General features: G+C 62.7%; 408 protein-coding genes, 5 tRNA genes, 6 pseudogenes and 2 riboswitches (1 of these 421 running past the window's edge). Of the genes and pseudogenes, 156 read left to right on the forward strand and 263 right to left on the reverse strand.

Features of this window, described 5'->3' with window-relative positions; all coding sequences use genetic code 11:
• Positions 1-49: 49 nt before the first annotated feature.
• Both NMB38_RS16025 and bamJ read right to left on the reverse strand, forming a co-directional pair.
• Positions 50-490: a YkvA family protein gene (locus NMB38_RS16025; protein WP_088523743.1), complete on the reverse strand. Its 441-nt coding sequence runs from the start codon at positions 488-490 to the stop codon at positions 50-52.
• A gap of 490 nt (positions 491-980) precedes the next feature.
• Positions 981-1,745: a BamJ family beta-barrel-assembly machinery protein gene (bamJ, locus tag NMB38_RS16030; protein WP_027915778.1), complete on the reverse strand. Its 765-nt coding sequence runs from the start codon at positions 1,743-1,745 to the stop codon at positions 981-983.
• Positions 1,746-2,069: 324 nt separating this feature from the next.
• Here bamJ and map (NMB38_RS16035) point away from each other — a divergent pair, with 324 nt between their 5' ends.
• Positions 2,070-2,870: a type I methionyl aminopeptidase gene (map, locus tag NMB38_RS16035; RefSeq protein WP_027915777.1), complete on the forward strand. Its 801-nt coding sequence runs from the start codon at positions 2,070-2,072 to the stop codon at positions 2,868-2,870.
• Positions 2,871-2,968: 98 nt separating this feature from the next.
• Here map (NMB38_RS16035) and NMB38_RS16040 read toward each other — a convergent pair.
• The 4 genes from NMB38_RS16040 to NMB38_RS16055 form a co-directional block, all read right to left on the reverse strand.
• Positions 2,969-3,045: transfer RNA gene (locus tag NMB38_RS16040), tRNA-Asp, on the reverse strand.
• A gap of 13 nt (positions 3,046-3,058) precedes the next feature.
• Positions 3,059-3,134 (reverse strand) — tRNA-Val (locus NMB38_RS16045).
• Between the two features lie 170 nt (positions 3,135-3,304).
• Positions 3,305-3,381, reverse strand: a tRNA-Asp gene (locus NMB38_RS16050).
• 13 nt (positions 3,382-3,394) lie between these two features.
• Positions 3,395-3,470, reverse strand: a tRNA-Val gene (locus tag NMB38_RS16055).
• Between the two features lie 215 nt (positions 3,471-3,685).
• On the opposite strand from NMB38_RS16055, the gene rdgC reads away from it, so the two are divergent.
• The 3 genes from rdgC to sugE all read left to right on the forward strand — a co-directional run bounded on the left by rdgC (position 3,686) and on the right by sugE (position 6,136).
• A complete protein-coding gene (gene rdgC, locus NMB38_RS16060; RefSeq protein ID WP_049695574.1) occupies positions 3,686-4,606 on the forward strand; it encodes a recombination-associated protein RdgC in 921 nt (306 codons plus the stop codon).
• Positions 4,607-4,719: 113 nt separating this feature from the next.
• Positions 4,720-5,685, forward strand: a complete 966-nt coding sequence (locus NMB38_RS16065) for a bile acid:sodium symporter family protein (protein WP_027915775.1) — start codon at positions 4,720-4,722, stop codon at positions 5,683-5,685.
• Positions 5,686-5,818: 133 nt separating this feature from the next.
• On the forward strand, positions 5,819-6,136 hold the full coding sequence (sugE, locus tag NMB38_RS16070) for a quaternary ammonium compound efflux SMR transporter SugE (RefSeq protein WP_023533912.1): 318 nt from the start codon (positions 5,819-5,821) through the stop codon (positions 6,134-6,136).
• A gap of 24 nt (positions 6,137-6,160) precedes the next feature.
• On the opposite strand, the gene NMB38_RS16075 is transcribed toward sugE, so the two are convergent.
• Positions 6,161-8,038 (reverse strand): 1-acyl-sn-glycerol-3-phosphate acyltransferase, encoded by a 1,878-nt coding sequence (locus NMB38_RS16075; RefSeq protein WP_027915774.1) that lies wholly within the window; start codon positions 8,036-8,038, stop codon positions 6,161-6,163.
• A gap of 155 nt (positions 8,039-8,193) precedes the next feature.
• On the opposite strand from NMB38_RS16075, the gene bglX reads away from it, so the two are divergent.
• Positions 8,194-10,491, forward strand: coding sequence for a beta-glucosidase BglX (bglX, locus tag NMB38_RS16080; protein ID WP_236167598.1), 2,298 nt, complete (start codon positions 8,194-8,196; stop codon positions 10,489-10,491).
• A gap of 71 nt (positions 10,492-10,562) precedes the next feature.
• On the opposite strand, the gene NMB38_RS16085 is transcribed toward bglX, so the two are convergent.
• From NMB38_RS16085 to NMB38_RS16095, 3 genes are all read right to left on the reverse strand, one after another.
• Positions 10,563-11,396: an amidohydrolase family protein gene (locus NMB38_RS16085; protein ID WP_027915772.1), complete on the reverse strand. Its 834-nt coding sequence runs from the start codon at positions 11,394-11,396 to the stop codon at positions 10,563-10,565.
• Positions 11,397-11,417: 21 nt separating this feature from the next.
• Complete coding sequence (locus NMB38_RS16090; protein ID WP_027915771.1) at positions 11,418-12,686, reverse strand: MFS transporter; 1,269 nt, start codon at positions 12,684-12,686, stop codon at positions 11,418-11,420.
• Between the two features lie 124 nt (positions 12,687-12,810).
• Positions 12,811-13,542: a GntR family transcriptional regulator gene (locus NMB38_RS16095; protein WP_027915770.1), complete on the reverse strand. Its 732-nt coding sequence runs from the start codon at positions 13,540-13,542 to the stop codon at positions 12,811-12,813.
• Positions 13,543-13,777: 235 nt separating this feature from the next.
• On the opposite strand from NMB38_RS16095, the gene NMB38_RS16100 reads away from it, so the two are divergent.
• Positions 13,778-17,251 carry a hybrid sensor histidine kinase/response regulator gene (locus tag NMB38_RS16100; RefSeq protein WP_049695572.1) on the forward strand — a complete coding sequence of 1,158 codons (3,474 nt, stop codon included), beginning with the start codon at positions 13,778-13,780 and terminating at the stop codon, positions 17,249-17,251.
• Here the strand turns inward: NMB38_RS16100 and NMB38_RS16105 are convergent.
• Both NMB38_RS16105 and NMB38_RS16110 read right to left on the reverse strand, forming a co-directional pair.
• Positions 17,223-18,593, reverse strand: coding sequence for a DNA recombination protein RmuC (locus tag NMB38_RS16105; RefSeq protein WP_165919274.1), 1,371 nt, complete (start codon positions 18,591-18,593; stop codon positions 17,223-17,225). The two genes, NMB38_RS16100 and NMB38_RS16105, sit on opposite strands and share 29 nt — an antisense overlap.
• Positions 18,594-18,794: 201 nt before the next feature.
• Complete coding sequence (locus NMB38_RS16110) at positions 18,795-19,211, reverse strand: SEL1-like repeat protein (protein ID WP_027915767.1); 417 nt, start codon at positions 19,209-19,211, stop codon at positions 18,795-18,797.
• 939 nt (positions 19,212-20,150) lie between these two features.
• Between NMB38_RS16110 and NMB38_RS16115 the strand changes: the two genes are divergently transcribed.
• From NMB38_RS16115 to NMB38_RS16125, 3 genes and pseudogenes are all read left to right on the forward strand, one after another.
• Positions 20,151-20,375, forward strand: a complete 225-nt coding sequence (locus NMB38_RS16115) for a hypothetical protein (RefSeq protein ID WP_027915766.1) — start codon at positions 20,151-20,153, stop codon at positions 20,373-20,375.
• 249 nt (positions 20,376-20,624) lie between these two features.
• Positions 20,625-21,108: pseudogene (locus NMB38_RS16120) on the forward strand (hypothetical protein).
• Positions 21,109-21,252: 144 nt separating this feature from the next.
• On the forward strand, positions 21,253-22,518 hold the full coding sequence (locus NMB38_RS16125) for an OmpP1/FadL family transporter (RefSeq protein WP_023533893.1): 1,266 nt from the start codon (positions 21,253-21,255) through the stop codon (positions 22,516-22,518).
• Positions 22,519-22,560: 42 nt separating this feature from the next.
• Here the strand turns inward: NMB38_RS16125 and NMB38_RS16130 are convergent, their stop codons facing one another.
• Entirely contained in the window at positions 22,561-23,490 is a 930-nt protein-coding gene (locus NMB38_RS16130) for a LysR family transcriptional regulator (RefSeq protein WP_027915764.1), read from the reverse strand.
• 115 nt (positions 23,491-23,605) lie between these two features.
• Here NMB38_RS16130 and NMB38_RS16135 point away from each other — a divergent pair, with 115 nt between their 5' ends.
• Entirely contained in the window at positions 23,606-23,863 is a 258-nt protein-coding gene (locus NMB38_RS16135; RefSeq protein ID WP_028686858.1) for a DUF2798 domain-containing protein, read from the forward strand.
• Between the two features lie 71 nt (positions 23,864-23,934).
• Here NMB38_RS16135 and NMB38_RS16140 read toward each other — a convergent pair whose 3' ends face one another.
• From NMB38_RS16140 to cobO, 15 genes and pseudogenes are all read right to left on the reverse strand, one after another.
• Positions 23,935-24,117: a hypothetical protein gene (locus NMB38_RS16140; protein WP_494354838.1), complete on the reverse strand. Its 183-nt coding sequence runs from the start codon at positions 24,115-24,117 to the stop codon at positions 23,935-23,937.
• Positions 24,118-24,973: 856 nt separating this feature from the next.
• Entirely contained in the window at positions 24,974-25,525 is a 552-nt protein-coding gene (locus NMB38_RS16145; RefSeq protein WP_125922438.1) for a glutathione peroxidase, read from the reverse strand.
• A 46-nt stretch (positions 25,526-25,571) separates the two neighbouring features.
• Entirely contained in the window at positions 25,572-25,694 is a 123-nt protein-coding gene (locus tag NMB38_RS16150; protein ID WP_255212321.1) for a hypothetical protein, read from the reverse strand.
• On the reverse strand, positions 25,691-26,893 hold the full coding sequence (locus NMB38_RS16155; protein ID WP_494354839.1) for an MFS transporter: 1,203 nt from the start codon (positions 26,891-26,893) through the stop codon (positions 25,691-25,693). Before NMB38_RS16155 ends, NMB38_RS16150 begins: the two co-directional genes overlap by 4 nt.
• Positions 26,894-27,064: 171 nt before the next feature.
• Positions 27,065-27,427 (reverse strand): annotated as a pseudogene (locus NMB38_RS16160) (glycosyl hydrolase); the annotation flags it as partial.
• Positions 27,428-27,449: 22 nt separating this feature from the next.
• Positions 27,450-28,172: an adenosylcobinamide-GDP ribazoletransferase gene (locus tag NMB38_RS16165; protein ID WP_027913934.1), complete on the reverse strand. Its 723-nt coding sequence runs from the start codon at positions 28,170-28,172 to the stop codon at positions 27,450-27,452.
• A 1-nt stretch (position 28,173) separates the two neighbouring features.
• A complete protein-coding gene (gene cobC / locus NMB38_RS16170; RefSeq protein WP_345956353.1) occupies positions 28,174-28,740 on the reverse strand; it encodes an alpha-ribazole phosphatase family protein in 567 nt (188 codons plus the stop codon).
• Positions 28,737-29,792: a nicotinate-nucleotide--dimethylbenzimidazole phosphoribosyltransferase gene (gene cobT / locus NMB38_RS16175; protein WP_345956354.1), complete on the reverse strand. Its 1,056-nt coding sequence runs from the start codon at positions 29,790-29,792 to the stop codon at positions 28,737-28,739. The genes cobC and cobT overlap by 4 nt, the downstream gene beginning before the upstream one ends.
• Positions 29,789-30,310 (reverse strand): bifunctional adenosylcobinamide kinase/adenosylcobinamide-phosphate guanylyltransferase, encoded by a 522-nt coding sequence (cobU, locus tag NMB38_RS16180; protein WP_345956355.1) that lies wholly within the window; start codon positions 30,308-30,310, stop codon positions 29,789-29,791. The genes cobT and cobU overlap by 4 nt, the downstream gene beginning before the upstream one ends.
• A 1-nt stretch (position 30,311) precedes the next feature.
• The gene (locus tag NMB38_RS16185; protein ID WP_027913930.1) at positions 30,312-31,766 is read right to left on the reverse strand and encodes a cobyric acid synthase; all 1,455 of its coding nucleotides are present in this window, start codon (positions 31,764-31,766) and stop codon (positions 30,312-30,314) included.
• Entirely contained in the window at positions 31,763-32,755 is a 993-nt protein-coding gene (gene cobD, locus NMB38_RS16190; RefSeq protein WP_027913929.1) for a threonine-phosphate decarboxylase CobD, read from the reverse strand. Before cobD ends, NMB38_RS16185 begins: the two co-directional genes overlap by 4 nt.
• Positions 32,748-33,656 (reverse strand): adenosylcobinamide-phosphate synthase CbiB, encoded by a 909-nt coding sequence (gene cbiB, locus NMB38_RS16195; protein WP_027913928.1) that lies wholly within the window; start codon positions 33,654-33,656, stop codon positions 32,748-32,750. The genes cobD and cbiB overlap by 8 nt, the downstream gene beginning before the upstream one ends.
• Positions 33,653-34,303, reverse strand: coding sequence for a 5,6-dimethylbenzimidazole synthase (bluB, locus tag NMB38_RS16200; protein WP_088523267.1), 651 nt, complete (start codon positions 34,301-34,303; stop codon positions 33,653-33,655). The genes cbiB and bluB overlap by 4 nt, the downstream gene beginning before the upstream one ends.
• On the reverse strand, positions 34,300-35,595 hold the full coding sequence (locus tag NMB38_RS16205) for a cobyrinic acid a,c-diamide synthase CobB (protein WP_088523266.1): 1,296 nt from the start codon (positions 35,593-35,595) through the stop codon (positions 34,300-34,302). The genes bluB and NMB38_RS16205 overlap by 4 nt, the downstream gene beginning before the upstream one ends.
• On the reverse strand, positions 35,592-36,203 hold the full coding sequence (cobO, locus tag NMB38_RS16210) for a cob(I)yrinic acid a,c-diamide adenosyltransferase (protein WP_027913925.1): 612 nt from the start codon (positions 36,201-36,203) through the stop codon (positions 35,592-35,594). Before cobO ends, NMB38_RS16205 begins: the two co-directional genes overlap by 4 nt.
• Positions 36,204-36,323: 120 nt before the next feature.
• Positions 36,324-36,544: riboswitch (cobalamin riboswitch) on the reverse strand.
• Between the two features lie 153 nt (positions 36,545-36,697).
• On the opposite strand from cobO, the gene NMB38_RS16215 reads away from it, so the two are divergent.
• Positions 36,698-38,014 (forward strand): PQQ-dependent sugar dehydrogenase, encoded by a 1,317-nt coding sequence (locus NMB38_RS16215; RefSeq protein WP_345956356.1) that lies wholly within the window; start codon positions 36,698-36,700, stop codon positions 38,012-38,014.
• Between the two features lie 6 nt (positions 38,015-38,020).
• On the opposite strand, the gene NMB38_RS16220 is transcribed toward NMB38_RS16215, so the two are convergent.
• The 5 genes from NMB38_RS16220 to NMB38_RS16240 form a co-directional block, all read right to left on the reverse strand.
• Entirely contained in the window at positions 38,021-38,560 is a 540-nt protein-coding gene (locus NMB38_RS16220; protein WP_027913923.1) for a C40 family peptidase, read from the reverse strand.
• 141 nt (positions 38,561-38,701) lie between these two features.
• Entirely contained in the window at positions 38,702-39,340 is a 639-nt protein-coding gene (locus NMB38_RS16225; RefSeq protein WP_028686867.1) for a C40 family peptidase, read from the reverse strand.
• 127 nt (positions 39,341-39,467) lie between these two features.
• On the reverse strand, positions 39,468-40,175 hold the full coding sequence (gene hda / locus NMB38_RS16230) for a DnaA regulatory inactivator Hda (RefSeq protein WP_027913921.1): 708 nt from the start codon (positions 40,173-40,175) through the stop codon (positions 39,468-39,470).
• 159 nt (positions 40,176-40,334) lie between these two features.
• Positions 40,335-41,438, reverse strand: a complete 1,104-nt coding sequence (locus NMB38_RS16235; RefSeq protein WP_049695542.1) for an AI-2E family transporter — start codon at positions 41,436-41,438, stop codon at positions 40,335-40,337.
• 11 nt (positions 41,439-41,449) lie between these two features.
• Positions 41,450-42,517: a DUF2066 domain-containing protein gene (locus NMB38_RS16240; RefSeq protein ID WP_049695541.1), complete on the reverse strand. Its 1,068-nt coding sequence runs from the start codon at positions 42,515-42,517 to the stop codon at positions 41,450-41,452.
• 286 nt (positions 42,518-42,803) lie between these two features.
• On the opposite strand from NMB38_RS16240, the gene purM reads away from it, so the two are divergent.
• The 4 genes from purM (at position 42,804) to NMB38_RS16260 (ending at position 45,632) form a co-directional block, all read left to right on the forward strand.
• On the forward strand, positions 42,804-43,862 hold the full coding sequence (purM, locus tag NMB38_RS16245) for a phosphoribosylformylglycinamidine cyclo-ligase (RefSeq protein WP_027913919.1): 1,059 nt from the start codon (positions 42,804-42,806) through the stop codon (positions 43,860-43,862).
• Positions 43,862-44,515 carry a phosphoribosylglycinamide formyltransferase gene (purN, locus tag NMB38_RS16250; RefSeq protein ID WP_027913918.1) on the forward strand — a complete coding sequence of 218 codons (654 nt, stop codon included), beginning with the start codon at positions 43,862-43,864 and terminating at the stop codon, positions 44,513-44,515. The genes purM and purN overlap by 1 nt, the downstream gene beginning before the upstream one ends.
• A gap of 8 nt (positions 44,516-44,523) precedes the next feature.
• On the forward strand, positions 44,524-45,234 hold the full coding sequence (locus NMB38_RS16255) for a DUF3108 domain-containing protein (protein WP_028686870.1): 711 nt from the start codon (positions 44,524-44,526) through the stop codon (positions 45,232-45,234).
• A gap of 215 nt (positions 45,235-45,449) precedes the next feature.
• Positions 45,450-45,632: a hypothetical protein gene (locus NMB38_RS16260; protein ID WP_023534042.1), complete on the forward strand. Its 183-nt coding sequence runs from the start codon at positions 45,450-45,452 to the stop codon at positions 45,630-45,632.
• Positions 45,633-45,754: 122 nt separating this feature from the next.
• On the opposite strand, the gene NMB38_RS16265 is transcribed toward NMB38_RS16260, so the two are convergent.
• The 5 genes from NMB38_RS16265 to cysM form a co-directional block, all read right to left on the reverse strand.
• Positions 45,755-46,294 (reverse strand): DUF2058 domain-containing protein, encoded by a 540-nt coding sequence (locus NMB38_RS16265; protein WP_023534063.1) that lies wholly within the window; start codon positions 46,292-46,294, stop codon positions 45,755-45,757.
• A 26-nt stretch (positions 46,295-46,320) separates the two neighbouring features.
• Positions 46,321-47,154: a nucleoside triphosphate pyrophosphohydrolase gene (mazG, locus tag NMB38_RS16270; protein ID WP_027913916.1), complete on the reverse strand. Its 834-nt coding sequence runs from the start codon at positions 47,152-47,154 to the stop codon at positions 46,321-46,323.
• Positions 47,155-47,239: 85 nt separating this feature from the next.
• Positions 47,240-49,480, reverse strand: coding sequence for a GTP diphosphokinase (gene relA / locus NMB38_RS16275; protein WP_027913915.1), 2,241 nt, complete (start codon positions 49,478-49,480; stop codon positions 47,240-47,242).
• Positions 49,481-49,576: 96 nt separating this feature from the next.
• Positions 49,577-50,935 (reverse strand): 23S rRNA (uracil(1939)-C(5))-methyltransferase RlmD, encoded by a 1,359-nt coding sequence (rlmD, locus tag NMB38_RS16280; RefSeq protein ID WP_027913914.1) that lies wholly within the window; start codon positions 50,933-50,935, stop codon positions 49,577-49,579.
• Positions 50,936-51,835, reverse strand: coding sequence for a cysteine synthase CysM (cysM, locus tag NMB38_RS16285; RefSeq protein ID WP_027913913.1), 900 nt, complete (start codon positions 51,833-51,835; stop codon positions 50,936-50,938). It abuts the gene before it with no gap.
• Positions 51,836-52,105: 270 nt separating this feature from the next.
• Here cysM and NMB38_RS16290 point away from each other — a divergent pair, with 270 nt between their 5' ends.
• The 4 genes from NMB38_RS16290 to NMB38_RS16305 are packed head-to-tail and all read left to right on the forward strand — an operon-like array spanning position 52,106 to position 56,770.
• The gene (locus NMB38_RS16290; RefSeq protein ID WP_028686872.1) at positions 52,106-54,862 is read left to right on the forward strand and encodes a response regulator; all 2,757 of its coding nucleotides are present in this window, start codon (positions 52,106-52,108) and stop codon (positions 54,860-54,862) included.
• Positions 54,863-54,910: 48 nt separating this feature from the next.
• Positions 54,911-55,900: a 2-hydroxyacid dehydrogenase gene (locus NMB38_RS16295; protein WP_027913911.1), complete on the forward strand. Its 990-nt coding sequence runs from the start codon at positions 54,911-54,913 to the stop codon at positions 55,898-55,900.
• A 31-nt stretch (positions 55,901-55,931) separates the two neighbouring features.
• Positions 55,932-56,369 carry a hypothetical protein gene (locus tag NMB38_RS16300; protein WP_027913910.1) on the forward strand — a complete coding sequence of 146 codons (438 nt, stop codon included), beginning with the start codon at positions 55,932-55,934 and terminating at the stop codon, positions 56,367-56,369.
• A complete protein-coding gene (locus NMB38_RS16305) occupies positions 56,366-56,770 on the forward strand; it encodes an META domain-containing protein (RefSeq protein ID WP_028686873.1) in 405 nt (134 codons plus the stop codon). Before NMB38_RS16300 ends, NMB38_RS16305 begins: the two co-directional genes overlap by 4 nt.
• Positions 56,771-56,845: 75 nt before the next feature.
• Here NMB38_RS16305 and NMB38_RS16310 read toward each other — a convergent pair whose 3' ends face one another.
• Positions 56,846-57,310 carry a TlpA disulfide reductase family protein gene (locus NMB38_RS16310; protein ID WP_028686874.1) on the reverse strand — a complete coding sequence of 155 codons (465 nt, stop codon included), beginning with the start codon at positions 57,308-57,310 and terminating at the stop codon, positions 56,846-56,848.
• Positions 57,311-57,395: 85 nt separating this feature from the next.
• Here NMB38_RS16310 and arsC point away from each other — a divergent pair, with 85 nt between their 5' ends.
• Genes arsC through NMB38_RS16325 form a run of 3 tightly spaced genes read left to right on the forward strand, consistent with a single transcriptional unit; the run spans position 57,396 to position 58,757 of the window.
• Entirely contained in the window at positions 57,396-57,749 is a 354-nt protein-coding gene (gene arsC / locus NMB38_RS16315; protein WP_027913907.1) for an arsenate reductase (glutaredoxin), read from the forward strand.
• Complete coding sequence (gene wrbA, locus NMB38_RS16320) at positions 57,746-58,351, forward strand: NAD(P)H:quinone oxidoreductase (RefSeq protein ID WP_059183696.1); 606 nt, start codon at positions 57,746-57,748, stop codon at positions 58,349-58,351. The genes arsC and wrbA overlap by 4 nt, the downstream gene beginning before the upstream one ends.
• Positions 58,344-58,757 carry a DUF2069 domain-containing protein gene (locus tag NMB38_RS16325; RefSeq protein ID WP_027913905.1) on the forward strand — a complete coding sequence of 138 codons (414 nt, stop codon included), beginning with the start codon at positions 58,344-58,346 and terminating at the stop codon, positions 58,755-58,757. The genes wrbA and NMB38_RS16325 overlap by 8 nt, the downstream gene beginning before the upstream one ends.
• A 24-nt stretch (positions 58,758-58,781) precedes the next feature.
• On the opposite strand, the gene NMB38_RS16330 is transcribed toward NMB38_RS16325, so the two are convergent.
• Positions 58,782-59,453 carry a DNA-3-methyladenine glycosylase I gene (locus NMB38_RS16330; protein ID WP_027913904.1) on the reverse strand — a complete coding sequence of 224 codons (672 nt, stop codon included), beginning with the start codon at positions 59,451-59,453 and terminating at the stop codon, positions 58,782-58,784.
• A gap of 3 nt (positions 59,454-59,456) precedes the next feature.
• The gene (gene ttcA / locus NMB38_RS16335; protein ID WP_023534071.1) at positions 59,457-60,281 is read right to left on the reverse strand and encodes a tRNA 2-thiocytidine(32) synthetase TtcA; all 825 of its coding nucleotides are present in this window, start codon (positions 60,279-60,281) and stop codon (positions 59,457-59,459) included.
• Positions 60,282-60,461: 180 nt separating this feature from the next.
• On the opposite strand from ttcA, the gene NMB38_RS16340 reads away from it, so the two are divergent.
• The gene (locus tag NMB38_RS16340) at positions 60,462-60,962 is read left to right on the forward strand and encodes a SprT family zinc-dependent metalloprotease (protein ID WP_028686876.1); all 501 of its coding nucleotides are present in this window, start codon (positions 60,462-60,464) and stop codon (positions 60,960-60,962) included.
• 79 nt (positions 60,963-61,041) lie between these two features.
• Here NMB38_RS16340 and fpr read toward each other — a convergent pair whose 3' ends face one another.
• Entirely contained in the window at positions 61,042-61,821 is a 780-nt protein-coding gene (gene fpr / locus NMB38_RS16345; protein ID WP_023534074.1) for a ferredoxin-NADP reductase, read from the reverse strand.
• 121 nt (positions 61,822-61,942) lie between these two features.
• Here fpr and NMB38_RS16350 point away from each other — a divergent pair, with 121 nt between their 5' ends.
• Positions 61,943-62,869, forward strand: a complete 927-nt coding sequence (locus NMB38_RS16350) for a LysR family transcriptional regulator (RefSeq protein ID WP_027913902.1) — start codon at positions 61,943-61,945, stop codon at positions 62,867-62,869.
• Positions 62,870-62,883: 14 nt separating this feature from the next.
• Here the strand turns inward: NMB38_RS16350 and NMB38_RS16355 are convergent, their stop codons facing one another.
• From NMB38_RS16355 to NMB38_RS16365, 3 genes are all read right to left on the reverse strand, one after another.
• Positions 62,884-63,252, reverse strand: a complete 369-nt coding sequence (locus tag NMB38_RS16355) for a diacylglycerol kinase (protein WP_027913901.1) — start codon at positions 63,250-63,252, stop codon at positions 62,884-62,886.
• 73 nt (positions 63,253-63,325) lie between these two features.
• A complete protein-coding gene (erdR, locus tag NMB38_RS16360) occupies positions 63,326-63,976 on the reverse strand; it encodes a response regulator transcription factor ErdR (RefSeq protein ID WP_027913900.1) in 651 nt (216 codons plus the stop codon).
• 175 nt (positions 63,977-64,151) lie between these two features.
• Positions 64,152-64,862, reverse strand: coding sequence for a tRNA-uridine aminocarboxypropyltransferase (locus tag NMB38_RS16365; protein WP_345956357.1), 711 nt, complete (start codon positions 64,860-64,862; stop codon positions 64,152-64,154).
• A 210-nt stretch (positions 64,863-65,072) separates the two neighbouring features.
• Between NMB38_RS16365 and NMB38_RS16370 the strand changes: the two genes are divergently transcribed.
• Complete coding sequence (locus NMB38_RS16370; protein ID WP_027913898.1) at positions 65,073-65,492, forward strand: quorum-sensing-regulated virulence factor family protein; 420 nt, start codon at positions 65,073-65,075, stop codon at positions 65,490-65,492.
• A 118-nt stretch (positions 65,493-65,610) separates the two neighbouring features.
• The gene (locus NMB38_RS16375) at positions 65,611-66,720 is read left to right on the forward strand and encodes an LOG family protein (RefSeq protein ID WP_050587300.1); all 1,110 of its coding nucleotides are present in this window, start codon (positions 65,611-65,613) and stop codon (positions 66,718-66,720) included.
• Between the two features lie 15 nt (positions 66,721-66,735).
• On the opposite strand, the gene recX is transcribed toward NMB38_RS16375, so the two are convergent.
• From recX to NMB38_RS16390, 3 genes are all read right to left on the reverse strand, one after another.
• Positions 66,736-67,203 carry a recombination regulator RecX gene (gene recX / locus NMB38_RS16380; RefSeq protein ID WP_027913897.1) on the reverse strand — a complete coding sequence of 156 codons (468 nt, stop codon included), beginning with the start codon at positions 67,201-67,203 and terminating at the stop codon, positions 66,736-66,738.
• A 20-nt stretch (positions 67,204-67,223) separates the two neighbouring features.
• The gene (recA, locus tag NMB38_RS16385; protein WP_023534161.1) at positions 67,224-68,291 is read right to left on the reverse strand and encodes a recombinase RecA; all 1,068 of its coding nucleotides are present in this window, start codon (positions 68,289-68,291) and stop codon (positions 67,224-67,226) included.
• Positions 68,292-68,393: 102 nt separating this feature from the next.
• On the reverse strand, positions 68,394-68,876 hold the full coding sequence (locus NMB38_RS16390; protein ID WP_027913896.1) for a CinA family protein: 483 nt from the start codon (positions 68,874-68,876) through the stop codon (positions 68,394-68,396).
• Between the two features lie 199 nt (positions 68,877-69,075).
• On the opposite strand from NMB38_RS16390, the gene mutS reads away from it, so the two are divergent.
• Both mutS and fdxA read left to right on the forward strand, forming a co-directional pair.
• Positions 69,076-71,649 carry a DNA mismatch repair protein MutS gene (gene mutS, locus NMB38_RS16395; RefSeq protein WP_023534160.1) on the forward strand — a complete coding sequence of 858 codons (2,574 nt, stop codon included), beginning with the start codon at positions 69,076-69,078 and terminating at the stop codon, positions 71,647-71,649.
• A 139-nt stretch (positions 71,650-71,788) separates the two neighbouring features.
• Complete coding sequence (fdxA, locus tag NMB38_RS16400; RefSeq protein ID WP_023534129.1) at positions 71,789-72,112, forward strand: ferredoxin FdxA; 324 nt, start codon at positions 71,789-71,791, stop codon at positions 72,110-72,112.
• Positions 72,113-72,766: 654 nt separating this feature from the next.
• Here fdxA and rpoS read toward each other — a convergent pair.
• The 8 genes from rpoS to NMB38_RS16440 form a co-directional block, all read right to left on the reverse strand.
• Positions 72,767-73,774, reverse strand: a complete 1,008-nt coding sequence (gene rpoS / locus NMB38_RS16405) for an RNA polymerase sigma factor RpoS (RefSeq protein ID WP_023534146.1) — start codon at positions 73,772-73,774, stop codon at positions 72,767-72,769.
• A gap of 108 nt (positions 73,775-73,882) precedes the next feature.
• Positions 73,883-74,740 (reverse strand): peptidoglycan DD-metalloendopeptidase family protein, encoded by an 858-nt coding sequence (locus NMB38_RS16410; protein WP_027913895.1) that lies wholly within the window; start codon positions 74,738-74,740, stop codon positions 73,883-73,885.
• 192 nt (positions 74,741-74,932) lie between these two features.
• The gene (locus NMB38_RS16415) at positions 74,933-75,571 is read right to left on the reverse strand and encodes a protein-L-isoaspartate(D-aspartate) O-methyltransferase (RefSeq protein ID WP_161780410.1); all 639 of its coding nucleotides are present in this window, start codon (positions 75,569-75,571) and stop codon (positions 74,933-74,935) included.
• A gap of 35 nt (positions 75,572-75,606) precedes the next feature.
• On the reverse strand, positions 75,607-76,356 hold the full coding sequence (gene surE / locus NMB38_RS16420; protein ID WP_033694933.1) for a 5'/3'-nucleotidase SurE: 750 nt from the start codon (positions 76,354-76,356) through the stop codon (positions 75,607-75,609).
• Entirely contained in the window at positions 76,344-77,402 is a 1,059-nt protein-coding gene (gene truD, locus NMB38_RS16425) for a tRNA pseudouridine(13) synthase TruD (protein ID WP_028686878.1), read from the reverse strand. The genes surE and truD overlap by 13 nt, the downstream gene beginning before the upstream one ends.
• Complete coding sequence (gene ispF / locus NMB38_RS16430) at positions 77,399-77,872, reverse strand: 2-C-methyl-D-erythritol 2,4-cyclodiphosphate synthase (RefSeq protein WP_027913891.1); 474 nt, start codon at positions 77,870-77,872, stop codon at positions 77,399-77,401. Before ispF ends, truD begins: the two co-directional genes overlap by 4 nt.
• Before the next feature lie 96 nt (positions 77,873-77,968).
• Positions 77,969-78,823, reverse strand: a complete 855-nt coding sequence (fghA, locus tag NMB38_RS16435) for an S-formylglutathione hydrolase (protein ID WP_028686879.1) — start codon at positions 78,821-78,823, stop codon at positions 77,969-77,971.
• An 8-nt stretch (positions 78,824-78,831) separates the two neighbouring features.
• Positions 78,832-79,944, reverse strand: coding sequence for an S-(hydroxymethyl)glutathione dehydrogenase/class III alcohol dehydrogenase (locus NMB38_RS16440; protein WP_023534027.1), 1,113 nt, complete (start codon positions 79,942-79,944; stop codon positions 78,832-78,834).
• 107 nt (positions 79,945-80,051) lie between these two features.
• Here NMB38_RS16440 and NMB38_RS16445 point away from each other — a divergent pair, with 107 nt between their 5' ends.
• Positions 80,052-80,945, forward strand: coding sequence for a LysR substrate-binding domain-containing protein (locus NMB38_RS16445; RefSeq protein WP_027913889.1), 894 nt, complete (start codon positions 80,052-80,054; stop codon positions 80,943-80,945).
• A gap of 69 nt (positions 80,946-81,014) precedes the next feature.
• Here NMB38_RS16445 and ispD read toward each other — a convergent pair whose 3' ends face one another.
• From ispD to rpsB, 23 genes are all read right to left on the reverse strand, one after another.
• The gene (ispD, locus tag NMB38_RS16450; protein ID WP_104926478.1) at positions 81,015-81,722 is read right to left on the reverse strand and encodes a 2-C-methyl-D-erythritol 4-phosphate cytidylyltransferase; all 708 of its coding nucleotides are present in this window, start codon (positions 81,720-81,722) and stop codon (positions 81,015-81,017) included.
• Positions 81,719-82,000 (reverse strand): cell division protein FtsB, encoded by a 282-nt coding sequence (gene ftsB / locus NMB38_RS16455; RefSeq protein WP_023534037.1) that lies wholly within the window; start codon positions 81,998-82,000, stop codon positions 81,719-81,721. Before ftsB ends, ispD begins: the two co-directional genes overlap by 4 nt.
• Positions 82,001-82,158: 158 nt before the next feature.
• Positions 82,159-83,448, reverse strand: coding sequence for a phosphopyruvate hydratase (eno, locus tag NMB38_RS16460; RefSeq protein WP_023534096.1), 1,290 nt, complete (start codon positions 83,446-83,448; stop codon positions 82,159-82,161).
• Positions 83,449-83,600: 152 nt separating this feature from the next.
• Positions 83,601-84,446, reverse strand: a complete 846-nt coding sequence (gene kdsA, locus NMB38_RS16465) for a 3-deoxy-8-phosphooctulonate synthase (protein ID WP_027913886.1) — start codon at positions 84,444-84,446, stop codon at positions 83,601-83,603.
• A 3-nt stretch (positions 84,447-84,449) separates the two neighbouring features.
• Positions 84,450-86,078 (reverse strand): CTP synthase, encoded by a 1,629-nt coding sequence (gene pyrG / locus NMB38_RS16470; protein ID WP_049695534.1) that lies wholly within the window; start codon positions 86,076-86,078, stop codon positions 84,450-84,452.
• Positions 86,079-86,348: 270 nt separating this feature from the next.
• On the reverse strand, positions 86,349-87,632 hold the full coding sequence (gene tilS, locus NMB38_RS16475; protein ID WP_286884644.1) for a tRNA lysidine(34) synthetase TilS: 1,284 nt from the start codon (positions 87,630-87,632) through the stop codon (positions 86,349-86,351).
• 87 nt (positions 87,633-87,719) lie between these two features.
• Complete coding sequence (locus NMB38_RS16480) at positions 87,720-88,667, reverse strand: acetyl-CoA carboxylase carboxyltransferase subunit alpha (protein WP_027913883.1); 948 nt, start codon at positions 88,665-88,667, stop codon at positions 87,720-87,722.
• 106 nt (positions 88,668-88,773) lie between these two features.
• On the reverse strand, positions 88,774-92,298 hold the full coding sequence (dnaE, locus tag NMB38_RS16485) for a DNA polymerase III subunit alpha (RefSeq protein WP_494354840.1): 3,525 nt from the start codon (positions 92,296-92,298) through the stop codon (positions 88,774-88,776).
• A 175-nt stretch (positions 92,299-92,473) separates the two neighbouring features.
• Positions 92,474-93,097, reverse strand: a complete 624-nt coding sequence (rnhB, locus tag NMB38_RS16490; RefSeq protein ID WP_059183693.1) for a ribonuclease HII — start codon at positions 93,095-93,097, stop codon at positions 92,474-92,476.
• 1 nt (position 93,098) lies between these two features.
• A complete protein-coding gene (gene lpxB, locus NMB38_RS16495; protein ID WP_027913880.1) occupies positions 93,099-94,226 on the reverse strand; it encodes a lipid-A-disaccharide synthase in 1,128 nt (375 codons plus the stop codon).
• Between the two features lies 1 nt (position 94,227).
• Positions 94,228-95,004 carry an acyl-ACP--UDP-N-acetylglucosamine O-acyltransferase gene (lpxA, locus tag NMB38_RS16500; protein WP_027913879.1) on the reverse strand — a complete coding sequence of 259 codons (777 nt, stop codon included), beginning with the start codon at positions 95,002-95,004 and terminating at the stop codon, positions 94,228-94,230.
• On the reverse strand, positions 95,001-95,441 hold the full coding sequence (gene fabZ, locus NMB38_RS16505; protein ID WP_023534097.1) for a 3-hydroxyacyl-ACP dehydratase FabZ: 441 nt from the start codon (positions 95,439-95,441) through the stop codon (positions 95,001-95,003). The genes lpxA and fabZ overlap by 4 nt, the downstream gene beginning before the upstream one ends.
• A 113-nt stretch (positions 95,442-95,554) precedes the next feature.
• A complete protein-coding gene (gene lpxD, locus NMB38_RS16510) occupies positions 95,555-96,610 on the reverse strand; it encodes a UDP-3-O-(3-hydroxymyristoyl)glucosamine N-acyltransferase (RefSeq protein ID WP_023534150.1) in 1,056 nt (351 codons plus the stop codon).
• 1 nt (position 96,611) lies between these two features.
• A complete protein-coding gene (locus NMB38_RS16515) occupies positions 96,612-97,115 on the reverse strand; it encodes an OmpH/Skp family outer membrane protein (RefSeq protein WP_023534153.1) in 504 nt (167 codons plus the stop codon).
• 44 nt (positions 97,116-97,159) lie between these two features.
• The gene (gene bamA / locus NMB38_RS16520; protein WP_111475252.1) at positions 97,160-99,529 is read right to left on the reverse strand and encodes an outer membrane protein assembly factor BamA; all 2,370 of its coding nucleotides are present in this window, start codon (positions 99,527-99,529) and stop codon (positions 97,160-97,162) included.
• Positions 99,530-99,603: 74 nt separating this feature from the next.
• Entirely contained in the window at positions 99,604-100,956 is a 1,353-nt protein-coding gene (rseP, locus tag NMB38_RS16525; protein ID WP_059184139.1) for an RIP metalloprotease RseP, read from the reverse strand.
• Between the two features lie 67 nt (positions 100,957-101,023).
• Positions 101,024-102,214 (reverse strand): 1-deoxy-D-xylulose-5-phosphate reductoisomerase, encoded by a 1,191-nt coding sequence (gene ispC, locus NMB38_RS16530; protein WP_059183692.1) that lies wholly within the window; start codon positions 102,212-102,214, stop codon positions 101,024-101,026.
• Positions 102,211-103,026 carry a phosphatidate cytidylyltransferase gene (locus NMB38_RS16535; protein ID WP_028686886.1) on the reverse strand — a complete coding sequence of 272 codons (816 nt, stop codon included), beginning with the start codon at positions 103,024-103,026 and terminating at the stop codon, positions 102,211-102,213. The genes ispC and NMB38_RS16535 overlap by 4 nt, the downstream gene beginning before the upstream one ends.
• Positions 103,026-103,781, reverse strand: coding sequence for a polyprenyl diphosphate synthase (uppS, locus tag NMB38_RS16540; RefSeq protein WP_027913873.1), 756 nt, complete (start codon positions 103,779-103,781; stop codon positions 103,026-103,028). Before uppS ends, NMB38_RS16535 begins: the two co-directional genes overlap by 1 nt.
• Before the next feature lie 15 nt (positions 103,782-103,796).
• Entirely contained in the window at positions 103,797-104,354 is a 558-nt protein-coding gene (frr, locus tag NMB38_RS16545; RefSeq protein WP_049695527.1) for a ribosome recycling factor, read from the reverse strand.
• On the reverse strand, positions 104,351-105,094 hold the full coding sequence (pyrH, locus tag NMB38_RS16550; RefSeq protein ID WP_023534028.1) for a UMP kinase: 744 nt from the start codon (positions 105,092-105,094) through the stop codon (positions 104,351-104,353). The genes frr and pyrH overlap by 4 nt, the downstream gene beginning before the upstream one ends.
• 180 nt (positions 105,095-105,274) lie before the next feature.
• Positions 105,275-106,138: a translation elongation factor Ts gene (gene tsf, locus NMB38_RS16555; protein WP_023534066.1), complete on the reverse strand. Its 864-nt coding sequence runs from the start codon at positions 106,136-106,138 to the stop codon at positions 105,275-105,277.
• Between the two features lie 182 nt (positions 106,139-106,320).
• Positions 106,321-107,058 carry a 30S ribosomal protein S2 gene (gene rpsB / locus NMB38_RS16560; protein WP_003252287.1) on the reverse strand — a complete coding sequence of 246 codons (738 nt, stop codon included), beginning with the start codon at positions 107,056-107,058 and terminating at the stop codon, positions 106,321-106,323.
• Positions 107,059-107,409: 351 nt separating this feature from the next.
• On the opposite strand from rpsB, the gene map (NMB38_RS16565) reads away from it, so the two are divergent.
• From map (NMB38_RS16565) to dapC, 3 genes are read left to right on the forward strand one after another with little or no spacing between them, the layout of a single operon-like run.
• Positions 107,410-108,192, forward strand: coding sequence for a type I methionyl aminopeptidase (gene map, locus NMB38_RS16565; RefSeq protein WP_027913871.1), 783 nt, complete (start codon positions 107,410-107,412; stop codon positions 108,190-108,192).
• 38 nt (positions 108,193-108,230) lie between these two features.
• A complete protein-coding gene (locus NMB38_RS16570; protein ID WP_027913870.1) occupies positions 108,231-110,930 on the forward strand; it encodes a [protein-PII] uridylyltransferase in 2,700 nt (899 codons plus the stop codon).
• 27 nt (positions 110,931-110,957) lie between these two features.
• Positions 110,958-112,154: a succinyldiaminopimelate transaminase gene (dapC, locus tag NMB38_RS16575; protein WP_027913869.1), complete on the forward strand. Its 1,197-nt coding sequence runs from the start codon at positions 110,958-110,960 to the stop codon at positions 112,152-112,154.
• Between the two features lie 26 nt (positions 112,155-112,180).
• Here dapC and NMB38_RS16580 read toward each other — a convergent pair whose 3' ends face one another.
• Positions 112,181-113,827 carry a Na+/H+ antiporter gene (locus NMB38_RS16580; protein ID WP_368941971.1) on the reverse strand — a complete coding sequence of 549 codons (1,647 nt, stop codon included), beginning with the start codon at positions 113,825-113,827 and terminating at the stop codon, positions 112,181-112,183.
• A gap of 363 nt (positions 113,828-114,190) precedes the next feature.
• Here NMB38_RS16580 and NMB38_RS16585 point away from each other — a divergent pair, with 363 nt between their 5' ends.
• The 4 genes from NMB38_RS16585 (at position 114,191) to NMB38_RS16600 (ending at position 117,298) form a co-directional block, all read left to right on the forward strand.
• Positions 114,191-114,538 (forward strand): ArsC family reductase, encoded by a 348-nt coding sequence (locus NMB38_RS16585; protein WP_027913867.1) that lies wholly within the window; start codon positions 114,191-114,193, stop codon positions 114,536-114,538.
• A gap of 31 nt (positions 114,539-114,569) precedes the next feature.
• On the forward strand, positions 114,570-115,604 hold the full coding sequence (gene dapD, locus NMB38_RS16590; RefSeq protein ID WP_027913866.1) for a 2,3,4,5-tetrahydropyridine-2,6-dicarboxylate N-succinyltransferase: 1,035 nt from the start codon (positions 114,570-114,572) through the stop codon (positions 115,602-115,604).
• Positions 115,605-115,685: 81 nt separating this feature from the next.
• Positions 115,686-116,891, forward strand: a complete 1,206-nt coding sequence (locus NMB38_RS16595; protein WP_059183690.1) for an aminotransferase class V-fold PLP-dependent enzyme — start codon at positions 115,686-115,688, stop codon at positions 116,889-116,891.
• Positions 116,888-117,298 carry a SufE family protein gene (locus NMB38_RS16600; RefSeq protein ID WP_027913864.1) on the forward strand — a complete coding sequence of 137 codons (411 nt, stop codon included), beginning with the start codon at positions 116,888-116,890 and terminating at the stop codon, positions 117,296-117,298. Before NMB38_RS16595 ends, NMB38_RS16600 begins: the two co-directional genes overlap by 4 nt.
• A 13-nt stretch (positions 117,299-117,311) precedes the next feature.
• On the opposite strand, the gene tcdA is transcribed toward NMB38_RS16600, so the two are convergent.
• On the reverse strand, positions 117,312-118,121 hold the full coding sequence (gene tcdA / locus NMB38_RS16605) for a tRNA cyclic N6-threonylcarbamoyladenosine(37) synthase TcdA (protein ID WP_023534048.1): 810 nt from the start codon (positions 118,119-118,121) through the stop codon (positions 117,312-117,314).
• Between the two features lie 118 nt (positions 118,122-118,239).
• Here tcdA and NMB38_RS16610 point away from each other — a divergent pair, with 118 nt between their 5' ends.
• The 4 genes from NMB38_RS16610 to NMB38_RS16625 all read left to right on the forward strand — a co-directional run bounded on the left by NMB38_RS16610 (position 118,240) and on the right by NMB38_RS16625 (position 123,380).
• A complete protein-coding gene (locus NMB38_RS16610) occupies positions 118,240-120,837 on the forward strand; it encodes a glycosyltransferase (protein WP_494354841.1) in 2,598 nt (865 codons plus the stop codon).
• 181 nt (positions 120,838-121,018) lie between these two features.
• Positions 121,019-122,170, forward strand: a complete 1,152-nt coding sequence (dapE, locus tag NMB38_RS16615) for a succinyl-diaminopimelate desuccinylase (RefSeq protein ID WP_049695524.1) — start codon at positions 121,019-121,021, stop codon at positions 122,168-122,170.
• The gene (locus NMB38_RS16620; protein ID WP_110607004.1) at positions 122,170-122,982 is read left to right on the forward strand and encodes a putative RNA methyltransferase; all 813 of its coding nucleotides are present in this window, start codon (positions 122,170-122,172) and stop codon (positions 122,980-122,982) included. Before dapE ends, NMB38_RS16620 begins: the two co-directional genes overlap by 1 nt.
• 17 nt (positions 122,983-122,999) lie before the next feature.
• Entirely contained in the window at positions 123,000-123,380 is a 381-nt protein-coding gene (locus NMB38_RS16625) for a hypothetical protein (protein WP_023534045.1), read from the forward strand.
• 60 nt (positions 123,381-123,440) lie between these two features.
• Here NMB38_RS16625 and NMB38_RS16630 read toward each other — a convergent pair whose 3' ends face one another.
• Positions 123,441-123,650: a cold-shock protein gene (locus NMB38_RS16630; RefSeq protein WP_023534051.1), complete on the reverse strand. Its 210-nt coding sequence runs from the start codon at positions 123,648-123,650 to the stop codon at positions 123,441-123,443.
• Positions 123,651-123,894: 244 nt separating this feature from the next.
• Here NMB38_RS16630 and plsB point away from each other — a divergent pair, with 244 nt between their 5' ends.
• Both plsB and NMB38_RS16640 read left to right on the forward strand, forming a co-directional pair.
• Positions 123,895-126,381, forward strand: coding sequence for a glycerol-3-phosphate 1-O-acyltransferase PlsB (gene plsB / locus NMB38_RS16635; protein ID WP_288650846.1), 2,487 nt, complete (start codon positions 123,895-123,897; stop codon positions 126,379-126,381).
• A gap of 28 nt (positions 126,382-126,409) precedes the next feature.
• On the forward strand, positions 126,410-127,096 hold the full coding sequence (locus NMB38_RS16640) for a DUF4197 domain-containing protein (RefSeq protein WP_027913858.1): 687 nt from the start codon (positions 126,410-126,412) through the stop codon (positions 127,094-127,096).
• 57 nt (positions 127,097-127,153) lie between these two features.
• Here NMB38_RS16640 and NMB38_RS16645 read toward each other — a convergent pair whose 3' ends face one another.
• Positions 127,154-130,222, reverse strand: coding sequence for an efflux RND transporter permease subunit (locus NMB38_RS16645; protein ID WP_482577016.1), 3,069 nt, complete (start codon positions 130,220-130,222; stop codon positions 127,154-127,156).
• Between the two features lie 6 nt (positions 130,223-130,228).
• Positions 130,229-131,326 (reverse strand): efflux RND transporter periplasmic adaptor subunit, encoded by a 1,098-nt coding sequence (locus NMB38_RS16650; RefSeq protein ID WP_028686897.1) that lies wholly within the window; start codon positions 131,324-131,326, stop codon positions 130,229-130,231.
• A 173-nt stretch (positions 131,327-131,499) separates the two neighbouring features.
• On the opposite strand from NMB38_RS16650, the gene NMB38_RS16655 reads away from it, so the two are divergent.
• On the forward strand, positions 131,500-132,141 hold the full coding sequence (locus NMB38_RS16655; RefSeq protein ID WP_027913855.1) for a TetR/AcrR family transcriptional regulator C-terminal domain-containing protein: 642 nt from the start codon (positions 131,500-131,502) through the stop codon (positions 132,139-132,141).
• Positions 132,142-132,219: 78 nt separating this feature from the next.
• Here NMB38_RS16655 and NMB38_RS16660 read toward each other — a convergent pair whose 3' ends face one another.
• Positions 132,220-132,996, reverse strand: coding sequence for a class I SAM-dependent methyltransferase (locus tag NMB38_RS16660; protein WP_059183687.1), 777 nt, complete (start codon positions 132,994-132,996; stop codon positions 132,220-132,222).
• Between the two features lie 104 nt (positions 132,997-133,100).
• On the opposite strand from NMB38_RS16660, the gene NMB38_RS16665 reads away from it, so the two are divergent.
• Positions 133,101-133,721 carry a hypothetical protein gene (locus NMB38_RS16665; RefSeq protein WP_027913853.1) on the forward strand — a complete coding sequence of 207 codons (621 nt, stop codon included), beginning with the start codon at positions 133,101-133,103 and terminating at the stop codon, positions 133,719-133,721.
• 2 nt (positions 133,722-133,723) lie between these two features.
• Here NMB38_RS16665 and NMB38_RS16670 read toward each other — a convergent pair whose 3' ends face one another.
• The 7 genes from NMB38_RS16670 to ppc all read right to left on the reverse strand — a co-directional run bounded on the left by NMB38_RS16670 (position 133,724) and on the right by ppc (position 140,942).
• Positions 133,724-134,413, reverse strand: a complete 690-nt coding sequence (locus tag NMB38_RS16670) for an extensin-like domain-containing protein (protein WP_482577017.1) — start codon at positions 134,411-134,413, stop codon at positions 133,724-133,726.
• On the reverse strand, positions 134,410-135,243 hold the full coding sequence (locus NMB38_RS16675) for an isocitrate lyase/PEP mutase family protein (protein WP_140174111.1): 834 nt from the start codon (positions 135,241-135,243) through the stop codon (positions 134,410-134,412). The genes NMB38_RS16670 and NMB38_RS16675 overlap by 4 nt, the downstream gene beginning before the upstream one ends.
• Positions 135,244-135,272: 29 nt before the next feature.
• The gene (locus NMB38_RS16680; RefSeq protein WP_482577019.1) at positions 135,273-136,142 is read right to left on the reverse strand and encodes a DUF72 domain-containing protein; all 870 of its coding nucleotides are present in this window, start codon (positions 136,140-136,142) and stop codon (positions 135,273-135,275) included.
• A 3-nt stretch (positions 136,143-136,145) separates the two neighbouring features.
• The gene (locus NMB38_RS16685; RefSeq protein WP_049695516.1) at positions 136,146-136,436 is read right to left on the reverse strand and encodes a hypothetical protein; all 291 of its coding nucleotides are present in this window, start codon (positions 136,434-136,436) and stop codon (positions 136,146-136,148) included.
• A 130-nt stretch (positions 136,437-136,566) separates the two neighbouring features.
• Positions 136,567-137,241 (reverse strand): tRNA (adenosine(37)-N6)-threonylcarbamoyltransferase complex dimerization subunit type 1 TsaB, encoded by a 675-nt coding sequence (gene tsaB / locus NMB38_RS16690; protein ID WP_027913848.1) that lies wholly within the window; start codon positions 137,239-137,241, stop codon positions 136,567-136,569.
• 166 nt (positions 137,242-137,407) lie between these two features.
• Entirely contained in the window at positions 137,408-138,058 is a 651-nt protein-coding gene (adk, locus tag NMB38_RS16695) for an adenylate kinase (RefSeq protein ID WP_028686901.1), read from the reverse strand.
• Positions 138,059-138,314: 256 nt separating this feature from the next.
• On the reverse strand, positions 138,315-140,942 hold the full coding sequence (ppc, locus tag NMB38_RS16700) for a phosphoenolpyruvate carboxylase (RefSeq protein ID WP_028686902.1): 2,628 nt from the start codon (positions 140,940-140,942) through the stop codon (positions 138,315-138,317).
• Positions 140,943-141,139: 197 nt separating this feature from the next.
• Here ppc and NMB38_RS16705 point away from each other — a divergent pair, with 197 nt between their 5' ends.
• From NMB38_RS16705 to lptF (NMB38_RS16715), 3 genes are all read left to right on the forward strand, one after another.
• Complete coding sequence (locus NMB38_RS16705; protein ID WP_027913845.1) at positions 141,140-141,481, forward strand: hypothetical protein; 342 nt, start codon at positions 141,140-141,142, stop codon at positions 141,479-141,481.
• Between the two features lie 279 nt (positions 141,482-141,760).
• Positions 141,761-142,174: a DUF4398 domain-containing protein gene (locus NMB38_RS16710; RefSeq protein WP_023534068.1), complete on the forward strand. Its 414-nt coding sequence runs from the start codon at positions 141,761-141,763 to the stop codon at positions 142,172-142,174.
• A gap of 50 nt (positions 142,175-142,224) precedes the next feature.
• Positions 142,225-143,007 carry a lipotoxin F family OmpA-related lipoprotein LptF gene (gene lptF, locus NMB38_RS16715; RefSeq protein WP_027913844.1) on the forward strand — a complete coding sequence of 261 codons (783 nt, stop codon included), beginning with the start codon at positions 142,225-142,227 and terminating at the stop codon, positions 143,005-143,007.
• A gap of 88 nt (positions 143,008-143,095) precedes the next feature.
• On the opposite strand, the gene NMB38_RS16720 is transcribed toward lptF (NMB38_RS16715), so the two are convergent.
• From NMB38_RS16720 to NMB38_RS16805, 18 genes are all read right to left on the reverse strand, one after another.
• A complete protein-coding gene (locus NMB38_RS16720) occupies positions 143,096-143,422 on the reverse strand; it encodes a PA3694 family proteiin (protein WP_023534135.1) in 327 nt (108 codons plus the stop codon).
• Positions 143,419-144,342, reverse strand: a complete 924-nt coding sequence (locus NMB38_RS16725; RefSeq protein WP_028686903.1) for an alpha/beta hydrolase — start codon at positions 144,340-144,342, stop codon at positions 143,419-143,421. Before NMB38_RS16725 ends, NMB38_RS16720 begins: the two co-directional genes overlap by 4 nt.
• Positions 144,314-145,612: a flavohemoglobin expression-modulating QEGLA motif protein gene (locus NMB38_RS16730; protein WP_173645886.1), complete on the reverse strand. Its 1,299-nt coding sequence runs from the start codon at positions 145,610-145,612 to the stop codon at positions 144,314-144,316. Before NMB38_RS16730 ends, NMB38_RS16725 begins: the two co-directional genes overlap by 29 nt.
• Positions 145,613-145,715: 103 nt before the next feature.
• The gene (locus NMB38_RS16735) at positions 145,716-146,264 is read right to left on the reverse strand and encodes a hypothetical protein (RefSeq protein ID WP_027913841.1); all 549 of its coding nucleotides are present in this window, start codon (positions 146,262-146,264) and stop codon (positions 145,716-145,718) included.
• Between the two features lie 27 nt (positions 146,265-146,291).
• On the reverse strand, positions 146,292-146,996 hold the full coding sequence (locus tag NMB38_RS16740; RefSeq protein WP_028686904.1) for a TetR/AcrR family transcriptional regulator: 705 nt from the start codon (positions 146,994-146,996) through the stop codon (positions 146,292-146,294).
• A gap of 188 nt (positions 146,997-147,184) precedes the next feature.
• Complete coding sequence (gene lysS, locus NMB38_RS16745; protein ID WP_028686905.1) at positions 147,185-148,687, reverse strand: lysine--tRNA ligase; 1,503 nt, start codon at positions 148,685-148,687, stop codon at positions 147,185-147,187.
• A 92-nt stretch (positions 148,688-148,779) separates the two neighbouring features.
• Positions 148,780-149,875 (reverse strand): peptide chain release factor 2 gene (gene prfB, locus NMB38_RS16750; RefSeq protein WP_097223500.1). Its coding sequence is split into 2 segments (ribosomal slippage): positions 148,780-149,802 and positions 149,804-149,875, totalling 1,095 coding nucleotides; the frame shifts between segments, so codons are not numbered across the junction.
• 140 nt (positions 149,876-150,015) lie between these two features.
• Positions 150,016-151,020: a response regulator gene (locus NMB38_RS16755; protein ID WP_028686906.1), complete on the reverse strand. Its 1,005-nt coding sequence runs from the start codon at positions 151,018-151,020 to the stop codon at positions 150,016-150,018.
• A gap of 51 nt (positions 151,021-151,071) precedes the next feature.
• Positions 151,072-152,085 carry a chemotaxis response regulator protein-glutamate methylesterase gene (locus NMB38_RS16760; protein WP_104926482.1) on the reverse strand — a complete coding sequence of 338 codons (1,014 nt, stop codon included), beginning with the start codon at positions 152,083-152,085 and terminating at the stop codon, positions 151,072-151,074.
• A complete protein-coding gene (locus tag NMB38_RS16765; protein WP_125922589.1) occupies positions 152,082-154,385 on the reverse strand; it encodes a hybrid sensor histidine kinase/response regulator in 2,304 nt (767 codons plus the stop codon). The genes NMB38_RS16760 and NMB38_RS16765 overlap by 4 nt, the downstream gene beginning before the upstream one ends.
• Positions 154,382-155,050, reverse strand: coding sequence for a chemotaxis protein CheW (locus NMB38_RS16770; protein ID WP_028686909.1), 669 nt, complete (start codon positions 155,048-155,050; stop codon positions 154,382-154,384). Before NMB38_RS16770 ends, NMB38_RS16765 begins: the two co-directional genes overlap by 4 nt.
• Entirely contained in the window at positions 155,047-156,312 is a 1,266-nt protein-coding gene (locus tag NMB38_RS16775) for a CheR family methyltransferase (protein ID WP_125922590.1), read from the reverse strand. The genes NMB38_RS16770 and NMB38_RS16775 overlap by 4 nt, the downstream gene beginning before the upstream one ends.
• Positions 156,309-156,815, reverse strand: coding sequence for a chemotaxis protein CheW (locus NMB38_RS16780; RefSeq protein ID WP_125922591.1), 507 nt, complete (start codon positions 156,813-156,815; stop codon positions 156,309-156,311). The genes NMB38_RS16775 and NMB38_RS16780 overlap by 4 nt, the downstream gene beginning before the upstream one ends.
• Positions 156,816-156,820: 5 nt before the next feature.
• Entirely contained in the window at positions 156,821-158,443 is a 1,623-nt protein-coding gene (locus NMB38_RS16785) for a methyl-accepting chemotaxis protein (protein ID WP_028686912.1), read from the reverse strand.
• A 143-nt stretch (positions 158,444-158,586) separates the two neighbouring features.
• On the reverse strand, positions 158,587-159,270 hold the full coding sequence (locus NMB38_RS16790) for a tellurite resistance TerB family protein (protein WP_028686913.1): 684 nt from the start codon (positions 159,268-159,270) through the stop codon (positions 158,587-158,589).
• Between the two features lie 143 nt (positions 159,271-159,413).
• Positions 159,414-160,520: an NADH:flavin oxidoreductase/NADH oxidase gene (locus NMB38_RS16795; RefSeq protein ID WP_028686914.1), complete on the reverse strand. Its 1,107-nt coding sequence runs from the start codon at positions 160,518-160,520 to the stop codon at positions 159,414-159,416.
• A 225-nt stretch (positions 160,521-160,745) separates the two neighbouring features.
• Positions 160,746-162,455: a single-stranded-DNA-specific exonuclease RecJ gene (gene recJ, locus NMB38_RS16800; protein WP_494354842.1), complete on the reverse strand. Its 1,710-nt coding sequence runs from the start codon at positions 162,453-162,455 to the stop codon at positions 160,746-160,748.
• A gap of 8 nt (positions 162,456-162,463) precedes the next feature.
• Positions 162,464-163,006 carry a YaeQ family protein gene (locus NMB38_RS16805; protein WP_028686915.1) on the reverse strand — a complete coding sequence of 181 codons (543 nt, stop codon included), beginning with the start codon at positions 163,004-163,006 and terminating at the stop codon, positions 162,464-162,466.
• A gap of 132 nt (positions 163,007-163,138) precedes the next feature.
• Between NMB38_RS16805 and NMB38_RS16810 the strand changes: the two genes are divergently transcribed.
• On the forward strand, positions 163,139-164,338 hold the full coding sequence (locus NMB38_RS16810) for a CaiB/BaiF CoA transferase family protein (RefSeq protein WP_027913827.1): 1,200 nt from the start codon (positions 163,139-163,141) through the stop codon (positions 164,336-164,338).
• A 110-nt stretch (positions 164,339-164,448) separates the two neighbouring features.
• Positions 164,449-165,303: a TIGR02285 family protein gene (locus NMB38_RS16815; RefSeq protein ID WP_230396055.1), complete on the forward strand. Its 855-nt coding sequence runs from the start codon at positions 164,449-164,451 to the stop codon at positions 165,301-165,303.
• A gap of 126 nt (positions 165,304-165,429) precedes the next feature.
• On the opposite strand, the gene NMB38_RS16820 is transcribed toward NMB38_RS16815, so the two are convergent.
• From NMB38_RS16820 to ffh, 12 genes are all read right to left on the reverse strand, one after another.
• Positions 165,430-165,711, reverse strand: a complete 282-nt coding sequence (locus tag NMB38_RS16820) for a DUF3509 domain-containing protein (protein WP_023534040.1) — start codon at positions 165,709-165,711, stop codon at positions 165,430-165,432.
• A gap of 69 nt (positions 165,712-165,780) precedes the next feature.
• On the reverse strand, positions 165,781-166,209 hold the full coding sequence (locus NMB38_RS16825) for a response regulator (protein WP_028686916.1): 429 nt from the start codon (positions 166,207-166,209) through the stop codon (positions 165,781-165,783).
• A 126-nt stretch (positions 166,210-166,335) separates the two neighbouring features.
• Positions 166,336-167,745: a threonine synthase gene (gene thrC, locus NMB38_RS16830; protein WP_027913825.1), complete on the reverse strand. Its 1,410-nt coding sequence runs from the start codon at positions 167,743-167,745 to the stop codon at positions 166,336-166,338.
• Positions 167,746-167,990: 245 nt separating this feature from the next.
• The gene (locus NMB38_RS16835) at positions 167,991-169,295 is read right to left on the reverse strand and encodes a homoserine dehydrogenase (protein WP_023534107.1); all 1,305 of its coding nucleotides are present in this window, start codon (positions 169,293-169,295) and stop codon (positions 167,991-167,993) included.
• Positions 169,296-169,378: 83 nt separating this feature from the next.
• A complete protein-coding gene (locus NMB38_RS16840; protein WP_027913823.1) occupies positions 169,379-170,122 on the reverse strand; it encodes a thioredoxin fold domain-containing protein in 744 nt (247 codons plus the stop codon).
• Between the two features lie 154 nt (positions 170,123-170,276).
• Positions 170,277-171,173: a site-specific tyrosine recombinase XerD gene (gene xerD / locus NMB38_RS16845; RefSeq protein ID WP_027913822.1), complete on the reverse strand. Its 897-nt coding sequence runs from the start codon at positions 171,171-171,173 to the stop codon at positions 170,277-170,279.
• Between the two features lie 588 nt (positions 171,174-171,761).
• The gene (locus tag NMB38_RS16850; RefSeq protein WP_027913821.1) at positions 171,762-172,181 is read right to left on the reverse strand and encodes an acyl-CoA thioesterase; all 420 of its coding nucleotides are present in this window, start codon (positions 172,179-172,181) and stop codon (positions 171,762-171,764) included.
• A gap of 93 nt (positions 172,182-172,274) precedes the next feature.
• Complete coding sequence (rplS, locus tag NMB38_RS16855) at positions 172,275-172,625, reverse strand: 50S ribosomal protein L19 (protein ID WP_023533640.1); 351 nt, start codon at positions 172,623-172,625, stop codon at positions 172,275-172,277.
• A gap of 41 nt (positions 172,626-172,666) precedes the next feature.
• Positions 172,667-173,419 (reverse strand): tRNA (guanosine(37)-N1)-methyltransferase TrmD, encoded by a 753-nt coding sequence (trmD, locus tag NMB38_RS16860; RefSeq protein WP_023533658.1) that lies wholly within the window; start codon positions 173,417-173,419, stop codon positions 172,667-172,669.
• Positions 173,420-173,422: 3 nt separating this feature from the next.
• Positions 173,423-173,959, reverse strand: a complete 537-nt coding sequence (gene rimM, locus NMB38_RS16865) for a ribosome maturation factor RimM (RefSeq protein ID WP_027913820.1) — start codon at positions 173,957-173,959, stop codon at positions 173,423-173,425.
• Between the two features lie 5 nt (positions 173,960-173,964).
• Complete coding sequence (rpsP, locus tag NMB38_RS16870; RefSeq protein ID WP_023533649.1) at positions 173,965-174,216, reverse strand: 30S ribosomal protein S16; 252 nt, start codon at positions 174,214-174,216, stop codon at positions 173,965-173,967.
• A 239-nt stretch (positions 174,217-174,455) separates the two neighbouring features.
• Positions 174,456-175,832, reverse strand: coding sequence for a signal recognition particle protein (gene ffh / locus NMB38_RS16875; RefSeq protein WP_023533651.1), 1,377 nt, complete (start codon positions 175,830-175,832; stop codon positions 174,456-174,458).
• A 251-nt stretch (positions 175,833-176,083) separates the two neighbouring features.
• Between ffh and NMB38_RS16880 the strand changes: the two genes are divergently transcribed.
• From NMB38_RS16880 to NMB38_RS16890, 3 genes are all read left to right on the forward strand, one after another.
• Complete coding sequence (locus NMB38_RS16880; protein ID WP_027913819.1) at positions 176,084-176,893, forward strand: cytochrome C assembly family protein; 810 nt, start codon at positions 176,084-176,086, stop codon at positions 176,891-176,893.
• A gap of 9 nt (positions 176,894-176,902) precedes the next feature.
• Complete coding sequence (locus tag NMB38_RS16885; protein ID WP_128610238.1) at positions 176,903-178,102, forward strand: transporter associated domain-containing protein; 1,200 nt, start codon at positions 176,903-176,905, stop codon at positions 178,100-178,102.
• 280 nt (positions 178,103-178,382) lie between these two features.
• Positions 178,383-179,681, forward strand: a complete 1,299-nt coding sequence (locus NMB38_RS16890; protein WP_049695507.1) for an MFS transporter — start codon at positions 178,383-178,385, stop codon at positions 179,679-179,681.
• A gap of 61 nt (positions 179,682-179,742) precedes the next feature.
• Here NMB38_RS16890 and purT read toward each other — a convergent pair whose 3' ends face one another.
• The 5 genes from purT to NMB38_RS16915 form a co-directional block, all read right to left on the reverse strand.
• A complete protein-coding gene (purT, locus tag NMB38_RS16895; protein WP_028686921.1) occupies positions 179,743-180,924 on the reverse strand; it encodes a formate-dependent phosphoribosylglycinamide formyltransferase in 1,182 nt (393 codons plus the stop codon).
• Positions 180,925-181,000: 76 nt separating this feature from the next.
• Entirely contained in the window at positions 181,001-181,468 is a 468-nt protein-coding gene (locus NMB38_RS16900; RefSeq protein WP_023533643.1) for a VUT family protein, read from the reverse strand.
• A 67-nt stretch (positions 181,469-181,535) separates the two neighbouring features.
• Positions 181,536-181,721 carry a DUF1289 domain-containing protein gene (locus NMB38_RS16905; RefSeq protein WP_371920335.1) on the reverse strand — a complete coding sequence of 62 codons (186 nt, stop codon included), beginning with the start codon at positions 181,719-181,721 and terminating at the stop codon, positions 181,536-181,538.
• A 1-nt stretch (position 181,722) separates the two neighbouring features.
• The gene (locus tag NMB38_RS16910) at positions 181,723-182,247 is read right to left on the reverse strand and encodes a gamma carbonic anhydrase family protein (RefSeq protein ID WP_023533654.1); all 525 of its coding nucleotides are present in this window, start codon (positions 182,245-182,247) and stop codon (positions 181,723-181,725) included.
• Positions 182,244-182,900 carry a CoA pyrophosphatase gene (locus NMB38_RS16915; RefSeq protein ID WP_494354843.1) on the reverse strand — a complete coding sequence of 219 codons (657 nt, stop codon included), beginning with the start codon at positions 182,898-182,900 and terminating at the stop codon, positions 182,244-182,246. Before NMB38_RS16915 ends, NMB38_RS16910 begins: the two co-directional genes overlap by 4 nt.
• Positions 182,901-183,014: 114 nt before the next feature.
• Between NMB38_RS16915 and NMB38_RS16920 the strand changes: the two genes are divergently transcribed.
• The 3 genes from NMB38_RS16920 (at position 183,015) to NMB38_RS16930 (ending at position 186,716) form a co-directional block, all read left to right on the forward strand.
• Positions 183,015-183,569: an NUDIX hydrolase gene (locus tag NMB38_RS16920; protein ID WP_028686922.1), complete on the forward strand. Its 555-nt coding sequence runs from the start codon at positions 183,015-183,017 to the stop codon at positions 183,567-183,569.
• 82 nt (positions 183,570-183,651) lie between these two features.
• Positions 183,652-184,206, forward strand: coding sequence for a L,D-transpeptidase family protein (locus tag NMB38_RS16925; protein WP_023533642.1), 555 nt, complete (start codon positions 183,652-183,654; stop codon positions 184,204-184,206).
• 449 nt (positions 184,207-184,655) lie between these two features.
• Positions 184,656-186,716 carry a PhoX family protein gene (locus NMB38_RS16930; protein ID WP_494354844.1) on the forward strand — a complete coding sequence of 687 codons (2,061 nt, stop codon included), beginning with the start codon at positions 184,656-184,658 and terminating at the stop codon, positions 186,714-186,716.
• A gap of 1,960 nt (positions 186,717-188,676) precedes the next feature.
• Here the strand turns inward: NMB38_RS16930 and NMB38_RS16935 are convergent.
• Entirely contained in the window at positions 188,677-188,988 is a 312-nt protein-coding gene (locus tag NMB38_RS16935; protein ID WP_027913812.1) for a YqfO family protein, read from the reverse strand.
• Between the two features lie 3 nt (positions 188,989-188,991).
• Positions 188,992-192,891: a phosphoribosylformylglycinamidine synthase gene (purL, locus tag NMB38_RS16940; RefSeq protein WP_027913811.1), complete on the reverse strand. Its 3,900-nt coding sequence runs from the start codon at positions 192,889-192,891 to the stop codon at positions 188,992-188,994.
• Between the two features lie 354 nt (positions 192,892-193,245).
• Here purL and mltF point away from each other — a divergent pair, with 354 nt between their 5' ends.
• Positions 193,246-194,703: a membrane-bound lytic murein transglycosylase MltF gene (gene mltF / locus NMB38_RS16945; RefSeq protein ID WP_028687083.1), complete on the forward strand. Its 1,458-nt coding sequence runs from the start codon at positions 193,246-193,248 to the stop codon at positions 194,701-194,703.
• Positions 194,704-194,712: 9 nt separating this feature from the next.
• Here mltF and tadA read toward each other — a convergent pair whose 3' ends face one another.
• From tadA to NMB38_RS16975, 6 genes are all read right to left on the reverse strand, one after another.
• Positions 194,713-195,192: a tRNA adenosine(34) deaminase TadA gene (gene tadA / locus NMB38_RS16950; protein ID WP_023533384.1), complete on the reverse strand. Its 480-nt coding sequence runs from the start codon at positions 195,190-195,192 to the stop codon at positions 194,713-194,715.
• Complete coding sequence (locus NMB38_RS16955) at positions 195,192-196,574, reverse strand: multicopper oxidase family protein (protein ID WP_028687082.1); 1,383 nt, start codon at positions 196,572-196,574, stop codon at positions 195,192-195,194. Before NMB38_RS16955 ends, tadA begins: the two co-directional genes overlap by 1 nt.
• Positions 196,575-196,701: 127 nt before the next feature.
• Positions 196,702-198,162: a M48 family metallopeptidase gene (locus NMB38_RS16960; protein ID WP_286928628.1), complete on the reverse strand. Its 1,461-nt coding sequence runs from the start codon at positions 198,160-198,162 to the stop codon at positions 196,702-196,704.
• Positions 198,159-198,836: a hypothetical protein gene (locus tag NMB38_RS16965; protein WP_286928626.1), complete on the reverse strand. Its 678-nt coding sequence runs from the start codon at positions 198,834-198,836 to the stop codon at positions 198,159-198,161. The genes NMB38_RS16960 and NMB38_RS16965 overlap by 4 nt, the downstream gene beginning before the upstream one ends.
• Positions 198,829-199,488: a hypothetical protein gene (locus NMB38_RS16970; protein WP_027913806.1), complete on the reverse strand. Its 660-nt coding sequence runs from the start codon at positions 199,486-199,488 to the stop codon at positions 198,829-198,831. Before NMB38_RS16970 ends, NMB38_RS16965 begins: the two co-directional genes overlap by 8 nt.
• A gap of 16 nt (positions 199,489-199,504) precedes the next feature.
• The gene (locus NMB38_RS16975; protein WP_027913805.1) at positions 199,505-199,939 is read right to left on the reverse strand and encodes a hypothetical protein; all 435 of its coding nucleotides are present in this window, start codon (positions 199,937-199,939) and stop codon (positions 199,505-199,507) included.
• Between the two features lie 176 nt (positions 199,940-200,115).
• On the opposite strand from NMB38_RS16975, the gene NMB38_RS16980 reads away from it, so the two are divergent.
• Both NMB38_RS16980 and NMB38_RS16985 read left to right on the forward strand, forming a co-directional pair.
• Positions 200,116-201,063, forward strand: a complete 948-nt coding sequence (locus NMB38_RS16980; protein WP_457274110.1) for a helix-turn-helix transcriptional regulator — start codon at positions 200,116-200,118, stop codon at positions 201,061-201,063.
• Positions 201,064-201,251: 188 nt separating this feature from the next.
• The gene (locus tag NMB38_RS16985) at positions 201,252-203,198 is read left to right on the forward strand and encodes a putative bifunctional diguanylate cyclase/phosphodiesterase (RefSeq protein ID WP_049695502.1); all 1,947 of its coding nucleotides are present in this window, start codon (positions 201,252-201,254) and stop codon (positions 203,196-203,198) included.
• Positions 203,199-203,254: 56 nt separating this feature from the next.
• On the opposite strand, the gene NMB38_RS16990 is transcribed toward NMB38_RS16985, so the two are convergent.
• Positions 203,255-204,190: a LysR family transcriptional regulator gene (locus NMB38_RS16990; protein WP_027913802.1), complete on the reverse strand. Its 936-nt coding sequence runs from the start codon at positions 204,188-204,190 to the stop codon at positions 203,255-203,257.
• A gap of 138 nt (positions 204,191-204,328) precedes the next feature.
• Between NMB38_RS16990 and NMB38_RS16995 the strand changes: the two genes are divergently transcribed.
• From NMB38_RS16995 to NMB38_RS17005, 3 genes and pseudogenes are all read left to right on the forward strand, one after another.
• The gene (locus NMB38_RS16995) at positions 204,329-205,558 is read left to right on the forward strand and encodes an FAD-dependent oxidoreductase (protein ID WP_059184138.1); all 1,230 of its coding nucleotides are present in this window, start codon (positions 204,329-204,331) and stop codon (positions 205,556-205,558) included.
• Positions 205,559-205,945: 387 nt separating this feature from the next.
• A pseudogene (locus NMB38_RS17000) lies at positions 205,946-206,290 on the forward strand (PDC sensor domain-containing protein); the annotation flags it as partial.
• Positions 206,267-207,733 (forward strand): methyl-accepting chemotaxis protein, encoded by a 1,467-nt coding sequence (locus tag NMB38_RS17005; RefSeq protein WP_494355084.1) that lies wholly within the window; start codon positions 206,267-206,269, stop codon positions 207,731-207,733. The pseudogene NMB38_RS17000 and the gene NMB38_RS17005, both read left to right, overlap by 24 nt.
• A 481-nt stretch (positions 207,734-208,214) precedes the next feature.
• Here NMB38_RS17005 and NMB38_RS17010 read toward each other — a convergent pair whose 3' ends face one another.
• Together NMB38_RS17010 and NMB38_RS17015 are read right to left on the reverse strand one after the other, a co-directional pair.
• Complete coding sequence (locus NMB38_RS17010; RefSeq protein ID WP_132578335.1) at positions 208,215-208,499, reverse strand: arginase family protein; 285 nt, start codon at positions 208,497-208,499, stop codon at positions 208,215-208,217.
• Positions 208,500-208,661: 162 nt separating this feature from the next.
• A pseudogene (locus NMB38_RS17015) lies at positions 208,662-208,796 on the reverse strand (IS5/IS1182 family transposase); the annotation flags it as partial.
• 285 nt (positions 208,797-209,081) lie between these two features.
• Here NMB38_RS17015 and NMB38_RS17020 point away from each other — a divergent pair.
• A complete protein-coding gene (locus NMB38_RS17020) occupies positions 209,082-209,576 on the forward strand; it encodes a hypothetical protein (RefSeq protein WP_028687075.1) in 495 nt (164 codons plus the stop codon).
• Positions 209,577-209,692: 116 nt separating this feature from the next.
• On the opposite strand, the pseudogene NMB38_RS17025 reads toward NMB38_RS17020, so the two are convergent.
• From NMB38_RS17025 to NMB38_RS17045, 5 genes and pseudogenes are all read right to left on the reverse strand, one after another.
• A pseudogene (locus tag NMB38_RS17025) lies at positions 209,693-209,985 on the reverse strand (IS630 family transposase); the annotation flags it as partial.
• Positions 209,986-210,200: 215 nt separating this feature from the next.
• The gene (guaA, locus tag NMB38_RS17030; protein WP_023533313.1) at positions 210,201-211,778 is read right to left on the reverse strand and encodes a glutamine-hydrolyzing GMP synthase; all 1,578 of its coding nucleotides are present in this window, start codon (positions 211,776-211,778) and stop codon (positions 210,201-210,203) included.
• 110 nt (positions 211,779-211,888) lie between these two features.
• Positions 211,889-213,358, reverse strand: a complete 1,470-nt coding sequence (gene guaB / locus NMB38_RS17035) for an IMP dehydrogenase (protein WP_023533362.1) — start codon at positions 213,356-213,358, stop codon at positions 211,889-211,891.
• Between the two features lie 135 nt (positions 213,359-213,493).
• Complete coding sequence (locus tag NMB38_RS17040; protein WP_027913795.1) at positions 213,494-214,045, reverse strand: hypothetical protein; 552 nt, start codon at positions 214,043-214,045, stop codon at positions 213,494-213,496.
• 48 nt (positions 214,046-214,093) lie between these two features.
• Entirely contained in the window at positions 214,094-214,861 is a 768-nt protein-coding gene (locus tag NMB38_RS17045) for a sulfite exporter TauE/SafE family protein (RefSeq protein WP_028687074.1), read from the reverse strand.
• Between the two features lie 100 nt (positions 214,862-214,961).
• Between NMB38_RS17045 and NMB38_RS17050 the strand changes: the two genes are divergently transcribed.
• From NMB38_RS17050 to leuA, 4 genes are all read left to right on the forward strand, one after another.
• A complete protein-coding gene (locus NMB38_RS17050) occupies positions 214,962-215,897 on the forward strand; it encodes a LysR family transcriptional regulator (protein WP_081783941.1) in 936 nt (311 codons plus the stop codon).
• A 48-nt stretch (positions 215,898-215,945) separates the two neighbouring features.
• Positions 215,946-217,325 carry an exodeoxyribonuclease VII large subunit gene (xseA, locus tag NMB38_RS17055; RefSeq protein WP_132578332.1) on the forward strand — a complete coding sequence of 460 codons (1,380 nt, stop codon included), beginning with the start codon at positions 215,946-215,948 and terminating at the stop codon, positions 217,323-217,325.
• A 3-nt stretch (positions 217,326-217,328) separates the two neighbouring features.
• On the forward strand, positions 217,329-218,156 hold the full coding sequence (locus tag NMB38_RS17060) for a M23 family metallopeptidase (RefSeq protein WP_027913793.1): 828 nt from the start codon (positions 217,329-217,331) through the stop codon (positions 218,154-218,156).
• 406 nt (positions 218,157-218,562) lie between these two features.
• Entirely contained in the window at positions 218,563-220,236 is a 1,674-nt protein-coding gene (gene leuA / locus NMB38_RS17065; protein ID WP_023533308.1) for a 2-isopropylmalate synthase, read from the forward strand.
• Between the two features lie 196 nt (positions 220,237-220,432).
• Here the strand turns inward: leuA and NMB38_RS17070 are convergent, their stop codons facing one another.
• From NMB38_RS17070 to zwf, 3 genes are read right to left on the reverse strand one after another with little or no spacing between them, the layout of a single operon-like run.
• Complete coding sequence (locus tag NMB38_RS17070; protein WP_023533406.1) at positions 220,433-221,113, reverse strand: bifunctional 4-hydroxy-2-oxoglutarate aldolase/2-dehydro-3-deoxy-phosphogluconate aldolase; 681 nt, start codon at positions 221,111-221,113, stop codon at positions 220,433-220,435.
• A gap of 17 nt (positions 221,114-221,130) precedes the next feature.
• Positions 221,131-221,856 (reverse strand): 6-phosphogluconolactonase, encoded by a 726-nt coding sequence (gene pgl / locus NMB38_RS17075; RefSeq protein WP_371920342.1) that lies wholly within the window; start codon positions 221,854-221,856, stop codon positions 221,131-221,133.
• A complete protein-coding gene (gene zwf / locus NMB38_RS17080) occupies positions 221,843-223,312 on the reverse strand; it encodes a glucose-6-phosphate dehydrogenase (RefSeq protein WP_027913791.1) in 1,470 nt (489 codons plus the stop codon). Before zwf ends, pgl begins: the two co-directional genes overlap by 14 nt.
• Positions 223,313-223,523: 211 nt before the next feature.
• Here zwf and hexR point away from each other — a divergent pair, with 211 nt between their 5' ends.
• Positions 223,524-224,387: a DNA-binding transcriptional regulator HexR gene (hexR, locus tag NMB38_RS17085; protein WP_173645906.1), complete on the forward strand. Its 864-nt coding sequence runs from the start codon at positions 223,524-223,526 to the stop codon at positions 224,385-224,387.
• On the opposite strand, the gene NMB38_RS17090 is transcribed toward hexR, so the two are convergent.
• From NMB38_RS17090 to edd, 11 genes are all read right to left on the reverse strand, one after another.
• Positions 224,380-225,234, reverse strand: a complete 855-nt coding sequence (locus NMB38_RS17090) for a D-hexose-6-phosphate mutarotase (protein ID WP_023533397.1) — start codon at positions 225,232-225,234, stop codon at positions 224,380-224,382. The genes hexR and NMB38_RS17090 overlap by 8 nt on opposite strands.
• A gap of 116 nt (positions 225,235-225,350) precedes the next feature.
• On the reverse strand, positions 225,351-226,643 hold the full coding sequence (locus tag NMB38_RS17095; RefSeq protein ID WP_225806717.1) for a carbohydrate porin: 1,293 nt from the start codon (positions 226,641-226,643) through the stop codon (positions 225,351-225,353).
• Positions 226,644-226,743: 100 nt separating this feature from the next.
• Positions 226,744-227,898: an ABC transporter ATP-binding protein gene (locus tag NMB38_RS17100; protein WP_494354845.1), complete on the reverse strand. Its 1,155-nt coding sequence runs from the start codon at positions 227,896-227,898 to the stop codon at positions 226,744-226,746.
• Positions 227,899-227,901: 3 nt separating this feature from the next.
• Positions 227,902-228,747, reverse strand: coding sequence for a carbohydrate ABC transporter permease (locus NMB38_RS17105; protein WP_023533435.1), 846 nt, complete (start codon positions 228,745-228,747; stop codon positions 227,902-227,904).
• Positions 228,740-229,648, reverse strand: coding sequence for a carbohydrate ABC transporter permease (locus tag NMB38_RS17110; RefSeq protein WP_023533407.1), 909 nt, complete (start codon positions 229,646-229,648; stop codon positions 228,740-228,742). Before NMB38_RS17110 ends, NMB38_RS17105 begins: the two co-directional genes overlap by 8 nt.
• Positions 229,649-229,878: 230 nt before the next feature.
• Positions 229,879-231,165, reverse strand: coding sequence for an ABC transporter substrate-binding protein (locus NMB38_RS17115; protein WP_027913787.1), 1,287 nt, complete (start codon positions 231,163-231,165; stop codon positions 229,879-229,881).
• A 103-nt stretch (positions 231,166-231,268) separates the two neighbouring features.
• Entirely contained in the window at positions 231,269-232,519 is a 1,251-nt protein-coding gene (locus NMB38_RS17120) for a D-mannose isomerase (RefSeq protein WP_027913786.1), read from the reverse strand.
• Positions 232,520-232,660: 141 nt separating this feature from the next.
• Positions 232,661-234,115, reverse strand: coding sequence for an ATP-binding protein (locus tag NMB38_RS17125; protein ID WP_027913785.1), 1,455 nt, complete (start codon positions 234,113-234,115; stop codon positions 232,661-232,663).
• Positions 234,096-234,821 (reverse strand): two-component system response regulator GltR, encoded by a 726-nt coding sequence (gene gltR, locus NMB38_RS17130; RefSeq protein WP_027913784.1) that lies wholly within the window; start codon positions 234,819-234,821, stop codon positions 234,096-234,098. Before gltR ends, NMB38_RS17125 begins: the two co-directional genes overlap by 20 nt.
• A gap of 72 nt (positions 234,822-234,893) precedes the next feature.
• Positions 234,894-235,856 carry a glucokinase gene (locus tag NMB38_RS17135; protein WP_027913783.1) on the reverse strand — a complete coding sequence of 321 codons (963 nt, stop codon included), beginning with the start codon at positions 235,854-235,856 and terminating at the stop codon, positions 234,894-234,896.
• The gene (gene edd / locus NMB38_RS17140) at positions 235,853-237,679 is read right to left on the reverse strand and encodes a phosphogluconate dehydratase (RefSeq protein WP_027913782.1); all 1,827 of its coding nucleotides are present in this window, start codon (positions 237,677-237,679) and stop codon (positions 235,853-235,855) included. Before edd ends, NMB38_RS17135 begins: the two co-directional genes overlap by 4 nt.
• A 262-nt stretch (positions 237,680-237,941) precedes the next feature.
• On the opposite strand from edd, the gene gap reads away from it, so the two are divergent.
• The 6 genes from gap to NMB38_RS17170 all read left to right on the forward strand — a co-directional run bounded on the left by gap (position 237,942) and on the right by NMB38_RS17170 (position 244,668).
• On the forward strand, positions 237,942-238,943 hold the full coding sequence (gap, locus tag NMB38_RS17145) for a type I glyceraldehyde-3-phosphate dehydrogenase (RefSeq protein WP_027913781.1): 1,002 nt from the start codon (positions 237,942-237,944) through the stop codon (positions 238,941-238,943).
• Positions 238,944-239,128: 185 nt separating this feature from the next.
• On the forward strand, positions 239,129-239,644 hold the full coding sequence (locus NMB38_RS17150) for an RNA polymerase sigma factor (RefSeq protein ID WP_132578330.1): 516 nt from the start codon (positions 239,129-239,131) through the stop codon (positions 239,642-239,644).
• 79 nt (positions 239,645-239,723) lie between these two features.
• A complete protein-coding gene (locus tag NMB38_RS17155; protein WP_027913779.1) occupies positions 239,724-240,692 on the forward strand; it encodes a FecR family protein in 969 nt (322 codons plus the stop codon).
• Positions 240,693-240,874: 182 nt separating this feature from the next.
• Positions 240,875-243,463, forward strand: coding sequence for a TonB-dependent receptor (locus NMB38_RS17160; protein WP_132578327.1), 2,589 nt, complete (start codon positions 240,875-240,877; stop codon positions 243,461-243,463).
• Between the two features lie 146 nt (positions 243,464-243,609).
• A complete protein-coding gene (locus NMB38_RS17165) occupies positions 243,610-244,203 on the forward strand; it encodes a biliverdin-producing heme oxygenase (protein WP_027913777.1) in 594 nt (197 codons plus the stop codon).
• A gap of 51 nt (positions 244,204-244,254) precedes the next feature.
• Entirely contained in the window at positions 244,255-244,668 is a 414-nt protein-coding gene (locus NMB38_RS17170) for a YbaN family protein (RefSeq protein ID WP_049695494.1), read from the forward strand.
• Here the strand turns inward: NMB38_RS17170 and arcD (NMB38_RS17175) are convergent.
• Complete coding sequence (gene arcD, locus NMB38_RS17175; protein ID WP_027913775.1) at positions 244,648-246,075, reverse strand: arginine-ornithine antiporter; 1,428 nt, start codon at positions 246,073-246,075, stop codon at positions 244,648-244,650. The two genes, NMB38_RS17170 and arcD (NMB38_RS17175), sit on opposite strands and share 21 nt — an antisense overlap.
• Positions 246,076-246,498: 423 nt before the next feature.
• Here arcD (NMB38_RS17175) and arcD (NMB38_RS17180) point away from each other — a divergent pair, with 423 nt between their 5' ends.
• From arcD (NMB38_RS17180) to gltS, 7 genes are all read left to right on the forward strand, one after another.
• Positions 246,499-247,926 carry an arginine-ornithine antiporter gene (gene arcD, locus NMB38_RS17180; RefSeq protein ID WP_028687066.1) on the forward strand — a complete coding sequence of 476 codons (1,428 nt, stop codon included), beginning with the start codon at positions 246,499-246,501 and terminating at the stop codon, positions 247,924-247,926.
• A 31-nt stretch (positions 247,927-247,957) separates the two neighbouring features.
• Entirely contained in the window at positions 247,958-249,211 is a 1,254-nt protein-coding gene (arcA, locus tag NMB38_RS17185) for an arginine deiminase (RefSeq protein ID WP_027913773.1), read from the forward strand.
• Positions 249,212-249,277: 66 nt separating this feature from the next.
• Entirely contained in the window at positions 249,278-250,288 is a 1,011-nt protein-coding gene (locus NMB38_RS17190; RefSeq protein ID WP_027913772.1) for an ornithine carbamoyltransferase, read from the forward strand.
• 88 nt (positions 250,289-250,376) lie between these two features.
• Positions 250,377-251,306 carry a carbamate kinase gene (gene arcC / locus NMB38_RS17195; protein WP_494354846.1) on the forward strand — a complete coding sequence of 310 codons (930 nt, stop codon included), beginning with the start codon at positions 250,377-250,379 and terminating at the stop codon, positions 251,304-251,306.
• Positions 251,307-251,353: 47 nt separating this feature from the next.
• Positions 251,354-251,722, forward strand: a complete 369-nt coding sequence (locus NMB38_RS17200) for a DUF5064 family protein (RefSeq protein WP_027913770.1) — start codon at positions 251,354-251,356, stop codon at positions 251,720-251,722.
• A 71-nt stretch (positions 251,723-251,793) separates the two neighbouring features.
• Positions 251,794-253,302 carry a transcriptional regulator GcsR gene (gene gcsR, locus NMB38_RS17205; RefSeq protein ID WP_027913769.1) on the forward strand — a complete coding sequence of 503 codons (1,509 nt, stop codon included), beginning with the start codon at positions 251,794-251,796 and terminating at the stop codon, positions 253,300-253,302.
• A 165-nt stretch (positions 253,303-253,467) separates the two neighbouring features.
• A complete protein-coding gene (gene gltS / locus NMB38_RS17210) occupies positions 253,468-254,667 on the forward strand; it encodes a sodium/glutamate symporter (protein WP_027913768.1) in 1,200 nt (399 codons plus the stop codon).
• A 78-nt stretch (positions 254,668-254,745) separates the two neighbouring features.
• On the opposite strand, the gene NMB38_RS17215 is transcribed toward gltS, so the two are convergent.
• Positions 254,746-255,000, reverse strand: coding sequence for a bacteriocin immunity protein (locus NMB38_RS17215; RefSeq protein WP_132578325.1), 255 nt, complete (start codon positions 254,998-255,000; stop codon positions 254,746-254,748).
• 813 nt (positions 255,001-255,813) lie between these two features.
• On the opposite strand from NMB38_RS17215, the gene gcvH reads away from it, so the two are divergent.
• The 5 genes from gcvH to NMB38_RS17240 all read left to right on the forward strand — a co-directional run bounded on the left by gcvH (position 255,814) and on the right by NMB38_RS17240 (position 261,415).
• Positions 255,814-256,197: a glycine cleavage system protein GcvH gene (gcvH, locus tag NMB38_RS17220; RefSeq protein WP_027913767.1), complete on the forward strand. Its 384-nt coding sequence runs from the start codon at positions 255,814-255,816 to the stop codon at positions 256,195-256,197.
• A gap of 11 nt (positions 256,198-256,208) precedes the next feature.
• Positions 256,209-259,064: an aminomethyl-transferring glycine dehydrogenase gene (gene gcvP / locus NMB38_RS17225; RefSeq protein WP_027913766.1), complete on the forward strand. Its 2,856-nt coding sequence runs from the start codon at positions 256,209-256,211 to the stop codon at positions 259,062-259,064.
• 82 nt (positions 259,065-259,146) lie between these two features.
• Positions 259,147-260,268 carry a glycine cleavage system aminomethyltransferase GcvT gene (gene gcvT, locus NMB38_RS17230; RefSeq protein ID WP_027913765.1) on the forward strand — a complete coding sequence of 374 codons (1,122 nt, stop codon included), beginning with the start codon at positions 259,147-259,149 and terminating at the stop codon, positions 260,266-260,268.
• Positions 260,269-260,624: 356 nt separating this feature from the next.
• Complete coding sequence (locus tag NMB38_RS17235; protein WP_027913764.1) at positions 260,625-260,837, forward strand: cold-shock protein; 213 nt, start codon at positions 260,625-260,627, stop codon at positions 260,835-260,837.
• An 89-nt stretch (positions 260,838-260,926) separates the two neighbouring features.
• Positions 260,927-261,415, forward strand: a complete 489-nt coding sequence (locus tag NMB38_RS17240; RefSeq protein ID WP_028687061.1) for an RDD family protein — start codon at positions 260,927-260,929, stop codon at positions 261,413-261,415.
• Between the two features lie 94 nt (positions 261,416-261,509).
• Here NMB38_RS17240 and lptG read toward each other — a convergent pair whose 3' ends face one another.
• Positions 261,510-262,571, reverse strand: coding sequence for an LPS export ABC transporter permease LptG (gene lptG, locus NMB38_RS17245; RefSeq protein ID WP_023533306.1), 1,062 nt, complete (start codon positions 262,569-262,571; stop codon positions 261,510-261,512).
• On the reverse strand, positions 262,564-263,679 hold the full coding sequence (gene lptF, locus NMB38_RS17250) for an LPS export ABC transporter permease LptF (RefSeq protein WP_023533424.1): 1,116 nt from the start codon (positions 263,677-263,679) through the stop codon (positions 262,564-262,566). Before lptF (NMB38_RS17250) ends, lptG begins: the two co-directional genes overlap by 8 nt.
• Positions 263,680-263,980: 301 nt before the next feature.
• Here lptF (NMB38_RS17250) and NMB38_RS17255 point away from each other — a divergent pair, with 301 nt between their 5' ends.
• The 5 genes from NMB38_RS17255 (at position 263,981) to rlmF (ending at position 270,447) form a co-directional block, all read left to right on the forward strand.
• A complete protein-coding gene (locus NMB38_RS17255; protein ID WP_028687060.1) occupies positions 263,981-265,474 on the forward strand; it encodes a leucyl aminopeptidase in 1,494 nt (497 codons plus the stop codon).
• 48 nt (positions 265,475-265,522) lie between these two features.
• Complete coding sequence (locus NMB38_RS17260; protein ID WP_088523082.1) at positions 265,523-265,951, forward strand: DNA polymerase III subunit chi; 429 nt, start codon at positions 265,523-265,525, stop codon at positions 265,949-265,951.
• Between the two features lie 5 nt (positions 265,952-265,956).
• A complete protein-coding gene (locus tag NMB38_RS17265) occupies positions 265,957-266,304 on the forward strand; it encodes a hypothetical protein (RefSeq protein WP_027913760.1) in 348 nt (115 codons plus the stop codon).
• A gap of 214 nt (positions 266,305-266,518) precedes the next feature.
• Positions 266,519-269,365, forward strand: a complete 2,847-nt coding sequence (locus NMB38_RS17270) for a valine--tRNA ligase (RefSeq protein ID WP_132578321.1) — start codon at positions 266,519-266,521, stop codon at positions 269,363-269,365.
• Positions 269,366-269,493: 128 nt separating this feature from the next.
• Positions 269,494-270,447 (forward strand): 23S rRNA (adenine(1618)-N(6))-methyltransferase RlmF, encoded by a 954-nt coding sequence (gene rlmF, locus NMB38_RS17275; RefSeq protein ID WP_027913759.1) that lies wholly within the window; start codon positions 269,494-269,496, stop codon positions 270,445-270,447.
• 50 nt (positions 270,448-270,497) lie between these two features.
• On the opposite strand, the gene NMB38_RS17280 is transcribed toward rlmF, so the two are convergent.
• On the reverse strand, positions 270,498-270,779 hold the full coding sequence (locus NMB38_RS17280; RefSeq protein ID WP_003255106.1) for an HU family DNA-binding protein: 282 nt from the start codon (positions 270,777-270,779) through the stop codon (positions 270,498-270,500).
• Positions 270,780-271,151: 372 nt separating this feature from the next.
• On the opposite strand from NMB38_RS17280, the gene yejK reads away from it, so the two are divergent.
• Positions 271,152-272,159: a nucleoid-associated protein YejK gene (gene yejK / locus NMB38_RS17285; protein ID WP_128610216.1), complete on the forward strand. Its 1,008-nt coding sequence runs from the start codon at positions 271,152-271,154 to the stop codon at positions 272,157-272,159.
• Here yejK and NMB38_RS17290 read toward each other — a convergent pair.
• Positions 272,140-272,457, reverse strand: coding sequence for a GIY-YIG nuclease family protein (locus tag NMB38_RS17290; RefSeq protein ID WP_027913757.1), 318 nt, complete (start codon positions 272,455-272,457; stop codon positions 272,140-272,142). The two genes, yejK and NMB38_RS17290, sit on opposite strands and share 20 nt — an antisense overlap.
• Before the next feature lie 54 nt (positions 272,458-272,511).
• Between NMB38_RS17290 and NMB38_RS17295 the strand changes: the two genes are divergently transcribed.
• Positions 272,512-273,384 (forward strand): hypothetical protein, encoded by an 873-nt coding sequence (locus tag NMB38_RS17295; RefSeq protein ID WP_088523084.1) that lies wholly within the window; start codon positions 272,512-272,514, stop codon positions 273,382-273,384.
• Here NMB38_RS17295 and NMB38_RS17300 read toward each other — a convergent pair.
• The 12 genes from NMB38_RS17300 to NMB38_RS17355 all read right to left on the reverse strand — a co-directional run bounded on the left by NMB38_RS17300 (position 273,363) and on the right by NMB38_RS17355 (position 283,282).
• Entirely contained in the window at positions 273,363-273,848 is a 486-nt protein-coding gene (locus NMB38_RS17300; RefSeq protein ID WP_027913755.1) for a nuclear transport factor 2 family protein, read from the reverse strand. The genes NMB38_RS17295 and NMB38_RS17300 overlap by 22 nt on opposite strands.
• A gap of 75 nt (positions 273,849-273,923) precedes the next feature.
• Positions 273,924-275,204: a CynX/NimT family MFS transporter gene (locus NMB38_RS17305; RefSeq protein ID WP_027913754.1), complete on the reverse strand. Its 1,281-nt coding sequence runs from the start codon at positions 275,202-275,204 to the stop codon at positions 273,924-273,926.
• A 123-nt stretch (positions 275,205-275,327) separates the two neighbouring features.
• On the reverse strand, positions 275,328-276,374 hold the full coding sequence (gene hisC, locus NMB38_RS17310; RefSeq protein ID WP_088523085.1) for a histidinol-phosphate transaminase: 1,047 nt from the start codon (positions 276,372-276,374) through the stop codon (positions 275,328-275,330).
• 2 nt (positions 276,375-276,376) lie between these two features.
• Complete coding sequence (gene hisD / locus NMB38_RS17315; protein WP_027913752.1) at positions 276,377-277,702, reverse strand: histidinol dehydrogenase; 1,326 nt, start codon at positions 277,700-277,702, stop codon at positions 276,377-276,379.
• Positions 277,703-277,828: 126 nt separating this feature from the next.
• Positions 277,829-278,464 carry an ATP phosphoribosyltransferase gene (gene hisG, locus NMB38_RS17320; RefSeq protein ID WP_023533364.1) on the reverse strand — a complete coding sequence of 212 codons (636 nt, stop codon included), beginning with the start codon at positions 278,462-278,464 and terminating at the stop codon, positions 277,829-277,831.
• Between the two features lie 121 nt (positions 278,465-278,585).
• A complete protein-coding gene (gene murA / locus NMB38_RS17325) occupies positions 278,586-279,851 on the reverse strand; it encodes a UDP-N-acetylglucosamine 1-carboxyvinyltransferase (protein ID WP_027913751.1) in 1,266 nt (421 codons plus the stop codon).
• 23 nt (positions 279,852-279,874) lie between these two features.
• Positions 279,875-280,114 carry a BolA family protein gene (locus NMB38_RS17330; protein ID WP_019471361.1) on the reverse strand — a complete coding sequence of 80 codons (240 nt, stop codon included), beginning with the start codon at positions 280,112-280,114 and terminating at the stop codon, positions 279,875-279,877.
• 117 nt (positions 280,115-280,231) lie between these two features.
• Positions 280,232-280,537: an STAS domain-containing protein gene (locus NMB38_RS17335; RefSeq protein ID WP_027913750.1), complete on the reverse strand. Its 306-nt coding sequence runs from the start codon at positions 280,535-280,537 to the stop codon at positions 280,232-280,234.
• On the reverse strand, positions 280,534-281,181 hold the full coding sequence (locus tag NMB38_RS17340; protein WP_345956371.1) for an MlaC/ttg2D family ABC transporter substrate-binding protein: 648 nt from the start codon (positions 281,179-281,181) through the stop codon (positions 280,534-280,536). Before NMB38_RS17340 ends, NMB38_RS17335 begins: the two co-directional genes overlap by 4 nt.
• 9 nt (positions 281,182-281,190) lie before the next feature.
• Complete coding sequence (gene mlaD / locus NMB38_RS17345) at positions 281,191-281,676, reverse strand: outer membrane lipid asymmetry maintenance protein MlaD (protein WP_027913748.1); 486 nt, start codon at positions 281,674-281,676, stop codon at positions 281,191-281,193.
• Complete coding sequence (gene mlaE, locus NMB38_RS17350; RefSeq protein WP_023533432.1) at positions 281,676-282,473, reverse strand: lipid asymmetry maintenance ABC transporter permease subunit MlaE; 798 nt, start codon at positions 282,471-282,473, stop codon at positions 281,676-281,678. The genes mlaD and mlaE overlap by 1 nt, the downstream gene beginning before the upstream one ends.
• Positions 282,473-283,282: an ATP-binding cassette domain-containing protein gene (locus tag NMB38_RS17355; protein ID WP_345956372.1), complete on the reverse strand. Its 810-nt coding sequence runs from the start codon at positions 283,280-283,282 to the stop codon at positions 282,473-282,475. Before NMB38_RS17355 ends, mlaE begins: the two co-directional genes overlap by 1 nt.
• 247 nt (positions 283,283-283,529) lie before the next feature.
• Here NMB38_RS17355 and NMB38_RS17360 point away from each other — a divergent pair, with 247 nt between their 5' ends.
• The 10 genes from NMB38_RS17360 (at position 283,530) to NMB38_RS17405 (ending at position 290,543) form a co-directional block, all read left to right on the forward strand.
• A complete protein-coding gene (locus tag NMB38_RS17360; protein WP_027913746.1) occupies positions 283,530-284,504 on the forward strand; it encodes a KpsF/GutQ family sugar-phosphate isomerase in 975 nt (324 codons plus the stop codon).
• An 11-nt stretch (positions 284,505-284,515) separates the two neighbouring features.
• Complete coding sequence (locus NMB38_RS17365; protein WP_027913745.1) at positions 284,516-285,040, forward strand: KdsC family phosphatase; 525 nt, start codon at positions 284,516-284,518, stop codon at positions 285,038-285,040.
• An 8-nt stretch (positions 285,041-285,048) separates the two neighbouring features.
• A complete protein-coding gene (gene lptC / locus NMB38_RS17370; protein WP_028687057.1) occupies positions 285,049-285,621 on the forward strand; it encodes an LPS export ABC transporter periplasmic protein LptC in 573 nt (190 codons plus the stop codon).
• Complete coding sequence (gene lptA, locus NMB38_RS17375; RefSeq protein ID WP_023533341.1) at positions 285,608-286,132, forward strand: lipopolysaccharide transport periplasmic protein LptA; 525 nt, start codon at positions 285,608-285,610, stop codon at positions 286,130-286,132. The genes lptC and lptA overlap by 14 nt, the downstream gene beginning before the upstream one ends.
• The gene (lptB, locus tag NMB38_RS17380) at positions 286,133-286,858 is read left to right on the forward strand and encodes an LPS export ABC transporter ATP-binding protein (RefSeq protein WP_027913743.1); all 726 of its coding nucleotides are present in this window, start codon (positions 286,133-286,135) and stop codon (positions 286,856-286,858) included.
• A gap of 175 nt (positions 286,859-287,033) precedes the next feature.
• Entirely contained in the window at positions 287,034-288,527 is a 1,494-nt protein-coding gene (locus tag NMB38_RS17385) for an RNA polymerase factor sigma-54 (RefSeq protein WP_490805936.1), read from the forward strand.
• An 81-nt stretch (positions 288,528-288,608) separates the two neighbouring features.
• On the forward strand, positions 288,609-288,917 hold the full coding sequence (hpf, locus tag NMB38_RS17390) for a ribosome hibernation-promoting factor, HPF/YfiA family (protein WP_003255135.1): 309 nt from the start codon (positions 288,609-288,611) through the stop codon (positions 288,915-288,917).
• A 12-nt stretch (positions 288,918-288,929) separates the two neighbouring features.
• Positions 288,930-289,394, forward strand: coding sequence for a PTS IIA-like nitrogen regulatory protein PtsN (gene ptsN, locus NMB38_RS17395; protein ID WP_027913742.1), 465 nt, complete (start codon positions 288,930-288,932; stop codon positions 289,392-289,394).
• A 2-nt stretch (positions 289,395-289,396) separates the two neighbouring features.
• On the forward strand, positions 289,397-290,251 hold the full coding sequence (rapZ, locus tag NMB38_RS17400) for an RNase adapter RapZ (RefSeq protein WP_023533444.1): 855 nt from the start codon (positions 289,397-289,399) through the stop codon (positions 290,249-290,251).
• A 19-nt stretch (positions 290,252-290,270) separates the two neighbouring features.
• Entirely contained in the window at positions 290,271-290,543 is a 273-nt protein-coding gene (locus NMB38_RS17405) for an HPr family phosphocarrier protein (RefSeq protein ID WP_028687055.1), read from the forward strand.
• 86 nt (positions 290,544-290,629) lie between these two features.
• Here NMB38_RS17405 and NMB38_RS17410 read toward each other — a convergent pair whose 3' ends face one another.
• From NMB38_RS17410 to pmbA, 6 genes are all read right to left on the reverse strand, one after another.
• Positions 290,630-291,517 (reverse strand): ZIP family metal transporter, encoded by an 888-nt coding sequence (locus tag NMB38_RS17410; protein WP_088523087.1) that lies wholly within the window; start codon positions 291,515-291,517, stop codon positions 290,630-290,632.
• An 11-nt stretch (positions 291,518-291,528) separates the two neighbouring features.
• Complete coding sequence (locus NMB38_RS17415) at positions 291,529-292,140, reverse strand: superoxide dismutase (RefSeq protein ID WP_110606869.1); 612 nt, start codon at positions 292,138-292,140, stop codon at positions 291,529-291,531.
• Position 292,141: 1 nt separating this feature from the next.
• A complete protein-coding gene (locus NMB38_RS17420; RefSeq protein WP_088523089.1) occupies positions 292,142-292,570 on the reverse strand; it encodes a DUF2753 family protein in 429 nt (142 codons plus the stop codon).
• Positions 292,571-292,597: 27 nt separating this feature from the next.
• Complete coding sequence (locus NMB38_RS17425) at positions 292,598-293,974, reverse strand: class II fumarate hydratase (protein WP_490805937.1); 1,377 nt, start codon at positions 293,972-293,974, stop codon at positions 292,598-292,600.
• A complete protein-coding gene (locus tag NMB38_RS17430) occupies positions 293,949-294,368 on the reverse strand; it encodes a hypothetical protein (RefSeq protein WP_027913736.1) in 420 nt (139 codons plus the stop codon). Before NMB38_RS17430 ends, NMB38_RS17425 begins: the two co-directional genes overlap by 26 nt.
• A gap of 149 nt (positions 294,369-294,517) precedes the next feature.
• Positions 294,518-295,864 carry a metalloprotease PmbA gene (pmbA, locus tag NMB38_RS17435; RefSeq protein WP_049695486.1) on the reverse strand — a complete coding sequence of 449 codons (1,347 nt, stop codon included), beginning with the start codon at positions 295,862-295,864 and terminating at the stop codon, positions 294,518-294,520.
• Positions 295,865-295,973: 109 nt separating this feature from the next.
• On the opposite strand from pmbA, the gene yjgA reads away from it, so the two are divergent.
• Complete coding sequence (gene yjgA, locus NMB38_RS17440; RefSeq protein ID WP_023533376.1) at positions 295,974-296,495, forward strand: ribosome biogenesis factor YjgA; 522 nt, start codon at positions 295,974-295,976, stop codon at positions 296,493-296,495.
• Positions 296,496-296,530: 35 nt separating this feature from the next.
• Here yjgA and tldD read toward each other — a convergent pair whose 3' ends face one another.
• The 8 genes from tldD to mreB all read right to left on the reverse strand — a co-directional run bounded on the left by tldD (position 296,531) and on the right by mreB (position 307,685).
• A complete protein-coding gene (tldD, locus tag NMB38_RS17445; RefSeq protein ID WP_028687050.1) occupies positions 296,531-297,970 on the reverse strand; it encodes a metalloprotease TldD in 1,440 nt (479 codons plus the stop codon).
• A 2-nt stretch (positions 297,971-297,972) separates the two neighbouring features.
• Positions 297,973-298,824 carry a carbon-nitrogen hydrolase family protein gene (locus NMB38_RS17450; RefSeq protein WP_028687049.1) on the reverse strand — a complete coding sequence of 284 codons (852 nt, stop codon included), beginning with the start codon at positions 298,822-298,824 and terminating at the stop codon, positions 297,973-297,975.
• Positions 298,825-298,838: 14 nt separating this feature from the next.
• Entirely contained in the window at positions 298,839-302,648 is a 3,810-nt protein-coding gene (locus NMB38_RS17455; protein ID WP_049695485.1) for a YhdP family protein, read from the reverse strand.
• Between the two features lie 82 nt (positions 302,649-302,730).
• Positions 302,731-304,188: a ribonuclease G gene (gene rng, locus NMB38_RS17460; protein ID WP_027913731.1), complete on the reverse strand. Its 1,458-nt coding sequence runs from the start codon at positions 304,186-304,188 to the stop codon at positions 302,731-302,733.
• Positions 304,189-304,243: 55 nt separating this feature from the next.
• Positions 304,244-304,873, reverse strand: a complete 630-nt coding sequence (locus NMB38_RS17465) for a Maf family protein (protein ID WP_027913730.1) — start codon at positions 304,871-304,873, stop codon at positions 304,244-304,246.
• Positions 304,874-304,906: 33 nt separating this feature from the next.
• Entirely contained in the window at positions 304,907-305,395 is a 489-nt protein-coding gene (mreD, locus tag NMB38_RS17470) for a rod shape-determining protein MreD (protein ID WP_027913729.1), read from the reverse strand.
• Complete coding sequence (mreC, locus tag NMB38_RS17475) at positions 305,395-306,423, reverse strand: rod shape-determining protein MreC (protein WP_059183660.1); 1,029 nt, start codon at positions 306,421-306,423, stop codon at positions 305,395-305,397. The genes mreD and mreC overlap by 1 nt, the downstream gene beginning before the upstream one ends.
• Before the next feature lie 224 nt (positions 306,424-306,647).
• Positions 306,648-307,685: a rod shape-determining protein MreB gene (mreB, locus tag NMB38_RS17480; RefSeq protein ID WP_003255163.1), complete on the reverse strand. Its 1,038-nt coding sequence runs from the start codon at positions 307,683-307,685 to the stop codon at positions 306,648-306,650.
• 206 nt (positions 307,686-307,891) lie between these two features.
• On the opposite strand from mreB, the gene gatC reads away from it, so the two are divergent.
• From gatC to NMB38_RS17505, 5 genes are all read left to right on the forward strand, one after another.
• Positions 307,892-308,179: an Asp-tRNA(Asn)/Glu-tRNA(Gln) amidotransferase subunit GatC gene (gatC, locus tag NMB38_RS17485; RefSeq protein WP_023533299.1), complete on the forward strand. Its 288-nt coding sequence runs from the start codon at positions 307,892-307,894 to the stop codon at positions 308,177-308,179.
• Positions 308,180-308,194: 15 nt separating this feature from the next.
• Complete coding sequence (gene gatA / locus NMB38_RS17490; protein ID WP_049695484.1) at positions 308,195-309,646, forward strand: Asp-tRNA(Asn)/Glu-tRNA(Gln) amidotransferase subunit GatA; 1,452 nt, start codon at positions 308,195-308,197, stop codon at positions 309,644-309,646.
• Positions 309,647-309,657: 11 nt separating this feature from the next.
• Positions 309,658-311,103 (forward strand): Asp-tRNA(Asn)/Glu-tRNA(Gln) amidotransferase subunit GatB, encoded by a 1,446-nt coding sequence (gene gatB, locus NMB38_RS17495; RefSeq protein WP_028687045.1) that lies wholly within the window; start codon positions 309,658-309,660, stop codon positions 311,101-311,103.
• Between the two features lie 119 nt (positions 311,104-311,222).
• Positions 311,223-311,597, forward strand: coding sequence for a septal ring lytic transglycosylase RlpA family protein (locus NMB38_RS17500; protein WP_023533371.1), 375 nt, complete (start codon positions 311,223-311,225; stop codon positions 311,595-311,597).
• Positions 311,598-311,656: 59 nt separating this feature from the next.
• A complete protein-coding gene (locus NMB38_RS17505; RefSeq protein WP_132578307.1) occupies positions 311,657-312,700 on the forward strand; it encodes a calcium/sodium antiporter in 1,044 nt (347 codons plus the stop codon).
• 13 nt (positions 312,701-312,713) lie between these two features.
• Here NMB38_RS17505 and NMB38_RS17510 read toward each other — a convergent pair whose 3' ends face one another.
• From NMB38_RS17510 to NMB38_RS17525, 4 genes are all read right to left on the reverse strand, one after another.
• Positions 312,714-314,075 carry an amino acid permease gene (locus tag NMB38_RS17510; protein WP_027913723.1) on the reverse strand — a complete coding sequence of 454 codons (1,362 nt, stop codon included), beginning with the start codon at positions 314,073-314,075 and terminating at the stop codon, positions 312,714-312,716.
• 50 nt (positions 314,076-314,125) lie between these two features.
• Positions 314,126-315,067: an AEC family transporter gene (locus tag NMB38_RS17515; protein WP_027913722.1), complete on the reverse strand. Its 942-nt coding sequence runs from the start codon at positions 315,065-315,067 to the stop codon at positions 314,126-314,128.
• A 216-nt stretch (positions 315,068-315,283) separates the two neighbouring features.
• Positions 315,284-315,844: a response regulator transcription factor gene (locus NMB38_RS17520; RefSeq protein WP_027913721.1), complete on the reverse strand. Its 561-nt coding sequence runs from the start codon at positions 315,842-315,844 to the stop codon at positions 315,284-315,286.
• Positions 315,844-317,100, reverse strand: coding sequence for an ATP-binding protein (locus tag NMB38_RS17525; protein ID WP_027913720.1), 1,257 nt, complete (start codon positions 317,098-317,100; stop codon positions 315,844-315,846). Before NMB38_RS17525 ends, NMB38_RS17520 begins: the two co-directional genes overlap by 1 nt.
• Before the next feature lie 201 nt (positions 317,101-317,301).
• On the opposite strand from NMB38_RS17525, the gene NMB38_RS17530 reads away from it, so the two are divergent.
• The 9 genes from NMB38_RS17530 (at position 317,302) to NMB38_RS17570 (ending at position 328,962) form a co-directional block, all read left to right on the forward strand.
• Positions 317,302-318,018 carry an SIMPL domain-containing protein gene (locus tag NMB38_RS17530; RefSeq protein WP_027913719.1) on the forward strand — a complete coding sequence of 239 codons (717 nt, stop codon included), beginning with the start codon at positions 317,302-317,304 and terminating at the stop codon, positions 318,016-318,018.
• Positions 318,019-318,393: 375 nt separating this feature from the next.
• Entirely contained in the window at positions 318,394-320,019 is a 1,626-nt protein-coding gene (locus NMB38_RS17535; RefSeq protein ID WP_027913718.1) for an ABC transporter substrate-binding protein, read from the forward strand.
• A gap of 138 nt (positions 320,020-320,157) precedes the next feature.
• Positions 320,158-321,750 carry an ABC transporter substrate-binding protein gene (locus tag NMB38_RS17540; RefSeq protein ID WP_345956375.1) on the forward strand — a complete coding sequence of 531 codons (1,593 nt, stop codon included), beginning with the start codon at positions 320,158-320,160 and terminating at the stop codon, positions 321,748-321,750.
• 169 nt (positions 321,751-321,919) lie between these two features.
• A complete protein-coding gene (locus NMB38_RS17545) occupies positions 321,920-323,299 on the forward strand; it encodes an OprD family porin (RefSeq protein ID WP_345956376.1) in 1,380 nt (459 codons plus the stop codon).
• 69 nt (positions 323,300-323,368) lie between these two features.
• Positions 323,369-324,979, forward strand: a complete 1,611-nt coding sequence (locus tag NMB38_RS17550) for an ABC transporter substrate-binding protein (protein WP_280077977.1) — start codon at positions 323,369-323,371, stop codon at positions 324,977-324,979.
• Between the two features lie 88 nt (positions 324,980-325,067).
• Entirely contained in the window at positions 325,068-326,078 is a 1,011-nt protein-coding gene (locus tag NMB38_RS17555) for an ABC transporter permease subunit (protein WP_027913714.1), read from the forward strand.
• A 9-nt stretch (positions 326,079-326,087) separates the two neighbouring features.
• A complete protein-coding gene (locus NMB38_RS17560; RefSeq protein WP_027913713.1) occupies positions 326,088-327,014 on the forward strand; it encodes an ABC transporter permease subunit in 927 nt (308 codons plus the stop codon).
• Between the two features lie 11 nt (positions 327,015-327,025).
• On the forward strand, positions 327,026-327,994 hold the full coding sequence (locus NMB38_RS17565; protein WP_027913712.1) for an ABC transporter ATP-binding protein: 969 nt from the start codon (positions 327,026-327,028) through the stop codon (positions 327,992-327,994).
• A complete protein-coding gene (locus NMB38_RS17570) occupies positions 327,994-328,962 on the forward strand; it encodes a peptide ABC transporter ATP-binding protein (protein ID WP_027913711.1) in 969 nt (322 codons plus the stop codon). Before NMB38_RS17565 ends, NMB38_RS17570 begins: the two co-directional genes overlap by 1 nt.
• Before the next feature lie 221 nt (positions 328,963-329,183).
• Here the strand turns inward: NMB38_RS17570 and NMB38_RS17575 are convergent, their stop codons facing one another.
• Positions 329,184-330,083, reverse strand: a complete 900-nt coding sequence (locus NMB38_RS17575; protein ID WP_027913710.1) for a hypothetical protein — start codon at positions 330,081-330,083, stop codon at positions 329,184-329,186.
• A 210-nt stretch (positions 330,084-330,293) separates the two neighbouring features.
• Between NMB38_RS17575 and NMB38_RS17580 the strand changes: the two genes are divergently transcribed.
• The 4 genes from NMB38_RS17580 to NMB38_RS17595 all read left to right on the forward strand — a co-directional run bounded on the left by NMB38_RS17580 (position 330,294) and on the right by NMB38_RS17595 (position 334,065).
• Positions 330,294-331,094, forward strand: a complete 801-nt coding sequence (locus NMB38_RS17580) for a helix-turn-helix domain-containing protein (RefSeq protein ID WP_027913709.1) — start codon at positions 330,294-330,296, stop codon at positions 331,092-331,094.
• 63 nt (positions 331,095-331,157) lie between these two features.
• Entirely contained in the window at positions 331,158-332,564 is a 1,407-nt protein-coding gene (locus tag NMB38_RS17585; RefSeq protein ID WP_027913708.1) for an NAD(P)/FAD-dependent oxidoreductase, read from the forward strand.
• 28 nt (positions 332,565-332,592) lie between these two features.
• Positions 332,593-332,934: a cupin domain-containing protein gene (locus NMB38_RS17590; RefSeq protein ID WP_282478584.1), complete on the forward strand. Its 342-nt coding sequence runs from the start codon at positions 332,593-332,595 to the stop codon at positions 332,932-332,934.
• 51 nt (positions 332,935-332,985) lie between these two features.
• Entirely contained in the window at positions 332,986-334,065 is a 1,080-nt protein-coding gene (locus NMB38_RS17595; RefSeq protein WP_027913706.1) for a polyamine ABC transporter substrate-binding protein, read from the forward strand.
• 109 nt (positions 334,066-334,174) lie between these two features.
• On the opposite strand, the gene NMB38_RS17600 is transcribed toward NMB38_RS17595, so the two are convergent.
• Positions 334,175-335,758, reverse strand: a complete 1,584-nt coding sequence (locus NMB38_RS17600) for a peptide chain release factor 3 (protein WP_028687037.1) — start codon at positions 335,756-335,758, stop codon at positions 334,175-334,177.
• 92 nt (positions 335,759-335,850) lie between these two features.
• Positions 335,851-336,426 (reverse strand): hypothetical protein, encoded by a 576-nt coding sequence (locus tag NMB38_RS17605; protein WP_494354847.1) that lies wholly within the window; start codon positions 336,424-336,426, stop codon positions 335,851-335,853.
• A 360-nt stretch (positions 336,427-336,786) separates the two neighbouring features.
• On the opposite strand from NMB38_RS17605, the gene NMB38_RS17610 reads away from it, so the two are divergent.
• The 6 genes from NMB38_RS17610 to NMB38_RS17635 all read left to right on the forward strand — a co-directional run bounded on the left by NMB38_RS17610 (position 336,787) and on the right by NMB38_RS17635 (position 344,602).
• Positions 336,787-337,500, forward strand: a complete 714-nt coding sequence (locus NMB38_RS17610; protein ID WP_282478586.1) for an ABC transporter permease — start codon at positions 336,787-336,789, stop codon at positions 337,498-337,500.
• Between the two features lie 13 nt (positions 337,501-337,513).
• Positions 337,514-338,425, forward strand: a complete 912-nt coding sequence (locus NMB38_RS17615) for a glycine betaine ABC transporter substrate-binding protein (RefSeq protein ID WP_027913702.1) — start codon at positions 337,514-337,516, stop codon at positions 338,423-338,425.
• Positions 338,422-339,075, forward strand: a complete 654-nt coding sequence (locus NMB38_RS17620) for an ABC transporter permease (RefSeq protein ID WP_027913701.1) — start codon at positions 338,422-338,424, stop codon at positions 339,073-339,075. The genes NMB38_RS17615 and NMB38_RS17620 overlap by 4 nt, the downstream gene beginning before the upstream one ends.
• Positions 339,072-340,229, forward strand: coding sequence for an osmoprotectant ABC transporter ATP-binding protein OsmV (locus tag NMB38_RS17625; protein ID WP_027913700.1), 1,158 nt, complete (start codon positions 339,072-339,074; stop codon positions 340,227-340,229). Before NMB38_RS17620 ends, NMB38_RS17625 begins: the two co-directional genes overlap by 4 nt.
• Positions 340,230-340,698: 469 nt before the next feature.
• Positions 340,699-341,862: a type III PLP-dependent enzyme gene (locus NMB38_RS17630; RefSeq protein ID WP_023533340.1), complete on the forward strand. Its 1,164-nt coding sequence runs from the start codon at positions 340,699-340,701 to the stop codon at positions 341,860-341,862.
• 190 nt (positions 341,863-342,052) lie between these two features.
• Complete coding sequence (locus NMB38_RS17635) at positions 342,053-344,602, forward strand: PepSY domain-containing protein (protein ID WP_482577061.1); 2,550 nt, start codon at positions 342,053-342,055, stop codon at positions 344,600-344,602.
• A 50-nt stretch (positions 344,603-344,652) separates the two neighbouring features.
• On the opposite strand, the gene NMB38_RS17640 is transcribed toward NMB38_RS17635, so the two are convergent.
• From NMB38_RS17640 to trmJ, 22 genes are all read right to left on the reverse strand, one after another.
• A complete protein-coding gene (locus NMB38_RS17640) occupies positions 344,653-345,444 on the reverse strand; it encodes an amidohydrolase (RefSeq protein WP_494354848.1) in 792 nt (263 codons plus the stop codon).
• A complete protein-coding gene (locus tag NMB38_RS17645; protein ID WP_027913697.1) occupies positions 345,432-346,580 on the reverse strand; it encodes a pyridoxal phosphate-dependent aminotransferase in 1,149 nt (382 codons plus the stop codon). Before NMB38_RS17645 ends, NMB38_RS17640 begins: the two co-directional genes overlap by 13 nt.
• Positions 346,581-346,712: 132 nt before the next feature.
• Complete coding sequence (locus NMB38_RS17650; RefSeq protein ID WP_027913696.1) at positions 346,713-347,267, reverse strand: hypothetical protein; 555 nt, start codon at positions 347,265-347,267, stop codon at positions 346,713-346,715.
• A 267-nt stretch (positions 347,268-347,534) separates the two neighbouring features.
• Positions 347,535-348,998: a ribosome biogenesis GTPase Der gene (der, locus tag NMB38_RS17655; RefSeq protein WP_023533412.1), complete on the reverse strand. Its 1,464-nt coding sequence runs from the start codon at positions 348,996-348,998 to the stop codon at positions 347,535-347,537.
• 115 nt (positions 348,999-349,113) lie between these two features.
• On the reverse strand, positions 349,114-350,256 hold the full coding sequence (gene bamB / locus NMB38_RS17660) for an outer membrane protein assembly factor BamB (RefSeq protein ID WP_254286771.1): 1,143 nt from the start codon (positions 350,254-350,256) through the stop codon (positions 349,114-349,116).
• Positions 350,257-350,898 (reverse strand): tetratricopeptide repeat protein, encoded by a 642-nt coding sequence (locus NMB38_RS17665; RefSeq protein WP_027913694.1) that lies wholly within the window; start codon positions 350,896-350,898, stop codon positions 350,257-350,259.
• 39 nt (positions 350,899-350,937) lie between these two features.
• Positions 350,938-352,227 carry a histidine--tRNA ligase gene (gene hisS / locus NMB38_RS17670; RefSeq protein ID WP_028687033.1) on the reverse strand — a complete coding sequence of 430 codons (1,290 nt, stop codon included), beginning with the start codon at positions 352,225-352,227 and terminating at the stop codon, positions 350,938-350,940.
• Between the two features lie 25 nt (positions 352,228-352,252).
• Positions 352,253-353,362 (reverse strand): flavodoxin-dependent (E)-4-hydroxy-3-methylbut-2-enyl-diphosphate synthase, encoded by a 1,110-nt coding sequence (ispG, locus tag NMB38_RS17675; RefSeq protein ID WP_023533296.1) that lies wholly within the window; start codon positions 353,360-353,362, stop codon positions 352,253-352,255.
• Between the two features lie 3 nt (positions 353,363-353,365).
• Positions 353,366-354,370 (reverse strand): RodZ domain-containing protein, encoded by a 1,005-nt coding sequence (locus NMB38_RS17680; protein ID WP_028687032.1) that lies wholly within the window; start codon positions 354,368-354,370, stop codon positions 353,366-353,368.
• On the reverse strand, positions 354,367-355,128 hold the full coding sequence (pilW, locus tag NMB38_RS17685; protein ID WP_027913691.1) for a type IV pilus biogenesis/stability protein PilW: 762 nt from the start codon (positions 355,126-355,128) through the stop codon (positions 354,367-354,369). The genes NMB38_RS17680 and pilW overlap by 4 nt, the downstream gene beginning before the upstream one ends.
• A 13-nt stretch (positions 355,129-355,141) precedes the next feature.
• Entirely contained in the window at positions 355,142-356,287 is a 1,146-nt protein-coding gene (rlmN, locus tag NMB38_RS17690; RefSeq protein WP_027913690.1) for a dual-specificity RNA methyltransferase RlmN, read from the reverse strand.
• A gap of 28 nt (positions 356,288-356,315) precedes the next feature.
• Positions 356,316-356,741 carry a nucleoside-diphosphate kinase gene (ndk, locus tag NMB38_RS17695; protein ID WP_023533373.1) on the reverse strand — a complete coding sequence of 142 codons (426 nt, stop codon included), beginning with the start codon at positions 356,739-356,741 and terminating at the stop codon, positions 356,316-356,318.
• Between the two features lie 88 nt (positions 356,742-356,829).
• Positions 356,830-357,030: a Fe-S cluster assembly protein IscX gene (gene iscX / locus NMB38_RS17700; protein WP_023533289.1), complete on the reverse strand. Its 201-nt coding sequence runs from the start codon at positions 357,028-357,030 to the stop codon at positions 356,830-356,832.
• Between the two features lie 10 nt (positions 357,031-357,040).
• Positions 357,041-357,382, reverse strand: a complete 342-nt coding sequence (fdx, locus tag NMB38_RS17705) for an ISC system 2Fe-2S type ferredoxin (RefSeq protein WP_027913689.1) — start codon at positions 357,380-357,382, stop codon at positions 357,041-357,043.
• 3 nt (positions 357,383-357,385) lie between these two features.
• Positions 357,386-359,251, reverse strand: coding sequence for a Fe-S protein assembly chaperone HscA (gene hscA / locus NMB38_RS17710; RefSeq protein ID WP_027913688.1), 1,866 nt, complete (start codon positions 359,249-359,251; stop codon positions 357,386-357,388).
• A 42-nt stretch (positions 359,252-359,293) separates the two neighbouring features.
• Positions 359,294-359,815 carry a co-chaperone HscB gene (hscB, locus tag NMB38_RS17715; protein ID WP_027913687.1) on the reverse strand — a complete coding sequence of 174 codons (522 nt, stop codon included), beginning with the start codon at positions 359,813-359,815 and terminating at the stop codon, positions 359,294-359,296.
• An 8-nt stretch (positions 359,816-359,823) separates the two neighbouring features.
• Positions 359,824-360,147: an iron-sulfur cluster assembly protein IscA gene (gene iscA / locus NMB38_RS17720; RefSeq protein WP_023533425.1), complete on the reverse strand. Its 324-nt coding sequence runs from the start codon at positions 360,145-360,147 to the stop codon at positions 359,824-359,826.
• Between the two features lie 29 nt (positions 360,148-360,176).
• Complete coding sequence (gene iscU / locus NMB38_RS17725; protein ID WP_003248539.1) at positions 360,177-360,563, reverse strand: Fe-S cluster assembly scaffold IscU; 387 nt, start codon at positions 360,561-360,563, stop codon at positions 360,177-360,179.
• Between the two features lie 46 nt (positions 360,564-360,609).
• Positions 360,610-361,824, reverse strand: a complete 1,215-nt coding sequence (locus NMB38_RS17730; protein WP_027913686.1) for an IscS subfamily cysteine desulfurase — start codon at positions 361,822-361,824, stop codon at positions 360,610-360,612.
• A 45-nt stretch (positions 361,825-361,869) separates the two neighbouring features.
• A complete protein-coding gene (iscR, locus tag NMB38_RS17735) occupies positions 361,870-362,361 on the reverse strand; it encodes a Fe-S cluster assembly transcriptional regulator IscR (RefSeq protein ID WP_023533322.1) in 492 nt (163 codons plus the stop codon).
• A gap of 182 nt (positions 362,362-362,543) precedes the next feature.
• Entirely contained in the window at positions 362,544-363,329 is a 786-nt protein-coding gene (cysE, locus tag NMB38_RS17740) for a serine O-acetyltransferase (RefSeq protein ID WP_023533458.1), read from the reverse strand.
• 3 nt (positions 363,330-363,332) lie between these two features.
• Entirely contained in the window at positions 363,333-364,088 is a 756-nt protein-coding gene (gene trmJ / locus NMB38_RS17745; RefSeq protein ID WP_027913684.1) for a tRNA (cytosine(32)/uridine(32)-2'-O)-methyltransferase TrmJ, read from the reverse strand.
• A gap of 150 nt (positions 364,089-364,238) precedes the next feature.
• Here trmJ and suhB point away from each other — a divergent pair, with 150 nt between their 5' ends.
• Positions 364,239-365,057: a type III secretion system regulator SuhB gene (suhB, locus tag NMB38_RS17750; protein ID WP_023533392.1), complete on the forward strand. Its 819-nt coding sequence runs from the start codon at positions 364,239-364,241 to the stop codon at positions 365,055-365,057.
• A 103-nt stretch (positions 365,058-365,160) separates the two neighbouring features.
• Here the strand turns inward: suhB and NMB38_RS17755 are convergent, their stop codons facing one another.
• The 6 genes from NMB38_RS17755 to queA form a co-directional block, all read right to left on the reverse strand.
• Positions 365,161-365,703, reverse strand: a complete 543-nt coding sequence (locus tag NMB38_RS17755) for a glycine zipper 2TM domain-containing protein (RefSeq protein WP_028687028.1) — start codon at positions 365,701-365,703, stop codon at positions 365,161-365,163.
• Positions 365,704-365,821: 118 nt separating this feature from the next.
• Positions 365,822-366,730 carry a protein translocase subunit SecF gene (secF, locus tag NMB38_RS17760; RefSeq protein ID WP_027913682.1) on the reverse strand — a complete coding sequence of 303 codons (909 nt, stop codon included), beginning with the start codon at positions 366,728-366,730 and terminating at the stop codon, positions 365,822-365,824.
• A 10-nt stretch (positions 366,731-366,740) separates the two neighbouring features.
• Positions 366,741-368,603, reverse strand: coding sequence for a protein translocase subunit SecD (gene secD / locus NMB38_RS17765; RefSeq protein ID WP_028687027.1), 1,863 nt, complete (start codon positions 368,601-368,603; stop codon positions 366,741-366,743).
• Between the two features lie 64 nt (positions 368,604-368,667).
• Positions 368,668-369,003: a preprotein translocase subunit YajC gene (gene yajC, locus NMB38_RS17770; RefSeq protein WP_023533309.1), complete on the reverse strand. Its 336-nt coding sequence runs from the start codon at positions 369,001-369,003 to the stop codon at positions 368,668-368,670.
• Between the two features lie 44 nt (positions 369,004-369,047).
• Positions 369,048-370,163: a tRNA guanosine(34) transglycosylase Tgt gene (tgt, locus tag NMB38_RS17775; protein ID WP_161780411.1), complete on the reverse strand. Its 1,116-nt coding sequence runs from the start codon at positions 370,161-370,163 to the stop codon at positions 369,048-369,050.
• A gap of 14 nt (positions 370,164-370,177) precedes the next feature.
• On the reverse strand, positions 370,178-371,227 hold the full coding sequence (gene queA / locus NMB38_RS17780) for a tRNA preQ1(34) S-adenosylmethionine ribosyltransferase-isomerase QueA (RefSeq protein ID WP_027913679.1): 1,050 nt from the start codon (positions 371,225-371,227) through the stop codon (positions 370,178-370,180).
• Positions 371,228-371,332: 105 nt separating this feature from the next.
• Between queA and NMB38_RS17785 the strand changes: the two genes are divergently transcribed.
• A tRNA-Leu gene (locus tag NMB38_RS17785) sits at positions 371,333-371,417 on the forward strand.
• A gap of 280 nt (positions 371,418-371,697) precedes the next feature.
• A complete protein-coding gene (locus tag NMB38_RS17790) occupies positions 371,698-372,345 on the forward strand; it encodes a trypsin-like peptidase domain-containing protein (protein ID WP_027913665.1) in 648 nt (215 codons plus the stop codon).
• On the opposite strand, the gene NMB38_RS17795 is transcribed toward NMB38_RS17790, so the two are convergent.
• The gene (locus tag NMB38_RS17795; RefSeq protein WP_027913664.1) at positions 372,346-373,401 is read right to left on the reverse strand and encodes a diguanylate cyclase; all 1,056 of its coding nucleotides are present in this window, start codon (positions 373,399-373,401) and stop codon (positions 372,346-372,348) included. It abuts the gene before it with no gap.
• Between the two features lie 245 nt (positions 373,402-373,646).
• On the opposite strand from NMB38_RS17795, the gene NMB38_RS17800 reads away from it, so the two are divergent.
• Positions 373,647-374,540 (forward strand): bestrophin family protein, encoded by an 894-nt coding sequence (locus NMB38_RS17800; RefSeq protein WP_088523099.1) that lies wholly within the window; start codon positions 373,647-373,649, stop codon positions 374,538-374,540.
• A 33-nt stretch (positions 374,541-374,573) separates the two neighbouring features.
• On the opposite strand, the gene phnE is transcribed toward NMB38_RS17800, so the two are convergent.
• Genes phnE through NMB38_RS17820 form a run of 4 tightly spaced genes read right to left on the reverse strand, consistent with a single transcriptional unit; the run spans position 374,574 to position 377,831 of the window.
• The gene (phnE, locus tag NMB38_RS17805) at positions 374,574-375,341 is read right to left on the reverse strand and encodes a phosphonate ABC transporter, permease protein PhnE (protein ID WP_027913662.1); all 768 of its coding nucleotides are present in this window, start codon (positions 375,339-375,341) and stop codon (positions 374,574-374,576) included.
• On the reverse strand, positions 375,338-376,165 hold the full coding sequence (locus NMB38_RS17810; RefSeq protein WP_282478587.1) for a PhnE/PtxC family ABC transporter permease: 828 nt from the start codon (positions 376,163-376,165) through the stop codon (positions 375,338-375,340). The genes phnE and NMB38_RS17810 overlap by 4 nt, the downstream gene beginning before the upstream one ends.
• Positions 376,159-376,968 carry a phosphonate ABC transporter ATP-binding protein gene (locus tag NMB38_RS17815; protein WP_042139463.1) on the reverse strand — a complete coding sequence of 270 codons (810 nt, stop codon included), beginning with the start codon at positions 376,966-376,968 and terminating at the stop codon, positions 376,159-376,161. The genes NMB38_RS17810 and NMB38_RS17815 overlap by 7 nt, the downstream gene beginning before the upstream one ends.
• An 8-nt stretch (positions 376,969-376,976) precedes the next feature.
• Positions 376,977-377,831, reverse strand: coding sequence for a putative selenate ABC transporter substrate-binding protein (locus NMB38_RS17820; protein ID WP_027913659.1), 855 nt, complete (start codon positions 377,829-377,831; stop codon positions 376,977-376,979).
• A 196-nt stretch (positions 377,832-378,027) separates the two neighbouring features.
• Here NMB38_RS17820 and selD point away from each other — a divergent pair, with 196 nt between their 5' ends.
• Entirely contained in the window at positions 378,028-379,062 is a 1,035-nt protein-coding gene (gene selD / locus NMB38_RS17825) for a selenide, water dikinase SelD (RefSeq protein ID WP_027913658.1), read from the forward strand.
• Complete coding sequence (mnmH, locus tag NMB38_RS17830) at positions 379,062-380,165, forward strand: tRNA 2-selenouridine(34) synthase MnmH (RefSeq protein WP_027913657.1); 1,104 nt, start codon at positions 379,062-379,064, stop codon at positions 380,163-380,165. Before selD ends, mnmH begins: the two co-directional genes overlap by 1 nt.
• Positions 380,166-381,250: 1,085 nt before the next feature.
• Here mnmH and NMB38_RS17835 read toward each other — a convergent pair.
• The 13 genes from NMB38_RS17835 to hmpA form a co-directional block, all read right to left on the reverse strand.
• On the reverse strand, positions 381,251-381,637 hold the full coding sequence (locus NMB38_RS17835; RefSeq protein ID WP_028688211.1) for a lysozyme inhibitor LprI family protein: 387 nt from the start codon (positions 381,635-381,637) through the stop codon (positions 381,251-381,253).
• An 18-nt stretch (positions 381,638-381,655) separates the two neighbouring features.
• Positions 381,656-382,195: a hypothetical protein gene (locus NMB38_RS17840; RefSeq protein WP_027916562.1), complete on the reverse strand. Its 540-nt coding sequence runs from the start codon at positions 382,193-382,195 to the stop codon at positions 381,656-381,658.
• Positions 382,196-382,274: 79 nt separating this feature from the next.
• Complete coding sequence (locus tag NMB38_RS17845; protein WP_027916563.1) at positions 382,275-382,838, reverse strand: GNAT family N-acetyltransferase; 564 nt, start codon at positions 382,836-382,838, stop codon at positions 382,275-382,277.
• Between the two features lie 207 nt (positions 382,839-383,045).
• Positions 383,046-383,429 carry a YkgJ family cysteine cluster protein gene (locus NMB38_RS17850; protein ID WP_027916564.1) on the reverse strand — a complete coding sequence of 128 codons (384 nt, stop codon included), beginning with the start codon at positions 383,427-383,429 and terminating at the stop codon, positions 383,046-383,048.
• A 147-nt stretch (positions 383,430-383,576) separates the two neighbouring features.
• A complete protein-coding gene (locus tag NMB38_RS17855) occupies positions 383,577-384,704 on the reverse strand; it encodes a hypothetical protein (RefSeq protein ID WP_028688213.1) in 1,128 nt (375 codons plus the stop codon).
• Between the two features lie 131 nt (positions 384,705-384,835).
• A complete protein-coding gene (gene alaC / locus NMB38_RS17860) occupies positions 384,836-386,044 on the reverse strand; it encodes an alanine transaminase (protein WP_028688214.1) in 1,209 nt (402 codons plus the stop codon).
• A 308-nt stretch (positions 386,045-386,352) separates the two neighbouring features.
• Entirely contained in the window at positions 386,353-387,240 is an 888-nt protein-coding gene (gene cyoE, locus NMB38_RS17865) for a heme o synthase (protein ID WP_023533464.1), read from the reverse strand.
• Between the two features lie 11 nt (positions 387,241-387,251).
• Positions 387,252-387,584 carry a cytochrome o ubiquinol oxidase subunit IV gene (gene cyoD, locus NMB38_RS17870; protein ID WP_023533459.1) on the reverse strand — a complete coding sequence of 111 codons (333 nt, stop codon included), beginning with the start codon at positions 387,582-387,584 and terminating at the stop codon, positions 387,252-387,254.
• Positions 387,584-388,204, reverse strand: coding sequence for a cytochrome o ubiquinol oxidase subunit III (gene cyoC / locus NMB38_RS17875; RefSeq protein WP_023533465.1), 621 nt, complete (start codon positions 388,202-388,204; stop codon positions 387,584-387,586). The genes cyoD and cyoC overlap by 1 nt, the downstream gene beginning before the upstream one ends.
• A 3-nt stretch (positions 388,205-388,207) precedes the next feature.
• The gene (gene cyoB, locus NMB38_RS17880; RefSeq protein WP_023533473.1) at positions 388,208-390,226 is read right to left on the reverse strand and encodes a cytochrome o ubiquinol oxidase subunit I; all 2,019 of its coding nucleotides are present in this window, start codon (positions 390,224-390,226) and stop codon (positions 388,208-388,210) included.
• 3 nt (positions 390,227-390,229) lie between these two features.
• Positions 390,230-391,174: a ubiquinol oxidase subunit II gene (cyoA, locus tag NMB38_RS17885; protein WP_023533467.1), complete on the reverse strand. Its 945-nt coding sequence runs from the start codon at positions 391,172-391,174 to the stop codon at positions 390,230-390,232.
• A gap of 555 nt (positions 391,175-391,729) precedes the next feature.
• The gene (locus NMB38_RS17890; protein WP_027916567.1) at positions 391,730-392,236 is read right to left on the reverse strand and encodes a disulfide bond formation protein B; all 507 of its coding nucleotides are present in this window, start codon (positions 392,234-392,236) and stop codon (positions 391,730-391,732) included.
• 380 nt (positions 392,237-392,616) lie between these two features.
• Complete coding sequence (gene hmpA / locus NMB38_RS17895; protein WP_404666333.1) at positions 392,617-393,795, reverse strand: NO-inducible flavohemoprotein; 1,179 nt, start codon at positions 393,793-393,795, stop codon at positions 392,617-392,619.
• Between the two features lie 153 nt (positions 393,796-393,948).
• Between hmpA and norR the strand changes: the two genes are divergently transcribed.
• The 11 genes from norR to NMB38_RS17950 all read left to right on the forward strand — a co-directional run bounded on the left by norR (position 393,949) and on the right by NMB38_RS17950 (position 423,548).
• A complete protein-coding gene (gene norR, locus NMB38_RS17900; protein ID WP_027916569.1) occupies positions 393,949-395,502 on the forward strand; it encodes a nitric oxide reductase transcriptional regulator NorR in 1,554 nt (517 codons plus the stop codon).
• Positions 395,503-395,688: 186 nt separating this feature from the next.
• The gene (locus NMB38_RS17905; protein WP_494354849.1) at positions 395,689-412,860 is read left to right on the forward strand and encodes a BapA/Bap/LapF family large adhesin; all 17,172 of its coding nucleotides are present in this window, start codon (positions 395,689-395,691) and stop codon (positions 412,858-412,860) included.
• A gap of 66 nt (positions 412,861-412,926) precedes the next feature.
• The gene (locus NMB38_RS17910; RefSeq protein ID WP_494354850.1) at positions 412,927-414,363 is read left to right on the forward strand and encodes a TolC family outer membrane protein; all 1,437 of its coding nucleotides are present in this window, start codon (positions 412,927-412,929) and stop codon (positions 414,361-414,363) included.
• Positions 414,360-416,528, forward strand: a complete 2,169-nt coding sequence (locus NMB38_RS17915; RefSeq protein WP_132579076.1) for a type I secretion system permease/ATPase — start codon at positions 414,360-414,362, stop codon at positions 416,526-416,528. The genes NMB38_RS17910 and NMB38_RS17915 overlap by 4 nt, the downstream gene beginning before the upstream one ends.
• On the forward strand, positions 416,525-417,709 hold the full coding sequence (locus tag NMB38_RS17920) for an HlyD family type I secretion periplasmic adaptor subunit (protein WP_023534727.1): 1,185 nt from the start codon (positions 416,525-416,527) through the stop codon (positions 417,707-417,709). The genes NMB38_RS17915 and NMB38_RS17920 overlap by 4 nt, the downstream gene beginning before the upstream one ends.
• A 72-nt stretch (positions 417,710-417,781) precedes the next feature.
• Positions 417,782-418,681, forward strand: a complete 900-nt coding sequence (locus tag NMB38_RS17925) for a chemotaxis protein (RefSeq protein ID WP_027916572.1) — start codon at positions 417,782-417,784, stop codon at positions 418,679-418,681.
• 84 nt (positions 418,682-418,765) lie between these two features.
• Complete coding sequence (locus NMB38_RS17930; protein WP_027916573.1) at positions 418,766-419,077, forward strand: hypothetical protein; 312 nt, start codon at positions 418,766-418,768, stop codon at positions 419,075-419,077.
• Positions 419,074-419,808: a YkgJ family cysteine cluster protein gene (locus tag NMB38_RS17935; protein ID WP_027916574.1), complete on the forward strand. Its 735-nt coding sequence runs from the start codon at positions 419,074-419,076 to the stop codon at positions 419,806-419,808. Before NMB38_RS17930 ends, NMB38_RS17935 begins: the two co-directional genes overlap by 4 nt.
• A 351-nt stretch (positions 419,809-420,159) precedes the next feature.
• On the forward strand, positions 420,160-420,384 hold the full coding sequence (locus NMB38_RS17940; protein ID WP_027916575.1) for a hypothetical protein: 225 nt from the start codon (positions 420,160-420,162) through the stop codon (positions 420,382-420,384).
• A gap of 196 nt (positions 420,385-420,580) precedes the next feature.
• A complete protein-coding gene (locus NMB38_RS17945) occupies positions 420,581-421,915 on the forward strand; it encodes an OprD family porin (protein WP_027916576.1) in 1,335 nt (444 codons plus the stop codon).
• A 136-nt stretch (positions 421,916-422,051) separates the two neighbouring features.
• Entirely contained in the window at positions 422,052-423,548 is a 1,497-nt protein-coding gene (locus tag NMB38_RS17950) for a sensor domain-containing diguanylate cyclase (RefSeq protein ID WP_140175049.1), read from the forward strand.
• Here the strand turns inward: NMB38_RS17950 and NMB38_RS17955 are convergent.
• Positions 423,545-424,021, reverse strand: a complete 477-nt coding sequence (locus tag NMB38_RS17955) for a PA2169 family four-helix-bundle protein (RefSeq protein WP_254286863.1) — start codon at positions 424,019-424,021, stop codon at positions 423,545-423,547. The two genes, NMB38_RS17950 and NMB38_RS17955, sit on opposite strands and share 4 nt — an antisense overlap.
• A 191-nt stretch (positions 424,022-424,212) precedes the next feature.
• Here NMB38_RS17955 and NMB38_RS17960 point away from each other — a divergent pair, with 191 nt between their 5' ends.
• Positions 424,213-424,437: a DUF3820 family protein gene (locus NMB38_RS17960; protein WP_027916579.1), complete on the forward strand. Its 225-nt coding sequence runs from the start codon at positions 424,213-424,215 to the stop codon at positions 424,435-424,437.
• Positions 424,438-424,642: 205 nt separating this feature from the next.
• Here the strand turns inward: NMB38_RS17960 and NMB38_RS17965 are convergent, their stop codons facing one another.
• Genes NMB38_RS17965 through ptsP form a run of 3 tightly spaced genes read right to left on the reverse strand, consistent with a single transcriptional unit; the run spans position 424,643 to position 430,173 of the window.
• A complete protein-coding gene (locus NMB38_RS17965; RefSeq protein ID WP_254286864.1) occupies positions 424,643-426,376 on the reverse strand; it encodes a PTS fructose-like transporter subunit IIB in 1,734 nt (577 codons plus the stop codon).
• Complete coding sequence (pfkB, locus tag NMB38_RS17970; RefSeq protein ID WP_345956381.1) at positions 426,373-427,320, reverse strand: 1-phosphofructokinase; 948 nt, start codon at positions 427,318-427,320, stop codon at positions 426,373-426,375. Before pfkB ends, NMB38_RS17965 begins: the two co-directional genes overlap by 4 nt.
• A complete protein-coding gene (gene ptsP, locus NMB38_RS17975) occupies positions 427,321-430,173 on the reverse strand; it encodes a phosphoenolpyruvate--protein phosphotransferase (protein WP_254286865.1) in 2,853 nt (950 codons plus the stop codon).
• Positions 430,174-430,457: 284 nt separating this feature from the next.
• Here ptsP and cra point away from each other — a divergent pair, with 284 nt between their 5' ends.
• The gene (gene cra, locus NMB38_RS17980) at positions 430,458-431,453 is read left to right on the forward strand and encodes a catabolite repressor/activator (protein WP_023534675.1); all 996 of its coding nucleotides are present in this window, start codon (positions 430,458-430,460) and stop codon (positions 431,451-431,453) included.
• A gap of 2 nt (positions 431,454-431,455) precedes the next feature.
• Positions 431,456-432,244 carry a TatD family hydrolase gene (locus tag NMB38_RS17985; RefSeq protein ID WP_027916583.1) on the forward strand — a complete coding sequence of 263 codons (789 nt, stop codon included), beginning with the start codon at positions 431,456-431,458 and terminating at the stop codon, positions 432,242-432,244.
• A 24-nt stretch (positions 432,245-432,268) separates the two neighbouring features.
• On the opposite strand, the gene ampE is transcribed toward NMB38_RS17985, so the two are convergent.
• The 3 genes from ampE to NMB38_RS18000 form a co-directional block, all read right to left on the reverse strand.
• Complete coding sequence (ampE, locus tag NMB38_RS17990) at positions 432,269-433,108, reverse strand: regulatory signaling modulator protein AmpE (RefSeq protein ID WP_236167495.1); 840 nt, start codon at positions 433,106-433,108, stop codon at positions 432,269-432,271.
• Between the two features lie 3 nt (positions 433,109-433,111).
• Positions 433,112-433,678, reverse strand: coding sequence for a 1,6-anhydro-N-acetylmuramyl-L-alanine amidase AmpD (gene ampD / locus NMB38_RS17995; protein ID WP_027916585.1), 567 nt, complete (start codon positions 433,676-433,678; stop codon positions 433,112-433,114).
• A gap of 72 nt (positions 433,679-433,750) precedes the next feature.
• Positions 433,751-435,904 (reverse strand): DUF1631 domain-containing protein, encoded by a 2,154-nt coding sequence (locus NMB38_RS18000; protein ID WP_028688119.1) that lies wholly within the window; start codon positions 435,902-435,904, stop codon positions 433,751-433,753.
• Positions 435,905-436,145: 241 nt separating this feature from the next.
• Here NMB38_RS18000 and nadC point away from each other — a divergent pair, with 241 nt between their 5' ends.
• Entirely contained in the window at positions 436,146-436,994 is an 849-nt protein-coding gene (nadC, locus tag NMB38_RS18005; protein WP_028688118.1) for a carboxylating nicotinate-nucleotide diphosphorylase, read from the forward strand.
• Positions 436,995-437,026: 32 nt separating this feature from the next.
• Here nadC and trxB read toward each other — a convergent pair whose 3' ends face one another.
• Positions 437,027-437,989, reverse strand: coding sequence for a thioredoxin-disulfide reductase (gene trxB, locus NMB38_RS18010; protein WP_027916588.1), 963 nt, complete (start codon positions 437,987-437,989; stop codon positions 437,027-437,029).
• 288 nt (positions 437,990-438,277) lie between these two features.
• Here trxB and cysZ point away from each other — a divergent pair, with 288 nt between their 5' ends.
• Positions 438,278-439,042 carry a sulfate transporter CysZ gene (gene cysZ / locus NMB38_RS18015; protein WP_236167494.1) on the forward strand — a complete coding sequence of 255 codons (765 nt, stop codon included), beginning with the start codon at positions 438,278-438,280 and terminating at the stop codon, positions 439,040-439,042.
• Between the two features lie 43 nt (positions 439,043-439,085).
• Positions 439,086-439,301 carry a TIGR02450 family Trp-rich protein gene (locus NMB38_RS18020; RefSeq protein WP_023534670.1) on the forward strand — a complete coding sequence of 72 codons (216 nt, stop codon included), beginning with the start codon at positions 439,086-439,088 and terminating at the stop codon, positions 439,299-439,301.
• Between the two features lie 114 nt (positions 439,302-439,415).
• Here NMB38_RS18020 and NMB38_RS18025 read toward each other — a convergent pair whose 3' ends face one another.
• Together NMB38_RS18025 and NMB38_RS18030 are read right to left on the reverse strand one after the other, a co-directional pair.
• Positions 439,416-439,961: a methyl-accepting chemotaxis protein gene (locus NMB38_RS18025; RefSeq protein WP_371920344.1), complete on the reverse strand. Its 546-nt coding sequence runs from the start codon at positions 439,959-439,961 to the stop codon at positions 439,416-439,418.
• Positions 439,956-440,771: pseudogene (locus tag NMB38_RS18030) on the reverse strand (PAS domain-containing protein); the annotation flags it as partial. The gene NMB38_RS18025 and the pseudogene NMB38_RS18030, both read right to left, overlap by 6 nt.
• Positions 440,772-440,905: 134 nt before the next feature.
• Between NMB38_RS18030 and NMB38_RS18035 the strand changes: the two are divergent.
• A complete protein-coding gene (locus NMB38_RS18035; RefSeq protein WP_028688114.1) occupies positions 440,906-442,096 on the forward strand; it encodes a glycosyltransferase family 4 protein in 1,191 nt (396 codons plus the stop codon).
• 38 nt (positions 442,097-442,134) lie between these two features.
• Here the strand turns inward: NMB38_RS18035 and NMB38_RS18040 are convergent, their stop codons facing one another.
• A complete protein-coding gene (locus NMB38_RS18040; protein ID WP_027916592.1) occupies positions 442,135-442,617 on the reverse strand; it encodes a glutathione peroxidase in 483 nt (160 codons plus the stop codon).
• 145 nt (positions 442,618-442,762) lie between these two features.
• Positions 442,763-443,248 (reverse strand): FKBP-type peptidyl-prolyl cis-trans isomerase, encoded by a 486-nt coding sequence (locus tag NMB38_RS18045; protein ID WP_027916593.1) that lies wholly within the window; start codon positions 443,246-443,248, stop codon positions 442,763-442,765.
• Between NMB38_RS18045 and NMB38_RS18050 the strand changes: the two genes are divergently transcribed.
• Positions 443,247-443,549 carry a DUF3565 domain-containing protein gene (locus NMB38_RS18050; RefSeq protein WP_345956393.1) on the forward strand — a complete coding sequence of 101 codons (303 nt, stop codon included), beginning with the start codon at positions 443,247-443,249 and terminating at the stop codon, positions 443,547-443,549. The genes NMB38_RS18045 and NMB38_RS18050 overlap by 2 nt on opposite strands.
• 31 nt (positions 443,550-443,580) lie before the next feature.
• Positions 443,581-445,668 (forward strand): phosphate acetyltransferase, encoded by a 2,088-nt coding sequence (gene pta, locus NMB38_RS18055; protein ID WP_027916595.1) that lies wholly within the window; start codon positions 443,581-443,583, stop codon positions 445,666-445,668.
• A 35-nt stretch (positions 445,669-445,703) separates the two neighbouring features.
• Here the strand turns inward: pta and NMB38_RS18060 are convergent, their stop codons facing one another.
• The 7 genes from NMB38_RS18060 to NMB38_RS18090 all read right to left on the reverse strand — a co-directional run bounded on the left by NMB38_RS18060 (position 445,704) and on the right by NMB38_RS18090 (position 457,252).
• The gene (locus tag NMB38_RS18060; protein WP_028688113.1) at positions 445,704-446,420 is read right to left on the reverse strand and encodes a YiaD family glycine zipper/OmpA-like lipoprotein; all 717 of its coding nucleotides are present in this window, start codon (positions 446,418-446,420) and stop codon (positions 445,704-445,706) included.
• Between the two features lie 126 nt (positions 446,421-446,546).
• Positions 446,547-447,239: a sensor histidine kinase gene (locus tag NMB38_RS18065; protein WP_027916597.1), complete on the reverse strand. Its 693-nt coding sequence runs from the start codon at positions 447,237-447,239 to the stop codon at positions 446,547-446,549.
• Positions 447,236-448,843, reverse strand: a complete 1,608-nt coding sequence (locus tag NMB38_RS18070; RefSeq protein ID WP_027916598.1) for a tetratricopeptide repeat-containing response regulator — start codon at positions 448,841-448,843, stop codon at positions 447,236-447,238. The genes NMB38_RS18065 and NMB38_RS18070 overlap by 4 nt, the downstream gene beginning before the upstream one ends.
• A 158-nt stretch (positions 448,844-449,001) precedes the next feature.
• The gene (locus tag NMB38_RS18075) at positions 449,002-451,716 is read right to left on the reverse strand and encodes a winged helix-turn-helix domain-containing protein (protein WP_494354851.1); all 2,715 of its coding nucleotides are present in this window, start codon (positions 451,714-451,716) and stop codon (positions 449,002-449,004) included.
• Between the two features lie 270 nt (positions 451,717-451,986).
• Positions 451,987-453,351 carry a DUF1329 domain-containing protein gene (locus NMB38_RS18080; RefSeq protein WP_027916600.1) on the reverse strand — a complete coding sequence of 455 codons (1,365 nt, stop codon included), beginning with the start codon at positions 453,349-453,351 and terminating at the stop codon, positions 451,987-451,989.
• 25 nt (positions 453,352-453,376) lie between these two features.
• Positions 453,377-455,263 carry a DUF1302 domain-containing protein gene (locus tag NMB38_RS18085; RefSeq protein WP_028688110.1) on the reverse strand — a complete coding sequence of 629 codons (1,887 nt, stop codon included), beginning with the start codon at positions 455,261-455,263 and terminating at the stop codon, positions 453,377-453,379.
• Positions 455,264-455,569: 306 nt separating this feature from the next.
• Positions 455,570-457,252: a fatty acid--CoA ligase gene (locus NMB38_RS18090; protein WP_027916602.1), complete on the reverse strand. Its 1,683-nt coding sequence runs from the start codon at positions 457,250-457,252 to the stop codon at positions 455,570-455,572.
• A 205-nt stretch (positions 457,253-457,457) separates the two neighbouring features.
• Between NMB38_RS18090 and NMB38_RS18095 the strand changes: the two genes are divergently transcribed.
• The 3 genes from NMB38_RS18095 to NMB38_RS18105 all read left to right on the forward strand — a co-directional run bounded on the left by NMB38_RS18095 (position 457,458) and on the right by NMB38_RS18105 (position 460,324).
• Positions 457,458-458,423 carry a 2-hydroxyacid dehydrogenase gene (locus NMB38_RS18095; protein WP_059183647.1) on the forward strand — a complete coding sequence of 322 codons (966 nt, stop codon included), beginning with the start codon at positions 457,458-457,460 and terminating at the stop codon, positions 458,421-458,423.
• Between the two features lie 50 nt (positions 458,424-458,473).
• A complete protein-coding gene (locus NMB38_RS18100; RefSeq protein WP_104926519.1) occupies positions 458,474-459,469 on the forward strand; it encodes a methyltransferase in 996 nt (331 codons plus the stop codon).
• A gap of 42 nt (positions 459,470-459,511) precedes the next feature.
• Positions 459,512-459,652: riboswitch (yybP-ykoY riboswitch) on the forward strand.
• A gap of 87 nt (positions 459,653-459,739) precedes the next feature.
• A complete protein-coding gene (locus NMB38_RS18105) occupies positions 459,740-460,324 on the forward strand; it encodes a TMEM165/GDT1 family protein (RefSeq protein WP_023534668.1) in 585 nt (194 codons plus the stop codon).
• Positions 460,325-460,382: 58 nt separating this feature from the next.
• Here the strand turns inward: NMB38_RS18105 and NMB38_RS18110 are convergent, their stop codons facing one another.
• Both NMB38_RS18110 and NMB38_RS18115 read right to left on the reverse strand, forming a co-directional pair.
• Positions 460,383-461,201: a M48 family metallopeptidase gene (locus NMB38_RS18110; protein ID WP_023534677.1), complete on the reverse strand. Its 819-nt coding sequence runs from the start codon at positions 461,199-461,201 to the stop codon at positions 460,383-460,385.
• A 124-nt stretch (positions 461,202-461,325) separates the two neighbouring features.
• Positions 461,326-461,373 carry the end of an SOS response-associated peptidase gene (locus tag NMB38_RS18115; RefSeq protein WP_027916605.1) on the reverse strand. 573 nt of this gene lie beyond the right edge of the window, so the window shows 48 of its 621 coding nt (coding positions 574-621); its start codon lies off the right edge, out of view; it ends in the stop codon at positions 461,326-461,328.

A 461,373-nucleotide genomic window follows, 5' to 3' on the forward strand; every position in this document is an offset into this window, starting at 1 on the left:
GGATCTTTGCAGTCGAGCGCTGTCAGGGTTCTACCGTGTCACTGACGCCTCAAGGGATTTCACGCTCCAGACGCAGGTCTTCGGGGGTGGCTGGAAGACGCTCAACTACCTGCAGCCGTTCTGGCGACTGGGTGTCCCGCCAGGCCTTGAAGCGCTCCAGTTCATCGGAAACGGTCTTGAGCACCCACCCCAGCACGGCGATGTCATCCAGAAAACCTACGCCCAGCAACCAGTCCGGGATGGCGTCGATGGGGCTTACGAAATAAAGCAGACCGGCAACGATCGTAATCAAGGCCTTGCGGTTGATCGCCCGGTACTCGCCTCGCCACCATGCCAGGCACAGGGCCTGCATCAACTTCACGTCTTCGCGCAGTTGGCCCAAGCGTGGCCCTTTGCGGGCCACCGCGAACAGCAGCGCCGGCAAGCGCCCACGGCTGAGCAGGCGCTCTGCCAGGGGCAGGAAGCGCGTGAAATTCCAAGGTGCCTTCATGGTGCCTCCAGACGGAAAAGGTTATCCACATTTATTGTGGATAACCTTGTGAACAGGGGGACGTTTCCGAGCCCGCTGGCCCATAAACAGGGCACCGGACAAGATCGGGCATTTTTTACACAGCGGTTACAGAGCACTGCGCGGGCCCGCCCTAGGACAGTTATTTCAGACGCAGCTTACACCCAGCGCCTGTCCTTGTTCGGACCATGGGCGCCAGAGCAGGTTCGAACGGGATGCCCAAATGCGAACGTCCTGTAAGGCAGCTCCGCCACAGGTTCAGCACGGCTCTGAATGTCATCAGATACCCGTGTAGGCGGAGTACGCTGTACCCGCGCAGTTACGGCCTTGCCGGGGCTGCGGATCGGCCGCGCAGCCTCCCCAGGATTTAGCTTTGCCGCAGATACTATTAGGGCCGCATAGCGGCCCCAATGGTATCAAGTGAACCGAACGCTCCGTGATGACAGCGCGCTCGTTTCAATCGAAACACGCCTTACTTGGCAGGTGCTTCAGCCGGTGCGTCGGCAGGCGCTTCGGCCTCAGGCTCACCACCTTGCAGCTGCGCTGGGTCCTTGATCGCGATCAGTTCCAGGTCGAACACCAGAACCGAATTGGCCGGGATCAACGGGCTCGGGCTCTGGGCGCCGTAGGCCAGGTCAGCAGGGATGAACAACTTGTACTTCTCGCCAACGTGCATCAATTGCAACGCTTCGACCCAACCTGGGATCACGCCGCTGACCGGCAGGTCGATCGGGCTGCCGCGCTCGACGGAGCTGTCGAAGACCTTGCCGTCGATCAACTTGCCTTCATAGTGAACGGTCACCACGTCGGTTGGCTTGGGCTGCGGACCATCGGCCTTCTTGACAACTTCGTACTGCAGACCCGATGCGGTGGTCACCACGCCTTGCTTCTTGCCGTTTTCTTCAAGGAACTTCTTGCCCGCAGTGGCCGCCTCTTCGCTGGCCTTGGCCAGGCGTTCTTCGGAACGCTTCTGCAAGGCAGTGAAGGCTTCTACCAGTTCTTCGTCCTTCAGGCGCTGCTCTTTCTTGCCAACGGCGTCCTCGATACCCAGCGCTACCGCCTTGGAATCGAGGTCGTCCATGCCTTCCTGCGCCAGGCTCTTGCCCATGTTCAGGCCAATGCCGTAGGAAGCTTTCTGCGCAGGCGTCTTCAGTTCGGGGCTGCTGGCCTGCTGATCACAACCAGCCAGTACCAGGCCTACCAGGGCAACCGCAGCCGCCAAACGATGCTGTTTCATGCTAATTCCTTGTTCATGCGCCATAAGGGCAATCAGGGTAGAGGCCGCGAGCTTAGCAGGCGGCCCTCACCAATGGCTACCGGCATAGGAGCGGGTTTGAGTAAGTAAGTTCAGCAAGTGAATCGTTATTCATCAACCAGGTAACAGCTTCATGCCATGACCTGACAGATCCCCCGCGCCAGCGCTAAAGTCATATTTAAAACAGCAGGTACCGACAAAGAAATCATCCACGATCAAGTGACGCATCGGTGCTCGACGGTGGCATGTGGGTATGCCGTGGGTCTATGCTTTGAGGCATTCTAGCTGGAGTGATTATTCGCGTTTATGTCCAAGGTCATCATCAAATCCCCCGCCGAGCTCGACCTGATGCGCCGCGCAGGCCAACTGCTGGCACAGGTGTTCGCCGAACTCGACAGTTTCATCCGTCCAGGCATCACCACCCTGCAGATCAATGACCACGCAGAAGACTTCATCGTCCAGGCCCTTCGGGCAAGACCGGCCAGCAAAGGCCAGTACGGCTTTCCCTATGCGCTCAATACCTCGGTCGATCATGTGGTGTGCCATGGCATGCCTGACGCCGATGAAGTACTCAAAGAAGGTTCGATCGTCAACGTCGACATCACGCTGGAACAAGGCGGTTACATTGCTGACTCTTCTAAAATGTACGCCATCGGGCAGATCGATGATGAAGCCCGGCGCCTGATCGACACCACCTATGCGGCGCTGTGGAAAGGCATCGAGCAAGTACGACCTGGGGCCACCCTGGGTGACATTGGCCATGCCGTGCAGGCGCATGCCGAGGCCGCAGGCTACAGCGTGGTCCGAGAGTATTGTGGGCATGGCATTGGCCAGCAGATGCATGAAGCGCCAGAGGTGCTGCATGTCGGTCAGCGCGGCATGGGCATGAAGCTCAAGCCAGGCATGGTGTTCACCATCGAGCCCATGATCAACCAGGGCGGGCGCGGCACCCGCACGCTCAAGGATGGCTGGAGCGTGGTGACACGTGACGGCAGCCTGTCAGCGCAATGGGAGCACACGGTGGCCGTGACGGACGAAGGGTTCGAGGTACTGACCCTGCGGGCCGAGGAGCGCCCAGGCCTCAATGGCCAGGCGGCCCGGGCCTGAAAGACGACTATAAAACTGAAATGCAGGCATAAAAAAAGCGACCCTAGGGTCGCTTTCTTATTGCTTCAGGGTGTTCAGTGGGCCCTTGAAGCTGAATATGGCGCAGCGGACGGGACTCGAACCCGCGACCCCCGGCGTGACAGGCCGGTATTCTAACCGACTGAACTACCGCTGCGCTATACATCGAGTGGTGGGTGATGACGGGATCGAACCGCCGACCCTCTGCTTGTAAGGCAGATGCTCTCCCGGCTGAGCTAATCACCCATGTCTCTCGGTGTGGCGCGCATTCTACGGACAACTTTCAATGCTGGCAAGCACTTATGGCTTTTTTTTATACCCTGCACGTTCGCATGAAATTCAAGGCATAAAAAAAGCGACCCTAAGGTCGCTTTCTGTTTGCTTCAGGGTGTTCAGTGGGCCCTTGAAGCTGAATATGGCGCAGCGGACGGGACTCGAACCCGCGACCCCCGGCGTGACAGGCCGGTATTCTAACCGACTGAACTACCGCTGCGCTATACATCGAGTGGTGGGTGATGACGGGATCGAACCGCCGACCCTCTGCTTGTAAGGCAGATGCTCTCCCGGCTGAGCTAATCACCCTTCGTCTCGGTGTGGGGCGCATTCTACGGACGGCCCTGCCCCCTGGCAAGCACTTTCTTTCACTTTATTTCGAAAAAAGTACAGATCTTTCAACGACCTAGCGTAACGGCCCGATTTCGTCCGGTTTGTGCACTGCTGGCCCTCTGACAGGGTTGGCCTTCCGGGGCTGGTAGGAGAATAATGCCCGCCTTATGCATTAATGAGAGACTTCCCCGATGTGGTTCAAGAACCTGCTGACCTACCGCCTGACCCAGGACGTGCCCTTCGAGCCTGAAGCCCTGGAGGCTGCCCTGGCCAGCAAGCCAGCCCGTCCGTGCGCCAGCCAGGAGCTGGCCACCTACGGTTTCGTCGCCCCGTTCGGCAAGGGCGAAGATGCCCCGCTGGTGCACGTCAGTGGCGATTACCTGCTGATCGCTGCACGCAAGGAAGAACGTATTCTGCCCAGCAGCGTGGTCAATGACGCGGTCAAGGAAAAGGTCGAAGAGATCGAGACCGAACAGATGCGCAAGGTCTACAAGAAGGAGCGTGACCAGATCAAGGACGAGATCATTCAGGCCTTCCTGCCTCGCGCCTTCATTCGCCGCTCGATGATCTTCGCTGCCATCGCCCCGCGCCTGGGGGTGATTCTGGTCAACTCGGCCAGCGCCAAACGCGCCGAAGACCTGCTGTCCACGCTGCGCGAAGTGATGGGCTCGCTGCCCGTGCGGCCGGCCACCGTCAAGATCGCCCCGGTGGCCACCATGACCGACTGGGTCAAATCCCAGAATGCCGCCGAAGGCTTCTATGTGCTGGACGAATGCGAGCTGCGCGACACGGCCGAAGATGGCGGCATCGTGCGCTGCAAGCGCCAGGACCTGACTGGCGAGGAAATCCAGCTGCACCTGAGTACCGGCAAGGTCGTGACCCAACTCGCCCTGGCCTGGCAGGACAAACTGTCGTTCGTGCTGGACGACAAGATGGTCATCAAGCGCCTGAAATTCGAGGAACTGCTGCAGGAGCAGGCCGAGCAGGATGGCGGTGACGAGGCCGCGCAGCAGTTCGACGCCAGCTTCCAGCTGATGATGATGACATTTGCAGAGTTCCTGCCCGTGCTCTTCGAAGCTTTGGGCGGCGAAGAAATCCCGCAAGGGGTGTGAGCCCGCTGCGGGTTGGCAGTACCCACGACACTTGAGTGCGGCACCGTTGCCGCACTTGACCCCCTGCCTGCAGCGACAATGCCCGGGCATGCAGTCGAACTGGAGATAACCCCATGCGCGCCCTCGCCGCCTTGAGTCGATTCGTCGGCAACACCTTTGCCTTGTGGGTATTGGTGTTCGCCGTGCTGGCCTTCCTGCAACCGCAATGGTTCATTGGGTTGAAGGTGGCCATCGTGCCCTTGCTGGGGCTGGTGATGTTCGGAATGGGCCTTACCCTCAAGCTCGACGACTTCGCTGCCCTGGCCCGCCAACCCTGGCGGGTCATGCTGGGGGTGGTCGCGCATTTCGTGATCATGCCGGGCATGGCCTGGCTGCTGTGCCAGCTCTTCGAGCTACCGCCGCAGATCGCCGTGGGCGTGATCCTGGTCGGCTGCTGCCCGAGCGGTACGGCCTCGAACGTGATGGTGTGGCTGTCGCGCGGCGACCTCGCGCTGGCCGTAGCCATCGCAGGCGTCACCACGCTGCTGGCGCCACTGCTGACCCCTGCGCTGATCTGGTTCCTGGCGTCGGCCTGGCTTCCGGTGTCCTTCATGGATATGTTCTGGTCGATCCTGCAGCTGGTCATGCTCCCGATCGTACTCGGCGTGCTGGCCCAACGCCTGCTGGGTGAGCGCGTGCAGACCGCAGTTCAGGTTTTGCCACTGGTATCGGTGGTGAGCATCGTACTGATCGTATGCGCCGTGGTGGCCGCCAGCCAGGCGAAAATCGCCGAGTCGGGGCTGTTGATCATGGCGGTGGTCATGTTGCACAACAGCTTCGGTTATTTGCTGGGGTACATCACCGGCAAGCTGTGCAAACTGCCCTTGGCCCAGCGCAAGTCGCTGGCGCTGGAGGTCGGCATGCAGAACTCCGGGCTAGGAGCAGCCCTTGCCGCTGCGCACTTCTCGCCCCTGGCGGCCGTGCCCAGTGCGCTGTTCAGCGTGTGGCACAATATTTCCGGGGCGCTGCTTTCCACCTGGTTCCGGCGGCTGGAGGACACCTCCTCCGACGTCGAGGGCGCAAAACGTGTCAGACGCTGACAGGCGATTGGCCCGCAGGCTTGCCCGGCAGACCGTAGATGTGCACCATGGGCTCACGGTGAGGACGACCTCACGACGCCCAGCGTGATCATCCAGGGGACGGCCCCATCACTTGCAACGATGGAGACGCATCATGTCCTGGATCATCCTGTTCTTCGCCGGCCTGTTCGAGGTCGGCTGGGCCGTTGGCCTCAAGTATACCGACGGCTTCAGCAAGCCACTGCCCACCGCGCTGACGGTTGCCGCCATGGCCGTCAGTCTCGGCCTGCTGGGCCTGGCGATGAAAGAGCTGCCGCTGGGGACGGCCTATGCCATTTGGACCGGCGTCGGCGCGGTGGGCACCGTGATCGCCGGCATCATCCTGTTCGGTGAGTCCATGGCGTTGGTTCGACTGGTCAGCGTGGCACTGATCGTATGCGGCCTGATCGGCCTCAAGGTCAGCGCCAGCTGATACCGGTCAGCTGGCCAGGTTTGCTCAGCGAATGCCTGCGCGCAGGCCAATGACCTGCTCGCGCAGCCGCTCTGGTAGCGCCTCCTGTGCAGGGATGGCGCTGCCTGCCACGACGGTCACACGGGACCACATTCTTCTGAAAAACCCTTTGGCCGGGTCGCGACTGAAGAAACTGCCCCACAGCCCTTGCAGCGCCAGGGGAATCACCGGCACCGGCGTCTGTTCAAGGATATGGCTCAAGCCGCCCTTGAACACGTCGACCTCACCGTCCCCTGTCAGCTTGCCCTCGGGAAAGATGCACACAAGCTCGCCGTCAGCCAGGTAACGGGCAATGCGGGTGAAGGCGCGCTCGTACGTCGCCAGGTCCTCGCTGCGTCCGGCAATCGGAATGGCGCCTGCGGTGCGAAACACGAAGTTGAGCACGGGCAGGTTGTAGATCTTGTAGTACATGACGAAACGAATGGGACGGCGTATCGCGCCAGCGAGCAACAAGGCATCGACGAACGACACGTGGTTGCACACCAGCAATGCCGCGCCTTCGTCGGGAATGTGCTGCAGCCCCTGGTGCTTGACGCGGTACATCGAGTGACTGAGCAGCCAGATGAGAAACCGCATGGTGAATTCAGGCACGATGCTGAAAATGTAGGCGTTGACGGCGATGTTCAGCAGCGAGACGACCAAAAACAGCTGCGGGATGTCCAGCCCAGCCACGCCCAGCAGCACCATGGTCAACAGGGCCGATACCACCATGAACAACGCATTGAGGATGTTGTTGGCAGCGATCACCCGCGCGCGCTCGTCTACGGCGGTGCGTGCCTGAATCAATGCGTACAGCGGCACGATATAGAAACCGCCAAACACCCCGAGCCCGACGATGGACAGCAGAATCCACCACGCCTGGCTCAGGCCCAGCAGGTCGAGCCAGTCATGGGCGCTGGCAGCGCTGGGCACATCCCCGGAATGCCACCACCACAGCAGGCCGAACACGGTCAGGCCAAAGGAGCCGAACGGCACCAGCCCGATCTCCACCTTGCGCCCGCTCAGACGCTCACACAACAAGGAACCCAGGGCGATGCCCACCGAGAACAGCGTCAGCACCAGGGTGACCACGGTGCCATCGCCGTGCAGCCAGTCCTTGGCATAGGCCGGGATCTGGGTCAGGTAGATGGCGCCGACGAACCAGAACCAGGAGTTGCCGACGATCGAGCGCGATACCGCAGGCGGCTGGGCAAGGCCCATGCGCAGGATAGTCCACGACTGCCTGAAGATGTTCCAGTCCAGCTTCATGTGGGGTGAGGCAGCGGCGGCACGGGGAATCCAGCGGCTGGCCAGGTAGCCCAGTACGGCAGTGCCCACTACGCCACCGGCTACCACCGCGGCATAGCGTTCGGTCGACATCATCACCCCGGCGCCGATGGTGCCGGCGAGGATAGCCAGGAAGGTGCCCGTCTCCACCAGCCCATTGCCGCCTACCAGCTCTTGCTCACGCAGCGCTTGGGGCAGGATCGAGTACTTCACCGGCCCGAACAGCGCCGAATGGGTACCCATGCCGAACAAGGCCACCAGCATGAGGGCCAGGTGATTGGTCGCAAACCCCAGCGCGCCGATCGACATGATGCCGATCTCCGCCAGCTTGATCACACGAATGAGCGCGTCCTTGGGAAATTTCTCCCCGAACTGTCCACCCAGCGCCGAAAAAAGAAAGAACGGCAGGATGAACAGCAAGGCACACAGATTGACCCAGATGGATCGGTCACCGTCCCCAAGGCTCAGCTTGAACAGGATGGCCAGGATCAGCGACTGCTTGAACAGGTTGTCGTTGAACGCACCGAGCGACTGAGTAATGAAAAAAGGCAGGAAGCGCCGCTTGCCGAGCAAGGTGAATTGCGAGGAATGACTCATCGTCCTTGGTCCTGGGTGAAGCCGCGAGGGCACGGGTGAAGGAAGGTCGTGGGGATTGCACAGATATCGGGGATAGGCAACTGGTAGATCTGCGAGTAGCGAGCTTGATCACTCAGGTGGCAATGTCAGGGAAATTCGCCCAGGAAGTCAATGGAATGACGCCTCCTCGCAAGCGAGCAACCCGCTCACCTGCACTCACGGCCATGTTGATGCTTTGCGCAGCGATAGGGCCTGTCACCGCCCTGGCTAACAAGCCTGACGCGCAGCAAAAGACGTTCATCGACAATTTGCTCTCGCAGATGACCTTGCAGGAAAAGATCGGACAGTTGCGAATGGAATATGCCGCTCAAGGTGATGCGCCTCAAGACATGAACACAGCCATCGCAGCCGGGGATGTGGGGGCGATGTTCACCCACCCGGCTGCCAACAGTACGGATTTGCGCAGGCTGCAGGCCATGGCGGTCGAGCGTAGCCGGCTGGGTATCCCGCTGTTCTTTGCAGGTGATGTAATCCATGGACGTCGCACCATCTTTCCCATCAACTTGGGTCAGGCGTCCAGCTGGGACCTGCGCGCGGTGGAAAAAAGTGCACGCGTTGCAGCAATCGAGGCGACCAACGATGGCTTGGACATGACCTTCGCTCCCGTCTTGGATGTCAGTCGCGACCCGCGGTGGGGACGCATCTCCGAAGGCTACGGCGAAGACACGCACCTGGCCTCGCGCATGGGTGAGGCTGCCATCCGCGGTTTGCAACGACCGCATCTGGCAGCACCGGACAGCCTGATGGTTTGTATCAAGCATTTTGCCGGTTATGGAGCGGTTGAGGGAGGGCGCGACTACAACACGGCTGACATGAGCGAACAACGCCTTCATCAGGATTACCTGCCCCCCTTCAAGGCTGCCATCGAGGCCAAGGCCGGTGCCGTGATGACTGCACTGTCCAGCCTTAATGGCATCCCTGCAACGGCCAACGGCTGGCTCTTGAAAGACCTGCTTCGCACACAGTGGCAGTTCAAAGGCTTAGTCATCAGCGACCACGGCGCAGTGGCAGAGCTGATAGACCATGGCGTGGCCCGTGATGGCACCCAGGCGGCCAAGGCAGCGCTGACCGCTGGCACACAAATGAGCATGAGCGACCGTCATTACCGTGACCAGCTGGCTGGCTTGATCAAGCAAGGACAGGTCAGCGAAGCCGAGCTGGACGGCGCGGTTCGCCAGGTGCTCACAACCAAGTACGAATTGGGCCTGTTTGATGCCCCTTATCAGCGCCTGGGTGCCGACGCCGCTAGCGAGCAGATCGGACAGCATCGTGCCCAAGCGCGGGATATGGCGCGCCGCTCCTTGGTGCTGCTGAAAAACCGAAACCGCACGCTGCCGCTGCATAAAAGCATGAACATCGCCTTGATCGGCCCATTGGCCGATAACGCGGCAGACATGCTTGGCAGTTGGTATGCCAATGGCAGACCCGAGGAGGTGGTCACGCTTCGCTCCGGCATGCATCAGGCTCAGGCGGGCAAGGGTCGATTGCGCTATGCCAAAGGGGCCAACATCATTGACGATCCATCGGCCCTGATGCTTCTTGCGGACAAACACGTCGACATCGATCCAAGCCCTCCCGCAGCGATGCTCAAGCAGGCCCTGGCGGTGGCTCGGCAAGCCGATGTAATCGTCGCGGTGCTTGGCGAGGCGCGCGGCATGTCCCATGAGGGTGCGAGCAGGACCGAGCTGGGTCTACCCGGCGGACAACGTGCGCTGCTCAAGGCATTGAGCGATACCGGCATTCCAGTGGTACTGGTTTTGATGAATGGCCGCCCGCTTGCCCTCGACGACGAAACCAAGTGGGCCGATGCCGTACTGGAAACCTGGTATAGCGGGAGCGAGGGGGGTAATGCCATCGCTGATGTGCTGTTTGGCGACTACAACCCCTCCGGGAAACTCCCAGTGACGTTCGTGCGCAACGTCGGCCAGATCCCCCTGTATTACAACCATCTGAACACCGGCAGGCCGTTCGACGCCATCAACCCCGCACCTTACCGGTCGCGCCACTTCGACGTCGATGACACCCCTCTTTTTCCTTTTGGCTTCGGGCTGAGCTACACCCAGTTCGATGTCTCAGCCCCACGCTTGTCCACCGACCGTCTGCGTCCGGGTGAGCGCTTGAAGGTTCGAGTCACTGTTACCAATCAGGGACCGTTGGCGGGCGAAACAACCGTGCAACTCTATCTTCGGGACCTGAGCGCCTCTGTCAGTCGGCCCGTCAAAGAACTCAAAGGCTTCCAGAACATCTTCCTGGAGCCTGGTGCTGCCAGAGACCTGACGCTGGAGATTGCACCCACCGCGCTAGCATTCGTGGACCGTAACCTGCAATGGGTGACCGAGCCCGGTGACTTCGAAGTGATGGTCGGACTGGACTCGCACCACGTCAAAACAGCCACATTCGAACGCCTGCCGTGACTGCTTGCCCCGACGACCCCGCTACAGGATCGCTATAGGTTGACCGAAGCCTTGCGTACCCATTCTTTGGCTCAATTGAAACGGTACAAGTCCTTGGCCGTCTCCAGCAACAGCGCCTTGCGCAACTCGCTGGAGCAGCCTAGGGCCTGCAATTGCTCGAGCGCCTGGCCATAACTCATCGTGCGTTCGTGCTGCGTATGCGGCCAATCGCTGCCCCACATCAGGCGCTCGGCCCCATAGTGCGCTTCCAGCGCGCCCAGCGCCTGGCGGGCGAACAGCTCGTTCTGCTCGGGCGAGCCTTCCAGGCGGTAGATACCGGAAACCTTCACCCAGACATTGCCCTGCCCGCCCAGGGTCAATAGGTCGGCGAAGCCTCCCTGCCCCAGCCCGCTGCGCGCATCGGGCCTTCCCAGATGGTCGATGACGATATCCAGCCCGTACGGTTGCAGCGCCCGCACCAGGGTGGGAATGTCCGCCAGTTGTCGATGCAGCTCGACGTGCCAGCCCAGTTCGGCCATGCACGCGAAGCGATGGCGCCACTGCGGGGCCGCAAGGTCCGGCAGTGGTTGCCCCATCAGGTTCAGGCGCACGCCTCTGACCCCAAGCTGGTCCATCTGTATGAGGGTTTGGCGCGCAACGTCCGGCTCAAGCATCACCACCCCCCGCAGGCGCCCCTGAGCGGCTTGCAGGGCACCCAGCAGATAGCCATTGTCGGTCCCCAGGAAACTGGGCTGCACCAGAACGCCGTGACTGAAACCGTGCGCCTGCAACTGGCTGAGGTAATCCGCCAACGGTGCATCGTACGCGGGGGCATAACGGCGCTCGCGCGCCAATGTCAGCCCTTGACTGAACACGTGGGCATGGCTGTCGATGGCAATCATGGATGAAGCAGGGTTGTGAGGCATGTCTTTGATCTTTCGGTCAGGTTACTGGGCGGCCACACCGGGCGCTTGCGGGGCAGGCTCGAGGTTGCGGCCGCGCGTTTCAGGCAGGCACAGTGCAGCGATCACCGCCACGCCGTAGGCGATGCCGGCATCAATGCCGATGGCGGTACCCAGCGACATGGATTCGCTCATGTGCCCGACCAGGAAGGGGAAGACCGCCGAGAGCACACGGCCAAAGTTGTAGCAGAAGCCAACCCCCGCTCCCCGCACATCGGCAGGATACAGCTCGTTGAAGAAGGCGCCGAGGCTTGCTGGAATGCCGGCTGCGAAGAAGCCCAGCGGGAAACCCAGGAACAGCATCTGCGTATTGCTCAACGGGAAGAAGACATAGGCCTGAACCGTCAGCACGCAGCACAGCGCAAACAGCAGGATGTTGCGACGCCTGCCGATGCGATCGATCAACAACCCGCTGACCACGCAGCCACACCAGAACGCAAAGATGATCACCGCCAGGTAGCCACCGGAATTGAGCACCGACAAGTTGCGTTCGGTCTTAAGGAAAGTCGGCAGCCAGGTCATCACCGCGTGGTAGCCACCATGCGCCCCCAGGCCCAGCAAGCCGCCCAGCAACGTGACGCGCAGCAATTCAGGGCGAAAGATCCCCGCCATCGAGGCGAAGAAACCCTGGGGAATGGCGTTCTGTTTCTGCAGGCGTTGAAAGCTGTCCGGTTCTGGAACGTTGCGACGCACCCAGATGATCAGCAGCGACGGCAACAGGCCCACGAAGAACATCACGCGCCAGGCGAATTCCTGCGGCACCAGCGAATAGATCAAGGTGAACAACGCTACCGCCAGGCCCCACCCTACCGCCCAGGCGCTTTGCACCGTACCCATGACCTTGCCGCGGTACTTGGGGTTGATGGTCTCGGCCATCAGCACGGCCCCGGCCGCCCACTCCCCACCAATGCCAAAGCCTTGCATGGCCTTGACGAACAGCAGTGGATAGAAGCCTGTGACGAAAGCCGAGAGGAATGTGAAGCAGGAGAACCACAGGATCATCCACTGCAAGGTGCGCACGCGGCCGTACCGATCCGACAGGGTTCCGCCAAGCCAGCCGCCGATCGCCGAGGTCACCAGGGTAAGGCCACTGATCAGGCCCGCATCGCCTTTGGACAGCGAGAAAGCCGCGATCAGCGCGGGAATGGCCAGGCCGAACATCTGCACTTCCAGCGCATCGAGCGACCAGCCCCCAAAACAGGCCCAGAAGGTCTTGCGTTCGCGCGATGTAATTTGGCGGTACCAGCTGAACATGATTCTTATCCTTTTAAGGGTGAAGGGTACGCTGGGTTGCCCTCAACGCAGACAACCGAGCAGGCGAAGCCACTGCGCCCTGGTGACGGGGCGCAGGCAGATAAAGAAGGTTGAAACGGCGCGGTCAGCGAATATCGATGCGGTAGCGGAAGTGCTGCGCGTGTCCCCGCGACCGGCGCCACTCCAGGGGTTTGCCGGCGTAGTCACGGGCCAGCCGTTCGATCACCACAATAGGGCTGCCGGCCGGTACCTGCAGAAGGCGCCCATGCACTTCATCCACGGCCTCGGCAGTCAGGGCTTCTTCGGCGGCTGCGACCACTTGCCCACACAGCTGTTCGTAGATCGGGTAGAGCAATGGGCCCTTGTTATCCAGATCAGTCTCCAGCAGCAACTGGAACGGCTGGCGGGGCAGCCAGATGTCCTCGGCCAGCACGGGCTGGGCATCGAGCAGACGAAGCCGCTGCAGATGGATCACATCGGCCCCGGGTACGAGCCCCAAGGCCTGAGCCACGGCAGACGGTGCCGCCACGGCGTTCATGCTCAGGATGCGACTCATCGGCACGACGCGCTCGCCGTTGACAGCTTCGAAGCGGAAGAAGCGAAACAGCGAGGATTGGAACTGTGGACGGCGGATGAAGGTACCTCGCCCCTGCTGGCGCTCAAGCACGCCTTCGGCGACCAGCGCATCGATGGCCTTGCGCACCGTGCCCACCGACAGGTCGAATTCACTCGCCAGTGCAGCCTCGGTGGGGATCGCCTCACCCGGGTGCCAGCGGTTGTTAGCGATCTGCGCTACCAGATGGTCGCGTAGCTGTTGATAGCGTGGCAGTCGTGTGTCGCTGGCGAGTGGAAGCATGGCTGTATTCTCGTCTTGTTATATAGACATCTATATGAATTTTTCGAGAGTATTTGCTTCCCGGCATCGCCTGTCAATCCTCCACCCGTCTGCTGGGCCCCACACGAGCCCGCAATTTGAGTGCGTCACGCTGCGACCACCTGCCACTGCGACCATCGTCTGCGCTGACGGCGCGCCACCTGTCGTGCCAGACTGGCTGACCGGGCCTCGTTATCCATTTAGCTTCGGAGTCACCATGTCGTTGTCCAGCGGGCTGATCGCCGCGGTCGCCCTGGCCTATATGGCCGTCATGTTCGCCATCGCCTTCTATGGCGACCGGCGCAGCACCCCTTTGCCGCCCAAATTGCGTGCCTGGGTGTACAGCCTGTCGCTGGCGGTGTATTGCACCAGCTGGACGTTCTTCGGCGCGGTCGGACAAGCGGCCGAGCAGCTGTGGGCATTCCTGCCGATCTACCTGGGGCCGGTATTGCTTCTGGTCTTCGCACCCTGGGTGGTGCAGAAGATGGTGCTGATCAGCAAACAGCAGAACATCACGTCCATTGCCGACTTCATCGCTGCCCGTTACGGCAAATCCCAGACGCTGGCCGTGGTCGTGGCACTGATCTGCCTGGTGGGCGTGCTGCCCTACATTGCCCTGCAGCTCAAAGGCATCGTGCTGGGCGTCAATCTGTTGATCGGCGCCAGTGCAGACGCCACCGGCACGCGCGTACAGGACACTGCGCTGGTGGTGTCGCTGGTGCTGGCGCTGTTCGCCATCGTATTCGGCACGCGCAGCCTGGACGTCACCGAGCACCACCGGGGCATGGTGCTGGCGATCGCGTTCGAGTCGTTGATCAAGCTGTTGGCGTTTCTGGCCGTGGGGATCTTCGTCGTCTTCAACCTGTACGATGGGTTCGATGACCTGTTCACCCAGGCGCGCCAGTCCATCGAGCTGCACGATTACTGGACAGAGACCATCAACTGGCCGTCGATGGTGGTCCAGACGGCTGTCGCCATGATGGCCATCATCTGCCTGCCTCGGCAGTTCCACGTGACCGTGGTGGAAAACATCGAGCCACAGGACATGCGCCTGGCACGCTGGGTGTTCCCGATGTACCTGGCCCTGGCCGCACTGTTCGTGGTGCCCATCGCCCTGGCGGGGCAGATGTTGCTGCCAGGGACGGTGATGTCGGACTCGTTCGTGATCAGCCTTCCCCTGGCCGAGGCACACCCCAGCCTGGCGCTGCTGGCATTCATCGGTGGCGCGTCAGCGGCTACCGGCATGGTCATCGTAGAAGCGGTCGCGTTGTCGACCATGGTTTCCAACGACATGCTGCTGCCCTGGTTGCTGCGTCGCAACAACGCCGAGCGACCGTTCGAGGTGTTCCGGCACTGGATGCTTTCGGTCCGGCGGGTCACCATCGTGGTCATCCTGCTGCTGGCGTACGTCAGTTACCGCCTGCTGGGTTCTACGGCCAGCCTGGCGACCATCGGCCAGATCGCGTTTGCTGCCGTGACCCAACTGACGCCAGCCATGCTCGGGGCGCTGTACTGGAAACAGGCCAACCGCCGGGGTGTATTCGCAGGTCTGGCGGCGGGCATCTTCCTGTGGTTCTACACCCTGGTGCTGCCCATCGCCGCCCACAGCCTGGGCTGGTCGTTGCAGGTATTCCCAGGGTTGGCGTGGTTGCACGGCAACCCCCTGAATCTGCCGATCAGCCCGCTGACCCAAGGCGTGGTGCTGTCGCTTGCCGGCAACTTCACCCTGTTTGCCTGGGTCTCGCTGCTGTCGCGTACCCGCGTGTCCGAGCACTGGCAAGCGGGCCGCTTCATTGGCCAGCAGACCAGCGCCCGCCCCAGCAGCAAGCCCTTGCTGGCGGTGCAGATAGACGACCTGCTGACCTTGGCATCGCGTTTCGTGGGTGAGGAGCGCGCGCGCCAGAGCTTCATCCGTTTCGCCTACCGCCAGGGCAAAGGCTTCAACCCCAACCAGAACGCCGACGGTGACTGGATCGAGCACACCGAGCGGTTGTTGGCCGGTGTCCTGGGCAGTTCGTCTACCCGTGCAGTGGTCAAGGCAGCGATCGAAGGCCGCGACATGCAGCTCGAAGACGTGGTGCGCATCGCCGATGAAGCGAGCGAAGTGCTGCAGTTCAACCGGGCACTGCTGCAGGGCGCCATCGAAAACATCAACCAGGGCATCAGCGTGGTCGACCAGAACCTGCATCTGGTGGCCTGGAACCGGCGTTACCTTGAGCTGTTCAATTACCCGGACGGGCTGATCAGCGTGGGACGGCCCATTGCCGACATCATTCGCTACAACGCCGAGCGCGGCCTGTGCGGCCCAGGGGAGGCCCAGGTGCACGTAGCCCGGCGTCTGCACTGGATGCGCCAGGGCCGGGCCCACTCGTCCGAGCGGCTGTTCCCCAATGGGCGCGTGATCGAGTTGATCGGCAACCCGATGCCCGGTGGCGGTTTCGTGATGAGCTTTACCGACATCACGCCGTTCCGCGAAGCCGAGCAAGCGCTGCGCCACGCCAACGAAAGCCTTGAGCAACGCGTGGCAGAGCGCACCTACGAGCTGTCGCAACTGAACCAGGCGCTGACCGAAGCCAAGAGCCATGCCGAAGCGGTCAGCCAGTCCAAGACTCGCTTTTTGGCTGCGGTCAGCCACGACCTGATGCAGCCTCTGAACGCCGCCAGGTTGTTTTCCGCGGCCTTGTCGCAGCAAGCCGAAGGCATGACCGAGGAAGCCCGGCAACTGGTTCAGCACATGGACACTTCACTGCGTTCGGCCGAAGAACTGATCAGCGACCTGCTGGACATCTCGCGCCTGGAAAACGGCAAGATCACCCCCGACGCCAAGCCATTTGCCTTGAACGATCTGTTCGACACCCTTGGGGCGGAATTCAAGGTACTGGCGGCAGAGAAAGGCCTGGCGTTCCGCCTGCGCGGCAGCCGCCTGCGGGTCAACAGTGACATGAAGCTGCTGCGCCGCGTGCTGCAAAACTTCCTGACCAACGCCCTGCGCTATGGCAAGAGCCCGATCCTGCTGGGTGCCCGCCGCCAGGGCGAGCGCCTGTGGCTGGAAGTCTGGGACAGGGGCCCTGGCATCGCCGACGACAAGCTGCACGTGATCTTCCAGGAGTTCAAACGCCTGGACAGCCATCAGACCCGCGCCGAAAAAGGCCTGGGCCTGGGCCTGGCGATCGCGGACGGACTGTGCCGAGTCCTGGGTCACACACTGGAGGTACGTTCCTGGCCAGGCAAGGGCACCGTGTTCCGTGTGAGCGTGCCGATCTCTCTACAACCAGCCCCTGTCACTTCGGCGGTGGAGCAGCGCAGCGAGCCGCTGGCCGGGCTGCAGGTGTTGTGCGTGGACAACGAAGACAGCATCCTGATTGGCATGAACAGCCTGCTCAGCCGCTGGGGCTGTCAGGTGTGGACCGCACGCAGCCGCAGCGAGTGCGAGGCCCTGCTGGCCGAGGGCATGCGCCCACACCTGGCCTTGGTGGACTATCACCTGGATGAAGGCGACACCGGCACGCGCCTGATGGGCTGGCTACGCACCCGATTGGGCGAACCGGTGCCCGGGGTGGTCATCAGCGCCGACGGCAGCAAGGAAACCATCGCCCTGGTGCATGCCGCAGGCCTGGACTATTTGCCCAAGCCGGTCAAGCCGGCTGCATTGCGGGCCCTGCTCAACCGTCATCTGAGCCTGGTGCAGTAACTGCCTGGTCGGGCACTTCATCGGCGAAGGCGCGTTCGAGCAAGTCGGGCGACAGGCTTTTGCTGGCCCGGGCGCCGAGCAGCTTGAGCTGCTCGCTGCGACTGACGAGATTGCCGCGCCCTTCGCACAGTTTGTTACGTGCTGCCGCATAGGCCTTGTCCACCTGTTGCAGGCGGCTGCCCAGCTCATCCAGGTCCTGGATGAACAACACGAACTTGTCGTACAGCCACCCGGCACGTTCGGCGATTTCCCGGGCGTTCTGGCCTTGGCGTTCCTGCTTCCACAAGCTGTCTATCACCCGCAAGGTGGCCAGCAAGGTGGTGGGGCTGACGATGACGATTTGCCGGTCGAAGGCTTCCTGGAACAGGTTGGGCTCGGCCTGCAGTGCCGCCGAGAACGCGGCCTCGATGGGCACGAACAACAGTACGAAATCCAGGCTGTGCAGGCCTTCGAGGCGGCTGTAGTCCTTGCTCGACAGGCCCTTGACGTGACTGCGCAGCGACTGGACGTGCTGCTTGAGCGCCGCGTCGTCGTTGCCTGACACGAACTGCTGATACGCCGTCAGGCTGACCTTGGCATCGACCACCACCTGCTTGTTGCCCGGCAACATGATCAGCACATCTGGCTGGAAGCGCTCACCGTCAGCGCTCTTGAGGCTCACCTGCGTCTGGTACTCCCTACCCTTCTCCAGCCCTGCGTGTTCGAGCACGCGCTCCAGGATCAGCTCGCCCCAATTACCCTGGGTTTTCTGCCCCTTGAGCGCCTGGGTGAGGTTGGTCGCTTCATCGGACAGACGCAGGTTGAGTTGCTGCAGGCGCTCGAGCTCCTTGCCCAGCGAAAAACGCTCACGGGCCTCCTGCTGGTAACTTTCCTCGACACGCTTTTCGAACGCCTGGATACGCTCCTTCAATGGGTCGAGCAGTTGGCCAAGGTGCTGCTGGCTGGTTTGAGCAAAGCGCTGCTCACGCTCATCGAAGATCTTGGTGGCCATGTCGGCAAACTGGGCGCGCAGCGTATCGCGGGCCTCCTGCAGGTCTTCGAGACGCTGCTGGTGGCTTTCCTGCTGTTCACGCAGCTCGGCTTCGAGGCGTGCGGCCTGGGACTCCAGACGACGCTGCTCGGCCTCGCGAGTCGCGCGTTCCAGGTTCCAGGCATGGGCCGCATCACGGGCGTTGTCCCGCTCGATCTGCAGCAACTCCAGCTCTCGCCCCTGGGCTGCCAGCTGCGTCTGCTTGAGGGTATTGGCTTCGCTGAGGTCACTGACTTCATCACGGCTGGCCTCGAGCTGCGCCTGCAAACCGGCCTGGGCCAGCTGCGCTGCGTTCAGACGCTCTTCAAGCAAAGCACGCTCGCCATGCCGTGCTGCATGCCGACGCTGAAGCTGCATGACCCACACCAGGCACGGCACCGCGCCCGCCACCAAGCCCAGCAGAATGCTGGCCAGATCCACTGTCATGCCTACCCCGGTCACTGTTGGCAAATTCGCTGAAGCTTAACAGCCTGACCGGCAGGTTGCCCGTGCCGCCGTCACCTGCAGGGGTTGTCAGTGCCCAAACCACTGACGCAGCAATCGACGGGCCTCATGGGACCCCTTCCCGGCCGCCAACTCCAGCCAGCTGCGGGCCTGTTCGGGCGCAGACGCCCGGCACGCCCGTGCATACTCCACCTGGGCACGACAATCGCCAGCGCGTGCGGCCTGGCGTAGCAGGTCATGGCCGATACGCCGATCACGGGCGCTGCCACAATCGCGGCAAAGCATCTGCCCCAGGCGGCTTTGAGCCACCACCACACCCTCGCGGGCTGGGCGCTTGAGCAACCGCCCAGCCAAGTGCTTGACCTGAGGCTTGTCACCCAGACGCGAATTGTCGAGTAGCCACAGGGCAACCTTTAGGGTGAACCGTCCGGAACGCTCTGCAGACGAGGGCATGGGGCTGGCAAGTTGTTTACTGCGAGACTTCATGAGCGGCAGGTCAGGCAAATCGAAAAGCGCGCCACTCTACCGGTTTTCGACGTGCGGGCCTAACCCTGAGGATTTTTTTTATAAAAATTTCATGTGATTGTTTCTTGACGTTTGCGAGACGATGGATGGTCATTCGAACTGGTCTGATTCTTGGCGAGACCCGAGGCAGCTTGGCGCCAACCCCGCACTAGAGCAAGCGGCGGCGACAATCCACAGTTCCTGTGGATAAGTCGGTGGACAACACCCTATTCCCCCCCGCCAAGCCCCGAATTACGGGGGCTGCTGTCAAACTGACGATTTTTTCACCAACGAAAAATAGTGTTTTTTTTCATTGACTTAACTGGCTAGTCAAGTCATTGGCGACTGGAGCGAAAGGTGGGACAGGTTTGATACACGTCCTCCTTTCGGTGTGAACAAACATCAACCGCGCATCCGTTCGTGTGTGAGCAAGGCGGCCAGGACACCCTTCGAGCACGCTCGGCCCCTTCCCACCGCCGGCATTAAGCGCCATACTGCTCGGCTACCCACGCACAATCAGGGCTTGCCTTCACCGAAAGGCTCAGGTAGGATACGCCTCGTTAGTACCAAGCTGAAAGTCAATTCTGGCCCACAGTGTCCTTGCAGACTCGCTCTCCCAATAGCGCGCTGCTGAAAGCAGGACCGGCCCTTTCGATGATTCGCCCGCAGCCGATACGCTGCCGCGACATCCATCACGAGTCCAATTGATCAGGATCCCGCGCGAAGGCCTAGAACCTTGGCTCCGCGTGCTGCCTGCCCTCTGAAGTACCTACCAGTCAGCCCAAGCGCCCACCATTGATTGCGCTCCCTCTGGCTGCTTTGTTCCAGCAGGTTCTCTCGTCCCTTAATAAAGACGTCACTGGAACGTTTCTATGATGCACGGATCTACTCCCCGTGTTTAATGCAGGAACCTCCAATAATATGCAAACTCAACATCAAATCCAGGCTGCAATCGGTACCCTTTCCCAGGCGTTCTCGCCGTTGAAATGCTTGCTCGTCGCACCCCGCAAAGGCAGCTTCAGCTTTACGCTGGTGGACGAACACGGTATCGCCTGCCATACCGAACGCCTGTACCACGAGCAGTACAGCCGCAGCGAACCGCTGCAGGCCGTCATCGCCCGTACCCGCCAGTCACTCACCGCGTGAGCGGTGAATGCTGCGGCATTCACCCATCAGATACACCCCCTCCCAGCTTGCCTGCACAAATCCAGCGTAATTGCCTTCGGGTATATCGCTCGGCTTGTCAGGCAGCAATCGATTTAAAAACAGCCTTTTACGTCACCCTTATCACACTACACTTCAACTCGAGCGGTGCACGCCGCTTCCGGCGGGCCTGACCGTTCACACAGCTGCCAAGCGCCTGCGCCCGCCGGTCCCTTACTGCTCGGGGGCACCATGGGTATTGCGGCCAAAGAACTATGTCAGCATGTCATCAGGCCCACACTGATCTACCTTGACCGTCACTGCGCCAGCGCCGAAGTGTTGTTGCTCGGCATCGCTGCCTGCCAGTCGGCTTTGGGATCGGCGCTGCACGGCAGACGCGGGCATGGCCTCTTTCGCATAGATGATCAGCGTCATCGGGCGCTCTGGGACGACTACCTGGCACGCGATCCAGACTTGGCCAGCCGTGTACGCGGCCTGGCCAGCCAACATGCCTTCCTGGGCGGACCCGACCTGGAACTCACCGTCAACCTGCGCTACGCCACTGCCATTGCCTGGCTGCTTGTGGAGGCCCAGGTGGTGAGCTTGCCTGCCGTGGACGACCGGATGGGCCAGGCGCGTATCTGGCGGCAGATTTTTCAACCCTCAGGGTCGCTTGCGAGACTTCACCGAAGCCTGGCAAGCCTGCATTGATCAGAAACTGCCAGTAGCTTCTTGAGACGGTTCTTACAGACTCAACTGAGAAAAGGAATTTTAGTCGGATTGTCCTACAAAACCGCTCTATCTCCTGCGATTGCGCCTATAGCGCGACGCGTGATTTGTTGGTAGCTTTTCGCCTCGGAGATCCCAAGGAGTTCTAATAATGAAAAAAGTAATGCTCAAAACCTCCCTTGGCGTTGCTGTTGCGCTCGCATCGAGCCAACTGTTCGCCAGCGGCTTCGCGTTGAACGAACAAAGCGTCAGCAGCATGGGGACAGGTTTCGCGGGACGTTCCTCTTCTGCCGAGGATGCCAGCACCGTATACGGCAACCCGGCCGGCATGTCCCGCCTCAAGCGCCAGCAGGTCACCGTCGGTGGCGCAGCGGTCATCGCCAAAACCGATATCTCGGGGCCTGGCAGCAACCTTGGGGGGGAAACTGACGGTGACATGGTACCGGTCGTCGGCGTACCCATGGGTTACTACGTCAAGCCCATCGACGACCACTGGACCGTCGGCTTCGGTGTCTACGTGCCCTTCGGTCTGGTGACCGATTACGGCAGTGACGACGCGGCGCGCTATTGGGGCAAGAAAAGTCACGTGGAAGTGGTGACGTTCCAGCCTACCGTCAGCTATGCCTTCAATGACAAGGTATCGATCGGCTTCGGCCCGACCTTCAACCGGATCAAAGGCGAACTGGGTTCCAACCTGATCAACCCGGCCACCCCTGGGCGCAACGACGGTGAAGTCAAGATCAAGGGTGACGACACGGCAGTCGGCTACAACATCGGCCTGATGGTGCAAGCCACCGACCGCACGCGCATCGGCCTGACCTATCACTCCATGGTCGACTACAAGCTCGAGGGCAAGACCAAGGTCAACACCCCGCTGATCGGGCCATTCAACGGCAGCAAGTTCGATGCCTCGCTCAAGATCAAGACGCCGGAGTCGGTTGACCTGTCGGTCACGCATGAACTCGACGACCAATGGACGCTGTACGCTGGCAGCACCTGGACGCGCTGGAGCCGCCTGAAGGACATCACTGTACAGAACGATGTCCCGCGCCCATTGATCGGCTCTGCCTTCCAGACCATTTCGGAAGAACAGAACTGGCATGACACCTGGGCCCACGCCGTGGGTGCGTCGTACAAGGTCAACAAGGAGTGGGTGCTGCGCACCGGCTTCACGGTCGACCAATCGCCGACCAACAACCAGGACCGTTCGCCGCGCATCCCCACGGGCGATCGCAAGATCTTCAGCCTGGGCGCCGGCTGGAGCCCGAGCGAGGACATGACCATCGACGTGGCGTATTCCTACCTGTGGGAAGAAGACACCAAGGTCAATCAGGTCAGCGCCACCAAGGGCGCCTACCGTGCCAAGTACGAGAACAGCGCGCACGGTGTAGGGGCATCGCTCACTTACCGCTTCTGATCGTTACCGTTACCTTGAAAAACCGCCCTTGTGGCGGTTTTTTCATGTTGGCACTTGCCACTCGTCGCCCAGGTGGTCGCGCAGGTAGTGCATGAAAGCGTGTACCTTGCTCGTGAGTGCGAAGCGGTCGGCCACGCAGAGATAAACGTCCATGGGTGCTGTCTGCGCGTACGCCTGCCCGTCAGGGCCATGTTCGAACAGCGGCACCAGGGCACCGCAAGCCAGGTGCGGCCGGGCAATGAACGCTGCCAGGCGCGTGATGCCGCCGTCATGCACCGCCATCTGCGTTAGCGCATCGATGTCGTCGCAGATGAGCACGTCGCCAAATTCGGGCTCCAGGCGCTGCCCATCACGCATGAATCCCCAACGCAACAGACGGCCATCGACCGGGTAGCGAAACACCAGACAGCGGTGATTGCGCAGCGCCTCCGGCGTCTGTGGTACGCCGGCACTGGCCAGGTACCCTGGTGCGGCACAGCAGACGAAAGGAATGCGGGCGATGTGCTTGGCTATCAGGTGCTCGTCCAACTGGGGCGTGATGCGCAGGCTGACATCGATACCTTCACGTGCGTGGTCAACCTTTCTGTCGCTCATGACCAGTTCTATCGAAATGCGCGGGTACAGCACGCTGAACGCGGGTATCAGGGGCGCCAGGACGTGACGACCGAACGCAGAGGTCGACGCGATGCACAGGCGACCTTGAGGTTCGCTTTCGGGGGTCATCACCGCTTGTTCAGCGCGCGCCAAGTCACGCTCTATCAGCCTGACATGCTTGTAGTACTGGGTGCCGGCGGGAGTCAGCGTCATACGCCGCGTTGTGCGGGTCAGCAAACGGACCTGCAAATGCCCTTCAAGCCGGGCCAGGTTCTGGCTCACAGCTGCTGGGGTAATGCCCAGGCTGCGGGCACCTGCTGCGATACTTCCGGCTTCGACGACCTTGATGAAGCTGCGGATGGCGTTGAGCAGGTCCATGCTGTGCCCTTGGGATTCGTAAGTTTTGCTTTATAAAGGAGTTAGGCGGAGCGGTCTACTGGTGAAGCGCAGTGGGTTGATAGGGTAAGGCCTCAATCGGACTCCAGGAGGTCGCATGACTAATGTCACTCAAAGCCGTCGTCGCAGGTTGCATGTGAATGCCACGCCGTATGTGTTTGCCTTTTACATGTCGGCCATCATGGCATTGCTGATGTGTTTCGTGATCACGGCAGCCAACGCCGGAATCGATCAGGATTATATGAGCAACGTACTGAAAGCTTATCGATTGGCGATGCCGGTAGCTTTTGTGTGCGTGTTGATTGTAAGGCCGATTGTGGGAAGGCTGGTTGCGATGACCGTGCATACGGCTTGAATGGCCGTGCAGCTGCTATCGTGGATAGGTAGATTAATCATCAGCAATCGCTATGCAGGGTACCCTCTTCACTAACCCCCTACCTGTAAATAACGGTCACTGCTATCGGTTTGGCTGTTGATCTTGATCTTGATCTTGATCTTGATCTTGATCTTGCTCTTGCTCTTGCTCTTGCTCTTGCTCTTGCTCTTGCTTTTGATCTCCGCGACTTCAGAAGGCCGAACGCAGGTCTTGCGGAGGGAGGTGACAGGCATGGATGCCTGTCAAGCGCTGGGCCCCAGGATGGGGCCTACAGCGCGGTCCACCCGGGAGCAAGACCGGAGTGAGGGAACCCCGAAGCGCAGCGTAGGGGCCGTATGAATGGAGCGCAGCCTTTTTTGGTTACTTTTTGTGGCGTTTGACAAAAAGTAACTCGCCGTAAGGGCGAAAAGGTGATTAAGCGTCCCCATCGCAAATGGACTATGCTCTCTTTCAATACCCACACCAACCCAATCAAACTTCAAACTTCAAACTTCAAACTTCAAAGCGTTGGCACATATATCGAGTTGGTATTCATTGGCGCGGGTGGCGCACAGTCACCCTTCCGCCCTTACGGCGGCTCACTTTTTGTCTTGTCAAAAAGTAAGCAAAAACCGCCTGCTCCTATCATCCGGCCCCTACGCTGCGCTCCGGGGTTCCCTCGCTCCGGGCTTGCTCCCGGGAGGACCGCGCTGCAGGCCCCATCCTGGGGCCCAGCGCTTGACAGGCATCCATGCCTGTCACCTCCCTCCGCAAGCCCTGCGCTCGGCCTCCTGAAGTCGCGAGCTGTGTTGCCTGGGCTACCGCGCGCTTAGAAGCAAGAGCAAAAGCATTAGCAAGAGCAAGAGCCAAAACAGCGCATTTCTCTGAACTTGATAGTTGAGCAGCTGCCCAACTTTCTGGATTACACATCACCCCTGTAGGAGCGGTCGGCCCGGTACCCCAGGAAGGCCGCCCCTACAAGCTACTGTGGGTAATTGGCTAAGTACACTTAAGCACCTTATATATACTTGCCACAGATCACCTATACAGCTCCATCACTGGAAGCCCCCATGCTCTAACAGGGATCGCTACTTGATCAAACCAAAAAGATCAGGGCTGCGAGGCGATAGCCTTCTCAATCGCTGCTCTAAACTCGACGTCATCCGGTTTCGTCAAACTCGAAAAACTACCAATCACCTTGCCCTGGCGATCAATTACATACTTGTAGAAGTTCCACTTGGGCGCACTGCTCTGCCTGGCCAATTCAGCGAACATCGGAATCGCATCCTTGCCCCGTACCGCCTGCTCCTTGGTCATGGTGAACGTCACACCATAATTCGCATAACACACCTTCGCCGTCTTCTCGCTGTCCGCATCCTCCTGCTTGAAGTCGTTCGAAGGCACACCCAGCATCTCCAACCCACGGCCATGGTACTGCTTGTACACCGCCTCAAGCCCCTCGAACTGCGGCGCAAACCCGCAATAGCTCGCCGTGTTGATCACCACCAAGGGCTTGCCGGCAAACCGCTCGCACAAAGCGACCTCACCCTTGCCCCGCAACTCCGGCAACGAACCCTGCAACACGGCCGGGCATTCGGTCGCCCAGCTGGACGCGCTGGCCATCAACGCCAATACCGGCACCACCATCCACTTCACGCTCATGACATCTCGCTCCTGCTCGATCAACCTTGAACTGGCAGCGTAGTGCCTAACAGGCGCCCATGCCCAATTGCATGAGCGCCATGCCGCCCTCGTGCCACCCCCACCAGACCAGCGTCAGCACCAAAAGCGCCGCCACCGCGAGGGCGATACGGATCAGTCCAGGGCTCATGCCGCTGTTGCCTGCAAGCGTGCCACAGGCCGTTCACGAACCGGCCAGTTGAGCGCCGCAGCCAAGACACTCAGCAGGATCGCGATCTGCCAGACCAGGTCATAACTGCCAGTACGGTCATACACCACGCCTCCCAGCCAACCGCCCAGAAACGCCCCAAGCTGGTGAAACAGGAAGACGATACCGCCAAGCATCGACAAGTTGCGCACGCCAAAGACCGTCGCGACGGTACCGTTGGTGAGCGGTACGGTGGACAGCCACAACAGGCCCATCGCAATACCGAACAGGTACGCGCTGAAGGCACTCACCGGCGCCCAGAGAAACAGCACGATGACGACTGCACGCAGCAGGTAGAGCCCGGTCAGCAACCGTGGCTTGGACAGGCGCCCGCCCAGCCAACCGGCCGTGAACGTGCCCACGATATTGAACAGGCCCACCAGGGCCAGCACGGTCGTGCCCGTGGTGGCTGGCAGATGCTGGTCTACCAGGTACGCCGGCAGGTGCACCCCGATGAACACCACCTGGAAGCCACACACGAAAAAACCTAGCGCCAGCAACCAGAAGCCGGCATGCCCACAGGCCTCACGCAGCGCCTCGCCCAGGGTCTGCTCGTTGCCGTACGCGGGCAAGGGCCGGTCGCGCAACAGGCCTACCAACGGCACGATGAAGGCGACCAGCAGGCCCAGTACCAGCAAGGCGGCCGACCAGCCCAGCCATTGGATCAGGCCGAGGGTGCCGGGCAGCATGGCGAACTGACCGAACGAACCGGCGGCACTGGCAATGCCCATGGCCATGCTGCGCTTTTCAGGCGGCACGGCCCGGCCGACGACGCTCAGGATGACCGAAAAGGACGTACCCGACAGGCCGATGCCGATCAACAGACCAGCGCTCAGTGACAACGACCAGGCAGAATCGGCCATCCCCATCATCGCCAGGCCCACCGCATACAGCACGCCGCCCACCATGACCACCCGCGAGGCGCCAAGACGATCGGCCAACGCCCCGGCGAACGGCTGGGCCAGGCCCCAGATCAGGTTCTGCAAGGCGATGGCGAAGGCAAAGACCCCTCGACCCCAGCCGAAATCGGCGCTCATCGGCGCCAGGAACAGGCCAAAGCCGTGCCTGACGCCCAGTGACAGCGCGAGGATCAGCGCCGCCCCAGCCAACACCCATCCACTGGTTCGCCATACAGACGTCATTGTTATTGTCTCCAGCCCATCGCAAGGTCGTCAGGTGCTGCCGCTGATAAAACCTGATATTCCAGGGACGGTGACCGCCCTGTACGTCGAGTCATCAAGGAAGCATTTGGTTACAGCATGAACGCTGGAGCCGACTGACAGCAAGCAGGACATCAGCAGACGTCGCCATTGGTCTATGGCCAGTCGTTTGCGTATCGGTTCGAACGCCGGCGTCGCCTGCCGTGGCAGCGGGTCGGGCAACCCCTGGTCGATCGCCTGCCAGTAACGCCAGGGCACTTTGGCGGTACCCAATTCGTAATCCATCCCGTCCCAGCTGTCTTCGCGCAAACTGTAGAACGCCCAGTGCACGCGGTGCTGATCGAGCACGCCCAGTACGTCCTCCAGGTACTGCCGACAGCCTGACAGGCGGCGCGTGCAGCCGAACTCGCCCACCACCAGGCGCGAACGGGGCACGTTCGTGGCTTCGGCCCTGTTCAGCGGGGCCTGCAGGTACTGCGCCACGCGCTGGCCGTCCCCTTGCTGAGGCTGGCCGGAAGACCGCGCTGCCGCGATTTGCTCAGCGGATCACGACAAGGCCCAGCAGGACGGTGAGCTCAAGCAGTTCCAGCAGTGCACCTGCGGTGTCGCCCGTGGTGCCGCCCAGACGATTGCACATCACCCTGCGCAATGCCACGAACACGACCGCCGTCAGCACCATTGCCCAGCCGGTCAAAGCCAGGCCCAGGCCAGCACAGGTCAACAGTACCCATCCCGCTGCGCGGCGGGGCATGTGATCGGCCAGTGCCTGGCCTAACCCGCCAGGGCGCACATAGGGAGTACACAGGAACAACCCCAGCATCGCTGCTCGACCAATGACCGGTGCAAGCATCAGTTGCAGGCCAGCCCCCTGCTCGATCAGTGCCCACAAGGCGCAGAACTTGAGCAGCAGCACCAAAACCAGCGTCACCACCGCTGCCGGCCCGCTGCGCGGGTCCTTCATGATCTGCAGCGTGCGTTCACGATCACCAAACCCACCTAGCCAGGCATCTGCGCTGTCTGCCAGGCCGTCCAGGTGCAGCGCGCCACTGAGCAGCACCCAGAGGGTCAATAGCAAGGCAGCATGCAGCGCCGCCGGAACGCCTTCGAGCCAGTGACTGGCCAGCCACAGCACCAGACCGAACAGCAGCCCGACCAAGGGGTAGTACAACAACGAGCGGCCCACTTGGCGTGGCGTTGGCATGCCAGGCAAGGTGACAGGCAGGCTGCTTAGAAACTGCAGGGCAATCCAGAATGGCTGCATGCTAACCCTCCTCAACCAGCTGGCCATCCTCGCCGACTTGCAAGCACACCCGTGCGCCATGGCCGACTTCCACCTGCAACAGCTGCGCCCTGGGCAGGCCCCGGGCGCGGGCCAGCAGCAGGCGCATGACACCCCCATGGGTGACCAGCAGTACGCGCTTGCCGCCATGCTGGCGGTACAACCCCTCGATGGCTGTCAGGACGCGCTGCGCAAACGCCTGGACCGGCTCGCCATTGGGCGGCGTATAGCCATAGGGGTCAGCCCAGAACTGCCCAAGCGCCTGTGCGTCGTGTTCCATGATCTGCAACGCCGTACGCCCTTCCCAATCGCCGAAATGCAGCTCTTGCAATGCAGGCTCGCGCTGCACGGGCAGGCCCAGCCTGGCGCCCAATTCATCGGCGAATCGGCCACAGCGCTGCAACGGCGAACTGACCAATGCCTGCCAAGGCCCTGCGTCGGCCACGGCAGCGCGCATTTGGGCCCAGCCCTTTTCGGTCAGGGCGTCATCGAGGCTGCCACGCAGGCCACCTTGCTCGGTTTCCCCGTGGCGCAGCAGGTCGAGCCTCATGCCGGGCGGTCCTCCACGGCAGCCTCGGCAAAGGTCGCCATCTGCGCGTGTAGCGCGCAGGCCAGCCGCAGCAAGGGCACGGCCAGCGCGGCACCGCTGCCCTCACCCAGGCGCAGCCCCAGGGCCAACAGAGGCTCGGCCTGCAAAGCGCTCAGCACCGCCTGGTGACCAGGCTCCGCACCTTGGTGGGCGAACAACAGCCAAGCGCGGCACTGCGGGTTGAGGCGCACGGCCACCAAGGCCGCCACGGTGCAGATGAACCCGTCCACCAGCACAGCCACACCCGCCTGGGCGCATGCGAGATAAGCGCCGACCAGCGCCGCCAGCTCGAAGCCCCCCACACAGCCCAGCGCACGCAGCGGCTCATCGGCCGCCAGGCGGTGCAAGGCCAGGGCTCGCTCGATGACGTACGCCTTGTGCTGCACGCCGGCGCTGTCCAACCCGGTGCCTGGCCCGCTCAATGTGGCTGGCGGACAGGCGAGCAGTACGCTGGCCAGCGCCGCCGCTGCGGTGGTGTTACCGATGCCCATTTCGCCGCCGATGAACAGCTGTGCACCGTGGGCCGCCGCCCGCAGCGCGCTGTCACGACCTGCCTGCAGGGCGGCTTGCAGTTGTGCCTCGCTCAGGGCGGGCTGTTGGGCAAAATTGGCCGTACCGGGGCCAAGGTGCAGGTGGCGAACGCCCGGCAATGCGAGCGTCGGGTCGACAGTGCCGAGGTCGACCACCTCCAGGGTGGCGTGCAGTTGGCGCGCCAGTACGCTGATGGCTGCACCCCCGCCGACGAAATTGCGCAACATCTGGCCCGTCACGGCCTGAGGGTACGCCGAAACGCCCTCCTCGACCACGCCGTGGTCGCCCGCGAACAGGCTGATGGCGACGTGCTCCAGCGACGGCCGTTCGCAGCCCTGCAGGCCTGCCAACTGAATGGCGAGCGCTTCGAGCTGGCCGAGCGAACCGGCAGGCTTGGTCAATTGTTGCTGCCGCTCGCGTGCTGCGGCCATGGCCGCCTCGTCAAGGGGCTGGCAGGGCATCTGCCACCAGACAGGGTTCATGATGCAGGTCCTTTGAGCGTGAGTGGGAGGCCGGCGACCGTGAGGATCACCTGCTGGCAGCGTTCGGCCACCGCCTGATGCACGACACCGGACAAGTCGACGTAACGTCGCGTCAGCTCGCCCATGGGCACCACGCCCAGGCCGGTCTCGTTACTGACCAGGATGATGTGGCCGGGCAGGTGCTCAAGGCAGCCCAACAAGGCATCACGCTCCTCGGCCAGCCGGCGCGGGTCGTCCAGCATGAGCAGGTTGGTCAGCCATAGCGTCAGGCAGTCCACCAGCAGGCAGCGGTCAACGGCCGCTTCGGCCTTCAGTACGGCGGCCAGGGCCAAGGGTTCTTCAATCAATCCCCATTCCACTGGCCGGCGCTGGCGGTGCAGCTGCACCCGCTCATCGAGTTCGCCGTCCAGCGGCTGACTGGTGGCGATATAGGTCACGGGCAGGCCGCAGGCGGCTGCCCGCTGCTCAGCGAGGCGGCTCTTGCCAGACCGGGCTCCGCCGATCACGAACGTACGCACGTCAAGGTACTCCACACAATTGGCGCAGGCGCTGGGTGTCCAGGTGCTTGTCCACCAGGTCAGCCAGGCGTTCGATGTCGCGCTCGCGCAACGCCTCGTAGTCGATCAGTTGCACGTCTTCAAGCCCAGCCCAGCGCAGCAGGGCCGCGCAGGAGGCGCTGCCCTCGAACAACCCGTGCAGGTAAGTGGCCAACACCTGGCCGTCCGTGCTGATGGCACCCTCGCAGCGACCGTCGGCCAGGCGAATCGCTGGTTGCGCCAGCGCAGGGCCAGTGGTGACACCGGCATGGATCTCGTAACCGGTCACAGGCGATGCATCCAGGTGCAAGGTCCCGGCGACGTTGCGCAACTGCTTGTCGGCTTCCAGCACCGTGGCGTAGTCCAGCAGGCCGAGCCCGGGGCTGGAGCCTGCAGCGCCTTCCAGGCCCAGCGGATCGTGCACCTCGCGCCCAAGCATCTGCAGGCCGCCGCAGATACCGATCACCTTGCCGCCATAGCGCAGATGGCGTTCGATGGCCTTGTCCCAGCCGCGCGCACGCAATTGCGCCAGGTCGCCACGGACACTCTTGGAGCCTGGCAGGATGATCAGGTCCGCTGGCGGCACCGGTTGACCGGGGCCGATGAACTGCAGGTCGACCTGCGGATGCAGGCGCAGCGGGTCGAAGTCGGTGTGGTTGCTGATACGTGGCAGCACAGGCACGATCACCTTGAGCACACGCTGCTGCTTTTCGCCCTGGCGCCGGTCGATGCCGTCCTCGGCTTCAAGGTGCAGGTCGGTGACGTACGGCAGCACGCCGAGCACGGGTTTGCCGGTGCGCTGCTCCAGCCAGTCGAGCCCGGGTTGCAACAGGGCGATGTCGCCCCTGAAGCGGTTGATGACGAACCCTTTGACGCGCGCCTGCTCGCTGGGCGACAGCAGTTCGAGGGTACCGACCAGGTGGGCGAACACACCCCCGCGGTTGATGTCGGCGACTAGAATCACCGGGCAGTCCACGGCCTCGGCAAACCCCATGTTGGCAATGTCGCCAGCCCGCAGGTTGATCTCGGCCGGCGACCCTGCGCCCTCCACCATGACCACCGGCCAGCCCTGGCTCAGGCGCTGGTGCGAGGCCAGCACGGCCTGCATGGCAATGGCCTTGTAATCATGGTAGGCAACCGCGTTCATGCTGGTCACCGCACGGCCATGGATGATCACCTGGGCGCCGGTGTCGCTGTTGGGTTTGAGCAGCACCGGGTTCATGTCGGTGTGCGGCGCCAGGCGACAGGCTTGGGCCTGCACCGCCTGGGCCCGGCCGATCTCGCCGCCGTCGGCGGTCACGGCGCTGTTGAGGGCCATGTTCTGCGGCTTGAACGGCACCACGCCGATGCCCTGGCGCAGCAGCCAGCGGCACAGGGCAGTCACCAGGGTGCTCTTGCCGGCGTCGGAGGTGGTGCCTTGTACCATCAGGGTCGTCATGTAAGGTCCTTGCGGTAGGCACTGAGGGCTTGGGCCAATCGTCGTTCGTCCGCCTGGCTGGGCGGTAACCCGAAACGCAGGGCCGCCGGCTGCTCGAACAGGCGCACCAGCACCCCGTGTCGTGCGAGGTGATCGTGCAACCGGGCGGCATGCTCGCACCGCACGTACTGGAACAGGTCACAGCCGCCGGCGGGCGCCAGCCCTGCATGGGACAGCAAAGCCGCCAGGCGTTCGCTGGCGCCTGCACAGCGCTGGCGCTGCAGCTGCTGCGTGGCCAGGTCGGTCAGGCTGGCCTGGGCCAGCACCCGGCTGGGGCCGTTGATGGTCCACGGGCCGAGCAATTCGGCCAGGCGCTGCAGCACGCTGTGCTCTGCGGCCACGAAGCCCAGGCGCACACCGGCCAGGCCGAAGAACTTGCCGAACGAGCGCAGCACTATCAAACCCGGGCATTCGGCACGTTTGATCACAGTGTTTGCGGGGCTGTTGTCCATGAAGGCTTCATCGACCACCAGCCAGCCGCCGCGTGCTGCCAGGCGCTGATGCCACCCCAGCAGTGTGGGCGCAGGCACGACGCGGCCGGTGGGGTTGTTCGGATTGACCAAGACCAGCACGTCGAGATTGTCGATCGCGTCGTCGACCTGGTGCTCATCCAGCTCAAGCAACGTGTGCCCAGTCCGCTGCCAGGCATAGGGGTGCTCGGCATAACAGGGTGTCAGCACTCCGACTCGGCTCGGGCTGCGTAACAGGGGCAGGGCCTGGATGGCAGCCTGTGAGCCCGCCACGGGCAGCAGTCGCGTGGCGCCGTAGTAGCTGCACGCCGCCTGCTCAAGGCCATCGTCTGTTTCCGGCAGGCGTGCCCAGGCTTCGATAGGGATCGGCGGTATCGGGAAGGACCAGGGCGCAATGCCACTGGACAGGTCCAGCCACTGCTCGCGGGCGATGCCATATTGCCGAACCGCACGCAGCAGCCGACCTCCATGTTCAAGCATTCAGGTAAGCTCCCAGACACAACACCAACAGCCACAGCCATACCCCACGCTGCACCAGTGTCCAGCCGCCCTCGATGGCATCGGGGCTGGCCGCAGGGCCGTCGCCCAGGCGCGGGCGGTCGTGCAGTTGGCCGTGGTACACCGCCGGCCCGCCCAACTCGACACCCAGCGCCCCTGCCCCGGCCGCCATGACCGGGCCAGCATTGGGGCTGTCCCATAGCGGCCCCTGGCGGCGCCAGCAGGCCAGCGCCAGGCGGGTTTTGCCCAGCACTGCGTAGGTGAGTGCGACAAGGCGCGCCGGCACATAGTTAAGTACGTCATCGATGCGCGCCGCGCACCAGCCGAAGCGCTCGAAGCGTTCGTTTCGATAGCCCCACATGGCATCGAGGGTGTTGCTCAGTCGATAAAGCACCACCCCTGGCGCCCCGGCCACGGCAAACCAGAACAAGGCGGCGAACACGGCATCGCTGCCGTTTTCCAGCACCGACTCGGTGGCCGCCCGCGCCACCGCCGTCTCGTCCAGCTCACGGGTTTCACGGCTGACCAGATACCCCACTCGCCGCCGTGCTTCTTCCAGATCGCCCTGGCGCAAGGCCGTGGCCACCGGCAGCACATGTTCGCCCAGGCTACGCAGCCCCAGGGCGCAGTACAGCGCCAGCACATCGACCAGCCAGCCGATCACCGGCAGCCAGGAGAGCATGAGGGCCAGCAAGGTCAGCGGCACCACGGCCAGGAACCAGGCGCTCACGCCATGACTGCGCCAACCGCGCCCGCCGGCATTGAAGCGCCGCTCCAGGCTGCTGGCCATGTTGCCGAAAGCAACCAGCGGGTGGCGCCGCCGCGGCTCACCGAGCAACGCATCCAGGGCCACACCGGCCACGCTCAGCAACGCCACGCTCATGCGCCTTCTCCCCACCGGTTTTCAAACAGCATCTCGTGCAACGGTCGTTCTTCGGCCCAGCTCTGCATGACCAGCATGGGCGCAGGATAGAATGCCGCCACCGGCCCCAGGCACAGCACGGCCACGGGTTTGGCGCCGCTGGGCATGCCAAGCAACGCTGCCAGCGCCTGGGGATCGAACAGCGATACCCAGCCCATGCCCAGCCCTTCGGCACGGGCGGCCAGCCACAGGTTCTGGATCGCGCAGGCGAGCGAGGCCAGGTCCATTTCAGGCAGGGTGCGGCGCCCGAAAATGTGAGGCTCACGGTTGTCCATCAAGGCGGCGACCCATAGTTCGGCGCACTCGTTGATGCCCTCTACCTTGAGCTTCATGAATTCGTCCGAGCGCTCGCCCAGCGCTTGTGCAGTCAACGCCCGTTCGGCCTCCACCAGGGCCTGGATGCGCCCACGCAGGGCCCGCTCGGTGATGCGGATGAACCGCCATGGCTGCATCAAGCCCACGCTCGGTGCCTGGTGGGCTGCGCTGAGTAACCGTGTCATGACCTGCGGCGCCACCTCGCCTTGGGCGAAATGGCGCATGTCGCGCCGCTCGCCGATGGCGCGATAGACCGCGGCACGCTCCTGGTCGCTGAACGCATGTTCGTTCATGGGCAGAGCAGCGCTGCGGCTGCCTCCGGGTTGGAGGGGAAGTAGAAGTGCACGTAGGACGCGGTCAGGCGGCCCAGGCGATAGACCGCTTCGTTGCCGCGCCCACCGTTGGGGCTCAACCCACGTGCCAGCGGCTCGAGCGCGGTGCTGGTCAAGGAGTGGTGGTAGGTATGGCCGCGCAGCATGCCCTCGGGCAGTTCGACCGCCTGCAGAGCCAGGGCCGCCAGGCGCTTTTGCATGGTCGCCTCCCCCGGCAGCAACCCAAGCAACTCGACCCTGTCCCCGGCCACGTCGGTCAGTGCGTCGAGCAGATACAGCATGCCGCCGCATTCGGCGAGCAACGGCTTGCCCTGGGCATGATGGGCGCGGATGGCCTGGCACATCGAGGTGTTGCGCGCCAAGGCATGATGGTGCAGCTCGGGGTAACCGCCGGGCAGGTACAGGCTGTCCACTGGGGGCAATTCGACGTCATGCAGGGGGGAGAAGAACTGCACCTGTGCGCCTAGACGGCGCAACAGGTCCAGGTTAGCGCCATAGAGGAAGGCAAAGGCTTCGTCGCGGGCCACACCGATACGTACGCCCGCCAAGGTGGCCTGGGCGGGTAACGGATCGGCCGGTTCGAAGGTGACCGCCGGTGGCAAGGCGGCATCGCAACTGGCGCCCAATGCCTGGGCGGCAGCGTCCAGGCGTGCGTCCAGGTCGTTCAACTCGCTGGCCTGCACCAACCCCAGGTGACGGCTGGGCAGTTCGATGCCGCGCTCGCGGGACAAGCCGCCATACCAACGCAGGCCCTCGGTGAGGCTGCCTTCGAGCAGTTGCGCATGACGCAGGCTGCCCACCCGGTTGGCCAGCACCCCGGCGAACGGCAGATCCGGCTGATAACGCGCCAGGCCCAGGGCCAGCGCGCCAAAGGTCTGGGCCATGGCCGTACCGTCGATAACCGCCAGCACCGGCACGCCGAAGTGACGTGCCAGGTCGGCGCTCGAAGGGGTGCCGTCGAACAGCCCCATCACCCCTTCGATGAGGATCAGGTCGGCTTCACCTGCCGCCTCCCAGAGCAGCCGGCGGCTTTCCTCGGCACCGATCATCCACAGGTCCAACTGGCAGACGGGGGCACCGCTGGCGCGTTCGAGAATCATGGGGTCGAGAAAGTCAGGCCCGCATTTGAACACCCGCACCTTGCGGCCCAGATTGCGGTGCAGGCGCGCCAGCGCGGCAGTGACCGTGGTCTTGCCTTGGCCAGAAGCCGGCGCGGCAATCAGGACGGCGGGGCAATGGCGGGCCTGGCTCACAGCTCGACGCCCTTCTGGGCACGGATACCGGCCTGGAAGGCGTGCTTGAGCATGCCCATTTCGGTCACGGTGTCGGCCAGCTCGACCATTTCCGGCTTGGCCGCGCGACCGGTGACGATGACGTGCTGCATGGGGGGGCGAGCCTGGATGTCCGATAGCACCTGGTCCAGATCAAGGTAGCCGTGCTTGAGCGCAATGTTGAGCTCGTCGAGCACCACGAACTGCACCGCAGGATCCTGCAGCAGTTGCCTGGAGACGGCCCATGCCGCTTCTGCCGCCGCAATGTCACGCTGGCGGTCCTGAGTTTCCCAGGTGAAACCCTCGCCCATCACGTGATAGCGCACCTGTTCGGGAAAGCGCCTGAAGAACAGCTCTTCGCCGGTACTGTTGCGGCCCTTGATGAACTGCACCACCCCGCACTGCATGCCGTGGCCCAGGGCCCGGGCAAGCATGCCGAAGGCCGAGCTGCTCTTGCCTTTGCCATTGCCGGTGAGCACCAGCAGCAGGCCGCATTCGTTGGGGGAATTGGCAATGCGTTCGTCGATGACCGCTTTCTTGCGCTGCATCCGTGCCAGATGGCGTTCGTCGCGCTCGGTGGCGTCGCTCATGGGAGGTTCTCCGCTGGCTGACACCACGATCGAGCGCCGTGTCAGGGAATGGGCAGGCAAACGGAGCGCGCGCAGGGGCATTGGCCAAGGCCAGTGGTCACCGCGCATCACCCTCCGTGATGCCGTTGGCAGTATCAGGCCGGTCTCCGGGCTCGTGAGCGGGCCGCTGGCCCTGACCTGCGCGCCTTCCCGGGTATGGTCACCCAGTGGCCCTGCGCGGCCGTCACTCACTTACCGTTGCGGGGGCAGCGCCGGAATCGCACCCTGTGGGCACTCACCGACTTCCCAGTTTCACCCTGGCCAGACGTTGCTGGCGGGGCACCTGAAACACGCGCGAAGGTTAGAGGGTTGCACCCGGAGCGTCAATCGACGCGGCTCGCCTGGCGGCGCAGGAGGGATGGCCGAGCCACCCGCGTCAGCTCCGCCGCCTGTGCGACTGAACCCGCCGCGTTCCACAGCCTCTGAATCAATAGAACCTGCCGAGGACGTCGACCATGAACCGCGTGGCACTGCCTGTTGCACTTCTTGTAAGCCTGGGCTTGGGTGGCTGCGGCGAAACGGCGCGCCTGACAGTGGCCGACGGCACCGGCCCTGCGCCGCAGTTGCCCTCCCCCGCCAAGACCCTGCTCCCCACCGTGAACATCGCGCCAGCCGTCGGCTGGCCCGCCGGGCGCATGCCTCAGGCTGCACCCGGGTTACAGGTGTCGCGCTTTGCCGGTGACCTCGACCATCCGCGCTGGCTGTACGTGCTACCCAATGGCGACGTGCTGGTGGCAGAAACCAACGCACCTGCCAAGCCCGAAGACGCCAAGGGTATCCGCGGATGGGCCATGAAGCGGGTCATGGCACGCGCGGGGGCTGCCGTGCCCAGCCCTGATCGCATTACCCTGTTGCGCGACGCCGACCAGGATGGCGTTGCGGAAATCCGCCATACCTTTGCCGACGGGCTGAACTCGCCCTTTGGGATGGCGCTGGTGGGCAATGATTTTTACATAGCCGATACGGACAAGCTGCTGCGTTTTCACTACCAGCCCGGGGCACGCCAGGTAACCGGCCCGGCAGAAGTAGTTACCCTGCTGCCAGCCGGCCCGTTGAATCACCACTGGACCAAGAATGTCATCGCAAGCCCTGATGGGCAGCGCCTCTACGTCACCGTGGGCTCAAACAGCAACGTGGGTGAAAACGGACTCGACCAGGAGCAGGGTCGCGCCGCAATCTGGGAGATCGACCCCAGCACCGGCAAGCACCGCCTGTTCGCCACCGGCCTGCGCAACCCTAACGGGCTCGCCTGGGAGCCTAACAGTGGCGCACTGTGGACGGCGGTCAACGAGCGTGACGAAATCGGCAGCGATCTGGTACCGGACTACATCACCTCGGTACACGCGGGTGGATTCTATGGGTGGCCCTACAGCTACTACGGCCAGCACGTGGATGAGCGCGTGCAGCCCCAGGACCCCGCCAAGGTCGCCCGAGCACAGGTACCCGACTATGCCGTTGGACCGCATACTGCTTCACTGGGATTGGCCTTCGTCGGGCCGGATGTGCTACCTGCTCGTTTTGGAGCAGGCGCATTGATTGGCCAGCATGGGTCCTGGAACCGCAAGCCCCACAGCGGCTACAAGGTGATATTCGTACCCTTCGACGCCTCAGGCAAACCGTCGGGCCGGCCCATGGACGTGCTCGACGGTTTTCTGGATGAAGGCGGCCAAGCCATGGGCCGCCCGGTGGGGGTTGCCCTGGAGGGTCGCGGGGCCGTGCTGGTCGCGGACGATGTGGGCAATGCCATCTGGCGCGTCAGCAAAGCTCGGTAACCCGTCTCAGGGGTTCTGTGCCAGGTGCCCCTGAGGGATGACCCGCTTGGCCTGCAGGTAGGCCTTGGCCCAGTAGCTGTTGGACAAATAGTCCAAACGCACCGTACCGCCAGTGCGAGGCGCATGCACGAAGCGCCCGTCCCCTACATAAATGCCGGCATGGCTCACCTGCGAGCCGCCACTGGTCGCGAAAAACACCAGATCACCCGACTGCAAGGATTTCACATCCACGGTAGGCGCACGCATGCCGATCATCTCCCGCGTGGAGCGCGGCAGGCTGATGCCGGCGGCATCGCGGTAGACGTACTTGATCAGACCACTGCAGTCGAAACCCGAATCGGGCGTATTGCCGCCCCAGCGGTAGGGCGTCCCAACCAGGCCAATGGCGCGAATCAGTACGTCATCGGCAGTGGGCGAGAAGCTGGGTTGGCTGTAGGTAACCTGAGGCTGCACAACCCGCACAGGGGCAGGCGCCTGAGGTTGGCTGGAGCAGGCCGCCAATAAGGCTGCCAGGGAAATGAAAGCGAAGCGCGCCATCGTTGTCATGGCCAAAACATCCTGTATGGGAACGCTGGGCCGCAGCGGGATAGAGTTGAGAAATTAGATTAGACGCTTTCTGTAAATACGCACGGCGTCGAGCTTTTTTGCAAAGCAGCGACGCCGTGGTTAGGACACATCAGATTGCCATTAGTTGCGCGCGATATGCGTCGGCGCCATGGCCAAGGCACGTTTGGCCTCGAGGAAGGTCTTGCTCCAGTAACGGTCACCGAGGCTATCGATGCGCACGCCCCCGCTACGGCGGCTGCTGGAGTGAATGAACTGGTTGTCGCCCAGGTAGATGCCAGCATGACTGACACGACCACGGCCGTTGGTGCTGAAGAACAGCAGATCGCCAGGCTTGAGTTTGTTGCGTGCCACCTTCGGCGCATCGACGTTGATCATCTCGCGGGTAGAGCGCGGCAAGGTCATGCCTGCCTCTTCGCGGAACAGGTAGCCGATGAAGCCGCTGCAATCGAAGCCGGACTGCTCCGAGGTACCACCGAAGCGATAGCGGGTGCCGATCAACGACATGCCGCGCTCCAGAATGCTGTCGGCCAGCACTGGCAGCTGATAGGGCTTGCTGCTGGAGAAGACCTCCAGTTCATCGTCAGTAGCCACTTCCTGGGGTTCGCCAAACACTGGCGAAGACGAGGCCTTGGCCTTGATCGCCGGCTGTACGGCGACCGGGGTGTGATCCTGAGGCTGGGATACCGGGCCTTGGGCCGCGCAGCCAAAAAGCAGGGTCACGAGTGCGAGTGGCACGAGGGGTGCGAAGCGCTTGAGCATGGGCACAACCGTGTCTGTAATCCTTTAGTGGGGTGGAACTATGCCCACTATAAGTTCCATTTGCAAATTTTATCGAAAAAGATGTGACTTTTCCGTGGGATGGCTCTGGCCCCGTGTTTTCAGGGGGTCACCAGCCCAGGGTTTCCTTGAGGAAAGGAATGGTGAGTTTGCGCTGGGCTTGCAGAGATGCCTGATCGAGCCGTTCCAGCAGATCGAACAGCGCACTCATGCTGCGCGCGCCGCGGGTAAGGATGAAGTGACCCACTTCGTCGGTCAGGTGCAGGCCGCGCCTGGATGCCCGCAATTGCAAGGCACGTAGCTTGTCTTCGTCGGACAGCCCGCGCATCTGGAACACCAGGGCAAGGGTGAGGCGGGATTTCAGGTCAGGCAGCTTCACCGGCAATTCCCGCGGGGAAGCGGATGCTGCCAGCAGCAGCCGACGGCCACTGTCGCGCAAGCGATTGAACAGGTGGAACATGGCCTCCTCCCAGTCCGGCTTGCCGGCGATGACGTGCAGGTCATCGATGCACACCAGTTCGTACTGGGCCAGGTAGTCCAGAAGACCGGTACCGCGTTCGAGCAGCTGCGCCAAGGGCAGGTAGACGGCAGGCTCGCCCCGTTGCTGGAAACGATGGGTGGCTGCTTGCAGCAGATGCGTGCGGCCCACGCCTTGTTTGCCCCACAGGTAGATGAGGCTCTCGGTCCAGCCGGCGTCGGCTTCGCAAAGCCGCTCGACATACCCCAACGCAGCGGCATTGGCGCCCGGATAGTAGTTGATGAAGGTGGCGTCGTCGCGCAGGCGCACACCCAGGGGCAACTGGATCGGTGGTTTCATGCTCGCGGGCGGTCGACAGGACCGCAGGGGGCCTTTTGTGGACAATCTGCAAAGTCTATACCTGCCAAGCGGGGTGCACAATGACGCCGCTGCAGAGTCCAAGCAAAATCAATGGGTTGCACTCTCCCAGCGCTAACCCGAGACTCACCTGCCGCCCTGTCACGGCTGATCGGGTGCGGGGGGATCGAGGGGGACTGGGACTTGAGCATCCCCTGCATACATGTCCGACTCCTTGTACAAGCCGTGCACGTGGCGCAGCAGCACCATGATGACCGCCGCCACCGGCAACGCGAGCAGCACGCCCGTGAAACCGAACAGCTCACCGCCGGCCAGGATGGCGAAGATCACCGCCACAGGGTGCAAACCGATCCGGTCGCCTACCAGTAGCGGTGTCAGCACCATGCCCTCGAGTGCCTGACCGACCATGAAGACCGCAACGATGCCGAGCATGGGATACAGATCGCCACCGAACTGAAACAGTCCTGCCACCAGCGCCGCGCCGATGCCAATGATGAAGCCCATGTAGGGGACGATGGCCGCCAGACCGGCCAGCATGCCGATCAACAACCCCAGTTCAAGCCCGACCAGCATCAAGCCTGCCGAGTAGATGATGCCCAACGCGACCATCACCAGCAGTTGCCCACGCACGAACGCACCCAGCACCTCGTGGCACTCGCTGGCCAGCTCGACGACTTTCGGCTCGCTCTGCCGCGGCAATAAGCTGCGCAACTTGGCCATCATCAAGTCCCAGTCACGCAACAGGTAGAACCCCACCACGGGAATCAGCACCATGTTGGCCACCCAGGCCATCAACGCCAGGCTGGAGGCCGTTGCCTGGGACAAGAGCATGCTGACGATATCGGTGGTCTGCCCCATGTGAGCGCCGATGGCCGCCTTGATCTTGTCGAATTTCCAGAACCCGTCGGCAAGGCCCAGGCGCCCCTGCACCCAAGGCAAGGCGACGTGCTCGAGCCAGTCAAGCACTTGCGGCGCCAGCGCATACAGGCGCACCAACTGCTTGGCCAGCATGGGGATGAGCACGAGCAACAGTGCAAGCATCAGCAACGTGAACAGCCCGAACACCACCACTACGCCCCAGGTCCGTGACAACCCCAGGCGCTCCAGGCGATCGACCAGCGGGTCGGCCAGATACGCCAGCAGAATGCCGACCAGAAAAGGTGTGAGAATGTTGTGCAGGCTATAAAGCAGGGCAATGACGATCAATGCCACGCCCAGCCAGATCCAACGACGCATGTCAGTCATGAACGACCCTCTTACCAACCAAAGCGCAAGCCATCGAACGTTTCGGCACCAGCCGCAGGCGACACTGGTGGCTCGTCTGGGGACGTACCCACTGGCCCAGGGGTCACCTGCGGCGCAGGTATCTGCTCGGCCGGGACTTCCCTGAGCTTGGCCAATGCCAGCTGAGCCCGTAGTTGTTCGCGGCTGGCGGTGACCGAATAGGTCAGCACGTCGCCGTCGACCCGCTTCAACTGCGCGCCGTAGGACTCCAGAACCCGGGCCAGCTCAGCGTAGCGCGGCAGGTTCATGCCCTGGACCTGCATCTGCACTTGGCCACCGGCCCCGGGTCGCGTCACGTAACGCGGTGCCAGCCGCGTACTCACCGCAAGCATCACGGCGTCGGCAAGCGCTGCCGGGTCCGCTCCTTCGGCGCTGCCCTGCTCGCGCTCACCGCCCAGCCACAATTGCCATTTACCTTGCCATTTGCCGTCGACCTGCTGGGCGTGCACAGCCAGCAGAGCATCGGCGCCGTAGCGCTGGGAGACTTCACGCAGCGGCCCCGGGTCCTTGGCGTCGATATGCTTGGCATCGGCCACCAATTGCTCTTGCAGATCGGCCAGAGGCAGGCGCAGCGGCAAGCCCCGGTGACGGGCCGCGCGCCGCAACGGCTGGGCGCTGGGCTGGCCGTCCCCTACCAAGCTGGTGCCGTCAACGCTCTCGACGAGCCACCAACCCAGAATCGACGGGCGATTGCTGCCCCACAGACTAAGGCCCGCCTTGCGCAGGGCACGTTCGGTGCTACCGGGGTCGAACTCGACCCGCACGGTTTCGGGCGGGCCAGCGTCGCTGCCCACCTGGTTGACGATCGGTTGCGGGTCCTTGCGCAGTGCGGCCAGCGCCGGGCTCTGCACGGCCTTGGAGTCGCCGGTCAGGCGCAGCACCAAGGTGTCGAAGGCCTGGCTGGTCGCCGCCGCACGCGCCTCGGCGCCCTGCCCGGCCACTGGCTCGCGTACCTGATAGAGGCCGGAGACGTTTTCGGCCTGGGCCGCGCCTGCGATCAACGCCAGACATCCCATGACCCAAGTAGTGAAGAAGCGCATCGTTGTGTCCTTGTGATCTGGAACGGCGAGTTTCAAGCTTCAGCGCTCACACCTCAAGCGGCACGGTTAAAGGTAGCACCGGCAAGGCCAGGCTTCTGGCGATCTTGCAGGGGCAAGGGCCCTAAATTCACCTGCCCGTCGGCCGGAGGATGGCCGCTGCCCGGCAACCCTGATAAAATCGCGCGCCTTCACAGACCACTGATGTCACGGTTAGCCGCTGCATGGCTGCCGGCCCTTGCCGTCAGGGTCGTTTTTACGAATCCCTCCCTCCTAAAGGCCTGGATCAATGAGCAAGCAACCCTCCCTGAGCTACAAGGACGCCGGTGTAGACATCGACGCCGGCGAAGCACTGGTCGAACGCATCAAGGGCGTGGCAAAACGCACCGCACGCCCTGAAGTCATGGGTGGCCTGGGCGGCTTTGGCGCCCTTTGCGAGATCCCGGCCGGCTACAAGCAGCCGGTGCTGGTCTCCGGCACCGACGGCGTGGGCACCAAGCTGCGCCTGGCGCTGAACCTGAACAAGCACGACAGCATCGGCCAGGACCTGGTCGCCATGTGCGTGAACGACCTGGTAGTTTGCGGCGCCGAACCGCTGTTCTTCCTGGATTACTACGCCACTGGCAAGCTGAACGTGGACGTGGCGGCTACCGTGGTCACCGGTATCGGCGCAGGTTGCGAACTGGCGGGCTGCTCGCTGGTCGGCGGCGAAACCGCCGAGATGCCGGGCATGTACGAAGGTGAGGACTACGACCTGGCGGGCTTCTGCGTAGGTGTAGTGGAAAAGGCCGAGATCATCGACGGCTCGCGCGTGGCCACCGGTGATGCGCTCATCGCTCTGCCATCCTCGGGCCCGCACTCCAACGGTTACTCGTTGATCCGCAAGATCCTCGAAGTCTCGGGCACCGACGTCGAAAGCACCCAGCTCGACGGCCAGCCACTGACCGACCTGCTGATGGCGCCAACGCGCATCTACGTCAAGCCGCTGCTGCAACTGATCAAGAACACTGGCGCAGTCAAGGCCATGGCCCACATCACCGGTGGCGGCCTGCTGGACAACATCCCGCGCGTATTGCCGGCCAATGCCCAGGCGGTCATCGACGTGGCCAGCTGGCAGCGCCCAGCCGTCTTCGATTTCCTGCAGGAAAAGGGCAACGTCGACGAGCATGAAATGCACCGCGTACTCAACTGCGGCGTGGGCATGGTGATCTGCGTAGGCCAGGACCAGGTCGAAACTGCCCTGAGCGAACTGCGCAACGCCGGCGAACAGCCTTGGGTCATCGGCCATATCACCGAGGCCGCAGAGGGCGCTGCTCAGGTCGAGTTGCAGAACCTCAAGGCACACTGATGCCGAGCAAGCCCTGCAATGTCGTGGTACTGCTGTCGGGTTCCGGCAGCAACCTGCAAGCGCTGATCGACAGCAGCGCCATCCCGGACAGCGCCGTGCGCATCGGCGCGGTCATCTCCAACCGCGCCGATGCCTACGGCCTGCAGCGCGCAGCCGCTGCCGGTATCGAAACCGCAGTACTCGACCATACCGAATTCGAAGGCCGCGAAGCCTTCGATGCGGCCCTGGTGGCGTGTATCGATGGGTTCGCCCCGGACCTGGTGGTGCTGGCGGGTTTCATGCGTATCCTCAGTGGCGGCTTCGTGCGCCACTACCAGGGTCGCCTGCTCAACATCCATCCTTCGCTGCTGCCTCGCTACAAAGGGTTGCACACCCATCGACGCGCCCTGGAAGCAGGGGATGCCGAGCATGGGTGCAGTGTCCATTTCGTCACCGAGGAACTCGATGGGGGCCCGTTGGTCGTACAGGCTGTCGTGCCGGTGGCACCCGATGACACGGTCCAAAGCCTGGCTCAGCGGGTTCACGCACAGGAACACGTCATCTACCCAATGGCTGTTCACTGGTTCGCCAACGGCCGCTTGCGTCTTGGCGAACAAGGTGCATTACTGGATGGCCAGCCCCTGTCGGCCAGCGGTCATTTGATTCGATCCTAGGAGATACTATGCGTCGCGCCCTGCTCTTGGCTCTTGCCGTGCTTGCCCTGCCCCTCCAGGCAGCAGACCTGAAGCCGTTCTCGGCCAGCTACACCGCCGACTGGAAGCAACTGCCCATGAGCGGCACCGCCGAACGTAGCCTGGTCAAGAATGCCGATGGCACTTGGGACCTGAACTTCAAGGCGTCAATGATGATCGCCAGCCTGACCGAGCAAAGCTCGTTGCGCCTGGAAAACGATACCTTGCTGCCGCAGCGTTACCACTTCGAGCGCGGCGGTCTTGGCAAGGCCAAGAAGGTCGACTTGAACTTCGATTGGGCTGCCAAGAAAGTGACCGGTAGCGATCGTGGCGATGCCATCACCCTGCCGCTCAACCGTGGGGTGCTCGACAAGTCGTCCTATCAACTGGCGCTGCAGCACGATGTCGCCGCAGGCAAGAAGAGCATGACTTATCAGGTGGTCGATGGTGACGAGATCGATACCTATGACTTCCGCGTGCTGGGCACCGAAAAAGTCACCACCAAGACCGGCCAGGTGGATGCCGTCAAGGTCGAACGTGTGCGTGATCCAAGCCAGAGCAAGCGCATCACCGAGCTATGGTTTGCCAAGAACTGGGACTACCTGCTGGTGCAATTGCGCCAAGTGGAAACCGATGGCAAGGAATACGTGATCGTCCTGCAGGACGGCACGGTCGATGGCAAGTCGGTCAAAGGTAACTAACGTTCGAGGTTGTCGGCGTTTAGCCGTAATCAACGCAAAGCCCCGCCCTGTGCGGGGCTTTTCTTTGGCCGGGCATAAGGCAGTCGCGCCAGGGCATGCCATGGCTACATGAAACTTGTTTCATGACCGTTTTATTTACTTAGGCTGCTAACAAACTCTATAAATAAGGCGTGCGACAGACTGTCGCACCCAACCCGAAAAAGTGGAGTTTAACGATGACAGTTCAAGTGACCGAACGCGACGAATCGAAAATGTCCCACGAAGGCCTGGCCGCAGGCGTGCGGATCTGGGATGTGCACCAGCAGGGCCAGTTGGTCGGGATGTTCCACAACGAGCACGAGGCGCAACAGTACCGTGTCGAACTGGAAGACCTGGAAAAGCAGCGCACGACGCAGTGACAGCGATCTTCAGAAAAACCATGATGTGAATAGTCGTCGTGGTGCCAGGGGCCGCCTCGCGGCCCAGCGCACACAATGCGGCCCTGCCTAACCGATTCACGATCAGACAGGGCCTTGCAGCGTTACCACATCAGATCGTCAGGGATCTTGTACGCCGCATACGGATCGTCGTCATCGGCTTCCTCGACATGGGTATTGAGCAGTAATACCCGGCCCGGGTCGCGTTCCTGAATCTTGACGGCAGCCTCGCGGGGAATGACCTCATAGCCGCCCCCGTAGGACACCACCGCCAGCGCACCATTGCTCAACTTGCTGCGCATCAGGGCGTTGACCGCGATACGTTTGACCTTTTTGTCGTCGACGAAGTTGTAGTAATCCTCGGTCGTGAGCTTGGGCAGGCGGGTCGCTTCGATCAGTTGCTTGATCTGCGCGGCGCGTGCCTTCTTTTCGGCTTTTTCCTGCTGTTCACGGTTGAGCGCCTGATCACGCTTGGCCTTTTCAGCCATGGCTTCCTTGGCCAGCCGCTGCTGGGTATCGTCCACGTCGACCTGGCCTTTGTGCTCCAGGCGCTTCTGTTTCTTTTCAGCCTTGTTGGCCTGAGAAACCTGTTTCTGGTTGACCAGCCCGGCTTTGAGCAATTGGTCGCGAAGGGAAAGGCTCATGAATGTTCACTCACTTATGCAACAGCTCAGCCGCAGCTGGGCAGGTTCTTTTCCTGACGCTTGGCTTCACCCCAAAGGGTGTCCAGCGCATCAAGGTTACAATCTTCAATGGCAGTGCCGCTGTCACGCAACGCCTGCTCGATAAAGCGAAAACGTCGCTCGAACTTGCGATTGGCTCGGCGCAAGGCGTTTTCAGGGTCATGTTTCAAGTGACGCGCCAGGTTGACCACCGCGAACAGCAAATCGCCTACTTCGTCTTCCAGCGCATCGTTGTCCCCGTCGGCCATGGCCTGCAACACTTCGCCGAGTTCCTCACGCACCTTGTCCACAACCGGCAAGGCCTCGGGCCAGTCGAAACCGACGGTGGCCGCACGTTTTTGCAGTTTGGCCGCCCGGGACAAGGCAGGCAATGCCGTCGGCACATCGTCGAGCAACGACAGCTGCTCTGGTCGGCTTTTTTGCGCCCGCTCCTGCGCCTTGATTTCTTCCCAGCGTGACTTGACCTGCGCATCGCTCAGGCTGGGCGTCTCCAGCGGCGCATACAGGTCCCCGGTCGGAAAGACATGCGGGTGGCGACGAATGAGCTTGCGGGTGATGCCATCCACCACGCCGTCGAACGCGAAACGGCCCTCCTCCCGAGCAAGCTGGCTGTAGTAGACCACCTGGAACAGCAGATCACCCAACTCGCCTTGCAAGTCCTCGAAATCGCCGCGTTCGATGGTGTCCGCCACCTCGTAAGCTTCTTCGAGGGTGTGCGGGACGATGCTGGCATAGTCCTGCTTCAGGTCCCAGGGGCAGCCGTAGTGCGGGTCGCGCAAGCGAGCCATGAGGTGAAGCAGGTCCTGGAGGGTGTAGGTCATTCAGGCAAGTCCTTGACGGTCGGGCTTGGCGGGCAAACCGGCCCCACAGGTGAGGCGGTCTACCCGCAAATCGTGCACACGTGGTTCAGGGCGTACGATTACGCCGTGTCTCGATGATGTTCGGCAACTGCGAGATACGCCCCAGCAAGCGCCCAAGGGCGTCCAAACCGGGAATCTCGATGGTCAGCGACATCAGCGCCGTGTTGTCTTCCTTGTTCGAGCGGGTGTTGACCGCCAGCACGTTGATCTTCTCGTTGAGCAGCACCTGGGAAACATCGCGCAGCAAACCGGGGCGGTCATAGGCACGGATGACGATATCGACCGGATAGGTCTGTACCGGTATCGGCCCCCAGCTGACCTGGATCATGCGCTCTGGCTCTTTGCCGGCCAGCTGCAACACCGAGGCGCAATCCTGGCGGTGGATGCTCACCCCGCGCCCCTGAGTGATGTAGCCGACGATGGCATCGCCAGGCAAGGGCTGGCAGCAACCGGCCATCTGCGTCAGCAGGTTGCCCACGCCCTGGATCTGGATGTCGCCACGCTTACCCCCACGCGGCCCACTGGGCTTGCGCGGCACCAGTTCGATCTGCTCGATGCGCTCAGGCTCCAGCAGCTGTTGCGCCGCGTTGACCAGGTGCGCCAGGCGCAGGTCCCCAGCCCCCAGGGACGCAAACATGTCCTCGGCCGTCTTGACGTTGGTCTTCTCGGCCAGGCGCTCGAAGTCGACCTGCGGCAGGCCCAACCGGCTGAGCTCGCGTTCGAGCAGCGTCTTGCCGGCGGCAACGTTCTGGTCGCGCGCCTGCAGCTTGAACCAGTGCACGATCTTGGCCCGCGCGCGCGAGGTGGTGACATAGCCCAGGTTCGAGTTCAGCCAGTCACGGCTCGGGTTGCCATGCTTGCTGGTGATGATTTCGACCTGCTCGCCAGTCTGCAGGCTGTAGTTGAGCGGCACGATGCGCCCGTTGATCTTGGCACCCCGGCAGTTGTGGCCGATCTCGGTGTGTACCCGGTAGGCGAAGTCCAGGGGCGTCGCCCCTTTTGGCAGGTCGATGGCGTGACCGTCCGGGGTGAATACGTACACCCGGTCGGGCTCGATGTCGACCCGCAGTTGCTCGGCCAGCCCCCCGATGTCGCCCAGTTCTTCATGCCACTCCAGTACCTGGCGCAGCCAGGAAATCTTTTCTTCGTAGTGGTTTGAGCTGGGCTTGACGTCGGTGCCCTTGTATCGCCAGTGGGCACAGACGCCAAGCTCCGCTTCTTCGTGCATGCCGTGGGTGCGGATCTGCACTTCCAGCACCTTGCCTTCCGGGCCGATCACAGCCGTGTGCAGGGAGCGGTAGCCGTTTTCCTTGGGGTTGGCGATGTAGTCGTCGAATTCCTTGGGGATGTGACGCCACAAGGTGTGCACGATACCCAGGGCGGTGTAGCAGTCGCGTATCTCGGGGACCAGCACCCGCACGGCGCGCACGTCGTAGATCTGGCTGAATTCCAGGCCCTTGCGCTGCATCTTGCGCCAGATCGAGTAGATGTGCTTGGCGCGGCCACTGATGTCCGCCTTCACCCCGGTGGCCAGCAGTTCGTTCTGCAACTGGTTCATGACATCGCTGATGAAGCGTTCACGGTCCAGGCGGCGCTCGTGCAACAGCTTGGCGATCTGCTTGTACTGCTCGGGCTCGAGGTAGCGGAACGACAGGTCTTCCAGTTCCCACTTGATATGCCCGATACCCAGACGGTGGGCCAGGGGGGCGTAGATGTCGAACACTTCCCGCGCCACCCGCAGGCGCTTCTCGTCGTCAGCGGACTTGACCGCCCGAATGGCACAGGTGCGTTCGGCCAGCTTGATCAACGCCACGCGAACGTCGTCGACCATCGCCACCAGCATCTTGCGCAGGTTCTCGACCTGCGCCTGGGAGCCGAGCACCAGCGACTGGCGGGGGCTGAGGCTGGCACTGATCGCAGCCATGCGCAGCACGCCATCGATCAGCTTGGACACGACCGGCCCGAAGCGCTGGCTGACTTCGGCCAGGGTGACCTTGCCTTCTCGCACAGCGCGGTAGATGACCGCCGCTACCAGGGAGTCCTGGTCAAGCTTGAGGTCCGCGAGGATCTCGGCGATCTCAAGACCTGCCTGATAGCTCGACGTACCATCGGCCCAGGAATGCTTGGCCGGGTTGCCCTTCTTCTCGACTTCCTGGGCAAACTCGCAGGCCTCTTTGAGCGCTGCGCGGTCGAGCGCCGAATCGACGCTGACCACATGGTCCAACCACGCTTCGAGATTGATACTGCCGTCGGTATTGACCGGCTGGTGCACTCTCACCTGTACCATCTTTGTTTTACCTTTCCATACAGCGCACCCTGCGGGTGCACTGGCAATCACCGCACGGCTGCCATTCCCTGGAAGCCGCACCAAGGGGCCAGCTGGCTAGCCCACTTCGAATAACGCCATGGCTTCGACATGCGCCGTTTGAGGAAACATGTCGAGAATCCCGGCCCTTGTTAACCGGTACCCCTGCCCGACCAGCACTTGGGCGTCTCGCGCCAGTGTGGCCGGGTTGCACGATACATAGACCAGCCGCTTGGCCCCAAGACGGGCGATGCCTTGCACCACCTCCCATGCACCGTCGCGCGGTGGGTCCAAGAGTACCGCAGAAAAGCCCTCGGCGGCCCATTCCATGCCCGTCAACGGCTGCGATAAATCGGCCTGAAAAAACTGCGCGTTATGCACATCGTTGCCGCGGGCGTTAGCCGCCGCGCGATCGACCATGGCCTGCACGCCCTCTACCGCCACCACCTCACGAGCGTTCCGTGCCAGCGGCAAGGCAAAATTGCCCAGGCCGCAGAACAAGTCCAGTACCCGCTCTTCGGGCTGCGGAGCGAGCCAGGCCAGGGCCTGCTCGATCATGGCGGTATTGACCTGGGCATTGACCTGCACGAAGTCGCCGGGGCGCCAGTCCAGCTGCAGCTGCCAAGGCGCCAGGACGAAACCCAACGGCCCAGTGGCATCCACCGGCTGCGGCTCGCCTTCACCCTGCAACCACAGCTGCGCGTTGGCCTCGGCGCAGAACGCCTGCAAGCGCGCTACATCGTCGGGCGGCAACGGCGCGACATGACGCACCAGCACCGCCTCGGCCGTGCCGCTGAACAGTTCCACATGGCCCAGGGCCTGGGGCTTGACCAACGAGCGCAGCACCGTAGGCAAGTGACGCAGGATCGACTGCAAGGGCTGTACCAGCACCAGGCAATCATCGATGGCAACGATGTCCTGACTGGCCTGCGCCCTGAAGCCGACGGCCAACTGGCGGGTCTTGGGGTCCCAGCGCACGGCCACACGGGCGCGACGACGGTAGCCGAAAGCGGCCCCGGTCAAGGGCGCGGCCCACTGCTCGGGCTGCACACCGGCCACCCGTTGCAGTTGCTCGGCCAGGGTGCGCTGTTTGAGCGCTAGCTGGGCCTCGTGGGGCAGGTGCTGAAGGTTGCACCCCCCGCACTGGCCGTAGTACTTGCACGGGGCATCGCGGCGCTCGGGACTGGCCTGGAGCACCCGCTCCAGCCGCGCCTCGACCACTTTGCCACGGGCATTGAGCACCCTCGACTCGACCTCCTCGCCTGCCAGGGCGCCGGTGACGAACCAGGTGCGCCCTTCATGGAAGGCAATACCGCGACCGTCCCCTGACAGGCGCTCGACGACCAGCCGTTGCTTCTTGCCCACGGGAACCTGGGGACTACGATTGCCACCGGCTGGCTGAAAGCGCAGGCCGCTGTTGGTTTTCTTCTTGGACATTTAGCTCGGATCGAACAGGCCAGTGGACAGGTAACGGTCGCCGCGGTCGCAGATGATGGCCACCAACGTGGCATTTTCCACCTCCCGGGACAGGCGCAGCATGGCGGCGACTGCACCACCGGAAGACACGCCGCAGAAAATGCCCTCTTCACGAGCAAGCCTGCGCATGGTCTGCTCGGCCTCGTCCTGGGACATGTCGACGATGCGATCGACCCGGGCTGCGTCGAAGATTTTTGGCAGGTATTCCTGGGGCCAGCGGCGAATACCCGGAATGGCCGCGCCTTCCATCGGCTGCAAGCCGACGATCTGCACCGCAGGGTTCTGCTCCTTGAGGTACTGCGAGCACCCCATGATGGTCCCGGTAGTGCCCATCGAACTGATGAAGTGGGTAACGCGCCCCTGGGTCTGCTGCCAGATTTCCGGGCCGGTACTGGTGTAGTGCGCAATCGGGTTGTCACCGTTGGCGAACTGGTCGAGCACCACGCCACGGCCATCGGCTTCCAGCTGCTGGGCCAGGTCGCGGGCCCCTTCCATGCCCTCTTCCTTGGTCACCAGGATCAGCTCGGCGCCGTAGGCTGCCATCGCCGCCTTGCGTTCGGCCGTGGAGTTGTCGGGCATGATCAGGATCATCTTGTAACCCTTGATTGCCGCCGCCATGGCCAAGGCGATGCCGGTGTTGCCGGAAGTGGCTTCGATCAGCGTATCGCCGGGTTTGATCTGACCGCGCGATTCTGCACGGGCGATCATCGACAGCGCGGGGCGATCCTTGACCGAGCCGGCAGGATTGTTGCCCTCGAGCTTGAGCAGCAAGGTATTGCTGGTCTGGCCAGCCAGGCGCTGCAGGCGAACCAGGGGCGTATTGCCGACGCAATCGGCGATGGTTGGATACTGCAAGGTCATGGTGTCTTTCACAATCCGGACGGCAGGGGCGACCATCATACCGGCAAACCCTGCTTCGCCATATCACGCAATCTGAGGTGCATATAGCTGCAAGCTATAAAGCCTGTGCAATGCCTTGCCCACGCACTGCGCAGGCCCTGTGGACCCATGCCAATGCGCAGGCTGCCCATGCGCACGGAGTTAACTCGTGCAATGGCTGGCGAGGCGGAGTAACGTCCCCGCTTGGCCGCCTTGCAAGGCGGCATCCAGGCACATTGACAGGAGGCGAGTGTGCTCGACCGTTTGGGAATTCGCAGCCGTGTGCTGTTGCTGGCGCTGCTGCCAGCCGGATTGATGGCCTTGGTACTGGGCAGCTATTTCACCTGGCTGCAACAGAGCGACCTGCGCACGCAATTGCTGCAACGGGGCAAGATGCTGGCCGAGCAGCTGGCGCCGCTGGCAGCCCCGGCCATGGCCCGCAAGGCGCCTGCACAACTGGAGCGCATTGCCGCGCAGACCCTCGAACAGGCCGACGTACGCGCCGTCGCCTTCCTGACACCGGACCGTAGTCGGCTGGCCCATGCCGGCCCGAGCATGCTCAACCAACCGCCCAGCGGCGGCAGCGGCACCCAGTTGCTACAACGCAGTGGCAACGATGCCACTCGCTACCTGATGCCGGTGTTCGGCCACCACCGCGACCTGGCCACCGACGCCGTGCCTGCCGAAGCCGAACGCTTGCTGGGCTGGGTGGAAATCGAACTGTCCCATGACGGCACCTTGCTGCGCGGCTACCGCAACCTCTTCACCACGCTGCTCCTGATCCTGGCCTGTTTGGTGGTCAGCGGGCTGCTGGCCCTGCGCATGAGCCGTGCCATCAACACCCCGATCGAGCGCATCAAGCATGCCGTCAACCAGCTCAAGGACGGCCACCTGGAGGAACGCCTGCCGGCCATGGGCAGTCACGAGCTGGACGAACTGGCCCACGGCATCAACCGCATGGCCGAGACCCTGCACAGTGCCCACGAAGAGCTGCAGCACAGCATCGACCAGGCCACCGAAGACGTCCGGCAAAACCTTGAAACCATCGAGATCCAGAACATCGAGCTGGACATGGCCCGCAAGGAGGCCCTGGAAGCCAGTCGGATCAAGTCGGAATTTCTGGCCAACATGAGCCATGAAATCCGCACGCCGCTCAACGGCATTCTGGGCTTTACCCACCTGCTGCAGAAAAGCGAGCTGATGCCACGCCAGGTGGACTACCTGAACACCATCGAGAAGTCAGCTGACAACTTGCTCGGGATCATCAACGAGATTCTCGATTTCTCCAAGATCGAGGCGGGCAAGCTGGTGCTCGACAGCATCCCCTTCAACCTGCGCGACCTGATCCAGGACACCTTGACCATCCTGGCGCCGGCGGCCCATGCCAAGCAGCTTGAGCTGCTGTGCCTGATCTACCGCGATACGCCCTCCTCGCTGATCGGTGACCCGCTGCGGCTCAAGCAGATCCTCACCAACCTGGTCAGCAACGCGATCAAGTTCACCCGCGAAGGCACCATCGTCGTGCGTGCCATGCTCGAGGACGAGCACGAGGACAGCGCCCAGTTGCGCATCAGTGTCCAGGACACCGGCATCGGCCTGTCGCCTCAAGACGTACGTACGCTGTTCCAGGCCTTCAGCCAAGCTGACAACTCCCTGGCCCGCCAGCCAGGTGGTACTGGCCTGGGGCTGGTGATCTCCAAGCGCCTGATCGAGCAGATGGGTGGCGAGATCGGCGTCGACAGTACCCCTGGCGAGGGCTCGCAATTCTGGATCAGCTTGAACCTGCCCAAGGCGCACGACGATGCCGAGGAGCTCCCTTTGCAGCCCTTGCTCGGGCGTCGCGCCGCCATCGTCGATGGCCACGAACTGGCGCGACAGGCTCTGGAGCACCAATTGCAGGACTGCGGCCTGAGCGTCTGTGTCTTTACCTCCTACGAGCAACTGGTGCAGGCGGTGCAAGCTGCCAGCCAGGCGGGGCAGCCGTTCGACTTCGCCGTGCTGGGCGCCAACGTGGGCTCCCTGGCGCCCGAACAACTGGGCCAGTACTACCAGCACCTGGAGCGGCATCATTGCCAGTGCGTGGTGCTGTGCCCCACCACCGAACAGGCGCTCTATCACCCTTACCTGTCCAATGGCCACGGTCAGCTGTTGTCCAAGCCATCCTGCACACGCAAGCTGCGCCGCCTGCTGCTGGAAATGGTCCAGCCCCGCCGGTTGCAGGGCGAGGTCAGCGCCATGGCGGGCCAGCAGCGCCAGCCAAAGGTGCTGTGCGTGGATGACAATGCGGCCAATCTCTTGCTGGTGCAGACCTTGCTGGAAGACCTGGGCGCCCGGGTGACGGCTGTCGACAATGGTTACGCGGCGGTACAGGCCGTGCAGAGCGAACCGTTCGACCTGGTACTGATGGACGTGCAGATGCCTGGCATGGACGGACGCGCCTGTACCGAACAGATTCGCCTCTGGGAAAACACCCAGAGCGGCAACCCGTTGCCGATCGTTGCGCTGACCGCCCACGCAATGGCCAATGAAAAACGCGCCTTGCTCCATGGCGGCATGGACGACTACCTGACCAAGCCGATCAGCGAGCGGCAGCTGGCACAGGTGGTGATGAAGTGGACCGGCCTGAGCCTTGGCCCTTCGCCGCAGATGCCGTCGGGCCTGCCCACCGGGCCTGACGAGTTGAAGGTGCTTGACCATGACGAAGGCCTGCGCCTGGCGGCAGGCAAAGCCGATCTGGCCGCCGACATGCTGAGCATGCTGCTGGCCTCGCTGGAAGATGACCGCGCCGCCATTCTGGGTGCGCGTGAAGCGCGTGACCGTCATACGCTCATCGAGCAGGTGCACCGGCTCAACGGCGCTTCTCGCTACTGCGGTGTACCTCAACTACGTGCCGCCTGCCAACGCAGCGAAACCCTGCTCAAACAGGACAGCCCCTTGGCTGGGGAGGCGCTCGATGAACTGGACAACGCGATCAGCCGGCTGGCAGCCGAGGCCAGGCTGAGTATTTGAAGGCACCCGCCCTTTCCACCGACCAGTGCCCATGCACAAGGAGCCACCATGCGCGCCCTGCTCTTCAGCAGTCAGCACTATGACCAGGAGAGTTTCACCCAGGCCGCCCTAGGCGGCGGCGTGGCACTGCACTTTCAGTCCGCCCGACTTACGGCCGATACCGCGCCGCTGGCCCAGGGCTTTGATGTGGTCTGCCCCTTCATCAACGACGAGCTCGACGCGACGGTGCTGCAATGCCTGGCGCGCGGTGGTACGCGCCTGGTGGCGTTGCGTTCGGCGGGGTACAACCATGTCGACCTGGCTGCGGCCAAGCGACTGGGGATAGACGTGGTGCGCGTGCCGGCCTACTCGCCCCAAGCCGTGGCCGAGCACGCCGTGGCGCTGATACTGGCGCTCAATCGGCGCTTGCATCGGGCCTACAACCGCACACGGGAAGGCGACTTCACCTTGCACGGCCTGACCGGTTTCGACTTGCATGGCAAGACCGTCGGGGTGGTCGGCACCGGCCAGATCGGCGCGGCCTTCGCGCGCATCATGGCTGGCTTCGGCTGCCAACTGCTGGCTTACGACCCCTGCCCCGACCCGCAGCTTGAGGCCTTGGGCGTGCGCTACATGAGTTTGCCAGCGTTGCTGGGCCAGGCACGCATCATCAGCCTGCACTGCCCGTTGACGCCAGGCACCCGGCACCTGATCAACGCGCAGAGCCTGGCGCACCTGCAACCTGGCGCCATGCTCATCAATACCGGGCGCGGGGCGCTGGTCGATACGCCGGCATTGCTCGATGCGCTCAAGAGCGGCCAGCTGGGCTACCTGGGCCTTGACGTCTACGAAGAAGAAGCCAAAGTGTTCTTCGAAGACCGTTCGGACCTGCCCCTGCAGGACGATGTGCTGGCGCGCCTGCTGACATTCCCCAATGTGATCGTGACTGCCCATCAAGCCTTCCTCACCCACGAGGCCTTGCAGGCCATTGCCCAGACGACCCTCGAGAACATTGCCAGCTGGGCGGCAGGCAGGGCGCAGAACCTGGTGACCGGTTAATGCTAGGATACGCGGCATTTAGGGAGGACCCATGGTCGAACACGATTTTCGTTACACCCTCTTCAACCCGCAGCACACGCTGATCGAGTGCCGCGCCCTGGTGCCTGGTCGCTACCAGGTCACAGGCAACGGCGGCTCGATGCACAAGGGCGATACCCTGCTGGTCACCCTCAAGGGCAGCAAGGACTTGACCATGCGCCTGACCGTGGACAGCGTCCGGCACCTGATCAACCCGCGTGGACAGTGGGTTGCCGTGGCCAACGGGCCGGTCTTCCACGAACTGGAGATTCTGGCCTGGCAAGTGGCGTGCGACAGCTGCGATGCGGTACTGGATTTCGAATTTGCGGTCGATGCCAAGCTGGGCAAAGCAGCGCGTCAGCCTGCAGCCAACGCCCGCATCGCCGAACTGGGCTGGGCAAGCCAGGACGCCCGGCACCTCTGCCCCCGTTGCCAGGAGCCTGCACAATGAAACACCTGCTCACCAGCGCACTGATCGTCACCGGCCTGCTTGGCTGCGCGACAGCCCCTTCGGACCTGCAGCAAGACCGCAGCTACGTACTGGAGTGGATCGGGGAGCGCCCCCTGCTCGACGACAGCCACTTGAGCATGACCCTGGGCAGCGACGGGCGCGCCTACGGCAATGCAGGCTGCAATCACTGGTTCGCGGCCTACACCCTCGACGGCGGGCGCTTGAGTTTTGGCAGCGTCGGCAGCACCCGCAAGCTGTGTGCACCGGCCTTGATGGAACAGGAAAAACGCTTCCTGCAGGCCCTTGGCAAGGTGACGCGCTGGGACTTGGCGCCCGATCAGCAACTGCGCTTGTGGCCAACCGACGGCAAGCCGCTGCGCCTGTGGCCTGAAGAGGGCTGATCAGGCGGCCCGTTACCCACGGGGCCTGGCCTGGCGTGACAGGTCAGCGCCCCGTTCGCACCGCCCGTGCCAGTGTCAGCCCTGTTTCAGGGCCTTGATTTTGGCCTTCAAGCCTTCGAGCGTCTGCTCACCGAGCAACTGCTCACGCACCTTGCCCTTGTCATCGATGATGTAGGTCACCGGCAGCGCTTCGCTGCGGGGCAGGTCGTAGCGCTCGGCGGGGTCCTGGGCCAGCACGGTGAAACCGATGCCCAGCGTGTCGGCCGCCTGCTTGAGGTCCGCGCCTTGCAGGCCATCGAAATTCACCCCCACCACCTTGATGCCGTCAGCGGCCCATCGCTTGGCAGCGGCATTGAGCTCGGGAATTTCGGTGCGGCAGGGCCCGCACCACTCCGCCCAGTAGTTGAGCACCAGCCAGTGCCCATCCAGGTGTTCGGCCTTTACCGTGTTGCCATGCTGGTCCACGCCATAATCGGCACCGCAGCCACCAAGCAACAGGCTCGCGGTGATGGCCATTACTGCTGCCAGACGCCTTGCCATGGGTCAATCCTTCTCGAGTTTTAGAGCAAATGGGACAGTCGCTGCGGTTAGAATACCGGTCACACCTTGCCGGATGCGACCCCACATGACTGACCTGACGCTCTATCATAACCCGCGCTGCTCCAAATCCCGCGGCGCGCTGGATCTGCTCGAGGCCCGCGGCCTGGCGCCTACCGTGGTGCGCTACCTGGAAACACCCCCCGATGTGGCCACGCTCAAGGCGCTGTTGGACAAGCTGGGCATGCCGCCCCGTCAACTGCTGCGTACGGGCGAGGACGACTACGCTCAACTGAACCTGGCCGACCCGACACTCAGCGACGCCCAGCTGATCGACGCCATGGCGACCCATCCCAAGCTGATCGAGCGGCCAATTCTGGTAGCCGGCGACAAGGCCGTGATCGGCCGCCCACCCGAAAAAATCCTGGAGATCCTGCCGTGAGCGAACCTTACATCCTGGTGCTTTACTACAGCCGCCATGGCTCGACCAGCGAGATGGCCCGGCACATCGCCCGTGGCATCGAGCTGGGCGGCATGGAAGCACGCCTGCGCACCGTACCGGCAGTGTCCAGCGAATGCGAGGCGGTCGCGCCCGACGTGCCGACCAGTGGCGCACCCTACGCCACCCTCGACGACCTGCGCCACTGCTCGGGGCTGGCCCTGGGCAGCCCTACCCGCTTCGGCAACATGGCCGCTGCGCTCAAATACTTTCTGGACGGTACCAGCCCCTTGTGGCTGGGCGGCGAGCTGGTGGGCAAGCCCGCCGGTGTGTTCACCTCCACCGCGAGCTTGCACGGTGGCCAGGAGAGCACCCTGCTGTCGATGATGCTGCCCTTGCTGCACCACGGCATGTTGGTACTGGGCCTGCCCTACAGCGAGTCAGCCCTGATCGAGACCCGTGGCGGCGGCACACCTTACGGGGCAAGCCACCACGCCGGCGCCGACGGCAAGCGTGACCTCGATGAGCACGAAATCGCCTTGTGCCGCGCCTTGGGGCAACGCCTGGCGACCACGGCCAAAGCTTTGGAGACCACGCGTGGCTAAGGCGCGAAAACCGCTGCCTGCGCAAGCATGGCTGGCACCCCGGGTGCGGGTGACGCGGGCGCTGAGCTTGGCCTTCGTGCTGGGGTTGATCGCGCTGCTGGTGGTTAACAACCTGTGGTTCGCCAACCTGCATGGCGCGCGGGTGAGCGTGATCCTGGCCATCGAACTGCTGCCACTGCTGCTGGTATTGCCAGGCATGTTAAGCGCCAGCGCCCGGGCTCATGCCTGGGCCTGTTTCGTGGTCAACATCTACTTCATCAAGGGGGTGGTGGCAGCGTTCGATCCTGCCCGGGCGCTGTCTGGCTGGCTTGAGCTGTTGCTCAGCCTGGGGCTGTTCACGGCTGCGCTGCTGTATGTGCGCTGGAAGTTCCAGTACCAAAGGCGCCTGGCCGGCGAAGGCAACTGATGGGGGCGGGCCCGCCCCGTCGGCTCAGTGATTGACGGTGTGGGCCAGCATCACCGACAGCTGGCACAACGGCCGGCCGCTTTGTTCTTGCCACTGGTTGAAGGCGTCCTGCACCAGGGCCAGGTCGCGCTGGCTGGTGGGCTTCTTATCGATGACCTTCTGAGCGATCAGCGCTGCCGACATATCGTCGGTAGGCACGAAGGTGTCCTTGCCGACCATGCGCAGGAAACGTGGCGCGGACAAACCGCCCAACTGGTTGCCGTGCTTGGTCAGGTATTTCCACAAACCCACGATATCGGTGACTGGCCAATCGGCGATGAAGTCGCCGAAGCTGCCCCACTGTTTTTCGATGTCCAGCACCATCTGGGCGTTGCGCGGCACGCTCTTGAGCTTGCCCAGGTGCCGGATGATGCGGGTGTCCTGCATCAGCCGCTCAAGGTGCTCGGCACTCATCAGCACGACCTTTTCCGGGTCGAAGCCGAAGAACACCTGCTCGAAGGCCGGCCACTTGGCGTCCACCAGGCTGTGCTTGAGCCCGGCGCGAAATACACGCAGGGCAAGGGTCGACAAGTAGCGATCAGCGCTGGTCGCCCTTAGCTGCTCCGGGCTACGGGGGTGCGGCAAGGCCGCCTCCAAGGCGCGGGCAGAGCCGAAGCGGTTCAGGCAGAACTCGTGCAACCACTGATAATCACGCATGAGTCAGATGTTCACCACGTCAAGAAAACGCGGGGTGGCGTTTTCATCGATCGTCAGGCTGGTGAAATCGAAGAGATTACGGTCGGCCAACTGCGACGGCGCAACATTCTGCAGGGCGCGGAAGATGCTTTCGGTACGACCTGGGTGCTTGCGCTCCCATTCGACCAGCATGTCCTTGACCACCTGACGCTGCAGGTTCTCCTGCGAGCCGCACAGGTTGCAGGGGATGATCGGGAACGCCTTCATGTCCGAGTACGCCTGGATATCTTTCTCGCTGCAATAGGCCAGCGGACGGATCACCACGTTACGGCCGTCGTCGGCACGCAGTTTTGGCGGCATGCCTTTGAGGGCACCGTTGAAGAACATGTTGAGGAAAAATGTTTCGACGATGTCGTCACGATGATGGCCTAGCGCCATCTTAGTGGCACCAATTTCATCGGCGAAGGTGTACAAGGTACCGCGGCGCAGGCGTGAGCAGAGCGAGCAGGTGGTCTTGCCTTCCGGGACCAGCTCCTTGACCACCGAGTAAGTGTCCTTCTCGACGATGTGGTACTCGACGCCCAGTTCCTTGAGGTAGGCCGGCAGCACGTGCTCGGGGAAGCCCGGCTGCTTCTGGTCCATGTTCACCGCCACGATCTGGAACGAGATCGGCGCCACCTTCTGCAGGTGCAACAGAACATCGAGCATGGTGTAGCTGTCCTTGCCGCCGGACAGGCAGACCATGACCTTGTCGCCATCCTCGATCATGTTGTAGTCGGTGATGGCTTCGCCGGCGAGACGACGCAGACGTTTTTGCAATTTGTTCTGGTTGACCGAAAGGGTGCCCATAGCGCTTGAATCCGCGAGGTGTGACAAAAGCCGGCTATTTTACGCACAATTCCAGCTGGGCTGTAGGCATTCCGACAAAGACTTCAGGGCGATCACGCTCGAATAACCCGCCGTGTGACCAATGGCTGGGTGAGCGCACTGCCGCTGCGGCATAATGGTCGCCAGAGGATTCATTGCCCCATGCCCGAACTGCTCATCCAACGCGTTGAAACCTGCTATCAGCAAGCTGAACGGTTTTTCGATCGCGCCTTCCCCCGCCCGCAGATCAGTTTCAAGCTGCGCGGGCAAAAAGCCGGGGTCGCTCACCTGCACGAAAACAAGCTGCGTTTCAACCTGCAGCTCTACCGCGAGAACCACGAAGACTTCCTGCGCCAGACCGTGGCGCACGAGGTCGCCCACTTGGTCGCACACCAGGTCTTCGGCGAAGGTATCCAGGCCCACGGGCAGGAGTGGCAGTTGATCATGCGCGGCGTCTACGAACTACCGCCCGCGCGCTGTCACAACTACGCCGTCAAGCGCCGCGTGGTGACCCGCTACCTCTACCGCTGCCCCTGCCCCTGCCCGCAAAGCGAGTTTGCGTTCACGGCGCAGCGGCACGCGCTGGTAGGGCAAGGCCGTCGGTACCTGTGCAAACGTTGCAGGCAGCTGCTGGTCTACAGCGGCCAGACGCGGGTCGAATAGCGGCCTGAGTGATGAAGCAGGCAAAAAAACGGTCCGTTGACGCGGGGTCAACGGACCGTCTGGTCATGCTGAGCGCGCCTTACTTCTCGACGAACGCTCGCTCGATCAGGTAATCGCCCGGCTCGCGCATGCGTGGGGAGATTTTCAGGCCGAAGCTGTCCAGCACTTCGCTGGTCTCATCGAGCATGCTCGGGCTGCCGCAAATCATCGCGCGGTCATCCTGCGGGTTGATCGGCGGCAGGCCGATGTCGCTGAACAACTTGCCGCTGCGCATCAGGTCGGTCAGACGGCCCTGATTCTCGAAAGGCTCGCGGGTAACGGTCGGGTAATAGATCAGCTTTTCGCGTACGGCATCGCCGAAGAATTCGTTCTGCGGCAAGTGCTCGGTGATGAACTCACGGTAGGCCACTTCGTTCACGTAGCGCACGCCGTGGACCAGGATCACCTTCTCGAAACGCTCGTAGGTTTCAGGGTCCTGGATCACGCTCATGAACGGCGCCAGGCCAGTGCCGGTGCTGAGCAGGTACAAGTGCTTGCCAGGGTTGAGGTCGTCGAGCACCAGCGTACCGGTAGGCTTCTTGCTGATGATGATCTCATCGCCTTCCTTCAGGTGCTGCAGCTGCGAGGTCAGCGGGCCGTCGGGCACCTTGATGCTGAAGAACTCCAGGTGCTCCTCCCAGTTCGGCGAGGCGATGGAGTAGGCGCGCATGAGCGGACGGCCGGAGTCCTGCTGCAGGCCGATCATCACGAACTGACCGTTCTCGAAGCGCAGCCCCGGATCACGGGTGCACTTGAAGCTGAACAGCGTGTCGTTCCAGTGGTGCACACTGAGGACACGTTCGTGGTTCATGTTGCTCATCTAATGGGGCTCCTGAAAAAAGTCGCAGCGCGCACGAGGCGCAGAGTTGCGCGATAGTTTAGGGGCAGCGACAATATCTGTTAACTGGATTATCAAGATATGTGTTATCGGTTATATCGATATGCGATTCACACTACGTCAACTGCAGGTCTTCGTGGCCGTCGCCCAGCACCAGAGCGTTTCACGCGCTGCCAGCGTGCTCGCGCTGTCGCAGTCGGCTGCCAGCACCTCCATCACCGAGCTTGAGCGCCAGAGCAGTTGCCAGCTGTTCGACCGCGCGGGCAAGCGCCTGAGCCTCAATGCCTTGGGTCACCAGTTGCTGCCACAAGCTGTGGCGTTACTGGACCAGGCCAAGGAGATCGAGGACCTGCTCAACGGCAAGTCAGGCTTCGGCTCCCTCGCCGTGGGCGCTACGCTCACCATTGGCAACTACTTGGCAACCCTGCTGATCGGCAGCTTCATGCAGCGACACCCCGAAAGCCAGGTGAAGCTGCACGTACAAAATACCGTGCATATCGTGCAGCAAGTTGCCCACCACGAAATTGACCTGGGTCTGATCGAAGGTGATTGCAATCATCCGGACCTTGAGGTGCAGCCTTGGGTGGCGGATGAACTGGTGGTGTTCTGCGCCCCTCAACATCCATTGGCCAGGCAGGGCCGCGCCGACATCGCCACGCTGGCCCGTGAGGCCTGGATCCTGCGCGAGCAAGGCTCGGGCACGCGCCTGACGTTCGACCAGGCCATGCGGCACCACCGCGCACAGCTGGACATCCGCCTGGAACTGGAGCACACCGAGGCCATCAAGCGCGCCGTGGAATCGGGCCTGGGCATCGGATGCATTTCACGCCTCGCCCTGCGCGATGCCTTTCGCCGAGGCAGCCTGGTGGCAGTGGAAACACCCGAGGTGGACTTGATGCGCCAGTTCTACTTCATCTGGCACAAGCAGAAATACCAGACCTCGGCGATGCGCGAGTTTCTGGAACTCTGTCGCCACTTCACAGCTGGCGTCACGCGCAGCGACGAGATCGTGCTGCCGCCCATCGCCTGAGCCGTCCAGGCGCTCTACAGCAGGATCACGCCCCACACGATCGCCACCATGCACAACGACACCAGCTGGGCAGCGCTGCCCATGTCCTTGGCGTTTTTCGACAACGGGTGGCGTTCGAGAGAAATGCGATCGATCGCCGCCTCCACCGCCGAATTGAACAGCTCGACGATCAGTCCAAGCAGGCACACCGCGATCATGATCGCCCGCTCCGCACGGCTTACCGGCAACCAGAATGCAACAGGCACCAGCACGACGTTGAGCAGCACCAGCTGGCGGAACGCAGCCTCGCCCTTGAAGGCGGCGCGCAGCCCGTCCAGGGAATAGCCTGCGGCGTTGAGGATTCGTTTCAGGCCAGTCTGGCCCTTGAAAGGTGATGGCGTCATGAGGTTCGCTTAGCTACAAAAAGGCCGGCAGACTAGGCTGGCAAGGGTCAAAAAAGCGTGAAGCCACGTACAGTCAGGTGCTGGCAACCGATTCAAGTTGTTGCAGCAACAAAGCGGCCTGGGTGCGCGTGCGCACGCCCAGTTTGCGGAAAATGGCCGTCACATGGGCCTTGATGGTAGCTTCGGACACACTCAGCTCGTAGGCGATCTGCTTGTTAAGCAAGCCCTCGCAGACCATGGTCAGCACCCGAAACTGCTGCGGCGTGAGGCTAGCGAGGCCTTCGCTGGCAGCCTTCGCTTCGGCAGGCACATCGACCTTCTCGAACGCCTGCGGTGGCCACCACACGTCGCCATCGAGCACTTTGCGCACCGCATCCTGAATCACTTCAAGGGTGCTCGATTTGGGAATGAACCCGCTGGCGCCGAACTCGCGGGACTTGACCACGACCGCAGCCTCCTCCTGCGCCGAAACCATCACCACCGGTATCTGCGGGTACTGCCCGCGCAGCAGGACCAATCCGGAAAAACCATAGGCACCCGGCATGTTCAGGTCCAGCAGCACCAGGTCCCAGTCTGCCTTCTCGCTCAGGCGGTTTTCCAGCTCGGCGATACTTGCCACTTCCACCAGGCGCACGTCCGGGCCCATGCCCAGGGTTACGGCCTGGCGCAGTGCACCGCGAAACAGCGGGTGGTCATCGGCAATCAGGATTTCATATGTGGCCATCGATCTAAGGATCCTGTTCTGTACCAAGGGCCCGTCGACACGGGCACGTTGGCGGGAATCGGCGCCAAGGATGCCGAGCGGCAACGGCAAAGGTCAAGCCAGCCTGCCAGTCGTTCAACCCGCCTCGGCGGCATGCCGGCCATTATGAACCAAAGCCGGTAGGCTGCCCCTTGGACTATAGGAAGGTATGCAGGCGCTGGTGAACAGCATCCTGCTCATCCAGAGGCAGGCGACGCTTGCCACTGAGGTAGTGCAAGCTGAAGACGTCCAGATAGGCATCCAGTGCCTGTGAGGCGAGGTGGTCCCCAGCCAGGTCCAGGCACATCGCGGCTACTTCCGCCGTGCAGAAGTGGTTATCGCGCCGCGAGCGGCGCAGGCGGTAGCGCGACATCTGCTCGGGCTGCAGGCTCAGCACCGGAAAACGCTCCAGGTACGGACTTTTGCGGAACATCTTGCGCGCCTCGGTCCAGGTGGCGTCGAGCAGGATGAACAATGGCCGCTTCTCAGGCGAGCGCACCACGTCCGTCACGACGCGCTCCGGCGCCACGAATTCACCCGGGAACACGATGTACGGCTGCCATTGCGGGTCATCGAGCAATGCCAGCAAGCCTTCGTTTACCGAGGTTCGCAGCCAGCCGAAGGCTGATGTGTCTTCGATCAGGTCAGCGATGAGCCAGCCGGTGTTGGTTGGCTTGAGCGGCTCGGTATCGTGCATCAACAGGCAGATGCCCGACTCGGCACTGACACTGGGCTTCCAGTCACACAGGCAATGCGTGGCGATGACCCGGCAGCCCGGGCAACGCTCGGCACGTGAGCCGCGTGCGACGAAGGGTTTGTTGCTGCGTGCCAGGCGTTCGGCGCGCAGCCGTGCGACGGCATGACTCATGCCGGCACGCGGTGCAGAAGAGAGGTGGCAGTCACAGCAATTGCTCGATTGAAAACGGCCGGCAGTTTACCAGAATGCTGGCCAGTTGCTGTGCAGACGACCAGTGCGCCCCTATACTCGCGATTTCAAGCGCCATACGGGCGGCAGCGATTACGGAACGCCGCCTGTCCTTGCCTGTCCAAGCGCCAGTCACCGAACCAGGAGAGATCCATGCTGCGCCTTATCGCCCCCGCCCTGAGCTTGCTGCTCGCATTGCCACTTGCAGCCCAGGCGGCTTCCAAGCAGGACTATGACCTGAACACGATGCTGCAAAAGGTTGCCAAGGAAAGCAGCGTCGGCACACCCCGCGCCATCAACGAAGACATTCTCGACCAAGGCTATACCGTCGAAGGCAAGGCCCTGATCAATCATCTCAGCGTACGCGCCGACCATGCTGCGCGCATGCAGGCCAACCCTGAGCAGGTGCGTAGCCAGTTGGGCGACAGCGTTTGCCGCAACAGCGGGTTCCGCAACCTGATGTCCAAGGGCGCAGTGATGGTGTACCGCTTCACGGTCTACAAGACCAATCAGCCGTTGATGGATCAGGCCTTCGACAGCGCCAGCTGCGTTGCCGGTAACAAGAAGAAGTAAATCTTCGACTACCGCTCAAGCCCCGTCCGGGCGCCCTCATGCGCCCGACGCCCTGATACGGGCTGGGCGTGACCGGTGCTAAAGGGCTAGATTGATGAGGTGCAGAAGGAGAAGTTGCATGCCCTATCAATCGAATGACCTGCTTTCCAGCCACTTCCGCGATCATGACATCGACCTGAGCTACATCGACGCGCAACTCGAACGCGTGGCCCCCGATAGCCCCAACCTGCCCCTCTATCGCGACATGATGCTGACGGTCCTGCGCATGGCCCATGACGATGCCGACCGCTGGAGCACCAAGATCACCCTGCAAGCGCTGCGCGAACTCGACCAGTCCTTTCGCGCACTGCGTCGCCACAAGCATCGCCGCAAGGTCACCGTCTTCGGCTCGGCGCGTACGCCGCTGGAGCATCCCATGTATGCCCTGGCCCGTGAGCTGGGTGCTGCGCTGGCCCGCTCGGACCTGATGGTCATCACCGGGGGTGGTGGCGGTATCATGGCCGCCGCCCATGAAGGTTCAGGCGCCGACAACAGCCTTGGCTTCAACATCACCCTGCCCTTCGAGCAACATGCCAACCCAACGATAGACGGCACCGACAAGCTGCTGTCGTTTCACTTCTTTTTCATTCGCAAGTTGTTTTTCGTCAAGGAAGCAGACGCGCTGGTGTTGTGCCCCGGAGGGTTCGGTACGCTCGATGAGGCACTGGAAGTGCTGACGCTTATCCAGACAGGCAAGAGCCCGCTGGTACCGGTGGTGCTGTTGGACTCGCCGCAGGGTACTTTCTGGCAGGACTGCCTGACGTTCATTCGCCATCAGTTGCAAGACAACCGCTACATCCTCCCAGGCGACCTCAAGCTGCTGCGCCTGGTGCACAGTGCTGACGAAGCTGTCGAGGAAATCAATCAGTTTTACCGAAACTACCACTCCAGCCGCTGGCTGAAACGCCAGTTCGTCCTGCGCATGCACCGGCCACTCACGCCCGAAGCGTTGCACGCAATTGGCGAGCGGTTTAGTGATCTCTGCCTGAGCGGCAGCTTCGAGCAAACGCCTGACAGCAATGTCGAAAACGAGACCGGGGATTTTGGGCACCTGACACGCCTGTGCTTCGCTTTTACCGGCCGTGATCAAGGCCGACTGCGAGAGCTGGTGGACTTCATCAATCTGCCGCAACATTGGGCTGTTGCGCCACCGACCTGCCTTGAACAGCGGTTGCCGGATCTATCCTAGGCGCAGGCTGTGCGCTCAGTCGTCCCAGCCTCGACCACTAAGCAGCCTGCCAATCATGTCCATGGGGAAACCGCGATAAGCGAGGAAACGCATTTGCTGCGCACGCGCCTTGGGGTCTTCAGGGCGTTGCCCGGCATATTTGCGCTGCCATACTTCAAACAGCCGCTCGCCCCAGTCGATTTGACTCTCGCGAAGCGCCGCGTCGATATCACCACGCGCCAAGCCGCGCTGCCCGAGCTCCTCACGGATTCGGGCAGGGCCATAACCTGAACTGGATCGATAGCGAATGAAGCTTTCCAGATAACGAGCTTCACTCAGCAAGCCTTCGTCGCTCAGCCGATCGAGCTCAGGCTCGATCAGCGTCTGCAACGCCCCGCGCTGAAGTAACTTGCGGGTCAATTCCACGCGACCATGCTCACGTCGCGCAAGCAGGTCCATGGCTGCCCGCCGAATGGCGACGGGAGTGTCGAGTACGGCAGGCATGTTCGGCTACGTTCGCGTGATCAATAGCCAGCTTCGGCTTCGGCCACGTCACCCGCATCGGCCTGTGCGGCTGCAGCCTTGGCAGCAGCGGCTACAGCACCGGCATTGAGCAGCTTGTCGCGGATCTGCTTCTCGATTTCGCTACCGATAGCGGGATTCTCATGCAGGTACTTGGCAGCATTCGCCTTGCCCTGACCGATCTTGTTGCCTTGGTAGCTGTACCAGGCGCCCGATTTCTCGACCAGGCCCTGAGACACGCCCAGATCGATGATTTCACCGTTACGGTAGATACCCTTGCCGTACAGAATCTGGAATTCCGCTTGACGGAACGGTGGCGCCACCTTGTTCTTGACGATCTTGACGCGGGTTTCACTACCCACCACCTCGTCGCCTTCCTTGACTGCACCGGTGCGGCGGATGTCCAGGCGAACCGAGGCATAGAACTTCAGTGCGTTGCCGCCGGTGGTGGTTTCCGGGCTACCGAACATCACGCCGATCTTCATACGGATCTGGTTGATGAAGATAACCAGGCAGTTGGCGTTCTTGATGTTACCGGTGATCTTGCGCAGCGCCTGGGACATCAGACGAGCCTGCAAGCCCACGTGCATGTCACCCATTTCGCCTTCGATTTCAGCCTTGGGTACCAGCGCCGCCACGGAGTCGACGATGATGACGTCGACCGCATTGGACCGTACCAACATGTCGGTAATTTCCAGCGCCTGCTCACCCGTGTCAGGCTGCGAAACCAGCAGGTCGTCTACGTTGACGCCCAGTTTGCCAGCGTACTCCGGATCAAGAGCATGCTCGGCATCGACGAACGCACAGGTGGCGCCACTTTTCTGGGCTTCGGCGATGACCGAGAGCGTGAGCGTGGTTTTACCTGACGATTCCGGGCCGTAGATTTCGACGATACGGCCTTTTGGCAGACCGCCGATACCCAGCGCGATGTCCAGCCCCAGAGAGCCGGTGGAAATGGAAGGGATGGCTTGGCGCTCATGGTCGCCCATGCGCATGACCGCGCCCTTACCGAATTGACGTTCGATTTGACCCAGGGCCGCAGCCAAGGCGCGCTTCTTGTTGTCGTCCATTGAAATCCTCACGTGTTCGACTTGGCCCTGATGGCCGGATAACTGTATAAGTAGCCAGTATTATTCCACAGGCGAGCGTTCGAGCAAACCCCCGATTTCGATTTAACCGATGCCAAGCTGTAACAAGCCTTCTAAGGCGGCGATGACGGTCTGGCGCCGCACGGCCTCGCGGTCGCCGTCGAACTGACGACGCTCGCTGACGACCTGCTGGCCATCGCTCCAGGCCAACCATACAGTCCCCACGGGCTTGTCGGCCGAACCGCCGCCGGGGCCGGCCACTCCGCTGACCGCCACGGCAAAGCGGGCGCCGCTGGCCAGCTGCGCGCCCTTGACCATGGCCTCGACCACCTCCTGACTTACGGCGCCCACCTGCCCGAACAACGCTTCGGGCACCCCGAGCTGACGCGTTTTTTGCCGGTTGGAATAGGTCACGTAGCCGGCTTCGAACCAGGCCGAGCTGCCGGCAATCCGGGTAATGGCCTCGGCAATGCCGCCGCCGGTACAGGATTCGGCGGTGCTCACATGCGCCCCCAGGCGTTGAAGGTGGTCACCCAGGCGAGTGGCGAGTGTGGTAATCGGGTCCATGCGAGGGCTCCTTGTAGACTGACTACTACCCTATCACCCCAATAGAGAAGCTTGCCCGGCAAACGTTCAGGTTTTCCAAGCCCCTGACGCAGCACCCATGGTGGGCAGGCACGGCGTTCGGCGCCTGCATCGCACCGAAAAAGCCTGTACCATTGCCGGTTTACCCTTGCCAACCAGATCACCCGCTGTAAGGCCGACCATGTCCGATCTCTCCGCACATACCCCAATGATGCAGCAGTACTGGAAGCTGAAAAACCAGCATCCGGACCAGCTGATGTTCTATCGCATGGGCGACTTCTACGAGATCTTCTATGAAGATGCGAAAAAGGCCGCCAGCCTGCTGGACATCACCCTGACCGCGCGCGGGCAGTCCGCCGGCCAGTCCATTCCCATGTGCGGGGTGCCGTTTCATTCCCTCGAGGGTTACCTGGCCAAGCTGGTCAAGCTGGGCGAATCGGTGGTCATCTGCGAGCAGATCGGCGACCCGGCCACCAGCAAGGGGCCGGTCGAGCGCCAGGTCGTGCGCATCATCACGCCAGGTACCGTCAGCGACGAAGCGCTGCTCGATGAGCGCCGTGACAACCTGATCGCAGCGCTGCTGGGCGACGAGCGCCTGTTTGGCCTGGCCGTGCTCGACATCACCAGCGGTCACTTCGGCGTCCAGGAGATCAAAGGCTGGGAAACCCTGCTGGCTGAACTGGACCGCCTCAACCCGGTCGAGCTGCTCATCCCGGATGACTGGCCACGCGACCTGCCTGCCGAGAAACGCCCCGGTGCGCGTCGCCGAGCGCCCTGGGACTTTGACCGCGACTCGGCGCGCAAAGCGCTCTGCCAACAATTTGCCACCAAGGACCTCAAGGGCTTTGGCTGTGACAAGCTGACCCTGGCCATCGGCGCCGCCGGCTGCCTGCTGGCCTATGCCAAGGAAACCCAGCGTACGGCCCTGCCGCACTTGCGCAGCCTGCGTCACGAGCGCCTGGACGACACCGTCATCCTCGACGGGGCCAGCCGTCGCAACCTGGAGCTGGACGTCAACCTGGCAGGTGGGCGTGACAATACCCTGCAATCGGTCGTCGATCGCTGCCAGACGGCCATGGCCAGCCGCCTGCTGAGCCGCTGGCTGAACCGTCCGCTGCGCGACCTCAAGGTCATACAGGCCCGCCAGGATTCGATCCGCTGCCTGCTCGACAGCTACCGGTTCGAAAAGCTGCAACCCCAGCTCAAGGAAATCGGCGATATCGAGCGCATCCTGGCCCGTATCGGCTTGCGCAACGCCCGCCCACGCGACCTGGCGCGGTTGCGAGACGCACTGGGCGCCCTGCCCGAGCTGCAGAATGCAATGACCGAGCTCGAGGCGCCGCACCTGGCACGCCTGGCCGCGATCACCGGCACCTACCCGGAGCTGGCCAGCCTGCTGGAGCGTGCGGTGGTCGACAACCCGCCTGCCGTGATCCGTGATGGAGGCGTGCTCAAGACCGGCTACGACAGCGAGCTCGACGAGCTACTGGCCATCAGCGAAAACGCCGGGCAGTTCCTGATCGACCTCGAGGCGCGTGAGAAGGCGCGCACCGGCCTTGCCAACCTCAAGGTCGGCTACAACCGTGTGCATGGCTATTTCATCGAGCTGCCTTCCAAGCAGGCTGAGCAGGCCCCGGTCGACTACATCCGCCGGCAGACCCTCAAGGGCGCCGAGCGTTTCATCACGCCGGAACTCAAGGCATTCGAGGACAAGGCGCTGTCGGCCAAGAGCCGCGCCCTGGCCCGGGAAAAGATGCTCTACGACGCGCTGCTGGAGACCCTGATCAGCCACTTGGCGCCACTGCAGGACAGTGCCGCCGCCCTGGCCGAACTGGACGTGCTCAGCAACCTGGCAGAGCGTGCCCTGAACCTGGACCTGAACTGCCCACGCTTCGTCGACGAGCCGTGCCTGCGCATCGAGCAGGGGCGTCACCCGGTGGTCGAGCAGGTGCTCACCACGCCGTTCGTGGCCAACGACCTGGGCCTGGACGACAGTACCCGGATGCTGATCATCACCGGGCCGAACATGGGTGGTAAGTCCACGTACATGCGCCAGACCGCACTGATCGTGCTGATGGCGCACATCGGCAGCTTCGTTCCAGCAGCGCGCTGCGAGCTGTCGGTGGTCGACCGCATCTTCACCCGCATTGGCTCGAGCGACGACTTGGCAGGCGGGCGCTCCACCTTCATGGTGGAAATGAGCGAAACCGCCAATATCCTGCACAACGCAACCGACCGCAGCCTGGTGCTGATGGACGAAGTAGGCCGCGGCACCAGTACCTTCGATGGCCTGTCGCTGGCCTGGGCAGCAGCCGAACGCCTGGCGCGCCTGCGGGCCTACACCTTGTTCGCTACCCACTATTTCGAACTGACCGTGTTGCCCGACAGTGAGCCGCTGGTGGCTAACGTGCACCTCAATGCAACGGAGCACAACGACCGTATCGTGTTCCTGCACCACGTGCTGCCAGGGCCTGCGAGCCAGAGCTATGGCCTGGCGGTTGCGCAACTGGCAGGTGTACCGGCGGTGGTCATCCAGCGCGCCCGTGAGCACCTGTCACGCCTGGAAACCACCAGCCTGCCGCACGACTCGACTCAGGTCACGAAAGCGCAGGATGCACCACAAGTGCCGCACCAGAGCGACCTGTTCGCCAGCCTGCCTCACCCAGCCATCGAGAAACTGGGCAAGCTGCAGCTTGATGACATGACACCGCGCCAAGCTATCGAAATGCTATATCAACTAAAGAACCTGTTATAACGGCAGCCATGACAAGCTGGTAGAATCCGCCGCGGTTTGCTGGTACTGCACGGTTATTAGCCTGGCCTGCAGCCAAAACCCGCAAACCGCGCGGCCCGAGAGGAAGGGCCGCCGCCGTCGCCTGAGGAGAGAACTAGAAATGACCTTCGTCGTCACCGACAACTGCATCAAATGCAAATACACCGACTGCGTGGAAGTCTGTCCGGTGGACTGCTTCTACGAAGGCCCGAACTTCCTGGTCATCCACCCGGATGAGTGCATCGACTGTGCACTGTGCGAACCAGAGTGCCCGGCACAAGCCATTTTCTCGGAAGACGAAGTGCCATCGGGCATGGAGAACTTCATCGAGTTGAACGCCGAACTGGCTGAAATCTGGCCCAACATCACCGAGCGCAAGGATGCCCTTCCTGATGCTGAGGAGTGGGACGGCAAGCCAGGCAAGATTGCCGACTTGCAGCGTTAACGTCGCATGAAAAAACGAAAAGGCCCGCAAGGGCCTTTTTGTTTAGCGCGAAAAACCTGCATGCAGACGTGGCCGCCGCCACGCGGGTTCTGGCAGAGCTGTTCACAAGCGTCATGCAGTCTGGCGCTGGTATCGAAAAGCTCAGATCCTGAAAAAAAGGCAAAAAAAAGGGGCGGTTTGACCCGCCCACATTTTTTTCCGTAGTCCCTGCTTGTCCTGTACATCGTCCTGATGAAATCGCTTCTTGCGATGTCCTTGGCGCTCTTCCTGAGTGCCTGTGCGTGTCCGTGTGCACAGTTCGAATACTAGCGATCTGAGCAGGATGTGCAACGCGTCCTCCTCACAGAATGTTGCGACCTACAAACTTTCACACATCTAAATACTTCAGCTTTTTCAATGACTTAAGAAAAGGTTGCTTTTGAAAACGACAATGATTTACCGCCACACCCTTCAAAGGCTTACGCAACGAGTAAGCAAAGGCTTACAGGCCGAACTGTCAGGGTGAGCACATCGCTGAGTACGCCTGTGAATCTGCAAACCGGGCCGAGCACCGCTCACCGCAGAGAACGGATCGACAGCACGGCTCCCCAAACCCCAAACGCAAAAACGCCCCTTTTTATCGGGGCGTTTCTGTACGCAGCGTAAGACCAGGGACTAACGAAAAAGCGACTCGCTGGATAAGCCGTTCTTTTCCAGAATCTCACGCAGGCGCTTGAGCCCCTCGACCTGTATCTGCCGCACCCGCTCGCGGGTCAGGCCGATTTCCAGACCGACGTCCTCCAACGTACTGCTTTCGTGTCCACGCAAGCCGAACCGGCGCACCACCACTTCACGTTGCTTGTCGGTCAGTTCACCGAGCCACTGATCGATGCTCTGCGACAGGTCATCGTCCTGCAGCAACTCGAACGGGTCAGTGGGGCGATCATCCGTCAGGGTGTCGAGCAGCGTCTTGTCCGAGTCAGGGCCCAGAGACACGTCCACGGAGGACACCCGCTCGTTGAGACCCAGCATGCGCTTGACCTCGGCAACCGGCTTCTCAAGCAAGGCGGCGATCTCTTCGGGCGAAGGCTCGTGATCCAGCTTCTGGGTCAGTTCGCGCGCCGCGCGCAAGTAAACGTTGAGTTCCTTGACCACATGAATGGGGAGGCGAATGGTGCGGGTCTGGTTCATGATCGCCCGCTCGATGGTCTGCCGAATCCACCAGGTGGCATAGGTCGAGAAACGGAAGCCCCGCTCAGGATCGAACTTCTCCACCGCGCGAATCAGCCCAAGGTTGCCCTCCTCGATCAGATCGAGCAATGACAACCCCCGGTTCACGTAGCGGCGAGCGATTTTCACCACCAGGCGCAGATTGCTTTCGATCATGCGCTTGCGGCCGGCAGGGTCGCCCTTTTGCGACAAGCGCGCAAAATGCACTTCTTCTTCCGGCGAAAGCAGAGGCGAAAAACCAATCTCGTTGAGGTACAACTGAGTCGCATCGAGGGCGCGGCTGTAATCGATGTACTTGTGTTGTTTAAGTGAAGAGCCTGATTTGGCCCTGGTCCGAACCGAAGGTACAGCAGGTTCGTCTGACACCACATCCGTTTCCAAAACGATGCCCGTCTCCATGAGGAGGACGTCATCGTCGATGTCAAACTCCGGCGCTTCTTTGCTGAGAGCCATTGTTATAGTCCTTTGCTGAGTTCGAACTCAGACTCAAGCGGCGCCTTTCTCCTTGGCAGCGCTGGAGCCTGTCCCCTCCATGTCAGCGGAACAGACCGGAAACAACAATCAACGGCGTGGCAGGAACTGGAGCGGATCGACGGGTTTGCCCTGACGGCGAATTTCGAAATGCAACTTCACCCGATCTGTGCCTGTAGACCCCATTTCAGCAATCGACTGCCCTGCCTTGACCTGCTGCCCCTCCCGTACCAAGAGCCTGCGGTTGTGGCCGTAGGCACTGACATAGGTATCGCTGTGCTTGATGATGATCAGCTCGCCGTAGCCCCTCAAACCACTCCCGGCGTACACCACTGATCCACTGGCCGCAGCAAAAACAGGCTGTCCCAAATCACCGGCGATATCAATGCCTTTATTCAAACTACCGTTTGAAGCAAATTTGCCGATCAAAACCCCGTTCGCCGGCCAGGTCCAGCCACCGGCCGCACGTTCGGCGGCAGGCACGGTAGCGACTACCGGCGTGCTCGCCGAGCTGGATGTGGTGACGGTCTTGGTGGTCGTGGCAGGAGTAGAGGCCGTGGCACCCACAGGACGGCGGGTGACCGTGGTTCGGCTGGACGAGGACGGGCTGGCCACTACGGTGGTGCTGCCCGAGGCCCCGCTACTGAAGCGAATTGGCTGGCCAGGGCGAATGGTATACGGCGGGGCGATACCGTTGCGGGCCGCCAACTCCTTGTAGTCCCAGCCATAGCGAAACGCGATGGAGAACAGCGTGTCGCCTGGCTTGACCACATACTGACCGGAGGTCACGGTAGGCCGTTTGGGCGCGCTGCTGTTGCGGTCGACGACACGCGCACTGTTGCTGCCGGAGCTCGAGCACCCCACCAACAGTGTGCCCATGGCCAGTACCAGCACCAGGAGCCTGAGACCCGAGCTGTCCTTGCGCTGCCGAAAGACTGTGTGACCCACCCGCGCTCCCCTCATGGTGCCGAAAACGTTTCAAGACATGAATGCAATATTGTTGCAATTATAACGAAGCTCGCCAGTCTTGGCAGGCGGCTGCAACACACTTGCGCAACGTGCGTGCACCGCCAGATAGACAGGTCGATCCTGCAAGAATTCGACGCAGGTGCAAAAATAGCCCGTCGATGCCCAGATGAATCAGGTTACCGGTCCATTGAGCAGAGGCACGAAGCGTACCGCCCCAAGCACACGGCGTGAAAACCCATGCTCTTCTCGGACGATGAGCATCAGCTGCTGCACTTCACCGGGTGAACCCACTGGAATCACCATCCGCCCACCCGGCGCCAGTTGGTCGAGCAGCGCCTGGGGCACTTCCGAAGCAACGGCGGTCACGATGATGCCATTGTAGGGGGCCAGTGCCGGCCACCCCTCACACCCATCGCCCCAGCGAAACACCACGTTGCGCAGGTTCAGCTCCACCAGGCGTTCCTTGGCGCGGTCCTGCAAGACCTTGATGCGCTCGACCGAGAACACCCGCTCGACCAGTTGCGCCAGCACGGCGGTCTGGTAGCCAGAACCGGTGCCGATCTCCAGGACTTTATCCAGCGGACCCGCCTCGAGCAGCAATTCGCTCATGTGCGCCACCATGAACGGTTGCGAGATGGTCTGGTTGTGGCCGATGGGCAGCGCGGTATCTTCATAGGCGCGATGGGCCAGTGCCTCGTCCACGAACAGATGGCGTGGCGTGCGGCGAATCACATCGAGCACCTGGGGGCTGGACACGCCCTCCTCGCACAGCCGCTGGATCAGACGCTCGCGGGTGCGCTGGGACGTCATGCCGATGCCCCGACGCAACATATCGTCCTCACGCATCAAAGCAAGCCCTCCAGCCAGCCATCGAGCTGCTCGAAAGCGTCGTTGAAGGTGCGGTCGAGCTGCAACGGGGTGATGGAAACGTAGCCTTGCATCACGGCATGGAAGTCGGTGCCCGGGCCGCCGTCCTCTGCATCGCCGGCGACTGCGATCCAGTAACCTTCCTTACCACGCGGGTTGACCACTTTGGTGGGTGCCGCGGCCCGCGCCCGATGGCCGAGTCGCGTCAGCTGGATGCCACGAATGCGCTCAAGCGGCAGGTTGGGTATGTTGACATTGAGCACGGTGCGCGGCGGCAGCGTCAGGCGCGACTGTGCCTCGACCAGACGACGGGCAATATGAGCCGCGGCCGGAAGGTTGTCCGGCTGGCGCGAAAGCAGTGAGAACGCCAGCGACGTACCGCCCAGGAAACGACCCTCCAGCGCAGCGGCCACGGTGCCCGAGTACAGCACGTCATCGCCCAGGTTGGCCCCCAGGTTGATGCCCGACACGACCATGTCTGGCGTATACGGCAACAGCCCGTTGAGCCCCAGGTGCACGCAGTCGGTCGGCGTGCCATTGAGGCTGATGAAGCCGTTGGCCAGCGTCTGCGGATGCAGCGGCCGGTCCAACGTCAGCGAGCTGCCGGCGCCGCTCTTGTCTTGGTCAGGTGCAATGACCGCGCACTGCGCGTAATCGGCAAGCGCAGCGTGCAGCGCGGCGATGCCTGGTGCAGTCACACCGTCGTCGTTCGAAATCAGAATACGCATGGGCTGTCCGTCTGCCCTGCCGACACCAGATCCACCACCTCGCGCACCACGACGGTGGCGAAGCATCCGGCCGGAAGGACGAATTCCAGTTGCAGGATATCAGGCTCGGGATAATGCCACGTAAGGCCAGCAATAGGGAGCCGCAGAATACGCCGTTCGTGATCCATGCCCGCCTTTGCCAACCACTGGCACAGCGCGGGCTGGGCAGCACCGACCGAATTTTCCAATGCCCGGGTTCGACCGCTGGCTGGCGAATCGCCCTCGCCCCACAGGGGGCCTGTAGGGTGCAGGTCGAGAACGGCTAGGCGAGGATCAGCGCATTCAGCTTCAGCAGCCGGAAAAAAGCTGCGGCTGTCGGTGAATGCCAGCAGATCGCCCACTTGCGCACTGGCCCAGCTGCCATCGGCTACCCGTGCGGCCAGGACCTGGTTGAACAGGTAGCTGCGACCGGCTGAAAGCAGGCGCGAGCGAACGTTACGTTGCTCAGGCAAGGCCTGGCGCTCGGCCCAGGCCAGGGCGTCATGCACATTGCCGCCGGCATGCCCGAAGCGCTGGGTACCGAAGTAATTGGGCACGCCGTTCGCTTTGAGCTGGGCCAGGCGCGCGTCGACTGCCTGATGATCGGCTGCCAGCTGGGTCAGGCGCAGCGTGAAGCCATTGGACGAATGCGCGCCGCGCTGCAACTTGCGCTGGTGGCGCATCTGCTTGAGGACGCGCAGATTGGCATCCTCGGCCCGCGACAGGTCGGGGTCGGCCTTGCCCGGCAAATGCAGGCTGAACCACTGGCGGGTCAAGGCCTGGCGGTCCTTGAGCCCGGCGTAGCTGATCGCGCGCGCAGGCACCCCCGCGGCCCTTGCAAGCCGGCGGGCCGCTTCCTCGGTATTGAGCTCACGCTTTTCCACCCATAGCCACAGGTGCTCGCCCTGGCCAGACAGCGGGATATCAAGCACTTCGTCGACCTGAAAATCTTCGGCAACGGCCTTGAGCACAGCCGTACCGAGCGCTTGCCCCGATGCCTGTGGGCCCAGCAGATCCAATTCGGTCATGCTGGCAGCAACAGGGCAACCGCATGCACGGCGATCCCCTCCTCGCGCCCGGCGAAGCCGAGCTTTTCGGTGGTGGTGGCCTTGACGTTGACCTGGTCCAGGCCCACTTTGAGGTCGTCGGCGATGCGCTGGCGCATGACCTCGATGTGGGGTGCCATCTTCGGCGCCTGGGCAATGATGGTGGCGTCGACGTTGCCGACTTGCCAGCCCTTGGCCCGAACGACATCCAGCACATGACGCAGCAGCACGCGGCTGTCGGCGCCCTTGAACTGCGGGTCGGTGTCGGGGAAGTGCTTGCCGATATCACCCAGCGCGGCGGCGCCGAGCAATGCGTCGCTCAGGGCATGCAGCAGCACGTCACCATCGGAATGGGCCAGCAGGCCGTACTTGTGGGGGATACGCACCCCGCCCAGGGTAATGAAATCACCGTCGCAAAACCGGTGCACATCGTAGCCGTGGCCAATACGCATAAGAAAACGCCCTGAATGAGTCAGGGCGTGATTCTACCTGCATTTGCAACGCCAAGGTGCAGAGCCGGCCAACGTCGCCGGCTGGCTGCCCTGCGGCTACACCCGGCCCAAAGCCACCGCGTGATGGCGCAGGTGTTCCTCGATGAAGCTGGCGATGAAGTAGTAGCTGTGATCGTAGCCCGGTTGCAGACGCAGGGTCAGCTCATGACCGCCTTTGCGCGCCGCCTGCTCCAGGGCTTCGGGCTTGAGCTGCTTTTCGAGGAAGTCGTCGCGATCGCCCTGGTCCACCAGCAACGCAGGGCACTGCCCCGACGGGGTTTCGGCCAGCAACACGCTGGCATCCCACTCACGCCAGCGCGTGCGCTCTTCACCCAGGTAGCGGCTGAAGGCCTTTTCGCCCCAAGGGCAATCCATCGGGTTGCAGATCGGCGAAAACGCCGACACCGAGCGATAGCGGCCTGGGTTGCGCAATGCGCAGACCAGGGCGCCGTGCCCGCCCATGGAATGCCCACTGATGCTGCGCTCGCCGGAGGCCGGGAAATGCGCCTCGATCAGGGCTGGCAGCTCCTGCACCACGTAATCGTGCATGCGGTAGTGCTGAGCCCAGGGTTGCTGCGTGGCATTGAGGTAGAAGCCAGCACCCAGGCCAAAGTCCCAGGCACCGTCGGGATCACCGGGTACCTGCTCGCCGCGAGGGCTGGTGTCGGGCGCCACGATGATCAGCCCCAGCTCTGCGGCCAGGCGCTGGGCGCCGGCTTTCTGCATGAAGTTCTCGTCGTTGCAGGTCAACCCGCTGAGCCAGTACAGGACCGGCAGCTTTTCGCCCTGCTCGGCCTGGGGTGGCAGGTAGACGGCGAAGACCATGTCGCAACCCAGCACCTTGGAGGTGTGGCGGTAACGCTTGTGCCAGCCGCCGAAGCTCTTCTGGCAGGAAATATTGTCCAGGGTCATGGCAAGCCTCAGAAGTGGATGACGCTGCGAATGCTCTTGCCTTCGTGCATCAGGTCGAAGGCCTTGTTGATGTCCTCCAGGCCCATGGTGTGGGTGATGAAGGTATCCAGCGGAATCTCGCCCTTCTCGGACATTTCCACGTAGCTAGGCAGTTCGCTGCGGCCACGCACGCCGCCGAACGCCGAACCGCGCCAGACGCGTCCGGTGACCAGTTGGAATGGCCGGGTGGCGATTTCCTGACCGGCGCCAGCGACACCGATGATGACCGACTCGCCCCAGCCCTTGTGGCAGCACTCCAGGGCCGCACGCATCAGTTGCACGTTGCCGATGCACTCGAAGGAGAAGTCCACGCCGCCGTCGGTAAGGTCGACGATCACTTCCTGGATGGGGCGATCGTACTCCTTGGGGTTGATGCAATCGGTAGCGCCCAGCTGGCGAGCGATTTCGAACTTGGCCGGGTTGATGTCGATGGCGATGATGCGCGAAGCCTTGGCCTTGACTGCACCAATGATGGCCGACAGGCCGATGCCGCCCAGGCCGAAGACGGCGACGGTATCACCCGGCTGCACCTTGGCGGTGTTCAGCACGGCGCCAATACCCGTGGTCACGCCGCAACCCAGCAGGCAGACCTTCTCCAGCGGCGCTTCTTTCTGGATCTTGGCCACCGAGATTTCCGGCAATACGGTGTATTCGGAGAACGTCGAGGTGCCCATGTAGTGGAACAGCTGCTGACCCTTGTAGGAGAAGCGCGTGGTGCCGTCGGGCATCAGGCCCTTGCCCTGGGTGGCACGGATGGCCTGGCACAGGTTGGTCTTGCCAGACAGGCAGAATTTGCACTTGCCACACTCGGGCGTGTACAGCGGAATCACATGATCACCCACCGCCACCGAGGTCACGCCCTCGCCCACGGCTTCGACGATGGCACCGCCTTCGTGGCCGAGGATGGACGGGAAGATGCCTTCGGGGTCAGCACCGGACAAGGTATAGGCATCGGTGTGGCACACGCCGCTGGCGACCACGCGCAGCAATACCTCGCCAGCCTTGGGCATGGCCACATCGACTTCAACGATTTCCAAGGGTTTCTTGGCTTCGAATGCTACGGCAGCGCGGGACTTGATCATCGCAGGGGCTCCAGACAGGTCAATAAAATCGGCAGACAGTGTAATTCACCCGCAATTTCTGAATAATCGGGTGAAAGACAAAACATTATTGCTGTGCAGGGATAATCATGAGTAACCGCTGGGAGGGCATCGATGAATTCGTCGCGGTGGCCGAATTGGGGCAGTTTACGGCGGCGGCTGAACGGCTGGGCGTATCCTCGTCCCATGTGAGCCGGCAGATAGCGCGCCTGGAAGAACGCGTGCAGACACGTTTGCTGTACCGCAGCACGCGAAGGGTTACGCTCAGCGAGGCCGGTCAGACGTTCTTGCAGCACTGCCAGCGCCTGCAGGATGGGCGTGAGGAAGCGCTGCGGGCAATGGGCGACCTGGCCAGCGAGCCCAAGGGGCTGCTGCGCATGACGTGCGCCGTGGCCTACGGCGAGCGCTTCATCGTGCCGCTGGTGACCCGTTTCATGGCGTTGTACCCGCAGTTGAGGGTGGACGTCGAACTGAGCAACCAGACCCTGGACCTGCTGCACGAAGGCATGGATCTGGCCATCCGCCTCGGTCGCCTGGCCGACTCGCGCCTGATCGCGACGCGCCTGGCACCTCGGCGCATGTACGTGTGCGCCTCGCCGGGCTACCTGGCGCGCTATGGCAGGCCCCACAGCCTGTCGGAACTGGCCAGGCACAACTGCCTGATAGGCAGCTCGGATGTATGGGCATTGCAAATGGAGGGGCGTGAAATCAGCCAGCGTGTTCAGGGCAACTGGCGGTGCAACAGCGGCCAGGCGGTGCTGGATGCGGCGCTCCAGGGCATCGGTTTATGCCAACTGCCGGATTACTACGTGCTCGAACACCTGCACAGCGGCGCATTGGTCCCGCTGCTGCAAGCCCACCAACCGCCCAATACGGCGGTATGGGCCTTGTACCCGCAACAGCGGCATTTGTCGCCCAAGGTGCGGCGCCTGGTGGACTATCTGAAAGAGGGCTTGGCAGGTCTGCCTGAGTACCGGGCATGACCGGCGCTCAGTCAGAATGGCGGGTGGTGGGAGCCTGACTCAATCACCGGGGAGTTGAACGGGGCCCTGTCAACGCCGCCCATTCCAGCGTTGGCGCAGCCACTCCAGGTCTTCGGGGCGCGTAACCTTGAGGTTGTCACTGCGGCCTTCGATCAGCCGTGGCGACTGACCGGACCATTCGATGGCCGACGCCTCATCGGTCACCACCACATCCGAGACCAGGCACTCGGCCAGCGCCCGATGCAGCGCCCCTAAACGGAACATCTGCGGCGTATAGGCTTGCCAGATGGTGCTGCGGTCAACCGTGGCGCTGACGCGCCCATGGCCGTCGGATTTTTTGAGCGTATCGCGAGCAGGTACCGCCAACAGGCCGCCCACCGGATCATCTGCCAATTCGGCCAGCAGCTTGTCCAGGTCACTGCGTGCCAGGTTGGGCCGCGCCGCATCGTGCACCAACACCCAGTCATCATCTTGCGCGCCCTGAGCGTGCAACAGCAGCAAGGCATTGAGTACCGAGTCAGCACGCTCGCGCCCCCCGGCAGCCCGGCGGATGCGCGGGTCGCTGGCGCACCCAAGGCCGGGCCAGTAAGGGTCATGTTCAGCGATGCTGACCACGACCCCCTTGAGGGCGGGGTGATCGAGAAAACACGCCAGGCTGTGCTCGATGATGGTCTGCCCCGCCAACGCCAGGTATTGCTTGGGGCGATCGGCAGCCATGCGGGCGCCCACTCCCGCCGCAGGGATCACGGCCCAGAAGGCCGGCAAACGCTCACTCATTTCTGTGGCAACTGAAAGAGGGTTTCGCCTTCCTTGACCATGCCAAGCTCGTGGCGGGCACGTTCTTCGACGGTTTCCATGCCTTTTTTCAACTCCAGGACTTCGGCGTCGAGCACACGGTTACGCTCCAGCAGCCGCTCGTTCTCGGCATGCTGCTCGTCAATCTGCTGCTTGAGCTCGGCCACCTGCGCCAGGCTGCCATTGCCTACCCACAAACGGTATTGCAGGCCGCCCAGCAGCAGAAGCAGGACCAGGAACAACCAATAAGGACTGCGCATCAAGATATCCAGGTTGAAAGACCCTGTTGGTTCAGGATCTCAGATAGCACGAAGCCTGGCCGAGGCCAGGCTTCTCAAACAGAAACCCGATGGAACGTAGGAAGTTACGGTACGAACGTTCCTACAGCTCCGGCTGCTGTCTTTTTACCATCTCTTGCTTAGCCGCGAAACTCGGTACGGCCACGGTAAACCGCCTTGGCACCCAGTTGCTCTTCGATGCGCAGCAATTGGTTGTACTTCGACACGCGGTCGGAGCGGCACAGCGAACCCGTCTTGATCTGACCGGCCGCAGTACCCACAGCCAGGTCGGCGATGGTGGAGTCTTCGGTTTCACCCGAGCGGTGGGAGATCACGGCGGTGTAACCGGCAGCCTTGGCCATCTGGATGGCTTCCAGGGTCTCGGTCAGCGAGCCGATCTGGTTGAACTTGATCAGAATCGAGTTACCGATGCCCTTCTCGATGCCTTCCTTGAGGATCTTGGTATTGGTCACGAACAGGTCGTCACCGACCAGTTGCACCTTCTCGCCGATCTTGTCAGTGAGGATCTTCCAGCCAGCCCAATCGGACTCGTCCAGGCCATCTTCGATCGAAATGATCGGGAAGCGCTCGGTCAGGCCTTTGAGATAGTCGGCAAAGCCTTCGGCGTCGAACGACTTGCCTTCGCCAGACAGGTTGTACTTGCCGTTCTCATAAAACTCAGAGGCGGCGCAGTCCAGGGCCAGGGTCACGTCGGTGCCCAGTTTGTAGCCGGCTTTCTCGACGGCTTCGGCGATGGCGCCAAGGGCGTCTTCGTTGGAGGCCAGGTTAGGGGCGAAACCGCCTTCGTCACCGACGGCAGTGTTCAGGCCACGGGCCTTGAGCACGGCCTTGAGGTGATGGAAGATCTCGGTCCCCATGCGCAGGCCGTCGGAGAAGGTCTTGGCGCCCACTGGCTGAACCATGAACTCCTGGATATCGACGTTGTTGTCGGCATGCTCGCCACCGTTGATGATGTTCATCATCGGTACCGGCATCGAGTACTGGCCTGGAGTGCCGTTGAGGTTGGCAATGTGGGCGTACAGGGGCAGGTCCTGATCCTGGGCTGCCGCTTTGGCAGCCGCCAGGGACACGGCCAGGATGGCGTTGGCGCCCAGCTTGGCCTTGTTCTCGGTACCGTCCAGCTCGATCATGGCGTGGTCCAGGGCCTTCTGGTCGGAAGGGTCCTTGCCCAGCAGCAGGTCGCGGATTGGGCCATTGATGTTGGCGACAGCCTTCAGCACACCCTTGCCCAAGTAACGGCTCTTGTCGCCATCACGCAGCTCCAGCGCTTCGCGCGAGCCGGTGGAAGCACCGGACGGCGCGCAGGCGCTGCCGATGATGCCGTTGTCGAGCAGTACATCGGCTTCCACGGTGGGGTTGCCACGTGAATCGAGAACTTCACGACCTTTGATGTCGACGATTTTTGCCATTGTTGTAAGCACTCCAGAATTGACGAAAACAACGCAGCTTAGAAAATTCTTGCCGTTCACCGGACGAGGATGCAGAGGCAGGCCCGGCGAAGGGAGCCCCTGACCGAGTGGTCAGGGGTGAATCGGACGGTACTTTACCCGAGAAAAGTGCTTTACGCGGTTTCTACCGTCGGAAAACTTTTCACCAGGTCATCCAGTTGCTTGAGCTGAGCCAGGAACGGCTCCAGCTTGTCCAGGCGCAAGGCACACGGGCCGTCGCACTTGGCGTTGTCCGGATCGGGGTGAGCTTCGAGGAACAACCCTGCCAGCCCCTGGCTCATGCCGGCCTTGGCCAGGTCGGTCACCTGAGCGCGGCGCCCGCCTGCGGAGTCGGCACGACCACCCGGCATCTGCAGGGCGTGGGTCACGTCGAAGAACACCGGGTACTCGAACTGCTTCATGACACCGAAGCCGAGCATGTCCACGACCAGATTGTTGTAACCGAAGCTCGAACCACGCTCGCACAGGATCAATTGGTCATTACCGGCTTCCTCGCACTTGGTCAGGATGTGTTTCATCTCCTGGGGTGCGAGGAACTGAGCCTTCTTGATATTGATCACCGCGCCGGTCTTGGCCATCGCCACCACCAGGTCGGTCTGGCGCGACAGGAAAGCCGGCAACTGGATGATGTCGCAGACCTTGGCCACCGGCTCGGCCTGGTAGGGCTCGTGCACATCGGTGATCACCGGCACGTTGTAGGTGCGCTTGATCTCCTCGAAGATCTTCAGGCCCTCTTCCAGGCCAGGGCCGCGGTAGGAAGTGACCGAGGACCGATTGGCCTTGTCGAAGCTGGCCTTGAACACATACGGGATACCGAGCTTTTCGGTAACCCGCACGTATTCTTCGCACACCTTCATGGCCAGGTCGCGGGACTCCAGAACGTTCATGCCACCGAACAGGACGAATGGCTTGTCGTTGGCGATATCGATGTGACCGACGCGGATGATCTTCTGGGGCATGGGTCAGGCCTTGTTCTTCTGGGCGAGCGCCGCCTTGACGAAGCCACTGAACAGCGGGTGGCCATCGCGTGGGGTGGAGGTGAACTCCGGGTGGAACTGGCAGGCGACGAACCACGGGTGGTCCTTGGACTCCACCACCTCGACCAGGGCACCGTCTTCGGAACGACCGGAAACCACCAGGCCTGCGTCCACCAGCTGCGGCAGCAGGTTGTTGTTCACTTCGTAGCGGTGACGGTGACGCTCGGTGATGATGTCCTTGCCATAGCACGCATGCACGTTGGAACCGGCAGCCAGCTGGCAGTCCTGGGCGCCCAGGCGCATGGTGCCGCCCAGGTCCGACGCCTCGCTACGGGTTTCGACCGCGCCGGTGGCATCGGCCCACTCGGTGATCAGGCCGACGACCGGGTGGCCGCTGTCGCGATCGAACTCGGTGGAGTTGGCGTCGCTCCAGCCCATCACGTTACGGGCGAACTCGATGACGGCCACTTGCATGCCCAGGCAGATACCCAGGTACGGCACCTTGTTCTCACGGGCGTATTGCACCGCCGTGATCTTGCCTTCGACACCGCGCAGGCCGAAACCACCGGGTACCAGGATGGCATCGGCGCCCTGGAGCAGGCTGGTGCCCTGGTTCTCGATGTCTTCGGAATCGATGTAGCGCAGGTTGACCTTGGTGCGGTTGGTGATGCCCGCGTGGCTCATCGCTTCGATCAGCGACTTGTACGCATCGAGCAGCTCCATGTACTTGCCGACCATGGCGATGGTGACTTCATGCTCCGGGTTGAGCTTGGCGTCGACCACCTTGTCCCACTCGGACAGGTCGGCACTGCTGCACTGCAGGCCGAAACGCTCGACGACGAAGTCGTCCAGACCCTGAGCGTGCAAGACACCTGGAATCTTGTAGATGGTGTCGACGTCTTCCAGCGAAATCACCGCGCGCTCTTCAACGTTGGTGAACAACGCGATCTTGCGGCGCGACGATGCATCGACAGGGTGGTCGGAGCGGCAGATCAGCACGTCAGGCTGCAGGCCGATGGAGCGCAGCTCCTTGACCGAGTGCTGGGTCGGCTTGGTCTTGGTTTCACCGGCGGTGGCGATGTAAGGCACCAGCGTCAGGTGCATCAGCATCGCGCGCTTGGAACCCACTTCCACGCGCAGTTGGCGAATGGCTTCGAGGAACGGCTGGGACTCGATGTCGCCCACGGTGCCGCCGATCTCGACCAGGGCCACGTCGGCATCGCCTGCACCCTTGATGATGCGGCGCTTGATTTCATCGGTGATGTGCGGGATGACCTGGATGGTCGCGCCCAGGTAGTCACCACGGCGTTCCTTGCGCAGCACGTGCTCGTAGACGCGGCCGGTGGTGAAGTTGTTGTTCTGGGTCATGGTGGTGCGGATGAACCGCTCGTAGTGGCCCAGGTCCAGGTCGGTCTCGGCGCCATCCTGGGTGACGAATACTTCACCGTGCTGGAACGGGCTCATGGTGCCTGGGTCGACGTTGATGTACGGATCCAGCTTGAGCATGGTGACCTTCAGGCCCCGCGCCTCCAGGATGGCCGCCAGGGAAGCCGAGGCAATGCCTTTCCCCAATGAAGAAACAACACCGCCCGTGACGAATATGTAGCGCGTCATGAAAAACCCTAGAAGTCTGCGTTAAAGCGGCCAGCGCCGCCGGAGATAGCGAAGGAGGGCAAACGCCCCCGATCACCTGCGTCAATCACAGTGCATCTCGAAAAACTGCCGCGTGTGTACAGACCAGGGGTGACCCTGGCAGGGCGCTCGCTCGTCATTTCTAAGAATCAGCCCAGCAAAAAACTGCTTGGTAATCGGCAACTCCTGTGTTTTCGCGGAACCCACAGAAGCTGTATCAAGAAGGGAGGGTAGTCTACCCGAATGTACCCACTAGCTCAAACCTTGCGCGCGCGTCGGCAACTGCCAATGCAGCCGGTAATCCCCCTGAGCCAAACTGGGCAGGTTGGCCACCGCCAGCAGCCGCTCACCTTGGAAAAGCAGAGGCAGGCGCATGCGCAGAAAATGCGGCACTTGCAGCTCATTGAGCAGGCGCTTGAGATCACGCCGCCCGCGTCCTGGGATGTCCAGCCACTCCCCGCCCTGACGGTAGCCGATACGCAGGCCCGTCAGCGAGCCTGCGCCAACAAGTCGCACACTGCCGTTGCCCGGCAAGGCCAACGGCTCATCGGCGTTTTCCCAAGCCATGGCCTGACGCGGCGTTTGCAACCAGTCGCCGCTCAGCCACCAGATGCGCCCTTGGCTGCGCACCAGTTGGCCATCGCTCAGTTGCCACACGGGGCAGGCATCGCCAGCGGCGTCGCGCAGGTCCGCCCAGCCGGCCCAGTGGCGCGTGTCGGGCAAGCGGGTTCGGTGGCTGAGCCAATACTGCAACGCATTGCGTTGGCGTGCAGGTGAAAGCGCAAGCAGGCCGGCCAGGTCCAGCGAATCGAGCCCAGGCCAAACAGCAGGGGCATTTTGGCGTACCGGCGCCAGGTCGCTCTCGGCCAGCTCGTCCAGCAGGCTCAGGGCTTCGCCCAGGTGGTCGGCGGCACGGGCCAGGTTCTGCCCGGCTTGCGGCCAGCGCTGCCGAAGGGACGGCAGAACCTCCCTGCGCAGATAGTTGCGGGCAAACCGAGTGTCGGCATTCGAAGGGTCCTCGACCCAGCCCAACGCGTGCGCCTGTGCATAGTGTTGCAACTCTCGCCGGGAGCAACCGAGCAAAGGCCTGACCAGCCTGCCCTGCCCCAGCGCCCGCTCCCTCGGCATCGCCGCCAGGCCGCGCAACCCCGCGCCCCGCAGCAGGCGAAACAGCAGCGTTTCAGCCTGGTCGTCGCGATGCTGGCCAGTGAACAGCATGTCATCTGCCGCCAATACCCGCTCGAAGGCGGCGTAACGGGCATGGCGGGCAGCCTGCTCCAGGCTAGGGCCCGGGGCGACGTCGACCTCGATGACCTGCAGCTCGATGCCCAGGTCATCGCAGACGCGTTGGCAATGGGCAGGCCACGCCTGCGCGACCGGTTGCAGGCCATGCTGGATGTGAATCGCGCGCAGCGGCGGTGCACGATGGCTGCAGGCGTAGGCGGCGAGCCAGTGCAGCAGAACGGTGGAGTCCAGGCCGCCAGAGAGGGCGACGTACCAGGTGCGGGCGCAAAGCCAGGGGGCGGGATCAATCATCAAGGCTTCCATCAACCTGAGTGACGGATGCGGGTGAGCCTGGGTTCCAGGCTCACCCGAGGGGCCGACAGACGGCCCCGAAGGCGATCAGACGCCGTAGCTCATCAGACGATCGTAACGGCGAGCCAGCAGTGCGTCGTGGTCCAACCCGCTGAGCATGTCCAGCTGCTGCACCAGCTCGGCGCGGATGCTTTCGGACATGGCGGCAGGATCACGGTGAGCGCCACCCAGTGGCTCCGGGATAACCTTGTCGACGATGTCCAGGCTCTTGAGGCGCTCAGCCGTGATGCCCATGGCCTCGGCGGCATCGGCAGCCTTGTCGGCCGTCTTCCACAGGATCGAAGCGCAGCCTTCGGGCGAGATGACCGAGTAGGTGGAGTACTGCAGCATGTTCAGCTGGTCGCACACGCCGATGGCCAGCGCGCCGCCCGACCCGCCTTCACCGATCACCGTAGCGATGATTGGCGTCTTCAGGCGCGCCATCACGCGCAGGTTCCAGGCGATGGCCTCGCTCTGGTTACGCTCTTCGGCGTCGATACCTGGATAGGCACCCGGCGTGTCGATGAAGGTCAGAATCGGCATGCGGAAACGCTCGGCCATTTCCATCAGACGGCACGCCTTGCGGTAGCCCTCAGGGCGCGGCATGCCGAAGTTACGGCGAACCTTCTCCCGCACTTCGCGGCCCTTCTGGTGCCCGATGACCATGACCGGCTTGCCGTCCAGGCGTGCGGTACCGCCAACGATGGCAGCATCGTCGGAGAAGTGGCGATCGCCGTGCAGTTCTTCGAATTCGGTGAAGATGTGCTGCAGGTAGTCCAGGGTATAGGGACGACGCGGGTGACGTGCCAGGCGAGCGATCTGCCAGCTGGTCAGGTTGCCGAAGATGCTTTCGGTCAGGGTATTGCTCTTGTCTTGCAGACGGGCAATTTCATCGCTGATGTTCAGCGAATTGTCGTTGCCTACCAGGCGCAGGCCTTCGATCTTGGCTTGCAGGTCGGCAATCGGCTGTTCGAAGTCGAGAAAGTTCGGGTTCATAGTCATCCGTCTTGGGTCTACGGCCAGGCGGCCGGCCGGTTGATCCGTTTGGCGCCATACCTTAAGGGATCAGGCGCCTTCAGGTCGAGATTAAATGTTGAGCGGCTCAACGGTATTGCAAAAAGACGTTCTCACGTCCGAACTGGTCACGCAGGGTCTGAATCAGCCCGTCTGCGGGGTCGATGGCCCACTGGTCGCCAAATTGCAGCATGGCCTTGGCATCGCTGCCGGTGTATTCCAGCGTGATCGGGCAGGCGCCGCGGTGACGGGTGATCAAATCACCCAGCCACTTGAGGCGATCGCCCTTGAGCGCCTCGTGGGCGACCTTCAGGCGCAGGCTCTCGGCCAGCTTGGTACGGGCATCCTCCAAGGTCATCACCTGCTTGACCCGCAGCCGCAGGCCGCCGGAGAAATCGTCGTTGCTGACCTCCCCTTCGACCACCACCATCGCATCGTTCTGCAGCAGTGACTGGGCCGTGATATAGGCATCGGCAAACAGCGAGGCCTCGATGCGGCCAGACCTGTCGTCCAGGGTGACGAACCCCATCTTGTCGCCCTTTTTGTTCTTCATGACCCGCAGGGCGATGATCATGCCGGCGATGGTCTGGGTTTCGCGCGAGGGCTTGAGGTCGATGATGCGCTGGCGCGCGAAGCGGCGGATTTCAGCCTCGTATTCATCGATCGGGTGACCGGTGAGGTAAAGCCCCAGCGTGTCCTTCTCGCCCTTGAGCCGCTCCTTGAGCGTCAGTGGTCGCGCTTTGCGATAACTGGCATACACGTCGGCGTCCGGCTCGTCGAACATGCCGCCGAACAGGTCGATGTGACCGCTGTCGGCCGTGCGGGCCGTCTGCTCGGCCGCCTTGATGGCATCGCCCAGTGCTGCCAGCAGGATGGCCCGGTTGATGTCGATGTGGGCATGGTAAGCCTTGATCTCGTCATGAAAATGCGGGCCGAGCCGGTCCAGCGCGCCACTGCGTACCAGCGCATCGAGGGTGCGCTTGTTGACGCGCTTGAGGTCGATGCGCTCGCAGAAGTCATACAGGTCCTTGAACGGGCCGCCCTCGGCACGGGCCTCGACGATCGCCTCCACAGGCCCCTCACCCACGCCCTTGATGGCGCCAAGGCCATACACAATGCGGCCATCGTCGTTGACGGTGAACTTGAAGTCCGAGAAGTTCACATCTGGCGCGTCCAGACGCAACTTCATGGTGCGCACTTCCTCGACCAGCACCACCACCTTGTCGGTGTTGTGCATGTCCGCCGACAACACCGCAGCCATGAACGGGGCCGGGTGGTGGGTCTTGAGCCAGGCTGTCTGGTAGGACACCAGGCCATAGGCGGCCGAGTGAGACTTGTTGAAGCCGTAACCTGCGAACTTCTCTACCAGGTCGAAGATGTTGCCCGCAAGATCCCCATCGATTCCATTATTGGCACAGCCATCAATGAAACCGCCGCGCTGCTTGGCCATTTCCTCGGGCTTCTTCTTGCCCATCGCCCGACGCAGCATGTCGGCGCCACCCAAGGTGTACCCCGCCATCACCTGGGCGATCTGCATCACCTGCTCCTGATACAGGATGATGCCGTAGGTTGGCGCCAGCACCGGCTGCAGGCCGTCGTACTGATAGTCCGGATGCGGGTAGGCCAGCTCGGCACGTCCGTGCTTGCGGTTGATGAAGTCGTCCACCATGCCCGACTGCAGCGGGCCGGGGCGGAACAGCGCCACCAAGGCGATGAGATCTTCGAGGCAGTCGGGCTTGAGCTTCTTGATCAGCTCTTTCATGCCGCGCGATTCGAGCTGGAACACCGCTGTGGTTTCGGCCTTCTGCAACAGCTCGTAGGTCTTGCGGTCATCGAGCGGGATGAAGTCGATGTTCAGGTCGGGCAGGTCTTTCTTGGCCTGCTCACGGTTGATGATCTCCATCGCCCACTTGATGATGGTCAGGGTGCGCAGGCCCAGGAAGTCGAACTTCACAAGGCCCGCCGCCTCCACGTCATCCTTGTCGAACTGGGTGATCAGGCCACCGCCTTCTTCGTCGCAGGCGATGGGCGAGAAATCAGTAAGCTTGGTCGGCGCAATGACCACGCCACCGGCGTGCTTGCCGGTACCGCGCGTGACGCCTTCGAGCTTCAGGGCCATGTCCCAGATTTCGCGAGCGTCCTCGTCACCCTTGAGGAAGTCGCGCAGGATTTCTTCCTGCTCGTAGGCCTTCTCCAGGGTCATGCCCACTTCGAACGGGATCATCTTCGACAGACGATCGGCCAGGCCGTAGGACTTGCCTTGCACGCGCGCCACGTCGCGCACCACGGCCTTGGCCGCCATGGTGCCAAAGGTAATGATCTGGCTGACGGCATTACGCCCGTAGGCCTCTGCCACGTAGTCGATGACCCGGTCCCGGCCGTCCATGCAGAAGTCGACGTCGAAGTCGGGCATGGACACCCGCTCAGGGTTCAGGAAGCGCTCGAACAGCAGGTCGTAGGCCAGCGGGTCGAGGTCGGTGATCTTGAGCACGTAGGCCACCAGCGAACCTGCACCCGAGCCTCGGCCAGGCCCCACCGGTACGCCGTTGTTCTTGGCCCACTTGATGAAGTCCATCACGATCAGGAAGTAACCGGGGAAGCCCATCTGGATGATGATATCCAGCTCGAACTTCAGGCGATCGAGGTAGACCTGGCGCTTTTGCTCGTAGTCGGGCGTGGTCTCTTTCGGCCACAGCACCGCAAGGCGCTCTTCCAGCCCTTCGTGGGACACGTGCCGCAGGTAATCGTCGATCCCCATGCCATTGGGCGTGGGGAAGTCAGGCAGGAAGTACTTGCCCAGTTGCACCTGGATATTGCAGCGCTTGGCGATTTCGACGGTGTTGGCCAGGGCGTCCGGCAGGTCGCTGAACAGCTCGGCCATTTCCTCGGCCGATTTCAGGTATTGCTGGTCGCTGTACAGGCGCGGGCGACGCGGATCGTCCAGCGTCCAGCCTTCACCGATGCATACACGGGTTTCGTGGGCGTCGAAATCGGTCTGTTTGATGAAACGCACATCGTTGGTGGCCACCAGCGGCGCACCCAGCCGATCGGCCAGGGCCACGGCGGCATGCACATACTCTTCGTCCCTGGGGCGACTGGTGCGCTGGACTTCGACATAAAAGCGCTCGGGGAACATGGCCATCCAGTCCTCGAGCAGCGCTTGCGCCTCCTCACTACGCCCCCCCAGCAACGCCATGCCGATGTCGCCTTCCTTGCCCGCCGAAAGCGCGATCAGGCCTTCGCTGGCCGCGGCAATCCAGTCACGCTGGATGATGACCAGGCCATTGCGCTGGCCCTCGGTCCAGCCCCGGGAAAGCAACTCGGTCAGGTTGCGGTAGCCCAGAGGGTTCATGGCCAGGAAGCAGATACGCGACAGCGGCGCCTGCGCATCTTCACCGGCCAACCACAGGTCCGCACCACAGATCGGCTTGATGCCCGCCCCCATGGCCGCCTTGTAGAACTTGACCAGCGAGCACATGTTGCTCTGGTCGGTGATCGCCACCGCAGGCATGTTCATCCCGGCCAGCGCCTTGGCCAGCGGTTTGATCCGGACCAGACCGTCGACCAGCGAGAATTCGGAGTGGACGCGCAGGTGAACGAAGGAAACCGACATGAATGATCCTGTAGCAGTGCTTAACGACAAGGGCGCGATTGTAGCTCAATTGGGCAGGGGTTTTGAGGGCCGGTTGCCCCTGCGCGACGGCAGGGCGGCCTGAGCAAATGCCCGGGAACGTGGTCCAGCCCGGCCCCGCAGGGCCTCAAGCCCCTGGATACGGCAGGGTTGGGTATCAGATCAGCGAGGCGGCCACAGCCTCACGCACACCCCAGGCGGCACGCACGGGCGCAAACGATCGACGATGAATGGGCGTCGGCCCGAGCCGTGCCAGTGCCTCCAGGTGGACCGGCGTCGGGTAGCCTTTGTGCGCGCCTATGCCGTACCCGGGGTAGATCAGCTCGAAGGCGCCCATTTCGCGATCCCGCGTTACCTTGGCCAGGATCGAAGCCGCCGCGATGGCGGGCACCTTGGCATCCCCCTGCACGACCGGTGCCGAGGGCACCGACAGCTGCGGGCAGCGATTGCCGTCGATCAAGGCCATGTTCGGGGTGATGTGCAAGCCTTCCACCGCGCGCTGCATGGCCAGCATGGTGGCATGCAGGATATTGAGGCGATCGATTTCTTCGACTTCAGCGCGGGCAATGAAAAAGCTCAGGGCCTTGTCGCAGATTTCGTCGAACAAGGCCTCACGGCGTGCCTGGGTCAGCTTCTTCGAGTCGTTCAGCCCCAGGATCGGGCGTGCTGGGTCAAGGATCACGGCAGCCGTCACCACGTCGCCACACAGGGGGCCGCGGCCCACTTCGTCGACGCCGGCGACCAAGTCTTCGACCAGGTTGAAATCCAGACCGAACTGCATCTCAGCGTTTCTCCAGCAGGGCCAGCACGGCGTCGGCGGCCTGATTGGAGGCATCCCGGCGCAACGTGCGGTGAATCTCGTCGAACGAGTCGGTTTGCCCGCTACCGTCGCGCAGCAAGGGCAGCAGCGCATCGACCAGCGCTTCGCTGGTCGCGGCGTCTTGCAGCAACTCGGGCACCAGTGCACGGCGCGCCAGCAGGTTGGGCAAGGACACGTAGGGGCTTTTCACCAACCGTTTGAGTATCCAGTAGGTAAGCGGCGCCAGGCGGTAGGCGACTACCATGGGTCGCTTGAACAGCAGCGCTTCCAGGGTGGCCGTACCCGATGCGATCAGGACGGCGTCACACGCGGCAAGCGCCTCGTGCGAGCGGCCATCGAGCAGGGCCAACGGCAAGTTGCGGCCCTCGAGCATTTGCTCGAGCTGCGCGCGGCGAGCGGCGTTGGCACAGGGCAGCACGAAGCGCACACCCGGCACCTGCTGCTGCAGACGTTGCGCTGCATCCAGGAACAGCGCACCCAGGCGCCCGACTTCGCCCCCACGGCTGCCTGGCATCAGGGCGACCACCGGGCCATCGCCCAGGCCCAGGGCGGCGCGCGCCGCGGGCCGATCCGCCTGCAGGGCAATGGTATCGGCCAGCGGGTGGCCGACGAATCGCACCGGCACGCCCTGCTCTTCATAGAAGCGGGCCTCGAACGGCAACAATGTCAGCATCAGGTCGCAACCCTGACGTATCTTCAACACGCGCTTTTGCCGCCATGCCCACACTGAAGGGCTGACGTAATGGACGGTCTTGATCCCCGCCTGGCGCAGTTTGAGTTCGATCTCCAGCGTAAAGTCGGGCGCATCGATACCGATGAACACGTCCGGCTTCTGCTCGATGAGTGTCTGGACCAGCAGCTTGCGGCGCTTGAGCAATTCACGCAGGCGACCGAGCACCTCGACCAGCCCCATGACGGCCAAGCGCTCCATGGGGAAGTAGGATTGCAGGCCTTCGGCCTCCATGAGCGGGCCACCGACACCGATGAAGCGCACATCGGGATGGCGCGCCTTCAAGGCGCGCATCAAGCCGGAACCGAGGATGTCGCCGCTGGCTTCACCGGCGACCAGGGCTACGCAGAGCTGGGCCATGTCAGCGAGTGATGCCGCGGGCTGAACTCACGATCGACTGGCGGAACAGCTCGACCTCGGGATGCTGCGCCGCCGGCGCTTCGAGTTCGCGCAATGCATCCTCCACCGTCAGGCCCTGGCGGTAGACGATCTTGTAGCAGCGACGCAGCACATGGATGACCTCGTCGCTGAAACCACGGCGGCGCATGCCTTCAAAGTTCATGCTGCGCGCTTCGGCGGGGCTGCCGAAAACGGTGACGAACGCGGGTACGTCCTTGCCGATGGCCGTGCCCATGCCAGAAAACGCATGGGCGCCGATGTGGCAATACTGGTGCACCAGGGTGAACCCGGACAGGATCGCCCAGTCGCCCACATGCACATGGCCCGCCAGCGCAGTGTTGTTGACCAGAATGCAGTGGCTGCCGATCACGCTGTCATGGCCAATGTGGGCATAGGCCATGATCAGGTTATGGTCGCCGACGGTGGTTTCGGCGCGATCCTGCACGGTACCGCGGTGGATCGTGACGCCTTCACGGATGACGTTGTGATCGCCGATCACCAGGCGGGTGGGCTCACCCTTGTACTTGAGGTCCGGGGTGTCTTCGCCAATCGAGGAAAACTGAAAGATACGGTTGTGCTTGCCGATCCGGGTCGGCCCCTTGAGCACAACGTGTGGGCCGATGACGGTGCCCTCCCCGATTTCGACATCGGGGCCAACGATCGACCAAGGGCCCACCTCGACGCCTTCGGCCAGCTTGGCCGAAGGGTCGATGATGGCCCGAGGATCAATCGAATTCATAGGGAGCGTTCCGCACAGGTGATTTCGGCCGAGCATACTGCCTTGCCGTCGACCAGGGCACGGCATTCGAACTTCCAGATCATGCTTTTGCGGCTCAGAAACTTCGCTTCCAGCACCAGCTGGTCTCCCGGCAGCACCGGCTGACGGAAACGCAGCTTGTCGGAGCCTACGAAGTAGTACAAGGTGCCGTCGGCAGGCTTGGCATCGAGCATCTTGAAACCGAGGATGCCGGCCGCCTGGGCCATGGCTTCGATGATCAGGACGCCGGGCATGATGGGGTGCGCCGGGAAGTGACCGTTGAAGAACGGCTCGTTGATGCTGACATTCTTGTAGGCACGAATGCTCTGGGCCTCGTAATCCAGATCCGTCACGCGGTCCACTAGCAGGAACGGGTAACGGTGAGGCAGGTATTCGCGAATCTCGTTGATGTCCATCATTTCGGGGGGGAAGCCTGTATAAGAATAGGGAGCGCAGGTGCTGACCACACGCTCCTTTTGCAATCCAAAGAGGAGCCAGCTAGCGACTGTTCACTCTTGCTCAGGAAATGGTATCAGCCTTCTGATGTCGGCTGCCCACCTGAGGTCACGGTATCGACGCGTTTTTCCAACTGCTGGAGACGCTTGGCCATGTCGTCCAGGTGGCGGATACGCGCGGCGCTCTTGCGCCAGTCAGCCAGAGGCTGCATGGCAGTCCCGGAAGAATAGCCACCCGGCTCGGTGATCGAGCGGGTCACCATGGTCATTCCGGACACGAAAACGTTGTCGCAGACATCGATATGACCGACCATGCCCACGCCACCGGCGATGGTGCAATGCTTGCCGATACGCGTGCTGCCGGAGATACCCACGCACGCGGCCATGGCCGTATGCTCCCCGATCTGCACGTTGTGGGCAATCTGGATCTGGTTGTCGAGCTTGACGCCGTCGGCGATGCAGGTGTCGGACAAGGCGCCACGGTCCACGGCCGTGTTCACACCAATCTCCACATCGTCACCAATGCTGACCCCGCCGATCTGGGCAATCTTGCGCCACACGCCTTTCTCGTTGGCAAAGCCAAAGCCTTCACCACCGATCACTGCGCCGGACTGGATGACCACCCGCTTGCCAATGGTGACATCGTGATACAGCGTGACCCGCGGCGCCAGCCAGCCCCCTTCGCCGATCACGCAGCGGGCACCGATGAAGCAGTGGGCACCGATGGTGACATGGGCGCCGATACGCGCACCGCTTTCAACGACCGCGAAAGGCCCGACACTGGCCGTCGCGTCTACCTGGGCATCCCCGGCCACCACGGCGCTGGGGTGAATCCCCGCCACAGCCTTGGGTTTGGGGTCGAACAGGTGGGAAATGCGGGCATATGCCAGGTAGGGATCGGCAACGATCAGGGCATGACCGGCGAACGCCTCGGCATCGGCGGCCTTGAGCAGCACGGCAGCCGCCTGGCTCTCGTCCAGGTATTTGCGGTACTGCGGGTTGGCAAGAAAGCTCAACTGACCCGGCCCGGCCTCCTGCAAGGTGGCAAGGCCTGTGATCTGCAGCGTCTCGGGGCCCTTGAGGGTGGCCCCGAGGGTCTCGGCCAGTTGGCCAAGCGTCATGGTCACGGTCATATCAACGGGCTTGGTTCATACGCTCGATAACCTGGCGGGTGATGTCGTACTGAGGCTTGACATCAATGACCGCACCGCGCTCGAGCACCAGGTCGTAACCGCCCTTCTTGATCACTTCCTCGACGGCGCCGTCCAGCTTGGGCTTGAGCTGCTTGAGCATGTCGCGGTCGGCAACGGCCTTGGCTTCGTTCAGCTCCTTGGACTGGAACTGGAAGTCACGGGCCTTTTGCTTGAACTCGAGCTCCAGGCGCTCACGCTCCTGCTGCTGCATCTTGTCACCGCCCTTGATCAGGCGATCCTGGATGCCCTTGGCGCTGCTTTCCAGGCCTTTGAGCTTGGTCAGCTGAGGGCCGAACTTCTTTTCGGCATCCACGGCGTACTTCTTGGCGGCATCGGACTCGAGCAGTGCCATCTGATAGTTCAGGACGGCAACCTTCATTTCGGCGAAAGCCGGGGTGGCGACCAGCGCCGCGGCCACTACGGCCATTTGGGTCAACTTGCGCACGATGAACTCCTGGATAAACCGTTGTCGTTAAGCAAGGGCCGACCTTAGAAGGTCTGGCCCAGAGAGAATTGGAACACCTGGGTGTCTGCCTCGTCCGGCTTCTTGATCGGCATCGCCAGGCTGAAGCTCAACGGGCCCAAGGCCGTGATCCACGTCACGCCAAGACCGACCGAACTGGCCATGTCGGAGAAACCGACCTTGGTGCAGTCCGGCTTGTTGCCGCAGTTGGTGTCGAACACGTTACCCACGTCCCAGAAGACCGAGGTGCGCAGGGAACGCTGATCCTTGACGAACGGCAACGGGAACAGCAACTCGACGCCGCCCTGAACCAGGACGTTACCGCCGAATGGAAGCGGGTCTTGGTCGGGGTCGCGAATGGTACCAGGCTTACCAAGACCACTCGGATCATCCGCACCAATGCTAGGTGTGCTTCGTGGCCCAAGCGTGCTGTCTTTAAAGCCTCGCACCGAGTTGAACCCACCTGCATAGTAGTTCTCATAGAAAGGTAGGCCAGAAGTACCGCCGAATCCGTCACCATAGCCAAGCTCAGTATGCAGACGAAGGGTGTAGTTCTGACTGAGTGGCTTGAACAACTGGCCGCGGTAGTCAAGCTTGTAGAACGACAGGTCGCTGCCAGGAATAGTGGTCTCCAGGCTCAAGCTTTGTGAGTGACCCCTGGTCGCCAACACACCCTTGTTCAAAGTCGACTCAGACCAGCCGACAGAGGCCTTGAAGTTTGTGAAGTTACTGCCTTCTTTCTCAATGAAATCGAAGATCTCATTCACGGTGTACTTACCGGTCTTCAGCTTATCCTGCTGCACACTCAACCCATAGGTCAGGCGCGACGTCTCGCTGATCGGGTAACCCAGGCTCACACCGGCACCCAGGCTGTCCACCGCGTAGCTCGCCACGTCGACATCGAGGTCGTCGTAGTTGGTGCTGCGGTAGAAGGCGTTGTAACCCAGGCTCACGCCATCGGCAGTGAAGTAGGGATCGACGAAGCCGAAGTTGTATCGCGACTGGTACTCGGACCGGGTCAGGCCAACGGAAACCTTGTTACCGGTACCCAGGAAGTTGCTCTGGCTGATCGAGCCACCCAGGATCAAGCCTGCGCTCTGGGCAAAGCCGACGCTGGCGGTGATCGAACCGGAGGCCTGCTCTTCGACGCTGTAGTTCACGTCGACCTGATCGTCGGTGCCCGGCACCGGTGGGGTCTCGACGTTCACGTCCTTGAAGAAGCCCAGCCGTTCCAGGCGGGTCTTGGACTGGTCGATCAGGTAGGTCGAGGCCCAGCCGCCTTCCATCTGACGCATTTCGCGGCGCAGCACTTCGTCTTCGGTCTTGGTGTTGCCGCGGTAGTTGATGCGGTTGACGTAGGCACGCTTGCCCGGATCGACCACGAACATGATGTCGACGGTGTGATCCTGGTCGTTTGGCTGAGGCACGCCGTTGACGTTGGCGAAGGTATAGCCTTCGTTACCCAGGCGGCGGGTGATCAGCTCGGACGTGCTGGTCATCACCTTGCGCGAGAACACCTGGCCCGGCTGCACCAGCAGCAGCGACTTGACCTGGTCTTCCGGCACCTTGAGGTCACCGGAGAGCTTCACGTCACGGACGGTGTACTTCTCGCCTTCGTTGATGTTGACGGTGATGTAGACGTGTTTCTTGTCAGGCGTGATGGACACCTGGGTGGACGCGATGTCCATGTTGATGTAGCCGCGGTCCAGGTAGTAGGAACGCAGACGCTCCAGGTCACCGGACAGTTTTTCGCGGGCATACTTGTCGTCATTCTTGAAGAACGACAACCAGTTGGTGGTCTTGAGCTCGAACAGCTGACCCAGGGTGTCATCATCGAACACGTTGTTGCCAACGATGTTGATGTGCTGGATGGCAGCGACAGTGCCCTCGTTGATCTTGATCTTCAAGGCCACACGGTTGCGCGGCTGAGGCACCACCTCGGCGTCGACCTCGGCCGAGTAGCGGCCCTGGGCCACGTACTGGCGCTGCAGCTCGTTACGCACGCCTTCGAGGGTAGCACGCTGGAAGATCTCGCCTTCGGCCAGGCCCGACTGCTTCAGGCCCTTCATCAGGTCTTCGGTACTGATCGCCTTGTTGCCTTCGATCTCGATGCTCGACACCGACGGGCGCTCGACCACATTGATGATCAGCACGTTGCCATCACGGTTCAGCTCGATGTCCTGGAAGAACCCGGTCTTGAACAGCGAGCGGGTCGACTCCACCAGGCGCCGGTCATCGGCCTGGTCGCCCACGTTCAGGGGCAAGGCACCGAAGACGCTGCCGGCGGAAACCCGCTGCAGGCCATTGACGCGGATATCGGAGATGGTGAAGGACTCGGCGTGAACTTCAGCGATCATCAGTGCGGAGAGCACCGCAGTTAGCAACAGACGTTTCATGAAGTCCTTTTATTCCAACTGGCAATAAACAACCTGCCGTCATGAACGACAGGTTTCGCAATTGAGCGAAGCTTTTATAGTCGACCCAGATCGTTGATCAGGGCGAGCAACATCACCCCCAAGACCAAACTGATACCGATCTGGACCCCCCAACCTTGTACCCGGTCAGACAACGGACGACCGCGCGCCCATTCAACCAGGTAGAACAGCAAGTGCCCCCCATCCAGTACCGGGATGGGCAGCAGGTTAAGAACCCCCAGGCTTATGCTCAGGTAGGCCAGGAAATTCAGGAAATCCCCCACGCCGGACTGGGCTGAAGCGCCCGCCACTTTAGCAATGGTTATCGGTCCACTCAAGTTTTTTACCGAGAGCTCACCGAACAGCATTTTCTTCAGTGACCCAAGCGTGAGCACGCTCATGTTCCAGGTGCGCGACAGGCCTTCACCCACCGCCTCCAGCGGCCCATAGCTGACTTCGCGCAGCATCGAGGCCGGCCATTGACCGCCTTTGACGCCCGCCCCCAGGTAGCCTGCCGCCGCCTCACCCTCGCCCTTCACGCCCAGCGTTACCGGTACGTCCAAGGGCGCACCGTCGCGTTCCACACGCACTACCACCTGGGCGCCGGGCCGCGCGCGTACGCTATCGACCACCTGCTGCCATTCGTTCACCGACTGGCCGCCGATGCCCAGCAACCGGTCGCCGGTCTTCAAGCCCGCCGCCCCGGCCGGCCCCTTGGGGTCGATCTCGGCCAGCACCGGCTCGATGGCCGGGCGCCAGGGTTGAAGCCCCAGCGAGCGAATCGGATCGGGCTCATCGGCGCCCTTCAACCACTGGTCGAGTTTCACCTGGCGCTGCTGCTCGGTACTGCTGCCTTCATCGCGCACACCGATGTTCAGCATGCCGCTCTCACCCAGGCGGCGAACCAATTGTAGGTTGACCGCCGACCAACCGTTGGTCGGCTTGCCATCCACTGAGACGATTTCCTGACCGGCCGTCAGCCCTGCTGCTGCCGCCGGGCTGCCATTCTCGACGGTGCCGATTACCGGTCGGATCTGCTGGCTGCCGAGCATCGCCAGCACCCAGAAGAAGAAGATGGCCAGCAAAAAGTTGGCGACCGGCCCCGCGGCAACGATCGCGATGCGCTGGCCGACGGGCTTGCGATTGAACGATTGACCCACCAGTGCAGGGGGCACGTCGCCTTCGCGCTCGTCGAGCATCTTCACGTAGCCGCCCAGTGGAATGGCTGCGATGACGAACTCGGTGCCCTGGCGATCATGCCAGCGCACCAGTGGCGTACCGAAGCCCACGGAAAACCGCAGCACTTTCACGCCACAGCGACGCGCCACCCAGAAGTGGCCGAACTCATGGAAGGTGACCAGCACACCCAAGGCGACGAGCGTACCGATGATCATGTAGAGCGCTGTCATGTCCATCTCCGAATGATGAGCAATGGGTCAATAGGGGTGCTGTCGTCGATGACCGGGCGAGCCCGCCTCAGCGGCCGTTGCGGTCCAGCCAGGCCCAGGCCAGCTCGCGCGCGCGCTGGTCGGCGGCAAACACTGCTTCCAGCGAAGTCAGCGGCACCACGGGCTCCTGGTCCAGTACCTGTTCGATCATACTCGCGATCTCCGGGAAGCGGATACGGCCCTGGAGAAACGTCTGCACCGCCACTTCGTTGGCCGCATTGAGCACGGCTGGGGCGCTGTTGCCTGCCTGCGCCGCCTGTCGTGCCAGGCGCAGGCAAGGGAAACGCTGCTCATCGGGCGCCTCGAAATCCAGGCGCGCAATGCTGAACAGGTCCAGCGGCGCGACCCCGGAATCGATTCGCTCTGGCCAGGCCAGGGCATTGGCGATGGGCGTACGCATGTCCGGGTTACCCAACTGTGCCAGCACCGAACCGTCGACGTAATCAACCAGGGAGTGGATCACGCTCTGCGGGTGCACCACCACCTCGACCAAGCTGGGCGGCGCATCGAACAGCCAGCATGCCTCGATCAACTCCAGGCCCTTGTTCATCATGCTGGCCGAATCGACGGAAATCTTGCGCCCCATCGACCAGTTCGGGTGGGCGCACGCCTGTTCGGGCGTGACGTCCTGCAGGGCCTGGGTCGATGTCTGGCGGAACGGTCCACCCGAGGCCGTCAGCAGAATGCGGCGCACACCCACAGCGCTCAGCCCGCGCGCGTAGTCGCCGGGCATGCACTGGAAGATGGCGTTGTGCTCACTGTCGATGGGCAACAACACGGCGCCCGACTGACGCACGGCGTCCATGAACAAGGCGCCCGACATGACCAGGGCCTCCTTGTTGGCCAGCAGCACCTTCTTGCCGGCCTGCACGGCGGCCAGGGTCGGCCGCAGGCCGGCGGCGCCGACGATGGCGGCCATGACCGCATCCACTTCGCTGGCGCAGGCGACCTGGCACAACCCGGCCTCGCCTTCCAGCACTTCGGTAGCGCACCCTGCCGCTGCCAGGCCTGCACGCAGGCGCCCCGCCGCGTCGGCGCTCGGCACCACGGCGTAGGCCGGGCGATGCCGCACACACAGGGCCAACAGCTCCTCGACGCGGGTGTAGCCGGTCAAGGCGAAGGCCTGATAGCGCTCAGGGTGGCGGGCAATCACGTCCAGGGTACTCAGACCAATGGAGCCGGTGGCCCCCAGCACGGTAATGCGTTGCACTTGACTCACATCACACCCCATTCAGCCGCCCACAACAGCACGGCGAACAATGGGATGGCCGCCGTCAGGCTGTCGATGCGGTCGAGCACGCCACCGTGGCCAGGCAGCAGATTGCTGCTGTCCTTGATGCCCGAGCGGCGCTTGAACATGCTTTCGGTCAGGTCGCCGATCACCGAGGCCATGACCACCAGCGCAGCGCCTGCCAGACCCAGCAGCAGCTGACCAATGCTCCAGTCTCGGCTGATACCCACCACCAGGGTGATCACCAGGCTGACCGCCAGCCCGCCGTACACGCCTTCCCAGCTTTTGCCAGGGCTGACCTGCGGCGCCAGCTTGCGCTTGCCGAAGGCCCTGCCGGAAAAGTACGCACCGATGTCGGCGGCCCAGACCAGAGCCATGACCGACAGGATCAGCCAGTTGCCCAGCGGCCAGTGCTTGAGCAGCACCAGGCCTTGCCAGGCCGGCAGCAACACCAGCAGGCCGATCAGCAGCCGGCAGGCAGCGCTGGCCCACAGTTCGCTGGTGCGTGGGTACGTTAGCACCAGCCAAGTGGCCAACCCCCACCAGATGACGGCAGCCCCAAGCACCCAGGGTGCAAGCTCCGGCAGGATGTACAGCAGCATCAACGCCCCGGCAACGACCAAGGCATAGGCGACACGCAGGGGCTGAGCCATCAACCCCGCCAACCGTGCCCACTCCCAGGCGCCGAGCGTTACCACCAGACCGATGAACAGGGCGAAGTTGCCCCCCTCGAGCAGGAAGAACCCACCCAGCGCTATGGGCAACAGGATCAGCGCGGTAATGATGCGTTGTTTAAGCATTAAGCACGCGCTCCAGCCTCGACCTGCTCGCTGGTCTTACCAAAGCGGCGCTGGCGCGAAGCGAAATCAGCCAATGCACTGCGCATGGCCTCGTGTTTGAAGTCCGGCCAGTAAAGGTCGGAGAAATACAACTCGGCGTAGGCCAGTTGCCACAACAGGAAATTGCTGATGCGATGCTCGCCGCCGGTGCGGATGCACAAGTCCGGCAAAGGCTGCTCGCCGGTCGCAAGGCACGTCTGCAACAACCCTGGGGTGATGTCGTCGGGGCGAAGATGGCCAGCCTGAACTTCACGCGCCAGCCGCTGCGCGGCCTGGGCGATGTCCCACTGCCCACCGTAGTTGGCGGCGATCTGCAGGATGAAGCGGCTGTTGCCTGCGGTCAGCGCCTCGGCTTCGCGCATGGCAGCCTGCAACTCCGGGTGAAAGCGCGAGCGGTCGCCGATGATGCGCAGGCTGATGTTGTTGTCGTTCAAGCGACGTGCCTCGCGGCGCAGCGCCGAGAAGAACAACTCCATCAATGCACCGACCTCATCGGCAGGTCGCTGCCAGTTTTCACTGGAGAAGGCAAACAGGGTCAGCACTTCGACGCCGGCCTCGGCGCAGACTTCGATGACTGCGCGCACGGCATCGACGCCTGCCTTGTGCCCGGCAACGCCAGGCAACAAGCGCCGTTTCGCCCAGCGATTGTTGCCGTCCATGATGATCGCGACGTGACGCGGCACCGAGGGAGGCACCGCTGGCTTGGTCTTTTCCATTAAAAAAACCCGGCCTTAGACGGCCATCAGGTCCTTTTCCTTGGCCTTGAAGGCTGCATCCACCTCGGCGACGAACTTGTCCGTCAGCTTCTGGATGTCATCGGCAGCGCGGCGCTCTTCGTCTTCGCTGATGGACTTGTCCTTGGTGAGCTTCTTCAAGTCCGCCAGGGCATCACGACGCACGTTGCGCACGGCGACCTTGGCGTCTTCGGCAACGCCGCTGGCCTGCTTGGTGTAGCCCTTGCGGGTTTCTTCGGTCAGGGCAGGCATCGGCACACGGATGGTGGTGCCGGCGCTCGACGGGTTCAGCCCGAGGTCGGAGGTCAGGATGGCCTTTTCGATGGCAGCGCTCAGGTTCTTGTCGTGAGCGACGATCTTCAAGGTGCGCGCGTCCTCGACGCTGATCGCAGCGACCTGGTTCAGCGGCATCTCGCTACCCCAGGCAGTGACCTTGACGCTGTCCAGAATGCTTGGGTGCGCGCGACCGGTGCGGATGGCCGCCAGGTTGCGGCCCAGGGCCTCGATGGACTTGGTCATGCGGTCCTGCGCGTCTTTCTTGATGTCGTTGATCATGCTTGGCCTTCCTCGATCAGAGTGCCTTCAGCGCCGCCCACCACGATGTTCAGCAGGGCGCCTGGCTTGTTCATGTTGAATACCCGCAATGGCATGCCGTGGTCACGGCACAGGCAGATTGCGGTCAAGTCCATCACGCCGAGCTTACGGTCCAGGACCTCGTCATAGGTCAGGCGATCGAACTTCTCGGCGTGCGGGTCCTTGAATGGATCGGCAGTGTACACACCATCGACCTTGGTCGCCTTCAGCACCACGTCGGCATCGATTTCGATGGCTCGCAGACAGGCTGCCGAGTCGGTGGTGAAGAACGGGTTGCCGGTACCGGCGGAGAAAATTACCACATCCCCGGAGTTGAGGTGGCGAATCGCTTTGCGACGGTCATAGTGATCGGTGACGCCCACCATGGAGATGGCCGACATGACCAGTGCCGGGATGTTCGAGCGCTCCAGCGCATCGCGCATGGCCAGGGCGTTCATCACGGTAGCCAGCATCCCCATGTGGTCGCCGGTAACGCGGTCCATGCCGGCGGCGCTCAGCGCAGCCCCTCGGAACAGGTTGCCACCACCGATGACCAGGCCGACCTGCACACCGATACCGACCAGCTGCCCTACTTCAAGGGCCATGCGATCAAGCACCTTCGGGTCGATCCCGAAGTCTTCGGAGCCCATCAGGGCCTCGCCGCTAAGTTTGAGCAAAATGCGTTTATAGCGAGGTTGGCGACCACTCACCTGCTGAGCCATTGCGAGTCTCTCCTGCGGCGTACTGTAGAAAATTCGTGCGGGCTGTTTGCAGCCTGCTAACTGTAGCGTGGCACCGTTTCGGCGCCAGCGGCGGCAGCGTCGTGTAAACGCCTCGCCGCTTTGACAAAGAGGCTGCGCGCGTGAGCGGGCAGCCTCTTTGGGGCGACAGACGGGGCTGTCTTACTGCTTGGCAGCAGCAACCTGTGCGGCAACTTCGGCAGCGAAGTCGTCGACTGGCTTCTCGATGCCTTCGCCAACCTTGAAGTAGGTGAAGGAAACGATTTCAGCACCGGCTTTCTTGGCCAGCTCGCCGACCTTGACTTCCGGGTTCATGACGAACGCCTGCTCTTTGAGCGAGGCTTCAGCCTTGAACTTGGTGATACGGCCGTTGATCATGTTTTCAACGATGTTTTCCGGCTTGCCGGCGATCTTGTCGGCGTTCAGCTGCAGGAAGACACCCTTCTCGCGCTCGATGGCTTCGGCGGAGATTTCCGACGAGTCCAGGAACTCGGGGTTGGACGCTGCAACGTGCATGGCGATGTTCTTGGCCAGCTCGACGTCACCGCCTTTCAGGACAACGACAGCACCGATCTTGTTGCCGTGCAGGTAGGCGCCGACCACGTCGCCTTCCACACGTACCAGGCGGCGGATGTTGACGTTTTCGCCGCACTTGGCGACCAGGGCTTCACGGGCAGCTTCACGCGAGGCGATCAGCGGAGCGGCGTCGGTCAGCTTCTGGGCGAAGGCTTCTTCCAGGCTTTCGGCGACGAAGTTCTTGAAGTCGTCTTGCAGGGCCAGGAAGTCGGTCTGCGAGTTCACTTCCAGCAGTACGGCGGCCTTGCCGTCGGTCTTGACGGCGATAGCGCCTTCGGCAGCCACGTTGCCAGCCTTCTTGGCGGCCTTGATGGCGCCCGAGGCACGCATGTCGTCAATGGCTTTTTCGATGTCGCCGTCAGCCTTTTCCAGGGCTTTCTTGCAATCCATCATGCCTTCGCCGGTACGCTCGCGCAGTTCTTTGACCAGCGCTGCAGTAATTGCTGCCATTTCAAAATCCTCTTGGAAAGTTTTTCAACCATTCCACCCGTTTGTGACGGGCGTTCAATTCTGCTAATCCGCTGTCTGTGCCTGCATGCCCATGAAAGGGACGGCTGCCGACAGCAGGATTTCAAGGTGGCAAAAAGGGGGCATAGCCCCCTTTTCGCGTGCCAAGTCGACGCTAGCGTCTATTACTCGGCAGCAGGTGCAGCCGCTTCTTCAGCGTAGACTTCGGTGCCGCCAGCAACGTTGTTGCGGCCACGGATGACAGCGTCAGCCATGGAAGTCATGTACAGCTCGATAGCGCGAATGGCGTCATCGTTACCTGGGATGATGTAGTCAACACCTTCCGGGCTGCTGTTGGTATCGACAACGCCAATGACCGGGATACCCAGTTTGTTGGCTTCGGTGATCGCGATGCGCTCGTGATCAACGTCGATGACGAACAGAGCGTCAGGCAGACCGCCCATGTCCTTGATGCCGCCCAGGCTGCGGTCCAGTTTTTCCAGATCGCGGGAGCGCATCAGGGCTTCTTTCTTGGTCAGCTTGGCAAAGGTGCCATCTTCGGCCTGAGTTTCCAGGTCGCGCAGACGCTTGATCGAAGCACGGATGGTCTTGTAGTTGGTCAGCATGCCGCCCAACCAACGGTGGTCAACGTACGGCGAACCGCAACGAGCAGCTTGCTCGGCGACGATCTTGCCGGCGGAACGCTTGGTGCCGACGAACAGGATCTTGTTCTTGCCCTGGGCCAGGCGCTCAACGAACGACAGGGCGTCGTTGAACATCGGCAGGGTTTTTTCCAGGTTGACGATGTGGATCTTGTTGCGCGCACCGAAAATGTACTTGCCCATTTTCGGGTTCCAGTAACGGGTCTGGTGGCCGAAGTGCACACCGGCCTTCAGCATATCGCGCATGTTGACTTGGGACATGATAGTTCCTTGATAAGTCGGGTTGGGCCTCCACGTATCCCAATGACCAACCCGCGAACCCTGAAGCTCGGGGCACCCAGGCCATCGTGTCGACACGTGTGTGGGTTTGGATGCAGACGGAGCTGGCTCCGAAAGCGGCGCATGTTATACCACAGGCTGCGCGCAAACAAAACACGAAACTCACCCCCCAACCGCCGGACGGCAGGGCATGTGCGCCAGCGCACGACCAGCGACGGTGCAGGTGTGGCGTGTTTGCAAGGGCCGCGTGCCGCTACGAGCCCGCACCTCTGATAGAATGACGCCTTTCCCGATTTGAACGCGCCGCCTGCGGCGCCGAGTAGAGAGCCTGTAATGACCGTCACCATCAAGACTGCAGAAGACATCGAGAAGATGCGCATCGCCGGCCGCCTGGCAGCCGACGTGCTGGAAATGATCGAGGAGCACGTCAAGCCCGGTGTCACCACCGAGGAGCTCGACCGCCTGTGCCACGACTACATCGTCAACGTCCAGCAGGCCATACCGGCGCCGCTCAACTACAAGGGCTATCCCAAGTCGATCTGCACGTCGATCAACCACGTGGTCTGTCACGGCATCCCCAATGACAAGCCCCTGAAAAACGGCGATACCCTGAACATCGACATCACGGTGATCAAGGACGGCTACCACGGCGACACCAGCCGCATGTTCCACGTCGGCACCGTGCCGGTGTGGGCCCAGCGTCTGTCCCAGGTCACCCAGGAATGCCTGTACAAGGCCATCGAACTGGTCAAGCCGGGCTGTCGCCTGGGCGACATCGGCGAAGTCATCCAGAAGCATGCCGAGAAGAACGGTTTCTCGGTGGTGCGCGAGTTCTGCGGCCATGGCATCGGCAAGGTATTCCACGAAGAGCCGCAGATCCTGCACTACGGCCGCGCCGGCACCGGCATGGAACTCAAGGAAGGCATGACCTTCACCATCGAGCCGATGATCAACCAGGGCAAGGCCGACACCAAGGTGCTGGGCGATGGCTGGACCGCGATCACCAAGGACCGCAAGCTCTCGGCGCAGTGGGAGCATACCCTGGTGGTCACGGCGACCGGGTACGAGATCTTCACCCTGCGCAAGGACGACACCATCGCCCGCACCTCGGCCTGAGCCACCCCAGCAGCCTTCGATGACAGGAACCTGACCCCATGCTCCAGCTCGACCCCGAACTGTTCGACCGTGGTCAGTTCCAGGCGGAACTGGCCCTCAAGGCCAGCCCCATACCCGCCTTCAAGAAGGCCATTCGCCAGGCGGGCGAGGTGCTGGACAAGCGCTTTCGCGCAGGCCACGCCATCCGCCCGCTGATCCAAGCTCGGGCCTGGCTGGTGGACAACGTCCTGCAGCAGGCGTGGAACCAGTTCGACTGGGGCGAGCAGGGCGGCATTTCCCTGGTGGCGGTCGGCGGCTACGGGCGCGGTGAGCTTCACCCGCACTCGGACATCGACCTGCTTATCCTGCTGGGAGAGGCCGAGCACGAACGGTATCGCGATGCCATCGAGCGCTTTCTGACCCTGCTGTGGGACATCGGCCTGGAGGTCGGCCAGAGCGTGCGCACCGTCGATGAGTGTGCCGAACAGGCCCGCGCCGACCTCACCATCATCACCAACATGATGGAAAGCCGCACCATCGCCGGCCCGGAAGCCCTGCGCCAGCGCATGCTCGAGGTCACCAGCACGGCGCACATGTGGCCGAGCCGCGAGTTCTTCCTGGCCAAGCGCGCCGAGCTGCAGGCGCGCCACCACAAGTACAACGACACCGAGTACAACCTCGAGCCCAACGTCAAGGGCTCGCCTGGGGGGCTGCGCGACATCCAGACCGTGCTGTGGGTGGCGCGCCGCCAGTACGGCACCCTGAACCTGCATGCCCTGGCCGGCGAAGGCTTCCTACTGGAAAGCGAGAATGCGCTCCTGGCCTCCTCCCAGGATTTCCTGTGGCGGGTGCGCTACGCCCTGCACATGCTCGCCGGCCGTGCCGAGGATCGCCTGCTGTTCGACCACCAGCGCAGCATTGCCGCCCTGCTGGGCTACAGCGACGAAAACCCCAAGCGTGCCATCGAGCAGTTCATGCAGCAGTACTACCGGGTGGTGATGAGCATCAGCCAGTTGTGCGACCTGATCATCCAGCATTTCGAGGAAGTCATTCTCGCCGACGACGACAGTGGTACCACCCAACCGCTCAATGCGCGCTTCCGCCTGCATGACGGCTACATCGAGGCCGTGCGCCCGAACGTGTTCAAGCGCACGCCGTTCGCCATGCTGGAAATATTCGTGCTGATGGCCCAGCACCCGGACATCAAGGGTGTGCGTGCCGACACGGTACGCCTGCTGCGCGAGCATCGGCACCTGATCGACGACACCTTCCGCAACGATATTCGCAACACCAGTCTGTTCATCGAACTGTTCAAGTGTGAAATCGGTATTCATCGCAACCTGCGGCGCATGAACCGCTACGGCATCCTCGGGCGCTACCTGCCGGAGTTCGGGCTGATCGTCGGGCAGATGCAGCACGACCTGTTCCACATCTATACCGTCGATGCCCATACCCTCAACCTGATCAAGCACCTGCGCAAGCTGCAGTACACACCGGTGTCGGAGAAATTCCCGCTGGCCAGCAAGCTCATGGGCCGCTTGCCCAAGCCCGAGCTGATCTACCTGGCCGGTCTCTACCACGACATCGGCAAAGGCCGTCAGGGCGATCATTCCGAGCTCGGCGCGGTCGATGCCCTCAAGTTCTGCGAGCGCCACCAGCTCCCAGCCTGGGACAGCCGGTTGATCGCCTGGCTGGTGCAGAACCACCTGGTCATGTCCACCACCGCCCAGCGCAAGGACTTGTCCGATCCGCAGGTGATCAACGACTTCGCCCTGCACGTGGGGGATGAAACACGGCTGGACTACCTCTATGTGCTGACGGTGGCGGACATCAACGCCACCAACCCCACCTTGTGGAATTCATGGCGAGCCAGCCTGTTGCGCCAGTTGTACACCGAGACCAAGCGTGCCCTGCGCCGTGGGCTCGAAAACCCGCTGGATCGTGAGGAGCAGATTCGCCAGACCCAGTCCTCGGCATTGGACACGCTGGTGCGCGAAGGCACCGACCCAGATGACGTGGAGCAGCTGTGGTCGCAGCTGGGGGATGACTACTTCCTCAAGCACACCGCCTCCGACGTGGCCTGGCACACCGACGCCATCCTGCAACAGCCGGCTGACGGTGGCCCGCTGGTACTGATCAAGGAAACCACCCAGCGCGAATTCGAAGGCGGGACTCAGATCTTCATCTATGCCCCTGACCAGCACGATTTCTTCGCCGTGACGGTGGCGGCCATGTCGCAGCTGAACCTGAACATCCACGACGCCCGCATCATCACCTCCAGCAGCCAGTTCACCCTGGACACCTACATCGTGCTGGACAACGACGGCGGTGCGATCGGCGACAACCCGCAACGGGTCAGGCAGATTCGCGACGGCCTGACCGAGGCGCTGCGCAACCCCGAAGACTACCCCACGATCATCCAGCGTCGGGTGCCGCGCCAACTCAAGCACTTCGACTTCCCGCCGCAGGTGACCATCCTCAACGACGCCCAGCGCCCGGTGACCATTCTCGAAATCACCGCGCCCGACCGGCCGGGCCTGCTGGCGCGGCTGGGGCGCATCTTCCTGGAATTCGACCTGTCGTTGCAGAACGCCAAGATTGCCACCCTGGGCGAGCGTGTGGAGGACGTGTTCTTCATCACCGACGCCGACAACCAGCCCCTGTCCGACCCGCAACTGTGCAGCCGCCTGCAGGAAGCCATCGTGCAACAACTGCAAGCAGGGCAGGCCAGCGCCAGCCCTGCCCGCGTGACCTTTTGACGACATGATTGACGAGACCTTGCGCCAATGAACCCTGCCTTGAGCCAGCTTCAGCCCTACCCTTTCGAAAAGCTTCGTGCCCTGCTGGGCAGCGTTACGCCCGCTGCTGACAAACGCGCCATTGCCCTGTCGATTGGCGAGCCCAAGCACGCCTCGCCACCCTTCGTGGCCCAGGCGATGGCCGACAACCTCGACAAGCTGGCGGTATACCCCAGCACGCTGGGCCTGCCTGCCTTGCGCCAGGCCATCGGGCAGTGGTGCGAGCGCCGCTTTGGCGTGCCTGCTGGCTGGCTGGATGCCGATCGTCATATCCTGCCGGTGAACGGCACCCGCGAAGCGCTGTTCGCCTTTACCCAGGCGGTGGTCGACCGTAGTGCCGATGGCCTGGTGTTGAGCCCCAACCCGTTCTACCAGATCTATGAAGGGGCTGCGCTGTTGGCCGGTGCCACCCCGTACTACCTGCCGTGCCTGGAAAGCAACGGCTTGAACCCCGACTTCGACGCGGTGCCCGACCACGTCTGGGCCCGTTGCCAGGTCCTGTTCCTGTGCTCACCCGGCAACCCCACCGGCGCCCTGGTGCCCATGGACACCTTGAAAAAGCTGATCGCACTGGCCGATGCGCACGATTTCGTGATCGCTGCCGACGAATGCTACAGCGAGTTGTATTTCGATGAGGATGCACCGCCACCGGGGCTGTTGTCGGCCTGTGCGGAGCTGGGGCGTAATGACTTCAAGCGCTGCGTGGTGTTCCACAGCCTGTCCAAGCGTTCGAACCTGCCGGGGCTGCGCTCGGGCTTCGTGGCCGGCGATGCCGACATCATCAAGCCGTTTCTGCTGTACCGCACCTACCATGGTTGCGCCATGCCGGTGCAGACACAGTTGGCCAGCATCGCCGCCTGGGAGGATGAGGCGCATGTGCGCGCAAACCGCGACCAGTACCGCGCCAAGTATGACGCCGTGCTGGCCATCCTCGAGCCGGTCATGGATGTGCAGCGCCCGGACGGCAGCTTCTACCTGTGGGCCAAGGTGCCGGGTAGCGATGCCGACTTCACGCGCGATCTGTTCGAGGCCGAGCACGTGACCGTGGTACCCGGCTCGTACCTGTCCCGTGAAGTGGGCGGGGTCAACCCCGGCGCCGGACGCGTGCGCATGGCGCTGGTTGCCCCGCTGTCCGAATGCATCGAGGCGGCCGAGCGTATCCGCGCGTTCTTGCACACGCGCTGAAGCCTTTTAGGCAAGACGGGGCCAGTTCACTTGATCTGGCCCAGGTTAGCCTCGCTCATGTCCAGGTCGCCCAGCACATGCCGCACCACCTCGTCACCGAGCAGGTGCTGGCGGTGCAGGTTGTAGAGCTCCAGGCGCTGGGCCCGCAGCGCACGCAAGCGCAGGCGGCGCTCGAGCAGGTCCATCTGCTCGGCCAAGGCCCTGGCCTCCTCACTGTCATTGTGCCGGTCCAGCTGGTCGCGATACTCAGCCATCAGCCGAGCCTTCAATTCTGTAGCCAGTGTGGCCTGGGCGGCATCCTGCGGCGCGTTGGCATCGACCACCTCCTCGGCCTCCAAGGCGTGAATCGCGGCCTCAGCGGTGCGTCGCCAGGCTTCATGCACCTCTTGCTGCATGCGCTCGTCAGGGCTTTTGGTCACGCCGCGCAGTAAAAGCGGCAGTGCGACACAGGCACCGATCAACGACAGCAGGATGACACCGGCGGCAATGAAGATCAGCAGATCGCGCTCTGGAAACGCCTTGTCCGCGCCCATCAGCAACGGAATCGACATCACACCCGCCAGGGTGACGGCCCCTCGCACACCGCCCAGCGTGAGCAACCAGCACGAGCGTGCGGTGGGCAACATCACCAGCGCAGGCTTGCCGCGCCAACGGCGCAGAACCCCCACCAGGCGCCAGATACTCTGCACCCAGATGAACCGCAGCACGATCAGCGCCGCGAAGATGGCGACCACGTCCAGGCAGCGCCAGGCCAGGGTCGGCCACAGCGTGGTTTCATGGCTGACCACCGCCTTGACGATGTCGGGCAGTTGCAAGCCCAACAACAGGAAGATCAGCCCATTGAACGCGAACTCCAGCAGCGACCACACGCTACGATTGAGCAGGCGGGTGCTGGTCTGGCGTGGCAGCAGGTCGAGCCAGCTCTGCATCATGCCGGCCGCCACTGCCGAGAGGATGCCCGACACCCCGAGGCGCTCGGCCAGCACATAGGCCGCGAACGGCAGCAGCAGCATGAACACCACATGGGTGGCCGGGTCGTCCCAGCCGCGGCCGATCATCCAGGCACGCAGGCGGCCGACCAGCCAACTCAGCGCCACCCCCACGGCCAGACCGCCAAGCGCCACCAGTGCGAAGCTCAGGCTGGCATCGGTCAGTGAAAAGACACCGGTGATGGCCGCAGCCAGGGCGAACTTGAAGGTAACCAGGCCCGAGGCATCGTTCATCAGGGCCTCACCCTGGAGCATGTGCATCAACGGCGTAGGCAGGCGGTCCTGGGTAATGGCCGACACGGCCACCGCGTCAGTCGGCGACAGTACGGCTGCCAGCGCGAATGCCACCGGCAACGGGATGCTCGGCAACAACCAGTGGATGAAATAGCCCGCACCGACCACGGTGAACAACACCAAGCCCACCGCCAGGGCCACCACCGGGCCGCGAATGCGCCACAACTCGCGTTTGGGAATGCGCCAGCCATCGGCGAACAACAGCGGCGGCAAGAACAGAAACAGAAACAGTTCGGGGTCGAGGGCGACATGCAGCCCCAGTGTCGGCCAGGCCAGCAAAGCGCCAGCTGCGATTTGTACCAGCGGCAGAGGCAGGGGAATCAGGCGGCCGACCAATTTCGACACGCTGACCAGCATCAGCAGGATAAGGACGGTATAGGCGGACTGCATCCAGTGGGTCTTCCTTCTTCAAACGGCCCCGTACCCGAGGACAAAACGTACACCTGGATCAGCATGGTAACGGGTGACAAGCGTGCCTGGCCGGTGCACCAAGGTCGCAGGTGGCGAACTAATGTGTAACATGAAGATACATCTACCGCCCAAGGGTTCAGCCGGTATCGGGAAATGACCGGTGGTTGCGCTCAATTGGACGCACGTTCCCGTCCATGAAGAAAGGCAGCACGTGTTTGCAGAAGCAACCGCTGCCCGTTCAGGACAACCTCCCGTGGCGCCGTGCGGAGGGTTATCGCATAATCGCGCGACTGACATTCGGAAATGGAGAGATTGGGGCGACACGTATCCCCGATGCACACAATGACCTACACGCTCTACGGCATCAAAGCCTGCGACACCATGAAAAAGGCTCGCACCTGGCTCGACGACCAGGCCATCGCCTACGAATTCCATGACTACAAGACTCAAGGCATCGACCGTGACAGCCTGAACCGCTGGTGCGACGAGCACGGCTGGGAAACCCTCCTCAACCGCGCCGGCACCACGTTCCGCAAGCTCGACGACGCCAGCAAAGCCGATCTCGACCAGGCCAAGGCCGTCGAGCTCATGCTGGCCCAGCCTTCGATGATCAAGCGCCCGGTACTCGACCTGGGTACGCGCACGCTGGTGGGCTTCAAACCCGACCTGTACGCCGCCGCCCTGGCCTGAGTCCCTACCCTATTTAGCAAGAGGTAACCACATGTCCAATTCCCTGTTCAGCCTGGCCTTCGGTGTCGGCTCCCAGAACCGCCAGGGCGCCTGGCTGGAAGTGTTCTACGCACAGCCCCTGATCGACCCGAGCCCCGAGCTGGTCGCGGCCATCGCACCAATCCTTGGCTATGAGGGTGGCAACCAGGCCATCACCTTCAGCAACGCCCAGGCCGCGCAACTGGCCGACGCCGTCAGAAGCGTCGATGCCGCACAAGCCGCCCTGCTCACGCGTCTGGCAGAAAGCCACAAGCCGCTGGTGGCCACCCTGCTGGCTGAAGACGCCGCACTGGCCTCCACGCCCGAGGCCTACCTCAAGCTGCACCTGCTGTCCCACCGCCTGGTCAAGCCGCACGGCGTGAGCCTGGCCGGTATCTTCCCCCTGCTGCCAAACGTGGCCTGGACCAACATCGGCGCCGTGGACCTGGCCGAGCTCGCCGAGCTGCAACTCGAAGCGCGCTTGCGTGGCGAGCTGCTGGAAGTGTTCTCGGTGGACAAGTTCCCGAAGATGACCGACTACGTGGTCCCGGCCGGCGTGCGCATCGCCGACACTGCACGGGTACGCCTGGGCGCCTACATTGGCGAAGGCACCACCATCATGCACGAAGGTTTTGTCAACTTTAACGCCGGCACCGAAGGCCCGGGCATGATCGAAGGTCGTGTGTCGGCCGGTGTCTTCGTCGGCAAAGGGTCGGACCTCGGTGGCGGCTGCTCGACCATGGGTACCCTGTCCGGCGGCGGCAACATCGTCATCAAGGTCGGCGAAGGCTGCCTGATCGGTGCCAACGCTGGTATCGGCATTCCACTGGGCGACCGCAATACCGTCGAAGCGGGCCTGTACATCACCGCCGGGACCAAGGTGAACCTGCTGGACGAGCACAACGAACTGGTCAAGGTCGTCAAGGCACGCGACCTGGCGGGCCAGGCCGACCTGTTGTTCCGCCGCAACTCGCTCAATGGCGCCGTGGAGTGCAAGACCCACAAATCGGCCATCGAGCTGAACGAAGCCTTGCACGCACACAACTGAAAACCCCACCGGGTATGAAGTGTTAAGATCGGGTCTGGCGCCTCAGCGCCAGACCCGATTTTCATTCCAGGCCCCGCGAATATGTTCCAGCCCTCCCCCTGGCGTGCCGATTTTCCTGCCATCGACGCCCTGCAACGCCAGCACCAGACCTACCTGGACAGCGCCGCCACCGCTCAGAAACCCCAGGCGCTGCTCGACGCTCTGGGCCATTACTATGGCAGCGGGGCGGCCAATGTCCACCGTGCCCAGCACCTGCCTGGCGCACGGGCAACCCAGGCCTTCGAAGCCAGCCGCGACAAGGTCGCCCACTGGTTGAATGTCGGACAGACCGGCCAGATCGTGTTCACCCATGGCGCCACGGCTGCGCTGAACCTGCTGGCCTACGGCCTGGAGTCTCGTTTCGAGGCCGGCGACGAGATTGCCATCAGCGCCCTCGAACACCATGCCAACCTGCTCCCGTGGCAGCAGCTGGCACACCGACGCAACCTGCGCCTGGTCATATTGCCGGTCGATGCACGCGGCTTCATCGACCTGGAGCGGGCGCTGCAGATGATCGGGCCACGCACCCGCGTCCTCGCCGTCAGCCAGTTGTCCAACGTGCTGGGCACTTGGCAGCCGCTGCCGGCCCTGCTCGCCCATGCCCGCGCGCAGGGTGCACTGACGGTGGTGGACGGCGCCCAGGGTGTGGTGCATGGGCGCCAGGACCTGCAGCAACTGGGGTGCGACTTCTATGTGTTCTCCAGTCACAAACTGTACGGGCCGGACGGGGTGGGCGTTTTGTACGGGCGCGACCAGGCGCTAGGGCTGCTGCGCCATTGGCAGTTCGGCGGAGAGATGGTGCAACTGGCCGAGTACCAGCGCGCGAGCTTCAGGCCGGCGCCGCTGGGCCTGGAAGCCGGCACACCGCCCATCGCCGGGGTGATCGGCCTTGGCGCTACGCTCGATTATCTGGCGAGCCTGGACGCGGCGGCGGTGCTGGCTCACGAGGCCGGGTTGCATGCCCGGCTGATCGAGGGCCTCACGCAACGCGAAGGTATTCGCCTGCTAGGCCTGCCGCAGTGTGCGTTGGCCAGCTTCGTCGTGGAAGGGGTGCACAACGCCGATATCGCGCACCTGCTCACCGAACAAGGCATTGCCGTGCGGGCAGGCCATCACTGTGCGATGCCCCTGCTCCAGGGGTTGGGCCTGGACGGGGCGATCCGCGTGTCGCTGGGCCTCTACAATGACCAGGCCGACCTGCAACGCTTCTTCGAGGCGCTGGACCAGGCGCTGGAGTTGCTGCGATGACCTTGCCAGCACAAGCCGATCAGGCACTGGAGGCCTTTGCGCAGAGCAAGGGCTGGGAGCAGCGCGCGCGGCTGTTGATGCAGTGGGGGGACCGCCTGGAACCGCTGACTGAAGCCGAGAAGACCGAAGCCAATCGCGTTCACGGGTGCGAAAGCCTGGTCTGGCTGGTGGCCGATGCCGTGGACGGCCACTGGCGATTCAAGGCCAGCAGCGATGCACGCTTGCTGCGCGGTCTGCTGGCGCTGCTGCTGGTGAGGGTGCAGGGCTTGAGTGGTGAGGCGCTGCTGGCGCTGGACGTGCAGGACTGGTTCGGGCAACTGGGCCTTGAACGCCAGCTGTCACCCTCACGCAGCAACGGCTTGCATGCCGTGGTGCAGCGAATGGCGGTGCTGGCTTCTGGGCGTTGATGCCACCGCGCATTCACTCCGGCCGGACACGCTCCGATGGCCGCCTGGCGCCCGCTACCAGCTTCTCCACGGCTTTGCTGGCGGCAACCATGCCGAACGTGGCCGTCACCATCATCACCGCGCCAAAGCCGCCGGAGCAGTCCAGCCGTACGCCCTCGCCCACGAAACTCTTCTGCAGGCACACACTGCCATCCCCCTTGGGATAACGCAGCTGTTCACTGGAAAACACACAGGGCACGCCATAGTTACGGCTGACATTGCGCGAGAAGTTGTAGTCGCGGCGCAAGGTCGAGCGCACCCTTGAGGCCAGCGGGTCGTTGAAGGTCTTGTTCAAGTCCGCGATCTGGATCTGGGTCGGGTCGATCTGGCCACCTGCACCACCGGTGGTGACGATGCCGATCTTGCGCCGCCGGCACCAGGCTATCAGGGCTGCCTTGGCCATGACGCTGTCAATGCAGTCCACCACGTAGTCGAACTGTTCGGTGATGTACTCGGCCATGGTCTCGCGGGTGACGAAATCGGCCACCGCGTGGACCTTGCACGCCGGGTTGATGGCCCGCAGGCGCTCGGCCATCACCTCGACCTTGGGCCGGCCCACCTGCCCTTCCAGCGCATGGGCCTGACGGTTGGTATTGCTCACGCACACATCATCCAGGTCAAACAGGGTGATCTCACCCACCCCCGAGCGGGCCAAGGCTTCGGCCACCCACGAGCCCACCCCGCCAATCCCGACGATGCCCACGTGGGCCTGCTGCAGGCGCTGCAGGCCCTGGTCGCCATACAACCGGGCCACCCCTGCAAAACGTGGATCTTCTGTGCTCATGTCAATACCCCAAAAAACCGGCGCGCATTATAGGCCAGCCAGGCCATGCCCTGCACGGTTAGGAAAGACACCTTAACCCTGCTTTAATGTCGTAACACTTCGACACTTATGGACGACAATGTCTTCACGTAAATTCGGCCTGAACCTGGTAGTGGTCCTGGCCATCGCGGCGCTGTTCACCGGTTTCTGGGCGCTGATCAATCGCCCGGTATCGGCACCGGCCTGGCCCGAACAAATCTCCGGCTTTTCCTACTCGCCGTTTCGCCTGGGTGAAAGCCCGCAGAAGGGTCAGTACCCGGACGACAACGAGATGCGTCAGGACCTGGAGCAGATGAGCAAGCTCACCGACAGCATCCGTATCTACACCGTCGAAGGCACCCAGGCGCACATCCCGAAGCTGGCCGAGGAATTCGGCCTGCGGGTAACGGTGGGGATCTGGATCAGCCCGGACCTTGAGCGTAACGAGCGCGAGATCGCCACGGCCATCGAACTGGCCAACACCTCGCGCAGCGTGGTACGGGTGGTGGTCGGCAACGAAGCCTTGTTCCGCGAGGAAGTGACGCCGGAAAACCTCATCCAGTACCTGGACCGTGTACGCGCGGCCGTAAAAGTGCCGGTGACCACCAGCGAGCAGTGGCACATCTGGAAACAGAACCCGCAACTGGCCAAGCATGTGGACCTGATCGCCGCCCACATCCTGCCCTACTGGGAATTCGTGCCCATGAAGGACTCGGTCGAGTTCGTCCTCGACCGTGCGCGGGAGCTGAAACACCAGTTTCCCCGCAAGCCGCTGCTGCTTTCGGAAGTGGGCTGGCCGAGCAATGGCCGGATGCGCGGTGGTGCCGATGCCACCCAGGCCGACCAGGCCATCTACCTGCGCACCCTGGTCAACACGCTCAACCGACGCGGCTTCAACTATTTTGTGATCGAAGCCTACGACCAACCCTGGAAAGCCAGTGATGAAGGCTCGGTCGGGGCCTATTGGGGCGTGTTCAACGCCGAACGCCAGCAGAAATTCAACTTCGAAGGCCCCGTGGTCGCCATTCCCCAATGGCGAGCCTTGGCAGTGGCCTCGGTGGTGCTGGCGATGATTGCACTGATGGTGCTGTTCATTGATGGCTCGGCCCTGCGCCAGCGTGGGCGCACCTTCCTGACGTTCATCACGTTCCTGTGCGGATCGGTGCTGGTGTGGATCGCCTACGACTACAGCCAGCAGTACAGCACCTGGTTCAGCCTTACGGTAGGCGTGCTCCTGGCCCTTGGCGCACTGGGGGTGTTCATCGTGCTGCTGACCGAAGCCCATGAGCTGGCCGAGGCGGTATGGACGCACAAGCGGCGGCGCGAATTCCTGCCGGTGCACGGCGACAGTGCCTACCGACCGAAAGTGTCGGTGCATGTGCCGTGCTACAACGAACCGCCGGAAATGGTCAAACAGACCCTCGATGCCCTGGCCGCGCTGGATTATCCGGACTACGAAGTGCTGGTCATCGACAACAACACCAAGGACCCGGCCGTGTGGGAGCCGCTCAAGGCCCACTGTGAAAAGCTCGGCGAGCGCTTCCGGTTCTTCCACGTCGCACCCCTGGCCGGTTTCAAGGGCGGCGCGCTCAACTACCTGCTCCCGCACACGGCCAAGGATGCCGAAGTGATCGCGGTGATCGACTCGGACTACTGCGTCGACCGTAACTGGCTCAAGCACATGGTGCCGCATTTCGCCGATCCGAAGATCGCCGTGGTGCAGTCGCCGCAAGACTACCGCGACCAGCACGAGAGCGCCTTCAAGAAGCTGTGCTACAGCGAGTACAAGGGCTTCTTCCACATTGGCATGGTGACCCGCAACGACCGCGATGCGATCATCCAGCACGGCACCATGACCATGACCCGGCGCAGCGTGCTGGACGAACTGGGCTGGGCCGAGTGGTGCATCTGCGAAGACGCCGAACTTGGCCTGCGGGTGTTCGAGAAGGGCCTGTCGGCGGCCTACGCCCACAACAGCTATGGCAAGGGCTTGATGCCTGACACCTTCATCGACTTCAAGAAACAGCGCTTCCGCTGGGCCTATGGCGCCATCCAGATCATCAAGCACCACGCCGCTGCCCTGCTGCGCGGCAAAGGCAGTGAATTGACCCGCGGCCAGCGTTACCACTTCCTGGCCGGCTGGCTGCCATGGATTGCCGACGGCATGAACATCTTCTTCACGGTGGGGGCCTTGTTGTGGTCTGCCGCCATGATCATCGTGCCGCACCGGGTGGACCCGCCGCTGATGATCTTCGCCATCCCGCCGCTGGCGCTGTTCTTCTTCAAGGTCGGCAAGATCGTGTTCCTGTATCGCCGCGCCGTTGGGGTCAACCTCAAAGATGCACTGGCCGCTGCGCTGGCCGGGTTGGCGTTGTCGCACACCATCGCCAAGGCCGTGCTGTACGGGTTCTTCACCAGCAGCATGCCGTTCTTCCGCACGCCGAAAAATGCCGACAGCCATGGCTTGCTGGTGGCGATTTCCGAAGCGCGGGAAGAGCTGTTCATCATGCTGCTGTTGTGGGGCGCTGCAGCCGGAATTTACCTGGTGCAGGGCTTGCCGAGCTCGGACATGCGCTTCTGGGTCGCCATGCTCCTGGTGCAGTCGCTGCCCTACCTGGCCGCGCTGGTGATGGCGTTTCTGTCATCACTGCCCAAGCCTGAAGCAAAGGCTACAGAGCAGGCTGCCCAGACGCCCTAGACGTGAGGCCTTGCAGGCCGACTTGCCGGCCATCACCGGCAAGTCGCCTGCAAAAGGACTGCGTGTTGTGCGAATGCGTGCAGGGGCCGGCTTGTCGGCGATTGGGCCGTGAAGCCCGACATCATTTGATATAAGATAACGCCCCTCAGTTTTCCCGCCTTGCCTTGCCCCGGAGTTCCCCATGACGGCCCCTGCCGAGCTCTCGCCTACCCTTCAACTGGCCTGCGACCTGATACGTCGTCCCTCGGTCACCCCCGTCGACGCCGATTGCCAGGCGCAGATGATGCAGCGCCTGGGCGCCGTGGGCTTCGAGCTTGAACCGATGCGCATCGAGGACGTCGACAATTTCTGGGCCACCCATGGCACCCAGGCAGGCCCGGTGCTGTGCTTTGCTGGCCATACCGATGTCGTGCCTACCGGCCCGGTCCAGCAGTGGCAACACGAGCCGTTCCAGGCGCTGATCGATGCCGACGGCATGCTCTGCGGCCGTGGCGCGGCCGACATGAAGGGCAGCCTGGCGTGCATGGTGGTGGCCAGCGAGCGCTTCGTGCGTGACTACCCAGGCCACCGGGGCCAGGTTGCCTTCCTGATCACCAGTGACGAGGAAGGCCCGGCCCATCACGGCACCAAGGCCGTGGTCGAGCGCCTCAAGGCGCGCAACCAGCGCCTGGACTGGTGCATCGTCGGCGAGCCCTCCAGCACCAACGTGCTGGGCGATGTGGTCAAGAATGGCCGTCGCGGCTCGCTCGGCGCCACGCTGACCGTACGCGGCAAGCAAGGCCACGTTGCCTACCCGCACCTGGCGCGCAACCCGATCCACCTGGCCGCGCCAGCGCTGGCCGAATTGGCAGCCGAGCATTGGGACCAGGGGAACGCCTTCTTCCCCCCGACCAGCTTCCAGATTTCCAATCTCAACGCCGGGACCGGTGCAACCAACGTGGTGCCCGGCGAACTGACGGCGCTGTTCAACTTCCGCTTCTCCACCGAGTCCACCGTGGAGGGCCTGAAGGCTCGGGTCTCGGCGATCCTGGACAAGCATGAACTGGATTGGTCGGTGGAGTGGGCGTTGTCCGGCCTGCCGTTCCTGACCGAGCCGGGCGAGCTGCTCGATGCGGTTTCGGCCAGCATCAAGGGCGTCACCGGCCGCGACACCCAACCCTCGACCAGCGGCGGCACCTCCGATGGCCGCTTCATTGCCACCATGGGCACCCAGGTGGTCGAACTTGGCCCGGTCAACGCCACCATTCACCAGGTCGACGAGCGCATCCTGGCGAGCGACCTGGACCTGCTGACCGAAATCTACTACCAGACCCTGGTACGGTTGCTCGCCTGATGCTGACCTGCCCACTCTGCCAGGCTGCCCTGAGCCCGCTGGACAACGGTGTGGTGTGCCCAGCGGGCCACCGCTTCGATCGCGCGCGCCAGGGCTACCTGAACCTGCTGCCGGTGCAGCACAAGAACAGTCGCGACCCAGGTGACAACCAGGCCATGGTCGAGGCACGCCGTCATTTTCTGGACGCTGGCCATTATGCACCGGTGGCCGGACGGCTGGCGCAATTGGCGGTCGAGCGCCAGCCAGGTACTTGGCTGGACATCGGTTGCGGCGAAGGCTACTACACCGCGCAATTGGCCCAGGCACTGCCTGATGCCCAAGGCTACGCCCTGGATATCTCCCGCGAGGCCGTCAAGCGTGCCTGCCGCCGCGCACCGGACGTCACCTGGATGGTAGCCAGCATGGCGCGCGTGCCGCTGGCCGATGCCAGCTGCCAGTTCATCGCCAGCGTCTTCAGCCCGCTCGATTGGGCCGAAGCCAGCCGTGTGCTGAGCCCAGGCGGTGGCCTGATGCGCGTAGGCCCTACCAGCGGCCACCTGATGGAGCTGCGCGAAGTGCTCTACGACCACGTGCGCCCCTATGCTGACGACAAGCACCTGGCCCTGGTGCCCCAGGGCATGTATCACGCCCATGGCGAGGTCCTGGAATTTCGCCTGAGCCTGGCCGAACCCCAAGCCCGCGCTGCCCTGCTCGCCATGACCCCGCATGGCTGGCGCGCCAGTGCAGAGCGTCGGGCGCGCGTGATCGAGCAGCCGGAACCGTTCGAGGTCACCGTTTCCATGCGTTTTGACTATTTCGTGCGCCAAGCATGAGCACACCCGGAGGTGTTATGCGCCAACCTGATATCGAGATTTATCTCAAAGACGCCGAAGTCGACCACAAGCAGATTGCAGCCTGGCTGACCCAGGCCATCGGCCCGTGCACCGAATGGAAGCAGAAAGGCCAGACCTACAAGTGCCAGGCCGGTAACATTCCGGTCACTTGGTTACCCAAAGCTGTAGGGAAATGGAACAGCCTGTACCTGGAAAGCGACCAGACGCCCTGGGCCGATGATATCGCCTGTGGTCGTGATGCCCACGCGGCTCTGGGTGTGGAAGTACGCTGTGCACCCGGCGGCTGGGTAGAGGAAGACGGCGAGGAAGATGCTGACCGCTGGGTGCGTATCAGTGCCGACGGCGAAGAGGAAATCACCTGGCGCACGTCGCCCTGATGGGCGTCCCTGAAGCTGCAAGCACAGCCGGCTTGCAGCTTCAGGCTTGAGCCTGGTCGCTCAGAGACCCACGACATCCTCGGCCTGCAGGCCTTTCTGGCCCTGCACGCAGGCATACTCGACCTGCTGGCCCTCGACCAGGCTACGATGCCCCTCACCCCGGATGGCCCGGTAGTGAACGAAGACATCTGCGCCCCCTTCCCGTTGAATGAAGCCATAGCCCTTGGCATCGTTGAACCACTTCACGTTCCCAGTCTCACGAGACGACATCTGCACTACTCCGGATTTTTATTGTGAAAATCGCCTTGCAGACACGAGACAATCGCCCCGAATCAGCGCCGCGTGCGTAAATCTCCTGCAAGCGGCAGGCCTGATCGGTGCTGGCGCATAAAAAAATTGAAGACAGGCCACGTGCACGTCAAGCTAGGCGCAATGCGAACGACTGGCCTATCTGGGCTAACCGCGCAGTGATCGCTGCGCTCGGCACTCTTCACCCTCAACCATGGCTCTTTTCATGACCCGTTCTCCCCTGCACCGCTTGGTATTCGGCGTTCTGCGCCGGTTCTTGTACCTGTGGGTGCGCTCCGAAACCATCAATCAGTCAGCCCTGACCCTCAAGCTCGACCGCAGTCGCCCTGTGTTCTACGCCTTGCCTTCGCCTGCGCTGACGGACCTGGCGGTGCTCGACCACGAATGCACCAAGGCAGGGCTGCCACGCCCGGTACTGCCAGTGGTCGTCGGCCCCCTGCACGAGGCGGCTGCGTTCTTCTACCTCACCCCCGACCCGGACTGGCTGGGGCGCCATGACAAAAGTGGCGCCCCGCCTACCCTGGAACGTCTGGTCGAAGTGCTCGGCCAGCACGCCGAGGAAGATGCGCAGATCATTCCGGTGAGTGTGTTCTGGGGGCAATCGCCCGACAGCGAGTCGAGCCCGTGGAAGCTGCTGTTTGCCGACAGCTGGGCGGTGACCGGCCGCTTGCGCCGCTTGCTGACCGTGCTGATCCTGGGACGCAAGACCCGGGTGCAGTTCTCCACCCCGATTCACCTGCGCGAACTCGTGCAGCACAACAAGGGCCACGCCCGCACCGTGCGCATGGCCCAGCGCCTGATGCGCGTGCACCTGCGCAACCTCAAGACAGCGGTCATCGGGCCGGACATCTCTCACCGACGCAACCTGGTCAAAGGCTTGATCCATGCGCCGTTGGTGCGCCAGGCCATCGCCGAGCACGCTGAGCGCGAGCACGTGCCCCAAGCCAAGGCCGAGGCACAGGCCCGCCACTACGGTAACGAAATCGCCTCGGACTACACCTACACGGCCATTCGCTTTCTCGAAGTGGTACTCAGCTGGTTCTGGCACAAGATCTATGACGGCATCAAGGTCAACCACATCGAGCAGGTCCAGGGCATCGCCCCGGGCCACGAGGTGATCTACGTCCCTTGCCACCGTAGCCATATCGACTACCTGCTGCTGTCGTACCTGCTGTTCAAGAACGGCCTGACACCACCGCATGTGGCGGCCGGCATCAACCTGAACATGCCCGTGGTGGGCAACCTGTTGCGCCGTGGTGGTGCGTTCTTCATGCGCCGGTCGTTCAAGGGCAACCCGCTCTACACCGCCGTGTTCAACGAATACCTGCATACGCTGTACACCAAAGGGTTCCCAGTGGAGTACTTCGTCGAGGGCGGCCGCTCGCGTACCGGCCGCATGCTCCAGCCGCGCACGGGAATGCTGGCCATCACCCTGCGCAGCTTCCTGCGCTCCTCACGCACGCCGATCGTGTTCGTGCCTGTCTACATTGGGTATGAGCGCGTACTCGAAGGGCGTACCTACCTCGGGGAGTTGCGCGGGGCGAGCAAGAAGAAAGAATCCATTTTCGACATTTTCAAAGTGCTGGGTGCGCTCAAGCAACGCTTTGGCCAGGTCTACGTCAACTTCGGCGAACCCATCCGCCTGGCCAGCTTTCTCGACCAGCAGCAACCCGGCTGGCGAGACCAGGACCACGGGCCACAGTACCGCCCGGCTTGGCTCAGCGAAACCACGACGCGCCTGGGCGATACCGTCGCCAGGCACCTGAACGGCGCGGCGGCCATCAACCCGGTCAACCTAGTGGCGCTGGCCCTGCTTTCCACCAGCAAGCTGGCCCTGGACGAACGTGCGCTGGTGCGCGTGCTCGACCTGTACCTGGCGTTAATGCGCCAGGTGCCCTACTCCGCACATACCACAGTGCCCGAAGGCGACGGTCAGGCCCTGATCGAGCATGTGCGCGGGATGGACCTGGTGGCAGAGCAGAAGGACGCGCTTGGGCGCATTCTGTACCTGGATGAAAACAACGCGGTACTGATGACCTATTACCGCAACAATGTCCTGCACATCTTTGCCCTGCCGGCCCTGCTGGCAAGCTTCTTCCTGAGTAGCTCGCGCATGAGCCGCGCCTTGCTTGGCCAATATGTCCATGCCTTGTACCCCTACCTGCAGGCGGAGCTGTTCCTGCGCTGGGACCCTGAGCAGTTGGACGAGGTGATCGACCAGTGGCTTGGCGCGCTGGTCGAGCAAGGCCTGCTTCGCCAGGACCACGACATCTTTGTCCGTGCAGCGCCCAGTTCTCGTCAGTTCGTGCTGCTGACCCTGCTGGCGCGCAGCATCACCCAGACCCTGCAGCGCTTCTACATGGCGACTTCGCTGCTGCTCAACAGCGGCCAAGGTACCCTGAGCGCCGAAGCGCTCGAAGCACTGTGCGTGATGATGGCCCAGCGCCTTTCGATCTTGCATGGCCTGAACGCACCGGAATTTTTCGACAAAAGCTTGTTCCGCCACTTCATCCAGACGCTGATCGACCAAGGTGTGCTGCGCGAGAATGCACACGGCAAACTGAGCTACAGCAACAAGCTAGGCGGGTTGGCCGAAGGCGTGGCCAAGCGCGTGCTGTCGGCCGAGTTGCGCTTGTCGATCCGCCAGGTTGCCCTGCACGGGGATGATGGCCTGGCAACGGCGACACTATGAACCTTTTTCTGAATACAAGGACACTGCCATGACCCGCTCCTCCCTGCGTCTGACCACCCTGTGCGCCGGCCTGCTGCTGTCGGCCAGCGCCTTTGCCCTGTCGCTTGGCGACCTCAGCCAGAAGGACGCCACCGGTGGCCTGAAAGACGCACTGACCCAAGGCGCGCAGTTGGCCGTCAAGCAGCTGAGCACGCCGGGCGGCTTCAGCAACAACCCGGACGTGCGTATCGAGCTGCCCGGCAACCTGGGCAAGGCGGCCAAGGCCATGAAAATGTTCGGCAAAGGCGACCAGGTGGACGCGCTCGAAGCCGGCATGAACAAGGCCGCTGAGGCGGCCGTGCCGCAGGCCCAGGCGATTCTCGTCAACGCCGTGAGAAACATGACCGTGACCGATGCCAAGGGCATTCTAAGCGGCGGTCAGGATTCGGCCACCCAGTACCTGAACAAAAGCAGCCGCGAGCAGATCCGTGCCAAGTTCCTGCCAATCGTCAAGCAAGCGACCGACCAGGTCGGCGTGGCCCAGCAGTACAACGCCTTCGCCGCACAGGCCAAAGGCCTGGGGCTGATCAAGAATGACGCCAACATCGAGAACTACGTGACGGAAAAGGCAATGGACGGTTTGTTCGAGATGATCGCCAAGCAGGAGCAGAGCATTCGGCAGAACCCTGCCCAGGCCGCCACGAGCCTGGCCAAGAAGGTATTTGGCGCACTCTGATCGCTACCTGAAAGGGGCCCCGCCGCGGGCCCTTTTTACACCGCAGCAAAAAGGCCGCTAGTCGCGTTCCCTGACCTTGAACCAGGCGGCGTACAACGCCGGCAGAAACAGCAGGGTCAAGGCGGTGGCGACGATCAGCCCGCCCATGATCGCCACGGCCATTGGCCCGTAGAACACGCTGCGCGACAACGGGATCATGGCCAGCACGGCCGCCAAGGCCGTCAGCACGATAGGCCGGAAACGGCGCACCGTGGCTTCGACGATGGCCTGCCAGCGCCCCAGCCCGGATGCGATATCCTGCTCGATCTGGTCCACCAGAATGACCGAGTTGCGCATGATCATACCCGCCAGGGCGATGGTCCCCAGCATGGCGACGAACCCGAATGGCTGGTTGAACACCAGCAGGAACAGGGTCACGCCAATCAAGCCCAGCGGCGCCGTCAGAAAGACCATGACCGTGCGAGAGAAACTGCGCAGCTGAATCATCAGCAGGCTCAACACGACCACGATGAACAACGGCATGCCGGCATTCACCGATTTCTGCCCACGTTCGGCATCTTCCACCGTGCCACCCACCTCTAGCAGATAGCCATCGGGCAACTTGGCCCGGATGCCTTGCAAGGTAGGCTGTACCTGCTTGACCACCGTGGCCGGCTGTACCTTGTCGTAGATATCGGCCCGCACGGTCACCGTCGGCAGACGGTCGCGGTGCCAGATGATGCCTTCCTCGAAGCCGTAGGTCAGCGTGGCCACCTGTGACAGGGCCACGCTACGCCCGTTGTCCGTGGGCAGCGACAAGCTGGCGAGCTGGCTCAGGTCGTTGCGTTCCTGTGCGGTGCCTCGCAGCAGGATTTCGATCAGCTCATCGTCTTCGCGGTACTGGCTGACCGCGGTGCCTGTGAGCGAGCTTTGCAGGAAACTGGACAACTGGCGGGTGCTGACGCCCAAGGCGCGGGCGCGGTCCTGGTCGATTTCCACGAACACGGCTTTGCTGGGCTCTTCCCAGTCCAGGTGCACATTGACCACATGGGGGTTCTCCCGCACCTTTTCTGCCACTTCCCGGGCCAGGGCGCGTGCTTGTTCGATGTGCTCGCCTGTCACTCGGAACTGCACGGGGTAGCCCACCGGTGGGCCGTTTTCCAACCGGGTGACGCGCGCGCGCAGATCAGGGAACTGCTGCTCGACCGTGCTGATCAGCCAACTGCGCAAGTCTTCGCGTGCTTGCATGGAGTCGGCCAACACCACGAATTGGGCGAAGCTGGCAGCGGGCAGTTGCTGATCCAAAGGCAAATAAAAGCGCGGCGACCCTGAACCGACATAGGCGACATAGTTGACGATGCCCTGTTGCTGCTTGAGCAACTGCTCAAGCTGCCGGACTTTCTCGCCCGTGTTGACCAGCGATGCGCCTTCGGCAAGCTTCAGGTCGACCATCAGCTCAGGACGCCCGGAGGCCGGGAAGAACTGCTGCGGTACGAAGCGAAACAGGAACACGCTGCCCACGAACGCGGCGATGGTCAGCACGATAACGGTCTTGCGGCGCCGCACGCACCATGCCACCACACGGCGCACACGCTGGTAGAAGGGGGTGGCATACGGGTCCGGTGCAGCGCCGCCGTTACCGTGGCGAGCGGCGTGTCGCTTGGCCAGATCCGGCAGCAACCGCTCGCCCAGGTAGGGCACGAAGAGCACGGCGGCCACCCAGGAGGTGAGCAACGCAATGGTCACCACCTGGAAGATCGACCGTGTGTACTCGCCGGTGCTGGAGGCAGCCGTGGCAATGGGCAGGAACCCGGCTGCGGTGATCAGGGTGCCGGTCAGCATGGGGAATGCCGTGCTGGTCCACGCATAGCTTGCCGCTTTCAGGCGGTCGAAGCCCTGCTCCATCTTGATCGCCATCATCTCCACGGCAATGATGGCGTCATCGACCAGCAACCCCAGGGCGAGCACCAGCGCACCCAGTGAGATCTTGTGCAGGCCGATGCCAAAGTAGTACATGGCGGCGAAGGTCATGGCCAGCACCAGGGGGATGGCCAGCGCCACCACCAACCCCGTGCGCACGCCCAGCGAAAAGAAACTGACCAACAACACGATCACCAGCGCCTCGCACAGCACCTGGACGAACTCGCCAACCCCTGCCTTCACCGCAGCGGGCTGGTCGGACACCTTGCGCAGCGACAAGCCGGCCGGCAAGCCGCGGGCCAGACGCTCGAATTCCGTTTCCAGGGCCTTGCCCAAGGTCAGGATGTCACCCCCATCCTTCATCGACACCGCCAGGCCGATGGCGTCTTCCCCCATGAAGCGCATCCGCGGCGCAGGCGGATCGTTGTAGCCCCGGTACACGCGCGCCACATCGCCCAGGCGAAACGTGCGCTCGCCCACGCGCAGTGGCAACTGGCGAATCTGCTCGACACTGTCGAATCGCCCACTGACCCGCAGTTGCACACGTTCGCTGGGCGTTTCGAAGAACCCGGCCGTGCTCACCGCATTCTGCTCCTGCAACGCCTGCTGCACCGCCTGCAAAGGGATGCCGAGGGTGGCCAGCTTGACGTTGGACAGTTCGATCCAGATCTTCTCGTCCTGCAAACCGATCAGCTCGACCTTGCCCACATCCTTGACCCGCTGCAGCTGGATCTGAATACGGTCCGCATAGTCCTTGAGGACCGCGTAGTCGAAACCCGGCCCAGTCAGCGCATAGATGTTGCCGAACGTGGTGCCGAACTCATCGTTGAAGAACGGGCCCTGCACCTCGGGTGGCAGCGTGTGTCGGATGTCGGCGACCTTCTTGCGTATCTGGTACCACAATGTGGGGATATCGGCCGAGTGCAGAGCGTCGCGGGCCATGAAGGTCACCTGCGATTCACCGGGGCGCGAGAACGAGACGATCTTTTCGTACTCGCCGGTTTCCATGAGCTTTTTCTCGATGCGCTCCGTGACCTGGCGCGCCACCTCCTCAGCGGTGGCGCCGGGCCACAGGGTGCGGATGACCATGGCCTTGAAGGTGAAGGGCGGGTCTTCGCTCTGACCCAGCTTGGTGTAGGACAGCGCGCCAACGCCCGCGAGCAGTATCATCAAAAAGAGTACGATCTGGCGGTTGCGCAGCGCCCAGGCAGAGAGGTTGAAACCCATCCCGAGTTACTCCTTGCCCGTCAGGTCGACTGTACGGTTGGCGCGGTCCACGGGTCGCACCTGCTGGCCTTCGCGCAGCACATGACCGCCGGCTGCCACCACCCAGTCGTCAGCCGCAAGCCCCGCGAGCACAGGCACGCTGTCAGTCCCATAGGCGCCAAGCTGCACCGTGACCCGCTGCACACGGTGCTCGCCAGTGACCCGCCAGACGTACGCCTGGCCGGCTTCAGCCGTGACGGCCGACAGGGGAACCGACAACGGCACCTGCCCTGGGTGGGCGACCAATACCCTGGCGCTCTGCCCCAGCGTTGCCGGCACCTCGTTGGAGGTAAAGGCAACCCGAGCCGCGTAGGTTCTGGAGCGCGGATCGGCGGCCGGCGACAGCTCGCGGATCCGCCCCTCGAAGCGCCGCCCCGGGTGCGACCACAGCTCCACGGTGACCGGCTGGCCCACGGCGAAGCGGGCGTATTGCTGCTCGGGGACGGCGATGGCCACTTCGCGCTCGCCGTCAGCTGCCAAGGTCAATACCGTCTGACCCGCAGCGACGACTTGACCGACTTCGACCAGGCGCCTGGCTATCACCCCTGCCTGAGGCGCGCGCAACACAGCGTAGTCGGCCTGGTTACCCGCCACGTCGAACTCGGCCTTGGCCTGCTTGAGCCTGGCGACCCCAGCGCGATAGAGGTTTTCGGCGTTGTCGTACTGCGAGTGGCTGATCATCTGCTTGTCGAGCAACTTCTGGTAACGGTCACGCTCGGTGCGCACTAGCGCCAGGTTGGCCTCGGCACCGGCTACCTGCGCGCGGTTAGCCTCCAACTGCAGGCGCACATCCTGCGGGTCCAGCTCAGCCAGCGGCTGGTTGAGCTTGACCCGTTGCCCTTCTTCGACAAGCCGCTTGCTGACCTTGCCACTAATGCGAAAAGCCAGTTCCGGCTCCAGTCGCGCCCTGACCTCGCCTGGGTAGTTATCGGCCATCGCCTCGGCTGGCCGCGGCTGAACCACCAAAGCAGGGCGAACCACCGCAGGTAATGCAGGTTCCTGATTGCACGCCGTAAGCATCAAGAGAACCATGGGCAGGGCAAGGCTGAGGGCACGGGGCAACATCGGGAATCCCTTCGCAAAATGCTGATCGAATATTTGAACTGGCCGGTATAGTAAGTCAGCCATCAAGGCACGGGAAGAGCGTCCCGAGGTTTTTTTGGAGCGTTTGCGCGCTATTGCGGTCAAGAACAGCGAGCCACGCCCAAGCCGTATAAGATAGGCAACCTTCAAGGCAGATGCAGATCCCAATGTCCAACGACGTCTCCAGCGGCCCAGGCCGCCCAAAGGACCTTGCCAAGCGCCAGGCCATTCTCGAAGCGGCCAAGTCGCTGTTTCTGAGCCTGGGTTACGCAAGTACCAGCATGGATGCGGTCGCGGCGGCAGCGGGTGTATCGAAGCTGACGGTGTACAGCCACTTCACCGACAAACAGACACTGTTCTGCTCGGCGGTCATGGCCACGTGTCAGTTGCAGTTGCCCGATCAACTGTTCGAATACCCCGAGCACGCGCCGATAGAAGAAGTGCTCTTGACCATCGCCCGCAGTTTCCAGGCCCTGATCAGCAGTGACGAAGCCGTCAAGCTCAGTCGCCTGATCATGGCCCAGGGCAATAGCGATCCAGGCTTTGGCGAGTATTTCTACGAGGCCGGGCCCAAGCGGGTGCTGGCGGGAATGGAGGCCTTGCTGCGCGGGGCCGACGAGCGCGGGCTGTTGCGGATCGATGACCCGCTCAGGGCAGCGGAGCATTTCTTCTGCCTGGTAAAAGGCGCGCCGGATTACCGCCTGATGCTGGGCTGCGCCGAGCCGCTGTGCGGCGAAGCGGCCGAGGCGCATGTGTGCGAGGTGGTCGAGGTGTTTCTGCGCGCATTCAGGCCCTGAGTCGGACCAGACTCGACAACCCACGTTGATCGTCCAGGGTCGCCTGCGGCGCAGGGCCCGGCCACCCTCATGCGGTGCTCAGCCTTTCAAGGCCTTCTTGGGGTAGATGTCATAGCGGCTCGACTTGCCCTCAAGGCCGTGGCTGGGTTTGGGTCCGTCGATGATCGGCGCCTTGCGCGGTCGCTTGACCACCACGCGGTGGGTCGCCAACGCCAGCGCCGCTTCGAGCAGCGCCGGGGCGTCCAGGTCGTCGCCGACCAACGGGCGGAACACGCGCATTTCCTTTTTCACCAGTGCGCTCTTGTCCCGGTGGGGAAACATCGGGTCCAGGTAGATCACCTGCGGCGGCTCGCCTTCCCAGTTGCGCATGCACTCGATGGCGTTGCCCGTCAGCAGGCGCATGCGCGCGACGATTGGCCCGACGTCCTCATCGGCACGGGCCCGCGCCAACCCGTCTTCCAGTAGCGCAGCCACAAGCGGCTGGCGCTCGATCAGGGTCATGTGGCAACCCAGACTGGCCAGCACGAAGGCGTCCTTGCCAAGCCCTGCGGTAGCGTCGAGTACCACCGGCCTCACACCCTGGGCGATGCCCACGGCCTTGGCGATCATCTGCCCGTTGCCACCGCCGAACTGGCGCCGGTGGGCAGCCTGGCCTTCGACGAAGTCGACCCGCACCGGGCCGGGGGCCTGGGGCCCCAACTGCTGGACCTGCAAACCCTCGGGGCCCAGCTGAACGGCGAACTGCGCGTCGTCATCCTGCAAGGGCAAGCCCAAGCGCTGCGCCCATGCCTGCGCCTGGCCCGCATACTCCTCGGACATCGCCTCGACCCTGATCCCCACGCCTTGCTCTTGCATCGCTCACACCTGAAAAAAACAACCTGGCCCTTAATGAACCGGCCAACGCGGCCGATACAGGCAATATCCCGCTATTCTGCCAGAGCACAACGCGCGCGACTGCCATGTCAGAAATTCTTCCTATCGGCTTGACCTACCTGTCGCCTGTCGACAACTACAGTCAGCACAACACCCAGGCACTGGGGGGCGTCAGCCACCTGTGGCAGGATTTCTTCGCCCGGGCAATGGCGGAGCAATCTGAAACGCCCGTCGACAGCGTCAGCCAGTCATTCGTGCAGTACGACCAGGCCAGCGGAGAACCTGTCGGCGGCGCCCGTGCCCTGGCCTTGATCGACGCGCAACGCGCCTGCCCGGTGCAAGACACCGTGGTCGCGCCACCCGAGCCGTTGTTCCTGCCCAAGGCCGAACTGGAGGCCAACCTGCTGCCGCCCGCCCCCGAGCCGTTCGGTGCGCTGGAAATGATCGAGCAGCAGCGTCAGCTTGATATCGACAACAGTTGGGTTCGGCCCGTGGTCGCCCGTCAGGGCCAACCCTTAGCTGAACCGGGTCCCGGCCCTGCACCACGGCCTCTGTTCCTGCCGATCGCCGAGTTCGACAGCACGTTGCTGGACCCGGCCCCTGAACCGTTCGATGAACCGACCCTGGCACGCCAGCAGCACGACCTGGCCTTCGACATGCACTGGGCGCGCCCAGTGGTGTTGAACAACGTGCGCGCTTACGCCTGAAGCTAACGGCACACCTGCCAACGGCCCATGTCCACATGAAAGTGATCGCGGTGCGCGGCATTGTACTCCGGCCCCAGCACCGTGCTGAAGTGCTCGCACGCCGCCTGACGTACCTCACGCAAGAACATCGCCTTGTCCCCGGTCCCCTGCCAGTCGCGCGCCAGGACGATGCGTTGGCCGTCCCGCAGGCGAAAACCTGCAATGTCCAGGGCGTTGGCGCTGGCATGCTGGCTCAAGCGCCCTGCCTTGCGGTTGTAGACGTTGCGGCAGGCAAAGCTACCCAGGTGATCGACCTGCACCACCGACTGACCCAGCACGCGCTGAGCCACCGACTGCAGGCCGTGGCGCTCGAACAGGGCGTAGGCGACCGCCAGCGGGCAGCTGGCCAGGAAACTGCTGCTCAGGCGGGCCTGCCCACCTTCGATACGCCAGACATTGCTCAGTGGGCATTTGGCCGAGGCTGGGCTGTCAGCCTGCGCCCGGTAGCGCAGTTGACTGCTTTGAAGCGCCTGTTGGCAAAGCGCCGGGTCGTCGCGCAGACGCTTGAGCTTGAAGCCAGTCAGCCAGTTGGGCGGCTGGCTGACGTCCAAGGGGGCAAGCGGGTTCCACTGCGCAGGCGGGCGCCAGCCCAGGTGCCACGCCTGGCCGGCGGCCAGCACCAGCACGCCCAGAAGCAGCAGAACGACTTTCATCCGCGGCGGAACAGCTCATTGAGCTGATCGAACGGCAAGGCCTGCTCGGCGTAGCCAAACGTACCCTGTTCACGGATTTCCTGCGCAGCCCGCTGTAAGGCGCCAAAGGCCGCACGCGCCATCGACGAACCGACGCTAACGCGCCGTACACCCAGGTCCTGAAGCTGGTTGACGCACAACGGCACCCCCGCCATGCCCATCAGCACGTTCAGTGGGCGAGGCGCCAGCGCCTGCACCACTGCCCGCACTTCCTCGGCCGTACGCAGCCCAGGGGCGTAGAGCACATCGGCACCCGCCTCGGCGAAAGCCTGCAGGCGCTCGATGGTGTCGTCCAGGTCCTGGCGCCCGTGCAGCAGGTTTTCCGCGCGCGCGCACACGGTGAAGGGAAAAGGCAGGCTGCGCGCCGCCTGCACGGCAGCACGAACACGCTCCACCGCAAGGCCCTTGTCGTAGATAGGTGACGCGGCGCGGCCACTGGCGTCCTCGATGGAGCCACCGACCAGCCCTGCCTCAGCAGCGCGCAGAATGGCCTGGGCGCAATCCTCGGGCAGATCCCCGAAGCCGTTCTCAAGGTCCGCAGCCACTGGCAATGCGGTGGCGTCGACGATTTCGCCTGCGTTGTCCAGCACGTCATCGAGGCTTAGCGCCCCTTCGGCATCCGGGCGCCCCAGGCTGAAGGCAAGCCCGGCGCTGGTGCTGGCCAAGGCCTCGAAACCCAGGCTGGCCAGCAGCTTGGCTGAACCGGCGTCCCAGGGGTTGGCCATGACGAAGGCGCCATCGCGTTGATGCAAGGCCTTGAAGGCTTCGGCTCGCAGGGTTTGCACATCCATGATCAAGCACTCCGGCAATGGGGAAGAAATCAGAGCAGGCCCAGCTGTTCGACCTCCGGCGCTCGCGGCAATTCCGGCAGTGCGGCCAGCCCGGGCAGGCGTAACATGAGCCGCTGGTGGAAACGTTGCGCCAACGCGGCCGCCAGGCGGTTGTCAGCAGTGTGCAAGAAGATGTACGGGCTGCGCCCCTCTTCGATCCACGCAGCCAGCTTGTCCACCCAAGGGGTCAGGAAGGGTTCGTTGTACTCAAGCGCCGGATGGCCGATGAAGCGCACCTGCGGACGCTGACTGAACGCGGCTGGTCGCGGCGGAACGTTGGGCTTCTTGGACTGGGCATGCACGATGGCGGGGTCAGTGGAGGTACAGCTGAACAGCGCCCTGGGATCGAGGCACACCCGCTCGACACCCAAGTCGGCCAGCAGGCGGTTGAGCGCGCGTTCATCCTCGCCCTTGGCGAAGAACGCCGGATGGCGCACCTCCACTGCAACGTTCACACCCACCTGCTGCAGGAACTGGCTCAGCTCTGCCAGTCGCCCCGGGCCGTACGAAGCGGGCAACTGCAGCCAGTAAGGGGACACGCGCGGCCCGAGCGGCGCCATCAGGCGAATGAAGTCAAAGGCAGGTTCGAGATGGTCGCGCAGGTCGCCACCGTGGCTGATGTCGCGGGGGAACTTGGCCGTGAAGCGAAAATGCGCTGGCATCGTTGCCGCCCACCGGGCCACCGTGGCAGGCGATGGCCTGGCATAGAACGTGGTATTGCCTTCGACGGCATTGAAGACCTGGGTGTACAGCCCAAGCATCTGCGCGGCGCTGGCGTCGGCAGGGTACAGGTACTCACGCCAGGCGTTTTCGCTCCACGAGGGGCAGCCAATGAAATAGGGGATGGACGGCAGGCTCATCCGTCAAATGTACAGGTCGAGCCCCAGTACTTCCATGTCCCAGTCGGTAAAGCCCGCTGTGCTCAGGTAACTGGCGAGTGCCGAGGCGGTGCGCCGGTCACGGGCGCGGGGGAACACCATGTCCTGCTGACGGGCTGGCAGCGTCCCGGTACGGCGACGAGCAGCAGGCTCCTGGGCTGCCATGGCGACCTCTTCCACCAGTTCGCCATCATCGGCCACGTCATCATGCACCGCTGCCTTGCGCGGCGTGCGCTTGATCGGAAAGGACTGTGATGAGAAACCGTCGACACGCATGGCATGAGCACCCAGGACCAATGATGGCAATTTAGCAGCATTGATGGCCCGCCGCTAATGCTCGATTGAGAACTTGACCACACTTTATGCAAAAGGTTGTAGCACTATCGAGCGTGCCCGACGAACAGCCTTACTGCTTTTTGGGCGTTGCCACGTTATCGCGCAGGTAAATCGGCTGAGCCTGCTCAGCTGCGATGGCTTCACCCCGGGCCCAGGCAAAGCGCGCCAGGCTCAGCACATCAAGGGCACTGGGCAAGGCCGAGGGGTCGCTTGCGTCAGCAGTGACCGCCAGGCGCTCGGCATAGCCCCAACCCGTACCTGCTCCGAACCATGGTCCTTGCGCCCCTGCTGGCAACGCCACACATTCGGGTGGCAGCACCGCTTCAGCGCCTTGCAGGCGCATTTCCCCGGCTACGGCCTGATAGCAGCCCCAGTACACTTCGTCCATACGCGCATCGATGGCGGCGGCCACTTGCTGGGCACCCTGTTGACGCAGTGCGCCCTGGGCCAGCGCTGCGAGATTGGACACCGGCAACACGGGCCGCTCCAGGGCGAAAGCCAGCCCCTGCACCACGCCGATGGCAATGCGCACACCAGTGAACGCACCCGGGCCACGGCCGAACGCAATGGCATCGACCGTGCCCAGGGCTACGCCGGATTCGGCCAGCAGTTGCTTGATCATTGGCAGCAACTTCTGGGCATGCATGCGTGGGATCACCTCGTAATGGCTGGTTACCTCACCGTTATGCAGCAGTGCAACGGAACAGGCTTCGGTGGCGGTATCCAGGGCCAACAAGGTGGTCATCGAACAGGTATCCAGGTGTGAGTGGGAAAGAGCGCGAGTATAGAGCAGCCGCGCCTTCGTGTCCCAAAGGGCCGCCGTGTGGGCTGCCGGGGATACGCCCACACCGCACAAGGCCAAAAACGACAACGGCCCGCAAGCGGGCCGTCGTTCAATGACAATGTGCCGATCAGCTCAGCGCGGCCAGTACCTTGGCAGTGATCGCTTCTACCGAGCCCACACCTTCGATGTGGCTGTACTTGGGCTTGCCACCGTTGGTCGCCGACAGCTTCTGGTAGAAGTCTACCAGTGGCTTGGTCTGGCTGTGGTAGACCGACAGGCGATGGCGAACGGTTTCTTCCTTGTCGTCATCGCGCTGGATCAGGTCTTCGCCAGTGACATCGTCCTTGCCTTCGATTTTCGGCGGGTTGTACTGGACATGGTAGGTACGGCCCGAGGCCAGGTGCACACGACGGCCTGCCATGCGGCCAACGATCTCTTCGTCGTCCACGGCGATCTCGACCACGGCATCAATGTTCACGCCCGCATCGTCCATGGCCTCTGCCTGTGGGATAGTGCGCGGGAAACCGTCGAACAGGCAGCCGTTGGCGCAATCAGGCTGGGCGATGCGCTCTTTGACCAGGCTGATGATCAACTCGTCGGAGACCAGTTGGCCGGCATCCATGACTTTTTTCAGCTCCAGGCCCAAGGGCGTGCCGGCCTTGACCGCCGCACGCAGCATGTCGCCGGTGGAGATCTGTGGAATACCGAACTTTTCGGTGATGAACTTTGCCTGAGTACCTTTACCGGCCCCGGGAGCTCCCAGCAGAATTACGCGCATCTTGTGCTCCTCAAATTTTTGTATGCAATTCAATGGATTCGGCAACCAGGGCCAAGTCCGGAAATTAGGTATGACCATGAATCGGTCAGAAGGCTGCTCAAGATACACAGCGCCTGCCAGCCCGACAAGCGTCCCAAAGTTGCATGAATGCACCACTTCAGGTCGAGCGGGTCAGTGGTTGCGCCCAGCGCAACCCCCGTGCCGTCGCTGTTCGATGCCCCCCTGCACCTTTCTGAAGCAGCCCCGCCCCCTCCCCTCAACCGGTGTTGCGCAGCCCCGCGGCGATACCGGCGATGGTCACCAGCAACGCCTGCTCCAGCGGGCTGTCCAGAGCGGCCTGGCGGTCACGCGAACGCGCCAGCAGTTCTGCCTGCAGCCGATGCAGCGGGTCCAGGTAGGTGTTGCGCAGGCGGATGAATTCCAGGGTTTCGGGGCTATGCGCCAGTAGCACCTGCTGCCCGGTCAGGCTCAGCACGACCTGGCACGACTGCGACAATAGGTCGCGCAGCTGTGTACCTAAAGGTAGCAGGTGCGGTTGCACCAGACGTTGGTCATAGGCCTCTGCAATTTGGGCATCGGCTTTGGCCAGGACCATCTCCAGCATGTCGATGCGCGTGCGGAAGAATGGCCACTGCTCGCGCATCTGCGCAAGCAACGGGCCCTGCCCGGCAGCCAGCGCGTTGTTCAGTGCCGTCTCCCAACCCAGCCAGGCTGGGAGCATCAGTCGAGTCTGGGTCCAGCCGAAGATCCAGGGGATGGCGCGCAGGCTTTCGATACCGCCGGCACGTCGCTTGGCCGGGCGACTGCCCAGCGGCAGGCGCCCCAACTCCTGCTCGGGGGTAGACTGGCGGAAGTACTCGACGAAGTCCGGGTGCTCACGCACCACGTCGCGGTAGGCCTTGACCCCATCGGCAGCCATCTGATCCATGAGGTCGCGCCAGGCCGGCTGCGGGGGCGGCGGTGGCAGCAGCGTGGCTTCGAGCACGGCGGCCAGATACAGGTTGAGGTTCTGCTCGGCAATGCCAGGCAAGCCGAACTTGAAGCGGATCATCTCCCCCTGTTCGGTGGTGCGGAACCGCCCGGCGACCGAACCCGGCGGTTGCGACAAAATGGCGGCGTGAGCCGGGCCGCCGCCGCGCCCCACCGTACCGCCCCGGCCATGGAACAGCAGCAATTCGACCTGGTGCTCGGCGCAAATGCGCACCAGGCTTTCCTGGGCGCGGTACTGGGCCCAGGCCGCGGCCGTGGTGCCCGCATCCTTGGCCGAATCGGAATAGCCGATCATGACCTCCTGAGGGCCATGCAGGCCGGCGCGATAACTGGGCAGCGCCAGCAGACGCTGCATCACCGGGCCCGCGTTATCCAGGTCAGCCAGGGTTTCGAACAGCGGCACCACCCGCATCGGACGGGTCAGGCCGGTTTCCTTGAGCAGCAATTGCACCGCCAGCACGTCCGACGCAGCACCTGCCATCGAAATCACGTACGAGCCCAGCGAGGCGCCTGGCGCCGCGGCGATCTCCCGGCAGGTGGCCAACACCTCGGCCGTCTCGTCCTGAGGCTCGAAGTGGGCTGGCAGCAGCGGCCTACGGTTGGCCAGCTCCTGTTCCAGGAAGTCGATACGCTGTTCCTCATCCCAGTCGGCATACCGGCCCATGCCTAGGTACTCGGTGATTTCGCTCAGCGCATCACGGTGACGCGCGGCGTCCTGGCGCACGTCCAGCCTGACCAGGAAGAGGCCGAAGGTCACGGCCCGGCGCAGGCAGTCCAGCAGCGGGCCATCGGCGATGATGCCCATGCCGCAGTCATGCAGCGACTGGTGACACCATTGCAACGGTGCAACCAGCTCGCGGTTGTCCACCAGCACGTCAGGCCCAGGCGGTACGTTGGCAGACAGTGCCGAATGGGCCCAGCTGCGAGTTGCCCGCAAGCGCTCGCGCAGTTGCTTGAGCAGCGCACGGTAAGGCTCCGGGCTGTCGCCCACGTGCTCGCGCAAGGCCGTACTGGCCTGTTGCATGGAAAGCTCGGCCGCCAGCGCATCGATATCGCGCAGGAACAGGTCCGCTGCCATCCAACGCGCCAGCAGCAGGACTTCCCGGGTGACCTTGGCGGTAACATTGGGGTTGCCGTCCCGGTCGCCGCCCATCCACGAAGCGAAGCGGATGGGGGCCGCCGTCAGTGGCAGCCGCTGGCCGGTCGCCTCCTGCAGGGCGTGATCGACTTTGCGCAGGTGGTTGGGGATGGCGTGCCACAACGAGTGCTCGATCACGGCGAAGCCCCATTTGGCCTCATCCACGGGCGTGGGGCGTGTACGGCGGATTTCCTCGGTATGCCAGGCCTCGGCAATCAGACGGCGCAAGCGGTCGCGGATCTGCGCGGTTTCGGCGGGGGTCAGGTCGCGATGATCCTGGGCAGCCAGCTGGGCGGCGATGGCGTCGTACTTCTGGATCAGGGTACGCCGCGAGACTTCGGTAGGGTGCGCAGTGAGCACCAGCTGGATATCCAGGCCAGCCAACTGCCGCGCCAGGTCCTGATCGTCATGGCCGGCCTGCTTGAGGCGGGCCAGCAGCTCCGGCAGCACGCGGGCCTCGAAGGGCTCGGGCTGGTCGGCATCGCGGCGTCGTATCAACTGGTATTGCTCGGCCATGTTGGCCAGGTTGAGGAACTGGTTGAATGCCCTGGCCACCGGCAACAGTTCGTCATCGTCCAGATCACCCAGGGTCGAGCTGAGCTCTTCGCCGGCATTGCGTCGATCAGCTTTCGCGCTGTGACGAATATCCTCGATCTTCTGCAAAAATTCATCGCCATACTGGTGACGAATCGTGTCGCCGAGCAGCTCTCCCAGCACATGGACATCTTCACGCAAACGCACATCGATATCGGTCATTGGCCCTCTCCGTGGCGCAGCTCAAGCGCCTGGCATGCCTTGTTAGGCTCATCGCGCTGCCTGTGAGGCCGCGACCTCATGCCAGAGTGCCAAGAGCAAGGCGGCGATGGCAAGCCATGCACACCCAAAGCAAACTAATGTCGATGCTCACCACTCTCATGCCTTGCGTGCCCTAGCAGGCGCTAACAGAGGTCATCATGAAAATTCGTGAACTCGCCCAGCACTGGGAACAGAACGCGGCCGGCACCCTCAGCCGTACCGAACATGTGTTGCACCTTGATCTGGAGTCCGAAGCGCGCCTGGCGGCGCTCATCGACATGTACCCCAAGCGAACCGCCGAAGCGCTACTTGGCGAACTGGTCGGTGCGGCGCTGGAGGAGCTGGAGGCAAGCTTCCCCTATGTCCAGGGACGCCAGGTCATCGCCACCGATGAAGAGGGTGATCCCTTGTACGAAGACGTAGGGCCCACGCCCCGCTTCCTCGCACTTTCGCGTCAGCATTTGCATGCGCTGAACGGGGCGGGGGGAGATGAGAAATGACCGTCGCCCGACCAAGACTTCGGTTGCTGGCCGTAGCGAAAACCGCTTGGGCAGGCAAAAGTTCCGCTGAATTTCAGCTGACCGATTAGTCAGAAAGAGTTACTCGTAATCTGGACTTTTTACTGAACTATTCGAAAATTCTTCCAGTCGGAGCCAATAGCCATCACGCTAAAACCCTGCACACCGGTACTTGTGCGCCATTCAGCTGAAGCGCATGAAAACGGTCCGGGGAATGAGCGATGGACTGCTACGGACATCGTCATTATCAGGAGTGATCCAATGGAGCTGACCACCATGAAAACCCGCACTGTCAAACCTTCATCCACTTACGTGCGCGGGTTCAAGCTGGCCGCGCTGGCCCTGGGCAGTAGCCTGGTCCTGGCTGGCTGTGCAGGCAACCCGCCAACCGAACAGTATGCTGTGACCCAGTCCGCCGTGAACTCTGCCGTCAGCGCAGGCGGCACCGAGTACGCTGCTGTCGAAATGAAAGCAGCTCAGGACAAGTTCAAGCAGGCCGAAATCGCCATGCATGACAAGAAGTACGACGAAGCCAAGCGTCTGGCCGAACAGGCCGAATGGGACGCGCGTCTCGCCGAACGTAAGGCCCAGGCGGCCAAGGCCCAGAAGGCCGTACAGGACGCCCGTCAAGGCGCCCAGGACGTACGTGAGGAAGGCCTGCGCAGCGCTCAATGAGCCCTGCCCTGTCTCCCTTAGCCTTCGCACTCGATCAAAGGATGAACACTATGCGCAAACACGTCATGATTCCCGCCCTCCTGGCCCTGAGCGTCGGTCTCGCTGCCTGCTCGCACGACCCGAACGCCAACCTGGAAGCGGCTCGCACCAACTTCTCTTCCCTGCAGAGCGATCCGCAGGCCAGCAAAGTGGCTGCCCTTGAAACCAAGGATGCCCAGGACTGGCTGAACAAGGCTGACAAAGCCTACATGGACCGCGAAGACGAGCAGAAGGTCGACCAACTGGCCTACCTGACCAACCAGCGTGTTGAAGTGGCCAAGCAGACCATCGCCCTGCGCACTGCTGAAGGCGACCTGAAAAACGCCGCCGCGCTGCGCGCACAGGCCAAGCTGGACGCCCGTGACGCCCAGATCGCCAAGCTGCAGCAAAGCCTGAACGCCAAGCAGACCGAGCGCGGCACCCTGGTAACCTTCGGCGACGTGCTGTTCGACTTCAACAAGGCTGAGCTCAAGAGCAATGCCTACCCGAACATCACCAAGCTGGCTCAGTTCCTTCAGGAAAACCCTGAGCGCAAAGTGATCGTCGAGGGTTACACCGACAGCGTCGGCTCGGCCAGCTACAACCAGTCCCTGTCCGAGCGTCGCGCCGGCAGCGTACGCATGGCACTGGTCCGCGCGGGCGTAGACCCAGCGCGCATCGTTGCCCAGGGCTATGGCAAGGAATATCCGGTAGCGGATAACTCCAGCAACTCGGGCCGCGCCCAGAACCGTCGTGTGGAAGTGACCATTTCCAATGACAACCAGCCAGTTGCACCGCGTTCTTCGATGAAGTAACGCTGCACGGCAGGAACAAGAACCCCGCGCTGGAGCGTCCCTCCAGCGCGGGGTTCTTTTTTGGTGCTACCGGTTAGCCAAGTAGGCCCTATCGCACCTGCTGCGGCGTATCGGCGCCCACGCAGCGTACGGCGCGCTTGCGGCTGTCGACGAGCACGCCACTGAGGCCTTTTTGCTGGGTGTCGAACAGTACCAGCACGCCATCGGCGCACTGGGCTACCTGCGCTGCCGGCTCCAGTGACACCTTGTAGTCTTCGCCCGGTACCGTCTTGAGCATGGTGAAATCCTGCAGCAACAAGGCATCCTCAGGCTTGGCGAAGTGCAGGTAGCCGTAGTACCACAGGGCCCCTACCGTCACGATAATGCTGCCGACTCCTGTCAGGATCAGCGGTATGGCGTTGCGTTCTTCGCTCATTGCGGGTTCTTCTCGTCATAGGCATTGGGCACTTCGGCGAGCCGCCGCAGGCCGGTGAAGTGGCTGGGGTCATCCAGAAAACGCAGCATCACTTCACGCCAGGTAGGGTCGGCGAACGTCTGCACGTGTCCACCTCGGGTCAACTGCAGCACCCGTGGAGGGGGTGCCTGCTGATACAGGCGGATGACGTTGTTCATGGGCACCAGGTCATCATCGATGCTGTGGAAAAAGAGCTTGGGCGGGCTGGTCAGCTGCCCGACGGACTCGATGGCGCTATCGGCATCGGGCACCAGCCAGGACAACGGCACCTGAAGCGGCCAGGTCATCCACGAGGTGCTCAAGGCGTATCGGCCCACCGCCCGGTAGCTGGCCGGAACGCCGTCGAACACCAGAGCGCTGAAGCGTTCGCGCTGCTCGGGATGGGCCGCCAGGTAGTGGATGGCCATGGCACCGCCCAGGCTCTGCCCCAGCAAGACCAGGGGTTTGCCCTTGACCTGCGGAGACTGGTCGAGCCAGGCCATGGCGGCGGCGATATCCTGATAGACCTCAGGTAGCCGCGGCTTGCCATCGGACAGGCCGTAGCCTCGGTAGTCGATCATCAGCACTTGGTAACCCTGCTCCGGCAACCAGTAGCTGCCGCCCAGGTGACCGGGCAGATTGCCCCCATTACCGTGCAGGTGCAGTATCGTGCCCTTGACCGCCACACCTGGCTTGGCCGGCAGCCACCAGGCATGCAGGCGTACACCGTCGGCGGCGACCAGGGTGACATCGCTGTAGGCGAGCCTGGCGCGCTCTGGCGTGAACGCTTGGCCCCGCTCAGGGTAGAACAGCAAGCCGCTGCACCCGCCCAGCAGCACCAGCACCATGCCCGCCGTCAGCAGGCGGAGCCCGTCAAAGGATATTCGCGTAGTCGGTTTCAATACGGTCCAGGCTCAAGTGGTTGAGGAAGTTGGAAAAGCACATCCAGGCCGACAAGGCGTTCAAGTCGCGGAATTGCTCAGGCAGGTACTTGGGCGGCTCCACCAGGCCCTCCTCGACAAGCTGGCGCAGGGTGCGCATGTCTTCGAGGGTGGTCTTGCCACAGAACAGCAGCGGTATCTGCTCCAGCTTGCCCTTCTTCACGGCCAACTGAATGTAGTTGTAAACCATGATGAAGCCCTTGAGGTAGGACAAGTCCTTGGTGAATGGCAAGCCATTGGGCACCGACCCACGGAATACCCGGCTGGCATTGCTGTAGCTTTGCCCCATGTCGAAGCCCTGCTCCTGGAAGAACCGGTACACCTGCATGAAGTCCGCACCGTCCTCGACCATGTGTATGGCGCGGGTGCGGTTGGTCAGTTTGCGCAGGCGGCTGGGGTAGGAGGCGAAAGCGATGACTTCCATCAGGATGGCCAGGCCTTCCTGGGTCACCGTCGAGGACGGCGGGCCCTTGGCCAGGAACGTGCAGATAGGCTGGTTCAGGCCATTGAGGGTAGTGCCCACGTGCACCAACCCCTCGTGCACTTCCAGGGCCCGTACATCGCGCGCGTTGAACATGGCATCGGCACGCACCTTGATGTAGTCGGCACCGGCGGCGGCATCGGCCACGATACCGTCGGACTCGAACACGCGAATGGTCCCCTCGGCTTCACCGAACACCTTGTTCAACCGGCACTGGAGGATTTCCACCGCCTGCTTGGCCGTCAGGTCCTTCGGCTCGTCCTTGAGGTCACCGCGTCCATCGATGTTGTTCAGGTAGTCCGACAGCATCAGGCCAAGGTCGGCCAGGGTCGGGTCACCGGCATGGAAAACATCGGAGGCAGCGCCGTACAGCTCCTGGGAAATCAGACCGAAATCTTGCGTACCCCTGGCCTCGAGCATGCGCACGACCATGCGGTACTCGCGGCACATGCGTTTCATGATCTGCCCCACGGGGCTGAACTGGCCAAGCTGGCGAATGATGTCACGCTCGATAGCCTGGAACTCCGCCTTTACAGCGCTGGAGTCGAACCCCAGTGAGCGCGCCTGATAATAGGCACGGTCCACGGCAGGCGGGACCTTGCCCTTGGCCTCGAAGAAGCCGCGACGGATGCCATCGTCCCACTTGACTGCATCGAGCACGCGAATCGGCGTTTGCGCAGCCACGATGCGGTCGGACAGTGCGCGAATGGTTTGCTGGTACTCGTCCACAAAGAAATCCTTATCGGCCATCAGGCCAAGCCATGTCCCGCTCGTGTCGGCCGACTCAAGTGTCGAGCAGCCGAGGCGAGAGTGCGCCCTTGGCGCATCCGCGAATCACCAGAGACTTGCCCTGTCACTGGCCAGCGCGTTTGAAGCGCACTGCCTCCACGAACAGGTCCGAATTCGCTGGGTCGTTGAGGTAGGCCAGGACACGCGCTGGTGGGCTGTCGACCAGCAGACCCTCGCCGTTGTCCTGCGCCACCTCGGTGCTGTGCCCGCTCAATTCCTTGCTGTTCACGGCCTGCTGCACTTGCTGCAGATCGAGGTTATAGACCACCAGCTCCTTGCCATCGACGATATCGAAACCACCGATCACGTAGTTGCCGCCCAGGTCGCCAGGCACTCGCGCCGACAGGTACCAGCGGTTACCCTGCTGGGCCACATTGAATACATAGGTTTGGGCAGATTTGCCCTTGGGTGTGGCCACCGCTTTGTAGGCACCTGCGTCGGCACGCGTGATGACCAGCTTCAGCGGCTCGCCCCAGGCGTCCTTGGTGGTCCAGCTGCCCACCAGCCCCTTGGGGGCCGAGGACTTACCGGGTAGCGGTTCGGAAAAGGTCACCAGACAACCGCCCAGCATCAGGAATGACAGCGTCAACAGCACCACACGCCAGGCTTTCATCAGGTTTCTTCCTCGAAAAGGTCGGGCTCAAGCCGACGCCAGCACCAACTGCAAGTATCGGGTAAGCATCGCCAGCATCGGCCCATCGGCCTGCGCCTCGGCGTGCTTGAGCAGGCCCTGATATTCCATCTGCTCGATAATCGCCGTCAACATCTGTGCATCCTGTTCGGGCTGTCGCGAGCCAACGACCTGCAGCAGTTGGCGCGTACCGTGCAGCAGAATCTGCTCGTGAGCACAGACCAGATCGGCCAGGCGTGGGCACAGCAGCGCTTCCTGGCGAAACGCCTGCTCGGCCATCATGAAATCGCGGCGGGTGAGCAGTTGGCGCTGCACGTAATCGGCCGTCATGCGCGCCACTTCATCGGCCAGTTTTGCCCGTGCCTGGGGACTGCCGTCACCTTGGGCCAGCAGTTGGCGCAACACTGCTTCGGTGTTGAGCCAGAGCTTGGCCATGTAGGCGGCGCTGCGTTCGACGTACTGGGCGAACGTGTCGGTGAGCAGGTCCTCGATGTCCTTGAAGTAGTAGGTGGTGGCCGACAGCGGCACCCCTGCCTCTGCGGCGACGGCACGGTGTCGCACGCCCCGCACGCCATCGCGCACCACGATGCGCATGGCGGCGTCCAGAATCAGTTGGCGACGCTGCTCACTGCCTTGCCGGGCCGTCTTGCGGCCCTGGTAGCGCACGCTTTCGGCAACGGCAGTGGCGATGCCTGCAGCCCCTTGTTGAGCCATGGCGGTTGTCATGGAGTACCTCATGTACGGTGTCTGGTCGGAGCATGCCCGTTCGCGTCCGATCTGCCCCCAGGCGTTGGAATCGCAGATTGCTTCGCAGGCGCTTGGATCGCGAGCGGGCCGGTAATGACAACATAATGCTTCAGGCAAGAAAAAGCCGCCTGAAAAGGCGGCTTTTTCGACTTCACTCAGCCCTGCGGACGCATGTGCGGGAACAGGATCACATCGCGGATCGATGGCGAGTTGGTCAACAGCATCACCAGGCGGTCGATGCCGATGCCCTCGCCCGCCGTTGGCGGCATGCCGTATTCCAGCGCGCGCACGAAGTCGGCGTCGTAATGCATGGCCTCGTCGTCACCGGCATCCTTCTCGGCCACCTGGGCCAGGAAGCGCTCGGCCTGGTCTTCGGCATCGTTGAGCTCGGAGTAGGCGTTGGCGATTTCGCGCCCGCCGATGAACAGTTCGAAACGGTCGGTCACCGCAGGGTTCTCGTCGTTGCGACGGGCCAGCGGCGAGACCTCGAACGGGTACTCGGTGATGAAGTGCGGCTGCTCCAGCTTGTGCTCGACCAGCTCTTCGAAAATCATCACCTGCAGCTTGCCCAGGCCTTCATGGCCCAGCACCTTCGCACCGGCCTTGCGAGCGATGTCGCGGGCGCGGTCGACATCCTGCAGATCGGCAGCGGTGAGCTCCGGGTTGTATTTGAGGATCGAGTCGAACACCGACAGGCGCACGAAGGGCTCGCCGAAGTGGAAGACCTTGTCACCGTACGGCACATCGGTAGATCCCAGCACCAGCTGCGCCAGCTCGCGGAACAGTTCCTCGGTGAGGTCCATGTTGTCGCGGTAGTCGGCGTAGGCCTGGTAGAACTCGAGCATGGTGAACTCGGGGTTGTGGCGCGTCGAAACCCCTTCGTTGCGGAAGTTGCGGTTGATTTCGAAGACCTTCTCGAAACCACCGACGACCAGACGCTTGAGGTACAGCTCAGGCGCGATACGCAGGAACATGGCCATGTCCAGCGCATTGTGGTGGGTTTCGAACGGCTTGGCCGCTGCACCGCCCGGGATGGTCTGCAGCATCGGCGTCTCGACTTCGAGGAAGTCGCGCTCGATGAGGAACTTGCGAATGTGCGAGATGACCTGGGAGCGCACGCGGAAGGTGTGGCGTGTCTCTTCGTTGACCATCAGGTCGACGTAGCGCTGGCGGTAGCGCTGCTCGGTGTCGGTCAGGCCGTGGTGTTTGTCGGGCAGCGGACGCAGCGACTTGGTCAGCAGGCGCACCTGGGTCATTTCGACGTACAGGTCACCCTTGCCCGAGCGAGCCAGGGTGCCCTCGGCGCTGATGATGTCGCCCAGGTCCCAGGTCTTGACCGCAGCCAGGGTTTCTTCGGGCAGGGTCTTGCGGTTGACGTAGACCTGGATGCGGCCGGTCATGTCCTGGATGACCATGAACGAGCCACGGTTGAGCATGATGCGGCCCGCCACCTTGACCGGGATCGCGGCTGCTTCCAGCTCTTCCTTGGTCTTGTCCGCGTACTGTTTCTGCAGGTCGTTGCAGTAGCTGTCGCGACGGAAGTCGTTGGGGAAGGCATTGCCCTTGGCGCGTTCTGCTGCAAGCTTTTCCTTGCGCAGGGCGATCAGGGCGTTTTCTTCCTGTTGCAGGTCTTGCGATTCGGTCTTCAGGTCGCTCATGTCGTCTTTGTTTCCATCAGGTATTCGTTGCCCTTGGCGGGCAGGGCGCGCGCTACCGGCACGAGGCCGGTGGCGCGGCGATAGGGTGTGGCTTACAGCCCCTGTTTGAGGCTCGCTTCCAGGTACTGGTCAAGGTCACCGTCCAGCACTTTCTGGCAGTCGCTGCGTTCCACGCCGGTACGCAGGTCCTTGATGCGCGAGTCGTCCAGCACGTACGAGCGGATCTGGTGGCCCCAGCCAATGTCCGACTTGCTGTCTTCCAGCGCCTGCGAGGCCGCATTGCGTTTCTGCATCTCCAGCTCGTACAACTTGGCCCGCAGCATTTTCATGGCGGTGTCCTTGTTGGCATGCTGGGAGCGTTCGTTCTGGCACGCCACCACGGTGTTGGTCGGCACGTGGGTGATACGCACTGCCGAGTCGGTGGTGTTCACGTGCTGGCCGCCGGCGCCCGAGGAGCGGTAGGTGTCGATGCGCAGGTCCGACGGGTTGATCTCGATTTCGACCTTGTCGTCGATTTCGGGCGAGACGAACACGGCCGAGAACGAGGTGTGGCGGCGGGCGCCGGAGTCGAACGGGCTCTTGCGCACCAGGCGGTGCACGCCGATCTCGGTGCGCAGCCAGCCGAAGGCATATTCGCCCTTGATGTGCACGGTGGCGCCCTTGATGCCAGCCACTTCGCCCTCGGAGAGTTCGATGATGGTGGCGTCGAAACCACGCTTGTCGGCCCAGCGCAGGTACATGCGCAACAGAATGTTGGCCCAGTCCTGCGCCTCGGTCCCGCCGGAGCCGGCCTGGATGTCGAGGTAGGCGTTGTTCATGTCCATCTCGCCGCTGAACATGCGACGGAACTCGAGCTGGGCCAGGTTTTCTTCAAGGCCATGCAGTTCGGTCACGACGTCGCCGACAGCGCCCTCGTCGCCCTCTTCGACGGCCATGTCCAGCAGGTCCTTGCAATCGGCCAGGCCGTTGGACAGCTTGTCCAGCGTCTCGACGACCTGCGCCAGCATGGACCGCTCACGGCCCAGGGCCTGGGCGTACTCGGGCTTGTTCCAGACGTTGGGGTCTTCCAGCTCGCGATTGACTTCGATCAGGCGGTCATGCTTGAGATCGTAGTCAAAGATACCCCCGAATGGACTGGGAGCGGTCGGAGAGGTCCTTGATGGTGTTCAGGATCGGTTGGATTTCCATGGGCAGGCTACTCGTGCGAATTCGGTGAAAAGCCTGCGAGTATAACCGAGTCGGCCGCGTGGCGGCAGACCCGCCTGGCAGGCATCGACAACCAGCCGCCGGGTGCAGCCGCTCGAAAGGAGCACCCCTCGCCCAGCGCGCTAGGCGACACCCACCTGGTTGCGGCCACCGTTCTTGGCCTGGTACAGCCCTTTGTCCGCCGCCGAGATCAATTGCCGACAGAGGCTGCCGATAGCGGGAACCTGCGTGGCCAGGCCCACGCTGACGGTCAGGTACGCTCCGGCAGCCGGTGCCGTGTGCTCGATCGCCAGGCCCAGCACGCTCTGGCGCAGTTTCTCGGCAACCAGCCTGGCGCCACCTGGGGAGGTGTTGGGCAACACCAGGGCGAACTCCTCGCCGCCGTAGCGGGCCGGAAGGTCGCTAGGCCGCGAGCACGAGCCACGGATGGCCTCTGCCACGCGCCGCAGCGCTTCGTCTCCGGCCAGGTGGCCAAAGGTGTCGTTGTAGGCCTTGAAATAATCGACGTCGATCATCAACAGCGATAGCTGTTGCTGCTCGCGCATCGCCCGTCGCCACTCAAGCTCCAGGTACTCATCGAAATGGCGTCGATTGGACAGGCCCGTCAAGCCATCGGAGTTCATCAGCCGTTGCAGCATCAGGTTCGAATCGAGCAACTGCTGCTGGCTGACCCGCAGGGCGCGGTAAGCCTCGTCGCGCTGCAACAAGGTCAGGTAGGAGCGCGAGTGATAGCGAATGCGCGCCACCAGCTCGATGGTGTCGGGCAGTTTGACCAGGTAATCGTTGGCCCCGGCCGCGAACGCGGCGCGCTTGACCAGCGGGTCTTCCTTGGTCGACAGCACGATGATCGGGATGTCCTGGGTGGCCGGGTTGCTGCGGTACTCACGCACCAGCGTCAGGCCATCGAGCCCGGGCATGATCAGGTCCTGCAGGATCACCGTGGGCTTGATGCGCATGGCCTGCTGCACCGCCTGGTGCGGGTCGGCGCAAAAATGAAAATCGATGTTGTCCTCATGGGCCAGGCCCCGCCGCACGGCTTCCCCGATCATGGCCTGATCGTCGACCAGCAGCACCATCGCCGAATTTTCATCGGCGGCGGCGAACCCTTCGATGGGGAGCTCATTCATGGCTGTTCACCTGAACACTGCCGGCCAGGCGGCATGATTCGTTACGCTTCATCATTGTGAAAAAATTTCCGTCAGACGCCCGGCTATGCCTTCAAGCGGGCGGATTTCCACTGCGGCATCGATCGCCGCAGCAGCCTTGGGCATGCCATAGACAGCACTGGTGGCTTGGTCCTGGGCAATGGTCAGAAAACCCCGTTGGCGCATCATCTTGAGCCCCTGTGCTCCGTCACGCCCCATGCCGGTGAGCAATACCCCCACTGCCTCGCCTGACCAGTAGCGCGCCACGCTTTCGAAGAAAACGTCGATGGAGGGGCGGTAGATTTCATTGACCGGTTCGGCAGTGTAGGCCAGTTGCCCGTTCTGTAGCAGGCGCAGATGGTGGTTGGTTCCGGCCAGCAGCACCTGGCCAGGTTGCGGTGGCTCGCCTTCGCGCGCCAGGCGCACCGGCAGCCCGGCCGCACTGCTGAGCCATTCGGCCATGCCGGCGGCAAAGACCTGATCCACATGCTGGACCAGCACGATCGCGGCCGGGAACCCGGCTGGCACTCTTTTGAGCAGTATTTCCAGGGCCGCCGGACCACCTGCCGAGGAACCGATGGCCACCAACCCTCGTCGCTGGCTCGCTTCACGCAGCGGTGCGGCAACCGGCCTGGGCGTCGGCGGGCGCTGCTGTCCAATCAGCCAGCTGATGTTGAGAATCTTGCGCAGCAATGGCGCGGCGGCTTCGCGGGCGTCGCCCGCACCCAGCGCCGGTGTGTCGACCACATCCAGTGCACCATGCCCCATGGCTTCGAATACCCGGTGCACATTCTGCTTGCGATCGACCGTAACGATGACGATGGCGCACGGGGTGTCGGCCATGATCCGGCGAGTCGCTTCCACGCCATCCATCACCGGCATGATCAAGTCCATCAGGATCAGGTCCGGTTGCTGCTCCTGACAGCGTTGCACGGCTTCGACGCCGTTGCTGGCCACCCACACCACCTCATGGGCAGGTTCCAGCGCGACGGCCCGGCGCAAGGCCTCCACTGCCAAGGGCATGTCATTGACGATGGCGATCTTCATCCGTGAGCACCTCCGATCAGTTCGACTACAGCATCCAGCAACGCATCGTCGTGGAAACTGGCTTTAGCCAAATAGTAGTCGGCCCCGGCATCCAGGCCGCGCCGTCGGTCTTCCTCCCGGTCCTTGTAGGAAACCACCATGACGGGCAGCGATTGCAAGCGTTGGTCACGGCGCACCAGGGTGACCAACTCGATGCCGTCCATGCGCGGCATGTCGATGTCGGTGATCAGCAAGTCGAAATCGTCGCCGCGCAGAGCGTTCCAGCCATCCATGCCATCGACCGCCACCGCGACGTCATAGCCGCGATTGCCCAGCAGCTTGCGCTGCAGCTCACGCACGGTCAGCGAGTCGTCGACCACCAGGATGCGTTTGCGCGCCAGGCCAGAGGCGCCGGCACCGCCGCGCTCGACGCGCTCGAGCGTACCGGTGCTGAGCAGTTTGTCTACCGAGCGCAGAATGTCCTCCACATCGACGATCAGCACCACCGAGCCGTCGTCCAGCAGCGCCCCTGAAGAAATGTCCTGCACTTTGCCCAGACGCGGATCGAGCGGCATCACCACCAGCACCCGCTCGCCGATCAGCCGCTCGACCGCCACGCCATACAAGCGCTCGCGCTCGCGGATGACCACGACCCGCAGGCTGTTCTGATCGGTTTGCCCGGCCGGCCGGTGCAGCAACTGGCTGGCGGCTACCAGGCCGATGTGCTGGCCGTCATGCCAGAAGTGCTGCCGCCCTTCTATCTGCACGATGTCGTTGGCGTCCACCGCCAGGGTGTGTTCGATATGCGCCAGAGGGAAGGCATAGGCCTCCCCGCCGACTTCCACGACGAGGCTGCGCACGACCGACAAGGTTTGCGGTACCTGCAGGTGGAAGCGGCACCCCAACCCCGGCGTCTGGGTCAGTTCGATTGCCCCGCGCAATTCGCGGATCATGTGCTGCACGGCGTCAAGCCCCACACCCCGCCCGGACACTTCGGTCACCGTATCCCGCAGACTGAAACCCGGCAGGAAGAGGAAGGTGAGCAATTCATCGTCACTCATGCGCTCGACGGTTTCGGCCGGAGACAGGGTACGTTCCACGATGCTGGCACGCAGGCGATCCAGGTCCACGCCGGCACCGTCGTCCATCAGCTCAAGGCTCAGCATCCCGGCGTGGTGCGAGACGCGCAGGCGGATCAGCCCTTCTTCGGGCTTGCCCGCCAACAGCCGCCTGTCTGGCAGTTCGATGCCATGATCGACCGCGTTCCGCAGCAAGTGGGTCAGCGGCGCTTCGAGTTTTTCCAGGACGTCACGATCGACCTGGGTTTTCTCCCCTTCGATGATCAGGCGCACCGGTTTGCCCAGGGCGCGGCCCAAGTCGCGCACCATGCGGCTCTGCCCGGCCAGCACATCGGCAAATGGTCGCATGCGACAGGCCAGGGCGGTGTCGTAGAGCAGTTGTGCACGCTGGCTGGCCTGCCAGCCGAACTCGTCCAGGTCGGCCGCTTGCTGACGCAGGATCTGCTGGGTTTCGGCCAACAAGCGTTGGGTCTGGGCCAAGGCCTCGAGCACCTCGCCACCCTGGCCGCTGTCTTCGAGTTGCAGGCGCAGCCCATCGAGCGCCTGCATGCCCTGGCCATGCATGCGCTTGAGACGCTGCAAGGTGGCCAGGTAGGGCTTGAGACGCTGGGTTTCCACCAAGGACTTGCTGGACAGGTCGAGCAGGCTGTTGAGCCTGTCGGCGGTCACCCGCAGCACCCGCTCGCCCCCCTCTACTGTGCGCTTGCCGGCCTTGCGACGCGGCGCAGGCTCAGCATCGTCTGGCGGCTCAGACGCTGGTACAGGCGCCGCCGCCGGTGCCTGGCTCGCCACCGGCGGCGGCGCCATCGGTGCACCGGCCTGTGCGGGAACGGCAGGTGCTGCGCTCGGCCCCCCGGGCTCCACTACGGCGGCCATCAGCACCAGGAAGCCGGGCACATCGTCCTGGGCGGCGGTGTCGCCAGGTGTGGCAATGCGCATCAACAGGTCGGTGCCCTGCAGCAGCGCGTCGATATGCTCCGCGCTCAGGCGCAGGCGACCTTCCTGGGCTGCCACCAGGCAGTCCTCCATCACGTGCGCAACGCTGACACCGGCATCCACCCCAACGATGCGTGCAGCCCCTTTGAGGGAATGGGCCGCGCGCATGCAGGCTTCCAGCTGGTCGGCCTGCGTGGGGTTGCGCTCAAGGGCCAGCAGCCCGGCGTTGAGCACCTGCGTCTGGGCCTCGGCCTCAAGGCTAAACAGTTCGAGCAACGAGGCGTCGCGCATTTGCTCAGGTGTCATGACAGGCTCCGCTGTACGGCAGACAACAGCTGTTGTTCATCCAGCACACGCACGCTGCGCCCGCGCCATTGCAGCACCGCTGCCGTGAAGCGCATGGCGTCGTGAGCAGGGTCCATGGGCCGATCAAGCCGATGAATGCCGTCGATTTCCTCGACGGCCATGACCACCGGGCCACCCTCGGCCGCCAGGATCAGCATGCGCGGCAAGCCACGAGTGCTGCGCTGTTCAGTCACGCTGCCAGGCGTACCCAGCAGCTCCTGCAACGACAGGCACGGCACCAAGGCACCGCGTACATTGGCAACGCCCAACAGCACGCGCGAGCGCTGATGGGGTAGCGAATGCACGGCCTGCAAGGGCGCGATCTCGGCCAGGCATGCGGTAGGCAACGCCAGCCACTCCTCCCCCAGGCGGAACAACAGCATCGAGCGCCCTGTACAGGCCTGCTCGACTGGCTCCAGGTCCGGCTGGGCGTCGGTGTCCTGCACCAGTGCATAGCGGTCCAGCAGACGCGTGGCAGCGGCGGCGTACACCTCGCAGTTGCGGCAATGGACATGACGCTCAAGCAGCGGGCACTGCTTGTTGCCATGCACACCGATGCGATTCCAGCAGTCGTCGATGCGCACATCGGTTTCGGCGAGCAGGTCGGTCACGGCCTCATCGTTCATCGGTCAGCCTCCCGACCGGCACGCATGGCACGGCTCTGCAAACGCAGGGCCCCGGCCTGGTCACCTTGGGCCTGCAACAGCGCGGCCAGGTGAACGAGCGCTTCTGGGTGCTGCGGCTCAAGGTACAGCGCCTTGCGGTAGTGAACCTGTGCTTGTTGCAAATCACCTTCGGTGTCGCTGAGCAGGCCCAACCAGTAGTACACCTGGGCCGACGGCGGGTACTGGCGCAGGTAGCGCTGGCAGGCATCACGCGCCTGCTGGCTATTGCCGGCATTGGCATGCTCGGCAATGCTTGCCAGCAATTCGTGGGGGCCGGTCCGGGGGGCTTCGACGGTCTGCCGGTCAGGCACAGGCCCAAGGGACCCGCGCAAGCGCGGCACCGGGGCGCTGGCCGAGCGGTAGCCGGTCAACGGCTTGATGGGGTCGCGTTGAATCGGCACGGCCGGCGCCGGGCGTTGCTGGGTCACATCGTCCTGGCGGACATAGGCAAACGACTGGGCAATACCCACCGGGCGCATGCCAAGGCGAGCCAGCAGGCTGCCTTCGGCAGGCCCGATGAACAGCACGCCTTGAGGATGAAGCAGGCGCTTGAGGGTTTCGAACACCCGTTGCTGGGTAGGCACATCGAAATAGATGAGCAGGTTGCGGCAGAACACGAAGTCGTAGAGGCCCTCCCGGTTGGCCAATGCCGGATCGAGGACATTGCCCACCTGCAGGGTCACTTGCTGGCGCACACGGTCATGCACGCGATGGCCTTCGTCAGCGACATCGAAATAACGTTCGCGAAAACCCAGGTCATCGCCACGAAACGCATTGCGCCCGTAGAGACCCTGGCTGGCCTTGGCCACGGACGCAGGGCTGATGTCCATACCGTCGATCAGGAAGGATGCCGGGGGAATGCCGGCATCGAGCAGCGCCATCGCCAGTGAATAGGGCTCCTCCCCTGTCGAACAGGGCAGGCTGAGCAAGCGCAGAGGGCGAGCGGCGGCCAATTTGGCCAGGCGTTTGTGCGCCAGGCCTGTCAGCGCAGCGAAGGACTCGCGGTAGCGGAAAAACCACGTCTCCGGCACGATCACCGCTTCGATCAGCGCCTGCTGCTCGGCCGGCGATTGCTGCAGGCGCACCCAGTAGTCGTCCAGACCGCTGGCACCCAGTGCCGCGCTGCGCTGACGCAGGGCACGCTCGACCATCGACGCGCCTACCGATTCGACATCCAAACCTATGCGCTCACGCAGAAAATGAAAGAAATGCCGTTCGTTCATGCGCAGGTCCCGCCCTGTGGGTCAGGGTACAGCACTCGGTGCACGGCTTCGGGCAACACCTGGTCGACCTCGATGCGCTGCACCAGCCCCAGGGCATCCTGGCGGACCGGCCCCAGGAAAGGTGCGGGGTCATTGTTTACGCCATAGGGTTTGAATTCATCAGCACGGCAGCGCAGGGTTTCAGTGGCATGCTCCAGAATCAGGCCCAGTTGCAGTGCGCTGCGATAGCGCACCAGCACCAGGCGGGTACTGGTACGCTGCAACGCCGGCCGCCCCACGCACAGGGCAGCCAAATCCACCACCGGCACCAACTGCCCCCGGTAGGCAAGAATGCCCGCCACCCAGTGCGGCGCTTGCAGCACTGGCTTGAGGGGCTGACGGGGCAGCACCTTGATCACGTCCTGCACAGACAGGGCAAAACGCTGGTCACCCAGGTGAAACTGCAGGTACAGCGCACCGTTGTCGTGGCCTGCCGGCACGGCGCGCGGTTGCATGTCGATCATCGCCTTCAGACTTTGAAGCGCGACACGCCGCCGCGCAGGCCGGCGGCGACCTGGCTCAGCTCGTCGATGGCGAAACTGGCCTGGCGCAGCGACTCCACGGTCTGGGTACTGGCGTCGCTCAGTTGCGCCAGCGCCTGGTTGATCTGCTCGGCACCGGTGGCCTGGGCCTGCATGCCTTCGTTGACCATCAGTACACGCGGCGCCAGTGCCTGGACCTGATGAATGATCTGGCTCAGTTGCTCACCGACCTGCTGAACCTCGAACATGCCGCGGCGCACCTCTTCGGAAAACTTGTCCATGCCCATGACCCCGGCCGACACGGCCGACTGGATCTCGCGCACCATCTGCTCGATGTCATAGGTCGCCACCGCCGTCTGGTCAGCCAGGCGGCGCACTTCGGTGGCCACCACGGCAAAACCGCGGCCGTATTCCCCGGCCTTCTCGGCTTCGATGGCCGCGTTGAGCGACAGCAGGTTGGTCTGGTCGGCCACCTTGACGATGGTGACGACCATCTGGGTGATGTTGCTGGCCTTCTCGTTGAGGATGCCCAGCTTGGCGTTGACCAGGTCGGCCGCACCCATGACCTGGTGCATGGTTTCTTCCATGCGCGCCAGCCCTTGCTGCCCGGAGCCGGCCAGGCTCGACGCCTGATCGGCGGCCGAGGTGACTTCGGTCATGGTGCGCACCAGGTCGCGGGAAGTGGCGGCGATTTCACGCGAGGTGGCACCGATTTCGGTCGTGGTGGCGGCCGTCTCGGTGGCGGTGGCCTGCTGCTGCTTGGAGGTGGCCGCGATTTCCGTCACCGAGGTGGTGACCTGCACCGACGAGCGCTGCGCCTGCGCCACCAGATTGGCCAGCGCCTCGGCCATTTCATTGAAACCGCCCTGAACCGCGCCGAACTCGTCCTGGCGGTCCAGGTTCAGGCGCATGCTCAGGTCACCCGAGCGAAGCCTGTCCAGCGCAGTCACGATGAGGCTCATGGGCGAGGTAATGGCGCGCAGCAGCAGCAAGCCACAGATACCGGCGGCCACGATGGCCAGCAACAGTGACACGACCATGCTGCCCTTGGCCGTGTTCACCGCGCTGACGATTTCTCGGGTGGCCGCGTCGGCGGACAGGCGATTCTGTTCGATCACCTCGTTCAGGTGCTTGCGCCCTTCGACCCAGGTGGGGGTCAGCACTTGGGCGATCAAACGCTGGGCTTCGGCATAATTGCGTTCGCGATACGCACTGAGCACCTGGTTGACGTTCTGCATGTAGGCTTGTTCGAGCTTCACGAAGGCGTCGAAGCGGGCCTGGTCCTCGCCATCGCGAATGGTGGTCTGGTAACTGGCCATGTGTTGCTTGAGCCGGTCTTCGAAACTCTTGAAGAGTTCCATGTCGGCCGAGCTGATCTCGCGCCGGTCAGAAAGCCCGACCAACTGTTGGCTGGTGACGTAACTGTCCACCCATGCGCTGCGGATCATCGAGCTGTAGTAGACCCCTGGAATGCTGTCGGCCCCAACTTCCTGCTCGGCAGATTCGATGGTCACCAAGCGCGAATAGGCCGCCACGATCATCAGCAGCATGATGGCGATGATCACGGCGAAACTTGCCAGGATCCGTTGGCGCAACGTCCAGTTCTTCACATTCAGCCCTCAGGGATTCACTACGAGCAGGAAAAATCGCCGAAGTATAGCCCAGGCGTCCTACAGAATTGCGTGTCATGTTCTGACAGAACGCCCAGACAACGCAGTGACCCTCCCGATCAGGCCAAAACTGCACGCGCGGCTCAGACCTGCCGCGCCTGCTTTTCCAGCTCCTCGCGCAACCCTTGGGCCAACCCCAGCTGGCGCGCCAGTTCGTCCAGATAAGCACGTTCCATGTAGTTTTCCTGATCGACCATCATCACGCTGGCCAGGTACATCTCGGCAGCGATTTCCGGCGTCTGGGCCGCCCGGGCCACCTCGGCCGGGTCCAGCGGCTTGTCGAGCTCCGCATGCAGCCACTGCTGCACTTCACGGTCACCGTCCAGGCGGGTGAACTCCCCCTCGATCAGCGCGCGTTCGCGCTCATCCACATGACCATCGGCCTTGGCCGCAGCGACCAGTGCACGCAGCACCGCCTGGCTGTGCTGCTCCACCTGGGCCGCAGGTACGCGGTCTACCGTCTGGGGCTCTGGGGTGGGGGTCTGTTGGTTGGCCTGCTGGGCCTGCCAGTTGCCATAGGCCTTGTAGGCAAGCACGCCAAGCGCGGCGAGCCCCCCGTAGGTAAGCGCCTTGCCACCAAACTTGCGGGCTTTCTTGCTGCCGAGTAACACGCCCAGCGCACCGCCGCCAAGCAGGCCACCACCTGCGCCTGACAGCAACCCGCCGAGCCCGCCGGCGCCTGCACCCGTCTTGGCCCCGCCTGCCTGCTTTTCTAGCAGTTGCTGGCCGGATTTGAGCAATTGATCAAGCAAACCCCGGGTATTCATCATGCGCATCTCCACATCATGGAAGTCAGCAGCCAGATTAAGACTTGCCCCACAACACGGCACAGAGGATTTGCTTCCAGATGTTGCATCGCCGGAGGCGGCTTGCCGGTGCCTGCACACCCGCCGCCGGCATCCACGTCCTTTCAGTCGCGCAGGTCCGATTCGTGAATTGGGCTCGACCGGCTGGTGGCCCGCTGGTATTGCGCCGGCCAGGTGGCCTGGTGCCCGCCCAGGTCGTCGTCTGCATGCAACGGCCAGTACGGGTCGCGCAGCAGCTCCCGGGCCAGGAAAATCAAGTCGGCCTGGCCTGTGCGCAGGATGTGCTCGGCCTGGGCAGGCTCGGTGATCATGCCCACGGTGCCCGTGGCCATCTCCGACTCCTTGCGCACGCGCTCGGCAAAGCGGGTCTGGTAGCCAGGGCCGGTCGGAATCTCGGCATTGCTGGACGTGCCACCTGAAGACACATCGATCAGATCCACACCAAGCACACGCAGGCGCCGGGCCAGCTCGACGGTTTCGTCCGGGTTCCAGCCGTCTTCCACCCAGTCGGTGGCCGACACCCGCACGAACAATGGCAACTCGGCCGGCCAGACTGCGCGAACCGCTTCGACCACCTGCAAGGTCAGGCGGATGCGGTTCTCGAAGCAGCTGCCGTATTCATCCTGACGCTGATTGCTCAACGGCGACAGGAACTGGTGCAACAGGTAACCGTGGGCAGCGTGCACCTCGACCACTTTGAAGCCCGCGTCCAGCGCACGCCTGGCCGAGGCGACAAAGGCCTGCACCACGTCCTGGATCTGCGCATGGGTCAGCTCACTGGGCACGGTGTGCTCAGGATCGAACGCGATCTTCGACGGCCCGACCGGCTGCCAGCCGCCCTCCTCCAATGTGACGCTGCCATGCTTGCCCAGCCAAGGGCGGTAGGTGCTGGCCTTGCGCCCGGCATGGGCGAGCTGGATACCCGGGATGGACCCTTGAGCGGTGATGAAACGGGTGATGCGCTGCAAGGGGGCGATCTGCGCGTCCTCCCACAGGCCGAGGTCTTCAGCGGTGATGCGCCCGTCGGCCGTGACCGCCACGGCCTCGGTGACGACCAGGCCCGCACCGCCGACAGCGCGACTGCCCAGGTGCACCAGGTGCCAGTCGTTGGCCAGGCCATCGACCGAGGAATACTGGCACATCGGTGATACGGCGATACGGTTCGGCAGGGTCAGCTGACGCAGGGTGTAAGGCTCGAGCAGCATGCTCATGAGGGCACCTCCCAATGGCTGCAAAGTGATCCGGCCGGGCACTCGTTCACACATTCCTGGCCCGGTACCGGTCTGTGTTCAGACTAGACCAGATTGGGTAGGGGGAAGGTTCCATGGGATTTGGCAGTGATGCCCCGGGGCGCTGTGTGAAAAGCCTCGATACGCGGTGAGGCTGGGTTAAATACAGCCAGGCCTCTTCTCGAAACGTTTCACACAGATCCTGGCTCAGCGCGGCTCCATGTGGGCGATCATCAGTTGCACGCTTTCATTGCCGCGGAACTCGTTCACATCCAGCTTGTAGGCCAGCTCCACCCAGCGCACGGTCGGGTTGGGCCAAACCTCGCGGTCGATACCGAAGGCGATGCCGTCCAGGCGCACCGTGCCGCACTCGCTTTTGAGCACGACTTTCAGATGGCGCTCACCCACCACGCGCTGCTCGACCAGCTGGAACACACCGTGGAACAGCGGCTCCGGAAAATGTTGCCCCCAAGGCCCGGCTTGGCGCAGCGCCTTGGCCAGGTCCAGGTGGAATTCCTCCACCGCCAGGCTGCCATCAGACAGCAGTCGCCCGGTGAGGTCGTCCTCGCACAGTTGGCGGCGGACCTCCTGGTCGAAGGCCTCGGCGAACGCGGGATAGTTGGCTTCGGGCAGGGACAGCCCAGCCGCCATGGCATGGCCACCGAACTTGCTGATCAGCTGCGGATGGCGCGCGGCCACCGCATCGAGCGCGTCGCGGATGTGAAACCCCGGCACGGAGCGCGCAGAGCCCTTGAGCATGCCGTCACCGGCATCGGCGAAAGCGATGGTTGGGCGGTGATACCGTTCCTTGAGGCGAGAAGCCAGGATGCCAATGACGCCCTGGTGCCACTCTGCATCGAACAGGCACAGGCCATAGGGCATCGATTCGACCGGCAAGTCCCGCAACTGGGCCAGTGCTTCACGCTGCATGCCCTGTTCGATGGACTTGCGGTCCTGGTTCAGGCCATCCAGTTGCTTAGCCATGTCCAACGCCAGGGCATAATCCTCGCAGAGCAGGCACTCGATACCCAGGCTCATGTCGTCCAGGCGCCCGGCGGCGTTCAGCCGCGGGCCCAGAATGAAACCCAGGTCGGTGGAGGTGATGCGCCGGTGGTCGCGCTTGGCTACCTCCAGAATTGCCTTGAGGCCAGGCCGGGCGCGCCCGGCACGAATGCGCTCCAGGCCCTGATGCACCAGGATGCGATTGTTCGCGTCCAGCGGCACCACGTCAGCCACGCTGCCCAAGGCAACCAGGTCCAGCAGTTCGCCAATGTTCGGCTGCGGCCGGGTGTCGTAGCGGCCCAGGCTGCGCAAGCGCGCGCGCAGGGCCATGAGCACGTAGAAAATCACCCCGACGCCTGCCAGCGACTTGCTCGGAAACGGGCAGCCTGGCTGGTTGGGGTTGATGATGGCATCGGCGTCCGGCAGCGCCTCGCCAGGCAAGTGGTGGTCGGTCACCAGGACCTTGAGGCCAGCCGCCTTCGCCGCCGCGACCCCGTCGACGCTGGAAATCCCGTTGTCGACCGTGACCAGCAGCTGCGGTTGGCGCTGCAATGCCACTTCGACGATTTCCGGCGTGAGGCCGTACCCGTATTCGAAGCGGTTGGGTACCAGGTAGTCCACGTGGGCCGCACCGAGCAGGCGCAAACCCAGCACGCCGACGGTACTGGCCGTGGCGCCATCGGCATCGAAGTCACCGACGATCAGAATGCGCTGGCCTTGGTCGATGGCCTGCACCAGCAGGTCGACGCCCGCGTCCATGCCCTTGAGCTGCTGGTAGGGCAGCAGGCGCGCCAGGCTCTTGTCCAGCTCGGCCTCGCTTAGCACGCCACGGGCGGCGTACAGGCGCGTCAGCAAGGGTGGCAGGTTGCCAAGAAACGGCAGGGTCGGGGGCAGCGGGCGAGATTCGATACGCATGGGATGGTTCAGCCACGCTCCCCCAGCAGCCACTGCAATTGCACTTCGTGCTGGCCACGGTCATCGGTCACGAACACCGTGCCTTCGCTGATCATCACATCCCATTTGATGCTGCGGGGCATGTCGGTGGACAGGGTCTCGAGCACCTCCTGAGGCACGGCCGCGATGCTGAGGTTCTTGAGGTTCTTCACCGCGCTCACCACCTTGCCTTCCCACACACGCAGACTACCGTAGGCCAGCAGGCTGGTGCGTTCGGTACGGCGCGAGCACCAGGTCAGGCGATCGGCATCTGGCTGGCCTACTTCGATCCAGTGCAACACGCGGTCGTCCAGGCTCTTTTCCCAGAGCGCCGGCTCATCGACGTCCGACAGCCCCCGGCCGAATGTCAGGTTTTCGTTGTACCACAGCGCATAGGCCAACAGACGAACCGCCATACGCTCCTCGGTTTCCGACGGGTGCCGCGCGATGGTCTGCTTGACGTTCTCGTAGACATTGCGGTCGAGGTCGGTCAGGTTCAGTTCGAATTTGTAGGTGGTGGACGGCTGGGCCATGGTCGGGGTGCTTCTTGCCTGAAGAAAAGTCGCACAGTCTAACCGATCCAGTCCACGGTTGCGCCGCGGCAGTATCTGCCGCATCGCAGCTGTGATAAAAACACCGCTCTTCATAGCTGCCACGGATGCCCCATGTCGACGTCAAGCAAACCCCTCGCCGGCCTTAAAGTGGTCGAGCTCGGCACCTTGATCGCCGGGCCATTCGCATCGCGCATCTGCGCCGAATTCGGCGCCGAGGTGGTCAAGGTGGAATCGCCCGACGGCGGCGACCCGTTGCGCAAGTGGCGCAAGCTTTACGAGGGCACCTCGCTGTGGTGGTTCGTGCAGGCGCGCAACAAGCGCTCGCTCACCCTCAATCTCAAGCACCCCGACGGGCGCGACGTCCTGCGCAAACTGCTGGCCGAGGCGGACATCCTGATCGAAAACTTCCGTCCGGGCGTGCTCGAGAAGCTCGGTTTTGGCTGGGACGTGCTCCATGCGCTCAACCCACGGCTGGTCATGGTGCGCCTGTCAGGCTTCGGCCAGACCGGGCCCATGAAGGAGCAACCAGGCTTTGGCGCGGTGGGCGAGTCCATGGGTGGCTTGCGTTACATCACTGGGTTCGAGGATCGCCCGCCCGTGCGCACCGGTATTTCCATCGGCGACTCCATAGCGGCGTTGTGGGCGGTGATCGGCGCACTGATGGCCCTGCGTCATCGCGAGGTCAACGGGGGTTTGGGCCAGGTGGTCGACGTGGCGCTGTACGAGGCCATCTTCGCCATGATGGAGAGCATGGTGCCGGAGTTCGACGTCTTCGGTTTCATCCGCGAGCGCACGGGCAACATCATGCCGGGCATCACGCCCTCCTCCATCCATACCAGCGCAGACGGCAAGCATGTACAGATCGGCGCCAATGGCGATGCCATCTTCAGGCGCCTGATGTTGACCATCGGCCGTAGCGACCTGGCCGAGGACCCGAGCCTGGCCACCAATGACGGGCGAGACCTGCGCCGCGATGAGCTGTACGGGGTCATCGATCGCTGGGCCAACGGATTGCCACTGGAGCAGCTTATGCAGGCTCTGACCGCAGCCGAGGTGCCGGCCAGCCGCATTTACTCGGCCGAAGACATGTTCAGCGACCCTCAGTACCTGGCGCGCGAGATGCTTCTGGAGGCGCGCCTGCCCGATGGCAAGGCAGTGCGCATGCCGGGCATCGTCCCAAAGCTATCCGACACCCCAGGCTCTGCCGATTGGGTCGGGCCAGCACTGGGCGAACACACCGACGAGCTGCTAAGCCAGCTGGGCTATGATGCGGCCGCCGTCGCCGCCCTGCGTCAGGCGGGCGCTGTCTGAGCCTGTCGCTGTTCCATTGCCTGCGCCCCGTTAGGTTGGCATGGACGGGTGCCCTACTGGCTGCACTGCTGAGCGTGCCATCAAGCGCTCAGGAGCGATTGCTGTGGCTGATGCGCGATCTGCCACCGTTCAGCGTATCCGAGGGCCCGGAAGAAGGTCGTGGGGTGATCGACCAGCTGTTACCGCAGCTGATCCAGCAGATGCCCGAATATGCCCACAGCACCGTGCGGGTCAATCGTGCGCGTGGCTTGCAGATGCTGCAGGACAGCAGCAGCCTGACCTGTGATCCGATGCTGCTGTGGACTGCCGAGCGCGCTCGCTATGTGCGCTTTTCCATCCCGTTGCTGGGCGTGCAAACCAGCGGCCTGGTCGTGCGCAAGGAAAACCACGCCCTGGTGGCGCCCCACCTCGACGGTGAGGCGGTCGATCTTCAAGGCCTGCTGAGCGACCCATCGCTACGCCTTGGGGTAGTGGCAGAGCGCAGTTACGGGGCTGTGATCGACGATACGCTGAGCCACTTGCCAGATGCCTCCGTCAGCCGGCACTACGGCACGCAGGCCACCGCCAACCTGCTGCAGATGCAACGCTTGGGCCGACTGCGCCTGGTGCTCGGCTACTGGCCGGAAGTTCGCTATCTGATCCAGCAACAGGGCGGATCGCCTGCTGACTACCAATTTCACCCGGTTCAGGGTGTGAAGCCCTACCAATTCCTGCATGTAGGCTGCTCGGCCAGCCCGCAAGGGCAAGCCGCCATGGCCCACATCGATCAGGTCTTGACCCAGCTGCGCCAGACGGTGCTACCGAACCTGTATGCGCATTGGCTCGACCTCGCTCAGCGGGCGGACTACCTTGAACACAGTCGCGCTTTCTTCAGCGAGCACACGGCGGCACACGCCGAACGCCCTGAACAGGACGAGCGCCACGCCGCTGGGCCGATCAACCTTCAAGATCCCCAACCCAGATAAAAAGAAACCCCGGACGCTGGGGAAGAACGTCCGGGGTCAAGCGAAAGCCCTTGGGCTTCCAGCGACAGCAGTGGCCATGCGGGAGCAAAGCAGTGGCCGGCTGTACTGATCAATCTGATGACTCGCTCAGGCAAAGGTTCCCTGAGGTTGCTGACGCTGCTGCAATGCAGCAATCACGCAAGGTTGCAGCCGCCCTTCGGCGATCTGCAGATCACGGTGCAGACCATCGACCATGTCCACCAGCAGACGTTGCTCCTGCAATTGACGCTCGCTGACCGTGCGCTGTAATACCACCCTGGCCAGGTGGTCGTGGACGGTCAATTGCCGGTTACCGTGGCTATCGGCCAGGCCCAAGTGCGCCTGGTAAGGGGTGAGGGCTTGGTTGAGCAGTCTGCAGATTCGTTCCATCCGGATTACTCGCTTGCTTGATGAGTTGTAAGGAGCAGACCTGCAAGCAAAGCGGAAAGTTCTAACCCTTCATGCTGTTGAATGCGCCGTCGGTGCGTTGATGGGTTGCGACCTTTCACGTTCGGACGGGCTTGGCAGTATTTGCAACACCCTTTGCAGGGCCGGGGAAGACAATGGCCATGGCAACTCCGCAATGACTTGCAAGCCAAAACCGCGGGCCTGATCAGCCAGGTTGCGTCGCCGGGCACCTGCCTGACCGACGAACAGCACCGGGCAGGCCATCGGTAGCCGCTTGAGTATCGCAATGCCTGTGCGGGTGGGCATGGCATGGTCGAAAATCAATAAATCCGGGGAGAATGCGCCCGAAAGGCACGCGTCGAGCTCGGCCTTGTCCTGACAGACCCGCACCCGAAACACGCCCTGGGCATTGAGGGCCTGGTGCAGAAGGATCTGGTGGGACGGGCGCACCTGATGAATCAGTACATGGGGCTGTTGCATGAGCCGCTCCTGCTGGGAGGACCGGCTAATCTAGGCGCGATGACGATCGGCCAGAATAGGATTTTTCTGAATTAATGCATCGAAACCACTGAGGCTCCGGATCGGCCCGACCCGGAGCCTGCAAGGTCAGAGCGGCTTGCCGCGATTGCCGTGCTGGCTGACGAAGCCTTGTACTGCCTTGAGGTCATTGGGCAATACGGTGCATCGCTCTTCACGGCTGAACAGGTCGCTCATGTGCACGGGCAATTCAAGCGCCTTGCCAACGCCTGCCTGCTCGACCGCTTCAGGGAACTTGACCGGGTGTGCGGTACCCAGCACAACCATGGGCGTATCCAGGCTACGGCGGCACTCGCGACCGGCCTTGACGCCGATGGCCGTGTGCGGGTCCAGCACCTCGCCGGTCGTCTCAAACACCTCGGCGATGGTCTGGCAGGTCTGTTCATCGGTGACGGCCAGCGAATCGAAGAGCTTGCGCGCCTCGGTCCAGCGGTCCTGTTCGACGCTGAAGCCGCCGCCTTGGCGGAAGTTGGCCATCAACTCGGCAATCGACGCGCCGTTGCGACCGTGCAGATCGAACAGCAGGCGCTCGAAGTTGGACGAAACCATGATGTCCATCGACGGCGACAAGGTGGCGTGCAACTGCTCCTTGACGTACTGGTTGCCGCTCATGAAGCGGTGCAGGATGTCGTTGCGGTTGGTGGCCACCACCAGCTGGCTGATCGGCAGGCCCATGTTGCGTGCCAGGTAGCCTGCGAAGATATCGCCGAAGTTGCCGGTGGGCACCGAGAAGGCCACCGAACGGGCCGGGCCGCCAAGCTGCAGGGCTGCGTGGAAGTAGTAGACGATCTGGGCCATGATCCGCGCCCAGTTGATCGAATTGACAGCTACCAGGCGGGTGCCCTTGAGGAACGACTGGTCGGCGAAGCTCGCCTTGACCATTTCCTGGCAGTCATCGAAATTGCCTTCGATGGCGATGTTGTGGATGTTCTCGCCGAAGAGGGTCGTCATCTGCCGACGCTGCACTTCCGAAACCCGCTGGTGCGGGTGCAGGATGAAGATGTCGACATTGTCGCACCGACGGCAACCTTCGATGGCCGCAGAGCCGGTGTCGCCGCTGGTGGCACCGATGATCACCACACGTTCGTTACGCTTGGCCAGCACGTGGTCGAGCAAGCGACCGAGCAGTTGCAAGGCGAAATCCTTGAATGCCAGGGTCGGCCCGTGGAACAGCTCAAGCACCCACTCGTTGCTGTTGAGCTGGCGCAGCGGGGCAACGGCAGCATGGGCGAATTCGCCGTAGGTTTCTTCGAGAATTTTCTTGAAGTCGGCATCGGCGATGCTGCCCTCGACGAACGGGCGCATGACGCGGAAGGCCAGCTCGTGGTACGGCAGGCCCGCCCAGGATGCGATTTCTTCCTGCGTGAAACGTGGCAGGTTTTCCGGGACGTACAGGCCACCGTCGGTAGCCAGGCCGGCGAGCAATACGTCTTCAAAGTTCAGGGCCGGTGCCTGGCCGCGGGTACTGATATAGCGCATGGGACAAACCTTTGGTTTGAGCGGCAAGCCTGGTTTACCCGCAGCAGAAAAGGGCCGGAGGCCTCGTTCCTGGGCGGCACGCCTTGGCTTGCCGTGACTATAGGGTGTTCTAAAGCCCCTACGCTGCGTACGGCTGCAGCGTCGGGGGTGTCGCTGGGGCTCTGTGCGAGAAGCCCCGGTACTCGGTCACGCATGTCCGAAAACAGCATTGCCGGACGTTCGTCACAAGGCTGTTCAGGCCAACCCTAGTTGAGCTGCTCGACGCGAATGCGCACGACCTGGCCTACCACATCCTGCAGGGCCTCGAGGGCAACGATAGCGTCGTTGATGCCCTGCTCCACCACCCGGTGGGTCAACAGGATCATCGGCACCAGGCCGTCTTGCTCTTCGGCTTCCTTTTGCATGATCGATTCGATGTTGATGCCACGCTCGGACAGAATGCTCGCCACCTGGGCCAGCACCCCTGGATGATCCTTGGCCTGAATACGCAGGTAATAGGCGCTCTCGCAGGCTTCGATCGGCAGGATCGGGTGCGCTGACAGCGAATCGGGCTGGAACGCCAGGTGGGGTACGCGGTTTTCCGGGTCAGAGGTCATGGCACGGACCACGTCCACCAGGTCACCCACCACCGAGGACGCGGTTGGTTCCATTCCTGCGCCTGCACCGTAGTACAACGTCGAGCCGGCGGCGTCGCCGTTGACCATCACGGCATTCATCACCCCATTGACGTTGGCAATCAGGCGGTCGGCCGGAATCAGCGTCGGGTGCACGCGCAACTCGATACCTTCGGCGGTACGGCGTGCCATGCCCAGGTGCTTGATGCGGTAGCCCAGGGCTTCGGCGTAGTTCACGTCCGCCGTGGTCAGCTGGGTGATGCCTTCGGTGTAGGCCTTGTCGAACTGCAGCGGAATGCCGAACGCGATCGATGCCAGGATGGTCAGCTTGTGCGCCGCGTCGATGCCTTCGACGTCGAACGTCGGGTCGGCTTCGGCATAGCCAAGCGCCTGGGCTTCGGCCAGCACATCCGGGAAGGCACGGCCTTTTTCGCGCATTTCGGTGAGGATGAAGTTGCCGGTACCGTTGATGATCCCCGCCAGCCAGTTGATACGGTTGGCCGACAGGCCTTCGCGAATGGCCTTGATTACCGGGATGCCGCCGGCCACCGCTGCTTCGAAGGCGACGATCACGCCCTTTTCACGGGCTCTGGCGAAGATTTCGTTGCCATGCACGGCGATCAGCGCCTTGTTGGCGGTGACCACGTGCTTGCCGTTCTCGATGGCCTTGAGCACCAGGTCGCGGGCCACGGTGTAGCCCCCAATGAGCTCGATGACGATATCGATCTCGGGGTTGCTCGCGACTTCGAACACATCAGCGGTAATGGGGGTACCGGTAATCTGGCAGTTCGGGTTCTGCGAGCGCATGGCGATCTGTGCCACTTCAATACCGCGCCCGGCACGGCGGGCAATCTCCTCGGCGTTGCGCTGAAGTACATTGAAGGTTCCGCCACCGACGGTCCCCAACCCACAGATGCCTACTTTGACCGGTTTCACTGTGAACTCCCCATTGAACGGCCGACACCTTTGCCGACCGTGAAACATGCCGTCACCCCATGACGACGGCGTATAGAACTGTATTACTTGGCAAGCGCCAGCTTGGCGACCTGCGGTGCAGGCTGGTAACCCGGAATCACCTGGCCATTTTCGAGCACGATGGCCGGTGTACCGTTGACGCCGATCGACTGCCCCAGCTGGAACTGCTTGCTGACCGGGTTGGTGCACTTGGCTGCCTTGATTTCATCACCCTCGACCATCTTGTCCATGGCTTTGCGACGGTCGCTGGAGCACCACACCGCCTGCAATTGCTGGTCGCCGGCCGAGCCCAGGCCCTGACGCGGGAAGGCGACGTAACGCACTTCGATACCGCGGCGGTTGAGTTCGGGCACTTCGGCATGCAGCTTGTGGCAGTACGGGCACGTGGTGTCGGTGAAGACGGTGATATGGGACTTGGTTTCGCCCTTGGCCGGATACACCACCATCTCACCTGCCGGAATGCCATTGATGAGCTTGGCTATGCCCAGGCGCTCGGCTTTTTCGGTCAGGTTGACGGGCTTGCCGTCCTGGATCTGGAACAGGTAGCCCTGCATCACGAACTGGCCATCGGCGCTGGCGTACAGCACACGCCCGCCTTGCAGCTTGACTTCGTACAGGCCGCTGACCGGGCTGCTGGCCACGCTCTCGACAGGCACTTCCAGGGACAGGTTCTGCAATGACTTGCGAATGGCCTGCTCGGCGCCGACTGGCGTATCGGGCGCCGCAGCCACGGCAAAGGTGCTGGCCAGCGCCAAGGCGGCGGCGGCGAAAAACGGGGTCACGCGCATGGATACTCCTGAGGGCGGACAGGGGCCGCAGAGCGTCACCTGAGTAAAACGACGAGGTGACTGGGCGGCCCTTGGTGCTAACCGCCCAAGCCTACCACATCACGCCTGGCTTGAAGCCGCCGCAGACTGCCGGTTGGGCGAACATGAAAAACATTCATCCGCGTGGATGGTGCTCGGCGTGCAGTTGCTGCAACCGTGCCTTGGCCACGTGGGTGTAGATCTGCGTGGTCGACAAATCGCTGTGGCCCAGCAACAGCTGCACCACGCGAAGGTCCGCACCGTGGTTGAGCAGGTGCGTGGCGAATGCGTGTCGCAGCGTGTGCGGCGACAAGGCCTTGTCGATGCCCGCCATCTGGGCATGGTGCTTGATGCGATGCCAGAAGGTCTGCCGGGTCATCTGCTCGCCGCGCAGGCTAGGGAACAGCACATCGCTGGGACGGCCGTTGAGCAATTCGGCACGGCCGTGGCGCAGGTAGCGCTCCAGCCACACCACCGCCTCCTCGCCCATGGGCACCAGCCGCTCCTTGCTGCCTTTGCCCATCACCCTGAGTACGCCCTGGCGCAGATTGACCTGATCGAGCGTGAGGCTGACCAGCTCGGTGACGCGCAGGCCGCAGGCATACAGCACTTCGAGCATGGCGCGGTCGCGCTGGCCGATGGCCTCGCCAAGCTCCGGGGCTTGCAACAAGGCTTCCACATCGGCCTCGGACAGCGACTTGGGCAGCGGTTTGCCCAGTTGTGGCATGTCTACCTGAAGCGTCGGGTCGATGGCGATGAGCTTTTCGCGCAGCAGGTAGCGGAAGAAACCGCGTAGCCCGGACAGGAAACGTGCGGTCGAGCGCGGCTTGTAGCCTTGGTCCAGGCGCCAGGCCAGGTGGTCGAGAATCAGTTCGCGGCCCGCATCGGGGAGGTTGACCGAGTGTGCTTGTAGCCAGCCGTTGAACAGGGCGAGGTCGCTGCGGTAAGAGGTGCGAGTATTGTCGGACAATCCCTTTTCGAGCCACAGGGCGTCCAGGAATTGATCGATGAGCGGGTGGTCCAGGGCGGGCATGCTGGGGGCTATTTGCGGCTGTGGGGGCGGTAGTGTTTCATAGCGATTGGCGGGTTGTCTGTATTTGGGGTGGGCTGGCTTGCAGTGCTTATCGAGGTTCGCGGGTTTTTATGGACCGGCGGCGAAGGGGGCGCGGTGAGATTAAATAATCGGTATGAACGTTTGAGCGCCTTGGGGCCTTGGCGCCTTAGCTTGGGCGTATGTGGCAAGTTGGTATTCATTGGCGAGGGGGGCGCACAGTCACCCTTCCGCCCTTACGGCGGCTCACTTTTTGTCTTGGCAAAAAGTAAGCAAAAACCGCCTGCTCCTATCATCCGGCCCCTGCGCTGCGCTCCGGGGTTCCCTCGCTCCGGGCTTGCTCCCGGGAGGACCGCGCTGCAGGCCCCATCCTGGGGCCCAGCGCTTGACAGGCATCCATGCCTGTCACCTCCCTGCGCAAGCCCTGCGCTCGGCCTCCTGAAGTCGCGATCTGCGGTGCCTGGGCTACCGCGCGCTTAGAAGCAAAAGCTAAAGCAACGGCACTGGCACTGGCACTGGCAAGAAGCCTGTCGAATTTCGTGCGGGAGCGGCGCTCCGGCGACGCCTTGCCTATGCAGGTTTTGATATTTCCTGCAGTACCGGCACCGGACGCTTGTCCTCGTCGATGGCAACGAAACTGAAGACGCCGTGAATCGCCCGCTCCCGGCCATCGAGATACATGTTTTCGACGAAGACATCCACCTGCACCTGCAAGCTGGTATTGCCTACCTTGATCACCGTACCCACCAGCTCGACGATTGAGCCCGCCGGGATCGGGTGCTTGAAGTCGATGCGATCGGTGGAAACAGTCACCAACGGCAAGCGGCAGAAACGCGTGGCCGCGATGAAGGACACTTCGTCCATCCACGCCAGGGCCGTGCCACCGAACAAGGTGTTGTGATGGTTGGTGGTGTTGGGGAACACCGCCTTGGTCACGCGGGTGACCGAAAGCTCGGTGCGGCGCTGAATTTCCTGGTCTCGGGTGGTCATGGCTGTCACCTGTACGAAGTTCAAAACGCAAAAAAGCAGCCCGAAGGCTGCTTCTTTCTCGCTAGGCGACCTGGGCCGCCGGGCAAACTGTACTCAGGACAGTTTTTCCTTGATGCGAGCGGCTTTGCCGGACAGATCGCGCAGGTAGTACAGCTTGGCTTTACGCACGTCACCACGACGTTTCACGGCCAGGCTGTCGATCTGTGGGCTGAAGGTCTGGAAGGTACGCTCTACACCAACGCCGCTGGAGATCTTGCGCACGGTGAAGGCGCTGTTCAGACCACGGTTGCGCTTGGCGATAACGACGCCTTCGAACGCCTGCAGACGGGAACGCTCACCTTCCTTCACTTTAACTTGAACGACAACGGTGTCGCCGGGTGCGAAGGTCGGGATTTCCTTGCTCATCTGCTCGGCTTCGAGCTGCTGGATGATCTTGTTGGTCATGCTGTGCTCCTAAGATGGATCGTGATCCACCATCGATACGTTTAACTATCGTCCCGCTCGTGGAGGTATTCCTCGAGCAGCTTCTTCTCTTCTCCAGAAAGCGAGCGACTTTCCAGAAGATCGGCGCGTCGTTCGAAGGTCCTACCAAGGGACTGCTTCATTCTCCAACGCCGGATGTGTGCATGGTTGCCACTAAGCAACACGTCGGGAACACGCTGATCCGCATACACCTCAGGTCGGGTGTAGTGCGGGCAATCAAGCAGACCATCGGTGAAAGAGTCTTCTTCCGCCGAGTCCACATGCCCTAAAGCTCCGGGCAGCAGCCGTGTAACCGCATCGATCAGTACCATGGCCGGCAGCTCGCCACCGGAAAGCACATAGTCGCCAATCGACCACTCCTCATCGACATGAGCTTCAATGAAACGCTCGTCGATGCCTTCATAACGACCGGCGATCAGGATCAATGATTCCTGTTCGGCCAGGCCTTTGACCGCCTGCTGAGTCAGCTTGCGGCCTTGTGGCGAGAGATAGATCACCTTCGCCGCAGCTCCGGTTGCCTGCCTGGCGTTGACCAGGGCATCTTCCAGAGGCTTGATTTTCATCACCATGCCAGGACCACCGCCAAACGGCCGATCATCTACCGTATGGTGACGATCTGTGGTGTAGTCCCGCGGGTTCCAGCACGTTACCTGAAGCAACCCCTGTTTCACCGCGCGGCTGGTAATGCCGTACTCCGTGATGGCCGAAAACATCTCGGGGAACAACGTGATGACGTCTACGCGAAGGTTACCCATCGATTAGAAGTCCGCGTCCCACTCAACCCGCATCACGCCTGCATCCAGGTCGATATCGAGCACGCATTGCGCCGTATAGGGCAACAAACGCTCGCGATCATCCAGGCTGCCTGCACACGGCTTGACCACCATTACATCGTTCGCACCGGTCTCCAACAGATGATCGACCTTGCCGAACAGGTGTTCGTCCTGGTTGATGACCTTCAGACCTACCAACTGGTACCAGTAGTACTCATCGGCGGCCAGGTTGGGCAAAAGGCTCCGCGCAATGCAGATTTCGTAACCGCTCAGAAGACGGGCTTCGTCACGATCCTCGAGACCTTTCAGTTTCACGACCAGGCCCTTTTGGGAGCCACGACCGCTGACCAGCTCGACCTGCTTTACCTTGCCTTCGTGCCGAAGCGTCCAGCTTGGATAATCCAACAGGTTTTCAATCGGATCGGTAAAGGAATACACCTTCACCTCGCCGCGAACGCCGTGAACCGAAAAAATCTTGCCAACGACGATGAGGTCGTCAGCCTTTTCTGGCGTCGCGTTCATATTGCTCAGGCGGCAGCCTTGGCAGCGTCCTTCAGCAGCTGAGCAACACGCTCAGACGGCTGTGCGCCCTGGCTCAGCCAGTAGGTGACGCGCTCTTGGTTGACCGACAGCTTGACTTCGGCGCCAGCAGCGATCGGGTTGAAGAAACCTACGCGCTCAACGAAACGGCCGTCACGGGCGTTACGCGAGTTGGTCACGGTCAGGTGGTAGAAAGGGCGCTTTTTCGAGCCGCCACGGGCCAGACGAATGGTTACCATGTGAACATCGTTCCTATAGTCGGTGCTGCAGTTGGTACTGCAAATCTGAATGCCAAATAGGCACACGGGTGCCCAAAAGGCCGCATATTCTCAAGGAATACACGGACATTTGCAAATGACTTTTTCGGTCGAAGCTTGCCCGACCGTCCAGACTTGCTGCGTAAGCCGCGAAAATCGCGACCGTTGTCCCGCTTGCGCGGGGTGAGGGGCCGGCACGAAGACGGTCTGCCCCGAAAACTTCACAGCTTGGGCATGCCGCCGCCCGGCAGCATGCCGCCGAGCCCTCGCATCATCTTGGCCATGCCGCCTTTGCTGGAGAACTTCTTCATCATCTTCTGCATCTGCTTGTGCTGCTTGATCAGCCGGCCGATGTCCTGCACCTGGGTACCGGAGCCTAGGGCAATGCGGCGCTTGCGCGAGCCGCTGATCAGGTCGGGATCGCGGCGCTCGGCCGGCGTCATGGAGTTGATGATCGCCTCCATCTGCTTGAACTGCTTCTCGGCAGCGCCCTGGGCATTGCCCATCTGCGACAGGTTGACGCCGCCGATGCTCGGCAGCTTGTCCATCAGCCCGCCCAGGCCGCCCATGTTCTTCATCTGCTGAAGCTGGTCACGGAAGTCTTCAAGGTCGAAGCCCTTGCCCTTCTTCAGTTTCTTGGCCAGCTTGTCGGCCTTGGCCTTGTCGATGGTCTGCTCGGCCTGCTCGATCAGGCTGAGCACGTCGCCCATGCCCAGGATGCGCGAGGCCACCCGGTCGGGGTGGAACGGCTCGAGCGCTTCGCTCTTCTCGCCCATGCCGATGAATTTGATCGGCTTGCCGGTGATGGCGCGCACCGACAGCGCCGCACCACCACGCGCATCACCATCGACCTTGGTCAGCACCACGCCGGTCAACGGCAAGGCTTCCCCGAACGCCTTGGCGGTGTTGGCGGCGTCCTGGCCGGTCATGGCATCGACCACGAACAACGTTTCGATGGGCTTGACCGCGGCGTGCAGGGCCTTGATCTCGTCCATCATGTCGGCGTCGATGTGCAGACGGCCTGCGGTATCGACGATGACCACATCGATGAACTTGAGCTTGGCTTCGCGAATGGCGGCTTCGGCGATGGCGACCGGCTTCTGGCTGATGTCGGACGGGAAGAAGGTGACGCCGATGTCGTTGGCCAGGGTCTCGAGCTGCTTGATAGCCGCGGGACGATAGACGTCGGCAGACACCACCATCACGCTCTTTTTCTTGCGCTCTTTAAGGAAGCGCGCCAGCTTGCCGGCGGTGGTGGTCTTGCCCGCACCTTGCAGGCCGGCCATCAGCACCACGGCAGGCGGGGCGGCATTGAGCGCTAGGTCCTCGTTGGCCGCCCCCATCAGGCTTTCGAGTTCGGCCTGGACGATCTTGACGAATGCCTGGCCTGGGGTGAGGCTGCGCGACACTTCTGTGCCGACGGCACGCTCCTTCACGCTGTTGACGAAATCCTTCACCACCGGCAGGGCAACGTCGGCCTCGAGCAGGGCCATGCGCACTTCGCGCAGCGTGTCCTTGATGTTGTCTTCGGTCAGCTTGGCCTTGCCGGTGACATGGCGCAGCGTCTGTGACAGGCGGTCGGTCAGGTTTTCGAACATGATGATCCTTTCTGGCCCAGTAAAAGCCGAGGTTGTCAGGCGCCCGCGGGGAAATGCACACCCGCCAGGCACAGCAAGGCGGCGATTATAGCGAAGTGAAGCGACCGCGCACACCTTCAGTGGCACTCGCCAGTCGCGACGTGGGTTTGCCCCGTGCCTGCGCCGCCTCCGCCTTGCGCGCCCGTCAGTCTTCCTAGAGCGGCGCGGTTTATGCCAAACTCCGTCTCTTTAAGGCTCGCCCACCAGGACTTATGGTCTCCTCTCCCAGCCTCATCCCCAACCTGATTGCCGCTGCGCTCTACATCGTCGCGGCCATCTACCAGGGCTCATCCCTGGCCAAGGGCCGCAAGATCGACAAACGGCTACCCGGTCTGTTGGGCACCATTGCCGTGATCGCCCAGGGCGGTGCGCTGTTCTTCCAGCTGATCACCCCGCTTGGCCTGAGCCTGGATTTCTTCAGTGCCGCCAGCCTGATCGCCGTGGCCGTCATCGCCCTGACCTTGCTGGCATGCCTGCGCATCCCGGTGGAGAACCTGCTGGTGCTGTTGTTCCCGCTCGGTGCGGTCACTGCGCTGCTGGCCCAATTCGCGCCGCCGGGGACCGTGCCGCTGATCGATGAGGAACCGGGCATTCTTGCCCATATCCTCTTGTCGATTCTGGCCTACGGGCTGTTCACCATCGCCGTGTTCCAGTCGTTGCTGTTGCTGGTCCAGGACCATCAACTCAAGCACAAGCACCCCTCAGGCCTGATTCGAAACTTCCCGCCACTGCAAACCATGGAAAGCCTGCTGTTCGGCTTTCTCTGGGCAGGCTGGTGCCTGCTGTCCCTGTCGCTGGTGTCCGGCTGGTTGTTCCTTGACAACCTGTTCGCCCAGCACCTGGTGCACAAGACGTTGCTGGCCTGCGTGGCCTGGGTCGTGTTCAGCGTATTGTTGTGGGGGCGTACCCGCCTGGGCTGGCGGGGCCACAAGGCCATCCGCTGGACCCTGGCAGGCTTCTGCCTGCTGATGCTGGCCTATTTCGGCAGCAAGCTGGTTCGCGAATTCATCCTGCACATCTGACGGCCTTACATGAACATCCTGCCGTACGCACCTCTTCTCGGCACCTCGGCAATCGCCCTGCTGTGGTCTGCACTGCTCACCGCCATCGAGGCCGCACGCCTGCACACGATGGTGTCGGGCGGCGAGAATGACAACCCATCCAAGCTCTCGGGCCCTGCCCTGGTCCTGGGCGCCAGCCTGGGCAAATGGCTGGTGCTGGCGCTGGCCTGCCTGATCGGGCTGCGCCAAGGCGGTGACAATGGCCTGTGGCAGGCAGGCCTTGCTGCCGCTGCCGTTCTGTTGGTGTTCGCCGAGTACCTGCCGCGTCGGTTGGCCAGACGCAACCCGCACGTCTTCGTCAGCCTGGGCGCCTTGCTCAAGCCGCCACTGGTACTGCTGCAACCGCTGGCCGGTGTACTCGACGGCTGCGCCAAGCTGCTGCTGCGCCCGCTGCGCAAGCAGCCCGCAGCAGTCGCCCTGCACCCCGAGCAAGCCGACGCCTTCGAAGACGACGAGCACCCGGAAACACCACGGCGAGGCTTGCTCGACGGCATCCAGTCGCTGGACAAGATCACCGTCAACGACATTCTGGTGCCGCGCAACGAGGTCGATGGCATCAACCTCGACGAGCCGATCGCGCGCATCATCGAGCAACTGATCGTCAGCCGCCACACCCGTCTGCCGGTGTATCACAACGACATCAACCAGGTTGAAGCCATCCTCAACACCAAGCTGATCAGCCACTTGTTGCCGCAGGCCGAGCTGACCCTCGAAGCACTGCGCCAGGCGTGCTACGAGCCCTATTTCGTGCCCGAAAGCACGCCCTTGAACCTGCAGTTGCTCAATTTCCACAAGCAGCAGCGGCGCCTGGGCGTGGTGGTGGATGAGTACGGTGAAGTACTGGGTATCGTCACCCTGGAAGACATTCTCGAGGAAATCGTCGGCGAGTTCGAAGATGACCAGAGCCTGGGCAATCCCCATGTGCACAAGCAGCCTGACGGTACCTATGTCATCGACGGCACGGCCTCGCTGCGGGAGATCAACCGTAGCTTGGGTTGGCACCTGCCGTGCGATGGCGGACCAAAGACCCTCAACGGCCTTGTGACCGAAGCGTTGGAAAGCATCCCGGAGAGTGCGGTGTGCCTGAAAATCGGCCGCTATCGCCTGGAAATCCTTGAAACCGAAGACAATTGCGCCAGCAAGGTACTGGTATGGACGGCAACCCGATAGCTATACTCGGGCAACGCTTACCCAGCCCTGCCGTCCCGCCTGCTACCCGCACTCGGCGCTCCACGGTCAGTCCGCTTCGCTGAAACGCCCTGCGGCCCTGCTTCACCATCCTGAGCAGTGTCCGCCCGCCCCTATCCCCTTGGGCTATCGTCAGCCAGGCGAACACAACAACAATCGCGCCAGCGCCATGCGAACCGCTGTTCAGCCGGCTGCAATCGGTGTGTCCGTTGCAGGCTGACAGAGCACCATGGCGTTGCCCCAGACTGCCAGGGACCTTTGAATGACAACCAGCACCTACGCCGGCGCACCTGCCGCGCCGGTCAACTCGCCCGCGCGGGTTGCCACTGCCAGCTTCATCGGCACCGCCATCGAGTTCTACGATTTCTATGTCTACGCCACGGCAGCCGCATTGGTCATCGGGCCGGTGTTCTTCCCGTCCGGGTCCGGCACTGCCCAGATGCTGGCGGCCTTCCTGACCTTTGGCATCGCCTTTCTGGCCAGGCCACTGGGCTCAGCACTGTTCGGTCACTTCGGCGACCGTATCGGACGCAAGTCCACCCTGGTTGCCTCACTGCTATTGATGGGCGTTTCCACCACCGCCATCGGCGTTTTGCCGGGGTATGACAGCATTGGTGTGTGGGCACCGATCATCCTTTGCCTGTTGCGCTTTGGCCAAGGGCTGGGGCTGGGCGGCGAATGGGGCGGTGCGGCACTGCTGGCCACCGAAAATGCACCGCACGGTAAACGGGCGTGGTTCGGGATGTTCCCACAACTAGGCCCTTCGATCGGGTTTCTGGCAGCCAATGGCCTGTTCCTCACGTTGGCACTGACGCTTAGCGACGAACAGTTCCGCGAGTGGGGCTGGCGCATACCGTTTCTGCTCAGCGCCGCCCTGGTCCTGGTGGGGCTGTATGTGCGCCTGAAGCTCGAGGAAAGCCCGGTGTTCGCCAAGGCGGTGGCCCGCCAGGAGCGCGTGAAGCTGCCGGTGGTGGACCTGTTCGCCAAGCACTGGCGCCCGACCTTGCTCGGTGCCGCCGCCATGGTGGTGTGCTACGCACTGTTCTACATCTCCACCGTCTTTTCCTTGAGCTACGGCGTAAGCACGCTGGGCTACAGCCGTGAAACGTTCCTGGGGCTGTTGTGCTTTGCGGTGGTGTTCATGGCCTTGGCGACGCCGCTGTCGGCCTGGCTCAGCGATCGCTACGGACGCAAGCCTGTGCTGATCGTCGGCGGCCTGCTGGCCGTGGCTTCGGGCTTTACCATGGAACCGCTGCTGACCTCGGGTTCGACCACGGGCGTGGCGCTGTTCCTGACCATCGAGTTGTTCCTGATGGGCGTGACCTTCGCGCCGATGGGCGCCTTGCTGCCAGAGCTGTTCCCGACCCATGTGCGTTATACCGGCGCTTCGGCAGCCTATAACCTGGGCGGTATCGTGGGCGCGTCGGCAGCGCCGTTCTTCGCTCAGAAGCTGGTGAGCATGGGCGGCCTGAGTTGGGTGGGCGGGTATGTTTCAGCGGCGGCCGTGATCAGCTTGATTGCCGTGCTGTGCCTGAAGGAGACGCGCAATACCGAGCTCTAGGACGCTCAGGGTGGCCTCATAGCAGGAGCGTTGGGGCCGCCTGAGCGGCCCCAACGGCCTATCAGAACTCTACTTGCACGGCCTGGGCCGCACGGGTCGCCTTGGCGCGCGCCGCTTCGATGGATTCGTCACGGGCCAGGCAAACACCCATGCGACGAGTGCCGCTGATCTCAGGCTTGCCAAACAGGCGGATCGCGGTATCCGGCTCGCTCAGCGCAGCGCCGAGATTGGTGAAGGCGGTCTGCTTCGAGTGCCCCTGCGGAAGGATGACAGCCGAAGCACTTGGACCGAACTGGCGCACTACCGGAATCGGCAACCCGAGAATGGCGCGGGCATGCAGGGCAAACTGCGACAGGTCCTGGGAGATCAGGGTGACGAGGCCGGTGTCGTGCGGGCGTGGCGACACCTCGCTGAACCAGACCTGATCGCCCTTGACGAACAGCTCGACACCGAACAGCCCTCGCCCGCCCAGGGCATCGGTGACCGCCTTGGCAACCCGCTGCGACTCGGCCAGCGCCTTGGGGGTCATGGCCTGCGGCTGCCAGGACTCCTGGTAGTCGCCTTTTTCCTGACGGTGCCCAACCGGCTCGAGGAAGGTGGTGCCCCCGACATGACGCACGGTCAGCAGGGTGATCTCGTAATCGAAATCGATGAAGCCTTCGACGATCACCCGCCCCTTGCCGGCGCGCCCACCTTCCTGTGCGTAGGCCCAGGCGCTCTGCAGGTCGGCATCGCTGCGCAGAAGGCTCTGCCCCTTGCCGGACGAGCTCATCACAGGCTTGACCACGCAGGGGTAGCCGACATCGGCGACAGCCACCGCATAGTCTTCGTAGGTGTCGGCAAAGTGGTAGGGCGAGGTGGGCAGGTCCAGTTCTTCGGCAGCCAGACGACGAATGCCTTCACGGTTCATGGTCAGTTGCGTGGCGCGTGCAGTGGGCACCACGTTGAAGCCTTCGTTTTCCAGCTCCACCAGCGTGGCGGTGGCGATGGCTTCGATTTCCGGCACGATGTAATGCGGCTTCTCGGCCTCGATGACAGCGCGCAGCGCCACCCCATCGAGCATGTTGACCACGTGGCTGCGGTGGGCCACCTGCATGGCCGGCGCGTCGGCGTAACGGTCGACGGCGATCACTTCCACACCCAGGCGCTGGAGCTCGATCACCACTTCCTTACCCAACTCGCCACAGCCACAGAGCAGTACACGGGTCGCGGTCGGCGACAGGGGGGTTCCGATACGGGTCATTTCAGGTCCTCGAAGGCATCCGGGGCCGCGCCTGACTCGGCACCACCCGCTGAAAAAGGACCGCTATTCTACACCATCAGCCCGCCACGGCAGCCCGTCGGGCGCGAAATGCCATGGCCAGCCAGACGGCCGTGACGCCGGCGAACTTCGACGCCATGGCGGTACCGATGACCATGGGTGTGAGCGCACCGATCATGCCGAAGAAGATGAACGTATCGACCGGGATGCTCAAGGCCGAGCTCAACCACAGCCGGTCGCGCAGCGGGCGTCGGGTGACGCTGAAGACCAGCCAGTCGATCAGCTCGGAGACGAAGAACGCCGTGGCGCTGGCCAGGGCGATAGCGGGTTCGGAGGTGACGTAGGACAGCACCAGGGCCGCCAGCATGGCCACCAGTGCCCCATGCCCGAAGCGGGTCTGCACCATGTCGCGCAGGATGAAGACCAGGCCACCCCAGGCGGACCAGATGACGTCCAGGTGCGGGGCGCTGGAGAAGGCGTAGTTGATCAGCACGACACTGCTGATATAGGCAATCAGAAAGAGCATGGCGGGTAGTCTTTGGGCAAGCGGCACAGATTACCGTCGCCCGCCCTGGGAGGCAACCGCAGGACCGCTAGAGCACCAGCCCGGCTTCGGTAGCGCGCTCGTGGCAGCGCCTGAGCACCCCACGCCGCTCGTCGTTGCTCATCCGGCCCCACTGGCCGATCTCTGCAACGCTGCGCTGGCAGCCGGTACAGATATCCTGCTCATCCAGGGCACAGATATTGACGCACGGGGACGCCACGGGGCGCTCGCTCACCTCACTCATCGTCGGGCACCAGTTCCTTTGCGTAGCGCTGGGCGTTATGGACATAGTGCGCTGCGCTGGCCTCGAGCATGCGTTTCTGTTGCTCGGTCAGCTCGCGCACCACCTTGCCGGGCGAGCCCATGACCAGAGAGCCATCGGGAATTTCCTTGCCCTCGGCAATCAGGGCATTGGCGCCGATGATGCAGTGCTTGCCAATACGCGCACCATTGAGCACGACGGCGTTGATGCCAATCAGGCTGTAGTCGCCCACCGTGCAGCCATGAAGCATGGCGTTATGCCCAACGGTCACACCTTTACCCAGGGTCAGGGGCGAGCCCATGTCGGTATGCATCACGGTGCCGTCCTGCACGTTGCTACCTTCACCGATGTCGATCAGCTCGTTGTCGCCACGCAGCACAGCGCCGAACCAGACGCTGGCATGGGCCTGGAGACGGACATTGCCGATGAGCGTGGCGTTGGGCGCAGCCCAGCTGGTGGGATGAGTCTCGACCCGCAGGTCGCCCAGGCGATATTTCATGGTTGCTCCTCAGGCTGGTGTGCAGATGGCAGGGTGGGCCCTGCTCGTTTGTCGGTAGGACGTACAGGGGGATGGTGCAGGGAGATTCCGGCGTCGAACAACAGGTTGACCAGTTCGACGATCATGATTGCCGACAGCCCCCAGATCTTGTATTCGCCGTAGCGGTAACTGGGCACATACCAGCTGCGGCCCTGGTAATCGATGCGGTGGGTATGGTCACGTGGGTCCTGGCGAAAGAACTCCAGCGGAACAGTGAACACCGCCGCGATCTCGGCATCGTTGGGGCGGTATTCGACGAAGTCGGGAATGACGCCGACGTACGGCGTTACCTTGAGGCCATGCAGAGATATCAGGGGGCTGAGCGGGCCAAGCACCTCTACCAACCCCGGCGGCAGGCCAATTTCTTCTTCAGCCTCGCGCAGGGCGGTGAAGACCAGGTCCGGGTCTTCGGGATCGCGCCGGCCACCCGGGAATGCGACTTCGCCACCGTGGGTCGAAAGCCCCTTGGCACGCAGGGTCAGCACGAGCTCAGGTACTTCGCTGCGGGTAATGGGCAAGAGTACCGCCGCTTCCGGGAACCGCCGATCCGATTCCAGGGTTGCAGGTTGGTGGTTGCTCATTCGGCGAAGTAGCTCGTCCAGCATCGCGCTCACTCGTATCCAAGGCCTGCCCTGCATGATGCACGAAAGCCGTCAGCCACCCAACCCCTGCTGCTTGCGGCGACCGACCCGCCGCGCCAAGATAGGCCACGACAAAAGGAAGCCTCCATGAATTTCTGCAGTGCGTGCGGTCAGCCGGTCATCGAGCAGATCCCCCAGGGCGACACACGGTTGCGGTACGTCTGCCCCGCGTGCCACACCATCCACTACCAGAACCCCAACGTGGTGGCCGGTGTACTGCCTACCCATGGCAGCCGAGTGCTGCTGTGCCGCCGCGCCATCGAGCCGCGCCGTGGTTTCTGGACATTGCCAGCCGGCTTCATGGAAAACGGCGAGACGCTCGACCAGGCCGCCCGTCGCGAGACCATCGAAGAAGCCTGCGCGCGTGTAGGCTCGATGACGCTGTACCAGCTGTTCGATTTGCCGCACATCAACCAGGTGCATGTCTTCTTTCGCGCCGAGCTGGCGGACCTTGAGTTTGCCGTCGGGGTCGAGAGCCTGGAAGTAAGGCTGTTCGAGGAGCATGAGATCCCCTGGGATGCCCTGGCTTTCCGGACCGTGGCGCGGACATTAGAATGCTACTATCGCGACCGAATCGAGCAGCAGTTCCCCATAGGCCATGAATACCTGCCGCCGATGAACGTGTCGCCCACACCCCGTTAGGGTTTACGAAATGCCGCCCGGTGATGATTACCGCCGCGGGCCTTTCGCGAAGCCCGGCACAGAGCCTTCAGGATATTGCTACATGCGCTGGTTGCTTGCCCTCCTCTGCCTTGGCGTTGCCTCGATGTCCCAGGCGGCCTACACCGAAACCATCATCCGCAAACCGGTCTCGGCGGTGCAGACGGGCTCGCCTGCGCAACCGGCCGTGCAGCCTCAGGTCGACAAGGTACTGGTCATCAAGTCCGAGCGTCGCCTGCAACTGATCAGCCGCGGCGAGCCAATCAAGACCTACCGCATTTCCCTGGGCAAGCAACCGAAGGGCCCCAAGCAGCGCGAAGGCGACAAGAAAACCCCGGAAGGCTTCTACTGGCTGGACTGGCGCAAGCAGAGCGAGCGCTTCAACCTGGCCATGCACATCGACTACCCCAACGTCAGCGATGCGGCCCGGGCCAGCCAGGCAGGCGTGAAGGCCGGCAGCATGATCATGATCCACGGCACGCCGATCAATGACGAATACCCCGAGTGGTATTTCCATACGCTGGACTGGACAGACGGCTGTATCGCCATGCGTAACCGCGACATGCAAGAAGTCTGGAGCCTGGTGCGCGATGGCACGATGATCGAGATTCGGCCCTGATTTAGCGCAATTCATCTGTTTTTGCAGGAAAGACCCCACCTATTTGCTGGAACCTGCCTGACAGTGTCTTAGGCACGGGACGGCATCCAAGTGAATGCAGCGGCTTAAAGCATCCACGCAATCGGGTACGAGGCCCGTACCGCATCGCATGCCGTGCATGGGCGTTGCCCAGATCAACGCGCTGCTCTAGGTCACCACCGAAGGCTGCCCAGGGCTGAAACGCGGTGGATCCTGGGCTGATCCGCACCAGTAGGCATAACCGCTCTGAGCAGTGGGCATCGAGCCTGGGCGCCAGGCGCCACTTAGCAACCTTGGGACGGCGCCCTTCTCCGAGGCTCCTGCCAGATACACCACAGGGTTGCAACGTCCGTTCATGGTTCTGCAAACGAAATATCACAATTGCCCACTAGAGTGCGGTCTGGATCAATTCTGCAACCCAAGGACATGTGATGAGTCGTGATACCGGCGACAACCTGGACCGAAACCCCGGCACCAACACGGCCATGGCCACTGTCATGGACATTTACCTGAGCCGACGCAGTGTGATGCGCGGCGGTCTGGCCGCCGCCGTCACCTTGATCGCCGGCACCGGCTTGGGCGGTTGTGTCAATGGGGCTGAGATTCGCAGGCCTGCCGGCCCTGGTGTGTCGGCCAGCGGTAACGCTGCCAGGTCAGGGCTGACGCTGGGCTTCGACTCGATCCCCGGGTCACGCACCGATGCGTGCACCATTGCCAAGGGCTATCGTGCACGCGTCCTGGCCCCCTGGGGAACACCACTCAACCGGAAAGCCGCGCCCTGGAAGCCTGACGGCAGCAATACCGCTGTCGACCAGGCCAACGCCATGGGCATGCACCATGACGGCATGCATTTCTTCCCCATCGATGGCAGCTCGGATGATGGCCTGTTGGCCATTAACTTCGAGTACATCGACCCTGCAGCTTTGCACCCGGCCGGCCCCACCAGGGCAGCTAACGGCAAGCGGCCGGCAGAAGAAGTTCGCAAGGAAATCAACGCACATGGCGCTGGCGTGGTACGCCTGCGCAACGTGCATGGCCACTGGCAGGTGGTGGAGAACGATCCACTGAACCGGCGTTTCACCACCGCCTCGCCCATGCACATCAGCGGCCCGCTGCGCGGCACCGCTCATGTCAAGACCCCATACTCCACTGCCGGCACCCACTGCCGTGGCACTAACAACAACTGTGGCAATGGCTACACGCCTTGGGGCACCTACCTCACCTGCGAAGAGAACTGGCCAGGCATTTTCGTCAACCACGGTACGTGCCCGGAGGATCAGCGCCGCTTGGGCGTGGCCACCTCCAGCAGCCAGTACCAGTGGGAAAGCGCCGCGGGTGATAGCGGTGAAGACGCTGGCGAGTTTGCCAGATTCGATGTAACGGCCAAAGGCACCAGTGCACTGGAGGATTACCGCAACGAAGCCAGCACTTACGGCTACATCGTCGAAATCGACCCGTATGACCGCACCACCCTGGCCACCAAGCGCACGGCGCTGGGTCGCTTTCGTCACGAAGGCTGTGCACCGGGCGTGCCAGTCGCTGGCAAGCCTCTGGTCTGGTACATGGGTGACGATTCGAACAACGAGTACCTTTACAAGTGGGTGTCGCAGGCACCGTGGGACCCCGCCGACGCTCAGGCTGCCAACCGCCTGGCCACAGGGGCCAAGTACCTCGACCACGGCACGCTGTACGTGGCTCGCTTCGAGGCCGATGGCACGGGGGTATGGTTACCGCTGGACGTGCTTACCCCTACCACCGGGGGTGGCACGCTGGGTGCACGCTTTGGTGACCTGCCGGGCATCTTGCTCAATACCCGTGGCGCTGCCGACGCCGTGGGCGCTACGCCGATGGATCGGCCGGAGTGGACCACTGTCAATCCGCTCAACGGCGATGTGTACCTCACACTGACCAATAACAGTACGCGCACGCCGGACAAGGTCGACGCGGTCAATCCACGCGGGCCCAACCGTCATGGCCATATCATTCGCTGGCATGACAGCGACGATCACCTGCGCTTGACCTGGGACATCTTCGTGTTTGGCGCCAATGCGGGCGGTGGGGCCGAGATCAACCGTTCTGGACTGACGGAACTCAACCAGTTCGCCAGCCCTGACGGGATGCGATTCGATAGTCGCGGGGTGCTGTGGTTCGAGACGGACAACAGTGAGTCGACGGTCAGTGACTACACCAACGACCAGCTGTTGGCGGTGATTCCAGATCTGCTGGTGGATGCGGCGGGGCGGCAGGTGCCGGTCAATGGGCAGAACCAAGGGGGGTTGCGGCGGTTTTTCGTGGGGCCCAACGGGTGTGAGGTGACGGGGATTGCGTTTACGCCGGATAACAGGACGTTGTTTGTCAATATTCAGCATCCGGGGAATTGGCCAGTTTCGGAGGATGCTACCGAGGGGGCTGTTGGGGGGAAGCGGGTTAGGCCGCGGTCTTCCACGGTGGTGATTCAGCGGGAGGATGGGGGGGAGATTGGAACGGTTTGATTGGGTTCTGGGGGGAACTACGTAGGTTATTCAACCTTAAGCTTCAAGTTTCAGATTCTATAGTCCATGTTTTATGTGAGATAGGAATTTTGGCGGGGGCGCTTGTATCGATTAGATATTCAGTGGCGGGGGTGGCGCACAGTCACCTTTCCGCCCTTACGGCGGCTCACTTTTTGTCTTGTCAAAAAGTAAGCAAAAACCGCCTGCTCCTATCATCCGGCCCCTACGCTATGCTCCGGGGTTCCCTCGCTCCGGGCTTGCTCCCGGGAGGACCGCGCTGCAGGCCCCATCCTGGGGCCCAGCGCTTGACGGGCATCCATGCCCGTCACCTCCCTCCGCAAGCCCTGCGCTCGGCCTCCTGAAGTCGCGATCTGCGGCGCCTGAACTACCGTGCGCTTAGAAGCAACAGCAACAGCAACAGCAACAGCAACAGCAACAGCAACAGCAACAGCAAGCTGTAAACTCAATGTAGTTATTTAGTGCGCGCGCATCATTTAAATATTACTCGATATCCATGTAAGAGTGATCCATCGCGGCACAAGATCGCTCATACAGGAAATGTATAACTATGTGCGGCGCTCGATCTTGATCTTGATCTTGATCTTGATCTTGATCTTGATCTTTGCGACTTCAGAAGGCCGAACGCAGGTCTTGCGGAGGGAGGTGACAGGCATGGATGCCTGTCAAGCGCTGGGCCCCAGGATGGGGCCTACAGCGCGGTCCTCCCGGGAGCAAGACCGGAGTGAGGGAACCCCGAAGCGCAGCGTAGGGGCCGTATGAACGGAGCGCAGCCTTTTTTGGTTACTTTTTGTGGCGTTTGACAAAAAGTGACTCGCCGTAAGGGCGAAAAGGTGATTAAGCGTCGCCATCGCAAATGGACTATGCTCTCTATCAATACCCACACCAATGCAATCAAAGCTCAAAGCTCAAAGCTCAAAGTTCGAAATTCGAAGTTCGAAGTTCGAAGTTCGAAGTTCGAAGCGTGGGCGCATACAGCAAGTTGGTATTCATTGGCGCGGGTGGCGCACAGTCACCCTTCCGCCCTTACGGCGGCTCACTTTTTGTCTTGTCAAAAAGTAAGCAAAAACCGCCTGCTCCTATCATCCGGCCCCTACGCTACGCTCCGGGGTTCCCTCGCTCCGGGCTTGCTCCCGGGAGGACCGCGCTGCAGGCCCCATCCTGGGGCCCAGCGCTTGACGGGCATCCATGCCCGTCACCTCCCTCCGCAAGCCCTGCGCTCGGCCTCCTGAAGTCGCGATCTGCGGCGCCTGAACTACCGTGCGCTTAGAAGCAACAGCAACAGCAACAGCAACAGCAACAGCAACAGCAACAGCAGGCTGTAAACTTAATGTAGTTATTTAATGTGCGTGCATCATTTAAATATTACTCGATATCCATGTGAGAGCGGTCCATCGCGGCGCAAGGCCGCTCCTACAGGACATGTATAACTATGTGCGGCGCTCGATCTTGATCTTGATCTTGATCTTGATCTTGCTTTTGATCTTGCTTTTGATCTTCGCGACTTCAGAAGGCCGAACGCAGGTCTTGCGGAGGGAGGTGACAGGCATGGATGCCTGTCAAGCGCTGGGCCCCAGGATGGGGCCTACAGCGCGGTCCTCCCGGGAGCAAGACCGGAGTGAGGGAACCCCGAAGCGCAGCGTAGGGGCCGTATGAATGGAGCGCAGCGTTTTTTGGTTACTTTTTGTCGCGTTTGACAAAAAGTGACTCGCCGTAAGGGCGAAAAGGTGATTAAGCGTCGCCATCGCAAATGGACTAAACACTTTATCACCACCCACACCTAAGCATTCAAGTTCTAAACATATAACTCCGAACTTAGAACTTAGAACTTAGAACTTAGAAATTAGAACTTCCACATCATCAGGCAGGATATCGAAACCCATCAAAACTCCCGACCCAACCTGTAAGAGGCTAACTCACCCCTCACCCACCACGACGAGCATTAAAAGTCCACCAACCGATAAACCTCATAGGCCGGCGTCTCATACGGATGACTCTGCTTGAGCGCAGCAACAACCTGACGAATCAGGTCATCGCCCACCACAAGCTCCACCCTCCACTCCTCCACCACCTCGACCTGACCCGCCCGCCCAAGAAACGGCGAACTGCCGTCCAATGGACGAAACTGGCCCTGGCCCAAGGTCTGCCAAGCACAGTGGTCATAATCACCCATGTGCCCACCACCTGCGGCGAACACAGCAGCCTTGACCACCTCCACATGGCTGGCAGGGACGAAGAAGGCGAGCTTGTACACGCCTTAGTTCACCCACACCCGCGCATTGCGGAACATACGCATCAGCGCCGCATCTTCCTGCCACTCATCCGGGCGCCACGAGTTCTGCACGGCACGGAACACACGCTCCGGGTGCGGCATCATGATGGTCACGCGGCCGTCGCGGCTGGTGAGCCCCGTGATACCGCGTGGCGAGCCGTTGGGATTGGCCGGGTAGGCCTCGGTGACCTTGCCGTGGTTGTCCACGTAACGCAGCGCCACGCAACCGGACACATCGGCCTCCAGCAAGGCCTCTTCACTGGCGAACTCGGCATGGCCCTCGCCGTGGGCGATGGCGATCGGCATGCGCGAGCCGGCCATGCCCTGCAGGAAGATCGAGTTGGACTTCTGCACCTCGACCATGGCCACCCGCGCCTCGAACTGCTCGGAGCGGTTACGCACGAAGTGCGGCCAGTACTCGGTGCCCGGAATCAGCTCGTGCAGGTTGGACATCATCTGGCAACCGTTGCACACCCCCAGGGCGAAGCTGTCGTTACGCTCGAAGAACGCCTGGAAGGCATCACGCGCACGGCTGTTGAACAGGGCCGACTTGGCCCAGCCCTCGCCTGCACCCAACACATCGCCGTAGGAGAAGCCGCCACAGGCGACCAGGCCCTTGAAGGCCTCGAAGTCCACGCGACCAGCAAGGATGTCGCTCATGTGCACGTCGATGGCCGCGAAACCGGCACGGTCGAAGGCAGCCGCCATTTCGACCTGGCCGTTGACGCCCTGCTCACGCAGGATGGCCACTTGCGGGCGCACGCCTTTCTTGATGTAGGGCGCGGCGATGTCGTCGTTGACATCAAAGCCCAACTTGACCGACAGCCCTGGGTTGTCTTCTTCGAGCAGCAGGTCGAATTCCTGATCGGCGCAATCGGCGTTGTCGCGCAGACGCTGGATCTGGTAGCTGGTCTCAGCCCACTGGCGCTGAAGCATGCGGCGATCGTCATCGAACAGCACTTCGCCGTTCAGGCTGATGGAGACTTCGGCGTTGTTGACCGGCTTGCCGATCACCGCCACGCACTGCTCACCCAAGCCAGCGGCGCTGAACTGGACCAGTACGTCCGGGGTAGCGTCCTGACGCACCTGAATGACCGCGCCCAGCTCTTCGTTGAACAGGATGGCCGGGATGTCGGCCTTGCTGTCGGTCAGCGGATCGAGGTGCAAGTCCAGACCGCAGTGACCCGCGAAGGCCATTTCCAGCACGGTGGCGAAGAGGCCGCCGTCGGAGCGGTCATGGTAGGCCAGCAGGTGGCCGTCGGCATTCAGGCCCTGGATGACGGCGAAGAACGCCTTGAGGTCTTCGGCATCGTCCACATCCGGCGCCTGGGCACCGAGCTTGCCGTAGGTCTGCGCCAGGATCGACGCGCCCATGCGGTTCTTGCCACGGCCCAGGTCGATCAGGATCAGGTCCGTCTCGCCCTTGTCCATGCGCAATTGCGGGGTCAGGGTGCCGCGGATGTCGGTAACCGGCGCAAAGCCGCTGACGATCAGCGACATCGGCGAGGTCACGCTCTTGTCCACGCCGTCCTCGCTCCACTTGGTTTTCATCGACATGGAGTCTTTGCCGACCGGAATCGTCAGGCCCAGCTCTGGGCACAGCTCCATGCCCACAGCCTTGACGGTGTCGTACAAGCGGGCGTCTTCGCCCGGGTGGCCGGCGGCCGACATCCAGTTGGCCGACAGCTTGATGTCGGACAGTTTGTCGATACGCGCGCCGGCCATGTTGGTCAGGACCTCGCCGATGGCCATGCGCCCGGAAGCCGGGGCATCGAGCAGGGCCAGCGGGGTACGCTCGCCCATGGCCATGGCTTCACCGGTGTACACGTCGAAGCTGGTGGCGGTGACGGCACAGTCAGCCACCGGCACCTGCCAGGGGCCGACCATCTGGTCGCGCGCCACAAGGCCGGTGATGGTGCGGTCGCCAATGGTGATCAGGAAGCTCTTGCTGGCAACGGCCGGGTGGTTCAGCACGCGCTGCGCAGCGCTGTCCAGGTCCAGGGTGCTCGGATCGAAGTCGTCGCCCAACTCGGCTTCGCGGCTGACCGAGCGGTGCATGCGCGGCGGTTTGCCGAGCAGCACGTCCAGCGGCATGTCGACCGGCGTGTTGCCAAAGTGGCTGTCGGTCACAGTCAGGTGCGGCTCGGCAGTCGCCTCGCCGACGACTGCGAACGGGCAGCGCTCGCGCTCGCAGATGGCCTGGAAGCGCTCGAAGTCCTCGGCGCTGACTGCCAGTACATAGCGTTCCTGGGATTCGTTGCTCCAGATTTCGTGCGGGGCCATGCCCGGCTCGTCATTGGGCACGTTGCGCAGCTCGAAGCGGCCACCGCGACCGCCGTCGTTCACCAGTTCAGGGAACGCATTGGAGATACCGCCCGCCCCCACGTCGTGGATGAAGGCGATGGGGTTGTGTTCACCCAACTGCCAGCAACGGTCGATGACCTCCTGGCAACGGCGCTCCATCTCGGGGTTTTCGCGCTGCACCGAGGCGAAGTCGAGGTCGGCCGAGCTGGCGCCGGTGGCCACCGACGAAGCGGCGCCGCCACCCAGGCCGATCAGCATGGCCGGACCGCCCAACACGATCAGCTTGGCACCGACGGTGATCTCGCCCTTCTGCACGTGATCTTCGCGGATGTTGCCCATGCCGCCGGCCAGCATGATCGGCTTGTGGTAACCGCGCACTTCTTCGCCGTGCGGGGTGTTGATGGACTGCTCGAAGGTACGGAAGTAGCCGGTCAGGGCCGGACGCCCGAACTCGTTGTTGAAGGCAGCGCCGCCCAGCGGGCCTTCGACCATGATGTCGAGGGCGTCGACGATGCGGCCAGGCTTGCCGTAGTCCTGCTCCCAGGGCTGCTCGAAGCCTGGGATGCGCAGGTTGGACACGGTGAAGCCGGTGAGGCCGGCCTTGGGCTTGGCGCCACGGCCGGTGGCACCTTCGTCACGGATTTCGCCGCCAGAACCGGTCGATGCCCCGGAGAAGGGAGCGATGGCGGTCGGGTGGTTGTGGGTTTCCACCTTCATCAGAATGTGTACCGGCTCCTGCACCGCACCATACTGGCGGGTTTCAGGGTTCGGGTAGAAACGACCAGCAACGTTGCCGACGATGACCGAAGCGTTGTCCTTGTACGCCGACAGCACACCTTCGCTGTGCATCTGGTAGGTGTTCTTGATCATGCCGAACAGGCTCTTGTCCTGCGCCTGGCCGTCGATGTCCCAACTGGCGTTGAAGATCTTGTGGCGACAGTGCTCGGAGTTGGCCTGGGCGAACATCATCAGTTCGATGTCGTTGGGGTTGCGCTTGAGGCCCTGGAACGCGGTGACCAGGTAGTCCACCTCGTCCTCGGCCAATGCCAGGCCGAGGTCGATGTTGGCCTGGGCCAGAGCGTCGCGGCCACCGGCGAGGATGTCCACTGACGTCATGGGCCTTGGCTGGGCGTGGCTGAACATGTCGGCGGCCTGCTCAAGCTGGCCCAGCACGCGCTGGGTCATGCGGTCGTGCAACTGCGCCGACACCTGCTCGGCCTCGGCGTCGCTGAGGTCACCGGCAACGTAGTACGCAATGCCGCGCTCCAGGCGCTGGATCGACTGCAGGCCGCAGTTGTGGGCGATGTCGCTGGCCTTGCTGGCCCAGGGCGAAATGGTGCCCAGGCGCGGTACGACCAGGAACAGGCGACCGGCGGGCTCCTGCACCGGTACGCTCGGGCCGTACTTGAGCAGACGGCCCAGCACCTGCTGCTGGTCGGCGGTCAGCTCGCCGTCGGTATCGGCGAAGTGGGCAAATTCGGCATACAAACCAGTAACAGCGGGGACTTTCTGGCTCAGTTGCTCGAGTAACTTACCGTGGCGAAAGGCAGAAAGGGCAGGAGCGCCGCGCAGGATCAACATCGTCGGGACAGCCTCAGAAGGGGTGTGCTTGGAGGCCGTGCATTCTAGCCTAATTCGTTGGCTTGCGGCACCCGCTGTAGCGCATGGCTGCCGGGCGGCGGAACCGGACCGGCGGGTCAAAATTTCCGGGGGTTCGACCACTTGTCAGGGGCCGTGTTGGCAGCTCATCGGCAGCGCCTGCCCGGGCTGGCAAAAGGGGGGGCGATCGCTCTGATGCAGGGCCTGCACCCTGTACCAGACCATGAACGCAGCGCTGGACGGTGCGCACGAGTGACAAACCCCAGTAAGCGCTATCAGACAAGCTAGCCGTTGTCGAGATATGGCACGGCCAGTCCTTTGCGTATACTGCAACCTATGTTCACCCACACTGCTTTGCGCCAGCGTTGCGCCAGATGGCTTTTCGCAACCGGACTCTTTCTGCTGCTTGGTGGCTGCGTTGAAAAACCCAGTACCCTCGAGCGCGTGAAGGAGGACGGTGTGCTGCGCGTGATCACCCGCAACAGCCCGGCCACCTATTTCCAGGATCGCAACGGTGAGACCGGCTTCGAGTACGAACTGGTCAAGCATTTTGCCGATGACCTGGGCGTGAAGCTGGAAATCGAGACCGCCGACAACCTCGACGAACTGTTCGACGACCTTGGCAAGCCGTCCGGCCCGGTGCTGGCAGCCGCCGGCCTTGTCAGCAGCGAACGGCGCCAGGTCCAGGCGAAGTTTTCTCACCCCTACCTTGAGGTGACGCCTCAGGTCATCTACCGCAATGGCCGCTCGCGCCCGACCAGCGCCCAAGGCTTGGTCGGCAAGAAAATCATGGTGCTCAAGGGCAGCAGCCATGCCGATCAGCTGGCCGAGCTGAAAAAACAGTACCCGGGCCTGCAATACGAAGAATCCGATGCCGTGGAGGTGGTCGACCTGCTGCGCATGGTCGACGAAGGGCAGATCGACCTTACCCTGGTCGACTCCAACGAACTGGCCATGAACCAGGTGTACTTCCCTAATGTGCGCGTGGCCTTCGACCTGGGCGAGTCTCGTGACCAGCGCTGGGCCGTCGCCGCAGGCGAGGACAACAGCCTGTTGAACGAGGTGAACGAATTCCTCGACAAGTCCCAGAAGAATGGCACCCTGCAGCGCCTGAAGGACCGCTATTACGGGCATGTCGACGTACTGGGCTATGTGGGCGCCTACACCTTCGCCCAGCACCTGCAGCAACGTTTGCCCAAGTACGAAAAGCATTTCAAGAGCTATGCCAAGGTCGAGCAGGTGGACTGGCGCCTGTTGGCCGCCATCGGCTACCAGGAATCCATGTGGCAGCCGGAGGTCACCTCCAAGACCGGCGTGCGTGGCTTGATGATGCTGACCCAGCGCACCGCCCAGGCCATGGGGGTTTCCAACCGCCTGGACCCCAAGCAGAGCATCAAGGGTGGCGCCAAGTACTTCATGAAGATCAAGGCCGAGCTGGACGACAGCATCCAGGAGCCCGACCGCACCTGGTTCGCGCTGGCCGCCTACAACGTCGGCAGCGGCCACCTGGAAGATGCGCGCACCCTGGCCAAGCGCGAAAAGCTCAACCCCAACAAGTGGCTGGATGTGAAGAAGATGCTACCGCGCCTGGCGCAGAAGCAATGGTACCGCCAGACCAAGTACGGCTATGCGCGGGGCGGCGAACCGGTGCACTTCGTCGCCAACATCCGCCGCTACTACGACATTCTCACCTGGGTTACCCAGCCTCAGCTCGAAGGCCAGGTGGCCGAGGGCGACCTGCATGTACCGGGTGTGAACAAGGCTAAACCGGCAGAGCAATCAGCGCCGTTGTAGCCGGTCACGTCACGGCTTGGCCCGGCGAGCCTTGAAGAAGTCACTGAGCACTTGCCCGCACGCTTCGGCCATCACGCCCCCCTCTACCAGCACACGGTGGTTCAGGAAGCCTTGCCCGAAGAACTGGCCCTGGCTCTGCACGATCCCGGCCTTGGGTTCCAGTGCGCCGAAGACCACGCGCATCACCCGCGAATGCACGATCAAGCCGGCGCACATGCTGCACGGCTCCAAGGTCACGTACAGCGTGCTACCCGGCAGGCGGTAGTTGCCGACCGCCCGCGCGGCGGCGCGGATCGCCACCATCTCGGCATGGGCGCTGGGGTCGCTGTCGGTGATCGGGCGGTTGAAGCCCTGGCCGATGACCTGGCCGTCCTGCACCAGCACAGCGCCCACCGGCACCTCGCCCAGCTGGGCGCCCTCGGCGGCCAACGCCAACGCCATGCGCATGTAGGTCTGGTCATGGCTGCGGTCGATGATCTGCGGTCGCATCAGACCACCGCGATCGCGGCCATCAGGCCGGTTTCCATGTGGTCGATGACGTGGCAGTGGAACATCCAGGTGCCCGGGTTATCGGCGACCAGCGCAACCTGGGCGCGCTCGTTCTTGCCCAGCAGGTAGGTGTCGGTGAACCACGGCTCCTTGATGTCATGCCGGTTGGAACCAATCACCTTGAAGCTCATGCCGTGCAAGTGGATGGGGTGCTGGTACTGGGTCATGTTCTTCAATTCGAAAATGTAGCTCTTGCCCTTGGTCAGCGTCGCGATCGGGCGATCGGCGCAGGTCTTGTCGGTGATGTCCCAGGCCTGACCGTTGATCTGCCACAGGCTCGGCGGCTTGCCCTGGTCGGTGCCGACCGACACCTTGCCTGCCCACTCGAAGTTGAAGTTGAGCTTTTCGGCGTTTTCCAGGTCCGGCTCGGCGATGGGGTTGGGCGGCAGCGCCGCTGGCCAGTCGCTGGGCGCATCCGGGTTGGCCACCGCGCGCAGGGTGCCCAGGCGCACGAAGCCATCGCGAAGGGAGATCTCTTCGCCGGCCTCGGGAATGCGGATCGCCAGGCAAATGCGCATGCCAGGCCCCAGCCAGTAGTCATCCTCCAATGGCCGGGGGGTGACGGGGTTGCCATCGAGCGCGTAGATCCGCGCTTCGCAGTTGCCCTTGAGGTTGATGCGGTACGTCCAGGTGTTGTCCAGGTTCAGCAGGCGCACGCGCACCACCTGCCCTGCCGGCAGCTCGGTCACGGCATCGGCTTGGCCGTTGATGGTGATCAGCCGCCCTGCCGTCCCATTGCGCGCCGCCTCGCGCGGGACGCTGAACGGCATCCAGCCCCCCTGCTCGTCCACATGCCAGGTCTTGAGGTTGAGCGTGCGCTCATGCTTGAAACCGGTGGGTTCGCGCTCCTCGACGATCAGCGGGCCCACCAGGCCCCGGCCCAGCTCTTCGGAGCTGCTGACATGGGGGTGGTACCAGTAGCTGCCGGCATCGGGCACCCGGAACTTGTAGTCGAAATACTCCCCTGGCTTGACTGGCAATTGCGACACATACGGCACGCCATCCATTTCCAGCGGCAAGCGGATGCCATGCCAGTGGATGGTGGTCTCGATCGGCAGGTGGTTGATGAAGCGCACGCGCAGCCAGGTACCCTGCCGCACGCGCAGCTCGGTCCCAGGGGCACTGGGCCCGAACGCCCAGGCTTGAGTCGTGTGTCCAGGGACCAGTTCGACGTCAAGGGGCGCTGCGATCAGCTCGTAGTCATGGCCGGCATTGTCATCTTCGACCTTGCCCAGCCAGTACCGCGCGGCGCCCCCCGCGCCCAGGCCAACCACAACCAGGCCGGTCAGGCCCTTGAGCATTTGTCGACGGGTGAAGGACATCGCAGCGGGTACCTCGTGTTCGGCACAAACAGTTCACCAGCAGGCGCTGATGAGGAAGGGCGAATACGATACACCTGCGAATGGGAAAGATTAAGTGAAGGATCAATCCGATGTGTCCTGGGCGCGCTCAATCGGCTTGAGCGCGCCCCCCCGTGCACAGTCGGCCGAACCAGTGGCGCTCCTCGACGCCCGGTGGCCGGGTAGCGGCCACCAGCAGCGCCGGGGCGGGCGCAACACCCAACGCCTGCAGGCGGGAAGCGGCTGCAGGGTGAGTGTCGAAGGGGTGCGCCATGGCGGCACCCAGCACCTCGTCGCCCACCTGCAGCGGGTGATGCTCAAGGTAGCCAGGCAGGGCTCGATCGATACTTTGTCCACCGCACGTCGCCAGCACCGTATCGACCGCAGGCTGCAGCGCAATGATGCGCAGCAAGGTCTGCGCAAACAGCCGTTGTCCGCCGACTGCAGCGCCTGCCTGGTCCGCCAGCAGCTCTTGCGACCGCCCCCAGTGCAGCACCGCACGCTGGAAATGGTGCAGGAACTGCCAGGCCATCCACAGCGTCGGGCGTTGCGTCCAGGGCGCGGGCTCGTCATGGCCGACCAGCGCCGAGAAATGAGCACGCATCATGCTGAACTGTGCGTTGGTCTGGCTGGCGCGTTCGGTGTCCTGATGCCGGAAATGGCCCAGCTCGTGTCCAATGACCGCACCCGCTTCTGCCTGGCTGAGCATACCCAGGTAAGGCAGCGGCAAGTACAGCGTGCGCCCCGCCAGCGGCAAGCCTGCAGGCTGAAGCAGAATCGGCACGCTGGTGACGAAAAAGCCCTGATCGAGGCCAACCACGATGTTGTCGGGGACCGGTGCCTGAAGCTGCGCCGCCAGGCCCTCGACCCAGCGCCATACCCCCGGTGCACTGTCCCGATCAAGTGCTCTGCCCAGAAAGGACGTGCCCTGATCGAGTACAAGCGGCCAGCGTCGATGCAACCGCCTGGCCAGTTGCAGGCAGACCAGCACGCACGAAGCCAGCGGCAACACGATGAACAGCACCGTCAACCCACCCTCGGCCACCCGGCTGGTCGCAACGCTCAGCTCGTACAGCAAGGCAAGGCTCAATGCGGCAGCCAGCAAGCCCAGATGCAGTACCAGCCACTTGCCCAGGGCACGCCAACGCTGGGTCATGTGCTGCTGCAGAAACTCAGATGAGCGCAGCGCCCGCCAGGCGTCCAGTCTGAGCCTGAGCCACGCCCCGGCCGCAGTGAGCAGGGCCAGAACCGCCAGCAGGCCGCTCGTGACTGCCAGGACCTTGCGCAGAGACTGCCCGCCAAGGCCCGCCTCATAGCGGTCCACTTCACGCTGAAACCGCTCACGTCGGTCTGCCTGGGGCAGGTATGGGTTACGCTCGGCCTTGGGCAGGGCCTGCAAGAGCGTGTCGCTTGGCGTATCCAGCCACTGGCGCATCACCTGAGCCTGCGCCTGTGCCACCTCGAGGCGCCAGAGTTGCACCTGGCTCCACCCCAGTACCAGCAGCGGCAACAGCAGCAGGGCCAAGCCCCAGCCCAGGCGCCTGAGCAGCCGTATGGCCCCGTTGCTCATGGCCCAGCCCGCCGCAGGGCATCACCCTGGCGAGCCACGGCCGGGAACAACTGTGCCAAGGTACGCCTGGCCTGTGCTGCCTGCAGGTAGGGGTAAAGCACGTCCACCAGTTCTGCCAGCGTGAGCCTGCGCCCGGTCAGGGTGAAGTTACACGCCCACACCTTGAGCCGCAGGCCACCGGCAATCAGCTGGGCATCAGGGGCTGCCAGCGCTTTGAAGCTCGAGGCCTTGAGCACAGGTGCAGCACCGAACGCGGCAAGGCTGAACACCAGGTGCGTACTCAGCCGCCGTTGTTCGACATCGAAGGCCTCGAACGCTTCCCATGGTACTGGGGCCAAGGCGTTGGCGAAGCCGACCGTGTCACGGGTCACCGCCAGTGCGCACTGCCCATGGCGCTGATACAGCGCCCAGGCGCAAACCAGGGCCACCAGCCCGATGCCGGCCAGCCCTGCACCGAATGCCCATAGCAACACCACCACCGCGGTGGAGGTCTGCGGGCCGAAGACCATCGGCAAGCTCGCGAGCCAGCCACCGAGCCCAAGTGCCACCAGCCCGATGATTGCACACGCAAATGCCTTGCCCAGCGAGTGCTCACGCAGCTCGAACGACTCATCGGGCCCGACGGCATGGACCTGCAGGTAGGCCAGGTCGTCATTGGCGCCGGAGTTATCCATTGGCCTGCAGCAGCTCGAGCTGACGCTGAGCGTGGGCGGCATCGCAGTAGGCCGTCAGCACGGCCAGCACTTCTTCGTTGGACAGCTTGCGTCCGTTCTGCGCCAGCCCAGCCGACATAATACGGATCTGGGGGCGCGGCTTTTTCAGAACCATGGCCTGGTTACCGAAGAACTGCAGCCTCGCCACTCGGTGGGTAGGCAATGCAGCATCGCTGCTCATCTCCAGCGTCTGCATCATCACCAGCCCTTCATCCTTGACCGAGATGTCCTGCACTTGGGCCAGGTCCACCGGCGCGTCCAACGTGTCGACGAACAGTTGACGGCGTGTCAGGCGCATGAACACCTGGGTACCGGCGTTGCGGTGCTGCCAGGTCACAACAGCGGCGATGAGCACGATGAAGGCGGTGGCCACGATCGGCCCGGTGCGCTGCATGCTGATGCCGATTCCGAACAGAATCAGGGCACCGACCAGCCATACAGGCCCCCACACGCGGTAACGGCGAGAGTTGGTGAATTCGCTCTGCTCCGGCACGCGCTCGATCACTTGCCGAAGCTCGGCGACCACGCGCTCGCGCTGGGCCGTGCGCGACTGGTCGTACTCATTGCCCAGCGAGCCGGACAGGTCGGCCAATGGATCGGTATGTTCGCTCATGATCGATGCCCCTCGATTATTTCTTGGCAGCCAGGTAATCGGTCAGGAACGCCTCGGCGTTGCCCTGATGCGACAAACCTTCCGAGTAACCGACCTGGCGCGGTTGCGCCTCGCCGGGCAGGTACAGCTCGCCCCCCCACATGCCCTGGATGATCAGCACGACGAATTTCTTGCCGTCGACGTCGGTCCAGTAGCGGGTATCCTTGGCGGTTTTCTCGACGTGCATTTTCTGGATGCGCATATCCCAGTCGTGATCGACGCCTTCCACCTGCACCAGCGCCTCGTTGGCCGCGCGATCGCCAATGCGCAGCGTCCACACCTTGGCCCCTTCAGTGCCCAGGTAGGCGACGACGTTCTTGGCCACGTCCGGGCGGTCCTCGGCCTGGGCTTGACCGATACACAGGGTGAGCGCGGCAACCAGCAAGGCAGCCCATTTCCGATAAGCGAACATGATTTTGTTTCCTGATCTGCAACAAAACGCGTATTGAAGGACTCAATAGCCAGGCTGCCAACCCAGTTGCCCGTTCATCACAACAAACAGCCGGTTGGTCACAACGACTATTGTCGAAAATGTGCGCGCGTTACCATTTCCGGTCGACGCTGCCCCCACCGAGAAACCGAGCCTGCATGCAATCGCTAACCCCCTACCTGGATACCGCCTTCTGTTTCGACAGCCCTGGCTCCCTGGCCCAGGCAGGCGTGCTGGATACGCGTGCCGCTCATGTGATGGGCAGTGCCACGGGGCACTATCGGGCACAGACCGTGCGCCAAGGCTTGCAGTACTTCGACTGCCACCTGCACTTTCCGGAGCCCCTGCGCATCGACAAGGTGCTGCCAGAGAGCCTGTGCATCGTGCAAGTGTTCGACGGCGCCTGGCAGCACAAGGTCGACGGCAGGCTGAACCAGTACGACACCGGTCGGCTGCACGTGCTTGGCCTGAGCGAGAGCCTCGAAGCCCAGGACCAGTTGCCGGTCGACAGCCATGCGCGCATGGCCGGCGTGCGCATTGCCGGTGACGCGTTGCGCGAACTGGCTCAGGACGATCCCCAGTTCCACCCACTGCTGGCCCTGCTGGCCGATGGCATGCAGTTCGACCAGTTGCCCCAGTCCCCCTCGCTGAGCCGCCTGTTCCAGCAGCTTTATCGCTCGCCCTACAGCGGGAGCTTGCGCCGCCTGCACTACGAAAGCCTGAGCCTGGGGATCGTGCTGGAGCTGGCCAGCCATCTGTCGAGCCAGGCCCCGACACCTGAGCTGAAGCAAGACCGTGGCCGCCGCGACCTGGCACTGGAAACGCGTCGGCTGCTGGACACCAGCCCCACTGCCCCGCCGTCCGTCGCCGCCCTGGCCAAACAGCTGAAAGTGAGCGAGACCACCCTGCGCCGGGCCTTCAGCCAGCAGTTTGGCTGTTCGATCCTGCAGTACATTCGCCAACAGCGCCTGGAGCTTGCACGCCTCCTGGTACTGGAACGCAAATGGCAAATCTCGCAGATCGCCTATCACATCGGCTATGCCAACCCGGCGAACTTCTGCCATGCCTACAAGGCCTATTTCGGCCACACCCCCGGCACGGAATAACCGGCGCTACTCACCGCGGCGTTGGCAGGCGGGAACGAAATCAAAGTGCCACCAGTCTGAACGATTGCAGCAACCAGAGGATCGGCCGATACGGTCCGTGAGAGCAGCGTCCCGCCCTGCTCGTTTCAAGCTGAAAAAGGGCAATCCGTTCGGTTTGTCACCTGGTTGTACTTTCAGAGCGTCGCCTGATGAAAAAAACACTACTCGGCCTGCGAGCTTTGATGTCCGTACCCAAGGACAACCCCGACCTGGTCAAGGCGCAATACATCGCGCTGTCGCGCCAGCTGCCCATGATGTACTTCATCCTGCTGATCAACACCATGATGCTGGCGGGCACCCACTTCACGGTGGCGCCGCGCTGGCTGGTGGTGTACTGCCCGATGATCATGACGGTGTTCGGCCTGGTCCGAGGGATAGAGTGGGTACGTACCCGCAGGCGCGTGCGCAGCCCGGCCCAGATGGTCACGGCACTCAAACGCACCAACACGCTCGCACCCTTCGTTGCCGTGGCCTTCACGGCCTGGTCGCTGGCGCTGTTTCCCTATGGCGACAGCTACACCCGGGCGCATGTCGCCTTCTACATGGCCATCACCGTGATCGGCTGCATTTTCTGCATGATGCACCTGTTGCCAGCGGCCTTGGCCACTACCGCTGTGGTCAACACGGCGTTCGTGGTGTTTTTCGCCTCCACCTCCATCATCACGTTCATTGCCACCGCGCTCGATGTGCTGTTGGTATCGATCGCCATGCTGGTCATCCTCAAGGCGCAATACACCGACTTCACCCGGCTGGTGAACATGCAGGCGCAAACGGCCAGGCTCAGCGAGGAAAACCTGCAGCTGGCCAACGTGGACAGCCTGACCGGGCTTGCCAATCGGCGGCAGTTCTTCTCCCGGCTCGACACGCTGTTGACCCAAGCTGGTGACCAGGGCGCCCGCCTGGCCGTCGGGCTGATTGACCTGGATGGTTTCAAGCCAGTCAACGACCTGTATGGCCACAGTGTGGGCGACCGGCTGCTGTATCAGGTCGGTCAGCGCCTCAACGAGTTGCTCGACGACAGCGTGCACCTGAGCCGGCTGGGGGGCGACGAGTTCGGCCTGATCATTACTCAGGCCCTGGATGACGAGCAGCTACGCGCCTTTGGCGAGAAGGTCTGCACGCGCATGCGCGAGCCATTCGTACTGGTGGACATCCCCATTCAGATCAGTGCGTCGCTGGGCATCGCCACCTTTCCGGATCAGGCATCGTCAGCCACGCAAGTGTACGAATATGCCGACTACGCGCTGTACCAGAGCAAGCGTCATCGCCCTGGTACGGCGTGCCTGTTCAGCACTGCCCATCGTCAGCAACTCAATCGACAAGGGCTGACCGAGCAGGCCCTGCGCAGGGCGGACCTTGATCGCGAGTTTCACATGGTGTTCCAACCCATCGTGGATATCCGCAGCGAGCGAACCGTTGCGTTCGAGGCACTGGCGCGCTGGGAAAGCCCGGAACTGGGTAATGTGCCACCCAGTGATTTCATCCCGATCGCCGAGCGCATCGGCATGGTCAATCGCCTCACGCTGCCCCTACTGACCAAGGCACTGGACACGGCCGCCAGTTGGCCTGCAGGCATGCGCCTGTCTTTCAACCTGTCTACCCATGACTGTGGCTCGGAAGAGGCCGCCCAGCAGATCGTGGCGTTGATCAGGAGCAGCCGGTTCGACCCTGCGTACCTGGACCTGGAAATCACCGAAACCGCAGCCATCCAGGACCTGCCACAAGCCCAGCGCGCCATCAGCCGCCTGCGTGAATTGGGCTGCGGCATTTCCCTGGACGACTTTGGCACCGGCTACTCCAGCCTCAGCCAGATCCATGCGTTGTCGCTGACCAAGCTGAAGGTGGACCGCACCTTCGTCACCGGCATCCAGCTCAACCCGGCCAGCTTGAAAATCGTCAAGTCGCTGATTGCCCTGTGTCAGGACATGCAACTGGAGTGCATCGTCGAAGGCGTGGAGACTGCGGCAGAACTCAACACCCTGAAGACCCTGGGCTGCACCTGGGCACAAGGCTACCTGTTCTCCAGGCCGATGCGCCCCAACGAGATCGGGGCGTGGCTTGAGGCTGAGCAATGGGTCAAGGTGAAGGCAATCTGACAGGCCGCTTTTTCGGCCGTGACAGCCTGCCGGTGTGACCGCGCTTTACGCCGTGATCAACCTGCGCCGGCAGAACCGCCTGGCAAGCTGTGCATCGCCTCCAACCGCTCCCGAATAAACGCCAGCAGGGCGCGCACCCGCGCCGTCACTGAATGGCGGTGGCTATACGCCGCCAGCAACTGCAAAGGCGCCGGGCACAGATCCAGTACCACTTCCTGCAACCGGCCAGCCGCCAGATCGTCCTGGCAGGGATAAGCCGCCACAATCGCAAACCCTATCCCCTGCCGCGCGCCCGCCACGGCCAGCTCACCGCTGTTGACGCGGTAACGGCTGCGCACCGGTACCTTGACGATTTCGCCCTTGGCACCTTGAAACTGCCAGGGTTGCCCGCCGAGCGCGCTGAGCGTGGTGATGCAAGGCAGCGACTTCAGCGCTCGAACGTGCTGCGGGATACCTGTACGAGCCAGCAGAGACGGGGCAGCGACCACGATGCTCGGCAAGCAGGCCAGCTCGCAGGTGATGAACTCGCTGTCTTCCTGGCGGCCACGGTGAAAGAGGATGCACAGGTCCACGTCCTCACGCAGCACTTGCAGCCCAGTCACCCGGGTATCGCACTCAAGCTCGATGCCAGGGTGCAGGCTGCAAAATTCGGCCAGGATGGGCGCCAGCAGCCTGGGAGCCTCACCCGGCATACACAGCTTCAATGGACCTCGCAGCTCGCGCTGTACAGCACCGAGTGCTTCCTGGGTGCTGCGCAAAGCGTCGAGCAAGGGCTTGGCTCGTGCGTATAACAGCCGCCCCGCTTCGGTCATGCGCAGATGACGGGTGCTGCGCTCGAGCAGGCGCGTGCCGAGCTGTCGCTCCAGCGAAGCCACATGGCGACTGACATTCGAAGACGGCATGGCCAGCACACGCGAGGCGCCGACGAAACTCTGCTCATCCACCACCGCTGTATAAACACGGACCGCATTCAGATCGAGCTCATTGCGCACTGACTATCCCACCTGAGGTATGAAAACGTCCCATTTTTGCACGCTAGTGATCTGAAACGGGGAAATCTACGATTGCCCTTTGCCCCCAGCGCTCAATGACCTGGCGCGGGGCAGTGAATGAACAAGGAGGGCTGGAACGTGGACATAGCGATAGTGGGTGCAGGCATTGCAGGGCTGAGCGCGGCGCTGGCGTTGCGCAAGCAGGGCTTCAACCCACGGGTCTTTGAGCGCCGCAGTGTACCGGCAGCCGGAGGGGCCGGCGTGACGCTCTGGCCCAACGCCAGCTTTGTGCTGGAGCAGCTCGGCGTGTTGCACGCTATCCAGGCCGTCGGCGGCAGGCCCCTTGCCATGCGCCGGTACGATGCAGCCGGCAATGCGTTGGGAGGCCTGGATATCGAACTGCTGGACCGAACCATGGGCTACCCCACCGTAACGGTGCTGCGCCGGGATTTGCAGGACGTGTTGCTCGCACATGCAAGGCGGGCGGGGATCGCAGTCGAATTCGGCTGCCAGGCAGTTGCCATCGACCTGGATGCCCAGGGCCAGGCCGTGGCCCGCTTCGGCAACGGCACACGCATCCGCCCAGACGTGCTGATCGGTGCGGACGGGCGCATGGCATCGGTGACACGCAAGTTCGTCGCGGGCAACAACACCCCGCGCTATCAAGGGTTCGTGAACTGGATCGGCGTGGCCCAAGGGTCGCGCGCACTGGTGGACGATGTGTCGATCCAGGATTACTGGGGAACGGGGCAGCGCTTCGGTGCGGTGGCGGTTCGACCTGACCTGGTGTATTGGGCCGCCGCGCAAGCATGCTCGTCCAACGAAGGGGCTGGCCAAGCCGATGACCGGGCGCAGGTCGAGCATAAATTCACCCAATGGCCCGAGCCCGTTTCACGCATCATCCGGGCAACCCCCATCCAGGCCGTCCGGCGAATTGCGGTCCACGACCTGGAACCGCTGCACACGTGGAGCCGCGCGAACGTGCTGTTGATCGGCGACGCTGCGCATGCGCCATTGCCCACCTCCGGCCAAGGCGCCTGCCAGGCCCTGGAAGACGCCTGGCACCTGGCTCGCTGCCTGGCCGTTGCCGGCAACGAGCCCACCGAGGCGTTTGAGGTATTTACAACGATCCGCGCCCCCAAAACCGCACGGCTTTCGGAACAGGGCCGGGGCTTTGCCCGCGCCTTGTTCGCAACGGATGCCCAGACGTGTCGGTTGCGCGATGCAAGGGTCAGGGCGTGCGACCCAGCGCGAGACGTGCAGGTGTTGGCTGCGGGATGGGCGCAGGGTTTACCGATGGCGGGCGGGGGGCTTGATACCCCATTGCCTGAAGACGGCCCGGACAGCATTTATCGTTTGAGAAGATGACGATGCTTCATGGACATCAGAAGGTGTGCTCGGCTTTGGCTGATTCCCCCTCGATTCATAGCCTTTTTGCCGCCACCGGTCGTCCGCTCATACGAAACATGATGTAGCACCTCAACTATCGGGCTTGGCTGCCGTAATCAATGAAAGCCAACCTAAATTTTGTGGAGCTTCAGCATGTCGCTACTTCCCAATCGCATCTCCGGGCGCATGACCCTGGGAATCCTGACGTTGCTGGCACTCACCGCATTGGCGATCTACTGCGTCATGACCCTGGGCGGCAAGCCTGAGCTGGTTGCAGCCGGCACCGAAGCGGCGGAACAGTCGGCCAGCGCCATCACCCGCCAGCTGGCCATGCAGGTGAACCGAATCGAGGGCACCGCGGCTGCGATGGCGCACCTGGCCGAGACCCTGCCCCGCGACGAGAACCTGATCAAGGCCAACTTGCCCAACGTGATCGACAGCCAAGGCGATACCGCCATTGCAGGCGGCGGGCTGTGGCCAGAACCCAACAGCTTCGTTGCCGGCACCGAACGCCGCAGTTTTTTCTGGGCACGCAACGCCAGCAATGGGTTGGATTACTCGGACGAGTACAACGCTGCGCAAACCGCGCCGTATCAGGCTGAGTCCTGGTACATCGGCGCCAAAGCCGCGCCCTTGGGCCGCTGTGTCTGGTCGGATGGGTACCAGGACCCGGTCAGTGGCGTCGCCATGACGACGTGCAGCGTGCCCTATCACGCCCAAGGCGCGTTCGCCGGCGTCGCCACCATTGACCTGAAGCTCGACGGCCTTGCGGCCTTCCTCAAGGCCAACGGCAATGTCACCGGTGGCTACGCCTTTGCGGTCGACGCCTCAGGTAACCTGCTGTTCTTCCCCGATGCAAAGAGCGCCAAGGGCTTGCCGACCCTTGCCGGCCTGAGCCAGGAACAACCGTGGTTCAAGCCAGTGGCCGATAGCCTGGCGAGCAAGCCGGCTGGCACCACCACCCTTTATCTGGATAACGATGCGCGCCTCGATGGGCCGGCCTACGTCACCCTGGCTACCATGGAAGGCACTGGCTGGCGCATTGGCTTGGTCACCCCCGAAGCTCGTGTTGTCGGCCTGGCGAACAAGCTCACCGGCCAGATCCTGCTGTTCCTGCTGCCCTTACTGGCCATTTTGCTGGGGCTGGCATGGCTGGCGGGCAAGCGGCTGCTCACCCAGATCGACGAAACCACGGCGCAAATCGAAAGCCTGGGTCAAGGCGGCCAGGCGGGTGCTCAGCTAGACGTTGTGCGCAATGATGAGCTGGGCGCGTTGCGCACGGCCGTCAACCAGTACGCCGGCTCTCTGCAGGCCATGCTGCGCCACATAGCCGAGGAGTCGGTGTCACTGGAAGAACAAGCCAACGAGCTGGCGCAACTGTCCACTGGCCTGGCCGATCGGGCAGAGGCGCAACGCGTGGACAACACCCTGCTCGCCACCGCCATCACCGAAATGTCGGCCAGCGCCAATGAGGTCGCGCGCAACACCACGGACTGCTCGGACACGGCTCGCAGCTCATTGGTCGAGGCGCAGAAGAGTCAGGACCAAGTCAGTCGCAACGGTGAATCCATCGAAGGCCTGGCGACCGACATCTCGGGCGCGGCCACCGCGATCACCCAGCTAGGCGAAGACATCGAGCGCGTAGGCGGCGTGCTGGAGGTGATCAAGTCGATCTCCCAGCAGACCAACCTGTTGGCGCTCAACGCTGCCATCGAGGCCGCCCGCGCTGGCGAACAAGGCCGCGGCTTTGCGGTGGTAGCCGATGAGGTGCGCACGCTTGCCGGCCGTACACAAACGTCTGCCAACGAAATCCAGGAAATGATCACCCATCTACGCGAGGCATCGTACGCTGCGGTCACCACCATGCAGCACGGTGCGCAGCGCACTCGCGAGTCGGTGCAGCAGGCCGTGGGCGTGGCCACGACCCTGGGCACCACCGTGGGCAGTTTCGACGACATCGTCCAGCGCGCCCAGCAGATCGCCGTCGCCGCCCAGGAGCAGAGCCACGTGACGCAGGAAATCAACGAGCTGGCGGTACGGATCCATGCGGCCAGTGAAGAAGGCGCCCGGGATGCGAGTACGCTCAGGGAGTTGGGCAAGGGGATGCAGTCGATTTCGGCGCGGCTGGGTGGGTTGAGTCGCGGCGGTCGTTAGGACTTGGGGCTTGGGCTTGGCAGCCAAGCATTGAGTGAAAGGCTGTTATCCAATGCAAATGGGGCCGCTAAGCGGCCCCGTCCCTTCCGGCCTCCTGTAAGGGAGCCGAAAGCGCTTCAGCGCAATAGCTCGGTGGCCAACACGCTGTTGCTAAATGGCGTGGATCACGCCCACGCTATTCCAAAAGCAGCCTTTCGTCTGCGTCGTCTCAATAGCCAATCTCGGCCAGCCGAGCAAATGCATGGTAGTGGCTATGAGATCAAGGGTGATTCATGGCGCCTGAGTTGGGAACCCATACTGGCTTGAATGAGCCAGCAGAAGCTGGCTCTTTCTTTTCTAGAGAACTACTTCAGGATCGGGATCTCAGCCAATCTACCCTTGAGCGTGATGGCGTCTCACGGCAGGTGCTCGGTGATACCCAAACCAACCACATCAGTCGCCTTGGATACACCGTTGATTAATCGCACGCCTTGGGCGAAGCTCATTTTCCCTGCAGGGAAGCCTCGTAAGGGTCGCAGGCCGGGTTAGGCTCGCCGAAGAAGACCGAGCGACACTCAGTCGGATCCAGGACATCCAGATCGAATTGGATGGCCAGATGCTTGATCTCGTTGACGCGGTTCCACTCCAGCACGCTTGCACTAGATAAGATCTGCGCTTCTGGCGGCGCAACGTTCAGGCTATAGCGCTCGATGAACTCAGCCCCCTGACATGTCAGACCATCGTTCCGCAGCCATGCGAACATCACCTTCTTCGGGTCAATATGCACCTTCACCTGCGCAGCGAGTGGGGTGTTTTATAAGTACCATGGAAACATCAATTACCCAGCGCTCTTGCTACACGAGCGACCCGTTGAATTTGCCTTGGTTCAACCGGCGCGCCGCCAGCCAAACGACACCCCCATCATGCATCAGCACTTGCATTCGGGAAGTAGCGACAGGCCTTTATCTTGAAGATAACCGTTAATGACCGCGAGCCTCGCGCAGGTCAGTGGATGCTATTCCAGTAGGTGCCGGAATGTCATGTTCGTGATGTCTTCAGGTATCGGGGCCCTCAGGGTCAGGCGGTCAGGCGTCATCACACTGCAGGACTTGACCGGCGACTTCCTCTCCGCGGCCATTACGCTAACACGGCGGTTAATCAACTGATATTTTTGCCAGTATGAAAATCTATAAGGGCGCATTACGTTAGGTACGACGAAAGACAGACTTGAAAACCTAGACAGGCTGCCCGCGTCTATTTTTCAATGAGTTTCGATTTTGTCTTCTGCGTCATTAACAATGACGCTGGGGCATGAAAATACTGTCTTTTTCCACAGCTGTAACCTTCATCAGCAAAATAGAGGTGTCTTATGGGAAAGCGAAGAGAGTCTGCCTTTAAACTTTACTTTGGCAATGACGAGAATGAATCTAAAGCCATTGTGAGGTTTACCGATGATGATGGGCTAGGCATCGGTCTTGACGGTGGTGATGTAGCCAAGGTGACTAAAGGTCAAATGGTCGCACAGCATACAGAAATGGGCCCAGAGTACCTAGATCACCTCGGCGGCAAATTAAGGGCTACTTTATGGGTAGAAATTGTAGACAGCTGGGAAAAAGACGGTAACTGGGGTGGTTACCTTAAAGTTGCCTGCGAGCACTTGAAGGGTCAGTACCTCGATAGCAAAAGCGGATGGGTGAGGCCCTACAGTAAAAAGTACGACCCCGTGACGTTCGTCGACAAGGACGATTATTACGAGATCTGGCAAGGAGACCCTGGGACGGGTAAACCATTGAGTATTGAGGGGGGGGTCTTGAGGTTCATGGATGACAAGACGAATATTGGCCAATGGAATATCAAAGACTAAATAGCAATGACCCGTGTTCCGCTCGGGAAGTTCGTTAATCCAAAAGCCCCTGAAACATTGGGCGAGTTATTTAAACAGATAAACGAACTAACCGTTCGGGGCACTCGTGTGGTGTTTCATAAGTACTGTGGACACATCATTTGCCCAGGGCTCTTGCTTGCACGAGCGGCTGAGGTGAGGATGTCATCAGCTTCTGGCGCCACCGGAATGGCTCCGGGTTCTGGTTGTACGTTTCCAAGTCCTGCGCAATGGATGCTTATAGATCTTTGACGCTAACCTGTGCCTGCCGCTTGATCCATTTCTCGCTCAGCGTTGAGAAAAAGCGCTCGACCCCATTCAGGCACGAGGCCGGAGTCGGTGTGAAGTGCATGTTGTAGCGCGGACGCGCCGCGAGCCAGGCCCTGACTTTCGATACAGTGTCAATACTGAGGCAAACGACATGGTATTGAGCGTCATGCATGGCATTAGATGCAGTCAATACCCCGTACCATGTCACACAAACACCGTGCTTGGCGATGCAGAACTCTATCCGAATTTGCCAAACGCAAAAAGCCAAAAGCCCGCAATTACGCGGGCTTCAGGGCATTTTTTGCTAGATCGTGCCGGGCTATACCGGACGCAGGATCACTCCCACTCAATCGTCGCCGGCGGCTTGCTCGACACGTCGTAGGTCACCCGCGAGATACCGTCGATCTCGTTGATGATACGGCCGCTCACGGTTTCCAGCAGTTCGTAAGGCAGATGAGCCCAACGCGCGGTCATGAAGTCCACGGTCTCGACGGCGCGCAGGGCGACGACCCAGGCGTAGCGACGGCCGTCACCGACCACACCAACCGATTTCACTGGCTGGAACACCACGAAGGCCTGGCTGGTCTTGTGGTACCAATCAGCCTTGCGCAGCTCTTCGATGAAGATATGGTCCGCGCGACGCAGAATGTCGGCGTATTCTTTCTTCACTTCACCCAGGATGCGCACACCCAGGCCCGGGCCTGGGAATGGGTGGCGGTAGACCATGTCGTAGGGCAGGCCGAGTTCAAGGCCGATCTTGCGCACTTCATCCTTGAACAGCTCACGCAGTGGTTCGACCAGCTTGAGGTTCATTTCCTCCGGCAGGCCACCGACGTTGTGGTGGGACTTGATCACGTGGGCCTTGCCACTCTTGGCGCCAGCCGATTCGATCACGTCCGGGTAGATGGTGCCCTGGGCGAGGAACTGGATGTTGGGCAGCTTGCTGGCCTCGGCATCGAAGATGTCGATGAAGGTGCGGCCGATGATCTTGCGCTTCTTCTCCGGGTCGGCTTCGCCGGCCAGGTTGTCGAGGAACTGCTGTTCAGCGTCGGCACGGATCACCTTGACGCCCATGTTCTCCTTGAACATGGCCATCACCTGGTCACCCTCGTGCAGGCGCAGCAGGCCGTTGTCGACGAAGACGCAGGTCAGCTGGTCGCCGATGGCGCGGTGCAGCAGGGCCGCGACCACCGAACTGTCCACGCCGCCGGACAGGCCGAGCAGGACGTTGGCCGATCCCACTTGCTCACGCACCTGGGCGATGGCGTCCTCGACAATGTTGGACGGGGTCCACAGGGCTTCACAGCCGCAGATGTCCTGCACGAAACGGGACAGGATGCGACCGCCCTGCTTAGTGTGGGTCACTTCCGGGTGGAACTGCACGCCGTAGTAGCCGCGTGTGTCGTCGAACATGCCGGCGATCGGGCAGCTCGGGGTGCTGGCCAGTACGTGGAAACCGGTCGGCAGCTGGGTGACCTTGTCACCGTGGCTCATCCACACGTCCAGGCCCAGTACGCCGTCGGCGTCGATATGGTCCTCGATGCCGTCGAGCAGGCGGCTCTTGCCGACCACGTCCACGCGGGCATAACCGAACTCACGCAGGTCGGACCCTTCGACCTTGCCGCCCATCTGTTCGGACATGGTCTGCATGCCGTAGCAGATGCCCAGCACAGGCACGTTCAGGTCGAACACGGCCTGGGGTGCACGGGGGCTGTTGGCTTCGTGAACCGACTCGGGGCCACCGGCGAGGATGATGCCGCGCGGGTTGAATTCGCGGATCGCTTCATCGTCCATGTCGAACGGGTGCAGTTCGCAGTACACGCCGATCTCGCGCACGCGGCGGGCGATCAGCTGGGTGTACTGGGAGCCGAAATCGAGGATGAGGATCCGGTGAGCGTGAATATCGAGGGCCATGGGGAATCTCTGATTCAGCTGCGAGCTTGAAGCTGCAAGCTGCAAGTTGATCGGGGAAAACGCAGTGGCTGCGCGAACGCAGCCACCGTCTGGAGCTTACCGCTGAGCAATCAGCCAACCCGGTAGTTGGGGGCTTCCTTGGTGATCTGCACGTCGTGAACGTGGGACTCGGCCATGCCGGCGCCCGTGATGCGTACGAATTCCGGCTTGGTGCGCATCTCTTCGATGGTGGCACTGCCGGTGTAGCCCATGGACGAACGCAGGCCGCCCATCAGCTGGTGAATGATCGCGGCCAGTGCGCCCTTGTACGGCACGCGGCCTTCGATACCTTCGGGGACCAGCTTCTCGGCACCGGCCGAGGAGTCCTGGAAGTAACGGTCGGAGGAGCCTTGCGACTGCGCCATGGCGCCCAGCGAACCCATGCCACGGTAGGCCTTGTAGGAGCGGCCCTGGAACAGTTCGACTTCGCCCGGCGCTTCTTCGGTACCGGCGAACATCGAACCCATCATCACGCAGCTGGCACCGGCGACGATGGCCTTGGACAGGTCACCGGAGAAGCGGATGCCGCCGTCGGCGATCAATGGCACACCGGTGCCTTCAAGCGCAGCGGCGACGTTGGCGATGGCGCTGATCTGCGGCACGCCGACACCGGCCACGATACGGGTGGTGCAGATCGAGCCAGGGCCGATACCGACCTTGACCGCGTCCGCGCCGGCTTCGGCCAGGGCCTTGGCAGCCGCGCCGGTGGCGATGTTGCCGCCGATCACCTGCACCTGCGGGTAGGTTTGCTTGACCCAGCGCACGCGCTCGATCACGCCCTTGGAGTGCCCGTGAGCGGTGTCGACCACGACCACGTCCACGCCAGCGGCGACCAGGGCGGCAACACGCTCGCCGGTGTCCTTGCCGGTGCCGACAGCAGCGCCAACGCGCAGACGACCCTGGTCGTCCTTGCTGGCCAATGGATAGGCCTTGGCCTTCTCGATGTCCTTGACGGTCATCATGCCCTTGAGGCTGAAGTGCTCGTCGACGATCAGCACTTTCTCGAGGCGGTGCTTGTGCAGCAGCTCGCGCACCTCGTTCTTGTCCGCGCCCTCGCGGACGGTGACCAGGCGTTCCTTGGGCGTCATCACTTCGCGGACCCTGGCGTCCAGGCGGCTTTCGAAGCGCACGTCGCGGGAGGTCACGATACCGACCAGGTCACCGTTTTCCAGCACAGGCACGCCGGAAATGTTGTTCAGGCGCGTCAGGTCGAACAGGTCACGCACGGTGGCGTCGGCCTCGATGGTGATCGGGTCCTTGACCACGCCAGCCTCGAACTTCTTGACCTTGCGCACTTCGCCGGCCTGCTGCTCGATGGTCATGTTCTTGTGGATGATGCCGATACCGCCTTCCTGGGCCATGGCGATGGCCAGGCGCGCTTCGGTGACGGTGTCCATGGCAGCGGAGACCAGCGGGATGTTCAGCTCGATGCCACGGGTCAAACGGGTCTTGAGACTGACTTCATTGGGCAGTACCTCGGAATAACCAGGTACAAGGAGAATATCGTCGAAGGTCAGGGCTTCTTGGCTGATACGCAACATCGCGGGGGCTCCCGGGCGGGAAAAATGGAAGCGCGCCATTATACTCATGCGTGCCGTGCCACTCAATGTAAATCAAGCCTGAAGTTACAAGTGGCCGTTGCTGCCCTGCGCGCTACCGCCCTGCCCGGCCGCTCGTCAGGCGAGCCGGACCTGCACCACCGCCACCGGTTGGTCCAGCCAATCGGCGAAGCTGTCGATGAACGCCTGGGTGAACCCGGCATCGCCCCAGTTGTTGAAGATGAAGCCCAGGTTGGAAAAGGCACAGGGTTGCAGGAACAGAAAGCCATTGATGTCGTCTTCGAACCCGCACAGCGGGCACGTGAAGTTGTCGCTGACCCCAGGCATCCACTCTTCCAGGCTGTCGAACAACGGCTCGCCCACTTCCCGCCGGCACTGCGGGCAGCCTGCCTCTTCCTTGAAGCCTTCGGTGGGCGTATAGATGCAGCGCTTGAGCATCACCTCAAGGCCGTTGACCGGCGCACCGAAGGGCAGTTTGTCGGGGTGCAGCGCCACCTTGCGAGCACCTGGCCCAAGGGCATGGGCCATGCGGTTGCCGGTACGCCCGCAGGTGGTCAGCTGCTCTTCCACGACCTTTTCGCGGACCAGCCAGCGCAGGATGGCGCGGGCGCGGGCCTCGTGCACCGGGACGGTGGACTGCCTGGGAACGATGATGCTTTGGGTATTCATGAGCGGGACAAGCCTTGGATCGGGTAGTCGGCCAATTCTACCCCCTGCTCAAGCGCTCACATAGCGAGCGATGAGCGCCAGGCCGCTGGCCAGCACCAACCAGGTGACCAGCCGCACGAAGACCTCGCGTGACAGCCTGTGCGCGAGCCTGCGCCCAGCCCACAGGCCGATGACCATCACCGGCAACAGGCAGGCCGCCATCAGCAGCAGTTGTCGATCGGCGTAGACACCGGCGACCAGGAACAGCGTCAGGCGCACCAGGGTGCTGCAACTGATCAACGCGCTCTGGGTGGCGCGCACCTGCGCCTTGTCGGGCAGGCGAGCGCTCAGGTAAAGGGCGTAGAGAAAGCCGCCACTGCCGAACAAGGCCCCGAACAGCCCGCCCACAGTGCCCATTGGTGCCGCCCACCACCCGGCAAGCGAGGCCGGGCGTACCTTCAGCGCCAGGCTGTAGAGCGCATAGGCGGTGATGAACAGCCCCATCAGCAGCATCAGCAGGTCCGATTTGAGCTGCAGCAGGAACACAACGCCCAGGGTGCACCCCAGCGCCATGAACGGCAGCAGGCGCAGCAATTCGCGCCGTATCACATCGCGCCGCGAGGGCAGCAGGTTGCCGAACGCCGCCACGAAATCGAGCAACACCAGCAAGGGAATGATCTGCGACAGCGGCATGAAATGGATCAGCACCGGGCCTGCCACCAACGCCGTGCCGAAGCCGGCGATGCCGAACACCACATAGGCCGCCGCGATACCCAGCACGATGGGTAGCCAGTCAAGCACCGAGAACGGTAGTGCTATGGCGAAGTCAGCAAGCATCGGCGCATTGTCCTTGAAGGTTCAGCGCACCATAACCAAACCCGTGTCATGCCGGCTAATATGCAATCTCGCCTTGATCCATCTCGAAATGGCATCGCTCATGATCTCGACCCGTCAGTTACGTTACTTCGTGGAAATTGCCGAATGTGGCAGCTTCAGTGCTGCGGCCGAACGGCTGTATGTCGCCCAGTCCGCCCTCAGCCGCCAGGTGCGCGAGCTTGAACTGCAGCTGGACACGGCGTTGTTCGAACGCACGGCCAGGTTGCCTCGCCTGACCGATGCGGGCCGGGCGTTCCTGCCGCGTGCGCGCAACCTGCTGCTGGACCTGGACAAGGCTGGCGAGCTGGCCCGAGCCGTTGGCCAGGGCCTGCGCGGCAGCCTGAACATCAGCCACTCCAGCACGGTGCCGCTGACCGGTCGGTTGCTTGAGCACTTGGGTGAGTACTTGCGGACCAACCCAGGCGTGAGCATGGAGATCGCCCAGCTGTCCTCCGAAGGGCAGCTTGCAGCCCTGGCCGAAGGTCGCCTGGACATCGGGTTGCTGAGACTGCCGGTGCTGCGTCAGCACGATGGGTTGTGCGTCGAGCCGCTGTTCGAAGAGCCCCTGCTGCTGGCGCTTGCCCCTACCCATGAGCTGGCAGCGCGCGATTGCATCGCCTTGGCGGAGCTTTCGAGCCAGCCGTTCATCTCCATTCCCCACCACCAACGCGGTGGCCTGAGCTATCTGTCTGCCGAGCTGTGCATGGCGGCGGGGTTCTTTCCCCAGCCTGCGCGGGTGGTGTCGCGCAAGACCACGCAGTTGCAGCTGATCCAGGCGGGGTTCGGGGTGGCTTTGCTGCCACGCTGCATGCAGGACATCGCCCCTCCTGCGCTGCGGTTCATCCCGCTGACGGACCCCGGCTGCGTCAGCACCGTCGCCATCGCTCACCGTCGCGATGCCGGGCCGCTGGTTAGCCAGTTCATCGAACACATGACCTGCGCAGCTTCGGCAATCGGTACGCCAGGGCAGGCACCCGCGATCCAGGTCAGCTCCTGATCGACCGGGCACGACACCCGGCCCCCTCATCCTTTATAGTGCCTTCCCATGATCAAAGACCCTTTCGAACGCCTCGGCCTTGACCGTGATGTGCTCACCGTCAGCCAACTCAATGGCCGCGCCCGGGTGCTGCTGGAAGACGTTTTCCGCAGCGTGTGGGTGGAGGGCGAGATTTCCAACCTGGCCCGGCCGGCCTCCGGTCACATGTACTTCACCCTCAAGGACAGCGGTGCCCAGGTGCGCTGCGCCCTCTTCCGGCAGAGCGCCACGCGGGTGCGCCAGGCACTGCGTGATGGCCTGGCGGTACGGGTGCGCGGCAAGGTGTCCCTGTTCGAAGGCCGTGGCGACTATCAGCTGATCCTCGATACGGTGGAGCCTGCTGGCGATGGTGCGCTGCGCCTGGCTTTCGAGGCGCTCAAGGAAAAGCTTGGCGCCGAGGGCTTGTTCAGCACCGACAGCAAGCGCGCGCTGCCTGCGCATCCCCAGCGTATCGGCATCATCACCTCCCCCACCGGGGCCGTGATCCGCGACATCATCAGTGTGTTCGCCCGTCGCGCGCCCCAGGTGGAGTTGAACCTGATCCCCACCGCCGTGCAGGGCCGCGAAGCCATCGCCCAGATCGTGCGCGCCATTCGCCTGGCCGACAGCCGCGGTTTCGACGCATTGATCCTGGCCCGCGGCGGCGGTTCGCTGGAGGACCTGTGGTGCTTCAACGAGGAAGCCGTGGCGCGCGCCGTGGCCGCGTGCAAGACGCCGATCGTGAGCGCCGTGGGCCATGAAACCGACGTGTCGATCAGCGACTTCGTAGCCGACGTGCGTGCCCCTACCCCGTCTGCTGCGGCCGAGCTGCTTGCCCCCGACAGCAGCGGGTTGCAGCATCGCCTGGACGGCCTGCAACGGCGGCTGACCCTGCGCATGCAGAACCGGTTGGTGCATGATCGCCTGCGCCTGGAGTCGCTGATTCGCCGCTTGCGCCATCCGGGCGAACGCCTGCGTCAGCAGGCTCAGCGCCTTGATGACCTGGACATGCGCCTGCGCCGTGCCTTCCTGCACAACCTCAATCAGCGCCGCGAGCGCTTGGTGCGCCTGGAGACGCGCCTGGCTGCGCAACATCCCGGGCGCACCCTGGCCCTGCTGGGCCAGCGCCTGGACAGCCTGGCCGAGCGACTGCCACGGGCCATGCGCGACGTGCTCAAGGACCGGCGCCAGCGCTTCCAGGCCCAGCTACAGACCCTGCAGATCGTCAGCCCCCTGGCGACGCTGGCGCGCGGCTACAGCATTCTGCTCGACGAACAAGGCCAGGCCATCCGCAGCGCCGAACAGACGCGCAACGGCCAGCGCCTCACCGCACGCCTCAACGTAGGCGAGCTGCAGGTGCGGGTCGAAGATAACCACCTGACTCCGGTCACGCTCTCACTTCTGGATTGACCCATGCCCCGCTTGCTCGCGTCACTGCTCGCCCTCGCCTTCACCGTCCTGAGCGCCACAGCCCAGGCCAGCTACATCACCCGCACGCTGAACAAGCCGGTGCCCGGCGGCGTTGCAGTGGTCGACCTGGGGCCGGCAGCCAGTGCCCCCAGCGCACGCTTCGATGGCAAGCCGGTGCTGGTGGTCAAGGAACAGGACAACTGGTTGGCCATCGTCGGTATCCCCCTGACCCAGAAGCCTGGGCAGGCGGTGGTGCAGCAAGGCAGCCGAAGCCTGCCCTTCACCGTGGGCCACAAGCAGTACCCCGAACAGCGCATCACCTTGAAGAACACCCGCCAGGTCAACCCCAATCCGGCCGACCTCAAGCGCATCGATCGCGAACTGGCCGAGCAGATCAAGGCCTACCGCAGCTTCAGCCCGGCATTGCCAAGCAACCTGATCCTCGACAAGCCGGTCAATGGGCCGCTGTCGAGCAAGTTCGGCGTGCGCCGGTTCTTCAATGGTGAAGAGCGCAACCCCCATGCGGGCCTGGATTTCGCCGTACCAGCGGGTACGCCGATCAAGACGCCAGCCAATGGCAAGGTGATTCTGGTAGGCGATTATTTTTTCAATGGCCGCACGGTGTTCGTCGACCACGGGCAGGGCTTCATCAGCATGTTCTGCCATATGTCCAGGATCGACGTGCAGAACGGGCAGCAGCTGCGTCGTGGCGATGTGGTTGGGCGCGTTGGCTCAACGGGGCGCGCGACCGGGCCGCACATGCACTGGAACGTCAGCCTGAACGATGCGCGTGTTGACCCGGCGATCTTCATCGGTGCCTTTCAGCCCTGAGGCAGGGCTGACTCTGCGTCGATAGACCCTTGAGCCGCCCGACGAAACGGGCGGCGATTGCCGGGCCAACGCAGATCTGAAGCCCTTCTGAACGGTTGACACACCATTGCGCCAAAGAAAAATACTGCGCAACAGATGCAAAGCATTCAAATGCTAGCCACAAGAAAATCTCGCAATAGCGCTTTTTTTGAGCATTTCTCTCAATTTTTTTTCAACGCTTGCCAACCCTCAGCCCACTGGTTAGGGTTGAGGCCATGAAAACCTTCAGCACCCTCATCTTGCTCCGACAACATCGCAGCCTCTGCCTGGTCAGCGCTCGACTACCAGGCTGAATCGCGTCGCCTCGCCCCCACCTCGTTACTGCTCGGCAGGCCCGATCTCGGCCGCACATAAAAGGATTGCTTCCATGACCATGCTCAAAGACCCTTCGAAGAAATACCGCGCCTTTCCCACCATCGACCTGCCCGACCGTACCTGGCCGTCCAAGACCATCACCGAGGCGCCCATCTGGTGCAGCTCGGACCTGCGGGACGGTAACCAGTCGCTGATCGAGCCGATGGATGCGGAGAAGAAGCTGCGGTTCTGGAAGACCTTGGTGCAAGTGGGCGTGAAGGAAATTGAAGCCTCCTTCCCTTCGGCCTCGCAAACCGACTTCGACTTCGTCCGCACCTTGATCGAAGACGGTCATATTCCAGAGGACACCACCATCCAGGTGCTGACCCAGGCGCGTGAAGACCTGATTGCCCGTACCTTCGAGTCCCTGCGCGGCGCCAAGAAGGCCATCGTTCACCTGTACAACGCCACCTGCCCGGCTTTCCGCCGCATCGTCTTCAACCAGGACAAGCAGGGCGTGAAGGACATCGCGGTAAACGCGGCCAAGCTGTTCGTCAAATACGCCGCACAGCAGCCGGACACGCACTGGACATTCCAGTACTCGCCCGAAACCTTCAGCGCTACCGAGATGGAATTTGCCAAGGAAGTGTGCGATGCGGTCATCGAGGTGTGGAACCCTACACCCGAGCACAAGATCATCCTCAACCTGCCGGCTACCGTCGAAGTCGCCACGCCCAACGTGTACGCCGACCAGATCGAATGGTTCTGCCGCCACATCAACCGCCGTGACAGCGTGATCATCAGCCTGCACTGCCACAACGACCGGGGAACCGGCATCGCCGCGACCGAGCTGGGCCTGATGGCCGGCGCCGACCGTGCCGAGGGCTGCCTGTTCGGCAATGGTGAGCGTACCGGCAACGTCGACCTGGTGACGCTGGCCTTGAACCTGTACACCCAGGGCATCGATCCGGGCCTGGATTTCTCCGATATCGACGGTGTGCGCAAGGTCGTCGAAGAATGCAACCAGCTGCCGGTACACCCGCGCCACCCGTACGTAGGCGACCTGGTGCACACAGCCTTCTCCGGCTCGCACCAGGATGCCATTCGCAAGGGCCTGGCCAAGCAGCAGGAAGGCGAGTTGTGGGAAGTTCCGTACCTGCCGATCGACCCGGCCGATATCGGCCGTAGCTACGAGGCCGTGATTCGCGTCAACAGCCAGTCCGGCAAAGGCGGCATCACCTACCTGCTCGAGCAGGAATACGGCATCAGCCTGCCGCGCCGCATGCAAATCGAGTTCAGCCAGGTTGTGCAGGGCGAAACCGACCGCCTGGGCCTGGAAATGACGGCGCAGCAGATCTACAGCTTGCTGCACAAGGAATACTTGCAAGCCAATGCGCCATACGCGCTGGTCAGCCATCGCCTGCAGGAAGAAAACGGCCACAGTGCCGTGGAAGTGGAAGTCGCTGGCGAAGGCGAGACCACGCTGCACTGGCGCGGCAAGGGCAATGGCGCCCTGGAAGCCCTGGTTGCCGGCCTGCCGGTTGCCGTCGAAATCATGGACTACAACGAACATGCCATCGGCGCCGGCACCAACGCCAAGGCAGCGGCCTACATCGAGCTGCGTGTAGCCGGCGGGCGTCCTGTGCACGGTGTGGGTATCGATGAAAACATCACCACAGCCAGCTTCAAGGCCCTGTTCAGCGCGCTGAACCGCTCGCTGAGCCAGCAAGAGGCCAAGGCGGCCTGAGTGCTGTCAGGGAGAAAGCGGCCTCTTTAGCCGATGTTGTTGACTCGGGATTGTTGGGGCCGCTTTGCGGCCCCAACGTTCTAAAGGCACACTTACCTCTACCGTCTACGCGCTCACCACCCGCAAGCGGCAAACGGCAGGCAAAAAAATGGGCGCCGACCAAGCGCCCAAAAAGCCGTAAAGCACACAACGAAATTCAGTGACCGTCCACCAGCGCCATGGCCTCGGCACTGCAGGCCTCGATGCGAGCCCAGTCGCCATTCTTGATCCAGCTGCTGTCGAGCATCCAGGTGCCGCCTACACACATCACATTGGCCAAGGCCATGTAATTGCGCACGTTGGCCGGGTTGACGCCGCCGGTGGGGCAGAAACGGATATCGCCAAACGGGCCTGCAAAGGCTTTGATCGCCGCCACGCCACCGCTGATTTCGGCGGGGAACAGCTTGAAACGGCGGTAGCCCAGCGCGTAGCCCATCATGATTTCGGACGGGGTGCTGATACCCGGCAGCAATGGGATTTCGCTCTCCACACCTGCTTGGAGCACATCCTGGGTAATGCCGGGCGTGACGACGAACTGGGCGCCAGCGGCCTCGACGGCTGCAAACATGGCGCGATCGAGCACCGTCCCGGCGCCTACACACAGTTCGGGGCGCTGCTCACGCAGCACTTCGATGGCCTTCAGGCCATGCTGTGAACGCAGGGTTACTTCCAGCGTGCGGATACCGCCGGCTGCCAGGGCATCGGCCAGTGGCAGGATGTCCTGTTCGCGGGCGATGGTGATCACCGGCAGGATGCGCGCCGCTTCGCAGATGGCGTCGACCCGCGCGGCCTTGTCGGCCATCGAGAGCTTGGGCTGTGGACGTTCGAGGGTGATCATTGCTGTGGATCCTTGGCTCATGGGCACCAGTAGATGTCCAGGGGTGCGTGAAGAAAAGCGCGAATGGGCATTTCGGCGAGGTCGCCATCCGCCAGCGCGGCGCGCAGGGTAGCGAGTTTGCCTGGCCCTTGCACGGACAATGCGGTGAACCCTGCCGTGGCCAGCAGCGATCGGGTCATGGAAAGACGCTGATGGGGAACGGTTGGCGCCATTAGCGGTAGGCAACGGCGGGGATTGTTTGGATCAAGGCCCTCGGCCAAGTTGGGACTGGCTGGGAACAGCGAGGCCGTATGGCCATCGTCACCCATACCCAGTACCAGCACGTCGATGGGCGGCAGATCGGCCAGGGCGCGATCGGCCTGCTCTGCAGCTTCTTCCAGCGAAGGCGCTTGCTGGTACAAGCCAATGAAGCGCGCTTGGGCGGCCTGCCCTGTGAGCAGGTGCCGGGCCAACAGGCCGGCATTGCTGTCGGCGTGCTCCACCGGCACCCAGCGCTCATCGGCAAGGCTAACCGTCACCTTGCTCCAGTCCATGTCCTGCTTGGCCAGTTGCTCGAGAAAAGGCACCGGGCTGCGTCCACCAGACAGCACGACGCAGGCCTGGCCTTTAGCGTCGATGGCCGCCCGCAGGCGCTCACTCACATCCTTGGCCAATGTGTCAGCCAGGGTGCTTGCGTCGGGCAGTTGATGCACCTCGGTGCTCGTCGGAAACTGCAAGTCGGACAATGTTTCAGATGTCGCCATACCAGGCCCTCCCATCGCGGGTGATCAAAGCAATCGAGCTCATTGGCCCCCAGCTGCCCGCAGCATAGGGCTTGGGGGCGTCGCCTGTGTTGCGCCAGCCGGCAATCAGCTGGTCACACCACTTCCAGGCGTACTCGATTTCGTCCTTGCGCACGAACAGGTTCTGGTTGCCCCGCATCACTTCAAGCAGCAAGCGTTCATAGGCGTCCGGAATCCGCGCGCTACGCCAGGCGTCGGAAAAATTCAGTTGCAGCGGGCCACTGCGCAGTTGCATACCCTTGTCCAGCCCTTGCTCCTTGGTCATCACGCGCAGGGAGATACCTTCGTCCGGCTGCAGGCGAATGATCAACTTGTTGCCCACCTGCAAACGCTGTTCCGGGGCAAAGATGTAGTGCGGCGTTTCCTTGAAGTGGATGACGATCTGCGACAGCTTTTGCGGCATGCGCTTGCCGGTGCGCAGGTAGAACGGCACGCCCGACCAGCGCCAGTTGCGAATGTCGGCGCGCAGAGCGACGAAGGTCTCGGTGTCGCTCTGGCTGTTGGCGTTGTCTTCTTCAAGGTAACCCGGCACCGGCTTGCCATCGCTGTAGCCGGCAATGTACTGCCCGCGCACCACCCGCGTGCTCAACCCGTCTCCGGTGATTGGCGCCAGCGCCTTGAGCACCTTGACCTTCTCGTCGCGAATGGCGTCGGCCGACAGCTCGCTCGGCGGGTCCATGGCAATCAGGCACAGCAACTGCAACAGGTGGTTCTGGATCATGTCGCGCAACTGCCCGGCCTTGTCGAAGTAGCCCCAGCGACCCTCGATACCCACCTTCTCCGCCACCGTGATTTCCACGTGGGAGATGGAGTTCTGGTTCCATTGGGTTTCGAACAGGCTGTTGGCGAAGCGCAAGGCGATCAGGTTCTGTACCGTCTCCTTGCCCAGGTAGTGGTCGATGCGATAGACGCGGCTTTCGGGAAAGAACCGCGCCACGGCATCATTGACCCGGCGTGAGGACTCAAGGTCGTGACCGATCGGCTTCTCCAGTACCACACGGGTGCGCTCGCTCAGGCCCGCCTTGTCCAGGTTTTCGCTGATGGCACCATACACAACGGCGGCCGTGGCGAAGTAGGCGATCAGGGGATGCCCGTCAGGCACTTGCGCGGCCAGGGCCTGATAGCCTTCTGGCTGCAGAAAATCCAGGTGCTGGTAATCGAGCCTTGCCAGGAAGCGCTCGAGCGCCGGAGCCTCGATGTCGGCCTCGGGCACATGTTTGCGCAAGTGGGCTTCGATGCTGTTCAGGTGATCCTGGGCGCTGCCAGCCTCACGCGCCAGCGCCAGCAGGCGCGTCTGGGCGTGCAATAGCCCGGCGCGGTCGAGCTGGTACAGCGCAGGGAAGAGCTTGCGCAGGGCCAGGTCGCCCAGGGCGCCAAACAGGGCAAATGTGCAAGGTTCGACACTGATTGCAGCCATGATGTTGGTTCTTTCCTAAAGTTGATTTAGAAATACCGTTTTCAGTTAGGGTTTTCAAGGAAAAATGTAGTAAAAACCATAACATTATTCGGATGTATGACAGACGAGTGGTGCGCAATCGGCGCCGCCAGTACGATAGACGACCCTGCAAACAGGCCTGCTGCTCCCTCAGCTGGCTGTCTTCCCGACCCAAGGACACCCCATGGACCGCGTGAGAAACCTCCTGGAACAGATCCAGGGACGCCTCGACGAGCTGAACAAGGCCGAACGCAAAGTCGCCGAAGTCATCCTGCTCAACCCGCAACAAGCCACACGCTTCAGCATCGCGGCGCTGGCCCAGGCGGCCAAGGTCAGCGAACCGACCGTCAACCGCTTCTGCCGCTCATTCGGTGTCAGCGGTTACCCGGAGCTGAAACTGCAACTGGCGCAAAGCCTGGCCAGCGGCGCTGCCTACGTCAGCCGTGCGGTGGAGGCCGATGACGATCCGGCGGCCTATACCCAGAAAATCTTCGCCAGCGCCATCGCTTCGCTCGACAGTGCCTGCCAGCAGCTGGATCCCCAGCAGGTCAGCCGCGCAGTCGACATGATGATCCAGGCTCGGCAGATTCACTTCTTCGGCCTGGGCGCCTCCGCGCCGGTGGCGCTGGATGCCCAGCACAAGTTCTTCCGCTTCAACCTGGCAGTGTCGGCGCATGCCGACGTACTGATGCAACGCATGCTGGCCTCGGTGACCCATACTGGCGACCTGTTCGTGATCATTTCCTACACTGGGCGTACTCGCGAGCTGGTGGAAGTAGCCCGTCTAGCCAGGGAAAACGGCGCCTCGGTGCTGGGCCTGACAGCGGCCGGGTCGCCGCTGGCCAACGCCTGCAGCCTTAGCCTTCACATCCCCCTGCCCGAAGACACCGACATCTATATGCCGATGACCTCGCGCATCATCCAGTTGACCGTACTCGATGTGCTGGCCACCGGCATGACCTTGCGCCGGGGCGTGGATTTCCAGCCACACCTGCGCAAAATCAAGGAAAGCCTCAACGCCAGTCGCTACCCCATCGAGGACGACGAACTCAGCTGAGCCGGTGCGCCTGCAGACTCAAGTGCGCGCGCTGCCCCGGTGCCAGGCTCAGGCCGTCGTCGCTGCCGCTGGCAGCCTCCACACACACGAAACGCTGGCACTCGCGCCCGGTAACCCCCAATAGCGGCCGGCTGCCGGGGTGCCATACGACCGTGTCGTCGCTGTCGCCGGTGTCGATGCACAGCTGGCGCTGCCAGGCCGGGTCATGCAGTTGCACGCGCGGAATGCCCGGATAGACCCGCTGGCAGCCGCCCTTGGGCTTGAGCGCCCCGTCCTGGCGGCATGCCTGACGGTTGAGGTGGTCGTACCCCTCGATGTCCTCGAGCCCGGACAGCGCTACCTCCGACACGTCACTGATACGCCAGTAGGCCAGCAAGGCATGACTCAACTGGCACGGCTCGCTGTCCTGATGCTCGGTGCTCAGGCTCAACTCCATGCGGCTGCCCAGCCGCGCCTCCAGGTCGACCTGCCAGTCGCACAGTTCCAGGCGCCACTTGAGGACCACGCCCTGCTCATCCTCATGACTGTCCATCAGCTTCCAGTCCAGCAGGCGGGCCCAACCGTGGGCAGGCCACAGGTCTTCACTGGGATGGCGCCCGTACCAGGGCCAGCAGACCGGCACCCCGCCGCGAATGGCGCCCACCTGTGGCCACTGTTCTGCGCACCACAGCCAGGGCCGTTCACCTGTGGGCTGGAAATGCAGCAACTGTGCCCCCTGGCGACTGAAAGCCGCCTGGCACAGGGGGTGATCGATGATCAGTACATCGCGCTGCTGGTAGCGCTCCCATTCGAACGTCGGCCGGGGCCGCCGTGCGGCGAAGAAGCGATGGAGCGGATGCTCAGGCATGGTGCAGGGCTCTTGTTGTTTGAGGTAGCGCTGTCTTGGCCTGTCCACGGCAACCACTGCAGGTCAGTGGTTGCCGGGCGCCAAACGGGATTGGCGTAAATTTACAACAAATGCGCTTAGAAAGACGACTGAATCTTCAGGCCTGCCACCAGCGCATTGTCCACTTCATCCACGCCGCCGGGGCTCTTGATGTACTGAAGGTTCGGCCGCACGGTCAGCCAGTTGGTGACGTGGAAGCCGTAGTACAGCTCGGCGTTGTACTCGGTACGTTGCAGCGGGACGAAGCCTGGGTTGTCGTAGTCGTTGATGCCGCTCATGTCGTTGAGCTGGCGCGCACGCTTGCGCACATCGTCATTGACGTGGATGCGGGCGATACCGAAACCGATATCATCCTTGGGCCGGGCGTCGAAGGCGCCTTTGTAGACCATGCCCACCTGCTGGTAGTTGTCGACCACGTTGGTGGCCTTGTCGTGCACCGTGAAGTTGGCGAACAGGCTCAGCCCGCGGTTGACGTCGCCCGCCTGGGCCGTCACCTGCTGTTGCGCCACCACCCACCAGCCGTGCTTGCTAGAGTGCGACTTGAAGCCCGAACCACTGAGCCCTTGGGCGTTGCCGTTGACGTCCTTGTACACATCTTCGGCATCGGCGGTGCTGTAGTAATAGCCCAGGCGGTATTCGCCGGGCAGGCCGTTGAGCTTCGGCGTCCAGACCATTTCCACCGGCAGGATCGCGCCCTTGGTGCCGCTGCCGCTCAGCTTGAAGCCATTGCCGGTTTCCAGGTTGGACGGGTTCTGCTCGTAGGCACCGACTTGTACATAGAACTCGGGGGTGACGTTGTACTTGACGCGCGTCGCCCATTGGCTGACGGGCCAGTTGTACCAGATACCGCCCACCCAGTTACCCACTTGCGAGCCGCAGAACGCCAGGTTCTGGAAGTCGCAAGGGAAACTGTTGAAGTCCTCGCCCGGCCCGAAGCGGCCGAATTTCACATCCAGCGCGCCGTCGAAGTACTTCTGTTTGAACCACATCTGGGTCAAGCGCCAGGTCTGGCCGCGTCCCCACACTTCCTGCACCGAGCTGAACTGCCCGGCGCGTGGGTCGCTGATGCGGTCGTTGGACAGGTTGCGACCGCTTCGCTCGGTGATGGCCAGTTTGAATTCGGCATCGTGCCAGCCGAAGATCTTCTGCAGGTCCAAGTGCGCACCCAAGGCGAACTGGTCGCTGTAGCGGGCGGTCTTGTCGTTGTTGTAGCCACCGTGGAGGTTGCTGGCCACTTCGCCAACGTAATCGACGGTGAAGTCGTAGCCTTTTTCCAGCAGCTCGGTGCGGGTGCCGCCCCAATCACCGGTCATCCATTTCGACTCGCTGGAGAAAGCTTCGGCAGCCTGCAGGCCAGTACTGACGGCCATCGCCAGCGGCGCAAGCAACGCCAGTGAGCCCCAGGTGGTAATACGATTGCGCTGTTCCATTGCGTTGCGTCCTCTTTTTCTTATTGATGGTGTAGACGATTCAACGGCCACCGAGGGCAGCCATGTTGTCCTTGACGGTATTGGCGATACGGTTTGCCTGCAGGCGCTCGCCGCTCTGGGCGTCGAACAGCAGCACCCGCGCCGGGTCGAACTGCAGGGCCAGGGTGTCGCCTACCTGGCAGGCGACGTCGGGGGCCAGTCGGCAGCACACCTTGGTCTGGTTGAGTGTCACGAACACCAGCATGTCCGGGCCGGTGGGCTCGGTGACCTGTACCTGGGCGCGAATGCTTGGCCCGCCGTTGCCACCCTCGGCGCCCAGGGCAATCTGCTCGGGACGAATGCCCAGGACGATTTCGCGCCCTTCCAGGCCCAGGTCGGCGCCGGGCAGGGGCAGCTCGCAGCGTGCCTGGCCACTGTTGAGTACCGCATGCAGCTGACCGCCTTGTGCAACCAGCCGCGCCGGCACGAAGTTCATGGGCGGCGAGCCAATGAAGCTTGCGACGAACTGGTTGGCCGGGTCGTTGTAGATCTGCTGAGGCGTACCGAACTGCTGGATGATGCCGTCCTTCATGACAGCTACCTTGTCACCCAGGGTCATAGCCTCGATCTGATCATGGGTGACGTAGACGGTGGTGGTTTTCAGGCGCTGGTGCATCAGTTTCATTTCAGTGCGCATCTCGACCCGTAACTTGGCATCGAGGTTGGACAACGGTTCATCGAACAGGTAGATCTTCGGCCGGCGCGCCAGCGCCCTGCCCATGGCCACGCGCTGCTGCTGACCGCCAGACAGTTGCGCCGGCTTGCGCGCCAGCAGGTGCTCGATCTGCAGCAGCTTGGCCACCCGCGCCACCTCCTCGTCGATGGCGGCTTGGGGCATCTTGCGGATCTTCAGGCCAAATTCGATGTTCTCGCGCACGGTCATGGTCGGGTACAGCGCATAGGACTGGAACACCATGGCGATGTCACGGTCCTTGGGGCTCATGCCGCTGACGTCCTGCTGGTCGATCAGGATGGCGCCACCGGTGATCTGCTCAAGCCCGGCGATGCAGTTCATCAAGGTCGACTTGCCGCAGCCCGAAGGGCCGACCAGGATCAGGAACTCACCGTCCTTGATCGACAGCTGGATGTCCTTGAGGGTATCCGGCAGCCCGGCACCGTAGGTTTTGTTCACGTTGCGAAGTTCGAGCGTTGCCATGACTTACCCCTTAACCGCGCCGGCCGTGAGCCCGCGCACGAAATATTTGCCTGCCACCACGTACACCAGCAGGGTCGGCAGGCCGGCGATCATCGCGGCGGCCATGTCGACGTTGTACTCCTTGGCCCCGGTGCTGGTATTGACCAGGTTGTTCAAGGCCACCGTGATGGGTTGCGAGTCGCCACTGGAGAACACCACGCCGAACAGGAAGTCGTTCCAGATCTGGGTGAACTGCCAGATCAGGCAGACCATGATGATCGGCGTTGACATGGGCAGGATGATGCGCCTGAAGATGGTGAAGAACCCTGCCCCGTCCAGCCGTGCGGCCTTGACCAGGGCATCGGGAATGCTGACGTAGAAGTTGCGAAAGAACAGTGTGGTGAAGGCCAGGCCATAGACCACATGTACCAGCACCAGGCCGGTGGTGGTACTGGCCAACCCGAGCTTGCCCAGGGTGAACGAGGCCGGCAGCAGCACCGTCTGGAACGGCAGGAAGCAGCCGAACAACAGCAGGCCGAAGAACAGCTGCGAGCCACGGAAGCGCCACATCGACAGCACATAGCCATTGAGCGCACCAATGGTGGTGGAAATCAGCACCGCGGGCACGGTGATCAAAATCGAGTTCCAGAAATAGCCGCTGACCGTGCCCCAGGCCTTGACCCAGCCAATGGCCGTGATCGCTGTCGGCCAGCTGAGCAGGTTGCCGGTACTGATGTCCTCGGGGGTTTTGAAACTGGTCAGCAGCATCACCACCAGTGGCACCAGGTACAGCACCACGGCGATCAGCAGCACGGCATGGATGGCGAGCCGGCTGGGGCTGAGCGCGGGTTTGTCGACAGGGCTATGCATGGCGTTTGCTCCGCAACTCTGAATACAGGTAAGGCACCAGGATGGCCAGGATCGCCCCCAGCATGAGGATGGCACTGGCCGAGCCCATGCCCATCTGCCCGCGGCTGAAGGTGAAGGCATACATGAACATCGCCGGCAGGTCAGACGAATAGCCGGGCCCGCCTGCCGTCATCGCAGCAACCAGGTCGAAGCTCTTGATGGCGATGTGCGAGAGGATCATCACCGAGCTGAAGAACACCGGGCGCAAGCTGGGCAGCACCACGCGCCAATAGATGCGCGGCAGGCTGGCACCGTCGATCTGGGCGGCGCGGATGATCGAGGGATCGACGCCCCGCAGGCCGGCGAGGAACATCGCCATGATGAAACCCGAGGCCTGCCACACGGCCGCGATCACCAGGCAGTACACCACCCGGTCCGGGTCCAGCAGCCAGTCCAGGCGAAAGCCCTCCCAGCCCCAGTCGCGCAGCAGCTTGTCCAGCCCCATGCCAGGGTTGAGCAACCACTTCCAGGCCGTGCCGGTAACGATCATCGACAGGGCCATGGGATACAGGTAAATGGTGCGGATGAACCCCTCGCGGCGAATGCGCTGGTCCAGCAGCACCGCCAGGAGCACGCCAATCGCCAGGCTGATGGTAATGAACAGCCCGCCGAACACCAGCAGGTTCTTGCTCGCCACCCACCAGCGGTCGTTGTCGAACAAACGCACGTACTGCGCCAGCCCTGCCCACTTGTAGGTAGGCAGGAACGTGGACGTGGTGAAGGACAGCACAAAGGTCCAGAGGATGTAGCCGTAGAAGCCCACCAGCACGATGAACATGCTCGGCGCCAGCACCAGCTTGGGCAGCCAGCGCTGTAGCGCATCCATGGGAGAAGCCCGCAGGCGGGCGGTGGTAGTGGTCATGGTTCACCTCGAAGGCGCTGCTGCGCAGGGCGCGCGGCAGCGACTGTCTTGCTCAGGTTTGAAGGTCGCCTTGGGCGCTACGTAGCACCGGGGTGCGAGGCCGGTGGCCGCGCGAGACTGACGCAGCCACAGGTCGATGGGCCACGCAGCCTGCTTGTCACGCCGGGCCACGATGGCGCAGCGGCCCGTCAGGCATCCCCGACACCGGGCCGCATTGGCCAGCCCGTGGGCTACTTGGCCGCTCGGATGGCGGCTGCCAGCTTCTTGGCCGCGTCTGCCGGGTCGGCCTTGGGGTCGTTGATGTAGTTGGTCACCACATCGAAGAAGGCGCCCTGCACGGCCAGCGTCGTGGCCATGTTGTGCGCCATGCTCGGCTGCAGGCCGCCGGTCTTGGCGTCGGCGAGGAAGTCCTTGGCCGAGGTCTGGGCGCACGCATCGAACCCATACTTGCCCATGTCGGCAAGCATGTCGTTGCGCACCGGGATCGAGCCTTTGTTGGTGCTGAACACCTTCTGGAACTCCTCACCCAGCACCTTGCGGGCGATGTCCTGCTGGCCGGCAGCTGTGCCCTCATCGTTCTGCTTGAACACCACCAGCGAATCGATGTTGTACAGGAAGGCCTTCTCGGTGCCGGGGAACGGCACGCACTGGTAGTCCTTGCCGGCGGTTTTCTTGGCCAAGGTCCACTCGCTCTTGGCCCAGTCGCCCATGATCTGCATACCAGCCTTGCCGTTGATGACCTTGGCAGCTTCCAGGTTCCAGTCCTGGCCTTTGCCATCGGGGTCCATGTACGTGGCGACCCGCTTGAGCTCGGTCAGGGCCTTGATCATGTCGGGCCCGGTCAGGGCATCGTTGTCCAGGTCGACCATGGCTTTCTTGTAGCCGTCGACACCCATCACCGACAGCACGACGCTTTCGAAGACGGTGCTGTCCTGCCACGGCTGGCCACCGTGGGCGAGCGGGATGATGCCTGCCGCCTTGAGCTTGTCGGCAGCGGCATAGAACTCATCGAGGGTGGCGGGCGCCTTGTCGATCCCGGCCTTCTTGAAGGCTTCAGGGTTGATCCACAGCCAGTTGGTGCGGTGGATGTTGACCGGAACGGCTACATAGTCGCCGTCGTATTTCACGGTGTCGGCGACTTTCTTGTCCAGCAGTGCATCCCACTTTTCCTGCTTGGCCACATCCTTGAGCACGTCGCTGTCGAGCAGGCCGGTTGCAGCCCAATCCTGGATGTCGGGGCCCTTGATCTGCGCGACGCCTGGCGGATTGCCAGCCACCGCTCGGCTTTTGAGCACGGTCATGGCAGTAGCGCCGCCGCCGCCGGCCACGGCGCCGTCCTTCCAGGTGAAACCGTCTTTCTCGACCTGGGCCTTGAGCACATCGACGGCCGCTTTTTCACCACCCGATGTCCACCAGTGCACCACTTCGACGGTGCCCTTGGCATCGGCAGCGTGCGCAGTCAGGGGGAACAGGGATGCCAGGGAGATCGCGGCAGCGAGACGAAGGTAGGAAGTCATTTCTACACCTTATTGTTGTTATGCCGTGCAAGTCGTGCGCTTGCGTTGCATGGAGTCTAAACAGCGTGCGCGCACCGCCAGGTAACGAAGCGATGCGCGAATGTCATCGTTTGGTTACATTCAGGGCCAACCCGCTCGCCAGGCTTCGTGCCAGCGGCAGGCCGGGTAGCAATAGGGCCTGGTAGGCATGGTACAGGTCGGGCTTACCGGGCCATATCGTGCCGGCAGGACGGTTGTCGGCATCGAGTTCGTGGTGCCAACTGCCGCCTTCAAGATCGATGAAATGCTCGGTGATGAAGTCCCAGCAGCGCCGATACCACTGCTCGAAGCGCGCCTGCCCCGTGCGCTGCAACAGGGCTGCTGCGCATGCGCAGGCTTCGGCGTGAACCCAATGCAGCCGGGCGCGTACCCGTGGCTGATCATCCCAGCCGAGGGTGTAGACGAAGCCAGGCTGGCCATCGACGCTCCACGCCTGTGCGCAGGCGGCGTCGAACAGGGCGCGGGCACTGTCGACCAGCCATGGCGGGGGCTGGTGCCCGCAGCGGGCCAGGCTGGCCTCCAGATGAAGCAGAAGCCGCGCCCACTCGAAGGCATGCCCAGGCGTCGTGCCGTAGGGTCGGAAGTGGTCGGCCGGGTGTGCTTGGTTGTAGTCCTTGAGCGGCCGCCAGAAGACGTCGAAGTGTTCTACCACTCGGTAGCCGTTGGCAGCCGCGTGGGCATGGATGATGCGCTCGGCAATGCGCAAGGCGCGGTGCAACCACACTGGGTTGCCGGTGACATCGGCCAGGGCCAGGAACGCCTCGGTCGCGTGCATGTTGCTGTTGGCGCCGCGGTAGGGCTCGGGCATCTGCCAGGCGCGGGCGTAGGCTTCGCGAAGCGCACCTTCCTCCTCGCTCCAGAAATGCCGCTCGATGATGTCGATGGCGTCGCTCAGCAAGGCCTCAGCATCATCGACGCCCGCCACCACGGCGGAGCTGGCGGCCAGGGCGACGAACGCATGCAGGTACGCATCCTTGCCACTGTCCTGACGGCCGCCCGCCTGGGCAAACCAGCCGCCGTAGCGCGCATCCTTCAGGGGGCCGCGCAGGGCACTCACACCGTGGGCAGCCAGCCCTAGGTGGCCCGGCAGGCCTTGAAGGTGAGCCAGGGCGAAACAGTGGGTCATGCGGGCAGTGGTCAGGGTCTGGGCGCTTGCATCAAGGGCAAGCCTGCCTGCCGCATCCAGGTCACCAAACCCTTCTGCGAGCCGTGCAGCCCTGGCGAAGGCCAGCAACCGCTGCCCCTCGGCCAGCCGCCATGCGGTGTGCCCCGGAGCTTGGAGCCAGGACACCTGTGAAGAAAGATCATTGTTCATCGCCAGCGAGGTCCTTGCCAGTCGTGTGCCGATTCTAGCCAGCCAGGCCACGTGGGGTGTCACGAACGCGGGCATGATTGTCACGTGCCCGTGACATTTGGCCCTCTGCGCGCAGGTGCACGTTCAACGCGTACAGGTGGGTCAGTCCACGCCCCGTGGCAGGTACAAGGTCACCCGCAAGCCGCCTTCGCGCAGATTGAGCAGGCTGACCTCGCCACCGTGGCTGTGGGCGATGTTGCGGGCAATGCCCAACCCCAGCCCATAGCCTTGCTGATGACCGGCCAGCCGCACATGGGGTTCGAACACCTGCTCCATCTGCTGTTGCGGCACCCCAGGCCCCTGATCATCGACCTGCAGGACGAAGCCTGCCGCACCGTCGATGATACGCAGCCGCGCCCGCTCGCCGTACTTGATGGCGTTGTCGATCAGGTTGCCGATGCAGCGCCGCAATGCCAGTGGCTTGCCCGGATACGGCGCCAGGGCATGCCCTTCGAGTATGATCCTACCGTCTCGCAGGTACGGCTCGGCCAGCAGTTCGAGGATATGATTGAGGTCCACCGGCTCGATGTTCTCGTGAATGTCGGTGTCCTTCACGCATTGCAGCGCGCCCTTTACCAGCAATTCCAGTTCGTCCAGGTCCTGGCTGAACTTGGCTTGCAGGTGCTCGTCTTCAAGCAGTTCGACACGCAGGCGAAGCCGGGTGATGGGCGTACGCAGGTCGTGGGAGATGGCGCTGAACAATTGGCTACGCTCGGTGAGGTAACGGCTGATCCGCTCGCGCATGCTGTTGAAGGCCCGGCCCACCTCTACCACCTCGCTGCCGCCGCCTTCGGCCACAGGCGCAACATCGGCGCCCAGTGACAGCTCCCGCGCTGCACGGGCCAGGCGCTTGAGCGGCCAGCTCTGCCATTGCACCAGCAGCCCGATGAACAGCAACAACAATGCCGTAGTCAGGACGATGAAGCCGATCTGCTGGCGCGGCAGACGCTCGGCTTCCAGGCTGGTATAGGGCTCGGGCAACAACGAGGCGATGTACAGCCATTCGCCTTCGGCCAGACGAATCTGGGTGACCAGTACCGGCGGATTGAGCGGTTCGAGGGTGAGCGAATAATGGGCCCATGACCTTGGCAGCTCGTCGAGCTTGAGCCCGCTGTTGAAGATGCGCAGTTCGTCGGGGTCGACGAATTCGACGGAAATGTCCATCTGCGGCCCTAGACGCTCATGCAGCACTTGCTGGAACACCTCCATCACTGCCTGCTTGCGCGGCGTGACAGGCAGCATCTGCATGTCCAGCGGCTTGGCGTTCAGCGAAACGAAAAACCGCGTGCCTCCCATGCTGCGCAACTGGTCGAGCACCATTGGCCGGTAAGCAACGGGCAGCGAGCGAAAGTAACTGACGCTGGCGCTCATCGAGTGGGCCAGGCTGCTGGCACTGGCACGCAGCCCTTGCAACTGGCTGGCGCGCAGCTGGGCCACCCAGATGATGCTCGACAGCCCTTGGGCCAGCAGAACCACCAGCAAGGTCAGCAGCAGCATGCGCCCCAGCAGCGAACGTGGCAGCAGGCGCCACCGCCGCTCAGGGTGCAGTGCAGACATGGGTCGCCAGCAGGTAGCCGCTGCCACGCACGGTGCGGATCAGCCGGGGTGGCTTCTCGGTGTCGCGCAAGCGCTGGCGCAGACGGCTGACGGCCATGTCCACGATGCGGTCCAGTGGCATCGGCTCTCGCCCTCGCGTGGCGTTGCCGATGGTATCGCGGTCGAGGATCTGCTGGGGGTGGTCCAGAAACAGCTTGAGCAGCGCAAAGTCCGCGCCCGAGAGAATCACCTCCTCTCCGTCGCGGTGGAACAGGCGATGGCTGACCGTGTCGAGCCGCCAATCGTCGAATGCCAGCACCGCCCCACCCGGCGCTGCTTGCCCGAACTCGGCGCGGCGCAGCAAGGCTTTGATGCGGGCCTGCAGTTCACGCGGGCTGAACGGCTTGCCCAGGTAATCATCGGCGCCAAGCTCGAGCCCGATGACCCGATCGGTCTCGTCCGAGCTTGCCGTCAACATGATGATGGGCACCCGCGCATGACGCGGGTGCTGGCGTACCCATCGGCACAGGCTGAAACCGTCCTCGTCCGGCAGCATGACGTCCAGGATAACCAGGTCACAAGCGGTGGTGTCCAGGGCATGACGAAACCCGGCGCCATCGGCCTGGGCATTGACCTGAAAGCCCGAGCGGCTGAGGTAGGTTTGCAACAGTTCGCGAATTTCCTGATCGTCGTCGACCATCAGGATGGATTTGCCGGCAGTGCTCAAGGGGGATGTCCTTTTGTGGTGGCGGGTCTTGTTGCCCGCTGACCTGTGTCGCCTTGCAGGGAGCCCAGGCGCCTAGCCCTGATCCAGCGCTTGCTGCAAGGCCACGCCAGCGCCCAGCAGCCCGGAAAACTCGGCAGTCACCAGCCATACGGGCACGCCTTGGAAGTAACCGCTCATGCAGCCTTTGTCGCCGAAACTGTCGGCGAAACCGCTGCGCAGGAACAGCTCGGCAAAGCGTGGGATCACGCCGCCGACGATATATACCCCACCACGCGCGCCCAGGGTAAGCACGTTGTTGCCCGCCACGCGTCCCAGGAACCGGCAGAATTGCTCGATCACCGCCCGCGCCCGCGGCTCGCCACCCAGGGCCGCATCGGTGATCTGCGCCGGCGAAGTGTGTCGCGGATTTTCACCATCCAGGGCGCAGATGGCCTGGTACAGGCGCACCAGCCCGCCGCCGCTGAGCACCGTCTCGGCACTGACATGGCCGATCTGGCCATGGATGTACTGATGGATCGCCGCCTCTCGGGCATTGCCCACCGGCAGGTCGACGTGCCCGCCTTCGCCTGGCAAGGCATGCCAGTGCTTGCCCCCCAGGCGCAACAGCGAGCCGACACCCAGGCCTGTACCGGGTCCGATGACCAGCGCCGGGCGCAGCGGATCGGCCTGACCTGGGCAGACTTCTCGACACTCACCCTCGCGCAGGCGGGTCATGCCAAGGGCCATGGCGGTGAAATCGTTGATCAGCAACAGGTGCCCGATCTGTAAGCGTTGGCAAAAGGCGGTCCGGCTCAGGCGCCAATGGTTGTTGGTGAAGCGAAACTCATCGCCATCGACCGGGCCGGCCACCGCCAGGCAAGCAGCGGCTACGCCACCCCGCGGTATGGCCAGGGCTTCAAAATACGCTTCGATGGCCTGTTCCGGGCTTGTGTAGTCCTCGGTGGCGAATACCTTCACCTCGTGCAGCTGGTTGTCACGCCATAACGCAAAACGGGCATTGGTGCCGCCGATGTCGCCAACCAGCAGGTCATTCATTTCAGGTTCTCCAGGGCAGAGGTAAAGGCGCTGGCGCCCTGCTCTGCCGGGCTGAACGCCATGCGCATGAAGCCGAACAGCTCGCGCCCGCAGCCCAGGTCATTGCCCTGGGGCGCGGTCGCCAGGTCACGCAGGGCCAGCTCGTCGGCCGATACCATTACCCGCAATGTACCTTCAGCGCCATCGACCCGCACGATATCACCATCGCGCAGCCGTGCCAGCGGGCCGCCGTCATAAGCTTCGGGGCACACGTGAATGGCGGCGGGGATCTTGCCCGATGCACCGGACATGCGCCCATCGGTCACCAGGGCTACCTTGTACCCGCGATCCTGCAGCACGCCAAGGAACGGGGTGAGTTTGTGCAGCTCCGGCATGCCGTTGCAGCGCGGGCCCTGGAAGCGCACCACTGCGACGAAGTCCCGCTCCAGCTCGCCTGCCTTGAAGGCGTCGGCCAATGACTGCTGATCGTGAAAGATGCGCGCCGGCGCCTCGACCACGCGGTGCTCTGGAGCCACGGCGGAGACTTTCATCACGCCACGCCCCAGGTTGCCTTCCATCACCCGCAACCCGCCTTCGGCGGAGAACGGCCGCGCCACGGGCCGCAGGATGCTTTCGTCCAGGCTCTGCTGTGGCCCTTCGCGCCAGACCAGCTTGCCGTCCTCCAGGAACGGCTCCTGGGTGTAGCGACGCAGGCCAGGGCCGGCGACGGTGTTGACGTCCTCGTGCAGCAAACCGGCATCGAGCAGCTCGCGGATCAGGAACGCCATGCCGCCGGCGGCCTGGAAGTGGTTGATGTCGGCCTTGCCGTTGGGGTAGACGTGGGACAGGGTCGGTACCACTTCGGACAGGTCGGCCATGTCCTGCCAGGTCAGCTGGATACCGGCGGCCTGGGCTATGGCCGGAATGTGCAGGGTATGGTTGGTGGAACCGCCTGTGGCATGCAGGGCCACGATCGAGTTGACCAGCGCCTTCTCGTCGACGATTTCGCCCAGGGGCATGAAGGTGCCGCTGGCCTTGGTCATGCGCGTGACCTGTTGCGCCGCCTCGGCGGTCAGCGCGTCGCGCAGCGGCGTGTAGGGGTTGACGAAAGAAGCACCCGGTAGGTGCAGCCCCATCACTTCCATCACCAGCTGGTTGGTGTTGGCCGTGCCGTAGAAGGTGCAGGTGCCAGGGCCGTGGTAGGACTGCATTTCCGATTCCAGCAGTTCCTCTCGGCTGGCCTTGCCTTCGGCATAACGCTGGCGCACATCGGCTTTCTGCTTGTTGGAAATACCCGAGACCATCGGCCCGCCCGGTACGAACACCGTGGGCAAGTGACCAAAGCGCAAGGCCCCCATCATCAGGCCCGGCACGATCTTGTCGCAGATGCCCAGCATCAGGGCCGCGTCGAACATGTTGTGGGACAACGCCACGGCAGTGGACATGGCGATCACTTCACGGCTGGCGATGGCCAGTTCCATGCCCGGCTCGCCCTGGGTGACGCCATCGCACATGGCCGGCACACCGCCGGCGAACTGGCCTACCGAGCCGACTTCGCGCAGGGCCTGCTTGATCTGTTCGGGAAAATGCAGGTAGGGCTGGTGGGCCGACAACATGTCGTTGTAGGCCGAGACGATGGCCACGTTGGCGGCATTCATCAGGCGCAGGGTCTGTTTGTCCTCGCTGCCGCAACCGGCCACGCCATGGGCGAAGTTGGCGCATTGCAGGCTGGCACGCATCGGGCCCTCGCTGGCGGCCCCGCGGATCAGCTGCAGGTAGCGTTCGCGGGTGGCGCGGCTACGCTCGACCAGCCGTTGGGTGACCTCAAGGATGCGCGGGTGCATGTACTGGACTCCAGGCTAATTGTAAGGGCGGTTTACCAAGTGATCGTGCCCGGCCGATTGCCGCCTAGGCTCAAAGGACAGGCGCGCACTGCTTCGGTAGGCTCACGATCGAACCGCTCGTTGTAGGTTTAAACAAAATACTGCCACTAAAAAGGCTTGTTTTCTATCTGCAACTGAATAATCTTGTAATTCCAACAACAAAACCGTTTCAGTGAAGCACCTTTGTGCCACAGGTTTGACTCGGACTGCCAGAGGTATCGCCATGACCCTTCGCATCGCCATCAACGGATTCGGCCGCATCGGGCGCAATGTCCTGCGCGCACTCTATACCCAGGGCTACCGCCAGGACATGCAGGTCGTCGCCATCAACGACCTGGGCGACAGCACCATGAACGCCCACTTGCTCAAGTACGACAGCGTGCACGGCACCTTCGAGGCCAGCGTCGAAGCCGACCACGAAAGCCTGACCGTCAACGGCGACCGCATCGCGGTGAGCGCCATTCGCAACCCGGCCGAACTGCCCTGGAAAGCCCTGGCGATCGATGTGGTCTTCGAATGCACAGGGCTGTTCACCGAGCGCGACAAGGCCGCTGCGCACATCGCTGCCGGCGCGGGCAAGGTGATCGTCTCGGCGCCGGCCAAGGGCGCTGATGCCACCGTGGTGTATGGCGTCAACCACGACGTGCTGCGCGCCTCGCATCAGGTCATTTCCAACGCCTCCTGCACCACCAACTGCCTGGCGCCCATCGCCCAGGTGCTGCACCGCGAGTTCGGTATCGAGCAAGGCCTGATGACCACCATCCATGCCTACACCAACGACCAGGTGCTGACCGACGTGTACCACAGCGACCCCTACCGCGCCCGTTCGGCCACCCAGTCGATGATCCCCAGCAAGACTGGCGCCGCCGAGGCCGTGGGCCTGGTACTGCCGGAGCTGGCCGGCAAGCTGACCGGCATGGCCGTGCGGGTACCGGTGATCAACGTGTCGCTGGTGGACCTCACCGTCAACCTCAAGCGCGAAGCCACGGCCGAACAGGTCAACCAGCTGTTCCTCGAGGCCAGCAAGCATTCGCGAGTATTGGGCTATAACGCCCTGCCCTTGGTCTCGTGCGACTTCAACCACAACCCGCTGTCGTCGATCTTCGATGCCAACCACACACGGGCCAATGGGCGCATGCTCAAGGTGCTGGCCTGGTACGACAACGAGTGGGGCTTCTCCAACCGCATGCTGGACAACTGTCTGGCGCTCTGCCGCGCTCAGTAACGGCTGTGCCAGCACGCCCTGACAACTGGTAACAGGTGCTGGGGCATCGAGCTCGTATCGCCGTAGCCGCTCTGCGGCACCGGCGATACTCGCGGCGCCGTTACGATTTGCCTACATTTCGCAGCTTGACCTCAAGCACGGATGATAAGCATTATCATTGGCCGCTTGTCAGGTCAGGTCGCTCCGTGAGTCAGTCCCGGTTCAATTCCGTATTCCTCAGCCAGAGGCCCATCTTGCTCCGCACGCTCCAGCGCATGGTAGGCAACCGTTGCACGGCCGAAGACCTGCTTCAGGAAACCTACTTGCGCGTCTCACGCGCACTGGGCGAGCGTTCGGTCCAGCACATCGAACCCTTCGTCTTTCAGACCGCCCGCAACCTTGCGCTCGACCACTTGCGTGCCCGCCGGGTACAGGCCCGAACCCTTGTCGACGACGTGGCTGACGAGGTAGTGAACAATGTCGCCGTGCCCGCCAGCAGCAACGAGGATGCTGCACATGCCCAGCACCTGCTGCGCCACCTGAGCGAAAGCCTGAAGCAACTGACGCCACGCCAGCAAAGGATCTTCACGCTAAGCCGGCTGCACGGCGCCACCTCTCTCGAAATCGCCCAGCAGCTGGGGGTTTCTGTGAGCACGGTGCAAAAGGAGCTGAAGTTGATCATGGGTATCTGCCTGGGTGTCGCCCAGCGCCTGGACGCCTGACGGGCCGCCGCGATGAGGCCCGCTTGCCACATCGCGCCAGCGCCCTGATCATCTGCGCACGCCCGCTCAAGGACTCACCGTGACCGACAGCCCCGAACATCGCCCGTCACCCACCAGGCCCAATGCGCGTCGTCGTGCCACGGACGAGGCTTTGGCGTGGCTGGTCCGTCTTGAAACCGCCGAGCCCGCCGACCACCTCGCATTCGAAACCTGGCTGCAAGCCGCTCCCGAAAATGCCGAAGCGTTCGTGCAAGCCGAGGCATTGTGGAACGGCGCAGCGCTCAAGCAGGCCGCTGCACAGCTGCAGGGCTACCCATCGCGCCCTCGCGCAGGTCGCCTGCGTCGCCAGTGGAAACCGCTGGCCACCGCTGCCGCGCTGCTGGTAGGCCTGTTCACGTTCGGCAACGTGCCAGTGCGCCTGCAGGCTGATCACCTGACGGTCGCGGGGGAACGCCACCGGGTGAACCTTCAGGACGATGCCCGGGTGCTGCTCAATACCCAGTCAGCGTTTGCCAGCGAGCGCAATGACGGGCGGCAGGTCGCCCGCCTGCTGCAAGGCGAGGCATACTTCCAGGTGCCCAAGGGCGCGCCGGCACCGCTCGAAGTGCAAGCCGGCCCTCTGCGCGCCCAGGCACGCGACACCGATTTTGCCGTGCGCCTGCTCGATGGCCAGGCTTGGGTCAAGGTGCAACGCGGCGACGTCGACGTCGACGTGCAAGGGGGCCGCGTCCAACGCATCCGTTTGCAGGCCGGTCAGAGCATTCGCGTCGGGCCCGACGGGCTCGGTGCACGCAGGCAACTGGACATGCGCAAGGACCTGGCCTGGGTCGATGGGCGCCTGGTCTTCGAAAATTGCCCCTTGAGCCAGGTGCTGGCCGAGCTGCGCCGCTATTACCCCGGCTGGATCATCAATCGCAATGAACGGCTGGAGAACATCGCCGTCACCGGCAACTACCGCCTTGACCAGCCGCTTGAGGCGCTACGTGCATTGGCCCATATCACCTCGGCACAACTGCATGAGTATCCAGCGCTGGTCATCCTGAACTGATGCGCCTGCCTTAACCGCTACCAGCCCACCCGCGGCAGCGCCGTACGCCCTGCTGGGCGCCTGGGATTTATTTTTACGCGATACCCCCTCCCTGTCCGTCTCGTCATAGCCAATGCAATTGATTCTTGTTCAATCAAGAACGCACACCCTATGAACAGTTCGCGCGTCAGGGAGCGCTTTCGATGCCCACCAGTCCTACCCGTTCGACCCTACGGCCACGCCTCAAGGGGCAACTGTCCCTGTTTTCACTCGCCTTGCTCGCCACAGGCGCCTGTTCACTCCCCACGCTGGCGGTCGAGCCGGCGTCGGTGAGCACCTCGCGCATGGGCGACTACCACTTCGGCATCGCCCAACAGCCGCTGGTATCGGCCATCAATGCCTTCAGCCAGGTCACGGGCTGGCAGGTGGGCTTCGACGCTCGCCTGGCCGAAGGGGTCGCCTCCCCCGGCATACAGGGTTCACTGCCCCCCGAGCAGGCACTCAAACGCCTGCTACACGGCACTGGCCTGGTCCCGCGGACCATCAGCCGCGGCAACGTGGTGCTCGAGCGCCAGTCAGGTCGCGGGGCCATAGCCTTGCAGCAGGTGACCGTCAGCGCCACCCGCAGTGCCCAAGACGTGAGCCAGGTCCCCAGCACGGTCAGCGTGCAGACCCGAGAGCAGCTGGACCGGCAGAACGTCAACACCCTCCAGGACCTGGTGCGCTACGAGCCGGGCGTCTCGGTGGCGGGGACCGGGCAGCGCAGTGGCCTGAACGGCTACAACATTCGCGGTATCGATGGCGAGCGGATACTCACCCAGATCGACGGCGTGGCGATACCGGACAGCTTCTTCTACGGGCCCTACGCCCAGACCCAGCGCAATTATGTCGACCCGGAAATCATCAAGCGGGTGGAAATCCTGCGCGGCCCAGCCTCAGTGCTCTACGGCAGCAATGCCATCGGCGGTGCAGTGAGCTACTTCACCCTGGATCCTGAAGACATCATCAAACCTGGCCGAGACGCTGGCGCGCGACTCAAAACCGGCTACAGCTCAGCCGATGACAGTTGGCTGACGTCCGCCACCGTGGCTGGCCGTGAGGGCAGCCTGGACGGTCTGCTGCACCTGAGCCAGCGCAACGGTCACGAAACCGAGAGCCATGCCGATCACGGCGGCGTGGGCCTTGCACGCACCCGCGCCAACCCAGTGGATGCGCGTACCACCAACGTGCTGGCCAAGCTGGGCTGGGACTACGCCGACGACGCCCGCCTGGGCGTGACCTACGAACGCTTCAAGGACGACCGCGACCAGAACCTGCTCAGCGCCGTAGGCGGGCCATTCATCCCGGGCGTTGGTGCCATGAATTCGTACCGCATGCGCCAGGGCAACGACACGATTACCCGCGAGCGCTTCGGCCTGAACCAACGTTTCGGCCTGGACAGCCTGTTCGCAGACGATGTCAGGTGGAGCCTGAACTACCAGATCGCCAAGACGGACCAGCGCACCGACGAGCTGTACGTCGCTTCGGGACGTCAGGTACTGCGCGACCGCCAGACCACCTACAAGGACCGCCAGTGGATCTTCGATGCCCAGCTTGAAAAGGCATTCAGCCTTGGCCAGACCGACCACGCCCTGACCTATGGCACTACCCTCAAGCACCAGGACGTCACCGGGGCGCGCAGCGGTACTGGCACGTGCGTGAATGTGGGCGGCACCTGCCGGGGTATCGGCCAGGACAGCCCGCGCGACGGCCAGGCGCTGGTCAGCGACTTCCCGGACCCAACCATCGATACCTACAGCCTGTTCGTTCAGGACGAGATTCGCTGGGGCAGCTGGACGTTCCTGCCAGGTGCGCGCTACGACTACACACGCATGGCGCCTCACTTCACCGATGCTTTCCTGCGCGGCCTTGATGCCAGCGGCACGGCCCCGGCTTTCCAGGATGACTCAGACAAGAAGTGGCACCGCGTGTCACCCAAGCTGGGGATGACCTATGCCTTCAACGACCACTACACAGGCTACGCGCAATACGCCCAGGGCTTCCGTACGCCCACGGCCAAGTCCATGTACGGCAAGTTCGTGAACCTGGAACAAAGCTACCGCGTGGAGGGTAACCCTGGCCTGCGGCCTGAGCGCAGCAAGGGCCTGGAAACCGGGCTGCGCGGTCGCTTCGATACGGGCAGCTTCGATATGGCGGTCTACTACAACAAGTACCGTGACTTCATTGACGAAGACGCCGTGCAAGGCGCCAACCTCGAGCAGACCTTCCAGGCCAACAACATCAAGCGCGCGACCATCAAAGGCGCCGAGGTCAAAGGCCAGCTCGAACTCGACCAATTCGGCGCGCCACAGGGGCTGTATGCACAAGGCTCCCTGGCATACACCTACGGCCGCAACGACGACAGCGGCCAGCCGCTCAACACCGTCAACCCACTCAAGGGCGTCATGGGCCTGGGCTACACGCAGGGCGACATGGGTGGGCTGCTGAGCTGGACGCTGGTCAAGCGCAAGACGCGGGTCGACGACAGCACCTTCTATTCCCCCGATGGCTCGGCGTCGAAGTTCCGCACGCCCGGCTATGGCGTGCTGGACCTGACCGGCTTCTACAACGTTACCGATGACATCACCGTGAACGCCGGCCTGTACAACCTCACCGACAAGAAGTACTGGCAGTGGGACTCGGTGCGCAGCTATGACGGCCAGGGGGAGGCCGCGGTGACCCAGCCGGCCAACATCGACCGCCTGAGCATGCCGGGCCGTAATTTCGCCATCAATGTGGTGTGGGACATCTGAGGCGCTGGCGCAGCTGGAACCGGGCGGGGTCGCTGTGTTCCCGCCTTGGTTCCTGGCACCCACCCCTGTTCCTGCGGGGTTTTTTACGCCCCCGCCCCTGTTGATTCGTCTTGTATTGAAACGCTTCGCTTTCCAAGGACTGCATCATGAGCAACCGCGCTTCTTCGCGTACCCAACGCCTGAACCTGGTGACCCAGGCGCCCCATGCCGCACTCGACGCCCTGGTCAAATCCCATGCGCCATTCGATAGCCGCGAAAGTTTTGCCCGCTTCGTGGTGGCCCAGTACCTGTTCCAGGCCGAACTGCAGCCGCTCTACAACGACCCGCGATTGATCGCCCTCATACCCGACCTTGCCGAGCGCTGCCGAGCCCATCAGGCCCGCCAGGACCTGGCGGACCTGGACATGCAGGCGCCTGCCGAGCTGCCGGGGGCCGTGCAGCGCCCCAGCATTGCAGAGGCATTAGGCTGGATCTTCGTGTCCGAAGGCTCCAAACTGGGCGCCGCGTTTCTAATCAAGCGGGCGGCGGCGCTGGGCTTGTCGGAGACCTTCGGCGCCCGCCACCTGGGCGAGCCAGCCGGTGGCCGCGCCGAAGGCTGGAAGCAGTTCACGCGAACACTCGATGGCCTGATGCTGTCAGCTGGAGAAGAAGTGGCTGCAGAACACGGCGCCGTCGCAGCGTTCGAGCGCTTTACCGTCTTGCTCAAACAGGCCTATGCCGTGGATGCCGAGCAGGTTTGAAACACTTTCAAAGGCCCCCTGACCGGGGCCGTTCGTTCTAGCAGTGAGCCCATGACCCAACCTGCCCGCTCCAAAGTTGCCCGACTGCTGTATGCGATCCTGGCTTACGCAAGCCTGGGGGTGGGCCTGGTCGCCATTGTCATTCCGGGCTTGCCGACCACCGAATTCATTCTGTTGTCGGCATGGGCGGCCACGCGAAGCTCGCCTCGCCTGTCCGCCTGGCTGGAAAATCACCGGTTGTTCGGCCCTATTCTGTACAACTGGCGCAACGGCAAGGTGATCCAGCGGCGGGCCAAGGTCAGTGCGACGGTCAGCATGTTGCTCTGCGCGGTTTTGATGCTGGTGTTTCTTGAGCATCACTGGCCGGTGTTCCTGGCCATCGCCGGCATGAGCCTGGGCAACCTGTGGATCTGGTCCCGCCCGGAACGGCCGTTCACAGCCGGCTCACAAGCTCAGCAACCCTGACCAGAGTGCATAGCCTGCCAGCGCCGCCCCCGACAGCACGGCGGCGAAGATCAGTTTCTCCATCAGCGTGAAAAGCGTGAGACCTTGTTCATGCTTGGCCCGCGCAAACAGGATCACCCCCGGTGCGTACAAGAGCGCCGAGAGCAGCAGGTACTTCAGGCCACCGGCATACAGCAGCCAAACGGCGTACACCACCGCGAGCGCGGCCACCAGCAGGTCCTTGCGCCGCCGGGCCGGTTGGCCTGCGTAAGTCTCCCCACGCACGGCCAGCGACATGGCGTAGGCGGCAGACCACAGGTACGGCGCCAGAATCATGGATGAGGCCAGGTAGATCAGGCTGGTATAGGTACCGGCAGATACCAGCGTGATCAGTAGAAAACCCTGGATCATGCAGTTGGTCAGCCACAGTGCATTGGCAGGTACCTGGTTGGCGTTCTCCCTGGCAAGGAAACGGGGCATGGTCTGGTCGCGCGCCGTGGCATAGAGGATCTCGGCACACAGCAGCGCCCACGACAGCAACGCCCCAAGCAACGAGACAGCCAGCCCCAGGCTGATCAGTAACGCGCCCCAGGGGCCAACGATGTGCGACAGAACCGCCGCCAGCGAGGGGTTCTGCAAGCCAGCCAGCTCCGGTTGCGTCATGACCCCAAGGGAGAGGACGTTGACCAGCACCAGCAGGGCCAGCACACCCACAAAGCCAATGACCGTCGCCCTGCCCACGTCGGCCCGGCGCCGTGCCCTGCCCGAATACACGCTGGCGCCTTCGATACCGATGAAGACGAACACCGTCACCAGCATCATGTTGCGCACTTGCTCGAGCACACTGCCGATCGCCGGAGCGCCCTGCCCCCAAATGTCCTGGGTGAAGATATCCAGGCGAAAGGCGCAAGCCGCGATGACGACGAACAGTACCAAGGGCACCACCTTGGCCACCGTGGTGACCAGGTTGATGAACGCTGCCTCGCGAATCCCGCGCAACACCAGAAAATGCACGGCCCATAGCAACATCGAGGCACACCCGATGGCCACTGGGGTATTGCCTTCACCGAACACCGGGAAATAGAACCCCAGGGTGCTGAACAACAGTACGAAGTAGCCAACGTTGCCCAGCCAAGCACTGATCCAGTAGCCCCAGGCCGAAGAAAAGCCCATGTAATCGCCGAACCCAGCCTTGGCATAGGCATAGACCCCCGAATCCAGTTCGGGCTTGCGGTTGGCCAGCGTCTGGAAAACGAACGCCAGGGCCAGCATGCCCACGGCAGTGATCCCCCAGCCAATCAGCACCGCCCCGGCCTGGGCACGGGCCGCCATGTTCTGGGGCAAGGAAAAGATGCCGCCACCGATCATTGAGCCCACGACGAGCGCCACCAATGCCCCCAGCCGGAGTTTCTGTCCTTGTTCGCCCATAGGTCTCCAAATATTTCCTGACAGTCATGCAGTTGTAACAACACACTGTTTATAAAGGCTGGTGTCATTACAGCCGTACTTCCATTTAGCCACTAAGCCATTAACGTCTAAGCGTGCGGTGGTTAAGAACCCCGCAGTTGCCAACCGGTTCACACTATTCCGATAAAAGCATAAATACCCGTAAAAAATTTGCGCTCTGCCCAGAAGCGACTAGTTTCAACCTTCGCAGGCAAAGAGGGATGAAGATGAGCAATACATGGAGGTGCCAGCGTACAAGGCCTGCAGCCATGGCAGTCGGCAGTCTCCAGGAGTTCGGTGAGGTGATTCAACGGCCTTACCTTGCAATGCACTGATCCAAATCAGCGTGTGGCCACGGCGTCAGATTTAATCTGAGGCCAACTTTCTCCTGGCAGGAGTTGTTAAATGTCTGATTCTCCCGCAAAACTAAAACTCGGCGCATTAGTTGCGTTGGTCGTCGGCTCGATGATCGGTGGCGGTATATTTTCCCTGCCGCAGAACATGGCCGCCAGCGCCGGCGTGGGCGCGGTACTGATTGGCTGGGCGATCACCGCCGTGGGCATGCTGACCCTGGCTTTCGTATTCCAGACCCTGGCTAACCGCAAGCCTGACCTGGACGGTGGAGTCTATGCGTATGCCAAGGCAGGTTTCGGCGATTACATGGGCTTTTCTTCGGCCTGGGGCTACTGGATCAGTGCCTGGCTGGGGAACGTCGGCTATTTCGTGCTGTTGTTCAGCACCCTGGGCTATTTCTTCCCGGTGTTTGGCGAGGGCAACACGCCGGCCGCGATCATCGGCGCCTCGATCCTGCTGTGGGCCGTGCATTTTCTGGTGCTGCGTGGCATCCGTGAAGCGGCGTTCATCAACCTGGTCACCACGGTGGCCAAGGTGGTGCCGCTGGTGCTCTTTGCGCTGATTTGCCTGTTCGCCTTCCGGCTGGACATCTTCACCGCCGATATATGGGGCACCAGGACCCCTGAGCTAGGCGGTGTGATGAATCAGGTGCGCAACATGATGCTGGTGACGGTGTGGGTCTTCATCGGCATTGAAGGCGCGAGCATCTTCTCGTCACGTGCGGAAAAACGCTCCGATGTGGGCAAGGCCACCGTCATTGGCTTCATCACGGTGCTGTTGTTCCTGGTGCTGGTCAATGTGCTGTCGCTGGGCATCATGACCCAGCCTGAACTGGCAGGGCTGCAGAACCCCTCGATGGCGGCCGTGCTTGAGCATGTGGTCGGCCACTGGGGCGCCGTGCTGATCAGTGTCGGGCTGATCATTTCGCTGCTCGGTGCGCTGCTGTCATGGGTGCTGTTGTGCGCCGAGATCATGTTCGCCGCAGCCAAGGACCATACCATGCCCGCGTTCCTGCGCCGCGAGAACGCCAACCAGGTGCCTGCCAACGCCTTGTGGCTGACCAACGCCATGGTGCAGATCTTCCTGGTGATCACGCTGTTCTCCAACAGTACCTACCTGTCGCTGATCTACCTGGCTACCTCGATGATCCTGGTGCCCTACCTGTGGTCGGCGGCCTACGCCGTGTTGCTGGCGGTGCGCAGTGATACCTATCAACAGGCGCTGGCCGAACGCCGCAAGGACCTATTCATCGGCAGCATCGCCCTGCTCTATGCCATCTGGCTGCTGTATGCCGGCGGGGTGAAGTACCTGCTGCTCTCGGCGTTGCTGTACGCCCCTGGCGCCATCCTGTTTGCCAAGGCCAAGCGTGAGGTGGGCCAACCTGTCTTCACCCCCGTGGAAAAACTGATTTTCGCAGCCGTGGTCGTCGGTGCCCTGGTGGCAGCCTTCGGCCTGTACGACGGCTTCCTGACGCTGTGACCCCTCTTCGACTCAATGGAGGATTGAAACCATGTCCGCTGAAAAACAGAAATACGGTGTGCATTCAGAAGCCGGCAAGCTGCGCAAGGTCATGGTGTGCTCGCCGGGCCTTGCGCACAAGCGCCTGACCCCGAGCAACTGCGACGAGCTGTTGTTCGACGATGTGATCTGGGTGGACCAGGCCAAGCGTGACCACTTCGATTTCGTCACCAAGATGCGCGAGCGCGGTGTCGACGTGCTGGAGATGCACAACCTGCTGACCGATATCGTGCAGCAACCCGAAGCACTCAAGTGGATACTGGACCGCAAGATTACGCCCGACACCGTTGGGGTGGGCCTGACCAATGAAGTGCGCAGTTGGCTCGAAGGCATGGAGCCGCGCCATCTGGCCGAATTTTTGATCGGCGGTGTGGCCGGCCAGGATCTGCCGCAAAGTGAAGGTGCCGAAGTGGTCAGGATGTACAACGACTACCTGGGCCATTCCAGCTTCATCCTACCGCCGTTGCCCAACACCCAATTCACCCGCGACACCACCTGCTGGATCTACGGCGGCGTCACGCTCAACCCCATGTATTGGCCGGCGCGGCGCCAGGAAACACTGCTCACCACCGCCATCTACACGTTCCACCCGCAGTTCACAGGCGCCGACTTCCAGGTCTGGTACGGAGACCCGGACAAGGACCATGGCCAGTCCACCCTCGAAGGCGGTGATGTCATGCCCATCGGCAACGGCATCGTGCTGATCGGCATGGGCGAGCGGACCTCCCGCCAGGCCATCGGCCAGTTGGCGCAGAGCCTGTTCGCCAAGGGCGCCGTGCATAAAGTCATCGTCGCCGGCTTGCCCAAGTCCCGCGCCGCCATGCACCTGGATACCGTGTTCAGCTTCTGCGACCGCGACCTGGTTACGGTCTTCCCCGAAGTCGTCAACGAGATCGTGCCGTTCATCATCCAGCCCGACGAAAGCCGGCCCTATGGCATGGACGTCCGCCGCGAGCACAAGTCGTTCATCGAGGTGGTGGGCGAACAATTGGGCGTGCGCCTGCGGGTGGTCGAAACCGGCGGCAACAGCTTCGCCGCCGAACGCGAGCAATGGGACGACGGCAACAACGTCGTGGCGCTGGAGCCAGGCGTGGTCATCGGCTACGACCGCAACACCTACACCAACACTTTGCTGCGCAAGGCCGGGGTCGAAGTGATCACCATCAGTGCTGGCGAACTGGGCCGTGGTCGCGGCGGTGGCCACTGCATGACCTGCCCTATCGTTCGCGACCCCATCGATTACTGACGTCCATCACCCAGGCCGTCCCTACCCGGCGGCGGCCCGGCGTTCACCACACCCAGGAGAAAAGTCATGGCGTTCAACATCCACAACCGCAACCTGCTCAGCCTGGAACACCACAGCACCCGTGAGCTGCGTTACCTGCTGGACCTGTCCCGCGACCTCAAGCGGGCCAAGTACACCGGCACCGAGCAGCAGCACCTCAAGGGCAACAACATTGCGCTGATCTTTGAAAAAACCTCCACGCGTACCCGTTGTGCGTTCGAAGTGGCCGCGTACGATCAAGGCGCCAACGTCACCTACATCGACCCGAATTCCTCGCAAATCGGCCACAAGGAAAGCATGAAGGACACCGCACGCGTACTCGGGCGCATGTACGACGCCATCGAGTACCGCGGTTTCAAGCAGGAAATCGTCGAGGAACTGGCCAAGTATGCCGGCGTGCCGGTGTTCAATGGCCTGACCGATGAATACCACCCGACCCAGATGATTGCCGACGTGCTGACCATGCGCGAGCACAGCGACAAACCGCTGCATGACATCAGCTACGCCTACCTGGGCGATGCGCGCAACAACATGGGCAACTCGCTGCTGTTGATCGGCGCCAAGCTGGGCATGGACGTGCGCATCGCCGCGCCCAAGGACCTGTGGCCCCACGATGACCTGGTGCAACGTTGCAAGCAGTACGCCGAGGAAAGTGGTGCCCGCATCACCCTCACCGAAGATGCCAAGGCGGCAGTCAAGGGCGTGGACTTCATTCATACCGACGTGTGGGTATCGATGGGTGAACCCATCGAAGCCTGGGGCGAACGTATCAAGCTGCTCAAGCCCTACCAGGTCAACGCCGAGCTGATGAAAGCCAGCGGCAACCCCAGGACCAAGTTCATGCACTGCCTGCCGGCGTTTCACAACTGTGAGACCAAGGTCGGCAAGCAGATCGCCGAGCAGTACCCGGACCTCACCAACGGCATCGAAGTGACCGACGACGTGTTCGAGTCCCCGGCCTGCATTGCGTTCGAGCAAGCGGAGAACCGCATGCACACGATCAAGGCGATCCTGGTGTCGACACTGGCCGACCTGTAGATCGCCACCTGCCCAGGCGTTGCGGCTGTTAGCGTGCCGCAATAGCCGTCGGGCAGCGGCTCAAGACTTTCGATAAAGGACATTCTTCATGCGTATCGTTGTTGCACTAGGCGGCAATGCCCTGCTGCGCCGTGGCGAGCCCATGACCGCGGAAAACCAGCGCGCCAACATCCGTACCGCCGCCGAGCAGATTGCCAAGATCCACCCAGGCAACGAGTTGGTGATCGCTCATGGCAACGGCCCGCAAGTGGGCCTGCTGGCATTGCAGGGGCTGTCGTACAAGCCGGACGAGGCCTACCCATTGGACGTGCTGGGCGCCGAAACCGAGGGCATGATCGGCTACATGATCGAGCAGGAACTGGGCAACCTGCTGGACTTCGACGTGCCGTTCGCCACCCTGCTGACCCAGGTCGAAGTGGACGCCCAGGACCCTGCGTTCAAGGACCCGAGCAAGTTCATTGGCCCGGTCTACAGCAAGGATGAAGCCCAGCGCCTGGCCGCTGAAAAAGGCTGGGTGGTCAAGCCTGACGGCGACAAGTACCGCCGCGTGGTGGCAAGCCCCAGACCCAAGCGCATCTTCGAAATCCGCCCCATCAAGTGGCTGCTCGAAAAGGGCAGCATCGTGATCTGCGCCGGCGGCGGCGGCATCCCGACTCTCTATGATGAACACCGTAACCTCAAAGGGATCGAGGCGGTGATCGACAAGGACCTGTGCTCTGCACTGCTGGCCGAACAGCTCGAGGCCGACCTGTTGGTCATTGCCACCGACGTGGAGGCGGCGTACATCGACTTTGGCAAGCCAACCCAACGCGCCATCGCCCAGGCCCACCCTGACGAGCTGGACAGGCTGGGTTTCGCGGCAGGCTCGATGGGGCCCAAGGTGCAGGCGGCCTGCGACTTCGCCCGGCACACGGGCAAGGTGGCGGTGATCAGCTCGCTGGCCAACATCGAGCGCATCGTGAGCCGTACCGCCGGCACGCGGGTTTCGACCGCTGCCCCCGGGATCAGCTACCGTTGACACAGTCGGCGGGCCATGTGCCCGCCCAACCTCGTACAGGAGAGCCCATGGCCAAATATGAACCCGGTCACGTCCACATCGAGCGCACTGCGCTCAACAGCAGTGACCACAGCTATGACCTCAAGGTGGACTACGAGGCCTTCACCGACCCCCGTGAAGGCAGGGGCATTCAGTTCCGCATGCAGGGCAGCATCGAGGGCAAGCCGGTCGACGAGGTTTTCTTTCTGCCCAAGGACCAGGTGCTGCCTAGCTTTCTGATGCAACTGAGTCGCCGCGCCCAGGCCTACCTGGCCCCACCGAAGAAGTTCGAGAGCCTGGCTTCACCTCACAGGATCTACGACTGGATGTTCGAAGACATTCGCGCCAAGCTGGACGTGAAGTCCGGTGACCCCATCAAGCCTGAACATCTGGAGTAGGGCGCGACCCGTCACGAGCAGGATCAGCTTGAGGCATACTAGCGCCCTACCCGGCCATTTCGTATTGCCCCATGCGTATCCACGTCAGCTTCATCGACCGCGTCGGCATCACTCAGGAAGTCCTGGCGCTGCTCGGTGCGCGCAACCTCAACCTCGATGCCGTGGAAATGGTGCCGCCGAACGTCTACATCGACGCGCCTACCCTCAGCCCCGCCGTACTGGAAGAGCTGCATGACGCCTTGTTCGAGGTGCAGGGCGTGGAGGCGGTGGAGGTGGTCGATATCCTGCCGGGGCAACGCCGTCACCTGCAGCTCGATGCGCTGCTGGCCGCCATGAGCGACCCCGTACTGGCGGTTGACAGGGCCGGCAAGGTGCTGCTGGCGAACCCAGCGCTGGTGGCGTTGTGTGGTCGGGAGTCGGCCGGGCGCTGCGTAGGCGAGTTGTTTGGCGACCCGGGCCTGCTGCAAGTATTGCTCGACAGCAACTTTCACCTGCCCATGCGCGAAATGCAGCTCAATGGCCAGAGCCTGCTGCTCGATGCCATGCCAATCACCCATACCGGCGGCTTGCTGACGCTCTACCCGCCTACGCGGTTGGGCGAACGGCTATCGGCCCTGCGCCATGACCATGCCGAGGGCTTCGACGCTCTGCTGGGCGAATCACCTGCCATCCGCACCCTGAAGGCTCGAGCCCTGCGCGTGGCCACCCTGGATGCACCGCTGCTGGTGCATGGCGAAACCGGCACCGGCAAGGAACTGGTGGCCCGCGCATGCCACGCGATCAGCAGCCGTCATGCGGCCCCCTTTCTGGCTCTGAACTGCGCCGCATTGCCTGAGAGCCTCGCCGAGAGCGAACTGTTCGGTTATGCACCAGGCGCCTTCACCGGCGCCCAGCGCGGCGGCAAGCCAGGGCTGATGGAGCTGGCCAACCAGGGCACGGTGTTTCTCGATGAAATCGGCGAGATGTCCCCCTACCTGCAAGCCAAGCTGCTGCGTTTTCTCAGCGACGGCAGCTTCCGCCGGGTGGGGGGCGACCGGGAAGTGAAGGTCAACGTGCGTATCATCAGCGCGACCCACCGTAACCTGGAGCAGATGGTGGCCGAGGGCACGTTCCGCGAAGACCTGTTCTACCGCCTCAACGTGTTGAACCTGCAGGTCCCACCCCTGCGTGACCGCGGCCAGGACATCCTGATGCTTGCGCACTTCTTCATGCAGCAGGCCTGCACACAGATCCAGCGGCCTGCCTGCAGGCTCACCCCCGCCACTCACAGCGCCATGCTGGCTAACCCTTGGCCGGGCAATGTGCGGCAATTGCAGAACGTGATCTTTCGCGCCGCCGCCATTTGCGAAAGCAACCTGGTGGACATCGGCGACCTGGACATCGCCGGCACGTCTGTCAGTCGCACCCATGAAGGTGATGTGGCCAGCCTGGAGCAGGCTGTGGGTGATTTCGAGCGTGAACTGTTGCAACGGCTGTACACCAGTTACCCCTCGACCCGATTGCTGGCGGCCCGGCTGCACACCTCACATACCGCCATTGCCCAACGCCTGCGCAAATACGGCATTCCGGGGAAAACCTGAAGTTGTCGGCAAATGCTGCTGTTTTAGTAGACTTTTCCTAGGCGTTCCCCGGATACGTCCTTCCTCATGCCTCGTAGAATGGCGCCAGTGCAATCCCTGCCTGTCACCCCGCAAGACCACCCCAGAGTGGTCAGCGGTCCGTTATGGATTCAACGAGAGTACCTGATGTTCGAACTCGATTTTTACGGCACGCTGGTGGCCGCTTCCCTGGTGCTGCTGCTAGGTCGCGGCCTGGTCGCACGCATAGGTTTTCTGCGTGCCTACAACATTCCTGAACCGGTCGCCGGCGGCTTGGTGGTCGCGATTGCCCTGTTGGTGCTGCGCACCTTCGATGTGCAAGTTCACTTCGACACCTCCCTGCAAACACCTTTGATGCTGGCGTTCTTCGCTACCATCGGCCTGAACGCCGATTTCGCCAGCCTGAAAAAAGGTGGGCGCGCGGTGGTGCTGTTCCTGGCGGTGGTGACCAGCCTGCTGGTGGTACAGAACGCCCTGGGCATCGGTCTGGCCACGGCGCTGGGGTTGGACCCGCTGATGGGCCTGCTGGCCGGTTCGATCACCCTGTCAGGAGGCCATGGCACCGGTGCTGCGTGGGGCGCCACCTTCACCGAAAAATTCGGCCTGGCCTCGGCCTCGGAACTGGCACTGGCCTCCGCCACATTTGGATTGGTACTGGGGGGTTTGATTGGTGGCCCCGTGGCCCGCTTGCTGATCAAGCGGGTCGCTAGCCCTGGTCGCGCCGACAGCACGCCTCAGTTGCCTTCTGGCTTCGAGCAGCCGGAGAAAGAACGCCTGATCACCTCGATTTCCGTGATCGAGACGCTTGCCCTGATTGCAGTGAGCCTGTTGACCGGCACCGTTTTGAATGAGCTGCTCAAGGGTACTGCCTTCGAACTGCCAAACTTCGTCTGCGTATTGTTCGTGGGCGTGCTGCTGCGCAATGGCCTGTCAGCCTTCGGCTTTTACCAGGTGTTCGAGCGGGAAGTGTCGGTACTGGGCAATGTGAGCCTGTCGTTGTTTTTGGCCATTGCGTTGATGTCGTTGAAACTGTGGGACCTGGCTGCACTGGCACTGCCGTTCTTCGTGCTGCTGGCGGCGCAGACGCTGCTGATGGCACTGTTCGCCATCTTCATCACCTTCCGAGTGATGGGCCGCACCTACGACGCGGCTGTCCTATCCGCCGGCCATTGCGGCTTCGGGTTGGGGGCAACGCCGACGGCAATCGCCAACATGCAAGCGGTAACCCAGCGGTTCGGGCCTTCGCACGTGGCATTTCTGGTGGTGCCGATGGTGGGGGCGTTCTTCATTGACTTGATCAATGTGGTGGTGATCAAGGTGTATTTGGCATTGCCGTTTTTTCAGTAAGCAGGCCATGATGGCGTTGCTGAACCGCTAAGGTTAAGACTCCCGCATGATGAGCTGCGGGAGTCGTCTGTTCTGGATTCAAGATGGCTTGAACCCTGGAAGTCCCTGCTCAGCCCGCCACCGTTTCACTTCATCAACCACCGCTTGAGGGGAGGATTGAATCCCGACCCTGTGGGGGCGATAAATTAAGTTTGACGTTGCAGGATGCTGCACCAAGCGTTCAAACTCAAGTATGCCGCGAGTGTGCTCCCTGTCATTAGGAAAGTACTGAGGGTCACTGTGATATAAGGCATACACCCATTGGAAAAATTCTCGCTCAGTAAAATCAGTCATTTCTTTAGGCGTGGGTCTATTTTCCGCTTGCGCAAGACTTGCCTGTGACCTGCTGTAGCTTGCCTTTCATTCCAGGCATGCTCTGAGGGCCTGTGAATAGCATACCGCCTATAAAGCCAAGGTCACTCAGGCATCTTTGAAACCGGGCAACCCCTGCTCTTTGCGCCACCTTTATCACAGCACCGACGACGGATCGTGTTCAATCGTTTATCCCTACTGCACTTGAGTGAAATATTAAATCAGATCCTTGTGGGCGTTCTGAAAGCACCTCAAACTTCATGACCCCTGTGGGTGCGAACGATCCCAAGGATAAAGGACCGGATCTGCATGATAGAAACCGCAGACAAAATTCATGATTTTTCAGTCAGGCGAGATGGTTTATTCTGCATGACCCACTATTCCTGATAGATCAAATACATATTTCAATAAACTTCACCAGCAGATTATTAATATCATAAACATTTTTGCTTCAGAGGCACTGGCTTTACGGTATTTCCCATTCCTTGTTTGATTCCCCGATGCACGGTTGCTTATTCAAAACAGTGGAACACGCGTCGCCGTATCGAATTTAATACACCGTATCTGAATCGCTACACCTCCAACTCCAAGGTGGGGCGAGAGATTAACGGCGTCGTGTAGCAAAACCAACGTTTTATCGTATCGATTTCGTTACGCCGCCTTACTCGATCTTCAGCGAGCTGGCACTCCCTCCCTGCATCCACAGGGCCCAGAGCTAGTTGGCCACGTTATTGCTTACTGAAAACCCACCAGAGCGCGAACCTAATCGCGCCACCCGGTCCACGAGGATTTTTCATGAGCGAGTTGCGTTTCACCGACGACCACGAATGGCTGCGTGTAGAAGCTGATGGCAGCGTCACCGTAGGTATCACTGCCTACGCCCAGCATGCACTGGGGGATGTGGTGTTCGTGCAGCTGCCGGAGCTGCAGCACTATGACAAAGGCAGCGAAGCGTCCACCGTAGAGTCGGTCAAGGCTGCTAGCGGGGTGTACATGCCGCTGTCCGGCGAGGTGATCGAGGTCAACGCCCAACTCGAAGAGCGCCCCGAGCTGGTCAACGAGGACCCGCTGGGCGAAGGCTGGTTCTTCCGCATCAAGCCTGCCGACGCCAGCGCTGTGAGCGCCCTGCTCGACCAGGAGGCCTATGACCGCCTGCTCAACGCCAACGACGACGCCTGAGGAATCACGCCATGACCATCAACCTCGGCACTGCCAATGAGTTCATTGCCCGCCACATCGGGCCACGCAGCGAAGACGAGCAGGCCATGCTCGCCACCCTGGGCTTCGACTCGCTGGAGGCCATGACCGACGCCGTCATCCCCGCCAGCATCAAGGGCACCAGCGTGCTGGGCACGGACGATGGGCACAGCGAAGCGGATGCGCTCGCCGCCCTGAAGGCCATCGCCGGCAAGAACCAACTGTTCAAAAGTTACATAGGCCAGGGTTACTACAACACCCACACGCCCGCGCCCATCCTGCGCAATCTGCTGGAGAACCCGGCGTGGTACACCGCGTACACGCCCTACCAGCCAGAAATTTCCCAGGGCCGGCTGGAAGCTCTGCTCAATTTCCAGACCCTGATCAGCGACCTCACAGGGTTACCGATCGCCAATGCGTCGCTGCTCGATGAGGCAACGGCCGCTGCCGAGGCCATGACGTTCTGCAAGCGCCTGTCGAAGAACAAGGCCAGCAACCGCTTCTTTGCCTCAATGCATTGCCACCCCCAGACCCTCGATGTACTGCGTACCCGCGCTGAACCTCTGGGCATCGAAGTCGTGATAGGCGACGAGCAGACGCTCGACGATGCCAGCCCGTTCTTCGGCGCCTTGCTGCAATACCCCGCCAGCACCGGTGGTATCTTCGATTACCGGGAGGTGGTGCAACGGTTCCACCACGCCAATGCGCTGGTGGCCGTGGCGGCGGACCTGTTGGCCTTGACCCTGTTGACCCCGCCTGGCGAGTTCGAGGCCGATGTGGCCATTGGCAGCGCCCAGCGCTTTGGCGTGCCCCTGGGCTTCGGCGGGCCTCATGCGGCCTACTTCGCTACCCGCGATGCCTTCAAGCGCGACATGCCAGGGCGCCTGGTGGGCGTGTCGATAGACCGCTTCGGCAAGACGGCACTGCGCTTGGCCATGCAGACACGTGAGCAGCACATTCGCCGCGAAAAGGCCACCAGCAACATCTGCACCGCCCAGGTGCTGCTTGCCAACATTGCCAGCATGTTCGCCGTCTATCACGGCCCTGAAGGTCTCACGCGCATTGCCCAACGTACCCATAGCCTGACCGCCATCCTGGCCCAGGGCTTGCGTGCAATGGCTGTGACGGTGGTGGGCGACACGGCATTCGACACCCTGACCCTGGCCACTGGCGATGCCACCCTCGGCCTGCACGAAAAAGCCCGTGCACAAGGCATCAACCTGCGTCAGGTCGATGCCGGCCATGTGGGCGTATCGCTGGACGAAACCACCACTCCGGCGGATGTGCAGGCGCTGTGGCAGCTGCTTGGCGATGGTCAAACGCAACCTGACTTCCAGGCGCTGGCCGCCAGCAGCGGTACGCTGCTGCCCGAGGCCTTGTTGCGCCGCTCGACGTTCCTGGAACACCCCGTGTTCAACCGCTATCACAGCGAAACGGAGTTGATGCGTTACCTGCGCAAGCTGGCCGACAAGGACTTGGCCCTGGACCGCAGCATGATCCCGCTGGGCTCGTGCACCATGAAACTCAACGCTGCCAGTGAAATGATCCCGGTCACCTGGGCAGAATTCGGCAACCTGCACCCCTTCGCCCCGGCGCAGCAGAGCCAGGGCTACCTGCAATTGACGTCGGAGTTGGAGGCCATGCTCTGCGCAGCCACGGGCTACGATGCCGTATCGCTGCAACCTAACGCCGGTTCTCAGGGCGAGTACGCGGGCCTGCTGGCGATCCGCGCCTATCACCGCAGCCGCAACGAGGGGCATCGCGACATCTGCCTGATCCCTTCTTCAGCCCACGGCACTAACCCGGCAACGGCCAACATGGCCGGCATGCAGGTGGTGGTCACGGCCTGCGACGCGCGCGGCAACGTCGACGTTGCCGACCTGCGTGCCAAGGCCATCGAGCACCGTGAACGCCTGGCAGCGCTGATGATCACCTACCCGTCCACCCACGGGGTGTTCGAGGAGGCGATAGGCGAGATTTGCGCCATCATCCACGACAACGGCGGCCAGGTTTACATCGACGGTGCCAACATGAACGCCATGGTCGGTCTGTGCGCACCGGGCAAATTCGGGGGCGATGTGTCGCACCTGAACCTGCACAAGACCTTCTGCATTCCCCATGGCGGCGGTGGTCCGGGCGTTGGGCCGATCGGTGTGAAATCGCACCTGGCGCCCTTCCTCCCGGGCCATGCTGCCCTGGGCACTGCCGAAGGCGTGGTATGCGCCGCACCCTTCGGCAGCGCCAGCATCCTGCCGATCACCTGGATGTACATTCGCATGATGGGCGGCGCAGGGCTCAAACGGGCTTCGCAGATGGCCATCCTCAATGCCAACTACATCGCCCGCCGCCTGGAGGAGCACTACCCGGTGCTGTACACCGGCGGCAATGGCCTGGTCGCCCACGAATGCATCCTGGACCTGCGCCCGCTCAAGGACAGCAGTGGCATCAGCGTCGACGACGTGGCCAAGCGGTTGATCGACTACGGCTTCCATGCCCCGACCATGTCGTTCCCGGTGGCAGGCACGCTGATGATTGAGCCGACCGAAAGCGAATCCCGAGAAGAACTGGACAGGTTCTGCGCGGCCATGATCCAGATCCGCGAGGAAATCCGCGCGGTAGAGGACGGCACGCTGGACAAGGATGACAACCCGCTCAAGAACGCGCCGCACACCGCAGCGGAACTGGTGGGCGAATGGGCTCATGGTTACTCCCGCGAGCAAGCGGTCTACCCGCTGCCTGGCCTGGTGGAAAGCAAGTACTGGCCGCCTGTGAGCCGGGTCGACAACGTCTTCGGCGACCGCAACCTGGTCTGTGCCTGCCCCTCGATCGAAAGCTACCAGGACGCCTGACAGCGCCGGATCGTGAGTGTGTCATTCGCCTGGCGGTCAATGTCCCCGGACATTGACCGAAAACCCATGCAAGGAGTCATCGATGTCCGAAACACTGCTCAAAACCCCACTGCATGCCCTGCACCTGGAACTGGGCGCGCGCATGGTGCCCTTCGCGGGCTACGACATGCCGGTGCAGTACCCTCTGGGTGTGCTTAAAGAGCACCTGCACACCCGTGAACAGGCCGGGTTGTTCGACGTCTCGCACATGGGGCAGATACTGCTCAAGGGTAGCGACGCTGCCAGGGCGCTGGAAACGCTGGTGCCGGTCGATATCATCGACCTGCCCGTTGGCATGCAGCGCTACGCCATGTTCACCAACGAACACGGCGGCATCCTCGACGACCTGATGGTCGCCAACCTGGGTGACGACACGCTGCTGCTGGTGGTGAACGCCGCCTGCAAGGATCAGGACCTGGCGCACTTGCAGCGGCATATCAGCCAACGTTGCGAGGTCCAGCCACTGTTCGATCAACGTGCTCTGCTCGCCTTGCAAGGGCCGGCAGCGGCCAAGGTCCTGCAGCGTCTGGCGCATGAAGTGGCGGACATGACGTTCATGCAGGTGCGACCTGTCACGTTGCTGGGCCACCTGTGCTGGGTCAGTCGGTCGGGCTACACCGGGGAGGATGGTTATGAAATCTCCGTGCCGGTGGCAGGTGCCGAGACGCTCGCCAGAGCGCTGCTCAAGCAGCCAGAGGTCCAGCCGATCGGGCTGGGGGCCCGTGACTCGTTGCGTCTGGAAGCCGGCCTGTGCCTGTATGGCCATGACATGAACGCCGACACTTCACCCGTGCAGGCGAACTTGTTGTGGGCAATGTCCAAGTCGCGCCGGGCCGATGGTGCGCGTGCTGGGGGCTTTCCGGGCGCACAGGCCATCTTCGATCAGCAACGTGAGGGTGTGAAACGCAAGCGGGTCGGTTTGCTGCCCCAGGAACGCACGCCTGTACGCGAAGGCGCCGAGATTGTCGATGCAGAAGGCACCTCGGTTGGCACCATCTGCAGTGGCGGCTTTGGACCCACACTCAGTGCCCCTGTGGCGATGGGTTATGTGGACACCGAACAGTCCGCACTGGACACGCTTCTATATGCACTCGTGCGTGGAAAGAAGGTGGCCTTGAAAGTCAGTAAAACCCCATTCGTTGCGCCCCGTTACTATCGCGGTTGAGGCAGACTCATCAGCGGCGTGGCAACGTTCGGCATCTTCGTTTGCGAACGTTGCCCGCGCCACTGCGAACATGGCGCCAGGCCAGGCACCATGCACTGTTCGGCGGTTTGGCCGCTGGTTGTAAAACAGTCACTTTCCACCCGCTGGAAGGCTTGTTTTTCGCTCGGCAGTTGGCGTAGAGTCAACGCACTGTGTTTGCATGGGTCGCAACAGTTCGTGACCTGGGCCAGTAGCCGCAATCTGCTACAACCCGTTCGACGTCTCTTACTTTCCTGCAACCCAGCCCAGTACTCTTTTGCTTGTTTGAAAGCGAAAGAAACTGTCATCCAAACCTAAGTTTCATAGGAAATAAGATTATGTCTACCCGTCAGAACGGTATCGTCAAGTGGTTCAATGACGAAAAAGGCTACGGCTTCATCACCCCAGAAAGCGGTGCTGATCTGTTCGTGCACTTCCGCGCCATCGAAGGCAACGGCTTCAAAAGCCTGAAAGAAGGCCAGAAGGTCACTTTCGAAGCCGTTCAAGGCCAAAAAGGTATGCAAGCTGACAAGGTACAGGTTGCTGAATAAGCCTTGTCACCTTCCAAAAAGCCCCTGCTCAGTGCAGGGGCTTTTTTTTGCCCGTAGAATGGCGCCTTTGCATGATGGAGCTGTTCTGCATGTCCAAGCCTGTGCTGCTTCCCCAAGGTGATTTCCCTCCGGTCGGCCTGGGCAGGCGCCTGGCCGCGGTGTTCTATGACTTTTTACTGTGTACGGCCCTGCTGATCGTCACTGCGGGCCTCTACAAGATGGTCCAGATGGCGATCATCGGCCAACAGCGTATGCGCGAACTTACCGAAGCAGGCGCGCTCGACGGCGACCCTTTGCTGTCCACGGTGCTGCTGTTCGTGCTGTTCGGTTTCTTCGCCAAGTTCTGGACCCATGGCGGGCAGACGCTGGGCATGCAGGTCTGGGGCGTGCGTGTGCAGAACGCCGATGGCTCGCCCATCACGCTCTGGCAGGCACTGTTGCGGTTCGTCGTTTCCATTGCCTCGTGGCTGTGCCTGGGACTGGGTTTTTTCTGGGCCCTGATCGACAAGCGCAAACGCAGCTGGCATGACATCTACTCCGAGAGCCAACTGGTTCGAGTCCCCAAGCCGAAGAAATGAGCGCTCTACTCAAGCGGCAGCGGCCATGAAACACAAGGGGCCGCAATAGCGGCCCCCAGGGTCAAGCACGCAGCCATGGGGCTGCGCAGCAGGCTTATCCAGCGCGGCGCAACAACCACAAGCCTGCCACGGCACAGATGCCGGCTGGCAGCACCACCGCAAGCAACGGCGGGAAGCCGAACACCTGGCTGGATGGACCCAGCAGGTCCTGAGCGATACGGAACACGAAGCCCACCAGCACGCCGGTGAAGACACGCTGACCAAGCGTCACCGAGCGCAGCGGGCCGAAGATGAACGAAATGGCCATGAGTACCAGGGCTGCCGTGATGGCCGGTTGCAGGACCTTGGTCCAGAACGCCAGCCAGTAGCGGGCATTGTTCAACCCTTGGTCGGACAGGTAGTGGATGTAGTCCCACAGGCCGGTGATCGACAGCGATTCAGGCGCCAGCACCACCGTGTTGAGCAACTGCGGCGTGACCGACACATCCCACTGTTCTTCAGGGTTTTGCACGACTTCGGTACGGTCACCATGGAACAGCGTGGTGCGCACATCGGTCAGCAGCCAGTGATCGTTTTCGTAACGCGCCCGGCGCGCGAAGCTGGAGCTGATGATCTTGCGCTGGTCGTCGAACCGGTAGCGGGTCACACCCAGCAGAAGGCCGTTGGGCTGCACGGAGTTGATGTGCACGAACTCCTCGCCCTGCCGGTGCCACATGCCGCGCTTGGAGCTTTGCGCTTCACCGCCACCCTGGGCGAGGGAGCGATCGGCCTGGGCTTTGTTTTCGGTAACCGGTGCCACGTACTCGCCGATCAGGAGGCCAACCAGCATCAGCACCAGCATTGGTTTCATCACCGCCCAGACGATGCGACCGATCGACACCCCAGCAGCGCGCATGATGGTCAGCTCGCTGCTGCTGGCCAGCGTACCCAGGCCGATCAGGCAGCCGATGAGCGCGGCCATCGGCAGCATGTCGTACAGGCGCCGCGGTGCGGTGAGCAGCACGTACTTGCCTGCTTCGAGCACCGTGTAGGTATCGCTCAGGTCGCCCATTTCGTCGATGAAGGCGAACAGCGAGGCCAGCCCCAGGATGATGCCCAGGACAGCCAGAATAGCCACCAGCACGCTTTGGCCGATATAACGATCGAGCTTAGCCACGGGCCACCTCCGCACGACGGGCTGCGCGCTTGAGGCGAAGAGGTTCCCAGTACATCAGGCCCAGGCCGATGAGCAGGAACAGCCCATGCACCCACCACATGCCAAGGGCGATGGGCAGCTTGCCCTTCTCGAGTGCACCGCGCACGGAAATCAGCATTGTCAGGTACGCCATGTACAGGAGGATGGCTGGCAGCAGCTTGAGGAAACGCCCCTGCCGAGGATTGGCCCGTGACAGCGGCACGGCGAGCAGGGTCACGATGAACACCAGGATCGGCAGTGACAGACGCCATTGCAACTCGGCGCGTTCACGCAGGTCCGTAGCGCCGAATAGTTGGGTAGTGGGAATGGCCTCCCGCTCGGTGACCTCCTCGCTGACTTCAGGCTTGGGCAACAACACGCCATAGGTGTCGTACTTGATGGCGCGGTAGTCGGCCTGGCCTGGGTTGCCGTCGTAGCGGTAGCCGTTTTCGAGCACCAGATAACGGTTGCCATCGGCCTGGATTTCCTGGTGCCCGCGCTCGGCCACCAGCACCGACGGGGCGCGGTCCTTGGTCTTGTCCTGGTTGAAGCGTTTTTCGGAGATGAACACGCCGCCCAGGTTTACCCGGTCATCTGAAAGCTGCTCGGTGTAGGTCACCCGCGAACCATCGCGCAGGGTCTGGAAGCGGCCCGGCACCAGGGTGTCGAATTCGGTCAGGGCATCCTGCTGGCTGATGATCTTCTGCACCTGGGCCACGCCCAGGGGTGCAAGGCTCAGGCTCAGCCAGGCCACCAGCAGGGCCACCAGCGCTGCAGGCGCCATGGTCATGGCCAGCAAGCGCTGCTGGCTCATGCCGGTGGCCGACAGCACGGTCATTTCGCTTTCCAGGTACAGCCGGCCATAGGCCAGCAGAATACCCAGGAACAACCCCAGCGGCAGGATCAGTTGCAGGAAGCCCGGCAGGCGGAACCCCATGATCAGGAACAGTACGCCAGGGTCGAGCACCCCCTGTGCAGCCTGGGCCAGGTATTTGATGAAGCGCCCGCTCATGATGATCACCAGCAGCACGGCGCTGACGGCGCTCAAGGTCACCAGGACCTCGCGGGAAAGATAACGAAAGACGATCAAACCAGACACTCCTGGGTTGTCAGCACGGACTGCCAATCGATGGCACCAGACGATGACTTAGTACATCCAAGGCCAATGCTGGTTCGCCCAAGGCGAACCTCCATATAAAGTGCGCGCATTATCCTGTGATTGACCGCGCCTGTCACTTGGCCGCGCATCGCACAGCACGCCGGGGTTGTCAGCACGCCGGCCGCAGGCTCAAACTGGCAGCTTTTCCACTGGCCTGCCACTGCGCAGCCAGTCGCGTTCCAAGCGCCGGCCAGCACGGCGCCACACGTATCGATCATTCGGGGACCCTGAGATGGAACTGGTTGTAAAAAGCGTAGCCGCTGCATCGCTCAAGACCGCAACGCTGGTCATCCCAGTCGGTGAAAAACGTGCCTTGGGCACCGTGGCCCAGGCCGTGGACCTGGCAAGCGAGGGCGCCATCAGTGCGGCGCTCAAGCGTGGCGACCTGGTGGGCAAGCCTGGCCAGACGCTGCTGCTGCACGCCGTTGCAGGCCTGAAGGCCGAGCGTGTGCTGCTGGTGGGTAGCGGCAAGGACGAGGCACTGGGTGATCGCACCTGGCGCAAGCTGGTGGCCAGCGTTGCCGGCGTGCTCAAGGGCCTCAACGGTGCCGACGCCGTTCTGGCACTCGATGACATTGCGCTGAGCAACCGCGATGCAGGCTATGGCAAATATCGCCTGCTGGCCGAAACCCTGCTCGACGGCGAGTACGTGTTCGATCGTTTCAAAAGCCAGAAAGCCGAGCCTCGTGCGCTGAAAAAAGTCACCCTGCTCACCACCAAGCTCGGCCAGGCCGACGTGGAGCGCGCCGTGCGCCACGCCAATGCCATCGCCACTGGCATGGCCTATACCCGTGACCTGGGCAACCTGCCGCCCAACCTGTGCCATCCAAGCTACCTGGCCGAGCAGGCCAAGGAGCTGGGCAAGGCGCACAAAGGCCTGAAAGTCGACGTGCTGGACGAGAAGAAGATCAAGGACCTGGGCATGGGCGCGTTCTACGCCGTCGGCCAGGGCAGCGATCAACCTCCGCGCCTGATCGTGCTCAACTACCAAGGCGCCAAGAAAGGCGACAAGCCTTTCGTGCTGGTGGGCAAGGGCATCACCTTCGACACTGGCGGCATCAGCCTAAAGCCCGGTGCCGGCATGGACGAGATGAAATACGACATGTGCGGCGCAGCCAGCGTGTTCGGCACCCTGCGTGCGGTGCTGGAACTGCAGCTGCCCATCAATCTGGTGTGCTTGCTCGCCTGTGCCGAGAACATGCCCAGCGGCGGCGCCACTCGCCCCGGTGACATCGTGACCACCATGAGCGGCCAGACCGTTGAGATTCTCAACACCGACGCCGAAGGTCGCCTGGTACTGTGCGATACCCTCACCTACGCCGAGCGCTTCAAACCCCAGGCGGTGATCGATATCGCCACGCTTACCGGCGCCTGCATCGTCGCCCTGGGCAGCCACACCAGCGGTCTGATGGGCAACAACGACGCGCTGGTCAGCCAACTGCTCGAGGCGGGCAAGCGTGCCGATGACCGCGCCTGGCAATTGCCGCTGTTCGACGAATACCAGGAACAACTGGACAGCCCGTTCGCCGACATGGGCAACATCGGCGGCCCGAAAGCCGGCACCATCACCGCCGGTTGCTTCCTGTCGCGATTCGCCAAGGCCTATGACTGGGCGCACCTGGATATCGCCGGTACCGCCTGGATCAGCGGCGGCAAGGACAAGGGTGCCTCCGGTCGCCCGGTGCCCTTGCTGACCCAGTACCTGCTGGACCGCGCTGGCGCCTGACGGCAACCGCCGGCAGTGCCTCGGGCATTGCCGGCTGACGGAACCCACATGAGCAAAGTCGACTTCTACATACTGCCTACCGATTCGCTGGAGGCGCGCCTGGATTTCGCCTGCAAGCTGTGCGACAAAGCCTGGCGGCTCGGCCATCGCGTCTACCTGCACTGCCAGGATGAGGATCAGCGTGCCGCTTTGGACACGCGTTTATGGGCATTCAGGGGCGAAGCCTTCGTGCCCCATGACATGGCCGAAGATCACGCCGATGCGAGCGTGGCGCTTGGCGTCGGTGATCACGCCCAGGGGCACCAGGACTTGTTGATCAACCTGGGCGCCGATGTTCCCGGCTTTGTCAGCCAGTTCGAGCGGGTTGCCGAGATCGTGGTTGAAGAGGCAGCGATCCGCCAATCGGCGCGTGAGCGATTCCGTTTCTACCGTGAACAAGGCTATGCTCTGCAAGACCACCGCTTACAGCGATTTTGATGACGATGGACAAGCACGCTCCCCTGCCCGGCTCTACCCACCTGCTCGACGATCTTGAGTCGATTCGCCAATTGCTTGGCGATGCCGACCTGCAACCGCCTTTGCTCACCGACACGGTGGAGCAGGTGCCTGCACGCGTTGACGCCGCTGCCGATCCGGCTGCCAGCGACACCGCCCAGGACGACCCGCAGGCACGTCGCCAGGACACCCTGCTGCACCTTGAAAGCGAACTGCGCGCTGCAGCGCAGATGATCATGCAGGATGTGATCAACGACTTTACCCCGCACATCGAAAACGAGATCAAGCGTCGCCTCGATGCGCGCATCGAGCGGTTGATCAAGCGTTCGGAGTGAAGGGGCTACCGGGCACCTGCTCTTCACCCGCCTGCAAGCTACTGCTCCTTCTGGCGAAGCTGTAACGTTCTGCTGCGGCGCAGGACGCTTGCCGTCACGCGGCTGTCTTTCCCCGCACCGGGCAAACCCGCCCAGCAGCCGCTTGTCGCCTGCGCCCTCCGGCTTGGTTATACTTCCCGGCTTTCCCGAATAAATGCACAGGGTCCCGCCGCGCATGGATAAGACCTACCAGCCGCACGCCATCGAAACTTCCTGGTACAACACCTGGGAAGCCGAAAACTATTTCGCCCCACAAGGTGCAGGCGAGTCCTACACCATCATGATTCCGCCGCCGAACGTGACCGGCAGCCTGCACATGGGCCATGGTTTCAACAACGCGATCATGGATGCCCTGATCCGCTTCCGCCGCATGCAGGGTCGCGACACCCTCTGGCAGCCTGGTACCGACCACGCGGGCATCGCCACGCAGATGCTGGTCGAGCGCCAGCTTGAAGCCAAGGGCCTGAACCGTCATGACCTGGGCCGCGAACAGTTCCTGGAAAAAATCTGGGAGTGGAAAGACCAGTCGGGCGGCAACATCAGCCGGCAGATTCGTCGGCTCGGCTCCTCCGTGGACTGGAGCCGCGAGCGCTTCACCATGGACGATGGCCTGTCCGAAGCGGTCAAGGAAGCGTTCGTGCGCCTGCATGAAGACGGCCTGATCTACCGGGGCAAGCGCCTGGTCAACTGGGATACCAAGCTGCACACCGCCATTTCCGATCTGGAAGTCGAGAGCCACGACGAGAAAGGTCACCTGTGGAACCTGCGCTACCCGCTGGCCGACGGTGCCACCTCCGCCGAGGGGCTGGATTACCTCGTGGTCGCCACCACGCGTCCGGAAACCCTGCTGGGTGACGCTGCCGTCGCGGTCAACCCCACCGACGAACGCTACCAGGCCCTGATCGGCAAGTTCGTCGAGTTGCCGCTGGTTGGCCGTCGCATCCCTATCGTTGCCGATGACTACTGCGACCCTGAGTTCGGCACCGGTTGCGTCAAGATCACCCCGGCCCACGACTTCAACGACTATGAAGTCGGCAAGCGTCATAACCTGCCGCTGCTGAACATTTTCGACAAGAATGCCGTGGTGCTGCCAGCAGCCCAGGCATTCAACCTCGATGGTTCGCTCAATGACCAGGTAGACACCGCCCTGCCGTCCCAGTACGCCGGCCTCGATCGCTTCGTTGCACGTAAGCAGATCGTTGCCGACCTGGAGGCTCAGGGCCTGCTGGTCGGCATCGACGACCATGCCTTGAAAGTGCCCAAGGGCGACCGCTCGGGCACCATCATCGAACCGTGGCTGACCGACCAGTGGTACGTTTCCACCAAGCCGCTGGCCGAGCCTGCCATCGCTGCGGTCGAGGATGGCCGTATCCAGTTCGTGCCCAAGCAGTACGAGAACATGTACTTCTCCTGGATGCGCGACATTCAGGATTGGTGCATCAGCCGGCAGCTGTGGTGGGGCCATCGCATCCCGGCCTGGTACGACGAGGCGGGCCGGGTCTATGTCGGGCGCAACGAGGAGGAAGTGCGCAGCAAGCACGGCCTCGGCGCGGACGTGAACCTGCGCCAGGATGACGACGTGCTCGACACCTGGTTCAGCTCGGGCCTGTGGACCTTCTCAACCCTGGGCTGGCCGGAGCAAACGGAGTTCCTCAAGAAATTCCACTCCACCGATGTGCTGGTCACCGGCTTCGACATCATCTTCTTCTGGGTTGCGCGCATGATCATGTTGACCATGCACCTGATCAAGAACGAGGACGGCACGCCCCAGGTTCCGTTCAAGACCGTGTACGTGCACGGCCTGGTGCGTGACGGCCAGGGCCAGAAGATGTCCAAGTCCAAGGGCAACGTGCTGGACCCACTGGACATCGTCGACGGCATCACCCTCGATGCCCTGCTGGAGAAACGCACCAGCGGCATGATGCAGCCCAAGCTGGCCGAGAAGATCGCCAAGCAGACCAAGGCCGAGTTCCCCGAGGGTATCGCCAGCTACGGTACCGACGCCCTGCGTTTCACGTTCTGCTCCTTGGCCTCGACCGGTCGCGACATCAAGTTCGACATGGGCCGCGTCGAAGGCTATCGCAACTTCTGCAACAAGATCTGGAACGCCGCCCGCTACGTGCTGGACAAGGGTGAGGACTGTGGGCAGAACGGCGAGGCCTACGAGCTGTCGCTGGCCGACCGCTGGATCATCTCGCAGCTGCAGCGCACCGAAGCTGAAGTGACCCGTCAGCTCGAACAGTTCCGCTTCGACCTGGCCAGCCAGGCGCTGTACGAATTCATCTGGAACCAGTACTGCGACTGGTACCTTGAGCTTTCCAAGCCAGTGTTGTGGGATGAGCAGGCCCCTGTGGAACGCGCCCGTGGCACGCGCCGCACCCTGGTTCGCGTGCTGGAGGTGGCACTGCGCCTGGCCCACCCGTTCATGCCGTTCATCACCGAGGAAATCTGGCAGCGCATTGCACCGTTGGCCGGCGTCGAAGGCAAGACCATCATGCTGCAGCCCTGGCCTCAGGCCAATGACGCCCGCATCGACGTGGCCGCCGAAGGCGACATCGAGTGGCTCAAGGAGCTGATGGTCGGCTTGCGCAACATTCGCGCTGAAATGAACATCGGCCCTGGCAAACCCCTGCCGCTGTTCCTGAAGAACGCCAGCGCCGACGACCAGCGCCGCCTGCAGGAAAACGAAGCCTTGCTCAAGAAATTGGCCAAGGTCGAATCGTTCACCGTGCTGGGCGACAACGACGAGGCGCCATTGTCCGCCACGGCGCTGGTGGGTGACCTTCAGGTGCTGGTACCGATGGCCGGGCTGATCGACAAAAATGCCGAACTGGCTCGCCTGAACAAGGAAATCCAGCGCCTGCAAGGCGAAGTGGCGCGCGTGGGCGGCAAGCTGTCCAACGCCGCGTTCGTCGACAAGGCACCGCCTGCCGTCATCGAGAAGGAGCGCGCCAAGCTGGCCGAGTCCGAGCAGGCGTTGGCGAACTTCACCGAGCAGCATGCGCGGATTGCAGCGCTGTAACCTGACCGTGCAGTGCTGACTGACGAGGGCTCAGCCCTCGTTCGCGGCCAGCCCCGGGGCAACCGGGCCGGCCGCGACCGGGCCGTCCAACGGTCTGGGGGCCAGCACCTGCAACACCGGACCCGAGCATGACCCAGAGCAAACCCACCCTGCACCCGCGTAACCGCCATCAAGGGCGCTACGATTTTCCCAGCCTGATCAAGGCACACCCTGATCTGGCGCGCTTCACCCTCACCAACCCCCATGGCAAACCCAGCATCGATTTCGCCAACCCCGAAGCGGTGCGAGTGTTCAACCGTGCCCTGCTCAAGGCCCAGTACGGGATCCAGCATTGGGACATCCCCGCCAACTACCTGTGCCCGCCGATTCCAGGTCGCGCCGACTACCTTCATGTGGCCGCCGATCTGTTGGCTGCCGATAACGCAGGCCAGCTCCTCAAAGGCGCTCAGGTGCGCGTGCTCGACATCGGCGTGGGTGCCAACTGCATCTACCCGCTGCTGGGCCATAGCGATTACCGCTGGCGCTTTCTGGGCTCGGACATCGATCCGGTAGCATTGGCGTCGGCCAAGGCGATCATTCAGGCCAATGGCTTGGACAAGGTCATCAACCTGCGCCAGCAGAGCAACCCTGCGCATATCCTCAGCGGCCTGCTCAAGGACGACGAGCGCTTCGACCTGACCCTGTGCAACCCGCCCTTCCATGCCTCACGCGAGGAAGCCACCCGTGGCAGCCAGCGCAAATGGAAGAACCTGGGCAAACAGGACCCCAAGCGCAAGCTGCCCGTGTTGAACTTCGGTGGCCAGAACAACGAACTGTGGTGCGAAGGCGGTGAAATCCGCTTCGTCACCCAACTGATCAACGAGAGCGCGCAATACGCCAGCCAGACACTGTGGTTCACCAGCCTGGTGTCGAAGGCCAGTAACCTGCCGGCACTGGAGGCAGCCTTGAAAAAGGCGGGGGCCGCGGCTGTGCGCGTTGTTGAAATGGGCCAAGGACAGAAACAAAGCCGCATGCTCGCCTGGAGCTTCCATGACGATGCTGCGCGCCAGGCATGGCGCGCCAAGCCCATTTCACAGGCATGAAAAAACCGCGCTCGGGTAACCCGGGCGCGGTCAGGTCACTGCATCGACAATTACTTGTTGATGGCGTCGGTCAGCACTTTGGCCGGTACGAACTTGACGACTTTCTTGGCAGCGATTTCGATGGCAGCGCCAGTCGAAGGGTTGCGGCCGGTACGGGCAGGACGCTCGGAGACTTTCAGCTTGCCGATGCCTGGCAGGGTGATTTCAGCGCCGTTTTCCAGTTGGTCGGCAACGATCTGGCCCAGTTGCTCCAGAGCGTTCTTGGCGGTGGCTTTAGGCGCTGCGATCGATTCGGCGATGTCGGCAATCAGTTGGTCTTTGGTCAATGCCATGGTGGTGTTCCTTCCCTATCAAATTCGATGGTTATGCAGCGAACGACGACGTTATCGGGCCAGCCCCGACGAGATTGGAGGGCCGCGCCAATTGGGTATGTAGATACGCAAATCAGCGTTTGGTTCGACACGCCGAGCGCGTACTGCAGCAATGCGCCACAACAGGGGCGCAAGACGGCGCAAAACTACCACAGCAGCGGATAAATATCCGCTGCCACCCCTGATTTAATGCAGGTTTTCAGGCCTTGATGATGAAAAGACCGCAGATTTGAGTAAAAAACCGCCAACCTGCGATTCTGCTTCGATCCGCCCACTGAATCACCCAGCGTCTGAGGTAAACTTCAGTGCTTTTGTACCTGTCCGAGACTCCCCATGCCAATCCGACATTGCATCGTTCACCTGATCGACAAAAAGCCCGATGGCAGCCCTGCCGTATTGCACGCACGTGACGCCGAGCTGGCGGCCTCGGACGCCATCGAGAACCTGCTAGCCGACCTCAATGACAGCTACAACGCCAAACAAGGCAAGGCTTGGGGGTTCTTCCACAGCGAGTCCGGCGCTTATCCGCTCAGTGGCTGGCTGAAACAGTACCTAGAGCAGGAGCAGGATTTCACCGCCTTCAGCCGGCAGGCTGTGGAGCATCTGCAAAAGCTGATGGAAGAGTCCAATCTGTCCACCGGCGGGCACGTTCTGCTCGCGCATTACCAGCAAGGCATGACCGAATACCTGGCCATCGCATTGCTGCACCACAGCGAAGGCGTTGCCGTGAACGCCGAGCTCGATGTCATGCCTTCGCGGCACCTGGACCTGGGTCAGTTGCACCTGGCAGCACGCATCAATCTTTCGGAATGGAAGAACAACCAGAACTCCAAGCAGTACATCTCGTTCATCAAAGGCAAGAACGGCAAGAAAGTCTCGGATTACTTCCGTGACTTCATCGGTTGCCAGGAAGGTGTGGACGGGCCGGGCGAGACGCGCACGCTGCTCAAGGCGTTCAGTGACTTCGTGGAAAGCGAGGACCTGCCTGAGGCCTCTGCCCGCGAAAAGACCCAGACGCTGGTGGACTACGCCACCACGCAGACCAAGTTGGGCGAACCGGTGACGCTTGAAGAACTGTCCAGCCTGATCGATGAGGATCGGCCCAAGGCGTTTTACGACCATATCCGCAACAAGGACTACGGGTTGTCACCGGAGATTCCTGCCGATAAGCGCACCCTCAACCAGTTCCGTCGCTTCACCGGCCGTGCCGAAGGGCTGTCGATCAGTTTCGAGGCGCACCTGCTGGGCGACAAGGTGGAGTACGACGAAGCTGCTGGCACCTTGATCATCAAAGGTTTGCCCACGACGCTCGTGGATCAGCTCAAGCGTCGCAAAGACTGACCGCACGGCATGCAGGTTCGGCGTTGTAGGAGGACACCAGTGCCTCTTTCGCCGACTTGCGCAGGCGCTTGACCAGCCTTTCCTGGCGCAAGGCTTCGCTTTTGTCTGGCCACCGCTCCATGTAGACCAGGGCCTGGGCTGGGCTGCTTTTGAAAAAGCGTGCCCCCTGGCCTTTGCGGTGCGCCTCGAAGCGCCGCCGCGGGTCATCGCTGATGCCACAGTAGAGCGCGCCATTGGCCGCCCTGACCAGGTACACATACCATGGTTTGATTACCTGATCCGGTACTCTTTCACTCACCACAACGGTTGTATCCATCATTAACTTCATGAGCCCACTCGACGAGGGCTCATCATGCTCCATTTGCAGATTCGTTCACTGCTGGCCACTGCGGTACTCGCTGCAACTGCCAGCGCACAGGCTTCGATTGGCGCCCAGACCGCCGCCCGCATGCAGGAAAACTATAACGCCACCCCCACCCAGTGCGAGGGCAATGCCGTGCCGGCCCATGCCTGCTCCGGCGTCTTGCTGAGGTCCACGGTTCCATCTCCGTACTATCACACCTGGCATCATAGCCAGAACAGCAAGGACAAAGGTGGTGTTTCGTTTTCCTACCTGCGCAGTGACTTGCCGACCACTGGCCTGGCCGCCGATGGTCGCAGTGGCTTCACCTTGTATCCGCTGATACAGCGACCCGCTGGATCCCTGCGCTATGAAATGCTCTGCGCATGGCCCACCGACGGCGACACCTGGGAACGTGACAACCGCGGGTGCGGCGACAATCGACAGACACCCGAACGTGAAACGGCTTGCCATGAGCAAGGCGTGCACACGGCCGAAGACTGGATCGCACGCTTCAGGCTGACCGGCGACTACAAGCGTCAATGCGCCTTCGACATACGCCGGGCGCGCATACCGGAACGCGCGGAAGCCTTCCACCAGACCCTGCGCACGCAACGGTTGTTTGCTGACGAACTGCCCTTTGTCTGGAACGAGATAGTCATCGGCGCTTGGGATGAAGCCCGCGCGGGCGAGCTGCCCATCCAGTCATTCTTTTACATCGACGGGGAGTCCGGTGCCCTGGAGCAGGCCCAGGCAGATCAGAAGGACTGGCACCGCACCCATGGCGGCTTCATACCCGTCATCAAGGTACGGCTACCCTGGCAGGCCGGCGAGCGTGCCACGTTCACCTATCACGACCGTGATCAGGCCGTTGCCGCCCCTTGAGCGTGCTGGTACGCCCGCAAGCCCTTGAATGCCTGGTGGCGTACTTTGGCCTGTAGCCAAGGTGTCCAGCCCAGCAGTAGCCCTGGCGCACCCAGGGCCTGGCGGGACCAGGCCCACAGGTCGAAGTCGTCTTGATGCCGGTGTATCAGCCCATCGCGGATCTCGAAGCGTGCCTGGATGGTGTTGACCACGTCTCGTCCGGTCTGGGCGAAGACGTAAGTGGCAGTCCATTGCGCCGAACCACCGCGCTCATCGGCACACACGTTGTCGTAGCGCAGGGAGAAATCCTTGGCGCGCCGGGTCAGCATTCGCCACATGTCGCCGGCGTCCCTGCCACGCAGCGTGCCGAAGACCGGATCACTGAACACCACGTCATCGCTGTAACAGGCGACCATGGCCTGGGCATCAAGCCGCTGGAAGGCCTGGTAGAAACGGGTTATCAACTCGCGGTTGGCATCGCTCATCAAAGGGCCTTCCCTTAGGTTAAAACCGCACGATAATCCGCGTCGCGGGGTTACGCCAGTACCACCGTGAAACCATCAGACCTTCTCGCTGGTGACCTGCACATGCAACGCGCGCCCTGCCCCCAGGCCAAACACAATGGCCCCTGCACCGAGCACCGCAAACACCCAACCCAAAGCACTCCAGCCTCCGGTCAGGTCATGCACCAGGCCCACGGCGAACGGACCCATCGACGCCAGCGTATAGCCAACGCCCTGAGCCATGCTGGAGAGGTTTGCCGCCACATGCGCATCCCTTGAGCGCAGCACGATCAAGGTCAGTGCCAGGGCAAACGTGCCACCCTGGCCCAGGCCCAGCAGCACTGCCCAGCCCCACAGCCCCGACAAGGGTGCGTAAAGGCAGCCGAACAGTCCGCAAAGGGTCACCAGCATGACCACCACGATCGCCAGGCGCTGATCACGTCCACGGGTGGCCAACCAGGGTGCCGCAAGCGAGCTGAACAGTTGCATGATCACCGACCCCGACAGCACCAGGCCCGCCTGGGTTGGGCTAAGGCCGCGGCCAATCAGGATAGAGGGCAGCCAGCCGAAGACAATGTAGGCGAGCGAGGACTGCAGGCCCATGTACAGGGTGACCTGCCATGCCAGCGGATCACGCCAAAGGCCACGCACGCGATAGGCGACCTTGTGCACGCCATGACCGTTGCGCGCCTGTGGCAGCCATACCAGCATGGCCAGCACGGCTGGTAGCATCCAGAACCCCAGTGCCGGGGCCCAGTTGTCGCCCAAGGCGTGCGCCAGCGGCACGGTCGCCCCCGCCGCCATCGCCGCCCCCAGGCACAGCGCCATGGTATAGACGCCGGTCAGCGTGCCGGCATGCTGTGGAAAGTCGCGCTTGACGATACCCGGTAGCAGTACACCGATGATGCCGATACTGGCACCGGCCAGCAGGCTGCCCAGAAACAGACCCGTCGTGCCCAGGACACTGCGCAGGACGATGCCCACCGCCAAGGTCCCCAGAATGCCCAGCACCACCCGTTCGCTGCCCAGGCGGCGCGCCAGCATGGGCGCGAGCGGCGCGAACAGGCCCAGGCACAGCACCGGCAATGTCGTCAGCAGGCCTGCCTGCGCTGCGCTGAGCCCCAGCCCGTCAGAGACCTGCCCCAGCACCGGCGCCATGCTCGACAACGCAGGGCGCAGGTTCAAGGCCACCAGTATCAGGCCGAGCAACAGCAGCCAGGGTTTGTGCCTGACCGGCGGCTGGCTCTGCACCTGCTCGTCGTCCGCCTCGGCGTCGATGAGCAACGGATCGCTGTCATGATCCACTGCTGGGGTTTTGGGCATTCTGGATTCAGGCATTGGTAACTCGTGTCAGAGGGCGAGCAAGATCAGGTGCGTCGCCTGGGCCGCACCCGTGGTTGGATAACCTCGAAACAAAGACGCACGCCATGAGCCTTGCGGGACATGGCGAACGCAGCGACGTCACGCCAGGGCGTCGAGCAACGCCTGATTCATTTCAGGGGTGCCAATGGTGATGCGCAGGAACTGATCGATACGCGCCTGCTTGAAGTGACGCACGATGACCCCTTGCTCGCGCAACTGCGCCGCGAGGGCGGCGGCATCGTGTCGAGGATGGCGGGCAAAGACGAAGTTGGCTGCCGATGGCAGCACCTCGAAGCCACGCACTTGCAACTCGGCCACCAACGCTTCGCGGCTGTCGATCACTTTCTGGCAGGTCTGCTGGAAATACGCTCGATCGGCGAATGCCGCTGCTGCACCGACGATGGCGGCGCGGTCCAGTGGGTAGGAGTTGAAGCTGTTCTTGATCCGCTCCAGTGCCTCGATCAGGTCCGGATGACCTACGGCCAAGCCCACCCGCAGGCCGGCCAGGGAGCGCGATTTCGACAGGGTCTGGGTTACCAGCAGGTTGTCGTAACGGTCTACCAGGCTGATCGCCGTCTGACCGCCGAAATCGATGTAGGCCTCATCGACGACCACCACCGAATCCGGGTTCTGCTGCAAGAGTTGCTCGATGGCCTGCAACGGCATCAGGCAGCCAGTCGGCGCATTGGGGTTGGGGAAAATGATACCGGCGTTGGGCTTGCGGTAGTCCTCGACACGAATCTGGAACTGCTCGTCCAGGGGCACCTGCTCATAGGCAATGCCGTACAGCCCGCAATACACCGGATAGAAGCTGTAGCTGATGTCTGGAAACAGCAGAGGCGCATCGTGCTGGAACAGGCCATGGAAGATGTGCGCCAGCACCTCGTCCGAGCCGTTGCCGACGAATACCTGGGCAGCGGTGATGCCGTAGTAGTCCGCGACCGCTTGCTTCAGGTGATCGCCATTGGGATCAGGGTACAGGCGCAGGCTCTCGTTGATTTCACCGCGCATGGCTTCGAGCGCCTTGGGCGACGGGCCATAGGGGTTCTCATTGGTGTTCAGCTTGACCAGGCGGGCAAGCTTGGGCTGTTCACCAGGAACATAGGGCACTAGCGCCTTGACGAAAGGGCTCCAGAATCGACTCATGCTCAGTTCCCCTTCTCGGTAGTCAGAATGCGGTATTCGGCACTGCGCGCGTGGGCGGTCAGCGACTCGCCGCGGGCCAGCACGGAGGCCGTGCGCCCCAGTTCGGAAGCGCCCTGCTCCGAACAGAAGATGATCGATGAACGCTTCTGGAAGTCATAGACCCCGAGCGGGGACGAGAAGCGTGCAGTGCCAGAGGTGGGCAGTACATGGTTCGGACCCGCGCAGTAGTCACCCAGTGCCTCGCTGGTGTGACGCCCCATGAAAATGGCGCCAGCGTGACGGATGTGCGGCAACCACGCCTGTGGATCTGCCACTGACAACTCGAGGTGCTCGGGCGCGATACGGTTGGCCACCTCGATGGCCTGCTGCATGTCGCGCACCTGGATCAATGCCCCACGCCCATTGACCGACTTTTCGATGATGTCGGCCCGCTCCATGGTCGGCAGCAACTTGTCGATGCTTTTCGCGACACGGTCGAGGAATGCAGCGTCCGGGCTCACCAGGATGGCCTGGGCGTCCTCGTCGTGCTCGGCCTGGGAGAACAGGTCCATGGCGATCCAGTCTGGATCGGTCTGGCCGTCACACACCACGAGGATCTCGGAGGGGCCGGCGATCATGTCGATCCCGACCTGCCCGAACACATGGCGCTTGGCCGTGGCGACATAGATGTTGCCCGGGCCGACGATCTTGTCGACCTTGGGCACGCTGGCAGTGCCATAGGCCAGAGCAGCCACGGCCTGGGCGCCACCGACGGTGAACACGCGATCGACACCGGCGATACAGGCCGCGGCCAGCACCAGTTCGTTGACCTCGCCACGCGGTGTAGGCACCACCATGACCACCTCGCCCACACCCGCCACCTTCGCGGGAATGGCGTTCATCAGCACGGATGAGGGGTAGGACGCCTTGCCGCCAGGCACGTACAACCCGGCGCGATCCAGCGGGGTGACCTTCTGGCCCAGCACGGTGCCATCGGCTTCGGTGTACTGCCAGGAGTCCTGTTTTTGCCGCTCGTGGTAAAGACGCACGCGCTCGGCGGCTTTTTCAAGGGCCGCACGCTGGGTGTCAGTGATGCGGGTCAGTGCGAGCTCGAGCCGCTGACGATCGAGGATCAAGTCCTGGATCGAGTCGGCTTGCAGGCCATCGAAGCGCTGGGTGAACTCCACCAGGGCGTCGTCGCCGCGCTCGCGCACAGCCTTGATGATGTCGAGCACGCGCTGGTTGACCGCCTCATCGGACACACTCTCCCAGCTCAGCAGATGATCCAGATGTCGGGCGAAGTCCGGGTCAGCAGCGTTGAGACGGGCAATTGCAGTGGACACGGTCATGGCGAGGGCCTCGGTTGATGACGAATGCTCAGGCGCCCTAGGCTACCAGTCCATCCGCGCGGGCACCTGAGAAAAGTGGCTATGACGCGGATAGACGGGCGCGACAGCGAAGGTCGCGCGCAGAAGTCAGCCGCGGTGTCGCGATTCGACCGCTTTACGCAGGGTGTCGATCAGGCTCTGGATGCGGGCGTGCTGCATTTTCATGGAGGCCTTGTTGACCACCAGGCGGGAGCTGATGTCGGCGATCATCTCCTGGGGTTCCAGGCCGTTGGCACGCAAGGTGTTACCGGTATCGACCACGTCGATGATCTTGTCGGCCAGGTTGATCAGCGGCGCCAGCTCCATGGAGCCGTACAGCTTGATGATGTCGACCTGACGGCCTTGCTCGGCATAGTAACGTTTGGCCACGTTGACGAACTTGGTGGCCACCCGCAGACGCCCCTTGGGCTCTGGCGCACCAACCACCCCGGCGGTCATCAGCTTGCAGCGGGCAATCTGCAGGTCCAGCGGTTCGTAGAGACCTTGGCCGCCATACTCCATCAACACGTCCTTGCCAGCCACGCCCAGGTCGGCGGCGCCATGCTCGACATAGGTCGGCACGTCGGTGGCACGCACGATCAGCAAGCGCACGTCGTCCTGCGTGGTGGGAATGATCAGCTTGCGGCTCTTGTCCGGGTTCTCGGTGGGTACGATACCGGCTTCGGCCAGCAACGGCAGGGTATCGTCGAGAATACGGCCTTTGGAAAGCGCGATGGTCAGCATTGGAACGTCAGTCCTTAAGCGGCTACTGCTGGCCAGGTCAACGACCTGGCGGCATTCAATTCATGAGGCACAGGCAGGGCAAGCGAGGCTGCACGCTTCCCTGCACTGCGCCAACGGGCTCCTAGCCCGGCACGCGACGGATCTTCGCGCCCAGCATCTGCAGTTTTTCCTCGATGCATTCGTAACCACGGTCGATGTGGTAGATGCGGTCGATCAGGGTGTCCCCTTCGGCTACCAGGGCCGACAGTACCAGACTGGCCGAGGCGCGCAAGTCGGTGGCCATGACCGGGGCGCCCTTGAGCGCATTGACGCCAGTGACGATGGCCGTGTTGCCCTCGACCTGGATCTGCGCGCCCATGCGGTGCATTTCATACACGTGCATGAAGCGGTTTTCGAAGATCGTCTCGATGACGGCGCCAGTGCCTTCAGCGATGGCGTTGAGCGAGATGAACTGCGCCTGCATGTCGGTCGGGAAGGCAGGATAGGGCGCGGTGCGCAGGTTGACGGCCTTGGGCCGCTTGCCGTGCATGTCCAGCTCGATCCAGTCGGTACCGGTGCTGATGTCGGCACCGGCTTCCTTGAGTTTTTCCAGCACCGCTTCAAGGATGGTCGGATCGGTGTCCTTGACCTTGACGCGGCCACCGGTCACGGCAGCGGCGACCAGGTAGGTACCGGTCTCGATACGGTCGGGCATGACCCGGTAGTTGGCCGAACCCAAACGCTCCACGCCATCGATGGTGATGGTGTCGGTGCCTGCGCCTTGCACGTTACCGCCCATGGCATTGATGAAGTTGGCCAGGTCGACCACTTCAGGCTCGCGCGCGGCGTTCTGCAACACGCTGCGACCCTTGGCCAGGGCTGCGGCCATCATGATGTTCTCGGTACCGGTCACGCTGACGGTATCGAAGAAGAAGTGCGCGCCGCGCAGCCCGCCTTCGGGCGCCTTGGCCTTGATGTAGCCGGCCTCGACTTCGATCGTTGCGCCCATGGCTTCCAGGCCGCGGATGTGCAGGTCGACCGGGCGTGAGCCAATGGCGCAACCGCCGGGCAACGCCACTTCGGCTTCACCGAAGCGGGCAACCATGGGGCCGAGCACCAGGATGGAGGCACGCATGGTCTTGACCAGCTCATACGGCGCTACCAGGGTCTTGATGCTGCGCGGGTCGATTTCCACCGCCAGCTTTTCGTCGATCACAGGCTCGATGCCCATGCGCCCGAACAGCTCGATCATGGTGGTGATGTCGTGCAGGTGCGGCAGGTTGCCTACGGTGACCGGGCCATCGGCCAGCAAGGTGGCGGCCAGGATTGGCAGGGCGGCGTTTTTCGCACCCGAAATGCGGATCTCGCCGTCAAGACGCGCGCCACCAGTGATAATCAGTTTGTCCATTTGGAATCTCGCCGCCTTGTGGCTCAGGTGCGCTCAGCCCAAGCTGCGCTGCTGAAAAATTTCATGGTTACCGCATGGATGCTGCCATTGGCGATCCATGGATTGAGGTGGGCGTAGATCGCCTGCTGACGCTTGACCGGGCTAAGGCCAGCCAGCTCGTCGCTGATCACGTTCAACTGGAAGTTGCAGCCTTCGCCTTCAACTTCGACCCGGGAACCCGGCAATTTTTCTTCAAGGAAGCTTTTAACTTCTAGGGCCTGCATGCTCAACCTCAATCGGCGCCCGATGCGCACGGGTCGGCCATCATACAAAAAAGCCCCTCGCCTGCGAAGCCCAACGAGGGAGTTCACTGACCGAGGGGCGATTCTACCGCCAGCGTTTCAGCTCGCCAGCACCTCGTCGAGGTCATAAACCTGGGCGATGTCACGCATGTCATCAGGCAGGCCCTGCACCTGGCAACGCTTGCCAGCGGCCTGAGCATCGCGCATGAAAGCCAGCAACAGCGACAGGCCCACGCTTGTGGAATGCTCGACGGCCGTGCAGTCGATGATCAGCTGCGCATCACCGCTGGCCTTGATCAGCGCCTGGCCCTGCTTGCGCAGCGCAGGGCCACTGCGGTAGTCCAGCACGCCAGCCAGGCGCAGTACGCCAGGCTCGTTCATGCTTGCGGTGGCGGCCGGGCTCATTTGACAGCCTTCTCCGGGGAGCTGTCGGCGCTCTGCTTGGCCTTGGCCACTTCGCCGGCCCAGCCGTCGATGGTCTTGTCCAGGTTGTTGCCATTGCGCTGCATGGCATCGGCGAACTGATCACGGAACAGCTTGCCGATGTTGATGCCGTTGACAATCACATTGCGCACCTTCCACTCGCCAGCGATGTTCTCCAACGTGTACTGCACCGGGTACACCGCACCGTTGTTACCGGTGACCTTCATGCCAACACTGGCACGCTTGCCATCATCGGCCTTGGCCGGGTCGACCACGATTCCTTCGTTGTTGTACTCAAGCAGGGCATTGCCGTAGAACTGCAGCAGGCTGCGCTTGAAGTTTTCCTGGAAGCGCTGCATCTGCTCGGGCGTGGCCTTGCGCGAATACTTGACGGTCATGATGCTCCTGGAGATACCGTCGGCATCGACCACCGGGCCGAGAATCCGATTGAGCGACTCGTAGAACGCATTGGGGTTGGCCTTGTACTGCTGCTTGTTGGCCTTCAGGTCACCCAGCAACTCGTTGGTGGTGCTCTGGATCACATCGTGGGGCGATTGTGCCGCCACGGCCAGCAAGGGGAAAGCCGCCAGCAGAACCAGCAGGCCACGTCGCAGAATCGATATCATGGAAACTCCTCAGTTGTCCGGTTGCGCGTCTCTGGGTTCCTTGCCAACGGAGTTGAGCAGGAACTTGCCAATCAGGTCTTCGAGTACCAGCGACGATTGGGTATCGTGAATGGTCGCACCCTCCTTGAGCACCTCTTCCTCACCGCCCACGCTGATGCCAATGTATTTCTCGCCAAGCAGCCCGGCAGTCAGGATCGACGCCGTGGAGTCGGTCGGCAGGTTATCCACCGACTTGTCCAGTTGCAGCGTCACCCGACCGGTGTACGAATCACGGTCCAGGTCGATGGCGGTGACCTTGCCGATGGTGACGCCGGCCATGGTCACCTTCGCTCTGACAGTCAAACCGGCGATATTGTCGAAGTAGGCATAAACTTTGTACGTATCGGTGGCGGGGCTGGCCGACAGGCCACTGACGCGCAGGGCCAGCATCAGCAACGCCAGAATGCCGGCCAGGAGGAACAGGCCGACACCGATTTCCAGGGTGCGGTTTTGCATCAGAAATCTCCAAACATCAAAGCGGTCAGAATAAAGTCCAGACCCAGTACAGCCAGCGAGGCATAGACCACGGTCTTGGTAGTGGCACGGCTGATCCCTTCGGAAGTGGGCTCGCAGTCATACCCTTGGAACACGGCAATCCAGGTGGTGACGAAGGCGAACACCAGGCTCTTGATCAACCCGTTGAGCACATCGTCGGTAAAGGAGACACTGTTCTGCATGTTGGCCCAGAAAGACCCTTCATAGACGCCCAGCCAGTCGACCGCCACCCACGAGCCACCCCAGATCCCCACCACGCTGAAGATCAGCGCCAGCAACGGCAATGAGATGAACCCTGCCCAAAGGCGCGGCGCAACGATGTATTTGAGGGGGTCTACGCCGATCATCTCGAGGCTGGAAAGCTGCTCGGTGGACTTCATGTTGCCGATCTCGGCCGTCAGGGCGGAACCGGCTCGCCCCGCGAACAGCAAGGCGGTCACCACCGGGCCCAGTTCGCGCAGCAGGGTCAGGGCAACCATCTGCCCCACCGCCTGCTCGGAGCCGTACTTGGTGAGGATGCTGTAGCCCTGCAGGGCCAGCACCATGCCGATGAACATGCCCGAGACCACCACGATGGCCAGGGACAGCACACCCACCGAATACAGCTGGCGAGTGAGCAGTTGGAAGCCGCCGCCGATGCCGCCGCGCCCAACCAGGGCATGGAACAGGAACAAGCAGGACCGCCCTAGCACCGCCAGCACGTCAATGGACGAGCGCCCCAGCAGGCGCACACGCTCAAGAATGGATTTCTGACGCATCAGCGCGCCCCCAACAGGTCGGCGCGGTAATCGGGCGCGGGGAAATGGAACGGCACGGGGCCATCGGGATCGCCTTTCATGAACTGGCGAATGCGCGGGTTATCGGAACCCATCAATTCGTCCGGCGTACCTTGCCCCAGCACCTGGCCATCTCCGACTACATAGATGTAGTCGGCGATGCTGGCAGTTTCTGCCAGGTCATGGGACACCACGATGCTGGTAATGCCCAGGGCATCGTTGAGCAGGCGAATCAAGCGCACCAGCACCCCCATGGCGATCGGGTCCTGGCCCACGAAGGGCTCGTCGTACATGAGGATCTGCGGGTCCAGGGCGATGGCCCGGGCCAGGGCCACGCGCCGCTTCATGCCGCCGGACAATTCGTCCGGCATCAGGTCGATGGCGCCGCGCAAGCCCACCGCCTGCAGCTTCATCAGCACGATGTCGCGAATCATCTCGTCCGGCAGTTGTGTGTGCACGCGCAGGGGGAACGCCACGTTTTCGAAGACATCGAGGTCGGTGAAAAGGGCACCACTCTGGAACAGTACGCCCATCTGCTTGCGTGCATCGAACAGGTCACTGCGCGAAAGCGCCGGCAGGTTCTGCCCGGCCACCCACACTTCCCCACTTGCAGGGCGCAGTTGCGCACCCATCAGACGAAGCAATGTGGTCTTGCCGCAACCCGATGGCCCCATGATGCCGGTGACCTTGCCGCGTGGGATACGGATGTCGACATTGTTGAAAATGCTGCGTGAACCGCGTTTGAAGGTAACCCCCTTCAACTCGACCGCGCAGGCTCTATCCACACTCATCTAGACTCCTTGCTAGTGCAGCCCTGTCCTAGTGGACGTCAGCCTTCATCGGGAAGGCACACGCCCCGGGCCAGGCCGAATAGCCGCGAACTATAACACCGCTCTGAACGCCGCCCCAAGGCCGTACCGCCCGCTGTTCAGCTAGTCGACAGCGTTTGGGGATATTGCCTACGACAATCGAAAGCGTGAGGGTTTCAATCATTACCGCTATAATCGCCGCCTTTTTATCAGACACTGCTTTTTCGACATGAGCCAATCCAGCGAGCTGATCCAATCCGCCCAACGCACCCTGCGCCTGGAACTCGAGGCCGTCACGGCCCTGATCGAGCGTATCGGCGACGACTTCGTCAAGGCCTGCGAGCTGATCCTGGCCAGCAAAGGCCGTGTCGTGGTGGTCGGCATGGGCAAGTCCGGGCATATCGGCAACAAGATCGCCGCCACCCTGGCCAGTACCGGCACACCGGCCTTCTTCGTGCACCCGGCCGAAGCCAGCCATGGCGACATGGGCATGATCACCCGCGACGACGTGATTCTCGCGCTGTCGAACTCTGGCAGTACTGCCGAAATCATCACCCTCTTGCCACTGATCAAGCGCCTGGGCATCAAGCTGGTGAGCCTGACCGGCAACCCGGCCTCGTCCCTGGCCCAGGCCGCCGACGTCAATCTCGACGCCAGCGTCGCCCAGGAAGCCTGCCCGTTGAACCTGGCGCCCACATCCTCCACCACCGCCTCCCTGGTGCTGGGGGATGCCCTTGCCATCGCCCTGCTCGAAGCACGCGGGTTCACCGCCGAGGATTTTGCCTTCTCCCACCCCGGCGGTGCGCTGGGGCGCAGGTTGCTGCTCAAGGTCGAGAACGTGATGCACGCCGGCGACGACCTGCCCAAGGTGACGCGCGGCACACTGCTCAAGGACGCCCTGCTTGAAATGTCCCGCAAAGGCCTGGGCATGACCGTGATCATCGAAGACGATGGCACGCTGGCCGGCGTCTTCACCGACGGCGACCTGCGCCGCAGCCTGGACCGCAACATCGATGTGCGCACCGCCTTGATCGAGGAGGTGATGACGGTACACGGCAAGACCGCCCGGGCCGAAATGCTGGCCGCTGAAGCGTTGAAAATCATGGAAGACAACAAGATTGGCGCACTGGTGGTGGTGGACGCCCACGACCGCCCCACCGGCGCCCTGAACATGCACGATCTGCTGCGCGCTGGCGTACTGTGAGGAGCTCCACGATGAATCAGGATCTGATGCAACGCGCCAAGGCCATCAAGCTGGCGGTCTTCGACGTCGATGGTGTACTCACCGACGGGCGTCTCTATTTTCTTGAAGACGGCAGCGAGTTCAAGACCTTCAATACCCTCGACGGGCACGGCATCAAGATGCTGATGGCGTCTGGCGTTACGACCGCGATCATCAGCGGGCGCAAGACACCGGTCGTCGAGCGCAGGGCGAAGAACCTCGGTATCGCGCATCTGTATCAGGGGCGCGAAGACAAACTCGTGGTGCTCGACGGCCTGCTCGCCGAGCTGGGCCTGAGCTATGATCAGGTGGCTTACCTTGGCGATGACCTGCCGGACTTGCCGGTCATTCGGCGCGTAGCTCTGGGCATGGCCGTCGCCAACGCGGCGCCGTTCGTGCGCGAGCACGCTCACGGCGTGACCCAGGCCCGCGGCGGCGAAGGCGCCGCACGTGAATTCTGCGAACTCATCATGCAGGCCCAGGGCACCCTGGATGCTGCCAACGCCAACTACCTGTAAGGTTGCCCATGTTCAGCAAGAAAGCCAGAAACATCGTGCTGCTCGGGGCCATTGCGGCCCTGCTGGTGGCCGTCGGCTACTGGAACGTCAGCCCGGAGAGCTTCCTGGAGAAGCCAGTCGCCCAGGTCGACGAGAGCGCCATCGACTACTACGCCATCAACGCCCACAGCGTCCAGTTCCTGCCCGACGGCAGGCTCCAGTACGAAATGACCGCCGACAAAGTCGAACATCTCAAGGCCAGCGAGGTCACGATGTTGACCACGCCGGACTTGCACCTGTACCGCGGCACGGCGTTTCCGTGGCATGTACAAAGCACCCGCGCCGAGGTCAACCCCGACGGCAGCGAGGTCGAGTTGATCGACAATGTGCGGGTTGCCCGCACTGACGAACAGAAGCGTGAGACCATCATCACCAGCTCGCGCATGACCGTGTTCCCGCAGAAGCAATATGCGCAGACCGAGCAAGCCGTTAGAATCGACGGCGCCGGTGGAACGACCACGGGCAAAGGAATGAAAGCGTACCTGAAAGAAGGCAGGATGGACCTGCTCTCTAACGTAAGAGGACAGTATGAGGCTCGTTAAAACCCTCCCCCTTTTGCTCAGCCTGAGCGCAGCACTGGGAAGCGCGAGCGCCCTCGCCCTGCCGAACGACCGTGACCAGCCGATTCGCATCCAGGCCGACAATGCGCACCTGGACGACAAGAAAGGCGTGGCCACCTATACCGGTGACGTGATCATCACCCAGGGCTCTATGATGATCAAAGGCAACACCGTAACCATCACTCGCACGAACGGTGGCGACATCGACGTGGTGACCTCGGTGGGCAACCTGGCCTATTTCGAGCAGCAACAAAGCGCGTCCAAGGCGGACAAGATGAAAGGCTGGGGCGTTACCATCCAGTACCAGGCTCAGAAAGACCTGGTGGTGCTCACCGACCGAGCCAAGGTGGAAAACGAAGGCAACACCACCGAAGGCGAGAAAATCGTCTACAACACCCAGACACAAGTGGCCACTGCCGGTCGGGGTGGCAACGTAACCACGCCACGTCAGCGTATCGACATGGTGATCCAGCCCAAGAAGAAGGCCGAGTAAATGGCAACCCTCAAAGCCCAGCACCTGGCCAAGAGCTACAAGGGCCGCCAGGTCGTGCGAGACGTCAGCCTGTCGATCGACAGCGGTCAGATCGTCGGCCTGCTCGGCCCCAATGGCGCCGGCAAGACTACGTGCTTCTACATGATCGTTGGCCTGGTTCAGGCCGATCAGGGGCGCGTGCTGATCGACAGCCTCGATGTCAGCCACCAGCCCATGCACGGTCGCGCCCGGGCCGGTATCGGCTATCTACCGCAGGAAGCGTCGATCTTCCGCAAGTTGTCGGTGGCCGACAACATCAAGGCGATCCTGGAAACCCGCAAGGATCTTGATCGCGAGGGCCAGCGCCAGGAGCTCGAAAGCCTGCTTCAGGAATTCCACATCAGCCACATTCGCGACAACCTGGGCATGAGCCTGTCCGGCGGCGAGCGGCGGCGTGTCGAGATTGCCCGGGCATTGGCAACCTCTCCAAAATTCATCTTGCTCGACGAGCCCTTCGCAGGCGTGGACCCCATTTCGGTCGGTGATATCAAGCAGATCATTCATCACCTCAAAGCCAAGGGCATCGGTGTGCTGATCACGGACCACAACGTGCGTGAAACGCTGGATATCTGTGAAACGGCCTACATCGTCAACGACGGCCGCCTGATCGCCGAGGGCGATGCCCAGACCATCCTGGCCAATGACCTGGTGAAAGAAGTTTACCTGGGGCACGAGTTCAGGCTTTGATCACGACGCGCGCCTTGGGCACGAACAAAGACGCCCCCAAGTCGGGCCAAGTTGTTACAGTGCTCTAGGCAAACGCTACAATTTAAGGCATAAATCTTGCTTGAAATGGCGCCCCGGCGCCCTCGTGTAGTGGAAGGCGCATGTGCGCCGGCGAACAAGGTACAAAGCATCTGCCATGAAACCATCGCTCGTCCTAAAAATGGGCCAGCAACTGACGATGACACCGCAGTTGCAACAGGCCATCCGCCTGCTCCAGCTTTCCACCCTGGACCTTCAGCAGGAAATCCAGGAAGCCCTGGAGTCCAATCCGATGCTCGAGCGCCAGGAAGACGGCGACGACTTCGATAACACCGACCCCATGGCGGACAACGCCGAGAACAAACCGACCAGCGACGTCCAGGACAACAGCTTCCAGGAAACCACTGCCAGCGCCGAAAACCTCGAAGACGGCGAGTGGAACGAACGCATCCCCAACGAGCTTCCTGTCGACACCGCCTGGGAAGATATCTACCAGACCAGTGCCAGCAGCCTGCCAAGCAATGACGACGACGAGTGGGATTTCACCACCCGCACTTCGGCTGGCGAGAGCCTGCAAAGCCATCTGCTGTGGCAGTTGAACCTGGCGCCGATGTCCGACACCGACCGGCTCATTGCAGTCACCTTGATCGACAGCATCAACAATCAGGGCTATCTGGAAGACAGTCTGGAAGAGATTTGTGCAGGGTTCGACCCTGAGCTCGACATCGAGCTGGATGAAGTCGAGGCAGTGCTGCATCGTATCCAGCAATTCGAACCTGCTGGTGTCGGCGCCCGCACGCTGGGCGAATGCCTGTTGCTGCAACTGCGCCAGCTGCCGGCCAGCACCCCGTGGATGACCGAGGCCATGCGCCTGGTCAGCGACTTCATCGACCTGCTGGGAAGCCGCGACTACAGCCAGCTCATGCGCCGCATGAAACTCAAGGAAGATGAGCTGCGCCAGGTCATCGAACTGGTGCAGAGCCTCAACCCTCGCCCAGGGTCGCAGATCGAGTCCAGTGAGCCCGAGTACGTGGTGCCGGATGTGATCGTGCGCAAGGACAGCGAGCGGTGGCTGGTGGAACTGAACCAGGAGGCGGTGCCACGCCTGCGCGTTAACGCGCAATACGCCGGGTTCGTACGCCGCGCCGACACCAGTGCCGACAACACCTTCATGCGCAACCAGTTGCAGGAAGCCCGCTGGTTCATCAAGAGCCTGCAAAGCCGCAACGAGACCTTGATGAAGGTGGCTACGCAGATCGTTGAGCACCAGCGCGGCTTCCTGGACCACGGCGACGAGGCGATGAAGCCGCTGGTGCTGCACGACATCGCAGAAGCTGTGGGCATGCACGAGTCGACCATTTCCCGGGTCACCACCCAGAAGTACATGCACACCCCCCGCGGCATCTACGAGCTGAAATACTTTTTCTCGAGCCACGTCAGCACCTCCGAAGGCGGGGAATGCTCGTCCACGGCGATCCGCGCGATCATCAAGAAACTGGTTGCGGCGGAAAATCAGAAAAAGCCATTGAGTGACAGCAGGATCGCTGGTTTACTGGAGGCACAAGGCATCCAGGTCGCCCGTCGCACTGTCGCCAAGTACCGCGAGTCCCTGGGTATCGCACCCTCGAGCGAGCGCAAGCGATTGATGTAGCCCCTGAGATGTGCCACCGCGTTTGTGTGGCAGGTGCAACACCTGCCTCTTTGATGCACGGGCAACAAAAGGAGAAGCTGTATGCAAGTCAATATCAGTGGACAGCATGTAGAAGTCACCCAACCCTTGCGTGATTACGTGCTCGAAAAGCTCGCCCGCGTGGAGAGTCACTTCGACAAGATCACTAACGTGCAGGTCATCATGAAAGTCGAGAAGCTGCAGCAGAAGGTCGAAGCGACCTTGCAGATTCCTGGCGGTGAAGTGGTAGCCAACGCCGAACACGAAGACATGTATGCAGCCATCGACGCCTTGGCCGACAAGCTCGACCGCCAACTGAAAAAACACAAGGAAAAACAGCAAAGCCTGCTGCAAGGTGCAGCAGCCCGCTGATCCCCCTCATCCATGATCCGACTTGAAACCATCCTGACCCCCGGCCGTTCCCTCGTGAACGTGCCGGGCGGCAGCAAGAAGCGCGCCCTGGAAAAGGTCGCCACCCTGATTGCCGATCAAGTACCTGAACTTGAGATGCAAGACGTCTTCGAAAAACTGGTGGCCCGCGAAAAGCTGGGCTCCACTGGTTTCGGCAATGGCATCGCCATCCCCCATTGCCGCCTCGAAGGGTGCTCCTCACCGGTCAGCGCCCTTCTGCACCTTGACGCCCCCATCGATTATGACGCGATCGATGGCGCGCCCGTGGACCTGCTTTTCGTTCTGCTGGTTCCGGTTGCGGCCACCGATGCTCATCTGGAACTGCTGCGCCAGATAGCCAGCATGCTCGATCGCAAGGACGTTCGTGATCGCCTGCGTGCAGCCCAGAGCAGCGAGGCCTTGTTCCAGGTCGTCCTGGACGTACAGAACGAGCATTGAACATGCGCTTGATCATCGTCAGTGGCCGGTCCGGCTCCGGTAAGAGCACGGCCCTCGATGTCCTCGAAGACAACGGTTTCTACTGCATCGACAATTTGCCCGCCGGGCTGCTGCCGCAGTTGGCGGAAAGCGCGCTGCTCAACACCGAATTGCCGCAGCCCAAGGTTGCCGTATCGATTGACGCACGCAACCTGCCAAGCCACTTGTCGCGCTTTCCCGAACTGCTCGAACAAGCGCGTGCTCGTCACATCCAGTGCGACGTGCTGTACCTCGATGCCGACGAAGACACGCTGCTCAAGCGTTTTTCCGAAACCCGCCGACGCCACCCGTTGACCAATGCCGATCGCTCACTGGCCGAGGCGATTCGCGTCGAACGGGATTTGCTGGGGCCGATAGCTGACCTGGCCGATCTCAAGATCGACACCACCCGCCTGAATCTCTATCAGCTGCGTGACTCGATCAAGCTGCGCTTGTTGGACAAGCCAGAACCGGGTACGGCTTTTCTGGTGGAGTCATTCGGCTTCAAGCGGGGCATGCCGGTCGATGCCGATCTGGTGTTCGACGTGCGCTGCCTGCCCAACCCTTACTGGAAGCCAGAACTGCGCGAGCATTCCGGCCTTGAACAACCCGTCATCGACTACCTCGCGGCTCAGCCGGACGTCGAAGAGATGTTCACCGATATTTCCAGCTACCTGCTCAAGTGGCTGCCACGGTTCGCCGCCAGCAACCGTGCCTATGTCACCATCGCCATCGGATGCACTGGCGGCCATCATCGCTCGGTGTACCTCACCGAACGGCTGGGCCAGTTGCTCCAGCAATCTTTGAAAAACGTCCAGGTTCGCCACCGCGACCTCTAGCCCAAGGATCCGCCAGCTCATGCCCGCCCGCGAAATCACCATCATCAACAAACTGGGTCTGCATGCCCGGGCGGCAGCCAAATTCGTCGGGGTTGCCGGTCGCTTTCCCTGCCAGGTCAAGGTAGGTCGTGCCCCGGACAAGCTGGTCGATGGCAAGAGCATCATGGGGGTCATGATGCTGGCGGCGGGCAAAGGCACTCAGGTCTACCTGCACACCGAAGGCGAGCAGGACAGTGAAGCCATGCAGGCACTGGTCGAGTTGATCAACAACTATTTCGACGAGGGGGAGTAAGCCCTCGGCACGACCAGCAGGCGTTTCACATCGGCCGTCGCCAAGCGTGACGCCCTCCTCCTCACGCCCGCAGTCTGGCGGGCGCTTCAGGACATCGCGGTATCCATCACCATCATCAGGCAGAAACCGATGCACAGCCCCAGGCTGGCCAGGCGGTGATTACCGTGGCTGCGTGATTCGGGGATGATTTCCTGGGTCACGACCAGCAGCATCGCCCCTGCAGCGCAGGCGAGGCCCAGGGGCAACAGCAGTTGCGCCACATTCACCAGCCAGGCGCAGATAACGGCTGCCACGGGCTCCACCAGACCGGAGACGGCGCCGATGAGAAAGGCCTTGAAGCGCGACATGCCAGCCCCGGCGAGCACCAGCGCAATGACCAGCCCCTCCGGTACATCCTGCAAGGCGATGCCCATTGCCAGGCTGTCGGCAGCTGCCATGCCCCCGCCTGCAGACACGCCTATGGCCATGCCCTCTGGAATGTTGTGGGCGATGATGGCGAACACGAACAGCCATACGCGCGAAGCGATGACCGGCTCGTCAGGGGTCAGCCCTGAGGACGAGCCTGGCGAGAGTTTCAGGTCCACCAGGTAAAGGCACAACGCGCCTGCCAGCAGGCCCGCGCTGATGAGGCCGCCGGCTCCCCATGCACCAAAACCAATGGCCTGAGCGGCCTCCAACCCAGGCACTATCAGCGAGAAGGCCGTGGCCGCCAACATGACGCCAGCACCAAAGCCCAACAGTGTATCGGCCAATGCCACGGGCATGGTGCGGATAACCAGTACCGGCACCGCACCCAGGGCCGTCCCCAACGCGCACAGCGCGCCGCCCTCAAGTGCGCGCAACATACGTGGGTCCAGGTCGAGCCAGGCAAATGCGCGCGCCACCAGCAGCGCGGTACCCGCCAGCAGCAACAGGGTTCCAAGCGCCAGCCTGAACAGGCGCACGCTGCTGACGGACATGACTTCGGCGCGCATACCTGCCTGGCTCATTTCATGGCATCGAGGTAGCGGCGATTCACTTGCGCCCAGTCGATGACGTTGTAGAAGGCCCCGATGTACTCAGGCCGACGGTTCTGATACTTCAGGTAGTACGCGTGCTCCCAGACGTCCAGGCCGAGGATCGGTGTGTGGCCATGCATCAACGGGCTGTCCTGGTTGCCACTGCTCTCGACCACGAGGGTCCGCTGCGGGGTAACGCTCAGCCAGGCCCAACCACTGCCGAAGCGGGTGAGCGCAGCCTTGGTGAAGGCTTCCTTGAATGCCTCGAAGCCACCCAATTGTGTGTCGATGGCACGGGCAACTTCGCCCTGGGGCTCGCCTCCACCACGGGGGGACATCACCGTCCAGAACAGGCTGTGGTTGGCATGCCCGCCGCCATGGTTGGTCACGGCGCCTCGCAGGTTTTCAGGTAACTGCTCGACCTGTGCCACCAGCTTTTCCACCGGCCAGTCGGCCCATTCACTGTTCTCGACCGCTGCGTTGAGGCCATTGACGTACGTCTGGTGATGCTTGGTGTGATGGATCTCCATGGTCTGCGTGTCGATGTGCGGTTCCAGCGCATCGTAGGCGTAGGGCAGTGCAGGCAATGCATGAGGCATGTCAATGGACTCCGTGGGCAGGTTGAAGTGAACAGGCGCTGTGTCGGTTGAGCAGGTGCTCGGTGCGCGGGTACTGGCCGTGTTCGGCGATGAAACTCAACAACTCGGTGTAGGTACGGGCGCTGTGGCGCAGTGAGGCATCACGCAGCGCCCGTGGCAGGCACACGTCCTGACTGGCCTGCAACAGCCGTTGGTGCACGGCGCACAGGTAATCGGCGCTTTCATGGGGCTGCTGCAGACGCAGGTGCAGGTCGGCCAGGTTGTGATGCGCGATCACCAATGAGGCCACGGCTTGATCGGCATCCTCCCAGCGCGTGAACAGCACTTGGGCCAATGCCAGGGCCTGGAGGTAATGTTCGCGAGCATCCACCAGCTCACCTTGCGAGAACAGCTGATTGGCGACTTGCGTGATGCGTTTCCAGTGCTGCATGACGAGCCTCCAGGGCCATTGCGCTGTTCAGATACCACCAGCGGTCAGCTTTTCCGGATTCAGCAAGGCCTGCAACCGATCACGGGAAAGGTCGGTGTGCTCCAGCGCCACATCGATGATGGGCCGCCCTTGCGCATAAGCGGCCTTGGCGATCTCCGCTGCCTTGAGGTAACCAATGATCGGGTTCAGTGCCGTGACCAGGATCGGGTTACGCGCCAACGCCTCGTTGAGTTTGTTTTCATTGACCTTGAATGTGGCAATGGCTTTGTCTGCCAGTAACCGGCTGACATTGGCCATCAGCTCGATGCTTTCGAGCAGGTTACGGGCGATGACCGGCAACATGACATTGAGCTCGAAGTTGCCGGACTGCCCCGCTACCGCGATCGTTGCGTCATTGCCGATGACCTGAGCGGCGACCATGGCGGTGGCTTCAGGAATCACCGGATTGACCTTTCCAGGCATGATCGACGAGCCAGGTTGCAAGCCCTGCAGCTCGATTTCACCCAAGCCCGCCAAGGGCCCCGAGTTCATCCAGCGCAGGTCGTTGGCGATCTTCATCAACGCCACCGCCGTGGTCTTGAGCTGGCCAGACAGTGCAACGGCAGTGTCCTGGGAGCCGATCAGGGCAAACAGATTCTGAGCAGGGCGAAACGCTACGCCCGTCAACGCGCTGAGGTGACGGGCGAAGCCGGCTGCGAAATCAGGATGGGCGTTGATCCCGGTGCCCACGGCCGTGCCGCCCTGGGCCAGGGCCTGCAGGCTAGGCAAGGTGGCCTCTATGTGCGCCTTGGCACCTGCGACCTGCGCCGCCCAGCCATCAAGTACTTGGCTCATGCGTACAGGCATGGCATCCATCAAGTGCGTACGGCCTGTCTTGATATAGGGACGAACCTGGATCGACTTGGCTTCGATCACCTGCACAAGGTGGCTCAGCGCTGGCAGCAGTTGCTCGTGGAGCGCAAGGGCTGCGCTCACATGAATGGTGGTAGGAATGATGTCATTGCTGCTCTGCCCGCAATTGACGTGGTCATTGGGATTGACCGCTTCGCTCGAGGCTCGGCTGGCCAGCGTTGCAATCACTTCGTTGGCGTTCATGTTGGAACTGGTGCCGGAACCGGTCTGGAACACATCGACCGGAAAATGCACGATGAAGTCTTCTGCCAGCAGTTGCTGTACGGCCGTGACGATCGCCTGGCCTTGCTGCTCAGACAACTGCTCCAGTTCGACGTTGGCGTTAGCCGCCGCTGCCTTGGCCAGCAGCAGCGCGCGTAAGAACTGGGCAGGCATGCGCTGGCCACTGATGGGGAAATTGTCGACCGCACGCTGGGTCTGCGCGCCGTACAGCGCGTCTGCCGGCACGTGCAACTCGCCCATGCTGTCACGCTCGATGCGGGTATTGGTCATCATCGGGTCCTTGCATCAATTCATCGGGGGAAATCGAGGGCAGCAAACGGCAATTGGCCAGTTGCAGGGCATAGGGCTGCCAGCGTTGGTTCTGTTCCTGTCGGTCGAGGTTGCGCAGGATCAACAGTGGCCGCCAGGCCTGATCCAGGCACTGGCAGCGCCAGTGCCAAGGCAGCATGCGGTCGCAGGCGGTATCGAGCAGCAGGCGGAAGGAGGTCAATGCCACCGTCCAGGGTGACGTCTGGGTGCAACACACCAGGTAACGCCCTTCCGCCAGGTAATGTTCGATCAGGCGCGGCTCATCTGGCTCGAGCGCACAGCGGATCCGGCGACTGAGCCAGCGCCAGTTTTCAAGATAGGGCAGTTCGCGAAGGGCGGTCGTCATGAACATCATCATCGTGCAGCTATGAAATGATATTCATTATTAATTGATAAACAGAATCAATTCAACCCGTAGATGGTGTGAAGGGGCCGCCGCTTGATCTTCTGCCGCGAAAAAAAAAGGGGCCGCTGCGCGGCCCCAACGGCTTCACATGAAGAGGATCAACTACCGGCAACCATCATCCGCTCGATCAACACCGAGCCTGTATGAATGTTGCTGCGGGTCTCCAGGTCGCTGCCAATCGCCACGATCTGCTTGAACATGTCCTTCATGTTGCCCGCGATGGTGACTTCCTGGACGGCGTGCTGGATCTCGCCATTCTCGACCCAGAAACCGGCCGCGCCACGGGAATAGTCCCCTGTCACCATGTTCAGGCCATGCCCCATCAATTCGGTGACCAGCAGGCCGCGCCCCATGCGTCGGATCAACGCGGCCTGGTCTTCACTGCCATGGGTGACGAACAGGTTGTGCACGCCGCCTGAGTTGGCGGTACTGGGCAGACCCAGTTTGCGCCCCGAGTAGGTACCGAGCAGGTAGGACACCAGCTGGCCCTTATCCACGAACGGTTTGGCGTAGGTTGCCAGGCCATCACCATCGAAGGCTGCGCTGCCCAACGCGCGCGGGATGTGAGGGCGCTCGTCCAAGGTCAGCCAGGCCGGGAACAACTGTTGGCCGAGGGCGCCTTCAAGGAAGGAGGACTTGCGGTACAGGTTCCCACCGGAAACCGCCGACAGGAAGCTGCCGAACAGCCCGCCTGCCAATTCGGCCGAGAACAGTACCGGCACCTCACAGGTCGGCACCGGCCGTGCGCCCAGGCGACTGGCGGCGCGTTGGGCGGCGCGGATACCGATGCTGCGCGGGTCAGCCAGCAGGTTACCTTGGCGATTGACGTCGTACCAGTAGTCACGCTGCATCTGCCCATCGCCCTCGGCGATCATCACGCAGCTCAGGCTGTGACGGGTGGAGGCGTAGCCACCGACAAAGCCGTTGCTGTTGCCATACACCCTGCACCCCTGGTGGGTGTTGAGCGAGGTGCCATCGGCGTTGAGAATTCGAGGATCAGCGTCGAAGGCCGCAGCTTCGCACGCCAAGGCCATTTCAATGGCCTTCTCCGGCTCCAGGTTCCAGTCGTGGTAGAGGTCGAGGTCCGGAACATCGCGGGCCATCAGGGCGGCGTCGGCAAGCCCGGCGCATTCGTCCTCGGAGGTGTGCTTGGCAATGGCCAGCGCAGCTGCGACGGTTTCGCGAATGGCGTCCGAACCACTGGCCGAGGTGCTGGCCGAGCCTTTGCGCTGCCCGACGTACAGGGTGATACCAAAGCCCTGGTCACGGTTGAACTCAACCGTCTCGACCTCGCGCTGGCGGACCGTGGTGGACAGGCCCTGCTCCAGCGACACCGCCACTTCGCAGGCGCTGGCACCCTGGCGGCGGGCCTCGGCAATGATCGCTTCGACCTGCTCTTGCAAGGCTGGCAGATCGTTCGGGCCGATACTCTGGACTGCACTCATGGTTTTCTCCACTCAGAATTCTGCGTTCGGCAAGGGCCATTCAACGGCCGGGCCGGACAAGCGGCCCCCGACTGGTTATCATGGCGGCGATCTTTAGCGGACTGCCACCATGGTTGATTCAAACGACGACGCCTTCGACGGCGAAAAAAGCAAAACCCAGATCAAGCGCGAACTGCATGCGCTGGTCGAACTCGGCGAGCGGCTCACCACCCTCAAGGCCGACACCCTGGCGCGCCTGCCCTTGACCGATGAACTGCGCAAGGCATTGGCCGAAGCCAGCAAGCACACCGCGCATGGGGCTCGCAAACGCCACATGTCGTTCGTAGGCAAGCTGATGCGTGTACAGGACCTGGACGCCATTCATGCCCTGCTGGAACAGATGGACAGCTCCACCCGCCAGTACAACGAGCGTTTTCACGGTCTTGAACGCTGGCGTGATCGGTTGATCGACGGCAACGACGAGGACCTCGAACGGTTCGTCAACGAATACCCGGAGACCGACCGCCAGCAGCTGCGCTCGCTGGTGCGCCATGCCCAGCACGAAAAGGCCAGGAACAAACCCCCTGCCGCTTCGCGCAAGGTGTTCAAGTACATTCGCGATCTGGACGAGCTGCAGCGCGGGCTGCGCTGATCGCGGCGGGGCCGCCTTGCGGCCCCAGCCGACCCTCACGCCCCGGTACCACCCACCGTGATCGCATCGAGTTTCAAGGTCGGTTGGCCCACACCGACCGGCACGGACTGCCCGTCCTTGCCGCATGTCCCTACCCCACTGTCGAGCGACAGGTCGTTGCCGACCATCGACACACGGCTCATCGCCTCCGGGCCATTGCCAATCAAGGTCGCGCCTTTGACCGGGGCGGTGATCTTGCCATCCTCGATCAGGTAGGCCTCGCTGGTCGAAAAGACGAACTTGCCGCTGGTGATGTCCACCTGTCCGCCACCCAAATTCGCGCAGTAGATGCCCTTCTTCACCGACGCGATGATCTCCTGCGGGTCGCTTTCACCGGCCCGCATGTAAGTGTTGGTCATGCGCGGCATCGGCAAGTGGGCATAGGATTCCCGTCGGCCGTTGCCCGTCACCGCCATGCCCATCAGGCGCGCATTGAGCTTGTCCTGCATGTAGCCCTTGAGCACGCCGTTTTCGATCAGGGTGGTGCACTCGGTCGGCGTACCTTCGTCGTCCACGCTCAAGGAGCCACGTCGGCCTTCCAGGGTGCCATCATCGACGATGGTGCACAGGCTGGACGCGACCTTCTGGCCGATTCGGCCGCTGAATGCCGAACTGCCCTTGCGGTTGAAATCGCCTTCCAGGCCATGGCCAACCGCCTCGTGCAACAGCACGCCGGACCAGCCAGGCCCCAGCACCACGGGCAGGGTGCCGGCAGGCGCAGCAACGGCCTCCAGGTTCACCAACGCCTGGCGCAGTGCCTCGCGGGCATAGCCCATCACCCGCTCCTCGGTGAAGAAGCGATAGTCGGTGCGCCCGCCGCCGCCCTGCCCGCCGCGTTCGCGACGGCCGTTCTGCTCGACGATGACGCTGACGTTGAAGCGCACCAGGGGCCGTACGTCGGCCGCCAGGCTGCCATCGGCGGCCGCGACCAGGATCCGCTCCCAGACGCCGGCCATGCTGACGCTGACCTGCTGGATACGCGGGTCCAGTGCACGGGTGGCGGCATCGACACGCTTGAGCAGCTCGACCTTCTCGGCACGGCTGAGCACGTCCAATGGATTATCCGCCGGGTAGAGAGTGGTCACGTCCTGGGCACGGAATGCCTGAACCGTGCCGTTCTGCCCGGCACGGGAAATCGATCGCGCGGCGCGCGCGGCAGAGGTCAAGGCTTCGAGATTGATGGCATTGCTGTAGGCAAAGCCGGTTTTTTCGCCGGCCTGGGCACGGACACCGACCCCCTGATCGAGGTTGAAGCTGCCTTCTTTGACAATCCCATCCTCCAGCGCCCAGGTTTCCGAAATCTGGCCCTGAAAGTACAGGTCGGCGGCGTCGATGCCTGGGCCGGCCAATTCACCCAGCACACTTTGCAGGCTGTCCAGGGTCAAGCCGCCTGGGGCCAGGAGCTGCTCGCTGACGGTGGATAACATCTGGCTCATAGTCACTCCGAGGTGTGCGCAGGCCGCAATGCGCCCTGCGAGAAGAAGCGCCGGTGATCGATCACCGGCATGCGCGCCCGAATGGACGCCTGTTCGTCACTGTCGCGCTCGGCAAGCAGTACCGCTTCGCCTTGCGCCTGTTGCGCCACGATGCGCCCCCATGGGTCGACGATCGCCGCGTGGCCGTGGGTCTGGCGCTGGCCGGGGTGAAGCCCGCCTTGGGCTGCGGCCAGCATGTAGCATTGCGTTTCGATGGCGCGTGCGCGGATCAGCACGTCCCAATGCGCCGCCCCTGTCACCGCCGTGAACGCCGACGGTGCACTGATCAGTTCTGCCCCGGCTGCGCGCAGGTGGCTGTACAACTCGGGAAAGCGCAGGTCGTAGCACACGCTCAGGCCCAACCGCCCCACCGGCGTATCGGCAACCACCACCTGCGCACCGGGGGCGTAATCATCGGATTCACGATAGCGGCCACGATTGTCGGCGACATCCACATCGAACAGGTGCAACTTGTCATACCGCGCGACCTGCTGCCCATGCTCGTCGATCAACAACGAACAGGCATGTGCCTTGGCCTTGGGCTGACCGGTCGGCGGCAGGGCAATGGTGCCTGCGACAATCCATAACCTGAGGTCACGAGCCACGCGTTTCAACCAGGGCAGGATCGGGCCTTCGCCGAGGGCCTCGGCGCGGCCGATCGCCGCGGCGTCTGCACGCCCCATGGCGGCGAAGTTCTCCGGCAGCACGGCCAGCCTGGCGCCACCTGATGCCGCCTGTTCCAGAAGCTTGCTCGCCTGGCGCAGGTTACCCTGCACATCATCCTGGCTGACCATCTGGATCACTGCCGCCTTCATCGACCCTCCTGGCGCTATTTCTGGAATGGTTTCACAAAGGTAATCTTAGGCTCTTTCCACGGCCCTACTACCCGGTAATGCACGCTGGCAAAGCGCGACACCCGATCGCCAATCAGCCGGTCGACCAGAAACAGTGCGCCGCCCACGGCCGGGGCGCCGACGATCAGCGCTGCCAGGGGAAGGTTGTTGGTGACCGGCAGGCTGACCTGCAGGTTGGCAGCGACCCGCTCACGCACCATGTCCAGGGTACCATCGAGTTCGAAATCGCTCGACGGGCCGGTTACCTTGATTGGCGTGCGGGTTACGTATACGCCTTCACTGGCCACCAGCAGCCCCTTGAGCCGGTCGTAGGCCAGGCCCTTTTCGAACAAGTCGGAGAAGTCCAGGCGCAAGCGCCGACCAATGGCGTTGAAGTTCAGCAAGCCGAATACCCGCAACGCTTGTGCGCCACCGTCAACCTCGACGAACTGCCCGCTGTGCAGCACTGCATCGAGGCTCCCGGAGAACCGCTTCAGGCTGATTGCCGCCGGGGAGCCCGGCCACCGCCCGTCCACGTCCATGCGAAAATCCCGGGCGGTTACCGTCGGGGCAAAGCCCCAGGCCGTGAGCACGTCACCCAGTTGCTTGCCTTGCACGCGGCCTTTGTACCAGCTCGTGCCGCCTGCGCCATCCCAACCACCGGCGCCGTCGATGCGCAGCCCCTTGAGGTTCAGATCGATGTCGCTGGCGTTCACACCGGTACGGGTCGGCCGCAGCTTGATCGCAGCGCTGCCGTACAGATCGTCACCGCGGTACAACGTGTCGATGCGCACGTCCAGCGGCGGCACCTTGCGCGGATCGAACGACGCCAGCGGGTCGGCGCCGTCTTCGTCCTGCGCCTGGTCGGCATTGCCTGCCGGCAGGCGCAAGGTTTGCAGCCGCACCACGATAGGGGCGCCCTCGGCGTCGGGCACGCGCGCGTCGCCCACCACCTGCCGACTATCCAGGCGCACGTCCCAGGCCGCCGACCCACGTGCCAGACGCACCCTCGCCTGGTTCAGCTCGGTACCGTAGGCCTTCAGGGCCCCGATGCTCAGGTCAACGCTCTGCAGTGTCTGGCGCGCATTGCCACCTGGATCGTCGCCCCCTAGCTTCTGCGCCTGAGCCTGCCAAGGCTCAAGGTCCAGGGTATCGAGGTGCCCACGGATACGCAGGCCGCGACCGCCAGGAGGCTGCGCTTGACCAGCACCAAGCAGCAGCTCACCAGCGCCCTGGTCCAGGTGCTCGGCTGGCGCCACGTAGGCTAGCCGGGCAAGATCGGTGTAGGCGGCGTCGATGTGCCGTTGCGCGCCTTGCAGGTTCATGCTGAAACGGCTGGCCCGACTGTCGGCAGGCGCTTTGCCAAAGGGCGCCGGCAGGTCGATCGACAGGCCTTTGAGGTCCGAATCGACGTTAATCAGGTTTTCACGTGCGCCAATGCTCAACTGCAGCTGGTACGGCAGCTCGCCAGACGCCGGCAGTGCCTGGTCGAAGTGCAGCCATTGGGTCAGTGCTTGCAGCGAAACCCGGCCGCTGGCGCTGATTCTGGTCTGCATCTGTCCCGGTTCGCCTACAGCGGCAATCTGTGCAGTGACCGGCTTGCCGAATGCCTGCAGGGAAATGCCCTTGCCACTGAGGCCCTTGTCGTAGTCGAAGCTGAAGTCGCCCTTCAGGCGCGTGAGTTCCAGCTCGGGCGATGCAATCTTGAGCCGTGCATCGCGCGTGGCGAAATCCACCTTCACCTTAGGTTGTTGCCCATGGGCCAGCGGGATGTCCAGCTTGACCTTGCCTCTGAGGGGGCCCTCACCTTCCCATCCTGCAAAGATTTCATTGGTGCCAATGGGCGCTTGCTTGAGTATCTTGAGCCCGTCCACCAGGCCACCCTCGAAATTGCCGTCCAAGTGCAAGTGGCTGTCACCCATGCCTTCCACATGTGGAATGTCGACTTTCACGTCGCTGACCTTGGTATCGAGCAGCACACCGCTTTGCGCCTTGATGCGCACACCGCTGTCCTCGATGAACACGTCGCCGTCCACATGCTGTACCTGTGGCCAGCCGGGCTGGAAGTCCAGGGTGGCATCATGAACTTTGAAGAACAGGCTGATGCTGCGAGCTTCGGGCTTGGCACCGTGATTGAGCGAGCCCTGGTACTGGAAGTAACCCTGGTCGACACTGCCTTTGACGATTGCGCTGCGCAGCCATTGGTCCAAGGCCGGGCTCAACACCTCGGGCAAGTACTTGGCGGTGTAGCGGCCATCGCCGTCGGTCAGACCGACACGCAGGTCCATGTAGTCTTCACGCCCTTCCTCGAACAACAGGCGGATGAGGAAGTCGCCTGCAATGTTGCCCTCCTCGCCCACGACCTTCAGGTAAGGAGCGATCAGGGTGAAGCCTTCCTTGTCCAGTGCCCAGGTCAGGCGCGCATTGGCTTTCTGGTAGTGCCAGGGTTTGGCGAAGATCGGATCCAGGTGCAGCATGAAAGCGTCGGTGTCCAGGCGCAGTTCGCCATGCCCAAGGTCGCCGCTGATGCTGCCGCTCACGTTACCGGCAGCCGGGGCGCCGTGATACGCATCGAAACCCACGCGCTCCAGGTTGCTTTCGAACGCCAGCCGGCGATCGCCGTCGGCCTTGGGCCGGGCCGTCAGGTGCACGTTGCGCAGGGCACCTGTGACATTGAGGCCATCGATCACCGCCAGCACTTGCTGGCCCATGGGCGCCAAGGCGTGGATCAGCGGCGTGAGAGGGGTCAGCTCCACACGGTCGGCCTGCACCTGCCAGCTTTCATCGGCCGGGGCCGCACCGTTGCGCTGCATCAACCGCAGCCGCGAGGCCCAATGCGTGTCGCCAATGTCCATCGCCAACGCGTCGACAATGACGTCGAAGCCCTCATCCTGACGCTCGAACCAGGCATTGAGGGCGAGGCTGTCTACCTTGACCGGTTTGCGCGTGTCATAGGCCCCTTGCAGGTGCGGCGCATTCAGGCGTACGGCGCCTTGGTGCAACTGACGGTCGCGCCAGTCGAACCAGGCTTCACCGCCTGCCTGAAGCACCTGGGCATGCCACTGCCCCAACAGCCGGGGCGGCAACCAGCGTGCCCAGTCACTGTGCGGCAGGTTGAGATAGCCCTGTACCTGCGCATCACGCCAGGCTTCGGCCGAAGCGCGGCTGCGCGCGCTCAGCGTCAGGGGTTGGCCATCTGGCAAGGTTGCCCGCAGGTCCAACGATTGCCGCGAGGGCCCCGCCAGCAAGCCTGCGCTGACATAGGTCAGCGTCAGCGGATCACGCTGCCAGGCGTGGAGGGTAACTTGGCTGTCGAACACATCGACCCGCCCAAGCCGGCGCAGGTCCTTGAGCAATTGCTCGGGCTGCAAGGGTGCGTCGTCCTGCTTGGGCAGGCCCTCGAGCTTCCACTTGCCGGCTTCATCCTCTCGGGCGATCAGTTGCAGGCCAGCCAGCTGGATGCGCGCCAGGCGCACTTCACCTGCGACCAGGCTGCCCCAGACATCCGGCACCACGGTGACGTCATCGAGCCGCAAGGCCGTGCCGCCTTCACCGATTTGCAGGTCGCGTACGGTCAGCACCGGCGACAGCCTGCTCCAGCGGCCCTGAAGCGCGCCAATGTGCACCGGCACACCCAGCGCTCCGGCGACCTTGGCCTGCACCGTGCTGCGGTACTCGGCCGCCAGCGGCACCAAGGCCCGGCCAAGGCTGGCGTACAGCGCCACTGCGATGACCAGCAACGCGCAAGCCCCCAGCCCCCAACGGGTCAGGACACTCAGAACGCGGCTTAGACGTCCCATGGCCATGGCCCTCCAGGTCGTATATGCATAATGGCCCGTGGTGCCGTTTTCGCCATGCCGATCGAACCGGGTCGGGTTTCAGCAGGCCTCAGAGCAGCACCACGTCATACTGCTCTTGCGAATACATCGACTCGACCTGGAAGCGAATGGTTCGCCCGATGAAGGCCTCGAGTTCAGCCACGTTGCCAGACTCTTCGTCCAACAGGCGATCGACCACCTTCTGATTGGCCAGCACGCGATAGCCTTCCGCCTGGTAGGCGCGGGCTTCACGCAGGATTTCGCGAAAGATCTCGTAACAGATGGTTTCGGGCGTTTTGAGCTTGCCTCGCCCCTGGCAAGCCTGGCACGGTTCGCACAGCACCTGCTCAAGGCTCTCCCGGGTGCGCTTGCGGGTCATCTGCACCAAGCCCAACTCGGTGATGCCGATGATGTTGGTCTTGGCGTGGTCGCGCTCCAGCTGTTTTTCCAGCGTTCGCAGCACCTGACGCTGGTGATCTTCGTCTTCCATGTCGATGAAGTCGATGATGATGATGCCGCCGATGTTGCGCAGCCGCAGTTGCCGGGCAATGGCGGTGGCGGCCTCCAGGTTGGTCTTGAAGATGGTTTCTTCCAGGTTGCGGTGACCCACGAAGGCGCCGGTGTTGACGTCGATGGTGGTCATCGCCTCGGCCGGATCCACCACCAGGTAGCCACCCGACTTCAACGGTACCTTGCGATCCAGGGCGCGCTGAATTTCATCCTCGACACCGTACAGGTCGAAGATGGGCCGTTCGCCTGGGTAGTGTTCCAGACGGTCGGCGATTTCAGGCATCAGCTCTTGCACGAACTGCGTGGTGCGCTGGAAGGTTTCCCGCGAGTCGATGCGGATTTTTTCGATCTTCGGGTTGACCAAGTCGCGCAGGGTACGCAGCGCCAGGCCCAGGTCTTCGTAGATGACCAGGGGTGCGCCACAGGTCTTGATCTGCGCCCCGATCTGCTCCCACAACCGCCGCAGGTAGCGAATATCCTGCAGGATCTCCTCAACCCGCGCGCCTTCGGCGGCGGTGCGCAGAATGAAGCCGCCAGCGCCTTGTATGTTCTCGCTGTCCACGCAATCACTGACCACGCGCTTGAGGCGTTCACGCTCGGCCTCGTCCTCGATCTTGAGCGAAATGCCCACGTGGCTGCTACGCGGCATGTAGACCAGGTAGCGCGACGGGATCGACAACTGGGTGGTCAGCCGCGCGCCTTTGCTGCCGATGGGGTCTTTGGTGACCTGTACCACCAGGGCCTGGCCTTCATGGACCAGGGCGGTGATGTTTTCCACGGCCGAGCCTTCGCGCTGCGAAATCTCCGAGGCATGGATGAACGCTGCCCGTTCCAGCCCGATGTCCACGAACGCCGCCTGCATGCCAGGCAGCACCCTGACCACCTTGCCCTTGTAGATATTGCCGACGATGCCGCGACGCTGGGTGCGCTCGACGTGCACTTCCTGCAGTACCCCGTTTTCCACCACCGCCACGCGTGACTCCATCGGGGTGATGTTGATCAGGATCTCTTCGCTCATGGCAGGTTCTCGTCCAGGGTCTTGTTCTAATGATGGATGGCGCAAACGGTGCTGGCTACTGCGGGCGCGTCACCTCAGGTTCCGAGGCCGCCTGTTGCCAGCAAGCGATGCCGAAGCGCTCGAGCAACTGTGCCGTTTCGCTCAATGGCAGGCCGACCACGGCCGAATAGCTGCCAATCAGCCCGGTGACGAATACCGCGCCCAGCCCTTGAATCGCATAGCCGCCCGCCTTGTCTGCCGGCTCGCCGCTGGCCCAGTAGCGCTGCGCTTCCTGCTGGTGGATGTCGCGAAAGCGGACGGTGCTGCTGACACACAAGCTCTCGACACGCGTGCCGTCATCGAGCGCCACGGCCGTCAATACCTGGTGTTCGCGGCCGGACAACCGGGCCAGCATGCCCAAGGCGTCGTCACGGTGCTCGGGTTTGCCCAGAATATGGCCGTCAAGCACGACGGCCGTGTCAGCGCCCAACACCACAGCGCCCTCGTTCGCGGTCTCGGCCGGTTCGAGACGGGCACGACCCGCTGCAGCCTTGGCTTTGGCCAGGCGCTGCACATACACCTCGGCGCTTTCGCCAGGCAGCGGGGTTTCATCGATGGGCGCGCTGGCAACCCTGAAGCGTACGCCGATCTGCGTCAACAGCTCGCGCCGACGTGGAGAGCCGGAAGCCAGGTATAGCGGGGTCATTCGGACATCTCCCTGTCAGCGGCCACCAAGCCGTCAATTGATGTGCAAGCGTCGGCGAAGGTCGCGCAAGGCAAAGCTGATCCACGGCCAGAGCAGCGCGCTGATCACGGCCGACCAGACCAGCGCCAGGGTAGGCAGGCGATTACCGGTCAAGGCACTGAGCCACAGCTGGAGCAACTGTGCAATGCCGAAGACCACCAGGATGATCAGGCTTTGCTGCCACATGGGGAACATGCGCAGGCGCTGTTGCAGCGACAGCACCAAGAATGTGATCAGGGTGAGGATCAACGCGTTCTGCCCCAACAGGGTGCCGTACAGCACGTCCTCGGCCAGGCCAAGCATGAACGCTGTGGCCATGCCGACCTTGTGCGGCACGTTCAAGGTCCAGAACGACACCAGCAACGCCAGCCACATGGGCCGAAAGACTTCCATGAACTGCGGCATGGGCGAGACACTGAGCAGCAGGCCAACGGCAAATGTCAGCCAGATGACCCAACCATTGTTGCGGCGCGATGCGGCCATCACTGCCTCCGGGGTTGAGTGGGCGCAGCGGGCGCTGCGGCCGGGCTTGCGGACTGTGCAGCTGGCGCTGTGGCGGGCGTACTGGACTGGGTGGCAGGCGCAGGGGTTACGCCAGGCGCGCCGTTTGCAGGGGTACCGTTTGCGGGAGTGCCGTTTGCAGGCGCACCTTGACCGGTCGTACCAGCACCCTGAGCAGGAGCCCTCTCGCCTTTGCGGTCTGCTTCTTCCTGGGCAATCGCGGCATCGGTGGCGCGCTGCTCGGGCGTACGCCGGTCGCTGAACACCAGCAGCATGTAACGGCTACGGTTGAGCGCCGCGGTGGGGATGGCGCGCACAATGGCGAATGGCTGGCCGGAATCGTGGATCACCTCGTTGACGGTGGCCACGGGATAACCGGCGGGGAAGCGTTGGCCCATGCCGGAGCTGACCAGCAGGTCGCCTTCCTTGATGTCCGCCGTATCGGCCACGTGGCGCAACTCGAGGCGCTCCGGGTTGCCGGTACCGCTGGCAATGGCGCGCAAACCGTTGCGGTTGACCTGCACGGGAATGCTGTGGGTGGTATCGGTGAGCAGCAAGACCCGCGAGGTATAGGGCATCAGTTCGACCACCTGCCCCATCAGGCCGCGAGCGTCGAGCACCGGTTGACCGAGAAACACGCCATCGCGCTCACCCTTGTTGATCAGGATGCGGTGTGTGAAGGGGTTGGGATCGACGCCGATCAATTCGGCAACTTCGACCTTTTCGTCAACCAGCGCCGAGGAATTGAGCAGCTCACGCAGGCGCACGTTCTGCTCGGTCAACGCCGCCAGCTTCTGCAGGCGACCTTGCAGCAGCAGGGCCTCGGTCTTGAGTTTCTCGTTCTCGGCAATCAGCTCGTTGCGGCTGCCGAACTGGCCCGCCACCCCTTGCCAGGCGCGTTGCGGCAAGTCGGTGATCCAGTACGATTCCATGAGCACCAGGCCCATCTGGCTGCGAACGGGCTTGAGCAGGTCAAAGCGCGCGTCGACGACCATCAACGCGACCGACATCACCACCAGGACGAGCAGGCGAACGCCCAGCGACGGGCCCTTGGAGAAAAGCGGTTTAATGGGCCGTTCCTCGTGGACGACTCAGGAAGTCATTGGACATGGGACAAGGCACCAGCCTGGTTACGAATTGACGGATGAGGCGCCCGGACGGGCACCGGCCAGCACATACAGGTAGCACTGTGCGTGCTACCTGTAAACCGGGGCTCACGAGCCGCGAGGACGAATCACTCGCTCGAGAGCAGGTCCATTGCGTGCTTGTCCATCATTTCCAGGGCTCGACCGCCGCCGCGGGCGACACAGGTCAACGGGTCTTCGGCGACGATGACCGGCAGCCCGGTTTCCTGGGCCAGCAGCTTGTCCAGGTCACGCAGCAGTGCGCCTCCGCCGGTCAACACCAGGCCACGTTCGGCGATGTCGGAAGCCAGTTCGGGTGGCGACTGCTCCAGGGCGCTCTTGACCGCCTGAACGATGGTCGCCAGCGACTCCTGCAGCGCTTCGAGCACTTCGTTGGAGTTCAGGGTGAACGCACGCGGTACGCCTTCGGCAAGGTTACGGCCGCGAACGTCGACTTCGCGCACTTCACCGCCCGGGTAGGCAGTACCGATTTCCTGCTTGATGCGCTCGGCGGTGGATTCGCCGATCAGGCTGCCGTAGTTACGGCGCACGTAGGTCACGATGGCTTCGTCGAAGCGGTCACCACCGACACGCACCGATTCGGCATAGACCACCCCGTTGAGCGAGATCAACGCGATTTCGGTGGTACCACCGCCGATGTCGACGACCATGGAGCCACGGGCCTCTTCGACCGGCAGGCCGGCACCGATGGCGGCCGCCATGGGTTCTTCGATCAGGAACACTTCGCGGGCACCTGCTCCCAGGGCCGACTCGCGAATGGCGCGGCGCTCAACCTGGGTGGACTTGCACGGCACGCAGATCAGCACACGAGGGCTGGGCTGCAGGAAGCTGTTCTCATGAACCTTGTTGATAAAGTATTGCAACATTTTTTCGCAGACGCTGAAGTCGGCGATCACGCCGTCCTTCATCGGACGAATGGCTGCGATGTTGCCAGGCGTACGGCCCAGCATGCGTTTGGCTTCGGTACCGACGGCGACGACGCTTTTCTGATTGCCATGGGTACGGATGGCAACAACCGAGGGCTCATTCAGGACGATACCGCGCTCACGCACGTAAATTAGGGTGTTGGCAGTACCCAGGTCGATGGACAGATCGCTGGAAAACATGCCACGCAGTTTCTTGAACATGGGAAAGTGACCCTGGGGAAAGCGTGGGTAAAAAAGTGCGGCAAACTCTAACAATGGCAGGGATTTTGGGCAAGGAGCCAATATGTTAAATTGGCTGTTTTTCCGAGCATGCCAGCCGATGATCGCGGCTATTGGACCGCCAAAAAGCTGACATGTTCCTCATTGCGGACACTGAATCCGTTCTTTCTATCCTTCTGGAGATCCCCATGGCGCTTGAACGCTGCGACGTGGAAAAGATCGCCCATCTGGCCCGACTGGGCCTAAATGATGGCGAACTGCCACGCATTACCGACGCCTTGAACAGCATCCTCGGGTTGGTCGACCAGATGCAAGCGGTGGACACCGCCGGCATCGAACCCCTGGCTCACCCCCTTGAGGCCAGCCAGCGCCTGCGCCCCGACCAGGTCACCGAGCACAACCAGCGTGACGCTTATCAGGCCGTCGCCCCACAGACCGAAAACGGTCTGTACCTGGTTCCGAAAGTCATCGAGTAAGGGATAGAGCCTGCCATGCATCAATTGACCCTGGCCGAGATCGCCCGCGGACTCGCCGACAAGTCGTTTTCCTCCGAAGAGCTGACCGGCGCCCTGCTGGCCCGTATCAAGCAGCTCGACCCACAGCTCAACAGCTTCATCACCGTGACCGACGAGCTGGCCCTGGGCCAGGCACGTGCTGCAGATGCCCGCCGCGCCGCTGGCGAAGGCGGGGCGTTGCTGGGCGCGCCCATTGCCCACAAGGACCTGTTCTGCACCCAGGGCGTGCGCACCAGCTGCGCGTCGAAGATGCTCGACACCTTCAAGGCGCCCTATGACGCCACCGTGGTGGCCAAGCTCGCCGAAGCTGGCATGGTCACGCTGGGCAAGACCAACATGGACGAGTTCGCCATGGGCTCGGCCAACGAATCGAGCCACTACGGCGCGGTGAAAAACCCCTGGAATCTCGAGCACGTACCCGGTGGCTCGTCGGGCGGCTCGGCCGCTGCCGTGGCAGCGCGCCTGTTGCCGGTGACCACCGGCACCGACACCGGCGGCTCGATCCGTCAGCCGGCCGCACTGACCAACCTCACCGGCCTCAAGCCTACCTATGGCCGCGTCTCGCGCTGGGGCATGATCGCCTATGCCTCGAGCCTGGACCAGGGCGGCCCCCTGGCCCGCACGGCCGAGGACTGCGCGCTGCTGCTGCAAGGCATGGCCGGCTTCGACGCCAAGGATTCGACCAGCATCGAGGAGCCGGTTCCCGACTACAGCGCCACCCTGGGTGATTCGCTGCAAGGGTTGCGTATCGGTCTGCCGAAAGAGTACTTCGGGGCTGGCCTGGACCCGCGCATCGCCGACCTCGTGCAGGCCAGCGTCAAGGAGCTGGAAAAGCTCGGCGCGGTGGTCAAGGAAATCAGCCTGCCGAACATGCAACACGCCATCCCGGCGTACTACGTGATCGCTCCGGCAGAAGCGTCCTCGAACCTGTCGCGTTTCGACGGTGTTCGCTTCGGTCATCGCTGCGAGGCGCCCAAGGACCTGACCGACCTGTACAAGCGTTCCCGCGGCGAAGGCTTCGGCGCCGAAGTGCAGCGCCGGATCATGGTCGGTACCTACGCCCTGTCGGCGGGCTACTATGACGCGTACTACGTGAAGGCCCAGCAAATTCGCCGCCTGATCAAGAACGACTTCATGGCTGCCTTCAAGAATGTCGACCTGATTCTCGGCCCGACCACGCCCAACCCGGCCTGGAAACTGGGCGCCAAGAGCAGCGATCCGGTCGCCGCCTACCTCGAGGACGTCTACACCATCACGGCCAACCTCGCGGGCCTGCCAGGCCTGTCGATGCCAGCCGGCTTCGTCGATGGCCTGCCGGTAGGCGTGCAGTTGCTGGCGCCTTACTTCCAGGAAGGCCGCCTGCTCAACGTAGCCCATCGCTACCAGCAGGTGACCGACTGGCACACCCGCGCCCCTAACGGCTTCTGAGGAACAGACACATGCAATGGGAAGTTGTGATCGGGCTGGAAATTCACACTCAGCTCGCCACCCAGTCGAAAATCTTTTCCGGTAGTGCCACCACGTTTGGCTCGGAACCCAACACCCAGGCGAGCCTAGTCGACCTGGGCATGCCAGGTGTGCTGCCGGTCCTGAACCAGGAAGCGGTGCGCATGGCGTGCATGTTCGGCCTGGCCATCGATGCCGAGATCGGCAAGCGCAACGTGTTCGCGCGCAAGAACTACTTCTACCCCGACCTGCCCAAGGGCTATCAGATCAGCCAGATGGACCTGCCGATTGTGGGCAAGGGCCACCTGGACATCGCGCTGGAAGACGGCACCATCAAGCGCATCGGCGTGACCCGTGCCCACCTGGAAGAAGATGCGGGCAAGAGCCTGCACGAAGATTTCAGCGGCTCCACCGGCATCGACCTGAACCGTGCCGGCACCCCGCTGCTGGAAATCGTGTCCGAGCCCGACATGCGCAGCGCCAAGGAAGCGGTGGCCTATGTCAAGGCCATCCATGCGCTGGTGCGCTACCTGGGCATCTGCGACGGCAACATGGCCGAAGGATCACTGCGCTGCGACTGCAACGTGTCGATCCGGCCCAAGGGCCAGACCGAGTTCGGCACTCGCTGCGAGATCAAGAACGTCAACTCGTTCCGCTTCATCGAGCGCGCGATCAACAGCGAGATCCAGCGCCAGATCGACTTGATCGAGGACGGCGGCAAGGTGGTTCAGGAAACGCGCCTGTACGATCCGAACAAGGACGAGACCCGCTCCATGCGCAGCAAGGAGGAAGCCAACGACTACCGTTACTTCCCCGACCCGGACCTGCTGCCGGTGGTCATCGAGGACAGCTTCCTGGAAACCGTGCGCGCCGGCTTGCCGGAACTGCCCACCCAGAAAGTCGAGCGCTTCCAACGCCAGTACGGACTGTCGGCATACGATGCCAACGTTTTGGCATCGAGCCGTGAACAGGCCGACTACTTCGAGGAGGTGGTCAAGCTCGGGGGCGACGCCAAAATGGCCGCCAACTGGGTCATGGTCGAGCTGGGCAGCCTGCTCAACAAGCTGGGCATCGAGATTGACCAGGCCCCGGTCACCGCCGCGCAACTGGGCGGCATGCTGGTGCGCATCCGCGACAACACCATCAGCGGCAAGATCGCCAAGACCGTGTTCGAGGCCATGGCGGCAGGTGAAGGCGACGCCGACATCATCATCGAAAGCCGCGGCCTCAAGCAGGTCACCGACAGCGGCGCCATCGAGTCGATGCTCGACGAGGTGTTGGCGGCCAACGCCGAACAGGTCGAACAGTACCGCGCCGCCGACGAGGCCAAGCGCGGCAAAATGTTCGGTTTCTTCGTCGGCCAAGCCATGAAAGCTTCCAAGGGCAAGGCCAACCCTGGGCAGGTGAATCAGCTGCTCAAGGCCAAGCTCGAAGGCTGACCGCACCCTTCAGCGGGGGCTCGCCCTCGCTGACAGACCAGCAGAGGTTGACCAGGACACTGGTCCACCTCGGCTTGTCCCGCGCCCGGCCAAAAGCCCCGGCGCACCGGAGTACCTGTATGTTCAAACGTTCTTTGGCCAGCTTGGCCCTCTTTTCCTGTCTGGCAGGCTGCGCCAGCCATGACATCGACCCGCGAGGTTATGACCGCACGGGTACTGCCTCCTACTACGGCGCCCGCCATCACGGCAAACGCACCGCCAGCGGCGAGGCGTTCAATCAGCATGGCCTGACGGCGGCTCATCGCAACCTGCCGTTCGGCAGCCGGGTGCTGGTGACCAACCTGGCCAATCGGCGCAGCGTGGTGGTCCGCATCAACGACCGCGGCCCGCACGCCCGCAGCCGGCTGATCGACCTGTCTCGGGCTGCCGCTGAAAAAATCGGCATGGTGCGTAGCGGAACGGCGCGCGTGCGAGTACAAGGTCTTAGTGACTGACGACCAGGAGCTTTACCATTTTCGATCTGGCCACCCTCCCCACGTTCAGCCTGCTGCAGCTGGGCATCGCCTTGCTGCTGCTGGTCGCAGGCGCCGAACTGCTGGTACGGGCTGCACTGCGCCTGGCGCAACGCCTCCACGTGCGGCCGCTGATCATCGGGCTGAGCCTGGTGGCATTCGGCAGCACTGCCCCCCAGTTGACCCTCAGCCTGCAGGCCGCCTACCAAGGCGCACCGGACGTTGCCGTGGGCAGCGTCATCGGCAGCAACATCTTCAATGTGCTGGCCATTCTTGGCCTGGCAGCGCTGGTCATTCCCCTTCGCGTGTCTCGCCAGCTGGTACGCCTGGATATTCCGCTGATGATCCTGGCCAGCGCCCTGGTCTACGGGTTGGCTGCCAATGGCTATCTGGGCCGCGTTGAAGGCGTATTGCTGCTGATGGGGCTAGTGGGTTACCTGGCCATGCTCTGGCACCAGTCCCGTCACTACGCACGCACATACCCTGCCCCGCCATCGGTGCCACAAACCCCGGCACGCTTCTGGTGCGGGACGTTACTGTTGGTGATGGCGGGCCTGGCCCTGCTGAGCCTGGCCGGTCATCTGCTGCTCGACGCTGCCGTGGAAGTGGCCACTGACCTGGGCCTGTCCGAGCGCGTCATCGGCCTTACGGTGGTCGCCATCTGCACGTCGTTGCCGGAACTGGCAGCAGCCCTGATCGCTGCCTTGCGCGGTGAACGCGAGATCGCCGTGGGCACGGTGATCGGCAGCAACCTGTTCAACCTGTTGGGCGTATTGGGCCTGACCGCCGTGGTGACCCCCGAGCCTCTGTCGATTTCACCCAATGCGCTGGATTTCGACCTGCCCGTCATGCTGGGTGTGGCCGCGTTGAGCTTGCCGGTGTTCTATTCAGGCTATCGCATCACCCGGGCCGAAGGACTGGTGTTCCTGTGCCTGTACCTGGCCTACGGCCTGCACATCGCCGCGTTCACCATGGGCATGCCCCTGGCCGGGCGCCTGGAGCGCCTGATGCTGCTCTACGTATTGCCCGTGCTGGCGGTTGTGTTGGTGTACACCACGGTGCGCGCCTGGCGCCGCCAGCATTGAGCCGCAAGTCGGATCAGCGGCTGGCCTGACGGGCCTTCTTCAATTTGAAGGCTACCCAGAGCAGCAGGATCCAGCCGGGGATCAGCATCACCGAGATGCGAATGGGCGGCGTCAGGTACATCACCACCAGGATCAGCACGATGAAGGCCAGGCACAGGTAGTTGGTGAACGGATGGCCCAGGCTCTGGTAGAACGGCTGTACCCCTGCCGCGCGCTTGGCCTTGCGGAACTTGAGGTGGGTGATGCTGATGCTGGCCCAGTTGATCACCAGCGCCGACACCGCCAGTGCCATCAGCAGGCCAAAGGCTTCGCCGGGCATCAGGTAGTTGATCACCACACACAGGCCCGTGGCCAGGGCAGAAATGCCTAAAGCTGCCAGGGGTACACCGCTGCGGCTGACCTTCAGCAATTGACGCGGGGCGTCACCTTGGCTAGCCAGGCCGAACAGCATGCGACTGTTGGCGTACACGCAGCTGTTGTAGACCGACAGCGCCGCTGTCAGGACCACGATGTTGAGGATGGTCGCGACCAGGTCGCTGTCCAGCTCATGGAAGATCATCACAAATGGACTGCCGCCTTGTACCACCTTCTGCCAGGGGTACAACGAAAGCAGCACCGCCAGCGCGCCGATGTAGAAGATCAGGATCCGGTAGACCACCTGGTTGGTGGCCTTGGGAATGCTCTGGCGCGGATTGTCGGCTTCGGCGGCCGTGATGCCTACCAGTTCCAGGCCACCGAACGAAAACATGATCACGGCCAGGGCCATGACCAGGCCGCTCACGCCATTGGGGAAGAACCCGCCGTATTGCCACAGGTTGGCCACGCTGGCGTCCGGGCCGCCGTTACCGGTGCTGAGCAACCAGGCGCCGAAACCTATCATGCTGACGATGGCCACGACTTTTACCAAGGCGAACCAGAACTCCATCTCGCCATAGACCTTCACCTGGGTGAGGTTGATCAGGTTGATCACCACAAAGAAGATCGCGGCCGTGGCCCAGGTTGGAAAGTCAGGCCACCAGTACTGGACATAGATACCCACCGCCGTCAGCTCGGCCATGCCGACCAACACGTAGACCACCCAGTAGTTCCAGCCAGACACGAAGCCTGCGAACTCGCTCCAGTACTGGTGGGCAAAATGGCTGAAGCTACCGGCCACCGGCTCTTCGACGACCATTTCCCCGAGCTGGCGCATGATCAGGAACGCCATCAGGCCAGCAATGGCATAGCCCAGCAAAACGGAGGGGCCGGCCAGCTGGATGGTCTGGGCAATGCCCAGGAACAACCCCGTGCCGATGGCGCCGCCGAGCGCGATCAGCTGGATGTGACGATTCTTCAGCCCGCGCTGTAACCGCTCGGGCGTGCTCTGGTCTTGCATGAAGTGTCCTTTCGCTCAGTGAGGCAATGCTGTTGTTTGCAGTCAAGAATCTAGATCCATCCGCCCCACTGCAAGATGAAAATACCAATGTTGGTGGTGATCGCGGCCATCAGCGTGGTAATCACGATGATTGACGCGGCCAGTTCATGGTTGCCGTTGGCCGCACGCGCCATCACGTAGCTGGCCGCTGCGGTGGGGCTGCCGATGTAGAGAAACAGGATGCCCAGTTCGGCCCCGCGAAAACCACAAAGCCAGGCACCCAGTGTGCCAACGAGTGGCAGCCAGGCCATTTTCACCAGGCTGGCGTCCACGGCCAACCTGCCGCTGTCGCGAAGGGCCGTCAGCGACAGGGTGCCGCCAATGCAGATCAGGGCAAGGGGTAAGGTCATCTGCGCCAGGTAGTCACCGGAGGTGAGCAGCCAATTCGGCAAAGGGACCTGGCCGTAGGCCATGGGAATGGCGACCAGCACGCTGAGAATCAGCGGATTTTTCAGGATGCTTTTGAGGATGCTCCACGGGTCGGACTTCAGGTCGGGGCTGTAGACCGCCAGCACGATGGCAGACAACGAGTTGTACAACAGGATCACCAACCCAGCCAGTACCGCACCCAGTGAGATGCCATAGTCGCCGTACAAGCTTGCGGCCAGCGCCAGGCCAATCACCCCGTTGTTGCCGCGAAAGGCGCCTTGGGTGTAGATACCACGGTCGGCCCACGGGCTGCGCCAGACGGCCATGCCCCAGGCGATGGCAAATCCGGCCAGGGTGGCCACCGTGAAATAGATCATGATCCCTGGCCGGACCGCCGCCGCCAGGTCGGCATGATAGATGCCAAGAAACAGCAAGGCCGGCATGCAGACGTTGAACACCAGTTGCGAAGCGACCTTGTTGAAGTTGTCGTCGATCAGGTGGATACGGCGAAGCAACACGCCCAGAAACAGCATGGCGAAAACGGGCGCCGTGATGTTCAGCGTCTGGATGAGAAGGGCAAGCATGGGCGCACGATCCTGAAAGGGGGTTGCCGTTAGGGGGCTAATGATACGCCAACGGCCAGGATTTGCGGGCATTGTGCGGTGATGGGAGCGCAACCGTGCCCTGCCGGGGCACTGGACCGGCCGCGATGGGCTGCGCAGCAGCCCCAGGTGTCAGCTGCGCAGCGCATGTTGTCGGGGCCGCTACCTCGCGGCAACAGGCCGCGCCTACAGCACGATTCAGCGCCGAACTGGCCGCTTCTGCAATTTGCGCTGCAGTGTCCGGCGGTGCATGCCTAGCGCGCGTGCGGTCGCCGAGATGTTGCCCTCGTGCTCGTTCAGCACGCGCTGGATGTGTTCCCACTGCAGACGGTCCACGGACATGGGGTTTTCCGGCACCAGGGTGTCCAGGTCGGTATGCTCGGACAACAGGGCCGCCAGCACGTCGTCAGCGTCAGCCGGTTTGCACAGGTAGTTGCAGGCGCCGCGCTTGACCGCTTCCACGGCCGTGGCGATGCTCGAGTACCCGGTCAGGATGACGACCCGCATTTCCGGGTCCAGCTCCAGCAGCTTGGGCAGCAGCACCAGGCCCGAATCCCCTTCCATTTTCAGGTCGAGCGTGGCGTAGTCCGGCAGGTCTTGCTGGGCCAGGATCAAACCTTCTTCGGCCGAGCTGGCGGTGCTTACCCGAAAGCCCCTGCGGCTCATGGCCCGGGCCATCACCCGGGTGAAGGTAGCATCGTCGTCCACCAACAGCAGGTGCGGCAGCTCTTCGGTTTCAACCTGGGTTTCTTCACTCATCATGCTTCTCCTCGCGTGCCATAGGGCAGGCGCAATTCGGTCAGGGTGCCACCTTGTTCATGACTATAGAGTTTCACTGAGCCACCCGCACGGGTGACGCTGGCCTTGCTCAGGAACAGGCCCAGGCCGAAGCCCTTGCCCTTGGTGGTAATGAAAGGTTTGCCAATGGCCTCGGCGATGGCCGGCGGTACGCCAGGGCCATGGTCGCGAATGCTGATGACGATGTCCTGGTGATCCCAGTCCAGGCGCACCTCCAGGTCATCAGGACAGGCGTCGGCGGCGTTGTTCAACAAGTTGAGCAGTGCCTGGGTCAGGTCAGGCGGCGGCGTCAACCGAGGGACGAGCCCATCACGCAGGCGCTGGAAGCGGTAACTGGCTTCCGGGCGCATGAGGTGCCAGCGGTTGAGGGCCTCGTCGAGCCAGACGGTGACCTCCTGCTCGACAATGGCCAGGCGGCGATTGGCCTCGGCGGCGCGAACCAGCTGTTGCAGTGTTTCTTTGCACAGTTTGACCTGGTCCTGAAGAATCTGCAGGTCTTCCTGCAGCAGCGGATCAGTATGGTCCTGGCGCATCTCGTTGAGCAACACGCTCATCGTCGCCAGCGGCGTACCCAGCTCGTGGGCCGCGCCCGCCGCCTGGGTGGCCACGGCCAGCAATTGCTCATCGCGCAGGCTTTCTTCGCGCCGCTCCGAGCGCAGGTGTTCCTGGCGCCGAAGCTCCTCGGCCATGCGCGCGGCAAAGAAGGTGATCACCGCCGCGGCCAGCGCAATGCTCAGCCACATGCCGTAGACCTGCATCTTGTCCCGTGCCAGCGGCAGGCCCTCAAGCGGGTAGAACTGCACCAGCAGCAGGCTGTAGGCCGTCAGCGCGATGCCCGACAGAATCAGCGAATACAGCCAGGGCAGCGTCACCGCCGCGATCGCCAGCGGCACCAGGTAGTAGGACACGAAAGGGTTGGTCGAGCCGCCGGAGTAGTACAGCAGAGCGCTGTGTATCAACAGGTCGCACGCCAGTTGCAGGGCATATTCGAGTTCGGTGACCGGCAGCGACAGGCGCAGGCGCAGCGCCGTGAAGGCGCACAGCAGCGAGGACAAGGCCAGGGTGCCGGCCAGCGACAGCCAGGGCAGTGGCAGCAGCTCGGTCCAGTAGGCCACGCCGACCGAGCCGGCCTGGGCGGCCAAAACCAGGACGCGAATAACGGTCAGTCGCCAGAGGTTCTGGCGCGTAGCGGACAGCGGTTGTGCGGCGGCGAGCATGAGCTCTCCTGATGAGTGCTCCAGAAAATCGGCTGGAGTATACCGAAGCGGGGCATGCTGCTGCAGTGATGCGGCAAAGCGCCACACTTTGTCACAGCTTCATGGGGCCAGCGCTGAACCCACTACACTGTTCCCGGTCTGATGGGCCATGCGTGGAATGGATGGCCACACCCCACGCTTTCATCTGCCAAGGAGCACCTTATGCTAATCCAACGTCGCGGCGCTGCCCTTCTCTTGTCCTGCGGTTTGCTGGCCAGCTTGCCAGCGCTGGCCGCCGATGAGCCGCGCTTCAATCAGGTGTCACTGCGCGCCGAAGTGAGCAAGGAAGTGGCACGCGACCTGATGGTCGTGACCCTCTACAGCGAAGCGCAGAACACCGACCCGGGCAAGCTTGCCAAGCAGATCACCGAGACCATGAACAAGGCTGTGCAGCAGTCGCGCCAGGTCAAGGACGTCAAGATCAGCCAGGGCAGCCGCAACAGCTACCCGGTGTACGACACCAAGGGCCAGAAGATTACCGGCTGGCGCGAGCGTGCCGAGCTGCGGCTCGAAAGCGCGGACTTCCCAGCGCTTTCACAGCTCACCGCCGAGCTGCTGCAAGACCTGAAAATGGGCGGCATGGACTTCTCCATCGCACCAGCCACCCGCAAGTCCAGCGAAGACGCGCTGCTCAAGGAAGCCGTCGACGCATTCAAGGCGCGCGCCCAATTGGCCACCGAAGCCCTGGGCGGCAGTGGTTACAAGGTGGTCAGCCTCAACCTGAACAGCAGCGGCTATCCACGGCCTTACCTGCGCAGTGCACCGATGGCGATGAAGGCCATGGCAGCAGACGAAGCTGCGCCAGCGCCGGACATCGAGGCGGGCACCAGCGAAGTGAGCATGAACGCCGATGGCTTGATCGAAGTGCAGATGCCTTGACGGCGAGGTGGCAGGGGCAGGCCCCAGGCCAGCCCCCTGACCAGCAACTGATGCCCTGGCGCCTTGACTGCCCCGTCAGGGCTTTTCACCCTGCCCTGAAGGAAGGCCTGCATTTTAAGAGATTTCCTACACCCTCTTAAGCCTTTCCCGACATCCTCATCCAATCAGCAATATTCAGCAAAAAGCCATCATTTTGCCCTCGCAAACGTTTAACTCCGCCAAAAGTTACACCGATGCGACATTCATGTACTGCCGTGCCACTTTTCAAGTCCCGACTAACCTTGTGCATATTGCATTGGGCCCACCCCTGCATAAGTATCCGCAGGTCGGCTCACGAGGCCGCCCTCTCTGAACAATGACAACAATGAGGCCAACATGCTCAAACATGCAGTCATTCCGTTCCTGCTAGGCGCAGGGTTGCTCACTGGCGCGCCGTCGGCCTTCGCCGCTTCGAACCTGGTGTTCTGTTCAGAAGGCAGCCCGGCCGGCTTCGACCCGGGGCAATACACCACCGGTACCGATTTCGACGCCTCGGCCGAAACGGTCTTCAACCGGTTGACTCAGTTCGAGCGGGGCGGCACTGCGGTCATCCCGGGGCTGGCAACGCGCTGGGAGGTTGCAGAAGATGGCAAGACCTACACCTTCCACCTGCGCGAAGGCGTGAAGTTCCACACCACCGACTACTTCAAGCCCACCCGCCCGTTCAATGCAGACGACGTGCTGTTCACGTTCAACCGCATGCTCGACAAGGACCATCCATTCCGCAAGGCCTACCCCACCGAGTTCCCGTACTTCACCGACATGGGCATGGACAAGAACATCGCCGGGATCGAGAAACTGGACGAGCACACGGTCAAGTTCACCCTCAACGACGTCGACGCCGCCTTCATCCAGAACCTGGCCATGAGCTTCGCGTCCATCCAGTCCGCCGAGTACGCCGACCAGTTGCTCAAGAACGGCAAGGCCGCCGACATCAACCAGAAGCCGATCGGCACTGGCCCGTTCGTGTTCAGCAAGTACCAGAAGGACGCGCAGATCCGCTTCAAGGGCAACAAGGACTACTGGAAACCCGAGGACGTGAAGATCGACAACCTGATCTTCGCCATCACCACCGATGCTTCGGTGCGCATGCAGAAACTCAAGAAGAACGAGTGCCAGGTCACGCTGTTCCCGCGTCCGGCCGATATCGCGCCGCTCAAGCAGGACTCCAAGCTGCAGATGCCCCAGCAAGCGGGCTTCAACCTGGGCTACATCGCCTACAACGTGATGGACCAGGTCAAGGGCAGCAACCAGCCCAACCCCATGGCCCAGCTCAAGGTGCGCCAGGCGCTGGACATGGCCGTGGACAAGCAGAAAATCATCGAGTCGGTGTACCAGGGGGCGGGCCAGCTGGCGGTCAATGCCATGCCGCCGACCCAGTGGTCGTATGACAGCAGCATCAAGGACGCTCCCCACGACCCCGACAAGGCCCGCCAGTTGCTCAAGGAAGCCGGCATCAAGGACGGCACTGAAATCACCCTGTGGGCCATGCCGGTCCAGCGGCCGTACAACCCCAACGCCAAGCTTATGGCCGAGATGCTCCAGGCAGACTGGGCCAAGATCGGCATCAAGGCCAAGATCGTCAGCTATGAGTGGGGCGAGTACATCAAGCGCTCCAAGGCGGGCGAACAAGGCGCCATGCTCATTGGCTGGAGCGGGGACAATGGCGACCCTGACAACTGGCTGGGCACCTTGTATGGCTGCGACGCCATCGACGGCAACAACTTCTCCAAGTGGTGCTACAAGCCCTACGATGACCTGATCAAGCAGGCCAAGGCCACCTCCGACCAGGCCAAGCGCACCGAGCTTTATCAGAAAGCCCAGCACATCCTCAAGGAGCAGGTGCCGATCACCCCGATCGCCCACTCCACCGTCTACCAGCCCATGAGTGCCAAGGTGAAGGACTTCAAGATCAGTCCATTTGCCCTCAACGCTTTCTACGGCGTCAGCGTCGACAAATAGCCTGAGGGCTGCGCCCGCCTGACGGGCGCCTGACCCACCCCATTCATACCCAGTCGTCCCGCTGCCAAGCGTGCGGGACAGGCGAACTGTTGCCGCGATTCGTGCCCGGAGCCGGCCCAGCACCCAAAAGGACTTAGCATGCGCCACGTGACCCGACTTTCTACACTGCTCGCCCTGGCCCTGGTCGGCCAGACGCCAGCCGTGATGGCCAACAACTTGGTGTTCTGCTCCGAAGGCAGCCCGGCCGGTTTCGATACGGCCCAATACACCACCGCCACCGACAATGACGCGGCCCAGCCGATCTATAACCGCCTGGTGGAGTTCGAGCGCGGCGGCACGGCGGTACACCCTGCCCTGGCCACCCGCTGGGAAGTCACCGAGGACGGCCTGCGCTACACCTTTCACCTGCGCGAAGGCGTGAGCTTTCACAGCAACAAGGCCTTCATCCCCAGCCGGCCCTTCAACGCAGACGACGTGCTGTTCACCTTCAACCGCATGCTCGACAGGCAGCACCCGTTTCGCAAGGCCTACCCCACCGAGTTTCCCTACTTCGTCAGCATGGGCCTGGACAAGAACATCGCAGGCGTCGAAAAGACCGACCCGTTCACCGTGGTGTTCACGCTGCACACCGTAGACGCCGCGTTCATCCAGAACCTGGCCATGAGCTTTGCCTCGATCCTGTCCGCCGAATACGCCGAGCAGTTGCTTAAAACCGGCCGCCCTAGCGACATCAACCAGCAACCGATAGGCACCGGCCCGTTCGTGTTCCAGCGCTACCAGAAAGACTCGCAGATCCGCTACAAGGCCAACCGTGCCTACTGGGCGCCCGAGCAGGTGAAGCTCGACAACCTGGTGTTCTCGATCAATGTCGATCCGTCGGTGCGCATCCAGAAACTGCGCCGCAACGAGTGCCAGGTCACCCTGCATCCGCGGCCGGCCGACCTGCCAGGGCTCAAGCAGGACACGAACGTGCAGGTCTTGCAGCAAGCAGGGTTCAACCTGGGCTATATCGCCTACAACACCCAGCACCCGCCATTCGATCGGCTTGAGGTGCGCCAGGCCATGGACATGGCAGTCAACAAGCAGGCCATCCTGCAGGCGGTCTACCAGGAAGCAGGACAACGGGCGGTCAACGCCATGCCGCCCACACAGTGGTCCTACGACACTAGCATCACCGATGCACCGCACGACCCGGAAAAAGCCCGCCAGCTGCTCGAACAGGCCGGGGTCAAGCCTGGTACCGAAATCAGTCTGTGGGCCATGCCGGTGCAACGCCCCTACAACCCCAACGCCAAGCTGATGGCCGAAATGCTCCAGGCCGATTGGAGCAAGCTGGGCTTGAAGGTGCGCATCGTCAGCTACGAATGGGGCGAATACATCAAGCGCCTCAAGAGCGGCGAGCACGATGTGGCGCTGATCGGCTGGACCGGTGACAACGGCGACCCCGACAACTGGCTGGGTACGCTGTACAGCTGCGACGCCATTGGCAGCAACAACTATTCGCAATGGTGCGACCCGCAGTACGACAGCCTGGTCAAGCAAGCCAAGCAGGTTACCGACCAAGCTCAGCGCACCACGCTCTATCAGCAAGCCCAGCAGCGGCTCAAGCAGCAGGTGCCGATCACGCCAGTGGCCCACTCCACTGTCAATCAGCCCCTGAGCACCCGAATGTCCGGGTTCAAGGTCAGCCCGTTCGGGCGCAACGAGTTTTCCGGCGTCAGCGTCGATTAGCACCGACTGGCAGGCAGGGCGCGCAGGGGGGGAGACCCGCGCGCCATGCCTACCCATCGCCCGCTTAAACCTCGGTGATCCCGGGGCGCCCCAGGCAACACGGCAACACGGCAACACCTACCCGGCCCACAAGGCCGGCAATAACTAGAAATGAAAAGGAGCTTCTATCGTGAGACTGTTCAATTCGAGCGCACTGGCGTTAGCCATAGGTGCAGCAACCACCACCGCCCACGCCGACCCACAGAGCCAGGCCTACCTGCCGCTCACCCTCGCAGCCGAAAGCGCCCAGGCGCAGGCCAAGGGTTTCGTCGATGGCCAGAGCCTGGGCGGGACGACGCGCAACTGGTACGCCCGCGAACGCGCCACCCGCGCACCGCTGTGGCGCTACTACAAGAGCGACGGCACCCGTCACCCGACCCACACCCGTGAAAACTGGGTGCAAGGCACCATCCTCAACTACACCTCGGGCTTTACCCAGGGCACGGTGGGCTTTGCCGTGGAGGCAGCCGGCTATAACGCCATCGCCCTGCAGCAGGACCGCGAAGCGATCGCAGGTCCCAACAACCGTACCCTGACCCACAGCGACGGCGACGCCATCGGCCAGTGGAGCAAACTGGGGCTGGGCAACGTCAAGGCGCGTCTTTCCAATACCACCCTGACCCTCGGTCGCCAGGCCGTCGATACCCCGATGATCGCCTTTATCGGTAACCGCGCCCTGCCCTCCAGTTTTCAGGGCGCATTCCTGCACAGCGCTGAATTCGACAACCTGACGTTCGACCTGGGTACCTTCGACCGGGTCTCGCCCCGTACCGAGCAGAGCCTGAGCAAGTTCCGCAGCGAATACGGTGCGGCCGGGGTGGAAACGGACCGCGCCAGCACGGTCGGTATCAACTACCAGCCCCTCAAGAGCCTGACCACCAGCCTGTATGCCACCAAGGTCGACGATTTCTGGAACCAGTACTACTTCGGCGCCAATCACATGTTCGGCGACAGCGCCGTGCTCAGCCTGTCCACGGGCCTCAACTACTACAAGACCATGGACGCCGGCAGCCGCAAGATGGGCGAAATCGACAACGACACCTACAGCCTGTCGCTGGGCCTGACCCATCAGGCGCACACCCTCACCGCCGCCTGGCAGCAGGTCAATGGCAACGAGTATTTCGACTACCTCCACGAAACCAACGGCATCTACCTGGCCAACTCGCTGCTGTCGGACTTCAACGGCCCGAACGAGAAATCGCTGCAGTTATCCTATGTGCTCAACATGGCTTACTACGGCGTGCCAGGGCTGAAATTCAACCTGTACAACGCCCGGGGCTGGGGCATCGACGGCACCCATTACCGCGGTAGCGCCTATGACGTCCAGGGCCTCGATGGCGAGACCCATTACGAGTGGGGTATCGGCACCAGCTACGCCGTACAGAGCGGACCGCTCAAGGACACCAGCATCCGCGCCACCTACACCACACACCGCGCAAGCAAGGCACAGGGCGATGGCAGCCTGAACGAATTCAGGCTCGTGACCACCATCCCGTTCAACATCCTCTGACCGGCCGCCTGGCCCGCTTGCCAGCGGGTCGGGCGTCAGGCTGGAGCACAACGCAGGGAGAATTGATCCATGCACGCTGTGACCAAGAAGACATCGGCGCTGCGGCTGTTGCTGGCAACGCTGCTTTTGGGCAGTACATCCCAGCTGGCCGCCAAGCCGCTGGTGGTGTGCACCGAGGCCAGCCCCGAAGGGTTCGATGTGGTGCAATACACCACGGCGGTGACGTTCGACGCGGCGGCCGAAACCCTCTTCAACCGCCTGGTGGACTTCAAGCCCGGCACCACGGATGTCCAACCGGCCCTGGCCGAGCGTTGGGACATCTCCTCCGACGGCCTGACCTATACCTTCCACCTTCGCCGAGGGGTCAAGTTCCACACCACCGACTATTTCAAGCCCAGCCGCGACCTGAACGCCGACGATGTGCTGTGGAGCTTGCGCCGCCAGCTTGACCCGAGCCACCCCTGGCACGACAAGACCAGCATCGGCTACCCCTACTTCGAGAGCATGGCCTTCAATTCGTTGCTCAAGTCGGTGGACAAGACCGACGACTACACCGTGGTGATCACCTTGACCCGGCCAGAGGCGCCTTTGCTGCGCGACATGGCCATGGGCTTCACGTCCATCTACTCCGCCGAGTACGGCGATCAGTTGTTGGCAGCCGGCAAGACGGCAGAGCTCAACAGCAAGCCAATCGGCACAGGGCCGTTCATTTTCCAGCGCTACAACAAGGATGCCCAGGTCCGCTTCAAGCCCAACCCGGACTACTTCCGGGGCAAGCCGCCCGCCGATGCCCTGATTTTCGCCATCGCCACCGACAGTAATGTTCGCCTGCAAAAGTTGCGCGCCAACGAGTGCCAGGTTGCGTTGTACCCCAAACCGGACGATGTACCGTCGATCGTGGCGGACCCGCGCCTGAAGGTCGCCCAGACCGAAGCGCTGGTGACCGGTTACATCGCCATGAACACCCAGCATCCGTACCTGAGTGATGTACGCGTGCGCAAGGCGATCAACATGGCCTTCGACCGCCAGACCCACGTCGACCAGCTATTCGGCAAAGGCAACGCGCTGGTGGGCGTCAACCCGTATCCCCCTTCGATGATCGGCTACAACACCGACAACCAGAACCCGCCACGCGATCTCGACCAGGCGCGTGCGCTGCTAAAACAAGCCGGTGTCCCCCAGGGCACGGTCATTACCCTGTTCACCCGCAATGGCGGCGGCCCGACTAACCCGAACCCGCGACTGTCCGCCGAGATGCTTCAGGCCGACCTGGCGCAGATCGGCCTGAAGCTGGATATCCGTGTCATGGAGTGGGCCGAAATGCTGCGCCGTGCCAAGAAAGGCGAGGCGGACCTGGTGTCCAGTGGCTGGGCCGGCGACAACGGCGACCCGGACAACTTTCTTACCCCCCTGCTCAGTTGCGAGGCGGCCAGCAATGGCGAGAACTATGCACGCTGGTGCAACTCGAAATTCCAGGCATTGATCACCCGCGCCCGCGAGGTGAGCGACAACGAGGAGCGTGCCAGGCTCTATAGCGAGGCATTGACGGTGTACGATGAGGACCAGCCCTGGATCAGCATGGCCCACCCCAAGGTGTTCACGGCCATGCGTGACAACGTGGAGGGCTACGTGATCAGCCCCTTGACCAGCAACAACTTCGCTACCACCCGAGTGAAGTAGAACAACAACGACCGCCGTTGCCCTGTGGGCAGCGGCGGCACTGCCGTGGCAGGTACCTGCCATGCGGCCTGATGAGGTAACTGCGACCATGTTGAGTTTTATTGCCCGGCGCTTGGGCCTGTTGATCCCGACCTTTTTCGGCATCACCTTGCTGACCTTCGCGCTGATACGCCTGATCCCCGGTGACCCGGTGGAAGTGATGATGGGCGAACGCAGGGTCGACCCGGAAATGCACGCCCAGGCCATGGAGCGCCTGGGCCTGAACAAACCGTTGCCGGCCCAGTACCTGGACTACATCGGCAAGCTGGCCCAGGGCGACCTGGGCGAGTCGCTGCGCACGCGCGAGAGCGTATGGAGCGAGTTCACCACCTTGTTCCCGGCCACCCTGGAACTGGCCATGGCCGCCTTGCTGTTCGCCGGCGTGGTCGGCTTGCTGGCCGGGGTGATCGCCGCGCTCAAGCGCGGGTCGCTGTTCGACCATGGGGTGATGGGGATTTCGCTGGCGGGCTACTCGATGCCGATCTTCTGGTGGGGCCTGATCCTGATCATGTTCTTCTCGGTGAGCCTGGGCTGGACCCCGGTATCCGGGCGCATCGACCTGCTCTATGACATCGAGCCCAAGACCGGTTTCATGCTCATCGACACCCTGCTCAGCGACGAAGAGGGTTCGTTCAAGGATGCCGTGATGCACCTGATTCTGCCGGCCATCGTACTGGGTACCATCCCGCTGGCGGTGATCGCACGCATGACGCGTTCCTCCATGCTCGAAGTGTTGCGCGAGGACTACATCCGCACGGCGCGTGCCAAGGGGCTGTCCCCGGCCCGGGTCGTGTTCATGCACGGCTTGCGCAACGCCCTGATTCCCGTCCTGACCGTGTTCGGCCTGCAGGTCGGCACCTTGCTGGCCGGTGCGGTGTTGACCGAAACCATTTTCTCCTGGCCGGGCATCGGCAAATGGCTGATCGAAGCCATCGGCGCCCGTGACTACCCCGTGGTCCAGAACGGCATTCTGTTGATTGCCTGCCTGGTGATCCTGGTCAACTTCGTCGTGGACATTCTCTACGGCCTGGCCAATCCACGCATCCGTCATCAGCGCTGAGGCCCCGTCATGACCAACCCGACTGCAAAAACCCTGTCCCCGGTCAGCCCGGTGGACCAGAGCCTTCTCTACCCCTCGCCCTACAAGGAATTCTGGCAGGCCTTCGCGCGCAACAAGGGCGCGGTGATGGGCCTGGCGTTCATGTGCGTGGTGGTGTTCTGCGCGCTGTTCGCGCCCTGGGTCGCGCCCCACGACCCCAGCGAGCAGTACCGCGACTTTCTGCTCACCCCCCCGGTGTGGCTGGAGGGTGGCACTTGGCAGTTCATCCTGGGCACCGATGAGCTTGGCCGCGACCTGCTCTCGCGCTTGATCCAAGGGGCGCGCCTGTCCTTGCTGATTGGCTTGTCCTCGGTGGTGATATCGTTGATCCCCGGCATTCTGCTCGGGTTGCTGGCGGGCTTCTTCCCGCACTTCGTCGGCCCTTCGATCATGCGCCTGATGGACGTGATGCTGGCCCTGCCCTCGCTGCTGCTGGCCGTCGCCATCGTCGCCATCCTCGGCCCTGGCCTGATCAACACCGTCATCGCCATTGCCATCGTCTCGCTGCCCTCCTACGTGCGCCTGACCCGCGCCGCCGTGATGGGCGAGCTGAACCGCGACTACGTCACCGCTGCCCGGCTGGCAGGCGCTGGGCTGGGGCGCCTGATGTTCGTGACCGTGCTGCCCAACTGCATGGCGCCGCTGATCGTGCAGGCCACCTTGAGCTTTTCCTCGGCCATTCTCGACGCCGCCGCCCTGGGCTTCCTGGGCCTTGGTGTGCAACCCCCGACGCCGGAGTGGGGCACCATGCTGGCCTCGGCCAGGGATTACATCGAGCGCGCCTGGTGGGTGGTGAGCCTGCCGGGCCTGACCATCCTGCTCAGCGTACTGGCGATCAACCTGATGGGTGATGGCCTGCGCGATGCGCTCGACCCCAAACTCAAGAACGCCGCCTGAGGAGCACACCCATGTCTTTGTTGCAGATCAACAACCTCAACGTGCGTTTTGGCGACGCGGACGCCGTGCCAGTGGTGGACGGGCTGGACTTACAGGTTCAAGCCGGCGAAATCCTGGCCATCGTCGGCGAGTCCGGCTCGGGCAAATCGGTGACCATGATGGCCCTGATGGGCCTGGTCGAGGCCCCTGGCCGGATCACGGCCGATGCCATGACATTCGACGGTACCGACATGCTCACCCTCAGCGGCCGGCAACGGCGCAAGGTGGTCGGCAAGGACATCGCCATGGTCTTCCAAGACCCCATGACGGCCCTGAACCCCAGCTACACCGTGGGTTATCAGATCGAAGAAGTCCTGCGTCAACACCTGGGCCTCAAGGGCAAGGCGGCGCGGCAACGGGCCCTGGAACTGCTGCAGAAGGTCGAGATCCCGGCCGCCGAAAGCCGCCTGGACGCTTATCCGCATCAACTGTCCGGCGGCATGAGCCAACGGGTGGCCATCGCCATGGCCATCGCCGGTGAGCCGAAGCTGCTGATCGCCGATGAGCCGACCACGGCGCTGGACGTGACCATCCAGGCGCAGATCATGGAGCTGCTGGTCAACCTGCAACAGGAGCGCAACATGGCCCTGATCCTGATCACCCATGACCTGGCGGTAGTGGCCGAGACCGCGCGTCGGGTGTGCGTGATGTATGCAGGCCAGGCCGTGGAGGTGGGCCAGGTGCCAGAGCTGTTCGACGTCCCTGCCCACCCCTATACCGAAGCCCTGCTGGCGGCGATTCCCGAACACAGCCTGGGTGCCGAGCGCTTGGCTACCCTGCCTGGCATCGTCCCGGGCCGCTATGACCGGCCAACGGGTTGCCTGCTGTCACCGCGTTGCCCTTATGTGCAGGACAACTGCCGACACCAGCGCCCGGCCCTGGACCCCAAGGCCCAGAGCCTGGCCCGTTGTTTCTACCCACTGAACCAGGAGGTGGCGTGATGGCCGTCGTTCTATCGGCCCGGGACCTGACCCGGCATTACGAAGTCTCCCGCGGGTTGTTCAAGGGCCATGCGCTGGTGCGCGCGCTCAATGGCGTTTCGTTCGAACTGGAGGCGGGCAAGACGTTGGCGGTAGTCGGTGAGTCCGGTTGCGGCAAGTCGACCCTGGCCCGCGCCCTGACCCTGATCGAGCAGCCCACCTCAGGCTCGCTGCAGATTGCAGGTACCGAGGTCACCGGAGCCAGCAAGGCCGAGCGCAAGCAACTGCGCCGGGACGTGCAGATGGTCTTCCAGAGCCCTTACGCCTCGCTCAACCCGCGGCAGAAGATCGGTGACCAGCTGGCCGAGCCTTTGCTGATCAACACCGCGCTGAGCAAGGCGCAGCGCCGTGACAGGGTGCAGAAGATGATGGAGCAGGTGGGGCTGCGCCCGGAGCATTACCAGCGCTATCCGCACATGTTCTCCGGTGGGCAGCGTCAGCGTATCGCGCTGGCACGGGCCATGATGTTGCAGCCCAAGGTGTTGGTGGCTGACGAGCCGACATCTGCACTGGATGTGTCCATCCAGGCCCAGGTGCTGAACTTGTTCATGGACATGCAGCAGCAGTACGGTACCGGTTATGTATTCATCTCCCACAACCTGGCGGTAGTACGTCACGTGGCTGACGATGTGCTGGTCATGTACTTGGGCAGGCCGGCGGAGATGGGGCCCAAAGCCGATATCTACGAAAAGCCGCTGCATCCGTACACCCAGGCTCTATTGTCTGCCACACCCGCTATTCATCCAGACCCGTCCAAGCCGCGCATCCGCATTGCCGGTGAGCTGCCCAACCCGCTCAACCCGCCGGATGGCTGCGCTTTTCACAAACGCTGCCCCTACGCGACCGATCGCTGCGCCAATGAGGTGCCGGCGTTCAGGCAAGTGGAGACCCGGCAGGTGGCTTGTCATTATGCGGAGCAGTTTCTTTAACGAAGGTACGGCGCGGTCGGTCGGGCGGACCGGCACGACCGCTCCGAATTCACTCACCATCAGAAGCGACGCAAGGCAGCAGACCGACAAATGAGACATAAACGAAAAGGGCCGCTAAGCGGCCCTTTTCGTCAGTGCATGAACAGTGCAATCAGAATGATGACTGGAATCGGTACACCCAGCATCCATAGCAATATCGAGCGCATGTTCGTTCTCCTTACTTAGCGTTGAATGGTGCGGTGAGCGACGTAGTCGCCTTCGAGCCACTGAACCTGGTCGCGACGACGACCACCGTACAGCGCGGCCAGGCTGGCGAAGAAGGCGCCGCACAGCAGGGCCACGAAGGTCCACAGGGCAGTCCAGGCAGCCACTTTGGCGGCGGTGTCTGCAGCCTGCTTGGCATCGGTTTTCAGTTGCTGAACCTGAGCCATGACCTGATCGACGCGAGCTTCGGCTTCCGGTTGGGAAAGGCGGGTGCGCTGGGCAACCAGCTGCGCCAGGTAGGCACGGTCTTCAGGTGCCAGGGCGCCGTCACCGGCAAAGCCTTTGGCCAGGATGCGAGCGGCAACACCGTTGGCCGCATCATCGCTGACAGGCGCCGGGCCCTCGCCACGGAACAGGCCGTCGACGAAGTAGTCCAGGGACTCATCCGAGGCATTGGAAGCGGCAGCGCCACCGGCAGCGGCGGTCATGCCGGCCGCTTGAGTGGCTGCACTGGCACCAGCGCCCACGATGTTGCCGGCTGTGCCCAGTACAAGCATGGCCGTTACCAGGGTAGCCACGGCCCACGACAGGAAGCCGTGTGCAGTGTCGCGGAAATACACTTCGTCGCCGTGCAGATTGGCCCATTTCACGCGCAGACGGCCGGCAATGTAGCCGCCCATGCCCGAAGCGATGATCTGGGTCAGGAGCAACCAGACAATGGTAGAGATGCCCAGGGCTTTCGCACTGGCCCCTTCATCTGCCCATGGCGAGGTCGCGGCAAAGCCGAGCCCTGCACCGAGTACCACCAGAAGGAGGGAGATGGCAGCAGCACCGGCTGCGCCAGCAAAGATTGCTGCCCAGGAAACACCTGAGCGGCTTTGTGTATCGACAACGGGATAGTCGGCAGATGAGATCATGATGTGGTCGCCTGTGTTGTTAGCGAGAAGTCCATTCGCGCATTAAACGTTGCAGCGGCTGTGCCAGTTGCCGTAAAAAATCACGCCCTTTGAAATCAACAACTTACAAAAACAGGTTAATTATTGACCGTGCAAAATGCGCGAATCGACCTGTAGCGTCAGGTGTTCTGCATTCTTGTCGCCACGCCAGGGAAAGGGCATGATCCGTCCATGACCCTGCCCGATGGCCCGTCCCAGACACCGATTACCGCCGACACCGTGATGCGCTACCACCTGTGCTGGAAGCATCGTGATCTCGATGGCGTGATGGCGCTGTACCACCCCGACATTCAATACCACGACTTCTTTCAGAACCGTGTGCTGGGCCATGCCGAGCTGCGTACGTACGTGGGCGCCTGCCTGCCCCATGCCGCCGGCGAGGACATCGTGCACAGCGACCGTATCCGCGTCGATGGCTGCACGGCGTATATTCAGTACCAAGTCACCGTGCAGGGCGGGGACGGCCTGGTGGCGTTCCAGTCCAGCGAGGCGATCACGGTCAAGGACGGTCTGATCTGGCAGGTCAATGAATACGCCACACTCGTGCGTCAGCACAGCGCAAGCAGCACCAGTCGCACCTCACGGCCCGCCACCAGCCGGCTGGGGCTGTCCCCGCGCCAGTTGTCTACCATGGCGCAAGACCTTGAGCACTACTTCCAGCGACATCGTCCGTACCTGGATCCTGACTTGAGTTTGCAACAGGTCGCCCAGGCCAGCGGTTACAGCCGCAATCAGATTTCCTACTTGCTGAACCAGGTGCTGGGCCAGCGTTTTTACCGCTACGTCAACCAAGCCCGCCTTCAGCACCTGATGACGATCCTGGCGAATGACAGCGGCCAGACGTCCATCGATGACCTGGCGTTCAACGCCGGTTTCAACTCGCTGTCCGCGTTCTACAAGTGCTTCCGCGAGCATACCGGGCTGACGCCAAAGGCCTATCTCAAACAGATTTCCTCGCGTGCACGCACGTAAGACAACCGCTGGCGTTGGCCACTAGCATCGCTCCATCACCTGATCGCTTGTGGAGCCCGGCCCATGCAGCCTCTGCGTACACTCAGCTTGTGGATGGACCAGCTGCAAGAGCCGCTGTGCGCGCGCCCTGCCCTGCGTGAAAATGTCGAGGCCGACGTCTGCATCATCGGCGCTGGCTACACAGGCCTGTGGACCGCTTACTACCTCAAGCGCCAGGCACCGCACCTCAATGTCGTGGTAATCGAGGCCAACATCGCAGGGTTTGGCGCCTCGGGGCGCAACGGCGGGTGGTTGATGGGCAATTTGCTGGGTGAAGATCGCCTGTTGGCCAGCCTGTCGCCGGTTCAGCGCCGCGCCAGCATCGAGCTGCTGCATGACATTCCAGACGAAGTACAGCGCGTGTTGCACCGCGAACAGCTCGATTGCGACTACCGCAAGGGCGGCGTGTTGTACTGCGCAGCCCGTTATCCCGAGCAGGAGCGAAGCCTGCGTGCCTACCTAGATCACTTGTACAACCTGGGCATGACCGAGGACGATTACCACTGGCTGCGTCCAGCGCAACTGCAGGGCCAGCTGCGCGTAAGCAATGCCTATGGGGCTATCTACAGCCCGCACACGGCCACGATTCAGCCGGCCAAGCTCGTCCGTGGCCTGGCCAGCGCAGTCGAGGCCCTGGGGGTGCCGATCTACGAAAACACACCGGCGCTGGACTGGCAACCTGGCGAAGTGACCACCCCGTTGGCACGCCTGCGGTGCAACTGGATCGTCCCGGCGGTGGAAGGCTATGCCGCCAGCTTGCCGCCGTTGGGCAAACACCAGTTGCCGGTTCAGAGCCTGATGGTCGCTACCGAGCCTTTGCCTGAGGCCATTTGGGCGCAGATCGGCCTCGACCAGGGACAAGCCTTCAGCGAGGGCAGCCGACAGGTGACCTATGGTCAGCGCACTGCCGATGATCGGCTGGTGTTCGGTGCCCGAGGTGGCTACCGCTTCGGTGGCAGGTTGCGTGAGGACTTCAACCTCCAGGCCCATGAAATCGAGCTGCGTCGCTACCTGTTCAGCGAGCTGTTTCCCCAACTGCGCCATGTACGCATCACCCATTCGTGGGGTGGCAACCTGGGTATGGCGCGGCGCTTCCAGCCGCACATGCTGTGCGACCGCCAGCGGGGTATCGCGTTGGCCGGTGGCTACGGCGGTGAAGGCGTAGGCGCGACCAACCTGGGTGGTCGCACCCTGGCTGCACTTATCCTGAATCAGCAGAACGCACTCACCGGGCAGCCTTGGGTACATGACAACAGGCCGCTATCGAGCCTGGCCAGCTGGCCTCCGGAGCCCAGCCGCTGGCTGGGGTACAACGCCATCATCCAGAGTTTCGTCCACGAGGACCGTACCCTGGCCAACCCCGCGACACCGCCATGGAGACGGCAACTGGCCAGCAAGCTGGCAGATTTCATGGAAGGTTTCATGCACTGATTCTTCACCCAAACAGGACCGACCTTTCATGAGCATCACTCAGTTCAAACGGGCAGACAGCGCCGTTTTGCAGTGCAGCAGCCCTGTCGCCGTACCGCTCGGCCAACCCGTGGCGGTGACATCGACCACGAGCGTGCAACGCAGCGATGGCGTGGAGACGGGAATCTGGGAATGCACCCCAGGGCGCTGGCGACGGCAAATCACGCAACAGGAGTTCTGCCACTTCATCAAGGGGCGCTGCACCTTCACCCCTGACGATGGCGAGCCCCTGGTCATAGAAGCCGGAGACGCATTGATGCTACCGGCCAACAGCACTGGCACCTGGGATATCCAGGAAACCGTGCGCAAGACCTACGTACTTATCTTCTGATCCGCTGATCGCCTGCCTTCGATAACAACACACAAAGCAAGGTAACCCGATATGCGCACGCTTATCATCGCCCCCTTGATGCTGGCCGCCAGCGTGGCCAGCGCGGCAGAAACCGTCAAGATCTACAACTGGTCCAGTTACATCGCGCCCGACACCTTGAAGCAGTTCCAGCAAGCCACCGGCATCGTGCCCACCTACGACGTCTATGACAGCAACGAGACCCTCGATGGCAAGTTGATGACCGGCAATTCCGGCTACGACGTGGTGTTTCCCTCCAACCATTTCATGGCCCGGCAAATCCAGGGCAAAGCCCTCAAGCGCCTGGACAAGTCGCAGTTGCCCAACTGGAAGAACCTCAACCCAGTGCTGCTCAAGGCCCTGGAGGGCAATGACCCAGGCAACCAGTACGGGTTCCCGTACCTCTGGGGCAGCACGGGCATCGGCTACAACATCGACAAGGTCAAAGCCGTATTAGGCGATGACGCGCCGGTTGACTCCTGGGACCTGATCTTCAAGCCGCAGTACATGAGCAAGCTCAAAGGTTGTGGCGTGGCGGTGCTGGACAATGGCCCCGAGTTGCTACCCATTGCCTTGCATTACCTGGGGCTGCCCCACCATAGCCAGAACCCGGCCGACTACGACAAGGCCAAGGCGCTGCTGATGCAGGTGCGGCCGTACATCAGCTATTTCCATTCATCCAAGTACACGGCGGACCTGGCCAATGGCGACGTCTGCGTGGTGGTCGGGTTCTCGGGGGACGTGCTCCAGGCAAAGAATCGCGCCGAGGAGGCCCATAACGGGGTCAAGGTCGGCTACTCGATACCCAAGGAGGGGGCGCCGATGTGGTTCGACATGGTGGCCATGCCCGCCGATGCGCCGGATGAAAAGGCCGGGTATGCCTACATGAACTACCTGCTGGAGCCGCAGGTAATGGCCGCCATCAGCAATCATGTGCAATACGCCAACGCCAACCTGCAAGCCGATGCGCTGGTTGACCCGGCGCTCAAGGCCAACACCATGATCTATCCGAGCGAAGCGGTGATGGGCAAGTTGTACGCGCTAGAAGCGATGCCGGCCAAGATAGACCGCATCAGGACGCGTATCTGGACCAGTGTGAAGGCGGGCAACTGATGCCTGCGCCTGCGAAAGTGGCAGGAAATGGTTGAGGTGAGCGAGGCGAACGTCGGGCCGCCCTGCTCGCGCAAGGGCCCGGCCAGCGAAGTGGCCGGGCCTTTTACGCTCAGTGGTGCTCGCGCGTGGCGCGGAACTTGACGTCAGGCCAGCGCTCTTCCATCAGCGACAGGTTGACCCGGGTGGGCGCCAAGTAGGTCAGGTGCCCGCCACCATCGATGGCCAGGTTCTCCATGGCCTTGTTCTGGAATTCCTCAAGCTTCTTCTTGTCGTCGCAGGCGATCCAGCGCGCCGACCACACGGTGATGGGCTCGTAGGCACACTCGACCTTGTATTCTTCCTTCAGGCGGCTGGCAACCACGTCGAACTGCAGCACGCCGACCGCACCGAGGATGATGTCGTTGCTGCGCTCGGGGAAGAACACCTGGGTAGCACCTTCTTCGGCCAGCTGCTGCAGGCCCTGACGCAACTGCTTGGATTTCAGCGGGTCTTTCAGGCGCACGCGGCGGAACAGTTCCGGGGCGAAGTGCGGGATGCCGGTAAAGCCCAGCGCCTCGCCTTCGGTGAAGGTGTCACCGATCTGGATGGTGCCGTGGTTGTGCAAACCGATGATGTCGCCGGCGTAGGCTTCTTCGAGCTGCTCACGCTCGGACGAGAAGAAGGTCAGCGCATCGCCGATGCGAAGGTCCTTGTTCAGCCGCACGTGGCGCATTTTCATGCCCTTTTCGTACTTGCCCGAGCAGATGCGCATGAAGGCGATACGGTCCCGGTGTTTCGGGTCCATGTTCGCCTGGATCTTGAACACGAAGCCGGTGAATTTCTCTTCCACGGGCTCGACGGTACGCTCGTGGGCAACACGGCCCAGCGGGCGCGGCGCCCAGTCGACGACGGCATCGAGCACGTGGTCGACACCGAAGTTGCCCAGTGCGGTACCGAAGAACACAGGGGTCAGTTGACCGTTGATGAATTCGTCCTGGTCGAACTCGTGGCAAGCGCCCTGCACCAGCTCCAGCTGCTCGACGAACGCGTCGTACTGGTCGCCCAGGTGGGCGCGGGCTTCGTCCGAGTCCAGATTGCGAATGATCTTGGCTTCGGTGCGCTCGTGGCCGTGGCCGGGCGTGTAGACGATGATGTAGTCACCGGTCAGGTGGTACACGCCCTTGAAGTCACGGTAACACCCGATAGGCCAGGTAATCGGTGCGGCCTTGATCTTCAGAACGGCTTCGATTTCGTCGAGCAGTTCGATCGGGTCGCGAATGTCGCGGTCGAGCTTGTTGATGAAGCTGACGATGGGCGTGTCGCGCAGGCGGCATACGTCCATCAGGGCAATGGTACGCGGCTCTACACCTTTACCACCGTCGAGCACCATCAGCGCCGAGTCCACCGCGGTGAGGGTGCGATAGGTGTCTTCGGAGAAGTCTTCGTGGCCGGGGGTGTCGAGCAGGTTGATCATGTGCTCTCGGTACGGGAACTGCATCACCGAAGTGGTGATGGAGATGCCGCGCTGCTTCTCCATTTCCATCCAGTCGGAGGTGGCGTGGCGGTCGGACTTGCGCGACTTCACGGTGCCGGCGACGGAGATGGCCTTGCCCATCAGCAACAGCTTCTCGGTGATGGTGGTCTTACCGGCGTCGGGGTGGGAAATGATTGCGAAAGTGCGGCGCTTCGCGACTTCGGCGGCCTGGTTGGTCATGGGAAATCGCCTGACTGGGGGATTTGAAAGGGGCGATATCATACCTGAACTCTGGCGTCAGGCCAAAACCTGCCGCCACGCGATGGCCCGCCTCAATGATCGTCCATGAGCTCCTGGCCGACATGCAGAATGTCCAGTTCCAGGTCCATGGGCTGTCCACCCTCATTGACCACATAGGCAAACCAGTGACCTGCCACCGTTTCCTTGCGATAGGCCTGAAGCGGTATGTTCGAGCGGGTATGGATACGGCCACGAATCGTCTGCCCTGGTTCGACGATGGATGTCATGCTCCGCCACTCGCCACCCTCGTCCATCTGCATGAACTTCCACAATGTTTGCTCGCCGGGAGGTGCAGCATATAGGCCGGCGTAGCCATTGTTGCTGCAGTCGAGGTGGCAATTGGCAGACTGAAAATCCCGCCCCGTCTTTCGGCTCCAAGACTGGATGTCGTAGTAAGGACGGCCAATCGCGGCGTCGAACAGGCAACGGAACATGAACATGTGTGGCGACTTTGTCACCAGAGAGGTGACGATCATCCAGTCATCGGCGGCGCGTGCGGCCTGTCGGCCGCGCTTGACCAATTTAGCGCAGTCCAGATACCCCGGCGCGTCCAGGGACAGACAACGTACCTGGGCGATGAACGATCGGTCATAACTGTAATTCAGCATGGCATGGGACCTGTGCAAGATTGAACAAAAACGACTTTTTTCCAGTTCGCTGCAGCCCAGTATTGAAGAGGCCTATGAGCGTAATGAGCACCTGGAAACAATGACTTGCGAGCTGCGCAGGGCTGGCCAAATGCTTCCCCAGATGGGAACCTTGGTGCCTTGGGAGACGTCCATTGCCCTGAATTGCACCTCGACTCAGGGCTGAATTCATCAGCATCTTCGATGCCCGACGGGGCTCGACTCATTGCATGAACGCTCAGCTTCAACGGCATCATGCTGCTACTCGCGAACACACCACCGCTGCCCTCGAGGGCTGGCCAAGAAGAAGTGTGCTCGCCGACGACAAGAAGGAGTCCACCTGTGGCGACACGCTACGGAAAAGGGCTGTTGGGATGGGCCGCCGTGCTCGTCATCCTGGCCCTGCTGGTCCATTGGATCGGCCTCGACACGATCGCGCGCTACCGCGACGATCTGACGTTCTACCTGCAAGCGCACCTGGTTCTGGTGCTGGCTTCGATGGCGGCGGCATTGGCCGTGGGCATCCCCGCCGGCATTGCCTTGAGTCGACCGCACAGGGTCGACAAAGCCGAGCGGTTCATGCAGTTCTTCAACATTGGCAACACCATCCCTCCCTTGGCCGTACTGGCCATCGCCCTGAGCGTGCTAGGCATCGGCGCAGGGCCTGCCATTTTCGCCCTGTTCCTCGCCTCCCTCCTGCCCATCGTGCGCAACACCTACGAAGGGCTGAAAAACGTTCCCGCCTCGCTCAAGGAAGCCGCTACCGGCATCGGCATGACGCCGCGCCAGCAGTTATGGCAGGTCGAGCTGCCCAACGCCGTGCCCATCATCGTCGGCGGCGTGCGTGTGGCGCTGGCACTGAACGTGGGCACCGCCCCGCTCGCCTTCCTGATCGGTGCCAACAGCCTGGGCAGCCTGATCTTCCCCGGCATCGCCCTGAACAACCAGCCCCAGCTTTTGCTGGGCGCCGCTTGCACGGCACTGCTGGCATTGCTGCTGGACGCACTGGTGACGCTCGCCAGCAAGCGCTGGCTGGAACGTGGCCTGGCCCAATAACCCGAGGAAAACCATGAAGAACGCAATCGCCTTGCTCCTGGGCGCGGTCCTGCTGTCGGCAGGTTTTGCCCAGGCGGCAGACAAACCGTTGATCCGTATCGGCGCCCGGGTATTCACCGAACAGACCGTGCTCGCCGAAATTACTGCCCAATACCTGCGCGCCCATGGCTTCGATGTGCGCGTCACTGGCGGCCTTGGCAGCAGCCTGGCACGTCAGGCGCAGGAAACCGGGCAGCTTGACCTGATGTGGGAATACACCGGGGTCTCGCTGGTGTCCTACAACCATGTCGAAGAACGCATGCCCAGCGCGGCGGCCACCTATGCCAGGGTCAAGGCTCTGGACGCCGAAAAGGGACTGGTCTGGCTCAAGCCTTCCAAGTTCAGCAACACCTATGCATTGGCTTTGCCTAGCGAAGTGGCCAAAGCCTACCCACAGGTCAACACCATCAGCCAGTTGAACCAGGTGTTGATGGACGAGCAGGCGCGCAAGCACGTGGTTGCGCTGGACACCGAGTTCGCCAACCGGCCCGACGGCCTGGATGGCCTGCAGGCGCGGTATGGCATGCAGCTGGGGCGCGCCAACATCCGCCAGATGGATGCAGGCCTGGTCTACACCGCGCTGCGCAATGCCCAGGTGTTCGCAGGCCTGGTGTACACCACCGATGGCCGGCTCAACGCGTTCAAGCTCAAGCTGCTCGAAGACGACAAGCACTACTTCCCGGATTACACGGCAGGCCCGGTGGTGCGCAAGGCCGTACTCGACGCTCACCCGCAGTTGGCCAGCCTGCTCGCGCCTCTGGCCGAACAATTGGACGACGAGACCATGCGCCAGCTCAACGCCAAGGTCGATGTGCAGCATCAAAGCCCCTCCTCGGTCGCGGCCGACTTCCTGCGAGAACATCCCTTGAAGGAGGTGACGCCATGACACTGCTCGACACTTTCGCGCACCTGGACTGGGCCCTGGTGCTGCAGCTGACCTGGCAGCACATCATGTTGGTGGGCGTGGCCGTGGGCCTGGCCATCCTGATCGGGGTGCCGCTGGGCATCGTCATGACCCGCTTCCCGTTCCTGGCCGGGCCCGTGCAGGCCAGCGCCACGGTACTGCTGACCATCCCGTCGATCGCCCTGTTCGGGCTGCTGTTGCCGTTTTACTCCACGTTCGGCCAGGGCCTGGGCCCGCTGCCTGCCATCACGGCGGTGTTTCTCTATTCCCTGCTGCCGATCCTGCGCAACACCTACTTGGCGCTGACCAACGTCGAGCCCGGTATTCGCGAGGCTGCCCGGGGCATTGGCATGACCTTCGGCCAACGCCTGCGCATGGTCGAGTTGCCCATCGCGGTACCGGTGATTCTCGCCGGCGTGCGTACGGCCGTGGTGATGAACATCGGCGTAATGACCATCGCCGCCACCATCGGAGCCGGTGGCCTGGGCGTCCTCATCCTCACCTCCATCAGCCGCAGCGACATGTCGATGCTGCTGGTCGGCGCCGTGCTGGTCAGCCTGCTGGCGATCATCGCCGACCTGCTTCTGCAAACCCTGCAACGTGCCCTGACTCCAGAAGGAATGCGCTCATGATCGAACTGAAAAACCTCAGCAAGACCTTCAACGTCAACGGCAAGGACGTCAAGGCCGTGGACGCGGTCAGCCTCACGGTCAATGAAGGCGAAATCTGCGTGTTCCTGGGCCCGTCAGGGTGCGGCAAGAGCACCACCCTGAAGATGATCAACCGCCTGATCACACCCACCTCGGGGCAGGTGTTCATCAATGGCGAAGACACCAGCGGGCTGGACGAGGTCAGCCTGCGTCGTCACATCGGCTATGTGATCCAGCAGATCGGCCTGTTCCCGAACATGACCATCGAGGAGAACATCACCGTCGTCCCTCGCCTGCTCGGGTGGGACAAGCAGCGCTGCGCCGAGCGCGCCCGGGAGCTGATGCACATGATCAAGCTCGAACCCAAGCAGTACCTGCAGCGCTACCCCCGCGAACTCTCCGGGGGTCAGCAGCAGCGGATCGGGGTGATCCGCGCCTTGGCAGCCGACGCCCCGGTGCTGTTGATGGACGAACCGTTCGGCGCCGTGGACCCCATCAACCGGGAGATGATCCAGAACGAATTCTTCGAGATGCAGCGGGCCTTGAACAAGACCGTGATCATGGTCAGCCATGACATCGACGAGGCCATCAAGCTGGGCGACAAGATTGCCATCTTCCGTGCGGGCAAGCTGTTGCAGCTGGATCACCCGGACACCTTGCTGGCGCACCCGGCCGATGACTTCGTAAGCAACTTCGTCGGCCAGGACAGCACCCTGAAGCGGCTGCTGCTGGTACGTGCCGAAGATGCAGCTGACAATGCCCCGGCGGTGAGCCCGCAGACCCCAGTGCATGATGCGCTGGAGCTGCTGGATGAACATGATCGCCGCTACGTGGTGGTGACCGATGCCGCGAACAAGGCGCTTGGCTATGTGCGCCGACGCGACATGCACCGCCAGCAAGGCACGTGCGCCGACTTCCTACGGCCGTTCAACGCCACGGCGGCGCACGATGAGAACCTGCGTATCTTGTTGTCGCGCATGTACGAGTTCAACCGCGCCTGGCTCCCAGTACTGGACGCCGAGCAGGTGTTCCTGGGCGAGGTCACCCAGGAGTCGATTGCAGCCTACCTGAGTTCGGGCCGCTCGCGCGGAGCGAAATCCACCATCGTCTCGCCCGCCGAGATGGTGACGTCCTAAAAGCCTCTCATCGCAAAAAAAGACGTGACGAGGGCGGACGGAACAAAAAATTCACGGGCCGTTTTCTGAACGCCCGTACCAGGCTCGGGTGGCCATAAATATGAACACCCGAGCCTACCTTTCGCACCTCTCGATGAGCTCCAAAAGCACGTCGTGCCCATGCAGAGGGGCTTGGGTTTAAGCCCCCTGCTCAGGGCTATTCCACAATTCTTTACGTCTGAAGCGCACCGGGGAACATCAGCCGCTCACATGGGTCGTTTATCCCAGGCGTGGCAGCTCGATCATCGCCGATTCATCAGGGATTGCCTGTTGATTCTGCCGAGTTCACGCCCTAAAGTGCGCGCCGAACGTCCATGCTGGAAACGATCCATCCGGCTCAAGTACTGAGTAGGCGAACCAAAGTGGGGATACGGAGGACGTTCAGTTTGCAGCCACTTAAATTTTCAGTTTGCCCATGGAGTCCCTGAGCATGTCGATCCAGGTCGAAGACTATTTCGCACGCGACACCTTCCAGAAAATGAAGGCGTTTGCCGACAAACAGGAAACGCCGTTCGTACTCATCGATACCCAGATGATCAGCAAGGCTTATGACGACCTGCGCGCCGGGTTCGAATTCGCCAAGGTGTACTACGCCGTCAAGGCCAACCCAGCCGTCGAGATCATCGACCTGCTCAAGGACAAGGGCTCGAACTTCGACATCGCCTCCATCTACGAGCTGGACAAAGTGATGAACCAGGGTGTCAGCGCCGACCGCATCAGCTACGGCAACACCATCAAGAAATCCAAGGACATTCGCTACTTCTACGAGAAGGGCGTGCGCCTGTACGCCACCGACTCCGAGGCAGACCTGCGCAACATCGCCAAGGCCGCTCCAGGCTCGAAAGTGTACGTGCGTATCCTGACCGAAGGCTCCACCACCGCTGACTGGCCGCTGTCGCGCAAGTTCGGTTGCCAGACCGACATGGCCATGGACCTGTTGATCCTCGCCCGCGACCTGGGCCTGGTGCCCTATGGCATCTCCTTCCACGTGGGCTCGCAACAGCGCGACATCAGCGTGTGGGACGCCGCCATCGCCAAGGTGAAGGTGATCTTCGAACGGCTCAAGGAAGAAGACGGCATCGAACTGAAGCTGATCAACATGGGCGGCGGCTTCCCGGCCAACTACATTACCCGCACCAACAGCTTGGAAACCTATGCCGAAGAGATCATTCGCTTCCTCAAGGAAGACTTCGGTGACGACTTGCCGGAAATCATCCTGGAGCCGGGCCGTTCGCTGATTGCCAACGCCGGCATCCTGGTTAGCGAAGTGGTGTTGGTGGCACGCAAGTCGCGCACGGCCGTCGAGCGCTGGATCTACACCGACGTCGGCAAGTTCTCGGGCCTGATCGAAACCATGGACGAGTCCATCAAGTTCCCGATCTGGACCGAGAAAAAGGGCGAAACCGAGGAAGTGGTCATCGCCGGGCCTACCTGTGACAGCGCCGACATCATGTACGAGCACTACAAGTATGGTCTGCCGCTGAACCTGGCCATTGGCGATCGCCTGTACTGGCTGTCGACCGGTGCCTACACCACCAGCTACAGCGCGGTGGAGTTCAATGGGTTCCCGCCGCTCAAAGCCTTCTACCTGTAATCCATGACGGGGCCCAAAGGCCCCGTTTTCATGTCTGCGCAATAAAGCCGACCGCACGTTGGTCACCGGCGCTACACCTCCCGCCACTCACCTTGTGAATGTGAACGAATCTCAATTGCCGCGTGCTGGAGCTTCCATTAACATCCGCCAGCGCGACGCAGGGTGCGGCGGCGATACAAGGTGATCGAAGGTGTTGAAGAAGACGCTGTTCCAGCTGCATTGGTTATTCGGCATCACGGCCGGGCTGGTTCTTGCAGTGATGGGTATCACCGGGGCGCTCTATTCGTTTCAGGACGAACTGCTGGGCGCGTTCAATGCCGATGTGCTGCGCGTGGAGGTACGCCCTGAGGGCGTGCTGCCGCCTGCTGAACTGGTGCGGCGGGTCGAGGCCCAGCAACACGACAAGGTCGCCATGCTGTGGGTCGACGTCCGTGAAGGCGAAGCTGCCAGGATCTTCTTCACACCAGCACCGGGCGAGCGGCGCGGCCCGTTGCGCTACGCAGATCCGTATACGGGCCAGTTGCTGGGCGAGGTGTCGGGGCAAGGCTTCTTCACCCTCATGCTCACGCTTCACCGCTTTCTGGCCATGGGCGACACGGGCAGGCAGATCACCGGTGCCTCGACGCTGCTGTTGGTGTTCTTCTGCCTGTCGGGCCTGTACCTGCGTTGGCCGCGCAATGCCACGAACTGGCGAACCTGGCTGACGCTGGATTGGGCCAAGAAAGGCCGCGCGTTCAACTGGGACCTGCACGCCGTGGCAGGCACTTGGTGCCTGCTCTTCTACCTGCTATTTGCCCTGACGGGCCTGTTCTGGTCCTACGAATGGTACCGCGAAGGCCTGAACCGGCTACTGGCCGATCCGCCGGTCGCTGGGCAGCCACAGGCGCAAAAAGCCCGGCGCCACGGGGCTGCGCCCATCGACCCAAACGCACCGGCGCTGAACGTCGACTACGACGCCCTCTGGGCCAGCCTGCGCAACGCCGCGGGTCCAGGCCTTGCCAGCTACAACCTGCGCCTGCCCCCAGTTGGCGGTCAACCTGCCAACGTGTTCTACCTGCTCGATGACGCCGACCACCCCAGGGCATTCGACACCTTGGTCCTGGACCCTGCCAATGGCAAGGTTAGCCGTCACGAACGCTACAGTGACAAGTCACTCAAGGCCCAATTGCTCCAGAGCGTGTACGCGCTGCATGTCGGCGAATACTTTGGCCTGGTTGGACGCATCGTTCTGACCTTGGCCAGCCTGGCCATGCCAATCTTCTTCGTCACGGGCTGGCTGCTCTACCTGGATCGACGACGCAAGAAACGTCAGGTTCGGGCTGCCCGCCGCCACGTGACCTGCGATGAGGTCAACAGCGAGAGCTGGCTGATCGGCTACGCCAGCCAGAGTGGTACGGCCGAGCAACTGGCCTGGCACAGCGCCGGGCAACTGCAAGCGGCGGGTTTGCCGGTGCAGGTCAGGGCATTGGGTACGTTGTGTGAAGACGATCTGCGTCAGGCACGCCGTGCGCTGTTCGTCGTCAGCACCTTCGGGGATGCAGACGCCCCTGACAGCGCGCGAGGCTTTGAGCGCAACGTGCTGGGTCAGCCTTTGTCCTTGCAGACGCTCAGCTATGCCCTGCTGGCGCTGGGTGATCGTCAATACCCACAGTTCTGCGGATTCGCCCGCAGGCTTCAGGCGTGGTTGACCGAGCGGGGTGCTCGCTGTGCGTTCAGCCCCATAGAGGTGGACAACGTCGATCAGGCAGCCCTTCAGCAGTGGCATCAGGCGCTGGCGCTTCTAACCGGCACCGCGCCGGTATCCGCTTGGCAAGCTCCCCGTTTTGGCAACTGGTCGCTGATACGCCGTGAACTGCTCAACCCTGGCAGCCAGGGCCATCCGGTCTACCTGCTTGGTCTGCAAGCGCAAGCGCCTGCCGTGTGGGAAGCTGGCGACCTGGTGGAGATTCTGCCGCTCAACGGTCGGCCGAGGGTCGATGCCTTCATCAAAAGCCTGGGGCTGGAGGCGGACACGCAGGTGCAGGTCGAAGGGGTGGTAGAAACGCTTGCCCAAGCACTTGCCGGCCGTCAGTTACCTGCCGTCGGTGAGCATCTGGTCGGGCTGCATGCCCAGGCGGTGATGGACGCACTGGTGCCCCTCGGCAGCCGCGACTATTCCATCGCCTCAATTGCCAGTGATGGCGTGCTGGAGCTGATCGTGCGCCAGGAGCGCCATCCAAGCGGCGAGGTGGGCGTAGGCTCTGGTTGGCTGACGAAGTACCTGCCGCTCGACGGCACGCTGAGCCTGAGGCTAAGGCGCAACAGCGGCTTCCATGCGCCCCAGGGTAACGTGCCGATGATTCTGATCGGCAACGGCACGGGCCTGGCCGGCCTGCGCAGTCTGCTACGGGCTCGCGTCGCCGCGGGCGAGCGGCGTAACTGGTTGCTGTACGGCGAACGCAACCGTGCTCATGATTTTCTGTGTGGCCAGGAGCTGCAAGGGTTGCTCGCCGCTGGCGATCTAGCACGGCTGGACCTGGCGTTCTCTCGCGACCAGGCTGAAAAAATCTACGTGCAGGATGTGTTGTTGCAGCAGGCGGCATTGTTCAAACGCTGGATGGATGAAGGTGCCTGCGTATACGTCTGCGGCAGCCTGCAGGGCATGGCCGCGGGTGTCGATGCGGCACTCGCAGGCCTGCTTGGGGACGCTGCGGTGCAACGGCTGATCGAAGAGGGGCGCTACCGGCGGGATGTGTACTGACCGGCAGCCAGGCGGCTTTCTGGCATTGATCTTCCGGAACCTCGCCGCAATCAGTGCAGCTCGAAGGTATCGGCGTCCAAGTTGGCCGGGAACTTGGCTCTATAGGCAGCGAGATCCGAGGCACTCAATACCACAGTGAACACGCCATCTGCCTCTCCAGCGCTGAGCAAGCTCTCGCCCTGAAAATCCAGTACCTGGCTATCACCGCTGTACGCGAAACTCTTGCCGTCAGTGCCCACCCGGTTCACAGCCGCGACATAGCACAGGTTTTCGATCCCTCGCGCCGGAAGCAGACGGTTCCAGTGCAGGCGACGTGCTGCCGGCCAGTTGGCCGTGTACAACAGCAGGTCGGTGTCCGTGGCATCCCGGCTCCAGACTGGGAAGCGCAGGTCGTAGCAGATGAGCGGGCGAATACGCCATCCCTTGAGCTCGAACTGCACCTGACGCTCGCCCGGCGTGTAGTGCTCGTGCTCACCAGCCATGCGGAACAGATGACGCTTGTCGTAGTGCAGGATCTCGCCATCTGGCCTTGCCCAGAGCAGGCGGTTACGGTGACTGCCATCGGCCGCCTGAATGATCACGCTGCCCGTGACCACGGCATTGCACTTTTCCGCCTGAGCCTTGAGCCATTTGTACGTCGGGCCATTCTCCGGCTCGGCGAGGCTCTTGGACTGCATGGAAAACCCGGTGGTAAACATTTCCGGCAAGATCACCAGGTCCACCTCGCCCACCTGCTCGAGCAGCACATCGAAATGGGCGAAGTTGGCTTCCCGGTCATGCCAGGCAAGTGTGGTCTGCACCAGGGCCAGCCTGAGGTCAGGCAGCGTACTCAGATCGCGCATAGTTTCTCCGCCGCCTGACGCAGCGTCTCCTCTCGTTTGGCAAAGCACAGGCGCAGCAGTCGCTGACCGGGAACAGGTTGCTGGTAGAACACCGAGATCGGGATGGTGGCCACGCCATGCTCGCGGGTCAACCACGTCGCCATCTGCACGTCATCGAGGTCCGGTCGGATGTTCGAATAGTCAACCAACTGAAAGTAAGTGCCGGCTGTGGGGGTGAAGCTGAATCGCGAATCCTGCAACAAGCCGCAACACAGGTCGCGCTTGGCTTGATAGAAAGCCGGTAACGCATCGACATGTTCCGGATGCTCGGCCATGAAGTCAGCCAGGGCGTACTGCAACGGGGTCACGCCACAAAAGTTGACGTATTGATGCACCTTGCGCAGCTCGCCGGTGAGGGCCGGCGGTGCGATGACATAGCCCGTCTTCCAACCGGTGACGTGGTACGTCTTGCCAAAGGAGCTGACCACGAACGCACGTCTGTAGAGCTGCTCGTGAGCCAGTACGCACGCATGCTTCACGTCGTCGTAGACCAGGTGTTCGTAGACTTCATCGCTGAGTACGTAGATGTCTCGATCGGCGATCAGCTGGGCCAGCTGATCCAGATCCTTGCTGGAAAGCAAGGCACCGCTGGGGTTATGGGGCGAGTTGAGCACGACCAGACGTGTGCGTGGCGTAAGGGCGTCCGCGAGCTGCTGCCAATCGATGGAAAAATCGCCAGGGTCCAGTTGCAGATGCACGCACCGCCCACCGGCCAGCGCCACCGAGGGCGCGTAGCTGTCGTAGCAGGGGTCGAAGATGATGACCTCGTCCCCTGGCTGCACGACAGCCTGGATAGCGCAGAAGATCGCCTCCGTCGCGCCGGGCGTAATCGTCACTTCATGGTCGGGGTCCACCGTGACACCGTAGAGCCGCTTGACCTTGATGGTCACCTGCTGGCGTAAGGCTGCAAGGCCCGACATGGGCGCGTATTGATTGTGGCCTGCCATGACATGCCGGCCCACCGACTCGAGCAGGGCTTGGGGCCCGTTGAAATCCGGGAAGCCCTGCGAAAGGTTCAGCGCACCGGTCTGGGCGGCGAGCTCTGACATGGTGGTGAAGATGGTCGTGCCGACGTTCGGCAATTTGCTGGGGATCATGGCGCCCTTGCTCCTGGTGCAGCCGGCACGGAAAGAAAGCACGAGCATAGCGGATCGTTTCGTCGGGAAGAAGCCAGTCAAGGCGTGAGTCGCACGTCACAGGCTTTCTCGACGATTACTGTCGGGGCTAGTTCAACCTTCTGCTGGAGCGACGAACTCCAGTATGAAGGTCGCTGCGGGCGCCACGTCCTTGGTATGGTAGCGCAACCTGTCGCTTGGCTGGCTCTCCCAAACGGGTACCTTCTTCGTAGCATTGGGCGTGAGGCCGAACCAAGTCCAGCCTACGGGGACTTCTTTGTAGCCCACGAGCACACGATCGTGGGCTGAGACGTAGCGGGCATCGAGGGTTTGCAATTGAACCTGGTTAACATTGGGCTCGCCGTCAACGTTTCCAGCCAGGTGACTGATTTGCAGAGCAGGACCGGGTGTGCCCAGCTCTTCGCCCGACGCATGAAGCACGCGCCCACCACGTCCAGTGACCTGCTTGCCTGCTGACGTTCGAAACTCAAAAGCCACACCCCCCTCGAGCGATGGGTGGGCGAGCATTCCGATGTCGAAGCACTCGGGCGTATCCAGCGATCCTGCTACCTGCAGTTCATTCAAATGATTGACGATGATTGCATAACGCTCGCCGTCCTCAAGCAGATAGAGCTTGCCTTTGGTTTTTTTTAAGTAAATATCGTTCATGACGTTCCCTCCATTGATCTAACACATCATTCACACGTACGTGAATAGCCAACGCCCCCCGCGCGGGGAGCACGGACTGAGCGCCTTGTGCACCACACGCACACAAACTACCGGTGCAATGTGGAGAGCGGCATAGATCAATGTTTCCTCCCGAGCTTGGCTGCATGGCCGCACTCGCGAGGAAACAGGAACACAGGTGCGGCGCTAGAAATGCGCAGCACGGCGGGCGAGGACCTGTACAGACACTGTAACGGGTTCGGCAGGCGCCTATCGCTTATCGCGGCGTTTCTTCTCGGCTTTCTTGTGGTGCGACATCAAGCGACGTTTCTTGTTGACCTGGCGGTCTGTGAGGGTGTTCTTCTTGCCCTCGTAGGGATTTTCACCGCCTTTGTACTCGATGCGAATCGGCGTGCCGACCAGCTTGAGCACGCGACGGTAAGTGTTTTCCAGGTAACGCGAGTACGACTTGGGAATGCTGTCGGTTTGGTTGCCGTGGATCACGATCAGCGGCGGGTTGGCCCCGCCCAGGTGCGCATAACGCAGCTTGATGCGACGGCCATTGACCAGCGGCGGCTGGTGCTCGCTGACGGCGTCTTCGAGGATCTGCGTCAGGCGGCTGGTTGGCCAGCGGGTCACAGCTGAGGTGAAGGCGGCCTGCACCGATTTGTACAGGTTGCCCACGCCCGTGCCGTGCAGGGCGGAAATGAAGTGGATATCGGCGAAATCGACGAAGAACAGCCGGCGCTCCAGCTCGGTCTTCACATAGGCACGCTCACCCGGCTCCATGCCATCCCACTTGTTCAGGGCGATGACGATGGCGCGGCCAGCTTCCAGGGCAAAGCCCAGCAAGTTCAGGTCGTGATCGACCACCCCTTCGCGAGCATCCATGACGAAGATCACCACGTTGGCGTCCTTGATCGCCTGCAGCGTCTTCACCACCGAGAACTTTTCGACTTCCTCGTGGATCTTGCCGCGCTTGCGCACACCGGCGGTGTCGATGAAGGTGTACTTGTCACCATCACGCTCGAAGGGAATGTAAATACTGTCGCGCGTCGTACCCGGCTCGTCGTAGACCACCACACGCTCTTCACCGAGCATGCGGTTGACCAGGGTCGACTTGCCGACGTTGGGGCGACCAATGATGGCAATCTTGATGCCATCCTTTTCGCTTGGGCCAGGGATGCGAACGGCCTCTTCTCCTTCGGCGACATCCTGGTCCAGGGCTTCTTCTTCGGCATCGCGCGGCAAGTGACCGAGTACGGCCTCCATCAACGCGTTGATGCCTCGACCCTGGGAGCCTGCCACCGGAATGGCATTGCCCATGCCCATTGGCGAGAACTCAGCGCGAGCGACGTCAGCGTCGATGTTGTCGATCTTGTTGGCGACCAGAATCGCCGCCTTGTTGCGCTTGCGCAGGTGCTCGGCAATCATCTGGTCTGCCGCTGTCATGCCCGCTCGGGCATCGACCAGGAACAGCACATAGTCGGCTTCTTCGATGGCCATGAGCGACTGCTCGGCCATTTTTTCGTCCATGCCCACTTCATCACCGGTGATGCCACCGGTGTCGATGAGGATGAAGGAGCGACCCTGCCAGCTGGCATCACCATACTGGCGATCACGGGTCAGGCCCGACAGGTCACCCACGATGGCATCGCGGGTCTTGGTCAGGCGGTTGAACATGGTGGATTTGCCGACGTTCGGACGGCCCACCAGGGCGATTACGGGAACCATTCGGCTCTCCACTCTTGAATTCTTGAAAATACAAAGGCCGCTGCAAGGCAGCGGCCGGAGTTCGGGCGGCGTATCCTACGCCGCAGCCTGAAGCCGCACGGCTTCAAGCATAGCTTCAGCGGATGGTCAGTGCCTCGAGCTTGCCGCTGTTGCCGAAGACATAGATGGTGTCACCCACCACCAATGGCCGTGCACGCAGGCCACTGCTGTCGACACGCTCACGGCCAACGAAGCGACCGTCGACTTGGCTGAGCAGGTGCAGGTAGCCTTCGAAGTCGCCTACTGCCACGTAGCTGCTGTACACCTCAGGGGCGGTCAGCTGGCGGCGGGCCATGGCATCGTTGGACCACAGGGCGCTGGAGGAACGCTCATCGACGCTTTCCACGGTACCCGAGGCTTCGCTCACGTAAACGTTGCCAAAGCCCTGGGCGACCCCGACGTAGCTGGAGGCATCACGCTGCCAGAGCACGCGGCCACTTTCCAGATCCAGGCCCGCAACGCGCCCCTGGTAGGTGCTGACGTACAGGGTACCACCCGAGAGCAGCAAGCCGCCGTCGATGTCGACGACACGCTCAAGCTCGGAACGGCCCTGGGGGATCGCCACACGGCTTTCCCATACAGGTACGCCATTGCTGATGTCGACTGCCACGACCTTACCGGTGGACAGGCCAGCAACCGCCAGGCGGTTGGTCACGATCGGCGCGCCGGTGCCGCGCAGGGTCAGTACCGCCGGGGTGCTTTCATAAATCCAGCGACGATCACCGGTAGCAGCATCCAGGCCGATCAGGCGATCATCCTGGGTCTGCACCACTACCACATCACCGTTGTTGGCCGGGGGCGCCAGCACTTCGCTGGTCACCCGGGCGCGCCAGCGCTCCTCGCCGGTGCTCGAATCCAGGGCGATCACTTCACCCTTGAGGGTGCCGAGCATCACCAGACCGTAGCCTACGCCGACCGCGCCAGAAACCGGCAGGTCAAGGTCCTTGTTCCACACCACGTTGCCCGTGATGCGGTCCAGGGCATAGACATCGCCGGTGACGTCGGAGGCATAGATCCGGTCGTTCTCGATGGCCGGCACGAGGGTGTTGTAGGTTTCACCCTGACCGTCACCGATGGAGCGGCTCCACTGCTTCTTGAGCACCACTTCCTCGGTGAACTTGGTCAGTTCGGCAGGAGGCAATTCCTTCTTGCTGTTGCTGCTGCACCCTGCGGCCAATACCGCCAAGGTCAGCAATGCTGCTTGTTTCCAACCGATCACTTACGCGTCCCCTCTGGCCAGATCATCGAGCTTCAACTGCAAGCCACCCACTGCCGCCTCGTCGGACAACGCAGCCTTGGCCTTTTCGTAAGCACCGTGCGCGTCATCAGCGCGGCCCAGCTGTACCAGCAGGTCCCCTTTCAACTCCTCGCGACTGGCGAGGAAGGCTTTCTCGGCATCCCCGTCAAGCAACTTGAGGGCATCCTCGGCCTTGTTCTGGGCGGCCAGCACACGGGCCAGACGCTGGCGTGCGATCTCGCCAAGGGTGGCGTCTGCCGGCTTGTCCAGCACAGCCTTGAGTTCGCCAGCGGCATCGTCGAGCTTGCCGCTCTCGACCGCTACCTTGGCCACGAACAGGCTGCCGTACTGGGCATAGGCAGTGCCGCCGAACTCGCTCTTGAGCTTGCCGGCCAGTTCCGCAACCCGGGTGGCGTCCGGCTGACCCGTAGGCGTGAGGCTGGTTTCCAGTAGCGCCTGATACAACTGCGAGGCACCTTGCGACTGGTTGTTCTGGTACTTGTGCCAGGTGTTCCAGCCCAGCACTACCACGCCGGCGAGCAACGCACCGGTCAGCAGCGGCTTGCCGTTACGGTTCCACCAGTCCTTGACCCCTGCCAGGTCATCATCATCGGTACTCGACACCCCAATACTCCTTTTCGCCTATTCGCTCGTTGAACCGCGTTACGCCTGCGCGATCGCGGTTTCCAGGTGCCCTGCAAGGGCATCCCAGGCAATGTTCTGTTGTTCGCCCTGACCACGCAGGGGTTTGAAGCCGACTTCCTGTTTGGCCAACTCATCATCGCCAAGAATCAAGGCGAACAGCGCGCCGCTCTTGTCGGCTTTCTTGAACTGGCTTTTGAAACTGCCCCCGCCCGCATTCACGGCCAGACGCAGGCCCGGCAGGCGGTCACGCACCGCTTCGGACAGACGCAGGCCCGCCAACTCGGCCTGCTCACCAAAAGCGCAGAGGTAGACATCGACCTGACGGCTGATGGAGTCCGGTACCTTGCCAAGGGTTTCAAGCAGCAGAATCAGGCGCTCGATACCCATGGCAAAGCCAACGCCAGGTGTAGGCTTGCCGCCCATTTGCTCCACCAGCCCATCGTAGCGGCCGCCGGCACACACCGTACCCTGGGCACCAAGCTTGTCGGTGACCCACTCGAAGACGGTCTTGCTGTAGTAGTCCAGCCCCCGCACCAGCTTGGTGTTGAGCACGAATGGAATGCCGGCAGCGTCCAGGCGGGCCTTCAGGCCTGCGAAGTGCGCACGGGATTCTTCGTCCAGGTAATCTTCGAGCTTCGGCGCATCGACCAGCACCGCCTGGGTGTTGGTGTCCTTGCTGTCGAGGATGCGCAGCGGATTGCTCTTGAGGCGGCGCTGGCTGTCCTCGTCCAGTTGCTCCAGGCGCGCGGACAGGAACTCCACCAACGCGTCGCGGTAGCGGGCGCGCGCTTGGCTGGTGCCAAGGCTGTTGAGTTCGAGCTTGACCGCATCCTGAATGCCCAGCAAGCCCCACAGGCGCCAGGTCAGCATGATCAACTCGGCATCGATGTCCGGGCCATCGAGGTTGAACACCTCCACACCGATCTGGTGGAACTGCCGGTAGCGGCCCTTCTGGGGACGCTCGTGGCGGAACATCTGCCCGATGTACCACAGCTTCTGCACCTGGCCATTGCCGGTGATGCCATGCTCCAGCACCGCGCGAACACAGGCCGCAGTCCCTTCCGGACGCAGTGTGAGCGAGTCACCGTTGCGGTCTTCGAAGGTGTACATTTCCTTTTCGACGATATCGGTCACTTCACCGATCGAGCGCTTGAACAGCTCGGTGAACTCCACGATGGGCGTGCGGATCTGGCTGTACCCGTAGGTGTCCAGCAGGCCGGCAACGGTACCCTCGAAATAGCGCCACAATGGCGACTGCTCGGGCAGGATGTCGTTCATGCCACGGATGGCTTGCAGCGATTTGCTCACGAATGATCCTTACGAATTCTGTGTATCAGCCACGGGCGATCAACGCCGCGTCGGCTTCGACCTTCTCGGCCGCTTTCTGACGGATGAGCCTTTCGAGATCATCGACCAGGTTGTCGTTGGTCAGTTTCTGCGCCGGTTTACCGTCGATGTAGACCAGGTTGGGCGTACCACCGGTCAGGCCGACATGCGCTTCCTTGGCCTCCCCCGGGCCATTGACCACACAGCCGATGACGGCCACGTCCAAAGGCACCAGCAGGTCCTCGAGGCGCCCTTCGAGCTCGTTCATGGTTTTTACCACATCGAAATTCTGCCGCGAGCAGCTCGGGCAGGCGATGAAGTTGATGCCTCGGGAACGCAAGTGCAGGGACTTGAGGATGTCATAGCCTACCTTGACCTCCTCCACCGGGTCTGCCGCCAGCGAAATGCGGATGGTATCGCCAATGCCTTCGGCCAGCAGCATACCTAGGCCAACGGCAGATTTCACCGTACCCGAGCGCAGGCCACCGGCTTCGGTGATTCCCAGGTGCAGGGGTTGCACGATCTGCCGTGCCAGCAGGCGATAGGCCTCGACGGCCATGAACACGTCCGACGCCTTGACGCTGACCTTGAAATCCTGGAAGTCGAGACGATCGAGGTGTTCCACATGGCGCAGCGCCGATTCGACCAGCGCTGCGGGCGTAGGCTCGCCGTACTTTTTCTGCAGGTCCTTTTCCAGTGAGCCTGCGTTGACGCCGATACGGATTGGAATACCACGGTCGCGAGCGGCGTCAACGACAGCCCTGACCCGGTCTTCACGGCCGATATTGCCAGGGTTGATGCGCAGGCAGTCCACACCCAACTCGGCCACGCGCAGGGCAATCTTGTAGTCGAAGTGAATGTCGGCGACCAGCGGCACGCTGACCTGCTGCTTGATGCGGCCGAAGGCTTCGGCGGCGTCCATGTCAGGTACCGACACGCGAACGATGTCCACACCGGCATCGACCAGACGCTGGATCTGCCCCACCGTGGCGGCGACATCATTGGTATCGGTGTTGGTCATGCTCTGCACTGCAATGGGCGCATCACCGCCCACCGGCACATTGCCGACCCATATCTTGCGGGATTCGCGACGTTTGATCGGGGATTGGCCGTGCATGAATTACTGTCCCAACTTCAGGCGAGCGGTTTCGCCACTGGTGAACGGGGCAACGTCGACGGCCTGGCCGTTGTAGCTGACCTTGGCGCCACGGGCAAAGCCCAGACGTACCGCAAACGGCGGCTTGCCAGTCAGCTCGAGGTTGTCCCCCTTGCGCTTGATGCCGCTGAACAGCACCTTGCCGTTGCCATCGGAAACCTGGGTCCAGCAATCGGCGACGAACTCAATCGCGACCTTGCCGCTGCCTGCTGGCACGGCGGCGGGCTCGGCGGCGGCTGCACTGGTTGCAGGGGCGGCTGCCGCCGGCGCGCTGGCAACAGGGGTAGCGTTGGCCGGCGCCGGCTGCGGCGTCGCAGTGCCCGTTACCGGAGCAGAGCCGGCTGCAGGCGTGTCGGTAGCCGCTGCCTGCCCGGTACTTGCAGCCTGCTGCTCGTCGGTACCCTGGGCCAACGGCAGGGGGGCGCTCTCAGGTTGCTGGGCGGCAGAGACGGCCTGGTCTTCGGGTTCGTCAAGCGGGTGAATCTGGGTGGTGCCGTCGGCGCTTTCGACCTCGACGTGCTCAAGGGCGATGCTGGAGAGGTCTTTGCCGCGCAGACTGCCCTGGTCCTGCCACCAGACGAAACCGCCACCCACGACCGCCAGCAGCAGCAACAGGCTGACCCCGCGCAGAATATTGTGGGACAACCGGGAAGGCTCTTCGATACGCCCCAGCGAATGTACGTCGCTGCCCTTGGCGTGGGTGCCGGTGTAGCGATCGAAGGCTTCGACCAGGGCAGCCTGGTCCAGCTCCATCAACTTGGCGTAGGCGCGGATGTAGCCACGGGCGAAGGTATGCCCGGGCAGCTTGTCGAAGGCGCCGGTTTCCACATGGTTGAGCGAGCTGACAGTAAGATTGAGCTTGCGCGCCACCTCGGCTTGGGACCAGTCCCGTTTCTCACGGGCCAGGCGCAACAGCTCACCAGGGTTCTGGCCAGGCGCTACAGCTACTTCGGGATGCGCGGCGTTCATCGTTGCTCCGACAGGTATTGCTGATATTCCGGCGTACCGGGATAAAGTCGTTGTAATTGCTGCCCCAACTCGGCCACCGTCCCTTGCTCGTCGAACACCTTGGCAAGGCGGCTACCCAGCAGCAGGCTCCGGGCATCGTGGCCACTCAACCGGCTGAAACGATCGTAGTAATCCCGGGCCGGCACATAATGCCTGTTTTCGTAGGACAACTCAGCCATTTCCAGCAACGCTTGTGGCTGTCGCTGGTTAAGCTGCAATGCTTTTTGCAAATGGGCGTGCGCCTGATCGCGCTGGCCGAGCCTCAAGGCTGTCAGGCCAAGGTTTTCATAAACCCGTGATCGCTCAGGATACAGGGTATCGGCGCTGGCAAGGCGAAACATCTGCTGCGCTTCGGCAAACCGCCCTTGAGCATAAAGGAAACTGCCGTAATTGTTGCGAATTCGCGTGGTGCTGGCACCCGCCCCAAGCGCTTGCTTGAAATGGCGCTCGGCCAATACAGGCTCGCCTTCGGCCTGGTAGACCAATGCCAAGGCGGCATGGGCGTCGGCATCGTCGCCATCCAGCGCCAGCGCCTTTGACAAGGGCGTCTTGGCCTGGCCCAGCATCCCCTGTTGCAGGTAGCCGAGCCCCAGCTGCACATACGCCCGCCCGGCCTCGACCCTGCGCTGCTCAGCCACCTGCGCATCGCTGCCTGCGCCTGACATGCAGCCGGCGAGCAGCGAAAGCGCAATGATCGGCAGCGCAGCGCGCACGTTCATAGGCCAGTTCCGGTCAGTGGGCGGCCGGGCTGTCCGGGCGCTCGGCGTCTGCCGACAGCTGCCGGACGGCGATGTAACGTTCGCTGCGCCGGGTGCGGTCATTGACCTGCCCCACCAGCTGGCCGCAAGCCGCATCGATGTCATCACCACGGGTGGTGCGCGTCGTCACGTTGTAGCCACCGTGGTGCAGCAGGTCTTGGAAACGACGAATGGCGTTGTTGCTGGGGCGCTCGTAGCCGGAGTGCGGGAACGGATTGAATGGAATCAGGTTGATCTTGCACGGCACGTCGCGCAGCAGCTCGATCATCTGCGCCGCATGCTCGGGCTGGTCGTTGACGTCCTTGAGCAGGGTGTACTCGATGGTGAGCACCCGCTTGCCGCCCAGGGTCGCCATGTAGCCCATGCATGCGTCGAGCAGCATCTTGAGCGGGTACTTCTTGTTGATCGGTACCAGTTTGTTGCGCAACTCGTCATTGGGTGCATGCAATGACAAAGCCAGCGACACATCGATGTGCTTGGCCAACTCGTCGATCATCGGCACGACGCCCGAGGTGGACAGGGTGACGCGACGCTTGGAGATGCCATAGCCCAGATCTTCCATCATGATCTTCATGGCGGCGATGACATTGTCGAAATTGAGCAGGGGTTCGCCCATGCCCATCATGACCACGTTGGTGATGGCGCGGTCGATTTTGGCAGGCACGGTCCCGAAGGATTTGTTCGCAAGCCACACCTGGCCGATCACTTCGGCGGCGGTGAGGTTGCTGTTGAAGCCTTGTTTGCCGGTGGAGCAGAAGCTGCAGTCCAGGGCACAACCGGCTTGCGACGACACGCACAGGGTGCCGCGATCGTCGGTGGGAATATAGACGGTTTCGACGCAGCTGCCGGAGGCAACGCGGATCACCCACTTGCGGGTGCCGTCTGCGGAAATGTCTTCGCTGACCACTTCCGGTGGACGAATTTCGGCAACGGCCTCGAGCTTTTCACGCAAGACCTTGCCGACGTTCGTCATGGCGGCGAAATCATCGACGCCAAAGTGGTGAATCCATTTCATCACCTGACCGGCGCGGAAGCGCTTCTCTCCGATGGAATCGAAGAATTGTTCCATTTCCTGCAGGGTCAGACCCAGCAGGTTGATTTTGTCAGTCGATGTCGTCATGGATTCACCCTCACCCGTAAGCTTTCGCTTAGCGAGTGGTTACCTCGGTAGCAGCGAAGAAGTAAGCGATTTCGCGAGCAGCAGCAGCTTCGGAGTCCGAACCGTGAACGGCGTTGGCGTCGATGGACTCGGCGAAGTCGGCGCGGATGGTGCCGGCAGCGGCTTCTTTAGGGTTGGTAGCGCCCATCAGCTCACGGTTCTTGGCAATGGCGTTCTCGCCTTCCAGGACCTGAACGACAACCGGACCGGAAGTCATGAAGGCAACCAGGTCACCGAAGAAGCCGCGCTCGCTGTGCTCGGCGTAGAAGCCTTCGGCCTCGGCCTTGGACAGTTGCTTGATTTTCGAGGCAACGATTTTCAGGCCGGCTTCTTCGAAGCGAGTGGTGATCTTGCCGATGACGTTCTTGGCAACAGCGTCAGGCTTGATGATGGAGAAAGTACGTTGAACAGCCATGGAAAACTCCAGAATATGAGTGTTACGAAAAATTAAACCCGCGAATTATACGCGGGTTCCAGGGGATTGCCTAACCTGCGGTGCGTGTTCAGTCGGCTTCGTCGATCCAGGCCGCCTGGATGGCCTCGAGCACCTTCTCGCCGGCGCGCGAAGGATCGTCACTGAAGCCAGGCAATGCCACCACCCAGCGGTGCAGATCGACGAAATTCACATACCGAGGATCGACGTCCGGCTTGCTTTCTGCAAGCTCGATGGCGATATCAAGTACATCAATCCATTTCAGACTCATGTCCAGGACCTCAGTGCGGCGCTTCGGCAGCGTGGTTGAGCGAATACTTGGGGATCTCGATGGTGAGGTCCTGATCGGCCACCACCACCTGGCAACCCAGACGCGACTGCGCTTCCAGGCCCCACGCCTTGTCCAGCATGTCTTCTTCGAGCTCGTCGGCTTCCTCAAGGGAATCGAAGCCCTTGCGCACGATGCAGTGGCATGTGGTGCAGGCCTTCACACCGCCGCAGGCGCTCTCCATCTCGATGTGATGATCGTGGGCCAGCTCCAGGATATTGGTGCCGGCAGGCACCTCCACGGTCAGCCCCTCCGGGCAGAACTTCTCATGCGGCAGGAATGTCACCAGCGGCATCGATTACTCCTCGATCTCATTCAGGTTGCGCCCGGCCAGTGCGGCTTTGACCGTCGAATCAAGGCGTCGGGCGGCAAATGCGTCGGTCACGTGCGACAGACGCTTGGTCTGTTGCTCGATGGCAGCGCCATCGGTGCCCGCCAGCAAATCACGTAGTTCTTGCATCTGGAATTCAATGGCCTGGCGCTCTTCTTCACTGAGCAAGCGCTGACCGTCGGCGTCCAGGGCGCCCTGTACCGCTTCGAGCAGCCGTTCGGCGTCCACTTGGTGCTCACGCAACTGACGGGCCTGCTTGTCGGTACCAGCATGCTCGAAGGAGTCCTTGAGCATGCGCGCGATTTCGCCATCGGTCAGGCCGTAGGACGGCTTGACCTGAATGCTGGCTTCCACGCCTGATGCGAGTTCCCGGGCGGCGACGCTGAGCAGCCCGTCGGCATCGACCTGGAAGGTGACGCGAATTTTCGCTGCCCCTGCCACCATGGCCGGAATGCCGCGCAGTTCGAAGCGCGCCAGTGACCGGCAGTCGCTGATCAGTTCGCGCTCGCCCTGCAGCACATGGATCATCATGGCCGACTGGCCGTCTTTATAAGTCGTGAACTCCTGGGCGCGCGCCACCGGGATGGTGGTATTGCGCGGGATCACTTTCTCCATGAGCCCGCCCATGGTCTCCAGGCCCAGTGACAGCGGGATCACATCAAGCAGCAGCAGCTCGCCGCCTTCGCGGCGGTTGCCGGCCAGGGTATCGGCCTGAATGGCGGCGCCGATGGCCACGACCTGATCGGGGTCGATGGAAGTCAGCGGGCTACGACCGAACAGGGTACCGACGGCATCGCGAACACGGGGCACGCGCGTGGAACCGCCGACCATGACCACGGCGCTGACTTCATCGAGCTCGACGCCACTGTCACGTACGGCACGGCGGCAGGCCTTGAGGCTGCGGGCCACCAGCGGCTCGATCATCGCATCGAAACCGGCACGGGTGAGCTCACCCTGCCAGGCACCATGCGTGACGCCCACCACCTCGGCATCGGTCAACGCTTCCTTGGCGGCGCAAGCCGTCTGTAACAGCGCGCGCTGGGTAGCCGGGTCGAGGTCGGAGGACAAGCCAGCCTGCTCGATGATCCAGCCTGCAATGGCGTGATCGAAGTCATCGCCACCCAGGGCGGTATCGCCGCCGGTGGCCAGCACTTCGAACACGCCCGCTGTCAGGCGCAGGATGGAAATGTCGAAAGTACCGCCACCCAGGTCGTAGATGGCGACTACGCCCTCGGCGTTCTGGTCAAGGCCATAGGCCACGGCGGCGGCCGTAGGCTCGTTGAGCAGACGCAGGACGTTCAGGCCAGCCAGGCGTGCAGCATCTTTTGTGGCCTGGCGCTGGGCGTCATCGAAATAGGCCGGAACGGTGATCACCGCACCGACCAGTTCACCGCCCAATGTCGCCTCGGCGCGCTCACGCAGCACCTTGAGGATGTCCGCCGAGACCTGCACCGGGCTCTTGGGCCCTTGCACCGTATCGATGAAAGGCATGTGCGATTCGCCACCGACGAAGCGGTAGGGCAATTGCTGGCCCAACTGCTTGACGTCGGCCAGGCCGCGACCCATCAGGCGCTTGACCGACAGCACGGTGTTCAGCGGATCGCTGGAGGCAGCGTCACGCGCGGCCTGCCCGACTTCGCTGCCGCCAGCTTCGAGGTAACGCACCGCCGAAGGCAGAATCACATTACCTTGCGCATCGGGCAGGGGCTCGCTCACGCCGCTGCGCAATGCAGCGACCAGGGAATTGGTGGTGCCCAGGTCGATCCCTACCGCCAGGCGGCGCTCATGGGGCTGGGGCGTTTGACCGGGTTCGGCAATCTGCAATAGGGCCATGCTTATCTGAATACCTTAGGTGCCATCACGGGTAGCACCGGGTTAATCGTCGAGGCGCTCTTCCAGTTGGCGCACTTCTTGGGCGAGCTTGTCGAGGAATTGCATTCGGCGCATCAGGCGTTCGGCCTGCTCACGCGCATCGGCAACATCCCAGCAGGCGGCGAAATCCTCGTTGAGCGTGTCTTGAGCAGCCTTCAGGCGCTTCTTGAACACGGCCACGCCATCGAGGTCGGCTTCGTCCTGGAGGTCTTCGAGCTCCTCACGCCACTGCATCTGCTGCAGGAGGAAATCCGGGTCATGGACCGTGACCTCCTGCGGCACTTCGTGGCCACCGATCGCCAACAGGTAGCGCGCACGGCGTGGTGCACTGCGCAGCGTCTGGTAGGCGTCGTTGAGGGCAGCGGATTTCTCCAGCGCAGAGCGTTGCTCGCGCTCGGAGGCATCGGCAAAACGATCAGGATGGACTTCGCGGGCCAGCTCGCGATAGCGAGTGGCCAGCATCTCAAGGTCCAGTCGAAAACTCGGCTGCAGGTCGAACAGTGCAAAATGACAAGGAGTACCCACGGTCGGCCTCAGACGTTGAAGCTTTCGCCGCAGCCACACTCACCGCGCACGTTGGGGTTGTTGAACTTGAACCCTTCGTTCAACCCTTCCTTGACGAAGTCCAGCTCGGTGCCGTCAAGATAAACCAGGCTCTTGGGATCGATGATCACCTTGACGCCATGGTTCTCGAACACCTGGTCCTCGCCCGCCAGCTCGTCGACGAACTCCAGCACGTAGGCCAGGCCCGAGCAACCGGTGGTGCGTACGCCAAGGCGAATGCCTTCACCCTTGCCCCGCCCTTCCAGGGAACGCCGCACATGATTGGCGGCGGCTTCTGTCATGCTGATAGCCATGAGAACTCCTTACCTTGCAACAGGCGACGTTAGATCAAGCCTTTCTTCTGCTTGTAATCGCGAACAGCGGCCTTGATGGCATCTTCGGCGAGTACCGAGCAGTGGATCTTGACCGGCGGCAATGCCAGTTCTTCGGCCAGCTGGGTGTTCTTGATGGTCTCGGCTTCGTCCAGGGTCTTGCCCTTCATCCACTCGGTGGCCAGGGAGCTGGACGCGATGGCCGAACCGCAGCCGTAGGTCTTGAACTTGGCGTCTTCGATCACGCCCTGCTCGTTGACCTTGATCTGCAGGCGCATCACGTCGCCACAGGCCGGTGCGCCGACCATGCCGGTACCGACATCCGGGTCCTCGGCATTCATCTTGCCGACGTTGCGCGGGTTTTCGTAGTGGTCGATGACCTTTTCACTGTATGCCATGGTGCAATTCCTTCCTCATCAGGGAGCCGCTCTTGCCGGCGACTGCTTAGTGGGCGGCCCACTCGATCTTGGAGATGTCGACGCCGTCTTTGTACATGTCCCAAAGTGGGGACAGTTCACGCAGCTTGTTCACGGCCTCGCAGACTTTCTGCGCGGCGTAATCAACCTCTTCCTCGGTGGTGAAGCGGCCGAAGGAGAAGCGGATGGAGCTGTGCGCCAGCTCGTCGTTACGGCCCAGTGCACGCAGCACGTAGGACGGCTCGAGCGAGGCGGAGGTGCAAGCCGAACCGGACGAGACGGCGATGTCCTTGAGCGACATCAGCAGCGATTCGCCCTCGACGTAGTTGAAGCTCAGGTTCAGGTTGTGCGGCACGCGAGCAGTCAGGCTACCGTTGACGTACAGTTCTTCGAGGCTGGATACCTGCTTGAAGAAGCGGTCGCTCAAGGCTTTGATGCGTGCGTTTTCAGCCGCCATGTCCTGCTTGGCAATGGCGAATGCTTCGCCCATGCCGACAATCTGGTGCGTCGGCAGCGTACCCGAACGCATGCCGCGTTCGTGACCACCGCCGTGCATGGCTGCCTCGAGGCGTACCCGCGGCTTGCGGCTGACATACAGCGCGCCGATCCCTTTGGGGCCATAAACCTTGTGCGCGGAGAACGACATCAGATCGACCTTGAGCTGCTGCAGATCGATTTCGACCTTGCCGGCAGACTGGGCGGCATCGACGTGGAACAGCACGCCGCGCGAACGGGTCAGTTCACCGATGGCGGCAATGTCGTTGATCGAGCCGACTTCGTTGTTCACGTGCATCAGCGAGACCAGGATGGTGTCGTCACGCAGGACCGCCTCGACCATGGCCGGGGTGACGATGCCGTCTTCGCCCGGTTCCAGGTAGGTGACTTCGAACCCCTCACGCTCCAGCTGGCGAGCGGTATCGAGGACCGCCTTGTGCTCGATCTTGGAGGTGATGATGTGCTTGCCCTTGGTCTGATAGAAGTGCGCAACACCCTTCAGGGCCAGGTTGTCGGACTCGGTGGCACCGCTGGTCCAGACGATTTCGCGCGGGTCGGCATTGATCAGCTCGGCGACCTGACGGCGACCGTTCTCGACCGCTTCTTCGGCTTTCCAGCCAAAGACGTGGGAGCGCGAAGCCGGGTTACCGAAGTTACCGTCAGCCGTCAGGCATTCGGCCATCTTCTGGGCTACGCGTGGGTCGACCGGGGTGGTCGCGGAGTAATCGAGGTAGATCGGCAACTTCATTTTTCTCTCCTATCAGGCGGTGGCGTCGCTCGTCGTCCCGAAGGATCAATCGACGGCGGACGTCTCAATCTTGTCCAGCGGGGCAGACAGACCAGCGACGCGGCGCAGGTCCTGACGCTGAGCGACTTCCTGCACCTCACGGCGCATGACGAGGTCGGCCAGACTGATGCCACTGAGGAACTCGTGAATCTGCTGACTGAGGTCGCACCACAAGTGGTGGGTCAGGCAGGTATCACCGGCATGGCAGTCCCCAAGCCCCTGGCAACGGGTCGCATCGACCGATTCGTTGACCGCATCGATGACCTGGGCGACCTGGATGGTCTCCATGCCGCGCGACAGCTGATAACCGCCACCGGGGCCGCGAACGCTGGAAACCAGGCTGCTGCGGCGCAGCTTGGCGAACAGCTGTTCCAGATAAGAAAGGGATATGCCCTGGCGCTCGGAGATGTCGGCCAAAGACACCGGCCCATGCTGCGCGTGCAACGCCAGGTCGAGCATGGCAGTCACGGCGTATCGGCCTTTGGTAGTCAGTCGCATGGCTATTGGGTACCACGGGAGTTACGGGATGTGTGCAAGTATGCGATTCCCGAGCATTTAAGTCAACTATTAGACCTAGTGCCTTAGTCGGGTTTGCATGAGGGGAGGCGGCCGCGATTGTAGCAGACACGGGGGCGATAGCACATGCCCCCATGCCAGAACCCGCGCCTGATACGGCGGGATCAATGCGGCTGGATGTCGCGCTTGGCCAACTGCGCCTGTTCGGTGAAGTCATCTTCAGGCAGCGCTGGCAGCTCCTTGGCGCAATAGTCACTGCCCATCCGCGTCAGCGCACCGCACATGCCTTCCAGGCGCTCATCAACGGCCTGCAGATGGTCAAGCATCTGGCCAATGGCACGGGCGACCGGGTCGGGCATGTCGCCACTGACCCCATAGGCATCGAAACCGATCTTCTCGGCCATGGCCTTGCGCCGCGCCTCGACATCGCCCTGCTCGTCCTTGACGATGATGCGCCCGGGGATGCCAACAGCCGTGGCGCCGGCTGGCACCGCCTTGGTCACCACCGCATTGGAACCGATCTTGGCCCCGGCCCCTACGGTAAACGGCCCCAGCACCTTCGCACCCGCACCGACCACTACGCCGTCCTCCAGCGTTGGGTGACGCTTGCCTTTATTCCAGCTGGTACCGCCCAGGGTTACGCCTTGGTAGAGCGTCACGTCGTCACCAATCTCGGCGGTTTCGCCAATGACGATGCCCATGCCATGGTCGATGAAGAACCGCCGCCCTATCGTGGCGCCCGGGTGAATCTCGATACCGGTCAGCCAGCGACCGAAGTTGGACACCAGCCGCGCCAGCCACTTGAAGTCCCGCCGCCACAGGGCATTACCCAACCGGTGCAGCCATATGGCATGCATCCCGGGGTAGCAGGTCAGCACTTCGAACGCGTTGCGCGCCGCTGGATCACGGTGGAACACACTTTGAATATCTTCACGCAGACGTTCCAGCATCTGTCAGTCCTTCCGTTTATGCGGCTCACCCCGGACCACCTTCTGGGTCTCGGTAAGAATGCCGCGCAAAATGCTCATTTCCGTACGCTCCACTGCCACCCGACCGTAAAGCCTGCGAAGACGCGGCATCAGGTGCTTGGGCTTTTCGGGATCAAGGAAACCAATGTCGACCAGGGTTTTTTCCAGATGGTCGTAGAACAGCTCCATCTCGTCCATCGTGGCCAAGGCGTCGGCGTCAGCCTTCTCAACCTGGGCAGGCGAGCGGTCGTTCGCCAGGCTGGCCATGCGCACTTCATAGGCCAGTACCTGAACAGCCGCAGCCAGGTTCAGCGAACTGAAGTCGGGATTGGAGGGGATGTGTACGTGGAAGTGACATCGCTGCAACTCTTCATTGGTCAGCCCGGCATGCTCGCGCCCGAACACCAAGGCGATCTGCTCGCCCCCGTCGGCATGCTGCACGGCCTTGTCGCCGCATTCACGTGGGCCGATAAGAGGCCATGGAATGCTGCGCTCACGGGCACTGGTGCCCATCACCAGATTGCAGCCGACCAATGCCTGCTCCAAGCTGTCGACGACGATGGCGTTACCCAGCACATCGTCCGCGCCCGAGGCGCGCGCGCTGGCCTCGTCGGCAGGAAACTGCTTTGGCTGCACCAGCACCAGACGCGACAGGCCCATGTTCTTCATGGCGCGAGCAGCGCCGCCGATGTTGCCGGGGTGGCTGGTGTTGACCAGAACGACACGAATATTCTGCAGCAAGGTCTCGTGCTCACAGTGGCGGAAATCAGGGCCTGGAATCTTACAGAACCGACAGGCGTAACGCCACGCACGCGAATGCGCCCTTCTGCCGCCACAATTTTCTGTTAGAATGTTCGGCTTTCTTCTTTAACATCTCCAGGTGACCCGCCCATGCAGCCTATGCTGAATATCGCCCTGCGCGCCGCTCGCAGCGCCAGTGAACTGATCTTCCGCTCCATCGAACGCCTGGATAGCATCAAGGTCGATGAGAAAGAGGCCAAGGACTACGTTTCCGAAGTCGATCGCGCTGCCGAGCAGAGCATCGTCAATGCCCTGCGCAAGGCCTACCCGAACCACTCCATCCTGGGCGAAGAAACTGGCCTGCACGCCGGCTCCGGCGAAGAAGGCAAGGATTACCTGTGGGTCATCGACCCGCTGGACGGCACCACCAACTTCCTGCGTGGCATTCCTCACTTCGCCGTCAGCATTGCCTGTAAATACCGTGGTCGCCTGGAGCACGCCGTGATCGTCGACCCGGTTCGCCAGGAAGAGTTTACTGCCAGCCGTGGCCGTGGCGCTCAACTGAACGGCCGCCGCCTGCGCGTCAGCTCGCGCACCAGCCTGGACGGCGCCCTGCTGGGCACTGGCTTCCCCTTCCGCGATAACCAGATGGCCGACCTGGACAATTACCTGGGCATGTTCCGCAGCCTGGTAGGCCAGACCGCCGGCATCCGCCGCGCTGGCGCGGCGAGCCTGGACCTGGCCTATGTGGCCGCAGGTCGTTTCGATGCATTCTGGGAGTCGGGCCTGTCCGAATGGGACATGGCCGCAGGCGTGCTGCTGATTCAGGAAGCAGGCGGCTTGGTGAGCGACTTCAATGGCGGCCATGACTTCCTCGACAAAGGCCACATCGTCGCCGGCAACATCAAGTGCTTCAAGGCGGTACTGACCGCCATCCAACCGCACCTGCCTGAAAGCATGAAGCGTTGAGCATTTGATTGCAGGAAAACAAAAGCACCCCTCGGGGTGCTTTTTTCATGCCTGCCAGCCCTGCATCACCGGCGTCGGCACAGGGCCAACGCCGGCAGCAGCATCACTGACCGGCGTCGCTGAGAATCAGCTTGCCGTTCTTGTCCACTGGGATGGTAGAGCCTGGCTCACGGTTCATCTTCACCTGGCCGACCTGATCGCCAATGGTGTACTTGACGTTGTAGCCCACCACTTTTTCACTGATGTCGTTGACCGTGTTGCAGCGGGTCTGGGTCGTGGTATAGGTGTCACGCTGCTGCATGCCCTCCTGCACCTTGTTGCCAGCATACCCACCACCCACCGCACCGGCCACGGTCGCGATCTTCTTGCCGGTGCCGCCGCCGATCTGGTTGCCCAACAGGCCACCGGCCAGCGCGCCGACCACAGTGCCGGCGATCTGATGCTGATCCTTGACTGGCGCCTGGCGAGTGACGGTTACGTCCTTGCACACTTCGCGCGGGGTCTTGATCTGCTGCTTGATCGGCTGCACGTCGGTGACCTGAGCATATTCAGGTCCTTTGTTCACCAAGCTGTAGGTCGCCACAGCACCTCCGGCAGTGACACCGACAGCACCTAGCACCGCACCCACCAGCATTGATTTATTCACGTGAACCTCCTGATCGTACATACGGGACTTGGCCCGCTTTCTCCTTGCCTTGGAGCAAAAAAAAGGGCGCGAGTTCAACACTCGCGCCCTCTCGTCCGCCAAGCGGAGCGTCAGTCGGTCACGGACGGTCGTCCACGCCCTCGGTCTTTGCCGGCGGAATCAGGTCTTCGCTGTTCAGGTTCAGCCAGATCAGCACCACGTTGGCGATGTAGATCGACGAGTAGGTACCGGCCATCACGCCGATGAACAGGGCCAGCGAGAAGCCGAACAGGTTGTCACCGCCGAAGAACAGCAAGGCGGCAATAGCCAGCAAGGTAGACACCGAAGTCGCCACGGTACGCAGCAACGTCTGGGTGGTGGAGACGTTGATGTTTTCGATCAAGGACGCCTTGCGCATGACCCGGAAGTTCTCACGCACCCGGTCGAACACGACGATGGTGTCATTGAGCGAGTAGCCGATGATGGCCAGCACCGCCGCCAGCACCGTCAGGTCGAAGGTGATCTGGAAGAACGACAAGATGCCCAGTGTCACGATCACGTCGTGGATCAGCGAGATGATGGCGCCTACTGCGAATTTCCACTGGAAGCGGAACGCCAGGTAGATAAGGATGCCACCCAGCGCCAGGAGCATGCCCATGCCGCCCTGGTCACGCAGCTCTTCACCCACCTGCGGGCCGACGAACTCGACACGCTTGACGGTGGCTGGGTTGTCACCGCCGGCCTTCTGCAAGGCTGCGGCGACCTTGTTGCCCAGCTGTGGGTCATCACCCGGCATGCGCACCAGCAGGTCGGTGGTGGCACCGAAGCTCTGCACCACTGCCTCGTGGAAACCCGAGTCGACCAACTCGGCCCGTACCGCCTTGAGATCGGCCGGGCGCTCGTAGGTCAGCTCGATCAGCGTGCCGCCAGTGAAGTCCAGGCCAAAGTTCAGGCCCTTTTGCCACCAGCTGAACAAGGCCAGCACGGTGAGCAGTACGGTGACGCCGAAGGCGACATTGCGTACACCCATGAAATTGATGGTTTTCATCGCAGCTCCCTCAAACCCACAGCTTCTTGATGTCACGCCCGCCACAGGTCAGGTTGACCAGGGCACGGGTGACCATCACAGCAGTGAACATCGACGTGAAAATCCCGAGGGACATGGTGACCGCAAAGCCTTTGACCGGCCCGGTGCCCATGGCAAACAGGATGCCGCCCACAAGCAAGGTAGTCAGGTTGGCATCGACGATGGCCGAATAGGCGCGGTTGAAGCCTTCATGAATAGCGCGCTGAACAGACATGCCTGCAGCCAGCTCTTCACGGATTCGAGAGAAGATAAGCACGTTGGCATCCACCGCCATGCCCATGGTGAGCACGATACCCGCGATGCCTGGCAATGTCAGCGTAGCGCCCAGCAAGGACATCAACGCCAGCAGCAACACCATGTTGCCGGCGAGGGCGATAGTGGCCAGCACACCGAAGGCCCGGTAGATCGCAATGATGAACAGCGAGACGAACAGCATACCCCACAGCGAGGCGTCGATGCCCTTGGTGATGTTGTCGGCACCCAGGCTTGGGCCGATGGTACGTTCTTCAGCGAAGTACATCGGTGCAGCCAGGCCGCCGGCACGCAGGAGCAGGGCCAGTTCAGACGATTCGCCCTGGCCGTTCAGCCCGGTGATACGGAACTGGCTACCCAGCGGCGACTGGATGGTCGCCAGGCTGATGATCTTCTTCTCTTCCTGGAAGCTCTGGACCGCAACGTCCTTCTCGACGCCATCGACCGTCTGCTTCACGTAGCGGGTGACAGGCTTCTGCTCGATGAAGATCACCGCCATGCTGCGACCAACGTTGCTGCGCGTCGCGCGGCTCATCAGTTCGCCGCCATGCCCGTCCAGACGAATGTTCACCTGCGGGCGGCCATGCTCGTCGAAGCTGGCCTGGGCGTCGGTCACTTGGTCACCGGTGATGATCAGGCCACGCTCGACGGGCGCCGAACGCCCCCCTTCACGGAACTCGAACACTTCGGTGGTGGCTTTGGACGCGCCCGGCTCGGCACCGAAACGGAACTCCAGGTTGGCCGTCTTGCCCAGAATACGCTTGGCTTCGGCAGTGTCCTGCACACCCGGCAGCTCGACCACGATGCGGTTGGCGCCCTGGCGCTGCACCAGCGGCTCGGCGACACCCAGCTCGTTGACACGGTTACGCACGGTGGTGAGGTTCTGCTTGATCGAGTATTCGCGAATCTCGGCCACTTTCGCCTGAGACAGCGCCAGACGCAGCACGGCGAGGTCATTGCGCTCGGTGGTGGTCAGGTCGAAATCGTTGAAATTCTTGCGGATCAGGGCACGTGCCTGTTCGCGCGTAGCGTTGTCAGCAAAGCCGAGCATGATGCCACCGTCCTGCTGCGGCAGGCTGCGGTAGCGGACCCGCTCCTTGCGCAGCAAGGTCTTGACCTCGCCTTCGTAGACTTTCATGCGGGCGCTCATGGCCTTGTCCATGTCCACTTCCAGCAGGAAGTGCACGCCACCGGACAGGTCCAGGCCCAGCTTCATGGGGCTGGCACCCAGGTTGCGCAACCACTGCGGGGTGGTTTGTGCCAGGTTCAGCGCCACGACATAGTCATCGCCCAGCGCCTTGCGCACCACATCCTTGGCGGGCAGCTGGTCTTCCTGATTGGTCAGACGAATCAGGCCACTGCCCTTCTCACCCAGGCTCACGCCTTTGACTGCGATGTTTGCATCGACCAGCGCCTTGCTGACGCGATCGAGATCGGCCTGGTTGACCTGCAGCGCCGAGCTGGCACCGCTGATCTGCACGGCCGGGTCATCCGGGTAGAGGTTGGGAGCGGAATAAATGAAACCGATCGCCAGTACCAGCAGGATCAGTGCGTATTTCCACAGAGGGTATTTGTTCAGCATCACGCCGCCCGTTCAAGACGCGGGGCGCGTTGCGCGCCCCGACTGGAAAAATGAAACCGGTAACTCAGATAGCCTTGAGCGTACCTTTTGGCAGGGTCGCGGCAATGGCGCCCTTCTGGAACTTCAGCTCGACAGTGTCGGACACTTCCAGCACCACGAAATCATCGGCCACTTTGACGATCTTGCCGGCAATGCCACCGTTGGTGACAACTTCGTCACCTTTCTGCAAGTTGCCCAGCAGGTTCTTCTGCTCTTTGGCACGTTTGGCCTGTGGACGCCAGATCATCAGGTAGAAGATGACCAGGAAACCGACCAGGAAAATCCACTCGAAGCCAGTACCGGCAGGGCCGGCGGCGGGGGCTGCAGCGTCCGCGTATGCGGCGGGGATCAAGAAGCTCATGGGTGCACTCCTAATGCGAATATTTTAATAATGGATGCAGACAGTCAGTCCAAGGGCGGTACAACAAGCCCGCGCTTGGCGTAGAAGGCGTCGACGAAGGCGGCCAATTTACCTTGTTGAATAGCCTCGCGTAAACCGGCCATCAAACGCTGGTAATGGCGCAAGTTATGGATGGTATTCAACATGCTGCTGAGCATTTCGCCACACTTGTCCAGGTGATGCAGATAGGCGCGGGAGAAGTTGCTACAGGTGTAGCAGTCACAGGTCGGATCCAGTGGCGATTCATCATGGCGATGGAACGCGTTGCGGATCTTGATCACCCCGGTGTCGACGAACAGGTGGCCGTTGCGCGCGTTGCGCGTAGGCATCACGCAGTCGAACATATCGACGCCGCGGCGCACACCCTCAACGAGATCCTCCGGTTTGCCTACCCCCATAAGGTAACGAGGTTTGTCAGCCGGCATCTGCTCGGGCAAGTAGTCCAGCACCTTGATCATCTCGTGCTTGGGCTCACCCACCGACAGGCCGCCGATGGCCAGGCCGTCGAAGCCGATGTTCTCAAGCCCTTCCAGGGAGCGCATGCGCAGGTCCTGGTACATGCCGCCCTGAACGATGCCGAACAGCGCGGCGGTGTTGTCGGCATGGGCGTTCTTCGAGCGCTGGGCCCAGCGCAGCGACAGCTCCATGGACGTACGGGCGATGTCGTGCTCGGCAGGGTATGGGGTGCACTCGTCGAAGATCATCACCACGTCCGAACCCAGGTCACGTTGCACCTGCATGGATTCTTCCGGGCCCATGAACACCTTGGAGCCGTCCACGGGAGAGGCGAAGGTCACGCCTTCTTCCTTGATTTTGCGCATGGCGCCCAGGCTGAAGACCTGGAAGCCACCGGAATCGGTGAGAATCGGGCCTTTCCACTGCATGAAGTCGTGCAGCCCGTTGTGCTTCTTGATCACCTCGGTACCTGGGCGCAGCCACAGGTGGAAGGTGTTGCCCAGGATCATCTCGGCACCAATGGCCTCGATGTCACGGGGCAACATGCCCTTGACCGTGCCATAGGTGCCCACCGGCATGAACGCCGGGGTTTCGACCGTGCCACGGGGGAAGGTGATGCGGCCACGACGGGCCTTGCCGTCGGTGGCCAGCAGTTCGAAGGACATTCGGCAGGTGCGACTCATGCTTGCTCCTCGGGCCCGCGAGGCGCCGGATTGCGGGTGATGAACATGGCATCACCGTAACTGAAGAAGCGGTACCCCTGCTCGACCGCCGCCGCGTAGGCAGCCATGGTCTCGGGGTAACCGGCGAAGGCCGAGACCAGCATCAGCAGCGTGGACTCAGGCAGATGGAAGTTGGTAACCAGCGCATCGACCACGTGGAATGGGCGGCCGGGGTAGATGAAGATATCGGTGTCACCGCTGAAGGGCTTGAGCTGGCCATCGCGGGCGGCGCTTTCGAGCGAGCGCACACTGGTGGTGCCCACGGCGATCACGCGCCCGCCGCGGGCACGGCAGGCCTCGATGGCGTCGACCACATCCTGGCTCACTTCGAGCCACTCTTTATGCATGTGGTGATCTTCAATCTTGTCGACCCGCACCGGCTGGAAGGTACCGGCGCCCACGTGCAGGGTGACGAACGCGCGCTCCACCCCTTTGGCGGCGATCTGCTCGAGCAGCGCCTCGTCGAAATGCAGGCCTGCGGTAGGCGCGGCGACAGCGCCTGCCTTTTCGGCGTAGACCGTCTGGTAGCGCTCCCGGTCCGCACCTTCGTCAGGGCGATCGATGTAGGGCGGCAGCGGCATGTGGCCGACGCGGTCGAGCAGCGGCAATACCTCTTCGGTGAAACGCAGCTCGAACAAGGTGTCGTGGCGCGCAACCATTTCAGCTTCACCGCCACCGTCCACCAAAATGACCGCCCCTACCTTGGGCGCCTTGCTCGCCCGCACATGGGCCAGCACACGGTGGCTGTCGAGCACACGCTCGACCAACACTTCGAGCTTGCCGCCGGAGGCTTTCTGACCGAACAGCCGCGCCGGAATGACCCGGGTGTTGTTGAACACCATCAGGTCACCCGGGCGCAGATAGCCCAGCAGGTCGGGGAATTGCCGGTGCTCGCGTGCACCGCTTGGCCCGTCGAGCACCAGCAGGCGGCTGCCATGGCGCTCGGCCAACGGATGGCGGGCGATCAGGGAATCGGGAAGTTCGAAGGAGAAATCGGCAACGCGCATGATGATGTTCGGTTCGGCAGGGCCGGGAAGTTTAGCCCAACGAATGAAAATTGACCATGAAAGACGATTGACCGACCGACGGCACCTCTCTATACTGCGCGCCACGCCCTGATGGCGGAATTGGTAGACGCGGCGGATTCAAAATCCGTTTTCGAAAGGAGTGGGAGTTCGAGTCTCCCTCGGGGCACCAAATCCGGAAAAGCCGACCTTAAATGGTCGGCTTTTTTTTTGCGCCGAAAAAACCATTCAGTGCAGCACATTTGCTTGGCGCCAGCCCATTGATTTGCTGGTGACTGACCATGCAGCAATGCTATTGGCCAGTGGCCATACCCGCCGCCTACCCTCACTTCGTCGGATAAAAGCCGAACGTATTGCCTAGATGATGGCATTTAGCCATAGTGCGGCTCCTCTCAATCCCTTCCCCCCTCGTGTGACCAATGAAAACAACCGCGCCCTGTATGGCGGCAATGATGCTGCTAAGTGGGTGCAATGGAGTGCCAACGTCCTACGTTTCAGACCCGGTCTACAGTCAAGCTTTCGTGGTGACGTCCGGGGCACCGCTGCCCATGCTGCTGATGGCAAGCGCCATCCAGTGGAACGCAGATTATGCCGTCACCGCCAAACACACGCCTTTCCTGCGCAACGTGGTCCACGAAGGACTAGGCGATGTGGTGTTCTTCAAGCACAAAGCCAGCGAAATACCGCACTGGCGACAATATATGCCTGGAGAAACGGTCACGGCAGTGGGCTACAACAGCTTGATGATGCCCGTACAAGGCAAGGGCCACGCGCTCTCGTCACTGGTCCGGCTCGATGGCACCCCTGGCAGCGTGTTCTATTCGGTGCACGACGGGCCGATCACCAAAGGGATGTCTGGCGGCCCGGTATTCGCCGATGACGGTAGCGTGGTAGGGATCAACATCGCCATCATCCCTACCAGCGGCATCGATGCCATCAGACGACCGGACCTGGTGGGCAAGGACCGGGTCAGTGTGTTCATGTCCTTCAGCGAGATCGACAAGGAATGGCGGCGCTACCAGTACATGCTGGCGCGCAAGTCCAAACCCGCGGCCCCAACATCGATCAAGGGCTTCGTGGCCGTTGCAGCAAAACCCTGATCAGGCGGGCTCAGAAGCCTGGGGCGCCAGGACGATGCAATTTCGGCCGGCGCGCTTGGCGGCATACAACGCCATATCGGCGGCGTGCAGCCAGGCCTGGGCATCGGTAATGCCTGCATGATAAGGGGCGATGCCGATACTCAGGCTCAGGGTAAGGTGCGGCAGCGCCGGGTCGCGGAACGCCTCCACGGCCAGGCGCAGCCGCTCCAGCACATCCCTTGCTTGCCCTGGCGTCGTATCGGGCAGCATCACGCAGAATTCGTCTCCTCCGTAGCGGGCCGCAGGGTCGTGCTTGCGCAGATGGAAGGAGAGCGTGGCACTGATCACCCGCAGGATGTTGTCACCCACCTGGTGGCCATGACGATCATTGACCTGTTTGAAGTGGTCCACGTCGATCAGGGCAAGGCAACTGCTCCCGGCGTTAGCTCGGCAACGCGCGAATTCGCGCAGCAGCAGTTCCTGCCACGCCCCATGGTTGCTCAGGCCCGTAAGGCTGTCGGTCTGGCTCATGCGGGCCAGTGCACGTTTATGCTGGCCCAATTGGACAGTCACCTGATAGCAGATCATGCCAATGGCCATGGGGTAGATCAGCAGGATCGGCAGACACGCCAGCATCTGCACCTGCGTGGTGGCCGGAAAAAGCGGCGGCGCGAACAGCCACAGGCCCAAGGCGATGCCGATGCCCTGGGCAATCACCGTTCTGATCAACAGGGGCCAGCCACCTGCCGCGATCTTGTCCATGGCAATCATCGACAGGATGATCACGCTGGGCAAAGGATTGAGCCCCATGGCACCCGCCCAGCAACCCCCGGCGAATCCATCGACCACCAAGTTACGCTGCTCGGTCTTGTAGGGCTGGGCAGAAACCCGGGCTATCTGAAACGCAAGGTGCGGCCAGACAAAACCGTGTGCCAGTAACAGCGCCCACACCCACCACTCTGGCTGCAATGGCGCAATGCCGATCAATACACAAAAAAAGCCGAGGCCGGTTCCGATGGCGCGTGGTGCATACATGCGTTTGGCGAAGGAAAGGCCCGTGCCGGTGCGCTCGATCATGGCGGGATACCGAGAAAATAAGGCGGAAGGTGCAGGGTACAGCTGCAGAGCATGTGCATGCTGAGGCAAGGCATTGTGCCACCATCCAAATCGGGCCGGCAAACGCGTCTGGATGAAATGCACACACCCATTCGGATATCACGCCAGCACTTGTCAGCCCCACACGCGTTGCAACAACCTCATGCAGAACCTTCGGCGGGACTCAGCGTCCCATCCAAGGTCCTGAACCCGTAAAGGTGCGCCATTTGAAAGACGTCATCATCCGCAAATACCGCCTGGTCGTGAAAACCTTCGGCTACATCGGTTGGTCACTGTTCTGGCTGCTCATCTGGGACGTGCTGGTCACCATTGATTTCATGCTGTTTCTCAACAGCAAGTTCACCCTGCCCCTGATCCCTCTTTCATTGATGGGTTCGGCGCTGGTCGTGCTGGTGAGCTTTCGCAACAGCAGCGCCTACAACCGCTGGTGGGAGGCCCGTACCCTGTGGGGCGCGCTGGTCAACAGTTCCCGCAGTTTCGCCCGTCAGACGCTGACGCTGATCGATGACCATGACGATGGATTAAATCCGGTCAAGGCGACCCTGCTGCGTCGGCACATCGCCTATATCAATTGCCTGGCCGCACACCTGAAGGGGGAAAAATGCCCACAAGAGCTGGTGGCGTTTATCCCTGAGGCAGAATTCGAGCGTCACCACGGTTCCAACAATTTTGCCAATGACATCTTGAGTGGTTCCGCCGCGTTACTGGCCAGGGAATATCAGGAGGGCCGGCTGGACAGCATCCGTCTGGCTCGCCTTGAGTCCACCCTGGTGGACTTGTCCAATGCACAAGGTGGCATGGAGCGCATCGCCAATACGCCACTGCCCTACCCTTATGTGTATTTCCCTCGGTTATTCATCACGCTGTTCTGCCTGATCGTACCGGTCGGCCTGGTAGAGTCGCTGGAATGGTTCACGCCCCTGGCCTCCACAGTTGTTGGCTTCATGCTGCTGGCGATCGAGCGCATCGGGACCGACTTGCAGAGCCCGTTCCGCTTCAGCGAACACCAGATCCAGATGGATACCATCTGCGAGACGATCGAGCGCAACCTGGAATCGATGCAGCGTGGCGCGCAATCGGGCGAGGCGGTGAGCGCCTGAGAACGGGCAGCGGTCACAGGGCCGCTGGCCTGATCAGGCCCTTACGAAACGTTGGCGCAGTACATCACTGAGCGCATCGACCAGAAACACCAGCGCCAGCATTCCAATGATCACCGTACTGGCCTGGGCCTCCTGGAACAGGCTCAAGGTGGTGTAGAGCAGCTGTCCCAAGCCTCCGGCACCGACGAAGCCCAGTACACTGGCCATGCGTATGTTGTTTTCCCAACGGTACAAACTGTAGGCAAGCAATTGCGGCCACAGGTTGGGCAAGGTGCCGTAGCAGAAGGCTGCTACCTGCCCCGCGCCTTGCAGGCGTAAGGCTGCTGCAGGTTCGGGCGAGGCGTTTTCCAGCGCTTCGGCAAACAGCCGTCCCAGTACGCCAGCGGTGTGCAGCGCCAACGCCAGGGTGCCGGCGTTTGGTCCCAGTCCAGCTGCCAGCACCGTCAGCGCGGCCCACACCAGCTCCGGAATAGCGCGCAGGGCATTGAGCAGCAACCGGGCCAGCGCCCGCAGCGGCCAGCCAAAGCGGCCTGCCGCCGGCAGCGCCAGCAACAGGCCCATGATGGCGGCCAGCAACGTGCTGATGCCAGACATGGCCAGGGTCTCCAACGCGCCCTGCGCCACGGCTCGCAGATGCTCGCTGGACAGGTCCGGGGCCAGGAACCGCCCGGCATACTGGCCCATCTGGGCCAGCCCACCGTTGCCGATCAAGGCACCGAAATCCAACCCCAGGTAAGCGAACGAGCCGACGATGGCTGCCAGCAGCGCGGCCAACAGGGCCAGGTTGATGAGCCGATTCATGCAAGCCTCCAGCGCAATAACCGGCTGAGCCCATCGGCAAGCATCACCAAGACCAGGAACGTCAGCAACATGCTGGCGACCTCGGCGCCAGCGAACATGCGCATGGACAGGTCGATCTGCTGACCCAGACCGCCGGCCCCCACGAACCCCATCACCACCGATGCCCGTACTGCACATTCCCACCGATAGACCGTGTAGGACACCGCTTCGCTGGCGGCATTGGGCAGGATGCCGTAGAAAAAGGCAGCCAGCCGTCCACTGCCCGCCTGCAACAAGGCGTGGGCAGGCCGTTGGTCCACCGATTCGAAGATTTCCGCATACACCTTGCCCAGCATGCCGCTGTAGGTAATGGCAATTGCCAGCACGCCGGCCGTGGGCCCCAGGCCTACGGCGCGCACGAACAACAGTGCCCAGACGATTTCAGGCACGCTGCGCAGGAAGATCAGCCCCCCCCGTACGGGCAGCCGCACCAGGCGCGACCAGACACCCGGGCGCCCGCCACGTGAGGCAGCGCTCAGGGACAAGGCGCGGCTGGCCAGCAACCCTGCCGGCACGGCCAGCAGCCAGGCGAGTACCATGCCAGCGGTGGCCACAGCCAAGGTCTGTAGCGTGGCCTCCAGCAATAGCTCGAGAAAGTCGCGTTCATGTGTCGGTGGCCAGAATGCCCCCGTGAAACGTGCCATCTGCTCGCGGTTTTCGGCCTGCAACAGCACGGCCGGATTGAGCTCGCTCAATTGGATACCCGGCCACAGGACCGCGATGGCCAGCAACCCGATCAGTACCCTCGGCACCATTGCCGGATCACGGCGACTGGCGCTCAGCATCTGGGCAACTGCACGTGGGGGCTTGTAGCATCAACACCACGTCCAGCCACCAACTGCTCGTTGGCATACAGCGCCTGCAGCAGCTCGTCGGTCACCGCCTGGGCCGGGCAGTCGAACAGCACGCGCCCTTCGCGAATGCCGATCACCCGGGGAAAGTGGGCCAATGCCAAATCGACCGCGTGCAGGCTGGCCACCAACGCCACACCAGTGGCCTGGGCATGCCGGTTGAGCAACGCCAGGCTGTGATCAGCCAATACTGGGTCCATCGCCGACACTGGCTCGTCGGCAAGCACGATACGAGGTTGCTGATAAAGCACCCGCGCAATACCTACTCGCTGAAGCTGGCCACCCGACAGTTGACCGCACTGCACGAACAGCTTGTCTGCAAGACCCAGTTCGGCCAGGGCCTGGCGCGCACCAGGCACATCGCAGGGATACAGCAGGTTGAGCAGACTGCGACCAAGCCCCCACTGGCCCAGGCGGCCCGCGAGCACCGCAGTGACCACCCGCTGGCGCGGCGGCAGCGGCGGCGCCTGGTGAACCAGGCCTACCTGGGCCCGCAGGCGCTGCCGGGCCCCTGTCGACAACGCCCATGGCTGCTGCCCGAGCACCTCCAGACGACCGCTGCTAGGCCTGGTCGCCGTGGCCATCAGGTGCAGCAAGCTGGACTTGCCGGCCCCCGATGGGCCGATGATCGCGACGCGCTCAGCCTGCGCGATGCGCAAGGTCACGCCCTCCACGGCGCGCACCGCGCCATGCCGCAAGCTTGCACCTTGCAGCGCGATGACTGCCTCAGAAGGCACGGCAGACGTCACTTGAGCAAACCGGCCTCGCGGGCGGCCTGCTCGGTGCCCGCGTAGTTTTCCGGTTTGGTTTCGATGAAGCGGCTGGCCGCCTGCAGGTCGAGAATGGCTTTTTGCTCTGGATCGGCAGGGTCGAGGTTCAAGAAGGCCTGTTTGATCTTCTCCTTGAGGGCCGGGTCCATGTTGCCACGCACCGTCCAGTTGTAGTCGAAATAGGTCGGGGTCGTGGCAAACACGCGCACCTTGGCGGTATCGACCTTGCCGGCGTCCACCAGCTTCTGCCAGACGCTGGCGTTGAGCACACCGGCATCGACCTTGCCAGCCTGCACCCAGGCCACGGTGGCGTCATGGGCACCGGAATAGGCGACGCGGCTGAAGTACCCTTCAGGCTTGATGTTGTCCTGCTTGAGCATGAAGTAGCGTGGCATCAGGCTACCGGAGGTGGAAGAAACGGACCCGAAGGCGAAGGACTTGCCCTTGAGGTCTGCAAGGCTTTTCACCGCAGGGTCGGCAGTGATGAACTTGGAGGTGAACTGGGCGTCCTGCTCGCGTTGCACCAGCGGCGTGGCCGTCGGATCCTTCAGGTGCACCTGCACGAATGTAAATCCGCCCAGCCACGCCAGGTCCAGCCGATCGGAGGCCAGCGATTCGACCACGGCCGGATAGTCAGCCACCGGCACGAACTTCACCTGCATGCCCAACTGTTTGGACAAGTATTCGCCCAGGGGTTTGAACTTGCGTTGCAGTTCGGTGGGCGCCTCGTCAGGAATGGCGCTGACACGCAGTGTCTCTGCCGCCTGGACGGCCAGGGCACAGCAGGACAGCACCAGGCTGGCGGCGAGCGCCATAGGACGTTTGAGCATGGGTTTCTCCGGTTCAATAGCGGGGAATGGGGGCGAATTCGAGGCTGCGCGCAGTAACAGGCGGCGCATGTGCGCTGCCTTGCCGACGTGCAGGTTGCAGCTCGATGCAAGTCATTGACCCAACGATTATAAGAGCCGCAGGCCCAATGACCAGCTTTGCTACAATCGGGCGATAAATTGACCTGCCGAGGTACACATGAGCGAGCCGATTCGCCTGACCCAGTACAGCCACGGTGCCGGCTGTGGCTGCAAGATATCCCCCAAGGTGCTGGACGTCATCCTGGCCGAAAGCGGTGCCCAGGCCCTGGACCCGAAACTCTGGGTCGGCAATGCGTCGCGCGACGATGCCGCCGTGTATGCCCTGGACGAGGAGCGCGGGGTGGTGTCGACCACCGACTTCTTCATGCCCATCGTCGATGACCCCTACGATTTCGGCCGCATCGCGGCAACCAATGCCATCAGCGATATCTACGCCATGGGCGGCGATCCACTGATGGCCATCGCCATACTGGGCTGGCCGGTCAACGTCCTGGCACCCGAGGTTGCTCGTGAGGTAATCCGCGGTGGCCGGGCTGTCTGCGCCGAAGCCGGCATCCCGCTTGCTGGTGGTCATTCCATCGACGCCCCCGAGCCGATTTTCGGCCTGGCGGTAACCGGCGTGGTCAGCAAGCGCCATCTCAAGCGCAACGACACCGCCACGGCGGGCTGCCGCCTGTATCTGACCAAGCCGCTCGGCATCGGCATCCTCACCACTGCCGAGAAGAAAGCCGTGCTGCGCGAGCAGGATCGAGGCGTGGCGCGCGACTGGATGTGTACCCTGAACACGCCGGGCAGCCGATTTGGCAAGCTCGACGGGGTCAAGGCCATGACGGACGTCACCGGGTTCGGCCTGCTCGGCCATCTGGTTGAGCTTGCAGAGGGCAGCGGCCTGACCGCACACCTGGACTACGCCAAGGTGCCCCGCCTGCCGAGTGTCGAGCACTACCTCGCGGCCGGCTGCATTCCGGGGGGTACGCTGCGCAACTTCGAGAGCTACGGGCACAAGATCGGCGCGCTCAGTGACGATCAGAAGCACTTGCTGTGTGATCCGCAGACCAGCGGCGGGCTGCTTGTGGCCGTGACCCCGGAGGGTGAAGACGCATTTCTCGCGGCAGCCGCCGACCTGGGCTTGCAGCTGTCGCCTATCGGCTATCTGGCAGAGCGACAGAGCCACGCAGTCGAGGTCGCCTGATGCGGCCAGACTGCACCGATTTCCGTCAGTTGTTCCTCGACGATGTGCCGATGATGGACATGCGCGCGCCCGTCGAGTTTGCCAAGGGCGCCTTCCCCGGCGTGATCAACCTGCCCCTGATGAACGATCTGGAACGGCAGAAGGTGGGCACCTGCTACAAGCAGCAGGGCCAGGCTGCCGCCATCGCCTTGGGTCATCAACTGGTGGGCGGCGCCACCAAGCAGGCCCGTCTGGAGGCGTGGGTGGCCTTCACCCAGGCTCACCCGGAAGGCTATCTGTATTGCTTTCGTGGTGGCCTGCGTTCACAGATCGTCCAGGGATGGTTGCGCGATGAAGCCGGTATTCGCTACCCGCGTATCAGCGGGGGCTACAAGGCGATGCGCAACTACTTGCTGGAAACCACGGAGCAGGCCGTCAGCGAGTGTGATTTCGTACTGGTTGGCGGCTTGACCGGGACTGGCAAGACCGACGTGTTGCAGCAGCTGGGCAACGTGCTGGACCTTGAAGGCCATGCCAATCATCGCGGTTCGAGCTTTGGCAAACGCGCCACCGGGCAACCGGCCCAGATCGACTTCGAGAACCAGCTGGCCATCGATGTGCTGAAAAAGCGCGCGCAGGGTATCGGCCAATTCGTGTTGGAGGATGAAGGGCGCATCGTTGGCAGTTGCACGGTGCCTTTGTCTTTGTACCAGGGCATGCAGCAGTACCCGCTGGTGTGGCTGGAGGACAGTTTCGATGGCCGGGTCGAGCGCATCCTGCGCGACTATGTCATCGACCTCAGTGCCGAGTTCATCGCCCTGCATGGCGAGCAAGCCGGGCTGCACTTGTTCGCGCAGCGCATGCTGCAGAGCATGGCCAACATCCGCAAGCGCCTGGGCGGAGAGCGCCATCAGCGGCTCACGGCGCTGCTGGAGCAGGCTTTGGAAGAGCAATTGCGCAGTGGCTGTGTGGACCTGCACCGAGGTTGGATCGAGGGGCTGCTCAACGAGTACTACGACCCGATGTATGCCTATCAGCGTGAGGCGAAGGCCGAGCGGATCGAGTTTGTTGGGGATGCTGTGCAGGTGCGGGAGTATCTGGCGCAACGCGCGCGGCGCAAGTAGGGTCTGAGCCGGGGCTGCCAGGCAGCTGCCAGCTCTCGCTCTTACTCGACTCTGGCCTTTGATCTTGATCTTGATCTTGATCTTGATCTTGATCTTGATCTTGATCTTGATCTTGATCTTGATCTTGATCTTGATCTTGATCTTGACCTTGATCTTGATCTTGACCTTGATCTTGATCTTGCTTTTGATCTTCGCGACTTCAGAAGGCCGAACGCAGGTCTTGCGGAGGGAGGTGACAGGCATGGATGCCTGTCAAGCGCTGGGCCCCAGGATGGGGCCTACAGCGCGGTCCTCCCGGGAGCAAGACCGGAGTGAGGGAACCCCGAAGCGCAGCGTAGGGGCCGTATGAACGGAGCGCAGCCTTTTTTGGTTACTTTTTGTGGCGTTTGACAAAAAGTGACTCGCCGTAAGGGCGAAAAGGTGATTAAGCGTCGCCATCGCAAATGGACTATGCGCTCTATCAATACCCACACCAACCCATCGAACTTCAAACTTCAAAGCGTGGGCGCATATATCGAGTTGGTATTCATTGGCGCGGGTGGCGCACAGTCACCCTTCCGCCCTTACGGCGGCTCACTTTTTGTCTTGTCAAAAAGTAAGCAAAAACCGCCTGCTCCTATCATCCGGCCCCTACGCTGCGCTCCGGGGTCCCCTCGCTCCGGGCTTGCTCCCGGGAGGACCGCGCTGCAGGCCCCATCCTGGGGCCCAGCGCTTGACGGGCATCCATGCCCGTCACCTCCCTCCGCAAGCCCTGCGCTCGGCCTCCTGAAGTCGCGATCTGTGTTGCCTGGACTACCGCGCGCTTAGAAGCAACAGCAGCAACAGCAACAGCAACAGCAACAGCAACAGCAACAGCAACAGCAACAGCAACAGCAACAGCAACAGCAGTTTTACTTAGAGTAGGCAGGAGTGCCTGCAATACTGAACCGGATTAGTATGAATGAGAAGGGACAAATAAGATGCACTTACAGAATCATGACAAGGCACTGTTACCCAAGTTGTAACGAGTGGCCAACTTTGCGTATGGGCGTAAGAACGCCCACGCAATTACAACATAGCCTCAACTACACCAGCACAAGCCACCATCACCGTTGCGGATCCAACACCCGCTCAAGCTCCGCCGCCCGCTCTCGGGTCATGTCCATCAGGCAGGTCCCGCCCTCAAGCTGCGCCATGGTGCCGCCACTGGCCGTGCGATGAAACTGGCAGTTGGCATCCCGATAAGCCAGCCACTTGCGCTGCACATCACGCAGGCTCTTTTGCTGATCCGCCGGCAGTTTACCCAGCAGCTGTTTGTAGACGCCGTTCAGACGCTGGTCCTGTACCTGCGTCTCGGCCTTGAGGCATTCACCCATGGCCAGGGTACTGGAGGCATTGTCCATACAGCGGGCATAAGCGGGCGACGGATCGTCGGCCATGGCCAGCGGCGTGCAGCACGCCAATGCCAGCCCAGCCAGATAGTGCTTGATCATGCGAACTCTCCGTGAAGGTCAAAGCGTTTGAGGTTGCTCCGGCGGCATCAACACCCTGCTCGGCTCGAAGCGCAGCGACGGCATCTGTGTGGCGGCATACAACATCACCGCCAATGCTGCAATCAGGGTAACGTCCGCCCAATTCCACCCAGGCATATCAGCGGCTTGGCGCGCTTTCAGACAGTACCAGCCCTGACCAAAGCAAAACACCAGCATCGCTGCCACCCACACGTAGAAGCCTGCCGCCAAGCCCGTCAGGTCGTGGAACTCATAACTCTGGTTGTCAGGCAGGCGGTCGATACCCAGGCTGGTCCCTGCCAGATACAGCGCACAAAGCCCCAGCAGCAGGGCCAAACGGCGAAAGCGCCGATGCGCCAGGATGGCCAGGGCGAGCAACGGGTTGGCAAACCACTGGTGCAGGCCGAATGGTATGCCCCAAGGCCCGTACAGCAGCATCTGCAGGGCGGGCATGTGGTGGCCGTCACTCATCGAGGCGCCATCGAGACACAGGGCGACCAGGTACAACAGGAGGGTAATGCTGAGGTAAAAAGCGGGCAAAGGACACCTGGAAGGTCGGCACAGGGGATGACCATAACCCATGTCATCCCCCGCTTCCAAACTGGGTGATCGCAGCCTCTCACGCCACCGGCGGTTCCAGCAGCAGCCCGTAGATACCCGAGTCCGACAGCTCACCGCCCACGCACCAGCGCGCTCGCAGGGTGCCCTCCAGCACGAACCCCTGGCGCTCCAACGTACGCGCCGAGCCTTGGTTGCGAGGGTCGATCTCGCCTTCCAGGCGGCGCATGTGCAGGGTATTGGCGATGTAGTCGATAAAGCACGTCAACGCTTCATCCATGTATCCCCTGCCCTGCACAGCGCTGGCCAGGCAATAGCCGATCTCACCTCGCCGGGAGGTGTCGTCGATGTTGAACAGTTGAACCATACCGATCAGTTCGCCGTTGTCCCGGCGGTACATACCCAACTTGAGTTGCTCGCCATTGGCGTACGCTTCACGGTCAGCTGCCAGCGCGCTCTGGGCTTCAGCCAGATTCTGCCAGGGCGCGTGGTGCCAGTACCGCATGACCTCAGGGTCGGCCATGATCGCCAACCACTTCGCCGCATCGGCGTGGCGCATGGGGCGCAGGTAAAGGCGCGGGCTATCGAGACACAGATCACTCGGGAAACTTCGGGGTGGGGTCACGCCGGCTCACCTGTCCATTGCTGGGTAAGATGACAGTTTAGCGTCAAGCGCGACCTTCAGGCAGTGCAAAACTGCACGGCGGGCCACAGTCGACAGCCAACGCATTCAGCTTCGCATCGCGACTCTGTCAGAGATGGCGAATCCTACCGACTTCCCTGTCAACGATTCAGATCCAAGACGCTCGTGCGCGCACGCTTAGATACGGGCTTAGGCGACCTCAGCCCCATCATCGGGCCAATGCGGCTCATTCGCCCCAGGCGGGGTCAATGGCGGTAGCCCGTAGGCGGCCCGGGCGGTATCACAGCGTGGGTTGTGTACGCCCCCTTCCCACGACGCCTCGAACTCGCGGCAGGGACTGGAACGGTTGGCGTAGATGGCGCAGGCCACACCCTGCCCCACCTCGCCCTGCAGGCTAATGCAGCGGCAGGGCTTGGCGTCGGTGCCAATCATGGCCACCCGAGACGGACTCACTTGCACCACCAGATCGTCAGGCACCACACCGCCGGAGGACTGGCATTCACCCCAGAAGAAGGACACACGGAAGTACCCGCAGCAAGCGCCGCAGTCAAGGCAAGGGTTATATTCGGACATGATTGCACGGAAGAAAGGTGGTTGAGATCGGGGCTGGCCCGAGCAGCCATTCTCGGTCCAAGCGGGGGTGATTGAATAGAGGGGCAGAAAAAAATAACCGCAGGCGCTTGGCTTTCACCAGACACCCTATTCGCCCCTCGATTTCAGTTAGCGCAGCGCTTTATAGGTATCGCCATCGCATTGATTCAGGCCAAGGCCCGCGGCTGGGCGATAGGGATCACCGCGCACATGGCTGAAGGTCGTTTGCCGGGTGCCCTGGTGTAACAGCCGGTCGTCAGGGCTACCTTCGGTCACAAGGGTGTAGGACGCACGACGCATTGCTTGGTACCGGTCCTCACAGTCTGCCATTGCCTTGTGATAGGCCATCACTTGTCCGTCACTCAAGTTCAGGCACTTGGCCAATTCGACACCCCAGCGCCTCAGGCATACTTCGGCGTAGTGCCTGACCACCAAACCCGGCTCGACGAGCACTTCGCCGCTGCCCGCACCGTCAACCGACGCATTCCCCACCAACGTCGCGTGCCGACCCGGCATGGGAAACACGCTTATCCGGGTACCGGGTTGCACGCCTGGCACCACACAGGCGAACCCTTTGGAGCGTTCGTCACGGGAGTAGAAGCCCACATACTCGCGCACATTGCCCGGCAGCATCACGCGCTCTGGCTGCACATTGCCAATGCCTGGAACCGGGTCAATGGTAAAAATGTTGACCGGGACATCACACAGTTCAGGGTCCTTGGCCATGGCATTGGCCAGCATGTGGCAGCTGATGCCGCCGCGGCTCCAGCCGACCAGGTTGACCTGGGTAGGCACGCGCGGCTTGCGGAACAGATGAATGATGCGCTCTTGCAGCTCTTGCGGCGTGGGGTGGCGATCGCCGTAGTCATAGGTTCTCCAGAACCACGAAGCGGTCGAAGCCACCTCTGGCACAGGGACGCCGGCATCCTTGAGGCGTTTGTACTCGGCTTCGCTTAGCTTGGTGCGCTGCCAGCGGCTTTCGCCCTTGATGATCTGCAGCACATGGCTGACGTTTTCTTCCCAGCCACGGCCAAACAACTGCCCTGTCCAGTTGTAGTAGCCGCCGGGATCGACGAACAGGCTGTCGTCCTGGAGATTGCCGCTGCCCGGACCGTCGACAGCGACCCAGTGGGCAAATTCGCGGCCTTGGTCATGGCTTGCCAGGGTCGAGACCAGTTCGCCGTTCCAGAAGTTGGTGTTGGTGTCGTCGAAGCGATGGGAACCTGTCCCACAGAAATAGGCGGTAAAAACACTCATGTCACTATCATCGTGCGAGAAATGAGTGCCGAAGGTAATCAGTCAGCGAGGCAAGGCACATTCGGAAGCCCACCCCACCATTGAGCGCAGCGCACCTGCCGCCGGCAACGCCAGCGGCAGGCCGTCACGGATTACTTGCGCGCCAGCCCGTCAGCCCGGAACATCTGGCGGATACCGCGGATGGCCTGACGGATCCGGTCCTGGTTTTCGATCAGGGCAAAGCGCACATGGTCATCACCATAGTCCCCAAAGCCGATGCCTGGCGAGACACATACCTTGGCCTCGGCAAGCAGCTTCTTGGAAAACTCGAGCGAACCCAGGTGTGCGTACTCAGGCGGGATCTTGGCCCAGACGTACATGGACGCCTTGGGGTTCTCGACCATCCAGCCCAACTCGTGCAAACCCTTGACCAGCAAATTGCGACGCTGGCGGTACTGCTCGGCAATATCCCGTACGCACTGCTGATCCCCTTCCAGCGCTGCAATGGCAGCCACCTGCAAAGGCGTGAACGTGCCGTAGTCGTGGTAGCTCTTGATGCGCGCCAGGGCATTGACCAGTTCGGGGTTGCCGACCATGAAGCCGATCCGCCAGCCGGCCATGTTGTAGCTCTTGGACAAGGTGAAGAACTCCACCGCAATGTCCTTGGCGCCAGGCACCTGCATGATCGATGGCGCCTTCCAGCCGTCGTACACGATGTCGGCATACGCCAGGTCGTGGACCACCAGCACGCCATATTGCTTGGCCAATGCCACCACGCGTTCGAAGAAGTCCAGCTCCACGCATTGGGCAGTCGGGTTGGACGGGAAGCCGAGAATCATCATCTTGGGCTTGGGGATCGACTCGCGAATGGCCCGCTCAAGCTCGTTGAAGAAGTCCACGCCCGGCACAAGCGGGACAGAACGCACCTGGGCCCCGGCGATGACAGCCCCGTATATATGGATCGGGTAGCTGGGGTTGGGTACCAGTACCGTATCGCCTTGGTCCAGTGTGGCCAGCATCAGGTGCGCCAGGCCCTCTTTCGAACCAATGGTGACGATGGCCTCATCTTCGGGGTCGATGTCGACCTCGTACCGTTCCTTGTACCAGTTCGAGATAGCGCGACGCAGGCGCGGGATGCCGCGGGATGTGGAGTAGCCGTGGGTATCCTCGCGCTGAGCGACCTGCACCAGCTTCTCGACGATATGCGGCGGCGTGGCGCCATCGGGGTTACCCATGCTCAGGTCGATGATGTCCTCGCCACGGCGGCGGGCAGCCATCTTGAGCTCGGCAGTGATGTTGAAGACGTAGGGCGGGAGACGATCGATGCGCGCAAAACGGCGCGGCAAACCTGGAGTGGCCATGGTTTCCTCTAAAAAACGTAAGCGCCCGGAACCGTCCGAGCGACGCTGGCCGCATGCGGCGACCTGATTCAGAAGATAGTGCCGATATAGGTGTCTTGTAAAGGGTAATCTGCTGTTTTTTATTATCTAAACAGGGGCATTTTTTGTAGCGCCAAAGCGCGCAGTGGTGCGCCTCACCATCGCTGGTAGGCCTGTTCCAAAAAAGCTCTACAAACCAAGCGAGGGGTCTGGCTCACCCGCCACAGGCCCCAAATAGACATAAAAAACCCCGGCGCTCAGGCCGGGGTTTTCGTGAAGCAGGCGTGGTTTCAGCGTGCGTAGGTCATCAGCACGTCAGCAGCCGTCTGGCTGTCCACCCCCATCATCAGGCTCAGGGCCATGACGGTGAGGATGGAAAAGCCGAACACTTTGCGCGCCCATTTGCTGTCGTCTTCGGCCTTGTAGCCACCCCAGGCCATGTACAGCCAGTAAAGGCCCATGGCAGCTGCCACGGCCATGTAGCCGAGGCCAGCGTAACCGCCGAGGGTGAGCATCAAGGTCGCAAGCACGAACGCCAGCACATACAGCACGATCTGCTTCTTCGCAGCCAGGATGCCACGCGCCACCGGCAATACCGGAATGTTTGCGGCGCTGTAGTCCTTGAAGCGGAAGATGGCGATGGCAAAGCTGTGCGGCATCTGCCACAGGCTGAACATCACCAGCAGGGTCACAGCCGCCAGGTCGAAGCTATTGCTGACAGCGCAGTAGCCAATGACAGGCGGCATGGCACCGGACAGGCTGCCGACCAAGGTGCCGTGCACCGATTTACGCTTGAGCCACAGGCTATAGAAGCCTACATAGACCACGAAGCCGATCAGTGCGCAGTACGCGGACAAGGGGTTGGCCTGCACGTACAGCAAGCTGAAACCCGCCACCCCAAGCAGGGTGGCGTAGATCAGCGCGAGGGGCAGTGACATGCCACCCTGTACCATCACGCGGTTCTTGGTGCGCTCCATTTTCTGGTCGATGTCGCGGTCGATGCAGTTGTTGAATGCACAACCGGACGCCACCACCAGGGAAGTACCAACGACCACTGCCAGCAGCAGGGCGAAGTCCACATGGCCCTTCGCGGCAAGGAAGAAACCGCCTGCCACGGAAAGCACGTTACCGAAAATGATCCCCGGTTTGGTGATTTGGATAAAGTGCTTAACGGACATGCAGTCTTACCTCACTTGGCCAGCATTTCGACGTGGATGCTGAACATGATCCACAGCGACAGGCCAACCAGCAGCGCGATCACCATGGCGGTGAACAGGAACGTCGATACGTTGTTGCGTTGCTCTTTCGAGCGGTCCATGTGCAGGAAGTACACCAGGTGTACCACTACCTGAATCACGGCCATGGCCACAACGATCAGAACGGTCAGGTTCTTCGGCAGGCTTGGGTACATCACCAGGCCGAACGGAATCGCGGTCAGGATGATCGACAGGACGAAACCGATCATGTACGACTTGACGCTGCCGTGGCTGCCTTCGTGATGAGTGTCGTGTGCGTTAGCCATTACAGAACCCCCAGCAGGTAGACGACGGTGAATACGCAGATCCAGACCACGTCCAGGAAGTGCCAGAACAGGCTCAGGCAGCTCATGCGGGTCTTGGCGGTCGGCGTGATGCCGTGCTTGTTGATCTGGTACATCATGATTGCCATCCAGATCAGACCAGCCGTCACGTGCAGACCGTGGGTGCCTACCAGCGCGAAGAAGCCCGACAGGAAGCCACTGCGGTTCGGGCCGAAGCCTTCGCCGATCAGGTGATGGAACTCGTAGATTTCCATCGCGATGAAGCCCGCACCGAACAGGAAGGTCACAGCCAACCAGCCCAGTACGCCTGCCTTGTTACCGGCGAACATCTTCAGCATGGCGAAGCCGAAGGTGATCGAGGACAGCAGCAGGAACAGCGTTTCGACAGCTACGAACTTGAGCTCGAAGATGTCATGACCCGACGGGCCGCCGGCAAAACTCCCGGACAGCACCGCGTAGGTGGCGAAGAGCGACGCAAACAGGATGCAGTCGGTCATCAGGTACAGCCAGAAGCCCAGTACGGTCATCTGGCCCGAGTCGTGGTGGTGATCGTCGTGCCCATGGTCGTGACCATGAGCACCGTGCATTACTTGACTGGACATTGATTACACCCGCTCAAACGATTCGACACGTGCGCCGGCAGGCAGAGCACCTGCATTGGCCAACGCTTTCATGCGCTCGCCTTCGATGCGCGCCACTTCTTCGGCCGGAACCATGAAGCCCTGGTCGTCACGCGCAGCGTGGCGAACGAAGACAGCGATGGTTGCAACCAGGCTTGCGCCGACCAGCCACCAGATGTGCCAGATGAAAGCGAAGCCGAAGATGGTCAGGAACAGACCCATGAACAAACCGGTAGAGGTATTGCTCGGCATGTGGATCGCTTCGTACTTGCCCGGCACCTTGTAGGCAACACCGGCTTCCTTGGCTTCGTGCCAGGCATCCAGGCCAACCTTCTCAGGCATGTGGGCGAAGTTGTAGAACGGAGGTGGCGACGAAGTCGACCATTCCAGGGTACGGCCGCCCCATGGGTCGCCGGTCACGTCCAGGTTCTGGTGACGATCGCGAACCGATACGAACAGCTGGATCAGCTGGCAGGCGATACCGAACAGGATCAGCACGGCACCGACCACGGCAACGTACAGGTAGGGTTCCCACAGTGGGTTGTCCGAGTGGTTCAGACGACGGGTCATACCCATGAAGCCCAGTGCGTACAGCGGCATGAATGCCACGTAGAAGCCCGAGATCCAGAACCAGAAGGCAGCTTTGCCCCACTTCTCGTTCAGGGTGAAACCGAAGGCTTTCGGGAACCAGTAGGCGAAGCCGGCGATGTAGCCGAATACCGCACCACCGATGATCACGTTGTGGAAGTGGGCGATCACGAACAGGCTGTTGTGCAGCACGAAGTCAGCACCCGGTACAGCCAGCAGAACGCCAGTCATGCCACCGATGGAGAAGGTGATCATGAAGCCCAGGGTCCAGAGGATCGGCGCAGTGAAGCGCAGACGGCCCTGGTAGATGGTGAACAGCCAGTTGAACAGCTTCACACCCGTCGGAATGGAGATCAGCATCGTCGCCAGGCCGAAGAAGGTGTTGACGCTGGCGCCGGCACCCATGGTGAAGAAGTGGTGCAGCCAAACCGCAAAGCCCAGTACAGCGATCGCACCCGATGCGTAGATCATCGCGTGGTGGCCGAACAGGCGCTTGCCGGAGAAGGTGGAGGTCACTTCCGAGAACACGCCGAAGGCCGGCAGGATCAGAATGTAAACCTCAGGGTGACCCCAGGCCCAGAACAGGTTGACGTACATCATCGGGTTCCCACCAAGCTCGTTGGTGAAGATGTGGAAGTCCAGATAACGGTCAACGGTCAGCAGTGCCAGTGCAGCGGTCAGGATCGGGAACGAAGCCACGATCAGGACGTTTGCCCAGGTGCAGGTCCAGGTGAAGATGGGCATGTCCATCAGCTTCATGCCAGGTGCGCGCATCTTCATCACGGTGACGAGGAAGTTCACGCCTGTCAGCGTCGTACCCAATCCTGAGAGCTGTAGCGCCCAGATGTAGTAGTCGACACCCACGCCCGGACTGTACTGAATACCCGCGAGCGGCGGATAGGCAACCCAACCGGTCTTGGCGAATTCACCAACGCCCAGCGAGATGTTCACCAGCAGCACGCCTGCCAGCAGCAGGTAGAAGCTCAGGGAGTTCAGGAACGGGAAGGCCACGTCACGCGCACCGATCTGCAGAGGAACCGCGAGGTTCATCAGGCCGGTGAAGAATGGCATCGCCATGAAGATGATCATGATCACACCGTGGGCGGTGAAGATCTGGTCATAGTGTTCAGGCGGCAGGTAGCCTTCGGAACCACCGGTGGCAACAGCCAGCTGGGTCCGCATCATGATGGCGTCGGCAAAGCCGCGCAGCAGCATGACCATCGCGACGATGATGTACATCACCCCGATTTTCTTGTGGTCGACGGTCGTCAACCACTCGGTCCACAAGTAGGACCACTTGCGGAAGTAGGTGACCGCACCAACGACAGCGATACCACCGAGCGCGATAATGGCGAGTGTCACCATGACTATCGGCTCGTGATAGGGTATCGCCTCCAGGCTTAATTTACCGAACATCTCTTACTCCTCTGCACCGGCAGCTGGTTGCATACTCGATTCCACACCCTTGGTAGTGGCCAGGTCTTTGCTGCCAGCTTCTTCGTGGCTCGAACGACCGCGGTTCATGCCTTCGTACTTGTCGACGATCAGCTGGAACTGGTCAGGCGAGGCCTCGCTATACAGCGTGACTGGGTTGTTTTCGCTTGGTTTGGCCAAGGCTTCGTATTCGGCCTTGCCCAGCTTCTTCGGCGACTGCTTGACTTCGGCGACCCACTTCTCGAAGTCTTCCTGGGACGTGGCAGTAGCTTTGAATTTCATGCCGGTGAAGCCAGCACCGCTGTAGTTGGCGCTGATACCGTCAAACACGCCGTTCTCGTTGGCGATCAGGTGCAGCTTGGTGGTCATGCCCGCCATGGCGTAGATCTGGCCGCCCAGGCCCGGGATGAAGAACGAGTTCATCACGGCGTCGGAGGTGACGCGGAAGTTGACCGGGGTATTGGCCGGGAAGACGATCTTGTTGACCGTGGCGATACCTTGTTCCGGGTAGATGAACAGCCACTTCCAGTCTAGCGCGACGACGTCGATCTGCACGGGCTTCACGTCGGAATCCAGAGGACGGTACGGGTCGAGCCTGTGGGTGGACTTGTAGGTCACGTAACCCAGCACGATGATGATCAGAATCGGGATGATCCACACCGCAGCCTCGATCTTGGTCGAGTGAGACCAGTCCGGGGTGTAGGTGGCTGCCTTGTTGGAAGCGCGATACTTCCAGGCGAACACCACGGTCATGATGATGACTGGCACGACGACCAGCAGCATCAGGCCGATTGCGATCAGGATCAGGTTCTTTTGCTCAATGCCGACCTGTCCCTTCGGGTCGAGCAGGGTCCAGTTGCACCCACTGAGTAAAAGCATGCCTAAAAAGGGCAATATGCCAAACAGTCTGGGGTAACGCTTTTTACTCATCTCACGACCTCTAGATCAGCTTGCTTCAATGCAATTGGTGTTTGGTAGCCAACACTTCGTCCAACCAAGTGAGGCATTGCGCGCCCGTACCCGCTCCTGCCTGGGCCCGACTGCAGGACCTTGGCTTCAAGCGAGTTAGCGGTGCTTTTGGTTTCGTAGGCAAAGGCCTGTATAGCAGACCAATTCCATTTGGTGCGGAAAACGCGGAGGGGGGTCCGCCCGGTATCGCCGTTGGGCGAAACTTGACGAAGTCAGCAAAAAGGAGCGCTGGGGCTTCCTTCAATCCTGCGACTTGCAAGCAGTGCCGAACGGAAATTGGGGGCGATTGTAGATAGGTCGCCAACCCTTGACTATGACTTATTGAGCAACAGTCCTTTACAGGATCTGTAACAATAACGCCGATAAATTCAACTTCGCGACACTTTGTCGCACCCCTGGCTATAGCCCTGCAACCCGCATTCAGCAAGGGCTACAGCTTGATCTGGATCAACTTCCCAGGGGTTTCCCGACCTTGATCGAGCGCCTGAAAACCTTGTTGGATTCAGGGACTTTTGTCTAAGGGCGGCGACGGTTGCGGTAGATGCCAAGTGGCACCAGCAACGCCGTCAGGACGAAGGCAATCAATGCCCATTGCGCCAGCGAAAGGCCCAGCACCGGTGGGTAAGGCGTGCTGCAGAAGCCGTCCACTTGAAACGCCAGCGGCCAGAGCTTGGCCAAGGGCAAGTCATCGACGATGGGCTGCAGGGTATCGATGCCACAACTGACCATGGGGTTGGCGAGTATATACACATGGTTGCCGGCTGCAATGATTCCGCCAATGGCGCTGACCACCACCAGTGCCTCGAAGAAGGTCAGGCTGCGTCGCCCGGGCATGGCTGCGGCCAGGAATGCAAAGACGGCGATGAACAGGAGCGCATAGCGCTGAAGGATGCACAACGGGCATGGCGCCTCGCCCAGCACTACCTGCATGTAGAGAGCGCCACCGATCAGCGAAACGCAGATCAGGCCCAACAGTACCAGAAAGCGCCGTTCCCGATTCAGGCGCGATGTTTGATCATTCATTGCCGGTTCCTTGGATGGATAGTCGCAGCGTATTCCGCCAGCCCGGCGTAATTCTACACAGACGCCGGTTGCCTGGGCGCCCCGCCTTTCATGGATACATATTCCAGGCGGCAATGGGGTGTGGCTCAGACCGGGCATTGGCAGGACGGTTCAACGAGGGGCAGCGAAAATTGAAGCTACCGAACAGGCCACAGTTGCCGCCTGCTTCTCGCTCAGCAGGAGTGAATGGCAGCTGGGTTAATGCAGGATTAACGCTCAAACACGTATCGCCCTGGCGATCTCGTCTTCGCAGGAAGGGGCTGCCTTCCAGCCCCAGAGACGGCCGACCTTGCGCCTGGCCGTTACGCTTCTTTATATATAGTCACTAGGCGCTAATGCGCTTACGCCAGCGCTGCGGCCGGCCCGAAGCACTCGTAGCGGGTCTGTTGCTCGGGTACGCCCAAGGCCAGAAGCTGGCGTTTAACGGCGGCCATGAAGGGCTTCGGCCCGAGGAAGTAGGCGTCCACATCGCGCTCGCGAGGGAGCCATTCGCCCAGCAGATGCTGGTCCAGCAGGCCCACGGCATCGGCGTGGGCTGCTTCATCCGCTTCGGCGTAGCAGTAGAAACGCTTGAGCTGCGGATGCCGCGCTGCCTGAGTGTCGAGCCACTCGCGAAATGCATGCACCTGTCCATTGCGCGCGCAGTGAATGAAGTGCACCGGCCGCCCGGTCGGCAAGGCTGCTTCTAGCATGGCCAAGGTAGGCGTAATGCCCACGCCCCCACTGATCAGCACTAACGGTCTGTCACTGGCGGCCAGTGTGAAATCACCGGCTGGCGGGAACAATTCGAGGGTGTCACCTACCCTCAGGTGGTCATGCAGGTAGTTGGAGACCTTGCCATCGGATTCGCGTTTGACGCTGATCCGATATTCACGCCCGTCGCACAAGGCGGAGAGCGAATAGTTGCGGCGTTGCTCTGCACCATCGATCATCAGCCTCAGGCCGATGTACTGCCCTGGTTCAGCCTTGAGCACCGGCTTGCCGTCCACCGGTGCGAAGTAGAAGGAGACGATCTCGAGGCTTTCTTCCACCCGCCGTGCCAGTCGGAATTCGCGAGCCCATCGCCACCCGCCGTCGGCCTCTTCCTTTTGCTTGTAAAGGTTTTCTTCAGCACCAATGAGTATGTCTGCCAACTGGCCATAGGCTGCGCCCCAGGCATCGATTACCTCGGCCGTGGCAATGTCTGTGCCCAACACTTCCTCGATGGCCCGCAGTAAACAGCGGCCAACGATCGGGTAATGCTCGGGCAGGATCTGCAGCGCCACATGCTTGTTGATGATCTGGCCCACCAGACCGCCCAGCTGTTCGAGCTGGTCGATATGACGGGCATACATCAGCACGCCATTGGCCAAGGCACGGGGCTGGTCACCGCTGGCCTGATGCGCCTGGTTGAACAGTGGGCGTACCTCGGGATACTCGTTGAGCATCATCTGGTAAAAATGAGTGGTCAGTGCCTCGCCGCCTGTTTCCAGCAATGGAACGGTGGCCTTGATGATCGCACGTTGTTCGGCATTGAGCATTGCAGCAACTCCTGAGCCTGGGGCTTCGAATGATGCTCAGTCTTTTCATCATTCGTGCCAAGTACAGCGCGCAGCAAATCCGCGGCCTTCAAGCCGCACCATGTCTAAATGACTCAGGGCGGCGTATAGTCAATTAGACCCACAGGAGTCCCTATGACTGCCAAGCCACTGCTTACCGCCTTGCTGCCACTGGTCAGCGACCTGTCTCGCGACCTGCCTGATCAGGAACGCTATCGCCGTTTACTGCAAGCCATGCGGAGTCTGTTGCCCTGTGACGCTGCCGCCTTGCTCCGGCTCGATGGCGAATGGCTAGTGCCCTTGGCCGTGGATGGCCTGAGCCCAGACACCCTTGGACGTCGCTTCAAGGTCAGTGAGCATCCACGTTTTCAGATCCTGTTGAGCAGCCCCTCCCCTACCCGCTTTGCCAGCGACTCCGAGCTGCCGGACCCGTACGATGGCCTGGTCAATACGCCGGATGTGGACCTTGAGGTTCACGACTGCATGGGTTGCCCTTTGATGGTCGATGAGCGCCCGTGGGGGCTGGTCACCCTCGATGCCCTGACGCCCGGCCAGTTCCAGAGCCTGGAGCTCGACGCCTTGCAAGCCTTTGCCAGCCTGGCCGCTGCGACGGTGACCGTGGCCGAGCGGATCGAACGCCTGGCCCTGCGTGCGGAAAATGAGCATCAGCGGGCGGAGGTGTACCGCCAGGCCAGTGGTCAGGACCGAGAGCTGATCGGCCAGAGCCCGGCCCACCAGCGCATGGTGGAGGAAATCCGACTGGTGGGCAGCAGCGATCTCACCGTGCTGATCACCGGCGAGACCGGGGTGGGCAAGGAGTTGGTGGCCCAGGCCCTGCACCAGGCGAGCAGCCGGGCCCACAAGCCGCTGATCAGCCTGAACTGCGCAGCGCTGCCCGACACGCTGGTGGAAAGCGAGCTGTTCGGCCACGTGCGCGGGGCCTTCACCGGCGCCCATGCAGACCGCCGGGGCAAGTTCGAACTGGCCCATGGGGGCAGCTTGTTTCTCGACGAGGTGGGCGAGTTGCCGCTGGCGGTACAAGCCAAGCTGCTGCGCGTGTTGCAAAGCGGACAGTTGCAGCGGCTGGGTTCAGACCGCGAACACCACGTCGATGTGCGCCTGATCGCCGCCACCAACCGTGATCTGGCCGCCGAGGTGCGCAACGGGCGCTTGCGTGCCGATTTCTACCACCGTCTGAGCGTCTATCCGTTGCATGTCCCTCCTCTGCGGGAACGCGCACGCGACGTGTTGCTGCTGGCAGGCTACTTCCTCGAACAGAATCGCTCACGCTTGGGCCTGAGCAGCCTACGACTGGGCGCGGACGCTCAAGCTGCACTCCTGGCCTACGACTGGCCGGGCAACGTGCGTGAACTGGAGCATCTGATAGGCCGCTCGGCGCTCAAGGCGTTGGGCCGACAAACGGTACGCCCCAGGATCTTGTCCTTGACCGCTGCCGATCTGGATCTGCAACCACCTACCTCACTCCATTCGCAGCCCGCTCCAGCCCCTGAGACGACGGTACCCGACCTGGGTGCTGGAGGCCTGCGCCAGGCGCTGGACATCTACCAACGCCAGCTGATCCAGGCCTGCCTGGATCAACATCAGGGCAACTGGGCAGCCACCGCAAGAGCGCTCGAACTCGACCGCGCGAACCTCAGCCGCCTGGCCCGGCGGCTAGGTATCCGCTAGGGATGCCTCACAAAAGGATTAACCCAGAAAGCCTCTGGTTGGTCTGAACACGGCTGCTATATCTCCTAAACGCCCATGCCTCGACTCACCAGTCGAGGTTGCCGCATCGCGTTCCAGAGGACCTGGTGCAGCAATGCCGGCCACATTCAGGCCGGGGGGGATCAGTCGACCAGCAGGGAGCACTTCATGGAAAACATCGTCGTCGCCGATAAGCAGTCCGCCGTCGCCACCCAGAATGCCTGGGGCAATATCAGTCTCAATGGCCCAGGCGTCGTGCAGATGCCCGTCGCCCCCGACCAGGTCGCCACCGTCACCCAACGCGGGCAGGATTTGATCGTCACGCTCAAGTCCGGCGAGAAGGTCACCATCGGCAATTTCTTCGCGGTGAATCAGGCTGGCGTTGGCAGCGACATGGTGTTCGTCGGCGAAGACGGTACCCTCTGGCAAGCCGAATACGACGCCCAGGCGTTCACCGGCTTCACCTTCAACGAAGTGGCTTCTCTGGACGAACTGGTTGCAGGCATCGGTACGGCGGGCGATGCCATGCCGACGTGGGCCATCGCAGGCCTGGGGTTGCTCGGCGTGGGCGGCGGCGCGGCGGCGGTAGGCGGCGGTAGTGGCGGCGGCGGCGGTGGTGGCGGTGGCGGTGCAGTGCCTGACACCACGGCCCCGGCGACCCCCATCGACCTGCTGGTTTCCCCGGATGGCCTGCGCCTGTCGGGGCGCGGTGAAGCGGGTGCGATCGTGAACATCCGCGATGCGGCTGGCAACCTGCTCGGTACCGGTACGGTCGGGGCCGATGGCAGCTTCGATGTAGCGCTCAACGCCCCCCAGATCAACAGCGAAAACCTGCAAGTGACCTTGACCGATGCAGCCGGCAATGTGTCTGCACCAGGCACCGTGACCGCACCGGATGCGACCGCCCCGCTGGCGCCAACCGAACTGGCGATCGACGCCCAGGGCACAACGCTTACCGGCCGCGCCGAGCCCGGTTCCACGGTGTCGGTCAGAGGGGCCGACGGCGTGCTGCTGGGCTCGGCCACGGCAGGGGCGGACGGAGTGTTCAGCGTTACCCTGCAACCGGCGCAGACAGCGGGCCAGGCGTTACAAGTCACGGCTGAGGATGCAGCGGGCAACACGTCCGCCGCAGCCGGTATTGCCGCTCCAGTGGTCGATGGCACCGATACTACCCCTCCTGATGCGCCCGTGGCGCTCGCTGTGTCCGCTGATGGCACGCGCCTTTCGGGCCGTGGGGAGCCCGGCACTACGGTCAACGTTCGCGACGCTGCCGGCAATGTGATCGGCAGCGGCGTGGTGGGGGCCAATGGTGCCTTCGAGGTGGTGCTCACACCCGCGCAGCTCGATAGCCAGAACCTGCAAGTTACCCTTACCGATGCCGCTGGCAACGTCTCTGCACCGGGCGCTGTCGTAGCGCCAGACCTCACGGCGCCGCTCGCACCGACCAACCTGGCCGTCGATGCCCAGGGTGCCACCCTGACCGGGCGGGCCGAGCCCGGGTCTACCGTTTCGGTACGCGGCCCCGGCGGCGCGTTGCTGGGCACCGCCATCGCGGGCGCTGACGGCCTGTTCAGCATCACGCTACAACCCCCGCAGACCACTGGCCAGGCCTTGGCCGTGAGCGCCACCGACGCGGCAGGCAATACGTCGCCGGCAGCCAACATCACCGCGCCCTTGGTCGATGGCGGTGACACCACGCCGCCGGATGCACCTGTGGATCTGGCGGTAGGCCTGGCTGGCACCCAACTGACCGGCCGCGGCGAAGCCGGCACCACCGTGCAAGTGCGCGACGCGGCAGGCAACCTGCTCGCCACGGGCACCGTGGGTGCTGATGGCACCTTCACCGTGAGCCTGGACCCCGCCGTCAAGGCCGGCAGCAGCCTCCAAGTCACCCTGACCGACGCGGCAGGCAACATTTCGCCAGCCGCCAGCGTGGCATCTCCAGATCTTGTGGGGCCTGAGCAACCCACCGACCTGGCCCTGGCCGATGGTGTCACCTTCACCGGGCGCGGTGAGCCAGGCGCTACCGTGCAAGTGCGCGATGCTGCCGGCACCGTGATCGGCACAGGCACCGTGGGCGCAGACGGCGCCTTCAGCGTCACTCTCTCCCCTGCCCAGGCCAACGGCCAGGCACTGGACGTACGCCTGATCGATGCGGCAGGCAATGCCTCGGCACCCTTGCAGTTCGATGCCCCTGACATCACCCCGCCAGAGGCGGTCACCAATGTGCTGGTTGGCCCGGGCGGCACCGTGATCGGTGGCCGAGGCGAGCCGGGTGCGACGGTCGAGGTGCGCGATGCGAACGGTACCCTGCTGGGCAGCGCTGTGGTTACCGCCAACGGCACCTTCCTGGTCAACCTCGACCCCGCCGTGCAACCCGGCGAGCAACTGAGCCTGGTGCAGACAGACCCTAGCGGCAACGCCTCGCCCGCAGTCGACTACGAAGTGCCCCTGACGCCAGCCCTGGAAAGCCCTGCCAACCTGGCGGTAAACGCCGACGGCACCGTACTCAGCGGTACTGCTCCGGCGGGCTCGCGCGTCGAGGTGCGCGATGCCAGCGGTGTGTTGATCGGCAGCGCCATCGCCAATGCCGACGGCAGCTTCAGCATCGACCTGAACCCCGCTCAGGCCAATGGCGAACTGCTGGATGTAGTGGCCATCGCCGACGATGTGTCATCGCTGCCCGCCCAAGTCACCGCCCCTGACATCACGGCGCCCACCGCCCCCACAGAGCTGGCGGTGAGCGCCGACGGCACCGTGGTCACCGGCCGCGCGGAGCCGGGCAGCACCGTGCGTATTCTGGCCGCTGACGGCACCGAGTTGGGCTCGGCGGTCGTCGGCGCCACCGGCGTGTTCAGCATTACGTTGAACCCTGCCCAAGTAGACGGCGAAGTGCTGCAAGCCACTGCCGCCGATGCTGCGGGCAACGTATCCCAAGCCAGCGTAGTCACAGCACCGGACATCGATGGTGGCGGTGATGTCACCCCGCCAGACGCGCCTGTGAACTTGGTCATCGGACTGGCAGGCAGCCAACTGACCGGTCGCGGCGAAGCCGGCACCACAGTGCAAGTGCGCGACGCGGCAGGCAACCTGCTCGCCACGGGCACTGTCGGCGCCGATGGCACTTTCACCGTCAACCTGGACCCCGCCGTCAAGGATGGCAGCAGCCTCCAAGTCACCCTGACCGACGCGGCAGGCAACATTTCGCCAGCCGCCAGCGTGGCATCTCCAGATCTTGTGGGGCCTGCGCAACCCACCGACCTGGCCCTAGCCGATGGTGTCACCTTCACCGGGCGCGGTGAGCCAGGCGCTACCGTGCAAGTGCGCGATGCTGCCGGCACCGTGATTGGCACAGGCACCGTGGGCGCAGACGGCGCCTTCAGCATCACCCTCTCACCTGCCCAGGCCAACGGCCAGGCATTGGACGTACGCCTGGTCGATGCGGCAGGCAATGCCTCGGCACCCTTGCAGTTCGATGCCCCTGACATCACCCCGCCAGAGGCGGTCACCAATGTGCTGGTCGGCCCTGGCGGTAACGTGATCGGTGGCCGAGGCGAGCCAGGTGCGACGGTCGAGGTGCGCGATGCGAACGGTACCTTGCTGGGCAGCACCGTGGTTACCGCCAACGGCACCTTCCTGGTCAACCTCGACCCCGCCGTGCAACCCGGCGAGCAACTGAGCCTGGTGCAGACAGACCCTAGCGGCAACGCCTCGCCCGCAGTCGACTACGAAGTGCCCCTGACGCCAGCCCTGGAAAGCCCTGCCAACTTGGCGGTAAACGCCGACGGCACCGTGCTCAGCGGTACTGCTCCGGCAGGCTCACGCGTCGAGGTGCGCGATGCCAGCGGTGCGTTGATCGGCAGCGCCATCGCCAATGCCGACGGCAGCTTCAGCATCGACCTGAACCCCGCCCAAGCCAATGGCGAACTGCTGGATGTGGTGGCCATCGCCGACGATGTGTCGTCACTGCCCGCTCAAATCACCGCCCCCGATATCACAGCGCCTGCCTCCCCCGCGGAGCTGGCGGTGAGCGCCGACGGCACCGTGGTCACGGGCCGCGCCGAGCCGGGGAGCACCGTGCGTATTCTGGCCGCTGACGGCACCGAGCTGGGCTCGGCGGTCGTCGGCGCTACCGGCGTATTCAGCATCACCTTGAACCCTGCTCAGGTAGACGGCGAAGTGCTGCAAGCCACTGCCACCGATGCCGCGGGCAATGCATCCCAGGCCAGTTCGGTCACCGCACCGGATATCGATGGCGGTGGCGATACAACGCCGCCTGAAGCGGCTTCCAACCTGGTCGTGGGTGTGGCGGGTACTCAGTTGAGCGGTCGCGGTGAAGCCGGAGCTACCGTCCAAGTGCGCAATGCGGCCGGTGACCTGATTGCAACAGGCACCGTGGCCGCCGATGGCACCTTCACTGTCAACCTGGACCCCGCCGTCAAGGACGGCAGCGACCTGCAGGTCACGCTCACCGATGCCGCGGGGAACGTGTCCCAGCCCGCGACCGTTACCTCCCCTGACCTGATTGCCCCGGCGCAGCCAACCGACCTGGCCTTGGCTGGCGGCGTGACCCTGACCGGTCGCGGTGAAGCGGGTGCCATCGTGCAGGTCCGTACCGCAACCGGTACCATGATCGGCTCGGCAATCGTGGGTGACGACGGCCTGTTCACGGTCACCCTCTCTCCTGCCCAGGCCAACGGCCAGGCGCTGGACGTGCGCCTGGTAGACGCAGCTGGCAACACGTCTGACCCGTTGCAGTTCGATGCCCCGGACATCACCCCACCCGAAGCCGTGACCAATCTTCTGGTCGGCCAAGGGGGGACCGCACTCAGTGGTCGTGGCGAAGCCGGTGCCACAGTTGAAGTGCGTGACATCGATGGCAATCTGCTAGGTCGCGGCGTAGTCACCGCCAACGGCACATTCCTGGTAAACCTCGATCCTGCCGCGCAGGCCGGTGAGCAACTGAGGCTGATTCAGGTAGACCCCAGCGGCAATGCTTCTATCCCCGTGACAATCGCGGTGCCGGCGACCAATCCACCCGCCAGCCCTGCTGAGCTGGCACTGTCCGAAGACGGTACCGCCCTCACCGGCACCGCCCCGGCAGGCACTCGGGTGGAAGTGCGCGGGGCGGACGGTGCGTTGCTTGGCAGCGCAGTCGCAGGCCCTGACGGCAGCTTCACCGTCGAGCTGGCACCCGCACAAGCCAACGGCGAATTGCTCGATGTGGTCGCGATCGACAGTGCAGGGCTTTCTTCCCTGCCCACCCAGATCATCGCCCCGGACATCACTGCGCCTGCAACGCCAAGCGAACTGGCCATCAATGCCGACGGCACGGTGCTCAGCGGACGTGGCGAACCCGGCAGCACCGTGCGTGTGCTGGCTGCCGATGGCACCACGGTATTGGGCAGCGCAGTGGTCGGCGCCACTGGCCGCTTCAGCATCACATTGAACCCGCCACAGGTCGACGGCGAGGTCTTGCAGGTCACGGCCACCGACGCAGCGGGCAACACCTCTGCTGGGGGTAATGTCACCGCGCCGGATATCGATGCCGTGGACAACACCCCGCCTGCACCTGCCACGGGCCTGGCCATCAACCTTGCCGGCGCGCAACTGAACGGGCGCGGTGAAGCTGGCGCTACGGTGCAGGTACGCGATGGCCAAGGCAATCTGCTGGCCAGCGGAACCGTCAATGCCGACGGCACCTTCCAGGTCAACCTGGACCCTGCGGTCAAGGACGGCAGCACCCTGCAAGTCGTGCTCACCGATGCCGCCGGCAACGCCTCCACCCCCGCCACCGTGGTCAGCCCCGACCTGCTGGCGCCCGCCCAGCCAACCGAGCTTGCCCTTGAAGGCGGCATCACGCTTACCGGTCGTGGCGAGCCTGGCGCAACGGTGCAAGTACGCACCGCTGGTGGGGCCGTGATCGGCACCGGCCTGGTGGATGCAAACGGCAACTTCAGTCTCACCCTGGCACCCGCGCAGGCCAACGGCGAAGCACTCGATGTACGCCTGGTGGACGCCGCCGGCAACGCCTCGACCCCGCTGCAGTTCGAAGCACCGGACATCACGCCGCCGGCTGCGGTAAGCAATGTCGTGGTGGGTAACGCCGGCTTGACCGTGGCCGGTCGAGGCGAAGCGGGCGCGCGCGTGGAAGTGCGCGATGCGACCGGCACTGTGATCGGCAGCGGCACTGTGAGTGGCAACGGGACCTTCCTGCTCGAACTCAACCCACCCGCCCAGCCCGGCGCACGCCTGAATCTCGTGCAGACCGACCCCAGCGGTAATGCGTCCGAACCGCTGCTGTTCGACGTCCCTCTTGTTCCGGCCCCGGCCAGCCCGAGCGGTCTGGTGGTGGCCGACGACGGCACCAGCATCAGCGGCACGGCCCCGGCAGGCAGCCAGGTGCAGGTACGTGATGCCGATGGCAACGTAGTCGGCAGTGTGGTGGTAGGTGCCGGTGGCACGTTCACCGTGGTGCTCAACCCGGCTCAGGCCAACGGCGAACTGCTCGACGTGGTGGCCATCGATGGCGCAGCAAACGCCTCCCTGCCCGTGCAGGTGACGGCGCCGGACATCACGCCACCAGCCATCCCCGGCGAGTTGCAGGTCAATGGCGACGGCAGCGTGGTCACGGGGCGCGCCGAAGCAGGCAGCACCGTGCGTGTGCTGGCCGCTGACGGGGTCACTGTGCTGGGGTCAGCCGTGGTGGGTGCAACCGGTGTCTTCAGCATCACCCTGAATCCGCCACAGGTCGACGGCGAGGTCTTGCAGGTCAATGCCACCGATGCCGCCGGCAATGCCTCGTTGCCAGGCTCGGTCACTGCGCCTGTGATTGACAACGGGGGCGACAACACGCCGCCACAACCTGCCACCGACCTTGTGATCAGTGCCAATGGCGCCACCGTTTCCGGGCGCGGCGAAGTCGGCACCACCGTGCAAGTGCGTAATGATCAGGGGCAGCTGCTGGCAAGCGGCACGGTACAAGCCGACGGCACCTTCGTGGTGCAGTTGCAGACGCCGGTGATTGACGGCTCGGCGCTCCAGGTCACCCTTACCGATGCAGCGGGCAACGTCTCGGCGCCAAGCTCGCTGGCCGCGCCTGACCAGGTGGCGCCGCTGCAGCCTGCCAATCTGGCGCTGGAAAACGGCGTGACCTTGAGCGGTACTGCCGAGGCCGGCGCGCGCGTTGAAGTGCGCGACGCCGCTGGCACCCTGATCGGCAGCGCCATCGCCCAGCCCGGCGGTACCTTCAGCCTCACACTCGACCCGCCGCAGGCCAACGGTCAGGCCCTGTCCGTGACCGTGACCGACGCTGCGGGTAACAGCTCGGTGCCGCTGGGCTATGTCGCCCCCGACATCACGCCGCCAGTGCCGGTCAGCAACGTGCAAGCAGGTGCGGGAAGCCTCGCCGTCGCAGGCAGGGGTGAACCGGGCGCCACCGTACAGGTGCGCAATGATGAGGGCCTTGTCATCGGCACGGGGACTGTCGCGGTCAACGGCACCTTCGTCGTCAACCTCGATGCGCCGCTGGCGGCCGGCCAGGCCATCTCGCTGGTGCAGACCGACGCAGCTGGCAATACCTCCACGGTGATAGACGTCACCGTTTCGCAAGCCCCTGTACCGGCCAGCCCGACCGATATCGTGGTGGCTGGGGACGGCACCTCGGTCAGTGGCACCGCACCGGGCAACGCTCAGGTTGAAGTACGCGATGCCCAGGGCAATGTCATCGGCACCGTGCAGGCCAACCCTGACGGCAGCTTCACCGTGGGGCTCACACCGGCCCAGGCGAACGGCGAAACCCTGGATGTGGTCGCCGTCGACGGCGACGGCACCCCCTCGCTGCCCGTGCAGATCGTCGCTCCCGACATCACGGCCCCCAATGAACCTACCGATCTGCAGTTGAACACCAATGGCAGCGTATTGACCGGACGGGGCGAGGCAGGGGCCACGGTGCAGGTCACCGATGCCGATGGCAACGTGCTCGGCACGGCTCAAATCGGTGCCAACGGCGTTATCAGCGTGCAGCTGACGCCACCACAAACCGATGGCCAGACCCTGGAAGTCACCGTGCGCGATGGCGCCGGCAACACCTCCAGCTCCACCCTCACGGCGCCTGATCTGGACGGCCCGCTGCAGCCTTCTGCGTTGGCCATCGACACGGCGGGTATCCACCTCACCGGCGTGGGTCAGGTCGGCTCGATCATCACCGTCCGCGACGCAGGCGGCGCTGTGTTGGGCAGCGCAACCGTGGGCGCTGACGGACGCTTCGACGTCACCCTGTCCGCTGCCCAGCGCAACGGCGAAAGCTTGAGCGTGGAAGCCACCGACAACCTGGGCAACAGCGCAGGGCCTGTACCCTTCACGGCGCCGGATACCACGCCACCTCAGCAGGTTACCGATGCGGTCATCAACGGCGCAGGCAGCGTGGTGAGCGGTACTGGCGAAGCCGGCGCCACGGTGACCGTACGCGCGCCGAACGGCGCCGTGCTGGGCTTCGCCCAGGTAGGCGGCAATGGCGCCTTCTCGGTCACGCTCGACCCCGCGCAGACCAATGGCCAAGTGCTGAGTGTCGAACAGCGTGATGCTGCCGGCAACCTGTCACAAGCCGTCGATCTGACTGCACCGGACAACGAACCGCCTGCCCTACCCGGCACCCTGCTGGTATCAGCCGATGGCACCCTCGTGACCGGCACGGGCGAGCCTGGCGCACAAGTCACGGTGACCGGTGTGGCTGGCATCGTGCTGGGCACTGCCGAGGTTCAAGCCGATGGCAATTTCAGCGTCACCCTGGTACCCGCGCAGCTCGGTGGCCAGGACCTGTCGATCATACAGACCGATCCTGCCGGCAACCCGTCCCCGGCGGGCACCGTGACGGCGCCCGACCTCGCACCGCCTCTGGCGGCTGTTGGCCTCTCGCTCAATGACGCCGGGAACGTACTGAGCGGTCAAGGTGAGGCCGGGACCACTGTCGAGGTGCGCGATGCCGCTGGCAATGTGCTGGGCAGCGTCGAAGTAGGGGTAGATGGCAACTTCGAAGTCCCTCTCACCCCAGCGCAAACCAATGGCGAAGTGCTGTCGGTGATCCTCATCGACGCACAGGGCAACCTGTCGCCTGCAACCACGCTCACGGCTGACGACAGCACACCACCGGCAACCGCTACGGGTCTTGTCATCACCCCGGGCGGCACTGCCATCCAGGGCGTTGGCGAGCCCGGCGCCACGGTGGAAGTACGGGGCGCTGGCGGCGCCGTGCTGGGCAGTATCCTGGTGCCTGAGGGTGGTAATTTCACCGTATCCGTGTCACCTGCGCAGCTCGATGGCCAGGTGCTGGATGTCGTACTGATCGACGGCGCCGGCAACGCCTCCTCGCCAGGACGGGTCACCGCGCCGGACATCACCCCACCTGCGCAACCCACCGGCGTGGTGGTCAGCGAAGACGGCACCACTGTGACCGGTAACGCGCCTGGCGCCCAGACCGTCACGGTACGCGACAGTGCCGGCGGTGAAGTCACTGTCCCGGTAGACGCCGACGGCGGCTTCAGCGTGACGCTGCCCACCGCGCAAAACAATGGGGAGACCGTCACCGTCGTGGTCACCGACCCGACCGGCAATGCATCGGTGCCGATCAGCGTGACAGCACCGGACAACACCGATCCGCTGCCAGCTACCAATGTCAGCGTGAGCCCCGATGGTACGACGGTCGGCGGCACGGCCGAACCTGGCAGCACGGTGGTCATCCGCAACCCGGATGGCTCCGAGCGCGGCAGTGATACGGCCGGCCCGGACGGCACCTTCGTGATCCCGGTCGACCCGCCCCTGAGCACGGGCGAAACGGTCGACGTGGTCGTGATCGACCCGTCCGGCAACGCCTCCACCGACGTGCAGCTGCAGGGCCCGACCGGTAACGAAGTGGCGGCCCCTAGCAACCTGGCGATCAGCGAAGACGGCTTCCTCCTGACCGGCCAGGGCACCGTCGGTACCTTGATTACCGTGACATCCGCCGGTACCACATTGGGCACGGCGACGGTTGGCACCGACGGCATCTTCCGCGTGTTCTTCCTCAATGCCCAGCTCAATGCGCAGAAATTGCAGGTCACCGCGCGAGCCACGGCAGGCGGCCAACCCTCGGTGCCAGCCACCGTGGTTGCCGAAGACACCACGCCGCCTGATGCACCGACAGGCGTGGCCATCGACCGTATCGGCAGCACCTTGACCGGCCAGGGGGAAGTGGGCGCTACCGTGCGTGTCAGCGATAGCTTGGGCAACTTCCTGGGCAGCGCGACCGTAGGCAGCAATGGCTTGTTCACGGTCAACTTCGTCCCGGCAGTGGCCAACGCCCAGAACCTCATCGTGACCCAGGCGGACGCGGCCGGTAATGTGTCATTGGCTGCGACCTTGCAGGCCCCCGATCTGCAGGCGCCTCTGGCTGCCAACAACCTGAGCTTGAACAACGCAGCCACGGTCGTCAGCGGCCAGGGTGAAGCCGGGGCGCTGGTGACGATTCGCGATGCCAGCGGCGCGGTACTGGCCACCGGCACCGTCAACCAGAGTGGCCAGTTCCAGATCACCCTGCCCAGTGCCCAGACCACCGGCAGCACGCTGCAGGTCACCCTCAGCGACGTAGCCGGCAACGTGTCGGCGCCGGCCAGCCTCGCGACCCCAGACCGCACACCGCCAGCGGCAGTGATCGACGCGCAGTTGAGCGGCGATGGCCGGCAGCTGTCCGGCAGCGGTGAACCCGGCGCCACCGTGCAGGTGCGCAACGCTTCCGGCACCGTGCTGGGAACCGCGACGGTGGGTGTGGATGGCCGCTTTACCGTGGTGTTCGATACGCCTCAGGCCAATGGCCAGGCCATCGGCGTCACCCAGGTCGATGCCGCCGGCAATACCTCGGTCGCCGTCAACCTCACCACGCCAGACCTCACGCCCCCTGCCGCCCTGACCAACGTGGTGCTTAACAACAACGGCCTGACCCTGACCGGCTTGGGCGAAGCAGGCGCCACCGTCAGCGTGCGCGGGGTCGACGGCACTATCCTCGGTACAGGACTGGTCGCGGCCAATGGCAGCTTTACCCTGACCCTGAACAGCGCCCAGCTCAACGCGCAGCGCCTGAGCGTCACCCAGACCGATGCGGGCAACAACACATCGGTGGCGGTTGCCGTGACTGCGCCGGACTTCACCGCCCCCGACGCGCCGGTCAACCTGCTGCTCGCCCCGTCGGGCATGCAGATGACCGGCAGCGCCGAAGCAAACAGCACGGTGACCGTGCGTGACAACGCCGGCAACGTGCTGGGCACGGCAGTCGCCGCCGCCAATGGTACCTTCCAGGTAACCCTCAACGCGCCCCAAACCAACGGGCAGGCCCTGCAGGTGACCGCCACCGACGCTGCCGGCAACGTTTCGACCGCTGCGCCCTATACCGCAGCGGACACCACGCCGCCAGCCGCCGTCAGCAACCTGGCCGTGTCCGCCGACGGCGCAAGCCTGGTGGGTAGCGGTGAGGCCGGTGCCACAGTGCGCGTCAGTGCAGCCGATGGCAGCCTGTTGGGCACAGCAGTGGTCGCAGCCGACGGTCGCTTCAACGTCAGCCTCAGCCCTGCGGCACTGGTGGGTGAAACCTTGAGCGTGGTGCAAGCCGACGCAGCACAGAACGTCTCGCCTGCCCAATCGATCAACGCCCCTGGGCCTTTGGCACCGGCAACCCCGGCAGACTTGGTCCTGGCCGCCGACGGCCTGTCGGTCTCGGGAACGGCAGCCAGCGGCACCACCGTCAACGTGTACGGCACCAATGGGCAACTCCTGGGCAGCAGCCCGGTGGCCAATGACGGCAGTTTCACGGTCAACCTTGGCAGCCCGCAGGCCAACGGCGAAGTGCTGCTGATCGCCGCTACTGGCACCGACGGCGCGGTATCGCTACCTGCCACGCTGCAGGCGCCGGATACCACGGCGCCGCTGCTGCTCACCGGCCTGGTGCTGTCTGGCGACGGCCTGGTCGTGACCGGCCGCGGCGAACCGGGCGCTACCGTGACCATCACTGGCGAAGGTGGTGTCGAACTCGGCACCGCCGTGGTCGATGCCGCTGGCAACTTCAGCGCCACGCTGGCCACGGCACAACTGGACGGCGAGCTGCTCAATGCCAGCCAGGCCGATGTGGCCGGTAACGAATCGAACAGCGTCAGCCTTACCGCGCCAGACCGCACAGCGCCAACACCTGCACAGGACTTGGCCTTCGCTGGCGGTGGCAGCCTGCTCAACGGGACAGGCGAGCCAGGCGTCACCGTGCGGGTGATCGCTGCCGACGGCAGTGTGCTGGGCACCGACACCGTGCGTGTCGATGGCACCTTCCAGGTCAACCTCTCTGCGCCTCAGGCCAACGGGCAACAGGTGCAGGTGCTGCTGACCGACGCCGCCGGCAACCAATCGGGCGCCAGCGTCATCACCGCGCCCGATACCACGCCGCCAACCGCACCGGCAGAGCTGGCGGTTTCCAGTGACGGCGTCACCATCACAGGGCGCGGCGAAGCCGGCGCAGCAGTGACCGTCACCAATGCAGCGGGTGAGGACATCGGCAGCGCCATTGTCGATGCCAGCGGCAACTTCACGCTGACCCTCGACCCGCCGCTCACCAACGCCGAAGTGCTGAGCTTCACCCAGGCCGATGCGGCCGGTAATGTCTCGCCGGTCGCCACCTTGCAAACGCCTGATTTCACCCCACCAGAGCCATTGACGCAGGTAGTGATCAACGCCGATGGCAGCGTGGTCACCGGCTTTGGTGAGCCGGGATCAACGGTAACCGTCAGGGATGCAGCGGGCGTGACGCTGGGCACGGGCCCGGTCCTGGCCGACGGCAGCTTCCGTGTGGACCTGTCGCCGGCTCAGATCGATAACCAAGTGCTTTCCGTGCTGCAGGCCGACCCACCCGGCAACGTCAGCGAGGCGGTCACGGTGCAGGCGCCAGACCTGACGCCGCCAGCAGCGGCGACCGAGTTGCGGCTCAATGCGGCCGGCGACACCCTCGGTGGCGTCGGTGAAGTGGGCGCCACCGTGCGGGTGTTCGTGGGCACGACACAGATCGGCACGGGTGTGGTGAGCGCCGCAGGCACCTTCACCATCGCCCTGCAAACCCCGCAGCTCAATGGCGAGCGCTTGCAGGTGACCCTGACCGATGCTGCCCAGAACGTCTCGCCGGTCAGCACCCTGACCGCACTGGACATCACGCCCCCTGAAGCAGTGGTGGCGACCATCAACAGCAGCGGCACCCAATTGGTCGGCACAGCCGAAGTCGGGGCGCGCGTGACGGTGCTCAACAGCCAGGGCGATCTGGTAGGCCAGGTTGTCGTCGCCGCTGACGGCCGTTTCGTGGTGGCACTGACGCCGGCACAGATCAACGGTGAAGTGCTGACCCTCATCGCCCAGGACGCCACCGGCAACCCATCGCCGGGGGTGCAATTGCAAGCGCCTGACCTCACCCCACCGGTGCAGCCGGGCGACCTGGTGCTCGATGCCACCGGCCAGACCCTCACCGGCACGGCCGAAGCCGGCACCACCATCAGCGTGCGCGGGCCGGACGGTGTCGAAGTCGGCACTGTGCAGGTGGCGGCGGGCGGTGCCTTCACGATCGCCCTGGATCCAGCCCAGGACAACGGCCAGCTTCTGACCGTCGTCTCCATCGACGCAGCAGGCAACACCTCACTCCCGGCCACCTTGCTGGCCCGGGATACCTCGCCGCCCGATGCCGTCACAGACCTGGCGGTGGACAACACCTTCACCGTGATCACGGGCCGTGGCGAGCCAGGCGCAACCGTTACCATCAGCAAAAACGGGACGGTGATCGGTACCGGTGAAGTCAGCGAGGCCGGGACCTTCCAGATCGTCACCAGTCCGCCTGCCGGCTCGGTGGCGTCGCTGGTGGTCTACCAGACCGATGCGGCGGCCAATACGTCTGCCAGCATCACCTTTGTCACGCCGTTGGCACCCCCTCCTGTACCACCTACCAATGTCGTGCTGGCCAGCGATGGCCTGACTTTGTCGGGCAATGCGCCTTCGGGAACAGGCATTCGGGTATATGACGCGGCAGGCAATCAGATTGGTGTCGGCGGCGCCACCTTGAACGGTACGTTCAGCCTGCAACTGACGACTGCACAGCTCAACGGGCAGCAACTGACCGTCACGGCCGTTGCCTTGGTTGGCGGCGAATCGCAGCCGACCTTCGTGGTGGCGGCAGACATCACCCCGCCTGCAAACCCTGTCATCGCCGCGCTGTCGACCAATGGCCTGGTACTGACCGGCACCGGCGAAGCGGGCGCAACCGTGACCGTGCGCAGCGCCGGCAATGCGGTGCTGGGCACCGGGCAGGTCAACGCCGCAGGCGAGTTCAGCATCAACCTCAATGCACCGCAGTTGAATGGCCAGGTGCTGAACGTCAGCCAGACCGACGGGGCGGGCAACGCCTCTGGCAGCACGGCCTTCACCGCGCCTGACCTCCAACCACCGGCTGCGCCGACCAACGTGACGGTCAACGGTGCAGGCACCGTGCTGACCGGCAACGGCGAAGCAGGCGCTACCGTTACCGTGCAAGGCCCAGGTGGCCAGGTCGGTACCGGTGTGGTGCAGGCCAACGGCACCTTCACCATCGCCCTGACCTCGCCGCAGAACGATGGGCAACTGCTGGTGGTGCGCCAGACCGATGCCGCCGGCAACCTGTCCGGCAGCGCCAGTGTGCTCGCACCCGATACTACGCCGCCTGCCGCGCCGATTGCCACCATCAACCCCACCGGCACCGCCGTCAGCGGCTCGGGCCAGGTCGGCAGTACGGTACAAGTGCGCAACGGCGCCGGTACGGTGCTGGGCACCGCCACGGTCGGCAGCAACGGCCTGTTCGTGGTCAGCCTGGCGGCCGCGCAGATCGACAACCAGGCGTTGTCGATCACGCTCACGGACGCGGCAGGCAACGTTTCGACGCCCACCGCGTTGACCGCGCCGGACTTCACCCCGCCAGCGGTCGCCGGCAACCTGCAGGTCAATGCCGACGGTACCAGCCTGACCGGTACCGGCGAGCCCGGCGCCACCGTCACCGTGCGCAGCGCAACCGGCACGGTGCTGCAAACCGGTACCGTGCAGCCTAACGGCAGCTTCACCGTGGCCTTGAACCCACCACAGGACAATGGCCAGCTGCTGTCGATCACCCTGAGCGACCCACGCGGCAACGTGTCGGGCAACGTCACCGTCACCGCGCCCGATGTGGACGCCGATGCGCCGGTCATCGCCAGCGACAACCTGGCGACCGCCGTGGTCAACCTTGCGCCCGTCGTCAGCAGCCATACCTACCAGGACTCGTTCAGCACCCTGCTGGCGGGCTTCAGCAAGACCTTTACCTGGACAGTGGGAGCAGGCACAACGGCGGATCCAACGCTGACGCTCAACACGGGCAGTGCCCTGGCCCTGCTGGACAACGCCACCTTCACCTTGCAGGTGAAAAATGCCAGCGGCGCCTGGGTGACGCTGGCGACCGGTAACAGCCAGGGCTTGCTCGACCTGGTATTGCTGCCGCTGGGCCAAGGCCTGCGCGTGGACATTGGCGAGCTGCGTGCCGGTGACTACCGGCTGACCGTGGGCAGCGGCGGTATCGGCCTGCTGACCACGGTCAACACCACGTTGCAGGTCGATACCACCAGCCTGACCCAGTTCACCGGTACGGGCGCAGCGACGTCCGGCAACGTCGTCACCGATGTGGGTATCGACGGCACGACCGATGCGCGTGGGCCGGACAGCGACGCGGTGCTGCAAGTGCTCAAGGGCGGGAGCTACGTGACCGCTGGCAGCGCTACCACCGTGCAGGGCCAGTACGGGACCCTGGTAATACGGGGCGATGGCAGCTACACCTATACCCCCAACGGCAGCCCGAGCAGCGTCGGCAAGGTGGATGTGTTCAGCTATCAGCTGGTGCATCCGAACGGCAAGTCCGACACGGCCAACCTGTACGTGCGCATCGACAGCCCACAAGCCACCGAGGTGTGGAGCAACACCAACTATGCAGCGCCCGCCACCGTAGTGGACGCGGTGAATGACGTCGACAACACCAACATCAGCCTGGTGAACCTGCAAACCAGCAGCACCACCACGTTCTCACCGCTGTCCTTGCCGGTGCTCGGTACCCGCTCGGCCACGTACACCACTACCGTGGCAGCCAACACCACCGCTGATGTACAGGTAGTGCTCAATTCTGCCAACCTGCTGACCCTGCTCAACGGCACCACGCTCGAGCTGCTCAAGCTCAACCCGGCCACAGGGCAGTACGTGACGGTGCAGACCGTCGGCGGTGGTTCACTGGTCACTCTGCTGGGCGGGGGAGCGGGCTACACCTTCCAGAACCAGGGCGCCGGCACCTACCACGTGCGGGTCACCGCAGGCGGCATTGGACTATTCAGCTCGCTGACCACCACGGTCAATGCCACGGCCACTCACCTCAATGAGTTCGTGGTAGGCAGCTATACGCCGGTCACCGGCAACCTGCTGACCGACGGCGCGGGCGCCGACAACCTGGGCTCGCCCCTGACGGTGCTGAGCGTGCTGACGGCGGCGAACACCTTCACCATCCCGGGCTACAACGGGGCCATCGTCCAGGGCAGCTACGGGACCTTGGTGGTGCAGGCCGATGGCAGCTACGCCTATACCCTCGATGCCGGCCTCAGTTCGTCGGTGATCGGGCAACAAGAGGTGTTCACTTACGAGCTGACCCACCCCAACGGCACTACCGACACCGCCACGCTCACCATCAACCTCGACCCGGTCACAGGCTTTGCCGCCACCGCTGCGATCATGGCGGACACCGGTGACGAGGGCGCGGCGCTGGCCGGTGTCGCCACGGTCGCTGCCAGTGAGGTGATCGCCGGCACCGATGGCGATGACACGCTGGTGGCCAGTGCCGGTAGCGCGGTCACGCTCGACGGAGGCGCCGGTAACGATACTCTGGTGATCAGCGACCAGGGCTTTGCCAGCCTCAACGGGGGAAGCGGTAGCGACACGCTGCTCTGGAATGGCGGTGATGCCAGCATCGACCTGGGCAACCTGGTCGGTCGGGTGCACGAGATCGACACCATCGACCTCAACGACACCAGCGCAGTGACTCTCACATTGACCCTGGCCGACGTGGTGGCGGTTACCGACAGCGCCAGCGACACGCTGATCATCAAGGGGGATGACAGTGACTCGGTTCACATGACCGACACCTGGAGCAAGGTGGGGAACCAAACTGCCGACGGTATCGACTATAACCAGTACACGGCTCAGGAGGATCCGAGTCACCATTTGTGGGTGCAAAGCGGTATCCATGTGGTCTGAGGCCGCTGCAAACCCGCCGGGTACATCCCCGGGGGCAAGGACGATGATCAGCAGTAAGGACACTCTGTGAAACCAAGCAGTACGCTGTCACCGTGGTTGCTGGGAGCCTTCGGGCTCCTGGTCTTGAATTTTCAACCGGCGGCCCAGGCCGCCGATGACATAGACCCCGCATTACGCCAGATCGGGCCGTCCCTGCTCAGGGACGCGCCTGAAGCGGTACCGGCAAGGCCTGCCGTGGGCATGGCCCCGGTAGCCGGCGCGCAGGCCTTGGGGTTGTCCGAGGCCGTGTTGCAGGCCGCGCAATGGCACCCCAGCATCGCCGAGGCCATCGGTAACCTGTACAAGCAAGGCGAAGGTATCAACGTCGCCCGTGCAGGTTATTACCCGCAGATCTCCGGTGGGCTGCGTACCGGCTATGACACCGGGTACGGCGGTGACCGCAGCAGCCAGGCCATCAACCTGTCGCTCAAGCAGATGCTGTACGACTTCGGCAAGGTCGATCATGCGGTCAGCGCTGCCCAGGCCGCAGCCGCCCGGGCCCAGGCCAATATTTTGCTGGTGGTCGATGACCTGGCCCGCGACACGGCCTATGCCTGGATCGAAACGCGCCGCTATGAGCAGCTGATCGGCATTGCCAGTGACCAGATCCGCGGGGTGGGCGACATTGCCAACATGGCTCGCCAGCGCAGCGACATGGGCGCCAGCACCCGCTCTGACGTGGTCCAGGCAGAATCGCGGGTACAAAGCGCCCGCGCCGTGCTGGAGGAATACAGCGCCCAGTACGAGCGCTGGCGCTCGACCCTGGCGGCCTTGCTCGGACGTGCCACGCCGGTCTCTCTGGACGAACGACCGCCTCAGGAACTGGCCCAGGCCTGCAAGCGCCCGAGTCAGGGCGACGAGCGCCTGCCAGCGGTACTGATGGCGCTTGCCCAACGTGCCCAGGGCCAGGCCGAACTGGCCCAGGCCAAGGCCGAGGCTTACCCCACCGTGTCGTTGCAGCCGCAGGTCAACCACTACCTGGATAACGACTACAACCGTGACAACTCGCGCCTGGACCGTACCCAGGCCGGTATCTACCTCAACGTGGAGGTACCCATCTACCAGGGCGGCTCCATCAGTGCCCGCAGCCGCGCGGCCGGCTATGCCCTGACGGCCGCCGATTCGGCCGAGGATGCCGCGCGCCTGCAGGCCCGTCGCGGCCTGGCCGAGGCCACCGCACAAACAGCGGGCCTGGGGCGCCGCCTGAACTCGCTCGAGGCCCGCCAGGACAGCATCCAGGAAGCGCGAATGCTTTATGGCCGCCAGTACCTGGACCTGGGCACGCGCCCCCTGCTCGACTTGCTCAATGCCGAGCAGGAAATCCACCAGTCGCGCTTCGAACTGGCCGGCACCCGTTCCGACCTGCTGCGTCTGGACGTGGACTGCCTCTACAACACGGGCGCCCTGCGGGCGGCCTTCGGCCTCGAGGGGCGTAACCTGCAAGGTGTGGAGATTCAGCCATGAGCGATCCGGTCAATGTGACGCTGCCCGAACCGGCCCAGGCCCCGGCGCCTGCCACCAGCGCGCGCGCTGACCTCGGCCCTTGGCTGGAGGTGATGCTGCAGGTCGCGCACCATTATCGTCTGGACGTGTCACCCCAGCGCATCCGCCTGGCCGCCGATGAGGATGCCCGCCCCCTGGACGAAATCCTGCGCCACATGGCCCGACAAGCCGGCCTGGCCTTGCGCTTCGTGCGTTTCGACGCAAAAGGCTTGCGGCAATGGCGCACGCCGCTGGTGTTGGAGCTCGATGACGGCCAACTGGCGGTGGTCGAGTCGGTGACCCAGGAGGACGACCTGGCGGTGGTCTTCGCAGGCGATCAAGGGCTGACCTCGCGCCTGCCCCGCGATGCGCTGCAAGGCAGGATCACCCGCGTTGCACTGCTGCGCCCCGCACGGCCACTGCGCGATGTGCGCACCGATGACTACACCGCCCCGTACGACCGGCACTGGTTCGCCCGTATCGTACTGCGCGATCTGCGCCCGTACGGGCAAGTGATGATCGCCTCACTGGTCGCCAACGTACTGGCGCTGGCCGGGGTGCTGTTCTCGATGCAGGTCTACGACCGCGTGATTCCGGCTGAATCACTGCCGACCTTGTATGTGCTGTTTGGCGGCGTGGTGCTGGCGTTGGTGTTCGACTTCAGCATGCGCCTGCTGCGTCTCAAGGTCACCGACCTGTTGGGCAAGCGGGCCGACCTGCGCGTCAGCGACCTGGTCTATGGCCACGCCCTGCGCCTGCGCAACTCGGTGCGGCCCAAGTCCACCGGCTCGTTCATTTCGCAGTTGCGCGAGCTGGAGTCGATCCGCGACCTGATCACCTCCAGCACCGCGACGGCACTGGCCGACCTGCCCTTCTTCCTGCTGTTCCTGTTCGTGTTCTGGCTGATCGGCGGCGTGCTGGTGTTCGTGCCGATCGTGGCCCTGGTGGCGATGGTGGTGCCGGGCTTGCTCGCGCAGCGGCGCCTGGCACGGTTGGCCAATGCCTCGATGCGTGAGTCCTCGTTGCGCAATGCCATGCTGGTCGAGAGCATCCAGGGCCTGGACGAGATCAAGGCCCTGCAAGCCGAAGCGCGTTTCGAGCGGCAATGGAACCAGTACAACGCCGCCTGCGCCCACACCAACCTGCGCCTGCGCACCCTCACCAACGGGCTGGTGGCCTGGACGCAGAATGTGCAAGGGGCCGTATTCGCCGTGGTCATCGTGATCGGCGCGCCCATGGTGATCGCCGGCGACCTGACCACTGGCAGCCTGGTGGCCGCCTCCATGCTGGCCTCGCGCATGATGGCGCCGCTGGCCCAACTGACCCATGTACTGACCCGCTGGCAGCAGGCCAAGGTGGCCCTGCAAGGGCTGGACAAGCTGATGCAGTCGCCAGTGGACCACCCCGAAGGCGAGGCACGGGTGCACATGCCTGCCCTGCGTGGTGAATACCGCTTGCGCCAGGCCACCTTCCGCTACAGCGAAGAGGCGCCGCCTGTGCTCAACATCGCGCAGCTGGACATTCGCCCGGGCGAGCGCATTGCCGTGCTCGGCCGCAACGGCGCTGGCAAGTCGACCTTGCTGCAGGCGCTGGCCGGTAGCATGGACCTGATGCAGGGGGAGGTGAGCCTGGACGGTATCGCCATGGCGCACCTGGACCCGGCCGACCTGCGCCGTGACGTGGGCTTGCTGGCCCAGTACGCCAGGCTGTTCCACGGCACCCTGCGCGAGAACCTGACCCTGGGCGCCGGCCAGGCCAGCGATCAGGAGCTGGTGGCGGCGCTGTCGGCCACCGGTGCGCTGGACTTCGTGCGTCGCCTGCCCAAAGGCATGGATCACCTGATCCTCGAAGGCGGCCTGGGCCTGTCCGGTGGGCAGCGCCAGGCCCTGGTGCTGTCGCGGCTGCTGGTGCGTCAGCCGCAGGTGCTGCTGCTGGACGAGCCCACCGCTTCGCTCGATGACATCACCGAGCGCCGGTTGCTGGATAACCTGGATCGCTTCTGCCAGGGCCGCACCTTGGTGATCGCCACCCACCGGTTGAGCGTGCTGCAGCGGGTGGACCGCATCCTGGTGCTCGACGGCGGCCGTATCGTGATCAACGACGCACGCGACGCCGCGTTGGCCAAACTGCAAGGAGCGCAGGCATGAGCAACCATGAACTTCCCGCCTCTTACCTCGATGGTCAGGATGACCAGGCGGTGTTTCGGGCTGGGCGCCTGATCACCCTGTGCGCGGTGATGCTGGCGGCATTCCTGGCCTGGGCGGCCTGGTTCGAGGTGACCGAGGTGTCCACCGGCACGGGCAAGGTCATCCCCAGCTCCCGTGAGCAGGTGATCCAGTCGTTCGAAGGTGGGATCGTCGCGCAGATGAGCGTGGCCGAAGGAGATCTGGTCGAGCGCGGCCAGGTCCTGGCCCAGCTCGATCCGACCAAGACATCATCAAGCGTGGGCGAAAGCGAAGCCAAGTACCGCGCCGCCAAGGCCAGCCAGGCGCGCCTGCAGGCAGAGGTCACGGGCAAGCCGTTGAAATTCCCGGCTAGTCTGCGCGAGTCGCCCGAGCTGATCGAGGCGGAGACGGCGCTGTACACCACCCGCCGCCGTGGTCTTGAGCAGACGCTGGCCGGTATCGAGGACTCGCTGCGGCTGGTGCGCAGCGAGCTAAAGATCACCGAAAACCTGGCGAAGATGGGCGCTTCCAGCCGCGTCGAGGTCATCCGCCTGAACCGCCAGCGCTCGGAACTGGAGCTCAAGGCCACCGAGGCACGCTCGGAGTATCTGGTGCGGGCCAGGGAGGAACTGGCCAAGGCCAGCGCCGAGGCCGACAGCCTGTCGGAGGTAATCCGTGGCCGCAGCGACTCATTGACGCGCCTGACCTTGCGCTCGCCGGTGCGGGGTATCGTCAAGGACATCGAGGTCAACACCCTGGGCGGTGTGGTGCAGCCAGGTGGCCAGGTGATGAAGATCGTGCCGATGGATGAGCGCCTGCTGATCGAGACCCGCATCGCGCCACGGGACATTGCCTTCATTCACCCCGATCAGGCCGCCAAAGTGAAGATCAGCGCCTACGACTACTCGGTGTATGGCGGCTTGGACGGCAAGGTGGTGGGGATTTCGCCGGATACTCTGCAAGACGAGGTCAAACCTGAAATCTACTATTACCGGGTGTTCATTCGCACCGAACAGGACAGCCTGCAGAACAAGGCCGGCAAGCAGTTTGCAATCGTGCCAGGGATGATCGCCACGGTGGATATTCGCACCGGGGAGAAGACGATACTCGACTACCTCATCAAACCCCTGAACCGAGCCAAGGAAGCCTTGCGCGAGCGTTAGCGCAAGCGCCCCTAAAGCCTTTACGGAACAGGCCGATAACCTGTCATCCCCTGTTCCCCACCGAAGGTCACCATGGCCAAGCAAAATGCCCGCGCGGACGCGTTGTCCCTGCTGTTGTTCACCCTGCGCAGCGGCAAGCTGATGGCAATCAACCTGCTCAAGGTCAGCGAAATCATTCCGTGCCCGGCGCTGACCAAGCTTCCCGAGTCCCACCCGCATGTCAAAGGCGTGGCGACCTTGCGCGGGCATCCGCTGTCGGTGATCGACCTGTCCCGCGCCATTGGCGAGCAACCGCTGGCCGACCCCAACGGCGGGTGTTTGATCGTCACCGAGATCAGCCGCTCACGCCAGGGCCTGCACGTGCAAGCGGTCAGCCGCATCGTGCACTGCCTGAGCACCGACATCAAACCGCCGCCGTACGGTGCGGGCAAACAGTCGTTCATCACGGGCGTCACCCGCGTGGACAACACCTTGGTGCAGGTGCTCGACATCGAGAAGGTCATTCACGGCATCGCCCCGCCCCCCGTCGAATTGCCCGCCAGTGGCCTGAGCGTCGAGGACGCCAGCCTGCTGGCTGCCGCCAACATCCTGGTGGTCGACGACAGCAACGTCGCCCTGCAACAGTCGGTGCATACCCTGCGCAACCTGGGGATCGAATGCCGCACCGCCCGCAGTGCCAAGGACGCCATCGGCATTCTGCTGGAGCTGCAAGGCACGGCGCAGGAGATCAATGTCATCGTCTCGGACATCGAGATGAGCGAGATGGACGGCTATGCCTTCACCCGCAGCCTGCGCGAAAGCCCGGATTTCCAGCACGTGTATGTGCTGCTGCACACCTCGCTGGACAGCGCCATGAGCAGCGAAAAGGCGACCCAGGCCGGGGCCAATGCCATCTTGACCAAGTTCTCGTCCCCGGAGTTGACCGACTGCCTGGTGGTGGCGGCGCGGGCGGTGGTCTTCGCCGAGCGCTGACCTGCCCACACGGCAGCGGGTTTGCCCCTCGGACTGACTGGGGCATACTTCCATACCCCTTTCGCAACCAACAGGAAGCCACGCATGAAACGTATCAGCCTCATCCTGATCAGTTGCGCCCTGTTCAGCGGCCTCGTCCAGGCTTCCAGCAACCAGGCCTGGAACGAGCACCGCCAGCAAATGCTCAAGGCCTGCCTGGCTGCCAGCCAGTTCAAGAACGCCCATGCCCGTAGCAAGCCCGCCGAATTCGACGACCAGACCGGCATGAGCGCCCTGCTGGTCGAAGGCCTGTACCCGCAAAAGCACATGAAGCAGCGAACCGGTACCGAGTTGTGCCTGTATGACCGCAAGCAACAGCGGGCGTATGTGAGTGAATGGAGCCCGCAAACCAAGTGAGCGATAGCCTGCGTTTCGCCTGCACCGGCTGCGGCAAGTGCTGCAGCGGCCACCATGTGCCCCTGACCCTGGCCGAGTCGCAGCGCTGGGCCCGTGACGGCGGGCAGGTGATAGTGCTGTTAGAGGCATTCGTGGTGGACGGCCCTGGCATGCCCCCTGAGCAACGCGAACATGTGCTGTTGCGCTCTCATGCCGTGCCCAGTGCCGACGGCCAGGTTCGGGTGTCGGTGACCTTCGCGGCCTTCAACCCTGGCCGTTGCCGCTACCTGGACGACAACGACCTGTGCGCCATTTACGACCAGCGCCCACTGGTGTGCAGGATCTATCCGGTTGAAATCAACCCGCACATTCCCTTGCGGCCCGAGAGCAAGGATTGCCCACCCGAGGCCTGGCAACAGGGGCCTGAGCTGATTCACGGCACACAGCTGGTCGATGCCGAGTTGCAGGCGCTGGTGCAGGCCTCTCGGCAGGCAGACAGGGAAGACATTGCGGCCAAGGTGGCGGTCTGCCAAGCACTGGGCATGACCACCAGCGCGCTCAAGGGCAACGGCTTCACGGCCTACCTGCCTGACATGCAGGCATTTGCCACAGCCCTTGCAGAGCATCCTCAGGACACAGGGGGGTCTTGGGCTCTGCATGTCGAAGACGCTGTATTGCAGGCCCAGTTACAGGCACTTGGGGTGCAGGTGACTGACCAGCCACCGGTTTATTACGCTTTTATCGGGTTCTAGGGGCAGGACGGGTGATGTTGGCTTTAACACCGTCAGCCCGTTTTAGCCGGTCAGGGGCGCCGCTGCGGCTGTAGTGGCCTACGCAGTGGCCGTGCCACGCAGCTTCGCGACTCACAAGGTTCGGTGATCCTTTCACAGGGTGTGTTCACACCGCCCACTGAGCGCCTTGTCTTTCGTCACGCTACAAGGCTCTAAACCGGGCATTTCAACGACAATCTGCGCCATTCCAGCCCCGATACTTACCTTTTACGCAACAGTGCTTATCCAACTTCGCTCTGTTTAAACTGCCTTCACACGACTAACTTTACCCCTGTCCTCATTAGCACTTGCACCGCAAGAAGGTAGTTAGAAATGTCCAACAGTATGGGTATTGCCAGCGTGTTCGTCCTGTCGTCCCTGTTGTTGTCCCCCCTGGCCATGGCCGAAGAGTCGCCTGCATTCGTGGCCCGCAACGCCGAGTTCGCAGCGGCCCATCAGGACGCCCGCGAAACAGTGACCGCCCAGCATGCCGAGACGGTCAAAGCCTCGCAGCAGACAGCGTCCAAAGCGGTTGTCGATACCGACGCCGACAGCTGAGCCTACGCCTCGGCGCGTTCAACATGCGCCATGGGATTCATCTGTTTCAATATGTTAGCCTCTAAAAAGCCGCTGCCCTATCAGCGGCTTTTTTTCGTATGCGCTGGGTTTTCCCCTGGCAGATTCGTCATGCAGCAAGCATGACCATCTCCTACAACAAGCACTGCCCCGCCTACCGATCAAGGAGTCAATACCGGTGTCTTTCGCGTTTCGCTTCACCCCGCTTTTCATTGCGCTCAGTGCAAGTATTCCCGTCACGGCCCAGGCCACCGATGACAATGCCGAGGGTTTCATAGCGGGTTCGTCGTTGAACCTGCACCTGCGCAATGCTTATTTCAACCGCGACTCCCACAATCAGGGTGCACGCGATACGCGGGAATGGGGTCAAGGGGCAGTGGCGCGCTTCGAATCCGGTTACACGCCAGGCATTGTCGGTTTCGGTCTCGACGCGCACGCCATGCTGGGGGTTAAGCTGGACGGTGGCGGTGGTCATGCAGGCACCAGCATTCTGCCTACACATGTGAAAGGCGACGGCGAACTGGGCGCTGCCCCGCATTCGTTTTCCACAGCAGGCGCGGCGCTCAAGCTCAAGGCGCTGGATACCGAGTTCAAGGCCGGCGACCTGTTCTTGACCAACCCCGTGATCGCCGGTGGCGAAACCCGCATGCTGCCGCAGACGTTCCGGGGTATCAGCCTGATCAACACCAGCGTCGAGGGGCTGCTGCTTGAGGGTGGCAAGGTCAGTTTCACCAAGCCCTACAACCAAAGCGGCCACCGCCGTATCGATACCTACTATGGCTCGCTGGATGAGCGCGGCAAGAGCAAGCACCTGAGCTGGGCGGGCGCAGCCTGGAGCGGTACACCCAACATCACTACCAGCGTGTATGCGGCCGAACTGAAGGACATCTGGAACCAGTACTACGCCGACTTCGACTACACCTACGTGGTCAACGAGCAGGTCAGCCTCAACCCTGGCGCCCACTTTTATCACACGCAAGACACAGGCCGGGCCTTGCTGGGCAGCATCGACAACAATACCTACAGCCTTCACCTGACACTCAATGCGGGCGCCCATACCGTGACGGCCGCCTATCAGCGGGTCAACGGCGATACCCCGTTCGACTACATCAACCTCGGTGACAGCGTCTACCTGGACAACTCGCGCATGTATTCGGACTTCAACGCGCCGAACGAGCGGTCCTGGAAACTTCAGTACGGGTACGACTTCGCCGGCCTCGACTTGCCCGGCTTGAGCGCATCGCTGTCTTACTCGCGGGGCAAGGCCGACCTGACCAAGGCCGCCCAGGGCAACAGCCACTACGATTACTACCGGGCCGATGGCAAGGATGCCCAGCACTGGGAACGCGACCTGGACATCAAGTACGTGTTCCAGGAAGGCGACCTCAAAGACCTCTCGGTACTGGTACGGTATGCCACGCACCGCGGCGGCCAGGGCTACGCCTCGATTGACGGCAACAGCAACAACGACGAGATGCGCGTGATTGTCGACTATCCCTTGAACGTGTTCTGACAGTCACTGCAATCACTGGCTGATCAGCGCGGCAGGGGAACCCCTGCCGCACGGTAATTCCGTCGGACGAACTTGTCCGACAATCTTCACTTGCCTAGAATGTCGCCGCCGCAAATGGCCCCCAGCAGTCGCGACCATGCCTACCTCACCGTTACGCCTCCCCCCTTCCCGGTCGCACCCCGAACTTGCTCTCGTGCTGGGCAGTTGCCTGGCCGTGTTCGCCATCGTGGCCATCGTCAGCTACTTGCTGATGCGCGAGCGTGAAAGCGTGGAGCAATCGGCCGTACGCTCGGCCAACAACATCGTGCAATTGATCGAAAGTGACATTTTGCGCAATGTCGAGCTTTACGATCAGGCCCTGCAAAGGCTGATCTGGGCGGTAGGCCGCAAGGAGCTGCCCTCCGTACCCGGCCCACTGCGCCAGCGGCTGCTGTTCGATGACACCTTCGCCGACCGCAAGCGTGGGGATGTACTGTGGCTGAACAGCAACGGTGACGTGGTAGGCGATTCGACCAGCAGCGTACCGCGCAAGGCCAACTTCCGGGACACAGGCGTGTTCCAGACCCATTTGCACAACCCCAACACCACCCTGCTGGTGGGGCCGCCGTTCAAGGCCCGATTGGGCGACCTGGACTGGTGCATCAGTTTCAGCCGGCGCATCACCGACCCGAACGGTGATTTCGCAGGCATCGCGGCTGGCGCGCTGCGCCTTGGCTACGTTACCGATCTGTTCAAACGCCTGGATATCGGCGCCAACAGCAGCGTGAACCTGCTCAACGTCGAAGGCCAGCTTCTGGCCCGCCAGCCCATGGGCCCCTCCGATCCATCGGTCGGTAGCCAGCATGCCGGCAAACCCAATTTCCAGCGAATACTCGGGCAGCAGAGTGGCAGCTTCGTCGCGGCCTCCGCCGGGGATGACGGCGAGCGCATGTATACCTTTGCCCGCGTGGGCGACTTGCCGCTGATCGTGCTGGTGGTGCATGCCACCGACGAGGTGTTCGCGTCCTGGCGCCGTACGGCACTGCTGGTCAGCGTTGCCACCGGGCTGCTGTGTGCGGGCATCATCTGGTTGACCTGGCTGCTCAGTCGCGAGCTGCGTCGCCGTTTCCAGGCTGAACAGCGCCTGGCGACCTTGGCCGCGACCGACAGCCTGACCGGCCTGGCCAACCGCCGGCACCTGGACCAAGTGCTGCGCCTTGAATGGGCACGTGCACAGCGTACGCGCCAACCACTGACGGTGCTGATGGTGGATGTGGATCATTTCAAGGCGTTCAATCAGCGCCACGGCCATGCGGGCGGTGACCATGTACTGCGCGAAGTGGCCAAGGCCATCGAGGCCTGTATCCGTCGGCCGGCCGATCTGGCCGCCCGGTATGGCGGGGAGGAATTTCAGGTGGTACTGCCGGAAACCGACGTGGAAGGGGCACGGATGCTGGCGGAACGAATATGCCGCAGCGTCGCACGACTCGCACCTTTTGGTAACGATACCCAACCGGTCACGGTGAGCATCGGTATTGGCAGCCTCAACGCACACACCCAGCAAGACCTTGCAGCCATGCTGGATGGGGCGGATGAAGCGCTCTACCGGGCCAAGGCCAACGGCCGCAACCGGGTAGAAGGCCCGGTCACTTAGGAATGAGCGCGGACTTTGTCACGCAGCGCCTTTACTTCATCATGATTTTGCTGCACGCCTTGGAGCTGACGATCGACCAGGTCCAGGCTGCTTGCTGCGGCAGGGACGTTGAGCTTGACGAGCTTTTCACGGGCTTGACGGTACGCCTTCAGGGCATAGTCCTGGCCACGCTCGGTCTCGTTCATCACCGCCTCGTCATCATGGCTGGTGAAGGCTGTCTTAAGTTCGATCCAGGCACGGTGCAGGTCACCGGTGAAGCTGGTGGACGTCTCCGGGTCACCGCCCAATTTACGGACCTCGTCCTGAAGCTCCTTAACAGCTTCGCCGCAACCAGTGGCGCGCTCGGTCAGGAAGCCTTTGAGGTATTGATTCTTGACGTCTTCTGCCGATTTCAGAAAGCCTTTCTGGCCGTCTTTGCTGTATTCGATCAGGTCGTTGAGAATATCGATCACGTCTTTGTTGGTATCGCTCATGACTCAAACTCCTTGAGGGTTGATGAGTAGACAGGAGCAGCCTTCGTGCCAGCTTTCCAAAAAAAATAAACCCTTGTAAATCATTACCTTAAAAGATAAAGGCAAATTGCTATGCATCGCGTTCTGCATGATCCGCTTAGGTGGGTCGTGCAGTTTGCAGTATGGTGGGCGTCTTTATGACGAGTACGAAAATGTTCAACCCGGAACGTCTCGAACTGCTGGTGACCCGCAGCATGCCGTTCGGCAAATACCAAGGCAGGATCATTGCCGACCTGCCGGGCGATTACCTGGCGTGGTTTGCGCGCAAGGGCTTTCCCACGGGAGAGCTAGGGGAGTTGCTGGCGTTGATGCATGAGGTCGACCATAACGGCTTGGCTGACCTGCTGGCGCCGTTGCGGCGCAAGCATGGCTGTTGAGCGGGTTGGCCGACCGCGCCCTCACGGGACGGCACGGTGTAGCGCTGACTCCGCTCCCTGTAGGAGCGCCCCGGCAAGGCCGATCCCACAGTGATCGCGTAATGTCGGAGTTGACGTATTCATCGGATCGCCTTGCACTTCATGTGCAAGCCAGCAAGCCCGATGAACGGCATCCGTAGCCGAGAAGGCTTGCCGCTGAGCAACCCTACCCCTTGGCCGGCGCCACCATCAACTCGACGTTTTCATTCTTCTTGATCAGCGCATACACCACCGCCGTCAGCAAGCTGCCTGCGACAATCGCCAACAGGTACAACGCGGCATGGTTGATGGCGTTCGGGATCAGCAGAACGAACAGGCCACCGTGTGGCGCCATGAGCTTGCAACCAAAGTACATGGACAACGCTCCGGTCAGCGCGCCCCCTGCCAGGCTCGCCGGGATCACTCGCAGCGGGTCCTTGGCGGCGAATGGAATGGCCCCTTCGGAAATGAAGCACAGCCCCAGCGCCAACGCTGCCTTGCCTGCCTCCCGCTCGCTCTGGGCGAATTTGCGCCTGGCCAGGAACGTGGCAAGGCCCAGGCCGATCGGCGGCACCATGCCAGCGGCCATGGTGGCCGCCATCGGGGCATAGCTCGAAGAGGCCAGCAACCCTACCGAGAACGCATAGGCGGCCTTGTTGATCGGCCCGCCGAGGTCGATGCACATCATGCCACCGAGCAGCAGCCCCAGCAGGATCGCATTGGTAGTGCCCATGCTGTCGAGAAACCGCGTAAGGCCTTCAAGCATGGCCGCCACGGGCTGCCCCACCACGTAGATCATCACCAGCCCGGTGAACAGGCTCGCCAGCAAAGGAATGATCAGGATCGGTTTGAGCGCCTCCAGGCTGCTGGGCAGCTTCGCCCAGCGGGCAATGGCCTTGGCGCTGTAGCCGGCCAGAAAGCCTGCCACGATGCCGCCAATGAAGCCGGCGCCCAAGGTGCTGGCCAGCAGACCGCCGATCATGCCTGGGGCCAACCCCGGCCGATCGGCGATGGACCAGGCGATATAACCGGCCAGCAGTGGCACCATCAGCTTGAACGCCGCTTCGCCGCCGATCTGCATCAGCGCAGCCGGTAGCGTCCCCGCTTCCTTGTAGGCTTCGATGCCGAACACGAACGACAAGGCGATCAGCAGGCCCCCGGCCACGACCATGGGCAGCATGAACGAGACACCGGTCAGCAGGTGCTTGTAGACGCCGGTCTTTTCGCCCTTGCTGGCGGCGGCGCTGGCCGAAGCAGCCCCACCCTCCTCCACCTTGGCTTCGGCCAGCGCCTTGTCCAGGGTGGCGCGGGCCTGCTTGAGCGCAATGCCAGTACCGCAGCGGTAGATGCGCTTGCCCGCAAAGCGCGCGGCGGGCACCTCGATGTCAGCGGCCAGCAGCACCACGTCGGCCGCTGCGATGGCTTCGGCCGAAAGCGGGTTGCGTGCCCCGACCGAGCCTTGGGTTTCAACAGTGAGCTGGTACCCCATCTGCTGCGCGGCCTGTTGCAGGGCTTCGGCCGCCATGAAGGTGTGGGCGACGCCAGTCGGGCACGCAGTGACTGCAACGATGCGCACTTCATCGCGGGTAGCGACATCCGGTGCTACGGCCGTCAGCGGCTGCGCATTGGCGGCTGCTTCGTCGAGAAAGCCTTCGCGGTCAGCCAATGCCTGGGACGGCGTGCTCTGGTACACACGCTTGCCGACAAAACGGCTCAGGTCCACCGGGCCGGTGCTGACCACCAGCACCCAGTCGGCGGCAGCGATCTGTGCTGCGTCGAGCTGTCGTTCGGGATGCTCGGCATCCTGCACCTCGACCTGGGTGGTCCAGCCACGGCGCTGGGCCGCAGCCGCCAGCAGGCGAGCGCTGAGTAGGCTCGATACCTGGCCATTGGGGCAGGCGGTGAGAATGACAATGTTCATTGGCAACCCTCTTGTTGTTCTGTCAGGCTCACGGCGGCTTGCAGGCGGGCCAACTGGTCATGGTCATTGATGCCGAAACCCACCTGGGTGACGGCCTGTGCGGCGATGGCGGTGGCGCGGGCCAAGGTGCGCGACGCGGCCTCACCCTGCAACAGCCCGTGGACCATGCCGGCCACGAGAGAGTCCCCGGCACCGACCGTGCTGGCCACGTTCACCTTGGGCGGTACCGCCACCAGGGTGAAGTTCCGGGCGAACCAGCGCACCCCGTGCTCGCCGGCCGACACCACCACATGCTCGACGCCCTCGTCCAGTAGCTGGCGGGCAGCCAGTCGCTGTTGGCCGACATCGTCCACGGGCGTGCCCAGGGCTTCGCCCAATTCTTCGGTATTGGGCTTGACCAGCCATGGCAGGCTTTGCAGACCGACGCGCAGCGCCTGGCCGCTGGTGTCGAGCGCCACTTTCAAACCCATCGCCTTGAGTTCATCGAGCAAGTCACCAAACCATTGAGGGCTGATCCCGCGTGGCAGGCTGCCAGCAACGACCACGGCATCGTGCCCCAGCGCGTGCTGGCGCAACAGGCGCAGCAAGGCATCGCAAGCGGCCGCGTCCACTTCCGGGCCCAAACCGTTGATGTCGGTGACGCGGCCATCGGCCTCGACCAGCTTGAGGTTGCTGCGGGTTTCCCCAGGCACGCGCACGAAGCAATCGCAGAAGCCGCGCCAGTCGATCAGCGCTTCGAACGCCGGCAGGTTGTCCTGCCCGAGAAAGCCACTGACGGTCACGCTATGGCCCAGGTCGGCCAGCACCTGGGCGACGTTCAGGCCCTTGCCAGCCGCGTGACTGTGCTGGGCCTGGCTGCGGTTGACGTGACCGGGGCGCAGGCTGTCGAGCCCGATGGTGATGTCCACGGCGGGGTTAAGGGTCAGGGTCAGGATCTTGGCCATTCAATAACGCTCCACCAGCGCGCGAACCGCGGCGGCGCTGTCTTGTTGCAAGGCCTCACGCGCCAAGGCGCGGGCTGTACGGGAATCGGCCTGGCGCACCAGGGCCTTGACTTCGGCAACGCTGCGCGATGCCACGCTCAGCTCGTCCACTTCAAGCCCCAGCAGCACCGCGACGGCCTGCGGGTCAGCCGCCAGTTCGCCGCACACTCCCACCCACTTGCCATGGGCGTGGGCGGCGCGCACCGTCATGTCGATCAGGCTGAGGACCGAAGGGTGCAGCCCATCGGCCTGGGCGGACAGGCTGGGGTGGCCACGGTCGATGGCCAGGGTGTATTGGGTCAGGTCATTGGTGCCGATGCTGAAGAAGTCCACCTCGCGCGCCAGTTGCGGCGCCAGCAGGGCTGCCGAGGGCACCTCGACCATGATGCCCACCTGCAGGTCTGCCACGGGTATTTCCGTGCGCAGGCGCTCGACCATCGCACGGGCCTCGCGCCACTCGTGCATCTGCCCGACCATGGGGAACATGATGCGCAAAGGGCGTTGATCGGCGGCGCGCAGCAGGGCCCGCAGTTGGTCTTCCATCACCTGCGGGCGCTGCAGGGTCAGACGCACGCCGCGCACGCCGAGGAACGGGTTCTCTTCTGCGGCGATCGGCCAGTACGGCAGCGGTTTGTCGCCGCCTACGTCCAGGGTTCGCACCACCAGCGGGCGCCCGTCCAGGCCATCGAGCACGCGGCGGTACTCGGCTTCTTGGGTGGCCACATCCGGCGCCTGAGAGTGGGCCATGAAAATCAGTTCGGTGCGCAACAGGCCGACGCCTTCGGCCCCCTGCTCCACCACCTTGTCGATACCGCTGCTTTCACCGATGTTGGCGAAGACCTCAATGGCATGGCCATCACGGGTCACTGCCGGGTCGAAACGGTTGGCCCAGGCGGCTTGCAGACGCTGCTCGCGCACGTCACGCTCGGCCAGGGCACGCTGCAGCTCTTCGGCTGGCGGCGCGACGTTGACCACACCGCGTTGGCCGTCGAGCAGCAGCGGTGTGCCATTCTCGAGCAGCAGCACGCCGGGGCCTGCTCCGACTACGGCAGGAATACCCAGCGCCCGGGCGACGATGGCGCTGTGCGCGGTGGCGCCACCCTGGGCTGTAACAATACCGGCAACCCGCGCCGGGTCGAGCCTGGCGACATCGGAGGGTCCAACCTCGCTCATCACCAGCACGTAAGGTTGGTCAGGCTCGCTCTGCGTCTGGACGCCGCACAGCTGGGCCAATACGCGGCGACCCACATCGCGCAGGTCAGCGGCCCGTTCGGCCAGCAACGCGTCGTGCAGCGCTTCTTGCTGGCTGGCCGCTGATTCGATCACCGCCATCCACGCGGCGGCGGCACTTTCCCCTTGGGCCAGGCGCTGCTCGACGTCGTCGGTCAGGGCCGGGTCGGCCAGCATTTCCTGATGGGTGACGAAAATCTCGCCGATGGCCGCGTCGCTGCGCTGCACCAGCACCTGAAGGTCGGCACTGACGGTAGCCACGGCCTGGGTCAGTTTGTATCGTTCCTGATCGTACGACTCGCCGCGCAGCGGGTAGTCGAACGTGCGTTCGGTCACAACGTGGGCAGGGCCGCATGCGATACCTGGGGCAGCGCCCACACCCTGCACGCGGCTGCCGGCCGCCGGCGCCTTCGCCGTTTCGACTGCTGGCTGCGCAGGGGCCTCTGCAACAAGCGGCAGCGCTTCCACGTCCTCACCCAACCCCTGCTCGATGGCTGCCAGCAACGCAGGCAGGGCATCGGCGGCGATAGCAGGCTCGGCCACCAGCTCCAGTTCCTGGCCGCGGCGCGCGCCAAGGCTCAACAGCTTGCTCAGGCTTTTCACCGACACGCCAGGCTGACCGCTGTCGACCACGCGGACGCGAATGTCGCCCTCGAAACGTTTGGCCAGCTGCGCCAGCACCTTGGCTGGGCGAGCATGCAGGCCGTGGGCGTTGGCCAGCAGGATGCGCGCGCTCGGCCAGTCGGCAGGCGCCTCGCCGCCGAGCACTTCGAGCACGGCGCGGCTGCTGGTGGCCTGGTAAAGCATCTGCCCACGGCCTTCGATCAACACTTCGCACAACCGTTCGAGCAAGGCCTGGTGGGCAGCCCCCAGGCTGGCCAGGCAGAACAGACCCGTCAGGGGTTGATCGCGGTAGCGCACAGGTTGTGCCGGGGTGACGAAGGCCAGCCCTGGCTGGCGAACCTGACGTTCGCTGTGCAGCCACCACAAACCCTCTCCCAGCGGCAGCGGCTCTGCCTGTTGCAGTACGGCAGCAAAGCCGCTGTCCACGCAGTTGGCGCGCTGCAACAAGCGCGCACCGCGCCAGGCCAGCTCATCGAAATCTTCGGCTGGAAGGTTCAAGGCGACCAACTGCGCATCGAGCGCCAACTCCTGCGGTGCACCCTGCAGCAGTTTGAGCAAGGCCTCGGCCGAGCCCGCACGGCGCAGGGCCTCGGCCAGATCGGTTTCGCCCAGGGCGCGGGTCAGTAATTGCAGCAGGCGCAAGTGCTCGTCAGAGCGCGCAGCGATACCAATGGCCAAGTACACAATCTGCCCATCGCCCCAGTCCACACCCTCGGGAAACTGCAACAGACGCACGCCTGTGGTGTGCACCAGGTCGCGGGTCTGCGGCGTACCGTGGGGGATGGCGATGCCCTGGCCAAGGAACGTCGAACCTTGCGCCTCGCGGTCCTGCAACCCTTGCAGGTAGCCCTCGGCGACCAGTCCGTCGGCGACCAGGCGGTCCGCCAGCAGGCGCAATGCGTGCGCCTTGTCGGGGGCCGTCTGGCCCATGGCTATCTGCTCCTTGGCGAGCTCGAGCATGACCTTCTCCCTTTGCAGTTCCCGGATGGGTACTGGAGTATTGTTGTGAAATTCACGGAAATGGCCAGTTCAACCGCCTTGCACAGTGGGCAGCAGATGCAGAAAATCAGGAGGCTGAAACGTTTAATCTGACCAGGCGGCCACGTTACTCGATAATCTGCCGATGAAAAAGCCCCATCCTGTCGGACAATTGCGACAATGGTCGCCTGCGCTCGCTGGGGTATCAGGGTCAAACTGCCTGGTCATCGCCCACAGCCAGCTTTGGTCATAACAAGGAAAACTCGGTGAAACTCAGCGATATCGCCCGTCTGGCCGGTGTGTCCGTCACCACCGCCAGTTACGTCATCAATGGCAAGGCCGAACAGCAACGCATCAGCAACAGCACCGTGGAGCGCGTGCAGGCGGTGGTGCAGGCCCATGGCTTCACGCCCAACCCCCAGGCCGCTGGTTTGCGCAGCCGGCACACCCGTACGCTCGGCTTCATTCTCCCGGACCTTGAGAACCCCAGCTATGCGCGTATTGCCAAGCGCCTTGAGCAAGGCGCCCGGGCCCGGGGCTATCAGTTGCTGATCGCCAGCAGTGATGACCAGCCCGACAGCGAACGCCAGTTGCAGCAGCTGTTCCGGGCACGCCGCTGCGATGCCTTGTTCGTCGCCAGCTGCCTACCGCCGCAAGACCAGAGCTACCGCGAACTGCAAGACAAGGGCCTGCCGGTCATCGCCATCGACCGCGGCCTGGACCCCCGGTATTTTTGCTCGGTGATCAGCGATGACCATGATGCCAGTCGTCGTCTGGCGGCCAGCCTGTTGAGCACCGCGCCAAGCAGCATCGCCCTGATCGGCGCACGCCCTGAACTGTCGGTCAGCCAGGCCCGCGCCGGTGGTTTCGACGATGCGCTGCAGGGCTTTGCCGGTGAGGTGCGCCGCTACCAGGGCGAAGCGTTCAGCCGAGAGTGCGGGCAGCGGCTCATGCAGCAATTGATCGATGAGCTGGGCCACCTGCCCGATGCCTTGATCACCACCTCGTACGTGCTCCTGCAGGGGGTGTTCGACGCGCTGCACGCCCAGCCCATCGAATCGCGCCGGTTGCAGCTGGGCACTTTCGGCGACAACCAACTGCTCGATTTCTTGCCGCTGCCGGTCAATGCCATGGCCCAGCGTCATGGTGACATGGCCGCAAAGGCACTGGAGCTGGCACTTGCCGCAATCGAAGACAAACGCTATGAACCCGGCGTGCATGCGGTAGCGCGTACCTTCAAGCAGCGAATCGACGCGCCATGAACCTGCGCCTGATCGACACCCACACGCACCTGGACTTCCCCGACTTCGACGCTGACCGCCCGAGCCTGATGGCCCGCGCGAGCGCGCGAGGCGTCGAGCGAATGGTGGTGCTGGGGGTTCATCAGGCCAACTTTCAGCGGGTATGGGATTTGGCCTGCAGCGACTCGCGCCTGGCGGCGGCGCTTGGCCTGCACCCGGTCTATCTTGAAGAGCATCAACCCAGCCACATCGAGCAGTTGCGTGCCTGGTTGGAGCGCTTGCGTGGCGACGGCCGTCTGTGTGCGGTGGGCGAGTTCGGACTGGATTACTACCTGCCTGAACTGGACAAGGTCCGTCAGCAACGGTTATTCGAGGCACAGTTGCAAATGGCGTGCGATTTCCAGTTACCGGCCCTGCTGCACGTACGCCGCAGCCACGCCCAGGTGATTGCCGCCCTCAAGCGCTACAGGCCGATGCGGGCGGGTATCATCCATGCGTTCGCCGGCAGTTACGAAGAGGCACGTGAGTACATCAAGCTAGGCTTTCGGCTTGGGCTGGGCGGCGCGGCGACCTGGCCCCAGGCCGTGCGGCTGCGCCGTACGGTTGCCCGCTTACCGCTCGACAGCGTGGTGCTGGAGACCGACGCACCGGACATGGCGCCGGTCATGCATCCTGGGGTGCGCAACAGCCCCGAGCACCTGCCAGACATCGCACACTCGCTGGCCGAGTCGATGGGCGTGCCCGTCGAGCAATTGGCCGAAGCGAGCACGCGCAACGCCTGCGAGCTGTTTGGTTGGCAAGCCCTGGGCTGACTCGCACAGGCCCGGCCTACGTGGTCAGGCCAACACGGTCCACAACGCGAAAGCGGCATACCACAGCACACCACACCGCAGCACCAGGTCCCACAGGCTATCCAGGCGCCGCGCCCCACCTTCATCGTCGCTGGCAGCGCCAGCATGACTGCCGTCATCTGCAATGCGCCCGATGCGGGCCACCAGGTGCGCGGCGCTGATATGCCAGTTCAACAGTTCGTGCAACATTTCGCGGGCAACGGCGACGAAGTTGCCGACCAAAGCAAAGCTCAATGCCACCACCCTGACCGGCACCCAGTCCATGAGGTGGCGAAGCTGCTCGGCACGTTGCTGGAGTGCGGGTCGCTGACTGTGCGCTTGGCACAACGCCAGAAGGCGGTAAGCTAGCGCGACGGCCGGGCCCAGTAGGAAGTACCAGAAGATGACGGCGAAAAAACCCTGATAGGCCTCCCACAGCAGCCTGCTTTGCAGGCGTTCGCGCAGGCTGCGTGGCCCATCGGCCACGACCCCCAGGTCACGTGCGGCCACGTGCAGCGCGGCCTGTTCATCGCCCCTGTGCCAGGCGTCACGCAAAGGCCCGAGGGAAGCCTTGGCATCGCCACGCCCCAGGCTATAGACCAGCACCAGAAGATGCACTGGCAAGGCCAGCAGGCCGTAGGCAACGGGCTCAAGCACATGCAACAGCAGTGACAGCACCACCACCGGCGCCAGCACCACAGCGGCCAGCACCCACCCTGCAGGCAGCCCACCTCTGCGCTCAAGGCGCACCAGTTCGCCAAGGAAGAAACCGTCACGCTGGACCAGATGGCGCAAGCCCGAAAACTTCTCGAACCACAGCACCAGGATCAATACCAGAAAACTCATACTTCAGCCCTCATTGCGCTGTAACGCCTGGCGGTACCGCTCCCAGTCGAAGGCAGGGCCGGGGTCGGTCTTGCGCTGGGGGGCGATGTCGCTGTGCCCTTGAATACGCTCGGGGGTAATGGCCGGCCAGGCCTTACGGATGTGACGCGTCAAGCGGTCGAGGGTCAGGTACTGCGCCTCGGTATAGGGTATCTGGTCAGTGCCCTCGAGCTCGATGCCGATCGAGAAGTCGTTGCATCCCTCACGGCCGTCGAAACAGGAGACGCCCGCATGCCAGGCGCGGTCGTGCAACGAGACGAACTGGGTCACCGCGCCTCCACGCTCGATGAACAGGTGCGCAGACACTTTCAGGTGCTCGATGGTGGCGAAATAGGGGTGTGCGTTCGGATCGAGCCGGTTCTGGAAGAATGCCTGGACGTAACCGCCGCCGAAGTTGGCCGGCGGCAAGCTGATGTTGTGAAGCACCAGCAGAGAAATGTGCTCACCTTGCGGGCGAACATTGAAATTCGGTGAGGGGCAGTGGGTGATTCCGTCTCCGTGGAACCAGCCAGTGGCACGGTCCAATTGCATGGGGCCTGTCCTGAAAAGTGCTGCACAGAGCGTCAGTATGCCCTGCCGCCGCTGTCGTTGACACGGTAATCGTCACAAGGCGGCCTGCCCGCTCCTGCGTAAAGTCTCTATGACCGCTTCCAGGGCGCGCTCGAATAAAGGGCCGTCATCCAGTACGCGGACAGTGCCGGCTTCCAGGGCCTGGTCAAGGCCGGCGCCACTCCACTCCCGCACTTTCATGCCGCTGCGATTGGCAAAGACGAGCTTGTCGCAGCTGTCCAGGCGAGCCACTAACTTGCAGCGCTGGATGCCACCGTCATCGGACACTTCAATCCAGGTGCCCATGCGCAAGCGTTGCACCTTCTGCGAGACCTTGCCCTGCTCACCGGCCGGTTGCAGCCCAGGCCCGTCTGCCTCTTCGGCCAACGTCACCAGGATGTCCTGGGTAACCAGGATGTCGTCCTCGTCTATCTCGGCGTCACCTGCATAAGCACGTAGGTGCAGTTGTTGGAGTTTGCGGAAAAATTCACGGGTCACCAGCGAATCGGTGCCAACACTGGCCAGCCCATCGCGCAGTGACTTGAGCAACGGTGGTACCTGATGCATCAGGACCTGCGGCGCAAGCGATGGCATCACACTGGCCAGCAACGTATCGAGGGTCTGCAGAGCATTGCGCCAGCCCAGAGAGGTTTCTCCGTGCCTGAGCCAGGCCAGCATCATGACCTGGCTCCAGTTGTTGCTCAGCATCTGTACCACTGCCTGCGGCCACACACGTCCGCGCAGACGCTGGCTGAGCACCTGTTGCACCTGTCGCCTGGCGAGCGAGGCATTGGCCCGCCCTTCTTCGGCGTCCCGAGTGCGCTGCTCGAACAGCTCGGTACGCCGCCGTTCATGCTGGGTCTGCCCGAGAAAGTCCTCGAGCAGCTCACCGAACAGACGCGAGTCTTCGGCAAAATCGATGAGCAAGCGCTGAACCACATGTTCTGCGCGCAGTTGCAAGGCATCACCCTGCCCTTGCTCGCGCGGGTCGCAGCCGAGCCCCGCCGCCGCCAATTCGTTGAGCAGCCGTCGGGCGGGATGGCTGGCGCGGCTGAGCAGCCCCCTGTCCAGCAGCGCCACCTTGAGCAGCGGGATCTGCAGGCGCGCCAGCACTGCTCGCAGGCAAATGGGCAGATTGTCATCACTTGCAATGAACCTGAACACCTGCTCGATCAGGTTGATCATGTCTTCGTCGTCACCGCCAATGAAGCGGCGGGTACCGCTACGCACGCTGATGGTCAGCAGCAACTGCTCCAGTTGCTGGCCAAGGACGAAGTCATCAGCCGCGCCGGGCTCCGGCACATAGTGCTGCAGGTGTGAAAGCAACCGCAGCAGATCGGCCCTGCTGACCTGCTGGGCGCCGGCCGGTGCACCCAGGCGAGGCGCCAACACCCCACGTGTCGATCGCAGAAGCGGCTGCAGGGAGGCGAACAAGGCCTCGCCTGCGGTATCGTCGGCCGCTTCAGGCTCATGATAGGAACGCTCGTCCGGCTCCGCCAGCAAGCAACTGTCTCCAGCTCGTCGGCAAGGCGTCGGTGGCAGCTGCCCCAGCACACCTGCCGCAATCAGTACCCTGTTGGCTTCGCCATAGATGACTTGCGCGTCGCACAGCACGTACCGTTCGAACAGCTTGAGCAGCACCAGCTTTACGCGCGGTCCTACACCCAGGCTTTGCCCGGCTTCGAGAAAGCAGCGGCACAGGGCAATAGGGTTCAGGGGGTTGCACTGCTCAGGCACATGACGTTCGAGCAGCGTCTGCAAGCGCAGGCCCAGTTGCTGTAAGGCGACGCCATCACGGGCCTTCACTCTGGCAACCATCGCTTCCACCGCTGCTGCGCGCTCGGACTGACCGGGGGTAGAAGACAAGGCGTGAACGATGGTTGCCGGGGCACGTTCAGGCTCAGGCTCGACCAAGCGCGCGAAGGCTTCATGGACGGTATCGAGAAACAGCCGCTCGATGCTCTTGCGTTTGAGCCGCAAGTCGCGCATGGCTTCGAAATACAGGTGCTGAGCGAACCGGTCAGCGGCCTTGTCCGCCATTTCGAACAGCGTATCGTCGGCATTGTCGAACAGCGCCTGCAAACCCTGACGCAGCTGCAAGGCGGCCTGATCGCGCACTTGCAGCAGCGCAATGGGCAGACTCGAAGGGGGCGTGCGCCGTCCATGTTCAGCCGCCGCCAAGGGCACTACCTTGCCCTCTTTGTGCATCCTGTACTCCTTGCAGGGTGTCGGGCCCAGACACGGCCGATTTCGCCAATAGCATGACGCCAAATATCAGACAGCATTATCGGGAATAATTCCTTTTACTGCCAGATACGTTTCCCTTGGTAAGTCTTGACCCTGAATAGGCAGTGATTGCTCAACCCGCTGCGTCATGGCAACCGACCACCGGCTGTACACACCTGCGCCCTGCCCTATAATCGCGGGCATCTCGCTTGTGGAGCCAACCATGCCTAACCTACGCCTTGCCGACCTCACCGCCGAAATCGAAGCCAACGTGCGCCGCGCGTTGCTGGAGGACATCGGTAGCGGCGACATCACCGCCCAGCTCATCCCGGCCGAGCGGCTGGCCAAGGCAACGATCATTACTCGCGAAGGGTGTGTGGTAGCCGGTACGGCTTGGGTCGATGCGGTGTTTCGTCAACTCGACCCACGCGTAGCCGTGCACTGGCAGGTGGTCGACGGCGATCGCGCCCAGCCCAACCAGCCGCTGTTTCATCTGGAAGGCCCGGCGCGGGCGCTGCTCAGCGGCGAGCGCAGTGCGCTCAATTTCCTGCAGATGCTGTCCGGGGTTGCCACGCGTGCGCGCACATTGGCGGATCTGGTCGAAGGCACGCAGGTACGGTTGCTGGACACCCGCAAGACTTTGCCTGGCTTGCGCCTGGCGCAAAAATACGCAGTGACCTGTGGCGGCTGCTACAACCACCGCATAGGCCTGTATGACGCTTTCCTGATCAAGGAAAACCATATTGCAGCCTGTGGTGGCGTCGCTGAAGCGGTACACGCCGCCCACCGCATCGCCCCCGGCAAGCCGGTGGAAATCGAGGTGGAAAGCTTGGAGGAATTGCATCAGGCGCTGAGCGCTGGCGCCGACATCATCATGCTCGATGAGCTGACGCTCGATGAGATGAAGCAAGCCGTCGGCATCACAGCCGGCAAGGCGAAGCTGGAGGCCAGCGGCGGCGTCAGCGAAACGACCCTGCGGGCCATTGCCGAAACCGGTGTGGATTACATCTCGATAGGTTCGATGACCAAGGATGTGCGAGCGGTCGACCTGTCGATGCGCCTTAGCTTGTAACACGGGGCCGCCAGGCGGCCCCGATCGAAAGATCAGAACGAGGCGTTGGCCAGGCCGTCCAGGTAGCGCTCGACGTCCAGCGCAGCCATGCAGCCCGCACCGGCCGAGGTGATGGCCTGACGGTAGACATGGTCGGCCACGTCACCTGCGGCGAATACGCCCGCGACGTTGGTGGCAGTGGCGTTGCCTTCACGGCCGCCGCTGACCACCAGGTAGCCGTCCTTGAGGGTCAGCTGGCCTTCGAACAGCGAGGTATTCGGGGTGTGGCCGATGGCGATGAACACGCCGTCTACCTTGATCTCGTCGCTGCTGCCATCGTTGTTCTTCAAGCGCGCGCCGGTCACGCCCATGTTGTCGCCCAGGACTTCATCCAGGGTAGCGTTCAGCTTGAGCTCGATCTTGCCTTCGGCAACGCGGGCATGCAGCTTGTCGATCAGGATCTTCTCGGCGCGGAAGGTATCGCGGCGGTGCACCAGGGTTACCTTGCTGGCGATGTTGGCCAGGTACAGCGCCTCTTCAACGGCCGTGTTGCCGCCGCCAACCACCGCGACCGGCTTGTTGCGGTAGAAGAAGCCATCGCAGGTGGCGCAGGCCGATACACCCTTGCCCATGAACGCTTCTTCCGACGGCAGGCCCAGGTAACGAGCGCTGGCACCAGTGGCCACGATCAGGGCGTCACAGGTGTAGGTGCCGCTGTCGCCGGTCAACGTGAACGGCTTGTTGGCCAGGTCTACGGCGTTGATGTGGTCGAAGACGATTTCAGTTTCGAAACGCTCGGCGTGTTCCTGCATGCGTTGCATCAGTGCAGGGCCGGTCAGGCCGTGCGGGTCGCCCGGCCAGTTGTCGACTTCGGTGGTGGTGGTCAACTGGCCACCGGCCTGCATGCCAGTGATCAGCAGCGGCTTGAGGTTGGCACGGGCCGCGTAGACCGCTGCGCTGTAACCGGCAGGGCCGGAGCCCAGAATGATGACGCGCGAATGACGTGCTTCGGACATGTCGAACTCCTGTCGAGCGGGCTGTAAGGGCCAGCTGTGCAAATGAAGTAGGGCCTGCACCACGGGCAGGCCTGTGACGCTGAAATATGAGCGCACTGTAGCGAGGTGGCAAAGAGTAAGGAAATATCCTTAGACAATCCACCTCATAGCCATCGTCTATGCGCGTCTTTGCGTTGGCAGGGTCGAACCTTGGCTTTTGTTACCGCCGGTTTCACCCAGATGGCGCAGCTTCCGCATCACCCCGAAACTCGGTAATGTCTGCCGACTACCTTTTCTGCGGAGTGATACATGCAAGCCCCCGTTCTTTCCGGGCCGCAGTACCTGCGCGAAGGCCTGAAGCTGATCCTGAGCCCTGGCCTGCGCTTGTTCGTGCTGCTGCCGCTGACCATCAACCTGCTGCTGTTCGGTGGTCTCATCTATTTTGCCGGCCACCAGTTCAGCCAGTGGCTGGACGCGCTGGTGCCCACGCTGCCAAGCTGGCTGAGCTTCCTGACCTACATCCTCTGGCCCTTGTTCGTGGTGCTGCTGGTGTTGATGGTGTTCTTCACCTTCACCCTGGTGGCCAACATCATCGCGGCACCGTTCAATGGCTTCCTGGCTGAAAAGGTGGAAGTGGTGGTGCGCGGCGACGATCATTTCCCGGCCTTCAGCTGGGCAGAGCTGCTGGCGATGATCCCCCGCACACTGGGCCGCGAAATGCGCAAGCTCGGCTACTTCCTGCCACGCGCCACCGCCTTGTTCATCCTGTCGTTGATCCCGGTGGTCAACGTGGTCGCCGCGCCGCTTTGGCTGATTTTCGGCGTATGGATGATGGCCATCCAGTACATCGACTACCCGGCCGACAACAACAAGATGAGCTGGCAAGACATGCTCGCCTGGCTGCGGGAGAAGCGCTGGCAGTCCCTGGGCTTTGGCGGGGTGACCTACCTGGCGTTGCTGATCCCGGGGGTGAATGTGGTGATGATGCCGGCGGCGGTGGCGGGGGCGACGTTGTTCTGGGTGCGCGAGAACGGCAATGCACGTGTCGTGAACACCCCTGCGCATCGGGCCTGAGCCTGCCCCAGGCGTAACCCTACCCCATCTACAGGAGCAGACCATGAACCGCTTCAGCCCCGCCAAACTCAAGCTGTCGAAATGGACCGCAACGCAGCCGGTAAACCGTGAAAAGCACTTCCTGGTCACCGACCTGGAGCATGACGAAGCGGGCGTGCTGCTGCGCGTGGAACTGCAGGCGGTGCACAGTGGGCGCAGCGAGTGGCTGGATTGGCGGGTGCTGCGCGACGCCCAGGTGTGGGCGATGGGCTGGCGGTGAGCGCGTAAACCGGCCGCGTGCCTTTCAGGCAGCGGCTAACCTTGTACGTCTCCAAGCAGACGGCTGCGTGTCGCTTGGTTCAGGGTCACCACTGGCCTGCAAAACTGCCCAGCATCACTGCCCCAGGCGGCTGGAGAACTGCCCCACCACATCCACCACCCGCCTGGCCCCTTCCTGGATTTCCTCGATCACGCTTCCGGTCTGGTCCGCCAGCGCGCGGCCTTCTTCGGCCTGACGCTTGCTGGTGTCGATGATCGACACCGCAGCCTGGGCCAACTGCTCGTTTTGCTGCACCACACGGGCTATTTCCTCGGTAGCTGTACTGGTGCGCGAGGCCAGCTGACGCACCTCATCGGCCACCACCGCAAAGCCCCGCCCCTGCTCGCCAGCGCGGGCGGCTTCGATGGCGGCGTTGAGCGCCAGCAGGTTGGTCTGCCCGGCGATATCGCTGATGGTCTTGATGATCGAACCAATGACCCGCGACTGGGTGTCCAGCGCCTGGATGCCTTCGGCAGCCTGAAGCATCGAGGCTTCCAGCCCGCGCATGACGCTGACGCTCTGCCCGACCACCTCGGTGGCCCGGCGGGCGCTGGTGTCCGTTTCCCGCGAGGTGTTGTAGGCAACGTCCGCCGCCTGGGCCACTGCTTGCTCCTGGTTCACCTGATCGGTGATGACCGTGGCGAACTTGACCACTTTGTAGAGCTCATCGTGGGCGTTGAAGATCGGGTTGTAGGACGCTTCCAGCCAGATTACCCGGCCGTGAGCATCGATCCGCCGAAAGCGCTCGGCAATGTATTCACCGCGACGAAGCTTGTCCCAGAATGCCTGGTAGCCCGGTGCATTGACCTCGGCAGGTTCGCAGAACATACGGTGGTGCTTGCCACGGATTTGATCCAGCCGGTACCCCACTGCCGACAGGAAGCGTTCGTTGGCGGTCAGGATCATGCCATCGAGGTCGAACTCGATGACCGCCGTCGAGCGCATCAACGCCTTGATCAGGCTCTCGTGCTCGCGGGAGGTGACGATGGTGCGGGTCAGGTCGCTCGAATGCAGGGTGAAATACTTGATGCGCCCGTCGCTACCCTTCACAGGTTGCAGGATCGTACGCAGCCAGGCTTCCTGGCCGTCCCCGCGCAGCAGGCGAAACGCGCCATTGAAATGCTCGCCCCGGCTGATGGCATTTTTCATGCGCTGGTGAAAATCCAGCGACTTGACGTGGGCAGGCACGATGTCTTCGATGTTGCGCCCAAGCAATTGGTCGGCCCTATACAGCATCTCGGTTTCGAAATTGCCATTGACCAGTTCGATCCGACCGGCCGGATCGAGTTGCAGCACCAGCATTTCGCTGTCAAGGCTGCTCTTGATCTGGTCGATGATCATCAGTTCTTCACGCAACTGCCGGATTTCTTGCTTGAGCTTGTTGTTGAACATCACCGCTCTCCTGGAGCGTGGGGGCGAATGCAACTGCATCGGCGGGGAACTGCGCCTCTTGAGTGCAGCCGCGATGAATATTCGTGCGCGTCATCGGCCGTCGTGAGCCATGTATCATGCAGGCGTCACCTCGCCGTCATACCCCGGCAATGCAGCAAGTGGATAGTCAGTTCATGAACACACCTGCTCTGCACATCTGCCTGGTCAGCGACACCTTCGCCCCGCACATCAACGGCGTGGCCTGCATTCTTTTGAACCTGAGCGAAGGGCTGCGCCTGCGTGGCCATCAGGTCAGCGTCGTCCGCCCCCGCCAGCCAGGGGAGCAGGCTTCGAGCCACAACCCTGGCGTGAGACTGTGGCGCGACTGGCCACTGCCCGGCTACCCGGGGTTGCAACGCGGCGGGGTCTCCCTGCATACGCTAACAAGGCACTGGCGCCGGCAACGGCCTGATGTCATCTACATCGCCACTGAAGGCCCCGTGGGGCTGAGCGCATTGCGCACCGCTCGGCGGTTAGGGATCGCCGTTGTCAGCGGATTGCATACCCACGTTGCGCACCCTTCAGGGCAATACGGCATGGGCGTGGTAGCACGCCTGCTAAGCCTTTACCTGCGCTGGTTTCATCACCGGGCCGTCTTGACCCTCGTGCCCAGCTTGAACCAACAGCGTTGGCTCGAACGCCGCGGCTTCGAGCGGCTGGTGCACATGGAGCGCGGCGTAGATGCGGAGCTGTTCAACCCAGCTCGTCGCAGCCAGGCGCTGCGCGAACGCTGGGGGCTGGGCCACGATGATATCGCCGTCCTGCATGTGGGACGGTTGGCACCGGAGAAAAACCTGGGGCTTTTGCAAAGCTGTTTCGAAGCTCTGCAGCGGGCTCTGCCACAGCGAAGATTACGCCTGATCCTGGTGGGGGACGGGCCACTGCGGGGGAAGCTGCTGCAGCAGGTCCCCGAGGCTGTCTTATGCGGGGTCCAGCGAGGTGAACAACTGGCCGAGCACTATGCCAGCAGTGATCTGTTTCTGTTTCCGAGCCTGACCGAGACGTTTGGCAATGTGGTGCTCGAAGCCATGGCGTCAGGGTTGGCGGTGGTCGCTTATGACCAGGCAACGGCCGCGCAGCACATCGGCCATGGCCACAATGGTGCGCTGGCCATGCCAGGCGACGTGGCAGCATTCATCGATGCTGCTTGCTGGCTGCTGCAAGACAGCGAGACCCTGCGGCGGGTGAGGCTCAATGCGCGGCAGCATGCCAGCCATCAGGGGTGGTCGAAAATCGTCGATCAGTTCGAAGCGCACCTGCTCAGCGCCTCACTGAGCACTCATGGGCGCCAAGCTACCTCGATGCAGCCACTGCCGCCGCTGTGAAGCCACCGCCGCGGCCAAGGCGAGCACCCGGTGCGTGATTAGCCAAGGGCCTTCTCGATGGCCTGGACCACCGCAGGATCATCCGGCGCCGTGCGTGGGGAGAAGCGCGCCAATACCCGCCCGTCCTTGCCCACCAGGAATTTCTCGAAATTCCAGGTGATGTCCCCCGGAAACTCCGCGCCCTCGCCCGCCAGAAGGCGATACATCGAGTGACGCTGGGGCCCATTCACATCGAGCTTGGCGCTCAGCGGAAAGCTCACGCCATAGTTCACGCGGCAGAACGCCTGGATCTGCGCTTCGCTGCCCGGCTCCTGCCCTGCGAACTGATTGCAGGGCAGGCCAAGGACCGTGAAACCTTTGTCCTTGTACGTTTGGTAGAGCTGCTCAAGCGCCGCGTACTGAGGTGTCAGGCCGCACTTGGAGGCCACGTTGACCACCAGCACTACCTGCCCCTTGTACGGTTTCAAGGACAGATCGCCACCGTCAAGCGCGTTCAACTTCAGGTCGTGAAATGCACTCATGCTGTAATCCCCTTTTCAGGTCGCCGACGGCACCTGGGCAAATTGCGCCCACTAAAAAGGCGTTCGTTCAAGCCGTCGCCTTCCTTGGGAAGGCAGGGCGGCTTGCCCGAACGCCTGGCGACTTTCTGAGCTTAGCGCAGAAAGATCAGTGGTGATGGCCACCTTCACCGTGGATGTGACGGTGAGCAATTTCTTCTTCGCTGGCGTCACGCACGTTAACGACCTTGACCTGGAAGTTCAGGCGCTGGCCGGCCAGTGGGTGGTTGCCATCGACGGTCACGTCGTCGCCGTCCACGTCACGGATGGTCACGATCTGCATCTGGCCATCGGGGGCCGATGCGTGGAACTGCATGCCCACTTCCAGCTCGTCGACGCCTTCGAACAGGCTGCGGTTCAGGGTGCTGACCAGCTCGGCCAGGTATTCGCCGTAGGCGTCTTCAGGCTCGATGGAAACGGTCAGCTCGTCGCCGGCCTGCTTGCCTTCCAGGGCCTTTTCCAGGCCTGGGATGATGTTGCCGGCACCTTGCAGGTAAACCAGCGGCGCGCCACCGGCGGAGCTGTCGATGGTCTCCCCGGCGTCGTTAGTCAGGGTATAGTCGATGGAGACAGCCTTGTTGGCGGCGATCAGCATGGGGCAAGACCTTTTGCAAAAGAATGTAGAACGCACAAGTGTAACCAAGCCATCGCCCGATTGCGAACCTCGCCTGGATCCGCCCATGTCCATCAGTCGGATCATCGGTTTTTCCCAGGATGCCGAAGGCCACTGGCTCGTCCAGTTGAGCTGTGGCCACACCCAGCACCTGCGCCACGTGCCGCCCTGGCAACTGCGCCCTTGGGTGCTCGACCCCGAACAGCGTGCGCAGCGCATCGGCCAGGCGTTCCCGTGCGGTTGGTGCGCACAGGGTCCCGATAGCGCTACCCTTGATCGCTGATCCCTTGCACCGCTTATTTCGAGAAGCACGCATGCAGACTTTTTTCATCGCACCAACCGACTTTGGCGTCGGCCTTACGTCCATCAGCCTGGGCCTTGTGCGCACGCTGGAGCGCGCCGGCCTGAAAGTGGGCTTCTTCAAGCCTGTTGCCCAGCCCCACCCAGGCGACACCGGCCCGGAGCGCTCCACCGAGCTGATCGCACGTACCCATGGCATCATGCCGCCGACGCCGTTGAGCCTTGCCCAGGTCGAACGGATGCTGGGCGATGGCCAGCTGGACGAACTGCTCGAGTCGATCGTTCGCTTGTACCAGCAGGCGTGTGTGGGCAACGACGTGGTCGTGGTCGAGGGCATGGTCCCTACCCGTCACGCCAGCTACGCAGCACGCGTCAACCTGCACCTTGCCAAGAGCCTGGATGCCGAAGTGATCCTGGTATCTGCCGCCGAACAGGAAGTGCTCAGTGAACTGTCCGGCAGGGTCGAGCTACAGGCCCAGCTGTTCGGAGGTCCGCGCGACCCCAAGGTGCTGGGCGTGATTCTGAACAAGGTGCGCACCGACCAGAGCATGGAGCAATTCTCGACGCGCCTGCGTGAGCACTCGCCGCTGCTGCGCGGCGATGACTTCCGCTTGATCGGCTGCATTCCCTATCAACCAGAGCTCAACGCCCCGCGCACGCGCGATGTGGCAGAGCTGCTCGGGGCCCAGGTCCTCAATGCCGGTGACTACGAACAGCGGCGCATGACCAAGATCATCATCTGCGCCCGCACGGTGGCCAACACCGTGCCGCTGCTGACATCCGGGACCTTGGTGGTGACGCCCGGCGATCGCGACGACATCATCCTTGCCGTGAGCCTGGCAGCCATCAACGGCGTGCCGTTGGCAGGCCTGCTGCTGACCAGCGACAGCAAGCCCGATGCGCGTATTCTGGGGCTGTGCCGCGGAGCGCTGCAGGCCGGGTTGCCGATCCTGTCGGTCAGCACAGGGTCCTACGACACCGCAAACCAGCTCAATGCCCTGAACCGGGAAATCCCGGTCGATGACCGCGAGCGTGCCGAGTTCATCACCGACTTCGTGGCCAGCCACCTCGACGGTGCCTGGTTGAGCCAGCGCTGCGGTGCGCCGCGCGAGATGCGCCTGTCGCCAGCCGTGTTCCGCTATCAACTGATCCAGCGCGCGCAGCAGGCCAACAAACGTATCGTCCTGCCCGAAGGTGCCGAGCCGCTGCTGGTGCAGGCAGCGGCCATCTGCCAGGCTCGCGGCATTGCCCGCTGCGTGCTGCTCGCCAAGCCTGAAGCGGTCGATGCCGTGGCCCGCGCACAGGGCATCACCCTGCCCGAAGGGTTGGAAGTTTTGGACCCGGACCTGATCCGCCAGCGCTATGTCGAGCCCATGGTGGCGCTGCGCAAAAGCAAGAACCTCAACGCACCGATGGCCGAGCAACAGCTCGAAGACCCGGTGGTCATCGGCACCATGATGCTAGCCCTGGATGAAGTCGATGGCCTGGTCTCGGGCCTGGTGCACTCGACGGCCAACACCATCCGCCCTGCATTGCAGTTGATCAAGACCGCACCGGGCGCCAGCCTGGTCTCTTCGGTCTTCTTCATGTTGTTCCCGGACCAAGTGCTGGTCTACGGCGACTGCGTGATGAACCCCCACCCCAATGCCGCCGAACTCGCCGAGATCGCGCGCCAGAGCGCTGCATCGGCGCTCACCTTCGGTATCACGCCACGGGTAGCGATGATCAGCTATTCGAGCGATTCGGCAAGCGACGAGGAAGTGGAGAAGGTGCGCGAGGCCACACGCATGGCCAGGGATGGCGGCGAGCAACTGATGATCGACGGGCCGTTGCAATACGATGCGGCCGTGAACCCTGCCGTTGCACGCGACCTGGCGCCGGGCAGTCAGGTGGCCGGCCGCGCCACGGTGTTCGTGTTTCCGGACCTGAACACCGGCAATACCACGCACAAGGCGGTGCAGCGCAGCACCGACGGCGTGAGCCTGGGGCCCATGCTGCAGGGGCTGCGCAAGCCAGTGAACGATCTACCGCGCGGGGCACAGGTCGATGACATCGTGCACACCATTGCCCTGACCGCCATCCAGGCGAGCGAAGTGCGCTGAATGCGGGGGGCCATCAAGCGCCCCCCCCAACTCGGTCAGGGATACTGCTGAACCTGGCCTTGCTGCTGGTCGTATTGCTGGCCAGGGATAGGCTTGAGGTTCACTTCCACGCGGCGGTTCTGCGCGCGGCCATTGGCATCGGCGTTGCTGGCGATGGGTTGATCCGGGCCCATGCCACGCACGGTGACCCGCGAGGCGTCCACACCCTGGGAGGTCAGGTAGCTGCTGACTGCCTGGGCACGGCGCTGGGACAGGTCCATGTTGTGCTGGCGGCTACCGGTGCTGTCGGTGAAGCCCACCACTTCGATGTTGTTCTGGTTGAACTGCTTGAACGAGCCGGCCAGGTTGTTCAACGGCGCGTAGAAACTTGGCGAGATGTTGGCCGAGTCAGTGGCGAAGGTGATGTTGCCGGGCATGATCAGTTTGATCTGATCGCCCTGGCGCTGAACCTCGACACCGGTGTTGGCCATTTTCGCGCGCAGTTCGGCTTCCTGCTTGTCGGCGTAGTAGCCGTAGCCGGCCGCCGCGGCGCCAATGGCCGCAGCACCGATCAGTGCGCCCTTGCCACGGTGGTTGTGATCGATCGCGGCGCCGGCCACGGCACCGGCCAGGGCACCCAGGCCACCGTACTTGGCGGTCTTGCTCATGCCGCCGCCATCTTGCCCCTGGTTCTCATAGGGGTTCTGCCCCGCACAGCCGGTCATCAGGGCAGCAGTGGTTGCGACGATAATCAGGCGACGCATGGTGAACATGGGCAAGCTCCTCGTATTGATCATGTAGGCCGTAGGTCTGGAACGGCTCTATGTCAGGCTTGGAGTGTCTTGCCGGGTGAAAATTCCGCACCCGCCTGCGCATTTCTGCACCGCCCTGCTCACTCCTCAGGGCAAGTACAACCGGAATAGGCCGCCTCCAAGCGCACCCCCGTTGGAGATGTCGATGCGACCCTGCACGCCGCCGCTTTCATGCAAGGCCGCAATACGCGCAGCGAAATACAAGCCAAGGCCCGTGCTACCACTGGTGGAGTCGATGCCCTGGATGTATTCCTGTTGCCGTTCGATCATGCGCGCCGGGTAGCCGGGCCCGTCATCGTTGATGCAGATGACCAGTTGGTTGTCTGCCTCTTCGATGGTAATCAGCAGGGCCTTTTCGGCGAACCGCGTGGCATTGGTGATGACGTTGGTCACCACCGAGGCCACCAGTTCGCGGTCGAAGAAGCCCAGGGGATTATCGGTATCGATGCGCCAGTTCGCCTCGATGGCATTGTGTTGCAGCACTTCTTCATGGGCCGCCAACTGCGCTTCGATGAAGTCGTCGAGTTCGTGGTAGTCCGGGCACACCGGCAGTTGATTAACGCCGAGCTTGTACAAGCCCAGCAACTGCACCAGCATGCCATTGAGGTGTCGGAACTCATGTTCCATCACCCCCTGTTCCGCGCCACCGCGCAGCTCTTCAGGCAAGCGCTGGACCCACTGGCTGTGGGACTGGATCAGTGCCGAGAGCGAATTTTTCAGGTCGTGCACGGTGGAGGCGATCACCGTGGAAAAATCCAGCCCCTGATTATCAAGATTCATGCGCCGAACACCCGGGTATGGAGTTTGCGGTAGCGGTCATAGCGATTATCGCTGGCGGGGATACCGGCCACGCTCGTCAAGGCGTCGCGGCACTCCTGCATGATCGCAGGCTGAGGATTCTCTCCGCCAATGCGCAGCAGCGCCTGGGCGGTATTGAGGGCGATACTGATGTTCCTGGGCTGCAGGCCCAACGCTTTACGGAACAGCTGCAACGCCTCGCCGAGCTGACCTCCCTGGTAACTGCGCACGCCCTGACGATTGAGCGTGACGGCTTCGGTAATGGCGTTCAGCACGCTGGGGTCATCCGTCAGCTGGCCTACTCGTTCCATGACCTTGGGGTCGTCGCCATAACTCTCCACACAGCTTCTGAGCACGCCGATGGCCGCGGCATCCTGCCCCGATGCCTGTAATTGCCGAGCAACGGTCAGGGCCGCATCGACCGAGAAGAACTGGTTCATCTTTTCCAGGCGCTGGACGGCCTGGTCGGTCAGCTTGGCAGCGGTCTCCGGGTCACCGGCCTGCTGCAGGCTGGCAGCTTTCATCATGCGGGCACGCACCTGAAGGCCCTGGTCTTCCGGGTTTTCCTTGGCCACCTCGCTGAGCGTGGTATTGATCTCGACCCGGGTGCGCGCGTCCAGGCCAAAGCCTGCATTGCGGCTCATCAACGCCTGCACCAGGCCCAGGTTATTCTCGGCATCCTTGTAGCGTGAGCTCTGCCCTTGATTCACGGCATGCCGGAACGCCTTGGACGCGCTGTCGAAGTCTTCGTTGGCCAACGCCAGCTTGCCCAGCTTCGATTGGCGCCGAACCGATAACGGCGAGAGGCGCACGGCCTCCTCCAACAGCCCTTGGGCGCGCTTGGTTTCGCCTTGCGCCTCCAGCACATCGGCCATGCCATCGTAGAGACTGGGCATGATCGGGAAGGCCTTGAGCGCCTGCTCGTAGACGGCCTGGGCCTGGGCAAGCTGCCCGCGCTTGTGCATCAAGCTGCCCAATGCCGCGTACACCCAGGGCTGCGGGCGGCTGGCGAGAATGGCCTTGAGAAACTTCTCGAGTTCTTCGAAGCGGTTGAGGTTGCGCAGCGCATCGGCCCGGTAGCGCAGGCACAGCGGCGCCAGGCGCGGGTCGCGCTTGCACAGCTCGGCGCAGGCTGCCAGCACTTCACCAGGGCGATTGCGGTCCAGCGCCTGGAGGATCGGCTTTAGCAGTGCCTTGCGTTGGTAGAGTTTTTCCACCCGCTGGGCAAGGCCTACCCGGTTGAAGGGCTTGGTCAGGTAGGCGTCGGGCTCGTGCTCGATGGCGCTGAGCACAATGGCCTGGCTGCTTTCGGCGGTGACCATGATGAACACGCATTCGTGGCTGATGTGCTTGTCGATGATCAGGTCTTCGAGCACCTGCTGGCCGTTTTTCTTGCCATCGCCCAAGTGAAAGTCTTGCAGGATGCAGTCATAACGCTTCTGGGCGCACATGCGCAGCGCCTGCTCGCCACTGTCGGCGGTGTCCACGTCGCGAACGCCCAGCTCGCGCAGCATGGAGCGGGTCGACGTGCGAAAGTCGGTGAAGTCGTCAACGATCAGAAAACTCTTTTGCCCGAACTGCAGCATCAACACGACCTGCCCTGGAAGAAATGGAAAGATGGCACGAGGCGAACCACCGAACGCTGTATCGGCAGGCGGTCGGAAAAGATAAGCGAGGTGTACGCGCCACGTGCAAGGTGGCATCAGGCCAGCATTTTAGCTACCCGCCGCATGCCCTGCCACTCTCACTCCAGCAAGCCAAGCGCCTTGGCCCTGGCCACGGCTTGGGTGCGGCGCTCTACCCCCAGCTTGCTGTTGATGTGGCTGGCGTGTGTCTTGACCGTGTGCAGCGAAATGAACAGCCGTTCGCTGATCTGCTGGTTCGACCAGCCCTGGGCGATCAGCTCCAGCACCGCCCGTTCGCGGCTACTGAGCGCATCAGCACTGGCGCTGGTGCATGGCAAGCCGGGCAGGCGCTCAAGCAACTGGGCCCTAACCGGACAGTTTTCGCTGCTCTGGACCTGATCGCGCAGCCACTGCGGGTAGCGTTGCAGCAGCTCTTGAAACGGCTGCAACACACCGCCCCTGGCCGCCTGCAGCAGTGTCGGCAGCAAGCGTGCTGCCTGCGCCTGATGCCCCTGATCCAGGTGCAAGGCGATCAAGGGGCACAAGGCGCTGACCGTCAACATCATGCCCCCACAACCCTGGCCGCGCTCGGCAAGCTGTTCAAGGTTGCGCGCCGCCTCTGCTTCACGCCCCTGAATGCGGTCGAGCGCGGCTTGCTGCAAAGCGACATGGCAGGGCAACAACGGGTGAAATTCGGGCGCCAGTGCCGCCTGCGCGCCGCCGTAGGTCTGCCCCAGGCGCGACAGCCAGGATTCGGCGAGGTCCATGCGCCCTTGCGCGAGCCAGAGCTCGCATTTGACCAGGGTGATCATCGCCAGGTAGTACACCGGGGGCACATCCCAGATATGCATCAGACGTTCGGCTTCGGCGAGTTCCGTGAACGCCTCGGCAAAGCGCCCTTCCCGGCCGTCGAGCATGGCAATCACGCAATGACCGATGAGCACACTGATGTCGCGGCAGGCACGTGCCTCGCCCAGGCCACCACGCAGCCGAGCAAGCCCCTGCTCCGGGCACAGGTGTGCGACCAGCAGATACCCTTCGTACAAGGTCAGCCGCGCCCGGATCGCATACAACCGCTGTGCGGACAACCCGTGCAAACGCTGTAGCCCTTCGCGTACTTCGCCCAGTGCACGCACAACCTCGCCTCGGGCGTGCAATACCCGGGCCCTGTCATAGTGGGCCAAGGCCTCGAACAATGGGTTGCCCACGCGCTGCGCCAGCTCCAGCGCTTCTCGGTTCCAACCGCGCGCACGCCAGAAGTCGCCCTCGGCGATTGCCAGGTTCGACAATGTCGACAGGCACACCAGGCGCTGGCCATACCGTTTGCAGGGCAGGCTCTGCAGTGCTTCGGTGCAGCAAGTCAGGGTGCGTTCACGATCGCCTCGGCCTCTGGCGATCACGCCGCTCAGTGCCAGCCACTGGGCGAGCATGGACTTCTGGGCAGTGGCAGAAGGCGCCGGCAGAAAGCGCCCCAGATGGCTTGCCAGTTCCTCGGCAGCGTCGAGCTGGCACGCCAGGGCAAGGGCCCAGCTGTACAACACGATCAGGCGCGGTGTGCTGACCAGCAGGCTGTCAGGCAGGTCCATTTTCCAACGCAGCAACATGGCGACGTTCTGCTCGGCCAGCAACTGCTCTTCGGACAGGCTTTGCACGAGGTCGGCCGCCGCGTTCAGGTCGCCCCCGCGCAACGCCTGCTCCACCGCCTCATCCAGCAAGCCTTGGGCCTGGAACCAGCAAGAGGCACGCAGGTGCCGCTCGGTCAAAGGCTCGCGTGCCTGGCGGCTGCGAAGCAGATCGGAGAACAGGTGGTGGTAGCGAAACCACCGGCCATGCTCATCCAGTGGCACCAGAAACACCTGGTGCGATTGCAGAAAATCCAGGATCGCGTTGCTGTCCTGTTGCAGCCGTACCGCGTCGCATAGAGGCGCGCAGAAGCGTTCCAGGCACGCCGTCTCGTCGAGAAAGCGCTGCACAGGCGCAGGCAGTATGTCGATCACTTCTTCGAGCAGATAATCGCGGATCAGGCCTTCGCCACCGTGCAACGCCTGGGGCAGAACGTTTTCATCGCTCGACTCGCTGGCGGCCAACTGCCAGAAACGCAGCCCGGCCACCCAGCCATCGCTGCGCTGGATGAGGTTGTCCAGCGCTTGGCCACGCAGGCCAGTGGGCCTGCGCCCCAGCACCGCCAGCGACTCCTCGGCGGTCAGTCGCAGGTCCTGCTCGTTCAGTTCGGCCAATTGCCGGCAGAGGCGAAGGCGTGCCAGGTGCCAGTCCGGGCGCTGACGACTGGTCACCAGCAACACAAGGCCCGCGGGCAAGTGGTTCAGGAAGAATTGCAGGCAGTGGTCCAGGACGGGCCCCTGGGCAAGGTGGTAGTCGTCCAGCACCACCAGCATGGGCGACTCACTGCGCAGGTTCAGCGCCAACGCGTCGAGCACCGTGCCAAGCCACGGCTCGAACGCGAACGGCTGGTGGCGCTGGCGCATCTTCAACAGCGCCATCGCCTGCCCATCCATGGCTGGGCAGTGCTGCTGCAACCCGTCGAGCAGACGCTCCAGAAAGCGCCCGGGATCGGCATCTCGCTGGCTCAAGCCCAACCACAGCGTGCGCCAGTGGGCAGGCAGCGTCTCGCAGAACTCGATGGCCAGTGAACTCTTGCCGAAGCCCGCGGGCGCACTGATCAGCAGCAACCGCCCGCCCAGCCCGGCTTGCAGGCGCTGGCACAGACGCTGACGCGGGACATGGCCGTCGGGCAAGGGCGGTCGAAAGAAATGCTCGTCCATCAGGCCCACGGCCTGGCTGGTGCATCCATGCGTACGGGACAGATCTGTCATGGCCGGCTCGTTCTGGGTGGAAAAATACGGCGTAAGGGTGGTTGCGAGACTAGCGGTTAACGCCCTGCATTTGAAGTTGGCGGGGAGACTGCGTCGGAAAAAGACTACGACAAAAAGCAACAGCGCCGGTCGACGCAGGCTGGGATGGGGGCTTTGGCGGGGTATTCAGACGGTTTATCGCACCGGCCTGGCGCTTCTGCTGGGACTGGCACCCTTGCATGGGCGCGATGGGGCCACCGAGCGTGGCCCCATCATTTTACGGCTTCGCTGTCAGCGGATGCCCGACTGACGCAGGGCCGCAGGCTGGAAGTCGGCCTTGCTGGCAGTAAAGTTGAAGTTGTAGGCACGCTTTTCTTCGTTCTTCATGCCCAAGGCCAGGTAGCGCCCCGATTGCAGGTCATAGATGGCTTCCAGGGTGATCCATGGTACCTCGACGTTGTAGTACGGCTGCGAATGGGCTTCAGAGACGCGCCACAGCTGGTTGCGCCCGTCATACTGGTCGATCACGGCAGCTTGCCAGGTGTCTTCGTCGATGTAGAAGTCACGCTTGGCGTAGATATGTCGCTGGCCGGGCTTGAGTGTGGCCACCACATGCCAGACGCGGCGCAGCTCGTAGCGGGCCAGGTCCTGGTTGATGTGCCCTGCCTTGATGATGTCGGCGTACTTGAGCTTCGGGTCGTCGAGCTTGAAGGCGTTGGAGGCGATGTACAGCTCCTTTTTACCTTCGAGCTTCCAGTCATAGCGGTCCGGAGCGCCGTTGAACATGTCCAGGTTATCGGAGGTGCGCAGGCCGTCGGCAGCCGTCCCCGGGCCGTCGTACGACACCTGCGGCGCCTGACGTACGCGGCGTTGGCCGGCGTTGTAGATCCATGCCTTGCGCGGTTCCTTGACCTGGTCGAGGGTTTCGTGAACGAGCAGCACGGTGCCTGCAAGGCGTGCCGGCGCGGTCACTTCCTGCTTGAAGTAGAACAGGATGTTGCCTGGATTGTTGGGGTCGTAGTCTTTCATCCGATCACGGAACACGAACTGATCAGAGAAAGACACCGGGTTGAAGGAACCATTCTGCTGCGGGGTCGCCTGGATGACTTGGCGGCTCACACTGCCACCGCGGTAGCGAGTGATGTGGTTCCAGATCACTTCCAGCCCGTTCTGTGGGATGGGGAACGGCACTGCCGTGCGGAAGTTGTTCAGGCCGTTACCACCTTCCACCAGGGTTGCCTGGGTGGCGTTTTCCTTGATTGCAGCAAACACCTCGGCCGGTACCGTTGACCCACGGTGCGTCTTGTAGACAGGCAACTTGTAGGTGTCCGGGTAGCGCTTGAGCATGGCCATCTGGCCTGGAGACAGTTTGTCCTTGTACTGGTCGGCGTTCTGCGCGGTGATGGTGAACAGCGGTTGCTCGGTACCGTAGGGGTCGGCGAGGAAGCCTTTGCCATCGACGCTGCCGGCCGTCTTCGAAAGCGGCTGCCAGGGCCCGATAGAGCCATCGGCGTTGCCGGCCTTTTCTGCGCCCATGGGGGTCAGGGTGTTGCCCAATTTGGCCGCTTCGCCGGCCGGTACTGCCGCCATCACGCTGGTTGCCAGCAGGGACAGGCCCAGCACACCGGCTTGCAGCAGACTTCTGGTGTTGTTCATGTCGTGTCGTCCTGGATCCGTATGCTTAGAAGTTCACGCCGAAGCTGAGGGCGAGGAAGTCGCGGTCATCCACGGTGCTGTACTTGCCGTCGAAGAAATTGGTGTACGACAGGCTGGCGGTGTAGGTGTTCTGGTACTCGGCATCGAGCCCCAGGCTGACGGCCTTGCGGCCCTCCTCGAAGTTGCCGCCTGGGCCTGGCGAGTAACCGGAGACGTCATGAGACCAGGCCACGCTCGGCTTGAGGTTGACGCCTGCGAACACATCGTTGTAGTCCCAGATGACCCGGGCGCGGTAGCCCCACGAGGTGCTGGTGGTGTAGCCGTCGTTCTCGCACTTGCGGTTCAGGTTGGCCGTCGAGGCACCGGCACCTGCGCCAGCAATGGTGCTGGTGTTGAGCGCCTGGCAGGTATTGGCCCCACCGGTGGCGGGCAACGGGCCAGGGCCGAACACCGGATCGCGGCCGTAGCGTGTGTCGTAGGCGCTTTCCAGGCCGCCCACATGGGTCACGCCCAGCTCGCCTACCACGGTCATGCGGCTGGCGCCCATCACCTGGTCGAAGAAGTGGGTCAGGGTGGTCTGGAACTGAGTGACTTCCTTGCGCCGGTAGCCATGCAGGTCCTGACCAGGCACGCCATCGAGCAGCGACGCGTTGCTCAAGGCGCCGCCCAGCGGGCGCACACCGGCGAACAGGATGTCGGTGGTGTTGAGCTGCACAGGTGCGTTGGGGCGGTAGCTGATCTCACCGCTCCAGGCGGTGCCGGTGGGCAGCGTGGTGGAGAAGCTCAGGCCATACAGGCGAATGTCTTCGGGGTACTCGACGAAGTACTTGGAGTTGCCAGCCACGATCAACGGTGCCAGTGCACGCAACTGCGCTGGAAGGGTCGGGATGGCGGAGAAGACCGAAGGCGATGCGCCAGTTGCGCTGAAGATCGGCGCACGGCTGTGGTAGTTCATGAAGTAGGCGCCAAACTCGGTGTCCAGCGGTTCGAACATGTAGCGCATGGCCACACCGAACTGACCGCTGTCACGGGCATCGCGGTCGCCGCCACGGCGCACCATCACCCCTTCTTCGTTGATGTTGACGCCGCGGGTGGCCAGGAACTGGCGAGCGGCGGCAGGCACGGTACGGCTGCTGTTGAGCACGCGCAGGTTGTCGGTGCAGCCGTCGGCAATGATGTCTGGCTGTGAGAAGAAGGTGCCGCAGTTGTCGACGACGGTCTGGTCCCACTCGAGCTGGTAGAAGGCCTCGGCCGACAGGTTGTCGGTCAGGCTCTGGGACACATAGAACATGTTGACCGGAATCAGGCCTTCCTTGATCTCGGCCCCAGGCCGGCGAAACGCCGACACGTCGATCGGGTTGATGGCATTGATGCCGCTGCCGATGAAGGTGCTCTCGCCCCAGCTGACCACTTGCTTGCCCAGGCGCACCGAGCCCGGCTGATCGCCGATGGAGTAGTTGTGGTAGACGAAGGCGTCGAGCAGCTCGGCACCCGAGGACTTGGCCCCTTCCTTGCGGTTGGAGTCGCTGATGTCCTTGAACCGCCGGCCCTCGTCCTTGAGTTCGAAGTCGTACCAGTACTTGCCGCGCACGAAGATGCCGGTATCGCCGTACTTGAGCTCCAGGTCGTGGATGCCCTTGAAGATCTTGGAGAAGGTCTCGCCCTTCTTGAAGTTGAGGTGGCCGTCGTCGGACGTTTGCGAAAGGCCCTTGCCGCCGTTGTTGACCCCGATCAGGTTGCGGTTGGGGTTGGCCGTGGACCAACTGGCGCCGATGGAGAGCGACGAGTCGAACTGGCCTTCGATTTCACCGATGTTGAAACTGACCGCGAAAGCGGGACTGGCAAGGGTGGACGCCAGGCTTACAGCCATGGGCAACCTGGCCCTGCGCCAGAACGGGTTTGCAGATTTCATCGACGCTACTCCATGTTCTTTTTTGTTATGGCAGTGGTGCTTCAAGGAACGGCCCGAACGACCGGTGTGCAAGCCTGCGCCTGCTCACCCTCCCCTCCCGAAAGCCCCTGGCCCCGACTATAGCCAGCAAGGCACAGGCGCTCGATCCCTCTAAAGTGTGATTTGCGCTCCGTGCCGCCAGGGCGGTGCTGTGTGCTCCGACTGCGCCCCGGCCGTGCCGAAGAATGGCGCATTTGCGCAATTTGGCAAGCACTGCACCGCTCTGGCATGCGGGTTGGCCCGGGACAGATTGCCGCATGCCCGCTTTCACAGGGTGGACAGGAAGGCACTGTTACCGGCCTGCCACTCGATAATGTCCTGGCGGATGCGTTTCTTGTCGAGCTTGCCGACACTGGTCTTGGGAATTTCAGTAACAAGGGCGACCTGACTGGGGATGGCCCACTTATTGATGCGCCCTTGCTCCACGAACGGCTTGAGGTGCTCCTTGAGTGCCTTGGCGTCGATCGCCTGGCCTTCGCGCACCACCACCAGGGCAAAGGGGCGCTCGCCCCACTGCGGGTCGGCAGCCCCGACCACCGCCACTTCCCGCACAGCCGGATGCGCGCTGATCATGTCTTCCAAATCCAGCGAAGACAGCCATTCGCCGCCGGTCTTGATCACATCCTTGATGCGATCGCGGATGTCGATGAAACCCATGCTGTCGAGCGTGGCGACGTCGCCGGTGTGCAGCCAGCCGTTCTCCCACAAGGCCTGGCTCTTTTCCGGCTCTTTGAAATAGCCCTGCGTCAACCATGGCGCGCGCAGCACCAGTTCACCCTGGCTTTCACCGTCGGCGGGCAGGAAACGCCCTTGTGCATCGATGATGGCCGCCTCCACCAGCGGCACCGGTACACCGGCCTTGATGCGGTAACTGATGCGCTCATCTTCGGTGCCGGCCTGCAGCTCGTCGTTGAGGTGCGCGGCACTGATCAACGGGCACGTCTCGGACATGCCATAGGCCGCTGTCAGCTGAATGCCGCGGGCGTAGGCCGCATCGTAGAGCGAACGGTTCAGCGCACTGCCGCCGATGATGATTTTCCAACCGCCGAAATCCACACCTTTGCCGTGAGGGCAGTTGAGCAGCATCTGCAGGATGGTGGGCACGCAGTGGGAGAAGGTGACCCGCTCTTCGCGCCATAGCTTGAGCAGCATCTCGGGCTCGTAACGCCCCGGGTACACCTGTTTGACGCCCAGCATGGTCGCAACGTACGGAATACCCCAGGCATGCACGTGGAACATGGGGGTGATGGGCATGTACACATCATCGCTGCCCAGCAGCCGCACACTGTCGATGCTGCCCATGACCGAGGCTTCGGCCAGCGTATGCAGGACCAGTTGCCGATGGGTGAAATACACCCCCTTGGGGTTGCCCGTGGTGCCTGTGGTGTAGAAGGTGGTGGCGACCGAGTGTTCGTCGAAGTCGGGGAAATCGTACTGCGTGCTCGCGCCAGCCAACAGCTGTTCATACTCGCCGACCAGGTTAGGCAAGGCCGCCTGGGTGTCCGCCCCATCGGTCAGCAGCACGGTGCGCTCGACCGTGGTCAGCTGGCCGGCAATGGACTGGTACAACTCGATGAAGTCGCTGTTGACCAGCACCAGCCGGTCTTCGGCATGATTCATGGTGTAAAGAATCTGGTCGGGCGAGAGGCGCACGTTGATGGTATGCACCACCGCCCCGATCATCGGGATGGCGAACATACACTCAAGGTAGCGGTGGCTGTCCCAGTCCATCACTGCCACGGTATCACCGGCCTTGACGCCAGCTTCGCTCAGCACGTTGGCCAACTGCGCGATGCGCTGGTTCAACTGGGCGTAGGTCAGCCGCACCTGGTCCCGGTAGACGATCTCACGGGTTTTTTCGTAGCGGCTGGCCGACATCAGCAGGCGTTTGATCAGCAGGGGGTAGGCATAGGCGTCGTCGGCGGGCTTGAGGAGACGGGTCTGCAGCATAAATATCCCTTTTATTGAGGCGAGGGCTTGCAAGGCGTGGCGTCACTGTAGTGTGCGACTGCGCCGGTCAAATCAGCCGAAGGAATGATTTGGCCAATGCAGCCTGAGGCGCCAGGCGTTGACGGGCGGCAAGCAGGGGCTGGACACTGGCCCACAGGCGTCAACCAGACCTTCATCCCCCCTTCTCTGTAACCGGAGCCCATCTATGCCCAGCTCGCGCCACGCCGTTTTTCTCGACCACGACTCCCTGGACCTGGGCGACCTGGACCTGACACCGCTGCATCAGTCGTTCGATTCACTGGCGCTGTTCGCTGCCACGACGCCAGAACAGGTGGCGGAACGTCTTCAAGGTGCTGTTGCGGTGATCAGTAACAAGGTGGTGCTCGACGCCGCCTGCCTCGAAGCGAACCCACAGCTCAAGCTGATCCTGGTGGCCGCCACCGGCACCAACAACGTCGACCTGGCTGCCGCACGGGCGCAAGGCATCACGGTCTGCAACTGCCAGGGCTACGGCACACCTTCGGTGGCCCAGCACACCCTGGGCCTGCTGTTGGCGCTGGCCACGCGCCTGTGTGATTACAACCAGGCGGTGGCCGAAGGGCGATGGGCCAAAGCTAGCCAGTTCTGCCTGCTGGACTATCCAATCGTCGAGCTGGAGGGCAAGACCCTCGGCTTGCTGGGCCATGGCGAACTGGGCGGTGCAGTGGCGCGCCTGGCCGAAGCCTTCGGCATGCGCGTGCTGAGCGGGCAGATTCCAGGCCGGCCGAGCCGTACCGACCGCCTGCCACTGGATGAACTGCTGCCACAGGTCGACGCCCTGACCCTGCATTGCCCCCTGAATGAGCACACCCGGCACATGATCGGCGAGCGCGAGCTGGCCTTGCTCAAGCCCGGTGCACTGGTGGTCAATACCGCCCGTGGCGGGCTGATCGATGAGCAGGCGCTGGCCGATGCATTGCGCAGCGGCCACCTGGGCGGGGCTGCAACCGACGTATTGAGCGTCGAGCCTCCGGTTGACGGCAACCCCCTGCTCGAACCTGGCATCGAGCGCCTGATCGTTACCCCTCACAGCGCCTGGGGCGCGGTCGAGGCGCGCCAGCGGATCGTGGGCCAACTGGCGGAAAACGCCCAGGCGTACTTTGCCGGGCAGGCACGCCGCGTGGTCGGCTGAGGCGCAAGCGCGGCTCTGCTACACTGCGCGATTTTTCGGAGGCGTCGTCCATGGACCCGCGCAGTGAAGTGTTGCTCCGCCAGGCAGAGCTGTTCCAGGGCCCGCTGCTGATTGCAGGGGCTCCAGCCGATGGCCTGTTGGCTCAACTGCCCCAGGCTCATGCCTGGACCTGGCACGCAGGCGATCACGCCCTGCTCGAAAGCCGCTTTGCCGGCCGCTGCCATTGCGCGGTGGAGCCTCCAGCGGTGGACGTGCCCACTGCCGTGCTGTTTCTTCCCAAGTCGCGCGAGCTGGCGGCCTACCTGCTCACCACCCTGGCCGCACGCCTGCAAGGCGGCACGTTGTATGTGGTGGGTGAAAAGCGCGGGGGGATCGAAAGCGTCGCACGGCACCTCCAGGCATTGGGCAAGCCGCGCAAACTCGACAGCGCCCGGCACTGCCAACTGTGGCAGGTCAGCATCGAGCAGGCGCCGGAGGCAGTCGCGCTGCACACGTTGGCCAAGCAGTTCGAGCTGGCTCTGCCAGAGGGTCCCTTGCAGGTGGTGAGCCTGCCTGGGGTCTTCAGCCACGGCCGCCTCGACCGAGGCACGGCGGTGCTGCTGCGCCACCTGGAGGCGCTGCCCGAAGGTCATGTGCTGGACTTCGGCTGCGGCGCTGGCGTGCTGGGGACGGCAGTGAAACGGCGCTACCCAGACAGCCGGGTAACGATGCTCGATGTGGATGCCTTCGCCGTGGCCGCCAGCCGTCTGACCCTGGCGGCCAACGGCCTGGAAGCCGACGTCGTGCAAGGTGACGGTATCGATGCAGCACCTTTGGACCTGGACGTGATACTGAGCAACCCACCGTTTCACACCGGGGTCCATACCGATTACCAAGCATCGGAGAACTTGCTGCAAAAATCTGCCGTTCATCTGCGAAAAGGCGGCCAAATACGCTTGGTAGCCAACACCTTCCTGCGCTACAAACCGATCATCGAAGCAGCGTTGGGCAACTGTCAGGTCCTGGAGGAAGCCGACGGGTTCAGGATCTACCAGGCAACACGCTGATAAAAACAGCGCTTGCCGAAACCGTTTCGCCTAGGCAGAATCCGCACCGTCCTAGGGGAGTAGTCTCCCGCGAGCGCCACGCTCGCCCGGTACGCGTCAACATACTTGGTCCACAGACCATGGCGCGTGCGACCCACCATGCAAACCTGCATGGCCAGGCCTGCACAGACAGGCCCGGGGTTTGACAAGACCTATGACACGCACACCTTACCCGGGGCGGGGAGGTCGTACGTGTCATAGCCGTGTCGACCCGCCCCCGTAGGAATCCTGATGCTGGAATCTCTGCTGGTCCCCACCGCAATCGTTGCCCTGGCCGAAATCGGCGACAAGACGCAGCTGCTCGCGCTCATCCTCGCTGCCCGCTTTCGCAAGCCCTGGCCCATCATTGCCGGCATCGTCGCGGCCACGCTGGCCAACCATGCCGCAGCAGGTGCCGTGGGCGCCTGGTTCGGCAGTTTCTTCAGCGACGCTGCGCTGCATTGGATCCTGGCCGCCAGCTTCACCGCCACGGCCCTGTGGACGCTGGTGCCGGACAAAATGGACGACGACGAAAACCCTGCGCGCCGCTTCGGGCCGTTCCTGACCACGCTGATCGCGTTCTTCCTTGCCGAGATCGGGGACAAGACCCAGGTCGCCACGGTCATGCTGGCTGCGCAGTACCCACACCTGATCATGGTCATCGTCGGTACCACGCTGGGCATGCTGATCGCCAACGTGCCCGTGGTGCTGGCGGGTAATTTCGCCGCCGACAAACTGCCGCTGACGCTGATTCGCCGCCTGGCGGCCGCCGCGTTCTTCGTGCTCGCGATCGTTGCGGTCTACACGGCCATGAAGGCCAGCGGTTGGGTGGGTTGACGCACCGGCGGGCAGACCGGCGCCTTCATGGCGCCAGCTTGCCCACTTGCAGCCGGCCTCAGGGCTTGGCCGCTGCCTGATACAGTGGCATGACTTTGGGAATGGCTGCCTGCAAGGCGGCAATACGGCTGGCCGAGGCCGGGTGCGTACTCATGAACTCCGGTGGCGCCCCTTCCGAGGCCTTGCTCATCTTGTTCCACAGGGTAATGGCCGCGTTCGGGTCGTAGCCTGCACGTGCCGAGAGCTCAAGACCGATCAGGTCTGCTTCGTTCTCGTTGGCCCGGCTGTTGGGCAAGGTCATGGCGTAGTTCACCACGGTGTCGGCCAGCGCCATGCTGTCCTGACCCAGGCCGAAGATGGCGCCGGCCCCCTGGCGCGCCATTTCCACGCCGTAGGCCTTGGACATGGCTTCACGGCTGTGCTCGCGCAAGGCGTGGGCGATTTCGTGACCCACGACGGCCGCGATCTCGGCGTCGTTGAGCTTGAGCTGATCGATCAGGCCCGTGTAGACGATGATCTTGCCGCCTGGTCCGCAGTTGGCATTGAGCTCATCGCTCTTGATCACGTTGACCTCCCACTTCCACTGCGCAGCGTCCGGCCGGAACTGGGGCGCTTGGGCAATCAATCGGTTGGCAATGGCCTGTACGCGCCTGGCATCGGCACTGGATTTGTCGAGCAAGCCTTTGCTGGACGCCTCGCCCAGGGTCTGCTGGTACGACTGGGCGTACATCGTGTTGACCTCGTCCGGCGACAGCATGCTGAACATGTACTGCTTGCGCTCAACGCCCACTGCACCGCCGCTGGTGGTGTTCACCCCTTGGCAGCCGGCGAGCAGGATGCCAGCGCTCAATAGGCTGATGACAAAAGACTTACGCATGGAAACACTCCTTTTTACATGCGCCGTATCCTAGGATGACTCATGGGTAGGCCGCCATAGCCGCAGGGAAGATTTTGCACACCCGTGCCCTCTGCGCGGCGCGCCACAAAGCATGGACAGGCACTCAGGCCGGGGTGAGGCACTCGGGAGCGTCCAGTTTCGGGTCGTTCAC

The sequence above is a fragment of the Pseudomonas sp. FBCC-B35 genome, assembly GCF_059133755.1.

What these genes read in the sequence shown, in the direction of transcription:
- NMB38_RS16685 (WP_049695516.1), bottom strand. Translation starts at nt 136,436, where the DNA reads ATGCGTGTCGACGGTTTCTCATCACAGTCCTTTCCGATCAAGCGCACG.
- recX (WP_027913897.1), bottom strand. Translation starts at nt 67,203, where the DNA reads ATGCCTGCCGTACTCGACACTCCCGTCGCCATTCGGCGGGCAGCCATG.
- cyoA (WP_023533467.1), bottom strand. Translation starts at nt 391,174, where the DNA reads ATGAGTAAAAAGCGTTACCCCAGACTGTTTGGCATATTGCCCTTTTTA.
- NMB38_RS16930 (WP_494354844.1), top strand. Translation starts at nt 184,656, where the DNA reads ATGAGTCGTGATACCGGCGACAACCTGGACCGAAACCCCGGCACCAAC.
- NMB38_RS17260 (WP_088523082.1), top strand. Translation starts at nt 265,523, where the DNA reads ATGAGCAAAGTCGACTTCTACATACTGCCTACCGATTCGCTGGAGGCG.
- NMB38_RS18085 (WP_028688110.1), bottom strand. Translation starts at nt 455,263, where the DNA reads ATGAAATCTGCAAACCCGTTCTGGCGCAGGGCCAGGTTGCCCATGGCT.
- NMB38_RS17005 (WP_494355084.1), top strand. Translation starts at nt 206,267, where the DNA reads ATGACGACGTGCAGCGTGCCCTATCACGCCCAAGGCGCGTTCGCCGGC.
- ispG (WP_023533296.1), bottom strand. Translation starts at nt 353,362, where the DNA reads ATGCACGGCCAATCCCCGATCAAACGTCGCGAATCCCGCAAGATATGG.
- pyrG (WP_049695534.1), bottom strand. Translation starts at nt 86,078, where the DNA reads ATGACGCGCTACATATTCGTCACGGGCGGTGTTGTTTCTTCATTGGGG.
- dapD (WP_027913866.1), top strand. Translation starts at nt 114,570, where the DNA reads ATGTCCAATTCCCTGTTCAGCCTGGCCTTCGGTGTCGGCTCCCAGAAC.
- NMB38_RS16675 (WP_140174111.1), bottom strand. Translation starts at nt 135,243, where the DNA reads ATGGATGTGCAAACCCTGCGAGCCGAAGCCTTCAAGGCCTTGCATCAA.
- NMB38_RS16795 (WP_028686914.1), bottom strand. Translation starts at nt 160,520, where the DNA reads ATGAGCATGCTGCTCGAGCCTTACACCCTGCGTCAGCTGACCCTGCCG.
- lptC (WP_028687057.1), top strand. Translation starts at nt 285,049, where the DNA reads ATGTTCAGCAAGAAAGCCAGAAACATCGTGCTGCTCGGGGCCATTGCG.
- NMB38_RS17420 (WP_088523089.1), bottom strand. Translation starts at nt 292,570, where the DNA reads ATGCAGCACTGGAAACGCATCACGCAAGTCGCCAATCAGCTGTTCTCG.
- NMB38_RS17950 (WP_140175049.1), top strand. Translation starts at nt 422,052, where the DNA reads ATGCCTACCTCACCGTTACGCCTCCCCCCTTCCCGGTCGCACCCCGAA.
- NMB38_RS16135 (WP_028686858.1), top strand. Translation starts at nt 23,606, where the DNA reads ATGACTAATGTCACTCAAAGCCGTCGTCGCAGGTTGCATGTGAATGCC.
- arcC (WP_494354846.1), top strand. Translation starts at nt 250,377, where the DNA reads ATGCGTATCGTTGTTGCACTAGGCGGCAATGCCCTGCTGCGCCGTGGC.
- NMB38_RS16480 (WP_027913883.1), bottom strand. Translation starts at nt 88,667, where the DNA reads ATGAACCCGAACTTTCTCGACTTCGAACAGCCGATTGCCGACCTGCAA.
- dapC (WP_027913869.1), top strand. Translation starts at nt 110,958, where the DNA reads ATGAACCCTGCCTTGAGCCAGCTTCAGCCCTACCCTTTCGAAAAGCTT.
- cbiB (WP_027913928.1), bottom strand. Translation starts at nt 33,656, where the DNA reads ATGAGCGTGGCGTTGCTGAGCGTGGCCGGTGTGGCCCTGGATGCGTTG.
- NMB38_RS16625 (WP_023534045.1), top strand. Translation starts at nt 123,000, where the DNA reads ATGCGCCAACCTGATATCGAGATTTATCTCAAAGACGCCGAAGTCGAC.
- NMB38_RS16535 (WP_028686886.1), bottom strand. Translation starts at nt 103,026, where the DNA reads ATGCTTAAACAACGCATCATTACCGCGCTGATCCTGTTGCCCATAGCG.
- cysE (WP_023533458.1), bottom strand. Translation starts at nt 363,329, where the DNA reads ATGCTGGAACGTCTGCGTGAAGATATTCAAAGTGTGTTCCACCGTGAT.
- NMB38_RS17625 (WP_027913700.1), top strand. Translation starts at nt 339,072, where the DNA reads ATGATCGAACTGAAAAACCTCAGCAAGACCTTCAACGTCAACGGCAAG.
- NMB38_RS18095 (WP_059183647.1), top strand. Translation starts at nt 457,458, where the DNA reads ATGCCCAGCTCGCGCCACGCCGTTTTTCTCGACCACGACTCCCTGGAC.
- lpxA (WP_027913879.1), bottom strand. Translation starts at nt 95,004, where the DNA reads ATGAATTCGATTGATCCTCGGGCCATCATCGACCCTTCGGCCAAGCTG.
- cysZ (WP_236167494.1), top strand. Translation starts at nt 438,278, where the DNA reads ATGCAAGCCCCCGTTCTTTCCGGGCCGCAGTACCTGCGCGAAGGCCTG.
- NMB38_RS16730 (WP_173645886.1), bottom strand. Translation starts at nt 145,612, where the DNA reads ATGGCCGATAAGGATTTCTTTGTGGACGAGTACCAGCAAACCATTCGC.
- NMB38_RS18000 (WP_028688119.1), bottom strand. Translation starts at nt 435,904, where the DNA reads ATGCACAAAGAGGGCAAGGTAGTGCCCTTGGCGGCGGCTGAACATGGA.
- NMB38_RS17525 (WP_027913720.1), bottom strand. Translation starts at nt 317,100, where the DNA reads ATGCTCGCCGCCGCACAACCGCTGTCCGCTACGCGCCAGAACCTCTGG.
- recA (WP_023534161.1), bottom strand. Translation starts at nt 68,291, where the DNA reads ATGGACGACAACAAGAAGCGCGCCTTGGCTGCGGCCCTGGGTCAAATC.
- iscA (WP_023533425.1), bottom strand. Translation starts at nt 360,147, where the DNA reads ATGGCTATCAGCATGACAGAAGCCGCCGCCAATCATGTGCGGCGTTCC.
- NMB38_RS17730 (WP_027913686.1), bottom strand. Translation starts at nt 361,824, where the DNA reads ATGAAGTTGCCGATCTACCTCGATTACTCCGCGACCACCCCGGTCGAC.
- NMB38_RS17430 (WP_027913736.1), bottom strand. Translation starts at nt 294,368, where the DNA reads ATGATGTTCATGACGACCGCCCTTCGCGAACTGCCCTATCTTGAAAAC.
- NMB38_RS16820 (WP_023534040.1), bottom strand. Translation starts at nt 165,711, where the DNA reads ATGGAACGAATCTGCAGACTGCTCAACCAAGCCCTCACCCCTTACCAG.
- NMB38_RS17820 (WP_027913659.1), bottom strand. Translation starts at nt 377,831, where the DNA reads ATGCTCAAACGTCCTATGGCGCTCGCCGCCAGCCTGGTGCTGTCCTGC.
- tldD (WP_028687050.1), bottom strand. Translation starts at nt 297,970, where the DNA reads ATGAGCCAGATGTTATCCACCGTCAGCGAGCAGCTCCTGGCCCCAGGC.
- NMB38_RS16580 (WP_368941971.1), bottom strand. Translation starts at nt 113,827, where the DNA reads ATGCAGTCCGCCTATACCGTCCTTATCCTGCTGATGCTGGTCAGCGTG.
- NMB38_RS17570 (WP_027913711.1), top strand. Translation starts at nt 327,994, where the DNA reads ATGGCCGTCGTTCTATCGGCCCGGGACCTGACCCGGCATTACGAAGTC.
- map (WP_027915777.1), top strand. Translation starts at nt 2,070, where the DNA reads ATGTCCAAGGTCATCATCAAATCCCCCGCCGAGCTCGACCTGATGCGC.
- NMB38_RS17905 (WP_494354849.1), top strand. Translation starts at nt 395,689, where the DNA reads ATGGAAAACATCGTCGTCGCCGATAAGCAGTCCGCCGTCGCCACCCAG.
- NMB38_RS16920 (WP_028686922.1), top strand. Translation starts at nt 183,015, where the DNA reads ATGAATTTCTGCAGTGCGTGCGGTCAGCCGGTCATCGAGCAGATCCCC.
- NMB38_RS18105 (WP_023534668.1), top strand. Translation starts at nt 459,740, where the DNA reads ATGCTGGAATCTCTGCTGGTCCCCACCGCAATCGTTGCCCTGGCCGAA.
- rplS (WP_023533640.1), bottom strand. Translation starts at nt 172,625, where the DNA reads ATGACCAACAAGATCATCCAGCAGCTCGAAGCCGAGCAGATGAGCAAG.
- NMB38_RS17165 (WP_027913777.1), top strand. Translation starts at nt 243,610, where the DNA reads ATGAGCAACCGCGCTTCTTCGCGTACCCAACGCCTGAACCTGGTGACC.
- NMB38_RS17295 (WP_088523084.1), top strand. Translation starts at nt 272,512, where the DNA reads ATGCTCCATTTGCAGATTCGTTCACTGCTGGCCACTGCGGTACTCGCT.
- NMB38_RS17930 (WP_027916573.1), top strand. Translation starts at nt 418,766, where the DNA reads ATGAAACGTATCAGCCTCATCCTGATCAGTTGCGCCCTGTTCAGCGGC.
- ttcA (WP_023534071.1), bottom strand. Translation starts at nt 60,281, where the DNA reads ATGGGCACCCTTTCGGTCAACCAGAACAAATTGCAAAAACGTCTGCGT.
- gltS (WP_027913768.1), top strand. Translation starts at nt 253,468, where the DNA reads ATGTTCGAACTCGATTTTTACGGCACGCTGGTGGCCGCTTCCCTGGTG.
- NMB38_RS17240 (WP_028687061.1), top strand. Translation starts at nt 260,927, where the DNA reads ATGTCCAAGCCTGTGCTGCTTCCCCAAGGTGATTTCCCTCCGGTCGGC.
- dnaE (WP_494354840.1), bottom strand. Translation starts at nt 92,298, where the DNA reads ATGTCGGTTTCCTTCGTTCACCTGCGCGTCCACTCCGAATTCTCGCTG.
- NMB38_RS18070 (WP_027916598.1), bottom strand. Translation starts at nt 448,843, where the DNA reads ATGCTGCAGTTCGGGCAAAAGAGTTTTCTGATCGTTGACGACTTCACC.
- purM (WP_027913919.1), top strand. Translation starts at nt 42,804, where the DNA reads ATGAGCAAGCAACCCTCCCTGAGCTACAAGGACGCCGGTGTAGACATC.
- NMB38_RS18110 (WP_023534677.1), bottom strand. Translation starts at nt 461,201, where the DNA reads ATGCGTAAGTCTTTTGTCATCAGCCTATTGAGCGCTGGCATCCTGCTC.
- NMB38_RS16910 (WP_023533654.1), bottom strand. Translation starts at nt 182,247, where the DNA reads ATGAAATATCGCCTGGGCGACCTGCGGGTCGAGACTCATCCCACCAGC.
- NMB38_RS16595 (WP_059183690.1), top strand. Translation starts at nt 115,686, where the DNA reads ATGTTCCAGCCCTCCCCCTGGCGTGCCGATTTTCCTGCCATCGACGCC.
- NMB38_RS17640 (WP_494354848.1), bottom strand. Translation starts at nt 345,444, where the DNA reads ATGCGCGATCTGAGTACGCTGCCTGACCTCAGGCTGGCCCTGGTGCAG.
- tsf (WP_023534066.1), bottom strand. Translation starts at nt 106,138, where the DNA reads ATGGCAGCAATTACTGCAGCGCTGGTCAAAGAACTGCGCGAGCGTACC.
- bglX (WP_236167598.1), top strand. Translation starts at nt 8,194, where the DNA reads ATGACGCCTCCTCGCAAGCGAGCAACCCGCTCACCTGCACTCACGGCC.
- eno (WP_023534096.1), bottom strand. Translation starts at nt 83,448, where the DNA reads ATGGCAAAAATCGTCGACATCAAAGGTCGTGAAGTTCTCGATTCACGT.
- NMB38_RS17855 (WP_028688213.1), bottom strand. Translation starts at nt 384,704, where the DNA reads ATGAGTGTTTTTACCGCCTATTTCTGTGGGACAGGTTCCCATCGCTTC.
- NMB38_RS16975 (WP_027913805.1), bottom strand. Translation starts at nt 199,939, where the DNA reads ATGTTCGCTTATCGGAAATGGGCTGCCTTGCTGGTTGCCGCGCTCACC.
- plsB (WP_288650846.1), top strand. Translation starts at nt 123,895, where the DNA reads ATGACCCGTTCTCCCCTGCACCGCTTGGTATTCGGCGTTCTGCGCCGG.
- guaB (WP_023533362.1), bottom strand. Translation starts at nt 213,358, where the DNA reads ATGTTGCGTATCAGCCAAGAAGCCCTGACCTTCGACGATATTCTCCTT.
- NMB38_RS17365 (WP_027913745.1), top strand. Translation starts at nt 284,516, where the DNA reads ATGAATCAGGATCTGATGCAACGCGCCAAGGCCATCAAGCTGGCGGTC.
- pfkB (WP_345956381.1), bottom strand. Translation starts at nt 427,320, where the DNA reads ATGGCCAAGATCCTGACCCTGACCCTTAACCCCGCCGTGGACATCACC.
- NMB38_RS16810 (WP_027913827.1), top strand. Translation starts at nt 163,139, where the DNA reads ATGTCGACGTCAAGCAAACCCCTCGCCGGCCTTAAAGTGGTCGAGCTC.
- cobD (WP_027913929.1), bottom strand. Translation starts at nt 32,755, where the DNA reads ATGCTTGAACATGGAGGTCGGCTGCTGCGTGCGGTTCGGCAATATGGC.
- NMB38_RS16780 (WP_125922591.1), bottom strand. Translation starts at nt 156,815, where the DNA reads ATGATCGACATGCAACCGCGCGCCGTGCCGGCAGGCCACGACAACGGT.
- NMB38_RS17200 (WP_027913770.1), top strand. Translation starts at nt 251,354, where the DNA reads ATGGCCAAATATGAACCCGGTCACGTCCACATCGAGCGCACTGCGCTC.
- cyoC (WP_023533465.1), bottom strand. Translation starts at nt 388,204, where the DNA reads ATGTCCAGTCAAGTAATGCACGGTGCTCATGGTCACGACCATGGGCAC.
- gap (WP_027913781.1), top strand. Translation starts at nt 237,942, where the DNA reads ATGACCCTTCGCATCGCCATCAACGGATTCGGCCGCATCGGGCGCAAT.
- NMB38_RS17835 (WP_028688211.1), bottom strand. Translation starts at nt 381,637, where the DNA reads ATGATCAAGCACTATCTGGCTGGGCTGGCATTGGCGTGCTGCACGCCG.
- NMB38_RS17095 (WP_225806717.1), bottom strand. Translation starts at nt 226,643, where the DNA reads ATGGCCGTCAGTACTGGCCTGCAGGCTGCCGAAGCTTTCTCCAGCGAG.
- NMB38_RS16215 (WP_345956356.1), top strand. Translation starts at nt 36,698, where the DNA reads ATGAACCGCGTGGCACTGCCTGTTGCACTTCTTGTAAGCCTGGGCTTG.
- xerD (WP_027913822.1), bottom strand. Translation starts at nt 171,173, where the DNA reads ATGCCCGCCCTGGACCACCCGCTCATCGATCAATTCCTGGACGCCCTG.
- NMB38_RS18090 (WP_027916602.1), bottom strand. Translation starts at nt 457,252, where the DNA reads ATGCTGCAGACCCGTCTCCTCAAGCCCGCCGACGACGCCTATGCCTAC.
- gcvH (WP_027913767.1), top strand. Translation starts at nt 255,814, where the DNA reads ATGAGCGAGTTGCGTTTCACCGACGACCACGAATGGCTGCGTGTAGAA.
- arsC (WP_027913907.1), top strand. Translation starts at nt 57,396, where the DNA reads ATGACTGACCTGACGCTCTATCATAACCCGCGCTGCTCCAAATCCCGC.
- NMB38_RS17620 (WP_027913701.1), top strand. Translation starts at nt 338,422, where the DNA reads ATGACACTGCTCGACACTTTCGCGCACCTGGACTGGGCCCTGGTGCTG.
- rlmF (WP_027913759.1), top strand. Translation starts at nt 269,494, where the DNA reads ATGACCCAGAGCAAACCCACCCTGCACCCGCGTAACCGCCATCAAGGG.
- NMB38_RS16150 (WP_255212321.1), bottom strand. Translation starts at nt 25,694, where the DNA reads ATGAGCCCTGGACTGATCCGTATCGCCCTCGCGGTGGCGGCGCTTTTG.
- leuA (WP_023533308.1), top strand. Translation starts at nt 218,563, where the DNA reads ATGACCATGCTCAAAGACCCTTCGAAGAAATACCGCGCCTTTCCCACC.
- NMB38_RS17415 (WP_110606869.1), bottom strand. Translation starts at nt 292,140, where the DNA reads ATGCCTCATGCATTGCCTGCACTGCCCTACGCCTACGATGCGCTGGAA.
- NMB38_RS17790 (WP_027913665.1), top strand. Translation starts at nt 371,698, where the DNA reads ATGCTGCTAAGTGGGTGCAATGGAGTGCCAACGTCCTACGTTTCAGAC.
- secD (WP_028687027.1), bottom strand. Translation starts at nt 368,603, where the DNA reads ATGCTGAACAAATACCCTCTGTGGAAATACGCACTGATCCTGCTGGTA.
- NMB38_RS17355 (WP_345956372.1), bottom strand. Translation starts at nt 283,282, where the DNA reads ATGAGTGTGGATAGAGCCTGCGCGGTCGAGTTGAAGGGGGTTACCTTC.
- NMB38_RS16125 (WP_023533893.1), top strand. Translation starts at nt 21,253, where the DNA reads ATGAAAAAAGTAATGCTCAAAACCTCCCTTGGCGTTGCTGTTGCGCTC.
- frr (WP_049695527.1), bottom strand. Translation starts at nt 104,354, where the DNA reads ATGATCAACGACATCAAGAAAGACGCGCAGGACCGCATGACCAAGTCC.
- NMB38_RS16115 (WP_027915766.1), top strand. Translation starts at nt 20,151, where the DNA reads ATGCAAACTCAACATCAAATCCAGGCTGCAATCGGTACCCTTTCCCAG.
- erdR (WP_027913900.1), bottom strand. Translation starts at nt 63,976, where the DNA reads ATGGCCACATATGAAATCCTGATTGCCGATGACCACCCGCTGTTTCGC.
- NMB38_RS16220 (WP_027913923.1), bottom strand. Translation starts at nt 38,560, where the DNA reads ATGACAACGATGGCGCGCTTCGCTTTCATTTCCCTGGCAGCCTTATTG.
- NMB38_RS18075 (WP_494354851.1), bottom strand. Translation starts at nt 451,716, where the DNA reads ATGACAGATCTGTCCCGTACGCATGGATGCACCAGCCAGGCCGTGGGC.
- NMB38_RS17555 (WP_027913714.1), top strand. Translation starts at nt 325,068, where the DNA reads ATGTTGAGTTTTATTGCCCGGCGCTTGGGCCTGTTGATCCCGACCTTT.
- NMB38_RS17040 (WP_027913795.1), bottom strand. Translation starts at nt 214,045, where the DNA reads ATGAATACCCAAAGCATCATCGTTCCCAGGCAGTCCACCGTCCCGGTG.
- rng (WP_027913731.1), bottom strand. Translation starts at nt 304,188, where the DNA reads ATGAGCGAAGAGATCCTGATCAACATCACCCCGATGGAGTCACGCGTG.
- gatB (WP_028687045.1), top strand. Translation starts at nt 309,658, where the DNA reads ATGCAATGGGAAGTTGTGATCGGGCTGGAAATTCACACTCAGCTCGCC.
- tgt (WP_161780411.1), bottom strand. Translation starts at nt 370,163, where the DNA reads ATGTCCTTCGAACTGCTGGCCACCGACGGCAAGGCCCGTCGTGGCCGC.
- NMB38_RS17120 (WP_027913786.1), bottom strand. Translation starts at nt 232,519, where the DNA reads ATGAACAATGATCTTTCTTCACAGGTGTCCTGGCTCCAAGCTCCGGGG.
- dapE (WP_049695524.1), top strand. Translation starts at nt 121,019, where the DNA reads ATGACGGCCCCTGCCGAGCTCTCGCCTACCCTTCAACTGGCCTGCGAC.
- iscX (WP_023533289.1), bottom strand. Translation starts at nt 357,030, where the DNA reads ATGAGTCTGAAATGGATTGATGTACTTGATATCGCCATCGAGCTTGCA.
- NMB38_RS16145 (WP_125922438.1), bottom strand. Translation starts at nt 25,525, where the DNA reads ATGAGCGTGAAGTGGATGGTGGTGCCGGTATTGGCGTTGATGGCCAGC.
- rapZ (WP_023533444.1), top strand. Translation starts at nt 289,397, where the DNA reads ATGCGCTTGATCATCGTCAGTGGCCGGTCCGGCTCCGGTAAGAGCACG.
- NMB38_RS17605 (WP_494354847.1), bottom strand. Translation starts at nt 336,426, where the DNA reads ATGCTGAATTACAGTTATGACCGATCGTTCATCGCCCAGGTACGTTGT.
- NMB38_RS17170 (WP_049695494.1), top strand. Translation starts at nt 244,255, where the DNA reads ATGACCCAACCTGCCCGCTCCAAAGTTGCCCGACTGCTGTATGCGATC.
- NMB38_RS17535 (WP_027913718.1), top strand. Translation starts at nt 318,394, where the DNA reads ATGCTCAAACATGCAGTCATTCCGTTCCTGCTAGGCGCAGGGTTGCTC.
- NMB38_RS16980 (WP_457274110.1), top strand. Translation starts at nt 200,116, where the DNA reads ATGCAATCGCTAACCCCCTACCTGGATACCGCCTTCTGTTTCGACAGC.
- rpoS (WP_023534146.1), bottom strand. Translation starts at nt 73,774, where the DNA reads ATGGCTCTCAGCAAAGAAGCGCCGGAGTTTGACATCGACGATGACGTC.
- NMB38_RS16130 (WP_027915764.1), bottom strand. Translation starts at nt 23,490, where the DNA reads ATGGACCTGCTCAACGCCATCCGCAGCTTCATCAAGGTCGTCGAAGCC.
- NMB38_RS17280 (WP_003255106.1), bottom strand. Translation starts at nt 270,779, where the DNA reads ATGGCATTGACCAAAGACCAACTGATTGCCGACATCGCCGAATCGATC.
- NMB38_RS17850 (WP_027916564.1), bottom strand. Translation starts at nt 383,429, where the DNA reads ATGTCCGAATATAACCCTTGCCTTGACTGCGGCGCTTGCTGCGGGTAC.
- NMB38_RS17105 (WP_023533435.1), bottom strand. Translation starts at nt 228,747, where the DNA reads ATGCATAGCCCTGTCGACAAACCCGCGCTCAGCCCCAGCCGGCTCGCC.
- NMB38_RS17360 (WP_027913746.1), top strand. Translation starts at nt 283,530, where the DNA reads ATGAGCCAATCCAGCGAGCTGATCCAATCCGCCCAACGCACCCTGCGC.
- guaA (WP_023533313.1), bottom strand. Translation starts at nt 211,778, where the DNA reads ATGGCCCTCGATATTCACGCTCACCGGATCCTCATCCTCGATTTCGGC.
- sugE (WP_023533912.1), top strand. Translation starts at nt 5,819, where the DNA reads ATGTCCTGGATCATCCTGTTCTTCGCCGGCCTGTTCGAGGTCGGCTGG.
- mltF (WP_028687083.1), top strand. Translation starts at nt 193,246, where the DNA reads ATGTTCACCCACACTGCTTTGCGCCAGCGTTGCGCCAGATGGCTTTTC.
- NMB38_RS18060 (WP_028688113.1), bottom strand. Translation starts at nt 446,420, where the DNA reads ATGTTCACCATGCGTCGCCTGATTATCGTCGCAACCACTGCTGCCCTG.
- NMB38_RS16660 (WP_059183687.1), bottom strand. Translation starts at nt 132,996, where the DNA reads ATGCAAGAGCAAGGCGTGGGGATCAGGGTCGAGGCGATGTCCGAGGAG.
- NMB38_RS16775 (WP_125922590.1), bottom strand. Translation starts at nt 156,312, where the DNA reads ATGAACGAACGGCATTTCTTTCATTTTCTGCGTGAGCGCATAGGTTTG.
- NMB38_RS17650 (WP_027913696.1), bottom strand. Translation starts at nt 347,267, where the DNA reads ATGAACGATATTTACTTAAAAAAAACCAAAGGCAAGCTCTATCTGCTT.
- NMB38_RS17960 (WP_027916579.1), top strand. Translation starts at nt 424,213, where the DNA reads ATGTTCAACCCGGAACGTCTCGAACTGCTGGTGACCCGCAGCATGCCG.
- NMB38_RS16680 (WP_482577019.1), bottom strand. Translation starts at nt 136,142, where the DNA reads ATGAGCCTGCCGTCCATCCCCTATTTCATTGGCTGCCCCTCGTGGAGC.
- NMB38_RS16085 (WP_027915772.1), bottom strand. Translation starts at nt 11,396, where the DNA reads ATGCCTCACAACCCTGCTTCATCCATGATTGCCATCGACAGCCATGCC.
- NMB38_RS16240 (WP_049695541.1), bottom strand. Translation starts at nt 42,517, where the DNA reads ATGCGCTTCTTCACTACTTGGGTCATGGGATGTCTGGCGTTGATCGCA.
- NMB38_RS17520 (WP_027913721.1), bottom strand. Translation starts at nt 315,844, where the DNA reads ATGAGTGAAGAAACCCAGGTTGAAACCGAAGAGCTGCCGCACCTGCTG.
- ndk (WP_023533373.1), bottom strand. Translation starts at nt 356,741, where the DNA reads ATGGCTGTTCAACGTACTTTCTCCATCATCAAGCCTGACGCTGTTGCC.
- NMB38_RS16305 (WP_028686873.1), top strand. Translation starts at nt 56,366, where the DNA reads ATGAAACACCTGCTCACCAGCGCACTGATCGTCACCGGCCTGCTTGGC.
- fpr (WP_023534074.1), bottom strand. Translation starts at nt 61,821, where the DNA reads ATGAGCAACATGAACCACGAACGTGTCCTCAGTGTGCACCACTGGAAC.
- tcdA (WP_023534048.1), bottom strand. Translation starts at nt 118,121, where the DNA reads ATGAGCACAGAAGATCCACGTTTTGCAGGGGTGGCCCGGTTGTATGGC.
- rlmD (WP_027913914.1), bottom strand. Translation starts at nt 50,935, where the DNA reads ATGTCCAAGAAGAAAACCAACAGCGGCCTGCGCTTTCAGCCAGCCGGT.
- NMB38_RS17515 (WP_027913722.1), bottom strand. Translation starts at nt 315,067, where the DNA reads ATGCTTGCCCTTCTCATCCAGACGCTGAACATCACGGCGCCCGTTTTC.
- NMB38_RS16890 (WP_049695507.1), top strand. Translation starts at nt 178,383, where the DNA reads ATGACAACCAGCACCTACGCCGGCGCACCTGCCGCGCCGGTCAACTCG.
- ptsP (WP_254286865.1), bottom strand. Translation starts at nt 430,173, where the DNA reads ATGCTCGAGCTCGCCAAGGAGCAGATAGCCATGGGCCAGACGGCCCCC.
- NMB38_RS17585 (WP_027913708.1), top strand. Translation starts at nt 331,158, where the DNA reads ATGCAGCCTCTGCGTACACTCAGCTTGTGGATGGACCAGCTGCAAGAG.
- surE (WP_033694933.1), bottom strand. Translation starts at nt 76,356, where the DNA reads ATGCGTATTCTGATTTCGAACGACGACGGTGTGACTGCACCAGGCATC.
- yjgA (WP_023533376.1), top strand. Translation starts at nt 295,974, where the DNA reads ATGGTTGATTCAAACGACGACGCCTTCGACGGCGAAAAAAGCAAAACC.
- NMB38_RS16770 (WP_028686909.1), bottom strand. Translation starts at nt 155,050, where the DNA reads ATGAACGATGAGGCCGTGACCGACCTGCTCGCCGAAACCGATGTGCGC.
- NMB38_RS17510 (WP_027913723.1), bottom strand. Translation starts at nt 314,075, where the DNA reads ATGCAAGACCAGAGCACGCCCGAGCGGTTACAGCGCGGGCTGAAGAAT.
- NMB38_RS16665 (WP_027913853.1), top strand. Translation starts at nt 133,101, where the DNA reads ATGTCAGAAATTCTTCCTATCGGCTTGACCTACCTGTCGCCTGTCGAC.
- NMB38_RS16805 (WP_028686915.1), bottom strand. Translation starts at nt 163,006, where the DNA reads ATGGCCCAGCCGTCCACCACCTACAAATTCGAACTGAACCTGACCGAC.
- hpf (WP_003255135.1), top strand. Translation starts at nt 288,609, where the DNA reads ATGCAAGTCAATATCAGTGGACAGCATGTAGAAGTCACCCAACCCTTG.
- NMB38_RS17385 (WP_490805936.1), top strand. Translation starts at nt 287,034, where the DNA reads ATGAAACCATCGCTCGTCCTAAAAATGGGCCAGCAACTGACGATGACA.
- recJ (WP_494354842.1), bottom strand. Translation starts at nt 162,455, where the DNA reads ATGCGTATCGAATCTCGCCCGCTGCCCCCGACCCTGCCGTTTCTTGGC.
- NMB38_RS18065 (WP_027916597.1), bottom strand. Translation starts at nt 447,239, where the DNA reads ATGAATCTTGATAATCAGGGGCTGGATTTTTCCACGGTGATCGCCTCC.
- fabZ (WP_023534097.1), bottom strand. Translation starts at nt 95,441, where the DNA reads ATGATGGACATCAACGAGATTCGCGAATACCTGCCTCACCGTTACCCG.
- hda (WP_027913921.1), bottom strand. Translation starts at nt 40,175, where the DNA reads ATGAAACCACCGATCCAGTTGCCCCTGGGTGTGCGCCTGCGCGACGAC.
- NMB38_RS18035 (WP_028688114.1), top strand. Translation starts at nt 440,906, where the DNA reads ATGAACACACCTGCTCTGCACATCTGCCTGGTCAGCGACACCTTCGCC.
- NMB38_RS17135 (WP_027913783.1), bottom strand. Translation starts at nt 235,856, where the DNA reads ATGAATGACCTGCTGGTTGGCGACATCGGCGGCACCAATGCCCGTTTT.
- NMB38_RS16650 (WP_028686897.1), bottom strand. Translation starts at nt 131,326, where the DNA reads ATGTTGCCCCGTGCCCTCAGCCTTGCCCTGCCCATGGTTCTCTTGATG.
- NMB38_RS17335 (WP_027913750.1), bottom strand. Translation starts at nt 280,537, where the DNA reads ATGAGCCCGGCCGCCACCGCAAGCATGAACGAGCCTGGCGTACTGCGC.
- bamA (WP_111475252.1), bottom strand. Translation starts at nt 99,529, where the DNA reads ATGAAACGTCTGTTGCTAACTGCGGTGCTCTCCGCACTGATGATCGCT.
- iscU (WP_003248539.1), bottom strand. Translation starts at nt 360,563, where the DNA reads ATGGCATACAGTGAAAAGGTCATCGACCACTACGAAAACCCGCGCAAC.
- der (WP_023533412.1), bottom strand. Translation starts at nt 348,998, where the DNA reads ATGGTTCCCGTAATCGCCCTGGTGGGCCGTCCGAACGTCGGCAAATCC.
- NMB38_RS17680 (WP_028687032.1), bottom strand. Translation starts at nt 354,370, where the DNA reads ATGAACGCCGCGCATCCCGAAGTAGCTGTAGCGCCTGGCCAGAACCCT.
- bamJ (WP_027915778.1), bottom strand. Translation starts at nt 1,745, where the DNA reads ATGAAACAGCATCGTTTGGCGGCTGCGGTTGCCCTGGTAGGCCTGGTA.
- secF (WP_027913682.1), bottom strand. Translation starts at nt 366,730, where the DNA reads ATGAAAACCATCAATTTCATGGGTGTACGCAATGTCGCCTTCGGCGTC.
- NMB38_RS16445 (WP_027913889.1), top strand. Translation starts at nt 80,052, where the DNA reads ATGAGTAACCGCTGGGAGGGCATCGATGAATTCGTCGCGGTGGCCGAA.
- NMB38_RS16295 (WP_027913911.1), top strand. Translation starts at nt 54,911, where the DNA reads ATGCGCGCCCTGCTCTTCAGCAGTCAGCACTATGACCAGGAGAGTTTC.
- rpsB (WP_003252287.1), bottom strand. Translation starts at nt 107,058, where the DNA reads ATGTCCCAAGTCAACATGCGCGATATGCTGAAGGCCGGTGTGCACTTC.
- mlaD (WP_027913748.1), bottom strand. Translation starts at nt 281,676, where the DNA reads ATGCAAAACCGCACCCTGGAAATCGGTGTCGGCCTGTTCCTCCTGGCC.
- NMB38_RS16090 (WP_027915771.1), bottom strand. Translation starts at nt 12,686, where the DNA reads ATGTTCAGCTGGTACCGCCAAATTACATCGCGCGAACGCAAGACCTTC.
- NMB38_RS17615 (WP_027913702.1), top strand. Translation starts at nt 337,514, where the DNA reads ATGAAGAACGCAATCGCCTTGCTCCTGGGCGCGGTCCTGCTGTCGGCA.
- cobO (WP_027913925.1), bottom strand. Translation starts at nt 36,203, where the DNA reads ATGAGCGACGCCACCGAGCGCGACGAACGCCATCTGGCACGGATGCAG.
- NMB38_RS18040 (WP_027916592.1), bottom strand. Translation starts at nt 442,617, where the DNA reads ATGAGTGCATTTCACGACCTGAAGTTGAACGCGCTTGACGGTGGCGAT.
- NMB38_RS17810 (WP_282478587.1), bottom strand. Translation starts at nt 376,165, where the DNA reads ATGCTGAGCGCCAGTCGCCGTGATCCGGCAATGGTGCCGAGGGTACTG.
- suhB (WP_023533392.1), top strand. Translation starts at nt 364,239, where the DNA reads ATGCAGCCTATGCTGAATATCGCCCTGCGCGCCGCTCGCAGCGCCAGT.
- tilS (WP_286884644.1), bottom strand. Translation starts at nt 87,632, where the DNA reads ATGATTGATCCCGCCCCCTGGCTTTGCGCCCGCACCTGGTACGTCGCC.
- ftsB (WP_023534037.1), bottom strand. Translation starts at nt 82,000, where the DNA reads ATGCGCAGTCCTTATTGGTTGTTCCTGGTCCTGCTTCTGCTGCTGGGC.
- gcvP (WP_027913766.1), top strand. Translation starts at nt 256,209, where the DNA reads ATGACCATCAACCTCGGCACTGCCAATGAGTTCATTGCCCGCCACATC.
- arcD (WP_028687066.1), top strand. Translation starts at nt 246,499, where the DNA reads ATGTCTGATTCTCCCGCAAAACTAAAACTCGGCGCATTAGTTGCGTTG.
- NMB38_RS16850 (WP_027913821.1), bottom strand. Translation starts at nt 172,181, where the DNA reads ATGACCACCCGAGACCAGGAAATTCAGCGCCGCACCGAGCTTTCGGTC.
- trmD (WP_023533658.1), bottom strand. Translation starts at nt 173,419, where the DNA reads ATGGGTAACCTTCGCGTAGACGTCATCACGTTGTTCCCCGAGATGTTT.
- NMB38_RS16075 (WP_027915774.1), bottom strand. Translation starts at nt 8,038, where the DNA reads ATGAGTCATTCCTCGCAATTCACCTTGCTCGGCAAGCGGCGCTTCCTG.
- NMB38_RS16255 (WP_028686870.1), top strand. Translation starts at nt 44,524, where the DNA reads ATGCGTCGCGCCCTGCTCTTGGCTCTTGCCGTGCTTGCCCTGCCCCTC.
- NMB38_RS17560 (WP_027913713.1), top strand. Translation starts at nt 326,088, where the DNA reads ATGACCAACCCGACTGCAAAAACCCTGTCCCCGGTCAGCCCGGTGGAC.
- NMB38_RS16310 (WP_028686874.1), bottom strand. Translation starts at nt 57,310, where the DNA reads ATGGCAAGGCGTCTGGCAGCAGTAATGGCCATCACCGCGAGCCTGTTG.
- NMB38_RS17090 (WP_023533397.1), bottom strand. Translation starts at nt 225,234, where the DNA reads ATGCCTGAGCATCCGCTCCATCGCTTCTTCGCCGCACGGCGGCCCCGG.
- mnmH (WP_027913657.1), top strand. Translation starts at nt 379,062, where the DNA reads ATGCGGCCAGACTGCACCGATTTCCGTCAGTTGTTCCTCGACGATGTG.
- lptB (WP_027913743.1), top strand. Translation starts at nt 286,133, where the DNA reads ATGGCAACCCTCAAAGCCCAGCACCTGGCCAAGAGCTACAAGGGCCGC.
- ispF (WP_027913891.1), bottom strand. Translation starts at nt 77,872, where the DNA reads ATGCGTATTGGCCACGGCTACGATGTGCACCGGTTTTGCGACGGTGAT.
- mreD (WP_027913729.1), bottom strand. Translation starts at nt 305,395, where the DNA reads ATGGCCGCATCGCGCCGCAACAATGGTTGGGTCATCTGGCTGACATTT.
- ptsN (WP_027913742.1), top strand. Translation starts at nt 288,930, where the DNA reads ATGATCCGACTTGAAACCATCCTGACCCCCGGCCGTTCCCTCGTGAAC.
- NMB38_RS16755 (WP_028686906.1), bottom strand. Translation starts at nt 151,020, where the DNA reads ATGAATGAGCTCCCCATCGAAGGGTTCGCCGCCGCCGATGAAAATTCG.
- purL (WP_027913811.1), bottom strand. Translation starts at nt 192,891, where the DNA reads ATGTTGATCCTGCGCGGCGCTCCTGCCCTTTCTGCCTTTCGCCACGGT.
- NMB38_RS16100 (WP_049695572.1), top strand. Translation starts at nt 13,778, where the DNA reads ATGTCGTTGTCCAGCGGGCTGATCGCCGCGGTCGCCCTGGCCTATATG.
- mutS (WP_023534160.1), top strand. Translation starts at nt 69,076, where the DNA reads ATGTCCGATCTCTCCGCACATACCCCAATGATGCAGCAGTACTGGAAG.
- lpxB (WP_027913880.1), bottom strand. Translation starts at nt 94,226, where the DNA reads ATGGCCCAGCTCTGCGTAGCCCTGGTCGCCGGTGAAGCCAGCGGCGAC.
- lptF (WP_027913844.1), top strand. Translation starts at nt 142,225, where the DNA reads ATGCGCAAACACGTCATGATTCCCGCCCTCCTGGCCCTGAGCGTCGGT.
- NMB38_RS17600 (WP_028687037.1), bottom strand. Translation starts at nt 335,758, where the DNA reads ATGACCAACCAGGCCGCCGAAGTCGCGAAGCGCCGCACTTTCGCAATC.
- NMB38_RS16620 (WP_110607004.1), top strand. Translation starts at nt 122,170, where the DNA reads ATGCTGACCTGCCCACTCTGCCAGGCTGCCCTGAGCCCGCTGGACAAC.
- NMB38_RS16095 (WP_027915770.1), bottom strand. Translation starts at nt 13,542, where the DNA reads ATGCTTCCACTCGCCAGCGACACACGACTGCCACGCTATCAACAGCTA.
- NMB38_RS18080 (WP_027916600.1), bottom strand. Translation starts at nt 453,351, where the DNA reads ATGAACAACACCAGAAGTCTGCTGCAAGCCGGTGTGCTGGGCCTGTCC.
- NMB38_RS17630 (WP_023533340.1), top strand. Translation starts at nt 340,699, where the DNA reads ATGTCGATCCAGGTCGAAGACTATTTCGCACGCGACACCTTCCAGAAA.
- NMB38_RS17890 (WP_027916567.1), bottom strand. Translation starts at nt 392,236, where the DNA reads ATGAATGATCAAACATCGCGCCTGAATCGGGAACGGCGCTTTCTGGTA.
- NMB38_RS16140 (WP_494354838.1), bottom strand. Translation starts at nt 24,117, where the DNA reads ATGCCTGTCACCTCCCTCCGCAAGACCTGCGTTCGGCCTTCTGAAGTC.
- NMB38_RS17795 (WP_027913664.1), bottom strand. Translation starts at nt 373,401, where the DNA reads ATGATCGAGCGCACCGGCACGGGCCTTTCCTTCGCCAAACGCATGTAT.
- NMB38_RS17500 (WP_023533371.1), top strand. Translation starts at nt 311,223, where the DNA reads ATGTTCAAACGTTCTTTGGCCAGCTTGGCCCTCTTTTCCTGTCTGGCA.
- cyoB (WP_023533473.1), bottom strand. Translation starts at nt 390,226, where the DNA reads ATGTTCGGTAAATTAAGCCTGGAGGCGATACCCTATCACGAGCCGATA.
- NMB38_RS16815 (WP_230396055.1), top strand. Translation starts at nt 164,449, where the DNA reads ATGCGCGATCTGCCACCGTTCAGCGTATCCGAGGGCCCGGAAGAAGGT.
- purT (WP_028686921.1), bottom strand. Translation starts at nt 180,924, where the DNA reads ATGACCCGTATCGGAACCCCCCTGTCGCCGACCGCGACCCGTGTACTG.
- NMB38_RS17575 (WP_027913710.1), bottom strand. Translation starts at nt 330,083, where the DNA reads ATGATCTCATCTGCCGACTATCCCGTTGTCGATACACAAAGCCGCTCA.
- NMB38_RS16365 (WP_345956357.1), bottom strand. Translation starts at nt 64,862, where the DNA reads ATGAGTCATGCCGTCGCACGGCTGCGCGCCGAACGCCTGGCACGCAGC.
- NMB38_RS17965 (WP_254286864.1), bottom strand. Translation starts at nt 426,376, where the DNA reads ATGAACATTGTCATTCTCACCGCCTGCCCCAATGGCCAGGTATCGAGC.
- fghA (WP_028686879.1), bottom strand. Translation starts at nt 78,823, where the DNA reads ATGACCCTGGACAATATTTCCTGCCAGAAGAGCTTCGGCGGCTGGCAC.
- NMB38_RS16670 (WP_482577017.1), bottom strand. Translation starts at nt 134,413, where the DNA reads ATGAAAGTCGTTCTGCTGCTTCTGGGCGTGCTGGTGCTGGCCGCCGGC.
- NMB38_RS16300 (WP_027913910.1), top strand. Translation starts at nt 55,932, where the DNA reads ATGGTCGAACACGATTTTCGTTACACCCTCTTCAACCCGCAGCACACG.
- NMB38_RS17050 (WP_081783941.1), top strand. Translation starts at nt 214,962, where the DNA reads ATGATCTCGACCCGTCAGTTACGTTACTTCGTGGAAATTGCCGAATGT.
- NMB38_RS17060 (WP_027913793.1), top strand. Translation starts at nt 217,329, where the DNA reads ATGCCCCGCTTGCTCGCGTCACTGCTCGCCCTCGCCTTCACCGTCCTG.
- gatA (WP_049695484.1), top strand. Translation starts at nt 308,195, where the DNA reads ATGCATCAATTGACCCTGGCCGAGATCGCCCGCGGACTCGCCGACAAG.
- NMB38_RS16640 (WP_027913858.1), top strand. Translation starts at nt 126,410, where the DNA reads ATGACCCGCTCCTCCCTGCGTCTGACCACCCTGTGCGCCGGCCTGCTG.
- NMB38_RS16740 (WP_028686904.1), bottom strand. Translation starts at nt 146,996, where the DNA reads ATGGCTCAACAAGGGGCTGCAGGCATCGCCACTGCCGTTGCCGAAAGC.
- arcD (WP_027913775.1), bottom strand. Translation starts at nt 246,075, where the DNA reads ATGGGCGAACAAGGACAGAAACTCCGGCTGGGGGCATTGGTGGCGCTC.
- queA (WP_027913679.1), bottom strand. Translation starts at nt 371,227, where the DNA reads ATGCGCGTTGCCGATTTCTCCTTCGAACTTCCCGATTCCCTGATCGCC.
- NMB38_RS16760 (WP_104926482.1), bottom strand. Translation starts at nt 152,085, where the DNA reads ATGAAGATCGCCATCGTCAATGACATGCCCTTGGCAGTGGAGGCCTTG.
- NMB38_RS16720 (WP_023534135.1), bottom strand. Translation starts at nt 143,422, where the DNA reads ATGAGCGAAGAACGCAACGCCATACCGCTGATCCTGACAGGAGTCGGC.
- arcA (WP_027913773.1), top strand. Translation starts at nt 247,958, where the DNA reads ATGTCCGCTGAAAAACAGAAATACGGTGTGCATTCAGAAGCCGGCAAG.
- tsaB (WP_027913848.1), bottom strand. Translation starts at nt 137,241, where the DNA reads ATGACCACCTTGTTGGCCCTGGATACCGCCACCGAAGCCTGTTCCGTT.
- bluB (WP_088523267.1), bottom strand. Translation starts at nt 34,303, where the DNA reads ATGAACGAACATGCGTTCAGCGACCAGGAGCGTGCCGCGGTCTATCGC.
- NMB38_RS17580 (WP_027913709.1), top strand. Translation starts at nt 330,294, where the DNA reads ATGACCCTGCCCGATGGCCCGTCCCAGACACCGATTACCGCCGACACC.
- NMB38_RS17115 (WP_027913787.1), bottom strand. Translation starts at nt 231,165, where the DNA reads ATGACTTCCTACCTTCGTCTCGCTGCCGCGATCTCCCTGGCATCCCTG.
- ppc (WP_028686902.1), bottom strand. Translation starts at nt 140,942, where the DNA reads ATGACCGATATCGATGTGCGTTTGCGTGAAGATGTCCATGTGCTGGGA.
- norR (WP_027916569.1), top strand. Translation starts at nt 393,949, where the DNA reads ATGACTGCCAAGCCACTGCTTACCGCCTTGCTGCCACTGGTCAGCGAC.
- rseP (WP_059184139.1), bottom strand. Translation starts at nt 100,956, where the DNA reads ATGACAGCGCTCTACATGATCATCGGTACGCTCGTCGCCTTGGGTGTG.
- lptA (WP_023533341.1), top strand. Translation starts at nt 285,608, where the DNA reads ATGAGGCTCGTTAAAACCCTCCCCCTTTTGCTCAGCCTGAGCGCAGCA.
- alaC (WP_028688214.1), bottom strand. Translation starts at nt 386,044, where the DNA reads ATGGCCACTCCAGGTTTGCCGCGCCGTTTTGCGCGCATCGATCGTCTC.
- thrC (WP_027913825.1), bottom strand. Translation starts at nt 167,745, where the DNA reads ATGCGCTATATCAGTACCCGCGGCCAGGCACCGGCCCTGAACTTTGAA.
- selD (WP_027913658.1), top strand. Translation starts at nt 378,028, where the DNA reads ATGAGCGAGCCGATTCGCCTGACCCAGTACAGCCACGGTGCCGGCTGT.
- NMB38_RS16900 (WP_023533643.1), bottom strand. Translation starts at nt 181,468, where the DNA reads ATGCTCTTTCTGATTGCCTATATCAGCAGTGTCGTGCTGATCAACTAC.
- ffh (WP_023533651.1), bottom strand. Translation starts at nt 175,832, where the DNA reads ATGTTCGAAAACCTGACCGACCGCCTGTCACAGACGCTGCGCCATGTC.
- hisG (WP_023533364.1), bottom strand. Translation starts at nt 278,464, where the DNA reads ATGCTGACCATCGCGCTTTCCAAAGGCCGTATTCTCGACGATACCCTG.
- NMB38_RS17425 (WP_490805937.1), bottom strand. Translation starts at nt 293,974, where the DNA reads ATGACCAATACCCGCATCGAGCGTGACAGCATGGGCGAGTTGCACGTG.
- NMB38_RS17330 (WP_019471361.1), bottom strand. Translation starts at nt 280,114, where the DNA reads ATGCAGGCCCTAGAAGTTAAAAGCTTCCTTGAAGAAAAATTGCCGGGT.
- NMB38_RS16340 (WP_028686876.1), top strand. Translation starts at nt 60,462, where the DNA reads ATGCCCGAACTGCTCATCCAACGCGTTGAAACCTGCTATCAGCAAGCT.
- NMB38_RS17920 (WP_023534727.1), top strand. Translation starts at nt 416,525, where the DNA reads ATGAGCAACCATGAACTTCCCGCCTCTTACCTCGATGGTCAGGATGAC.
- NMB38_RS17915 (WP_132579076.1), top strand. Translation starts at nt 414,360, where the DNA reads ATGAGCGATCCGGTCAATGTGACGCTGCCCGAACCGGCCCAGGCCCCG.
- NMB38_RS16350 (WP_027913902.1), top strand. Translation starts at nt 61,943, where the DNA reads ATGCGATTCACACTACGTCAACTGCAGGTCTTCGTGGCCGTCGCCCAG.
- pilW (WP_027913691.1), bottom strand. Translation starts at nt 355,128, where the DNA reads ATGAACGTGCGCGCTGCGCTGCCGATCATTGCGCTTTCGCTGCTCGCC.
- NMB38_RS17565 (WP_027913712.1), top strand. Translation starts at nt 327,026, where the DNA reads ATGTCTTTGTTGCAGATCAACAACCTCAACGTGCGTTTTGGCGACGCG.
- NMB38_RS17235 (WP_027913764.1), top strand. Translation starts at nt 260,625, where the DNA reads ATGTCTACCCGTCAGAACGGTATCGTCAAGTGGTTCAATGACGAAAAA.
- NMB38_RS16925 (WP_023533642.1), top strand. Translation starts at nt 183,652, where the DNA reads ATGCGCTGGTTGCTTGCCCTCCTCTGCCTTGGCGTTGCCTCGATGTCC.
- NMB38_RS17070 (WP_023533406.1), bottom strand. Translation starts at nt 221,113, where the DNA reads ATGATCACCCTCGAACGTCCACAGCCCAAGCTCTCGATGGCCGACAAG.
- mreB (WP_003255163.1), bottom strand. Translation starts at nt 307,685, where the DNA reads ATGTTCAAGAAACTGCGTGGCATGTTTTCCAGCGATCTGTCCATCGAC.
- hisD (WP_027913752.1), bottom strand. Translation starts at nt 277,702, where the DNA reads ATGACCGTGTCCACTGCAATTGCCCGTCTCAACGCTGCTGACCCGGAC.
- NMB38_RS17645 (WP_027913697.1), bottom strand. Translation starts at nt 346,580, where the DNA reads ATGATCCCCAGCAAATTGCCGAACGTCGGCACGACCATCTTCACCACC.
- NMB38_RS17305 (WP_027913754.1), bottom strand. Translation starts at nt 275,204, where the DNA reads ATGCCTGAATCCAGAATGCCCAAAACCCCAGCAGTGGATCATGACAGC.
- ampD (WP_027916585.1), bottom strand. Translation starts at nt 433,678, where the DNA reads ATGCAATTGGACCGTGCCACTGGCTGGTTCCACGGAGACGGAATCACC.
- NMB38_RS17215 (WP_132578325.1), bottom strand. Translation starts at nt 255,000, where the DNA reads ATGACTGATTTTACTGAGCGAGAATTTTTCCAATGGGTGTATGCCTTA.
- fdx (WP_027913689.1), bottom strand. Translation starts at nt 357,382, where the DNA reads ATGCCGCTGGTGACATTCCTGCCGCATGAGAAGTTCTGCCCGGAGGGG.
- murA (WP_027913751.1), bottom strand. Translation starts at nt 279,851, where the DNA reads ATGGACAAACTGATTATCACTGGTGGCGCGCGTCTTGACGGCGAGATC.
- NMB38_RS17300 (WP_027913755.1), bottom strand. Translation starts at nt 273,848, where the DNA reads ATGAGCGATGCCAACCGCGAGTTGATAACCCGTTTCTACCAGGCCTTC.
- rnhB (WP_059183693.1), bottom strand. Translation starts at nt 93,097, where the DNA reads ATGCAGTTCGGTCTGGATTTCAACCTGGTCGAAGACTTGGTCGCCGGC.
- rimM (WP_027913820.1), bottom strand. Translation starts at nt 173,959, where the DNA reads ATGAACGCGACGCCAGAAAAGGCTGACGACCTCATCGTCGTTGGCAAG.
- NMB38_RS18100 (WP_104926519.1), top strand. Translation starts at nt 458,474, where the DNA reads ATGGACCCGCGCAGTGAAGTGTTGCTCCGCCAGGCAGAGCTGTTCCAG.
- rdgC (WP_049695574.1), top strand. Translation starts at nt 3,686, where the DNA reads ATGTGGTTCAAGAACCTGCTGACCTACCGCCTGACCCAGGACGTGCCC.
- NMB38_RS16265 (WP_023534063.1), bottom strand. Translation starts at nt 46,294, where the DNA reads ATGAGCCTTTCCCTTCGCGACCAATTGCTCAAAGCCGGGCTGGTCAAC.
- NMB38_RS17540 (WP_345956375.1), top strand. Translation starts at nt 320,158, where the DNA reads ATGCGCCACGTGACCCGACTTTCTACACTGCTCGCCCTGGCCCTGGTC.
- truD (WP_028686878.1), bottom strand. Translation starts at nt 77,402, where the DNA reads ATGACCGAATTGGATCTGCTGGGCCCACAGGCATCGGGGCAAGCGCTC.
- NMB38_RS16415 (WP_161780410.1), bottom strand. Translation starts at nt 75,571, where the DNA reads ATGACGTCCCAGCGCACCCGCGAGCGTCTGATCCAGCGGCTGTGCGAG.
- NMB38_RS16960 (WP_286928628.1), bottom strand. Translation starts at nt 198,162, where the DNA reads ATGAGCAACGGGGCCATACGGCTGCTCAGGCGCCTGGGCTGGGGCTTG.
- purN (WP_027913918.1), top strand. Translation starts at nt 43,862, where the DNA reads ATGCCGAGCAAGCCCTGCAATGTCGTGGTACTGCTGTCGGGTTCCGGC.
- map (WP_027913871.1), top strand. Translation starts at nt 107,410, where the DNA reads ATGACCGTCACCATCAAGACTGCAGAAGACATCGAGAAGATGCGCATC.
- NMB38_RS16600 (WP_027913864.1), top strand. Translation starts at nt 116,888, where the DNA reads ATGACCTTGCCAGCACAAGCCGATCAGGCACTGGAGGCCTTTGCGCAG.
- NMB38_RS17590 (WP_282478584.1), top strand. Translation starts at nt 332,593, where the DNA reads ATGAGCATCACTCAGTTCAAACGGGCAGACAGCGCCGTTTTGCAGTGC.
- mlaE (WP_023533432.1), bottom strand. Translation starts at nt 282,473, where the DNA reads ATGCGTCAGAAATCCATTCTTGAGCGTGTGCGCCTGCTGGGGCGCTCG.
- trxB (WP_027916588.1), bottom strand. Translation starts at nt 437,989, where the DNA reads ATGTCCGAAGCACGTCATTCGCGCGTCATCATTCTGGGCTCCGGCCCT.
- NMB38_RS17955 (WP_254286863.1), bottom strand. Translation starts at nt 424,021, where the DNA reads ATGAGCGATACCAACAAAGACGTGATCGATATTCTCAACGACCTGATC.
- NMB38_RS16570 (WP_027913870.1), top strand. Translation starts at nt 108,231, where the DNA reads ATGCTCCAGCTCGACCCCGAACTGTTCGACCGTGGTCAGTTCCAGGCG.
- hisC (WP_088523085.1), bottom strand. Translation starts at nt 276,374, where the DNA reads ATGAGTCGATTCTGGAGCCCTTTCGTCAAGGCGCTAGTGCCCTATGTT.
- hmpA (WP_404666333.1), bottom strand. Translation starts at nt 393,795, where the DNA reads ATGCTCAATGCCGAACAACGTGCGATCATCAAGGCCACCGTTCCATTG.
- NMB38_RS16790 (WP_028686913.1), bottom strand. Translation starts at nt 159,270, where the DNA reads ATGAATACCCGGGGTTTGCTTGATCAATTGCTCAAATCCGGCCAGCAA.
- NMB38_RS16825 (WP_028686916.1), bottom strand. Translation starts at nt 166,209, where the DNA reads ATGCAACAGCCCCATGTACTGATTCATCAGGTGCGCCCGTCCCACCAG.
- NMB38_RS17925 (WP_027916572.1), top strand. Translation starts at nt 417,782, where the DNA reads ATGGCCAAGCAAAATGCCCGCGCGGACGCGTTGTCCCTGCTGTTGTTC.
- cysM (WP_027913913.1), bottom strand. Translation starts at nt 51,835, where the DNA reads ATGACCTTGCAGTATCCAACCATCGCCGATTGCGTCGGCAATACGCCC.
- NMB38_RS16225 (WP_028686867.1), bottom strand. Translation starts at nt 39,340, where the DNA reads ATGCTCAAGCGCTTCGCACCCCTCGTGCCACTCGCACTCGTGACCCTG.
- NMB38_RS17940 (WP_027916575.1), top strand. Translation starts at nt 420,160, where the DNA reads ATGTCCAACAGTATGGGTATTGCCAGCGTGTTCGTCCTGTCGTCCCTG.
- NMB38_RS16110 (WP_027915767.1), bottom strand. Translation starts at nt 19,211, where the DNA reads ATGAAGTCTCGCAGTAAACAACTTGCCAGCCCCATGCCCTCGTCTGCA.
- edd (WP_027913782.1), bottom strand. Translation starts at nt 237,679, where the DNA reads ATGCACCCGCGCATCCTTGAGGTCACCCAACGGCTGGTCGAGCGTAGC.
- rpsP (WP_023533649.1), bottom strand. Translation starts at nt 174,216, where the DNA reads ATGGTAACCATTCGTCTGGCCCGTGGCGGCTCGAAAAAGCGCCCTTTC.
- hscA (WP_027913688.1), bottom strand. Translation starts at nt 359,251, where the DNA reads ATGGCCCTATTGCAGATTGCCGAACCCGGTCAAACGCCCCAGCCCCAT.
- zwf (WP_027913791.1), bottom strand. Translation starts at nt 223,312, where the DNA reads ATGGCTGCAATCAGTGTCGAACCTTGCACATTTGCCCTGTTTGGCGCC.
- NMB38_RS17595 (WP_027913706.1), top strand. Translation starts at nt 332,986, where the DNA reads ATGCGCACGCTTATCATCGCCCCCTTGATGCTGGCCGCCAGCGTGGCC.
- NMB38_RS16185 (WP_027913930.1), bottom strand. Translation starts at nt 31,766, where the DNA reads ATGACGACCCTGATGGTACAAGGCACCACCTCCGACGCCGGCAAGAGC.
- NMB38_RS17020 (WP_028687075.1), top strand. Translation starts at nt 209,082, where the DNA reads ATGGGAAAGCGAAGAGAGTCTGCCTTTAAACTTTACTTTGGCAATGAC.
- phnE (WP_027913662.1), bottom strand. Translation starts at nt 375,341, where the DNA reads ATGAATCGGCTCATCAACCTGGCCCTGTTGGCCGCGCTGCTGGCAGCC.
- NMB38_RS16710 (WP_023534068.1), top strand. Translation starts at nt 141,761, where the DNA reads ATGGAGCTGACCACCATGAAAACCCGCACTGTCAAACCTTCATCCACT.
- NMB38_RS16655 (WP_027913855.1), top strand. Translation starts at nt 131,500, where the DNA reads ATGCAGATCCCAATGTCCAACGACGTCTCCAGCGGCCCAGGCCGCCCA.
- NMB38_RS16025 (WP_088523743.1), bottom strand. Translation starts at nt 490, where the DNA reads ATGAAGGCACCTTGGAATTTCACGCGCTTCCTGCCCCTGGCAGAGCGC.
- NMB38_RS17530 (WP_027913719.1), top strand. Translation starts at nt 317,302, where the DNA reads ATGCTAATCCAACGTCGCGGCGCTGCCCTTCTCTTGTCCTGCGGTTTG.
- xseA (WP_132578332.1), top strand. Translation starts at nt 215,946, where the DNA reads ATGATCAAAGACCCTTTCGAACGCCTCGGCCTTGACCGTGATGTGCTC.
- tadA (WP_023533384.1), bottom strand. Translation starts at nt 195,192, where the DNA reads ATGCGACCGCAGATCATCGACCGCAGCCATGACCAGACCTACATGCGC.
- NMB38_RS17125 (WP_027913785.1), bottom strand. Translation starts at nt 234,115, where the DNA reads ATGTCTGCACTGCACCCTGAGCGGCGGTGGCGCCTGCTGCCACGTTCG.
- pyrH (WP_023534028.1), bottom strand. Translation starts at nt 105,094, where the DNA reads ATGGCTCAGCAGGTGAGTGGTCGCCAACCTCGCTATAAACGCATTTTG.
- NMB38_RS16375 (WP_050587300.1), top strand. Translation starts at nt 65,611, where the DNA reads ATGCCCTATCAATCGAATGACCTGCTTTCCAGCCACTTCCGCGATCAT.
- cobT (WP_345956354.1), bottom strand. Translation starts at nt 29,792, where the DNA reads ATGAACCCTGTCTGGTGGCAGATGCCCTGCCAGCCCCTTGACGAGGCG.
- NMB38_RS16610 (WP_494354841.1), top strand. Translation starts at nt 118,240, where the DNA reads ATGTCTTCACGTAAATTCGGCCTGAACCTGGTAGTGGTCCTGGCCATC.
- yajC (WP_023533309.1), bottom strand. Translation starts at nt 369,003, where the DNA reads ATGAGCTTCTTGATCCCCGCCGCATACGCGGACGCTGCAGCCCCCGCC.
- NMB38_RS16630 (WP_023534051.1), bottom strand. Translation starts at nt 123,650, where the DNA reads ATGTCGTCTCGTGAGACTGGGAACGTGAAGTGGTTCAACGATGCCAAG.
- NMB38_RS16645 (WP_482577016.1), bottom strand. Translation starts at nt 130,222, where the DNA reads ATGGGTTTCAACCTCTCTGCCTGGGCGCTGCGCAACCGCCAGATCGTA.
- kdsA (WP_027913886.1), bottom strand. Translation starts at nt 84,446, where the DNA reads ATGCCCCAGAAGATCATCCGCGTCGGTCACATCGATATCGCCAACGAC.
- NMB38_RS16840 (WP_027913823.1), bottom strand. Translation starts at nt 170,122, where the DNA reads ATGCGCGTGACCCCGTTTTTCGCCGCCGCCGCCTTGGCGCTGGCCAGC.
- gcvT (WP_027913765.1), top strand. Translation starts at nt 259,147, where the DNA reads ATGTCCGAAACACTGCTCAAAACCCCACTGCATGCCCTGCACCTGGAA.
- NMB38_RS17265 (WP_027913760.1), top strand. Translation starts at nt 265,957, where the DNA reads ATGGACAAGCACGCTCCCCTGCCCGGCTCTACCCACCTGCTCGACGAT.
- NMB38_RS16885 (WP_128610238.1), top strand. Translation starts at nt 176,903, where the DNA reads ATGAACATCCTGCCGTACGCACCTCTTCTCGGCACCTCGGCAATCGCC.
- NMB38_RS18045 (WP_027916593.1), bottom strand. Translation starts at nt 443,248, where the DNA reads ATGCTGATCGCCGCCAACAAGGCTGTCTCCATCGACTATACCCTGACT.
- pmbA (WP_049695486.1), bottom strand. Translation starts at nt 295,864, where the DNA reads ATGAGTGCAGTCCAGAGTATCGGCCCGAACGATCTGCCAGCCTTGCAA.
- NMB38_RS17270 (WP_132578321.1), top strand. Translation starts at nt 266,519, where the DNA reads ATGGATAAGACCTACCAGCCGCACGCCATCGAAACTTCCTGGTACAAC.
- NMB38_RS17465 (WP_027913730.1), bottom strand. Translation starts at nt 304,873, where the DNA reads ATGACCCCGCTATACCTGGCTTCCGGCTCTCCACGTCGGCGCGAGCTG.
- rlmN (WP_027913690.1), bottom strand. Translation starts at nt 356,287, where the DNA reads ATGACGACATCGACTGACAAAATCAACCTGCTGGGTCTGACCCTGCAG.
- mazG (WP_027913916.1), bottom strand. Translation starts at nt 47,154, where the DNA reads ATGACCTACACCCTCCAGGACCTGCTTCACCTCATGGCTCGCTTGCGC.
- NMB38_RS16235 (WP_049695542.1), bottom strand. Translation starts at nt 41,438, where the DNA reads ATGACTGACATGCGTCGTTGGATCTGGCTGGGCGTGGCATTGATCGTC.
- NMB38_RS16330 (WP_027913904.1), bottom strand. Translation starts at nt 59,453, where the DNA reads ATGCGTGATTATCAGTGGTTGCACGAGTTCTGCCTGAACCGCTTCGGC.
- NMB38_RS16985 (WP_049695502.1), top strand. Translation starts at nt 201,252, where the DNA reads ATGAAAAAAACACTACTCGGCCTGCGAGCTTTGATGTCCGTACCCAAG.
- nadC (WP_028688118.1), top strand. Translation starts at nt 436,146, where the DNA reads ATGCCTAACCTACGCCTTGCCGACCTCACCGCCGAAATCGAAGCCAAC.
- cyoE (WP_023533464.1), bottom strand. Translation starts at nt 387,240, where the DNA reads ATGTCCGTTAAGCACTTTATCCAAATCACCAAACCGGGGATCATTTTC.
- NMB38_RS17450 (WP_028687049.1), bottom strand. Translation starts at nt 298,824, where the DNA reads ATGAAGGCGGCAGTGATCCAGATGGTCAGCCAGGATGATGTGCAGGGT.
- pgl (WP_371920342.1), bottom strand. Translation starts at nt 221,856, where the DNA reads ATGGCGACATCTGAAACATTGTCCGACTTGCAGTTTCCGACGAGCACC.
- NMB38_RS17190 (WP_027913772.1), top strand. Translation starts at nt 249,278, where the DNA reads ATGGCGTTCAACATCCACAACCGCAACCTGCTCAGCCTGGAACACCAC.
- adk (WP_028686901.1), bottom strand. Translation starts at nt 138,058, where the DNA reads ATGCGCGTAATTCTGCTGGGAGCTCCCGGGGCCGGTAAAGGTACTCAG.
- ispD (WP_104926478.1), bottom strand. Translation starts at nt 81,722, where the DNA reads ATGAGTGAGCGTTTGCCGGCCTTCTGGGCCGTGATCCCTGCGGCGGGA.
- NMB38_RS17410 (WP_088523087.1), bottom strand. Translation starts at nt 291,517, where the DNA reads ATGCGCGCCGAAGTCATGTCCGTCAGCAGCGTGCGCCTGTTCAGGCTG.
- lysS (WP_028686905.1), bottom strand. Translation starts at nt 148,687, where the DNA reads ATGAGCGACCTGAAGACCGAATCGCAAGACCTGCAACAGGAAGAAAAC.
- NMB38_RS16705 (WP_027913845.1), top strand. Translation starts at nt 141,140, where the DNA reads ATGAAAATTCGTGAACTCGCCCAGCACTGGGAACAGAACGCGGCCGGC.
- pta (WP_027916595.1), top strand. Translation starts at nt 443,581, where the DNA reads ATGCAGACTTTTTTCATCGCACCAACCGACTTTGGCGTCGGCCTTACG.
- NMB38_RS16585 (WP_027913867.1), top strand. Translation starts at nt 114,191, where the DNA reads ATGACCTACACGCTCTACGGCATCAAAGCCTGCGACACCATGAAAAAG.
- NMB38_RS16155 (WP_494354839.1), bottom strand. Translation starts at nt 26,893, where the DNA reads ATGACGTCTGTATGGCGAACCAGTGGATGGGTGTTGGCTGGGGCGGCG.
- NMB38_RS17045 (WP_028687074.1), bottom strand. Translation starts at nt 214,861, where the DNA reads ATGCTTGCTGACTTCGCCATAGCACTACCGTTCTCGGTGCTTGACTGG.
- NMB38_RS16965 (WP_286928626.1), bottom strand. Translation starts at nt 198,836, where the DNA reads ATGGATAACTCCGGCGCCAATGACGACCTGGCCTACCTGCAGGTCCAT.
- uppS (WP_027913873.1), bottom strand. Translation starts at nt 103,781, where the DNA reads ATGGAAAAGACCAAGCCAGCGGTGCCTCCCTCGGTGCCGCGTCACGTC.
- NMB38_RS16970 (WP_027913806.1), bottom strand. Translation starts at nt 199,488, where the DNA reads ATGAGCGAACATACCGATCCATTGGCCGACCTGTCCGGCTCGCTGGGC.
- NMB38_RS16370 (WP_027913898.1), top strand. Translation starts at nt 65,073, where the DNA reads ATGCTGCGCCTTATCGCCCCCGCCCTGAGCTTGCTGCTCGCATTGCCA.
- gcsR (WP_027913769.1), top strand. Translation starts at nt 251,794, where the DNA reads ATGCGTATCCACGTCAGCTTCATCGACCGCGTCGGCATCACTCAGGAA.
- NMB38_RS16735 (WP_027913841.1), bottom strand. Translation starts at nt 146,264, where the DNA reads ATGAAAGCCTGGCGTGTGGTGCTGTTGACGCTGTCATTCCTGATGCTG.
- ampE (WP_236167495.1), bottom strand. Translation starts at nt 433,108, where the DNA reads ATGAGTTTTCTGGTATTGATCCTGGTGCTGTGGTTCGAGAAGTTTTCG.
- NMB38_RS17455 (WP_049695485.1), bottom strand. Translation starts at nt 302,648, where the DNA reads ATGGCCATGGGACGTCTAAGCCGCGTTCTGAGTGTCCTGACCCGTTGG.
- fdxA (WP_023534129.1), top strand. Translation starts at nt 71,789, where the DNA reads ATGACCTTCGTCGTCACCGACAACTGCATCAAATGCAAATACACCGAC.
- NMB38_RS17255 (WP_028687060.1), top strand. Translation starts at nt 263,981, where the DNA reads ATGGAACTGGTTGTAAAAAGCGTAGCCGCTGCATCGCTCAAGACCGCA.
- NMB38_RS16355 (WP_027913901.1), bottom strand. Translation starts at nt 63,252, where the DNA reads ATGACGCCATCACCTTTCAAGGGCCAGACTGGCCTGAAACGAATCCTC.
- NMB38_RS17405 (WP_028687055.1), top strand. Translation starts at nt 290,271, where the DNA reads ATGCCCGCCCGCGAAATCACCATCATCAACAAACTGGGTCTGCATGCC.
- NMB38_RS16955 (WP_028687082.1), bottom strand. Translation starts at nt 196,574, where the DNA reads ATGTCCTTCACCCGTCGACAAATGCTCAAGGGCCTGACCGGCCTGGTT.
- NMB38_RS16880 (WP_027913819.1), top strand. Translation starts at nt 176,084, where the DNA reads ATGGTCTCCTCTCCCAGCCTCATCCCCAACCTGATTGCCGCTGCGCTC.
- iscR (WP_023533322.1), bottom strand. Translation starts at nt 362,361, where the DNA reads ATGCGACTGACTACCAAAGGCCGATACGCCGTGACTGCCATGCTCGAC.
- NMB38_RS17550 (WP_280077977.1), top strand. Translation starts at nt 323,369, where the DNA reads ATGCACGCTGTGACCAAGAAGACATCGGCGCTGCGGCTGTTGCTGGCA.
- gatC (WP_023533299.1), top strand. Translation starts at nt 307,892, where the DNA reads ATGGCGCTTGAACGCTGCGACGTGGAAAAGATCGCCCATCTGGCCCGA.
- NMB38_RS17100 (WP_494354845.1), bottom strand. Translation starts at nt 227,898, where the DNA reads ATGGCAACGCTCGAACTTCGCAACGTGAACAAAACCTACGGTGCCGGG.
- NMB38_RS16440 (WP_023534027.1), bottom strand. Translation starts at nt 79,944, where the DNA reads ATGATCAAGTCCCGCGCTGCCGTAGCATTCGAAGCCAAGAAACCCTTG.
- mreC (WP_059183660.1), bottom strand. Translation starts at nt 306,423, where the DNA reads ATGTCGGTCGCGTTGATGGTCGTCGACGCGCGCTTTGACCTGCTCAAG.
- yejK (WP_128610216.1), top strand. Translation starts at nt 271,152, where the DNA reads ATGCCAATCCGACATTGCATCGTTCACCTGATCGACAAAAAGCCCGAT.
- NMB38_RS16260 (WP_023534042.1), top strand. Translation starts at nt 45,450, where the DNA reads ATGACAGTTCAAGTGACCGAACGCGACGAATCGAAAATGTCCCACGAA.
- NMB38_RS18020 (WP_023534670.1), top strand. Translation starts at nt 439,086, where the DNA reads ATGAACCGCTTCAGCCCCGCCAAACTCAAGCTGTCGAAATGGACCGCA.
- cobC (WP_345956353.1), bottom strand. Translation starts at nt 28,740, where the DNA reads ATGAGGCTCGACCTGCTGCGCCACGGGGAAACCGAGCAAGGTGGCCTG.
- NMB38_RS17110 (WP_023533407.1), bottom strand. Translation starts at nt 229,648, where the DNA reads ATGACCACTACCACCGCCCGCCTGCGGGCTTCTCCCATGGATGCGCTA.
- relA (WP_027913915.1), bottom strand. Translation starts at nt 49,480, where the DNA reads ATGGTACAGGTGAGAGTGCACCAGCCGGTCAATACCGACGGCAGTATC.
- NMB38_RS17340 (WP_345956371.1), bottom strand. Translation starts at nt 281,181, where the DNA reads ATGATATCGATTCTGCGACGTGGCCTGCTGGTTCTGCTGGCGGCTTTC.
- NMB38_RS17160 (WP_132578327.1), top strand. Translation starts at nt 240,875, where the DNA reads ATGCCCACCAGTCCTACCCGTTCGACCCTACGGCCACGCCTCAAGGGG.
- NMB38_RS16165 (WP_027913934.1), bottom strand. Translation starts at nt 28,172, where the DNA reads ATGCAGCCATTCTGGATTGCCCTGCAGTTTCTAAGCAGCCTGCCTGTC.
- NMB38_RS16765 (WP_125922589.1), bottom strand. Translation starts at nt 154,385, where the DNA reads ATGACACCTGAGCAAATGCGCGACGCCTCGTTGCTCGAACTGTTTAGC.
- NMB38_RS16065 (WP_027915775.1), top strand. Translation starts at nt 4,720, where the DNA reads ATGCGCGCCCTCGCCGCCTTGAGTCGATTCGTCGGCAACACCTTTGCC.
- cyoD (WP_023533459.1), bottom strand. Translation starts at nt 387,584, where the DNA reads ATGGCTAACGCACACGACACTCATCACGAAGGCAGCCACGGCAGCGTC.
- lpxD (WP_023534150.1), bottom strand. Translation starts at nt 96,610, where the DNA reads ATGACCGTGACCATGACGCTTGGCCAACTGGCCGAGACCCTCGGGGCC.
- NMB38_RS16390 (WP_027913896.1), bottom strand. Translation starts at nt 68,876, where the DNA reads ATGGACCCGATTACCACACTCGCCACTCGCCTGGGTGACCACCTTCAA.
- NMB38_RS18050 (WP_345956393.1), top strand. Translation starts at nt 443,247, where the DNA reads ATGGGGCAAGACCTTTTGCAAAAGAATGTAGAACGCACAAGTGTAACC.